Below are 360,078 nucleotides of genomic sequence, written 5' to 3' on the forward strand. Positions count from 1 at the left end.
CAATCATTCCATGTAACCTTTGTGGTTCGCAGGAAAACCTACAACGTGCCATGCTTAATGAAATGCTACGTGAGTGGGATAAACAATATCCGAAGCGCTTACACAGCATTTTCGGTGCGTTGCAGAACGTATCTCCATCTCAGTTAGCGGATCGTGAGCTGTTCGATTTTGAAGCTCTAGACTCTCAGCGTGAGTTGGATATTAAAGATCCAGAAGAGCTTAAGAAACGTTTAGATGTAGTGAACTTAAGCTTTGCTGCTGAATAAACGCTAGCATAAAGAATGTTAAAGGCACTTTATAATCAAGTGCCTTTAATGTATCAAAATACTAAAAAATGAATGTTCCGTACAAAAAGTCATAGCCCAAAATTTAAATTACATGCTATAACAACCCACAAGCAGAATTGCTTCACATGATGTTGTCTGGATAGGCAACTAGAGAAATTGAACAAATAAATTTGAGGAAGAATCATGCCTGCATTTTTAACTGAAGATTGGTTTGCGACTGTCGAAAAATTAACTGCTGAAGCAGGTGATCTTAATTTGCCACCCGCTCTTGCGAATTTGGCAATTAATTTAGTAGTTACAGATGCTGCTGGAAATACCGAATTAGCTTTAGATGGGGGTAAAATCCAAAAAGGTTTGTCTTCAAATGCCAAAACAACTTTAAATATGGATGCTGAAACTTTACGTAAAGTATTCTTAGAGTTTGATATGGCTGCTGCTATGCAGGCATTCATGACTGGTAAAATTAAAGTTCAAGGCGATATGTCTCAATTGATGGCTCTACAAACAGCGAAGCCAAGCCAAGAACAAAAAGATTTGTTTAAGAAAGTATTAGAGCATACTGCTTAAATCAAAAAGAATTCATATAAAAAGCTTACCCAAAGAGGTAAGCTTTTTATTTATACAAACAATGAATTTATCAACTTTTAAATAATAAAAATTAGATATTGATTCGTGTTTGCGCCGTTTTAATATGTTCAAGATAAGCACGAATACGAGTCACGTATTGAACCGCTTGCTTATATCGACCATTTCGCATTTTATTACTTTGCAAATAATCGTAAAGATTAACCCACTGATTTGGGTCTTTCCCTTGTGCTTGCAAGCGCTTCTGAATCTGACTTACCGCACCCGGTCCCATGTTATAGGCCACAAGCGCGTACCAGTTCCGATCAGGGAATGGAATATTATCAAATTCACTTAACATTAAATCGTAATACTTCGCTCCACCTTGAATGCTCTGAGTTGGATCACTACGATTGCTCACACCCATTGCTCGAGCAGTGCTATTGGTCAGCATCATTAAGCCTCGTACACCTGTGGGAGAAACAGATTCAGGCTTTAAATACGATTCTTGATAACCAATTGCGGCAAGTAAATGCCAATCTAGATCATACTTCGCTGCACTTTGCTTAAAGCTCGCTTTATAAATCGGTAAACGTGTGCTTAAGTCACGTTGAATAGTTGACCATGCTTCTGGTTTCACCACATTGCGATTATAAAAAGAAGCAAGCTGCTGGGTCACACCATTTTGCTTACTCTGGCATACAAAGCCACTGGCAGTCTGGGTGAGTGGGTCATCAGCCTGTTTAAATACCCAACTTAACTCTGGGTTTAAACCATTTTTTTGCAAATTTGTTGTGTCACCACAACTTGCAGAAAACGACATCAAACCTTTGTTTTCGATTGTGCTTAAACCCGCTGTAGTCATTGCAAAGTTTGCTTTACCTTGCTGGACCCATCTAAGTGCAGTGGCATTGTCTGCCACGATTTTAAAGTCCAGCTTTACATTTAGGTTCTGTGCATAGTTACGCGCTAGGTCATAACCAAAACCATGTAAAAACTGATCTTCTTTAAAAACGGTTGTCGGGCTTTCTACCGCAACAACAGTTAGAGTGTTTGTGTTAACTACAGTATTGTACTGTAGGGTTTTACCTGCATTAAGACTATGAAATGGGAGAAGCATAGTACTGAGTGCAAGCGCTTTTAACGGGAGAGAAGAAAATAAAGAGTTAAGGCAAAGCCTCGACCCAGAACTTGAATTACTGTGCATGTTGTCTCCGCTACAGATAATTTATGCCCTAAAAGTCAGACAATAAGCTGCCATAACTTCTAAAAGTTGATAAATTCAATAAGGGGTGGGCAGTCATGACGTCATTCAAAATGACATGAAATGAAAAAAATAAACTGTGTAGAAAATCTACATAGTTTTCGAGTGGGTTAAAAAATGCTCAACATTTAATCTGCGCGCATCATAATATTGAAAAAAAGTAATGTCAAATTTTGTACAATTAAATCTTCGATATAACATCATAAACACATGAATTTCTTAAGGAAGAAAATTTATACACTTCTGATGTGAGAAAATAGGGTATAAAATGCTACATCTTGTAAGCGATATGTTGTTGAACAGTGGTTTTTAATCATGAAATCTAACTTAATCACTCGGTCAGGGCATGACAAATTAGTTGCTGAATTAAAACAACTTTGGCATGAAGAACGACCTGAAATCACCAAAAAAGTAAACTGGGCTGCAAGCTTAGGTGACCGCAGTGAAAATGCGGATTATCAATACAATAAGCAGCTCCTTAGAAAAATTGATCGACGTGTACGCTATTTAGGAAAACGCTTAGAAGAATTAAAAATTGTTGATTACTCACCAGAGCAAGACGGCAAGGTTTACTTTGGCGCTTGGGTACAGATTGAAAATGAAGAAGGCGAGCAAAGAACTTTACGTATTGTAGGAATCGATGAAATTTATGATCATCATCCGCAACATATCTCAATTGAATCGCCAATGGCGCGCGCATTGCTCGGTAAAGAAGTCGATGATGAGATCGAAGTGCACACGCCATCTGGGAAAAAGTTGTGGTATATCAATACAATTCGCTATGAAAAGACAGAAAACCCAGAAAATTAAACAGATTTGTGTTTATTTTGAGCGGTTGAATTAAAAATTAAATAAAAGATTTGCCAACTTGTGTTTTTGTTTATATTATAGCGCTCGTTGGAAGCGTGGCAGAGCGGTTTAATGCACCGGTCTTGAAAACCGACGAGGGTGTGAGTCCTCCGTGAGTTCGAATCTCACCGCTTCCGCCAAAATTCTTAAAAAGCCCTTGTTAATGACAAGGGCTTTTTTTTATTTATAATTTTTCCCACATAGAACCCCCCAATAGAGGTAGTTACAATAAGAATGATTCAGATGATTTTAGATTGATTTCTTTATGTCTCTTTAAATCTTCTATTTAAGAATATTACTCTTTAGAAAAATAAACTCCTAACATAAGTATAAGAGTAATTAAAACTCCAACACCTACGCTGATTGTTACTAGTTCTAAATTAAATATCTCTTTCCATAAGCCATGTGCTCCCCAATCACCATCTACTCCTCGATTATTAGATTTACGACCATAGGTAGCTGCTACACCAAAACCTAAAGTAGAAAGCAAGAAACAAACTAAAGAAAGTTTGAAGGGGTTAAACCTTGAAAATAAAGGGATCAATATTATTGCAATAATAGTCACAACAAAGGCAGTGATGATATGTTTCCAGTTATCCATAATTTCTCTTTAAATCTTATTAATTATAGTGTGTAGAGGAGAGCTATCCCAACATATCAGTATAATTTATCTTGTATCAAAGGAGGAATATATAAAAAATGGATGGCTTCTTCTAATTTGTATAGCTGCTAAAAAATAAGTTTGTTATGTGATCATATTAATTGTTTCTTATTTAATAAAAGGAAAAATCTAAGGCATAGAAATAGGAGTATATTTTCCTATAGGAAAGTTCCATTTTTTTAGATATGTGGTATAGCTGCACCATTCCTCAAAGCTAGATAATTTTACTTCTAGCCCCATTCCATCTTGCTCACAGCGATATACCGCCCAAGCCATATTTCTAGATTTATCAAATTTTAGTTCAACAAGCTTTGCTTCACTAAAACAGTTTTTTAAAGGAATCTGTAAAAGTCCATTTCCTGATTGATCAGGATGAAATATATTAAGTTTTCTAGCTTCTAATAATTCTTCTTTTAATTCAGGGTAACGGACCGCGGAGTACGTGGTAGGGAAGCAATTTCTGCCTGGTCCACCATTCGGTGAGTTTTTCATTCTTTTTCCCCAATTCAGAACAAATTCTTTTGGAGATATCCCAGATTCTTTTTTATTAAAAAAATAAATAGAAGTAAGTACTATGATTACACTACTCAACACTAATAAGATTGTTTTCACCTCTTGTCACCTTATTTTTATGATTTAAAGTTATCCTAAAATACACAACACAGCTTATATCAAATATTTATATAGAACCACATTGAAATAGTTTTTCTTGGCTGGTTCCTTTATTTGTTTTTTTAATAGATCAAGCTATCGGGCTTAAATTTATATAAGTTTTAGAAAAAATTTACCAAATAACTCTCTACAGCACCTAATGTATATTCTATTTATCTGAAAAATTCATACATATTAAGCACCTTTTCGAAAAGCAAATATGAAAAAAATTATAAAATAGGCCGAGAAGTACCCTTTTATAAAAACATGTCTTAAGCTTTCTTCAAAATAAAGAGGGTAACTTTTTCCTATGATAATGGAGAAAAGAATTAAAAAGCTCATAAACAAAAAACTATAGAAGACTTTTGAAAACATGAAGTAATTTTCAGAAAATTCTTTTTTATTAAAAAATAAATTTGTTATTTTTTCTGTAAGAAAAATTGAGACTATGGAAGTGAATATTCCCAATATAATACTAAGTACAATTATATTTAACATTTAAATTCCTAATAGAAGAAAGACTAATTGCTTTTTTATATAAATTAGCCTGTAATGGTTTACATCTGCTAATTTGGTTTTTACTAATACTGAAATGTTATTCCTTTAAAATCTTTTTTAAAGTTATCTATAAAATTAGTACAAGCATCTATTAACTCCAAGTGTGTTATATAAATATTATTTTGATCTTTATTGAACCAAACTGAGTTGATTCTCCATAAGTCATCTTTTTCTTTTTCAAAAGTGAGAATATTTTTTTCCTCAAACTCCATAGAGGAATAAGAAAAATTTGGCTTCTCATCTCTATCAAGCCATTGTTTTATGTAGATGGCAAGTTCCAATAATAGTAGATCTTCTTCATTGAAGATAATTTTATTTTTAACTTTAATTATCAAAGTACCTTCAATTTCTGATGAAACCATAGGATCTATAATAGAGCTTTGTGGACCATGCGTGATTGTATAGGAAATTTCCATATTGCCTTTTGGAGAATTTTGTATAGTAGAAGATTCAATAATTGGTCTATTCTAAAGGTATTTTGTTTAATTCAATTTTGAGCCAATTAAAAAAACTAATAAAATCAGTTTTAGATTGAAAATAGATATTTGCCTCATCTGTGAAGATTTTCCAATCTAATAAATTATTATTTATAAGCTTTGAAATCTCATCAATACATATAGGAATTTCATCAGGATTGTTTTGAAAATAATTTAAAATATCTTGGTTAGTTTCAAGAATATCTATATATCCCAGGAAAAATCCTATTAAATATCCATATTTATCAAGATTTTTGTGCATATATTTCCTTTTGTTGGTCTTAGCGAAAATGAAAATTTAAAAAAATATAAAAAACAGCTTATACAAAATTTTCCAGTTCAATAAGTATCATAATTTCTTTAATGCCAATGTCATCTTCCATGTACTTATCAGGAGATATTTTTAACCCAACACCACTTAAATATACTAAAGCTTTCCATAGGAGTTCCTCTTTAATAGGAGGAACGAAAGTTAAGTCTTGGTTATCTAGTGCAGTCATTCTTTTTCTTGCCCATTCTTCAGCATCCTCTCGGCTAATTTTATGGTTTAACAGATCATTGAATACTTGTTGTACATCTAATAAAGATATTTTCATTTCATCATTTACCACTTTTTATATCCTATTCTTGCCTACCTAAACTAATAATCTATATAAATTTCATTGCCTTTATAAACCCCAGTTTAACAATAACTAACTCATTATTTATCCTTACTTTTTAATGATCTAATTTAAAACAAATGTCATTTTGTGTGCTTGACTGCAAAAGGGTAGAGCACTATTCTTTGCCTGCTGGCCACATTGCCAGCCGGTTTTAGCAGACCGTGTATTATCTCCCGCATCAGAGTCGTTCCTTCTGAGGAACAGTCTTGTGTGGTGAACTACTCGTTCCTTTCCCGTTGCGGTAGGACGGGAGAGGGACACCCTCGGGTGTGCTAGTTTGAGATAATACTAGTCTGCTAACCCTTTCTCGTTCTGCCACCATAATTCTATAAATGTCTGGCAGAACTCCCAATAAAAAGGAGTTGGCTTTGCACATCCATTATTTCTTGGCAGCCTTTGCCAAAGTCTATATCGACACAACTTAAACGTTAAAGCGGTTTGAACACCTAATGGTTTTCAGGCTTTAAATCGTCACGACTAAAAACTTAGCAACAATAAAACTTGAGATGTGCCAAGCACAGTCTTTATAGGCTTTGCTATGCCTTTTTTTCTCCCAAAAAAGTATCTCACCTACAACAAGAACTTATTTTAAAATGGTAAAAATATGCCTCATTCAGAAATATCTGCCAAAAAATTACAGGTCATTTGTACTTCAATTCAGTTATTTACGATTTATGGATTTCACAATACAGGGATAAACCTTCTGATCAAAAAATGCAAAATTCAGAAGGCGACTTTTTATAATTATTTTCAGTCCAAAGAGCGGCTCATTGAAAGATGTATAGCCTTTCAAAAAAGTCGGCTAAAAGAAGAAGTGCTGGCAATTATTTATTCTCATCGCTACCCAAATTCCCACGATAAACTCAAAGAAATTTTTCTTTTACATGTCGATTTAAATAGCTTTTACTTTTTGCTATTTAAAGCTATTTTTGAAATAAAACTGCTTTACCCGAGAGCCTATCAAATGGCGATTGAATATAGAAAATGGTTGCTACGAGAGCTTTTTGATCTGATATTTAGTCTAGAAACCAATTCCTTAAAACCCGATGCCAATATCGTTTTATTTATGATTGATGGGGCACTCATCCAACTTTTAGACCCAAATAAAGCAGGGGAAAGAGAGAAATTATTAGACTATTTTTACCAAAAAATCCCCTCACTTTCTCATTCTAAGTCATAGATCCTAAGTTTGAATAGAAAGTAAGAATAAACCAAAAAGTTTGGCTTATAACATTCAGCTAGTCATTTCAATAAAAGCCCTCAAATGAGGGCCTACATATTGATCTTTCTAGCTTAGAGACTCTTTTAAAAAACCTTGTTGGCCAAATAATTTTTCACGAAATTCGGCTTCTAATTGCTCGGTTTGCATGTGTAAGGGATTAAAATTTTCATCTCTGACATCTAGCATATCTACAAATGCTTTCGATAAAATTCCCAACCGATTAACTCCTCCAAATCCTAAATAAACGCCGTCCTTTAATTGCTTTAAGCTAAATCTAATATCTTTTCTTTTTAAAATTTTTATCCAATATTCAAACATAATAGGCATGATAAGTTTTGTGACTCTAGCTAAAGCGAGTTTTCTATTTTTGCTCGAGTTGCCACCGATCGCATTTAACACATCAAATGCGACCGACTTATGTTCAAGCTCTTCGAGTGCATGCCACTCCCAAAGATTTCTGCTCTCTTGTGTAGTTTTTCTTTTAATTAGCTGATCTGTAAGCAATAGACGAGCGAGGGTAGCTGTGTAATGTTCCATGACTACGGTCGCTGCGACTTGTTCGACCGTTGAAAGTTTACGTAATTTATCCAAACGTGCTTTGGTTTTGCCCTCAATCTCGATTACTTCAGGGTAGTTAGAATGTATGAGGTGATTGTTCAGGGTTTTATGTTCACGACTATGAAAGGCTTCTTGAGCAATAAAGGCTCTGATATCTTCTAAAAGTTTTTCATCTTTAATTTGGTTTCGAACATTTCTGATACTTTCAATAAAGAACATTTCACCCGGAGGAAACATAGCGGAAAGTACAACGAACAAAGAAGTAACAACAGGATTTTCTTCGTAATAAAAAGAATAATTTTTATTCGCATCGTAAGAAAGTTCAACATTACGACGAACAATTTTTTGATTTGTAGCGAGAGCTGTATTCATTTTTTTAACTCATCTTTAAAAAATAATTGATCAAATTTTGATTTCAACTAGAATTTATCAATGAATTTATACGGAAAAAAGACGGATTTTTAGAAGGATAAAAAGAAATGGTAACTATAAGAAAACCAAAACAAAATAGAGCTAAAAATACATTTGAGTCTATAGTAAGTGCAGGATTTATCTCTGTTATGAAAAATGGCTTAGACCATACAACTGTGCTTAAAGTGTGTGAGATAGCAGGGGTAGGATCGGGAAGTTTTTATGAATATTTCAAAAATAAAGAGGCACTTTTCATTGAGATGCAGCAGCATTTTATTATGGAAATATCGAAAGTCATTTATGATGTAATTCCTGAAATTTTAGATTTAGAAATCCCTGAAGCAATCAGAACAATTTTTTTAAAAATCGGTGAATTTTTGGCAAAAGATAATAATAAATATTTTTATTGGCTTAGTGTTTCTTCTAAATATAGTACTGAAGCAAGCCATGTAAAAGCTGTAAAAGCGATCAATGTCTTAGCCATTGAATATGCCATGAAACATCCTGAAGTATTAAAAATCAAAAATTTGAAAATGATGGTTTATATTTTGATTCATTCAAGTATCGCTTTAACGATGAATTTTTTTGCTTCACAAAATATGGGTTTTACTTTTGAAGAGTTAGTTGACTGTTTAATTAACCTTACAATGTCATATATAGAGAATGATAGGAATAAGGTGGTTTAACTTAGGATTTATGATTACTGCGCCAATGGTGCCTTCAGCTTTATAAGAACTTAAAGAAAATGTATTAAATCTAAAACCCATTAAACTTAGTTTGCAGAGGTGAATGAGGAAAATTAGCTATAAAGTTGCGTAATAGAGGCTTATTCGGCTGCTTTTACTTACATTTTTAGATGAGGTAGAATTTTTGGCCTTTTCTTTGTACTCAAGTGATAAGAGCGTGTCTATTTCAAATTGCTTAAAACTAACTTTTCTCATAACTGCAATTCATCTTACCGCTTGTGCATCTTTATCATTGGAATCTAAATATCCAAGCTACGAGCAGAAATTTACTAGTAACGTATTACACGAAGACAATATTATTGGAATAGGGGAAACAAAATCTAAAAATGAACAATCGTCCCGTGCTCTACTCATTGGCGAAAAATTTAATTATCTACTTACCGAAGGTGGTTCTGATTTATTAAATATTACGCAAAAGTTACCTAACCAAGAGCGTGTTTTGCTTAATAAATTACCGCTTGAATTAGACGTTTATAACGACAATGTCTTTTATGGGCACATCTATTTTTATCATCCCGTACCAGTTAATCAGCTGAGTAATACAAAGAAGCAAGAGTTGCTTAAATTGGGTTTTCTGGAAGAATCTTTACAGGTGAAGAATCAAGAGAAAGGAATATATTTAAGTAGAAATATTGCCATAAAAGGTACTGTTTATGAGGGTACAAAACAGACGAGTCAGTTATCGTTAGCGGGTTCTATCCCAGTTGTACTTCAAGAACAGCGCTTAACTATGCAAGAAAATAAAAATAATACTTTAAAGAAAAATCTACTGTCTCCACTAGCATTAGGCTTGGATATTATTACTTTACCTATTCAGTTCGGTGCAGAGAAACTTTCTAAAAAATAGTTTAGACGAGTGGACATGAACGGCTTTAAATTTATGCATGGCAAGGCTTCCAAACGATTTATATTAAATAATGTGGAATCGTATGGAAGCCTAAACCTTTAATAACTTAGAATGTATTTTTAGTAATTACATCATCGTAAGGAAGTTTGCCCACACGTGGGTAAGGCTGAGAAGCCGACTTACCAACTGCAATCATTAAACACACCACGTGATCTTCAGGTAAGTTAATCAGTTTCGCCATCGCATCAAAGTCGAAACCATCCATAGGGCAGCTATCTAAACCATGCTCTTGAGCAAGCAGCATTAAGGTTTGAGCAAAGATACCCGCACTACGCATAACTTCATCACGTTGGGTTTGTGGACGGTCACGGTAATATTGGTCAATCGCGCCAACCATAATATTTTGAACTTCCGGAGTCGCTCCATCCCATACACGTTTAGCATCAGCTTCCCATGTACTTACTTTTGCGCATAGTACAATCAGTAATGATGACTCTGTAACTTGTGGTTGGTCCCAAGCAATGGTACGGATTTTTTGTCTTAACTCAGCATCTTCAATGATGACTGGACGCCAGTGTTGTAAGTTGAAAGCGCTTGGGGCATTTGCTAAAACTTCTTGTAATAATTGCTTCTTGTCATCATCAGAGATTTGAAAAGCAGGGTCAAAGCGTTTAACTGCGCGACGGTTACGGATGGCATCAATAACATTCATAAGATTTTCCTACTTAATAGGGGGTAGCGATACTAGTTAATTTTATAACGTTGAGCTACATCAGCCGAAGAAAAGTTTGGTAGTAATGTAATACGTAATTTTTCAAAATTATTCCATTGATTTTCGTCTTTCAGCACAGGAATTGTAATTGTTTCTTTACGGTCAAAACCAATTAGAGCTGCATTTACCAAATCATTTACCTCCATTAATGGCGGTATTTGGCTTAAATCTATGCCTGAACGTTCCCAAATTTCGGTTTTAGTGGCAGAAGGCAATACGGCTTGCACATGCACGCCATGATCTTTTAATTCTAAATGTAAACCTTGGCTAAAATATTGGATGAAAGATTTACTAGCACCGTAAATGGTAGAACCAAATTCAGGCGCTAGTCCAAGCACAGAACCTAAATTGATAATAGCGCCTTTACCTTTGCGTATAAGTTGCTGGGAAATTGCATGAGATAACCGAACAACTGCAGTCATATTTAAAGTCAGAAGTTTTTCAATCTCATGACGATCTTGAGTTAAAAAGTTTCCGCTAAGGGCAATCCCTGCATTGTTGACTAAAATTTCAATATCAGCATCGTTTTTGAGTACATCTTCAATTTTACTAATGTCTTGATCTTTTGATAAATCGGCTTGAATGAACTCGACTTGTACAGCGTATTTTTCTTGAAGATCTTTTGAAATCCTATCTAAGCGGTTTGTGTCTCGTGCAACCAAGATTAAGTGATAGCCACGTTGAGCAAATCGATCTGCATAAACAGAACCAATTCCTGACGAAGCGCCTGTAATAAGTACTTTTGATTGAGCTGACATGTGATATCTCTACGCTTTAATTTTTAGATGATGGTTATAATCTAAAATATACAGGTTTTGATGTCAATCATAATCAATGTATAATTATAATGAGCAGAGTGAATAAAAGTGGGTGCGCCATCATGAAAGTCAGTAAAACTCAGGTAAAAGAAAACCGAGATAAAATTGTTGAAAAGGCGACTCAACTGTTTCGTAGCAAAGGCTATGACGGTGTCGGTATTGCCGAGTTAATGTCTAGCGCAGGCTTTACCCACGGTGGGTTTTATAAACATTTCAGCTCGAAAACAGACCTTGTTTCCATTACCGTCAAACATGGTCTTGAGCAGGTTTTAAAAAGAATAGAAGGTTTAAATTTAACTCAATTTATTGAAATGTACGTATCTCGTACTCATCGAGACAACCGAGATCAGGGTTGTACTTTAACAGCACTATCTTGTGATGCCGCAAGACAGCCAGATGAAGTGAAAGTCGAATTTGAAGAGGGTATTGAGCAGCTTATTCAGTTCATTATGAATGAACGAGCAAAACAAGTTTCTTTAGAAACGGCAGAGTTAAGAAAGCAAGCCATTAATATTCTTGCTCAGTCTGTAGGAGCAATTGCTTTATCTCGCGCATGCCCCGATCAGTCTACGCTTAGCGATGAAATATTAGAAAGTTGTAAAGAGAGCCTGTTAAAGTTAGCTGATTAAACTTTTTTATCTCTCAAACTTGTTTGGCTAAATTGAACTAGCCTCGCAATATCTACTGTTCGCTCATATATCAGGTCGGCTGCATGTTCGCAGGCGTGTTCTAATGTAATTGGACCATTGGCCAGTGAAAAAGCAGCCGTAACGCCGTGCTCATAAAGCGCTTGGTAGCCTTTGCCTAATGTTCCTGCAATGACAATAACAGGAATTCCGTGAGCTTTGGCAATTTGGCTCACTCCAAACACTGTTTTGCCACTTAAGGTTTGTTGGTCAAATTTACCTTCACCTGTAATGACCCAGTCTGCACTTGAAATTTTATGGGCCAGTTGGTTAAGTTCGGCGATAACTTTAACTCCAGCTTTAAACTCCGCATTTAAATAACTTTTGGCTGCAAAACCTAAACCACCAGCAGCACCAGAACCTGCTTCATCTCGTTTGTCGAAACCTAAAAGGTGTGCAGAGACATCGGCAAAATGAGAAAGCGCTTCATCGAGTAACTGGACTTGAGCAGGAGAAGCACCTTTTTGTGGTCCAAAAATATGTGATGCGCCGTTTGCGCCGCAAAGTGGGTTGGTCACATCGGCAGCCAGTAAAAACCGTGTGTGCTGAATACGTGAGTCGAAATGCGTTAAATCAACTTTTGAAAGATGACCAAGGGCAAGGCCACCAGCAGGTAAAACGTTTTGGTTAGCATCGAGCAAAACTGCGCCTAAAGCACTGAGCAATCCTGTGCCACCATCATTGGTGGCGCTACCGCCCACAGTTAGAATGATGTCTTTTGCACCTGCATCTAAAGCATCCAAAATGAGCTGGCCTGTTCCAAATGTTGTGCTGTGGCATGCATCACGTTGTGAAGGCGGCACTAACTGTATGCCGCTCGCTTGAGCCATTTCAATCATAGCGATGCTTTGATTTTCTAGCCATCCCCATTTAGCTTGAACAGGCTTACCTAATGGCCCGACCACGGTTTTTTCACGCCATTGACCACCGCAGACTTCTAAAACAGCTTCAATGGTTCCTTCACCGCCATCTGCCATAGGACATAAAATCGTTTCGGCATGGGGGAAAACTGCTTGCCATCCTTTGGCAATTGCTTGAGCTACGTTTAAAGCAGATAAGCTGTCTTTAAAAGAGTCAGGGGCAATAATGACTTTCATAAGCTCTCTAATTCTGATGGATTTTTAATTGATTTATACTGCTTAATACGAAAAAAGCATAGATGAAACCAAATCAGAGTCAATTTGAAAAATCGGTCTAATCTGTTAAAAATGAAAACCAATAATAATGTTTTTATCTGTAAAAAACACATCCAACAAATTTTTAATTATTTGTTATATATAATTTTTTTAAAATAATACTAATAGACTGAATTATTGTAATTGTAAAGAATATGGCACATATTATAAGCAGGGTTGAGCCAGCTTTTAAAATATTGTGAATAAGATAAAAAGCGGACTCTCCTGACAAGCTAAACAGCAGATTGCCTAGATATAACCATAATTAAATTGTGATTTTATTGAATCTGTTGAGTGTGTAAAAAGAAATAAGAGGATGAAAAAGTGGATAATTCAGAAGAACAAAAGCACATACAGGAAAATAATGGCTTTGCGCGAATTGAGCCATATACTCATCCTGCTGGCGGTTGGGGGGCGCTTCTTAGTGTTGCTCGAAACTTAAAGCGACAAGATATTTTAAAAAAAGGTTCAATTACCTTACTCAACATTAACCAACCTACAGGTTTTGACTGTCCCGGTTGTGCTTGGCCAGAAAAGAAAGATGCTCATGCATTTAACTTCTGTGAAAATGGCGCAAAGGCAGTTGCTTTTGAAGCGACCAGTAAAACCGTTACTCCTGAATATTTTGCAGGTCATACCGTTAGTTGGTTATCAGAACAAAGTGATTTTTTTCTAGAAGACTTAGGCCGCTTAACTGACCCAGTCCGCTACGATGCTGCAACTGATAAATATCTTCCTATTTCATGGGATGAAGCATTTCAGATTATTGCTAAACACCTCCATGCGCTAGACCACCCAGACCAAGCTGCGTTTTATACCTCTGGTCGTGCCAGTAACGAAGCGGCATTTTTATATCAACTGTTTGTGCGAAGCTTTGGTACAAATAACTTTCCAGACTGTTCGAACATGTGCCATGAAACCACAAGTGTTGGCTTACTTGACTCGATTGGTTTAGGAAAGGGCACAGTCACCCTAGAAGACTTTGATTTGGCTGATGCAATTTTCAGTTTTGGACACAACCCCGGAACCAATCATCCGCGTATGTTAGGTACTTTACGAGAAGTGTCTAAACGTGGCGGTAATATTGTTGCGATTAACCCGATTAAAGAGCGAGGCCTAGAGCGCTTCCAAGACCCGCAAGCACCGCTTGAAATGATGACCAATGGTAGTACACCAATTAGTCGCTATTATTTCCAACCTAAAATTGGTGGTGACTATGCGCTAATGTTAGGAATTTTAAAGTACTTAAATGAATGGGATAAAAAAGCACTCGCTTCAGGTAAACCCAGTGTTTTTGACCGAAACTTTATTGCGGTTAATACAGTCGGTTTTGATGAGATGATTGCTGAGATCGAGAGAACTGAGTGGGAAGATATTTATAAACACTCGGGGCTGTCACCAGAGCATTTAGAAAAACTCGCCCAACTGTTTTTAGAGTCCGAGCGCTCAATTTTCTGTTGGGGAATGGGTATTACTCAACACCGCCACGGAACAGCCAATGTGCATATGTTAGCCAATTTATTATTGGCGCGTGGTCAAATTGGTAGACCGGGTGCAGGGCTTTGTCCAGTTCGTGGGCATAGTAATGTGCAGGGCGACCGTACCATGGGCATTAATGAGCTACCTAGTCCTAAATTACTCGACAACATTGATCGCGTGTTTGGAATTAAATCACCGAGAAAAAATGGTTTTGGTGTGGTCGAAACCATTAAAGCCATGGCTGAAGGTGAGGTCAAAGTCTTTATTGGTTTAGGTGGAAACTTTGCTGTTGCAACGCCCGATACCACCTATACGCAAGAAGCGCTTAGAAAGTGTGATTTAACTGTTCATGTTGCCACCAAGTTAAACCGTAGTCATTTGGTGTGTGGTAAAGATGCGCTCATTTTGCCATGTTTAGGCCGTACCGAAATTGATGAGCAGCTTCATGGTCCGCAGGCCATTTCTGTCGAAGATTCGATGAGTAATATTCACTTGTCGGCCGGGCGTAATACTCCAATTTCTGAAAATATTTTGTCTGAACCAGACATTGTGGCAAGAATGGCTGAAGCAGTGCTGCCAGACAGTAAGATCAAATGGAAATGGTACATTGAAAGTTATGACCGTATTCGTGACTCAATCGCTGATGTATTTGATGAGTTCCATGACTTTAATTTACGTGTCTATAAACCGGGTGGTTTCCACCTAGAGCATCCAGCCAATCAGCACATCTGGAATACAAAAAGTGGCAAAGCGCAGTTTATGATTACACCGCTGAGTGAAGTCTATGCCGATAAAGAACATCAATATGCTGCTGCATATACCGAGAGTAAAGTTTATACCTTAATGACCACTCGCTCTCATGACCAATACAACACGACGCTTTATGGTCTCGATGACCGTTACCGTGGGGTGTTCGGTCAGCGCCGTGTGTTATTTATGAATCAAGCCGATATTGATGAAGCTGGTTTTGAAGCAAACCAGTGGGTTGATATTGAAAGTGTTTTCTCAGATGGCGTGAAGCGTATTGTGCACAGTTTCCGTATTGTGCCATACAACATTCCACGTGGCAGCTTAGCCGCTTACTATCCTGAAACTAATCCTTTAGTGGCCTTAAGCAGTCATGACAAATATGCCAAGATTCCGGCTTCCAAAAGTGTGCCGGTGATTTTGCATCCCGGTAATGCACCAGAGCACTTCAACTTGGCAACGGCAGTTGACCCTGAAGATGCAGATAGAAAAGTAAGCAGCCTTTAAATCAAAGGCGATATTAACAATATCATCTCAACAAGTGGTGCTATTCAAAGCGCCACTTCAAGATAAAGGAAATTATTTTGACACCAGATTCTTATGGGGTTGAAACATTACAAGTAAAGCGGTTTAAGAAAGCCGAGTCTAAAAGTGTTTTAGATCATATTGTTCAAGAGCATCCGATTGCTTTGGTATATAACGGTATTTCTCATGCGGTGATGATGACAACACCGACCGATGTCGATTTATTTGCCAAAGGTTTTAGCCTTTCCGAAGGTATTTTAACAAGCTTAAAAGAACTATATGCCATTGAGGTTCATCAAAGTGAATTGGGCATTACGGTTGAAATGACCATTTCATCCAGAGCTTTTGCTGCCTTAAAAGAAAGACGACGTATGTTGGTGGGGCGTACAGGTTGTGGTTTATGTGGTATTGAAAGTTTAGAGCAGCTTCAGCTCGATATTTCTAAAATTACCATCGAACCTTCCAAAGAGTGGCTCGAACAAATTCCAGTCGCGATTTCTCAATTAAAAGATCAGCAAAAAATTACTGCCTTAACAGGTGGAGCACATGCCGCAGCTTGGGTGGTTGAAGGCAAAATTATAGCTTTATTTGAAGATGTTGGCCGTCACAATGCCTTAGATAAATTGCTGGGTTATTTAGCTCAAGAAAACTATGACACCAGTGCAGGTTTTGTGGTGATGACCAGTCGTGCAAGCTATGAACTGATACGAAAATGTGCCCAGCTTAATATTGGTTTATTGGCTTCAATTTCTGCTCCAACCAGCATGGCTATTAGGCTCGCAAAAATATCTGGCTTAACATTGGCAAGCTTTTGTCGCGGAGATGATTTTGTTTTATATACATGAGCACAGTGCTTTAAAATATTGATGAAATAAGTTCAAATCAAAAGAATGCTCAAAAATAATGGCAATATACATTTCTATTTTGCCTAATTTTAAGTTAAGCACGAGCTTTATACTTTATGATCAGATGTATGTAGTTCAGAGTGTGTCCCAATGGCTTGGTTGCAGTCTTTAAAAGATTGGGCAAAACGTCTAAAAAAACAAATTATTATGCTTTGGTTTGCATCAAAGCATCCTCAAATGCCGTGGTTACCCAAAATTATTGCTGTGGTGGCTGTGGCTTATGCTTTTAGTCCGATCGATTTAATTCCAGACTTTATTCCCATTTTAGGATTTATTGATGACGCTTTAATTCTGCCTATACTGATTTGGTTAGCAGTTCGATTTACGCCTAAACAAGTCATTTTTGATGCAGAACAACAAGCTGAAGAGTGGCTAGAACAGCAAGAGCGTCGACCTCAAAATTATTTGGTTGCCGTACTCATTATTTTAATTTGGATAACTTTGGCAATAATGGCTTATTTCTATTTTGGTGGTGGGTTGTAATTTATAAACCATCAAAGTTTAGAATCGTGAATTTAAAGGCATTAACATTGTGCTTTGCTACAACTCAAAGGATAATAACGTTTTTATAAGCTATGGGTTGCAGACAATGAAAATCGTCGCAGATGAAAATTTGGCATTTACCGATTACTTTTTTTCTGAGTTTGGCGATATTCAACACAAAGCAGGGCGCACTTTAACTCATGCAGATGTCAAAGATGCTGAAGCATTATTAGTTCGTTCAGTCACCGCAGTGAATGAAAGTTTAATTGAAAATACAGCATTAAAATATGTAGGTAGCGCGACAATCGGCACTGATCATTTAGACATTGCGGCTTTAGAAAAACAAGGTATTACGTGGGCTAATGCCGCAGGTTGTAATGCACAGGCTGTGGCTGAATATGTCATTACTGCTTTACTTCATTTAGATGAGAGCCTTTTAGAACCACAAGAAAAATTTACGCTAGGCATTGTTGGTCTTGGAAATGTCGGTAAGCGTTTGGCCTATATGGCCCAGTTACTTGGTTGGAATGTGATTGGTTTTGACCCATATGTGCATTTAGATTCAATTGAAAATGTAAACTTTCAAACTTTGTTGCAACAAGCCAATGCAATTTCAATTCATGTACCCTTAACCAAAAATGGTGAACATGCCACATATCATCTGTTTGATGAAAAAGCTTTTGCAGTGCTTCAACCGAATACGATTTTAATTAATAGTGCACGTGGCCCAGTCGTTAAAGAAGCCGCTTTAATCGAAGACATTCAACATACTCAGCGTAAAGTCGTGCTTGATGTATTTGAACATGAACCCGTCATCTCTGAAGAACTTATAGATATGTTGGCTTTAGCAACACCGCATATTGCAGGTTATAGCTTGGAAGGTAAGGCCCGTGGTACGCAAATGATTTATGAAGCGTTCTGCCAAAAGTTTGGATTCGATATAAATAAACGTTTCGAAACTCAGTTGCCTGCATGCGACGACTATTTTTCAGGAAATGATTTAAAAGCAGTGTTAAAGCAAAAATTAGCTAAAATTTATGATATTGCTCAAGATGACGCCAACATTCGTGCCTGTATTAAAGATGGCAAAGTTGAGCAAAAAGCATTTGATTTATTACGTAAGAATTATCCGCTGCGCCGTGAATGGGCAGCACATGGGGGACCACAGGCATGAGTTTAAGTTATCAACCTACTTGTTCAATTGATGCTTTAAAGGCTCGTGCCAAGCTTTACACTCAAATTCGTCAGTTTTTTGCTGAACGAGATGTGATGGAAGTCGAAACACCCATTGTTTCACAAGCAGGTGTTACTGATGTGCATTTAGCTTCTGTTCAGGTTTTACGTCATATTAATGGTAAATTACAAACTCAATATTTACAAACCTCACCAGAGTTTGCCATGAAGCGTTTGCTGGCTAGTGGCAGCGGGCCGATTTATCAAATCTGTAAGGTTTTCCGAGACGATGAACACGGGCGTAAACATAACAGTGAATTTACCATGCTTGAATGGTATCGTCCGGGTCTAGACTTAAAAGCTTTAATGCATGAAACCGCTGATTTATTGCAAACCTGTTTGCAACATCGTTTTGGTGAAGTTCGTCCGTTTATTCTAAGTTATAAGCATGCCTTTCAAGATCGCTTAGACATCAACCCTTTACAAGCAACGCTGAAGCAACTCAAAGATACGGCAAATCGTGTGGGATTAAATCTTGATTTAGGCGATGACCGTTTAGCTTATATGGATTTGTTGTTTTCTCATTTTGTTGAGCCAAGTTTAGGTTTTGATGCGCCTGTCTTTTTAACTGACTTTCCACCAGAAATGGCGTCTTTGGCGAAAGTGAAAGTAGATGAAGATGGGGAAGAAGTTGCAGCACGGTTTGAGGTTTATATTGAAGGTTTAGAGCTGGCAAATGCATACGATGAATTACTTGATGCAGACGTGTTACGTTCACGCTTTGAAGCAGACAATGCAGAGCGTGCTAAACAAGGCCTTCATGTCATGCCATTAGATGAGCATTTATTATCAGCGTTACCTCATATGCCGGAATGTTCTGGTATCGCTTTAGGTGTAGACCGTTTACTCATGGTTGCCACAGATCAGGTAAAAATTGAAAAAGTAGTTACCTTTCCAGCAGAAATTGCCTAAAACTGACAAATAAAAAAGCCACAATATTGTGGCTTTTTTATTTAAGACGGATTCAAATTAAGCTTGTTGAATACCAGCAACGACCCAGTCTTGCTGAGAACCAACTGGCTTAACAAAGTGCCAGATTTCAGTAAACGGTTGTGGCAAGCTGTTTAAATCTTCACTTACTGTACCAGTGAAGCGTACGCTTACTACGTATTGACCATTTTCAGTCGCACTGTCTACAACCATCGCATTCAAGTTACTAAATTCAGCAACGTCTTGATCTTGGTTTTCCATAATGTCGTTATACATAGAACTATAAAGTTCTGGTGTTAAGTAACGGCGAATTTCTTCAATGTTACTTGCAGTATTCATCGACTGGATGTGATTAAAACGTTGACGTGCAATACGTAAGAACGCAGCAGGCTCAGTACCATCTGGAAGTTGATTGCCATTGCTCGTTGTTGCACCACCAAAAGGCGCTTGGGTTGCTGCACCGCCACCCACAGATTGACCAAAGATATTTGTATTATCTCCAGCATTACGTGGAGCAGCTTGTGGTGCAGCAGAACGGCCAAATGGGTTTTGACCGTCATTATTTGGTGCGTAAGGGTTGTTACCCGCTAATTTTTTTTTTGATCCCAATTTACGGAATACAAAGAAAGCGAGAGCTGCGGCAAGTAAGACCCAAATCCAGCCAGGGATTCCGCCTTTTTTCTCTTCTTGGGCTTGAGCAGCTTGTTCATTTCCAGGTTGTGTTGCTTGCTGTTCAGTTGATGTTGATTTGTCATCAGCTAAAGCATTTGCTGCAACAGCACCTACGGCAGCACCAGCCACACCAGCTGCAACCATTGAACCTACGCCTGGACCTGATCTTTGAGGTGCCGTAGCAGGTTGTTGAGCAGGAGTCACTTGACGAGGTTGTTGATAAGACTGGCTTGAAGTAGTAGAACGTGCCATACCGTGGCTTTTACCACCACCTGCACGTTTAGCTTCAGCAAGAGGAGAAATTGCTAAAGCAGCCATTAAAATACCGGTAATCAAGCCACGCTGGTGTACTTCCATAGGAAATTCCTGTTTAAAGTTAATTTGTAATAGTATTTATGCAGGTATTTACTCTAAATTTCAACCTTAAAAGTATGTTTTTTTATGTCAATTCATCACTGAGTTGCATCGCTTCGGTCAACGCTTCATGCAAGCGGGCAACGGCAATGACTTGAACGCCCGGAATTGCTTTTTGAGGGGCGTTTCCTCTTGGTAAAATGACATATTTAAATCCATGTTTTGCAGCTTCTTTTAAACGCTCTTGTCCGTTAGGAACTGGGCGAATTTCACCAGAAAGACCAACTTCACCAAAAACTGCAAGCTGTTGAGGCAACGCTTTAGTGCGCAAACTTGAAGCACATGCGAGTAAGACAGCCAAGTCAGAACCTGTTTCAGTAATTTTTAAGCCTCCTACAATGTTGACATAAACGTCTTGTCCAGTGGTTTGAACACCGCCATGACGATGCATTACAGCCAGCAGCATATTTAAACGGTTTTGCTCAAGACCCAAAGCAACACGTCGTGGTTGTCCTTGAGCATCATCAACTAACGCTTGTACTTCAACTAAAAGCGGGCGAGTTCCTTCACGGCTAATCATAACAATTGAACCGGGAATCGCTTCATCATATCGACTTAAGAAAATGGCAGAAGGGTTGGCAACTTCACGTAGGCCTTTATCAGTCATGCCAAATACACCAAGTTCGTTCACTGCACCAAAACGGTTTTTAACAGCACGAATCATGCGATAACGAGAGTCTGATTGGCCCTCAAAGTAAAGTACGCAGTCCACCATATGTTCTAAAACACGTGGGCCGGCTAGTGCACCTTCTTTAGTCACATGACCAACAATAAAGAGTGCCGTGCCACTATTTTTTGCATAGCGGGTTAATAAAGCAGCAGATTCACGAATTTGTGAAACACCACCCGGAGCAGATTGGAGGGTTTCTGTATAAAGTGTTTGAATCGAATCTAGAATAGCCACTACAGGTTTTTCTTGTTCTAAAACTTCGCAAATTCGTTCTACACAGGTTTCCGCCATGACTTTTAATTGGTCAGTAGGTAAGTCAAGACGTTGAGCGCGAAGTGCAACCTGAGACAAAGATTCTTCACCGGTAATATAAAGTGCAGAGCTTTTTGCGCTTGCCATATGAGTTGCGGTTTGCAAAAGAATGGTCGATTTACCAATACCAGGGTCACCACCAATCAGCACAACAGAACCTGTCACCAAACCGCCACCAAGTACACGGTCAAATTCGCTAATCCCTGTAGGTAAGCGGGTTTCATGCGAAACTGAAACTTTATTTAATGTTGTAATATTCGCGACTTGACCGGCATAGCCTCCAATTTTTGGACGTGCACGGTGAGCAGTGGTCGGCTCAAGTTTGACTTCAGTCAGAGAATTCCATTCACCACACTCTGAGCATTGACCAGCCCATTTAAGATGATCGGCCCCACATTGCTCGCAACGGTAAACAGTTTTGACTTTGCTCATATTTGATTCAGTTGAAAACTTCTTAATTAATAGTAGAAACGGAGTATAACAAAACCAAAATAGAGAATCAGTTTTGATGTGGAATACATTTTGCTTAATTTAAAACAACGTAAAAATCAGGTCTTTGTCATGTGTTAACTAATCTAAAAGATTAAGATCGAGCAGGGTATTTTTTAATAAACAGATGAAGGACTGAAATGAAATTGAAAATTAGAGAAACAATCAAATTGAGTTGTCTTTTTAATTTAAAAATCAGACCAGTTCAAGTCATGTTTTTAGACCGTAAAGTGCGTTGTATTGCTATGGGCTTGTGCGTATTATCAGATTTAATTGTATGTAGCTTGAAATCATCAGCAATACAGATAAAAATCGGTTAGCTGAAAAATTGTCAAAAAATATACATTTAAAAGATACCTGCAAATGGTGCGATATCGTCTTTTTGATTTTAGCTAACGGACTAAAAAAAATTACTGGAGTGTATTAATAAGATGTCGAATCAAAATCTGAGTGAGTCTCATGAACATGGTGAGCTCCATCGTAGCCTCTCAAATCGGCATTTACAGCTGATCGCGATTGGTGGTGCAATTGGTACAGGATTGTTTATGGGATCAGGCAAAACAATTAGTCTTGCTGGCCCATCGATCTTATTCATTTATCTAATTATTGGTGTGATGGTGTTTTTTGTCATGCGTGCGCTTGGCGAATTACTTCTTTCAAATCTTGAATATAAATCATTTATTGACTTCTCTACAGATTTAATTGGTCCATGGGCCGGTTACTTTGTGGGATGGACCTATTGGCTGTGTTGGATCACGATTGGTATTGCTGACCTCTCTGCAATTATCTATTACTTACAGTTCTTCAATAATGGTCTGCCTTTCACACCTGTTGAGGGGGCGATGATCAGTGTTGCTGCCATTGTATTTATTATGGGTTTAAACCTGTTAACTGTACGTCTATTTGGTGAATTAGAGTTCTGGTTTGCGCTCATTAAGATTCTTGCGATTATTATTTTAATCGCTGTGGGTCTATGGATGATTTTTACAGGCTTTACTTCGACTACAGGTGAAGTTGCTTCATTTACTCATCTATGGGCAAATGGTGGTTTCTTCCCAACAGGCGTGCATGGCTTCTTGGCAGGCTTCCAAATCGCAATCTTTGCCTTCGTTGGTGTAGAACTTGTGGGAACAACAGCTGCCGAAACGAAAGATCCAGCACGTAACTTACCAAAAGCAATTAACTCAATTCCAATTCGTATCATTATTTTCTACGTATTGGCATTGTTGATTGTAATGTCAGTAACACCATGGAATAAAATTGATCCTGCAATCAGCCCGTTTGTAAACTTGTTCAGTCAAGCAGGGGTGGCAGCAGCAGCAATTTTGATGAACTTGGTGGTGTTGTCATCAGTGATGTCATCAATGAACAGTGGCGTGTTTTCGACAAGCCGTATGTTATTTGGTTTATCTCGTGAAGATCAGGGACCAAAAGCTTTTGGTAAATTGAACAGACGTGCAGTACCTGCAAATGCATTGTATTTCTCTGCTGCGTGTTTATTGTTAGGTGCAGCATTACAGTATTTTGTACCAAATACTGTTGAAGCATTTACGCTCGCAACAACACTTTCAACGATTTTGTTCATTTGCGTGTGGTTACTCATTATCTGGAGTTATATCCGTTACTACACGACGCGTCCTGAGCTACATGCAAAATCAACATTTAAATTACCGGGTGGTCTATTTACATGTTGGATCACGATTATTTTCTTTATTGGCATGATTTACGTGTTGTCTTTAGAACCAGATACGTTCAAAGCACTTAAAGTCAGCCCAATTTGGTTTCTTATCTTGATCATTGGTTATTTCTTCTTCTATAAACCGCGTCATAAAAAGTAATTAAATTTATTTGGTTATGATCAAACGCTGGCTGAAAAGCTGGCGTTTTTTATGCATATTGTTTTTCTCTTTAAGTTTACTCTTTAGCCGCCTGCATGATCACGGTATACTGCATCGAATTGTTTAAATCAGGTGCTCAGATGCGTCGTGTCATTTGCCTCATCAGTTTATTGAGCAGCAGTATTTTGCTAAGCGCTTGTGGTCAGTCAGGAGCATTACAGCTACCTTCTGATCCGAATTATGACAAACGTGCGAAATACTTGCTCTATCGTAATAAAGAACAGAAACAAGTTGTGCAACAGGATGAACAAGCTGAACAGTCAGTTGAAGCATCAGCCCCAACCCAAACAACATCACCTTAAGCTTTGAAATAAGGACACATTCATGAGTTTCACTCGCATTAATGGAGTATTGCATGCAGAGCAATGTTCTATGGAGCAGCTTGCGCAGCAATTTGGCACACCTTTGTATGTTTATTCAAAAGCAGCTTTTGAAAAACATTACTTAGATATGGACCGTGCTTTTGATTTTATTGATCATCAAATCTGTTTTGCGGTGAAATCTAACTCAAATTTAGCTGTTTTGAATGTATTGGCAAAACTTGGTGCTGGCTTTGATATCGTATCGGGTGGGGAACTAGCACGTGTTCTAAAAGCGGGTGGAGATGCATCTAAAGTTGTTTTTTCTGGTTTAGGTAAAACCGAAGCCGATATCGAAACATCGTTAAATGTAGGTATTGCTTGCTTTAATGTAGAGTCTTATGCAGAGCTGGACCGTCTGCAAAAAGTCGCAGCTCGTCTAGGCAAAAAAGCGCCGATTTCTTTACGTGTAAATCCAGACGTAGATGCAAAAACTCATCCTTATATTTCAACAGGTTTAAAAGAAAATAAATTTGGTATTCCAAGTGATACCGTTTATGAAACCTATCAATATGCTGCATCTTTACCAAATCTTGAAATCATTGGTATTGACTGCCACATCGGTTCGCAATTGACCGAGACCAAACCATTCGTTGATGCTTTAGATCGTGTCATGGTAATGATCGAAGAATTGAAAAAGCTTGGTATCAATCTTAAACATATTGATATCGGTGGTGGTTTAGGTGTTTGTTATAAAGATGAAACACCACCAAGTGTCGAAGAATATGCCAACTCAATGAAACCTGCTTTAGAAAAGCTAGGTCTCAAGGTTTATATGGAACCGGGCCGTAGCATTAGTGCAAATGCAGGAGCACTTTTAACAAAAGTTGATTTGCTCAAGCCAACGAGCCACCGTAATTTTGCCATTATTGATGCAGCAATGAATGATTTAATTCGTCCTGCATTATATGAAGCTTGGATGGATATCCAACCTGTAGTGCCAAGTTCAGATGCTGAAGAAAAAACTTGGGATTTGGTGGGTGCAATTTGTGAGACAGGCGACTTTATCGGTAAAGATCGCTCATTGGCTTTAAAAGAAAATGACTTGTTAGCTGTTCTCGGTGCTGGCGCTTATGGTTTTGTCATGAGTTCAAATTACAACACACGTGGACGTGCTGCAGAAGTGATGGTGTCTGGCGACAAAGCTCATTTAATTCGTGAGCGTGAAACGGTTGAGTCGCTTTGGGAAAAAGAAAGATTGTTGCCTGAGGAGTAAATGAAATGTTGTTAGAATTTACTAAAATGCATGGGCTAGGCAATGACTTTATGGTGGTTGATCTGATCAGCCAACGTGCCTATTTGGATACAGAAACAATTCAACGCTTAGCTGACCGTCATTTTGGCATCGGTTTTGATCAACTTTTAATTGTTGAACCACCAGATTTACCGGAAGCAGATTTTAAATATCGTATTTTTAATGCAGACGGTTCTGAAGTTGAACAATGTGGTAACGGTGTACGTTGTTTTGCTCGCTTTGTACATGAGCGTCATTTAACAACAAAAACGAGTATTACTGTTCAAACCAAAGCAGGGATTGTAAAACCTGAACTGGGGCAAAATGGTTGGGTTCGTGTGAATATGGGCTATCCGAAATTTTTGCCGAATGAAATTCCATTCATTGCTGAACAACCAGAAGCTTTATACACACTTGAGTTAGCCAACGACCAAAACATCAGTATTGATGTGGTCAATATGGGTAATCCTCATGCTGTCACTATTGTTCCAGATGTATTAACTGCAGATGTTGCTGGTATTGGTCCACAAGTTGAGTCACATAAACGTTTCCCTGAACGTGTGAATGCTGGTTTCATGCAAATTATTGATGAAAAACATGTGCGTTTACGTGTATTTGAACGTGGTGTAGGTGAAACCCTTGCATGTGGTACAGGCGCTTGTGCTGCTGCGGTCAGTGGTATGCGCCGTGGTTTACTTGCTAACTCAGTTGAAGTTGAACTGGCTGGTGGTAAGTTACAAATCGAATGGCAAGAAGGTGATGTGGTCTGGATGACTGGTCCAACAACTCATGTTTACGATGGACGTTTGGATCTACGTTATTTCCAAGGTTAATCGCATTACCTAAAAAGAAGCCTCTTTTCATCAGTTAAAGTGATAAAAGAGGCTTTCTTTTATATGTACAATAATTTTTTAATTTTATTACTTTATAAAAATATGAATAATTTAATTTTCTTACCTGGTGCATCAGGCAGTACGACATTTTGGCATCCCTTAATTGAAAAATTACCTCCGCATTACAAGACAAAAATTATTGGTTACCCCGGTTTTGGAGATACACCAGAATCTCTTGAGGTCAAAAGTTTTGAAGGCCTAAAAAACTATGTTCTTAATCAAATTAATGAAGAATCTGTAATTATTGCGCAATCTATGGGTGGTATTTTTGCTGTTGCGGCAGCGTTACAAAAACCTCAACTGGTGAAAGGGCTGGTTTTGATTGCAACTTCTGGTGGAATCGACCTTGAAAGATTTAATGTGCAAGACTGGCGAGAAGCATATCGCCAAGCATTTTTAAAATATCCAGATTGGTTTATTACTACCAATGCCAACTACGAAGAGTGTTTGTCAGATATAAGCATTGAAACTTTATTAATCTGGGGCGATAACGATCCAGTGAGCCCCGTTCAGGTGGGGCAATATTTAAATCAAAAGTTTGAAAAATCGACGTTATATGTTGTGAAAGGTGGGGATCATCAATTAGCAGAAAAACATGCCGATGAAGTTGAAGGGCAAATAAAAGACTATTTAAAAAAGTTGAAGTAATTCTTTAAGGTATAAAAAGCGTGCTGACATATAGCACGCTTTTAAAAATTTACCTTTTACTCAAAGCCAATTTCAACGCAAACAATACAAAAATACTGCCAGTAATTCGGTCCATATATTTCACAAATTTAGGTTGCTTTAGATAACGTGACAGTGGCTGCATGGCTAAAATTAATAAAATTGACCATACTATTCCAATCACCACATGAATCATTACCAGTCCCATCACCCAAGTCACAGCCGATGCTTGCGGCGGAATAAATTGTGGAAGAAATGAGATATAAAAAATTCCGACTTTCGGATTAAGTAAATTACCCAAAAAACCTTTAATGAACCAATTCTCTGAAGTAGAGCGATTTGAATGACTTTCTTGTGTGTCTGCAAGTTGGCTTCGGGGTTTTAAAATCATATTTAAACCTAGCCACGCGAGATATGCTGCTCCCATCCATTTCAGAATATTAAAAGCTAAATCAGATGCCATGAGTAAAGCACCTAAACCACAAGCCACCACAATTCCCCATGCAATACAGCCAAGACTAATACCTACTGCTGCTTGAAATGCTTTCGATTTACCTTCAAGTGTAGCGGTGCGAATAATTAAAGTCGTATCCAGACCAGGAGTAAGCGTAAGTAATGTAATCGCAATTAAGTAAGGAATGAGTATGGTGGTCATGACAGCAGATTTCCGACAAATACTTGAGGTGAATTGTAATATATAAGGTCATTAATCGTTATGCTGTGTGCTATCAAATTTTCCTGATTCAATAGTTTTTGATACACTCAAAAAAATGAGTAAATAAATGGAGAGTAATTTGGATTTTGCATTACAACTGCTCTCGATGTGGTTAAAAGAAAGAAAAATTCAGAACCAGTCTGAGCATACAATTACGGCTTATGAAAGAGATGTGAAAAGCTTTATTGAGTTCTGTGAACAAAAACAACTAGATTTAAGAAATATTGAAGCTTCAGATTTAAGAGAGTATTTGGCCCAGCGTGTTGAGCAGGATCAGTTAAGTTCAAGCAGTATGCAACGTCATCTCACCTCAATTCGTCAGTTCATGAAATGGGCGGAACAAGGTAAATATTTAGAAATTAATCCGACTGACGATTTTAAATTAAAACGTCAACCTAGACCTTTGCCGGGTATGATCGACATAGAAACAGTCAATCAAATTTTAGATCAACCTATGCCTGAAAAACCTGTTGATCAGCAATTATGGTTGCGAGATAAAGCCATGCTCGAGTTACTTTACTCAAGTGGTTTACGTCTGGCTGAATTGCAGGGTTTAACAGTTAAAGATGTAGATTTTAATCGTCAACTGGTACGTATTACAGGTAAAGGAAATAAGACCCGTATTGTACCTTTTGGAAAAAAGGCAAAAGAAAGCCTATTGAATTGGTTGAAAGTTTACAAAATTTGGAAAGGGTATTTCGATCAAAACGATTCTGTCTTTATTTCTTTACGAGGCGGAGTGCTCACCCCAAGGCAAATCGAAAAAAGAGTAAAGCTTCAGGCTCAACGGGCTGGTGTAAATGTCGATTTACATCCCCATTTATTGAGACATTGTTTTGCTAGCCATATGCTATCAAGTAGCGGTGATTTGCGTTCAGTACAAGAAATGCTAGGTCATAGTAATTTATCTACGACACAAATTTATACTCATATTGATTTCGATCATTTGGCGCAAGTTTATGATCAAGCCCATCCAAGGGCACATAAAAACTAAAAGTTAAAAAATAGACCGAATAAAAAGATAATTAAATTGAGAAGTTTTAGAGGAATGTAGAGATCATTTGTCTTTTTTTACAAATTTGTTTAATAGAAATAGCTAAAACAGCCTAATTGACCATTTTGATCTTTGCATATTTTGTCGACGACTGAGTCTAAAAAACCTCGAATTTAAGGTTTTTAAACGTAATCTTATGTTTCTAGCTAATATGCTAAATAAGATAAAAAGATAATAAAAATCAATGTATAAAATAGAGTTTAAAAAGAATAAAATAGCTTTTAATAGTAGTCTAAATTTTTTTTATGAACTGATGATTTCATTTTTTTTGTACTGTTCCAGAAAATTGTGACTTGACCGAAATGCCAAACACATTGCAAGATAGGGTACCTAAAAAATTTTAATTGAAGAGTTAATATACTTTTCTCAACATTTACTTTTGCTAGAACAGCCGAGGATTACATGAAGGCTCTTGTTGCTGTAAAACGCGTGGTTGATGCCAACGTTAAAGTTCGTGTTAAGCCGGACAATAGTGGGGTTGACCTTACCAACGTAAAAATGTCAATTAACCCATTTTGTGAAATCGCAGTGGAAGAAGCGGTTCGCTTAAAAGAAAAAGGAACAGTATCAGAAATCGTTGTTGTTTCTGTAGGTCCTAAAGAAGCTCAAGAACAAATCCGTTCTGCAATGGCTTTAGGCGCAGACCGCGGTATTTTAGTTGAAACTACTGATGAAATTGGCGCTTTAGAAGTTGCTAAAATTTTAAAAGGTGTTGTTGATGCTGAAAAACCAGAACTTATCCTTCTTGGTAAACAAGCAATTGATGATGACTCTAACCAAGTAGGTCAAATGCTTGGTGCTTTACTAGGTGCTGGTCAAGGTACATTCGCTTCTGAAGTGAAAGTTGATGGCGGTAAAGTACAAGTAACTCGTGAAGTTGACGGTGGTTTACAAACTGTTGAACTTACACTTCCTGCAATCATCACAACTGACTTGCGTCTGAACGAGCCACGTTATGCAGCATTGCCTAACATCATGAAAGCTCGTAAGAAGCCACTTGATACTAAATCTCCTGCTGATTATGGCGTTACAGCTGGTACTAAGCTTAAAACTGTTAAAGTTGAAGCTCCTGCAGAACGTAAAGCTGGCGTACAAGTGAAATCTGTAGATGAGCTTGTTGAAAAATTGAAAAATGAAGCGAAAGTGATCTAATACGGAAGGATAAAATCATGAGTATTTTAGTTATCGCTGACCACAACAACCAAGTACTTAACGGTGCTACTTTAAACGTTGTTGCTGCAGCACAAAAAATCGGTGGTGATATTACTGTATTAGTTGCTGGTTCTGGTGCTCAAGCAGTTGCTGATGCTGCTGCTAAAGTTGCTGGTGTAAGCAAAGTTTTACTTGCTGACAACGCTGCTTATGCAAACCAATTAGCTGAAAACGTAGCTGGCTTAGTTGCTGACTTGGCTAAAGGTTACAAATACGTATTAGCTGCTTCTACAACAACTGGTAAGAACATTCTTCCACGTGTTGCTGCTCTTCTTGATGTAAGCATGATCACAGATATTATTTCTGTTGAATCTGCAAACACATTCAAGCGTCCTATCTACGCTGGTAACGCGATTGCAACTGTTCAATCTGACGAAGCAATCATTGTTGGTACTGTTCGTGGTACAGCATTTGATCCAGTTGCTGCGGAAGGTGGTTCAGCTGCGGTTGAAACAGTTGGTGAAGTAAAAGATGCAGGTATTTCTAACTTTGTATCTGAAGAAATCGTTAAACTTGACCGTCCAGAATTAACTGCAGCGCGCATCGTAGTTTCTGGTGGTCGTGGTGTAGGTTCTGGTGAGAACTACCATAAAGTACTTGACCCATTAGCTGACAAGCTTGGTGCAGCACAAGGTGCTTCACGTGCAGCAGTTGATGCGGGCTTCGTACCTAACGACTTCCAAGTGGGTCAAACTGGTAAAATCGTTGCGCCTGATCTTTACGTTGCTGTAGGTATCTCTGGTGCGATCCAGCATTTAGCTGGTATGAAAGACTCTAAAGTTATTGTTGCAATCAACAAAGACGAAGAAGCGCCAATCAACAGTGTTGCTGACTACTGGTTAGTTGGTGATTTGAACACTGTAGTACCTGAATTGGTATCTAAACTTTAATCTTTATCGATTAAAGCTAAAAAACCCTTAGTTTTTACTAGGGGTTTTTTTATTGTGGGTAGTGTCCTGAAATATATAAGTGAGACTTTTAGCTCATTTGAGGTTTGATTTTTATAGAATAAAAATCACATAGTTTTACGAACACGAGAAGATGCTCGTTATATCGATATGATAAGAATAATATGCAATTAAATTATACAAATATCACTAGATTGGCAGTGTAGATTCCGCACATTACACAGTGCTTTTATGCTATAGTATACAGCTATATTTTTTTCGATTTTAGTTCAGTTTCCGGAACTAAATTTTTTGCAAGATCAAGACATATAAGCAGATGGAAATTTCTATCTGTAAGAAGGAGTATGCATGAGCGTATCGGAAATCCGACCGATTGCCATTGAGGACGAACTCAAGCATTCATATTTAGATTACGCGATGAGTGTAATCGTATCTCGTGCATTGCCGGATGTGAGAGACGGTCTTAAACCTGTTCACCGTCGTGTGCTATATGCCATGCACGAATTGGGCAATGACTATAACAAAGCCTACAAGAAATCTGCACGTGTTGTTGGGGACGTAATCGGTAAATATCACCCTCATGGTGACTCAGCTGTTTATGAAACCATTGTACGTATGGCTCAGGACTTTAGCTTACGTTATTTATTGGTAGATGGTCAGGGTAACTTCGGTTCGATTGATGGTGATAGTGCAGCTGCGATGCGTTATACCGAAGTCCGTATGACTAAGCTTGCACACGAGCTTCTTGCAGATCTAGAAAAAGACACGGTTGATTGGGAAGACAACTACGACGGCTCTGAGCGTATTCCTCAGGTACTTCCGACACGTGTTCCAAACTTGTTAATTAATGGTGCTGCTGGTATTGCCGTTGGTATGGCAACTAACATGGCACCACACAACATGACAGAAGTTGTGAATGCATGTTTGGCCTATGCTGATAATCCGAATATCTCGATTGAAGGATTGATGGAATACATTACTGGTCCTGACTTCCCTACAGGCGGTATTATTTACGGTAAATCAGGCATTGTTGATGCCTACCGTACAGGTAAAGGTCGTTTACACATTCGTGGTAAGTACCATTTCGAAGAAGATGAAAAGACAGGTCGCACAACCATCGTCTTTACTGAAATTCCATATCAAGTAAACAAAGCAAGAGTTATTGAGCGTATTGCCGAGTTAGTGAAAGAGAAAAAACTTGAAGGTATTTCAGAACTTCGTGATGAATCTGACAAAGAAGGTATGCGTATTGCAATTGACTTAAAGCGTGGCGAAAACGCTGAAGTCGTTGTAAATAACTTATTCTTAAATACCCAGCTTGAAAACTCATTCAGCATCAACATGGTTTGTCTAGACAATGGACAACCAAAATTGATGAATCTGAAAGATATTATTGCGGCATTTATTCGTCACCGCCAAGAAGTTGTGACACGCCGTACTATGTTCGAACTGCGTAAAGCACGTGAACGTGGCCATATCTTAGAAGGCTTGACAGTTGCCTTAGCCAATATTGATGAGATTATTGAAACCATCAAAACTTCTGCTAACCCTGCTGAAGCGCGTGAACGTTTACTTGCGGGTGAGTGGGCAGGTGGTGGTGTTGTTTCATTACTTGAAAAAGCGGGTGCTATTTCTGTTCGTCCAGATGAAATCGAAGGTGAAAACCCAGATCGTCCATTTGGTTTAACTGAGTCGATTTACCGTTTATCGCCAACACAAGTAGGTGCAATTTTAGAATTACGCTTACATCGCTTAACTGGTCTTGAACAAGACAAATTACATGCAGAATATACTGAAATTTTAGGTCAAATTGCTGAACTTACGGCAATTTTAAATGATTTCAATTTATTGATGGCTGTAATTCGTGAAGAGTTAGCACTTGTACTACAACAGTATGGTGATGGACGTCGCACTGAAATTATTGAATCACGTATTGATTTTAGCCGTGAAGATTTAATTCCTGAAGAGCAAGTTGTATTAACGGTTTCACAAACAGGTTATGCAAAAACTCAACCACTTTCAGACTATCAGGCTCAGCGCCGTGGTGGACGTGGTAAGTCTGCAACTTCAATGAAAGATGATGACTTTATTCAACATCTGATTGTAGCTTCAAACCATGCGACTGTGCTTTGCTTTACCAATGTAGGTAAAGTATATCGTCTTCGTGTGTTTGAAGTGCCTCAAGCATCACGTGGTGCCAAAGGCCGTCCAATTGTGAACTTGTTACCTTTAGATGCGAATGAAACAGTAACAGCTATCTTGCCGTTAACTGAGTTCCCGGAAAACCATTACGTATTTATGGCGACAGCGTCAGGTACGGTTAAACGTGTTGATTTAGAGCAATTCGCTAATATCCGTTCAAATGGTTTACGCGCAATTGAACTCAATGAAGAAGATACCTTAATTGGTGTTGCGATTACTGATGGTAATCAGCAAATCATGTTGTTCTCGAACGAAGGTAAGGCAATTCGTTTTGCTGAGACTGATGTGCGTGCAATGGGTCGTACCGCGAAAGGTGTTCGTGGTATGCGTGTAAGCTTTGCAAGCAGTATCTTAAGCGAAGAAGATGCGGAAGTTGAAAATGATGATTCTGATGATAGTGAAGATTCAGCAGATCTAAATCTAGTAAGTCGTATCGTATCGCTTGTGGTTGTACCTGAGACAGGTGAAGTACTGTGTGCAAGTGCCAACGGTTATGGTAAGCGTACTCCTGTAAATGACTTCCCAACCAAGAAACGTGGTGGTAAGGGTGTCATTGCGATTAAGACAAGCGAACGTAACGGTGAGCTTGTTGGTGCAGTTTCTATTGATGAAACTAAAGAGTTGTTACTTATTTCTGACGGCGGTACATTAGTTCGTACTCGCGCAGCAGAAGTTGCAATGACTGGTCGTAATGCACAAGGTGTACGTCTGATTCGTTTAAGCGAAGAAGAAACTTTAGTAGGTGTTGTTTCTATTGAAGCTGTCGAAGATGAAGAAGAATTTCTCGAAGGAGAAGTTGATACTTCAGATGTAGATGGTGAAGATGCAGTTTCTACGAATGACGAAGTGTCAGAAGAGTAAGAAGAAATTAAATAAAAAAGGAAGCGTAAGCTTCCTTTTTTTTTATTTTATAAAGACGTTTTTTTAACAATCCGATAATAGGCTAAGCTTCCTAATAATAATCCAATGGTCGCAAGAAAAATCAGTTTCGGTACAACTGCCGCTAAGGGAACACCCATCTGGTTAAGTTGCACAAACATTTGTACCGCATGTGTGGAAGGTAAACACCACGCCAGCCATTGTAACCAGTCAGGCATTGCTTGATGAGGCCAAGCAGCTCCAGTGAGTAAGAATAAAGGTACTGAACTAAACACAATAATATGTCCGGCACGCTCTGGCATATCTAAAAGTGAGCCGATCAACATACCTAGTCCAATCACACAACTAATAAAAATGGGAACAGCAATGAGTAGACCAATAAAATTTCCACCGTGTGGATAGTCATTGAACCACAGAGTAAAACCGAAAAGATAAAAACAACCTAAACAGCCAATGGTCAATATACTTGCGAAAATTCCAGCAAAGCGAACAGTTGTAATTTTTTCATTTTGTTCACGGTAACTTGCAATTAGCATTGCTAAACCGAGTACAATCGTTTGATGAATAATTAACGATGCCACAGCCGGAAAAATATAACTTCCATATCCTGAAAGCGGATTAAATAGCGGCATTTGATGAATAGAAAGCGCTGGCTGGAAATGCGTGCGTTGTCCGAATTTTTCAATATATTCTTTTAATGTAGCTTCAATCGATGTGGCAAGACCTAATCCAATTTCTTTAGTTTTTAAAAAGTTGGTTGTACTTAAGTATAAGCCAATTCCACCAGTTTCACCTCGGCGTAAGCTTTGAGTTAAGTTGTTTGGTAAAAGTAAAATACCATCAGCTTTTTGCTCACGTACCATTTGTTCAGCTTGTAAAAAATTGCTTGTAACGGTCACAATATGAACATGCGGGCTATTTGCACTTTGGCCGATTAATTGAGAAGTTAAGAGGCTTTGCTCTTCATCAACAATCACAATAGGAATAGATTCTGCACGCTCAGCTTTATAGGCAGTAGGATAAAAAAAGCTATAAAGAATGACCGATAAAATCAGAGTGGTGAAAACTGAGCTATTACTTACAATATCTTTAAATGTTTGCCCATACGCCTTTAAGAATTCTTTCATTGCGTTGTCCCCTGAACTAATTTTTTAAGTAATAGACAACTTAAAAAGAAATAAATCAGGCAATAACCCAAGAGTATTAAAAAAGGAATCATGGAAATGAAAACTGGACTGCCGATTACCCATTGTTCGGTTTGCAGTTTGGCATAAGGGGTATAAGGAATAATGAGTGACCAAAACTTAGTAAAAATAGGGGCATTATTCAAAGGTAGCGTGACGCCTGCAAAACTTAAAGAAGACCCGCCATAGACTGCAATAAAGCCAAAAGTTTTACTTAAATTTTTGGTCGCAAGAATGACCGTACTGCTAATCAAAGCATAAGCAAAATAAAGTAGGAACTGTGCGCATACCAATAAACTAAGAGAACCTGCTACGAACCAGCCACGGATTTCAATTAGCCAGAACATCCATAGCCATGTCCATGCACAAAATATAAGGCTATAAAGCAGATTTTTAGCCAATAAGCCTTGAACAAAACTTTCTCGGTTTACCCATGTTATTAACGTGCCACGTTTCAGTTCTTGTCCAATAGCAAAGGCAACACAACAACATAATAATAAGTGTAATACCGCTGGAACCATGAAAGGTTCTAAATAAAATTCATAGCTCATGCTTGGGTTGTAAAGCGTTGAGATTTTGACATGCGCGGTAGGTACATCTAAATAGGGAATACTATTTGCAAGATAACTTTGATCTGCATAATCTGCTAAAGCATTGAGTGTACTGACTAGCATTGCAGAGGAAATCGTGTTCCCGACACTAAAAAAAGACTGGTTAAATGCAATGCTGATTTGAGCATCTTGAGCTTTTACAAATCGTTTTTCAGCGCCGTCTGGAATGAAAACATAACCCCATATTTTAGTTTCATTAAGTAATTGTTCAGCCTCAGTAGAGCTTGCCGTAATTGTCTTAATATCTACCGTATGATTTAAAGAAAGATATTTTTCAATATTACGGCTAAGTTCACTTTGGTCCTGATCAATAATTGCAATCGGTAAATGTTCAGCTTTACCTGCGTAAAACATGCTGCTAAACATAAAAATGATAAAAGCAGGGATAAGTGTCACCATACACAAATCCCATTTATTGCTTCTTAGATAGTTTAGTTCACGTAATATACTGGCAAACATGCTTTATTTTTCTTCTTTAATTTTAAATAGAACGCTCATGCCAACCTTTAAATCTTTGACAGGACTTTCAGGCACCAAATGTAATTTGAAGCTACGAATATCATAGCCTCCGGTTTGGCGAGTCGTTTTTATGGTGGCAAATTCACCTTCAGCATCAATATTCTTAATTTTAAAATTTACCTTCTGATTAAGAGCCGGAATGAATCCTTCAAGGGTTTTGTTTTTATAAACAGAGGCATATTGATTTTCACCGACGTTTAAACTTACCCATAAATCATCATCTTCTAAAATGCTGACAACAGGTACACCCATAGCGACTAATTCAGAAGGCTTACCGTAAGTTTTTGAAACTGTACCTGAAATCGGAGAGAGTAAGCGTGTTTCTTCCTCTAAAGCTTTTGCTTCAGCTACCGCAGCTTTTGCAATTTCAACCTGTGCATCTGCTGTAGATTTTTGCTGGCTGGTACTTCCACGTTTTGCACGAGCATATTGTTGATAAGAGGCTTCACTTAATTCTTGAGCAGAGGTCTGTGCTGCGAGCATTTCATCTCGTCTTTGACGCGAAATTACCCCTTGTCTATATAAATTTTCCCCACGTTGGTAAGTGGTTTTTGCAAGATTTGCTTGCGCTTTGGTGCTTTGCCAGTTGGCATAAAGGGTATCGATATTTTCTTGTTGAGAACCGCGATCTACCGTAGATTGAAATGCTAAAGCTGATTGTAAGGTAGCCAAGGCTTGTTGCTTTTTAGCTTCTATTTCAGGGCTAACCAAACGAACAAGTGGCTGACCTTTGGAAATTTTCTGGCCTTCTTGTACATAAATTTCTTCAATACGACTCGGAACTTTTGTACTTACGTGAATAGTTTCAGCTTCAACACGGCCTTGTAGTTCAATAGGTTTCGGCTGATAGCTTTTCCACAAACCAAAAATAATTAAACCTAATAAAGCAATGATGATCAGGCCAATAATCAGTTTGATTTTAGAATTTTTAGGAGGATTGGCGTCATTTTTATTTGTGCTTGTTTCTTGCTGATTACTAGCTTGATCATGTTTTGGAGCTTGGCTGTTTTCTGCCGTATTCGCAGCAGGAGAATCTTGTTCTGAATGAGCTGAGTCTTGATTCATTTTATACTCCCCTTAACGAATATAGTCGGTATGTGGTTGATTAACGTAAGCTTTAAACTGGTCAATTGAGCCATGACTTTGCAGTAAAGTTGCAAGTGACATGACATATTTATAAGCATTTAAAGCCATTTCAGTTTTTAACGCACTTAATGCATTTTGCGCATCAATCACTTGGGTTGCTGTGCCCATTCCTTCGCGGAAAGAAAGTTCTTGAATACGTAGGTTTTCTTGAGCAGCATTTACGTTTCTTTGTAAAAGCTGATGACTTTGCTGAGCAGAGTTAAGCTCGTTATATGATTTATTCAAAAGAGCTTCGATCTCTTGTTTGGTTCGTTCAGTCATGAGTTCAGAAGCGTAACGCTTTAATTCGGCGGCATGAATATTCTTATTTTTGTCTACACCAGAAAATAGATTGTATTTTGCCATTACACCCACAATCCAGTTTTCATTTTCATCAAGCGCATATTCTCCAAAGGCAAAAAGACTTGGTTTTTTTGCAGCTTGTTGAGCTTGAATATTTACATTAGCCAGCTGAGTATCCATTTGCATTTTTTGTACTAAGCTAGATTTTTGCGAATAACTGGTTAAAAGTGATTCTAGAGTTTGGCTTGGTGTATTGTTTACAAATAATGGGGTACTTAAATCCACATTATTTTGTTGATGTAAAAGGTTATTAAGGCTAAAACGACTGGCATTTAAGTTGGCTTGAGTATTTTGTAAAGTACGTTCCGCATTATTACGCGCTACTTCAAACTGCATGCGTTGCCCTTTGCTAATAAACCCTTGTTGCTCGAGCTTTAGGGCATTGCTGTAATGTTTTTGCATAGCATTAAAGTTAAATAGGCTACTTGCTACCAATTGCTGTTGTAATTGGACATTGAAGTAACTTTGTACAACTTCGAATCGCTGTATATCTTGTTGTTGTTGGCTTGAAAGTTCCGAACGCTGCGCTTGGATATTTGCTATTTTTTTAGCACTACTGGTTAAGCCGCCTGTATAAAGTGGCATAACAACTGAAATAGAAGGGCGTACAACCTGATCTTCAATAGTTAGATTTGCATAATTTGGAAAACGATTTACACCATCATGGATAGTTTGGTTTGCGCCTTCCTGAACTTGCCCCAGCACATCTGATGGAATGACATTGTTCCACTGTGAAAGTTTATCATTTAGCCCTTGGCTTAAATCATTCTCAAGTTTTTGTTTAAAAGAGCCCAGAGGTACATCTGTTTCACTGTGAAAAGCATATGCTCTGACGTTTAAATCAACTCGAGGTAATCCGAGGCCCTTTACTGCTTCAGCTTCTAATTGAGAGGCTTGCTGCAATGCTTGATTGGCTTGAGTACTATATGAACTTTTCAGAGCTTGTTGTTCTGCTTCGGCATAACTTAAACTTTCGGCATATAAATGATTAGTAAAAAAAAGACCTAAAGCCAAAGCAAGATGTTTTGGTTTAAATGGAAAGGGAAAAATAGACTGTCTATATCGATGTGCTGGCATTTTAAATAACAATTTTTGGCATCCCTTATAGTTTAAATTTCTTGTTATTAAATTCAATTATCATCTTGTTTATTATACATTTGTATAAAAACATGGTGGTTTTTAGCTCCTTTAATTATCGAATTTACTAAGCCAATATTTTTGTAATAGCTATCAAGGTATGTGAAATGATAATCACAAGTCAAGTTGATCTTTTTGCTTAAAAATTTTTTAAATGAGGGAAGGTGGTCATTTAAACTAAAGAAATAACTGCCACAATAATTGAAAAAATAAACCTAAATACAGTCCAGCATTGAAATATTTACTTGAGAAGCTGCTGCAAGCTTAAGCAATCTGTGGTTAAATGCCATTTTTATTGTGTTTGACTTTATACAAGGGAAAAATCATGCGCGCGTACAATTTCTGTGCTGGTCCTGCTGCATTACCTACTGCCGTTTTAGAAAAAGCTCAACAAGAATTGTTGGATTGGCAAGGTAAAGGTCTATCCATCATGGAAATGAGTCACCGTAGTGCTGACTATGTTGCGGTAGCTGAAAAAGCTGAGGCAGATTTACGCAAGTTAATGAATATTCCAGAAAACTATAAAGTACTGTTTTTACAAGGCGGTGCGTCATTACAATTTTCTGCGATTCCTTTAAACCTTTTAGGTAAGAACAGTAAAGCCGACTATATTCATACTGGCATCTGGTCTGAAAAAGCGTTAAAAGAAGCAAAACGTTATGGCGATATTAATGTTGTAGAAGCTGGTATTAAAGTAGATGGCAAGTTCGCAATTTCCGAACAAAGCGAATGGAATTTGTCTAATGATGCAGCCTATGTACATTATGCAGATAATGAAACGATTGGTGGTCTACAGTTCGCAGGAATTCCTGATGTAAAAGCGCCACTTGTTTGTGATTACTCATCAAGTATTTTATCTGCGCCATTAGATGTGACCAAGTTTGGTTTGATCTATGCAGGCGCACAAAAAAATATTGGTCCTGCTGGTTTAACAATTGTCATTATTCGTGATGACTTACTTGATCAAGCTAAACCGGAAATTCCAAGCATTTTAAAATATGGTGACCAAGCCAAAAATGGTTCTATGGTAAATACACCATCGACTTATGCATGGTACTTGTCTGGTTTAGTATTTGAGTGGTTGCTAGAGCAGGGTGGGGTAGATGCGATCCATAAAGTGAACCTTGAAAAAGCTCAATTGCTCTATGGTTATATCGACTCAAGTGATTTCTACAATAACCCGATTGCCATTCCAAACCGTTCAATTATGAATGTACCGTTTACTTTGGCAGATGAAGCTTTAGAAAAGCAATTCTTAAAAGAAGCGGAAGCTAATCACTTGTTGAATTTAGCTGGACACCGTTCTGTAGGTGGTATGCGTGCAAGTATTTATAATGCCGTACCATTAGAAGGTGTACAGGCTTTAATCAACTTTATGGATGATTTTGCAAAGCGTAATGGTTAAGTAAAACAAAAAAATAAAGCCCTCAAATGAGGGCTTTTATTTATTGAATAAGTTATAAATTAAAAAGGCACTAGGCCAAATTGGTGCATGAATATGGCAGCTAAGAACATACCCAAGACAAAAAAGCAAAACGCACCAGTATCGACCTTTACGCGCAGGCTACTGGATTGAATGAGGCTGGTAGTTTGTTCGGGTATAATCTTCATTCAATAACCTAATTATTAAAATATTAGTGAAATTCAATTAGTTTCACCCTTTTTAGCACAAATAGTCGCCTGAATCCAGATATTACCGCGAATATATTCGCCAATATTAAAGTTTTTATACAAATCGTTTTTGGTTGCAATGCGCACTAATATGGCAGGAAGATCATCTTCTAAAACCAAAGTAACATCATAAAGGGTATATTCTTCCCCCATAAACGTCATAGAAGTTTTGCCAACAATATTACCTTGGAACCATGCTTCATCTTCTTGACCAAGATTTTCCCCGTATAAATAAGCAACCATTTTAGAAAAATCAACGGTTACAGGTTCTTGATCTTCTGGAGTTCTTGGTTGCCACTCATTAATGAGTTCCTGTAAGTTTTCAGGAGCAACACCATTATGTTCAGTCAAAATTGCATTTAATGCACGGTGATGTTTAATCGAGGCAGGATCATCAACAATGATTTTTTCGCCTGCTGGCACAGGTTCTAATTCATATGCCCATGCATTAAATTGGACTTGATAGTTTTGATTTTTGTCATATTGACAGTAGTTAACACTAAATAAATTATCAAACGCATAAACAGTTGTATTTTTATTTAGTCTTAAACTTAACACGGCTTGTGTCGCAGAGTCACAAGTAATGATGCGTTCAATTTTTGCATTATATTGATACGGACTTTCAAAACTAGGAAAGGCTGTTTTAAGCGCACGAGGTTTTTGGTTTTCAACAGCAATAATTTGATTGATGGTAACATTTTGATCTTGTGGACCTTGAATAAGCCAAAAAGATGGGTCCATGTCTTCTTCATGTTCACACAAACCCATTGGCATTACAGGTGCATCAAGTGCCAGTCCTAACCATTTTGGTACATCTGTTTCGGGATGGGACGTCAATAGATTCCAATGTTCTCCATGACTACCAAAATTTTGGTCATTTACTTTAATAACTTCTGGACTGTTTTGATTTTTCATAAGCACGATGCTGTTGGGTTCACATTACTTGTTATATTAAATCGAGGGTGTTTGCTATTTTTCAAGTCACCATATGTAAATTCTCTTGTAAAAGCGCGTATTTAGTCATTTAAAGAGAAATGCTACTTTTATTGATAAATTAAAAACAAACTTAATCTATAAAAACTTCAATGTTGAAATTAAAAATAAGTTTAATGTTTATTTCTACTCACCTTAGAAAAGCATCTGTTAGACTAATATTTTTAGTGGAAATAGAGAATAACGTGCTGCCATTTAAGCTATGGGTAGACGCAGACGCCTTACCAAAAATTTTACGCGAAGTAATTTTACGTGCATCAGATCGTTATCAATTAGAAGTTATTTTTGTTGCCAATCAAAATGTTGGGATTACACCTTCGGTTCGCATTAAATCAATACAGGTTTTAAGTGGCGCCGATCAGGCAGATAAAGAAATTGTCGAGCGTATGGTTGAAAATGACATTGTCATTACGCAGGATATTCCACTGGCAGCTCAAGTGATTGAGAAAGGTGGCGTTGCTATTCATCCGCGTGGTGAAGTTTATACAACTGCGAATGTTAAAGCGCGTTTACATCTACGTGATTTTATGGACACGCTTCGTGGCGCGGGTGTGCAAACTGGTGGACCGCCTCCTATTTCCGAACGAGATAAACGTGAATTTTCAAGTTCATTAGATCAAACGATTTTAAAGCAAAAACGTAAAACAGCTAAGTGAGCATCACATGCCATCGCAAACCAATTTGGCTTTAACCTATGCATTGTTAGTGTTTATCTGGGCAACAACTCCTTTGGCAATCGTCTGGAGTGTGTCAGATCTACATCTGATGTGGGCATTGTTATTACGCTTTTTTATTGCATTGCCTTTGGCAATCATCATATTGCTAATTTTAAGAACACCTTTTCCGACGCATCGGCAAGCAGTACATAGTTATATAGCTGGTTCTTTTAGCTTAATTGGTTCTCAAATTTTCACCTATGCCGCGACCCAATATTTAAGTTCAGGCATGATTGCGCTTATGTTTGGTTTGGCACCTATTATGGCGGGGCTTATTGGTCGGTTTGCATTTGGCCAACAACTTTATAAGCTACAATGGTTGGGCATGGCAATTGCGGTCAGTGGGTTAGCTATTATTTGTTTGAGCGGTGCAAATCAGCATGTGCATCCGTTTGGTATTGTTCTCATGCTGGTCAGTGTGTTTGTTTATTCTTTTTCAATTTTCTGGGTTAAGAAAGTTAATGCACAAATTCAGCCGATGGCTCAGGCAACAGGTTCTATTTTAGTTTCTTCTATTTTTGCTAGTTGTTTTATCCCATTTATTTGGCAATATGCACCGACACATTTGCCAGAAGCCAAATCTTTATTTGCCTTAATTTATACGGTACTTATGGCCTCACTGGTTGCCATGTTCTGCTATTTCAAACTTATACAAAATATTCAGGCAACGACTTTATCTCTAACGACAGTAATTACGCCAATGATTGCTATGATAATTGGGGCAGCTTTAAATCATGAGCAGCTTTCAATTATGGTTTTTGTCGGTGCTTTCATTATCTTGTCTGGACTCTTTTTATATTTCTATAAAGACATTCAAGCAAACCGAAACTTTGCTCAACATATGAAGTCTAAATAGGAGAAGATTTGGGTAATTTGTTGAGCTTATTCATTAAATTGTTCTAATTCGTAGCGAAATGCATGATCAAATTGATCTCCTAACTTAAGTAGTAGAAAATAGCGCAGCAATATCATATTAGGATTGTTAAGGATAAGTCAGAACTTACTGATTTTTAAACCTTAATACAGCATCTAACGGTATGGTCAAATAGTCGATGTGGGTGCAATTTGACATCAACATCTTTTATTTTCCATCAATGACCTTGGATTTAGAAGGTATGTTTAAACCAATCTCACTGTATATAGGGTTGAGATATACTCGCGCAAGACGCAGTAATCATTTTATTTCTTTTATTGCATTGGTTTCGATGGTCGGTTTGACACTCGGTGTCGCTGTATTGATTACGGTACTTTCTGTCATGAACGGTTTCGATCGCGAATTGAAGAACCGTGTGTTAGGAATGGTGCCGCAAGCGACAGTTTCATCTACACAAATCCTCACGGATTGGCCTGAGCTGGTAAAGCGAGTTGAACATCATCCACATGTAACTGGGGTCGCACCTTTTACGCAATTGCAAGGTATGTTAACTGCGCAAGGGCAAGTCGCTGGTATTATGGTGACGGGTATTGACCCAAAATATGAAAAGAATGTTTCTATTATTCAAAATCATATTGTTGCCGGAAGCTTAGATTCACTTAAAAAAGGTGAGTTTGGTATTGTGCTTGGTAAAGATATGACTGATTCATTGGGCTTACGTCTAAATGACAGTGTGACATTGGTTTTACCAGAAGCAACCCCATCTCCAGCAGGTGTAGTACCGCGTTTCAAGCGTTTTAAAGTGGTTGGTATTTTTAGTGTAGGCGCTGAAGTTGACTCTATGGTGGGTTATATCGCCCTATATGATGCTTCAACCTTATTACGCTTACCAGATGGTGCCCAAGGTGTTCGTTTAAAACTAGATGATATTTTTGCAGCGCCACAAGTTGCCGATGATTTGGTAAAAAGTTTACCAAGCAATTTCTATGCAACGAACTGGACTTATACGCATGGCAATTTGTTTAATGCCATTCAAATGGAAAAAACTCTAGTTGGTTTGTTGCTTGTACTTATTATTGTGGTTGCAGCATTTAATATTGTTTCGTCATTGGTCATGGTTGTAACTGATAAAAAATCAGATATTGCAATTTTGCGTACTTTAGGCGCTTCGCCATCGATGATTACTAAAATATTTATGGTTCAAGGCACCGTGATTGGTGTGATTGGTACCGTTGCAGGTACGGTTTTAGGTGTTATTTTAGCTTTAACCATTAGCGATATTATTTCATGGTTTAACAATGTGTTGGGCTTAAATCTATTTGATGCTTACTTTGTGCATTACCTTCCTTCTTATTTAAGATGGCAAGATGTGACGATTATCGTGATTGTTTCTTTACTTTTAAGCTTCTTGGCGACTATCTATCCGGCGCTTCGTGCTGCCAAAGTTCAACCTGCCGAGGCTTTGCGCTATGAGTAAAATTGTTTTAGAAGCGAAAGAAATATATAAACATTTTGATGACGGTAAATCTAAAGTTGAAGTCATTAAAGGTCTTTCTTTACAAGTTGAAGCAGGGCAGTTTGTTTCGATTGTGGGTGCAAGTGGTTCAGGTAAAAGTACTTTGCTTCATGTGCTAGGTGGTTTAGAGCAACCAACTCAAGGACAAGTATTTTTAAATGGTCAGCGTTTTGATAATTTAGGTGAAGCCGAGCGTGGTTTTCAACGCAACCAATACCTCGGTTTTGTTTATCAATTTCATCACTTGTTACCTGAGTTTTCTGCACTTGAAAATGTAGCAATGCCTCTTATGCTTCGAGCAGATAGCCAATTTAAATCGGTAAAAGCACAAGCTGAATATTTACTTGATCGAGTTGGGTTATCTCATCGTATGGACCATAAGCCAGGTGAGCTTTCAGGTGGTGAGCGCCAACGTGTGGCTTTAGCGCGTGCTTTAGTCACTAAACCAGCGGTTGTTTTAGCAGATGAGCCAACAGGTAATTTAGACCGTAAAACAGCTCTAGGTATTTTTGAGTTACTGACCGATCTTAAGAAAGAACTCAACATGGCAATGTTAATTGTGACCCATGATGAGCATTTAGCTCAGGCTGCTGATTCTATTTTGCATATGCAAGATGGACTCTGGGTGAGTGGTCCTTAAAAATTGTCATTAAATCACATTGTTAAAGCCCACTCAGTTGGGCTTTAATTTTGCCCCTAAAAAGATAATGATTATGACGTTGAATGTTAAAATTTATTTTAATGGGGTGGATTGGGGGTATTGCATTTATGGGGATAGATATCCCTCTCATCATGCAATATGGTTGGATCGGTAAAGTATTAATCGTTATAGGTTTTATTTTTTATATTTTTAAGGGGCATATATTTTTAAATCGACCCATATTAAAAGCCATTTACTTTCTAGTCTGCGCTATTAGTCTTTTTACTATAGGACATCAATATGCTCAACATGCCTTAAATGAAAGATTACAACTGCGACAAATGCAGCCTAAATCTTTAGATATAGTTGTGTATGTAAACCGCATAAGTGAAGAAAAACAAGATAAGATACAGCAACCTGTTCAGGTACTAGGGCAGTCCTTACGTCCTGTCAATTGGCTATTATATTTAAAAAATCAAAAAGTAAACTCAGCAATAGATGAACCAAAATTACAATTAGGTCATTACTATCGAATTTCGGGTAAAACCAGACCAGCTCATAGCTATGCAGTGGCAGGAGCTTTTGATCAAGAACAATGGTTTATTCATCGAGACATAATGTCTGGTTTTAGTGTTCAGCATATTGAGTCTTTAAGCTCTGATGAAATTTATCGGTTGGGTTATCAATATCATTTAAAAGAGCAACAAAATTTTTTTAACAGACAAAAATTAAATATAGAAAAATTGCGTCTAAAATTTAGATTGATGCTACAAGAATCTCCTTTGCAAAATAAAGGGTTATTATTAGCTTTATTAACAGGGGACGAAAGTCTCTTAAATGATGAGATTAAAAATCAATTTAAGGAATTAGGAGTCTCTCATTTGTTGGCGATTTCAGGGCCTCATGTGCTCATTTTTGCCATCATATTGTCTTGGGGATTACATCAATTAGTACGGCGTTATTATCCGCAGCTTTATTTGTATCAGCCTAAACAAATTTGGGCCGTGATTCCATTATGTTTCGGTGTTTTGATTTATACGGCATTTGTTGGTTTTGAAATTCCAGCCTTAAGAACTTTACTTTCAGTATTTTTATTTGCTTCTTTATTATTGATCAAACTGCCTGTTAAGCCATTTTCACTGTTAGTTTATAGTGCAAGTCTACTTGTATTTTTTGATCCATTTAGTGTTTTATCGGCAGGTTTTTGGCTCTCTTATGGTTCTTGCTTTATTTTATTGCGTATTTATCAAACTATAGAACAAGCTCCAAAACTAGTTCCAATGAGTCTGTTATCTAGAATCATTCTTTTCGGCAAAATCTTAATTGATTCTCAAGGCAAAATATTTATTGCTCTATGTCCTTTAATGCTGGTTTTCTTTCAACAGATTTCATGGGTTGCGCCTTTTACAAATATTATTGCGGTGCCTTTACTCGGAGGGGTAATTGTTCCTTTAAATATTTTTGCTGCTTGTGTAGGGCTTATTTTTAATCCTATTGGAAATTTATTTTTTCAAATTAATGACGTCCTGATTAGTATAGTACTGACATGTTTTGATCTTTTAGAAAAATTATCATTACCATTACAAGGCTTTAGCCTGACAACACTTGATTTAGTTTGCCTTAGCTTCGTTATGATTATCTTATTTTTACCGCGTGGGGTTTTACCAAAATCTTGGGGACTCATATGCTGTTTACCCTTGGTTATTCCGAATAAGTCGTCCCAGCAAATTCAATTAAATATTATAGATGTGGGACAGGGGCAAGCTATTTTCTTACAACATCCAGAGCAGACGTGGCTCATCGATACAGGTGGTTCTTATGATGAGAAGGCTTTTAGTATTGGTCAAAATGTGGTGATTCCATATTTACGTCAAAAGGGAATTAAACAATTAGATCACGTCATACTATCTCATCTTGACCAAGATCATAGCGGAGCATTTCCTTCTATCGCGCAGGCTTTTCCTATTAAACAAGTCATATCAAATGAATTATGGAAAGAACAGATTAAAGAACCTTTTACTTATTGTCATCAAGGGCAAAAATGGCAATATCCACAATTAGATATTGAAGTCCTTTGGCCTAAAGAAAAAGATTTAACTTTAGTTTCTTCAAATCAAAACCAATATTCTTGTGTGGTTTATATTCATTTAAAACAGATAAATGGCTATCAAAACTATTTAATTATGGGGGATGCAGGATGGGAAGCAGAATATCAACTTATAAAGGAATATCCCGAGTTAAAGGTAGATGTTTTGGTATTGGGGCATCATGGGAGTAAACATAGTTCAGGTTATGACTTTCTAGCGGCTTTAAAGCCAAAGCTTGTGGTGGCTTCTGCTGGTTTTAATAATCGATATAGACATCCAAGCAAAGAGGTTTTAGCGAGAGTACAAGCACTTCATATTCCATTTAAAAGCACAGTTGAACAAGGAACATTAAGCTTTGTATCTCGCAATCATGAGATGGTTTTATATACTCGACGTTTCGAGCGTACTTGGCTTCACCGGAATTTGTGAAGCTTCTGCTTTAAGCTTAGCAATGATTTGTAACGCTTCATCAGGATCAAGATTATAAATATTATCTAAAGCAGGATTTGCTTTAAAACGTTTATAACTCCAGTGATAGTGTTCAGGATAGTGCTGGATCAGTTGTTCAATGGCTTGATGAATAACAAAGGTTCCATCATCGGCGCTACCTTCGTAAATCTTCTCATCCATAGGCTCAATATGCATCGTAAAGCCGTCATGCTCATTACGAATCGCGTAAAGGAATAATGCTTTGGCTTTGGTTTTTTGGATGAGCTTGGCACTTAAATTACTTGATGCAAGTGGCACACCAAAATAATTAATCATATCCCCACCAACATTAGGTGTATGGTCGGGCAGAATTACAGTGGTTTCGCCTTGTTTTAATGCTTTAAAAATTTGTCTAACACCAGTTTCATCGGTAGGAACCAAGTTGGCCTGTTCGCGACTACGTGCTTCTCGAACAAAACGGTCTGCATCTACATTTTTTACTGGTTTGTATAAAATAGTCATTGAAGTGAATTGGGCACACCAAGCATTCATGATTTCCCATGTGCCAAAATGTGGAACAATTAAAACCACACCTTTTTTCGCTGCTAGTGCTTCATGAAAGTAATGTTCACCCTCAATATGGTGAATTCTCTCGATATTTTTACTATTTGACGAACCCCAAATACTTAAAAACTCAAAGTATGAGGTTAATTCGTTACGTATAGCTTGTTGTGTAATATCTATTCGTTGCTGCGGTGTTAAATGCGGAAGTGCAATTTGTAAGTTAAGTTCTATACTTTTTGATGTTCTAGTAATTTTTAAAGTATTAACTAATCCTGCCAACATACGGGCAATAAAACGTCCAAATTGAATTGGCTGACGGCTAAAAGTTCTGAGTAAGTAATAGTTCATGCTTTTTACATCTAGTTTGGTCATCTATCGCGGTAAAAAGGAGGCAACAAGTAAAAAAAGATAAAAATATTATAAATGAAATCATATAATTTAGACAGTTTTTATCAAATCAACGTATATAATGACATCATTTTAGATTGATTTGGATTGGAATTTTATGTCCGATTGGCCACCAAAACCACAAAATGAACCTATAATCCCTAAACAAAATGGACCAGAATGGCAAATTCTTGAGAAAGCTGTACTCGCTTCCGTAGAAGAACAGCGTCGTAGTCGCCGTTGGGGTATCTTCTTCAAAACATTAACTTTTATTTATTTACTATTTATTATTGTACTTATGGGCAAAGGCTGTTCAACCAGCAAAGAAGGTTCTGCTGTAAGTAGCAGTAGCGCTCATTTAGCAGTGGTGGATATTATTGGAACGATTGATGCTTCAAGCAATCAAGCAGTAAATAGTGAAGATACCAATAAAGCGCTTAAACGTGCTTTTGAAGCCTCAAATAGTAAAGCTGTTGCACTTAATATTAACTCACCTGGCGGTTCTCCAGTTCAGTCTGATGAAATTTGGCAGGAAATCCGTTATTTGAAAAAACAGCATCCTGATAAAAAAGTTTATGCTGTTATTGGTGATATGGGTGCGTCAGGTGCGTACTATATTGCGTCCGCTGCCGATGAAATTATTGTTAATCCATCAAGTTTAGTGGGTTCAATTGGTGTCATCATGCCTAACTATGGAATTACTGGTTTAGCTCAGAAACTCGGTATTGAAGACCGTACTTTAACAGCGGGAACGAATAAAGACATTTTAAGTATGACAAAACCGATTGATCCTGCTCAAAAGCAACATATTCAATCTGTTCTTGATAATGTTCATACCCACTTTATTACTGCAGTTAAAGAAGGGCGTGGCAAGCGTTTGAAATCGAATGATCCAGCTATTTTTTCTGGTTTATTCTGGACTGGTGAACAAGCAATCCAGTTAGGTGTTGCTGACCGTTCAGGTAATATTACGAGCTTGATGCGTGAACTAAATCTTGATAATAAAGTTGACTACACAATTGAGCGCAACCCATTACAATCCATTTTAGGGCGTATGGGGGCACAAATCGGGCAAGGAGTAAGTGAATCTATTGCTCAAGAGGTGCAGACTCGTCAAAGCGCAAAATTACAATAAATCTGTATTTTTTAGGATAGCTGTATGTCAATGAAACCAGTTATACACTTTGCTCATGCCAATGGCGTACCATCAAAAGTGTATCAAAAACTGTTTGACCAATTGAAAGGGGAATATGACGTTATTTATGTTCCCTTGATTGGGCCTGATAAGCGCTATCCTGTGACGAATCATTGGCCTGCTTTAGTTGACCAGGTTATTGATAGTATTGTGCGTCAAGCGAAAGGACGTAAAGTCATTGGACTGGGCCATTCTCTTGGTTCGGTTTTAACATTGATGGCCTCTTTCCGACGTCCTGAACTTTTCTCTCAAGTCATTATGTTAGATCCGCCTCTTATTTTAGGAAGATATTCATTTGCTTTTCATATGGCAAAATTATTTCGTCCTAAATTAGTTGATGCAATGACACCAGCGGGTTTATCTGCACGTCGCCGTGAACATTGGGAATCGAGAGAACAGGCTGCTGAATTACTACGTCCTAAAGGATTTTACAAAGATTTTGATGAAGATTGTTTCCAAGCTTATATTGATTATGCTTTGAAAGAGGATTCGGTTCGTGGTGGAGTAACTTTAACCATTTCCCGTGAAGATGAAGTTGCGATTTTCCGTAAAAATCCTTCTTGGTGGTGGTTACCTATGCCAAAACCTAAGATGCCTGTGCATTTAGTTGTGGGCAAAGAAAGTGCTTTTTTAAAAAGAGGCTTTCCTCAAATGGCAAAGCGGAAAATGGGCATCCCATTTACTGTGGTTGAAGGAGGGCATATGTTTCCACTAGAGCATCCTATCGACACAGTAAACTCTATAAAGAAATTGATTCATCAACAGCTAAATTAATTTTTAAACATATAAAAAAGGACATGCCAGCATGTCCTTTTTTATTTTTTGTTTGTTAGTAAAACATTTTACCAACTTGCAAAACGAATAGGGTCTTTTAGAGCTTGATTACGGAAATAGGCCTGTCCATCTTTCCAAGTAAGTTGACCGTTACACAACCACTCTGCAACTTGTGGGTAGATAAAGTGCTCAAGTGTATGGACTCGATCTGCTAATGAAGCAGCAGTATCATGTTCTTTAACTGATATAGCTGATTGGGCTATAGATTGACCAGAATCCAGTTCAGCAGTTACAAAGTGCACGGTACAACCATGTAAACGATCACCTGTGTTTAAAACACGTTGATGCGTATTCACACCTTTATAAGCTGGAAGAAGCGAGGGGTGTATATTCAGCATTTTCCCTTGCCATTTGTTGACAAAGGTTGGCGTTAAGATACGCATGAAGCCAGCTAAAATAACTACATCTACTTCCCACGCTAAGAGTTGCTGATGCATTGCTTCATCAAACACCTCACGAGTTGGAAAGTCTTTATGGGAGATAACAGCGGTAGCAATATTAGCTTTTTGAGCGCGCTCTAAGGCATAAGCATCTGCTTTATTAGACAGTACACCTACAATTTGCCCTGATAGATTTGCATCTATCAAGGCTTGTAAATTACTGCCGTTCCCAGAGACTAGAACAGCAATTTTTATCATGCAAAGATCACACGAATTTTTTCGTCTGCACCTTCTACTGATTCAGCATTTTCTTGGATATGTCCAATCTTCCAAGCTTTTTCGCCTTGAGCATTAAGCACTTCAATTGCTTTATCAGCATCATTTGCATCAACAGCAATAACCATACCTACGCCACAGTTAAAAGTACGGTACATTTCAAAGCGTTCTACATTGCCTTCGCGTTGTAGAAGTTGGAATAATTCAGACCATTCCCAAGAAGACTCATCAATTACTGCTTGTGCACCATTTGGTAATACGCGAGGTAAGTTACCTGGTAAACCGCCACCAGTAATATGTGCCATAGCATGAACATCAACTTGTTTGCAGAGTTCAAGAACTGGTTTTACATAAATACGAGTTGGTTCCATTGCTACATCAGCAAGAGGACGACCATCAATTATTTGAGTTAAATCAACGTTTTTAACATCTAAAATTTTACGTAGTAATGAATAACCATTTGAGTGAGCACCACTTGATGCAACACCGATAAGTACATCACCAGACTTTACTTTAGAGCCATCAATAATTTTACTTTGTTCAACAACACCAACGGCAAAACCAGCAAGATCGTAGTCTTCGCCTTCATACATGCCTGGCATTTCTGCGGTTTCACCACCTACAAGTGCACAACCTGCAAGTTCACAACCTTTACCAATACCAGTAACAACATTTGCAGCAACGTCAACATTTAAGTGACCAGTCGCGTAATAATCAAGGAAGAATAATGGTTCTGCGCCACAAACTAAAAGGTCATTTACACACATAGCCACAAGGTCTTGGCCAATTGTGTCATGACGATTGAGATTAAGTGCCAAACGTAATTTAGTTCCTACACCGTCAGTTCCAGAAACTAAAACAGGCTCTTCATAACCTTTAGGAATTTTGCATAGTGCACCAAAGCCACCAAGTCCGCCCATTACTTCAGGACGACTTGTACGTTTAGCGACTGACTTGATACGATCGACCAGTGCGTCGCCCGCTTCAATGTCAACACCCGCATCTTTGTAGCTTAAACCGGTATTTGGGGTAGAAGTTGAGTTGCTCATAAATGAAGTCTCCGCATTGGCGGCAGATTATAACCTGAATATACGAAACTCTTATGTTATTTATGCTCGAAAATGCTATCTTTAATAAAAATATTTTTTCATTTATAACGATTAAATCAAAAAAGGCTAGATTTTATGCAAGATCGTATACTGCGCCGTATTTTTTTACTCGCAGGTATTGTATTGCTGGTATGGGTGTTGTACTTACTCAAGCCTGTAGTCATTCCTTTTATCGGTGCTTTTTTCCTCGCTTATTTATTCAGTCCACTTGTTGATGTGCTGGTAAAAATGAAATTGCCTCGTTGGTTGGCAATTAGCATGGTATTTGTCGGAATAGGCGTAACCTTAACTATTGCACTTTGGTATTTAGTTCCACTGATTTGGAAACAATTAGTTTATGCCCGAGATAGTATTCCAGCAGGCATTCACTGGATTAATGCTACTTTTTTACCTTGGGTATCTTCGACATTTAATGTCCAGCAAATGGAAATTGATACCGAGCAGTTGTCCAAAGCTGTGATGGAATATGTCCAAACCAATTATAGTGCAGATAGCATTCAAGCAGTGTTATTAAAATTGGCTCAATCGGGTTTGAATTTTATTCAAATTGGTGGGACAGTTGTTTTAATTCCTATTATTGCCTTCTATTTCTTGCTTGATTGGGAACGTATGTTACAAAACTTACGTCGTCTCATTCCGCGTCCATATGAAGCAACTACTTTACAGATTGTTGGCGAATGCCATAGCGTTTTAGGAGCATTTGTCAAAGGTCAGTTTCTTGTCATGCTATTGCTTGGCGTAGTCTATGCAGTTGGTTTGCAGCTCATTGGTTTGGAAGTTGGTCTTATTATTGGTATGGTGGCTGGCCTTGCCAGTATTATTCCTTATTTAGGGTTTGCCGTAGGTATTATTGCAGCTGTTATTGCTAGCTTGTTCCAGTTCGGATTGGATTGGATGCATCTATTACTGGTTGGTGTAGTCTTTATGATTGGCCAAGCGGTAGAAGGCTATATTCTACAGCCATTCCTATTGGGCGATAAAATTGGTCTATCTCCTGTAGCAGTTGTTTTTGCAGTATTGGCAGGTGCACAGCTTGCAGGTTTCTTAGGAATGTTAATTGCTTTGCCGGTTGCAGCTGTTATTGTGGTGTTGTTGAAGCATTTAAGAGAGAATTATGAAAGAAGCTCACTTTATGCTCCACCTTCTACATTAGTGATCCAACATGGCGATATTGAGCAAATTCATGTACAAACTGAGAGCACTAAGCTTGATCTTGAAGTTAAAACACAGCAAGATACAGATGAACTGAAATCCCCTAACCAGAAATAATTTCAAGGTTAATTCAATATATGCGTCAACTCCAACTGGATATAGAACCTCAACTTGATGCCCGAATCAGTGATTTTTCGGGACCGGGTTGGGGGCATGTAGTTGATGCCGTGCGTCAATTACATGCTGGTCTGGTGAGTAGATTTTATATCTACGGTGGAGCAGGGACAGGAAAGAGTCACTTACTTTCTGCAATTTGTGATTCTTATTTAGAATTAGGCAAATCTGCGATTAAAGTCTCTTTGCTTGAACTACTTGATGCTCCTATTGAAGCTATTACTTCTTTAGAACATTATGACCTTGTTGCTTTGGATGATATTGAATCAATTAGTGGCGTACCTCACTGGCAAAAAGCTGTTTTTCATTTAATGAATAATCACGAAGGACAACTTGTATTTTCTTCGCGTGTAGCACCGATCGAATTAAAGCTTGAATTGCCAGATTTACAGTCACGACTTACACAGGCAGTTAGTGTAAAAGTGCCGAGTGGAAGTTTATATGCAGACCGCTATGCCTTGGTTACATCTGTAATGGCTAGACGTGGTATCCACTTCGATCAGCAAATTGTTGACTACTTATTATTACATGGTCCTCATCAGGCATCTCTTTTACTAAAAACTGTTGCGCAGTTGGAAAAGTTGCTCAAAGGTGAAAAAACAAAACTATCTAATGCGACTTTAAGGCAAATTTATGCTTTGATTGATGAGTATCAACAATAAAATTTTTACCTTAAGTTTGCTATTTTGCCTAAATTTATCTCATATAATTAAAGAATTTCTTTCTAGACAGAATTGTTTTTCATTTCAGAATAAATAGTTGTATTTATAACTTCTAATTTTTAATAAGCTAGCTTTTTGTATTAAAAAAACTTTTTTTAACTATAAAGCTTTTTGTAATTTAGCTCAAAAATGACTCTATAGAGCGATCAAAAAGTCTTGAGAAATTCTACTTCCTGTGACAAAGTACGCACAAAGGATGCGGTTGCAAAAGCGGAAATTTTGCAATTTTGACAAAGAAAAATGAAAAAAGATGTAAGGAGATGGGTATGCTCAAACGGAGCATTGCTTTTGCTTTATTGGCTATTGCTGGACACGCTTATTCTGCCGATATTCAAGTTACAACTACAACTGATGAAGACGTCGATAACAAGGTCTGTTCATTACGTGAAGCAATACAATTTCTAAAATATCGCGCATCTTCCAATGCTGCTGATGTTGAAAAATATGCAAACGGTTATAATGGTTGCGGAAATAAAGATGCTTCATCAAATATCATTTTGCAGCGTGATAAAGAATATACTTTAAATAAAAGTATAGTAATTACTGTTCCTGTAGCTATTAGTACAGCAAAAAATGATTCTACTCTGGTTGAGGAAGGAGCACCCAACTCTCATAATGCAACTATTAAAATGGTCGGTACGGATCAACTATTCCGTATAGATGATGGTAGTGTTGAAAAAGCTTCTTTTTCAGTTTTATTTGTTGATGTTAATTTAAAAGGTGCTGGCTCAAAGAGTGTAATACCTCAAGGTAACGGTGGATTAATTTATAATCATGAACAATTGGTTATTCAAAATTCGCGTTTAATGGATGGGTATGCAACAAATGGGGGAGCAATTTATAACGCTGGTAATTTATCAAATACTCCAAAAACAGCGGGTTCAGTAACGATTATTAATAGCCTGATGCAAAATAACAAAGCAAGTCAGGGAGGCATTTTATATACTGATATGCCACTTTACTATGTTACGCAATCTGTGGTGCGTGATAATGAAGTGACGGCAGCAGATGGCGCATTATTTCATGCTGCAACTAAATTTGCAGATGAAAGTACGGGCGGATATTTAACTTCTCGTATCATTGGTTTGAGTAATAGTACGATTTTTCATAATAAAGGTAGTTTCATTGCCAATGTTCGTGATGGCATGGTAATCAATAATATTACTCTTATTAAAAATGTGGGAGGCTTGTATTTTGATGCTCCACAAGGAAAAGCGTCTGTCTCTAATAGTATTTTAGTAGGCAACACAACAAACTGTAAGGTATCTGCAACAGATAAAACGATTGTGCAGAGCAATTTAGTAACGACAGAATGTAATCGTAATGCTTCTGCAGAGTTACCAAATATTCTATACCCTGCAAGTGAAAAATTAATTGCTGGAAATGCAGATGAAGGAACCTGTGATGTTCCACCAGCAGATGGTTTGTTATGTCCATATTCAACACCGAGCAATAGCTTTTTAGGATTCTTTAAACCAAGAGTTTTAGATAAATATACCAGCCTTTCACAATCATTATTAATTAATAAAGGTCGTTTATATAGTGATGGGACTTCTGTAGGTCTGGCGAGTTGTGAAAAACAAGATCAACGTGGAAAAAATCGAAGTGGTTATGATGAGTTGTGTGATTTAGGGGCAATTGAATTAATTACTAACCGCGATGATATTAGTACACATGGCCAAGATATTAAATATGGCGAAATTGCTAAATTTAATATTGCCGATGTGGTAGGTGATGGAGAATTAGTTTCTCCACAAACATGCGATAAAATGTTTGGAAAAAGAACAGATGGTCAAGCCTGGCAGTCAGGCTGTATGAAGATTGTTCAAACAAGTACACCATCTAAAGGAACTTTGTCTATCGATGCTCAGGGAAATTTAACTTATGTTCCAAATGGAAACTGGCATGGAGCAGATGTATTTAACCTTTTAGTCGTTACTACTACCACACGTTTTAATAATGCTGCTGACGTTTACTTAACAATTCCAGTTCAAATTGTACAAGATCCACCCTCAGGTATTGAGGATAAGTCTGTAAGTGCGGGTGGTGGCGGAAGTGTAGGTGGTGGTTTAGTTTTTGGTCTATTTGGCTTAATTGCTCTAAGACGTTTAAAGTCATAATCAAGGATGATAAAGGCTATGAAAAATTATAAAAAAGCTTTTTTAGCATTAGCTGTGATTGCTGCAATGCCGTTATTTGCAGATACCACGACTGGAAGAATTGATGTTACAACTTTTGACGATGAAGATGGTGACAATACGAATGCCTGCTCGTTGCGTGAGGCTATAAAGACAGCTGAGCTACGTAAGTCATATGGTGGGTGTACCGTTATTGATACACGTGAAACTACACAAAAATCGATTCAACTTAAAGCAGGAATTTATAATTTAACTAAAGAATTGGTTCCAAATGCCAATATTGCTATTTTTGGTGCTGATCCTGTAGATTGGCAGAAAAAAAGTGTATTAACCAATGATTATCCTGCACAACTTGAATTACAAACACGTATTAATGCTCAAGGTAAGTCACGCATTTTTAATACGACTACTTATAAACAGCCGTTAAGCATAAATAATGTAATTCTTGAAAATGGTGTCACAACTGGTCAGGGTGGGGCAATTTATGCAGGTGCTGACATTGCTTTACAAAATAGCCAAATTTTATCATCTCGGGCAACAAGCGGAGGGGCAATTTATTTAGCTTCACCGAATATTACTTTATCAGTGAATCATTCATTACTGAAAGGCAATAACGCAACACAAGAAGGTAGTGTTTTATCAATGGGGTGTTTTAGTGACACCGTCTATGCGCCACGTACTATTACTCTTACATCAAATAGTATTGTGAATAATGGTAATACAGCTACAACAAGTGCATTTGAGTTTTGCGGTAAACCTACTGCGACATTATCGGTTAATACTATTGCACAAAATATAGCCAATAGTGCTAACGGCAGTATTATCAAGTTTACTGGTGATACCAATAATCCAGCCAATACATCAAGTATTTTAAGTTCAAGCAGTAGTTTAGTTCTCTTAAATAATACAATTGTTGAAAACAACGCGAATAGCACTTTCCTCTACGACAAACTGGGTACAAAAAAACTAAGTTTTAATGTATTGGCTTATAATAGCGGAAGTTATGCGTGTAAATATCTTCTAGGGGCGGCGGCAGAGCAAAAGAGTGTAGGTTTAACGCTGAGTTTTAATGCGCTTGACTGGACATCTACGACAGCAAAATGTGATGTTCCAAAAGAATCTTTACCTGATGGTCAGACGAATATTAATATTAGTGGACAACCATTTAGTAGTGTACTAAGTCCACAGACTGTATCGGCCTATACAGGTTGGTTACCTATTTATTATCCAAAAGAGATTATTGATACTAAACAAGTAGATTTGGTTAATGTTGATCAAGATAGTAAAGGAAGTTGTGCCACAATTGACCAACGTGGTTTAAATCGTTTGGCAGACATTATCTCATATTATCAGCCAGAAAGTCGTAATAGTTGCGATATTGGTTCTGTCGAGTTAATGAAGCTCACTTCAGGTGATTTAGAGGATGTTAGTAATATTTCATTAACGACTTTAATTGATACTTATCAACAAAATTATGATTTATTTGATAATTATATTAAAGACCCTAAGACACCTTCTAACTTTATTACTTACTATAAAGTACGTTTAGCGGAGTTTAAGAATCTAATTGATGCTACTAAGGCAAATCTTAAATATCGCGCAATTTATCTTGATTTAAAGAACTATGATTTACCATTGCCGACAGAAGATGCTAATCATGTGCTGAAGTTCTTCAACCCAACTGATTATCGTATTACAACCGAGCCATTAGGTATTGGGCAGATTGATAAAGGTGTTTATAACGTTACTAAAGAACCAAATTTGATGTGTGAATGGAATGCGACCTTACAACAAATTATTTTCTATCGTAAGGATGATTCAGTAACTCAAGCTGGTAGTTATGTATATTGTAAATATACAATTACTACAGCCGATAATAAACTAAGCTCAAGCGGTTTGATTAAGGCTCGTTTTAATAATATTGAACCAGTTTCTGGCGATGGAACAATTACATTTAAATATCTTGCAAATGAAACTATTCCATTGAATTTACTTAAATATGCTAACGATGATGGTGATGGGCCTGTAAATACGCTTTTAAAGCCTAAATCTCAATTTTGGGTAAATGAAAAGGGTGTAGAGTTACCAATTTATTTACCAAGCAAAACATCGAAAGATGGTATTTTTAAAGTAGTTAAAGCTGATCGGGAAGGGCCATGTCCGAAAGATGATAAGGATAAAACTTGTTATGGTGGAAATATCTATATTCAGGCAAATAACGTATTTAATACTTTTAATGACTCGTTAAGTTATAACGTTTATGACGCTGATGGGAAAATCTCATCTAAAGCTGGAGTAATTACCCTTGTAAGCACTGCCACCACTACAGACGATACACGGGGTGGGGGCGGAGGTGGTAGCCTTGGAATTTTATCTTTGGCATCCTTACTTGGTTTAGCAGCCTATAGACGCTACCGTAAATAAACCCTAAGAATAAAAAAGCCTCCAATCGGAGGCTTTTTTATAAGAAATGAAATCAAAATAATTGAGTGATTAGATTTCACTTTTTTAATAACTCAACAATATTTAGTGTTCTAAATACTTGTTCATATATTCTTCACGAATCGCCGTTCTTTCTTCACCATTTGCTTTGAGCATACGTTCACGTAAATCTTTACGTTCTTGAGTACTCATTTTTTGCCATGCTTCACGCATTTTTTGTTTTTCAGCTTCAGGAAGTTGAGTAAACCAGTCCATGCGTTGCTGTAAGTTATTGCTCTGATTTGCTGGTAACTCTTTTAAACTCTGGTAACGTTTAATAACTGCACGTTGCTCTTCTTCAGAAAGAGCATCCCATGTGTCATCGACTTGTGCATTGGCATCTTTAGAAAAAATCCAAAAGCGTTCAAAACCTGCAAAACTTGTCTGCAAGAAACTTAATGAACACAGGATAAGTGCTAATTTTTTAGCTGCCATGTTGTACTTTATCCTCACCCAACACCATTAACATCTCTAAATCTTCTACCATTTGTGGAGATAATTTAGGATTTACGATGACTTGATTTTGTGGCTTATCTACAATTTCGACTGAGTTTGGCAGGATTACAAAACCTGTAATTGCTGCAGCAAGTGCAAAACCAGTCATTTTCCAGACACTATAATAAGAGGCTGGTTTTTGTTGAATATGGTCAAGCACATGATTCATGACCACTGTTTTGTTTTTGTGGTGATCTGCCAAACTATCAAGTTTGGAGGTCACCTTTTTAGTGAAATCATCATGATTCATCAGAACCTCCCAAGGGATTTAAATGTGCCAAGTATTCTCTAAGTCCCTGAATTGCTCGGTGATAATGGGTTTTCACACTACCTTCGGTACAGTTCATGATCTGAGCTGTTGTATGGGTGTCAAACCCTTCCCACGCACGTAACATAAATGCCTGCTGTTGACGAACAGGTAGTTTTTCAATCGCTTCCCGAATTTCCTCAATCGTTACCGCTTGATCAAGAAAATCTGCAGGATTAATAGCTTTTTCATCAACTACATCGATAATTTCGTCGTCGTCATTATCCAGACTAACTTTTTTGAAGAAAGAAAATGGGTTCGCTCTACGAGCTTCTTTGCGTCGCCAATCCTGAAGTTTGTTATTCAAAATAGTGTAAAACAGGGGATACCATTCTTCAGTACTTTTATCGGCGTAAGATTTGTGTAAAGCAATAAATGCTTCTTGAACCAAATCCATTGCAATACCTTGTTGACCTTGGGTAGCACTCTCCATCATCACCAAAGCACGTCCAGTGACATCTTGCATGAAAAATTTCAGGCGTTGTTCAGCCGTGCTGGCATGAGCACTAGATGTTTCCGATCGAGACTTTTTCGGTGCTAAATCCATGGAGATGGAAAATCCTGTCATTGGACATACCCACCTTATCTTCAATATATCTCTTATATAACGTTGAAAAGAGGTGGGAGGTTGACAACAATCGGTTATTTTTTACTAGTGTAATTGATTTTTTTCACAAATATGTGCGATGTAAAATAAATTAACGTTTTATTGGCGTTGGCGGACCATCTCAAAAAAGCAAATAGATCCTGCAATTGCCACGTTTAATGACTCTTGTCCACCTGGTTGGGGAATAGTTACTGATTGTGCGTGATCTAATGCGTAATCACTAGCGCCTTGACCTTCATTTCCTAATATCCAGACACACGGTTTTGAAAGATCTTTTGAATAAAGACTCGTTGAGCGATGAGAGCTTGTAACAAAAACTGGAATTTGGAACTTTGGAAGAATATCTGTCAACTGAAAGTTTTCAAAACAATGTAAGCTAAAATGAGCACCCATACCTGCTCTTAAAACTCGTGGTGACCAAAGTGATGCAGAGCCTTGTGTGCAAATGATTTGTTTAATATTTGCTGCTGCTGCTGAACGTAGTAAAGTACCTACGTTACCTGGATCCTGAATATTTTCAAGAATTAAGGTATCTACCTTATAATCAATGGTTGATGCAGTTTTAGGTAGGTCAATAATAGCTAAACAAGGTAAGCTCGTACCTAATGTACTCAAATCTCTATATAAAACTTCGCTAATAACAAAGATATGACCTTGATGCAGTTCAATTATTTTTTTTAAATCTTCGTGTTCTAAGGCCTGTTCTGTTGTAAATAAGGAAAAAATCTTTTTTTGCTGTTGTAACCAAGCCAAACAAAGATGAGTGCCTTCAAGAACGGTTTGTTGGTGCTTTTTTCGGGCGTTACTGAGTTCGATTAATCCACGCAAATGTTTAATTTTTGCATTGTCTTTTGATTCTAAAAAAATAACCGCCATAAGAAAATATCCAACAAAAGGGCACCATCATACTATGATGCCCTAAGTAATTAAAATTATTAGTGGTAGCTTGTTACGCGTTCAACTTCATTTTTAGAACCAATGATTACAGGAACACGTTGGTGAAGCTCGGTTGGTTCAATATCTAAAATACGAACACGGCCTGTAGTTGATGCACCACCAGCTTGTTCAATGAGCATACTCATTGGATTCGCTTCATACATTAAACGTAAACGACCTGCTTTTGTTGGATCCTTTAAGTCATATGGATAAAGGAAAATACCACTACGACATAAGATACGGTGAATATCGCCAACCATACATGCGACCCAGCGCATATTAAAATCTTTTTCGCGAACAGAAGTTTTACCTGCAAGTAATTCATCAATATATTGTTTTACAGGATTTTCCCAATGACGTTGGTTAGAGGCATTAATTGCAAACTCTTGAGTATCTGCTGCAACCTGAACATTGTCAGTTGTGAGTAAGAAAGTTTGAGTTTCTGGGTCTAAAGTAAAGAATGCTACGCCATTTCCAACTGTTAAAGCCATCATGGTTGATGGACCATAAAGTACATAACCCGCTGCAACTTGTTGTGTACCAGCTTGCATGAAATCTTCTGCTTGTGTTACTGCATTTTTTGCAGGAAGAATAGAGAAAATTGTGCCTACACACATATTGATATCAATATTGCTTGAGCCGTCTAATGGATCAAATAAAACAAGATATTCACCATTTTCTTGTGCAGGGGTGAAATCATCAAGCTCTTCAGAAGCGAGACCACCCACATGTGGATGCACTTTTAAAGCATCAATTAAGTAGTCATTAGAAATCACATCAAGTTTTTTCTGTGTTTCACCTTGAACATTTTCATTACCAGCACTACCTAAAATACCAGCGAGAGCACCTTTTTGTAGTGCTTGGTCGATCGTTTTACAGGTCGTGGCAATAGTATCGATGACTTGAGCCAACTCAGGTGTTAGATTCCCTTTTTGTTGTTGTAAAAATTGGGACAAAGTGAGGTTGGACATATAAAATAGCTCCTGTGCTTCAAGCATCAAAATGAGTCAGATAAATACGTGGCATATTCTAGATGAGAATGTCACAAAATAAAAATTATCTTACTTTATTTGTGTTGGATTTATGCTTACAAGCCCCCAATTAAAATGGTATGTTGATTGCATCACAAAGGACTGTATATTTTTAGGAGAATCGAAATGACAACAAAGAAGTTTGATGCGACCCCCACGGCAGGTGAACCAATCAATCTAGATGAAATTTCGAAAGAAAATGTTCAGGAAGCTTGGAAAGACTACGAGGCAAAACCTGAATATAAAGATTTTAATAAGCATGATTTGATTGAGTCTATGCAACATGCTGAAGAAGAAAAGAAATCTTCTTAAGTAATAAAAAAACGCTCATATTTTTATGAGCGTTTTTTTATGCAGATCTCTTATTTTAATAAAGGAGGTACTGCTTCATAATTAATTTCAACACGGCGGTTTTCTTTCCACGCTGATTCATCATGTCCTGCATTAACAGGAGCTTCTTTACCATAACTTACAGCTTCAAGTTGCTGTGGGTTTACGCCATTGGTAATTAAGTAGCTTTGTACAGCTTTAGCACGACGTTCGCCTAAAGCCATATTATATTCACGTGTACCACGTTCATCTGTATGACCAGTTAATGCAACTTTTGAATTTGCATTTGCTATAAGGAACTGAGCATGAGCTTGAAGTGTTTGGTAGTCTTCAGTAGATAAATCGCTGCTGTCATAATCAAAGTGAACAACACGTTTAGCTAAAGCCGCTTTATTGGCTTCAGTTACGCCTTTAGATGAAGCGCCTGCCAAATTTTGAGCATTTAATGCAGCATCTTCACTTAAACCAGAAGTGTTTACTGTACTTGGGTTTGTGCCAGTCGTGGTCGTCGCTGCCGGTTTACGGCTAGCACAGCCTGTCATCACGAGTGCTACGCTAAGAAAGGGTAGAGCTAAATATTTGATTGATTTCATGATCATCTCCGTCAATGGAATTAAAAGTTATTTTGGTGCCCAGGCTGGTTCACGTACTTCACCTTGTTCGCTTGGTAAATTTATACGGAAACGTCCATCAGTAGACATAATAGACAACAAGCCACGGTTGCCTTCACGAGTTGCGTAGACCACCATTTGCCCATTTGGTGAGAAACTTGGTGATTCATCTAAACTAGTTGGGGTAAGAATATTGGTGATGCCAGTATTAATGTCTTGAATTGCAACTTTATAACTGCTGCCACTTGGGCGATGAACAAGTGCAATCTTTTTGCCATCTGCACTTAGAGTTCCGCGTGCATTAAATGAGCCTTTAAATGTCAAACGCTTTACTGAGCCATCAGCAAAGGTATAACGATAAATTTGGGCAGAGCCACCACGGTCAGAAGTGAAAATAAAGGATTTTCCATCTGGTGTATAACGTGCTTCGGTATCAATTGCCGAATCATTTGTCATGCGTTTGACTTGGCGAGTTGATAAATCCATTTGGTAGATTTCAGGGTTACCATTCATCGATGCTGTAAATAGCATTGATTGGCCATCCGGTGAAAAACTTGGTGCGCCGTTTAGGCCTCTAAAACTGGTAAGGACTTCACGTGTTCCAGTTGATAAATCTTGTAAATAAATTGCTGGACGTTTAGTTTCAAAAGAAACATAAGCAATTTTTTTAGCATCCGGTGTCCATGCCGGAGAAAGAATTGGATCACGGGATGATAAAACGGTCTTTGGTTGTTCACCATCCGTATCTGCAATTTGTAAGGTATAACGCTCGGCAGGTGTTGCAGGGTTTCTTAATACATAAGCAATACGGCCGCTAAAGTCACCTGGAATACCAGTAAGCGCTTGATAAATAGCATCACTTACCATATGACCAGCTTGACGTATGCGTGAAGCAGGTACATTTAAAAGTTCATTTAAAATGTATTGTTGCTTTTGTACATCATAAAGTTGGTAGTGAACTTCAAAACCTGTCGCTGTTTGTTTAATTTGTCCAGTAACTACATATGGAATACCAGCAGTTTGCCAGTCAGAAGCTTGAATCTGATTGATAGCAGCATTGGCAGGCAAATTTTTAGATGAGCTTGTAAAGCGCCCAGAACGGTTTAAGTCTGTTTCAACAATAGGATAGAGCCCATTGTCATTGGTAAACGGGACAATAGCAATTTTGGGTGCCTGATCTGGAGCTTTGGCAATTTCCAGATATAACTGGGCAAAAGCAGTTGTAGAAGCAATAGGGCTTAAGGCTGTGATCAGTGCTAAAGATAGCAGGTGTTTGCGGCTCGTATTCATAAGTTTAAAGTCATAGAAGGTATTTTTGTGACTGTTGATTTTGTAGCATAGTTACATGCCTTAAACTATTTAAAGCATGTAACTCTTTCAAAATTATTGCGCTCTAAATGTAGAGCTAACACTTCTTGCTTCACGTCTTGCATCTGGATCTGATGGCATAGGATATGGCGCTGCGGCTTGAATTGCAGCTTTAATACTTGCGTCTAAGGCATCATCACCACTTGAACGCGTGATAACAATAGAGTTAACGCTTCCCGAATCGGAGAGGGTAAAACGAACACCAACTGTTTTACCGCTACTACCAGTTGGAACATCCCAAGAGCGTCGAATTTTTTGTTCAAAATCGCGTCTAGCTGAAGAAGCAACTTTTTTAGCTTCAGCTTTCTTTTGAGCTGCTTCTTCTTGTGCTTTTTGAGCAGATGCAGCTTTGGCCTCGGCCTCCGCTTCAGCTTTACGCTTAGCATCGTCAGCAGCTTTTTGCTTGGCTTTAGCATCAGCCTCAGCTTTGCGTTTAGCATCGTCAGCAGCTTTTTGCTGTTTGGCTTTCGCATCGGCCTCAGCTTTACGTTTAGCATTATCAGCTTTTTGCTGTTTGGCTTTCGCATCGGCCTCAGCTTTGCGTTTAGCGTCTTCAGTTGCTTTTTGCTTGGCTTTAGCATCAGCCTCAGCTTTGCGTTTAGCGTCTTCAGTTGCTTTTTGCTGTTTGGCTTTTGCATCTGCTTCAGCTTTACGTTTAGCATCTTCAGTTGCTTTTTGCTGTTTGGCTTTTGCATCTGCTTCAGCTTTACGTTTAGCATCTTCAGCAGCTTTTTGTTGCTTAGCCTTAGCATCAGCTTCGGCCCTTCGCTTAGCTTCTTGTTGTGCTTGAAGTTTAGCGTTTTCAGCCTTTTGAGCTTCACGTTTTAATTTTGCATCAGCCTCAGCTTTACGTTTAGCGTCTTCATCAGCTTTTTGGCTGGCCTTAGCTTCAGCATCAGCTTTTGCACTTTGTTCAGCCTTACGTTTTTGTTCGGCTTCTAATTTTGCTTTAGCCTCAGCTTGGCGTTTAGCTTCAGCCTGCTGTTTTTGAGCTTCCTCTATGCGTTGCTGCTCTGCTGCTTGTTTCGCTTTCGCAGCTTCTTCAGCTTTACGCTTTTGCTCAGCTAACTTGGCTTGCTGGGCCTGTTCGGCCTTTTGCTTTTGAGCAGCAAGTTGTTGAGCTGTTGGAGGCGGAGGTACAACTGGAAGATTTTGAGGTAGAGTTTCATCCACAATAGGGGCTAATACCTCTTTTGCTTCATTCGTAGCTGTAGTCTCTTGTTCAATTTCTTTGGCTAAAGGAGGAGGTAAATCTTCTGGCTTAACTAAAATAGTCGTTAGCTTTTTTGGCTGTTCAGGTGGTTTACTCAAGCCTAAAAAAAGCAAGCCAACAATGGCAATTGCATGAACTCCGAGTGTAAAGCTCAATGCAATCGCATTTTGTTTAAAGGGCGGCTTTTGATCTTTGTTCATAGCTTATTTTAAAGGCTCTGTCAGAAGGCCAACTTGAGTTAAACCTGCTTCTTGTAAACTCGCCATTAATGATACGACTTCTCCATAAGGACGAGACTTATCACCATTGACTAAAACAGTAAGTTGTTTGTTTTCTTGTTCAGCTTGTTTTTGAGCATCGCTTAAAACTACTTCGAGTTTTTCACGAGATAATGGTTCATTATCTTTGTAATCTTCATATTGAAGATAAAGATTGCCATCTTTGCCAATTGTTACCATGGCAGGCATATCTTTTGATTCGATTGGGTGGTTGTTTGCTTGAGGTAAATCGACCTTGATACCACTGGTAATCATAGGAGCAGTTACCATAAAAATAACCAAAAGCACGAGCATAACGTCAATATAAGGTACGACGTTCATATCACTTTTTAATGGTTTTTTTATGCGCTCAAAGCGCCCTGAACGCTGAATTGCCATTATGCATCTTCCTGTGATGAACCCACAGATTGACGTTGCAATAAAGCAATCATCTCTTCAGCAAATAAAGCACGATCAGAGTAAACACTTTCACTTTTAGCAGTGAAGTGGTTAAAAGCTAATACAGCAGGAATAGCAGCAAATAAACCAATTGCAGTTGCAATAAGTGCTTCAGCAATACCCGGTGCAACAGTTGCCAGAGTTACTTGATCAACGGCAGCTAAACCGATAAAGGCATTCATAATACCCCATACGGTACCGAATAGACCGATGTAAGGCGCTACAGAACCTATACTTGCTAAAGTCCCTAAACCATACTCTAAATGGCTCTGATCACGACTCAAACCTACACGCAAAATACGCTCAGTGCCTTCAATCGTTTGAGAAACAGGAGCTTGACGTTTTTTGAGTTTAAAAAATTCGCTCAACCCTTGATAAAAAATATCTTCAAGACCTGAGCGTTTTGAGTTGAGCTGAGCATTGTTATAAAGCGTATTGAGTTCAGCACCAGACCAGAACATTTTTTGAAAATGTTCATCGTCTTGATGTGCTTTTTTATAACTCATATGTAACTTGGCAATCAGATACCAACTAAAGATCGATGCTAACAATAGAATTAGCATGACCAACTGAACGACTGGACTTGCTTGTAAAATAAGGTCAGAAATATGCAGGGTTGATTCAATGTTTGTTGCCATAGGTTACATATGCCGGTTGTTTTTTTAGTCTTGTTCCAATTCTTTACGAATAAGATCACGTATTTCTTCTGGAAGACGACGAGGCATTAAGTCTTTACTTAAACATGCCAACTCAACCTCACCAGAAGCAAGCAAGATTTCACCACGATAAATATTTTGTTGCAACACAAATGACGCAGCTTTACATGAAACTACACGTGCTGTAACAGTAATTAAATCATCCATTAAAATAGGACGCATATATTTTACGTCAATTTTATATACGACAAAGTTGTAGTCTTTTTGGTGCCAGTAATGATCAACGCCAGCAGCGCGGAGCCATTCGGTACGGGTACGTTCCATATAGCGAATATGGTTGGCATGGTAAACAATACCACCTGCGTCCGTATCTTCAATATAAACACGAATGTTGAATTCAAAATGATTCGCCATGAGAGTATTCCGTTTTTAGTTCACTATAGAGCTTTGCATTTCAATTATGGCTACTGAATAAAATATTCATTTTATTTGAAGCCACGCATATGCTTTAAATACGGGGCAGTTTAGCAGATTGCATACTAAGTCCTATGGCACAACCTTTCAATTGCGATTGCTGTACTTCTAGTCCAAAAACGGTGAACTCTATGACCAGCTTACTTTTAAGTTAAGAAGGTTTCCATGCAGTTTGAACTTGTTTTGATATGTTCGGGTAATCTAATACGAACCTTACATGTAGTTCAGTTCCTATTTTTAAGGCTTTATTATCTACAATAAAGTAAGGACTATGATTGGGTGCAGCTTGGCTTAAGTCTTGATTTTCTGGTGTTGCACCTAAGAAAACAAAGAATGAGGGCATTAATTTTCCATAATAAGCAAAATCTTCACTTGCACTCTCATTGTGATCCAAAACATGTAGTTTTGAAGCTTCAACAACTTTGGCTAATGTTGGCTGAATAAATTGAGTAAGCGCTTTGTCATTCATAGTTACTGGTGCATAAGGCGCAATTTCAACTTTAGCAGTCACGTCATTGGCTTGAGCATTATGCTCTATCATGGTCGGTAAACTTTTTAAAATATTCGCCCGTATTTGTTCGTTATTAGAACGAATAGTCCCGATCATATTGACCTGTTCAGGAATCACATTACCTGCCGTGCCGCCTTGAATATTGCCAATACTGACTACACCCATACCTTTGGTTAGATCGGTTCTTCGGCTAATAAGACTCTGTAAATTATTAATCATTTGTGCCGATGCATAAATTGGATCTCTGCCTAGCCACGGCGTCGAGCCATGCACCTGCTTGCCGTTTATCTGAATACGTAAGTGGTCTGCACTATTTAAAATAGCTCCATCCTTGTAATAAAGGTGTCCACTTTTCATGCCAGCTATGACATGTATTCCAAAAATAGCTTCGGGTTTATAGTCTTTAAAGGCACCATCCGCGATCATTTTCCGTGAGCCAATTTGATCACCCTGTGTGAAGTTATCTATATCTGCTCCACCTTCTTCAGCAGGTTGAAAAACAAAGACGACTGTGCCTGATATTTTATCCTTATTGGCTGCGAGAATTTTTGCTGCCCCTAATAGCATCGCAGTGTGTGCATCATGTCCACAAGCATGCATCACATAAGTTTCTTTACCTTGATAAATTGCTTTTTGTTTACTCGCAAAGGGAACACCACTTTTTTCTTCCATAGGTAGTGCATCCATATCGGCTCTAAGCGCAATGATAGGACCAGGTTTATTGCCTTTTAAAATACCTATTACACCTGTTTTTGCATAACCTGTTTTGACTTGAATGCCATAAGACGTCAATTCTTTTTGAACAAGGGCAGATGTTTTAAATTCCATATTGCCTAGTTCAGGGTGTTCATGAATATATTGTCTTAATTGAATGACCTGATTTTCATTTTGTTGTGCAGCATCTTTTACCCAATCTGCTAGGCTTAGCTGGCTCATTAGAACGAGTGGCAAAAATAAAGCGGTTTTTTTATACATATCCTTATCCTAAAAATATTATTGTTCATAAGATTTACTATCTAGATTTCTTATAATTCAGTTTTCAAAAATATTAAAAAATCAATAAGGTATAAAGAAAGACTTAAAAGGTATAGAGTCGCTAATTTATTGATAAGATAATTATTATTTTTAATTAGATAGCGTGATTGAATTAAAAAAGGAAGAGAAAATTCTCTTCCTTTGGTTAGTTTTTAGGCTCAGGTGGTGTCATTCCAAACTGTAAATAAGATTGGTTGGTTGCGATGCGACCTCGTGCAGTACGCATGACATAACCTTGTTGAATTAAATAAGGTTCAATCACATCTTCAAGCGTACCGCTGTCTTCAGCCATAGCTGCTGCAAGAGCTTCAACTCCGGCAGGGCCACCATCAAAACGCTCTAGTAACATACTCAAATAACGTCGGTCTAGGGTATCTAAGCCAGCTTTATCAACATTGAGCATATCAAGCGCACGCTGTGCCATTTCATGAGTCACTTCGCCTGTGCCTTTCACTTGTGCATAGTCACGTACACGGCGTAATAAACGGTTGGCGATACGAGGTGTTCCGCGTGATCGGCGTGCTACTTCTTCTGCGCCTTCAACTGTAATGGGTACATCCATGAGGTTTGCAGAGCGTGACACGATGTGAGTTAAGTCTTCTACAGAGTAAAACTCAAGGCGTTGCACAATACCGAAGCGGTCACGTAGTGGTGAGGTCAACAAGCCCGCACGTGTGGTCGCAGCAACGAGTGTAAAAGGGGGTAAATCTAGTTTAATTGAACGGGCAGCAGGGCCTTCACCAATCATAATATCGAGTTGGTAATCTTCCATTGCTGGATAGAGGATTTCTTCAATCACTGGTGAAAGACGATGAATCTCATCGATAAATAAAACATCGCCTTCTTCAAGATTGGTGAGCATTGCCGCTAAATCGCCTGCACGCTCTAATACTGGTCCTGAAGTCGATTTAAGATTGCCACCCATTTCACGTGCAATAATATTAGCAAGTGTGGTTTTACCTAAGCCGGGCGGACCAAAAATCAGTGTGTGGTCGAGAGCTTCACCACGACCACGAGCAGCGCCAATGAAAATTTCCATTTGCTCACGTACGACTGGTTGCCCAATATAGTCGGCAAGAGAAGTTGGTCGAATAGCCCGATCAAAATGATCTTCAGGTTTTTCTGTTCCACTGATTAGACGGTCTTGCATAAGTGTTTTACTTCATCATGGATTTAAGAGCAGCACGAATAATATCGGCTGATTCTGTGTAATCGGCTTTAACCGCCGCAACAGCTTTTTGTGCTTCAAGTGGTTTATAACCTAAAGATTGCAACGCAGCTTCTGCTTCTGCGACAGGAGAGTTTGCAGCAAATTGAATTTGAGGCATGGTCGCTACAGTTGAAGTGCCTTGAGCCAATGTTTTGAAGCGATCACGGAGTTCGATCATTAAACGTTCAGCTGTTTTTTTGCCAACACCCGGAACTTTGACCAAAGTATTGATATCGTCATGTTCAATCGTGTGAACCAATAGCTCAACGCTTAGTGTCGATAAAATGCCTAATGCCATTTTTGGACCGACACCATTTACTTTTAATAAGGTGCGGAAAATTGTTTTCTCTTGAGCATCACTAAAACCGTAGAGCTGCTGCGCATCTTCACGGACAACCAAATGCGTCCATAGCGTAACTTTTTGGCCTTTTTGTAATTGGCAAAATGTTGAAAGTGGCGTATCAATTTCATAACCCACACCATTTACATTTAGTAAGACAGTAGGGGCTTCTAGGGCAAACACTTCGCCAATTAAACATCCGATCATAGCGTAATTTCACTTATTCATAACTGTAAATCTGGTCGTTCTAAAATGAATTGAAAACGACACTGGTTTTATTTCTTTCTATATCAAGCCAGCTTAAAACAAGCCAATTTTATTACCTTGCAACTCTTGCGCCAAGCTATAAGCCTGATGATCTGAGAACTTACTAATAATATCGAGTACCTGCATGATATTGCTGTAGTGATTATTGCTAAAGTTAGCACCGTATAGGTTAAGGATAGACATTAAACGTTGTTCTTTAAAGCTTAAAGATTTATGTGGCGTTGTGAGTGGTACAAATGCATCCAAAATGGTTTGTAAACTTTGATGCGCAATAATTTCTAAACCAGATTTTTGTGGGTGCTCAAAAATTTTGTCACGTGCCAGATTCTTGGCAGTTTCGATACCTTTTGCAATATCAGGTGAACAATATTGCAAAAGGTTGCCTTTAAGCTGACCTGTAATAATCTCATAATGATTTTTGGCAAATGCTGTGGTCACTTCATCAACAAGACGTTTCATGACTCGTCCACGTAATGCTGAGATCTTTTGTTGCCATGTACTGTTTGGATGAGATAACTCTTCAGGTTGGCCATAGTCAGCAATAAGATTTAAGAAAATGGGTTCAACTTCTTGGTAACTCAGCATATTTAAGACAATACCATCTTCTAAATCAATGAGGGCATAACAAATGTCATCAGCGGCTTCTAACAAATAGGTGAGTGGATGGCGGCAATAATGATATTCGCCGAGTTGAATCAGCCCAAGCTGTTCAGCGATCTGTTTTAAAATTTCTTTTTCAGATTGATAACAACCAAACTTTGCTCGTTGATGTGAAGGTCGATCACCTTGTGAAGCAATTGTTTTTGAAAGCCACGGATACTTTAAATAAGCGCCTAAGGTTGCATACGTTAAACGCATACCTCCATCATCTGGATGATAATCAATGCGGCTTAATAAACGTAAGCCTTGAGCGTTACCTTCAAATTGGCGAACATCGGCTTCTTCTTCTGGGCTTAGTTTTTTTAAAAAATCGTCATGTGAGGCATCATCGAACCATTCACGAATCGCATATTCGCCTGCATGGCCAAAAGGCGGGTTACCAATGTCGTGGGCCAGGCAAGCTGCTTGAATAATTGCACCGACATCGGCAGGGGAAATCCAGACAGGCAATTCATTTTTAATTTTTTCTGCGGCAAGCATACCCATTGAGCGGCCAATGCAGGAAACTTCAAGGGAGTGAGTTAAACGAGTGTGAATGCCATCATGTTGTGCTAGAGGGTGAACTTGGGTCTTACGGTTTAACTGACGAAAACTTTGAGAAAATATAATGCGGTCATAATCTTTATGGAATGGGCTACGAGCCAGTTCTGTACTACTTTTTTTGCTACCTAAGCGAACTGCGGAAAGCAGCTCTAACCAACGCATTTGTTCCATTTATCATTATTCAAAACTATAAAGCTTGATCATGCCAAAAAAAAGCTAAAAGCACTAGCTTGGTGCGACATAGTTTGTCTTAGTTCAGGTTTTATTATGTTATTGAGTAAACATGAAACAATTTATTTTTAACGGGAATGACTAAAAAAATGATTTTGAACAAAAAAGAAATCACTTCTTGCAGAATTAGGTTACAGAATACTGATTCTACATCTAGCTGATTTTAGCAAGACGCAGTAGAATATGCGCTCTCTCTAAAGTCACATTGCGGTAAGGTTCACAAGACCTGCCCGTGGAGCCAAAATCAACATGTTTATCGTGGCCGGTGCAGCAGCACATTCTTCTTTTAAGAAAGCTCAACTATTAACACGTTTATCGTCAATTAGTTCTGTTCAATCTTTTGACAGCCAATGGGTCTATTTGTTTGATCAAGCGCTCAACGAGCAGCAACATCAATCTGCTTTGCAATTATTAAATGACGGTGAGTCTTTTGAACTTCGTCAACCTGCAAGTGATGAGATTCAGATTTTAGTAACACCACGTGTGGGTACTATTTCACCTTGGTCTTCTAAAGCAACTGATATTTTCAAAAACTGTAATACACCAGTTCACCGCTTAGAACGCGGTCTTTTATTTACATTAAAAGGTGTTTCTGAAATTACGAATGAAGTTAAACAAGTACTTCATGACCGTATGACAGAAACAGTTTTTGCTCAAATTGATGATGCAAAAGCATTATTTTCAGAAACAGCTCCAAAACCATTAAATTCAATTGATATCTTGGGTCAAGGCAAAGAAGCTTTGGTTAAAGCGAACAATGAGTTTGGTTTTGCGTTATCTGAACAAGAAATTGATTATTTAACTGAAGCATTCGGTAAGCTTGGTCGTAACCCAAATGACATCGAGTTGATGATGTTTGCGCAGGCCAACTCTGAGCACTGTCGTCATAAAATCTTTGGTTCTGAATGGACAATTGATGGTGAAAAACAACCATTATCATTGTTCCAGATGATTAAAAATACTTATAAAGAATCGCCAACTGATGTTTTATCTGCATACAAAGATAACGCATCTGTAATCGTTGGTTATGACACGATGCGTTTTTATCCAAAAGCAGATGAAAACGGACACTTTGTTTATAAATATAAGAGTCAAGCTGCTCATATTTTAATGAAGGTTGAAACTCACAACCATCCAACAGCAATTTCTCCATTTGCTGGTGCTGCAACTGGTTCAGGCGGTGAGATCCGTGATGAAGGTGCTACTGGTCGTGGTGGTAAACCAAAAGCTGGCTTAACAGGCTTTACAGTTTCTAACTTAAACATTCCTGGTTTTGAACAACCTTGGGAAGAGAACTACGGCAAACCTTCACGTATGGCATCGCCATTACAAATCATGATTGAAGGTCCATTAGGTGGTGCGGCATTTAATAATGAATTTGGTCGCCCAGCGTTAAATGGTTATTTCCGTACTTTTGAACAGAATGTAAATGGTGAAGTGAAGGGCTTCCATAAGCCAATCATGATCGCTGGTGGTTACGGTAACATTCGTCCTGACCATGTAGAAAAAGATGCGATCCAACCGGGTGATTTACTCATTGTATTGGGTGGCCCTGCAATGTTAATCGGTCTTGGTGGCGGTGCAGCATCTTCTGTAGACAGCGGTACAATGGGTGAAAGCCTTGATTTCGCTTCTGTACAACGTGAAAACCCAGAAATGGAACGCCGTTGCCAAGAAGTAATTGATACATGCTGGCGCTTAGAAGACTTTAACCCAATCGTTTCTGTACACGACGTTGGTGCTGGTGGTCTATCAAATGCTATGCCTGAACTTGTGAATGATCATGAGTTAGGTGCAGTTCTTAACCTTCGTAAGATTCCTTCATTAGAACCGGGCATGAGCCCAATGGAAATCTGGTCAAATGAAGCACAAGAGCGTTATGTTCTTGCAATTCGTCCAGAGTCTTTAGAACAGTTCGAATCAATCTGTGCTCGTGAACGTTGTCCATTTGCCGTGTTGGGTGAAGCAACTGAAGCACGTCATCTAACAGTAGAAGATCCATTGTTCCAAAACAACGCAGTTGATATCCCAATGCAAGTGATGCTTGGTGGTACACCGCGTATGCAACGTTCTTATGAAACAATTGAGCGTAAAGGTAACGAATTTGACGCTTCAAAAGTTGATTTGAAAGATGCGATTTTCCGCGTATTGAAAAATCCAACAGTTGCATCTAAGTCATTCTTAATCACCATTGGTGACCGTTCAATTACTGGTATGGTTGCGCGTGACCAAATGGTTGGTCGTTGGCAGATTCCTGTTGCAGATGCAGCAGTAACGACTACAAGCTTACAAGGCTTCACTGGTGAAGCAATGGCGATGGGTGAACGTCCACCAGTTGCATTGTTAAATCCAGCAGCATCTGCTCGTTTGGCAGTTGCGGAAGCAATTACCAATATTGCATGTGCAAACATTGAACAAATTAGCGATATCAAACTTTCTGCAAACTGGATGGCTGCTGCTGGTCAAAAAGGTGAAGACCAAGCGCTGTTTGAAGGTGTAAAAGCGATTGGTATGGAAATGTGTCCAGCTTTAGGAATTGCGATTCCTGTAGGTAAAGACTCACTTTCAATGCGTACCACTTGGAATGACAACGGTGAAGATAAAGCTGTAACGTCTCCAATGACTGGTGTAATTACCGCATTTGCTCCAGTAATGGATGTTCGTAAAACTTTAACACCTGAACTTAAGAATTTAGAAGATTCAGTACTTGTACGCATTGATTTATCTAAAGGTCAGTTCCGTTTAGGTGGTTCGATTCTTGCGCAAGTATATAAAGCGATCGGTTCAATCACTCCTGATGTTGATAGTTTTGATGATTTCAAAGCGTTCTTTGCTTTAATTCAAGACTGGAATAACCGTGGCTTGATTCAAGCTTACCATGACATCGGTGATGGTGGTTTACTCGCAACTGTTGCTGAAATGATGTTTGCTGCACGTTTAGGTGTTGCATTAGAAGACCAAACTCCAGCAAGTTTATTTGCTGAAGAAATTGGTGCAGTTCTTCAAATCAAAGCAGCTGATTGGGACGCTTTACAAGCAGAAGTTGCTGCATCTAGTTTGAAAGATGCAATTGCTGTAGTTGGTCGTGTAAATAACACAGATCAGTTATCTGTAAACGGTTTGACTTTAGATCGTGCTGAATTACAACAAGCTTGGTCTGAGGTATCTCATCAGATCCAACGTCTACGTGATAACGTAGAAACTGCTGACCAAGAATTCGCTTTAATCACGGATAAATCACATCAAGGTTTAATTGCTAAACCAACATTTGATTTGAATGAACCTATCGAAGCACCGTTCATTAACACACGCCGTCCTAATATGGCGATCTTGCGTGAGCAAGGTGTAAATGGTCATATTGAAATGGCAGCAGCCTTTGATAAGGTTGGTTTCAATACTGTTGACGTGCACATGAGTGACTTACTTGCCGGTCGCGTTAGCCTAAGTGATTTTGAAGGTCTGGTGACTTGTGGTGGTTTCTCTTACGGTGACGTAATGGGTGCTGGCGGTGGCTGGGCAAAATCAGTATTGTTCAATGCGAAATTACGTGATCAGTTTGAACAGTTCTTCCATCGTGAGGATACATTCAGTTTAGGTATTTGTAATGGTTGCCAAATGTTGTCACAATTAGCACCGCTTATTCCGGGTGCTGACCACTGGCCACGTTTCCACCGCAATATGTCAGAAGTTTTTGAAGCTCGTAGCGTAAACGTTCTGGTTGAAAAATCTGTTTCTGTATTGCTTGATGGTATGGAAGGTTCGATTTTACCGATTGCTGTAGCACACGGTGAAGGTCGTGCGGTTGCAAGTGAAGCTGACATTGCAAGCTTAAATGCAGCGAATCAAGTTGCATTGCGTTATGTTGATAGCCACGGTAACCCGACTCAACATTATCCATTGAACCCGAACGGTTCGCCGGAAGCGATTACAGGTGTAACGTCTAAAGATGGTCGTGCAACGATTATGATGCCGCACCCAGAGCGTACTTTCCGTGCAATTCAGCACTCTTGGAGTCCAGAAGAGTGGACTGAAGATGGTGCATGGTTACGTATGTTCCGTAATGCACGTAAGTTTATTGGTTAATATAAACACTGAAATAAGCCACCGTTAGGTGGCTTATTTGTATGTAGTACAATCTAAATAGAATAAATAGTAGAGAAGAAAAATGAAATCAAAAATCCATTTCCGTGAATTTGCACTACTGATGGCATTACTCATGTCTATTGTTTCTTTTTCAATAGATGCGGTTTTACCAGCTTTAGGTGAGATTGGACGAGTTTTTGACTTAAAAAATAATAATCAGACGCAATGGGTCATCATTGGTATTTTCTCTGGCATGACGATAGGGCAACTCATTGCAGGGCCTCTATCCGATGCAATTGGTCGTAAGCGCATTTTATTTGCTGGGATAATCATCTACTTTTTAGGAAGTTTATTGTGCTTTACTACACAAAGTTTTGAATGGTTTTTAGTTGGCCGCTTTATTCAGGGTATTGGGGTTTCAGGTCCTTATGTCGCCTCAATTTCAATTGTGCGCGATAAATACAGTGGTGCACAAATGGCACGTATTATGTCCTTAATTATGATGGTGTTTATGGTTGCTCCAGCAATTGCACCAAGTTTGGGCCAGCTCATTATTCATTTTTTTGGCTGGCGTGAAATTTTTGTTTTATACATGGTCTATGCCACAGTCGTTGGAGCGTGGGTAGCATTACGACTAGAAGAGACGCTACTTCCTGAAAATCGTTTACCTATGCGCTTGCAAGCTTTTCAAGAGGGTTTTAAAGAGGTGGTGAATAATAAAACCACCATGAGTTATTTGCTATGTGCGGGTTTTTGTTTTGGTGGATTTATTGGTTATTTGGGAACTTCTCAACAAATTTTTATGCAGCAGTTTGGTAAAACGGGGCAAGAGTTTAGTGCTTATTTTGCTGTGCTTGCAGGTGTAATGGGAGTCGCTTCATTTACCAACTCTAAAATTGTGATGAAGTTCGGTATGCGTCCAATCTGTATTTATGGCTTTTTGGGTTTATGCTTAATTTCTTTGGTTTTCTTAGGAATTCAACTTTTAGGCGTGGCTGTTTCATTCTGGATGTTTATGCTTTATGCCTGCATTCTGTTCTTATTATTTGGAACTCTATTTGGTAATTTGAACGCGATCGCGATGGAACCGATGGGACATGTTGCTGGTATGGCTTCGGCTATTATTGGTGCAGCTTCTTCTGTTTTGTCACTTATTCTTGCCTCTATTATTGGGCAGTTATATAACGGTACATTAATTCCAATGACTGCTGGCTTCGTTATTTTATGTGGTTTGGCTTTTGCTATGACAATATATGAGAATAGATATTTAAAGAAATCGAATACTTAAAATTGTGAAGATGCAGCTAGCACACTGAATTTTAAGATTTTGTTGTAAATAAGAACTACCTATAAATGAGGGTAGCTCTTTTTAACATTTTAGAAAAATTATAAGCCTATAGACATTCGACTATTTAACACTTTATAGTTTGTTTAAAATTGGATCAGTTTTTGCTTTCTCTGTAACAACGATAAAAATCGGAGATCAAAATGATGAAAAATAAGTATCACATAAGAACAATGTATACCAAAGATAAGGGCTGGCGTTTATTTGGCTTGGCACTTGCCATTCAAATCCTTTTTATTGGAGCAAATTATCTAGTAATGATGAGCTGACTTTGATTCTAAAGCTTTTTTAAAGGTATGATTTAAGCTAGTTCAATAGTCAGGAGTCATTCTACTCATGTTAAAGCTGATTTATTACGTGCCTGATTCACATCTTGAGTCGACTAAACAAGCCATCTTTTCTGCTGGTGCGGGTGGAATCGGTAATTATGAACACTGTGCATGGCAAGTAAAAGGAATCGGGCAGTTTAAACCAGTCAACGGTGCAGATCCTTACATCGGAGAAGTGGGTGAGCTTGAGCAAGTGGAGGAGTGGCGGGTTGAATCCATTGTAATTGAAGAAAATGCAAAGGCTGTAGCGAAAGCATTAAAAGCAAGCCATCCTTACGAAGAGCCTGCCTTTGAGTTTATTCAAATCATAGAAATTGATTTTAATTAAACTGTGAAAAATCTGGTTTACGTTTTTGCATGAATGCCTGTACAGCCTCTAGCATTTCTGGAGACTGAACTCGCTGCATAAAGATTTCAGCTTCATGATCAATACATTCAATAATTTGGTCTAGATTATGCTTCATCAATGCTTTTGTTTGCTTTAACGATGCAAGTGGTAAAGCTGCTAAATGTTGAGCAGTTGCCTGAGCGGTTGCATAAGCATCTTCAACGACTTCATTCACTAAACTTGCTTGTACTGCGGTTTCTGCATTAAATTTTTTCGCAGTAAATAGAAGTTCAGCTGCTTTATGATAGCCAGCTTGTTGAATAAGTAATTGACTAGCACCACCTTCTGGAGAAAGGCCAAGGCTAACAAATGGAATTTGGAAAAGGGCAGTGTTGTCAGCAAAGACTAAATCTGCATGTAATAAAATCGTAACACCAATACCAATAGCCACACCTTTTACTGCGATAATGAGCGGCTTCGATAATCTGGCAGCAGATTTAAGAAGTACAAATGGAGGAACTTGACCTGCTGGGCCTGCATTAGGATTTTGTACAAAACCCATAAAATCTTTCATGTCATTACCAGCGGTAAAGTCATGTTCGGCACCACGTAGAACAACTACTCGTACATCTTTGTCTTGGTCAGCTTCATCAAGTGCTTGAGCAATCCATAAGTAAAGTCCGCCATATAATGCATTTTTTGCTTCTGGACGATTTATGGCTAAGGTGAGTACGCCACCTTCTAAATTTGCGTGTAAATGTTGATGAGGTTGTTGAATACAGCTAAGTGTCATCGTACTATCCTTGCTTTAAACCAAGTTGTTAATTTTTAGGTTCTCATTATGGCGCATATTTTCTGTAATGCGGGTAACTGGTGAGTTCATAAAAAGTGAAAATCTAATTATGTATAAATTTGACTATCTCGTTTTTATAGGGCGTTTTCAACCATTTCATTTGGCTCATATGCAGACAATTGAAATTGCCTTACAACAAAGTCGTTATGTGATTTTGGCATTAGGTTCTGCTCAAATGGAACGTAATATTAAAAATCCGTTTCTTGCAGTTGAACGAGAACAAATGATTTTATCTAATTTTTCACCAGATGAGCAAAAACGTATTCGATTTGTGCATGTGGTCGATGTCTATAATGATGAAAAGTGGGTAAAACAGGTCAAATCTTTAGTCAATGGCGTAATTGAACCAAACTCAAAAATTGGTCTAATAGGGCACTTTAAGGATGAGTCATCTTATTATTTAAGATTATTTCCAGAATGGACGATGGTCGAACTCGATAGCCTAAAAGACTCAATTTCAGCGACGCCAATGCGTGAAGCTTATTATCGTGGTGAAATCCAAACGGAATTTTTCCCTATAGGTACTATTCAATTTTTAGATGAGTTTAAAAAAACACGTATTTATCAACAACTGCAACAACGATTTAAAGAAGATGATCGCTCTAATTTAGATGATTTTGAGTAAGTGAATATAGATTAAGCATCTGCCCAAAAAATAATTCGGTTTGAAAAAGGATCGGCGATGCTGAGTTCGAGAGTCTCCCAATCTGTTTTTTCAACCTGAGGCTTAGAGAATTTATAATCTTTTTGGCTTAGTTCACTGTGTAACTCATAGATATGTTCCCAATAAATACGGATTGCACTATGGGGACTCGCATCACCAAAATGCTCAGATAGATGGATGACGCAATCGTCTTTAGAAATCTGTAAATATAATGGGAAATTTTCTTCAAATTGGTGTTGCCAATCAAGCTGAAAGCCTAAGAAATCAAGATAGAATGATTTAGCTAACTCAACATCAAAAATTCTTAAAATAGGTGTGATCGAACCTGATTGCATCTTTTTTCCTTTTAACGTGTACCAAATTGTTGCGTCCAATAGCTCTTTTGTTTTGCTGATTGATCAGAAGCACAAGCAATTGCGTAAGTTGTAAATTTAGGATTCATGAGGTTACTACAATGTAAGGGACTCGATAACCATCTAGATATCACTTCATCTAATGTTTTCTGTCCACTAGCAACATTTTCACCATTGGCTTTACCGAGTGTATTGTAAAGTTTTAAGCGTGATTTTAAGTCTAGGCCAGAGGAGCCAACATGCCCAAGAAAATTATGTGTAGCCATATCTTCACTATGAGAAAGTGCACCTTTATATAAATTATTGCTCCAACTTAGTGGTCTGGTTGCAGAAAAATATTGTCGACCACATTGGCGTGATTGCTGACGGATTTGATTAATTTTTTTGAGTACAGCTTGTTGGTAGGCTGGGTTTTGTAAATCTTGGCAGCTTATTTCTTTTGAATTTTTCTGAATTTGAGCAAGTGATGTGCTGGTGTCAGTTGGTATGGCTAATGTATTTGCACTACATGCACCAATAAAGAGAATGGCAGGCAGTAAAGAGCAAGTTTTGAGTGAACTCATATCAATGCCTTAAACTAATTATTCTAATATCTTTATCATACGCCAAACTAAAATTATTCGGTAATGCTTTGCACTAAAAAAGCGAGTATTAAACTCGCTTTTTGTTGGTTGAATTTATTAAGCTGTTTGCAGAGATTTTAGGTCTTCTAGCACTTGTTCTGCGTGTCCAGCAGCCTTAACTTTACGGTAGCTTTTAACCAATTCTTTGTTATGGAAAATAAAAGTAGAACGTTCAATACCCATTACTTTTTTTCCATACATATTTTTTTCTTTAATCACATCAAAATGATGACAAAGAACTTCTTCCTTATCACTAATCAGATCAATAGTAAGTGCTTGCTTATCTGTAAAATTTTGATGGGCTTTCACTGAGTCACGTGAAACACCGATAATGCGGGCACCTAAAGCTTCAAATTGATCTTTCAAACAAGAAAAACCAACTGCTTGTGTCGTACACCCTGGTGTTGAGTCTTTAGGATAGAAGTAAATGATTAACCATTCATTTTCGACTTCGGTCAAGTTCACTTCACCGTGTGTAGTCGGGAACACCTGATTTGGCAGTTGAATATTCTCAGACATTTCTTATCCTTTAAAAGTTAAATTTGATCTAATTCAAGTGGTAAAAAAGCATATTCCTCATGATAAACAATATTGAGTTTTCTTACAGGAATTGCTTTGTTAAAAATTGGCCCATCAACTACAGTCGTATGAAATTCACCGCCCTCACCACATGGATCAATGCCACGGTTTTCAAGTTCTTGAATATATTCTAAAGTTAAGAATTTACCTAAATCCTCGACCTTCATCCCTAGTTTTAGATTCACAGTAACAATGACACTTTTGAATCCAAGAGTAATGAATTCTTCAACAACTTCACGATGCGGACGTAGCCAAAGAGGCATGCCTAATTGAAGACCTACTTGTTGCGTTACTCGATCATGCCAACAGCCATGTTCAGGCATATCAAGATCACCTGTAACCAGTACTTCAGCTTCTTGTTGCTTTGCCTGAATGAGTAATTCAATAAACTTCACTTCATAATCATTCCAACTTGATGAAGCCATAAACACTGGCAAGCCGATTGCTTGAGCTTGTGCTTGAATAATATCAAGTGGCATAGCATGAGAACGAGAACGTTGACCTTGTTCTTCTAGCATTACAATCAATCCAAGCACTTCGCCAGTCTGCATGGCATGGTAGAGCGCTAGCGAACTGTCTTTGCCTCCACTAAATGAAACAATAGACCTTTTATGGTTAGCATTCGTTTTCCACTGTTCTTGCATGGCTTACTTCAAAAGAATTGTTCAAAAGTGGTGTCATTTTAACAGAGCTACAAAAAAGCCTGCATAAATGCAGGCTTAATTTGGAACATTAAACTCTTATTTTTTAGGAGCTTGTTGTTGAGCTGCTTTCATAGCTTCTTCAGTTAATTTTTCAAGTTTAGTTGTTAACTGAGGACCGAAACATGCTTTAAGATCACGGTTTTGTTGTTGTACAAATCCTAGAGAACTTGGGCTCTTCTTCGCATTGATTGCACTTTGGATTTCCCATTTTTGTGCTTCAGTCACTTTACCTTGTGCTTCAACTTGGCAGCTACAGAATTTGCTAACTTCAGATGAACTTAACTTGCCGCCTTTAGCTGTTTGTTCTTTACAAACATTAACTAATGCGCCTTTAACGTTAGTACTTTTATATGCTGCTTGAACTGGGTTTTCAGCAGCGTGAGCTGCACCAGCCATAAGAGCTACAGTTGAGAACAAAGATGAAAGAATAAGATTTGATTTTAACAACTTCATAAATTTTACCTACTTATTACGGTATATAGCGTGTTGGGTCGGCAACACCAGCCTCTTTAAAGCCTTCTTTACGCAAACGGCAACTGTCACATTTGCCACACGCACGTCCTTGAGCATCTGCTTGGTAGCAAGATACCGTTTGACTATAGTCTACGCCATGTTCAATACCTAAACGTATGATATTCGCTTTGGATAAATGTAACAGGGGTGTTTCAAACTTAAGTGGTTTTCCTTCTACGCCTGCTTTAGTTGCTAAACGAGCCATATTGGCAAAAGCATCAATAAATTCAGGACGACAGTCAGGATATCCTGAATAATCAACAGCATTGATGCCAATAACAATTGCTTCAGCATTAAATACTTCGGCCGCTGCTAAAGCATATGAGAGGAAAATAGTGTTACGCGCTGGTACATAAGTTACAGGAATACCTTCTTGTAACTGTTCTGGTACGGCAATGTTGTGATCTGTAAGTGCAGATCCACCTAAATTAGCCAGATCAATATTAATTACACGATGTTCAACACCCGAACGCTGAGCTAAAGCTTTTGCAGCATCAAGTTCCGTGGTTGAGCGTTGACCATACATAAAACTAATAGCAATACATTCATAGCGCGCTTGTGCCCAAGCTAGGCAAGTGGTTGAGTCTAAGCCGCCTGAAAGTAAAACAATGGCACGAGAGCGCATATTTTTCTCCATATTCGGAATGATTTATTTTATTGAGTGATTAACGACCTGATTCATCATTCCAAAGCAGTTTATGTAACTGAAGTTGGAAACGAACCGATAATTTATCATCAAGTATCCACTGTGCCAGATCACGTGCTAAACGTGGCAGGCCTACAGCACCTTTTTCAACTGCAAAGGCAGGGGAGAACCAAACGGTACTGACTTTTTTATGCAGTTGATATTTTTCAACTTGTTGCTTTGACCATTCATAGTCTTCACGGTTGCAAATGACGAATTTAATTTGGTCATGCAACGTTAAATGATCAAGATTGCTGATGAGATTACGATGTTCCTCACCAGAAGTTGGAGTTTTTAAATCAAGAACTTTAGAAACACGAGAGTCGACTTTCGATACATCAAGTGCACCACTGGTTTCTAAGGAAACGTCAAAACCTGCTTCACATAAACGTTGTAATAAAATCAAACAGTTTGGCTGTGCGAGAGGTTCACCACCCGTCACACAAATATAAGGTGTTTGATATTGCTTGGCTGTTTCAATGATATGTTCAAGTGAAAAACGTTCGCCACCTTCAAAAGAATAAGTGGTATCGCAATAGCTACAACGTAATGGACAGCCCGTTAGACGAATGAATACAGTCGGTAGGCCAGAGGCGTTTGCTTCACCCTGCAACGAGTAAAAAATCTCGGTAATGCGTAAACCGGACGCAGGGTCTGAGACAGGAATTGCAGAGGAACGTAAGGAAGCCATTCTAGAAATACCACACTATATAAAAAATAAAATCTCTACGATCAGTGGGATCGTAGAGATGGGGAGCGATTAAAGCTCCGCAAGAGAGTTATAACAAATTAGTCAGCACGTAACAAATCGTTTAAGCTTGTTTTGGCACGCGTTTGCGCATCAACTTTTTTCACGATGATCGCAGCATATAGGCTGTAAGTACCACATTTAGATGGCAAGCTGCCTGAAACTACAACTGAACCTGCTGGTACACGGCCATAATGGATTTCACCAGTTTCGCGGTCATAAATTTTAGTTGATTGACCAATGAAAACGCCCATTGAAATGACTGAGCCTTCTTCAACAATAACACCTTCAACGATTTCTGAACGTGCACCGATAAAGCAGTTATCTTCAATAATAGTTGGGTTTGCTTGTAATGGCTCTAAAACACCGCCAATACCTACACCACCAGATAAGTGAACATTTTTACCGATTTGAGCACATGAACCTACAGTTGCCCATGTATCAACCATTGTGCCTTCATCTACATAAGCACCAATGTTTACATAAGATGGCATTAACACCACGTTTTTAGCTTGGAAGCTACCACGGCGTGCTACAGCTGGAGGAACAACACGAACGCCTGCTGCTTTAAATTGCTCTTCAGTCCAACCAGAGAATTTAGTTTCAACTTTGTCGTAGAAACGAAGATCACATGACTCGATTGGTTTATTGTCATTTAGTTTAAATGATAATAAAACAGCTTTTTTTAACCATTGATGAACAACCCATTCACCATTGATTTTTTCAGCAACTCGAAGTGTACCGTTATCTAAACCAGCAATTGCTTCTTCAACAGCTTGGCGAATTTCGCTTGAACAATCTGCTGCAGTAAAATTTGCGCGGTCTTCAAATGCTTGCTCAATGATCGTAGAAAGCTGAGACATGATCTTCCTTCCATAAAAAATTTTAAAGATTTTACACTAATTTGTGACAAGAATCTTTCAAAAAACGTGTTAGGTTTAATTGGTGATATAAATGAGGTAAATCGGAATAAGCTTATTAGATAATCAAGTGTTTTTTACACAAAAATGATTTGAAAATAAAAATTTAACTCAATTTGTATCAAAAAATAACAGAAATCTAGCATTTTTTGTATAAAAAAGAATCTAAGCTGTCTTTATTATGATTTCAGTCACAAGATGAATAAATTAAAAACAGAGCCTTTTTAAGGAGAAAACTATGAAAGCATTACGTGTTTTAGTAACAACAACAGCTTTATTTGCTGCCGGTGCTGCAATGGCAGATGAAGCCGTTGTTCATGACAGCTACGCATTTGATCAAAAACAATTACTTCCTGTGGGGGTGCGTGCTGAGGTAGGTACAACTGGTTACGGTGGTGCTTTATTATGGCAAGCAAATCCATATGTGGGCTTAGCTTTAGGTTATAACGGTGGTGACATTTCGTGGACAGATGATGTTTCTGTAAATGGTACTAAATATGACCTAGATATGGACAACAACAATATCTATTTAAATGCTGAGATTCGTCCATGGGGTGCTAGCTCTAATCCATGGGCTCAAGGCTTATATGTTGCTGCAGGTGCTGCTTATCTAGATAATGATTATGACTTAGCTAAACGCATTGGTAACGGTGAAACATTATCAATTGATGGTAAAAACTATCAACAAGCAGTTGCAGGTCAAGAGGGTGGCGTAAAGGGTAAGATGAATTATGAAAATAATATTGCTCCTTACGTAGGCTTTGGTTTTGCTCCAAAATTTAACAAGAATTGGGGCGTATTTGGTGAGGTAGGTGCCTACTACACTGGTAATCCAAAAGTTCAGTTAACTCAATATAACCTTGCTCCTGTAAATGGGAATCCAACGTCTGCTCAGGATGCAGTAGATAAGGAAGAAAATGAAATCCGTAATGATGATAAATACAAGTGGTTACCAGTTGGTAAAGTTGGTGTGAACTTCTACTGGTAAGATGTTAAAGAAAAAACGAGCTACGGCTCGTTTTTTTTGCATCTAATAAAATAAAAGAGCTAAAAAGCTCTTTTATTTTTTTTAATTTTTATTCATCTGGATAAGCAATTTTCTTTAGAGCTTTAATATCCGCATCAGGTGAGCATAAAGAAATAAATTCGTAACCATAACCGCGTAATAGATGGCCTTTGCGCACCGCAATCCATGTCGTGTTGACACCAAAAATATCAGTCTTGGTTTGCTTTAAGCGATAATCACGTTCTGTATCATAAGCCACGTCATTGACAATCCCTACACCCATGCCAAGTTCCACATAGGTTTTGATAACATCGGCATCAAGAGCTGACATTACGATATCGGCATCGAGTTGGGCTTCTTCAAAGGCTTTATCGATTTTAGATCGACCTGTAAAACCACCATGATAAGTAATGAGTGGGTATTCTGCTAAAAGTTCTAGAGTGATTTTATCTGCCTGCACTAAAGGATGATTTTGCGGCGTAATAATACTGTGTTGCCATTGGTAGTAAGGAATGCTAGCCAGATTTTCTTCAGTCGTTAAAGACTCGGTTGCAATTCCAATATCCGCTTCGCCTTGTAAAAGCATTTCTGAAATTTCGACGGGGCTAGCTTGTTGTAAAATCAAATGAACTTTTGGAAATAATTTTTTAAATTGATTGACGATCGGAGGCAAGACATAACGCGCTTGAGTATGCGTAGTTGCGATCGTTAATGTTCCTTCGTCAACCTTATTAAAATCTTCAGCAAGTCGTTTAATATTTTCAGCATCCACTAACATGCGTTCAACAATACTAAGAAGTGACTGTCCTGGTTCAGTTAAACCTAAAAGGCGTTTACCTTTACGAACGAAAAGTTGAACACCTAATTCATCTTCTAAGTCTTTGATGTGTTTACTTACACCTGATTGAGATGTGTAGAGTGCAGCCGATGCTTCCGTCAAGTTAAAGTTTTGGCGTACTGTTTCTCGGATAATTCTTAATTGTTGAAAGTTCATTTACACTTTTCCTCAAAAGAGGTGAGGAGCGTCTAAAAATCCGCAAGATATTTCCTCACCAAATATATTTCTTAAGCAACTTGGTCTGCAAATAAGTGCAATTGAGATGCACTGACCCAAACAGTTTGATTAGGTTTAAATGCATGTAATTTTGCAGCTTCACTGCTCAGAGCAATTTCAATTAAACGTCCATTACGGTCTTGTAATTCGGCCACTACTTTTCCAGCAATCCAGATTTCACGCACAAACGTCGCTTCAATGGTATTCGCTTGCGGTTGCGAGTGAATATGTAACTCATCTGGACGGGCAAAAGCAATTACTTTTCCTTGAGGTGCCTCAACTGTTGTCGGTAACTGAATACGGTCATTGCCGATACGGATAATACCTTCCGTATGTTCACCTTCAAATCGATTTGCCTGACCCAAGAAATCAAATACAAACGGCGTTGCAGGTTTTTCGTAGACTTCACGAGGTGAGCCGATCTGTTCGACATTGCCTTTATTCATGACAATAATCTGGTCTGCCACCTCAAGCGCTTCTTCCTGATCATGAGTTACGAAAATTGAAGTGATATGCAATTCATCATGTAAGTTACGTAACCAGCGGCGTAATTCCTTACGAACTTTGGCATCTAAAGCACCAAATGGTTCATCAAGCAATAATACGCGTGGCTCTACCGCCAAAGCACGGGCTAAAGCAATACGCTGACGTTGTCCGCCAGAAAGCTGGGCAGGGTAGCGGTCTGCTAAAAAGCCCAGTTGAACTAGATCGAGTAAACGAGTAACACGTTTTTTAATTTCAGCTTCCGAAGGGCGTGTTGCACGAGGGCGAACACGTAAACCAAAGGCAATATTGTCAAATACGGTCATGTGACGGAATAAAGCATAGTGCTGAAATACAAAGCCAACCTGACGCTCACGCACATGTACATTAGTCGCGTCTTCGCCTTCAAGTAGAACTTGACCACCATCGGCTGACTCTAGACCGGCAATAATACGAAGTAGCGTTGTTTTACCGCATCCAGATGGGCCAAGTAATGCAACCAGTTCACCTTCTGGGAAGTCTAGGGAAATATTTTTAAGCGCATGGAATGCACCAAAGTGTTTTTCAATATTTTTAACTTGAATACTCATGATCTCATTCCTTACGAATCAGTTGAATGCGGTTGTGGTTTGTCTTGATGTAGTTCTAACCACGTTTTCAATACCAGCGTTAATATGGCTAAAAAAGCAAGTAATGAGGACACGGCAAAGGCTGCGCTAAAGGTGTACTCGTTATATAAAATTTCGACATGAAGTGGCAGGGTATTAGTTTCACCACGGATGTGGCCAGAAACCACAGATACTGCGCCAAACTCACCCATTGCGCGGGCATTACACAGAATCACGCCGTAAATTAGCCCCCATTTAATGTTAGGGAGTGTGACCTTCCAAAAGGTTTGCCATCCAGATGCACCAAGTACAATCGCTGCTTCTTCCTCTTCAGTTCCTTGAGCTTCCATGAGTGGAATTAACTCACGTGCTACAAATGGAACGGTAATAAAGATGGTCGCTAAAACAATTGCAGGTACGGCATATAGAATTTTGATGTCATTATCCATTAACCAGCCGCCTAACCAGCCTTGAGCACCAAAAATCAGTACAATCATTAAACCTGCAATAACGGGTGAAACCGAAAAAGGCATATCAATAATGGTCGTTAAAATAGCTTTGCCTCTAAACTGAAATTTAGAAACGGCCCAAGCTGCGGCAACACCAAATATCACGTTAATTGGCACAGCAATCGCTGCGGTTAATAATGTTAGTTTCACTGCTGATAATGTATCTGGATCAATCAAAGCCTGAACATAGACTTCAAGTCCCTGTTTAAATGCTTCCACGAAAACCAAAATAAGTGGCAACATCAGGCAGCTGAGAAAGAAAATCAGTGCAATGGTAATTAAGGTATAACGTACCCAAGTCGGCTCACGTGTCGCGTCACGAGATTGCAACTTCAAGGCAAGCGCATTGCTGTCAGTATGTAGATTCATGTGATATTTCTCCCCGTACGACGGTTTGCCCAGACTTGAAGTAAATTAATGGCAAATAAAATAATGAAAGAGAGAACTAACATCACCGCAGCAATTGTGGTTGCACCTGCATAGTCATATTCCTCAAGACGAGAAATAATCATGAGTGGTGCAATCTCTGTTTTAAAAGGTTGATTGCCAGCAATAAAAATAACAGAACCATATTCACCCACGCCGCGAGCAAATGCTAAAGCAAAGCCTGTAAATAGGGCAGGTAGTAAGATCGGTAAAATAATTTTAGTGATGGTTTGCCAACGATTTGCGCCGAGTGCGGAAGCCGCTTCCTCAAGTTCAGTTTCGATATCACTGAGTACTGGCTGAACTGTTCTTACAATAAATGGGATACCAATAAACACCAATGCCAGCGTAATCCCGATAGGTGTATAGGCAACCTGAATACCAAGTGGTTCCAGATATTGACCTATCCAGCCAGTAGGTGCATAGAGTGAGGTCAGCGCAATACCTGCAACCGCTGTTGGAAGTGCAAAAGGTAAATCGACCAAAGCATCAACCAGACGTTTTCCAGGAAAGTTATAACGAACAAGGCACCAAGCTAAAAGCAAACCAAACACAACATTAATAAACGCTGCTATTAAGGCTGAGCTAAAGCTGAGTTGAAGCGATTTTAAAATACGCTCAGACGTTAAAATTTCCCATAATCCGTCCCATCCAATTCCAAATGATTTGATGAAGACCGCGGCTAATGGAATAAGCACAATAAAAGACACATAGGCGAGGGTGAAGCCCAAAGATAGACCAAACCCTGGCAGCACTCGGGATCGCTGCGACATGATATTTCCTCAAAGAGAAAAGCCTGCTGAAACCAGTAAGCGAATAAATAAAGATAAACGGTGTGGTATAAGGATTGGTATTAAGCAAATTTCAAAGAGAAATGTGTTTTTACCGGGTCGATAGATGAGTGACTACACATCGAATCTTCTGGAATCAAATAATTCAGTAAATCTGGAAATGGCCCAAAACCTGAGGCAACATTAATATGACCAACTTCACCAAGATTCACAGGATTTAATTTCCATGATTTTGCAAGTTGTAAAGCATCAAAAAGACCAAGCCAAGGATCGTTTTCACTAATGAGTAGCGTTGCAGGCACATCAATTTTTAATTGATGAAAATACGCTTTGTAGTCGGTCAAGCTATGACGAGCAAATCCTGCTTCCCCAAAGCGTGCTGGATTTGCCGGAGCGACTAAAATAAGTTTCTTCACTTGGCTTCTTAATTCTGGATACTCTGCTAAAGCAGCAACACTTGTTAAACATCCAAAACTATGTGCAACAATCTGAACAGGAGCTGGTGCTGCTTGAACGGTTTTAACAAATTGTTCAACCCATTCGCTTAATACAGGTCTATCCCAGTTTTTTTGCTCAACACGAGAACTAGACACGAGTTGACGCTGCAACCAAGATTGCCAATGCTGATGTTCACTACCACCTACACCCGGAACAATTACAGTGTGAATCATGTCTGTTCTCCTTATCTTTAGTACAAAGAATTACTTCTCTGCACTATTGATTTTCACAATTTGATCGAAAACACCACCATTATCAAAGTGTTGTTTTTGCACTTTGGTCCAACCACCAAATTCTTTGTCGATGGTTACAAGCTTCAATGGCTTAAATACATTGCTGTATTTCTTAAGAACAGCTGCGTTACGCGGACGGTAGAAGTTACGAGCTGCAATTTCTTGGCCAGCTGGCGAATACAAGTAGTTGAGATAACCTTTAGCAATCGTTAAGTTGCCTTTTTTAGCTGCATTCTTCTCTACAATTGCAACTGGAGGCTCAGCTAAGATCGAAAGAGACGGGGTAATAATTTCAAATTTGCCTGGTTGTTCGCGAAGAGCTAAATGAGCTTCGTTTTCCCAAGCTAGCAATACATCACCAATACCACGCTCAGCAAAAGTAGTCGTTGCACCACGTGCACCCGAATCTAGAACTTTAGTGTGTTTATAAATTTGACGAACGTACTCTTGTGCTTTTGCATCATTGCCACCCGGTTGATGTTTTGCCCAAGCCCAAGCTGCAAGATAATTCCAACGAGCACCACCAGAAGTTTTCGGGTTTGGTGTAATAATTTCTACACCCGGTTTGATTAAATCAGCCCAGTCTTTGATTTGTTTTGGATTGCCTTTACGCACTAAAAACACAATCGTTGATGTATATGGCGTTGAGTTTTGTGGCAGTTTTTTCTGCCAGTCTGTTGGAAGTAGTTTTGCTTTTTCAGCAATTTCATCGATATCAGCCGCAAGTGCCAATGTCACTACATCTGCATTTAAGCCATCAATAACCGCACGCGCCTGTTTACCAGAACCACCGTGTGATTGCTTAAACTCAATATCTTGACCCGTACGTTGTTTCCAATAAGTACCGAACTGTTTGTTGAAATCTGTATATAACTCACGAGTTGGATCGTAAGAAACGTTTAAAAACTCTTGAGCTGCAAATGATGAAACAGAAAGAAGTGCAGCGATAACCCCGACTTTTAATTGAGAAAAACGCATGAGATAAGTCCTCAAAAAATATGAAATGTTCAAAACATGAACGCAGAATAGCGCTAGTCTTTATTCTAAAAAAATAATAAAAAACGAATTTAATATGAAAAAAATAGAAATACTAAAAAGAGATAAACTATTCTTAAATCTTGATATATAACAAGTTTCAAAAGTTAATACGAAATCGGTATAATTTTTTAAAATCAATCATTTATTATTTAAATGAAAGGTGTCGTTTTTGTTGTTCGGTTTTTAAGAAAGGGTGATCAAACATGTGGTGTTTTAAAAATGGGCAACCTGTTGAGACCATTTCTTTATTGGATCGAGCATTTCATTATGGTGATGGGTGCTTTACCACAATTCGTGTTTTTCAAAACCAGATTGAGCTTAAAGAAAGACACTGGGAGCGTCTAAAACTTGCATGTCAAAGACTGTCTTTAACTGCAAATTTTGAACTCATAGAACAAAGCTTACAGCAATTACAAAAGCAAAATCTTGTGCTCAACGGCACTTTAAAAATTGTGATTAGTCGTGGTGAAGGTGACCGTGGTTATAGTTTGCCAAATCATGAAGCAGATATTTATATCTGGTTTTATCCAAAAGCTTTAGAGCCATTTTTGCCAGACTCTATCCAGTGTGGTGTCTTAAATCAGGCTCTAGGTTTAACCATGCCGAGCTTGATCGGACTCAAATCTTTAAACCGTCTTGAACAAGTATTGCTAAAAAAAGAAGCAGATCAACTCGGGTGGGCTGAAGCATTAGTGACTGATGTACAAGGTTATATTGTTGAAGGGATCAGCAGTAATTGTTTTATTCGTTTAAATGATAGATGGATTACTCCTGAACTTCGTTATAATGGCGTCCACGGTGTAATGCGGGCAGAAATTCTGGCGCGTATGCAGCACCATGGTATTGCCTGTGAAGTACGTGTGATTGAATTAGATGAAGTATCTGAAATACAAAGTCTATTCTTTTGTAATGCTTTAAACCCTATGCGAGTAGTCACTCATTTAGGCGAAAAAACGCTAGATACACAGGCATGCATAGATTTATTTCATATCCTTAACTTAAATCAGATTCATTAATATGCCGAAGCCACCTGTGAATGCGAAAGCAAAAAACGCCAAGAAAAATAACAAAAAACAAGCTCCAAAATTTTCTAAGCGATTGGTTCTAATTGGCCTTTTTATTGTTTTAATCTCTACTTTTGCCATTTTATGGTCAAGCTTGTTTAAGGCTTATCCTGTTGAAGGAAAAAAACAGATGTTATCGATTACATCTGGAGAAACTTATTCTGGTTTTATTGATCGTTTGGCCAAAGAAGGCAAAATTAGCTTTCCTATCGTATTAAAGCTTTATCAAAAGTTTATGATTCATGACAGCATGAAAGCTGGCGTGTATGAAATTGAACAAGGGATGAGTGTAAGACAAGTATTAGAGATGTTATCTGATGCTGATAATGCTCAGATGAACCGTGTTTTGGTCATTGAAGGTACAACTTTTAAGCAGCTTATTACTGCACTTAAAAATGATAAAAATGTAAAAAATACAATATTGGATTTACCTAACGATCAGCTTATGAAGGCGCTTGGGATTCCTTACGATCATCCAGAAGGCTTGTTCGCGCCGAATACTTATTTCTTTGCTAAAGGCGAGACTGACAAGAAAATTCTTACCGATTTATATCATCGTCAAATAAAAGCTCTAGATGCAGCTTGGGCAAAACGCGCGCCGAATTTACCTTATAAAGACAAATATGAAGCATTAATTATGGCTTCTATTGTTGAGAAAGAAACAAGTTTAGATAGTGAACTTACACAAGTTTCTGGCGTTTTTGTCCGTCGTTTAAAACTCGATATGCGTTTACAAACGGATCCTACTGTTATTTACGGTATGGGTAATAACTATAAAGGTAATATTACCCGAGAAGACCTGCGTACCCCAACGCCATATAATACTTATACCATTAATGGTTTGCCTCCAACTCCAATTGCTTTACCAAGCCAAAAAGCGATTGAAGCAGCGTTACATCCAGATAACTCAAACAACATCTATTTTGTAGCGACTGGTAATGGTGGGCATAAATTTACGGCAAGTTTGCAAGCGCATAATCAAGCGGTGCAGGACTATTTATCCGTGTTGAGATCGAAGAAATAAGGAAAAGAGATGTTTATTAGCTTTGAAGGCACGGAAGGGGTAGGTAAAACTACACTCATTCGAAAAATTCATCAGTATTTTGAAGAACAAGGCAAACAAGTTGTTTTAACTCGAGAGCCGGGTGGGACGCCGCTAGCTGAACAAATTCGTTCAATGCTTTTAGCAGTGAATCATGATGAAAACATGAGTCATGATACTGAACTATTGCTTATTTATGCGGCACGTGCTCAACATTTACAGCAGGTTATTTTGCCGGCTCTAGACGCTAACAAAATTGTATTAAGTGATCGTTTTACTGATGCAAGTTTTGCTTATCAATGTTCTGGTCGTGGTTTAAGCCAAGATAAATTACAGCTTTTAAATCAGAACTTTGTTTCGCGCATGCCTGAGGTGACTTTCTGGTTAGATGCACCGATTGAACTTGGTATGAACCGTGCCCGTGAGCGTGGAGCATTAGACCGTTTTGAACAAGAAAAGTTAAGCTTCTTTACTAAGGTTCGTGAAGGCTATGAAACCTTGTGGAAAGCTGAACCAGAACGTATTAAGCGAATAGATGCAACCCAAAGTCCTGATCAGGTGTTCGAACAGGCATTGCAATATTTAGGATAAGCAATTGAATGAGCCACTCTTATAAAAATGGGAGTGGTTAAAAATGACGTTAATTCTGATTTAAAACGTCATAGAAAAGATCTGTTATTTTCTTATGCTATCTTACATATGATTTTATAGATTGAAGAATAACAAGGATGAAAAGTTCAAAAGAAGAAATCGTGGCATTTCTTGAAAAGGAATTTCCACCCAGTCTTGAACATTGCACGATTGAATCAGTCACCCCAAAAGCTGCAGTTGTTTACTATCATGTTGATCAAAGACACCAACGTCCCGGTGGAACTATATCTGGCCCAACCATGATGACTTTGGCAGATTTTGCTTTATATATTGCGATATTAGGTGAGATCGGCCTTGTTGGTTTAGCCGTAACCACTAACTTTAATATTAATTTTTTAAGAAAGCCCGCGGGTGATCAAGACTTACGTAGTGAGTGTAAACTCATGAAAGTAGGAAAGAGTTTAGTAGTGGGTGAGGTTTGGATTTATTCGGTCGGTTTGGATGAACCCGTTGCGCATGTGACCGCGACTTATTCAATCCCACCTAAATCATAAAGATTAAAGCAAATAAAAAGCACAGTCTGAACTGTGCTTTTTTGTAGAAGAACAACTTAAATATCAGTATTAACTAAGGGTTGTTCTACTGCAAAATTTGGAGGAGTTAAAACCGTTTTACGAATCTCACTCGAAGTTTCCGGATAATCAAGTGTGTAATGCAGACCACGTGATTCTTTGCGTTGCATAGCACAGCGCACAATCATTTCAGATACTAAAACAAGGTTACGCAGCTCGATCAGGTTTTTACTGACACGGTAATCTTGATAATATTCAGTGATTTCGCGCTTTAACATTTCAATACGGTGTAAAGCACGTTCTAAACGTTTCGTAGTCCTTACAATACCAACGTAGTTCCACATGGTCGAACGTAACTCATCCCAGTTTTGTAAAATCACCACATCTTCATCAGGGTTAGTTACTTGTGAGTCATCCCAAGTGGGTACTTCCGGTAATTTGAAGTTTTCATCAAATTTATTTTCGATATCTTTTGCTGCACTCATACCGTAAACGAAGCACTCAAGTAATGAGTTACTTGCCATACGGTTTGCACCATGTAAGCCCGTATATGACGTTTCACCAATCGCATAGAGACCTTCAATATCGGTTTGGCTATTTGAGTTAACCACCACACCACCACAAGTGTAATGAGCTGCCGGCACCACTGGAATCATGTCTTTGGTAATGTCTATGCCTAACTCAAGCAATCGTGCATAAAGTGTTGGGAAGTGCTCTTTAATGAACTCAGGTGATTTATGGGTAATGTCTAACCAAACATGACGAATACCGAGACGTTTGATTTCATGGTCAATGGTACGTGCCACAATATCGCGGGGAGCTAATTCTGCACGATCATCAAAACGTAGCATAAAACGTTCGCCATCCGGCAAGCGCAAGTAAGCGCCTTCACCACGCATAGCTTCAGTAATTAAAAAAGAGCGGGCTTGAGGATGGTAGAGACAAGTTGGATGGAACTGATTAAATTCCATATTCGCTACACGACAACCTGCACGGTAAGCCATCGCAATACCGTCACCTGTAGCAATATCTGGATTAGATGTGTACAGGTAAGCTTTCATTGCACCGCCGCAAGCCAGCGCGGTAAATGGGGCAAGGAAAGTATGAACCTTTTCAGTGTTTTCATCTAATGCATATAAACCAATAGCACGATTCGCTTGGTCGGTATGGCCTAATTTATGTGAAGTGATTAAATCAATCGCAATATAGTTTTCAAAAATAGTAATATTTTTACGTTCTTTGGCACGTTCAACCAAAGTGGTTGAAATAGCTTTACCTGTTGCATCCGCAGAATGGATAATGCGGCGCTGAGAGTGACCACCTTCGCGAGTTAAGTGAAGCTGCTCATCCTCATCTAGAGTAAATTGCACGCCTTGTTTTAAAAGAAAATCAACAGAAGGGCGGCCGCCTTCTACGGTATGTTGCACTGCATCCATTTCACATAAATGAGCGCCTGCAATCATAGTGTCATTAATGTGCTGTTGAATAGAGTCAGTCTCGTCAAGAACAGCAGCAACGCCCCCTTGAGCATAAAAGGTACTTGCTTCGGTTAGAGCAGCTTTGGCTAAAACTGCAATATTAAAATGATTTGGTAACGATAAAGCCAGACTTAAACCAGCGCCGCCGCTGCCCACAATAATCACGTCAAAGTGGTGAATTGTCTGTAAATTAGGCATGTCCATTCGCTTCAATTTAAAACGTCCGCTAATGACACCCCTTTTTACCTAAAAAGGCAAGAGCCTAAGCGCTCTAACTCAGAGAAAAATTGCAATTGGCTTAAAAAGTTGCAATGCGTAAAATAATCCTTGTGGTGACGTATTACAAATAAACATATTGTTACGCACAACCTCAAAGTGTTGTGATACAACAGTTTTATCCTTATTCTCGTAGACCAATTGTGGGTGAGCACCGAATGAAATCTCGCTATTTACAACAAGGAATGTATGCAGCGGTATTTACAGTTGCTGCTGTTCAAGCAAATGCTGCTGTTGATTTTTCAAATCTTGTTGAACAAGTTAGTCCGGCAGTCGTGAGTGTAAATGTCGTAAAAAAAATGACTCAGGATGAACTGTTGCAGCAGCAAGTTCCTGAAATTTTAAAACGTTTCTTTGGCAATCAGGTCATCATTCCACAACAACAAGGTCCACAAGAAAAGACAGCTTACGGAAGTGCATTCTTTATTAGTAAAGATGGTTACTTACTTACTAACCATCATGTGATTGAAAATGCCTCTCGTATCAGTATTACTTTAAATGACCGACGTGAAATTGATGCAACTGTAGTGGGTAGTGATGAGCGTACAGACGTCGCATTGTTAAAAGTAAATGGAACCAACTATCCAGCTTTACGAGTAGGAAATGTTGACCGTTTACGTGTCGGAGAACCTGTTTTAGCAATTGGTTCGCCGTTTGGTTTTGACTACTCAGCTTCGGCAGGTATTGTTAGTGCAAAATCACGCAACATGAGCGGTGAAACTTCGGTGCCATTTATTCAAACAGATGTGGCTTTAAACCCTGGTAACTCAGGTGGTCCATTGTTTAACCAAAATGGTGAAGTGGTCGGGGTAAACTCTCGAATATTTAGTGGTACTGGCGGTTATATGGGCTTGTCTTTCTCTATTCCGATTGATGTAGCCATGGACGTTGCCGACCAGCTTAAAACAAAAGGTAAAGTAACACGCTCTTACCTTGGCGTGATGATGCAAGATATTGACCGAAACCTTGCCGATGCCTACAAATTACCAAAACCTGAAGGTGCTTTAATTACTCAAATTTCTCCGAACTCACCTGCACAAAAAGCAGGGCTGAGAGCGGGTGACGTGATTTTAAAATTAAATGGTGCATCTGTACTTCGTACGAGTGATTTACTCTACGCATTAAACAAAGTACAGCCAAATCAAACTGTTCAATTTGAAGTATTGCGTGATGATAAAACACGCAATATTTCAGCGACCTTAACAACTGCACCAGATGAAACGCCTGCCACTGGTACAAAAGGTGCTACATCTAAAGGGCCAGTTCTAGGCATGAGTATTCGTGATTTAGCTGAACCGGAAAAAAATGCGTTGAGCGTGAAAGGCGGTATTTATGTACAAGATGTTCGCCGTGGTGGTTTAGCGTCACTGTCAAATATCATTCCGGGTGATGTGATTACTCAAGTCAATAATAACCAGATTTTAAATAGTCAGGATTTTGCAAAAGTTGTTTCTAACTTGCCAAAAAATACAGTAGCACGTGTTGCTATTATTCGTCAGGGACAGCGTGCGATGCTTGGTTTGCGTATTCAATAGTCTTCAACCAGATTACTAAGCCACCCTAAAATGGGTGGTTTTTGTTATTTAACTTGAGCGTTTAGCGATATCTACCTACACTTAATTTCAGTTTTAAGGTTAATAAATAAGAGTGTTCATTTGTGAGTAGTATTTTTGATTTACATATTGAGGTGCAGCCACATCACATTGATGCGTTAGGGCACGTAAATAACGTAATGTATGTTCAATGGATGCAAGATGTAGCTGCTGCCCATGTTGAAACTTTGGGAGTAGGGGTAACTAAATATCTTGAGTTAAAACATGCCATGGTCGCGGTTGAGCATCATGTGCAATATCGTAAAGCTGCATTTGAAGGCGAAAAAATTGTATTACGCACATGGTTAGATGACATTAACGCGCTTTATTCGTTCCGCCAGTATGTGTTTTTCCGCCCATCAGATCAGGCTGTATTATTCGTTGGAAATACCAAATGGGCATGTATTGAAATTGCTTCAGGTCGTCCTAAACGAATGTCGCCAACTTTTACTCATGCATATACGCCGCTTGATTCAGGCATAAATCCTTATGATTTTACCGTTTCATATGCTTAATAATTGGACTTAATACGCTTCCTTTGACTGTCCTTTTTTAAAACATAAGTACAAAGCTCATGATTATTTTGGATACTTTAAAATATGCATCTGTTATAATCTCACGCAATTTATTTAACCGCTTTGGCTGTGTATTAAAACAAGCTACATAGCACTCTATATTTTCTCAAGGTAACCCATGGCGCAAGCTAAAAAATCCGTCGATATCAAAAATATACGAAATTTCTCGATTATTGCCCACATTGACCATGGTAAGTCTACATTGGCTGACCGTTTTATTCAGATGTGTGGTGGTCTACAAGATCGTGAAATGCAAGCTCAAGTCTTAGACTCAATGGAGCTTGAGCGTGAACGTGGGATTACCATTAAAGCCGCTTCCGTCACGCTGTATTACACCCATCCAAATGGTCAGGAATATCAACTAAACTTTATTGATACACCTGGGCACGTTGACTTTTCTTATGAAGTTTCTCGCTCATTAGCTGCATGTGAAGGTGCGCTATTGGTTGTAGATGCTGCACAAGGTGTTGAAGCGCAATCAGTTGCAAACTGCTATACAGCAATTGAACAAGGTCTCGAAGTTCTTCCTATTCTAAATAAAATTGATTTACCACAGGCTGAACCTGAGCGCGTAATTCATGAAATTGAAGAAATTATCGGGATTGAAGCGACAGATGCACCAACTTGTTCAGCAAAAACTGGTTTAGGTGTTGAAGGCGTACTCGAGCGTTTGGTTGATGTTATTCCAGCACCAGAAGGTGATCGTGAAGCACCATTACAAGCATTAATTATCGACTCATGGTTTGATAACTACTTAGGCGTAGTTTCTCTTGTTCGTATTAAACAAGGTCGTATCCGTAAGGGCGACAAAATGTTGGTTAAATCGACAGGGCAAACTCATCCGGTAACTTCTGTAGGTGTGTTTAATCCTAAGCATACTGAAACAGATATCCTTGAAGCTGGTGAAGTAGGTTTTGTTATCGCGGGTATTAAAGATATTTTTGGTGCGCCAGTAGGTGACACCATTACACTTGCGTCTACACCGGAAGTCACAACATTACCTGGTTTCAAAAAGGTTAAACCACAGGTATATGCTGGTCTTTTCCCGATTGATGCGAGTGACTTCGAACCATTCCGTGAAGCATTACAAAAATTACAGATCAATGACTCGGCTTTATTCTTTGAACCAGAAAGTTCAGATGCTTTAGGCTTTGGTTTCCGTTGTGGCTTCTTAGGTATGCTACATATGGAAATTGTACAAGAGCGTTTAGAACGTGAGTACGATCTTGATCTCATCAGTTCTGCACCTACTGTAATTTATGAAGCATTAACCAAGAAAGGCGAAACGATTTACATCGATAGTCCATCAAAAATGCCAGATGGATCGACTGTAGAAGATTTACGTGAACCAATTGCGGAGTGTCATATCCTTGTTCCTCAAGAATATTTAGGGAACGTAATGACGCTATGTATCGAACGTCGTGGTGTACAAAAAGATATGAAATTCTTGGGTAACCAAGTTTCTATTACTTTTGAAATCCCGATGGCTGAAGTCGTTATGGACTTCTTTGACAGATTGAAGTCATGCTCTCGTGGCTTTGCATCGCTAGACTATAACTTTGTACGTTTTGAAAGTTCAGCTTTAGTTAAGGTTGATGTGTTAATTAATAGCGAAAAGGTTGATGCCTTGGCTATGATTTGCCACCGTAATGATGCACGCCATCGTGGTATTGCATTGGTTGAGAAAATGAAAGATTTAATTCCTCGCCAAATGTTCGATGTTGCTATTCAGGCAGCAATCGGTGCGCAAATTATTGCCCGTTCTACCGTAAAAGCGATGCGTAAAAACGTATTGGCAAAATGTTATGGTGGTGACGTTTCGCGTAAGAAAAAACTACTTTCTAAACAAAAAGAAGGTAAGAAACGTATGAAACAAGTGGGAAGTGTTGAAATTCCACAAGAAGCGTTCTTGGCTGTATTGAAAGTAGAAAGATAAGAAATGAGGGTGGGGGAAAGGAGTTATTTCTTTTCTCCACTGTAATACAAGCAGCGATGCTGCGAGTGAGGTCATGTGGATTTTGATTTTAATTTAATTCTTGTTCCAGTTACGCTGATTCTATTTGCAGTGTGGTTGTTAGATAAACTTGTATTAAAACAGCGTGCAAATAAAGGGCGCGGGAACGAAAATTTTGTCATTACATGGGCCTATGACTTTTGGCCAGTTTTAGCTGTAGTCCTTGTACTTCGTTCATTTCTTTATGAACCATTTAATATTCCGTCGGATTCTATGGTGCCAACTCTAGAAACTGGTGATTTTATTCTCGTTAATAAATTTGATTATGGTGTGCGTTTACCTATTGTTAATAAGAAAATTATTGATGTTGGTGAACCAAAGCGTGGTGATGTAATTGTATTCCGTTATCCACCTCAACCAACAATTAGCTATATTAAACGTGTAATTGGTTTACCTGGTGATCATATTGTTTACGACCATGGGCAATTGATTATTAATGGGCAAAAAGTACCGAAAGTATTAACACAGTTCAGTCGTGAAAAAGATGTGATGGATACGCCAACGTCTATTTATCATAAAGAGACGATTGGTGCGCATACCTTTACAATGCGTGAGCTTGAAGGCGTAAATGTGGCGCGTCAAGCACCGTTTATCAACTATGTTGGAAATGGTAAATATGCAAACCAAGACGGTTTATATTGGGAAGTGACTGTTCCAAAAGGACATTACTTTGCAATGGGGGATAACCGCGATCAAAGTGCAGACAGTCGTTTCTGGGGCTTTGTTCCTGAAGAAAACTTAACAGGACGAGCATTCTATGTGTGGATGCATAAAGAACCGGGCTTACACCTTCCTAACTTTGGCCGAAATGGAAAAATAGATTAAAAACAACCATTAGGAAAAAAAAGAAATGCGTAAGGCACAACAGGGTACTTCGTATTTAGCAATTTTATTTGGGGTGGTTATATTTGCAATTACAGTGAAAGCTGTACTTGCAGTTTGGCCAGCATATTGGGATGATCGGCTGATTAATAATCAGATAGAAGAGCTTTTACAAGAAAGCTCTTCTGAGATCACACCACAAAAGTTTGTAACACAAATGGATCAGCGACTCGAAATGAACAATGTTCGTGATCTCCACTTTAAAGAGATCGCTCAAGTGTTTAATCAGTCAGGTCTAACGGTCAAAAAGAAATATGAAGTAAGAAAACCTTTCTTATTTAATATTGATTTAGTTTTAACATTTGAGAAGAGTTTTGATAAAACATCAGTTCAAACTAAGTGATCCTCGCTTACTGAGTCGAATCGGATATCAATTTAAGCAGCTTGAGTTGTTACAGTTAGCTTTGACTCATCGTTCGGTGAGTCATAAATACAATTACGAGCGTTTAGAGTTTCTGGGCGATTCATTATTAGGCATGATCATCGCTAATTATCTATATCATGCCTATCCAAATGAAAATGAAGGTCGTCTCACGCGTATGCGAGCGACTTTAGTTCGTCAGGAAGCTTTAGGTAAAATTGCAACAGATTTGCAACTTAGTCGGTGTTTAATATTAAGTACAGGTGAGTTGAAGTCTGGCGGTCATCATCGCGAGTCAATATTAGCAGATACGGTGGAAGCAATTATTGGCGCAATCTATCTTGATAGTGGTGATCTCAACTTACTTAAAGATATTGTGCTAAAATGGTACATACCCTATTTAGACCATATAGAACCTACGGATCAACTCAAAGATCCGAAATCACGTTTACAAGAGTATCTACAAGCACGTAAAAAACCTCTCCCTGTTTACGAGGTTGTAGATATTCAGGGTGATGCACCTCATCAGCACTTTAAAGTTGAATGTGTAGTAGATGGTTTACCGAAGATTTATGGTGAGGGTTCAAGTCGTCGTTTTGCCGAGCAGGCAGCAGCGGCGGAAATTTTAAAGTTATTGGAGCAATAACCTGCATGTCGATGCATTCTGATCAAATCAATCCAGATTCAAATGAAAACCTAGATCCTAATAATCTGATTGATCAATTTTTTAGTTCCAAAGGCGTTACAATCCCTTCGGATTTTAAGAGCGGATTTGTGGCGATTGTAGGACGTCCAAATGTGGGTAAATCTACCCTCATGAACCATTTGTTAGGTCAAAAACTCTCTATTACTTCGCGTAAGCCTCAAACTACACGTCATAAAATTATTGGTATTGATTCACGTGAAAAAATGCAGGCGGTATACGTAGATACCCCGGGTATGCATAAAAAAGAAGTGCGTGCTATTAATAAAATGATGAACCGTGCTGCACACTCTGCATTACGTGACGTTAATTTAGTTTTATTTGTTATTGATGCTTATAAGTGGACTCAAAACGACGATTTAGTGCTTGAGAAACTCAAGAATGCTGAAATGCCGGTTATTTTAGTCATTAATAAGGCGGATACGTTTGAAGATAAAAGAGAGATTCTTCCACTTATTCAAGAACGTGCCAAACTTATGAATTTTGCTGAGATTGTTCCTGTTTCTGCATTACGTGGAGCAAACTTAGAACATTTAAGTGAAACGATTGAGAAGTATCTTCCTTATCAACCACCTTTGTATTCATTTGATCAGATTACTGATCGCTCTGAGCGTTTCTTGGCGAGTGAAATTATTCGCGAAAAAATCATGCGTCAGTTAGGTGAAGAGCTTCCTTATGATTTAACAGTACAAATTGAATCTTTCAAAACGGAAGAGGCAACTGTTAATGAAAAAACTGGTCGTCTAAAACCAGCTTGTACTTATATCGATGCAACAATTTTTGTAGACCGTGCTGGTCAAAAAGCCATTGTAATTGGTGAGAAAGGAACCAAGCTTAAAACGATTGGTATGGATGCTCGAAAAGACATGGAAAAAATGTTTGAGCAAAAAATTATGCTTACACTTTGGGTAAAAGTGAAGGGTGGCTGGTCTGATGATGAGCGTGCTCTAAAAAGCTTGGGATATAGTGATATCTAAAGGATAAGGATACTGGTATGAAAACAATTACATCATTAATCGCTATACTTGGATGTACATTGCTGTTACAGGGTTGTGTATATAAGCTTGTAACCGTACCAGTAGGTATTGCCTATAAAACTACCAAAGGTGTAGTTAAAGGTACAGCAGCCGTCGTAGGTGCTGTGATTCCTGATGGTGATGATAAAAAAGAAAAAGAATCTGAGGAATAGATTCTTTTTATGATGCGCAATGAAGTCCTCCATGGATATATGATTCATCATCGTAAGTACCGTGAAAAAAGTCATATTGTGCATCTTTTTACTCAGGAATATGGGCGAGTCGATGGTATTTTAAGACAGACTCCGCCTCCTCAATATCAACCTATTCGCCTGCAAGCGACGGGTAAAAGTGAACTCAAGAATTTTACAAAGCTCGAAATATTAAATCAGCCAGTTTTCTTTTTTGGTGATGCTTTTTTTGCCGGATTCTATTTAAATGAAATTGTTCTTAGACTTTGCCCATTAGAAGAGGCAATGCCGCAAACTTTTGAGCAATATCAATTAACTCTGCTTCAATTACAGCAATTATCTTCGCACGAAAATCCTGATCTTTTTTTGAGACAGATTTTGCGTCAGTTCGAACATGTTTTACTTCCTGAGCTTGGTTACGCGATTGATTTCTCAATTGATACTCAACAACAGCCAATACAGGCTCATCAGTTTTATCAATTCCAAGTGACCGAGGGTTTTGCCCCCGTTGTTCAAGCGAGCCGTTCTTCATTGTCAGGTAAAGCAATTTTATCTATGTTGGATTATGAGCAAGGTCAGGATTTTTCTCACGAACAATTGCAATTATTAGGTAAACTATACCGTCAAATGATTACATCGCTTTTAGGTGATCGTCCCCTAAAAAGTCGACAATTATGGATTCAAAACACTCAAACTCAATCGTAATTAGGATTTATTTATGGCTGCATTGCTTGGTGTAAACATAGACCATGTTGCTACTTTGAGACAGGCGCGCGGTACTACTTACCCAGATCCTGTAGAAGCTGCTCTTATTTGTGAACAAGCTGGTGCAGAGGGTATTACTTTGCATTTACGTGAAGATCGTCGTCATATTCAAGATGATGATGTACGTCGCATGCGTCCATTATTAAAAACACGTATGAATCTAGAGTTGGCTGTTACTGATGAAATGGTCGAGTTTGCGAAAGAAATTCAACCACAGCACGTATGTTTTGTTCCTGAGAGACGTCAAGAAGTAACGACTGAAGGTGGTTTGGACGTCGTTGGTAACTTTGAAAAAGTTAAAGCGGCAACTCAAGCCTTAGCGGCTCTTGGTTGTGACGTATCATTATTTATTGATGCTGATTTAGCTCAAATTGATGCAGCAGTTGCATGTGGTGCACCTACGATTGAGTTGCACACGGGTGCATATGCAGATGCGGAAACAGAGCAAGATCAACAAGCTGAATTGGCGCGTATTATCAAAGGTGTTGAATACGCAGCTTCAAAAGGTTTAGTTGTAAATGCTGGTCACGGCCTTAACCTAAAAAATATTGCGCCAATTGCAGCTATTCCCCAAATTCATGAATTAAATATTGGGCATTCAATTATTGCTGAAAGTGTTTTTGTAGGTCTGGTTCAAGCTGTTAAAGATATGAAAACAGCGATTCAGGCAGCAGGATAATTACTTATGTCGAGTATCAATTACGATGAACTAATGCAACCTGTGGTGGCCTTTTTAGGGTGCCAAACACCAAATGCATGGTTGGATGAAGCAGTCAATAATTTAGATATCTTGATGCAAGATCATGCGAATTGCGAAAAGAAAGCAGCTAGTACAGCAATGAACTTAATGTTTCGTTATAGCTTCTTTCCTGACTTACAAGTAAAACTAGCTCAACTTGTACGAGAAGAAATGCTCCACTATGAACAAGTGCTTGAGCTTATGGCTAAGCGTGGTCAAGAATGGACCGGTTTAAGTGCCGGACGTTATGCGGGTGGGCTGCGCAAAGAGATTCGTACTTATGAACCTGAAGCTTTAATTGATGTACTGGTCATTGGTGCTTTTGTTGAGGCTCGTTCATGTGAACGTTTTTATGCACTTGCTCCGCGTGTAGATGATGAGTTAGGACGTTATTATCGATACTTGCTTAAGTCAGAGTCTCGTCATTTTGAAGACTATCTAGCTCTTGCGCTTGATGTGGCAACCACTGCAAAAATGAAAGATCCTAAAGAGGATATTCAGCAGCGAATTGATCATATTCGTGAGGTTGAAAAGAATCTGATTTTAACACCAGATGATACTTTCCGTTTTCATAGTGGCGTACCAGTCTAATCTTAGATGATTGAAATAAAAAAGTTTATCTCTCTAGATAAACTTTTTTATTATAACTATATAATTCTTTAAAATTAATTTTCAAAAAAATCTTTTATTTTTTAAAGTAATAAAGAATATTATGTAAATATAAAGATAAATCTGTTCAAGATCGGTTTAGCTAAAATAGTTGATTATTTCTAAGGATATAAGAATGTTAGCATTAGTTACAGGTGCCTCAGCGGGCTTTGGTTATAGTATTTCAAAAAAACTGATTGAGTTAGGCTATAACGTTATTGGATGTGGAAGACGAGCAGAAAAGCTAGAAGAATTACAACAAGAGCTCGGTGAAAAATTCTATCCCTTAGTATTTGATATGACAGATACGGCAGAAAATATAAATAAAGTATTGGTTGATTTACCAGTCGAATTTCAAATCAGTCAAATTGACTTATTGGTGAATAATGCTGGATTGGCATTAGGATTGGAACCCGCAGATAAAGCAGAATTAGATGATTGGTACACAATGATTGATACCAATGTGAAGGGGTTGGTTACGATTACCCGATTAATTTTGCCAAGTATGGTAAAGAAAAAATCAGGTTTAATTATTAATATGGGTTCGATTGCAGGTACATATCCATACCCTGGGGGTAATGTTTATGGAGCAACCAAAGCATTTGTGGAACAATTTAGTTTGAATCTTCGTGCAGATTTAGCTGGTACTGGGGTGCGAGTAACAAATATTGAACCAGGACTTTGCGGTGGTACAGAGTTTTCTTTAGTACGTTTTAAGGGCGATGAGGATAAAGTAAATAGCCTGTATGATAAAAAGAATCCACTCTTGCCTGAAGATATTGCAAATACGGTAGCTTGGATTGCTTCACAACCGCCACACATTAATATTAATCGTATTGAAATGATGCCGACCACGCAATCTTTTAATCCCTTAAAAGTCGTTGAAGTAGATTAATGACTTAAGAAGGTAAGATATTCTTTAGAGTTAGATTGGATCATTAACCCCAACAAAGGTTCTAAGAATAAAAATTAAATCCTCTATGTGCTGATAGGGGATTTTTTATAACTCTTGATAAATTTTTGGCAAAAAAAAGCCCGCTTTAATGCTGCGGGCTTTTTAGTATTTGGCTCTCCCACCTGGGCTCGAACCAGGGACCTGCGGATTAACAGTCCGTCGCTCTACCGACTGAGCTATGGGAGAATCTGCATGCGATTATAAGGAGATTTTGAGAAGGGTCAAGTGTAAATTGTCATGTTTACTTCATTTTTGTGTTGTATGCTTTTTATTTGATCAGTTGGGTGATGAGTTAAAAAATTACTTGCGCTTTAAAAAATCAATTGCTAGATTCAAAAAAGAACAAGCGTTTGGAGAAATCCAAACAGTGTGGATTTAAACCAACTTGCCAGCACTAAAATGGCTAAATCGGAGATAAGTATGAAAACGCTTACGATCGCTTCTATTTTTTCAAATTTTGATTTTTATCAAATCAACTATCTTAATATTTTAAGTCAATCAGAATCTTATTACACACTTGTAGAAGGTGCATGGATTAATGCTTACCCCTTTAAAAAACAAGAATTGTATTTAGGCGACTTATTGCAACTTTGGTTTAGCACTAAATGGAATGTGCATCATTCACTTAAAGTTTTAAAAAGCTCAAAACCATTAAACTCTTCTAAAGATTTATATATTTTTCAATTGGAAGGGGAATTACTGCTGGGTAAAAATAAAGTTTTAGCTTGGTCTGACGAACATCAAGAAATTATAGAGCTTCAACTTAAAAGTATTTGGGCATCCTATGTGATTGCACAAACTTGTGAACGTCCAAATAATCAAGATTACTCAATAAAAAAGGCAGCGGTTTAAGGCTGCCTTTAATCATTATGAACGAATAATCATGCAAGTTGCAGTTGCATAGGCATATAGTTTACCGTCCTCATCAATAATCTTGCCTTCGGAAATCCCTAAGTTTTTGCTGAGGTTGATCAGTTGTCCAATCGCAATAAGTTGCTTATTTTGAGGGATTGGGCGGCACATTTTTACATTGAGGTCGATAGTTCCATAACCTTCACCTGCTTCAAGTGCACTATGTATAGCGCAACCAGTCACCGAGTCGAGTACAGTTGCTGCAAATCCACCGTGTACACCGCCCATTGGGTTTAGGTGATTTTGATCTGCCTGAGCATGAAATTTGGCAAAGCCTTTTGCCACTTCAGTTGGATACATTGGAATTGTTTTTCCCATGCTCGGTGGCGGGAAGTGACCATCAAGCAGTGCCTGTAAAACTTCAAGTCCAGTCATGTCTTTTGGGTGTTTCATTTTTTAAGTCCTTTAAATATTTAAGTTCTAAAATGGAACTTATTGTTAGCCTATTATTCGGTCCGAGTTGTGTCAATTCTATAGTTAAAAATTGAACTGATAAGTCGAAGCTTAGAAACCTATTTATTGAGTACAAAATTTCTTTATTATAAAAATTGAATTAAATGAGTTGCATAATGAATTAGATAGATAAGAGAGTCTTCTTATACACTATAAAAAATAACAGGAGCATAAGGACAATGCTTTTTAAAATTGCACTAGCAATGCTGGCTTTTGCAGCGAATTCTGTATTATGCCGTTTGGCTTTGGCAGGCCAACATATTGACCCAATGACTTTTAGCTTGATACGAGTAGGAAGTGGTGCAGTTGTTTTATTAGGACTGTTTTTATATTCAAAATCATCTCAAGCCAAAGTTCAATGGAACCTAAAAAATGCACTTTTTCTAGCGGTTTATATTTTGGCATTTTCGTATGCTTACCTTCAAATTGATGCAGGTATTGGTGCTTTACTATTGTTTGGGGTTGTACAGCTGACCATGGTGCTTTACGGCTATTGGCAGGGTGAACAGATTGGCATATATCGTGGTATAGGCTTATGTATTGCTTTAGCTGGAATCATTGTTTTGCTATTACCGGGTGCTCATGCGCCTAATTGGGGATATGCTCTAATTATGGCGATATCTGGTTTGGCATGGGCGGGTTACAGTATTGCGGGTCGTAGTATGACGCAGCCTATTGGTAGTACTTTGGCAAATTTTACATTAGCTGTACCAATAGTTTTGTTGGCAAATGTATTGCTTAATCAAGAGCGGTATATTGATTTGCAGGGTTGGGTATTAGCAATTTTGTCTGGTGGTGTTACTTCAAGTGGGGCTTATGTCCTCTGGTATGCGATTCTGAAGCATATTGATCGGGTGACTGCCAGCACAGTACAGTTAAGTGTGCCATGTTTAGCGATTATAGGCGGGAGCCTATTTGTAAATGAGACTGTAACCGAGCGAGTGATTTTATCGAGTGTTATGGTTTTATTTGGAATTCTATTGGTTATTTATATAAAGCCTTCTAAAACTAACAAAGCGTAGAATTAAAAAAGGGTTCTCTTTAGAGAACCCTTTTTATGCAAAATAGCGATTATTTCGCAGCTTTTTCAGCTTCAATTGAAGCGATAGCAGCATCTACACCTTCAATTGAGTCAGCAGCTTTTTTGATACGTGCTAATGCATCAACCAGTACTTCGTCAGCTGTTGCATATGAAATACGCATAAAACCGCCCAAACCAAATGCATCACCAGGAACTACTGCCACGCCAGTCTCTTCAAGTAACCATTCAGAAAACTCTGTGCAAGACTTTAAGCCTTTTGCACGAATAAGAGGGCGAATGTTTGCATAGGCATAGAAAGCGCCATCAGCAGGTAAGCAAGAGATCCCTTTAATGTCATTCAAGCCATTTACAACTAGGTCATGACGGCGTTTGAATGCTTCAATCATTGGCTGTAAAACGTCTTGTGGACCATTCAATGCAGCTTCAGCAGCAACTTGTGAAATAGAAGTTGGGTTTGAAGTTGATTGAGATTGGATTTTTTTCATTGCCCCAATGATTTTTGCTGGACCGGCTGCATAGCCAATACGCCAGCCTGTCATTGCATATGCTTTAGACACACCATTTAAAACAATCGTGCGGTCATATAAATCTGGAGCAACAGTTGCGATGTTGTAGAACTCATCTTCCCAACGAATTGGTTCATACATATCGTCAGATGCAACAAATACTTGTGGATGACGGCGTAAAACTTCAGCTAAAGCTTCTAATTCAGCTTTGCTATAAATCATACCTGTCGGGTTAGATGGGCTGTTTAATACCACTAAACGAGTGTTAGGTGTAATCGCAGCTTCTAATTGTTCAGGAGTGATTTTGAAACGTTGGTCTTCGCCACATTTCACAATGACTGGAGTACCTTCAGCAATAATAACCATATCTGGATAACTTACCCAGAAAGGTGCTGGAATGATCACTTCATCGCCTTTGTTTAATAGAGCAAGTGCCAAGTTAAAGAAGCTTTGCTTACCACCACATGAAACCAAAATCTGATTCGCTTGATAATCAAGATTATTATCACGTTTAAATTTAGCAATAATTGCTTTTTTTAACCCAGGAGTACCATCTACAGCCGTATATTTGGTGAAACCATTATTAATCGCTTCAATTGCAGCATCTTTGATATGTTGAGGGGTATCAAAATCTGGCTCGCCAGCACCTAAACCAATCACGTTCTTGCCAGCAGCTTTAAGCTCAGCAGCTTTGTTTGTTACAGCAAGTGTAGGGGACGGTTTGATAGCATTGACACGATCAGAAAGACGTACGTCCACGGCAATATTCCTCTTATGGGATTAAAAATAAAAAGCATCCTATCTTATCGCAAAAATTAAGCAATTTGCGGAAGTGATTCCTCTCAGATGTAAAAAAGTTTAGTTTGGTAATAAACTTAAGCAAGATTTATACAATTGAAGCTTTTTTGAAAAGAAATGAGAAAAATCATTTATAATAAGTCGCAATCGAAATTTCGAGAATGAATCATGACTGAGCAACAGCCAAAACAGAAAAAGGCTTTGGTGAAATTGCCATTCCCAATGCCGAATGAAAGCAATCAAGCCGAAGATGCGGTACACAACCAAGTGCGTCCTAAGCCAGAGCAATACGCAGATAGAACGTGGATGCCTCCACGTGGTACGCGCCGTTCTATGGGAAAACGCTAATTTTGAAAAACAGGCAATATGCCTGTTTTTTATTGTTTGAGTAAAATTTCCTGATAATAGCTTTTTTTCTTTTGGTACATGTGATGATCTGCTCGCTTTAACATGTCCTCAATTTGTTCATTTGTTTGAGTGGTGGCATGCCCAATTGCGATACTAATAGGATGGCTTGAATAATATTGATTGTCGATATTAAAAAGTTCCTGAATGGTTTGAAGCATAATTTGAACAATCGCTTCATCAGCCCCCGGCATTAAAATCACGAACTCATCGCCACCTATTCTAGATGCCGTATATGCAGTGTTTAAAATAGCCTGACTTAAAATATTCCCAACACGACGTAATAAGCCATCCCCAATATCATGGCCAAACTGATCATTTGTTTCTTTTAAGCCATTCATATCTAAAAAAATTGAAGAAACTGGTCGAATAATACTTCGGTTTAAACGATTAAGTTCCTCGGTAAAAAAAGCACGGTTATATAGTTTGGTGAGGACATCATGTTGTCCTAAATATTCAAGATAGTTTTCTGCTTTTTTCCGCGCAGTAATATCTGTCAGTGCAACTTGTACTAGTCCCCACGTCTCTTCATATCCCGGAAAGACGGTAAATTGCAGCAAGACATTTCTGATTTGGCCATCTAAAGCGTAGTTAATCGCTTCACGTTTATGATGAATATTACCTTGCCACAATTCGATGAGTTGCTCTCGAAAGGTTTCAATCATTTCTTCAGCAAAAATCTTATGTGTATTTCTAAGAAGGGTAGACTTATCAGGAGCCTTAAATAAATCTATAGTGGCCTGATTAACATCTAAAATTAAAATATCTTCTATACATTGGCGGACAAATTCAGGATGAACATCTAGAAAAGTTCTGAAATCTTCAATTCCTAATAGCCTAAGTTGATCAACTCTATTTTTTATACGACTGAAATCTTCGACCCAAAGAGAAGTTGGTGAGTAGATAAACATTGATTCAGCTAATCGACGATTTTTTTCTTCCTGACGAAGCGCATTTTGATAGGGCGTAATATCTTCAGTGGTAATTAATACACGTTCAAAATTAGATTCAAAGCCAGGTAAAATAGAACCTCTGAGCTGAACATCAATGCGTTTGCCTGATAAAGTATAATTCACCGTAGTACTTGAAAAATGAGTTCTGCCATTCCAAAGTTCTTCTAGCTCATAAATATGTGATTCAAACATTTCCTTTTTGAAAATCAAATTTAAACTGGAACATAATTCTTCTTGTGTTTCTGCTTCAAAAAGTTCTAATGTTTTTTGATTAACACGAATTATTTTAATTTTATGGGCACATTCAGTAATTAAATTTTGATTTTGATTTAAAAATTCATGCAGGTTTTCAATGCCTTGATTTCTCCATAAATCAAATTGTTTTTTAACTTCACTGAAATCTTCAATCCACATTGGAATTGGGCTAAGGTCAAAAATCGAAGAATCTAAAGTTTCCATATGTTTCTTTAAGTATTCAGTTTGCCTTAAAGTATAATGAGAAAAATTAATATTTGGGAGAGTAAAGAGTTTAAATCTATTAGAATAATTAAAAATAAAAAGATTAAAGGTAAATAAAAATAAAATAATGAGAAAGCAGATATGACCTGCTTAACTCATAATTTATAAGAAAACTTAACGATTAATCGGGTGATCAATATTTTTTTCGCCACGCCATAGTTTGATAAAATCTTGTTCATCAAAATCGTAAAGTTCCATAAGTGCAACAACAGCACTGACAAAAATCATGGCACCTTCTGAATTTCCGTGAAGATTAAAAATTTTACCATTGAGCTTACCTAAAATATCACTAAGCTCATGATCACGGCCTCGTCCATAACGATCTCGTGGATATAACTCTTCATTTAAAACAATCAGTGCTATGGCTTTTTCAGCATCAGATAAATCAGTTTTATCTAAGGCTTCTTCAAAAGATTCACTGCCATGGTTGAAGTAAAAAATAACCTCATCGTTAATGAAACTTTGTACCATCTTTTGAGTTAAAGTCGGAAACTGAGATATTGCATTATCTTCAACATAAGGTTTAAAAGATTCTGGAAAAATAACGTTGTGATAAATCCCTTTAAAAAGAGGAGCAATTTCCGAAACTTTATAACCTGCAATACCACAACCTAAAGCAGTAACAAAATATTTCATTTTAGGATGATTTTTTGCATAAATTTTGAAGTCTTCAACATAGTGCTCAATTTGGGAAAGTGGCATTTGTTGAATGTGTTCATTTAAAGTTGGAATTGCAAAGCTCTGTCCAGCCCAGCCACGACCTACACCTTCAACTGCTCCGAAGTGCTGACTTGCCACACGTGCTGCACCGCTACCGTGTTGTCCAGCAAGATTACTTCCAAATACAAAAACTGTATCTTCAGGAAGTTCGGTTACAATACTTTCATCATGATATTGATAGGTCATGGTTATACTTTTTGTTTAATGGATAGCTTCATGTTGCAACCGATTAGGGTATTGGTCAAGTGTTAAGATGCTTAATCTTTTACATTGAATTTCCAGCCCAATTTAGACTTTAAATTAAGATAAAAACCCCCATTAAAGGGTAAGACGTTAAATTCAATTTTTTCATAAAGAGAGATAACTTTGAACGAAAATCAACCTTTTGATTTGGTCACTCATTATCAGCCAGCAGGTGATCAACCACAGGCCATTGAAAAACTGGTAAATGGTATCGAGCATGGTTTTCGTAATCAGTTATTACTGGGTGTAACTGGCTCGGGTAAAACCTATACCATGGCAAATGTAATCGCTCAAACACAGCGACCTACAATTGTGATGGCCCATAACAAAACATTGGCTGCCCAGCTTTATGGAGAATTTAAAGCGTTCTTTCCCAATAATGCGGTTGAGTATTTCGTAAGTTATTATGATTACTACCAACCAGAGGCATATGTCCCATCTTCAGATACTTTTATTGAAAAAGATGCGGCCATTAATGATCACATTGACCAGATGCGATTGTCAGCAACTCGTGCTTTATTAGAGCGTCGTGATGCAATTATTGTGGCTTCGGTATCTGCAATTTATGGTTTGGGTGACCCAAATGCCTATATGCAAATGTTACTGCATGTGGTTGAGGGCGACCGCGTAAGTCGTGATGAGATCATTCGTCGTTTGGTTGAAATGCAATATACGCGTAATGAACTTGAGTTCTTACGTGGTACCTATCGAATTCGGGGCGAAATTATTGACATTTTCCCTGCGGAATCTGATCAACATGCGATTCGTATTGAGCTATTCGATGATGAGGTTGATTCCATCCGTTGGTTTGATCCGCTAACTGGTAAAATGGTTCGTAAAGTTCCGCGCGTTACGATTTATCCAAAAAGCCATTATGTAACACCAAAAGACCATCTGACTCGTGCCATTGATACGATTAAAGATGAGTTACAATATCAACTTAAATTCTTCCGTGAACATGACAAATTGTTAGAAGCTCAGCGTATTGAGCAGCGCACCCGCTATGATTTGGAAATGATGCAACAGTTGGGCTATACCAACGGTATCGAAAACTATTCACGTCATTTATCAGGCCGTCCGGCTGGTGAAGCGCCTCCAACTTTATTTGATTATGTGCCAGAAGATGCGTTGCTTATTATTGATGAGTCACACGTTACTGTTCCACAAATTGGAGCAATGTATAAAGGCGATCGATCACGTAAAGAAAATTTAGTGAATTATGGTTTCCGTTTACCAAGTGCACTTGATAATCGACCAATGAAATTTGAAGAGTGGGAGCGTATTGTACCGACGACCATTTTTGTAAGTGCGACACCAGCTAAATATGAGCTTGAAAAGTCTGACCAAGTGGTTGAGCAAGTGGTACGTCCAACAGGATTAATCGACCCTGAAATTGAAGTTCGTCCTGTATTAACTCAAGTTGATGACGTTCTTTCTGAAATCAATATTCGTAAGAATCTAAATGAACGTGTGTTGGTGACTACTTTAACAAAACGTATGGCAGAAGATCTGACTTCTTATTTAAAAGAATATGGGGTTAAAGTCGCTTACTTACACTCAGATATTGATACGGTTGAACGTGTCAAAATTATTCATGAGTTACGTACAGGTGTGTTCGATGTATTGGTCGGTATTAACTTACTACGTGAAGGTCTCGACATGCCAGAAGTTTCTTTAGTTGCTATTTTAGATGCAGATAAAGAAGGCTTTTTACGTTCAGAGCGTTCACTTATTCAAACGATTGGTCGTGCTGCGCGTAACGTGAAAGGTAAAGCAATTTTATATGCTGACCGAATCACTGATTCTATGCAAAAAGCAATAGATGAGACTGAGCGTCGTAGAGCTAAACAAATCGAGTTTAACGAGTTACATGGTATTACGCCACGTAGTGCCGTTCGTCAGGTCATCAAAGAAATTGATTCAGGTGAAGTACTTTCAGATGATGAGATTGATGAGAAGGTCCTTGAACAGGCACAAGCTTTAAGTGCGGATGAAAGACATATTCTCTCAGATCCAAAATTGTTTAGTAAGCATATTACTAAACTGGAAAAAGAGATGTTAAAGGCATCGAAAGATTTACAGTTTGAACAGGCAGCTCGGATACGTGATGAAATCCTTCGATTAAAAGCGCAAATGTTGCAATAAACGAATACATAACGCTACATAATGTGTTTAAAAAACAAGCTAGTGTAGATAATTGAGTTCTTTGTATTCACAACTAATCGTTGAGGGCAACAATGGCATTTCAAAATAATGTTCCGCAAGCCAGCTGGCGTTTGGCTAAAATTGCGTTGGGCGGTGTCGTTTTGGCTGGTTTAGCTGTTGGAACCTATGTCTATGCTCAGCCGAAACCCTTGCAAACTGTCTATAAAGTTGAACTGGACCGATATTTAGGCGTTTGGTATGAAGTCGCCCGTAAGCCTGCATTTTTCCAGAAAAAATGTGCTTACAACGTGTCTGCAACTTACACCTTAAATGAAAATGGAAATATAGTTGTAGATAACCGCTGCTACGATAATAGAAAACAATTACAGCAATCTGTCGGGGAAGCCTTTGTGGTTAACCCGCCATATAACACCAAATTGAAGGTAAGTTTTTTACCTGAAGCGGTAAGATGGATTCCAGTCATCCGTGGGGATTACTGGATTTTAAAAATTGATGAAGACTATCAGACTGTTTTAGTCGGGGAACCTTCACGTAAATATCTTTGGGTTCTATCAAGAACTCCTCATCCTGAGCAAGAAGTGGTAGATGAATATCTAAATTATGCAAAAACATTAGGTTTTGATATTCGAGATATTATCCGTACAGAACATAAAGAATAATGATGTATACCTGCTTAAGAAAAAACCATGTTTTTGCATGGTTTTTTCTTTTTTATAGTGGATAAATCAAGTATTGTAGTGAGCTATTTTTACTAAAGTCTAAGAGGTTGATGATGTTTAAGGGCGTGATCTTGTCTGTCATGGCATCATTCACTTTTGGTGTACTTTATTTTTATACTCAATTATTAAGTCAGCTCGATAGCGAACAAACTTTTGGATGGCGAATTATTGCAACACTACCATTCTTAACTTTGTTTATGTGGTGGAGTGGTGATTTAGCCTATATCAAAAATATCTATCAACGCATTTTGGCTAAACCTTCTTTATTATTGCTGCTCATCACGACCTCTATTTTAACCTCAGTACAGCTTTGGCTTTTTTTATGGGGGCCAATGCATGGGCGTGGACTACAAGTATCTTTAGGATATTTCCTATTACCGCTAGTTCTGGTCTTAGCTGGAAGTGTGCTGTATGGCGAAAAAATATCAAAATTTCAATGGGTGGCGATTGTTCTCGCAGTCATTGGGGTTAGCCATGAAATATGGCGTTTAGGAAGTATTGCTTGGGAAACAGCATTGGTTGCAGTTGGATATTCTGCCTACTTTTTATTACGCAAGAAAATTAAAACAGACAACTTAGGTGGCTTCTGGTGGGATTTGGTCATTATCATGCCGGTTGCGGTTTATTTAACGCATACAGGTTTACTGCCATATAGTAAGTTTTTTGATCAGCCGACGCTGAGTTTGGTGATTATAGGACTTGGAATTTTGAGTGCTATTGGCTTAGGAAGTTATATTTTAGCAAGCCGTTTTTTACCTTTAGTCGTATTTGGTCTATTAGGATATTTAGAACCAGTATTACTTGCTTTAGCTTCTTTAGTTTTAGGGGAGAGCATTGGCCAAGAAGAATGGTTCACTTATATTCCGATTTGGTGTGCTGTATTCGTACTCGTTTTAGAAGGGGCAATTCATCTTTATCAACAACAACAAAAGGCCAAAAATTTGCAGCTCAATATCGAGAAATATCAAAAAAGATTAAAAAATGATGAGTTTGATTAGGTCGTTAGAATCTAAAAAGTAAGAAAAAGCAAAAATTTAGCTGATTTAAACAATAAGATAATAAAAAATAATTATAGGTATTTTATGAATTTATGATGAATTTTAGGAAAATCTAGTCACTAACGTCAGCTTTTGATTCATTCTTGTCAATAATTCCATTACAATTACGGGGTTTTAAAAATCACGCCTAGATATAATTAATTAGAGGACGTATCTGTGAGCAAAGACACTATCATCGCCCTGCACGCTGAACACCAAGGCCGTTGGAAAAACCGTGAAGAAATCGCGGAACGTATGATTGCATTAATCGGTCAATTATACCGTGAAAAAAATATTGTCGTATCTGTTTACGGTCGCTCTTTAATTAACCGTTCTGTTATCCAAATTTTGAAAACTCACCGCCGTACACGTGTTGTAGACGTTGAGCTTTCTGTTGTAAATACTTTCCCAATTTTAGAAGCTTTAGCAAAAGTTGAAAACATTGGTTCTGCAGAAGTTGATATCGGTAAACTTGCTGTTGAATATAAAGAAAAAGGCGGTGATGTTGATGCTTTTGTTGCTCAAGCTGTTGAGTCAATTCAAGGAAGCGCAACTTCTGAACAACCTAAAGATGTAGTTCTTTACGGTTTCGGTCGTATTGGCCGTATCTTGGCTCGTTTAATCATTAGCCAATCAGGTTTAGGTCGTGGTTTAAGCCTTAAAGCAATTGTTGTACGTAAGTCTTCTGACGGTGACTTGGCAAAACGTGCTTCTTTACTTCGTCGTGACTCTATTCACGGTACTTTCGCTGGTACAATTTCTGTTGATGAAGAAAACGAAGCAATCATTGCTAACGGTAACTTCATTAAAGTGATTTATGCATCTAGCCCAAGCGAAGTTGACTATACTGAATACGGTATTGAAAACGCACTTTTAATCGACAATACTGGTAAATGGCGTGATGCTGAAGGTCTAAGCCAACACTTGAAATGCCCAGGCGTTGCACGTGTTGTATTGACTGCACCAAGTAAAGGCGAAATGAAAAACGTTGTATTTGGCGTAAACAACTCAGATATCTTAGATGAAGACAAAATCATCTCTGCTGCAAGCTGTACAACCAATGCAATTACTCCAATTCTTAAAGTGTTGGATGACAAATATAAAGTTCTTAACGGTCATGTTGAAACTGTTCACTCATTTACAAATGACCAGAACTTAATCGATAACTACCATAAAGCAGATCGTCGTGGCCGTGCTGCTACTTTGAACATGGTAATTACAGAAACTGGTGCTGCTAAAGCAGTTGCTAAAGCATTACCTGCATTGAAAGGTAAGTTAACTGGTAACTCTGTACGTGTTCCTACACCAAACGTATCTCTTGCAATCTTGAACTTAACACTTGATAAAGAAGTTGATCGTGAAGAAGTGAACGAATACATTCGTCAAATCTCGATTAACTCTAGCCTTCAAGGTCAAATTGGTTATACCAACTCGACTGAAGTTGTATCGAGTGACTTTATCGGTTCTCGTACAGCAGGTGTATACGATGCTCAAGCAACGATTACTTCTGGTAACCGTTTAACTGCGTATGTTTGGTACGATAATGAAGTTGGTTATAGCTGTCAGGTATTACGTATTGCAGAACAAATGTGCGGCGTAAGCTACAAAAAAATTCCAGCAGAATTGAATGCTTAAGATCATTTAACGATCTATAAAAGTTCTTCACAAAAAGACCCAGTTTAGACTGGGTTTTTTTACAACCGTACAAAATATATGCTGACTAATCTTTATAAATAAATGAGAATACAAATTAAGGAAAAAAAGAAAATAGTAAGGGATAGGAATTGTCGCAGTTTAAACGTTTATTGGTCGTTTTTATATTCATCATTATTGCCAATTTATGTGGTGTTCTGATTGCAATATGGGTATTTAAGCATTTTAATATTTATATTCCATTGAAAAATCAAGCTGTTGCTATTGATTTACAAGAGCCTCTACAAGTTAAAGTTAAAGTACAAGATGCTTTAAATGTGGATGTAAAAGGTCGGGTAAATGCCAGTATTCCAATTGATGAGCAACTGAATATTCCATTAACACAAACATTAACTCCACGTGTTTATTTCGATAATATGGTGCCGATTAGCACCACTATTCCTGTCAAAGAAACATTAAAAGTTGAGCAAAATTTACCAATCGATACCAAGGTTCAGGTGAGAGTTTTGGGACGTGATATTACGTTACCATTAAAAGGCACAATTCCATTAAAACTTGATGTGCCAATTGATATTAAGGTTCCGCTTGAGCAAAAGGTTCATTTAAAATTTGATGCGCCAGTACGTACGGTATTAAAAGAAAATCTACATATTCCTTTAAAAGCGAGATTAGACACGAATATTCCAATTGAAGGTAATTTAAACGTACCTGTCAAAACAGCATTAAATGCTTCGGTTGATGTGAAAAATACTTTACCTGTTAAGATTGCAAATGGTGAGTTAAAAATTCCTCTGTCCACTATGCGATTAAATCGAGTAATAGGTTCAGAAACATCACAGAAAACAGCTGATCAATAGGGTGGATGCCAATGTTTCGTTCACTCAAGAGTATGGTAATCAGTTTCTTTTTAATGATGATTCTTGCGGCTATTATGTTTTGGGTGTATCTCAACATTCAGGCAAATTTAGTCGTTTCAGCTCATAATGCCGATATTAGTTTACCTGATTCTCTAGAAACAAAAATCCAAGTTGGCAATACTTTGCAAGTCCAGTCTATTGGTAAACTTGATACAACATTAGATATAGACCGCCAATTAACTTTACCTTTAAAAGGCAAATATTTAGCAGATTTAAATTTTGCTGTAGAAACACCAATTACGGTAAGTGTGGACTATTCAACAACTCTAAAAATTGATCAGGTTATGCCTTTGGAAACCACTACGGATTTGGTCTATCAAAGTAAATTTTTACCAAAATTTCCACTTAAATTAGATATTCCTATTAAGTTGGATGTACCTTTTAATTTAAAACGTAGTTATACCGTTCCCGTTAAAATTGTTTTTGATGGTCCTGTTTATTTTGAATTCGATGAGCCTGTAAATTTATCGGTGAAACATCAGTTTAAACCGAGCTTAAACGTGAATGACCCTATGGAAATGGGTAATGTCTCGTCATTTAATGCCATCATGTATAATTCTGTGCCAAAAACAAAAGCAAATCTTGATATGCAAATGACCTTACCTCTGCGTAATGTGCATCCTTGATAATTAAATAAATTGACTAAATTTTATTTTTTATGAAGATCCTATTTGCAAATCTAAAAGCTTCTGCTGGATTAAAGATAAAACAGCTCGTTATAAATGGAATAGTTCCATTTTCTATTCGAGAATTTTATGAAAATATGGCAGAATAGGCGGTTTTAGAGTTTTTAGAGGATTGGCAGATGCGCTTTGTTGATGAAGCAGTCATTACCGTAGAGGCTGGCGACGGTGGCAATGGCGTAGCCAGTTTTCGCCGTGAAAAATTTGTACCATTTGGTGGCCCAGATGGTGGTGATGGCGGACGTGGTGGAAGTATCTATATTCAAGCTGATGACGATACAAGTACGCTAGTCGATTACCGTTACACACGTAAATTCCGAGCTGAGCGCGGGAAGAACGGTGCAGGTGCTAACTGTACTGGACGTGGTGGTGAAGATGTGGTTTTAAAAGTACCCGTTGGTACAACAATTGTTGATACAGATTCAGGCGATATTATTGGCGATTTGGTTGAAGATGGCCAAAGAATTCTGGTTGCTGGTGGTGGCGAAGGTGGTTTGGGGAATACTCACTTTAAATCATCGACTAACCGAGCGCCGCGTAAATGTACGACTGGTACAAAAGGTGAGTTCCGCGAAATTCGCCTTGAATTAAAAGTATTGGCAGATGTTGGTTTATTGGGTATGCCAAATGCCGGTAAATCTACTTTCATTCGTGCTGTAAGTGCTGCAAAACCAAAAGTGGCAGATTATCCATTTACAACCATGGTTCCAAACTTGGGTGTAGTCGATGCTGACCGCCATCGTTCATTTGTAATGGCCGATATTCCTGGATTGATTGAAGGTGCAGCAGAAGGTGCAGGTTTAGGAATTCGCTTCCTTAAGCATTTGGCACGTACGCGTATTCTTTTACACATTATTGATGTACAACCAATTGATGGTTCAGATCCAGCGCATAATGCAAAAGCAATTATGAATGAGCTGGTTAAGTTTTCACCTACGTTGGCGAAATTACCGGTTGTTTTAGTACTTAATAAACTTGACCAGATTGCTGAAGAAAGTCGTGAAGAGTGGTGCCAGCATATTCTAGATGAACTAGAGTGGACAGAGCCTGTCTTTAAAACTTCAGGCTTATTAAGCGAAGGTACAAAAGAAGTTGTGTATTACTTAATGGATCAAATCGAACAACAACGCGAACGTGAAGTTGAAGATCCTGAATACGCAGCAGAAGTAAGAGCTTTCCGTGAACAACTAGAAGTTGAAACACGTGAACAAACCATTGCGGCAAAAGAAGCATATCGTGCAATGCGTCGAGCACAACGTCTCGAAAGCATGATGGATGATGATGACGATTTTGACGATGATGAAGACGACAATGATGTAGAAGTCATCTACGTTCGTGACTAGAAAACCGAGGGAAACATGATAGAAGTGGTCGATGGGCAACGTCAGCTCAGTGAGTGTAAACGAATCGTTGTTAAAATCGGATCATCTTTACTTACAGCTAATGGGCAAGGTTTAGATCTGGACGCTATTTCGCATTGGGCGAAACAGATTGCAGATTTGCACAATGCCGGACACGAAATTATTTTAGTGTCTTCAGGAGCTGTAGCAGAAGGTATGGTTCGTATGAAGCTTGCGAGTCGACCCACCGACCTACCCAGTCTACAAGCCTGTGCTGCAATTGGGCAGATGGGCTTAATTCATACTTGGTCTAGTGTGCTTGAAAACCATGGTATTCGTACTGCTCAGGTTTTATTGACTCATGATGATTTAGCAGATCGCCGTCGTTATCTGAACTCATGTGATGCTTTGCAAAACTTGATTGATTGGCGTGTGATTCCAGTCATTAATGAAAATGACACGGTGTCTACTGATGAGATCCGTTTTGGTGATAACGATACTTTAGCTGCGATGGTGGCAGGTCAGGTTCACGCAGAATTACTGATCATTTTAACGGATCAGCAAGGTATGTTTGACTCAGATCCGCGTCATAATCCTGAAGCTAAATTATTGTCTACCGTTCGTGCTATGGATGATGATTTATTCGACATGGCCGGTGGTGGTGGTGTGCTCGGGCGAGGTGGAATGGTCACTAAAGTTCGTGCTGCACGTTTAGCTGCTAAGTCAGGCTGTCCAACGCTCATCGCGAGTGGTGAAAGTGATAATGTCTTATCACGTGCGATGGCAGGTGAGATGCTAGGTACTTTGTTTACTACAGATAAAGATCGTATGACAGCTCATCAACAGTGGCTTGCTGCTCATTTACAAACAGCAGGGCGTCTTGTGATTGATGATGGTGCCGTTGAAGCGATTAAATTAAAGCATCGCAGTTTGCTCCCTGTTGGGGTTAAAAATGTTGAAGGGCATTTTGATCGTGGTGATGTGGTTGAATGTGTTGATAAACAAGGCAAACGTATTGCAGTAGGTCGAGTGAACTTTAGCTCACGCTCTGCTGAAATTATTAAAGGCTTAGCCTCAGATAAGGTTTATCAAGTATTAGGTGAAGCTCGTTCACTTGAAATGATTCATCGTGATCATATGGCAATTTATTAAGTCTTATTCAAATAAAAAAGCTCGCTTTATGCGAGCTTTTTTTCTGGGATTAAACGAGGTAAAACACGATCTTCACCAACCATATAGGGATGTGTAGCAAGGCTCAGCATGTCTAGGTCTTCTGAGCTATTACCATACGCATAAATCTGATGGTAATGTTGTAGCGTATATTGCTGATGTATTCTTAACTTCTTTTGTTCACTACTACAATCTGGAGTGGAATAGTAACCCGTCATCCTACCGTTTTTAATTTGAGTTTCGGTACAAATCAACTCGATATCTAGTAATTTACAAAGTGGAGCAAGATAGACATCAATTGAAGCTGAAACTAATACGACCTGATCACCACGCAATTGATGGTGTTGTAACTGAGTAAAAATTTCTGGTGAAAGCGCAGAGACTAACTCTTGTGCGTATTCTTCACCTAATCTTTGCAATTCAATTGCGGGGGTATCTTTAAACATGCTACGGAATAACTTGGCACGCATAGCATGGGCCGGATAAAAGTTAAGATAGTAGGCTTGAATCCATGGCAGAATTTTCAAGCCTTGCTTAACAATGTGACGCTTAGATAAAGCATAAAAGATGAACCCTGTAAAACTATCTTTACTACACAAGGTTCCATCAAAATCGAACAGGGCGAGACTTTTTATAGTCTTATTCGTTTCGCTCGTTGCATACATGTTTCATATCGTCCGTTTACGCGGGTTGCATACCAATTGGTATTATAATCACGACTTAATTTAGGCCCAGAAATCACCACTTGAGGCATTATTGCATAGAGCGGCTCTTTACCAGTTTTTGATTTATAAAGTTTAGTTAGTGCAATATAAGTTTGAGTACTTTCAAACTTTTTCTCTTTTTCTAATTTAAGATCATCACGTATCTGTCTTGGTGTAACTAAGATATTATTTTTTGCAAATACTGTAATCAGTTCTTTTTCAGACTGGCTTTGAGCTGCACGCGGATCGCCATCTTTTGTGTAAAGAAGTAGATCACCATCCAGACTAATTTCGGTATCCGTTAGAGCTTTCAGCATACTTTGGAAAGCAGCATTACGGCTAGAATACATGCCTGAGTTATAGTCTGCAAATCGATAAATAGCTTTATCATAATTTGCTGGATAAACCATTAAACGATGTATGCCGTAATATAAACCGCCATATTCAGTATATAAGTCATCACGAAGTGCAGCGGTGTTCATGCTTGAACGTTTATTGGCTTTCGCATAGTTAATATGAACTTGCATAGAACCTAGTGTGGTAATAGGGTTCATTTTCTCGCCAATATCTTGACCAACCAATTTGGCTGCACCTGTTAATGCGCTCACATGATAATGTTTAGCCATGAAATCGAAGATTTCTCGGTAAAGTAAATCGAGTTCTTTCTCGGTTTTAACCTTACGCATTTGACTCATATAGTTGTTATCAGGAGAGGGCTGAGTTCTTAGCACTTCTTCAAAATAACCGGCAATTGTTCCGCCAATGGTTTTGCCCAGCTTATCTTCAAACTTTTCATTTAAACGCGTACTAACTTCCTCAACCGCCTTTTGACCTAATCCCGGCACTTGAGGGTTGGCAACAAAGTTAGATTCTTGATCAACTACAGCCACAATACTACAAACATTTTTCTTGGTTTTAGGAATATCCAAGTCTTTCATAATGTCATCAATATCTTTAGCCCATGACTCACGATCATGCACACGCGATGGAATTAGACGTTTAATCTGTTGGCTTTCTAGTTCAGGCTCATCATCGTTTGACCACCAAGCTTTATCACCACAAGCAGCTAAACTCATGCATACGGCGACCATACCGAATGATTTTAATAAAAAACGGGAAGACAACGGTTTGTTCATGGCGAGGAGGGCACCTGCATAAAAAGATGAGCCGATTAAGCGGATGAAGTATACTATGTTGATCATCAATTGTATGAATATATATGTATATTGGTCCCTATCAACTGTCAAATAATTTAATTGTTGCTCCTATGGCCGGAGTCACAGACCGTCCATTCAGAACACTCTGCAAGTATTTTGGCGCAGGTCATGCAGTCAGTGAAATGATGACTGCTGATAAAACTTTGCGGATGAGCAAGAAAAGCCTTTACCGTGCCAACTTTGATGGCGAACTCGCTCCGATTTCTGCTCAAATTGCAGGTTCTGATCCTGAGCAATTAGCAGAGGCTGCACGCTATCAAGTCGCAAATGGTGCACAAATTGTTGATATCAATATGGGATGTCCTGCCAAGAAAGTATGTAACAAACTTGCTGGTTCAGCATTACTACAAGATGAAGACTTAGTGGCGCGTATTCTTGATGCAGTTGTCGCTGCTGTTGATGTTCCCGTGACTTTAAAAACCCGTTTGGGCTTTTTAAATGGTCAAGAAAATATTTTAAGAGTCGCAAAAAGGGCAGAAGAAGCGGGAATTGCTGCACTAGCTTTACATGGTCGTACCCGTGAAGACATGTATTTAAATACAGCACGTTATGATTTGATCAAACATGTGAAAGAATTAATCAAGATTCCACTTATTGCGAACGGTGATATTGATAGTCCTGAAAAGGCGAAATATGTGCTCGACTATACAGGAGCTGATGCAATCATGATTGGTCGTGCTGCTCAAGGTCGACCATGGATTTTCCGTGAAATTGCGCATTATTTAAAAACTGGAGAGCACTTAGCTGCGCCTAATATTGAAGAAGTCAAAGATGTACTTTTAGGACATTTGTCTGAGTTATATCAATTTTATGGCGAATACTCTGGATGCCGTATTGCCCGTAAACATATTGCTTGGTACACAAAAGGTTTACGTTCAAGTAACGAATTCCGCCAAAATATGTATAAAGTTGAAAGCACCGCTGAGCAAGCATTAGTGGTCGAAAACTATTTTAATCAGTTATTGGCTGAAGGTAATTTAATGAGTGATGTGCAAGTTGAGCAGGTTAACTTATTGCAGACCCATTAAATAAAAAGCCAGTATATATTTACTGGCTTTTTTAAATTTACTCATCTTCTAACATTTCTACGACTAGTTGGTTAACTAGATCAGCAGCAGCTAATTCACGTATTTGTGAGACATTACTACCCGCCCAAAAAGCACCAAAGCCATAGTCTTTATTTTTGCTTGCAATTGCATTGAGTTGCTTAGCCAAATCATAGGTATATGGATATTCGGGTTGAAGAGGGCGATTAGGTAAATCAATTTGTGTGTGCCAATGGTTGAGCAGGCCGCGGGCCGGACGTCCAGAAAGACTGGCACTGATTTGCGTCACAGTCTCATTAAATAAAGCTTTACGGTATTCGACAGATGCATTTGAAGATGGGCATTGAACGAAGGCAGTTCCGAGTTGAACAGCAGTAGCTCCTAGGCTCAACATATGTCGTGCTTGTGCTCCATTCATAATACCGCCAGCGGCTACCACAGGTCGTTTGCAATGTTGGACAATCAGATGTACTAAATCACTGGTTTTAATTGCTGCATCAAAGGTTTTATTAAAGATTCCACGATGTCCACCAGCTTCAATCCCTTGAGCAATAATAATATCAATACCAGCTGCTTCAATGGCTTGTGCTTCAACTAAATTGGTAGCAGATACCATCATGATAATTCCAGCATCTTTTAACGCCTGAATTTGATGAGGATGGGGAATACCAAAATGAAAACTGACAGCTTTAGGTTTGGTTTCTAATATGACATTTAAAAAATCATCGTTATCAAGAAAACTTGGATATATACAGTTTAAGTTTTGAGGAGGCTGTTCTCCGAACTTTTCAAATTGTGGACGTAAATATTCAATCCATTGTGCTGATGTTTGAGGATTAAGTTGTTCGGGCTGATGGCAGAAAAAATTAACCTGAAAAGATTTTTCTGTAAGTGTTTGGGTTTTTAAAATCTGTTCTCGAGCACTTTGCGCTGTATTTGCACCTAGACCTAAGGACCCCAGACCACCCTGATTAGAAACTTCTGCGGCAAGTTCAGGCGTAGATACACCTGCCATAGGAGCAAGAAAAATCGGATGTTTAATTTCAAGTTGTTGTAATAGGGTCATTTTATTCACCTCATTTCTTTATCTTCACCATAGCGTGAAAACCGAACCAAGCGCAAATAATATTGGGCATTTAGTTTTTAAATATTTATTTCTTAAATATTTAAAAGTTCTGATTTTTTAAAGTGGAGAAACATGAAATAAAGACCCGATCCAGCTTGAAAAAGCCATCGCTAAAATTCCCCACAAAGTAATACGTAAACTTCCTTTAAGTTTAGACGTACCTGCGAAATGACTGGATAGCGCCCCTAAAAAAGCTAATGAAATAATGCCAAATATTAAAACTGTTTTTTCAATCCAAATTTCTGGACTGAGTAAAATAGCCAGCATGGGAAACAACGCCCCAAATGAAAATGAGCCAGCTGAAGCTAATGCGGCTTGGATAGGATTTGCTGCGGTATTTTCATGAATACCAATTTCATCGCGTGCGTGAGCACCTAAGGCATCATGATGTGTAAGTTGTGTAGCAACTTGTCGAGCTAAATCAGGCTCTAAACCTCTGGCTACATAAATTTGAGTGAGTTCATCCAGTTCACGTTGCGGATGCTTTTTAAGTTCTTGTGCTTCAAACTTTAAGTCCGCTTTTTCAATATCTTCTTGTGATTTTACTGAAATATACTCTCCGGCAGCCATAGAAGTTGCACCAGAAATTAAACCCGCAATACAAGTAATAAGAAGCGTATGAGCAGTGGCTCCACTTGCAGCCATTCCCATGATTAGACTTGTAACAGAAATGATCCCGTCATTTGCACCTAAAACGGCTGCCCTTAACCAACCTGAGCGGTGAATAAAGTGATGTTCTGAGTGTTGGGAAAAGGACATGACTTTACCTTTTTTAGTTATAAATTTTTATCTTATCCTATAAGATTATTTACAATAATACGATTAAAAAATGTGTCATGATAGGAAAAACAAACAGATAAGTACTTTTTAAAACATAATATAAAAGGAGATAAAATGAACAACTTATGGAAGGCTTCTATAGACTTAAATAGTGCAGTTTATAAGTTTAATTATAATACTTATTGATTAAATTTTAATTCTATTTCTACGCAAACATTCTATCTACTTTCAACTAGAGGTCTCAATGAATAGCAAAACAATAAAATCTCTAACCCGTTCCTTTATCGTTATAGGTTCGATCTGTCCAGCTTTAGGCCTCTTAAGTGTTGAGACTACCTTTGCCCAAGAGATTGTGAATCAAGAATATAAACCGGGTAATCCGATTTATGATAAGTGGGACCAATTTTATAAAATTGAAAAGACTCAACCTGAAAATGCCGAGAAGTTATTATTAGAACTTGGAGAGATGACACCGCAAGATATTAAAGTCTGGAAAAGCTTAACTTATTTACAGATTCAGCTAGGGAAACAAGAGGCTGCTTTGCAAAGTTTGAGAAAAGCAGAAGCATTGGACCCAGCAGATGATAATTTAAAATTACAAGAAGCCTATTTGCTCAATTCTCAAAAAAATAATAAAGAGGCTTTAGTGGTTTTTAAGGAGCTTACACAATCAAAAGATGCTGATATTGCCACCAAAGCGACACAGGCTGTAAAAAATCTGAGTGGAGGGGAAGCCAAAACTTATTTCCGAGATGTTTATTTTGCGCCTTCATATGAGTCACGTTATGACGATGTAATTTTCCCACTTAAAGCTCGCTATGGTAAGAACCTCGATAATGGTCGAGCACAGGTTTATGGTTTTTTAAATCTAAACCGTGATACTCAATCTCAAGGTGGTGTACGACCTGAAATTATTGATGAAAATGCAGTAACTCTAGGTGTGGGCGCTAATTATCAACCTTGGACTTCTATACCTGTGCGCATGTATTTAGAAGTGGGGGGAAGCTACGATCTGATTGATCGAAATAGAGATAAGTTTCGTGAAAGTGTTGTCGGTGGGGTGACAGGTTATCAAGAGTGGTATTCTCAAAATAGTTGTAATCAGTCACTTTGCTTTAATGATTACTTCACTGATTTATATGGCAATGCAGCGACTTATTCTAGAGAAGATTATAACGTTATTGGTGATTTGAGATTACGTACGGGTCTGAATGTCTATAAAGGCGAGAACGGAACTGTACAGGCTTATATGAAATTGCATGGCTTAGCTGACAGTAAAGATGAATATTACAATAATTTATTTGAATATGGCCCCGGCATTTCATGGCAGCCTTTTAATTATCAACCTATAAAATTACGTGTAGAACGATTATATGGCAATTACTTTAAAGATGTGCCAGTAAATACGAAAGATCATTACAACAATACTCGAGTAGAACTCGTTTTTTATAAGGATTTTTAAAATGAAGAAAGTTTTTATATCTATTGTATTTGGAACCCGTCCTGAATTAATCAAACTTGCTCCTGTTATTTTATTGGCAAAACAAGATCCTCGCTTTCAAGTTGAGGTAATTTTTACTGGACAACATGATGAATTGGTCAGAGATGCGATAGATTTCTTTGGGGTTGAAATTGACCACCGTCTTAAAATTATGAATGCTGGACAAAGTTTAAACCAGCTATTAATTCATGGTTTGAGTCAAATCGAGAATGTATACGCTGACGGACAAAAAAGAGATGCAATTGTTATTCAGGGGGATACAACAACTGTGTTAGCCGCTGGATTAGTCGCGTTTTCAATGAAAGTTCCTGTTGCGCATGTTGAAGCTGGTTTGCGTTCTTATGATTTGGATCATCCCTTTCCTGAAGAGGGAAATCGTCAGTTAGTTTCACGTATTACCAAATGGCATTTTGCCCCGACTGAACAATCAAAAAGAAATCTACTTAATGAACAAATTCCGCCAGAACTCATTACTGTTACAGGTAATACAGTTGTTGATGCGGTGTATTTAGGACGTAAGTTAATTTCCGAAAAATCGGATTTGAAGAATCAGCTTGAACCTTATGGAATTCAATTAAAGCAGGATGACAAAGTTGTACTTATTACTGCTCATCGTCGTGAAAACTTTGGTGGTGGAATTCAAAATATTTGTAATGCGGTTGAGCATTTAGCCCAAGACCATCCTGATTTACATTTCATTTGGCCAGTCCATTTAAACCCAGCCGTACATGATGTGGTTCATGATAAGTTTAAAGATCATTCGCAGATCCATTTGGTTAAACCATTAGACTATCCTAGTTTATTGGCAGTCATAGACCGATCTACTTTTATTTTGACGGACTCGGGCGGCTTACAAGAAGAGAGTCCATCATTTAATAAGCCAGTTTTAATCTTACGAGACACCACAGAACGACCTGAAGTTGTTGAAGTGGGGGCAGGTGTTTTAGTGGGTACAAACCAACAAAAAATTATTGAAGAAGCTGAAAAGCTACTCACTGATCAACAGCACTATAAGAAAATGGCGCATGTAGAAAACCCATTTGGTGATGGGCAAGCTGCTCAACGTATTCTCGATCAAATTGCCAAATCTTATGAATTGGCATAATGGTGAGTTAAGAATTCTTCTCACTTATGGATTTATTAACACCACCATAAGTGAGTCGGTACCATAAGCTCACAATATTAACGCACCAATGGCTCATGTAATGAGGACCATCAAAAATATAAACAGTTTTTCCTTCATATGCTTTTAGCTGAGAAATAATTTCCCAAGGATATGCAGCTCTAAATTGCCCATTTTTTTTAACTCTAAAGGCTTCTAGTACTATAATTACTTTATCTTTTCCAAGCTTTTGTTCAAGTTGATCTAAAATATGTTTGGCTTGCTGAGGAGACCGTACACCTACGCCAACACCATCTTGAAAAAAAACTCCAGTATGGTCAGGTAGCCAGCTTTTAACCCATAAATCATAATGTTCAGGTTCGCTTTCGCCACTATAAATACTTACCCAGACTGGTGAGGGGAGTTTAGATAATACATGACCTAAAGCACTTACTCTTAGCCAAGTTGGATCTGCTTCTACTGGAAAATAATAACCTTTAGGTGCTATTTTTTGTTCTTTTATAATTTGGGTAGATTTTTCACCTAACTCAATGACATTAGCTCGAGCTTTAGGTTCATTATATTCACCTGCTAAGCCCAATATGATGTTTTTTGCCCAAGGTTCTTGTTTAATTTTTTCTAAATTAATAGCTTTTTCCCATTGTGGAAAATTGGATTCTTTCCACCATGATTTAGATTCAACCACAGACCATTGGGGAACAAAGGTATCAACACCTAAATAGTGCCAATTTCCCTCTGGTGGAGTTGTATCATTGTCGGGCTGCCAAAAAATGCCTTCAATATGCGGGGCTTGACCTTGATGTTTGAAAAGCCCCGCATATGCGATGACACTACATATAATTAAAATAATAAATGCAGTTATTTTAATTGGTATCTGTTTTCTCATTATTTCGTCTTAACCAGTACCACAAGAAGATAATTATTATCATAATTGCAGAGATAATCACAACTAATAAGAAGAAAGAAGACTGTTGGACTAAAGGAGCCTTTTGATTACCGACGATGAGTTTTTGTAAAACATAGATATTTCCATTTTCCGAAACTAACATTTTGGTCACGTTATTTGGAATTTTATGTTGGATCTTTTCCCAAAGGTGCATAAACGTTTGTGCACCACCTTCGGAATCAGTAATCACATCAAAGCGATTATTGTTATAACTAACAATGAAGCCATTCTGCGCAGCAGGTGCATAAATAATATCCTGATGCATTAATACCTGTTGCTGATAAATATCTTTATTCACACGGACATTTACGGATTGTGGCGCGTTCGGTGAATAACGGACTAGATTGAGAGGCATTGGTGCTTCTGTCAAAAGCATTTTTTTCGCGGTTTGACCTAATACAATAGCAATATTTAACGCGCCCGATTGATCGTCAATCGCAATAGTCGGAGTCGTCGCTAAAGTCATTGAAATTGCCGCCACACCATTTTTGAGTTTATGAGGAAGCTTTACAGTAGATTTGGCTGTGTCAATCCAAAGTGAACCATGTGCATTCGGTAAACACTGAGAATTGGCAATGACCGAGTTTTCTAGCTTTAGACTAAAATTTGTCGTATTAGAAATAGCTTTTGCAAAAATATTGAACTGACGGTTTACTGGGTCTGAAGCCAGATCCGCCGTTTTCATACTTCCTGCAAGCCCGCCATCAATCCAAGCCGTAATATTGGAACCTTGTAATAAACCACTTTGAATACGAAGCGCAATTTGTCCTTGCAAAATATCAGTTGGTTGCCATACCGCAGGGAAATCAAGAAACAAGTTTTTTTCGGCGTGATTTAATCTGAAATCTTCAATGCCTAAATCAGCGAGTGTATCGATTTTTTTAAATTGAGCCCAAGTTGGATGGGATATCGTATTTGGGAAAAGTGCACTTCCTGTACTCAATTGTTGTACATAAGAAGGATTAATTAATCCATTTATTGCACTCGTTAAGTCTTGTTGCGTGTGGTAAGTAATGGAGAGTGTAGGCACACCATCTACAGGTTTCGTAATTTGTACTAATGCTCCGCCTTTTAGTGGTGCTGGTGAGCGAATAACTTCAATAATAAAGTTTGTTTCCGGATTTAAATTTGTTTGACCTGAATCGACCCATTCAATAGGGGTTATTGAAGTCCATGAACTTGCCAATCTAGCGAGCATGGAGGCTTCTGTAATCTCATTACGATTATATTTTAAAATCCCAACAAAAGGAGTTGGACGTCTCGCTTGTGGGTTAAATAAAGCATCTGGCAAGTCTTTTAAACGGTATTCATTACGAATAGGTGTAAAGTCGAGTTGGGAATTGCTTAAATAAGTTAGGTGATCAATATCTTCTGTACAGAATGTTTCTCTGGCTTGATTAAGCGTAGACGGTTTCGCATATTGTTGAATAATAAAATCCAAACGATGAAAACCACTCTGACTTGCGGGGATATCAAATTTGAATTGACCATCACCGCTCAACGTAGTGTTATAAATCAGTTTATCATCATATTTTACAAGTAAAGTTGTATCACTTTCCGTGGAATAATCACTTGAAAATTGAATGCTTTGCCACTGGGCACCTTTTCCAATATAGAAAAAATGTGGCTCGACTGTATATTTGGTTGAGGTACTAATATCGTCGAGTTTCCATGTGTACGCATGAGCAGACATGGCGAGCATAAGACTGGTGCTGGCAAGGAGCACTTGAGCTGTTTTATAAAGATCAAAAGTCTTTTTCATTTATTTTTTCTCCTTGCTACGTTCCGTTTTGTACCATTGAAGGGAATTACCCTGTATTTTATTTTTAAGCATGTCATATGCGGCTTTAAATACAATAAAAAGAAAGATTTGTGAGTAACTTACATAAGATATAACAGAGTAAAAGTAGAGTTCTGGTTTAACTTTTTCGAGCGAAAGGGTAAACCACATTTGTGCGACATATAGGCAAAATGAAAGCCCCCACAAAGTGGTAAATGGCCCCGGAACTGAAATACCTGCAATATCAAGCAACCCAAGAGTTAAAGTGATATGACTCCAGAATAAAGCGGGTACAAAAAGTATGTAGCACATAATGTTATTTAGAATTTCAATTCCGATAGGAAAAGGCGTTCTTAACGCTACGGGTAAATATTTACGAGTTACATAAAAATTACCTTGAGTCCAACGGGAGCGCTGTTTAACAAATACACTTAAAGAGGGTGGGTCTTGCTGCCAACCAATTGCATAAGGCACCCATTTAATCCGTTTTTGGCCGATAAAAATCCTAAAACTCATTTCCGTATCATCGACTAATGATTTTTCATCAAAACCACCCAAGGTTTCTAAAGCATCACGCCAAATGACATAGTTTGTGCCCATTAATGTCGATAATTCAAAACGTTGCCAACGCCCGCCTTGGAAAATCCATTGAAAAAAGATGAATTCGATTGCGATAAATCGGGTCAAAATACTATCTTGCCAGTTGCGCGTTCTTACTTTCCCATTGACGGCCACTAATTTTTTATCGGCAAGGAGGGTTTGAGCGAGCAGGCGAACACAATCGGGTTCTGGTGTACTGTCCGCATCATAGACAACAATCAATTCGCCTTTGGCATGGGGAAGGCCATTATTTAACGTTCTAGATTTACCTTTACCCCCCATTCCTTTAGGAACATTGACAATTTTTATGCAAGGATAAATCTGTGCCAAATTTTCGGCAATTTCTAAGGTGTTATCTTTAGATCCATCATTAATCAGTAGAACTTCATATGCTTCGGCTGGGTAATCTTGTTGAGCAATTGCATGCAAAGTATCTTCAATCACAACGCCTTCATTGTAAGCAGGGATCAAGACACTCAGAACGGGCCACCTCTCTGGTATAGGAAGGTTTTGTAATTCTTTTTCCGCTGTTTTTGAATATTTCCAAGCTTGATAACTTAACCACGCCCAAAATGCTTGTGGAATCCAAATCCCTAAAAAACCAAATAAAAAGAGAATATCAATTGGAGCCATTTGTTCGTACCCTCCTGATAATAGAAGAGATGAGCAACAATAGTAAAATTAGCCCGACTACCAGTGAAAACCAAGATATATAACTACCAAATGTACCGAGAAGGTTTGGATAACTACTTGTTAAAATAAGGTCAAGCGGAACTACAACAGTGCTTAGCCCAATGAAAATATAGCCAAGAAGGTTTGTTTTTACTTCTTCGGGTGTACTTACATAATTGATATTATTAAATTTCCAAGAAATACCGAGTTGAGGGTATCGAATATTTGTTGTTGGTAAATCAGCAGGAGGATTAATAATAATTTCATAACCAGACATGTGGTTATTAAAACTTTTAGCTGAGTAGAATAAATGTTGGCCTTGCAAGATTTCTCGTGAAGGTAGGGGAAGCTGTGCCGGATTGAATTGAATAATATAGCTACCCGCAGGTTGTGAAATTAAATTTTCATCCCAACCTGTTGAAACAAAAGCAGCCATGGGCCGTAAACCAATGGCAGTGGAAAATGTGGCTTTGGCCGCAAAATATTGAGGTTGCTCTGATTTATAGAGTGCAATCGGAATCGCACCTTGGCTTACTGCTTCTTTGAGCAAGAAATAATGAGGAAATCCGAATACTTCATCCGGTAATATAATGCCAGGCTTAATTCCTTTGTGAATCAGCTGTTGAAAACTATCTGAACTGATTTGGTCAATTGTAAAAACAGGCCACCATGTATCTTGATATGGGAAAAACATAGAAAGATCATCTGTACTCTGAACTTCTTTTTTATTTTGTTCTGCTTTAATTTCACAATGATAATATTGGCGGTAGAACTGTTGTAAAGTAGCGTCTGGATATTGGCTAGAAGCAATAATAATTCCACAAATATTAAGAAGATTGGACATTAGTTCATCTCCTCAGGCGGAATAGGAATAACTTTATATTCCACCTCAAGACGTAGTGTCATAATTTCTCTTAATTTTTTAATAAAATCAGGTTCTTCATCCGTTTTTTGGTTGCGAATTACAATACTGTATATTTTTTCAAGATCATCATCGGCAAATTGGAAAATAATTTCTTGCGGCTGATGCTGGCTCAAAATTTTGATCATTTCATTTTGAGTGGTTTTCCATACATCATCACCTAACATTTCTTTAATTAAGCTTCGGTTGAGAATTTTGATTTCAAAGACTTCATAGTCTTGTATTTGATGATGATCGAGAAGTTTAAAGAAACTACGTTGAAAGTACTTGAGTGCACTCAGCGGGAAAATATCACGTCGGTAATTACGGTCATAGCTTTGAATGTCACGGTACTTTTGGACATTAATTTCAATATTATGGCGTATAGCGCTAAGAAAAAGAGGAATGAGAGGGATAATAAAAAGTAAAAGAAGCTGCCTTTCAATATGGGTTTGTGCACTTAAATCAAGCAAGAAATATACAGCAACCCCTACGAAAGCGATTAGCCCAACGATTAAAGATGCACCAACTTGTAAAAAAGCTCCAGAAATTAAAAGAATAAGAATGAAGATCCAGCTTCCTCTAAAACTTACAGGCAACCACTCATACGCTACTATGCCCATAAATAGATGAGCTGCGATAATCCATAAGACGAGTGTTCTTCCAGGGTTCTTTTGTTGTTGTTGCATGTGAGCTATGGTTACCTTCTGGTAATGATAGTTTTTATACTTTTATTACTAAATGTGAGGTATTACGAAGTTATTGTTGTTTATGACCTTTTTAAGTATCTATTATGTTTATTTTTAGATCAAAGTCACCATTTAGTCAAATACTGTTATTATTTTTTAATTAAAAATAAACAGATAAGACCTAACTCTTATTTAAATACTCTTGAAAGTTTCAATTGCTTTAAGACGTGTTTCCTTTAAATCAACTATTGGTTTTGGATACTTTAACTGAGTATTCGTTTTGGTTGAGTAGGGCTCATGAATGGCTTTATTGTCTAGATGAGCTAATTCTTCAACCCATTGACGAATATAATCTCCATTTGGATCAAATTTCTTTGATTGAGCAATAGGATTAAAAATTCTAAAGTAAGGTACAGCATCGGTTCCTGTAGAAGCGCACCATTGCCAACCACCATTATTTGCTGCTAAATCACCATCGATTAAGTGTTCCATAAACCATTGTTCACCAATACGCCAATCTATCAGTAAGTTTTTACATAAAAACATGGCAGTAATCATGCGAACACGATTATGCATCCATCCTGTTTTTAGAAGTTGTCGCATTCCAGCATCAATAATCGGTATACCCGTCTGGCCAGTTTGCCATGCGGTGAGGTGCTCGGGATTATAATTCCATTTGATTTTCTGAGTATCCTTTTTAAATGGAATGTGTTTAGAAACATGGGGGAAATCAAATAAAATATGTTGATAAAATTCTCGCCAAAGCAGTTCATCTAGCCAAGTCTGCTGGCCTTCATTCGTCAAATGAAAGTTGCCATGTTCAGTTCTAAAAAGGGCCTGTAAACACTGACGAATAGACAAAATTCCAAGGTTTAAATAGGGAGAAAGTTGACTAGTTCCTTTTACATGGGGAAAGTCACGCTCTAATTTATAGTCAGATAAATGATCTTTAATAAATACGTCGAGCTGCTCTAGAGCAAATCTCTCTCCAATTGGCCATAGGTCTTCTTGTTCTTTAGAAACAGATGAGTCAAAAAAAGCTTCGATATCTTCTAGAGTTAAGCTGTTTATTTTTGAAAAAGAAGTGGGGTAGTCATTTTGCTTTTCAGGAATCGGATAGCATTGAGGTAAACCACTAATATCCAATTTTGAATAACCGGCTTTTTTGAATGCACCGAAAACCTGATAGGGCTGTTGTGACTGATTGCGAATAGAACGTAAAGGAAAAATTGTACGGTCATGGAATAAAAAGAGTTCTTTACCTTGCTGATTTAAAACTTCCTGTACAGTTTTATCTCTTTTTAATTCATTAAAGCCGATCTCTATATTTGAATAGACGTTTTCAATATTGAGCTGATTTGTCAGTTTACCTATTAAGTCAGCAATACCTTTCCAGTAAGGAGTGACTTGGATAATAAGTGGAATATTAAGCTGTTCTAATTCTTTTTTGAGCTGTTGAAGCTGACGTAAATAGAAATTAATTTTTATAGGTGCGTCGTGGTGCGTTTGCCATTGTTCAGGCGATAAAATAATTAATCCAATACAAGGTCCTTGTTGAGATGCATGCCATAAAGCAGCATGGTCTCGAACTCTTAAATCCTGACGAAACCAAACCAGCTGATTTACTTTTGACATGGAAAGTGGCCCTTATAAAGTTAAGTGAGCGAGAGAATTATTATTAAAATAGTATATAAAAATAAAAACATAAAAAAAGCAAAGCCGAAGCTTTGCTCTTATCATCTTTAAAGATGAATTAGTGGTGATGACCACCAGCACCGTGTACGTGACCGTGATCTAATTCTTCTTGAGAAGCATCACGGATTTCTACGATTTCAACTTCAAAAGTTAAATCTTGACCAGCAAGTGGGAAGTTAGCATCAACAACAACGTTGTCGCCTTCAACCGCTTTAACAGTAACGATCTGAACGCCGTCATCTGTTTGAGCTTGGAATTGCATACCAGGTTGGATGTTCTCAACACCTTGGAACATTTGAGCTGGAACTTCTTGCACTAGGTCTGGGTTATATTCGCCATAACCTTCAGCAGCAGGTACGTTAACAGTAAATTTTTCACCAACAGTTTTACCTGTTAATGCATTTTCTAAACCAGGAATGATATTGCCTGCACCGTGCAAATAGGCAAGTGGTTCACCTTGAGATTGATCAAGTGTTTCACCCTCAGCGTTTGTTAATTTGTAGTGGAATGAAACCACGTGGTTATTTGCAATAGCAGTCATGTTTTTGATCCATTCAATCAATTGAAGCGTACATCATAAAGTGAAAAATAAATTTTGTAGACTACAAAATCTTAATCTTTGGCACTTTTTCTGATGCGTTTTTATATAAATAGGGACGAACTTAAAAAATTCAACTTAATACAGCTTAATTTTTGGACGTACACGTCTTGTAAGTAAATCTTTCATTGTGAGTATTCCAGCCTGAGTGTATCCGTGAATCGTTGCTTGATGTAAACGATATAAAGAGACATACATGGTTTTTGCAATGTAGCCTTGCACACTGACATCACCAAGTAATTCTCCAACGGCCTTATGACGACTTAAAGACACGAGAGAACCTTTGTCGTTAAATGTAAACATCGGCTGTGATCGGCCATTTAATCGAGCAGCCATAGCATCGACTAAGAAACTCGCTTGTTGACTTGCAACTTGAGCACGTGGGCCAAGTGGAGGTTGTCTTGCATCAAGTTGGCAATGAGCACAGTCACCAAACGCAAATACATTTGGATCGGAGTAGGTTTGCAACGTTGCATAGACCATCAGACGGTTAATATTATCACGTTTAAAATCGGTAAAACTTTCTAGAACCTTAGGTGCTTTTACGCCTGCCGCCCAAACAGTAATATCACTTTTTAATTGATTACTATTGCTAAAGTAGATGCAATGCTTATCAATTCTTTCAACGCGGTGTTGAGTTAAAATTTCAACGCCCATTTTTTTGAGCTGCTCAGCACTGTGGTCGGCAGTTTTATCACTTAGAGCAGGTAAAATACGTTCAGAAGCTTCAATCAGTGTAATTTTGACTTGGTTGGGATGAATTTTCTTTAGACCATATTTATAAAAGTTTTTAGTTGTTTCAATTAACTCAGCTGCAAGCTCTACACCTGTCGCTCCAGCTCCCACAATTCCAATATTTAAAGTTCGCTGATTGGGTTGATTTTGAGCTTCAATATAAAGATGTAATAAATCTTGCTGGAAAACATCGGCTTGTTTTCTGCTGTCGAGGAAATGACAGTTTTCACGCACACCCGCGGTATTAAAGTCATTGGATACTGAACCAAGCGCTAAAATAAGCGTGTCATAACTTAATTCTTGCGGATGATTTTGTTGTTCCTTAGACAGCTGAGGAGGAATTAACTCAATTAATTTTTTGTCTTTATTAACGCCAACTAATGTTCCGAGCACAAATTCATAATGATGTTTTTCTGAGTGTGCAAAATAGTTTGTTTGTTCTTCGTGCGGATTTAAAGAACCAGCAGCAATTTCGTGAAGTAAAGGTTTCCAAATATGGGTGAGGTTTTGGTCAACCAATGTAATCTTTGCTTTACGGTTTTTCCCAAAAGTTTCACCGAGTTGTGTGGCCAGTTCTAAGCCACCAGCACCACCACCAACAATTACAATATGATGTAAATTTTGGGTCATTTTTTCACCTAATTATTTTTCTATAAAAAAAGATGGCTAAATTATGCCATCTTTTATTTATAAAATTTATTGTGCGTCTGTGCACAATTTGATGTTTTTAGTGCGAATCTACAGGGTAGAGTTTTGCCGCGCTATGTTCACTCGATGAAAAAATAGAGAAGAGACTAGAAAACCACATTGCGATTTTTTGGAAAATATTGGCTTCTTCAATATGTACGTTATCTTCGATTTGAAGACTACGGATCAGTTGATTATTTTGATAAATCGATACTGTTGCCAAGCTCATGACTTTCATTAACGGCGCAGTTAATTGTTTTTCATTCAGCTCAATGTTTACACGGGTTTGAGTCGTTTCGAGCGGAGCAATAATTTTTGGTTGCATGTTGCTGTCGAGGACTTGGACGCGTTGAGTCACATTGTCAAAAGTATTTAAATCAATTGGTGTCGGGTCTGCATATAAAGACGTTGTTACAATGGTCGGTTGCTTTGTTTCTACCTTAAACATTTTTAAAGTCGATTTTACAACAGGCAGTTCAGCAATTAATTTTTGTTCAGGAATAATCACTTCATCACGTGTATAGGCATACGCAAGATTCATTAATTTATCTGCAATCTCAGCACGTTTTACCGCACTTGGCGTACCTAAAACGATTACTAATAAACGTCTTTGATTTAGGTTAGATGAGAATGAAGGACGTGAAGCCGTTAAAGCCAAGTTGTAACCTGCTGCCTTAGTATATCCCGTTTTTAAGCCATCTACAGATGGATCATATTTCAAAGCAAGATTAGTCGCGTGGTGGAAACGTTGGTTATAGCTAAAGCTTGGCATTTTTGAATAATGTAAATATTCAGGGGTCTGCTTAATGACAGCCTGACTTAATAAACTAAGGTCGTGTGCTGTAGTAAAATGATCAGGCATCGTAATTCCGGCAGGATTACTAAAATGAGTATCTTTCATACCTAATGCCTGAGCTTCCTGATTCATACGTTGTACAAAGTGAGGAACATCACCAGAAATTTTTTCAGCTAAAGTCACGGCTGCATCATTCGCAGACATCACGATTAAACCTGCCAATAACTGATCAACTGAAATTTGTTCACCAGCTTTAAGATACATTTGTGATTCATCCCACTGCACAACACTAACCACTGGAGTCGCAGTAATGATTTCTTCTTTTTTCAGCTTGCCAGCTTTAATCTCTTTTAAGGCAATATAGGCAACCATCATTTTAGTTAAAGATGCTGGTGCACGTTGCACATGGCTATTATGCTCAGCAATAATTTGACCCGATTGAGTATCTACAATAGTCCATGCAGCAGCTTCAACACTTTCAGGTGCAATATTGAGTAATGCAGCATTGGTTAGGGTAGTACAGAAAATACTAAAGAGGGTAAAAAGAGATAGAAAAAATTTCACGGATGACCTTAACGTTCACTGGCAAATACGGGACACAGATGCACAGCATGCTATGCCTTTTTTTCATGGAAGGCTAGTGGGAATTGTTGCCAAAAAATACATCTACGCAAGACGATACAAAAAAGTGATAATCTAATGTGAAGCCGTTCTTATTTTAAATTGAAGAATTTATGTTGCATTATCAAATTGAGTTCGATGATTACAAACAACACCTTGTTCACGTGACAATTCGTTTTTTAGCCAACCCGAATCAGGAACTTTGGTTACCAACGTGGATTCCGGGTAGTTATCTAATTCGAGAATTCTCAAAACATATTGAATCCGTTAAAGCTTATGATGAAGCTGGTCGTCTGCTAGACATTAAAAAAACGAGCAAGAATCGCTGGCGTTTATTTAATACAGACCACGAATTAATGACGATTGAATATGATGTGTATGCATATGATTTGTCGGTACGTGGTGCGTATGTCGACCAGACTCGTCTATATATTAATCCAGCATGTGTATGTTTGGCTTTAGAAGGGCAGGAGCAATCTGCATGTGAAATTGAAGTTTTCTTGCCGGATGAATTAAAGCATTTTCAGTTAGCAACAGGCTTAGCTTCAAAAAGTTTAGTTAAAGGTCGATTTACTTTAAAAGCAGATCATTATGATCAACTGATCGATAGTCCATTTGAATTAGCTGATCAAACACGCTTTAGCTTTGAAACCCATGGCATTGAACATGAGTTCGTAATTTCTGGTTCGCATAATACGAATATTGATCGTTTAAAAACTGATATCGAAAAGATTTGTGCAGCTGAAATAAATATGTTCGGTTCTGCACCATTTAAAAACTATACCTTCATGACCATGGCAACAGGGAATAGTTATGGTGGGTTAGAACATTGTAATAGTACAAGTTTGATCACACCACGTGATGATTTGCCAAAGTCGAATGAACCAACTGAACCTTCTAAAGACTATCAACGTTTTTTAGGCTTATGTAGTCATGAATATTTTCATTCATGGTTAGTCAAGTTCATCCGCCCGGAAAACTTTGCAAACTATAATTTGCATCAAGAAGGCTACACGTCTTTATTGTGGATATTTGAGGGTTTTACTTCATATTACGATGACTTGATTTTATTACGTAGCGGCGTGATTTCTCAAAAGTCTTATCTTGATTTACTTAAAGCACAAATTGATCGCTATTTACAAAACCCAGGCCGTTTTGTTCAAACAGTGGCCGAATCAAGTTTTGATGCTTGGATTAAATTTTATCGTCAAGATGAAAACTCAAATAACGCAGGTACTAGTTACTACAATAAAGGTGCTTTAGTTGCGTTATGCCTAGATCTAGGTTTACGCCTACGTGGTTCTAGTCTTGATGCTTTAATGCGTCGATTATATGAAAATACCCAAAATGGTATGCAAGTAAACGAAAGAACCATTTTTGATTTATGTAAGGAACTGACGGGTGATAGCTGGATTGAACAAATTAATCATTTGATTAATACCACTGATGAGTTACCACTTGATCAATTGTTTCCTGAGTTTGGCTTAAGTTATAGAGTTAAAACGGACAAATCTTTGCCAATAGGTTTGAAACTTGTCGATAAGCCAGAAGGTGTACTCGTACAAAGTGCTCGTCGTGATGGCGCAGCAGCGAAAGCAGGTATTTCTGCTAATGATGTAATTATTGCAATTGACGGGTTAAAAGCGACCACTAAACTTGTTGAGAAGTATGCAAAGCAGGGTGGTACTTACACTGTCTTTGCTTTCCGCCGCGATGAGTTACTAACTTTTGACGTTGAGTGTGCTACATCTGATTTAACTGAAGTTGAACTTGTCATTGAAGATCAGGCGAAAACCGATAAATGGTTAAAGGCTTAAATAGCAGTTAAATCGTTTATAAAAACCGATGTTTTTTACATCGGTTTTTTCTTTTGAATGGCAAAAAAATAGTTAAGCGCGTTATCTTTGAGTTTGTTTTGAATGAAAAGTATAATAATTGTCAGAACTCTGAAAGATATCTCATGTAATTTAAGACTGTTCTATACCTAAAAGGTGGGTAAAGCTATATGTATGACCTTAAGTTAGGTATAAGAATATTATCAATAGATTTAAATTATGTATTATTTCACTGCGAAATGTCGTTATCACTGGATATTTCGTTGACTGGAAGGCAATGAGAGCCGATACTCTCAGGGTTTTATTTAAGCATATCGGTTCGTAGGCACTGGGCCAAAAGCTCGGTCCTCAACACTCAATCAAACGGAAGGGGCTATATATGGCTGGTGAAAAGTCAACTATTATTTACACACTGACTGATGAGGCGCCATTATTGGCGACCTATTCGCTACTGCCGATCATTGAGACCTTTACCAAGCCAGCTGGCATCGAGATTATTAAAAGTGACATCTCTGTAGCTGCACGCGTGCTCGCAGAATTCGCTGATTACCTAAGTGAAGAGCAAAAGGTATCTGACAACCTTGCAGAGCTAGGTCGTCTTACACAAGATCCAGATACAAACATTATCAAACTCCCGAACATTAGTGCGTCTGTTGCGCAATTAACTGCATGTATTAAAGAGCTTCAATCAAAAGGTTACGCAATTCCTGATTATCCGGAAAATCCGACGACTGAAGAAGAAAAATCAATCAAAGCTCGTTATGGTAAGTGCCTTGGTTCAGCAGTAAACCCTGTCCTTCGTGAAGGTAACTCTGACCGCCGTGCTCCTGCAGCAGTTAAAAATTACGCTAAGAAACACCCTCATTCAATGAGCGAGTGGAAACAGTGGTCACAAACTCACGTTTCACATATGGAAGAAGGTGACTTCTACCATGGTGAAAAATCAATGACACTTGATCGCGCGCGTAATGTGAAAATGGAACTTATCACTAACAGTGGTAAGAGCATTGTTCTTAAGCCAAAAGTTGCGCTTCAAGAAGGTGAAATCATTGATTCAATGTTCATGAGCAAGAAAGCACTTTGTGATTTCTATGAAAAAGAACTTGATGATTGTAAAGAAGCGGGAATTTTATTCTCTTTACACGTAAAAGCGACAATGATGAAAGTTTCACACCCGATCGTTTTCGGTCACTGTGTGAAAATCTATTACAAAGAAGCTTTCGAAAAACACGGTAAGTTATTTGACGAGTTAGGCATTAACGTAAATAACGGTATGGCTGGGTTATACGAGAAAATCGAAACTCTTCCTACATCATTACGTGAAGAAATCATTGAAGACTTACATGCTTGTCAAGAACACCGTCCTGCACTTGCAATGGTTGACTCGGCAAAAGGCATCACTAACTTCCATTCACCAAACGACATCATCGTAGATGCTTCTATGCCAGCAATGATCCGTGCCGGTGGTAAAATGTGGGGTGCTGATGGTAAGCAGTATGATGCTAAAGCTGTTATGCCAGAATCAACATTTGCCCGTATTTACCAAGAAATGATCAACTTCTGTAAATGGCATGGTAACTTCGATCCGAAGACTATGGGTACAGTACCAAACGTTGGTTTGATGGCTCAAAAAGCTGAAGAATACGGTTCTCACGACAAGACTTTTGAGATTTCAGAAGCAGGTATTGCGAACATTACCGATCTTGACACTGGTGAAGTGTTATTGACTCAAAATGTTGAAGAAGGCGATATCTGGCGTATGTGTCAGGTTAAAGATGCTCCGATTCGTGACTGGGTTAAACTTGCAGTAACTCGTGCGCGTAATTCAGGCATGCCTGCAATCTTCTGGCTTGACCCGTACCGTCCACACGAAAACGAGTTGATCAAGAAAGTACAAAAGTACTTAAAAGATCATGACACGACTGGTCTTGATATCCAAATCATGTCTCAAGTACGTGCAATGCGTTACACACTTGAGCGTGTAGTACGTGGCCTAGACACGATTTCTGTGACTGGTAACATTTTACGTGACTACTTAACTGACTTGTTCCCAATTATGGAACTTGGTACTTCTGCAAAAATGTTGTCTATCGTTCCGCTAATGGCGGGTGGTGGTATGTACGAAACTGGTGCAGGTGGTTCAGCGCCAAAACACGTACAACAACTTGTTGAAGAAAACCACTTACGTTGGGATTCACTTGGTGAGTTCCTTGCGCTTGCAGTATCTTTAGAAGAAATGGGTATTAAAGAAAATAATGCTCGTGCTAAGTTACTTGCGAAGACTCTTGATGAAGCGACTGGTAAATTGCTTGACAATGACAAGTCTCCATCACGTCGTACTGGTGAAATTGACAACCGTGGCAGCCACTTCTACTTGTCACTTTACTGGGCTGAAGCGCTTGCTGCTCAGAACGAAGATGCTGAGTTGAAAGCTAAATTTGCTCCTCTTGCTAAAGCTTTGGCTGAAAATGAAGAGAAGATCGTTGCTGAACTTGCGCAAGTACAAGGTAAACCAGCGGACATCGGTGGTTACTACGCAATTGATCCGACTAAAGTAAATGCTGTAATGCGTCCAAGTGCTACATTCAATGCAGCTCTTGCAACAGTTGAGGCTTAATTACTAACTCGTTAGTAAATAGCTTAAGAGCCGGTGCATATGCACCGGTTTTTTATTGCCTAAAAATAAAAGACATTAAAAAAGCCCACTGATGTGAGCTTTAAAAATTAAATATGTTTATCGACCATTATTACGCCCACGACCACGTGGGGCTTTGGTATTTGGACGAGTTGTACCATTGGTCTTACGACGTGGTTTCTCGCTTTCATCCATTTGCCAAATACGTTTTGTACCAGACTTTTTCGCAGAACCATCTTTATTTTTGCGAACCATTGGCTTGCCGCCTGTACCGCCTGGTTTTTTCACATATGAACGTGAACGATAAGGCTGTTCAGCTGGCACATCTTTAAAGTCAGGGTAGAGTAATGGTTCAATTTCTTTAACATCACCTGGTTTTAAGCCAAGTTGAACTAAGTCGATTGAGCCAATTTTAGTGCGAATTAAACGTAAAGTTGGAAAACCTACCGCAGAAGTCATGCGACGAACTTGACGGTTACGGCCTTCGCAAATTGAAATCTCGATCCAAGATGTTGGAATATTTGCACGGTAACGTACTGGCGGATTACGTTCCCATAACCATTCAGGTTCACTGACTTTAATGGCTTTGGCTGGCAGCGTTATACCATCGTTCAGTTCTACACCTTTACGAAGTTGTTCAAGCGCTTCTTCGGTTACATCGCCATCAACTTGAACTAAATACGTTTTGTATTTTTTATTTGCAGGGTTGGTAATGAACTGATTCAGACCACCATGATCGGTTAAAAAAACTAAACCCTCAGAGTCCATATCAAGACGGCCTGCTAAGCGTAAAGTCGGGTCATCAACAAAGTCAGAGACGGTCATATGTGCTTCGTCTTTACGAAACTGGGAGAGAACGTCATATGGCTTGTTGAGAATCACAATTTTCATAAAAAATGGCTTCTTCTTTCAAATAACTAGAGTAAACATTGAGCTATATTTAAGTGTGAAATTTGCTTATTTCCCACATAAATCTCAAAAAGAATTAAATTCAATTAAGCTATTATGCGTTAATAAAAGTTGAAAGTATTGTTTATCGATAATTATTTTTAGTTAATTAAGTATTATAAAAGGGAGAATCTACACAATGGGTTATCAGAAGATCGTGGTTCCTGCCGACGGTGACAAAATCAAAGTAAATGCAGATCTATCACTGAGCGTACCAAATCATCCAATTATTCCCTTCATTGAAGGCGACGGTATTGGTGTGGATATTACACCAACAATGAAAGCGGTCGTAGATGCTGCGATTTTAAAAGCTTACGGTGGTAAACGCTCAATCGAATGGATGGAAGTGTATTGCGGCGAAAAAGCCAATAAAATTTATGGCAACTATATGCCCGAAGAAACTTTCGAAGCACTTCGCGAGTTTGTTGTATCAATCAAAGGTCCCTTAACCACACCAGTAGGTGGAGGCATTCGTTCACTCAACGTCGCTTTGCGCCAAGAATTAGATCTATATGTTTGTGTACGTCCAGTGCGTTGGTTTGAAGGCGTTCCATCACCCGTTCAACACCCCGAATTAACCGATATGGTGATTTTTCGTGAAAACTCGGAAGATATCTATGCCGGTATTGAATGGAAAGCTGATTCAGAAGAAGCTAAAAAAGTGATTAAGTTCCTTCAAGAAGAAATGGGTGTCACAAAAATTCGTTTCCCTGAAGGATGTGGCATTGGAATTAAGCCAGTTTCAAAAGAAGGAACACAGCGTTTAGTCCGTAAAGCCATTCAGTTCGCAATTGAAAATGACAAACCTTCTGTGACGCTCGTTCACAAGGGTAATATTATGAAATACACCGAAGGCGCATTTAAAGAGTGGGGCTATGAATTAGCTCTAGATCGTTTCGGTGGAGAGCTAATTGATGGTGGCCCATGGGTTAAAATTAAAAACCCTAGAACTGGTAAAGACATCATTATTAAAGATGTCATTGCAGATGCGTTTTTACAACAGATCTTGATGCGTCCAGCTGATTACTCCGTTATTGCTACTCTAAATTTAAACGGAGACTATATTTCTGATGCTTTAGCAGCAGAAGTAGGCGGCATTGGTATTGCACCGGGTGCAAATATTGGTGGTGCAATAGCGGTTTATGAAGCGACCCATGGGACTGCGCCTAAATATGCAGGTCAGGATAAAGTAAACCCCGGTTCTATTATTCTTTCTGCCGAAATGATGCTACGCGATATGGGGTGGACAGAGGCTGCTGACCTGATCATTAAAGGGATTTCTGGAGCGATTGCTGCCAAAACCGTAACTTACGATTTTGAGCGCCTAATGCCGGGTGCAACCTTGTTACGTTGTTCTGAGTTTGGAGATGCCATTATTAAACACATGGAAGATTAAATAAATCTTATATAGGAAAGCCCTCAGTTGAGGGCTTTTTTATTGCATAAATTCGGGGTGTTTCGGAGTTTTAATAAAACCAGTTTTCTTTTGATAACTCTGGTCTAGGGCTTGAATAACAAGAACGAAAGCAACTAGAAATAAAGGAAAGAGCAGAGTTTTCACGATTTGGTTTCTCCGAGAGTTGAGGTGAAAGAGGGGCGTAGAGGAAGCAAAAGGCAAATCGCAAAAAAGAGAACGATTCCACCTAAAAGAAAAAGATGTGCATAAGACCAATGCAAATGATGCAAAGTACTAATGACAACACCTCCTAGAAGCTGAGTGCTAGCAAACCCAATAGTGGCAAGGCTCCAAAGCTTTTGATAACGTTGCTCATAAATCTGTAACAGACTATAAGAACTAATAAATACGGTTGCGGGAGTGAGTAAACCTGTCAGAAGCGAAGATAAGGCCAGTAAAGAAGTTATTTGTGAAAGGAAAGGTAAAACAACAGCTAGGCAGTAAATGGTATATAACCACTTAATAGTCTGTAGATATCCCATTATTCGGCTTAAGCCATAAGCAACAAGTGCACCAATACAGCTTCCCATTCCATAGAGAACCCAAAATAGATTTCTTTGCTGTAGGGGAAAATGCAGAGTTCCAGATAAATAATCCATCCAAAACAAAGAATGTGGAATATAGGCAAAGGCACTGCACATATAGGCAATAATAATAATCAGACCCAAACGTGATTTTTGTGAGGCTTGCTGAGCGGTCGATTGCGGTTTAATAACTTGAGCACTATTACGACTTAATAAGCGATAAAGAATTAAGCTTCCTAATAGAGAAAGACCCGCAAAAATATCCCAAACATAATGTACGGGCATATTTTTAAGTAAGGGAATAATAATAGTGGCAGATAAAACGCCTACACCAATCCCGCTAAATCCTAAAAAATTAACTTTTAATCTTTGTGTGTTGGGAATGTATTTCATTGCAAAGCTAGGCGCCAAAATCATAAGTAAACCACCAGCAATACCTGAAATCGTGCGCCAGACAATGAACCACACCAGAGGCATATCCATGAATGAACAGCATAGTAGGCTAAGGCTACCAGCTATAGCCGAAAGTACGATGAGGGAGGGGATGTACTTTTCTTTAATACTGGGCAGCGCCAATAAGGCACCCATGAGATATCCCAATAAATTTGCACTGCCTAAGTAGCTGGCAAAATCGTGATTCCAGTGGTACTGCTCGATCATGATGGGCATGAGTGCAGTATAGGAAAATCTAAAAACACCAATTCCCAAACAAGTTGCCAAAAAGACAATTAAGCTCATTCGATAAAACGTAGACATGAGAAGACGCTCAATTTTTTTATTATTAAAAACGAGTTTATCAATCATTAAAAATGATTTAATATGATGATAATTATCTTGTTTTGAGATAGTGGTATGTTACTTAAGTCTCTAGAGTTTTTTTTAGCTGTTGTAGAGAGTGGAAGTTTTTCATTGGCTGCACAAAAAATGTATACGGTTCAATCGAATATCACCAGCCATATAAAAAAACTTGAAGAAGAGTTGGGGGTTATTTTATTCAATCGTAATAACCCAGTGACCTTAACCAATGCCGGACAACAGCTACATAGTTATGCTGTTCAAATGATTGCGCTACATAATAAAGCTAAAAAAATCTTTCAAGAGGGTGATATTGATCCGAATGAAACCATTCGTTTGGGCAGTATGGAAACGACAGCAGCAATACGTCTTCCTCAATTACTCAATCAATGTATGCAGCAATATCCAAATTTACCGATTGAGTTACAAACCCACCCAACCCGATATTTGTTGAGTGCGGTGCAGCAAGGAGAGGTGGATTGTGCTTTCGTTGCTTCTAAATATGTGATTCCAGAGTTATATAGTTTTCCTGTCTGGCACGAAGAGCTGGTACTAGTTTGTCCTAAGCAACAAGTGAGCTTTCCAGATAGGGCCACCCTTGCAAAGACTAGATTTATAGCATTTCGGCAGGGTTGCTCATATCGACATGCCATAGAGCTTTTCTTGAATGATTTTAGTGTTCCGCCTTCACAAATCATGGAAATGGGAAGTCTTGATGGAATTGTGAGTTGTGTGGAGTTGGGGGTGGGTTTTGCCTTATTACCGAAATCATATCTCACGAAAGTTGCAGATAAAGTTTCAGTCAATTGTTTTGGATTAAATACGGAATCTGCTTTTTTTACGACTTACTTGGTTGCTCAGTTACCAGAAACTTGGGGAACCAATTTAAAGCAGTTTATTCGTTTTATTGAGCAACAATTTGAATTAAAGGTTGCTTAAGTAGAGGCTGATTTTTATACATAAATATCTTACGTAATTTATAAATTAAAAGTGATGTATATGTATTTAAAAGTCATTTTATATTCTCACGCAGGTTTGTAATCATCTTGATGCTATAAAATTGTGGAAAAGGGTAGTTTATATAGGCTGGCTATGGTCAAATATGCCCCCTTGAAAGATGACACAAGCAATAATTTGGAGTTTGGGAATGAATATACCCTTAATCATCAATATTGTGGTTTTCGTCGGGTTAATATTTTTACTCGCCCAAACACGTAAAACAGATTGGAGCTTATCAAAAAAAGTTCTGGCTGGCTTAGTTCTAGGTGTGGTGTTTGGTTTAGGACTACATTTGATTTATGGCGGTGGCCATCCGATTCTTGCTGAATCTATTAGCTGGTTTAATATCGTTGGAAACGGCTATGTAAAACTTTTACAAATGGTTGTTATGCCTTTGGTATTTGTGTCTATTTTGGGAGCGGTTGCAAAATTACACCAAGCCTCATCTTTAGGCAAAATCAGTTTTTATACGATCGGTACATTACTCTTTACAACACTGATTGCTGCACTGGTAGGGGTGTTTGTTACAAACTTGTTCGGCTTAACTGCAAAAGGTTTAGTGCAAGGTGCTGCTGAAACTGCACGTTTAACTGCGATTAATACAGACTACGTAGGTAAAGTTACCGATCTAAGTGTACCGCAATTTATTCTTTCCTTTATTCCAAGTAATCCATTTGCTGAATTAACTGGCGCCAATCCAACTTCAATTATTAGTGTGGTTATTTTTGCTGTCTTTTTAGGGATAGCAGCACTCAACCTAATGAAAGATGACGCAGAGAAAGGCCAGCGTATTTTAACTGCAATTCAGACTTTGCAGTCTTGGGTAATGAAGCTGGTTCGTTTAGTGATGACACTTACACCGTATGGTGTTTTTGCACTTATGACAAAAGTTGTGGCAAGTTCGAATGTCGCAGATATCTTAAACCTTGGTGGTTTCTTGGTCGCATCTTATTTAGGTCTAGCGATCATGTTTGTCGTGCATGCGATTATCTTGACCCTGACAGGTGTTTCTCCGCTTAAATTCTTCAAAAAAGTTGCTCCTGTTTTGACATTTGCATTTACCAGTCGTTCAAGTGCTGCAAGTATTCCGCTCAGTATCGAAACCCAAACTCGTCGTTTAGGTATTCCTGAATCTATTGCAAGTTTCTCAGCTTCTTTTGGGGCAACCATTGGTCAAAATGGTTGTGCAGGTTTATATCCAGCAATGCTCGCGGTGATGGTTGCGCCAACCATGGGGATTAATACTCTAGACCCAATGTGGATTGCATCGTTGGTTGGTATTGTAACTTTAAGTTCAATTGGAGTTGCCGGAGTAGGTGGTGGTGCGACTTTCGCTGCGCTAATCGTGCTTCCTGCTATGGGCTTGCCAGTAACTTTGGTTGCACTGCTTATTTCAATCGAGCCACTCATTGATATGGGCCGTACTGCCTTAAACGTAAATGGCTCAATGACAGCTGGTGTTGTGACCAGTCAATTGATGGGTCAGACTGATAAAGAAATATTAAATAGTGAAGATGAAATTGAGTTAACTCAACATCATTAAAAACTGATATTAAACGGCTCATCTACTCTGGATGAGCCGTTTTTTTATATGTGTAAATTGCCACTGTGATGTTAATTTTTAAAAAACTGTATCTGTTTTTCTTCTAAATAATTTTCGAAAATGAGTCTATTACAAAAGAGAGTACTATCATGAAAATGTATCAAGTCGACGCTTTTACAAAAGAGCTATTTCGTGGAAATCCGGCTGCTGTGATTGTTGAAAAAGAATGGCTGGATACAGATTTAATGCAGAAGATAGCACTTGAAAACAACTTGTCGGAAACTGCCTTTGTAAAAATTATAGATGCTGAAAATTATGAAATCCGTTGGTTTACGCCAACGGTTGAAGTTGATTTTTGTGGGCATGCCACGCTTGCCAGCGCTTTTGTAATCTTTAAAGATTTTACTGATAAAAAGACAATTAATTTCCATGTACGAAATTTGGGGCTTTTTGTGGTACATCAAGATGAAGATGGCAAAATCAGAATGGATTTCCCGATTCGTAAAGCTCATCAAGTGGAAGATTATCCAGATATTTTACGCCAAGCTTTAACCAAACCTTTTAAAGCGGTTTATCAAAATGTTCAAGCCTATATTGTTGAGTATGAATCAGTACAAGATGTATTAGATGAGCAGCCTGACATGAATTTGCTCAAAGCTCTAGGTAAGAGAACTGCAATTACAACTGCAGATATGGATGTTGTAATAACATCAAAAGCAGACCAGCAATATGATTGTGTATCGCGTTATTTTGCTCCTGTCGCGGGTATTGAGGAAGACCCTGTTACAGGTTCAATTCATACCGCAATAGCACCATTATGGGCAGAAAAACTCGCTAAAAATAATATTACGGCTTATCAGGCTTCTAGCCGCGGTGGGGTTTTATATTGCAACGTCCTGTCGGAGGAACGTATTGAAATCGCAGGATATGGAAAACTTTATATGCAAGCAGAAATTTTTCCTTAAAATATAAGGCCGTTTAAATAAACGGCTTTTTTTTCAAAACTTTACTATGAAAGTCAGCTTAAATTTCCTACTATAGTCCCACAACTATTGATTTTTTATTATTCAAATTAATTGGTATTTATATGTTTATGCAGTTTAAACAACTGACTCTCTCCCTGTGTATTCTTGGTTTAAGTGCTGCATCTTGGGCACAAACTACATTAGTAAAAAGTAAGCAAAATATTGAGGAATATAAATTAGATAATGGTTTTCGGATTGTTCTAGCACCAAATGCCAAAGAAAATAAAATCTTTATTAACACCATTTATTTAACTGGTTCATTAAATGACCCGCAAGGCAAAAGTGGCTTAGCTCATTTGCTTGAGCACTTGGCTTTTAAAGGGACTAAAAATGTTAAAGGGGAAGAATTCCAGCGCCGTTTAGATCAATATACATTGATGACAAACGCCAGCACGGATTATTATTCAACAAAATATACCAATATCGTTCGTCCAGAGAAAACTGCGCTTGATCAGGTGCTGTATCTTGAATCTGAACGTATGGATAAATTAGTTCTTCAAGAAAAATTTGTTCCTTCCGAAATTGAAATTGTAAAGCGCGAACGTGAAGTCCGTATGGATCAGCCATTTGCTGTGCTGATGGATCAAATGTGGAAGTCAGCGTACGGTAATCAATATTTAGGACGTTTACCGATTGGTGATTTGCCCGAGCTTAAATCTATTAAGATGCCTGAATTAAACCAGTTCTATCGTAGCTGGTATGCGCCTAATAATGCAGTCATGGTGATTTCAGGTAAGTTCGATAAAACAGAAGTCTTAAAAACAATTGACCAATATTTTAGTCCAATTGCGGCACGAGAGGTTCCAAAGCCTGTACAGATTCCTGTGCTTGACTCTACAAAAATAAAAAATCGTCAGTTCATGGTGAAAAAGGGAAGTGATCTGGCTAAATTCCATATCTATATGAATGGTAAAAATACCAAAATTCAGCCAACACTTGCTTTAGCCCCTTTGTTATATACCATGCAGCCAAGTGGTCATTTATATCAGGACATGGTTGAAACGGGCATTACCACAAATGTAGAGTCTAGCACTTGGTTAGACCAAGATTTTAATGTGGTGTTTTTAGGCGCGATTTACTCACCAAGTAATGATCCTAAAAAAGTTGAAAGTTCTTTGTTAACAGGCATTGAAAAAGGAAAGCCTTTTACCGAAGTTGAATTAAATCGTGTTAAAAGTTTAATGAAAACTCAAGGTGACCTAATTACGAAAGATGCGGTAGCACTGGGGTCGCGTTTAAGTGATTACACCGTTGCTGGCGGGCAGTGGGATCAATATTTTAAAGATTTAGATTCAGTAGAAAAAGTTAAGCTAGATGAAGTAAATCAAACTTTAAAACAGTTCCTTGTAGCTGAGCATCGTATTGATGGTGAAATTCTACCAACGCCTGAAGACCAGAAAAAAGCTCAACAGCAAAATTCAAAAGAGACCCCTAAAACTCTAGATCAGGTAGAAGTAAAAGCCGAACCTTTAAAAGATCCAAAGGTATATCAACAAGAAGTTGCTGAGTTTTTAAAATCTTCTAAGCAATATGTTGAAAGTAATGAGAAAAAGATTATCCGTGGAAAACTGAAAAATGGAATGAAATATGCCTTATTCCCAGTTGAAACACGTGATGATCGTACTTATGCAACGATTACCATGGATTTCGGGACAGAAAAATCTTTATTTAATAAAGGTACGGTAGTTGATTTAACCTCATACTTATTGCTTCGTGGTTCTGATAAATATAGTTTGCAAGATATTGCTGATAAGTCGATTGATGCAGGCGGCGCGGCTTATGCAAGTGCTGACGGCAATGGCATGACGATTAACATTCAGTCTAAATCAGAAAAATTTGATGAGTTTTTCAAGTTTGTTCTTGATGTGATGAAAAATCCGAAATTTGAGCAATCTCAATTTGATTTAATTAAATCGCAAAGCTTATCAAGCCTTGATCGTCCTTATACCGAGCCAGATGTAGTAGCAGGCTTAACACTTTCACGTTTGCTTGAAGAATACCAACCAGGTGATTTGCGTTATCACTTTGAACCTGAACTGGCAAAACAGCAGTTGAAAAATGCAACTCAAGAGCAAGTGAAAGAGTTGTATGAGCGTTTCTTTGCAATGAACCACGCTCAAATTGCCATTACAGGCGAATTTGATGCGAAAAAGATGCAGAAATTACTGAATCAGGAATTTGGCCGTTGGAACGGTAAACAGCCATATCAAAAAATCTTGATTGATCACGTTGATTTTCCAGCACAGAAAGTTCATGTTTTATCTGAGCAACGTGAATTTGGTAGCTACCAAAGCGTACTGTCACTGCCAGTTGGGAAGAACCATCCAGATGCATCTGCTCTTATTTTAATGAACTATATTTTAGGCGAATCTCAAATTTCCTCACGTTTGGCTCAAGAGCTTCGTGAGAAAAATGCACTAGTTTATGGTTTTGGAAGTGGGCTGCAACTTGACCGTGATACGAATGTAGGAGCTTTGAGTATTAGTGCAAATTATACTTCGGGTCGTTCAGCCCAAGTGTCTGCATCAATACATAAAGTGTTGAATGACTTGGTGAAAAACGGTGTAACTGAGCAAGAACTTGAAGCTGCTAAAGCAGATATCATGAAGAAACGAGTTACGGCATTAGAAGATGAACGTAATATTCATGGGATGTTAAATCTACAGCTTGAAACAGACAAAACATTGCAAGACCGAATTCGTCATGATCAAGAGTTAACTAAATTGACTGTTGCGGACGTCAATAGAGTAATTAAAAAGTATATTAAACCTGAGCATTTGGTCGAAGTGATGGCTGATCAATATGGTCAGACAGCAAAAAAATAAAGTCTTCTCGCAAATAAAAAGCCACTGAATTGTGGCTTTTTATTTGGTTTTTAAATCATATTAATGATCGTGTTTATGCGCGTGAAAATCTTCATTTTTACGGAAACGTAAATAATTTTCGAATTGCTCACAATACTCATCGAAGTTATCTTCAAGCATCATTTGAAATTGTTGAAGAAGGTAAGACATGACCTGATCTTTCGCATCACGCATTTCATTGCCATCTTTAAAATTATTTGCTGCTACCCATGTATTGAAGCGGGCAGTCGCAAACAACATTGCAGCACTCACTTGACCACGTAGTTCAGCCGGATCAACTTTTTTATCTTTTGGCGGGCGACAAAAATCATTAGCCTGTTTAATAAATTCATCCGCACGCTCAAAGAAAACAGCATTTAACGCTTCTTCTTCAGTAATATCTGTTGCATTAATCTTTTGAGACATGACTTATTCCCGCAAAAATAGAGCTGCTTATTATAGGCAAACGCTTGCGGAAACAAAACCTTTGACTTAGTCTGTAAATAGCCTAAGTATTGGTAGGAGAGAATAATATGCAAGATGCAATTGCGATTCAAAGTTTAAAGACAGATATTGCTTTATTACGACAGCATGTTTTCCCACCTCAATATTTAGAACATGTTGAAGGGTTGCCGATTTATTATGGCTTGCAAAAAGAAGTCGAAAATTATTACCAACAATGGCAGGGCCTAATTGAAAGGGCACAAGAGCTTTTTCAGCCATTTATGGAAGATGAATTACCAGATGCTATTCATTTACCAAGTCATTTAAATTTACCGCTGTTCTTTTTTCATGTAGACCGAATACGGATTAATAAAACACGCGCAAAAGAATCTAAAACTTTCCGCGGTGTAGCGAGTCTTATTGAAAAATGCGGACAGTTTGAAACAGACCAGATATTTACCATGCAAGAATGGTTGCAAAGCGACGATACCGCGGCTCTAGTTGCTCACCGTGAATTCATCGATTTAAGAACTTATGTATTTCAACATGGGCAAAGTGAATATACCCGTTCACGGTTTTATACCAATGGTATTGTGCTAGGGGTTGAGCCGCACTTTAAATTGGTCGATGCTCGTGATAAACCAAGAAAGCAGCGCAGTGATAGCTATAGTGATCCTTTAGCAGATAATGGTGTATGGAAAGTATTTGGTAAGTATCGATAAAAAGTCGCTGCATGTTTACAGCGACTTTTTATAAATTACCAGAAAGTTTCAGTCTGGCTAAACGTTTGTAAAGCTTTTGCTGAGCGCTTTTGTAGCTGCGGCTGCTTGGCTTTTACCCAGCCTAGAGCAAACCAGAACGATGGGTCATTTTCGACAGCTTTATTGAAAATATCTTCCGCAATAAATAAGTCGTTATAGTGACCTAAAGTGTTTTGTACAGGTTGTAGCTGTTTTAAATATTGCTGTACTTTTTTGTTTGAATAAAGACTTGAAATAAATTCAACACAGTAACGTAACTGCTTAGCTTGCTTTCTTATTTTGTGCTGTTCAACAACTTCGAGCTCAGAGAAATGGTCAGCATGGCTAATCACTTTATGATGTAACTTATCTAAACTCTTTTTAATATGTTTTTTTAACCCCCCAGTTTTGCTCTCTGAATCTTCTTCTGAATAAGCAAATGCTAATAAATCAAGTAATAGCTTAATCGTGTCCGCAGAGGTAAAGATTGTTGAGAGTTCTTTTGAGGGCTGGGCTGAAACAGGTAGTAAAAGTTCAGGTGAACCGTGTTGTTGAATAATAGGTAGCACTTCGGTGCGAATAGCATCTTCATCACGAGTGTCGCCAAGCTTACGGAAAAGCTCAGCAATTTGTTCTTCCCAAAGTGGATTTAGCTCGCCTGACCAACCAGCGAAATGCTTAAGCGCACTACGTAAACGACGTAAGCTTACACGTGCCTGATGAATATGCTCAGCTTCAGCAACGCCATCGGCAATGACAGCCATATTTGGCAAAAATTGTTCTAAACAGTTTTCGACAATCTTTTTGAGAGCCTGTTCAGCAGTAATATCTTTATTTAGTGTCAGAGCTTTGGCATGAACAGCAGGTGAGGCAGCTTGCCCTAGTGCTAATAGGTTGCCACGCTCAGCTTTACTTCTTACATCAAGCCAAAGTGAATACCGATTAATCCATTGCTGTGCAAATTGAATAAGCGTTTTCACTGGACCTTGCTTGAGTTCAAATTCGACTTCGCAAATTACACTTTCTGCATCCGCCGTTTTTACCACACCATCATCTAAGCAAACTTCAATCGCTGTATTATCTGCTTCAAATACGTGGTAGGTACGATGTACATCCGTCTCAAACTGCAAACTCAATTTTTCAGCTTGTGTTCCTAAAGCTGTATTAATTAAATCCATGACTACTTTATTATCTTGATATAACTCAAGGTTTAAGTCAGGTTTTTGCTCACACTTACCTAAATGAATTTCTTCTTCAACACGGTGAAGATGACTTTGACCTGCGGCTTTAAATGTTTGTACCCATTGATCATCTTCTTTACGCAGACGTAAGGCCATACCATTTTTTGCAAGCAGTCGATCAGGAGTATCGTAATACTTTGCTTGTAAGTGAATATTCTTTGCTTTGTGTTTTTTTAAGTATTGCTGGACAGTTTTTTTCTTCGATTCAGGTAACTGAAACTTTAGTTCAACTTCGACCATAATATATCTCCCTGAATCAGGTATTTAAACTATCTTGAATAAGTATAATAGCTTAGCGTTAAAAATAATGATTTTGATAGAGAAAGTTACAATCAAACATATGACGCTACACTTTTATTTAGGTGTACAATCAGGTGACGTTTTGATCAAATAAAAATCAGGAAGATGATCGTGAATGCACCAATAAACTTTAGCCATGAAGCTCAGCCAGAGTTTGAATTACCGATTAAAAACTATCAGGACTTTTATCGTTTTTATTTAACTGAACACCGTAACATCATGAGCAGACGCTTACATGTGGTGGGTAGCAGTATTGGCATATACTTTTTTTCAAAAGCAATTCGTAAGAAACAGGCCAAATATGTGCTCTATGGTTTGGTAGCTGGTTATGCAAATGCCTGGGTTGGACATTTTGTGTTTGAAAAAAATAAACCTGCCAGTTTTAAACAGCCTTTTTATAGTTTTATTTCTGATTGGCGAATGTTGTCGGATGTTGCACGTGGCCGTTTGAGTTTGGTTGATCGTAAGTTTGATAAAATTCCGAGTTAATTTTTACTTTTATTCTCATTATACCGATTGGTACTGGTAGACCTAGATCAATCGGTACTTATGATGTCCTATAAATCCGTTATACTAGCCAAGTTTTTTAAAGCGAGAGTAGAGTATGCGCGGTTTATATCTCATTACCAATGATGACCCAATCCAATTATTATTAGAAAAATTAGACGCCGCGCTCGCAACTCGTCAGGTCGCAATTTTACAGTATCGTCGCAAAAAAGTAGACAAAGCAGATCAACCTGCTGAAGTTGAACACATCAAACTATTATGTGAAAAATATCAGGTTCCTTTTGTGATTAATGACGATCTGAAACTGGCTGCTCAGTTTGGATTAGGTGTGCATTTAGGTCAAAGTGACGGTGAAATTACCGATGCAACAGCGCAATTACCAGAAGGCGTCATTATTGGTCGTACTTGCCTGAACTCTTTAGAGCTTGCACAAAAAGCAATTGCCGATGGGGCGACTTATATTGCATTTGGTGCGGTTTACGCGACTTCTACAAAACCTGAAGCAGGTAATGTCGGTATTGAAGTGATTAAGCAAGCAGCAGCTCAATATGATGTACCAATTTGTGCGATTGGTGGTTTAACTGTTGAAAACTCACAACCTGTGATTGAGGCCGGGGCTGACCTCTGTGCAGTCATTAGTGATATATTAGGCCGATCAACTGCTGAAATTCCTGCCCGTGTACAGGCCTGGGCACAATTATTTTCTTAAGCTTTCAAAATTATTTTTTAGATATTTAAGACGAGCATTTCCATGAGTTTATCTCCAAAGCAAGAACAGTTATTTAAACAAGCCAGTAAACACATTCCAGGTGGTGTGAACTCTCCAGTACGTGCCTTTAATGGCGTTGGAGGAACACCAGTTTTCATCGAGAAAGCTAAAGGTGCTTATTTGTGGGATGTCGATGGTAAGCGTTATGTTGACTATGTTGGTTCTTGGGGACCAATGATTTTGGGTCATGCTCATCCAGAAATTATTAAAGCAGTACAAACAGCCGCAGAAGATGGTTTAAGTTTTGGTGCACCAACCGTACATGAAACAACGTTGGCAGATATTATCTGTGAAATCATGCCATCAATTGAATTGGTGCGTATGACGAACTCTGGTACAGAAGCGACCATGACCGCTATTCGTTTAGCACGTGGTTATACTGGCCGTGACAAGATTGTGAAGTTTGAAGGTTGTTACCATGGTCACTCAGACTCACTCTTAGTAAAAGCAGGTTCGGGCTTACTCACTTTAGGTGAGGGTGAGCCGACTTCGAAAGGTGTACCTGTTGATTTTGCTAAACACACCTTAACGCTGCCTTACAATGATATTGCTGCATTAAAAGAATGCTTTACTAAATTTGGTCATGAAATTGCGGGCGTTATCATTGAGCCTGTCGCAGGTAACATGAATATGGTGAAACCAATTGACGGTTTCTTACAAGCCATTCGTGATATTTGTGATGAATATAAATCTGTATTCATTATCGATGAAGTGATGACAGGCTTTCGCGTTGCACTCGGCGGTGCACAATCGGTATATAACGTTAAACCTGATTTAACCACTTTAGGTAAAATTATTGGTGCAGGTCTACCAGTTGGTGCGTTTGGTGGTAAACGTGAAATCATGGAATGTATCGCACCTTTAGGTGGGGTATATCAAGCAGGTACATTATCTGGTAACCCACTTGCTATGCGTGCTGGTATTGAGATGTTCAAGCATCTTCGCCAACCAGACTTTTATAGCAACTTATCTGCTCAACTTGAAAAGTTACTTGCAGGCCTACAAGCTGCAGCTGATGAAGCGGGTATTCCATTTAAGACTCAGCAAGCTGGCGCAATGTTTGGTCTATATTTTACTGACCAAGAAGATATTACAAGCTTTGACTCTATGTTGGCCTGTGACATTGAAGCTTTCAAAAAGTTCTTCCATGGTATGTTAAAACGTGGAGTCAACTTGGCACCGTCTGCGTTTGAAGCTGGCTTTATTTCATCTGCACATTCTGATGAAGATATCGAGTTTACGATTCAGGCTGCAAAAGAAACATTCGCTGAAATGAAGTAAGCAAGAAGCCCGTGTTAAACGGGCTTTTTAATTTGAGCTATTTTTTATATTTGTAGAGAATAATGTTTTACCCCTTACCTCGAAAAATCCAATTAGCAACAAGTACTTCAAATTGGTCAATTGAGTCTACGCAAAGTATATTGCTATTGGTTGGGTTCAATGAGCTTAGAGTACGACCAGATTGGTCTGAGCAACCATTGGCACACCATTTAGAACTGTTGAGTAAACGAGCTCAATCACTAGAAATTCCAGTTATTTTTATAGAGACAGTTCAGCTTCAACAAACTATGTTGGAGCTTGGTCAGCGTTTGTCATCAAATACTCAGGCTCAAGTTATGATGGCAGGTGATTTGTCGCCTCTATTTAAGCAAGTCATGCAGCTTGTTTTATCGATTACAGATCAGGTCAGTGTGGTAAACGATGCAATCTTGGCGAGTAGCTTAGAGCAGCATATCCAATGGGTTGAAAAGATCAGTTTTGACTCCATTCAACATGTAAACACACAGACTTTAATACGCTTATGGTCTTTAAGTGCGCCATCTTCCTATATCTTGTCAGATAAAGGAATTTTATTGGCAATTGCTGAACAGGTGGGGCGACATCCTATGGAGATCCATCCGGAAATTGATTTAAGAAACTACGGACTAGATCAGCCTGCTGTTAATTATCTGGTCGATCTATGGCGTGCAAATGGTGCGAGCTTGAGCGCAGAAGAGTTAATGCAAGCACCGACATTGCAACATATTATGCAGTTATTGAAGCAATGACTGCCGATAGGGGCGAAGTGATCCATATTATTTGCAAATTCTGCTGTTAATTTACCCGAACGGCATTGTAATTCGGACGTAAGCTTTTTATTATTGCCCGCTTGTTTTTCATCTTACCTTGGGAATACAACTTTGAGTGATTTTCTAAGTGAACATCTGATCTATCGTGATGATGATTTTATGGTGATTCATAAACCTTCGGACATTTTGAGTGTTCCTGGTAAGGGTGATTTACATGATAGCGTTTTGACAAGGTTGGTTGCGATTGAACCTAGAACCTTGCTCATTCATCGTCTAGACCGAGATACTTCAGGTATTTTAGTATTTGGTTTATCGAAACGCGGTCAAAGTGCAATTGCACGTCAATTTCAAGATCGTCAGACTTCAAAAATATACGAAGCGCTTGTCGCAGGTCATTTAGAAGGTGAAGGGACTGTAGATATTCCTGTCATCTATGACCCAAGTCGACCGCCTTTACATATTGTCGACGCTTCTCACAACAAACCTGCTTTAACACATTGGCAGGCCATAGAACATTTTCAAATTCAGGGACAACCTGTAACTCGTGTGAAATTAACACCAATTACAGGTCGATCTCATCAACTCCGTGTACACATGCAATATCTTGGGCATCCAATTGTAGGTGACACGCTGTATGCAACACCGGAGCAACAACTTGTTCCGCGCTTATGTTTGCATGCCAAACAGTTAAGTTTTAATCATCCTGTCACAGCAGAAACATTAACTTTTGACTGTCCTGTACCGTTTTAATGTAAAAATTTTAATGCGTGATTTTTTGTAGCAAAGTCATTTAATTGGTTTTTGCTTCAAAATTTTGCTTTAAAGACTACATAAAAAGATGCAAAAATAAGCTAATTTGCATCGTACAATATGTAGTGCGAACTTGAGAGAAAGGTGGAAAAATTGCAGCAGTATGCTATTGGTCAACGTTGGCTATCAGACACAGAAACTGAGCTCGGTTTAGGTGTTCTTATTGATGTAGATGAAAGATCTGTCAGCATTTTATTCCCCAAAAGTGATGAGACACGTGTCTATGCACGTAACAATGCTCCACTATCTCGTATCATCTTCAATACCAATGATGAAGTTCAAGATCAAGAAGGCAAGAAGTGGATTGTTGAGTCTGTTGAAGACCGACATGGTGTTTTGCGTTATAACGTTGTTCGTACTTTAGAAAATGGCGAACAAGAGCGTAAAGCGCTCAATGAAACCCGTATTGGTGCGCAAATTCAATTATCTAAACCTTTAGATCGTTTGCTTGCAAGTCAGGTCGACTATAAAGAGTGGTATGATTTGCGTATTGAAGCGATGCTCATGCAAGCGCAAATGCAGACTAGCCCTTTACGTGGTATGGTTGGTGCACGTGTTGGCCTGATTCCTCATCAGCTTTATATCGCACATGAAGTTGGTAAACGTTTTGCTCCTCGTGTTTTACTTGCCGATGAAGTAGGTTTAGGTAAAACCATTGAAGCTGGTCTAATTATTCACCAGCAGCTTAAAACAGGACGTTCAGAACGAATTCTTATTTTAGTCCCTGATTCTCTACAGTATCAGTGGATGATTGAAATGCGTCGCCGTTTTAACTTGCAATTCTCTCTGTTTGATTTAACGCGTACTGCATCTATTAAAGAACATGATCCAGAGCTTAACCCGTTCTTGACTGAGCAATGCATTATTGCCAGCGTTGACTTAATGGTTGACCATGATGATTTGCGTGAGCAAGCCATAGAAGCTGGTTTTGATTTGCTTGTGGTTGATGAAGCACATCATTTGATGTGGAGCGAAGAAGAAGGCGGTAATGATCGCTACGATTTAATTGAAGAATTAGCTGAAAATACAGCAGGGGTGTTATTACTCACTGCAACACCTGAACAATTAGGTGTAGAAAGCCATTTTGCTCGCTTACGTTTACTTGATCCACAGCGTTTTAGTAGTTTAGAGCGCTTTTTAGATGAAGAGACTCAATATCAGCAAACTGCAAAAATTGCTGAAGTACTCATGTCTGATCAAGCTTTAACGCCAGAGCATTTATCTGCTTTAGAAGGTTTGTTAGGTCACAGTATTGACGACCAGCCTGATCAACGCTTTAGAGCTATTCACGAGTTATTAGACCGTCACGGTACTGGACGTATTTTATTCCGTAATACACGTGAAGCGATTCAGGGCTTCCCAGGCCGTGATTGTCAGCCAGCACCATTACTAGCACCAGAAGATTGGTCAAAAGATGGCAAACTGCGTGAGCAGATGTGGCCTGAAGAAGCACAGATTGATGGTTCATGGATGCAAAATGATCCGCGTGTGCCATGGTTAATGGAAATTTTACGCAAAGATCTTAAGCATAAAAAAGTGCTTTTAATCGCGCGTAGCGGACCAGTGGTTGAGTCTTTAGAAAATGTGTTGCGTTTGCATGCAGGTATTCGTACCGCAATGTTCCATGAGGGCATGAGCTTACTTGAACGTGACCAAGCGGCTGCTTATTTCGCTGAAGAAAGCTATGGTGCACAGATTTTACTGTGTTCGGAAATTGGTTCGGAAGGCCGTAATTTCCAATTCGCCAGTGATCTTATTTTATTTGATCTACCAGCTAACCCAGATGTTTTAGAGCAGCGTATTGGGCGTCTAGACCGTATTGGTCAAGAAAACCGTATTCAGATTCATGTGCCATATCTTGTGGGAACAGCTCAAGAACGTATGTTCCGTTGGTATAACGAAGCACTTAATATTTTCAGCAATATTTCTCCCACAGCACAAACGCTGCAAGAGAACTTTATTGTTGAATTAAAAGATTGCTTACTTGCAGACCAAGGTCAAACATTTGAAGATTTGCTTGAAGAAGTGAATGTTCAACGTCAAGCCTTAGAAGCTGAACTTCAAGCTGGCCGAGACCGTTTACTTGAATATAATTCATGTCGTCCTATTGTGGCACAAGAAATTGTTCAGGCCCTTGAAGACTATGATGACAATACTACGCTGCCAATGTTTGTGAAGCGTTTCATGTCATCAACCAATATCGACTTTGATGAGCAAAGTAATGGTACGGTGATTATTAAACCGACCGACCAAATGCAAGTGCAAGGTTTGGCTTTAGACGAAGAAGGTATGACCGCAACGTTCTATCGCGATCAAGCTCAGCTTCGTGAAGATGCTCAGTATTTAACTTTAGAGCATCCATTCATTGAAAGTGTTATGGAAATGATCCGTACACAATCATTTGGTAGTACCAATGTTGCTGTGCTCAAATCGAATGCGTTAAAGCAGGGTTCAGTCTTAATTGAAGTCTGGTTTAAAGTGGATGTTGTTGCGCCGAAATCACTGAACTTACCATCGAGCTTACCTAAGCAGCTTATTCGCGTATTATTAAGTGAAAATGGTCAAGATTTGTCTGAAAAAATTGATCCGACAATTTTAAAACCTTATTTACATCACTTAGATGGTAATAGCTGTCGTCAGGTGGTTAAAGCTCGTCGTGATATCATTGAGCAGCGTTATAAACAAGCGTTAGAGATTGCGAAAGTTGATTTGCCGCAGCTTCAACAGCAAGCAAAAGAACATTATGGTAATAAATGGCAATATGAAATTGACCGTTTAACTTATCTAAAACAATTCAACCCAAGTATTCGTCAAGACGAAATTGAACGTTTACAGAAGTTGCAAAAAGAAGGTTTAAGCTTACTTGATGGCTTAACAGTTACACCAGAAGCGATTCAAGTGTTAGTTGTAGTTAAACCTTAACTTACTCAAAATAAAAAAAAGCGCCTAGAGGGCGCTTTTTTTATACATCGATTTTGAATTAGATGAGACCAGCATCTTTTAATTCTAATTTTAAATATGCATAGAAAATTGGAGCCGCGATTAAACCGCCTAAACCAAAAATAGACTCAAACACTAACATTGCCAATAAAATTTCCCATGCACTGGCATTGATTTTATGCCCAATAATTTTAGCATTAATAAAATATTCAAGCTTATGAACTAGAACCAGATAAAGTAATGCTGCACCTGCTAGTCCTAAGGAAACGGTAAGAGCAGCAATGAAGGTTAAAGTATTGGAAATAAGATTACCTAAAATTGGAATCAGACCAAACATGAAGGTCAAAATGGTTAAGGTTTTGGCAAAAGGGAGGTGAATTCCCCAAAGTGGTAATAAAATAAAGGCAAATAAAATAAAAAGCAGGGTGTTAATAGCTGAAATTTTTATTTGTGCAAAAACAACATTTTTAAATGAAATCGATAGTTTTTGGATACGTTGAATCAGAAGAGACTTAAAAACAGGCTGAGGAGTACGGCGGTGAAAACCATGTATTGCTACCAAAATACCAATAATTAATCCCATCACCATAGTTACGAAGTTATGCAAAATATCGGAACTGGTATTTTTTAATGTAGTCACGTTATCTTTCATAAAAGCAAAGATTTCGTCTTTTAGATCTGTCACGCTATCGGGAATATAGCCTGGAAGATATTTTCCGATCTCTGCCTGCAAATGAAGTAGGGTTTGGTCAACTTTGCCATTAATACTATGTAAACCTACACCTTTTAGATCGTGTACAACAAAACTAATCAGGCTCGTAATGAAAAAACCAATAAGCGAAATGGTAACAATACTAAGTAAAATACTAATAAAAATACGGGCTCTTTGGCCGTCAATATAACGTTCTACAACTGAACTTAAGCTAATAATAATTTCATAAATGAGAAAGCCTGCAAAAAAACTTGCTAATAAATGTAAGGGGATAACCGAAAGCAAAAAGATGCCCATAAGAATGTAGCTTGCAATCAGACTTTGACGATTATTCAAATTTTGCATGTGGATCCCTGAGATCGTTGGGAATATAGGAGAAAGAAAGAGCAAATGGAATGATTATTTATACTCTGGCAAGCTATTAGCTTCAATTAGTGAATTATATTTTTATTGGAAAATAGAGGAGTTAGATTTAAAAATGGCCTGTTAATTAACAAGCCATTCATAAGTCAATTTTAGCGAATTTTTGCTTCATCTAAATGACGTGCGCCTTCTAAAATCATTCGAATCATAATCATGGTTTGTTCAGCCACTTCTGCACGTTGATTCATTGGTAAATCAATGACTTTTGCACCCATGTGAAACACAAGTTGAGTAATTGCTTTTGCAACAAGGTCTGGATGGTAGAGGTGATTGTTATTCAAGCGCTCAAGACGGATTAAATCTTCTTGTAGCTCTTGCTGAAAAAAGTTGAGTTGACGGTCTACTGCAGCTTTATAAGAAGCTGAACCTGTAAAACTTTCACGGAGGAGTAAACTTAAATTGCCTTCATCAGCATCAAGCTGTTGAAGAAAAATATCGACAGAACTACGAATAATACTCTCTTGTAAGGAAGCACGTAGGCGAGCCTGACGGATGATTTTACGTAAAACAATACCTGCACGGTCAATTAAAGAAATTGCTAACTCATCAATATCTTTAAAGTGTCGATAGAAACTATTGGGTGCAATTCCTGCTTCTCGAGCTACTTCACGTAAACTCAGTGAAGCAATACTTTTTTGTGGGCCAATGAGATTTAAAGCCGCCTGAAAAAGTTCTTCTTTAGTAATTGTCGCTTTTCTTCCCACAGAACGCGTAGCTGTTTTAATTTCAATGACATCTTGTTGAAGAGGTGTGTCATTCAGGTTCTGAGAAAGTGAAGATTGGGTCATGCTGTTCAATATATTTGTAAACTCTCAGGATTATAGCCTTAGAAGCTGAACTTGTGAAATTGTAATTAAAAGTACGAGTGTATATACAAATATATATACATGTGTATAATAATTAAAAAAGAGCGACAGAGCCTTCATTTATGCAAGCAATCGAAAAGAGAAATTCTCTATTCAATTCATTGACACAAGCCATCTTTGATAAAGAAATGGCTAATTTCTGGCTACAAAAAGTTAATCCTTTATGGTCTGTAAAACATGGCCTTGTTCAAATTGTAAAAAAAGAATTTGTCGCTCATGACATGGTGAGCTTGACGCTAAAATGTAACCGCTTAGTGAAAATGGGCGTTGCTGGCCAGCATCATCCTGTAATTGTAGAAATTGCTGGTCGTCGCTATGAACGTACTTATAGTTTGACGCAAATAGATGCGCAACACTTACGTTTAACCGTAAAAAAAGTTGCGGATGGTATTGTCAGTAACTGGTTTATTGCTGAAAGCCAAATCGGTGATGTTTTTGAGCTTGGTCAACCTTATGGCGATATGCAACAAAACGTCAAAACACCGAATTTAATTATGTTGGCAGCGGGTAGTGGTATTACCCCAATGTTGAGCTTGATTACTGCGATTAAACAAAGCCAGCAATTAGATAAAGTTCAAGTACAACTTTTATATTGGGTGAAACAACGTTCGGATGCAGCTTTTGTTGAATATTTTGAAAAAGTTGCACAGCAATATCCAAATTTTAGTTATCAGGTTTTCTATACCCAAGAAACCCCAAATGATGAACGTTTAAATGCAGAGCATTTAGCATTAGTTGATGATGTTGAAAACAGCACAATTTATGCGTGTGGACCTTCTGGTTTTGTGGCGACTGTTGAGCAGTTATTTGAAAAAGCTCCAGCCCTTTTAACAGAAGCATTTAGCTTAACAAATGAAAGTTCTGCTGATGATATTGGTTATGTGAATGTCACATTAACACAGTCTAATAAGGTGATTGCAATTCCTAAAGGCCAATCAATTTTGGTTAGCCTTGAACATGAAGGCGTTAAACCAACTCATGGTTGCCGTATGGGAATTTGCAATAAATGTGTTTGTAGTAAAACACAAGGTTCAACACGTAATTTACTCAACGGCAGTGAAAATACTGAACCAAGCCAATTACTCAAAATTTGTGTGAACTCAGCACAATCCGATCTAGTTATTGATCTTTAAGAGAGAACTCTTATGAATATGCCAGTGAAAGTCGAATATTTTAAAAATCCTAAAAATCGTGATTTGACTCCAGCAGAACTTGATGCATTTGCAAAAGAGCTTGATCAGATCAAACAAGAAGTATTGGATGATTTGGGCGAGAAGGATGCTAAATATATCCGCCGTGTGTATGCTGCAATTCGTTATAGTAGCTTTTTAGGCCGTGCATGTTTGTTTGCAGGCTGGTTCCCACCAGCATGGATTTTAGGAACAGGTCTATTAGGCTTTTCTAAAATTATGGAAAACATGGAACTCGGTCATAACGTGATGCATGGTCAATATGACTGGATGAACGATCCTAAGTTTAATGGCCAAACTTACGAATGGGATACTGTCGGTACTTCTGATAACTGGCGTCAAACGCATAACTATAAACATCACACCTATACCAATATTAAAGGTATTGATGATGACATTGGTTATGGTTTACTTCGTTTATTCCCAGAACAACGCTGGAAGCCAGGTTTCTTACTTCAACCTGTTTATAGCATCCCATTTTGTTTGTTGTTCCAGTGGGGCGTAGCCATTCAGAACCTTGAAATTGGACGCGTCCTGTATAAACGTAAGAGCATGGCAAAATTCTTGGAAGAATTAAAACCTGTTAATAAAAAGATTGGTACGCAACTTTTTAAAGACTATGTTTTCTTCCCATTAATTGCGGGGCCAGCAGCTTTACCTGTATTCACTGGTAACCTAGTTGCAAATGGTCTTCGTAATATCTGGACATTTACGATTATTTTCTGTGGTCATTTTACAAAAGATGCAGAAGTATTTCCGAAGTCCGTTTTACAAGAAGAGAGCCGTGGTCACTGGTATATGCGTCAGATTCGTGGTTCTTCTAACCTGAAAGGTTCAGAAGCATTACATATTTTAAGCGGACACTTGAGTCATCAGATTGAGCACCACTTATTCCCTGATATTCCAGCGCGTCGTTATCGCCAAATGGCTCCAAAAGTTGAAGCTGTATGTAAAAAATATGGTTTAAATTATAACAACGCGAGTCTAGCTAAACAGTTTGGACAAGTTGTAGGCCGTATCTTTAAATATGCTTTACCGTTTAAAAAATAAGTCAAAAAAGCCCTGATCAGTTCAGGGCTTTTTTAGCTCAAGCAATTATTTAAACTGAATTGAACCGTTCGCATTTACAGTAATTTTAGACTCACCAGCTGCCATGTCTTGAGCTGGTGCAGCTTCGGCCATAGCGAACTTAGCCATGCTGGCACGCATTACAGGTTGTGGGAAATAGTTGTTGGTATTCAAGTTCAGATTAACCAATGTATATTGGTTTTTATTCCATGCTTGAGTCAACATTTGAGCGCGTTGTTGAAAGTTTTTAGATGCTTCTACCATTAACTCATTTTCAACTTTTTTACGTTGTTCATCAGAAACTGTAAAATTAATCGATTGAGTCTGGAAGTTTTGCTGTAATTCATTCACTAGCTGGCTAGCAGCTTTAAAGTCTTTACTTTCTAAACGGATTTCAGCGCGACCACGCCATTCTTTTAACTTATTGCTATCGTTATCGTAAATTGGATAAGTGCTTTGAGCACCTGTTTCCACTTTGACTTGAGGATATTTACGAGAAACGGTAAGCGCCTGATTCATCAATTGGTTAATTTGATTTGAAAGTTCGGCTGGTTGTTTGTTACTTTTTTCAATATATAAAGTTGCATGCATTTCATCGTTTGAAACTTGACGAGAAGCCTCAGCTTGTACATTTACAATATTGTAGTTCAAAGCATTATCATCCTGAGCAAAAACGAAAGGGCTAAGGAGGGAACCTAAAAGAAGGGTAGAGACGGCTAAAGTACGCATAAATTTTTCCTTTAAAAATTAATATAAATTTAATTTTTTTCATTAAGAAATGTTAAACATAACTTATGCATAACTTTTGCAGATTTTGTGGCGTATTTGTAATATTAAAATCAGGTTTTTTTAAATTTTGGTCAATATAAAGTTTTTAAAAAATAATAACTTAAAAGTAAAATGTTTCAATGTAACTTAAAAAATCAAACTAATATAAAAAAAGAATATTTTCTTTAGGTTGTCACATAGTATGATGATAATTCATCATAACTATTGGGATGATACATTTTTTCAATAAGATTAGATGAGTAAAGTACATAAAAGACGTTTTTTTTCTTGCAAAATTAGGTATCATCGCGCTCCTAGTTACAAGATATAAAATAAGTGTCTTTGCTAGTTCTATAAAGCACCGAGTCAAAGGACCAATCGTCACCAGACTTATTTCTTTCTACCCCTATCAGAGATGGTAATCCGATATGAGCGTTACTTCCGTTAACCCTGCCACTAATGCTACTAACGAATATTATTTGACTCGCCAAAGTCAAATGGAATCAAATGTTCGTAGCTATCCACGTAAATTACCGTTAGCGATAGCGAAAGCACAAGGATGCTGGGTTACTGATGTTGAAGGTACACAGTACCTTGATTGTTTAGCTGGGGCAGGTACATTGGCTTTAGGTCATAATCATCCTGCGGTGATTCAAAGTATTCAAGATACATTGGCAAGTGGTTTGCCATTGCATACTTTAGACTTAACCACACCTTTAAAAGATGCATTCACTGAAGCATTGTTAGCATATTTACCTGGTGGTAAAGAAGAATATTGCTTGCAGTTCTGTGGTCCTGCTGGTGCAGACGCAACTGAAGCAGCAATCAAACTTGCTAAGACTTACACTGGCCGTAGTTCAGTGATCAGTTTCTCTGGCGGTTACCATGGTATGACCCATGGTGCACTTGCTATGACTGGTAACTTAAGTGCAAAAAATGCAGTTAATGGTTTAATGCCAGGCGTACAATTCATGCCGTATCCGCATGAATACCGTTGCCCACTTGGTTTAGGTGGTGAAGCAGGTGTTGACGCTTTAACTTACTACTTTGAAAACTTTATTGAAGATGTTGAAAGCGGTGTAACAAAACCGGCTGCTGTTATTCTTGAAGCGATTCAAGGGGAAGGCGGCGTAGTTACAGCTCCAGTAAAATGGTTGCAAAAAATCCGTGAAGTGACTGAAAAGCACAACATCGTTTTAATTTTAGACGAAGTTCAAGCTGGCTTTGCACGTTCAGGCAAAATGTTTGCATTTGAACATGCAGGTATTGAACCTGATGTTGTTGTAATGTCTAAAGCAGTAGGTGGTGGTTTACCACTTGCAGTATTAGGTATTAAACGTAAATTTGATGCTTGGCAACCTGCTGGTCACACGGGTACTTTCCGTGGTAACCAACTTGCTATGGGTACTGGTCTTGTTGTATTAAAAACGATTAATGAACAAAATCTTGCTCAAAATGCGCAAGAACGTGGTGACTTCTTACAAGCTGAATTTAAAAAATTAGCTCAAGAATTCCCATGTATCGGTAACGTACGTGGTCGCGGTTTAATGATCGGTGTTGAGATTGTTGACGAGCGTAAACCAGCTGACCGTATTGGTTCGCATCCTGCTGACTCACAATTAGCTGCTGCAATTCAAACTGCTTGTTTCAACAATAAACTATTGCTTGAAAAAGGTGGTCGTAACGGTACAGTAATTCGTTTACTTTGCCCGCTTATCATCACTCAAGACGAGTGTGTTGAAGTAGTTGCTCGCTTTAAGAAAGCAATTGCAGAAGCATTGGTTGCAGTACGAGGCGCATAAGTATGGTGGATTTTGCAGAACATCGTAAAGCGTTACTCTGCAATGATGCACAATCCATTGCTGACTATGAGTCAGCAATGGGCGAAGCGGTAAAAGCCGTTTCAGCATGGTTGCAAAATGAAAAGATGTACACTGGCGGTAGCATTAAAGAATTGCGTTCAGCAATTTCTTTCCAACCTTCAAAAGAAGGGATGGGTGTACAAGAATCTCTTCAACGTATGATTGAGCTTTTCTTGAATAAAAGCTTGAAAGTACATCACCCACATTCATTAGCACATTTACACTGCCCAACCATGGTGATGAGCCAGATCGCGGAAGTGTTAATCAATGCAACTAACCAGTCTATGGACTCATGGGATCAAAGCCCTGCAGGCTCATTAATGGAAGTTCAGCTCATTGATTGGTTGCGTCAAAAAGTAGGTTATGGTTCTGGTCAGGCTGGTGTTTTCACTTCTGGCGGTACTCAATCTAACTTGATGGGTGTGTTGCTTGCTCGTGACTGGTGTATCTCGAAAAACTGGAAAGACGAAAATGGTAATCCATGGTCTGTACAGCGTGATGGTATTCCTGCCGATGCAATGAAAAACGTCAAAGTCATTTGTTCTGAAAATGCGCATTTCTCTGTGCAAAAGAACATGGCAATGATGGGTATGGGCTTCCAGTCAGTTGTAACTGTTCCTGTGAATGAAAATGCACAGATGGATGTAGATGCTCTCGAAAAAACGATGGCGTATCTTCAGTCTGAAGGCAAAGTTGTTGCTTGTGTCGTTGCGACAGCAGGTACAACCGATGCTGGTGCAATTGACCCATTGAAGAAAATCCGTGAAATTACCAATAAATATGGTTCATGGATGCACATCGATGCGGCATGGGGCGGTGCATTAATTCTTTCAAATGACTACCGTGCAATGCTTGATGGTATTGAGTTATCTGACTCGATCACCCTTGACTTCCATAAGCATTATTTCCAAAGCATTAGCTGTGGTGCGTTCTTGCTGAAAGATGAAGCGAATTATCGCTTTATGCACTACGAAGCTGAATACTTGAACTCTGCTTATGATGAAGAGCATGGTGTACCAAACCTTGTTTCTAAGTCATTACAAACGACTCGTCGTTTTGATGCATTGAAATTGTGGATGACAATTGAATCACTTGGTGAAGACCTTTACGGTTCAATGATCGACCATGGTGTAAAACTTACTCGTGAAGTTGCAGATTACATCAAGGCAACTGATGGTTTAGAACTCTTAGTTGAACCACAATTTGCTTCGGTATTGTTCCGTGTTGTGCCACAAGGCTACCCAGTTGAGTTTATCGATAGCTTGAACCAAAACGTAGCGGACGAGTTGTTTGCACGTGGTGAAGCAAATATCGGTGTAACAAAAGTTGGTAATGTACAGTCATTGAAAATGACCACATTAAGCCCTGTTGTGACATTCGAAAATGTTAAAAACCTTTTAAGTCAAGTATTGGCTGAAGCTGACCGCATTAAAGATGCGATTGCTTCTGGTAATTATGTACCACCAATCGACTAATTGAGTTGATACCAAAAAAGCCCGGTTTATTGCCGGGCTTTTTTATTACATATTATTTTTATTTAAAATGTGCATCGAAATAGACTGATATGCACAAACCATGCATATTTTCAAAAAACAAAAATAATTATGCATGATTTATGGGAAGCAAATTTCTTATTGTATTGGTATGTCCCCAATGTTTGGTCACATCGATATATCAATACTGCACTTACTCTTTAAAAGACGCTGCTCAAATGGTCATAAGGTAAGAGGCTGTAATTACAATTAAGACAAGGAAGAAGAAATGCAACAAGTTAATGTGCTTAATGAATTTAAATTAATTATTAACGGTCAATCTTGTTCAGGTGAACAGGGTGAACTAGAAATTATTAACCCAGCTACAGGTTTAACTGCCGCACGCTGTGCAAAAGCATCGGTTGAGCAAGTAAATCAGGCGGTTAGCGCTGCTAAACAAGCATCTAAAGCTTGGCAACAAGTTTCACACGAAGAGCGTAAGTCAATCTTAAATAAGATTGCAGATGGTATTGAAAAGCACGCTGAAATGCTTGCAGAGTTGGTTGTACTTGAGCAAGGTAAGCCACTCGCACTTGCACAAATGGAGGTGCAGGGCGCAATTGGTTGGACGCGTTACGCGGCTGCTATGGATTTACCTGTTGAAGTGATCGAAGACAGTGAAACCAAGCGCATTGAACGCCATCGCCAACCATTAGGAGTAGTAGCTTCAATTACTCCTTGGAACTGGCCACTGATGATTGCGGTTTGGCATATCATGCCTGCATTGCGTGCAGGTAACGTGGTCATTAGCAAACCTTCTGAATACACGCCACTCTCAACTTTGCGTTTATGTGAAATTATTCAACAAGAAGTTCCAGCAGGCGTGATCTCAATTGTGGTCGGTGCTGGTGAGATTGGTGAAGCATTATCTTCTCATCCAGATGTACAAAAAGTTGTGTTTACGGGGTCAACTCGAACAGGTCAGCACATCATGGCTGGTGCAGCTCAACAGTTAAAACAGCTAACTTTAGAGCTTGGTGGTAATGACGCTGGTATTGTATTACCAGATGCAAATATAGATGAAATTGCAGCTAAGATTTTTAATATGGCGTTCTTAAATGCAGGCCAAACATGCGCAGCATTAAAGCGTTTATATGTGCATGAAAGCCAATATGAAGCTTTATCTCAAAAGTTAGCTGATATTGCCAACGCTCAAGTCGTGGGTGACGGAATGGAATCTTCTACAACATTTGGTCCTGTGCAAAATCAAATGCAATATAAGAAGGTGAAAGCCCTTATTGCTGAAGCCATTGAACAAGGTGCAAAAGCACTTTCTGGTCAACAGCACTTACCAGAGCAAGGCTACTTTATTGCTCCTACTATTTTGACTGAAGTTTCTGACTCTTGCCGTGTGGTGCAAGAAGAACAGTTTGGTCCTGTGTTACCTGTTTTAAAATATACAGATATTAACGATGCAATTGCCCGTGCCAATGACAGTGAATTTGGTTTAGGCGGTTCAATCTGGTCGTCCGATATTAAAGCAGCACAGACTTACGCTAGTCAGCTTCAATGCGGTACTGTTTGGATTAATACCCATGCAGAAGTCCTGCCTCATGCACCTTTTGGTGGCTGGAAAATGTCAGGCTTAGGTGCTGAATTTGGTTTAGAAGGTTTACTTGAAAATACGATCGGGCAAACAGTTCATATTAGTAAAGTCTAAATATTAACTTTAAGGCGGATCTAGTATCCGCCTTTTTATTTTCACTTTTATGAGTGAAAAGCTGAGCTATTTTATTGGGAGTGATGATAGCTCATGCTTTTAGGCTTGATTAAAAAATGATTCTGTTCTTTGATTTTTTTCAGAACAATGTAAGACTTTATATGACCAATAAAATTATAAGAAAGTAATCTTTCAGTCACAAATTGAGAGAGCTGTTCTAAGTTTTCAGCAACGACTTTTAAAATAAAATCTGCATCACCACTAATTGAAAATGCATCTTGAATGTTATCTTCAGCTTCGATCAGTTCCTGAAAAGCCTGCTGTGATTTTGCTTCGTGTGTCCTTAAATTAATATGAATCATCGCTGTAACTTCCAGCCCTAATGCCTGCTGCTGAATACGTGCGGAGTAACCTAAAATTATGCCTTTTTGCTCAAGTAACTGTCGTCGTCTTGAACATTGGGAAGCTGATAATCCGATTAAATCTCCAATTTCCTGATTGGTGAGCCGTCCATTCTTTTGTAGTGCCTGAATGATTTGCCAGTCAAACTTATCCATTGCATAAAATCCTTTTATGATACACAAATCATGTATTTTTATTAAAATGCGTTTTCATTATGCACGAAATCTAAAAGATAGATGAAATATTATTTTTCTATGGAATAAAAATTGGTCTCAAAGGATATAGAGCAATGTTCATAGAAATTGGTGAATTTTTAAATCTTCGTCTAAAACAAATGGGTATCCAACATCTTTTTGGAGTACCTGGTGATTTTAACCTTTCATATCTAGAACAAGTTGAAGCAGACCCACAACTCGAATTTATTGGAAATTGTAATGAATTAAATGCTGCTTATGCAGCAGACGGCTATGCACGAATTAACGGTTTTTCTGCCTTGGCAACCACTTATGGTGTAGGTGATTTAAGTGCGATTAATGGCATCGCAGGTGCCTATGCAGAAAATGTACCTCTTATTCATATTTCTGGTATTCCACCATTACATGCAGTTCAAAAGGGCACTTTAATACATCATACGCTTGTCGATGGTAACTATGACAATATTATGAACTGTATGAAAGAGTTCACAGTTGCCCAAACACGTTTAACTCCTGCAAATGCAGCTTTTGAAATTGACCGTGTATTACGTCAGTGTTTCCTTGAACGCCGTCCTGTACACATTCAACTACCAGGCGATATTACTCATGTTAAGATTGAAGTATCTGAGCGTCCACTCGACCTAAGCTATCCAGCTGTTGAACCTGAATTATTGCAAAGTGTGGTAAGCAAACTCTGTAACATTATTGAGAATGCTCAAAGTCCAGCGCTTCTTATTGATAATGAAGCTTCGGTTTTTGGTGTGACATCACTTTTAAATGATTTATCTCAAAAATGCTCAATTCCATTTGCAGGGATGAATACTGCAAAAAATATTATGGATGAAGGCTCACCTCGTTACATCGGAACTTATGTGGGTGGAGCAAGCCAACCGCATGTAAAAAATATCATTGAACAATCTGACTGTTTAATTGGTGTTGGCGCGCGCTTTACCGATGTAGGCTCAGCTGTATTTACTCATCAAATTGAAACCAAGAACTACATCGAAATTAAATCTTATGGCCTAAATATTTTTGGGCAGGATTTTCCGGGTATTGAGATTGGTCAGTTACTCGTTGAGCTAAATAAAAAAGTTGCACCACGTAAATCGACAACACCTCTTCTTGAAAAACAACCGCCGAAAGTGATGGAAGCTCCAGCTCAACAAAAGCTTAGCCAAGATGTGCTTTGGAACTACATTTCAGGTTTCTTAAAAGAAGATGATGTAATTATTGGTGAAGTCGGAACATCAAACTCAGCTTTGTCAGGAATAAAGCTTCCAGCTACAGCTAAATATATTGCTCAGCCACTTTGGGGTTCTATTGGTTACACCTTACCGGCTTTACTTGGTAGTTTGCTGGCCGCGCCTGAACGTCGTCAAATTTTATTTATTGGTGATGGTTCATTCCAACTTACGGTACAAGAACTCTCTACGATTATCCGTCACGGTTTAAAGCCAATCATTTTCTTGCTGAACAATGGCGGTTATACCATTGAGCGCTTAATTATGGGCGAAAACGCAGCCTATAACGACGTGCAAAATTGGAAATACACCGAAATTCCTGCGGTATTTAACGGTAAAAAAGACCATACAACTTATGTGGTTGAAACTGCCGGACAGCTTAGATGTGTTTTAGACAATGTTCATTTAAATGATCAGTTAACTTTTATTGAATTAAAACTACCAGCAATGGATGCACCAGTAAGTTTGAAAAAATTTGCTTCTGTGATTGCGCGTTTTGACTACGGTGATCGTGGCTACGAAATTTTAAAGGAGCGTTCCCAACCGATTAAATGTAAGGATGCAATCTCTTTTTAAATAGTGGACAGGACACGTCTTCTCAAAAATTAAATGGACTCATATTAAAGCTATTTATGTCCGAAGGTCGGTTTCTGATCTTCGGATATGGTGCTGAATAAAGGTGTACAGGAAGTGACACCAACATTGGAGATAATGTTATGGATGCAAACAATAAGCACGAGTTAAAACAAGGCTTATCCAATCGGCATATTCAACTCATCGCACTCGGAGGGGCGATTGGAACAGGTTTATTCTTAGGTCTTTCTCAAACAATTAAACTGGCTGGTCCTTCAATCTTATTAGGATATGCAATTGCAGGCGTGATTGCCTTTTTGATTATGCGTCATTTAGGTGAAATGGTTGTTGAAGAACCGGTAAGCGGTTCTTTTAGTTATTTTGCGAACAAATACTGGGGCAAAATGGCTGGCTTTATGTCTGGCTGGAACTACTGGGTTTTGTACGTGCTGGTGAGCATGGCTGAACTGAGTGCGATTGGGACTTTTATACAGTTTTGGTGGCCTGAAATTCCGACATGGCTGACTGCTTTATTTTTCTTTATTTTAATTAACGGCATTAACTTGGTAAATGTCCGCTTTTTTGGGGAATCCGAGTTCTTATTTTCCTGCATTAAAATTGTTGCGATTTTAAGCATGATTGGCTTTGGTGCTTATCTATTATTTTCAGGTTCAGCAGGTCCGCAAGCAGGTATTGCAAATTTATGGCAACACGGTGGTTTCTTCCCGCATGGGATTCACGGTTTTGTCATGGCTCTGGCTGTCATTATGTTTGCATTTGGTGGTTTGGAGTTAATTGGTATTGCTGCAGCGGAAACGAAAAAACCTGAAACCACTATTCCAAAAGCAGTAAATCAGATTGTTTACCGCATCCTGATTTTTTATATCGGTGCGATTGGTATTCTTTTATGTCTTTATCCATGGAATATGGTGGCAGAAGGCGGTAGTCCATTTGTCATGATTTTCCAGTCATTAAACAGTAATGGTGTTGCGAACGTTCTAAACTTTGTGGTCTTGATTGCTGCTATTTCGGTTTATAACAGTTGTATCTATTGTAATAGCCGTATGTTGCATGGTTTGGCAGAGCAGGGTAATGCTCCGGCAATTTTGAAAAAAGTAAACAGCCGCGGTATTCCAGTTCCGGCAGCAGTTGTTTCTGCATCTATTACAGCAATATGTGTCGTTGTGAATTATCTGATTCCTGGTCAAGCTTTTCAGCTCTTTATGATGTTGGTTGTCGCAGCACTTGTCATTAACTGGCTTATGATTTCAGTCACACATTTGAAATTTACTAAAGCGATGAAATTGCAAAAACGTCAAACTAAATTTCAAAGTATTCTTAGTCCATGGAGTAACTATTTAACCATTAGCTTTGTATGCTTTATTCTTATTATTATGGCGTTTACACCAGATATGAGGTTGGCTGTTATTTTAGGGCCAATCTGGCTTGCTGTTTTAGCGGTAATGTATTTCTTAAAATATCGCAAAAAAATGGTAGCGATGCCAGAAGTACAATCGAATTGATCGTCTAAATTGACAATGATATTGCGGTTACCTGACTTAAAGTCGGTAACCCTTTATCTTTTGTCATATTATTTTAATGTTACAAAGAAAATAATTATTTTTAGAAATTTTTATTCATATTTATAACAATAGAAAATATTTAAATCATAAAATTAATAACATCGTAAATTAGTGGATTTTAATATATTTATAATAAATTTGATTTTTATAATTTATAAATAACTAAATTTTATATTTTTAATCATTGTCATAATAAACACGATGACCTTCTGTAAAATAGGCGAGAAGTTTGAATTAAATAACTGATAATAAATAAAAATAATAATATGACAATCGACATTATAAAAATCATTAAAGCGTCATCATACTGTAACTTAATTGTCATATTTTCTATTCACAATGCAGCTATCGAAGAGCGTACAAGCACTCAACAAAAAGTGACGTACAACCTATTGCATTAATGAGAGAGAACAGAATGCGCTTAAATCCACGTCAAATCGCAATTGCGTTAGCAGTAACTGGGGCAGCTGTAACAACGACTGCAAATGCAGCTCGTGATACGATTCAAATTGCTGGTTCTTCAACTGTATTACCGTTTGCCAGCGTTGTAGCTGAAGAGTTTGGTAATACATTCCCTCAATTTAAAACTCCTGTAGTGGGTTCTGGCGGTTCTTCTGCTGGTTTGAAACAATTCTGTCAAGGTGTTGGCGATAACACAATCGACGTTGCAAACGCTTCTCGTAAAATTAAAAGCACTGAAATTGAAGCTTGTAACAAAGCTGGTGTAAAACAAATCCAAGAAATCAAAATTGGTTATGACGGTATCGTATTTGCGTCTAACTCAAACAAAGCAGCTTATAAATTAAAACCTTACCATGTGTTCGCAGCTTTAGCTGCACAGTTACCTTCAAAAGGTAAATTGGTTCCAAACCCATATACAAACTGGAACCAAATTGATAAAACACTTCCAAATGAGCCGATTACTCTTGTAATCCCTGCATCTAACCATGGTACTCGTGAAGTTTTCCAAGAGAAAATGGTTGAAGCTGGTTGTGAAGCATATGAATACTTCAAGAGCTTAGACAAAGATGCTCAGAAGAAAGCATGTTCTACTTTCCGTAAAGATGGCCGTGTAATTGAAATCGCTGGCGACTATACAGAAACATTGGCTCGCTTAAAGACTTCTCCAAGCGCAGTAGGTGTGTTTGGTTTAAGTTTCTATGACATGAACCGTGACAAGTTACGTGTGGCAACAGTAAACAACGTTGTTCCATCTGAGAAGACAGTATTGAATGGTACATACCCTGTATCTCGTCCATTGTACTTCTACGTGAAAGGTGAACACTTAAAATCAGTTAAAGGCTTACCGCAATATGTAGAATATTTCGTGAGCAAAAAAGCGACTGGTAAAGGTTCTAAAGCTGAGCGTGATGGTTTAATCGCGATGTCTGATGCTGAACGTGCAAAAGTTTTGGCTGACTTTAAAGCAGGTAAAACTGTTAAATAAGTTAGTTTGAATGAAGGCTGGTGATCTTAAGGGTTCATCAGCCTTTTTGTCTAACTTGTTTTTCCAAATTATGACAATTGAGAAAACAGTGGAGAGTACATGAATCTGCTACTTATCGGTGTGTTGTTAGCCCTTGTGGCCATCGCATATCAACTTGGGCTGAGAAAGAGCCGTAACATAGCAGGTAAGGGAAGCAACTCGGCGACATTACATTCTCGTCCTGGTTATTATGGCGCACTGGTTGGTCTTTGGTGCGGTATCCCTGCTTTTTTAATTTTGATCATTTGGAACTTGGTTGAACCAAGTATTTTAAATCATATTATTTTTAATAATATTCCAGCGTCTGTAAGTGCTTCGCTTGATGAAGCAGGCAGAAGTGTACTGATTGATCGTGTTCAATCAATCGCTTCAGGTTTTGGTGTAAGTGATAAACCAGCTGCTTATGAATTAGCTGCTGCTCAACAGTTTGCAAAATTTCAAACCATTGGCTCTTTTGCCAAATTTGCTGTTGTCGTTTGTGCAGCTTTACTCGGTTTAGTGTGGGCAAAGAAAAAAATCAATCAACAATACCGTGCTCGTAACCAAGTTGAACGTGCCATTAACGTTGCTTTGATTTTATGTTCGGGTGTAGCGATTTTAACCACCATCGGTATCGTAATGTCGATGTTTGGCGAAGCAATGCACTTCTTCCGTTTTGTTAGCCCAGTAGACTTTTTCTTTGGTACAGAGTGGAATCCGGGCTTTAGTACTTCTGGTAATGCTGAAGGTAGTTATGGTTTATTACCATTGCTATGGGGTACGCTCATGGTCAGTGGTATAGCGCTACTCGTTGCTGTACCAGTTGGATTAATGATTGCAATATATTTAGCTGAATATGCTTCACCATGGTTCCGTTCATGGGCGAAACCAACAATTGAAGTATTAGCTGGTATTCCAACAATTGTTTATGGTGTATTTGCCATGATGACTATTGGGCCATTCTTTAAAGCAGCAGGCGCTTCTATTGGTTTAGAGATTAATGCGACGAGTGCTTTAACTGCTGGTTTTGTGATGGGGATTATGATTATCCCATTCGTTTCATCTTTATCTGATGACATTATTACTCAAGTCCCACGTGCACTGCGTGATGGTTCTTTGGGACTTGGTGCGACTAAGTCTGAAACAATTCGTCAAGTCGTATTACCAGCAGCTTTGCCGGGTATTACAGGTGCTTTCTTATTGGCAGTCTCTCGTGCTGTTGGGGAAACCATGATTGTGGTTTTAGCAGCAGGGAACAGTCCACTTTTACATGCAAATCCATTTGAAGCTGTTTCGACTGTGACCGTAACTATTGTAAAGCAGTTGACTGGAGATACAGACTTCTCAAGTCCACAAGCATTGGTTGCATTTGCGCTAGGTCTAACACTATTTGTGATTACCTTAGGATTAAATATTGTAGCACTGTACATTGTGCGTAAATACCGTGAGCAATACGAATGAGTACATCAAATACATCGTCTCCTATGGATCAGAACGTATTTGATCCGAAAGCTGCTGCTGAAACGCGTGAACGACGTAAACAGGTGATTGAAAAATCTTTGGCTAAACGCCATCGCAAAGAAAAAGCTTTTCGTTTTGCGGGTTTCTCGGCAGTTATTATTGGTCTTGCATTCGTTGCTCTCTTGTTCGGTAGCATTTTGGCAAAAGGTTTACCAGCTTTTTGGCAGACCAGTATGAATGTTCCAATTTACTTTGATCCTAAAGTCATTGATGCAGGGCCAGTACCTGTACGTACTCAAGGTGAAACACCGGCTCATTACCAAGAACGTTATGTTGATTGGCAAACTAAAATGGGGATGGTGGATTGGGATGGCATCATTGTAAATGGAATGATTGCTAAAGATCCTGCACTTGCATCACAACGCGATTACTTAAGTAGCTTATATGCAAGCTCAGAAGCTTATCGCTTACGTGATATGGTTTTTGCAGATCCATCACTCATTGGTAAAAAAGAAAATATTACTTTCTTGGGCGATGCGAATGTCGATGTTTGGTTAAAAGGTAATATTGATCGTTCATTGCCAGATGATCAGCAACAACTTGATCCAGAAGTGCGTAAGCTTGCAGATGATCTAAAAGCAAAAGGCGTTCTTGAAAGTACATTTAACTTGAACTTATTTAAGAACCCTGACTCACGTAGTTCACCAGCAATCAGTGGTCTTGCAGGTGCATTCATGGGTTCATTGTTCATGATGCTGATTGTAATCATCATTGCGATTCCAATCGGTGTTGCTAGCGCAATCTATCTTGAAGAGTTTGCTCCAAAAAATGTTCTTACCGACATTATTGAAGTCAACATTAATAACCTTGCTGCTGTTCCTTCTATCGTATTTGGTTTACTTGGTGCTGCAATCTTCATTGGCTGGATGCACTTACCTCTATCAGCTCCGCTGGTAGGTGGATTGGTTTTAAGCTTAATGACATTACCGACAGTCATTATTACAACCCGTGCCTCATTAAAAGCAGTACCACCTTCTATTCGACAAGCTGCACTTGGTTTAGGAGCTTCTAAGTTCCAAACTATTTTCCATCATGTTTTACCGTTGGCATTACCAGGCATTATGACAGGGGCAATTATTGGGGTTGCCCATGCACTTGGTGAAACCGCACCTTTACTTTTAATCGGGATGAGTGCATTCGTTGCAAGTATTCCAACAACACCATTTGATCAAGCAACTGCTTTACCTGTCCAAGTTTACTTATGGCAAGGTAATGAGTTGCGTAACTTCTTCGAAGGCCGTACTGCCGCTGCGATTATCGTACTACTTGCATTAATGATTGGTTTAAACAGTCTTGCAATTTGGTTACGTAAAAAGTTCGAAGTGCGTTGGTAATAGAGGATAAATCATGAATACTATTGATATTACGAATTCCTTAGAAAAGGATAAGTTAGTGAATACTGAACAATCGCAATTTACAGACAAACCGCTGAATCATGGCACTTCGTATGTTTCGCATTTTGAACCACAAACTTCAAAAAAGCAGAACTCAACCGAAATCAAGATTAGTGCACAAGATGCCCATGTTTATTATGGTGATTTTGAAGCCATTAAAGGTATTGATCTAGACATTTACCAAAACGAAGTAATCGCGTTTATTGGTCCGTCAGGTTGTGGTAAATCAACGTTTCTTCGTACTTTAAACCGTATGAATGACACCATTGATGGTTGCCGTGTAACAGGTAAAATTACCCTCGATAATCACAATATTTATGACCCAAACCTAGATGTTGTATTATTACGTGCTCAGGTGGGTATGGTATTCCAAAAGCCAAATCCATTCCCTAAATCTATTTTTGACAACGTGGCTTATGGCCCAAAACTTCATGGTTTAGCACGTGATAAGTACGATCTAGAAGAAATCGTTGAAAATAGCTTACGTAAAGCTGGTTTGTGGGATGAGGTTAAAGACCGTTTGAACCAACCAGGCACAGGTTTATCAGGTGGTCAGCAACAGCGTTTATGTATTGCACGTACCATTGCCGTTAGTCCTGAAGTGATTTTAATGGATGAACCGTGTTCTGCACTCGATCCAATTGCGACAGCAAAAGTAGAGGAATTGATTTCTGAATTGTCGAATCAATATACGATCGTAATTGTGACTCACTCAATGCAGCAAGCTGCACGTGTTTCTGATCGTACTGCTTATTTCCATTTAGGTGATTTGATTGAAGTCAACTCAACTGAAAAAGTCTTTACTCAACCCGATCATCAGTTAACGGAAGCATATATTACTGGACGCTTCGGTTGATTAATCATCAATAAAAGAAAAAGAGCCAAGTGCTCTTTTTTTTATTTTATAAATGAAAATGACTCTATTTTGCAAAATCGCTATTGAATTTTAATCAAAAGGACCACATCTTAAGGCTATAAAGATAAACTTATGAGCTTAGAATTTTATGTTATTCCATTTGCCTAAACTCCCTGCGGAAATACGTGTCAGCCATTTAAATGCACGTGTCAATGAACAGAGAAAAAAAATTGCACAAACTACGGCAAGCCGTTTAGAACTTTTACAATTAGCTCAACAACTTGCTAAAGAAGCTAAAATTCGCCGTAAAAATAATCAGAAAATTTTTGTTTTAGATTTCAAAGGCGATATTCAAGCATCGGCAGTTGAGAACTTACGTGAAGAAATTACTCTTATTTTAGCAACTGCTAAAGCAGGGCGTGACCGTGTTGTTGTTCGTCTCGAAAGTCCAGGTGGTATGGTCCATGGTTATGGTCTGGCAGCAGCTCAATTGGTACGCTTACGCGATGCAGGTTTTCATTTAACGATTTGCGTAGACAAAGTAGCAGCAAGTGGCGGCTATATGATGGCATGTATTGCAAATGAAATTATTACTGCACCATTTGCAATTGTGGGTTCGATTGGAGTGGTAGCTCAAGTTCCAAACTTTAATCGTCTTTTGAAAGAGCATAATGTGGATTTTGAGCTTTACACAGCAGGGCAGTATAAGCGCACAGTCACCATGTTTGGCGAAAATACCCCAGAAGGTAAAGCGAAGTTCGAAGAAGAACTCCAACAAACACACGTTTTATTTAAACACTTTGTAGAAAAGTATCGCCCACAGCTGAATGTCGATAAGGTGGCTACAGGTGAACATTGGTATGGTGAAGATGCGTTAGATCTAAACCTTGTTGATAAATTACAAACATCTGATGAATATCTACTGGGTCTATTGCCTCAACATGATGTATACGTCATTAATACACGTAAGAAAGCGACCTTGGGTGAGAAGCTAGGTTTGCAAGCGGCACAAATGGCAGATGGTTTGATTCCTGCTGTAATGAGTAAAATAATGGAGAGCCTTGCAAAAGCGAACACGACGCTTGTGCAGGTACGTGATCCAAAACTATAAGTTTATCTAGTTCTAATTTTATAAAAGGCCAGCTTAAATGCTGGTTTTTTTATAAAGTTAATATTCAAAGTTGTCTGGTTAAATATATTTGGATTTTTAATAGAAAGTAAAAAATAAATATTGATAAATATACTTTTTGAATTGTGATAAACACATGGTTTTGATATTTTAAGCAGCAATAAAATAGCTTTTAGATGAAACATTTAAAAAGTTAGACATTTAAAAATATAACTGAAATTTAGGACAGGAAATAATGACAAGAATAATTGTAGCATCCAAAGAGGGTTTGGACGTTCTGCAAGATGGTCAGCTCAGTAAAGTGGTTTTAAACCAACCTGCAATTATCCAGATTGGTGTGAGTCAACAAGATATTGCATCAATGGTTAAACAAGGTGGAAACTTAGTAATCCATTTGAAAAATGGTGAAACGCTTGTTTTAGAAAACTTCTTTAATGAAGCAAATAATACGACAGATCATTCACTTGTTTTTCCGACTGAACATGGAAAATTTGTCGAAGCACAATTTGATGCTCAAGGTAAGGTGATTGACTATACAGGTATAAACCATGTCACAGATTTAGCCTATACCAGTACGAGCCAACCTGCTGCATCAATGGCAGTCGATGAGTCCCCAACTTTTTCGATGGGCAATGTCCTAAAAGCAGGCTTGGCAGTTTTAGCCGCTGAAGGTTTATACCTTTGGGCCTTTGATAACGATGATAAAGATGACTCTTCAGGACCTGTAGATATCTTACCGCCTGCTGCACCGACGGCTAACGTTGCCGATGATACTGTTACGGTTAATGGTAAAGCAGAAGCTAATGCAAAAATTTATCTTAAAGATGCTGCTGGAAATACAGTCGCAACAGGTGTCGCAGATGCAAGCGGTAATTTTACAATTAAACTCGATAAACCTTTAGCAAATGGAAATAAATTAAATGTTTTTGCTGAGGATGCTGCTGGCAATATGTCTAAAGCAGGTACTGTGACTGGTAGTAAAGACACAATTGCTCCCGATGCCCCACAAGCCCAGTTAAGCGAAGATGGTTCATTGTTAACTGGTAAAGCTGAAGCAAATGCAAAAATTACTGTTTATGACGCTAGTGATAAGGTATTAGGTACTGTAACTGCAAATAAAGATGGTATTTTTTCTTTAAAGCTTACTCCTCCATTGACGAGTGAAGCAGGTGGAAAAGTTATTGCAGAAGATGCCGCTGGCAATAAATCTGAGCCAACTAAAATCATTGTAGGAAAGGATACTTTCGCTCCAGATGTTCCTTTAGTTGAAGTCAATAAAGAAGGCACCACAGTTGAAGGACAAACTGAGCCTAATGCAAAAGTTCAGATAAAAGATGCTGATGGTAAAGTGATTGGAACTGGTACCGCAAACGCTCAAGGCGAATTTCAGATTACGCTTTCCCCGGCATTAAAAGAATCACAAAAGGCAACCGTTGTTGTTGAAGATGCAGCAGGTAATACGTCAAAGCCCTTAGAAATTTCTCCAAGTTATGATTCTATTGCGCCTGATAAACCCGTTGCTCAAATTAATACTGATGGAACAACGGTAACAGGTACAACCGAAGCAAATGCAAAAGTTGAAATTAAAGATACAACAGGTAAGGTCATTGGTACGGGAACGGCAGATGCAAACGGCAAATTTACAATTACGATTTCGCCTGCTTTAACTGATAACAAACATGCTTCAGTTTCGGCTATTGATAGTGCAGGAAATAAATCTGAGGTGCTTGATATTATTGGTACTAAGGACACAACACCACCTGCAAAACCTGTTTTAAATAGTGTGGATGATGATGTTGGTGCTCTAAAAGGTGCGATTACTGCTGGTTCAGAAACTGACGATGCAAGACCCAAGCTCACAGGTTCAGGTGAGGCAAATGCAACTTTAACCATTTATGATAATGGTGTTGCTATTGGAGTTGTAAATGTGAGTAGTAGTCGATCATGGAGCTTTACGCTCGATAAAGACTTAGCAATTGGTAAACATACCATTACTTTAACTCAGACAGATGCTGCAGGGCTTACAAGTGAGGTGAGCTCGCCATTTACGTTTTATGTGGTTGCTCCAAAGACTGCGAGCTTAAGTGATACAGCAGTTGATACCACTCATGCAGAAACTGTATCTGTTGCTGATAGCGTTGGCCTAAATACATTAAAGTTAGTCCAAAACACAACGAATGAAGCAGATAGCCAGCAGCATAAATCTGTACCAATAGATGATTTGTTAAAAAGTTCTGTCTCTAGTGAACCAGACCCAATTGAAACTCTTTTATCTTCAGCAGCACTAAAGCCTACGCAAATAAATGATCAAAGTGATATAACTACCAACGCTAGCAATACGACAGCTCATCTTGAGCATGTTTTACCTGATACAACTTCTTCTGTTTTACAAAACCTTTTAGAACAGACGAATCCTGTTGTTTAAATTGGTCTTAAAAAAAGCGCTCATTGAGCGCTTTTTTATTTATGAGTTATTCGTTTTAGAAGGGAGCACCAGTGCTGGAAGTCCATAGATAATTGCCCCAATCGTTGCTAATAGCATATCTTTATGTGCATCCCACATGTCACCTTGTTGCCCATTATAATTTTCGGCTTCTTCAGGTGATAATCCAATTGCAATTGCCCATTCAATAAGTTCATATAAAACACTTGAAGCCATTACGAATTGAACCACTAGTAAAAATAGACTAAATCGTTTTGCTGAGGGTAACCATACTTGAAAAACACGATAAATAAGAGGGTAGAGCAAAACGCCATAAGCAAGATGAACTAAACGATCATACATATTACGGGACCAACCCATATATTGATCTAAGTTGAAATGGAATACCTGCTGTATCCAATCATTGTACGGAACGTATGAATACAAATAGTGCGCACCGATAATATGGATGAGCAAAAACAGCAAATAAAAAGTAAAACTTAAAAAGTCGAGCCCAATTTTTTTTAAAATAACAAAGAGCAAAATCAACATGAAAACAGTGCCAGCTTGATGAAGTAAATAAGCTTCAAATTCGAGAGGCTGAATACCTGAGATGACAATTGCAATCAAGAGCAGGCCAAGAGCAATATAGTGTTTTAGTTTGAATTGTTTTTCGATCATTTTATGAAGACTTTATTGTGATTTATATCAGTGTAATAAAAAAGCGAAGCCTAAGCTCCGCTTTTTGTAAACTTTTTAATTAGATTTTGCTAATTAAATCGTTAATTTGTTTCGCTTGTTCAGCTGCATTACCTGTGTAAGTTGCAGGCGTAAGCTCAGCTAAACGTGCGCGTTCTTCGCTTGGTACTTGAGAAAGTTCGTCACCATTTACGAAATTAACCATCATGTCACGCGTCATTGCTTGACCACGAGTTAATGCTTTTAACTTCTCATATGGTTTTTCAATGTTGTAGCGACGCATTACAGTTTGAATTGGTTCAGCTAAAACTTCTTGAGCTTGGTCTAAATCTTCATTTAAACGGTTTGCATTTAACTCAAGTTTACCAACACCTTTTAAGCACGCATCGAAAGCAATTAAGCTTTGCGCAAAACCGACACCCATATTACGTAATACAGTTGAGTCAGTTAAGTCACGCTGCCAGCGAGAAATTGGTAATTTTTCGCCTAAGTGAGCTAATACTGCATTTGCAATACCTAAGTTACCTTCAGAGTTTTCAAAATCAATTGGGTTAACTTTGTGTGGCATTGTTGATGAACCAACTTCGCCTTCTTTCAATTTTTGTTTGAAGTAACCTAGAGAGATGTAGCCCCATACGTCACGGTTAAAGTCGATCAAAATCGTATTGAAACGACGTAACGCATCAAACAACTCTGCCATGTAGTCATGTGGTTCGATTTGTGTCGTGTAAGGGTTGAATGTTAAACCTAAAGATTCAACAAAAGCTTGAGCATGTGCAGCCCAGTCAACATCTGGATAAGCAGATAAGTGCGCGTTGTAGTTACCTACAGCACCATTGATTTTGCCAAGTAGCTCAACATTTTCAAATTGTTTGATTTGACGAGCTAAACGGTATGCCACGTTTGCCATCTCTTTACCCAAAGTAGTTGGGCTAGCAGTTTGACCGTGTGTACGAGACAACATTGGTTGTTCTGCGTGAGTGGTTGCCAAAGCAGAGATCGCATTTAGGATTTGCTTCATGCTTGATACTAAAACTTCACGACCGTTTTTAAGCATAAGCGCGTGAGACAAGTTGTTGATGTCTTCTGAAGTACATGCGAAGTGAATGAACTCGCCCGCATTTTGTAATTCAGTAATACCCGCAATCTTCTCTTTTAAGAAATACTCAACTGCTTTTACATCATGGTTAGTTGTACGTTCAATTTCTTTAATGCGGTTAGCATCTTCTTCAGAGAAGTTGCTAACAATTGCATCTAAAGCTGCGTTTGTTTCGTTTGAGAAAGGAGCAACTTCAACAATTTCTGGATGGTTAGAAAGTGCTTGTAACCAACGCACTTCTACAGTGACACGAGCATGGATTAAACCAAACTCAGAAAGAAAAGGGCGTAGCGCATCACATTTGCTGGCATAACGTCCATCTAATGGTGATAGAGCGGTTAAAGCGTTCATAACGATTCCTTAATGTTGGAATAAACATAAAACTAAAAAAATCTCGTTTATAGTCTTAAATGACTTGGTACTGTAAACGAGCAAGTGCTTGAATATCCTGTAGCAATTTACGTTTGCTAAAAATCATGTTCCATGAACTACCGCCGAGTTGTCGCCATAAATGGGCCATTTGCAAGCCAGTAAACAGACAAGCGCGGATGCGGTTAGTATGGTTGGTATCTTTAAATGCTTCTGCATTACCACGAACTAAAATGCGTGGATTAATCTGCCCGGCAGTATCAACATAAGTTTGTGCCAAATTGGCTAAAATGCTTGGGTGTAAATAGTTATTATCAAAAAAAGAAAGCTGTTTTAAAATTTTCTGCTGAGCTTTCTCAATGATTGCGACATATTCAGGATTGCTATAAACCTTTTTCTCTAGCTGTAAAAGCGACATCGCGTAGGACATTGGAAGTTTGGCTGTGCCCATTTTTGGAAGTCGAGATTTAGGCATGTTTGAAAAAGGTTGAGTAATACAATTTTCGAGTGTTTTAAGGCCTAAAGAAATATCAGCCAACTGATTAAAAAAATCTAAGGTTTGAACACCATTATTGGCTGTAGGTCGAATATTTAAACTTGCTTTAATTAACAGCTCAAAATAGAAGTTACCACTTTCACCAATACTTTGTTGACCCGTCATCGCTGTCATATGAGTAAGCTGGGTGGCCTGAAATACCCCAGCCAAGGCAAGGGCACGGTTTTGTCGAACATTCAAGGCTTGTGATTGTTGAAATGGTAACTCCACCATGCCATTCATTCCCTTAAATAAAATTTGGTGTAGGGGCATTTGTATGGTGAATGACACCCCCGCCTAAGCAAACTTCATCTGAATAAAATACAACGCTTTGACCCGGTGTAACAGCACGTTGAGGTTCATCAAACTCTACGCGCACACCATGTTCAGTGTTTTCATCAATAAAAATTGTACATGCCTGATCAGGTTGACGGTAGCGTGTTTTTGCTGTGCAGCGTAATCCTTCAACAGGAATATTTTGCTCGCCAGCTACCCAGTCAATCGACTCACTCCAAAGCTGTGTGCTTTGCATGAGTGGGTGTTCATGTCCCTGACCAACAACGAGGCGATTATTATCAAGATCTTTATGTAGTACGAACCATGCACCCTCAGCTGCACCTTTCAAACCACCTAGACCAATTCCACCACGCTGACCGAGCGTATAGTACATCAGACCGTGATGTTCACCAACTTCTTTACCTGTATCAAGTACAATTTTCCCTGGTTGAGCGGGCAAATATTGTTTAAGGAAGTCATTAAAACGACGTTCCCCAATAAAACAGATTCCTGTTGAATCCTTTTTCTTGGCTGTAGCAAGATCAAGTTCTTCAGCAATTCGGCGAACTTCAGGTTTTTCGATTTCGCCTACAGGGAATAAAGTTTTATTAATTTCTCTACCATGAACAGCGTGCAAGAAATAGGTTTGGTCTTTATTGTTATCTACACCACGTAATAATGGTGCATATGCTTCGCCTTTAGAGTTATATGCAGTTTCACCACGACGTGCATAATGACCAGTTGCGATAAAGTCTGCACCTAAAGTCATGGCATGATCTAAAAATGCACGGAACTTAATTTCTTTATTACATAAAATATCGGGGTTTGGTGTACGTCCAGCCGCATATTCAGCTAGGAAAAGTTCAAACACTCGATCCCAATATTCCATAGCAAAGTTTGCTGTATGAAGCTTAATACCGATTTTATCAGCTACTGCTTGAGCATCGGCTAGGTCTTCCATTGCTGTACAGTATTCCGTGCCGTCGTCTTCCTCCCAGTTCTTCATGAAAAGACCTTCAACTTGATAACCCTGTTGAAGTAAAAGTGCTGCAGAAACAGAAGAGTCTACACCACCAGACATACCGACGATGACACGTTGTTGCATAGGACTAGGCATCCAAATGAGAAGTTAATGAGGGAGAGAAGGGGTGCTCATAAATAAGCGATAGAGGATAATGGTGGCCTTTCATGGCATCTTCAACTGCTTTTAGCACAAGAGGACTACGGGCACGGGCAGATTCTTTGAGTTCATCTGGTGTCATCCACACAGCAGCGACAATATCTGTATCAAGTTGAGGATTACTTTCAACTTGAGTCACATGCGCTAGAAAACAGAAGCGGTAATATGTGCGATCGGGAAACATGGGTGGGGTATAAGTATAAATACCAAGCAAGGCATCAATTTCAACATGATGACCTGTTTCTTCTAGGGTTTCACGAATAGCAGCTTCTGTTAATGACTCACCACATTCCACATGACCTGCAGGTTGGTTAAATACTGTGTGTACAAAACCTTCGCTATGCTCTTCTACAAAAAGATAGCGTCCGTCTTTTTCTACGACTGTAGCAACAGTGACATGAGGAGTCCATGCGGCCATAAAAAAGCACCATGATTTAAAAGACGTATAATACGAAATTTAGGGGTTTTTGGCTACGGTGATCTGCTAAACGATATGAGCAATACTACAAAACCATATCGTTTAAAAAACAGAACTTTTACTACTTACCATCAAGATAGATAATTAATCTTGATTTGCCTGTGCAGCTTTATGATTATTTTGCACTCTTACATAATGTCTTGCTGAATAAGGAAGAAATGCGAGTTCTTTTTCAATCAGTGGGCGCACTTGTTGTACAGGGCTTCCTACATAGAGATAACCACTTTTTAAGACTTTGCGTGGTGGCACTAAACTGCCTGCCCCAATCATTACATCATCTTCAATAATCACGTCATCTAGAATAACGGTGTTAATTCCGACTAAAACACGGTTACCGATAGTACAGCCATGCAACGTCACATGGTGGCCAACGGTTACATCTTCACCAATAATTAGAGGTGAACCATTCGGTTTTGCATCATTTTTATGGCTAACGTGCAACATACAATGGTCTTGGACGTTACTGTTTTTACCAATTTGAATACTATTTACGTCACCACGGATGACTGCAAAAGGCCAGACAGAGACATTTTCAGCTAAGCTAACGTCACCAACCACAACAGCCATGTCATCGATATAACAGGTTGCATCTACTTGAGGGTGGTGTTCAAGATAAGGACGAATGTTCTTTGCCATGATGAGTATCAAAATAAAATTTAGTCGAATTATAAAATAAAAAAGCACTCAGGCTAAATAGCATGAGTGCTTAATTCACCTATTCAAAAATTAGAATAAGTTGCTGAAGAATTGTTTGATATGGTCGATTAAACGAGCAAAGAAGCTTGCTTCTTCAACTGGCTTTAATGCAACTAAAGGTTTTTCAGCAATTACTTTGCCATCTAGGCTAGCAACAAGTTTGCCCACAACCTGACCTTTTTGAAGTGGTGCATTTAAGTTAGGTTGAACCACTAACTGAGTTTTAATGCCATCAGCTTTACCTTTAGGCATAGTCACACTAAAGTTTTCAGCTAAACCAACTTGAACTTCATCTTCTTTACCAAACCAAACTTTTGCTTTTGCAAGAACTTGATTTGCTGGTTGAACATTTGCAGTTTCAAAGTTAGCAAAGCCCCAAGCCAGTAAGGTACGCGTTTGATCTGCACGTTCAGACATGCTTGGCGTACCAAAAATCACTGAAATTAAACGCATTGGACCACGTTTACTTGACGTAGTTAAGCAGTAGCCCGCTTCATCTGTATGGCCTGTTTTTAAACCATCTACACTTGGGTCTGTGTAAAGCAAGGCATTACGGTTACCTTGTTTAATACCATTAAAAGTAAATTCTTTTTCAGAGTAAATCGGATAGTATTTTGAACTGTCTTTAATAATATGTTGCGCTAAGACAGCCATATCTTTTGCAGTTGAATAGTGACCTTCAGCAGGCATACCGGTTGAGTTAATAAACTGAGTGTTTACCATGCCGATACGTTTTGCTTCCTGATTCATCATATGAGCAAACGTGCCTTCATTTCCGGCAATATGTTCAGCCATTGCTTTCGATGCATCATTACCTGACTGAATAATAATACCGCGGAGCATTTCTAGAACAGTCGCTGTACCGTTTAAAGGGACATACATACATGATTCAGAACTACTTCCTTTACACCATGCAGACTCGTTCATACGAACCTGCTCATTTTCAGTCAGTTCACCTTTTAATAATTTTTGTTCAATGATGTAACTGGTCATCATTTTTGTCATAGAAGCAGGTGCAAGCTTTTCGTTTTCATTTTTAGAAGCGAGAATTTGTCCTGTCTCATAATCCATTAATACATAAGACTTATTATTTAATTCTGGCGGAGCTGATAAGACAGTTGCTGCATAAGAAAAACTTGGTAAGAGGAGTAGTGCAGCAATAGCGCTTTTTCGAGTCATTCTAGGTAATTCCAATATCTTGTATGAAGCAGAAGAGCCTAGCATTTTAGGATAAAGCAAAGCCGACTTCTACGGGGGAAGTCGGCTTTTTCAAACAGTATTGTAACTCAAGAGTTTTTTACTAATTTAGTTTTGCGATTGATATGCTTTCACGTCTTGGCAAACTAATGTATTTTGCTCATCACCCGCAGCTTTTGCATCTTTACGCGCTTCTTTTAAGTATTTTTTGAAACCTTTGTCTTTGCTACGTTTTTCTAATGCAGAAACGGCATCAGCTTCATTTGGTAGATAGTCTTTCACTAAGCGTTCATAGCCTTGAGCGAAGTCGGTATCTTTTTTACCAATCAAACTTGGGCAAATTTCAGAAAGCACTTGAATTGCAGCTAATTCTTCAGGAGTTGTGCCTTGTTGTGGAGTCACTTCAACAACATTTTCATTTTCGGTTTTCTTTTCAGTTGTTTTCTTCTTATCAGCAGCGAAACCAACTGTTGCCATGCTCATAAGTAAAACCAAAGAGAGCGATTGAACTAAGCTTTTCTTCATAAACATCGATAACTCAAAATAAAATTTTTAAATATGCGGTTAGCTTAACCAATTTAGATTTTAAAAAAATGGAAAAAATGTATTGTTATGTTGGTTTTCTGCTTAATACCAAGCAGAAAACCAAAAATGAATAAATCTCTCTATCTAAAAAGAGGAAGGTTTAGTCTTTATAATTGACGATCTCTTCGCAGAGCTCATGTTGTTCATGATGGTCCATTTGTTTTGCCGCAAGACGTGCTTCATTTAGTAGAGTTTTAAATTCAGCATCGTTTTGTAGAGTATTTAAGGTCATTGATTTATTTGAATAACCACTTAGATACATTGCAATAATTTTTTGAGCATTTGACTCAAGTTTTTTATTTGTTCCGACGAAAGCTGGGCAGATTTCCTGTAAAACTTGCGTTGCGGCAATGTCATCTTTAATTAAGCTATCAGCCTCTTGTGTTGAGATATCCTCATCTGCAAAAACCGCTTGCGTACACAATGTGATACTGATCCCCAATACCTGAAAAAAAGGAGCGAAAGTTTTCATTTTTTCACAATTTTATAATGCTATGGAGGCATAAATATATATAATTCAACAAATAATTCAATTGTGAAAACCTTTAGGTTTATTTGTAGAGAAAGATTTTAGTGAATATTTTAATTGCGAATGATGACGGTGTTTTTGCGCCAGGTATACAGGCTTTAGCTGAAGCATTAAGACCACTTGGACGCGTGGTTGTGGTTGCACCGGAAAGTGAAAGAAGTGGTTTCTCAAGTGCATTAACATTGGATCGACCATTACGCCCAATTCAAATTGCCGAGGATGTCTGGGCAGTAAACGGTACACCAGCAGATTGTGTTTATTTATCCATGAATGGTTTGTTTGATTTTGAGTTCGATTTGGTCGTAAGCGGAATCAATAGTGGCGCAAACTTGGGTGATGACGTTTTATATTCAGGAACGGTAGGGGCTGCATTTGAAGGCCGTTTAATGAAACAACCCGCAATTGCCGTATCTTTAGCAGGTCCTGATGTGCGTGCCTATAACAATAAAGAAGATTATGCTCAGGCAGCGCAGTGGGTACATGATTTTATCGCAAGCGGTTTACCAGCTTTGCCGCCAAGACATATCTTTAATGTCAATATTCCTGATGTGCCGCAGTTAAAAGGAGCACAGATTACGTATCAAGGACGTCGTGCTCAATCTAAACCAATTACCAGTCACGTCGATCCACGAGGCCGTCAAGTTTACTGGATTGGTTTAGCAGGTGAGGCAGTTACAGATCCGCAGCGTGTTTCAAGTCAAATTCAATCTGATTTTTTTGCGGTTGCAAATGGTTATGTAAGTGTTACACCGATTCAAATGGATGCAACAAATTACGCCGTTTTAGAAGATTTACAGCTCAGTTTGAGTCAATAATCTGCTTCAAATGTTATAACTTTGTGAATAAAGAAAAAGAGGAACGTGTTTCCTCTTACTTTTTTGGTACTCTTAGCCGAAATGATTTGTAGCATTTAGTGAGGGAGATCAATGCATTTAATTGGGCAACAAAGCAGAGTGCATATCCAAAAAGACAAAATAATGAAAATTATGATGTTGTCTATAGCAGTAGGCTTTACTGCGGTTATGGCGGGATGTGCTTCTAAACCACAAATTAATAATAGTTCTCGCTATGCAATGGCCCCTAACTATTACACAGTTCGTTCAGGTGATACTTTAAGTGGTATCGCAATGCGTTATGGTCTGGACTATATCAGTATTGCCGAAATGAATGATATTGCTCCACCATATCGTATTTATGTTAATCAGTCTTTGCGTTTGAAGAAAGGTTCTTCACCAAGAACGGTATCTACACAAGTTATGGCGCAGCCTGAGCAAATCAAGCGTCAAACGATTGCTTTACCAACTACACAACCTGTCACCCCAGTAACTCCGCCTACAACGACCGCACCGTCAACAAATACGACAGTGACTTCAGTTGCACCAAATTCTAGCTTACGCTGGATAAAACCGACCAATGGACCAGTGATTCAAGGCTTTAATTTGGCAAATAATGTCAAAGGAATCCGTTATGGTGGAAATCAGGGCGATCCTATTTATGCCGCAGCGGATGGTCAAGTTGTCTACGCAGCGGATGGCTTAAAAGAATATGGTAATCTGGTTTTAATTAAGCATATTGATGGTTATATCAGTGCCTATGCTCACAATAGCAAGATGTTGGTGAAAAGCGGTGACAATGTAACTGCTGGACAAAAAATTGCCGAAATGGGTTCTACTGGGGCATCTCAGGTCATGCTTGAGTTCCAGATCCGTCTGGATGGAAAACCAATTAATCCTATAAATCTTTTACCAAAATAGCTAATGCATAAAACTTAGGTTTCCTCGTATAATATAATTGGTTGCTTTCATTACAACAATAAGCATTTTTTTATAAATTTAGAATTAGATTTGAGGAAACCTATGTTAGATCAGCTTCGTGCGATGGGTGTTTTTGCTTGTGTGGTTGAAAAAAGTTCATTCAGTGGTGCGGCACGTGAATTAGGAATTACAACAAGTGCGGTGAGCCAGCAGATTCGCTCCCTTGAGCATGAAATGGACGTAATTCTATTACACCGCTCCACTCGTAAACTTAGTTTGACAGAAGCCGGACAGGCTTTTTTTTCAAGCTGTCAAGAAATGTTGGCAGCTGCTGAAAGGGGAAAAATCAGAATTAATGAATTGAGGGATGACTTAATTGGGGATTTGCGTATCGCAACAACTCCTGATTTAGCAGTTCAACACCTCATTCCTGCATTATCTCACTGGATGTCAGCTCATCGCGGTTTATCTGTGCATTTTGAAGTTGGGCATCGTTATATCGACTTAATTGAAGAGCGAATTGATATTGCAGTACGCATGAGTTCTACTCCAGTAGAAGAAAGTAGCTCTGTCATTCCAATGGCTTTTGTCGATCAAATTTTAGTAGCTTCTCCAAGTTATTTAAATCAATCGAGTCCAATTGTGCACCCTCATGATTTAAGAGATCACGAGCTGTTGTCGATTAATGTGATGAATGAATCACATAATTTCCATTTTCAACATGTAAAAACGGGTGAAACGCTTAATGTTGAAATGCAAAGCCGTTTGCAGAGCAATAATTTACAAGTTGCAAAAGCGTTATGTCAGCAAGGCCATGGTATTGCACGAATTTTATATTTAGATGCTCAAAAAGAGTTAAAAAATGGTTCTTTGATTGAACTCATGCCTGATTGGAAATTGCCAACTTTTACGTTATATGCAGAAGTTGCCAAGCATGATCAACAACCCATGAAAATTCAGCGCTGTGTTGAAGCACTTAAACAATATTTTAGTCAGTTAGCAGGAGGGCGAGCGATCCAAATCGTCCGCTAATTTTCTAAGACTAAAAGTAAAAGGGCCTATTTATTACAGGCCCTTTTTTATTACTTTTGTTTTAAGGTTGCAACTTCCTCTACACTTTCTTGCGGCAGATCTTCCGCCGTAAGCTCTTCATGCTTCTTGATTTTTTTCTTATTTTTCTTTTTCTTTTTTGGTTCCTCTTCAACTTCAGCACCATCTTCGATTGCTTGCCAGTACTCAAGTTGTTCCATTACAGCCGCATAAATTGAGTGTTTGCTGTATTTACCTTTTTTATCAAGTGTACCTACTGGGCGAGCCATTAAGATTTCAAGTGCCTGATCAATCGTGTCAATCGCATGAATATGGAATTGGCCGTTTCGAACAGCATCGATTACATCTTGGCGTAACATTAAATGCTGCATGTTTTGACGAGGAATAATGACACCTTGCTTACCCGTTAGCCCTTGTAATTTACAAGCATCATAGAAGCCTTCAATCTTTGCATTTACACCACCAATTGGCTGAACTTGTCCTAACTGGTTCATTGATCCAGTAATTGCCCAAGATTGATCAATTGGTAACTGGCTAATTGCAGAAATCAATGCTGAAAGCTCAGCTACAGTTGCGCTATCACCATCGACTTGGCCGTAGCTTTGTTCAAATGCGAGGGCAGCAGAGAAGTGCAAAATTTGTTCACGACCAAAGTGAGCTTTTAAGAAGCTAGACATCAGCAACACACCTTTGGCATGCAGTGAACCACCGAGCTCTACACTACGCTCAATATCAAGAATATCACCGCCACCTTGATAAACAGATGCCGTCAAACGTGAAGGTAAACCAAATTCAACATCTGCATAATGAATAACGGAGAGGGCATTGATCTGACCTAGACGGTAACCTGAAGTCTCGATTAATTGAGTGCCACGAGAAAGATCCTGCCAGTAAAGCTCTCTTAAATAGCCTAAGCGATATTGTCGATGTTGTAGCGCTAGGTTGATATGTTGTTCAGTAACGATCTTATCATCAGCTTTAAACGCATGGTGATGTGCTTCTCGAATGAGATCACCCAAAGTAGAAGCATGCAATGATAATGAGCTTTGATCTTCTGCTTGTCGGCTAGAATCAGTTAATAGAGCAGCCAAAGCACTACGATCAAACGGTAATAATTTATCGGCTTGCACGTAGTCAGCAATCAACTGCATATAAGCTTGTTCATTGGTTTCGTTACGTTGCAGGGTATCGGTAAAATCTGCACGAATTTTAAAGACACTGCCAAGCTCTGGTTCTAGCTCCAAAATTTCATAATAAATTTCAGGCTCAGCCATTAAAATCACTTTAATGTCGAGTGGGATTGCCGCTGGTTCAATCGAAATACTGCCTGTTAAGGTGAGCATGTGTTCGAGTGAAGACAATCTAAGTTGCCCAGATTTAAGAGCGCGTTTTAAACCTTGCCACGCATAAGGTTGCTCTAATAACTGCTCCGCCTCCAGCATTAAAAAGCCACCATTAGCTTGATGCAAAGAACCAGGACGAATTAAGGTGAAATCTGTGGTAATTGTGCCGTTATGAGTGAGCTGTTCAACATGACCTAGCAAATTATAATGCGTTGGAAAGTCTTCAAAAATAACAGGAGCGCCACTGTTTGGCTTGTTCGCTACAATTACATTGGCTTGATAACGCGCAGGTACACGATTGAACATTGAAGGCGCAAAGTCATCTTCATCTTGTTCTAAAATCAGTTCAACATTCTCAATAATATCTTGAGCATATTGTTTTAAATAATCTTCAAGCCCTTTAACCTGACCATATTTATTTAAAATAAGGTCCATTCTTGGCATAACGACTTGTGTTGCAATATCGCGATTTAAAACAGATACTTTGTCGCGAGCATCATCTTCTAAATCACCTAAATGTAAGCCAAGACGTTCCAGCTTTTTATCCATGTAGCGGATATTGGCTGCAATTTCGGCACGTTGCTTACTATTAAGTGCATCAATTTCTGTTTGGGTGAGCTCTTGAACCTGATCATCTTTTAACTGCACAGGTACAAAGCCATGCTTTTCATTGCGAGAGATGAGTTTTAAGTCGAGCTCTTCACCTTCTTTGGTTAACTCGACAAGCGCTTCTTGCTGTTCATCTCCAGTTTCCTGACGAATTCGTTCAATACGATTATGATAAGTCTCGGCGCTAAAACGGCGTTCAAGCTGTTTTAAAATAATTTGCCAAGCTTGATGAAGTGCTTGTTGAAACTTTGTACCTTGACCCGCTGGAAAACGCAGCGCAATCGGTTGACGTGCTTGTTTAAAATTATAGACATACACCCAGTCATCAGGTGTTGGCATCGTTTTGGCGTGTTGCTGTAGTAAACGTTTAATCATGGTACGTTTGCCTAAACCGGCAGTTCCTACAGCAAATATGTTATAGCCTGAATAGGGCAAAGAAATTCCTGCCTCTACAGATGCTTTAGCACGATCTTGACCTAAAAAGTTATTAAGCGGTTTGATGCGTTTGGTTGAAGCTGGAATTTTTTCAAAATCTGGAATATGTGTTAGTTGTTCGGGTTTTAAGGCTGTTTTATCTAAGGTCATTTTTATATCAGGTTGCTCAAAAGCTGAAGGAAATGCATTTACTGTGACGTTTGTGGTGTTTGTTTTAGCGAGTGATAAAGTTGAGATAGTCACTTGATCAAGTTTTTGTGTCACTGTTGATATCCAGCAAAAGAAAACGAAGGTTGAAGCTTAAAGGTATACAGGTTTAGCATAAAATATCAAGCAAACTTGCCGTTTTTATCGCCAAAACAAAATTGATTGCATAAAGAATCTTGAAAGCAATTGTAAGAAGAGTTTGAATAGGCACATTTATAATTTATGGAAAATAAAAAACGAATGAGTGCTGAATCAAAAGGGTGGAGAAGTTCTTTTATGGCCTTCTTGGATCGCCGAGCAATTATTATGTTGTTTTTAGGCTTTTCCTCAGGAATTCCCATATTTCTAATTTTTTCAACCTTATCATTTTGGTTGACTGAAGCTGGAATTAACAGAAGTACTATCACGATGTTCTCTTGGGCAGCTTTGGCTTATTCGTTTAAGTTTATTTGGGCACCCTTGATAGATAAATTACCACTTCCTTATTTAACAAGAAAAATGGGATTAAGACGTAGTTGGCTATTAGTTGCACAAATTTTAGTTATCTGTGCAATTTGTTTAATGGCATTTACAAACCCACTACCCAATACTTCTGATTTCGGCTCTTTTTCAAATCTGACTATTATGGCAGGAGCTGCTATTTTCCTTGGCTTCTCTTCAGCTACTCAAGATATTATTGTTGATGCTTATCGTATTGAATTAACTGAAGATCCTAATGTACAAACTGTCTTAGCTTCAACGTATAATGCTGGATATCGTACTGCTACAATTATTACACAATTAGGTGCGTTATTATTTGCAGCTTCACTAGGTACAGCTGTTGGCAATTATATATATGAAGCTTGGCGAACTACATATTTATTAATGGCAGGCCTCATGGGTATAGGAATAATTACAACATTATTTATTCATGAGCCTGAAGTTAAACGTATCCAACATCACTATCAAGCTAAAGACTATTTTCAGTTATTCTCGGTTTTTGTTATTTCAACCATAGTTTTTGGGTTTAGCTTTTACCAAATTGGTTTAATTTTTGATTCGTTTTCTATCGAAGATGCTTTTTTAAACTTTCTACTTTTAGTCATTAAATTTTTAATTAGTATATCAATTGCAGTTATTGTAATTTTGGGGTTAATTAAATTTGGCCTAATTAATAAAAAAATTGTTGTAGAAACATGGTTGTCACCTTTACTAGATTTTTTTAAGCGATATGGATTAAAAGTTGCTTTAGCAATTTTATTGCTAATAGGTTTTTATCGTATTTCAGATGTCGTTGCTGGTGTAATGGCTAATTTATTCTATTTAGACTTAAATTTTGATAAAGAGGAAATTGCTTGGTTTAATAAGTTTTTTGCAATCTTCTTTGTGATATTAGGTGGTTTTCTCGGAGGAATGTTAGCGCAACGCTATAACGTAATGAAAATGATGTTGTTAGGAGCAATTTTAGCAAGCACTACCAACTTGATTTTTGTTGGATTAGTTAAATCTGGCGCTACTATGCAAAATGTTCAAGTCCATATAGGGGATCAAACTTATACTACAAGCCCTGATGAAGTGGGAAATTGGTCACTAAAATTCCCAAGTAATACACTAACAACAATTCAGAATAAAATTTCAATTAATTCTCAGCCGGTAGGGTATGCTGAACCTTTAAAGGTAACTCTTCCATTAAAATTATTTAAATCAGAATCACAACCAGATATTTATATTCAAGCAATTGGTGGAGATGATCTTTTATATAAAGATGAGTTAAAGAAGGATGTAATTATTCATGGTAACTTATTGAATCTACCTAAAAATAGCGAACTAAAATCAGTTAGTATTTTATTAAATTCACAAAATAAAATAGAAGGAAAGATTAAGGGTAATGATTGGAGCGTTATTATTCCCGGAAATGAACTTGCTAAAATTAATGCAATACGAGTAGAGGCAAATTATGAAGATAATAAGCAACTGCATACTTTAACTCTAATCCATTCTTATCAAAAACAACTAGAAGAGAATCAACCTCGTTATCGTATGAGTTTATCTGATATTCCAGCGATTCCGATTGATAAAAATGTTGATATCGAGTTGAAAGGAAAAGTAGTTGTTCCTTATAGCAAAGTTTGGCTAGTAATGGGCATCATATTTGATAACTTAGCCTCTGGATTAGCTGGGGCAGTTTTTATTGCATTTCTTTCTAGTTTAACTAGTGTGTCATTTACTGCCATGCAATATGCTATTTTTAGCTCGCTAATGCTGTTGTTACCAAAAACGATTGGTGGATACTCAGGTACAATAGTGAATCATATCGGTTATTCAGGCTTTTTTACGGCTACATTTTTGATGGGATTACCAATTTTATTACTCGTGATTTGGGTAGGTAAGTTATTAGCTAATCAATCATCAAAATGAAAGTTTCTTAGGAGATAAATATATGCGAATGCTTCATACAATGTTGCGAGTAGGCAATCTAGAACAATCTTTAAAGTTCTATACCGAAGTATTAGGGATGAAGTTACTTCGTAAGCGTGATTATGAAGAAGGGCGCTTTACACTGGCATTTGTTGGCTATGGCGATGAAGAAACCAATACCGTGCTTGAGCTTACCCATAACTGGGATACATCAAGTTATGATTTAGGCAATGCTTATGGTCATATTGCCATTGGTGTTGACGATGCTTACAAAGCATGTGAAGAAATTAAAGCACGCGGTGGCAAAGTTGTGCGTGAAGCGGGTCCAATGAAAGGTGGTGTTACGGTGATCGCATTTGTTGAAGATCCGGACGGCTATAAAGTCGAATTGATTCAACAAGATGCTAATGCGACAAATAACTAAAAATTGACTGTGATGCTTTAAGATTTAGTTCTTAAAAGTCTAGCTTTATTTTTTTAGCCCAGTATGATGAAGGCTTGACCAAATGGTCAATTTATCAACTGGGTTTTTTATTTATCTAAAATAATCATAGGATATGGCTATGCTGAAGTTATTGGCGCTTGATCGATTTACAATTTTATTGGTTGGAATGGTACTACTCGCAACATTCTTTCCAGTCAGTGGTCAAGCAGCACAATATTTCAATACACTGACCACAGTCGCGATTGCAATTTTATTCTTTTTACATGGTGCGAAACTATCACGAGAGGCGGTGATTGAAGGCATTTTGCATTGGAAAATGCATGTACTTGTCTTTGCATTTACTTTCTTTATTTTTCCAGTAATTGGTTTATTGGCTAAGCCCATTCTGTTACCTCTATTAGGTCAGCAGTTGTACTGGGGTTTTTTGTTTATGTGCTTTTTGCCCTCTACAGTTCAATCTTCTATTGCATTTACATCAGTGGCAAAAGGGAATGTGGCTGGAGCGGTGTGTAGTGCATCTTTTTCCAATTTGATTGGTATGTTTATTACACCAGTATTGGTGAGCTTTTTTATTTTAGGTCAAAGCCAACATGGGTTCGATCCAACAGCTTCAATTATACAAATTACATTATTACTGTTAGTACCATTTATTTTAGGTCAATTATTACGTCCTTATATCTTCCCTTATATGGCAAAAGTTCCAAGTATTGTTAAAGCATTCGATCAAGGTTCAATTTTGATGGTGGTGTATGGTGCATTTAGTGGGGCCGTGGTTGCAGGGCTTTGGCATCAAGTGAGCTGGAAAACTTTACTCATTCTCACAATTGCATGTTCAGTGCTTTTAACGGTCATTATGCTATTAGCACTTTACTTACCGCGTGCTTTAGGGTTTAACCGAGCAGATCAAGTCACGGTTTTCTTTTGTAGTTCAAAAAAGACTTTGGCAAGTGGTGTTCCGATGGCGCAAATTTTATTTATTGGTCAGCCTTTAGGTATGATTGTGTTACCTATTATGATCTTTCACCAAATCCAATTAATGGTGTGTGGGGTGATCGCAAATTACTGGGCTAAATCGAAAGATTAATTCGCAAAAAGAAATTATTTGACGTATAATGTTGCCCACTTGTTGTGCTTAGCTCTAACCCTAGAGGTTTCGGTGGGCCAAAAGAATGGTCTGTTGTGGTGTTGATCTGCTCATTTTGAGCCTGTCCTCAACTGAAGTTGAGAGTGATCAATTGCGATGACAGCTTAAGCCTTTCTTCCAATTAGGAGTAATCGACGATGCGCGCCGATATTCACCCAAAATATGAAAAATTAGTTGCAACTTGTTCTTGCGGTAACGTAATCGAAACTCGTTCTGCTTTAGGTAAAGAAACTATCTACCTTGACGTATGTTCAGCTTGCCACCCATTCTACACTGGTAAGCAAAAGAATGTAGACACTGGTGGTCGTATCGACAAATTCAAACAACGTTTTGCTGGTATGTCTCGCTCTATCAAGCGTTAATACTGCGACACGAAACAAAAAACGGGCTTTATGCCCGTTTTTTGTTTTTAGCGTACCAGCCCATTATTGGTCTTGTACGTCCGTTAAACGATCAAGTTTTTTCTGAAAATATTGGCCTTGCAAGAAACGAGCTTCTACATTCCAAGCATTTGCAAATGAGTTCATGTCATTAAGTTCACTCAGTAAAATCCCGACTGGTTTTACAGTTAAATAGTTCAGAACCTTTTCTTGTAAGCGAACTAGACCATCATCTGAGTTTAACAGCTCTGTTTTCTTCGATTGCAGTTTTAAATATTGGACATCAAGTTGTTCCAATATTGATTCGCTATACATAGAAGAAGAGAAATCCCGAATCGAAATTTCTGCGCCATGTTGACGCAGGCGAGTTATGTGTTGCTGAGCAATGGCAAGATGAGGTTGAATCACTTGTTCTGAAAATTGTAAAACCAATGGGCTTTCAAGCTTGCTACCAATAATGGTGAGTAGTTTTGAAATCAACTCAGGGAATGTTTTATCTTTGAGCAAGATATCAATATTCAGGTTGATAATCAGTTTAGCTTTGGGATACTGAGTAATAAAGTTATGTAGTTGCTTACACGCCTCAACTAAAATCCAGCGGTCTAGTTGAATAGAAAGCTCACTGTCTTCTCTTAATTCAGCCAAGTCATTTATGTCATACCATTGTTCATTACTAATAAAACCACTAGTTACTTCATAGTTATGAGTTTCTTGATCATGCTTGTCGTAGATCTGCTGATATTTTAAATGAATTTCACTTCGGGCTAGTTGATGCCTTAATTGCTGTAATACAGATGATTGCAGAGGTGCATCAACATGTTGAAGGCTTAGATCAAGCGATATAGGTGAGCTGGCAGGCTCAGCAGTGACAATATCAATCGTTGGTGCTAACTCAAGTTCTGATTTCGCCTGAGGTAACTCTTGCTGATGAGTTTGATCAAGTAACTTTGTAAAGCTATCTTCATTTAAAGGTTCAGTTATTGGGGTATAACTCAGCTTAAACTGGACCGAGTAGTTAAGCTCATTAATCTTTAATAAATGCTCTTTCTGCAAACTTTGCAGACTAACCAGTTGAGAGTTAAGAACACTACTGTTTTCAGCTTGTAAAACTCCAATATATGCACCAAGTTCGATATTGAAAATCGGCATTTGCGCGTGCTCTTTTAAGAAACTTTGCAACTGGTTGAAATATTGTGCAGGGATTTGCCAATCTTGTTGAAATACTCGTTCTGGGCACTGATTTAAGTGAAACAAAATTAATGCATTAGCCTGAGCGGGATAGCTCGATAGATGTCGATTAATTTGTTGCCAAGCTGTTTGTACACCATCACTCTTTTCGGAAAAGAGGGTATTTGCTGGTGTTGTTAAATCCAGTTGGTAGTCAATAGTCAACTGTACGGCATCTTCTTCCTGACTAGGAATAAACTCTAGTTTTAGCGCGTTATTACCTGAAATTGCTGCATGTTGGCTTTGAATTTCAAAACGTGCCTGATCGAACTGGCCTAATGAAATTTTCTTAAATCTTTGTTTAAAAACATTTAAATCATTAGGTTGTAAAACATCTAAGATAGGCAGACCAATAATCTCATCTTCTTGTTTAAAGCCAAAAAGGTTGAGATATTCTGTATTTGCTTTGACATGCATGCCTTCTTGAAAAAGGGCAACTGCTTTATGGCTGTTATTGACCAATGTTTGTGTACGGGAGTGAATCGTTTCTAACTCCTTGGTCAGACGTTGTTCGGTTTGTAATAACTGGCTATATGACAAGGTCCGAATAAGAGTGATATAAAAATAATCTAATGGTTCTAATTGAACTACATCATAAATGCCTTTTTGAATATAAGCCTGATATTGCTGAGGTTGATAATCTTCAGGTTGTAATAATAAAACAGGTAAATTTGGCTGCTCAGATGCTTGAATGAGGGAGAGAGTTTGTTCAATTTTTAGATCATAAGCGCGACCAAAAATAATAGCATCCCACGGCGTATTTAACTGTTTTTCAAAACTTTTTAAATCATCAAGTAATAATGCCTGAACTTGATAATCATTCCCCAATAATAAATCTAAAATCTGGTTATAACGTAGCTGGTTGTCATCAATAATGAGTAAACGTGTTTCAGTACGTTTTAACTTTTTAGATAATAAAGAGTTTCTCACTTTAGTGCTTCCCATAAATCTTGGCTGCTAGAGTTATTACCCTTTTTCATCATGAACTGATCAAGCAAGCCTTGTTGCTGCTCATTCAAAAGTTCGAAATGAAATTGAATAAAACTTTGCGTAATGAGTTGTGCTTTGAGTAGATACACTTTGATTTCTTCTGTCCCCAATCGTAAATGAATTGTTTGTTGCTCTCTAAAAATTTGAGAGCCCGGTAAAATAAGCGTGTTTTGTATTTCTTCTAGATTTTGTGTTTGTAGTAATAGTGCGGGATGATAGTTGCGAGTATGGCGCTCAGCTTGAATATGCACTGCGCAAGGGAACATGGCTTGTGACAAGATCTCTAAACCTAACTCTAGAGATTTTTCAGTCGATTGCTTAATCCAACGAATCACGCCACCGCGCCATTGTCCGTGCAAAGTCTCTTTAACTAAAATGTATTCACCAGTTCTTAAGTTTTTCGGTGCTTCTCCAGACCATTTAATACGGTATCCATTGACACTAATATCAAGAACAGTGGTTTGATAAATGGTTTTGCTCTCACGACTCAAGCGTTGATAAGAGCTTGTTTGTTGTTCTTTTTTCTCTAAGTTAGATAAAACTTTAGATTCGCTTTGCAAGTTATAGTTATGGTTAAGCTGTAATGTTTCTTCAAAGTTCTTTGCTTTTGATAGATAGAAGTGAGCAGTGCTTAAACCAAAACAAATTTGTAGCTCTGCATTGTACTCATAACGTTCATGACGACGTTGAGCTGTAGTTCCTAAAATCGTTTGGACATGAAACTTTAAAGCTGGACTTAAATAAAACTTTTCATTCTTAGAAATATATTGAGCATTTTTATGCATGGTTGCAGTAACATGCTCAAGTAAGGCTTGCGTACCTATAAAAATGCTCGGATTAAAATTAGAGCTACGCTTGGTATTATAAACAGGTGGATGATCTTTATTTGGGTCGACGACGTATTTTGTTAATGCGGTATCTTTCGGCAAAATATGAATCATTCTTGCCCAGTCAAAACTACATTGAAATAATGCCTGAATCTCTGACTGACGAATCTGGTTGGTATTTAAAATATCGAGCAAAATCAGTTGAGCATAGGCCTGAGTGATATTTGCTAACGGGTGTTGGATACCCTGAATATGATTGATATTTGTCAGATGGTATTTGTATTGAACAGCGGTTTCATAGAGCTGATGTGCAATTAACCATTGTCCTTTAAGAGGCTCGCTATAGAGCATATGCTGCTGATATAAAAGACTCGTTAACTGCTTTAAAGCATGAAAAGTCGATAGAGTACGCGCCGTTTGCAAATTCTTTTTTTGCTTATAAGCAAAGAGTGAAAACTTTTGATGCTGTAGTTGCTCATGACTATTTTGCGCAATATTCAAATAAATACTGGCGAAATAGCAGCGGAGCAACATTGCTAATTCAATAATATGTTCATTACGATCTGTACTAATAACACCTTGGTTAAAGAAGTTTTTTTCTAGGCTCGCGAGCACATTATTAATGGTTGGATGAAGCGTTTGTATGAGATCAAAACGTAGAGTCTCACTACATTTTAATTCATTGAGTTCTAAAATGGCTGTGAATAATGCTTTTGACGTATCACCGAGTTGCATAATAGAAAGGGTAGTGACCCATTCATTAAGATCTTTAATATTGGCTTCACAAAAGCTTAACCGTTCACGAGTGAGTGCGGTTTGATTGTGAAAAATGTCTGACAGCGCATTATTCATCATCACTTATTATATAACTCAAAATGTTGTGGCCCCAAAAAGCGGTGTTTTATTCTTTTCGCCCGCAATTTCCCTGACAAGTTTAGGAACCAAATACCCCGGTAGGTTCGCTAACACGTCACGATAGATCTCATCTATCTCAGATGAATCTAAATCAAAATGTTGTGCACCTTTTACTTTATCTAAAACATGTAAGTAATAAGGCATAACGCGAGCTTCAAATAAACGATAACTTAAATCGACTAAGGTCTGTGCAGAATCATTCACACCTTTTAGCAATACTGCCTGATTCAGTACAGTAATATGATGGTCAGATAACTGCAACAATTTTGAACAAGTGAAGTCATCGAGTTCAGAAGCATGATTTGAGTGTACCACCAGAACTATACGCAGCCTACTGTTTTTTAATAAAGAAATCAGCTCTTCGTCGATCCGGTTAGGAATAACAATAGGGACTCGTGAATGAATTCTCAGAATCTTAATTTGTTTGAGAGATGATAGGCGTTCTAACCAAAGTGCCAATTTACGGTTAGAAAGTGTAAGGGGGTCGCCACCACTTAAAATGATCTCATTGATGTTCGGGTTTGCTTCAATATAATTTTTAATATTTAGCCAGTCTTCATTTTTCGGTAAGTTTTCTTGATAGGGGAAATGACGACGGAAGCAATAACGACAATGAACGGCGCAAGCGCCTGTCAAAGTTAGTAAAAAGCGTGATTTATATTTATGTAATACACCCGGTAGTTGATTTGCTGCTTCTTCGCCCAATGGGTCAGTGACAAACTCCGGATGTTCTTCAAGCTCTAAATGATGAGGTAATACTTGTAGCAAAAGCGGATCAAGCGGGTTTTTAGCGTTCATTTTTCCGACGAACGCGCGAGGAACACGCAATTTAAACTTTTCAGAAGCCAGAATCGCACCCGATAATAGCTGTTCTGAGGATAACTCGAGTAGGCTTAGCAATTCAGAAGGATCAGTAATAAGGTCACTCAGTTGAGATTGCCAGTTTTGCTCTTGGTATAAATAGTTTATCATTTGACACGATTAAGATAATGCAACAACGCATTATATCGCATAGTTGACTTGTTAAGTTTGGAGTGTGCCTTTCATGGCCTATTATTCTACAAATGATTTCAAAGCAGGCCTTAAGGTTATGCTTGATGGTAACCCATGTTCAATCATGGAAAACGAATATGTAAAACCAGGTAAAGGTCAAGCGTTCAACCGTGTAAAATTACGTAACCTTAAAACCGGTAAAGTATTAGAAAAAACTTTCAAATCAGGTGACTCTTTAGAAGCTGCTGATATTGTTGAAGTTGAAATGGATTATCTATACAACGATGGTGAAATGTGGAATTTCATGGATCCTGTATCTTTTGAGCAAATCGCTGCAGACAAAACTGCAATGGGCGATGCTGCTAAATGGTTAAAAGATGATTCAAATGAAAAATGTACAATTATGTTGTTCAACGGCGTACCTTTAACAGTAAACCCGCCGAACTTCGTAGTATTAAAAATTGTTGAAACTGATCCAGGCGTACGCGGTGATACTTCTGGCGGTGGCGGTAAACCAGCTAAGCTTGAAACAGGTGCGGTTGTTCGTGTTCCGTTATTTGTTCAGCAAGAAGAAAGCGTTCGTGTAGATACTCGTACTGGTGAGTATTTAGAGCGTGCATAATAGTTAAAAAATAAACTATTATCGAAGGGATGATGTAAATCATCCCTTTTTTTATGCGAAAGTATAAGAGGAAAAAAATTAAAGGAGGAGTAGAGTCACAAGGATTACGCAGAGAACAGTACATAACAATATAAAAATGCTGTAGTTATTTATTGAGAGGTTAAGAATGGACACAATGCAAGCGAAATCTACGCTTCCCTCCAAGCTGGTCTGGAGCCTAGTGGCAATTATAGGTGCAATTTCTTTTGGGATGCTGGCACTCAGCCGTGGTGAACATGTCAATGCGGTTTGGCTTGTACTCGCTGCAGCATGTGTATATAGCATCGCATATCGATTTTATAGTCTATTTATTGCAACTAAAGTATTTGAATTAAACCCAAGACGTTTAACCCCAGCACATCGTTTAGCCGATGGTCTGGACTATGTACCCACCAATAAATATGTGCTTTTCGGTCACCACTTTGCTGCAATTGCAGGAGCGGGGCCGTTAGTTGGACCAATTTTGGCTGCACAAATGGGCTTTTTACCAGGAACGATCTGGTTACTGGTCGGTGTGGTTCTGGCGGGTGCGGTACAAGACTTTTTAGTTTTATTTATTTCAACGCGTCGAGACGGTCGATCGCTTGGTGAAATGGCAAAACAGGAATTAGGTTCTTTTGCCGGGATTGTCGTCATGCTCGGTGCGCTTGGGGTAATGATTATTATCCTTGCGGTACTGGCTTTAGTTGTGGTGAAAGCACTTGCCCATAGTCCATGGGGGGTTTTTAGTATTGCAGCGACGATTCCAATTGCATTATTTATGGGCGTTTACATGCGTTTTATCCGCCCGGGACGTATTGCTGAAGTTTCTATTATTGGCTTCGTCTTAATGATGCTTGCCATTGTTTATGGCGGACATGTTGCAGCAGATCCTTATTGGGGTGAATTTTTCACTTTAACAGGTACACAACTCACATGGTGCTTAATCATTTATGGATTTATTGCATCAGTTTTACCTGTCTGGTTATTGTTAGCACCACGTGATTATCTATCAACGTTCCTTAAAATTGGTGTCATTTTAGGTTTAGCAATCGGTATTGTCATTGCATTACCTGAATTGAAAATGCCGGCAGTGACTCATTTTATTGATGGTACTGGTCCTGTTTTCTCAGGTAGTTTATTTCCATTCCTATTTATTACCATTGCCTGTGGTGCTATTTCTGGCTTCCACGCACTTGTATCAAGTGGTACGACACCAAAACTTGTGAATAACGAAGCGGATATTCGTGTAATTGGTTATGGCGGCATGCTCATGGAATCTTTCGTCGGTATTATGGCGATGATCTGTGCAACTGTCTTAGATCCAGGTGTGTACTTTGCGATTAATGCTCCTGCGGCTGTGCTTGGTACAACTGTAGAATCTGCGGCAGAAGCTGTGCGCAATTTAGGCTTTGTCGTTACTCCTGAAATGCTAACTTTGTTAGCTCAAGAAGTGGGTGAAAGCTCAATTCTTTCACGTACGGGTGGTGCGCCGACCTTTGCGATTGGTATGGCACACATCATTTCGGAAATTTTTAATAGCCGTGAAATGATGGCGTTCTGGTACCACTTTGCGATTTTATTTGAAGCATTATTCATTTTAACTGCTGTAGATGCAGGTACTCGTGCTTGTCGTTTTATGGTGCAAGACACGGTTGGTATTGTTATTCCAGCGGTCAAAGCATCAGGTTCATTCTTCGGTAACTTGGTCGGTACGGCAGTTGCTGTAGGTGGATGGGGCTTCTTCGTCTATCAAGGTGTGATTGATCCACTCGGTGGCGTTAACTCCTTATGGCCTTTATTTGGTGTTGGTAACCAAATGTTGGCTTCGATGGCACTCATTTTGGGTACAGTCATTCTGTTTAAAATGAAGAAAGAAAAATATGTTTGGGTGACAATCATCCCAACAATTTTCTTATTTGTAACCTGTATGACTGCGGGCTGGCAAAAGATTTTCCACGAAAATCCAAAGATTGGTTTCTTGGCTCAAGCTAATAAATTTTCAGATGCGATTGCTCGTGGTGAAATTCTTAAACCAGCCAAAACTATTGCTGAGATGCAAAACATTGTGATGTCAAATCAGATTAACGCTGCACTTTGTGGCTTCTTTATGATTGTTTCGATTGTCATGATTATTGCTTCAATTGGTATTGTGCGCCGTGCTTTAGCAAGCCCTAAACCGACTGTAAACGAAGCGCCAGCTGTATATGCCGATCCGGAAGTGGTCACCCCACGAGGAGAGTAATGATGAATTTTAAATTTGCAAAAAATGGAACTGTCATTATTGCGAAAATCATCAAAATGACGGTGCTCTCGCAAAAAGAGCTATTGCTTTCTCCAAAGAACTGGTCGCGCATTGCAACCTTGTGGCAGCGTTTGCAGCAAAGTTTCCGACTGATGGTGGGTGTGCCAGATTATCAGACTTATCTGGAACACATGAAAGCTCATCATCCTGATTTAACACCCATGGATGCAAAGACTTTCTATCGTCATTGTGTCGATGCGCGTTATCCATCTGCAGGCGGTACTTTGAAGAAATGTCCTTGTTAAGTTGAGAGTTAAATTCAGCTAAACAAAACGGTATGTGGTTAAACCATGTACCGTTTTTCTTTCTTGGGAAGTCAAAAAGAGTTTGCTTAAAGTCTGCTCATTTGTATTTTTTTCAATTGAAAATCACTTGTTTTGCTTTTGAAAAATGAATATGATGCTTTCCATTCTAGGTGTATAGCTCAGTTGGTTAGAGCGCTACGTTGACATCGTAGAGGTCTCCAGTTCGAGTCTGGATATACCTACCAAGATATTAAAATCATATAAACTTGCATAGCTTTATATGACTTAGAAAAGCCCTAAATTATAATGATTTAGGGCTTTTTTTATTGGTTTTATAAATTCTATAGCTGGTTACTTCATAAATAAAAATAATTAAAAAGTAAATTTGTATTTTTAAGCTATGGATAGGGTGGCTAAAAATAATGATATTTAGGAGTTTGAATATAATTTTCTTTTGATACATTGAAATAAAGCTTAATAGAATAGTTTAAATAAAAGATTTTAGGAAATTTTTTTGTTCAATAATTACGTGAATAATATTTTATTTTTTATTTATCCTGATTTAAAAAAATACCAATTGGTAAATGTAAGGTATCAATTATAATCAATAAATTTACTTATTTTTTAATTATGCTATTATGCGCCCTCATTTTGGTAAGCCAAAATGGCTTATTAGAATGATTTTTTAAATTTATAAAATTGGAAACTTCATGTTAAATATAACTAAATATATAATAGCTTTAGCTTCAATATTCATAGTAACAACTAGTCATGCTGCTAGTGCTTTGGATGTATCACCAATTTGTAAAAAAGTTGGAAAAGATCTAGATAGCTATATAAGTAGGGGGGCCCATTGTTTAGAGTCAGAACCATTTGAAATTCCTTTAACTGATGCAAAAGGATTAAATGTAGGTACTGCGAAAGTAGTTGCATATGTTTATTCTGATAATCCAAAAAATGCATTAACTTGGACTTTTAAATATAAACTACGTACACAAATTATAGGAAAGCCTGGCGATTCTCTAAAAGTACGACCTGAGTTGTACTGCTATAACTGCACAGCCAAGACTGTCTACGGCAACCCAATTAATTTAGTAAATGGCCTCTCTTTAGAATCTACAACTACTTTCACACCCTCTAATACAGAGTTAGCTTCCTCAAACCCGTTATCATTATCTCCAAGCGTGTCTTTTCAAATTGTGAAAGCAAATGCTTCATTTAATGATGCCGCAAGTTACGAACCAGGTATTTTTAGCCCTAGCGTACGTTGTGATATCGGTAAAGCCAAAGCAAATACGAAAGGATGTGTATATTCAGATGTACCACCTGTTCTTACTACAATTAAAATCACTAATCCTGATGTAGATGAATCTGCAAAGCACATTAAAGAAGCATTTGCAGCGGGACAACCTGGTAAATTTATAGTAGGTGCACCTAACTCTGTTTTCCCTAGTTCAAGTGCAAGTGCTTTAACTCGCTTACGAGATGCTAAAACTCGTAAAGATAATCGAGCTGAATCTGTGAAAATGTGTAAAGTAAAATATGGCCCAACGGTTGGTTCAAAATGCTTCTTTACTGGTGATTCAGATGAAGTCGCGACAGACTGTGATTGTGATGAATTTCCATTTGCAGCTACCGGCCAAGGTGGTGCAGGGGCTTCAGTGAAAAAAATTGATGCATCTGACAATCGTAGAGCAGGTAGTCTTTTAGGATCTTTCTTCAATACTGAACGGGTCTTAGATGGTGATAAGTTCTTTATTAATGTTGATTAATAATTAAAATTAGTGAAGTACCTCCTATTTGAGGTACTTCTAGGAATTATATTTATGCAAAAAAAACTTCCAGTACCTGATAATTTACCGAACCATTTAACGGACATTTTTTATCATATCCATATAAATTTGCCAAAAGGTGATTTAAAAGAAACTGTAGAGCTAGATAAAGCAATAAATCAAGTGAGTGCAAGTGATGTGTATGCTTTGCAAGATTATCCTCTACATAATTTATCAGGATATACAGGTTGGGCTATTAATTCAGAAATAACGGAAAGTGCAACTAAAGAAAGTCCTTTACTCATTACTTATTGGTACTATTGGGGACAACAACTTTATCGGTCTATTAATCCCTATAAATTAGATCTAAAAGCTCCAAGTTTATTAGAGATTCCTGCTTATACAAAATTACCAGAGTCTTTAGATGCGGTCATTGCTGAACAAGATGAAAGATTAGATCTTTCTGATACCGATGCTAAAAAAATTACTGGCCCCATTCCAGCCATGCATGGTGTTATTCCTAAGGGCAGTATGTTTAAACAAGGGGAGATGATTTTAAAAAAAGATGAGAAAATCACTCCTGAAAAATTGATTGCCTTAAGACGGACCGGAATCAAAGAATTATCTATATATAAGAATCCCAAAATTCTCATTGTAAGTATGCATTCTTTTGATGAAGAGGAAATGAGTGAGGAAAGTCTCTATGTTAACGATGTGTTGAAAACATGGGGATATGAACACGTAGAAATAAAATTACTCAAACCTGAACGTTTCGATGCAGCATTTAATACTCTTAAGAAAGATAATGACCCAGCTTTAGATGATTCATTAACGACAAGCAGGGATGATTATATAAAGTTCTTTGAAGAACAAACTTCAAATTTTGATGTCATTCTTTGTTGTACATATCAAAATAATCGTTCTTCTTTATTTCAGCTTGAAAAACTTCCTATCTTTGATCAAAGCAGTATGTCATCGGCCTTGAATACTCGTTGTATACCAGGTAATGAAATCAAAATTTTGAAAGGCCAAGATAGGACTCCACCTCGTCGTGATACCGTGCAGATATATGATGAAAGCGGTAATCATAAAGGTATGCGTGTAGTCGTTACAGAAGATAAAGCGACTATTATTAACTTACCGGGTGATATTCAAGATATTGCGATTCTGATGCATATTTTTGTGAAATATATTTTGAATAAGCACATCTCAGACTTTTTTGAGCATACTTTCTTTAAAGGTAAAGCTGACGTAGAGATTGTTCCTGATGTGATAAACAGAAAGTTGTTATGGGGACATTATAAGGCTCAAGAAAATGGAGAATATGTATTAGAAATTATTGAGCAACAGCAGCCATATCAGATAGAACCATTTGTTAAAGCGAATTGTATTGTGATAGTACCTTTTAAAGAGCAGACAATTGCAAAAGGCACCGATTTATATTTTATGAAAATAGATGAAGTTTAATTTCTATTTAGAACTTAATTGAGTAGTGTCATATGAGATAAACCGTGGCAGGGCTTAATATTGCCTAAAAAGCTAGTTTCTATAGCATTGTCTTAAACCATCTAGAATTTCATTAATATTTATAAAAATAAACGACCCATTAATTAATGGGCCGTTTAACAATGAAAATTAATAAGAAGGTGTTTCTTTAATGCCCATGCCCGATTTCATCGCCAATTGCATGCGTTGGCGCTTTTTTGGCAGCGATAGAGAACCAAAGAACATAGACATAGCATAATAACGGAGCAATAAAGGCAATTGATTTAGAACCAGTCATTTCTTCAAGCTTTGCAAAAACGATTGGCAAAATTGCACCACCAGAAATTGCTAAAACAAGAAGTCCTGAGATTGCAGGAGTTGGAGCCGTTGAACGTTGTAATGTCAAAGTAAAAATGGTCGGGAACATAATTGAGTTAAAAAGCCCAATTAAGAGTGCTGCAAATGCTGGAATTAAACCTGTCGTATTTGGAACAGAAGTCAGAAGTACATTGATCATTCCAGTAGGAGCAGATGGGTTCATTCCGTTGGTCAGAATGATGATTGAACATAAAACAATTGCCCCAATCGCGACGACAGTTAACATCACATAATCTTTGAATACTTTCATCAATGCTGAACCAGCAAAGCGACCAATCATTGCAAATAGCATATAAAAGGTAGTGAGATGCCCGGCAGATTGTGCTTCGATATTAAGAATATTCGTTTGTTCTAAGAAAAGAAGTAGATTTAGAGAAATGGCAACTTCAGCACCGACATAAAGAAAGATACCAATTGTGCCCAGTCTTGCCCATTTAGAACCTAAAGCAGAGAATGGCGAAACAAATTGACCAGTTTGCGGGGCAGCAGCTGTAATTTTGTCACGGATGAGCCAAATTGCCCAAATGAATAAAGTAAGCATTAAGCCAATAGCAAGATAAACATTGGTCACAAAGCCCAGAGCTTCTTCTCGCATAATGTCTGTAATTACAATATTCTTTGTAAAGATTGGACCATTCAATAGGAATGATGCACCGAAAAATAAACCGCAGGCTGCACCCAGTGAATTAAATGATTGTGATAGGTTCAGGCGAAATGCAGAGTCTTCCGGTTTGCCCATAGATGCAATTAATGGATTTGCTGCAACTTGTAGTAGGGTTACGCCCGCTGCCATAATAAATAATGCAATTAAAAACACCATATAAATGTGAACTTTGGCGGCAAGAATTGCGATAAAGCAGCCTGCAACAATACCTCCTAATCCGACAACAACCGATTTGGCATAACCAAATTTTGAAAGGAAGGCCGCAGAAGGTAAAGACGCAATAAAATAACCTAAGAAAAATGCAAATCCAGTTAAGCTGGCTTCAACAGGGGTTAATGTGAAAACGGTTTTCATCGTTTTCAATAATGGGTCGAGTAAATTGGTGACCAGAGCCCAAATGAAGAATAGAGCGGTAATATAAATCACGGCGATAGGAAGGCCGGTTTTTCTGCTATCCTTAGACTCGGGTATAGATAAGCTAGTATAACTTTTGGACATAAAAGTACCTACAATCCTTTTTAGAAAAAGCACCATTAATTCCTTGTGCTTTAATTATTTGAATGAAAATCTTATGTTTGTTAAACAAACTAAAATGATTTATAAGGACATGCTAGATAAGAGTTTCAACAAATTCCAATTGCATATTTTCACTATGCAATAACTTCTAGTTATTTAATAAAGACAATGTCGGGTTTTGATGTGCTGAGATATTAGACTTTAGATGGGGTAAAGGGTTTTCAAATATTTATTGATATATCTTGTTTTGATAACTATTAGTTATTGTTTAATCAAAATCTTGCATTAGACAACATCCGATCATGGACTTAGAGTACGGTGATCAGAACTTTCACGATCGTATCAGTTTAAATTAAAGCTAAATCATGATACTAGAACATAAATTCTGAAAAAACTTTAGCTTGTTGCATTGTATAACTTTAATAAAGTTCATTTATATGCCCAGCAAAATCAGGAAGGAAGCCAATTAAAGGCAGAGAGGATTATATGGATTTACAGCCCGCTCATTACCCAAGTTTAGTTAATCAAATTGTTTTTATCACAGGCGGTGGTAGTGGTATTGGTGCAGAGTTGACTCGTGCATTTCATTTGCAAGGGGCTCAGGTTGCATTTATTGATATTGATCAAACTGCAAGTCTGGCGTTAATTGAAAAATTAAAAGCTGAAACAGGACGAGCGCCATGGTTTCAAGTGTGTGATATCCGCGATATTGCAGCGCTGCGTAAAGTGATTGAGGATGTAGGGGAGCAGCTTGGCCCGATTAGTGTTTTGGTCAATAATGCTGCGAGTGATGACCGCCACGACTGGCGTACGGTTGAGCCAGAATATTGGGATGATCGGGTAAATATTAATATACGCCCAGCTTTTTTTGCGATCCAAGCTGTTGCTTCTCAAATGATCAAAGCTGGTAAAGGTTCAATTATTAATTTTGGCTCCATTAGTATCCAGTTGGCCGCAGGTGAAATGCCTGCATATGTTACTGCCAAATCGGCTACACATGGTTTAACTAGAGCAATGGCACGAAGCCTAGGTGAGCACGGTATTCGAGTGAATACTATTGTGCCGGGTTGTATTATTACAGAAAGACAGTTGGATAAATGGATTTCACCAGAAGATGAAATCAATATCCAGAAACATCAATGTCTTAAATTTAGATTGGTTGCAGAGCATGTGGCACCAGCCGTCCTGTTCTTGGCATCTGATGCAAGTCAGGCCATTACAGCGACAGAATTACCTGTGAATGGTGGATGGGGCTAATTCACATGGCACATTTAGATGTTGTAGTTAAATTAGAAATGGATTTAGGGGAGAGTCCTTTATGGGATTATCGCCAGCAATGTTTATATTGGATTGATATTCATGTGGGGCGTATTTATGCATGGAAACCCAGTGTAGATAAGCAGCCTGTGTGTATTCAGTTAAATGAGCCTGTAGGGTGTTTGGCTTTAAGTGAACAGCATCATGTGATTGCTGCAATGAAAAGTGGGATATGCCAGCTTGATGCAGAACTTCAACCTGCGTTTTTCTTAGCCAAAAATCCGGAATGGGATGGTGAAAAGGGCAACCGTTTTAATGATGGCTGTGTAGATCCATTAAAAAGATTATGGGTCGGAACATTAGATCGTGAAGAAAAGCATTCAACAGCAGCTTTATATTGCTTATCTGGAACTGAACTTGAGAAGAAAAAATCAGGTATTACCATTTCAAATGGATTAGCTTTTAGCCCTGCTGGTGATTGGCTTTATCATACTGACTCTCCTAAACGTCAGGTGGTACGTCATCGGTTTAATCCACAAACCGGTGAAATTGGTGAGGCAGAATTGTGGATTAATTTAGATACTTATAATTTGCCGGGCGTTGTTGATGGTGCTGCCGTTGATAGTTTAGGGCGCTATTGGTGTGCACTGTATGGCGGCGGTCAGGTCGTATGTTTCTCTCCTGAAGGTGAGTATTTACATAGTTACTTGTTGCCATGCCCGCATCCAACAATGGTGACATTTGGCGGAGATGATTTAAAAACAATGTTTGTCACCACTGCTCGTCAGCATTTAACAAGTGAGGAATATTCGCTTTATCCGGATGCTGGAAGTTTGTTTGCATGTCAGGTTGATGTTCCAGGATTGGCGCAACCTATATTTAAGGGATCTATTTCCTAAACTAACCATTTATTTTTCGTGTGCAATTCTCTCTGTTCAAATAAATAGAGCTAGAGAGTTGCACCCAAAAAAAGATGAATCTTAAAAGGAATTTTATATGAACAAGCCTATATGGATTATGGGTGCAACAACTTTAATTTTGACAAATGCTGTATCAGCCTTGGACATTAACGGTTATTTTCGTACAGGTATTGGAAGCAGTGACAATGGTCAAACACAAGAATGTTTTCAATTGACTGGAGCGCCGTCTAAATATCGTTTAGGCAACGAATGTGAGCAATATGGTGAATTAACAGCTAAACAAAATTTGATTAGTCTGAAAGACAACTCGACCATTTCAATCAATGGCATGCTACAGCTTTATAACCAATATGGAAAATCACTGAGTTTCAGTGGTGAAGATGGATTTACCCGTTTAAACCAGATCTATCTAAATTGGGAAAATATTTCTTATTTAAACGGAGCCAATATCTGGGCAGGACGACGTTACTATAATCGTAATGATATTAATATGTCTGACTTTTACTACTGGAACCAAAGTGCTACAGGTTTTGGTATAGATGATTATAAAATTAATGGATTATCTTTGAGTTATGCATTTTCAAGAAAAGATAATGTATTTCAAGAAAAATATATCAATCGTCATGATGTGACGGTGAAAGACATTGATATTAATAAAAATAACAAACTCAATGTCGGGGTATCTATTGTTGATACCGAACATACGGGTTGGGATTTTACGGTTCAAAATGTGACTACAAATGTATTTAATGGAAAGAATACGTTTGTGGTTCAGTATGGGGAAGGTTCCGGTACGGGCTTAAGTTATACGGGAAGTCCAGATGCTGACCGAGATGATTCATCATTTCGCGTTATTGATGTGATAGATTGGGCTTCTGAAAATAAAAAGTTTAATGGTCAAACAGAACTTTTATATCAAAAGAATAAATTTAAAGATCAGGAAGATACCGAATGGTACTCTGTCGGTTCGCGCTTAGCTTATGTCGTTCAAGATCATTTTAAGATTTCTACCGAGGTTGGTTATGATCAAATTAAAGGTGGTGATCAAAACCGCAATTTGACGAAATTGACCATTGCCCCAACATGGTCTCTAAAAGGTACGGGTTTCTATGACCGACCGGAACTTCGTTTTTATTACACTTATGCTTTTTGGAACTCTGATGAGCAAAAATTACGAGATTCTTTAAATACAGACAGTGCATTTTATCTACTGAGTCACGGATCTAATTTTGGTGTTCAGTTAGAGCATTGGTGGTAATTTTTGTACCTTTTCCACAACTCTTCAATGAGGAGTTTATGTGACCATCATTTTAGCTGAGCGAGTGTGGGTACAATATTGTTATTAAAGTTAAATCAAAAACAGCCTTTCTAGGCTGTTTTATTTCTTTTTTATAAACCCCAAATTCACAATAACTTATTGATTATTTATCCTTACTTTTTAATGATCTAATTTAAAGCAAATGTCATTTTGTGTGCTTGACTGCAATAAATGTGAAGCTTATCCTTTGCCTGCTGGCCACATTGCCAGCCGGCTTTGACAGGCCGTGCTCAAGTACATTGAAAAAATTCGTTTTTTTGATGTAAACCCGTTCGTCTCCCTTTTGTTGCGGTAGGACGGAAGGGGGACGCCTTCGTGCGTGCTGGGTCTTGAGCCAGTCTGTCAACCCTCTTTCGTTCTGCCACCATAATTTTCATGTCTGGCAGAACTCCCAATAAAAAGGAGTTGGCTTTGCACATTCTTAATTTCTTGGCAGCCTTTGCCAAAAGCTATAACGACACAACTTAAAAATTTAAAGCAGTTTGATTATCTAAAGATTTTCAGGCTTTAAATCATTTCGTCTAAAAACTTGCATCAACAATAAAACTTGAGATGTGCCAAGCACAGTCTTACGGCTTTGCTATGCCTTTTTTCTCCCAAAAAAGTATCTCATTTAGAAACAACAAGAATTTATAACGGTAAAAATATGCGAAATTTAGTTCTCCCAACGCGTGCCATAAAAGTTGTAAATAAGTCGATTGATCTGTTTCATCATTATGGGTTTCATACCGTAGGCATCGATAAAATTGTGAAAGAGTCACAAATTCCAAAAGCGACCTTTTATAACTACTTTCACTCCAAAGAGCGGTTTATCGAAATCTGTTTGATCGTGCAAAAAGAGCGCTTAAAAGAAAAAGTGGTTTTAATTGCTGAGCAGGTAAACCGCACCAACGTGACTGATCAATTAAAGAAACTTTACTTCTTACATACCGATTTAGAGGGGCTGTACTATTTATTATTTAAAGCTATTTTTGAAACGAAGCTCACTCATCCTAAAGCCTATAAAATTGCGATCAGATATAGAACATGGCTCACCAATGAGATTTATAGCCAGCTTAGAATACTAAAAACTGATGCGACTTTTCAGGATGCCAAACTCTTTTTATATATGATTGAAGGTGCAATCATTCAGCTTTTAAGTTCGGATGCGGCAATTGAGCAAGAAAGCGTGGTGGACTGTTTTTTGGCGGGGTTGGTTTGCGGCTAATTAAAAACAATATTTTTTAATTTAACTGCATCAGCCTAAACGATGCAGTTAAATGTAAAGATTAAGAAATTTCTAAAATTTTTTGAGCAATATATAAATCTTGGATGGATAGCCCTGAACTGTCATAAATTGTGATTTGTTCCTGAGATTGCCTACCTTGAGCATTTGCTAAAAGCACACCACCTATATTGATTAAAGTTGCAGACTCAGGCGCATGTTGAAATTCACCAATGAGTTTAGACTGAACATCAAGATCACAAAATAAACCACTATGTAAAAATAGCTCTGGCGGAAGCTCTTGTTTGCCTTGTTTATCTGAACCCATTGATGAAATATGAGTGCCAGCTTTGACCCATTCTGTTTTGAAAAGAGGAGTGTGGGAGGACGTTGCTGTCACAATAATATCGGCTTGTTCACAGGCTTCTTTTGCACTCGTAATTTGAAGCTTAACGCCTAAGTGTTTGAGGGCTTCTGTCATTTTTTCAGCTTTACTTGATTCTCGTCCAACTATCAAAATCTGTTCGAAATTTCTAATTCTTGCTAAAGCCTCGCATTCATATTTGGCCTGATTTCCTGTACCAAATATAGCCAATACTTTTGAATCTTTTCTTGCCAGTACATGGGTTGCAACAGCATTAGACGCTGCTGTCCGAAAAGCATTGACTTTGCCTGCTTCGATGGCCGCTGCCATTTTTCCGTTGGCCTGATTAAATAGTAAAATGAGCGCGTTATGTCGAGGCAAACCATTTTTAGGGTTATCTTTCCAAAAAGAACCAACTTTAAGACCAGCTAAGTGCTGAGTCGCCGATGACTTAACGCTAAAGGTATTTTTGCTATCGGACCCTTGACCGTGAACCACAGGAAAACTTTTGGTTTCTGGTTGTGTTGCAGCAATTAAAGCTTGGTAAATGGCATCATAAGCCAGTTCATGATTGATGAGTGCAGAAGATTCCGACTCGGAAATAAATCTCATAACCATCTCTAAAAATTAATATTTAAATTAAGACGTGAACAAGCCGAGAGACGAGTAGCATGTAATGTCTATCTATGAAGCATTAACTGACATCATAGATAGACAGTGGCTTTTATTAAGCAGATAAAAACTCTACATATTTAGAAATATCGACATTCCCGCCACTAATAATGATGCCTATACGTTTGCCTTTTAACTCATGCTTTAAATTACGCGCAGCAGCAAATCCGAGACATCCTGTCGGTTCAACGACCATTTTCATTCTTTCAGCAAAGAACTTCATACAGCTAATCAGGTCTTCATCTTCTACTGTCAAAATATCATCTACATTCTTTTGAATAATAGGAAATGGTAATTTGCCTAAATATTGAGTTTGAGCACCATCAGCAATCGTTTGCGGGGTATCAATATGAACAATTTCCCCTTTTCTAAAAGACATCTGTCCATCATTTCCTAGAGCAGGTTCAACACCATAGATTTTACAGTTAGGCGAGAGCTGGCGAGCAGACAGGGCAGAACCTGCCAATAAACCACCACCACCTAAACATACAAACAGATAATCTAAGTCACCTACTTCTTCAAATAACTCTTTTGCAGCCGTACCTTGACCCGCAATTACATGTGGATGGTCATAAGATGGAATGAGTGTCAGGCCATTTTTTTCGGCGATCTCTTTTCCAATTTTTTCCCGATCTTCTGTATAGCGATCAAATTCAACAATATCGGCGCCGTACTCTCGCGTTGCTGCCATTTTTGCAGCAGGAGCATCTTGAGGCATAACGATTATGGCTGGAATACCAAGAGTTTTTGCTGATAATGCAATCGCTTGTGCGTGGTTTCCCGAAGAGAAAGCAACCACCCCCGCTTTTTTTTGAGCATCACTAAATTGCAAAAGTGCATTCATTGCACCACGAAATTTAAAAGCGCCAACACGCTGAAAATTCTCACATTTAAAGAATACTTCTGCTTCAAATTCATTGTTCACAGTACGTGAAGTTAAAACAGGAGTCTTATTTGCAAAACCTTTTATATGTTCAGCAGCGGCTGCCACATCTTCATAAGTGGGAAGGGTTAAATTTTTCATAATTAAACCTAATGCTATTCAATGTTTTCGGATGCAAAATTTGCTATTGCTCAAGCAACGCACAATGTATTGATCTTGTTTAGATAAAATATATATTTTTAGATAAAATGTCTAATTTTATTTTCTAATGTGATAACAATGAGATATAAGATTTTGATTTACATTAAGTTTAAAATTAGATAAAAAGTCTAAATTACTATTGCATGCTTCACGCTAGGGGTTGAAATAGTAAGTAAGTCATTAGGAGGAAATACATTGGGCAATCGTGATAAACATTTACTCACTCAGCTAGATACAATTGCAAAGGGATTAAGTGAAACGCTATCTCCTTTTTGCGAAGTTGTGGTCCATGACTTAACAAATCCTGAACATGCCATACTTTCAATACACAATAATTTATCTGGTCGAAAAGTTGGAGATCCAGCAACTGAATTAGGATTGGCTAGAATCATGTCTCCAGAATTTCCGAACCTTATTTCAAACTATGCAAATCAGTTTGCAGATGGTCGTCCCGCAAAAAGCACGTCTATTGGAATTAAAGATGAAGAGGGCCAGTATGTGGCTGCTTTATGCATGAATATTGATTTAACCCTGTTTAGAGGGATGCAAAGCGCTTTAGAGCATTTCACTAAAATTGAAACTGATAACATTGTTGAAAATTTGGAGCCGAGTGGCACTGAAGCAATCCGTAAATACATCGATCAATTTGCCTCAAAACATGCCACTACACCGCGTATGCTAAAACTCAATGAGAGAAAACAATTAATACATGAGTTAAAAAATAATGGTTTGTTAGATATTAAAAAGGCTGTCGAGACAGTTGCACAACATTTAGGTATATCAAGAGCAAGTGCCTATTTGTATGTGAAGGAAACTTAAAAGTTTTATCTTATTCATCAAAAAACAACTTGTTTATTAAGCATGACTCATTTAAATAATTGAATGAATACGAACAAGCAAGCATGTCTATAGCTTGATCTAGGAGGTCGTTATTTGAAGTTATTTATTATTATATTTATTGCGATTTTTTCCAGTATTGGACTGATTTGTTTAATTGCTCTGCTTAGAAATTTAAAAAATTATTCACCATCGGGTGAGCATGATCATTCATCTTCTTCAACGCATTATTTTCACGATAACAGTCCTAGCCATCATCATAGTGCTAGCCATTCAAATGATTGTTCGTCATCTTCAGACTCGGGTAGTTGTGATAGTGGCGGTGGCGGAGATTAAAAAAAGCCCTTTTATGCAAAGGGCTTTTGATGATTTAAGGTAAATCAAACCAGATAAATTGACTGTCTTCAGTTGCTTGAATTGTCGCATTGTCTTCAAAAACTAAAGCATCGCCTGCTTTAACTTCTTGATCGCCAATGCGAACTACACCCGAAATCACATGCACATAGTTCACTTTTTTAACCGTATCAACAGTTAACTCATGGCCTTTTTCCAATACAGCAGACTTTACTTCTGCATCTTGGCGAATATGCATTGGTGCATTTGCATCAGGCCCTGCAATTAAATGCCATTTGTTTGGCTCTTTACGTGGGTCCAAATTAATTTGTTGATAATTTGGCTCGGCATCTCTTTCATTTGGAATAATCCAGATCTGTAGTAAATGTACAGGCGTATCAGTGTTGTTGATTTCACTGTGGGCAACACCTGTGCCAGCGCTCATAAGTTGCCATTCACCCGCTTTAATCTGGCCTTCATTTCCCATCGTGTCACGGTGTGAAATCGCACCATCTAACACACAGGTTAAGATTTCCATATTGTCATGTGAATGCGTACCAAAACCATTATGCGCATCAATCTGGTCGTCATTAATTACGCGTAGAGCGCTTACACCCATATATTTAGGGTCGTACCAGCTACCAAATGAAAAGCTATGATAAGACTCTAACCAGCCTGCTTTTACATGACCTCGATCTTCACTACGATGTAGATAAGCATTCATGACCTAATCTCCCAAATTTTTATTTATCTCTTGAGAAATATCTTAATGTTCTATGAAGGGCGAAAAAATAGGTTAACTGCAACATGTCGTTGCATAATTGATATAATTATAGAGTTCTTTACTCATATATTTTTAAGAATAAAAAAACCTGCCATGAAGGCAGGTCTTTAATGGAGCTATTAATTACTCAAGGAATTTAACAGTTACGCCAGAACGTACTTTACTTCCTAAATCGTTTGCATCCCAGTTAGTTAAACGGATACAACCATGTGAAGCTGTTTTAGAAATTAAAGACGGGTTTGGTGTTCCGTGGATACCAAAAGATTTTTTACTTAAACCAATCCAAATATTACCTACAGGAGCATTTGGACCTGGTGGTAAAGAAAGTGGTTTTAGGTTTTTACCTTGTACGAAGTTTGAAGGTGAGTAGCTGTACCATGGGTTACGAGCTACGCCAACTACCTTGTAAGTACCGGTCGGAGAAGGCGTATCAGTACTGCCAATTGTTGCAGGAAATGAGGCAATCATTTGGTTCCGGCTATTGAAGAGGTACAGTTGTTTTGCACCTTTATGCGCAATAATCAAATGAATATCTTCTGGTAAATCATTGCGTACATTTGGAACAATGATTTTTTCGCCAGCTTTTTTGAATGTCGCAGTTGGGTTAATTTTCTTTAAGAAAGCTTCATCAATGTGAAACTTCTCACCCAACATTTCGCTAACACGTGTGTAGTACAAACCTTTCATTTTGGCCTGTAATGCGTAGTCAGAAGGAATCGACTCAGCATATGGACCTTTTAAGTCAGCATCAGAAATTGTGTATTCAATAAATGCTGGCTTTGTTTGTTTAGCAACTAAAGCATCCCAAGTTTCTTTAGTGAGTTCACCAGTAGGTGACAAACCATTCATTTGTTGGAATGATGAAATTGCTTTTAAAGTGTTTTTACCGCTCATGCCGTCAATTGCACCTGGTGATGCATGTGCATTATTTAGCATAACGTGAGCACGTGCATAAACTGGAAGCTGGCCTTTACCAATATTTTCAGACCATTCCGCCGAGTTTAAGCTATCTAAAGTCCATGATGCAGCGGTTGTCGCAGTAGTCGTAGACGCAGCAGTGGTTTTAGCAACAGCTGGAGTCGACGCTGCGATGCCTGATTCAGCATTTGGGTCTTCAGTTTTCTGTAAATTTTGTAATGTTGTTGACGCTCGATTTAGGTCATTTTGTTCTTGAGCGGTGATTTGTGTCGGAGCTTGAGCTTGTACAGTTGAAGCTGCTTCTACTGCTAAAGGATCAATCGGATCTTCTACAGGAGCTGATACCTTTTTAGGGTTCAGGGGTTGCTCAGTTGTTGAAGCAGCAAAAGCAACATTAGCAATAATACAACTTAAACTCATAGCGAGTAATGAGCGAACAAACATGTAATTCAACCTTAAGAATTTTCATATAAGCAATAGGAAGATTGATTTGATCTCAAAGTGCATAAAACTACCAATAACTCATCTCTATGAGCCCAAGATTGGCAATTTAGTGATTAAAAGAATATCAATAAACCCAATGTAACATGTTGCAAGTATTGCAGAAAAGCCCGTTACTTGCAGTAGACTTTTGTGTAAATATGCATTTTTTAGTAGATTGACGCGTTTTTTGTGTGAAATTGAAATTATAAAATTCTCTATGTTTTTGATATGATGCTGCCACATAAAGAATATAGAGATTGGTAATGACGACTTTGAAAAATGATCGTTTCCTACGAGCTTTGTTACGCGAACCTGTAGATACCACACCGGTATGGATGATGCGTCAAGCGGGACGTTATTTGCCTGAATATCGTGAAACACGTTCAAAAGCAGGCGACTTTCTATCTCTATGTAAAAATACAGAATTTGCTTGCGAAGTGACTTTGCAGCCTTTACGCCGCTACGACTTAGATGCAGCGATTTTATTTTCAGATATTTTAACAATTCCTGATGCATTAGGTTTAGGGCTTTATTTTGAAACTGGAGAAGGTCCTAAATTTCAAAAGACTGTTCGTACTGAACAAGATGTCGCGAATTTACCAAAGTTAAATGCAAAATCAGATCTTGATTATGTGATGAATGCGGTAAGTACAATTCGCTCAGCTTTAGGTGGTCAAGTTCCACTGATTGGTTTCTCTGGTAGTCCTTGGACGCTTGCAACTTATATGGTTGAAGGTGGTTCAAGTAAAGAGTTCCGTTTCACCAAGCAAATGATGTATGCGCAGCCAGAAGTTTTGCATGCTTTACTTGAACATTTAGCAGATTCAGTCATTGATTATTTAAATGCTCAAATTGATGCCGGTGCTCAGGCGATCCAGATTTTTGATAGCTGGGGCGGGGCATTGGCACACCGTGAATATGTCGAATTCTCTTTAAACTACATGAATAAAATCATTGCAGGTTTACAGCGTGAGAAAGATGGTCGACGTATTCCTGTTATTGTGTTCACCAAAGGTGGCGGTCAATGGTTAGAACCAATGATTACCACTGGTGCAGATGCATTAGGTTTGGACTGGACTACTCCGCTCAATACAGCACGAAATGTGGTCTCTGGACGCGTAGCGTTACAGGGTAATCTTGATCCTGCTGTTTTATATGGCTCGGCTGCTTCAATTGAAAAAGCAGTGAAAGCGATGTTAGACGATGCCTACGCAAATGGTGAAAAAACAGGTTACGTTGCTAACTTAGGCCACGGGATTACTCAGTGGGTAGATCCTGCACAGCCAAAAATCTTTGTAGATACAGTACATGAGTATAGTGCTAAATATCTAGGATAGTTTTTTGTGCGCCATCTTATTTTACCCATTCATTTTATCGGCAAGGCTGTTTCGGCAGCCTTGTTTGGTATTCTGCTTTTAATTGCTTTTGCTTTAACAGCACCGATGGGAAGCCATGAATATATGGGTTTTTATCGCTATGATTATTTACTCATCTATGCATTGTTAATCCAGATCTGCTTACTTTATTTAAAGCTTGAATCATGGGCAGAAGCCAAAGTTATTGCTTTATTTCATGTCATGGCAATGGTCATGGAAATATTTTTAACGCATCCTGCGATTGCATCATGGCAATATCCCCAGCCCGCCGTATTTAAAATCTTAACTGTGCCCTTATTTGCAGGCTTTATGTATTCGGCCGTAGGTAGTTTTTTTGCACGTTCAATCCGACTGTTTCAAGTTTCTTTTGAAAAGCTTCCTAGTTTTGGAAGCATGCTTTTATTGGCATTTTTCTCATATATCAACTTTATGAGTAAATTTTTTGTGCCTGATATTCGCTATATTTTATTTGCGATCAGTATTTTTATTTTTTGGAAGACTAAGCTTTATTTTCAGTTAAATGAACATAAATTTAAAATCCCGATGTTGCCTGTATTGTTTACACTCGCTTTTCTCATCTGGATTGCTGAAAATATCAGTACTTTTTATAAAATCTGGCTCTATCCAAGTCAGGTAGATGCTTGGCATATGGTGGGCTGGGGTAAACTTGGTTCATGGTATTTATTATTACTGTTAAGTTTAGTACTGGTGCTTAAAATATTAGGTCATCGAGATAATCAAGGTAACTGGAATTTAAGATAAATTTTTCTTTTGCACTTTTTATCATATTGTTTATTTTTTAATTGCTAATTCACAGCCTTCTCGTTATCTTTAATAGCGTGTAATAAAAATTACACATAACAATACAACACATAAGAAACAATCAATAATGATTTTGGAGTTATACATCTATGTTAAAAAAATTAGCTTTAGCTGCGTTATTAGCAGCTGGTTCAAGTGTTGCAATGGCTGACAACGATGTAGGTTGTGGTGTGGGTACACAAGTCTGGGCTGGCAAAAAAGGAGTAGCGCCTAAAATTCTTGCTGCGACAACAAACGGTATTTTTACTAACCAATTACTAGGGATCACTTTCGGTACTTTAGGCTGCCGTCAAGGCGGAACAGTAACTGCTCAAGTGGTTACATTCACAAATGAAAATGCTGAAGCTTTAGCTCGTGATATGGCAGTAGGCCAAGGTGAAAGCCTGAACGTACTTGCTGAGTTAATGCAAATTAAACCTCAAGACAAAGATCGTTTCTTCAAAGTTTCAAAAGCAAACTTTGGTGAAATCTATTCTGCAAACAACCAAAATACGCTTCAAGTATTAGCATCATTACAAACTGTAATGGCTAAAGACGACGTTTTAAAAGCTTACGTATAAGTTTGAAACTGAAAACCCTGTCGTATGGCAGGGTTTTTCTTATATTTAATGATAAAAATTGATGAGCTTAATGAAGTCAGTTGTTTTAGTTTTTGCCTCTTTGGCAGTGAATATTGCGTATTCAGCAGATATAAATCCATCTATTCAAAAATATTGGTCAATCGCAGAACAACAAAACCTAGATCAAGACATTACATGGCAAAGGCTCATGTATGCCAATAAAAACCAGAAAAGTGAGGTCACTTATGGTGGCTATTTCCTATCAAAAAATGGAAAAAATAATCTAAAAGAAGAGCTGAAAGCTGACATCTCGGCATTATTTATGCCCGCTCAAGATAATCAGTCGATCCGTTGTAAGTTCCCTGCACGTAGCCAATGGCTCATACAAAAAGTAGGCATTCAAGAAAATGAATTGCCTCAAGTAAAATGTTCAGAATTTGAAAACTGGATTGGGCAGATTAAGCCCTACAAATCGACATTAATTTATGCGACCGATTTTATGGGCAATCCTAGCTCCATGTTTGGCCATACGTTATTGCGTTTAGACCCCAAAGATCAGCAACAATTAAATTTAGTTTCCTACGCTGTAAATTATGCAGCAACTGTGGCAGGGAACGACAACTGGTCATATGCATGGAAAGGTTTAACAGGGCAATATCCGGGTGAATATTCACTGATGCCTTATTACCGTAAGGTAAAAGAGTACGGCGATTTTGAAAGCCGTGATTTATGGGAATATGAGTTAAATCTATCACCTGAAGAAACTCGGTTTTTAGTAAGTCATATTTGGGAAATGCAACATGTGAGCTTCCCTTATTATTTTGTGAGTGATAACTGTGCCTATAGGCTTTTAGGGTTAGTCGATTTAGTAAAACCTGAATCTAACTTACAAGAAAAATTTACTTATGCCTCCATTCCAATGGAAACCATTAAATCGATGCAGCAGCAGGGACTCACCAAAGCTCCTGTGTACCGACCTGCTTTAGAAACTCAGCTACTGGCCCAAGCTCATCAGCATGGTGCCTCTTTGGCAAAGGTGGCTCATCAAATTACGATGCTGCCTACACAGCAGTCTTCTCAGATTTTAAAATCATTTAGTGAGCAAGATCAGGCTAAAATCCTCGAGATGGCCTACGATGATTTATATCTCCAATTTATTAGCCGAAAAATAGAAGAAAGTGTTGCTCAACCGCAGTTACGTCAGCTTTTAGCGCTAAGAAGTCAGATTGATTTAGATAAACAACGTCAAGAACCTAAAAGACCAGCAAAGGAACCAACTCAAGGTCATAACGCTCGTAACTTTTCCGTGAAAGCTGGAGAGGTGCAGGGTGATAAGTTTATTGAACTTGGTCATCGGCAAGCCTACCATGACTTAATAGACCCTCAAGGCGGATATCGTGCAGGTACTCAATTACTCTTTTTAAATGGTAATGCGCAGTGGCGAGATGACCATTTAAAACTAGAACGTCTTGATTTGCTCGAAGTAAATTCTTATAACCCGATTCAACCTTTTAAAACACCGTTAAGTTGGGGATTTAACTTAGGCTGGCGTCAGGAAGCCATTCATGACGGAAGTTTTAATGAAGACAAACAACACGGCGTCGCAAGCTTTAATGCACAGGTCGGTTACAGTCTTGCTGACTATGAGCGCAAGCATATTTGCTATGGGCAACTGCAAAGCTACGTACAAACTGGTTCAAATCTAGATAAAGGATGGCGTGTAGGCGTAGGTCCAACTTTAGGTTGTATGAACCAATGGTTTGAGCGCTTCAACTCTGTCGTGCAAATCGAATTGCCCTATTGGGAAGACCAAAATCAATGGAATTTGAGAGTCAATACACAGTGGCAATATGTGATTAATCGTAATAATGCGGTTCGTTTAAACTGGGATTATGAACAACAAAATCATCAAGACTGGATGAAATCAAGTCTAGGATATGTTTGGTTCTTTTAAAGAATAAACCCATAAAAAAAGAGAAATGAGATTATTCATTTCTCTTTTTGTTTTTAGAAAAGACGATTATTTCTTTATTGCATTTAACACAGCATAAGCTGCTTTAATGCGTTCTTCATTGGGAATACGTTTATTAGTTAACATGACTAAACCAATATTTTCTTTAGGAATGAACACGACATATGTTCCAAAACCGTTAGTCGATCCAGTTTTGTGGAACATCTTAACGGAAGGTTCTTTTGAAATAGCAGTCACTTTATTAGGTTTCATCACGATTTGTTCTGAATTACTGTCTAATAAAGTTTGTAAAGGTGCTGGATAAGAAAACTCTTCCCAACCTAGTGCTTGATACATCGTACCCACTTGGTAGAAACCTTGATGTGTTTCATTAATTGCACGTTGAATATTTGCTGAATATTTTTGTGGATTTAGGTTGGCATTAATAAAACTCAGCATATCCGGTAGGGTAGATTTAACGCCGTATGCTGGTGCATCGAGTGGACCAGGATTAACGCGAATCGGCTGATTTTCTTGGTTATAGCCAAATGCATAGTTTTGCATTTGAGTTTTAGGCACATTTACATAGCTATGTTTTAAGCCAAGATCTGGAAAAATGGTTTTTTCTAAGACTTGGTCAAAAGGTTTATTCATAGACAAAGCAACAACTTTTCCAAACAAACCAATGCTTGGATTTGAATATTGTCGATATTCGCCGATTGAGTTTTTAGGTTTCCATTCTTTGAAAAACGTTAAAACTTGCTGATCTGTTTTTACTTCATCTGGAAATTGCAAGGCAAGGTTGCCACTGGTATATGTCGCAAGTTGAAGTAAATTCACTTGATCAATCGGTGTATTTTTTAGTTCTTTCCAATATTTTCCGGGCGTATCATCAAAAGAGATTGTTCCTTTCGTTTTGGCATATCCGCCTGCTGTAGCGGTAAATAATTTACTGACCGAGCCTAGCTCAAAAATGGTATTGCTATTAACGGCTTTTTTATTTTGAACGGATTGTAGACCATAATACATTTCATACTTTTTGTTATTTTGAATAACGCCCACAGCTATACCGGGCACATCATATTTTTCTAGTAAAGGCTTAAAATTTTGATCAACCAGTTTTTTGATCTCTTGCTCTTTTGGTGTATTACCCGCATAAATTGAGCTACTAAAAATAAAAAGAGGAGGTAAAAGTAAGCAAGAAATTTTTTTAAATTGCATGATTAACTCATAAATTATTTAAAAATAAAGATGAGTACTTTTATATCAAAAATCACATAATTTAATTGTTATGTTTTATGGAGTTCGCGAAGTATTAAGATGTAAAAAAAGCCCAACTGAGTCGGGCTTTAATTAGTTTACTAAATAAAAATTAGTAACTTTCAGGTACGGCACTTAAGAACTCACGACGTGCTTCTTTATCAGTTTTAAAATCACCAATAAATGACACAGTACGTGTAGTTGATTCTTGCTTACCTACACCACGCATCATCATACACATATGTGCTGAATCAATAACTACGGCTACACCACGAGCACCAGTCACTTCAGCCACAGCTTCTGCGATTTGCTGAGTCAAGTTTTCCTGAATTTGCAAACGACGTGCAAACATTTCAGTAATACGTGCAAATTTCGACAAGCCGAGAACTTTGCCTTCCGGTAGATAGGCAACATGAACACGACCATAGAATGGAAGGAGATGATGTTCGCAAAGCGAATAAAATTCAATATTCTTCACCAATACCATTTCATGGTTATCTGATGGGAAAACAGCATTATTGGTGACTTCTTCTAAAGTTTTACTATAGCCAGAAGTTAAATATGAAAAAGCTTTAGCCGCACGCACAGGCGTATCTTTAAGGCCGGGACGATCAAGATCTTCACCGACGGCAGTCAGAATATTTGCGTACGATTGCTGCATAGACATAAGAATGTTCACTTACACTGGTTGAACAAAACGGCATTCTATCAGAAAACTATAAAAAGTCTGAATTCTGTAGAAAATGCCGATTATTGTTGGTACTTGGGATTTTTTTCTGCACGTTTAAGCAGTACGAGAACGGCGCCTGTGCCACCTTGATTTTCTGGAGCACTTACAAAGGCCAAAACATCGCGGTGTTGGCGTAACCATCCGTTGACATAGGTTTTTAAGACAGCTTCTGGGCCCTTACCATGTACGATTTTGATCACATTTTGATTTTCATCTTTTGCGATCTGGATAATTTGTAGAACCGCATCACGTGCTTGTTCAATGGTACAGCCGTGTAAATCTACAGCTTCAAACCAACGCATCTTGCCAGCTTTTAAGTCTTCAAAAACTTTATGCTGAAGGGTAGCAATGCGATAGCTTAAGGTTGCTTGGCTTGCGACAGGGTTTAAAGCCGCTTGGGTATCAGATAACTCGGCATGTTCAGTGTCACGCCCGCCTTCGGCAGCTGCACGTTTCGCTAATGTTTGAGCATCAACTTTTTTTACACGAGGGGGTCTCACATCAGCAATATTACTATTATTGATGGGTTTAACACCTGCTACAGCACTTTGAAACAGATTTGCATTTTCCAATTCTTCAGACTCAGCCTGAGGTTGTTTGACCTCAGGCTGACTTGCGATTTTGCTTGAATGAGGATTGGAGATTTGCTTTTTAAATTGCTTCAATAACTTTTGTTGCTCTTTAGAAAGCGATGAATCTTTATTACTCATATATCTTCTATTAAACCGTTTGGGGTTGTCCAAAAAGGGCACTAAAGGCTTGATCTGGTCTTGGTTGTTTCATAAAACTTTCACCAACCAAGAAGGTGTGAATATCATGTTCTTGCATCATGCGAACATCATCTGGAGTGGCAATACCGCTTTCAGTCACGAGTAAACGAGAGGCAGGAAGTAAATTTTTCAAACGAATTGATGTGTTTAAATCAACATCAAAGGTTTTTAAATTACGGTTATTCACACCTAATATACATTGCTCAGACAACTTTAAAGCACGTTCAAGTTCTTCTTCGTCATGAACCTCAACCAATACATCGAGTTGATGTTCAAAAGCAGTTTTAGACATTTCTTCGAGCTGCTGGTCTGACAAAGAGGCAACAATCAATAAAATACAGTCAGCATGTAAAGCACGTGCTTCAACTACATTATATGGATCAATCAGAAAGTCTTTACGTAAAGCGGGTAAAGCACAGTGGCTTCTTGCGATTGCGATATTTTCATCTGCACCCTGAAAAAAATCAACATCAGTTAAAACAGATAAACACGCTGCGCCAGCTTGTTCATATTGTTCGGCAATTTCAGCAGGATTAAAATCTGCACGAATAATGCCTTTTGATGGAGACGCTTTTTTAATTTCAGCAATCACGGCAGGGCGTTTGTGTTGTAACGCTTTTGCAAATCCTCTTACAGGAGTTGCAGCTTTCGCAAGTTCTTCAACATCCTGTAAATTACGTTGTTTTAAACGCGCAGCAAGTTCCTCATGTTTACGGTCAACAATTTTACCTAAAATGGTATTTTGAATATTAATCATGAGAAATCCTTAATCTGCCTGACATTGTTTTAATGTTTTGGTAAATTCAGCCAAAACACTCATTTTTTCTAAAGCTTGTCCGCCGTAGATAATATCTTGAGCGAATGAAACAGCTTGAGCATAGGTTTTGGTAATACCAGCCACATAAATTCCTGCACCCGCATTAAGTGCAATCATGTTTGCTGCTTTTTCACCAATAGCAGTTTTATTTTTACCTAACGCATCTTTAATTAGCTTTAAGCTGGCAGCGGCATCTGCAACAACTAAACCATTTAAAGTTTGTGATTCAATTCCGACATCTTCTGGGGTAAGCGTCCATTCAGTAATTTCGCCGTCTTTAAGTTCAGCAACAGCAGTAGGAGCAGCAAGGCTGATTTCATCGAGTCCATCTCTTGAATGAACCACCATGACATGTTCAGCACCGAGTTGCTTCATAACCTCTGCAATCGGACGACAAAGCTCATCTGAAAATACCCCAATCACAAAGCGTTTTACGCCGGCCGGATTCGTAAGCGGGCCAAGTAAATTGAAAATACTACGAACACCAAGCTCACGACGTGGGCCGACAGCATATTTCATTGCTTTGTGATGATTTGGAGCAAATAAAAACCCTACACCCATCTCACGAATGCAGCGTTCAGTTTGTTGCATGTCTAAATCAAGATTAATTCCTGCTTGCTCAAGTAAGTCTGATGAACCTGATTTACTCGAAACGCCTCGGTTACCATGCTTTGCAATGGTTGCGCCTGCTGCTGCAATGACAAAGCTTGAAGCAGTAGACACATTAAACAAGTTTTGTCCGTCGCCGCCAGTACCCACAATATCAACTAAATATTTGATATCGCTCACATCAATTTTGATGGCGAATTCACGCATAACACGTGCAGCAGCAGTAATTTCGTCAATACTTTCACCTTTCATGCGAAGGCCCATCATCAAAGCACCAATTTGTGCCTCGGTTGCCTCACCTTGCATGATACTGCGCATAATGTCTTCCATTTGCGGCTGAGTCAGGTGAATATTTTTTGTTATATGGTTAAGTGCTTGTTGAATATTCATAGTGATCACTTATGCATAAATATCTAAAAAGTTTTTAAAGATTTGATGGCCATGTTGACTCAAAATAGATTCTGGATGGAACTGCACACCTTCGATAGGCAATGTCTTATGTTTAACACCCATAATTTCTTCCATTGAGCCATCTGCTTCATTGGTCCAACACGTGACTTCAAGGCAATCAGGTAGTGTTTGCTGATCGATCACCAAAGAGTGGTAACGAGTTGCCGAGAATGGGCTAGGGAGATTACTGAAAATACCTTTATTGCTGTGGTACATATCAGATAAACGTCCATGCATAACCGTTTTGGCTCTTACAATGTTTCCGCCAAAAGCTTGCCCAATACTTTGATGCCCTAAACACACGCCAAGCAAAGGAATTTTTCCGGCAAAGTGATTAATTGCAGGAATGGAAATACCCGCTTCACTTGGAGAGCAAGGACCAGGACCAATAACCAGATATTTAGGTTGCCATCGTTCAATATCCTCTAATGTGACTTGATCATTGCGAACTACTTTTACTTCCTGATTCAACTCGCCAAAATATTGGACGATGTTGTAGGTAAAAGAGTCGTAATTGTCGATCATTAGAAGCATGATGAACTTAACCTCATGATAATTAATATATATTTAATTAAGTGACTAGAGTTTTACTCACAATGTTACTTACTTTTTAAAAAGTACCTTTATTTGATCAAATAAAAAGCCGCTTTCTAAGCGGCTAATATAACAAAAAAAGAAGTGACCAGTTTAACTATTTCATTCGTTAGAAATTTGAGAGGAAATTGAGCTTTGATGCATATTAAGTTTGTTTAAAAATAGAGATAAAGACAACAAAGGCAGAATAAGCTTTTCATTAGAAATAAAAAATTATTCTGCCCCTATAAAAAGAGAAGATTAAATCTTACGCGTGTTATAAATCAGCCAGTCTAAGACCTCTCCCGACAAATGTTCAGCGAGTCTTTCTTGGACGGTTTGATGGTAATGATTTAGCCAGTCTTTCTCTTCATTTGTTAGTAGGTCAACTACGATACAGTCTAAATGAATTGGACAAAGTGTGAGCGTTTCAAACTCTAAAAATTCACCGTAAGTTTTTTCAAAGCCTGAGTGAAGTTTGTTTGCAACCAAATTCTCAATACGAATGCCGTATTGACCTTCATGGTACAGACCCGGTTCGTTAGAAATAATCATTCCTTCACGCAATTTGCTGTAGGCATGTACAGGCGCATAGTAAGAAAGAACTTGTGGCCCTTCATGTACGTTAAGTGCAAAGCCTACGCCGTGACCTGTTCCGTGTCGATAATCTAAACCATGTTGCCATAAAGTATGTCGACAGATTGAATCGAGTAGCGGTGCAGCTAACCCTTCTGGATAAATAGCTTTTGCCAAAGCAATGTGACATTTTAAAACCAGCGTATAGTCACGTTTTTGTTGCTCCGTTGGTGTTCCCACAGGAACAACACGAGTGATATCAGTTGTTCCATCTACATATTGCCCGCCAGAGTCAATGAGTAATAGACCATCACCTTCAATAAAAGAGTATTGCTCTGGAGTTGCACGATAGTGGGGTAGAGCACCGTTGGCGTTAAAGCCGGCAATCGTTGAAAAACTTGGTCCTATAAATCCGTCTTGCTGAGCGCGGTAGGCTGTAATTTTCTCATCGATAGTCAGTTCTGAAATGCGTTCACCCTGATGAAATGCTTTTTCTAGCCAATGGAAAAAGTGACAAAGCGCGACTCCGTCTTTAAGCATTGCATGGCGGATATGAGCAATTTCGCTTTCATGCTTGCGCGATTTAAAAAGTGTACTTGGGTTGATGTCGTATACAACCTGAATATCTTTTGCGATGGTTTGTTCATGAAAAATCGATACTTTTGGTGGATCTAAAAGCACAGATGGATCAGAAATATTCGTTAAAAACTTAGACGTATCTTCATAATTACGAATTTCGATGCCATCTGCTGCGAAAGCTTGTTGAATGGTTGAGTCTATTTTACTGCTATCAATAAACAGAACAGCTTGCTCTGCATTAATATAAAAATGAGAAAGAAAAACTGGGTTGTATTCTACGTCTTGTCCACGTGCATTTAAGACCCATGCAATATCATCTAAAGATGAAATGAAATGCCCCGAAATATTCTTGCTATGTAAAGTCTCACGAATAGCCTGAATTTTTTCTTTACGAGAGAGTGCATTTAGCCCTTCAGGCATTAAATAGATTTTTTCAGTGGGTAGTTCTGGGCGGTCTAACCAAATCTCTCCAACTAAATCTTTTTGAGTTTCGAGTTTATAGCTATGAACTCGTGCAGTATGTTCGAGTGCTTTAAATTGTTGAATAGATAAGGTATGTCCATTTACGGCAATGATCGAATTTGCTGCTAAGTTTTGTGCAATCCAAGCGAGATGTGTTGAAGATTCATCACTTGTTAATTTTTGAAGATCAAAGCCAGTTCCAATAAGTTGTTGCTCGGCTTGTACCCAATAGCGACCATCTGCCCATAGGCCAGCAAACTTTTGAGTCACTACTAGTGTTCCAACAGAGCCACTAAACCCGCTGAGCCATTGTCTCGCCTTCCAATAGTCTGGTAAATATTCTGACATGTGGGGATCGGCACTCATCACAACAAATGCATCAATTTGCTGAATGCGCATGAGTTCGCGAAGTTTTTCAAGTTTTTCTGGAACAGTTAAAACGCTCATATAGTTTCCAAGTCAGGTTGAACTTTACTGGTAGTTTTGTTCATTAATTTATTAATAGGTTTCTTTAATAAAAATAACACGATTGCGCCAATCACTAATGCCAAAACACATCGCATAAACAGAGTAGGTAAATGATCAATATTATCTGCTGATACATGTCCGCCAATAAGACCCGCAATGAGATTACCTAAAGCTGAGCCAGTAAACCACAGACCCATAATTTGACCGCGTATAATATCAGGTGCAAGTTTGGTCATGGTTGATAAGCCAATTGGGCTTAAACAAAGTTCACCTATGGTAAGTAAAAATATAGTACTGACTAACCAAAATGGTGAGACTAAGCCGCCAGCAATTGCGAAACGACTCGCAAAAGACATGAGCAAAAAGCCGCCTGCCGCGAGTAATAATGCGATGATAAATTTGCTGATATAGCTTGGGTCTTTATTTGACTTACCTAGCTTTGTCCATAGCCAAGCTGCAACTGGAGCAAAAACAATAATAAATAGGGCATTGATGGATTGGAACCATACGGTTGGTATTTCAAATCCGAAAACAATACGGTCTGTATAATCTTGCGCAAATAAATTAAAAGATGTTGGTTTCTGCTCAAAAGCAGACCAGAATAATGCTGAGGTTGCTAATAAAACGAAACAAACAATAATTTTGAATTTATCATGCTGTTCTAAATTTAGGAAAAGGAGTAAATACGCAAAATAAGCAATAATTCCAATCCCGATTGCAACTGTTAAATAAGTTGCTACTGCGACTGGATTGATATGTATGACGCCAAAGAAGGTAAGAGCACTAATGATTGCGACAGATAGTAAAAAGGAGAAAGCAATTTTGGGCGCATTTTTATTTTCAACAATGGGTTTATTGCAATTGTCATTTTCTTGACGCAACTGATTAAAAGTTTGTAGCTGTGGAATAGCAAAGATACGAAAAATAAGTAATGCAACTAACATCCCAAGGCCGCCGATTCCAAAACCTAAGTGCCAGTTATGATCACGTGCTAATAGACCCGTAAGAAGGGGAGCAATAAACGATCCCATATTAATCCCCATATAAAAAATGGAGAAACCGGCATCTCGTCTACTATCCTGAGCTTTATATAAGGTTCCGACAATCACTGAAATACAGGTTTTAAATAGACCTGATCCAAGCACAATAAGAACTAAACCGAAATAAAAAAAGAATTGATCAAAAATGGTAGTGAGGGCAATTGATAAATGGCCTAGCGCAATAATAATGGAACCGTACCAGACCGATCGTGCCTGACCTAACCAGTTATCGGCAATCCAACCACCAAAAACGGTCATTAAATACATAGAGCCGGCAAATAACCCAACAATTGCTGCAGCAGTTGGACGGTCAAGGCCTAAACCACCGTCGTTGACCATTGCAATCATATAAAGAACGAGTAAAGGCCGTATACCATAATAAGAAAATCTTTCCCAAAGCTCTGTAAAAAATAAAGTTTTTAATGGTTTTGGATGGCCGAAAAAAGCTCTGTCATATTGTTCGATTTCATGCTTCATTTCAAATCCTTTGAACTGATTGGTAGTTTAGAGAAAACCAAACTTTTAGTTTGTTTAATTATAAAAAAAAGTTATGTTTCATTTTTTAGATTTTTTTAACTTGAAAAGCAAGTTTGTCATGTATAAAAAAGGTATATAACAAATGGTAAAAATTAGATCAGAAAAATTATAAGGTGAGGTGGGTTCTATAAAGTTTTTACTGCACCAAAGCTGATCAACTCTCGCTTTAGTACAAAGAACAATAAAAACAAAATTAGATTAATATTTTAAAGCTTTAGAATTTCAATGGATGAGTATGAACTCATAAACTATTCCATTTTAAAAATATCTATTCAGACGAAGTCTTTTTAAAGCCCTTATTAGCAAATCGTGGTGTATATACCATGGTCTCAGCTCTAGCTTAAAAATTTCATATAAAATAGATTATTATTTTCATGCATTGCAGAAGGAAGGTCGGCTTTCTATATAAGAAAGTATTATGATCGTGAATGACTGCTAGATATTGATGCGATGATTCATATTGGCGCAACAATTTTGCACTAAATTAGGGCGATTGCGAGCTATTCTTGTATGCCATAATTTGAAAATGTCTGAATATGGTGCATTTAACTATGCAAACAGTATAATGGGTTCGAGACAAGGGACCTAAATCATCGATAGTTATAAGCAATTCAATGTTTTAGGTAAGTCTTATAAAGTTGGTATGAGAATTGCTATATAAATACCAGCAACTAACACGCACTTAACAAGTGCAACAAAATTTCATTGGAGCAAAATGAGCATGGCGAACAAGGTCCTTCAACTCATACAAGAAAGTGGCGCAAAATGGGTCGATTTTCGCTTTACTGATACTAAGGGTAAAGAACAGCACGTAACTTACCCAGCTGATTCTATTGATGAAGATACTTTTGAAGACGGTAAAATGTTTGATGGTTCTTCAATCGCTGGTTGGAAAGGCATTGAAGCATCTGACATGATTTTACGTCCAGATGCAGAAACTGGTTTCATCGACCCGTTCTTTGCTGAACCAACTGTAGTTGTGACTTGTGACGTTATTGAACCTTCAACAGGTCAAGGTTATGAGCGTGACCCACGTTCGATTGCTCGCCGTGCAGAAGAATACTTAAAATCTACAGGTATCGGTGATACTGCATTCTTTGGTCCAGAACCAGAATTCTTTGTATTTGACGAAGTGAAGTGGGACATCGATATGTCTGGCGCTCGTCATACATTAATCGCTGAAGAAGCTGCTTGGTCTACTGGTAAAGACTACGAGTCTGGTAACTCTGGTCACCGTCCACGTGTTAAAGGCGGTTACTTCCCAGTTCCTCCAGTTGATTCTTCACAAGATATGCGTGCAGAAATGTGTGCAAAAATCGAAGACATCATGGGCCCAGGTCGTGTAGAAGTACATCACCACGAAGTTGCTTCTTGCCAATTAGAAATTGGTGTGAGCTTCAATACTCTTGTACGTAAAGCTGACGAAGTTCAACAGTTCAAATATGCTGTTTGGAACGTTGCACATCAATATGCAAAAACAGCTACGTTTATGCCTAAACCAATGGTAGGTGATAACGGTTCTGGTATGCACGTTCATATGTCTATCTCTAAAGATGGCAAGAACTTGTTTGCTGGTGATGAATATGCAGGCCTTTCAGAAATGGCGTTGTATTTCATTGGTGGTATCATCAAACACGCGCGTGCATTGAATGCAATCACAAACCCATCTACAAACTCATACAAGCGTTTGGTTCCTCACTTCGAAGCTCCAATTATGCTTGCTTACTCAGCGCGTAACCGCTCTGCTTCTATCCGTATTCCATACGTTTCTAGCCCTAAAGGTAAGCGTATCGAAGCTCGTTTCCCAGACCCAATGATGAACCCGTACTTAGGTTTCGCTGCATTATTGATGGCTGGTATCGACGGTATCCAAAACAAGATCCATCCGGGCGAAGCTGCTGATAAGAACTTGTATGATCTTCCTCCAGAAGAAGAAGCAAAAATCCCAACAGTTGCTCATAGCTTAGATATGGCTCTTGAAGCACTTCAAGCAGATCACGAATTCTTGTTAAAAGGTGGCGTGTTCACTAAAGAAATGCTTGATGCATACATCGAACTTAAAACTGAAGATGTACGTCGTCTTAACACGACTACTCACCCAGTTGAATTCGATATGTACTACAGCTTGTAATACATATTTTCGTAAAAAAGCCTGCTTATGCAGGCTTTTTTATTGTTCAAAATGTTGATTGAATTCTCTACGTTTTTTATCAAAAAATTGGGGTAAACTAGGTGCGAGTTTTCATGTGAGCAGATTATGCGTAAACGGCAACCAGTACTTAAACAGGAAAAGACTTTAAATCCTGAATTGAAAACATGGTTGTATGCGTCTGGTTCTCTGACTCAACAATTAACTGAGCTTGGTGGTGGCCAGTTCAGTGTAAAACCCTTTAAAGAACACTTTCAGCGTTTAACTTTTGCAGATAGTCAGTGGATGAATATGTCTCATGCTCACACCTCGTGGGTAAGGGAAACTTATTTATATGGCTGTGAGGCACAGCCGTGGGTGAAGGCAAAAAGTATTTTTCCAATTCAAAGCTTACAAAAAAAAGCCCGTATATTTCAGCATATTGGTTCTAAGCCGATTGGCTTTTTTTTATTTCAAAGAACCACTCCGCTTTGTGACCGCCGTGTCATTCGTTTACCAGAAGGTTGGACACGGCAAAGTTGCTATACTTGGCATGGATGTAAATTTATCGTCCAAGAAACATTCTTACCGGCTTTTGAAGCTTTTTTAAATCAGCAGCACGACAAGGAATTACTATGACGACTGCAACAGGCACAACATGGCGTCAGCGCTTAGAAGCTTATTATTATCTATGTCGATTTGATAAGCCTGTTGGAACAGAACTGGTGTTTTGGCCAACCATGTGGGCACTTTGGATTGCAGCAGAGGGGATGCCACCTCTACATATTCTTCTGGCGATGGTATTAGGTACAATTTTTATGCGTGCTGCTGGCTGTGCCATTAATGACTTTGCTGATCGTAAAGTCGATGGTCATGTAGAGCGTACAAAGACACGTCCTTTGGCAACTGGTGTAATTAGCCCAAGAGAAGCTATATATGTATTTTTAGCTTTAGTATTTGCAAGCGCTTGTACCTTGTTCTTTTTACCTATAGCAACATTTTACTGTGCGTTAGGAGGTTTGGTTCTAGCATTTATATATCCTTTCATGAAACGTTATACCCATTTACCGCAAGTAGTTTTAGGTATGGCATTTTCTTGGGGTATTCCAATGTCATTTACAGCAATGGGTAAGCCGTTAGATATAACGTGTTGGCTGCTCTATTTTGGTAATTTGGCTTGGACAGTTGCTTACGATACTCAATATGCAATTACTGACCGTGAATATGATTTAAAGATTGGTGTGAAATCTACCGCTATTCTTTTTGGTCGATATGACATCCAGATTATTGCACTCCTACAGGCAACGAGTCTTGTTTTGATTGGTACTGCACTATATTTAGAAAATATCTTATTTCCATGGGCGATCTTCGCTTTAGTGATTGTAGCATTCGATTTTATATATCAAACAATGAAAACCAAAGACCGCAATCCTCAAGTCTGCTTTTGGGCATTCCGTCACAATCGTTGGGTTGGATTAATCATTTTTCTAGGAATATTTTTAAATTTCATATAGTAAAAATGACCATGAGGTTGAAAAGTGTTCTATGCAGAGCACTTTTTTTATGTCTTAATATTTGTGCATAAAAAATATGCGGAATAAATAACACATAAAAAGGATATTCTATGAAACGGTCAAACATTGCTTTAGCTATAACATTATCAATTTCAGCATTATTTCTTACAGCGTGTAATGACGATGATGATAATTACACTGGGATAGATACAAATAAAGCCTATGTCTCTGAAAGTAATTACGCAATTGATAAAGTTGATAATGCCTCAACGATCAAAGTAATGACTTATAACATGGCAAATGTTCAAGGAAAAACAGCAACTGCTACAGCAATGGTATTGTTTCCAAAAGCTACACAACCGAAAGATGGTTATCGCGTAGTGGTGTGGGAACACGGAACTGTTGGGGTGGGTGATGGTTGTGCACCAAGTAAAAATACAATTAATCCGCGATTTAAAATCCTTGCTGAGTCTTTGTTAGCAGCAGGTTATGTGATTGTGGCACCAGATTATGAGGGATTAGGTACACAAGGGGTGCATCCGTACTTAAACTTATCAAGTGAAGCAAAATCAGCATTAGCTGCAGTTAAAGCAGTAAAAGAACATTATGGCGCTCAGTTAAAAGGTGACTGGATGTCGATTGGTCAGTCTCAAGGTGGGCATGCATCTTTGGGAACTGCTGAATTTGCTAATACCGATGCAAGTTATAAAGGAGCTGTAGCTGGTGCACCAGCTTCAAGTTTAGGAACAATTATTCAAATTTATATTGACCCTGCAATGAATCAAGATAGTAATTTTGCAGTTAGTAAGCTAGATCAGGCAATTAGAGCGCGTAGACAGATTGATGCAGCGATTGCTGCAGGGCAAATGTCTCCAAATGATCCACTAGCGCTTGCTGTACCTACAATTGATAAAACTGCAGAAGGATATGCCGAATTATTAGCATATGCAGCATTCGCAAGTGCAGGGATTAAAGCACAGCAACCAGACTATGACTTGAAGGCAATTTTTACCTCAGGAGCAGCTGATATTGCAGAATTAGCTTATGGTCGTACTGGTGATGATGGTGCTTGTTTAAGTTATCCTACGCCTGATACTGCAAACGGCCTGCAAGAGAAATTTAAAGCGGGAATCTTAGCTTTCTTGGCTGACCCTACACATCAAATTACCCAATACGGTATTGATCTGAATAAATTTAAAGGAGATCAAGTTGTTCAACGCTTCTTGACGGCGACTCAACCTGCGACGAATGCTACTACTGAGAAAGTCATTAAAACACCAGTATTCATTATTCAAGGTGAAAAAGATCAAGCTGTGTTGCCTGTGGTAACGACAAGCTTATTTAATAATATGAAAGCGAAAGCTGCGGATTTGTTCCCACAAGCAGGCTATGATAAAGGCTATAAGCTAACTATTGTACCGAATGCGACCCATACTCAAGCAATCATATGTGAAAATGCCAATGCTGTAGATTTCATTCAAGCTAATATGTCAGCGGGTACGGGTATTGTGCTGACTGATGCACAAAAAGATGCCAGCCAAAGTCCACATTGCACAGGTAAATTCTAAGATTTATTTGTTTAATTGGAAATTAGCTTTAAAAAAGAGCCACTTTATAGCGGCTCTTTTTGTTATATTGTTACACAGTTTGATTTGATACTATTTGAGTTTAAAGCATTTATGAGCCAGCAATCTGTAGAAAAAAAATCTGTTCCTTGGTTATTAATGGGATTAGGTTTACTTATTCCTTTTTTGATTATTGGAATACTTTTCTTGGCTGCAAAGAGTGATGCTAAGAATAAAAAACAATATGAGCAGCAACGTATAGAAATGGAAAAAAGAATCGCTGAAAAAGAGGCTGCAAATTCAGAAAAGAAATAACAGCAGCTTGTTAATGAATATCCTTTTGTAACTGGCGTACCGTAGGAATATTCGTGTAGCGCTTTACTAGGTAACCTGCTTCAGTGAGCATTTGATCACGAATACGGTCTTCTTCTACTTTTTCAAGATGGGTAGGGTCATCTAGCTCAATAATAGCAATCACTTCCATCTTGTCATTTAGCACGACAAAGTCAGTGACTTTACGGTTGAACTGACTACGAATTTTATAGTCATTACTGGTAATTAAAGCACTAAAAGCCACTTGTGCTAACACATGATAATTTGGAAAACTTTGTTTTAAACGGATAAACATTTGAGTTTCAAAGTTTGTAATGACAGGACGAGCAAAAAATTTTTGTTTTGGAAATAAATAAGGGCGTAAACAAACGAGAAGAAAAATACAGGTGCTTACGCAACCTAAAACAATAAAAAATAAGTGACTCGATTCGAACATGGGAAAGCATCATACAAATAAAAACCCACTCATGATGAGTGGGTTTTTAAGAATCTTGGCTCTCCCACCTGGGCTCGAACCAGGGACCTGCGGATTAACAGTCCGTCGCTCTACCGACTGAGCTATGGGAGAATCTGGAAAAGGATTTTAGGCAGGAAAGGGGGCTGGGTCAAGCCTTAATGGCAGAATTAGAGAGAATATCTAATCGTTTGGTTTAAAAATACTCGAAACGTTGATTTTATTAAAAATAATAAAAGTATTAAATGATAAAAAAGAAAAAGCCCACAATAAATGCGGGCTTTTAGAATCTTGGCTCTCCCACCTGGGCTCGAACCAGGGACCTGCGGATTAACAGTCCGTCGCTCTACCGACTGAGCTATGGGAGATTAGTAGATGGCTCTCCAACCTGGGCTCGAACCAGGGACCTGCGGATTAACAGTCCGTCGCTCTACCGACTGAGCTATTGGAGAATCTGATGCGCATTTTATGGATGAAATCTAAAACCGTCAATAAGAATATTAAAGAAAATGAATCGTTTGCTTGATTAATATGCTTTTGTGGTATTAAAAATAAAAAAAACCACCCGAAATAGGGTGGTTTTTTATAAAGAAATAAAATTATTTCTCTACACCTGCTGGTTGACCTGCAAGTTTTGCATTTGCATAGTCCCAGTTTACAAGGCTTTCTAAGAAAGTTGCGATGTATTTAGGACGTAAGTTACGGAAATCGATGTAGTAAGCGTGTTCCCATACGTCAATTGTTAATACAGCAATTTGACCATGTGCAAGTGGAGTGTCTGCATTAGAAGTTTTAGTAATAGAAAGTTTACCGTTTACTTCATCAGCAACTAACCAAGCCCAACCTGAACCGAATTGAGTTGTTGCAGCAGCAGTAAATTCTTCTGCAAATTTTTCGTAGCTACCAAAAGCTTCGTCAATTTTAGTAGCGATTGCGCCAGTAGGCTTACCACCACCATTTGGCTTCATAGAATTCCAGTAGAATGTATGGTTCCAAACTTGAGCAGCGTTGTTGAAAATACCAGCTTTAGATGCATCACCAGCAGTTGCTTTGATGATTTCTTCTAAAGTTTTACCTTCAAGGTCAGTTCCTTTGATTAAGTTGTTTAAATTAACAACATAGGTATTGTGGTGTTTGTCGTGATGGTATTCTAAAGTTTCTTTACTAATATGTGGCGCTAAATCATCATAGCCATATGGAAGTGCAGGTAAAGTAATGGTTGTCATGTTCCTATTCCTTGCATTTGCTGGGTTATACAATTAAGTGGCTCTATTGTAAATGATTCTGGTCACAATAGGGCATCGTTTTAAAGAACTATACACAATAAAGATCTAATTAATACGCATAACACAGATTGAAAAAAAGACTTAATTAAATCGGATTATTCAATTCAAAATATTCAGATTCAACTGAGAACTGTTTTGAAATGGCTTGTGCCAAGCGTTGAACACCATAACGTTCGGTGGCATGGTGACCACAAGCAAAATAATGAACACCTAATTCTTTTGCTTCATAAAAAGTTCGTTCACTGACTTCACCTGAGATATAAGCATCACAATTTTGCAAAGCGGCTTTAGCAATAAAATCTTGAGCCCCACCTGTACAGAAGCCCACTTTTTGAATGCTTTGTTTTTCTGCTGGCAAATGAATCACCTTAAAATCAAAACTGTTTTGTAGTTTTGCTTTAAATTCATCAACAGAAAGCGCTTGTTCTAAATAACCAATATTGCCAATTGGATGTTTCTCGGCTAAATCAAGTGGTTCTAAATTCTGCAAGCTCAGTTTTTCTGCAATAGCCACATTGTTGCCTAAAGTTGGGTGAGCATCTAAAGGTAAATGGTAAGCAACTAATGAAATATTATTTTGGATGAGCTTCTTAATGCGATTGCCGCGCATTCCTGTAATTGGATATGGTTCGCCCTTCCAAAAATAACCGTGATGTACGAGTAATAGATCTGCATTCTGAGCAATTGCAGCATCAATTGCATCTTCGGAAGCAGTAACCGCACAAAGAATACGTTTTACTTCAGTTGAACCTTCAATTTGCAGGCCATTAGGTGCGTAATCTTTAAATTCTGCTGCTTTTAAGGTTTGGTCGCACCACTGAATAATTTCATGCAAATTTGCCATGATATTTCCTGAATTGAGTAGTAAATAATTGCTAAAGCTATAGAAACATATTTTGTTGTGTAACTAAAGCTAGACAAATCTTTTTTGACTTTTTTATGTATATCGACATATTTAATTTAAAATGTTTAACTGAAAAGTCTTTTTGTTCAATATATTAATTTAATTAAAAACTTCTTTGCGTAGAGGATATGAACGTGCGCCGCACCTTTACATGGTTACCTTGGGTGTTACTTATTATTGTAATTGCCAGTTTTATTGCATGGCAAAAATACCATCAGCCGAAACCAACTGTTGCAGTTGATGGGGTGCAAATGCCTGCTGAGAAAGTTGAACCATTGGTTGATACTTCACGAACGGGCGGGGTGGTATCTTATAGCGCTGCGGTAAAAGTTGCAGCGCCAGCCGTTGTTAATATTTTTACGACCCAGAAAGTTAAACAAAATCATCCATTATTAAGTGATCCTGTCTTCCGCGAATTTTTTGGAAATCAGGTTCCTGAACAACAACAGCAAAATGAAAATAGCTTAGGCTCTGGGGTTATTGTACGAGCTGACGGTTATATTCTTACGAATAATCATGTAATTGCTCAAGCTGATCAAATTGTGGTGGCATTACATGACGGGCGTCGTGCAGAAGCAACGATTGTGGGTACAGACCCTGATACGGATTTAGCCGTAATTAAAATCGATTTAGATAAATTACCTGTATTGCCATTTAAGCTAAGTGGCAATGAAGTAGGTGATGTTGTCTTGGCTATCGGTAACCCATTTGGTGTAGGGCAAACGGTAACTCAGGGTATTATTTCTGCGACTGAACGCTCTGATTTAGGTATCAATACCTATGAAGACTTTATTCAAACGGATGCTGCGATTAACCCAGGTAACTCTGGCGGAGCATTAATTGATGTGGCTGGGAATTTAATTGGTGTAAATACTGCTATTTTCTCTCAGTCAGGTGGTTCTTTAGGAATCGGTTTTGCAATTCCAGCTAAAGTTTGCCAACAAGTTTTAAACTCAATTTTGAAAGATGGCCGTGTTGTCCGTGGATGGTTAGGTATTAGTTTAGTACCACCTACACAAGAAGATGTATTAGCGCCGAAACAGCAAATTGGGGTAGTGGTTGCAGATGTCTTGAAAAGTGGTCCAGCTGCGTCAGCAGGTATTAAAATTGGCGATAAAATTATTCAAGTTAATAATGAGCCAATCACTTCAGCATCTCATTTGATTAACTACGTCGCATTACAAGCACCTAATAGCGAAATTAATGTAATGGTTGAGCGAGATGGCAAACAACAAAACTTTGTGGTGACAGTAGGGGAAAGGAAAAACCAAAATACTCAATCACAATTTATACCACTGCCTAAACAGTAAAAGTAAAAAAGCCTCTTAGTGAGGCTTTTTTATTGGCTTGAATTAAGAATGAGAGGGTGCTTGATGTTGATGTTTAAACTCAGTTAAAGCATCAATGCGATACTGAATTAGCATTTCACCAATCTCAGCACCTTTAATATTCTCAGGTAAATCCTGAACTTTAATAGAGCGAACGATTTGCATCGCGTCTAACATATATTGAGCTTGAGGATAAGGGCGGTCTTCTAAACCTAGTCTTCCTTTAGCATCACATTCACATGCTTGTACAAAAGCTTCTACTCTCTCAGGACGGCGTAAGACATCTAGACGCTGTAATAAACGCCATACAGTTCCAGGTTTTAATGACATTATCTGATGACATTTTAGATGTTCTTTACACACCGAGAGTGCCAACTGTCGAGTTTGAGTAGGAACTTTTAAGCGTTCACATAGCTCGGTAACGGGTTTTACTCCACGTTCTTCATGCATGATATGGCGAGGAAGTTCATTAACTGGAGTTAATGCTTTACCTAAATCATGTACTAACACAGCAAATCGAACATCGAGCGAATAATTAGCCTTACAAGCTTGTTGTAAGGACATTAAGGTATGTATGCCGCAATCTACTTCTGGATGATATTCAGGTCGTTGCGGTACACCAAACAATGCATCAATTTCAGGAAAAAGATGTTTTAAGGCACCGCAATCACGCAATGTTTGGAAATAAACATCGGCATGATCTTCTAAAAGTGCACGTGAAGTCTCTTTCCATACACGCTCTGGCGTTAATGCATCTAGTTCACCTGATTCTGCCATTGTTTGCATGAGTTCTAAGGTTTCAGGTGCAATATGAAAACCATATGAAGAATAACGTGCTGCAAAGCGTGCAACACGTAAAACACGTAAAGGATCTTCAGCAAAAGCTTCTGAAACATGACGTAAAGTTTTATTTTCTAAATCGTTTTGACCGCCATATGGGTCATATAGTTTGCCATCTTGATCCATTGCTATGGCATTGATGGTTAAATCACGGCGAATTAAGTCTTCTTCTAAACTTACGGTAGTATCGGTAAAAAATTGGAAACCATGATATCCCTTACCGGACTTACGTTCAGTACGTGCAAGTGCATATTCTTCTTTCGTTTCAGGATGAAGAAACACAGGAAAATCTTTGCCTACAGGTTGAAAACCTTGGGCGAGCATGTGTTCCGGCGTTGCACCGACCACAACATAGTCTTTTTCCTGATAGGGATGCCCAAGTAAAGAATCACGGACAGCACCGCCTACTAAATACACTTGCATGAAAAAACCTCTATTCTTCAAGCAATCATGCTACAGAATAGAGGTTTTCTCAAGTCATTAGAGAGGCTTTTCGTAAAAAGCGGTTTCTAAATTACTTTTCTTGTTGTTGGATTTCAGCAACAGTTAAAGCAGTCATATTGATAAGACGACGAGTTGTTGCAGTCGGTGTCAAAATATGAACAGGTTTAGCAGCACCTAACAAAATTGGACCAATAGTAACGTTGTTACCAGAAGTCGCTTTCAATAAGTTAAATGAAATATTTGCTGCATCTAGGTTCGGCATAATGAGCAAGTTTGCAGAACCTTTAAAACGTGAACCTGGGAATGCAAATTGACGAATATTTTCGTCTAATGCTGCATCACCATGCATTTCACCTTCAACTTCAAGCTCGGGAGCTTGCTCAGATAAGATGCGATAAACTTCACGCATTTTTTGAGCACTTGAATCAGTTTGGTCGCTACCAAAACTTGAATGAGAAAGTAGGGCTACACGTGGAGTAATACCAAAACGACGCACTTCTTCAGCTGCTAAAATAGTCATTTCAGCAAGTTGTTCAGCAGTCGGGTTGGTGTTTACGTAGGTATCTGCAATAAATAAATTACGATCTTCAAGCATTAATGCATTTAATGTGAAGAAGTTATTCATGCCTTCTTTAAGGCCAATCACATTGCGTACAAAGTCGAGGTGAATGTTATAGCTACTATAAGTACCACATAACATACCGTCTGCTTTACCGAATTTAACCAGTAAAGATGCAATTAAAGTAGAACGGCGACGAGCTTCACGTTGAGCATATTCAACAGTAATGCCTTTACGTTGCATTGTTTGATAGTAGTCTTTCCAAAACTCTTCATACATCGGGTTTTGTTCTTGATCTACGATCTCAATATTTACGCCATGTTGTAAACGTAAGCCTAATTTTTTGATATTAGCTTCAATTACAGCAGTACGACCTACTAAAATTGGTTTAGCCAAGTCTTCATCAACTGCGATTTGCACTGCACGTAATACGCGCTCATCTTCACCTTCAGCATATGCGATGCGTTTAGGATCTGTTTTTGCTTGAGCAAAAATCGGTTTCATCAAGAATGCAGAGTTATAAACAAACTCAGATAATTTTTGACGGTATGCAGAGAAATCTTCGATCGGACGAGTTGCAACACCTGAATCCATTGCAGCTTTAGCAACAGCAGGGGCAATTTCTAAAATTAAACGTTGATCAAGTGGACGTGGAATTAAATAGTCACGGCCAAATGAAGCAGATTTCTCACCATAAGTAGCTGCATCAGCTTCTACATGTGCCATACGTGCAATTGCATGTACACATGCAATTTTCATTTCTTCATTAATCGTCGTTGCACCAACGTCAAGTGCACCACGGAAAATGTAAGGGAAACATAATGCGTTATTTACTTGGTTTGGATAGTCAGAACGACCTGTTGCCATAATCACGTCTGGACGTACTTCATGGGCATGTTCAGGTAAAATTTCTGGATCTGGGTTTGCCAAAGCAAAGATAATAGGGTTCTCAGCCATCTGTTTCACCATTTCTTTGGTGAGAATACCAGCAGCAGAAAGACCCAAGAACATATCTGCACCAGCCATTACTTCATGAAGCTGAGATGCAGTAATATCTTGAACATAACGTTTTTTAGATTCATCAAGTCCGTCACGAGAAGTCGTTAATAGACCACGAGAATCGGCAACAATAATATTTTCTTTTTTAGCACCAAGTGCACAAAGCAAGTCTAAGCATGAAAGTGCTGCTGCACCTGCACCTGAAGCTACAATTTTGATTTCATCAATTTTTTTATTTACAAGTTGCAATGCATTGAGCAAAGCTGAACCTACAATAATACTTGTACCATGTTGATCGTCATGGAATACAGGAATTTTCATACGTTCACGAAGTTTCTTCTCAATATAGAAACATTCTGGCGCTTTAATATCTTCGAGGTTGATACCACCGAAAGTTGGCTCAAGAGAGGCAACAATATCTACAATTTTATCTGGATCGTTTTCTGCAATTTCGATGTCAAATACGTCAACACCAGCAAACTTCTTGAATAAAACCCCTTTACCTTCCATTACAGGTTTAGAAGCTAATGGTCCAATATTACCTAAACCAAGAACAGCTGTACCGTTACTGACTACGGCAACCAAATTTCCGCGAGCTGTATATTTAGCAGCAGTTGATGGATCACGTTCAATCTCTAAACATGGCGCAGCAACTCCTGGTGAGTAGGCTAAAGCCAAATCTCGTTGGTTGACAAGTTGCTTACTTGGGGTGACGCTGATTTTCCCTGGGTTTGGATATTCATGGTAATTTAAAGCGGCCTGTTTTAAAGATTGATCGTCCATCTGAGTCTCTATTTGATACAAAAAAGCAAACTAGTCAAATTGCTCATTTAGGGAGAGGCAACGCGGCTCTTTGACTATGCTTTAATTTTTACCAATTAAGAGAATAGTAGACGAATTGCCAATAGCCCCGTGGTGAGCTAAATGCTAAAGAATATAACACTACTTCTTTATTTCTCACAGTCAAAAACGCTCATTTTTGGAAAAAGCAGCATAGGTAAAATAGATGGCCAAAACAGTTAAGAAATATGTGGATTTGTTTGTAGATAAGGGATGATCTGCTCGGCAGGGATTGGACGACTAAAGAAATAGCCTTGTAAAAAATCACATTGTTGTTTTTGCAGATAGGTTACTTGTTCTTTTGTTTCTACGCCTTCAGCAACCAGTTTAAGCCCCATACTTTTACCCATTGCGATCATTGCATTCACAATCGCTTCTTGTTTGTGATCGCCAATTTTAGAAATAAAAGCACGATCAATTTTTAATACATCAATTGGGTACTCTGTCAGGTACGCCAAAGAAGAATAACCCGTACCAAAGTCATCTAGAGCAATTGAGATATCTCGTTGTTTTATCGCGTGTAATAGTGTTTTTACGTTATCAGTATTGTCTAAAAGGGCCGACTCAGTAATTTCAAGTTCAAGATCTGAACCTTGTATATTATATTTTTGCAAAACCTCATCTAAATCACTGAGTAATAAGCCTCGATGTATCTGTTGTGCCACAATATTTACAGAGACTTGAATGTTGATATAGCCTGCATTTTTCCACTCTTGTAGTTGCTTTCCAACTTTATCTAAAACAACTTTACCAATGTCTGAAATTAGGCTACTACGCTCAGCAAAAGGTATAAACATATTCGGCATGACTAATCCTTTTTCAGGATGTTGCCAACGAATGAGTGCCTCAAAACCGATAATGGATTGATCTTGTAGACTAATTTTAGGTTGGTAATAAACTACAAATTCATTATTTTGAATAGCTTTGCGTAATTCTTGTTCTAAATCGGCAGTTTTATATGGGTGATCTGTTTTATTGCAGTAGTAAGAAATGGTATTGCCTCCTAAACGTTTTGCCTCTGAAAGTGCTTGCTCTGCATGATGGTTGAGATGGTCAATTTGTCTGCCATGTTCAGGGAAACATGCCACACCAATAGAAGCAGTAATAAAATATTCGTGATTATCAATATAAAATGGTGCGTTTAATGCTTGCAAAATATTTTGGCAATATTGCTCAATATTTGGATGAATTGGTGAAATTTCATAAATAATTGCGAAATCATCACTATTTAAGTAGGCGACTAAAATTGCATTAATATTGATTAAGCGTAATCTTTGTGCGAACTGTTTAAGTAGTTCGTCACCACTATCATTATTTAAAAATTCATTAAAAGCCCGGAATCGGTCAATATTGACTCGTATTAAAGCTAAGTTTTTAATGTTATATGAAGGGTTTACAAGATATTGGTGTAATTGATTGTAATAGTAAAGACGATTAGGGAGGTGAGTGAGACTGTCGTAATTTTTTAAATAAGATAGGTGCTGTTCTTGACGCTTCTGCTCAGTGAGATCGCGGGCAAATCCAATGTAATTGGTAATTTGATTGAACTCATCTTTGACGACATTAATATGCAACCACAAATAGACGCTTTTGCCAGAATTAAATTTTTCGTCAAACTGGCCCATGTATTCTCCTGTCTCGAGGAGTTGCTGTTTTATTGATGTATGAAATTGTTGTTGTAATTCTTTTTGATTACTTGTAATGCTAAATAACTCTTTATTCAGAAGTTCTGCTTTAGTAAATCCAGTCAATTTTTCGTAGTAAGGATTAATATTAATATAGTTCAGATGTTCATCTAAAATAAATATTCCTTCCGCAGCCTGCTCAAGCACAATAGCAGATAGTCTTAGATGTTCTTGATCTTTTTTCTCTTGATGTATATCTCGGGTCATTCCAACCATACGAAGCGCTTTTTGTGTTTTAGGATCTCTTGTGATGACTCGACCTACATCATGAATCCATCGCCAAGAACCATCTCGACGTAAAATGCGAAAATTGATATTAAAATGATCTGTAATACCTTCCAAATGTTGTTTTAAACGTTCTTCAAAAAGCTTTTTATCACTTGGATGTATCCGATCTAATATCGTATGAAGATGAATAACAGCAGTCTGACTTTGCTTTTGTTGATCAAAAAAAGTAATTTCTAACTTTTGATTTTCAATATCCCAATCCCAAGGCCGGATACCTGCAGTTTCATGCGCAAAAGCTAAATTGTAGTGATGGCTTTCGAGTTGCTCATTCATTTTGGTGAGATCATAAGTACGTTCACGTACTTTTTGCTCAAGTAAATGATTGTTGAACTGAAGCTGGGCTTCAATATCTTTAGACTTATTTACTTCTTGTTGGAGCTGTACACATAATTCTTCAGCCCACTGAGTATGCTGGTCTGAAATTTGAACAAGCTGTTTGTTTTTAAGTAATAGTTGAGAAATTTTTTGGTAATTACGTTGAGTTGCGTATGCACAAAGTACAGTTGCTACAAAGGTAAGGTTATAGGCAAAATAAAATGGTAATTCAGTAATGGAGTTGTGTGTGAATTGAGCGAACAATAACGGCAAAGTACTAGGAATAAATAAGAGATAAAAGTATCGAGGTTGTTGTGTTAAAAAAGTAAGGCCAATGATATGAGCAGAGGTAATGAATAAAGCAATTAAAATATGAGCATCTGGTAGTGCAACTAGCTCAGGCGGAAGATAAAAATGAATAATCGTGACATTTATTCCCATTAAAATGCCAGATAATAAACAAATACTTTGTAAGACACGATCAGCTTTTTTTGTGAAGTCGATAGTGCGGTAGTGAGTTAAAATATTTGGAATAAATAATAAGCAGATAAAAGAAATAATAGTCAGTCCAATAGACCAGCTAAATATTGTTATTACAGAGGAAAAATAGTAAGAAAAAATACCATATGAAATAAGGCACAGTAATATCAGGCTAATCAAATACCAACGTATATATTGAGTTGAAAGTTTCAGCTGTTCAATTTTTGTTTGATGCTGTAGATATTCTTCCTGAAGCCCAGACATAAGATTTTTCTATCCTATTTTTTTACATATATACAGAAAGAATCTGATTTATCAGTGAAAAAGAATTTGAAATTTTATTCATACAATAAAAGTAAATTAACTTTAAATCACGATTTAATCAATGTTCAGAGAACTTAGGTGGATAAAAATCGATAATTTAAAATAGATAAGGCAACAACTGGGGCAGTTTCTGTACGTAAAACACGGTCACCAATACACCAGTTCATAAAACCAGCTTGATTGGCTTGGGTAATTTCATTTTCACTTAGTCCACCTTCTGGACCAATCAATAAGGCAAGTTCAGGTTGTATTCCTGCCAATACATCTTTTTGTTCTTTTTCAGGCGCTAAAACAAATTTAGAGTGAGGGAGTTCAGACGAACTTAACCATTCATGAAGGGCAATAGGTGCTAATACTTCTGGCACTAAGTTCAAGCCACATTGTTCACATGCTGCAATTGCAACTGCTTGCCAGTGATCTAATTTTTTTTGATCTCGATCGTATTTTAAGCGCATTTCACAACGCTCACTTGTCAGTAATTGAATTTGGCTTACACCCAGTTCAGTGGCTTTTTGAATAGCATAATCCATTCGATCGCCTTTACTCATAACTTGGCCCAAAACAGCTTTAAAAGGGGCATTACGGTTTGCAGGGTTAAAATTTTCAATTGTGACAGACGCATTTTTTTTATTAATTTCGGTCAACGTTGCGAGATATTCACCACCTTGTCCATTAAATAAAGTCGCTTGTTCTTGTAGTTGTGCACGTAAAACACGTACCCAATGATGGAATACTGATTCTGTCAGTTGAATTGTTGAGCCAACTGTAAGTTCAGTTTCGATAAAAAAACGATTCATTGGGTACGCCTTACAAAATTAATTTAAACCAAGGTCAACAACAAGCTGACGAGTTGGTTCGACTTGGTTCATTGAGTAAAAATGTAAGCTTGGTGCACCACCTGCAATGAGGCGTTCGCATAGCTTAACAACAACTTCATGACCGAAAGCTTTAATACTTTCACTGTCATCGCCATAGGCTTGTAACTGCTTACGGATCCAGCGAGGAATTTCAGCACCCGTACCATCTGCAAAGCGAATTAAATTACTTGCATTGGTAATAGGCATGATACCAGGAGCGACAGGAATGTTAATTCCAGCTTTATCTAAACGCTCTATAAAATAAAAGTATGAATCTGGATTAAAGAAGAATTGGGTAATACCCGCATTGGCACCAGATTGTACTTTTTCAATAAAACGTTGAATGTCCGAATCAAGGTTTTCAGCTTGAGGATGCATTTCTGGATAAGCTGCAACTTCAATATGAAAATGATCACCTGAGTGCTCACGAATAAAACGTACTAGATCCTGTGCGTAAGGAAGCTCCCCAAGTCCAACCTGACCAGAAGGCAAGTCACCGCGTAAAGCGACAATACGATTAATGCCTTGCGCTTTATATAAATCCAGTAACTCAGCAATACGAGCTTTATCATCACCAATGCAAGAAAGGTGAGGTGCAACTGGCGTACCTTTACCGTTAAAATCTTCAATAGCAGCAAGAGTACGTTCGCGAGTAGAACCACCAGCCCCATAAGTAATCGAGAAAAACTCAGGGTTTAATAGTTGTAATTCTTGGTGAACAATACGAAGTTTTTCAGCACCAGCATCAGTTTTTGGTGGGAAAAACTCAAAAGAAATAGGTGTACGTTTAGTCATGTCAAATCCTTGTAAACAGCGAAACATTTTTAGAAAAAAGGGCAGTCGGTTCACCGTCTGCCCTTAATTTCTTAGTATTTGTAAGCGTCAGATTTGAATGGTCCCTCAACAGCAACGCCTAAATAATCGGCTTGCTCTTGAGTTAACTGAGTAAGTACACCACCGAAACCTGCAACCATTGCAGCAGCAACTTCTTCGTCAAGTTTCTTAGGAAGAACTTCTACGCGAATTTTTGCAGCTTTTTCATTTGCAGGAAGGTCAGCAAATTTCTCTTGGAATAAGTGAATTTGACCTAACACTTGGTTAGCAAAAGAACCGTCCATCACACGTGATGGGTGACCAGTTGCATTACCTAGGTTTACAAGGCGACCTTCAGAAAGAAGGATAAGGTAGTTGTTTTCGTCTTCTGAACGATAAACTTGGTGAACTTGTGGCTTAACTTCAACCCACTTGTAACCACGTAAATAAGCCGTGTCGATTTCTGTGTCGAAGTGACCAATGTTACATACAACTGCGCCAGCTTTTAAGCTATCTAACATCGCTGCATCACACACGTGGTAGTTACCAGTTGTTGTTACAACAAGGTCAGTGTTGCCAAGAAGATCGTGGTTAATATCTTCTTTTTTACCTGTTTGTACGCCATTTTTGTATGGAGATACAACTTCATAGCCATCCATACATGCTTGCATTGCACAAATTGGGTCAACTTCAGTTACACGAACGATCATGCCTTCTTGACGTAAAGATTGAGCAGAACCTTTACCTACGTCACCATAACCAACTACAAGTGCACGGCGGCCAGACAAAAGCATGTCAGTTGCACGTTTGATTGCGTCATTTAATGAGTGACGGCAACCGTATTTATTATCGTTTTTAGATTTAGTAACTGAGTCATTTACGTTGATTGCAGGAACTTTCAAAGAACCGTCTTTCCACATTTCGATAAGACGTTGAACACCTGTTGTTGTTTCTTCGGTAATACCATGAATACGTTCTAAAAGAGCAGGGTATTTTTCATGAACAAGAGCAGTTAAGTCGCCGCCATCGTCCAAGATCATGTTGGCATCCCAAGGTTGACCATTTACATTGATCTGTTGTTCAAGGCACCATACATATTCTTCTTCAGTTTCGCCTTTCCAAGCAAAAACTGGAATACCGCGAGCAGCAATTGCAGCAGCAGCGTGGTCTTGAGTCGAGAAAATGTTACATGATGTCCAGCGTACTTCAGCACCTAACTCAACAAGCGTTTCAATAAGAACCGCTGTTTGAATGGTCATGTGAATACAACCAAGAATTTTTGCGCCAGCAAGTGGTTTAGTCGCTGCATAGCGTTTACGTAAGCCAATCAAAGCTGGCATTTCTGCTTCAGCAAGTTTGATTTCTTTACGACCGTAGTCAGCAAGTGAAATGTCAGCAACTTTGTAATCTGTAAATGAAGCATTAACCGCGTTCATCAGGATCTCCTAGGAAAAAATAGTATTGATCATTCTGTTCGCGGATGCCGTTGTTGGTTAAAACGAGTGTTTAACCGATCGTCGAGCCTGGCAAATTGATCTTTAGTGCCGATCATTTGTCGCAGCATCCCTCGACTAGCGGGACATTGTACTTGGAAAAGCTTTTAGTGCCAATCCAGTTTTGTTTATTATCTGCGTAATTATTACTTTAGATTTCAATTATGGCAGTAAATATCCCCGAAGTATTAGCGAACCTTGAAGCCAACTGTGGCGTATTTGCAGTGTGGATGGTACTTCAGCATCATGCAGTGCAAATTGATGTGGCCGAGTTGATCAAAGTTTGTCGACACGATGAAGGAGGGACCTATACGATTGCTTTAGCCGTCGCTTTAAAAAAACTCGGATTTGAAGTGTCATTTCATTCAGATGAAGATCCTAATATTAGCCCAAGTGAACGAATGAGCTATAAAGAAGCAAAGGTATTGAAAATACCAACTGGACCAGCGCTCAGCTATCAAGATATTCAAACTGCAATTGAAAATGGAAAAATGGTGATTGTCTATTACGATACTTTAGCAGGTGTCGGAAATCAGTCACTTATCTATTCTATTGACTCAAATGAAATCTGCTTTTTTGATAGTTTTGAGCCAATGTTGGCAGCAGTTTTTGAAATGCAGCGTCAAGTAGAAGGGATTTGTCGTCAGGCTATCGTGATTGATGACCGTAATTTTCAGACATATTCGACCAAATTGAATTAGATTAAAAAAGAACCAGTAGCGTGCTGGCTCTTATTGAGGTTATTTTTGTTGATATTCCTGAATCACTTCTAAAGCAGCACGAAAAGCTTCTTGTGTAGCAGGCGCACCGCAATATGGCAGACTATGCAATAAAGTTTCTTGAATCTCTTCAACTGTACAGCCATTGTTGAGCGCACCACGAACATGGCCTTTGAGTTCAGTAGGTGATTTGAGTGCCGTGAGCATTGCCAAAGTAATTAATGAACGATATTTACGTGGTAGCACACCTTCACGCTGCCAAGTCGATCCCCATGCATGTTCATTAATCCAGTCTTGTAAAGGCTGGGTAAAGGGTACGGTGTTTTCTTGGGCACGTTTTACAAAAGCTTCTCCCATCACTTCTGTGCGTACTTTTAATCCATTTTCGTAATCTTGCTTAGACATTAATTTCTCCTAAAAATAAAAGCGTCGATTGACGCTTTTATGGCTGTTTACTAATTAATCCCAATCAAAAGTGAATGCAATAGTGAATTAGTGGAGGCATCAGTCACTAAATTTGATGAGGGTTCGATAAAGGAAGATCCTTATTTAAATCTTCATCAAATACATCTGTAAGCATGCTATCGAATCGAATTGCGTTGTATTGCAATAATTGTTGAGCTTCACTTTCAGAAATAAAACCTTCTTTTATCGCTTGTTGAATATTCTCTTCGAAAGTGAGTCCTGTAAATTTGCCTTTAGATTCAGCTTTTTTAAACTTATCCCAAAGCGGCTCAAGTGTTCGTAGAATTTGGAAAGCATGCTCTAAACGACCCGTTACATCATCGGCTTTGGTTGAATAAAATACGTGATGCTTAAGCTGTTCTCTGAAAGGATGCTCTTGCATCATAAGTTCAGCGACTTGTTGTTTTAACTCATCATCTGGTTTTGAAATGACACGACCAAAAGGGAAACAGATCCATTTCACAAATGCTGCTGGAAGTTTGGCTGGGAAATTTTCAAATAATCCCCAAAATGCTTCCTGAATATTCAAGAACGCTTTTTGTAGCGCTAATTTAGCGTGAAGTTGTTCAGCTTCAGTTTTTTGTCCAGCTTCATAAAATTTTAAAATCGCAGTAGAAATAAAGAGGTGCGCGTGAATATCTGCCAAACGGCCTGATAACATCTCTTTGCGTTTTAAGTCTCCTGCAAGTAAGCCAAGTGACATATCCGAAACAAGCGCGAAGTTGGCACTAAAACGGTTAATCGTCTTATAGTAACTTGCGGTGAATTGATCTGCTGACTGAGGTGCATCGCTTGAGCCACCTGTCCAACCGTAAGCAAATGATCTAGCACCACGGTTAAAGGTATAGGCTAAATGTTTAAATAATAAATCATCGAATTTTTGAACCGCATTGGTTTTATCTTCAGACTGTAAAAGTTGCAATTCTTCAAATAGATAAGGGTGACAACGCATTGAACCTTGACCAAAAATCATCAATGAACGGGTCAAAATATTTGCGCCTTCTACCGTAATTGCAATTGGAATTGCTTGATAGGTAAGGGCAAGGAAGTTACGTGGTCCAAGTTGAATTGCACGTCCTCCCGCAATATCCATCCCATGATTAACAACTTTACGCATCGTTTCAGTTGCATAATATTTTGCCATGGCAGTCATCACGGCAGGTGTTCCACCCTGGTTTAGGCCACATGTCACTAAATAACGGAATGCTTCAAGCATGTAAGCATCGCTGGCAATTTCACTGGTCGCTTCTTGTACGCCTTCAAATTTACCGACAGAAATATTGAACTGTTGACGAATTTTCGCAAAAGCACCAACGGTTAAATAGCTCATTTCACCTGCTGCTGTTGCTAAAGCTGGAAGGGAAATACCACGGCCCACACCTAAGCATTCCATGAGCATACGCCAGCCTTTACCGGCATTTTCTTGACCACCAATAATCCAATCAATAGGAATAAAAACATCTTCTCCTTCTACTGTTCCATTCATAAATGGAGAGCCAGGATAATGACGTGCTCCTATTTTTACACCTGCATGACTGGCAGGAATTAAGGCACAGGTAATACCGTACTCTATTTTATTTTTATCGCCGAGTAAGCCGTCTGGGTCATAAAGTTTAAATGCAAGACCTACGACTGTGGCAATTGGGGCGAGGGTAATCCAGCGTTTAGAGAAATTCATGCGCAGCCCAAGAACCTGAGCACCTTCATATTCACCGTAGCAAACAACGCCCGAATCTGGAATGGCACCAGCATCTGAACCCGCTTCTGGACTGGTTAAACCAAAGCATGGAATCTCTTCACCTTTTGCAAGACCCGGTAAATATTGTTGCTTTTGAGCATCGGTACCGTAATGCATGAGTAGCTCACCCGGCCCCAACGAGTTTGGAACCATACAACTCACAGCAGTGGTGAGAGAACGTGAAGCAATTTTGCTCATAATACGGCTTTGTGCAAATGAGCTAAATTCTTTACCACCAAAAGATTTTGGAATAATGAGACCTAAAAAACCTTTGTCTTTAATAAATTGCCAAACCTCTGGTGGAAGATCTTTTAAGTGATGATGAATTTCCCACTCATCTAGCATGCTGCAAAGTAGCTCAACTTCATTGTCGATAAAACTTTGTTCTTCTGCGGACAACGTTGGATAGGGATATTTCTCAAATTGCGACCAATCAGGTGCCCCCATAAATAATTCTTTTTCCCACCAACTGGTACCTGCCTCTAAAGCTTCTTGTTCAGTCGTACTGATGCTTGGCATTGAGTTTGCTAATGTTTTATATGCAGGTTTGGTAATCAGGTTAAAGCGTAATGGTGCAAATAAAATAATGATACTAAGGGCAATGAGGGGAATACCTAAAATGAGAGCCCATGGCGTTACTATGAGTGCTGTAAATATAGCGACAGCAATCGTAATTACACTACCAATGATTCGATTCAGGTTAAAAAAGAAAATTGCCCATATTGCAAAAAGCTGAATGACAATGCTTAAAACAAAGAGTAGGAAAATCATACTTGCTCCTTGCTAGATAAGCCCTCATGTTAGAAGTTACAAAAAAAGCGAGGAGAGATTTAAGGCTTAACTAGCTAATTTTAATGCTGTTTAAATTTAATTTTTTATGTCGCAATTGATGTATATGCTAGAGCAGGGATATATCGTACTTTTAGGTATAAGATATTTTTAAGTGAAAGTGTAATGGCTTGTTTTATCGATTTGTCAAGAAATGTTATTGATTTTCTTATACAAATAAAAAGCCCTCTGAACTAGAGGGCTTTTATTGAACTTTAATTTTTAAGCTTCGACAACTTGAACAGCAATTTTTTTAGCTGGATCTACTTTACGACGAACTTCTGGTACTGGTTCGCCATGGTATTGACGATCAGCAAAGTAACTTGAACGAACCATTGGCGCAGACCAAATATTTCTAAAGCCAAGTTTACGGCCATGCTCTGCATAACGTTCGAACTCTTCTGGCGTTACAAAGCGGTCAATTGGTGCATGTTGTTTAGAAGGCTGTAAATATTGACCAATAGTTACATAGTCAACATCGTGAGCACGTAAGTCATCAAGTAATGCAATAACTTCTTCTTCAGTTTCACCAATACCGACCATCAAACCACATTTTGTTGGGATATCTGGGCAGTATTCTTTAAACATTTTTAATAAGTTTAGAGAATGTTGATAGTCTGAACCTGGGCGCATTGCTTTATATAGACGTGGCACAGTTTCAATGTTGTGGTTAAATACGTCTGGCGGACATTCAGTCATAATGCGTAAGGCGATGTCCATACGTCCGCGGAAATCTGGTACTAAAATCTCAAGTAATGTATTTGGACTAAGTGCGCGAGCTTCTTTAATACAGTCCACAAAGTGTTGTGCACCGCCGTCAAGCAAGTCATCACGGTCAACCGAAGTAATGACTGCATACTTGAGTTTAAGATTAGCAATTGTCTCTGCCATGTGACGAGGTTCATCTGCATCGAGTGCATTTGGACGACCATGTGCTACATCACAGAAAGGGCAACGACGTGTACAAATATCACCCATAATCATGAATGTTGCTGTACCACCACCAAAACATTCAGGTAGGTTAGGACAAGCAGCTTCTTCACAAACGGTATGGAGTTTTTGAGCACGTAAAGTCGTTTTAATACGCTGAACTTCTTCTGGTGCCGTCATCTTGACACGAATCCAGTCAGGTTTACGCGGCACTTCAACCGTAGGTACAACTTTTACAGGAATTCTTGCGACTTTTTCTGCGCCACGAAGTTTTACACCCTGTTCAGGTTTACGGTGTTCTGACATATTTAACTTTTCCACTCGTTTATAGAGACATTGACATTGTATTATAGCGAACTTCTGCAGTTAATAGCGGAAAATAACTATTCATATAATAAATGTGGTTATTCAGAAATATAGGGTTGAGAAATACATAAATTCACCGCATATTACCCATAATTTATTATAAAATATGGTCATTCAAGTGAGGAAGGAGCTTTCAATGCCACGTAAAAAAGAGGTCGTTAGTGGGAATTTCGTTAAGTACGATGCGGTAGTTCTCGGTTCTGGACCTGCAGGTGAAGGCGCGGCAATGAAGCTTGCAAAAGCGGGTAAGCGTGTTGCAATTGTAGATGTGCGTGATCAACTAGGTGGTAACTGTGCACACGTAGGTACCATTCCAAGTAAAGCATTGCGTCAAACGGTTTCTAGTATTATTCGCTATCAGCGTGATCCAATGTTTCAAAAAGTAGGTGAATGGAAACAGTTCACCATGAAACAGGTATTGCGTAATGCGCACAAAGTAATTCAGCAACAGGTTGATACGCATACACGTTTTTACGACCGCAACAAAATCGGTGTATTCCACGGCCGTGCATATATTCAAGATAAAAATACAGTTTTAGTTTTTAGCCATGAAGGCATTAAAGAAACGATTATTTGTAAGCAAATCGTGATTGCAACAGGTAGCCGTCCTTATCATCCGCAAGGTCTAGATTTTGATCATCCTCGCGTATTTGATTCGGATAAAATCCTTGATCTTGATTACTCAATTCAAAAAATTATTATTTACGGCGCAGGCGTTATTGGCTGTGAATATGCCTCAATCTTTATTGGTCTAGATCATAAAGTTGACTTGATTAATACTCAGCAAAAACTCTTAAGCTATTTAGATGATGAAATTGCTGATGCCTTGTCTTATCACTTACGTGAACAAGGTGTATTGATTCGTCATAATGAACAAATGGATCATCTTGAAACGTTTGATGACCATGTGGTTCTGCATTTACAAAGTGGTAAAAAGATTAAAGCTGATGCGATCCTTTGGTGTAATGGCCGTTCAGGAAACACAGAAGGTTTAGGCCTTGAGAATGTTGGCTTAGTGCCAAACAACCGCGGCCAACTTTCAGTAAATGATCAGTACCAAACTGAAGTTGAAAATATCTATGCTGCTGGTGACGTGATTGGCTGGCCTTCACTTGCTTCTGCTGCTTATGACCAAGGGCGCTGTGCGGGCGCAAATATGAGTGGTGAAGATGCGAAGCCAGTACGTGATATCCCAACGGGTATCTATACCATTCCGGAAATCTCATCCATTGGTAAGAATGAACAGGAATTAACGGAAGAGAAAATTCCGTATGAAGTGGGTCAAGCTTCTTTCCGTCATTTGGCTCGTGCACAAATTACCGGTGATACAGTAGGTGAGTTAAAAATTCTTTTCCATCGCGACACTATGGAAATTTTAGGTATTCACTGTTTTGGTAATAACGCTGCCGAAATTATCCACATTGGGCAAGCAGTTATGCACAGCCCAAACAATACCTTGAAATATTTTGTTGAAACGACATTTAACTATCCAACTATGGCGGAAGCATACCGTGTAGCTGCACTTAATGGTATGAACCGTTTATTTTGATTTTAAATAATTTTTTTATAAAAAAGCCCGCAAATTTGCGGGCTTTTTTATTTTCATTAGACCATAGGTTTCTTATATTTTTATGACAATGCAAAGCTTTAATCTGATTGTCGATATCTCTAGTGAGCACAAAATGCTTGATTGAAATATTCAAATAAATCAGGTGTCTGCCTCCATAAAATAAGTGAACAGACCAAAAGAGTAATGACGAGAAAAATCATAATTGTTTTCAAAAGTAAGGCATTATGCGTCATGAATAACAGCCTCCTCATTTACAAAGAAGTGTACGATTACACCTAATATACTCAATGCAATAGAACATAGCCAAATCGCATTGTAATTACCTGTTAAGTCGTGATTAACACCGCCAAGCCAACCGCCAAAGAAAGAACCGACTTGATGAGTGAAGAACACAATACCACTTAGCATTGAAAGGTATTTAACACCAAACATATTTGCCACAATGCCATTTGTGAGTGGAACTGTAGAAAGCCATAAAAGGCCCATAATCACTCCAAAAGCATATACCGTATATGTGCTTAAAGGTAATAGTAAAAAAGCAATAATTGCGATGCCGCGGCTACCATAAAGTACCATTAATAACTTTGGCTTCGAGAAACGATCTCCTAACCAGCCTGCGCCGTAAGTCCCCACAATATTAAATAGTCCGACTAGTGCCAGAAACACGGTACCTGTAGCGGCATCAAAGCCATGGTCGATTAAATAACCGGGTAAATGTACACCTAAGAATACAACTTGAAATCCGCAAACTAAAAAGCCTAATGCTAACCACCAGAAGGGTTTGTGTTTTCGGGCAATATTCAATACTTGCTTAAATGTGAGCTGAGGTTGTGTAATTGCTTTTGGTGTTTGAGTGCTAGGACCTTTTAACATCCACGCTAGTGGAATAATAAGGGCAATTAATAGCGCACTGACCATTAGGGCTGCTGACCATCCAACATTTTTAAGTAAGAGAAGGGTTGAGGGCAGCATAATAAACTGACCAAAAGAACCTGCTGCACTGGCAATCCCCATTGCCATACTCCTTTTTTCAGGCGGAGCAGCTCGGCCTACTGCACTGAGTAAAACTGTAAAAGAAGTTGCTGATAAAGCTAAACCAATAATAAGACCTAGGCTCAAATTCAAAATGAGTACATTTGAACTAAAAGCCATGAGTAGTAAGCCGAGGGCATAAAGTAGCCCACCAACAGCAACCACAATTTTACTGCCGTATTTATCTGCGATAGCCCCAGTAAAAGGTTGAACTGCGCCCCAGATTAAATTTTGCATAGCGATTGCAAGACTAAAAACATGCTGCCCCCAACCGAACTCATGGCTCATTGGTACGAGGTAGAGGCCGAAACCATGACGAACACCTAATGAAAGTGCCAGAATAATTGCACTGCCAATCAACATATAGATGAGGGACTGAGAAAATTGGTTGTCAGTTTTAGTCATGATTAATGGAAAATTATAATAATGATGATTTATTGTAAAAGATATATCGAACAATATCGATATAGATGGCAAGAATATTTAAGAAGAATTAAAAAGTTTTTAAGGGTCGTATTTTATGAGAAGACAATTAAAGAAGCAGACATCATTTTGATCTCTGCTTCTTATAAAAATTACGCGGCGGAATTACGTTCAAGTAATGCTTGTTCAAAAAGGACTTGTTCTTTTTCTTTATGTTCGGTGGTAAAGCGAATCAAAATTACGCTACAGCCAGCGACCATAACCAGACCACCTAAAATAAATAAGCAAGTTTGAACATCAAGCAAGCCTTTAAGTAGGAAACCAGCAGCTACAGCACCTACATTGCCACCAGCCCCAATAATGCCAGCAACACCACCTAATGCATTACGGTCAATGAATGGTACGAGAGCATAGGTCGCGCCACAAGCCATGTGAGTAAAGAGGGCAAAAATTGTCATAGAAATAATTGCAAGAGCAACCACATTCATTTGAGAAAAAAGAATTAAGAATAAACCTTCACCCAAGATCATGAGCACCAGTACTTTAGTGCGGCCATCTAAACCTTTTTTCAGAGCGACTTTGTCGGAAATAATACCGCCAAGCGCACGAGCGAATAATGCTAAAAGACCAAATATCCCGGCAGTTAAACCAGCAGTTTTTAAATCCATTTTGAACTGATCAACATAGTACATTGCTGCAACGTTATGGATAAAAATTTCGATTCCGAAGCATGCCCCGTAAGCCACAAATAAAATCCAGACGCGGTAGTTGCGAGCAGCTTGCATTAAAATTGCCATGCCACCTTTTTTGCCACTGCCAACTTCAATGCCTTGTGCACGAACTTCTTTAAAATTTCCTTGCGGGCAATCTTGAGTGAGTTTCCAGTAAAGAATACCCACAATGACCATCATTATGCCCGGTACGACTAACGCAACACGCCAGCCCATAGTTTGCTCGACGCCAAACATGATAATTGCACCGAGTAATAAAGGCATAAGTGCTTGAGTTGCGCCGCCACCCGCATTTCCCCAACCAGCTGCTGCTGCATTTGCTGTCCCTACTACGTTAGGGGTAAACATGACACTGGTGTGATATTGCGTAATGACAAAGCTTGCACCAATTGCACCAATCAGCAAGCGGAAGAATAAAAAGGATTCATAACTGTTGGCTGCGGCTACTCCAAATACTGGAATACTTCCTAATAGCAATAGGGTGGTGTAAGTGATGCGGGGTCCATATTTATCACATAGGGGACCGACAGCGAGTCTTACTAAAATCGTAATCGCAACGGCAGCAATATTAATATTGGCAATTTGATCTTTGGTTAAGCCGAACTCACCTTTAATCACTGGCATTAATGGAGCACATGCAAACCATGCGAAGAAGCACACAAAGAATGCGAGCCATGTCATATGGAAGGCACGCATTGCTGGAGTAGAAAAACTGAATAATTTAATCTCAGTTGCTTTTTTTGCATCTAGATTGATATTTGAAGACATACGCCGTCCCCCTGAACTGAACGAAATGTTAATTTGCTTGGCAATTTATTGCCTACTGCATACCGATCAGAGCGGACATCATTGGCCGTCTTGGTTTATTCATTGAGTCATCGTTGACTCATCTTGCTATGAATAAAGCAAAGCTTGTGCCAAAAAATTATTTTTACTAAAAGGAAAACTTTAGTTTTTAATTTTATTAATTTAGTTATTAAAATTAAAAACTATTAGGGTAGGGAATTTTAAAGAAAGAAGATGATAAAAGTGAAGAAACAGAGATTTGATAAGCCTATTTTTAAAAAGTGCTCGTTTTTTTAGCACTTTGTTTTAAAAAGAGGCAGTGTGTAGAGAGAAAGAAAGCTATAACAACGTGCCTCCGTTCTTATAGCTTTACGTGACACAAAAGTTAGAAACGGTAACCGATACCTGCATAACCTAAAATTGGGTTAATTTCGATATCTGCTTTTGCATTAATTAATTCACCATACTTAGCATCATTGACTGTAATCGTTGTATCTGTTTTTAAGTGAGCATAAGAAACAGAGCCAACCGCATACCATTTATCATTAAAGTCATAGGTGAAACCTAAAGTTGCTACAGGTGCAATTGCATCGGATGCTTCAAGTTCCACTTTAGGATCACCAGAACTGGTTTTTCTTTCTAAGGCAGCACCTGATTTACCATCTTTAATATTGACAATCATGTGCCCAGCACTGACTAAATCTTTCTCAATTTCAGGATTCATTTCTAACTCACTGAAATAGGCATACATCACACCTAATCCGACATAAGGTCTAAACTTATTTACGCCAGTTTTGCCAAAATGGTACTGTAGTTCAAATGCAGGTGTCCAAGCTCGAGCCGATGCCGCACTTCCATGTGCTGCAAGATCGGTAATAAAAATATTATTTTCTAGCTCCATCGACCCGAGGATTCCACCAGCAGGTTTTGCAGTAGCAGAAAAGGGAGCATATATTTTCCCTTTACCTTGTAAATCAACTTTAGGGGGAATTCCTGCTTTTACTTCTAGTGAAACATTATCTGTAAAAAAGTAATTTGACATGAGACCGAGAGTAGTCACATCATCTGCTTCTAAACCTGTATTCTCAGCTTCCCATTGGCTTAAACCGCGGATTTCTGCTGTTCCACTTAACCATGCAGGAATAGTATCTGTACCTAAACCAATAACATCAATGAGCTGTTCAAGAACGACATTACTATTATCGTCTGAAATATTGTCTTGAATAGTTTTTACTTTAATATCTCCGACCTTAGACTGCTCATTCTCTTTAACAGAAGTATTAATTCTAAATGGTTGAGCATTACCAGTCGGTTTGACATATAACGGACCAGCAGAGATAGAAAAACGTTTGAAGCCATCACCATCTTTTAAACTAAAATATGGAGAAGCGGCGCAAGTGACTGTTGGCAGAGCAAAAAAAGCAGCTGTCATACAAAATAATGACTTTTTCATCATAAAAGGACTCCATGTCCGAACATTTGTTTACTGATTTTTATTGAGCCCACCATAGCGTGTTTTATTAAAATGATTGTGTATTTAAAATTAACAATTGTAATTTTTTTGAAATATTTGTTTATATTTGGAAATATTTATTAATAAAAAGTACATAATAAATAATAAAAGGCTACATAAAGTAGCCTTTTATTTAAGTTTGTTAAACTATTTAGTTAAAGCGAGATAAGTCTTCTTCAGGACGAGCTGTTAGAACTTCAATACCTGTTTGAGTGACTAAAATAGTATGTTCATATTGAGCTGAAAGTTTATGATCTTTCGTTACAACCGTCCATTTGTCACCCAATAATTTGGTTTGCCAAACACCCGCATTTACCATAGGTTCAATCGTAAAAGTCATACCAGCTTCTAAACGCATACCTGTACCAGCTTGACCATAATGGAGGACTTGAGGTTCATCATGGAAAACGGTCCCAATACCGTGGCCACAATATTCACGTACTACGCTAAAACGTTCTGATTCAACATACTTCTGGATTGCATGGCCGATATCACCTAAATATGAACCATCTCTGACAGTTGCCATTCCACGATACATCGCTTCTTGAGCAACTTTGCATAGACGGTTTGCTAAAATAGAAGTTTCTCCACCAACGACATACATCATGTTGGTATCGCCGTGATAACCGTCTTTAATGACAGTTACGTCAATATTAAGAATGTCACCATTTTTTAAGATTTTATTTTCAGAGGGAATACCATGGCATACAACATGGTTAACCGAAGTACAAATAGAGTGCTGAAAAGCCGGGCGGCCAGGAGCTCCACCATAGCCGACACATGCAGGAATGGCATGCTGCACATTTTCAATGTGATTGCGACAAATGGTATCAAGTTCAAGTGTACTTACACCTGCCTTAATATAGGGCTTGATCATCTCTAGAACTTCAGCCGCCAGTCGTCCTGCAATGCGCATTTTTTCAATTTCATCTGGAGTTTTGATTAATCGACGTGGAGCTGTATAAGTACTGTTCATGATCTCTAAAAACTTTTGGTAATTTACAAGTGTCTATGGTATAAATAGCCGCCCATTTTATCAAATGCTTTTCGTGAATATCTTTTACGAACAATTTTGATAGATGGAGTAAAAAATCCGCACATATATCGTCACATTACTCTGGGTGCCTGTAAAAGGGTGGAGAATGCGGATATATGGAGGCCTAACCCAACTTTTAAGGTAAAGAAAATGGCAGATTACAACGTAAGCATGCGCGACCTTCTTCAAGCAGGTGCGCACTTTGGTCACCAAACTCGTTTCTGGAACCCAAAAATGCGTCAATACATTTTTGGCGCGCGCAACAAAATTCACATCATCAACCTTGAGCACACTGTTCCTGCGTTAAATGATGCTTTGAACTTCGCTAACCAATTAGCAAGCAAAAAGAACAAAGTTTTGTTCGTTGGTACAAAACGTGCTGCTTCTAACATCATCCGTGAACAAGCTCAACGCGCTGGTCAACCATACGTAGATCACCGTTGGTTAGGTGGTATGTTGACGAACTGGAAAACACTTCGCCAATCTATCAACCGTTTAAAAGATCTTCAAACTCAATCTCAAGATGGTACTTTTGCTAAGCTTACTAAACGTGAAGCTTTAGAACGTGCTCGTGAGATGGAAAAACTTGAGCGCTCTTTAGGCGGCGTTAAAAACATGGGTGGTTTACCTGACGCATTATTTGTAATCGACGTTGATCACGAAGCGATTGCAATCAAAGAAGCGAAGAACTTAGGTATTCCTGTTATCGGTATCGTTGATACAAACTCTAACCCAGACAACGTTGATTACGTTATTCCTGGTAACGACGATGCGATCCGTGCAGTGACTCTATATGCTTCAGCTATGGCTGACGCAATTCTTGCTGGTAAAGAATACGCTCAATCTCAAGCGAACGCTCAAGCAAAAGGCGATGACGCTGCGAAAGACGCTTCTGAGGCTTAATGCGTTTTGACGCAGGCTTGTCATTTTTGCGACATGTAATGGTGGCAAATTAAGCGTCGAGAGTGCAAACGGCCCAGAGATTCTTTGGGCCGTTTTTGTTGAAAAGATTTATTTTCTACCGATTTTAGGAGATCAACATGACTGCAATTACTGCAAGCATGGTAAAAGAATTACGTGACCGTACTGGTCTTGCAATGATGGAATGCAAAAAAGCATTAACAGAAGCGAACGGTGACATCGAGCTTGCTATTGATAACCTTCGTAAATCTGGTCAAGCTAAAGCTGCTAAAAAAGCTGGTAACATTGCTGCTGACGGTGCAATCACAATCGTTCAAGAAGGCAACAAAGCAATTTTAGTTGAAGTTAACTGTCAAACTGACTTCGTTGCTAAAGACGAAAACTTCTCTAACTTCTCAAAAGCTGTTGCTACAGCTGCTTTAGCTGCTGGTGAAACTGATGCTGCTAAAATCGCTGAATTAAAATTAGCAGACGGTCAATCAGTTGAAGAAGCTCGTATTGCGCTTGTTCAAAAAATCGGTGAAAACATCCAAGTTCGTCGTGCGAAAATCGTTGAAGGCGAAAACTTGGCTATCTACAAACACGGTTTAAAAATCGGTGTTGTAGTTTCTTATACTGGTGATGCTGATACTGGTAAAGGTATTGCAATGCACGTTGCTGCATTCAACCCAGTAGCTGTAAATGCTGAAGCTGTTCCTGCTGACCTTATCGCTAAAGAAAAAGAAATTGCTGAAGCGAAAGCGTTAGAATCTGGCAAGCCTGCTAACATCGTTGAGAAAATGGTAACTGGTTCAGTTGATAAATACTTGAACGAAGTTGCTCTTGATCGTCAAATGTACGTAATCGACAACGACAAAAAAGTTGCTGATGTATTAAAAGCAACTGGTACTACTGTTGCTGAATTCGTACGTTTCGAAGTTGGTGAAGGTATTGAGAAGAAAGCAGAACTTAGCTTCGCTGAAGAAGTTGCTGCTGCTCAAGCTGCTGCGAAGTAATTCGTATCACAATAAAAAAAGCCCCATTGGGGCTTTTTTTATCTCAGTTAAAATAAGGGTATACAATGACAAATAAAAAAAATCTTAGTATTGGTGGTGTCATTATTTTATTGATTGCTGCGTATTTTGGACTAGATTTATCTGGACATAAGCAAAGCCAATCGCCTTCATCAACTATACCCACAGCTCAGAATAATAAAACTACATTTTCAAATAATGGGGTGGACACTATAAAAACTGCTTACGAGCAGCGACAAAGTAATGTTCAAGTAGGGGGAAAGGGTCGAGTCAAAGCAATTCTAAGAGATGATAATGATGGGTCGAGACATCAGAAATTTATTCTGGTATTAAACAATGGCCTTTCAATTTTGGTCGCCCATAACATCGATTTGGCACCTAAAATTTCCAATCTAAATAAAGGTGATATCGTAGAGTTTTATGGCGAATATGAATACAACCCAAAAGGTGGGGTATTACATTGGACTCATCATGATCCACAAGGTCGTCATGAAAGTGGTTGGCTTAAACATGATGGACAAATCTACCAATAAAACTCCAGTGAATGTCTGATTAGATTATTTTCATAGAGCAATTTTGTTCTATTCAGTTTGTTAAAACATGCTATGGTTTTTTTATTGAATAGATGAGACGTATTTATGCAGCGGGAGCAAGCCGATTATCTGCATGTGCGAGAGTTGGGCGGTTTAGAGTTATTAAAAGCACATTATCACCAAACACAATTTTCAAAGCATACTCATGAAGGGTATTGTATTGGTGTAATTGAAGAAGGGGCACAGTCTTTTTTTCGGACGGGACAGCTACATGTAGCTCCTAAAGGCGATATTATTTTAGTTAATGCAGATGAGATTCATACTGGCTCCTCTGCTGTCGAATCGGGTTGGCGCTATCGAGCAATTTATCCTACACCGGAAATGTTGGCAGAAGTTAGCCAAGATTTTTTTGAAAATCCGCATGGAGCCCCATGGTTTCCACAAGCTGTGATTCACGATCTAGGTTTGGCTCAACAGCTTTGTTTACTATTTGATTTATTAGAACAAAAAGATAATTTTCTACTCAAAGAAACAATGTATTTGTCGACGTTAGCTTGTTTAATGAAACGACATGGTAAATCAAATCATACTTTTTGTGAGTTGCCAGAGGCGTATTTAAAAATATTAAGAGTTAAAGAATTGCTGGTAGAAATGCCTGAAACGAACTTTTCTTTACAAGATTTGGCGGACATGGTCGGCTTGAGTGCTTGGCATTTCTTAAGACAATTTAAAAAATATGTAGGCTTACCACCTCATGCATGGCTGGTTCAAGCGCGCTTGCAAAAAGCAAGACAGTTATTAAAACAGGGGGATCAAATTGCGATGGTGGCACAACAATGTGGTTTTTCTGATCAAAGCCATTTTAACCGTCACTTTAAAAAAGCAATGGGTGTTACACCTACTCAATATGTGGCAAGTTTAAATATATAAATAAACTGGTATTAAAGCAATTTTATCCAATATAAGTCAGCACTCATCAAGCAAGTTATAGAGGTGTGTCTTATATTGGATTTTATATATGAATTTTCAGCTTAATCAGACGGTTGAGTTTTCAAAAAATAAGCCATCCTATTTGTTTTTACGTGGTGCAGTGGATATTTTACCCTTGTCAATTTCTATTATTCCGTGGGCAATTTTAGCGGGGTCTATGGCAATTCATGCGGGACTATCTTTTTCTAAAGCACTGGCAATGTCTGGACTTGTCTTTGCTGGAGCTGCTCAGTTAGTTAGTTTAAGCATGGTTATGGAAGGGGCATCCGTTTTTACAATTTATCTGACTATTTTCTTTTTAACGGCTCAGCATTTTATTTATGCATTAACTTTAAGAAATGATATTTCTATTTTGCCCTTATCGAAACGAATAAGTTTGGGCTTTTTATTAACAGATGAATTATTTGCGGTAAGTGTTCCTTTTGAAAAAAGAAGATCGGAATATCTGCTCGGAGCCGGACTGACTTTTTATTTATTTTGGGTGGTATTTAGCTTGGCGGGCATATTGCTGGCAACAGTGATACCTAATCTTTTAAATTATCATTTAGATTTTTCGATAGTTGCTATTTTTATTGTCATGATTGTGCCGTTATGTAAAGGATATCCTGTTGTGGCGGGTGTATTAGCCACTTGTTTAAGTGGATTTTTATTTAAACTTTATCAAATTGAGGGGGCGATTTTACTTTCAGGATTAATAGGGATGTTGGTTGCTGTGTTAACTGAAAAAATAGGGATGGGGGAATAGTATGTCTTGGTTTATGATTTTAGGCTTGGCAGTAATTGTCTTTTTTAATCGATATTACTTTTTAGAGCCGAAAGTAAAAATTAAAGTGCCGCTTATGATGAATAAGATGCTTAACTATTCCGCACCTTGTTTGTTAACTGCAATCTGCATTCCAGTTATTTTTTTCGATGGTGATCATTTTAGAGGCGTGGTAAATAATTCTTATATTTATGCAGCAATCTTTTGTATTGTGATCGCTATTTATCTAAAAAAAGTACTTTTAAGTGTGATAGCAAGTTTGGGATTCTTTTATTTTATAAATTTTCTAATAAATTACTAACATGCAAAAGCTGAATCGAAAGGATTCAGCTTTAAATTCATCTTTAAGCAAGAGCTTGTTTTTGTCTGCTTTTCCATTTAGGTAAAATTTTTGAGAGATAAGCATCCATACACCAAACTGGTCCAATTAGTAGGAATTGTAAATCTTTAAAGAACGAGGGCTTTTTGCCTTCGACTTTATGTCCGTAAAATTGTCCAACCCAAGCAATCACAAAAATAGCGATATAAAATCCGACTCCTACAGGTAGGGTATAAATGAGCCATGCCATAACAACAAGTAAAGCAGCCATTGCAACAGCAAGTACAAGATCTAAACGTGCATAAAATACTAAGTTCAACACAAGTAATAAAGCAGTAAGCAATGTACTGAAATGCGCAATGATTCCAATAATAGAAAATAAAATGGCGGGAACGCAAAGCCAGTGAATTTGTTTATTGGTTGGATTTTGATGACTTTCGCTATATTCATCAAACCATTCAGTAATGGATTTCATTAGTAGCACACTCCTTGTTTTAACTTCGATTTATTTTTGTGAGTATATTTTAGCCTGTTCTTGAGGATCTCGACAAGAAACTAACACTATTCAACTATAGGGAGCGTTGTATTAAAAATACCTAAGAAAGGGCAAACGAAAAAATAATGTGACTGTGGTTGGAAAGGTGATCAATTCGACCACAAGAATGGGGCAATTTTTCATAATATTTTTTCTGTGTTGCTAGATGATGAAATCATCTAAAAAAGCGTAATTTTGAGATTGATGGGAAAATTGTATGAAAAAGCTCTACTCATCTACTCTAAAAACGCCATAAATAGCCTTTATTTTGGAAAAATGGTACTAGGGTAGCGTAAATTTAAAAAAGACGCTCTAAACGCAAATTAGACGTAAAATTAACTGGTATTAAATAACCATAGTTTTTTGTTTAAAAAATATTCAAATTTAGAGCTGGATAAGGGTCAAAAAAAGAGGATTTTTTAACTTTACGTTAGGAATTATTTTGATAACCTAAAATATAAAAAAGCCGCAGAAAAAATTGCGGCTTTTTACATGAACTCGAGAGGCTATAACTTATGAAGTTGGGCCATCAACACGCTCAATATTTACTTTAGCTGTACCAGCATTGGTAATACCAAGACGTTTAGCTGCACCGTATGATAGGTCAAGTACACGGTTGCCATGGAAAGGACCACGGTCATTTACTTTTACAACCACACTTTTACCATTGTCTTTATTCGTTACTCGAATGTAACAGTTCAACGGTAGGCTACGGTGAGCAGCAGTTAAAGCATTCATGTCGAATGTTTCACCACTTGCTGTTTTACGACCATGGAATTGGCGGCCATACCAAGATGCCATACCAGTTTGGCTAAACTTACGAACAGTGTTTGAAGCTACTGTGTTAAGTTTTTCAATCACTGAAGGCTCATCTTCAGGGATTTCAATTTTTGCTGCGATAGCTTGACGACGGATTTGATCGCCAGAACGTTCAGTGATTGAAAGACTGTTAATGTTAGAAAAACGAGAATTAAAGTTTTGAGTATCTTTACTCAATACACGTGCTGCTAGATTAGGACCATCTACATCACTGTTTAATGATGATGACTGCACCATTTCAGCGTGCAGTGGGGCCATACTTAAACTAGCCGTCAGTGCAAGAACGTATTTCAGCGATAACTGCATTTGTATAAACTCCTGAGAACATGTACTTTTTTCTTTCAGCCATTGACTGAAATTTAAAGTGAACATGCCTTATTATTCACTTTTGCAATTGCTATATTGGGGTGGATAATATTCATCGGTTACGGAGAGTGTCTAGTCTTTAACGAGAAATCTTTACAAAAAGGGCAAAAACTTACAGTTTTAGATTAAAAAATAATCAAAAATGTAACAAGTTATTAAAAATGTATGTATTGTGATCTATTTAACAAAAATATTTATTGACTTTTACATAAAGCATAAAAAAGCTAGCCTATCGGCTAGCTACTTCGGTGCCTAATAACCAGACAGCTGTAGCGTACATACGGCTCTTGTTATAAGTCGTAATCACTTGAAAATTCGGGTAAGTTAAATAGTAAATTGGTCCATTATAGTCTTGTAATTGAATAACATTCACCATATCGAGATCATCAATTTTAACTACAGGATTCAATGGAGAAATACCGAGTGTCTTTAATGCACCATATGGGAAAGGTTGCGTTAAATCTTTAGCAATAATACTTTCCGGATTTGACCCATTGTAACGTGCCATAAATCCGATCGGTTGATCGCGTTGCCAACCTTGTTTTGCTAAGTAGTTTGCAATTGATCCAATAGCATCTTCTGCTGAGTTTCTTAAGTCGATATGTCCATTACCGTCATAATCCACCCCATATTTACTAATATTGCTTGGCATAAATTGTGGATAGCCAATCGCACCTGCATAGGAACCTACAATACTATTTGTTGGGTAGCCTTCTTTATAAGTCCATGCAATAAGAGCAGCTAGCTCATCACCAAAATATTCAGCACGGCGAGGGTAGCCAAAAGCAAGGGTAGCTAAAGCATCACGTGTAATAAAAGAACCTTTATTTGCGCCATAGCCTGTTTCAACGCCCAAAATACCTAAAATGACAGCTTGAGATACGCCATATTGTTGTTCTGCGCGATTTAACGCATCTGCATATTGATTTTTAAAACGGACACCACGTTGAATTGTGCCTTCAACCAAAAACATAGAGCGATAATCATACCAAGGCTTACTTTCACCCGGACGAGTCATAATATTTAGAATGTTTGGTAAATTTTTTGCGCCACTCATGGCTGCATCGACTTGATCGCTACTTAAGCCATAAGCATTCATCGTTTTTTGTTTAAAATTCAAATAATCAGGATGTGTTGCAAAATCATTGGCCTGAGCGAAATGACTTGTACTGATTAAGCCAGTACACAAAGCGAGCATTTTTAAAGTTTTATTTAAGTGTTGAGACAACATATCGTTTTAAAATTCCAGATTATCGATGTGTATGAATGGACATGACTAAACCAAAGGTGGCCATTAAAGTAATAATAGCTGTTCCGCCATAACTCATAAAAGGTAAAGGAACACCTACTACAGGTAAAATACCACTGACCATTCCCGCATTTACAAATACATAAACAAAAAAAGACAAACCAAAGGCGCCAGCAACTAAACGTCCATAGTTATGGAAGCTTTGTAAACCGATCTGGAATGTTCTAAAAATAATGGCAAAATAAAGGATTACTAAAATAAGTACACCGATGAGTCCAAATTCTTCGGAATATGCAGCAATAATAAAGTCAGTATGTCCTTCGGGTAAAAAGTGTAAGTGAGATTGGGTTCCTTCAAGGAAACCTTTACCTGAAAAACCACCAGAACCAATTGCAGTTTTAGATTGAATAATATTCCAACCCGTACCGAGTGCGTCTGCCTCGGGGTCAAGTAAAGTTAAAACCCTTTGGCGCTGATAGTCGTGTAAAAGAAATTCCCACGCAATCGGAATTACAATTGCTGCACATGCGGCAGCTGCACCAATCATTCGCCATGATAGTCCACTTAAAAATAAGACAAATATACCGCTTGCTAATACTAAAAGTGATGTCCCTAAATCAGGTTGTTCTGCAATTAGTAAAAAGGGAATACCAATTAACATTAATGATAAAACAACTTGTGAAAAACTAGGGGGAAGAGGTTTTCGTGCTAAAAACCATGCAATCATCATCGGCATGCCGATTTTCATGAACTCACTGGGTTGGACACTTCCGAAACCTGGAATATCAATCCAGCGCTGAGCACCCATTCGGACTTCACCGAATACCATAACTGCCACAAGCGAAAATAGACCGAACAAATAAAAGTAGGGAGAAAACGCTTGATAGACCTTGGGCGGAATTTGGGCTAGACCAAACATCACTAAAAAGCCAATACCAAAACTCATGGCTTGTTTACTGACCAATCCTACATCCTGTGCTGAAGCACTATATAGTACGGTTAAACCTAATAGCGCATTTAACAGCAAAAATAGACATAACCACGGGTCAATGTGGAGTTGTTGCCACCTTGATGGTTGCATAGCGGTGCTAAGACCATCTCGAGGAGCTTGGCGTAAAAACTTATATTGTGGGCTAGGAGACATGCGGCGTTAACTAGGTCAATCAGTGCTTGGCGCATGCTAACATAAACCTGATTAATGGCAATGTATATCAATATTTTGCAATAAAAAAACCTAGCTCTCGCTAGGTTTCCGATAGGCTATTTCTTAATAGTTAAAGAATAGACTTTCGTGATATTCAGCCATCGCTTTTAGTTCAGTGCGATTTAAGCTAGGGATGAGTTTGTCGATCGCAATATGAACTGCTTTTGTTACAGCTGCCGCACCAATATCAGCTGCTTTACGCTTGATCATACCAAGGTCTAATGTCTTATTAAAATCAGACATAAAATGTTTAACCATAGCATCTCCAAACTGTTTATACAGTTCAGCCAATGCAGCTTTATTGATATCGTTACCCGCCTTAAGCTCAGTGAAGTTATGCTGAAGATTAGTGACTAAACTAGGATCTAGAGTTACACCTACTTTATATTGACCTTGTGGATCTTTAAATAAGCTTTTTTCAGAGAACTCTACTGACTGTTTAACAATATCGTTTGGCGCTTTGCTTAACAATTGTTTTAAAAGAACAGCAACTGTTGATTTGACATAGCCTGCTAGTTTTTCGGCAGTATCGCGTTTTTCACTTGCAGGGAAATGCTGAACTAACTGAATTAAGACATTATCAATAATCTCTTCATTGAGTTGTAAAGCAATCTTATCGCGAAGTGGATACAAAGGTTCGCTAGAATTTTTATTCGCAATTCCAGTTTGTATATCGTTCAATAAGCCTTCAGAAGGGGTAAAACCAAAAAACGGCATGGTATATCCTCAAATTATTCGTTTTATTGTCGTGCCAATCGAATCGGTTTTGGCATCCATGAAAGATCCGATACTCGGCAAGGGTTAATATCAAGTCCGCCGCGACGAGTATAAGTTGCATAAACCATCAGCTTTTCAGGCTGCAAATTTTGCCAAATATCAGCAAAGATTTGCTCAACACATTGTTCGTGAAAACCATTATGCTGACGGTACGAGATAATATAAGCTAAAATACTACGATAACAAGGTTTTTTGCCCTTAAAACGGATAAAAACTGTACCCCAATCCGGTTGTCCCGTGACTGGGCAGTTACTTCTCAAAAGATGAGAATACAGTTCAATTTCCACTTCTTCGTTAGACTCATCTTGTTTTAAAAGAGTCGCATCTGGATGTTGCTCTAAACGCTCTGGGTTTAGCTCATCAATACAAATACCTTGAGGCTTAGAAATCTCTAAATCATCTACCTGAAATAGGGTTAACTCAACTTTAGCGCCTGCCGCAGCCGATAAGTCTTTTTCAACTGTTTCAATGAATGATTCTTTAGAGTCAAACTGAGTAAAGTTAAGACTATTGAAGTAAAGTTTTAATGACTTTGATTCAATCAAATTTGGTGAAGAAGCTGGCAGCGTAATTCTGCCAATAGCAACTTGCGGGATGGCATGAGCGTTTAACCATGAAATTTCAAAAACATGCCACCAATCTTTACCTTGTGTAATACCTTCAATGTGCGAGTAAGCTTCACGAGACTGGGCACGAGCAATTGGAAATAAAACATCAGGTTGATAGTTAGTTGGATATTGAGTTTCTTTACCCAATAAAGACTGTTCGACACTCATTCACGCATTCCTGAACCACGAGCAAGTAAATAGTAAGCAATTCCGTAAAGTACAACACAGCATAATGTCACAATGATTAAAGAGAACGTAACATTCACGTCACTATGACCTAAAATACCGAAACGGAAAGCATTGACCATGTACACAATAGGATTAATTAAAGAAAGTTTTTGCCAAAAAGGACCAAGTGCACTAATGGCATAGAACACACCACCTAAATAGGTTAAAGGTGTAAGGACAAATGTTGGAATAATAGAAATATCATCAAATGATTTCGCATAGACTGCATTAATGAAGCCGCCTAATGAGAAAAGAACCGAGGTAATTAAGACTGTATATATAGTCACAAACCAATTGTGTATAAAAAGGTCGGTGAAGAATAAGCTCATTGCAGTCACAATTGTTCCGACCAATACACCACGGCAAATCCCACCAATCACATAACCCCATAAAATAATATGGAGTGGCACGGGGCTCATAATCAGTTCTTCAATGCTTTTTTGGAATTTCACACTAAAGAAACTTGAAGATACGTTCGCATAACTATTAGTAATAACCGCCATCATGATTAGGCCGGGCACAATAAACTGCATATAGCTCACGCCACCCATTTGTCCAATACGCGAACCAACCAAATTACCAAAAATGACAAAGTACAAACTCATTGTAATCGCAGGTGGTAATAAAGTTTGTGGCCAAATACGTAGAAAACGGCGTACTTCTTTACGAACTAGAGTCCAGAGGGCAATTTGCAGTTGGTTAAAATTCATTTTGCCTCTCCTTCAAGATTTTTCTCGACCATTTTGACGAATAGCTCTTCTAGACGGTTCGATTTGTTTCGCATACTACGAACACGAATACCTTGTGATTCTAAAAGCTGGAATAAGTCATTTAATGTATGGGCCTTATCCATTGTCACTTCTAAAGTGCTGCTATCAATTAAGTTGAACTTCACACCAATGATGTTTAATTGAAGTGGGGCAATGGGTTCTGCCAAATCAAAAATAAAAGATTCTTCACTCAACTGGTTTAAGAAACTTTTCATGCTGGTGTCTTCTTTAATGACACCACGGTCAATGATGGCAATTTGACGACACAACATTTCTGCTTCTTCGAGATAATGTGTAGTCAAAATAATAGAAGTACCACTTTCGTTCATTTCGGTGAGAAAATCCCACATAGAGCGGCGCAATTCAATATCTACACCCGCGGTAGGCTCATCTAGAATAAGAAGTTTAGGCTCATGCATCATGGCACGGGCAATCATCAAACGGCGCTTCATACCACCCGATAGCATGCGTGCTTGTATATTACGTTTTTCCCAGAGACCTAGCTTTTCTAAATAATGTTCGGCGCGTTTTTCTGCAATCTTTTTATGAATGCCGTAATAACCCGCTTGAGTGACTAAAATATCGAACGCTTTTTCGAACTGTCCAAAGTTAAATTCTTGAGGGACAACACCAAGCTGCTGCTTTGCTAAGGATGGATGAGTGTCGAGATTATGCCCAAAAATCTCAACTGTCCCTTCGGTTTTTTTCGTGAGGGAACTGATAATACCAATGGTTGTTGATTTGCCGGCACCATTTGGACCTAACAACGCATAAAATTCACCTTCAGGCACAGTGAGGTTAATACCTTTTAACGCCTGAAAACCATTACGATATGTTTTGGACAAATCTCTTAAAACCAAAGCATCAGTCATGAAATTCTCACATTATGAAAGAGGGGTATATTTTGAGCGATAATGATTAATAAACCAAGTAAAATAGTCGGAATTTTATAAAATTGAGATAAATTTATGAAGTTATTATATAAATTGGTGCGCTCGGCGGGGATCGAACCCACGACCCCAGGCTTCGGAAACCTGTACTCTATCCAACTGAGCTACGAGCGCATGTGTGTGGGCCACATCATAGGAAAAAAACACCAATAGGTAAAGCACGAAATAGGTAACACGTGAGTTTAATGCTTAATTAAACAGCAGCTTGTTGTTTTTTTTAGATGCGCTGTTGGATAAGTTGAATTGAATAATTAATAGAATGAAGAGTATGGGCTAGCTCATGAGGTGGAATACGTGACTCCTGTAAGTGGGTAATCCATTGCATTTGGCACATTTTAAGCTCTTGAAGCGTTTTTATTTGCTCTATTTTCTGGATAAGTGGTTTTGCCATAAGTCCACAGTACTGATTCAAATTTTGCTTCATCAGTTGTTGTATTTCTTCAAAAGAAAGTTGTTGAACAGGAAGTGGCGGCTGACTATTTTCAATATTTGTAGATTGCAAAGATTGGGGAACCTGAATTTCACCAACTATATCGTCACTTTTATGATCATCTTTATGATTTTTCTGATGAGCTTCTATTGCAGTTACGGATGATTGTGGAAAAGATATTTGTTCATTTAATTCTGAATAGTTTTCGTTTGAAGGAGCAATAAGTTTTAAGTCGATAAGTTGTTGAATCAGTTCTGGGGACGCAATACGTTTTTTAAATTCACTATTTAAATTTTGAAAATCTTCATGGTCTATTAATAGTAGTAAACGTCTTTGTTTTGCATTTAAAGCAATATTACGTTGTTGAAGCGCGACTCTTCCCAAATTGGTTCGATAAAAACCAGCCATCGTTTTTCCCCAAGATAAAAAATAAATCAGACTGTTCAATCTTCTCAGTTGAACAGTACTGTTTTTAATAAAATATAAATGGGGTTAACGATAAAACTCAAAAATGACAGTATGATGAAGAATTTATGAATATCATCTATTTAAGTCTTTAAAATGCGCCTTCTAACGCTTTACGTAAATAGATATCCAGTTCATCTTGGCGTAACAGCCATTGAATATAGTCTTTAGGAAGTTCAGAAATTGCCGTGCCTTTATGCTTTCCAAAGTTAATAGTTGTAGGGATACGTGCTTCTTCAGAAACTCGGTATAGCTCTTCAATATCTTGAATATTTAAATGATAGACAATATGCATCAAAATATTAGCAGTCAAAATAATATCGGCATCGGCACGGTGTGCACCTTTGAGCAATTCTCGAGCTTTACTGCTGCCTTGAGAAATCATATAAATCAGTGCTGAAATATTATGCGCTTCTGCTTCAGGCCAAGTTTTACGCGCTAAAGCTAGAGTACAAATCGGTTTGATATTCGATACATCTACACCACAACGAGCAATCGCGGCAATATCGTAATCAATATTGTGACCAATAATGTAAGTGGTAGTTTCTGGTAATTTAAAGGTTTTATAGTGGGGTTGGTTTTCTAAATCTGATTCTAATATATGGTGTACTGCCATAGCAGCGTAAGAGATAGGGGTTCCGACTTGATAAAGTTGATCAAACAATTTGCTTTTATCTAAAGTGAGCTTGCCGGCATTAATCTCAATCGGGGCATATGCAATTTCAATTGGCAAACCATTTAGTGTATGTGTTTCTGTATCTAAAATAATGGTTTGCATAACTGGCCCTTTAAACAATCACGATTAATTATGAATGTTAACAGTTGACTACCTACTTTAAAACATGAAGTGAAGCTATAAAGTAGCGATAACGTCAATTTATATTAAAAATAGAGTTTTCAGAGATTAATTCCATCTAATAGAACTTGCGGAAAAGAAAGATTAGGCGTAATTGTTTTTAAGACATTAGAAAATGTTGATTAAAAATTAAAGCACAACAAAAATGGAATTTAAGGGAAGATATATCAATGAAAATGAAACTGTTCATGACAAGCGTTCTTAGCACGAGTTTATTTTTAGTCGCTTGTGGAGGAGGGAGTAATGATGATGGCCCAGCTCCTACTAATCCATCCGGGACACCAATCAATAATATTCAAAATCCAGTTGTTAAAGTTGAAGCTTACACAAGTACCAACTTAGGAAGTGTGGCAGCAGAAAGTAGTATTTTGACCTATAAAATGTTAGGTCAAAGTGGTCAAGAAGTACAGGCAACCAGTTTGGTATTTACACCAAATACTCCACCACCAGTAGGCGGTTGGCCAATTGTAGTGTGGGCGCATGGCACTACGGGTGTGGCAGATGCTTGTGCACCAAGTAAAGCAGCTTTAGCGGATAGTACAAAAGATTTAATTAGTAAATTACTAACAGCAGGTTATGTTGTTGTTGCACCTGACTATGAGGGTTTAGGTACACCAGGTATACATCCTTTTTTAAACGTAAAAAGTGAGGCTTTTTCAATTACAGATGCAGTAGTTGCAACACGCAATTATTTATTACAGCGTAACTTATTAACTTCGAAAAAATGGGTCACTGTAGGGCATTCGCAAGGTGGGCATGCTGCATTAGGTGCTGCACAATATGCGAGTCGTGCACAGCTCGACTATAAAGGTACTGTAGCCGTAGCACCTGCTTCTAATTTAGGTTTTATTTTAGTGGCGGGAGAGCAATCTGTTGCTAATGCGACTCTAGATAAAAAGATATCAATGTATGCTCAACTTGATACTTATACAGCTTTAGTTAGTGCAGGTATCCGCAACACACAACCCACTTTTAATTATCCACAAGTCTTTACTTCGCAAATCTCCGGTATTGCAGCGCAAGCAGAAACAATTTGTTCCGGACCATTGGGCCAAGCTTTTGGCGCAGGTATGACTAAGTATGCTACAGATCACAATGGAACGCTGGATGGTTATACGCGTACACAACCTAACTTTATGGCTGTGCCGTTAGTTAAAACATTTTTAGATAAAGATTCGCAGCCGTTACAAGTAAAAGTCACGACCCCAATCATTATTTATCAGGGCTTAGCAGATTCAACAGTTCCTAAAGTAGCAACGGATATCTTGATATCTAATGCCACTGTTGTAGGCACCAAAATTAATAGTTATGTAACGGGTAACTGGGATCATGGCACGGCAATGAGTAGTAATGTTGATAACATCGTTGGAAATGTTCAGACTTTACTGACATCTCAATAGAGTTATTGATATTTAAAGGCTTTTTAATATTGTTGTAAGCTAAAATGAACGACGGAAAAATTTAAAATATAAGCTTTAAACGTGCTTTTTATTTGATTTATAAACAATGGCTCATTTTTTATAAAACTTGAGCCATTTTTATTTAAAACTGAGCTAACTTCATTCTGTTTAATTATAAAGTTCATGCTACAATATGCCGCAATCTTAGCACGGCTTAAAAGCCCTAATTTATAGGACCCCCGCTAATGTTTGCCAATATTTCCATTTCTGAATTTGATCCAGAATTAGCTCAAGCAATTGCTTCTGAAGGTGAGCGTCAAGAAGCACATATCGAGTTAATTGCATCTGAAAACTATTGCTCTCCTGCTGTGATGGAAGCGCAAGGATCAAAACTTACGAACAAATATGCAGAAGGTTATCCAGGCAAACGCTATTATGGCGGTTGCGAGTATGTGGATATCATCGAGCAAATGGCGATTGATCGTGCTAAAGAACTTTTTGGTGCAGATTACGCAAACGTTCAACCACATGCTGGTTCACAAGCTAACTCTGCTGTTTATCTAGCGCTTCTTAACCCGGGCGATACAGTTTTAGGTATGAGCTTGGCTCACGGTGGTCACTTGACTCACGGTGCAAAAGTAAGCTTCTCTGGTAAAACTTATAATGCGGTTCAATACGGTCTAAACGCTGAAACTGGCGAGATCGATTACGAAGAAGTTGAACGTTTAGCGTTAGAGCACAAGCCACGTATGATCGTTGCTGGTTTCTCTGCTTATAGCCGTGTTGTAGATTGGCAACGTTTCCGTGACATCGCGGACAAAGTTGGCGCTTACCTTTTTGTTGATATGGCTCACGTTGCAGGTCTTGTTGCTGCTGGCGTATATCCAAACCCAGTTCAAATTGCTGACGTAACGACAACTACGACTCATAAAACACTTCGTGGTCCACGTTCTGGTTTAATCCTTGCGAAAGCGAATGAAGAAATCGAGAAAAAACTTCAGTCAGCTGTATTCCCTGGTAACCAAGGCGGTCCATTAATGCATGCGATTGCTGCTAAAGCAATCTGCTTCAAAGAAGCAATGTCTGATGACTTCAAAGCTTACCAACAACAAGTTGTGAAAAATGCTCAAGCAATGGCTGAAGTATTAATTGCACGTGGTTATGATGTTGTTTCTGGTGGTACAGAAAATCACTTATTCTTGTTATCTTTAATCAAGCAAGATGTAACTGGTAAAGATGCAGATGCTTGGTTAGGTGCTGCTCACATTACTGTGAACAAAAACTCAGTTCCAAATGACCCACGTTCTCCATTTGTGACTTCTGGTATCCGTATTGGTACTCCAGCAGTAACAACTCGTGGTTTCGGTGAAGCTGAAGTTCGTGAACTTGCTGGTTGGATCGCTGACGTGATTGACAGCAAAGGTGACGAAAAAGTTATTGCTGACGTAAAAGCAAAAGTTGAAGCTGTTTGTGCAAAATTCCCTGTGTATGCACAATAAGTTGTAAATATAAAAAAAGCGCCATATGGCGCTTTTTTTATATCAAGTTAATTAGTTGAAGCAGCCTGCCAACCGCCTCCTAATGCACGGATTAAATCTACACTCGCCATCATTCTACTGCCGTTAAGCTGTGCGGAAAGTTGCTCTTGTTGCAATATAGTCCGATCTGAATCAATCACATCAAGATAGCTAATCGCACCTTCTTTATAGCGTAGATGAGAAAGCTGGTTTGCATGACGAGAAGAGGAGAGCGCTTGATTTTGAGCCTGAATTTGCTGATCGAGAATACGTTGATCGGACAAACCATTTTCAACTTCGCGAAATGCATTTAGTACAGTTTGCCGATAATTGGCAACGCTTTCTTCATAGGCAGCTCGTGCTTGCGCAACGCCAGCCTTCCGTTGTCCGCCATCAAATAATGGCAAAGATAAAATAGTGCCTGCGACCGGACCAAGTAAAAATGTACGGCTCGACCATTTACCTAAATCACCTAAAGTTGATGATTCATAACCGAGTGCACCTGTTAGGTCCAGTTTAGGGAAGAAGGCAGCACGCGCAATTCCAATACGCGCATTATCTGCTGCCATAGCACGTTCAGCCGCAGCAATGTCCGGTCGTCTTTCAAGTAAAGCCGAAGGTAAACCCGCTGGGAGACGGAGGCTGTTTGCAGTTAAAGGCTGAACTGCCAAGCTAAAATCAGCAGGTGTTTTGCCTAATAATACTGCAAGTGCATGTTCAGCATTGGCTCTGTTACGAGCAATATTCAATGCACTCGTTTGTGCTGTAGCAAGCTCGGTCTGTGCGCGAGAAACATCTAATTCGCTGACTAAACCATTTTGAAATCGAGTTTGAACAAGATCTCGTGTTTCGCTAAGTAACTTAATGGTGCGATTATAAATTGCTTGTTCAGTATCTAACTGTCGAATAAGAAAATAGCCTTGCGCAACATCTGCTTGTAGGGCTAAAAGTGCTGACTGATATAACGCTTCTTGTTGCTGTACATCAGCTGTTGCTGCATTCACACTACTAGCGATACGACCAAATAAATCGAGCTCATATGAGACATTCGCTTGAGCACGCCATAAGGTTTGTGCAGATGTATGAGCATTTTCATCTAAACCGAGTGAAGCTGGAGAGGGCTTTTGACGAGTTGGCCCAAAGCCAGCACCAATACTTGGCAAACGTTCAGCTTGAGCTGCTGAACGTAACGCACGTGAAGCCTGAATATTGGCTGCCGCCGCTTTAAGGGTCTGGTTTCCGGAAATGGCTTGTTGTTCTAGCCCATTCAATTGAGCATCATTAAAAACACGCCACCATTCACCTCGAACCTGCTGATCGGCAGGTTGAGCAATTTTCCAGTTATTGTCCTCAAGTTGAGCATCAGACTCTTTAAATTTGACTGGAACAATCACCTTTGCAGGTTGATATTCCGGAGCTAAAGAGCAGCCTGTAAGGAGCAGGCTTCCCATGAGTGAGGACAATAATAAGCTTTGTTTTGCTGTAGCCATCAAATATCCTCCTTAATGATCATGTGGGGTAGACAAAGGCGCTTCATGAACGGCTGCCGAATGTAATTTATGTTTACGGTTCAGAGTACGAATCAGTACATAAAAGGCAGGAGTCAGGAATAAACCAAACAGTGTTACACCAATCATCCCGAAGAACACGGCAATACCCATGGCATGGCGCATTTCAGAACCTGCACCAGTTGAGGTAACCAGTGGTACAACCCCCATAATGAATGCAATAGAAGTCATTAAAATTGGACGTAAACGTAGTCGACTTGCTTCAACAGCTGCTTTAAAGGCAGTTGCACCTTGCATTTCGAGTTCCCGCGCAAATTCAACAATCAAAATGGCATTTTTACAGGCCAGTCCGACCAGTACCATCAGACCAATTTGGGTAAAGATGTTGTTATCTCCACCTGTCAGCCAGACACCTGTCAGAGCCGCCAAGATTCCCATTGGTACAATTAAAATTACAGCTAAAGGCAGAGTTAGACTTTCATATTGTGCGGCTAAAACTAAGAATACGAGCAATACGCTAATTGGGAATACCCAGAGTCCTGCATTACCAGCCAAGATTTTTTGGTAAGTTAAATCCGTCCATTCAAACTTGATACCACGTGGAAGAGTCTGTGCGGCAATACGTTCAACCGCAGCTTCTGCTTGACTAGATGAATAACCTGGTGCAGGGCCGCCGTTAATATCCGCTGAGGTATAGCCGTTATAACGCACCACCATTTCAGGACCATAGGTTTGAGTTACATTTACCAGTGAAGATAACGGCACCATTTGTCCGGCACTGTTACGGGTTTTAAGCTGCAAAATATCTTCAGGGTTAGCACGGAAAGGTGCATCGGCTTGCGCTCGAACCTGATAAACACGCCCAAAGCGGTTAAAGTCGTTAACGTACTGAGAACCTAAATAAATCTGCATGGTGTTGAAAACATCTGTCACAGCAACACCTTGCTGTTTAGCTTTTACACGGTCCAGATCTACGTTCAGCTGAGGTACGTTAATTTGATAACTTGAGAACATCGGTCCAAGTTCAGGAGCTGATTGAGCTGCTTTCATAAAGTTTTGTGCAGCATCATTCAGCGCTGAATAGCCTAAGGCACCTCGGTCTTCAAGTTGGAGTTTAAAGCCGCCCATGGTCCCTAAGCCCATCACTGGTGGTGGTGGGAAAACCGCAATATAGGCATCTTGAATAGCTGAATATTTCTGGTTGAGCGCACCTGCAATCGCATTGGCAGATAAGTCTTTCGCCTTACGTTCATCAAATGGCTTTAAGGTTACAAAGACAATACCGGCGCTTGAGCTGTTGGTAAAACCGTTAATTGAGAGGCCCGGGAAGGCAACAGCACTTTCTACACCAGGTTGTTTAAGGGCTGTATCACTCATTTTACGGATGACAGCTTCGGTACGATCTAATGACGCGCCGTTTGGTAGCTGTGCAAAGCTAATCAAATATTGTTTGTCCTGAGCGGGAACGAAACCACCTGGAACAATGTAGGAAATCCCAACGGTTAAACCTAAAAGTGCTGCATAGACGCCCATTGCTGAAGCTTTGTGTGAGATGACACGACTCACACCTTTCCCGTAACGATCTGAGGTACGTGTAAATACGCGGTTAAATAGCGCAAAGAAACGTCCAAATACACGGTTCATAATGCGTGTTAAAGCATCAGGTTTAGCATCATGTCCTTTAAGCAACATGGCTGCTAGCGCAGGAGATAGAGTAAGCGAGTTAAATGCCGAAATGACTGTTGAAATGGCAATGGTCATGGCAAATTGTTTATAAAATTGCCCTGTTAAGCCTGTCATAAAAGCAAGAGGTACGAATACTGCAACGAGCGTTAAGGCAATCGCAATAATCGGTCCGCTTACTTCTCGCATGGCGCGATAAGTTGCATCTCTTGGGCTTAAACCTGCTTCAATATTCCTCTCGACATTTTCGACGACGACAATCGCGTCATCGACCACAATCCCGATGGCGAGTACCATCCCGAATAGTGACAGTGCATTGATGGAATAACCAAAAGCAAGCATGAGTGCGAACGTACCAATAATTGAAACTGGTACAGCAAGCAATGGAATGATTGAGGCACGCCATGTTTGCAAGAATAAAATTACAACGACAACAACCAGTGCAATTGCTTCAAGTAAGGTATGAACGACTGCTTTAATACTGGCACGTACGAACTGAGTCGGGTCGTACACAATGTCGTATTTAATTGAAGATGGGAAATCTTTTGAAAGTTCCTTCATCGTGTCGCGCACTTGATCGGAAACTTGCAATGCATTGGCACCAGGTGCTTGGAAAATTGGAATCGCGACTGCTTGTTTATTATCGAGTAATGAACGCAAACCATATTGTGAAGCTGCGAGTTCAACACGAGCTACATCACCCAATCGGGTAACCGCGCCATCAGGAGCTGTTTTTAAAATAATATCGGCAAATTCTTGCTCAGTGGTTAAACGACCTTGAGCATTGACTGAAAGCTGTAAAGGTGAATTACTTGGTGATGCACCAATGGTACCAGCTGCGACCTGAATGTTTTGTTCACGGATTGCAGTCACAATTTCGGTTGCTGTGAGGTTACGCTGTGCCACTTTTTGTGGGTCGAGCCACACACGCATCGCGTAGTCACCAGAACCAAATAAACCAACTTCACCCACCCCTTGTAAGCGCGCTAAACGGTCTTTCACGTTCAATACTGCATAGTTGCGCAAGTAGGTCATGTCATAGCGACTATCTGGTGAGGTCAGATGCACAACCATGGTTAAAGTTGGTGAGCTTTTTAAAGTCGTGACACCTAAACGCTGTACGTCTTCAGGTAAACGAGGCATGGCCTGAGATACACGGTTTTGAACCAATTGCTGAGCTTTGTCTGGGTCAATACCGAGCTTAAAGTTCACTGTAATGGTTAAGTTACCGTCACTGTTTGCCTGAGACTGCATATACAGCATGTCTTCAACGCCGTTGATCGACTCTTCAAGCGGAGAGGCAACAGTTTCAGCAATTACTTTCGGGTTTGCACCCGGATATTGAGCGCGAACCACCACAGATGGGGGAACAACTTCCGGATATTCAGAAATCGGTAATTTGAATACCGAAAGCAGACCGGCAAGTAAAATCAATACTGATAACACACCAGCAAAGATCGGCCGATCAATAAAAAATTTAGAGATATTCATATGCGATTAACCTTTTGCCGGAGTTGATGTTTTATCTGTTGGCTGAGGTTGAGTCGTAGTGCTATTAGCTGTGATTTGTGCGTTAGGCATAGGAACGAGATGTGGCGTAACAGGGTCACCTGGACGAATCCGCTGTAAACCATTTACCACAATGCGATCACCCGCTTTTAATCCGCTATTCACGATTTGCAAACCATCTTGCTGCGCCCCGATTTTTACTTCACGGTAAGCAGTCTGGTTTTTAGCATCAACGACCACGACAAAGCGTTTATCTTGATCGACCCCAATTGCGGTTGGGCTAATTAAAATTGCTGAACGAGGTTGACCTCCGCCTAAACGGATTCGTGCATATAAGCCCGGTAATAAAACGCCGTTTGGATTGTCAAAGGTCGCGCGAACACGGATTGTTCCCGAGGTTGCATCTAGGTTATTGTCGATTGAATTGATCGTACCTTCACGAGTAAAGCCTGTTTCATTAGCAAGTCCCATATAAACAGGAACTTGTGCAGAATTACGCTGGTTACTGATGTATTTCAGGTAAGTTTGTTCATCAACATCGAAAGATGCATAAAGGCGAGATACAGAGACTAAACTTGTTAAAACCTGTGCTCCGTTACCTGCAGAAACTACATTGCCGACGGTGACTTCGGCTCGTGAAATTCGGCCGCCGACTGGTGCAGTAATGCGGGTGTACTCAAGATTTAAACGGGCAGATTGAACGGCAGCTCTAGCAGCTTGCAGGTTGGCATTGGCTGAGCGTGCATCATTTTCGGCTAAATCTAGCTCTTGACGTGAGACAGCATTACTTTGAATTAAACGTTGAATACGGGATAAGTTAGAACCCGTATAAGTGACTTGTGCTTCAGCCGAAGCGAGTTGAGCTTGGGCACGATTGAGTTCTGCTTCAAAAGGACGCGGGTCGATTGTAAAAAGTAAGTCGCCTTTTCTAACCAGACTGCCATCTTTGAAATGTACGGCAATGAGTTTTCCTGAAACTTGAGGCCGAATATCGACTTGATCAATCGCCTCTAAACGCCCGGAATATTCTTGCCAATCGGTAATGGTTTTACTCACTACAGGGGCGACATCAACTGTAGCAGCTTGTTGGGCAGCGGTCGGTGCAGCTTTTGCATCGGCATTTTCATGTAAAAACATAAAACTGCCTCCTGTTGCTAAAATGGCAACAAAGATGGCAGACAGTGCGAACTGTTTGCGGGAAAATGACATGAGGTGCTCCTAGTTATTTGGCTACCTGTTTTCAGACTTTTAGTTTTGGTCCGTATGGGAGAAACAGGGTTTATGGGATGGACGGAGCATAAAAGTTTGTCAATCACGAATAAATATATTAAATTTGATAACACTATTCGTATTTTTATAATAATTGATGTGTTTGAGTTAAATAAAACGCATTAATAGGAGTGTGCGTGTGGATCTATTTCATGCCATGAGAGTATTCAATAAAGTTGTCGAAACAAATAGTTTCAGTTTAGCAGCTGATAGTTTGGGTTTACCGCGTGCTTCTGTGACGACAACCATTCAGGGTTTAGAGAAGCATTTACAAGTTAGGTTACTTAACCGAACGACTCGTAAACTTAGTTTGACACCAGATGGGGCAGTTTATTATGAACGTACTTCACGAATTTTAGCCGATGTCGAAGACGTAGAATCAAATTTTCAGGATTCGGAACGTGGACCAAGAGGCCGACTGCGTATTGATGTTAAAGCTTCGATTGGGCGCATGATCTTAATTCCAATGCTCTGTGACTTCCATACACGTTATCCAGATATTGATTTAGTAATTGGAATGAGTGATCGCCCAGTCGATTTGGTACAAGATGCGGTGGACTGTGTCATCCGTATTGGTCAGTTGAAAGATTCAAGTTTGGTTGCACGTCGTATCGGAACAATTCAGTGTGTGACGGTTGCTGCACCCCGTTATTTGGCAGAGCATGGTGAACCAAAAACTATTGATGACTTAAAGCAGCATCAAGTCGTGCATTACTTTAACAGCCGTACCGGACGCAATATCGACTGGGATTTTATGGTGGATGGCGAAATTCATAGTGTTGGTGTAAAAGGGCGTGTTTCTGTTAACGATGGCGACTCCTATGTTGATTTGGCAGTACAAGGTTTTGGCTTAATTCAATGCCCATATTACATGGTGGCGAAACATCTAGAAGAAGGTACGCTCAAAGAAGTACTGACTGAATGGTTGCCTGCACCTATGCCAATATCAGTTGTGTATCTACAAAACCGTCATTTATCGCCTAAAGTTCGAGTGTTTGTTGATTGGGTAGCCGAATTATTTGCAGGTTGTCCGTTGCTGAGTGGTTGCTCAATGTTATGGGATCAGAAATGTGAATTTGCCACTGCCAAAGAACATAACCATGAATATACCATTCGGACCTTGGTCGAAAATGAAAATATGGCAGAAGCCTATGCACTCAAAAATTAGCTTCATATTTTGAGTGATTTTTCAACAATTAATCAGTTAATACAATCCACTGTTTAGTCATCTTCATGAATCCTTAATTTATGGTATAGAAATTGCAATTATTTCGGCAGAAGAGTAAGTTAGAAATACTCAAGTTTTTATCACCTTATTGGGATTTTAAGGAGAAGCTTCAAGATGGCAAGCTTTATGAAAAAAATATTCGTTTCAACAACTTTAGTTTTGGCTGCTGTTGCGACGAATGTTCAAGCAAAGGATTGGAAGGTGATTCGTTTTGGTACTGAGTCGTCTTATGCACCATTTGAATATAAAACACCAGATGGCAAGTTAACTGGTTTTGATGTTGATTTAGGGAATGCTATTTGTGCAAAACTCAAAGCCAAATGCGTTTGGGTTGAGAACTCTTTTGACGGGATGATTCCAGCCCTTAAAGCGAAAAAGTTTGATGGCATTCTTTCATCAATGACAGTCACGGATGAACGTGCGAAACAAATTGCATTTACTAGCAAAATCTACAATACGCCAACACGTATGGTTGCAAAAAAAGGTTCACCGTTATTACCGACCGCTGCATCATTGAAGGGTAAGCGTGTGGGCGTACAACAGGGCACAATTCAAGAAACTTATGCTAAAACCTATTGGGCACCAAAAGGCGTAACTGTTGTACCTTATCCAGTCCAAGATTTGATTTACCAAGACATGATGTCAGGACGTTTGGATGCAACCTTACAAGATGCAATTATGGTTGATGGTGCTTTCTTAAAACAACCAAAAGGCAAAAACTTCGGTTTTGTTGGTGGCAATGTGGTTGATGCAAAAACACTTGGGGTGGGCGCGGCGATTGGCTTACGCAAAGAAGACGCAGACTTAAAAGCCAACATTAATAAAGCAATAGCTGCAATCATTGCAGATGGCACATATAAGAAACTCGAGAAAAAATATTTCTCCTTTAGCATTTACTAATGATGTGAAAAATGTCGGCTTTAAGCCGACATTTTTAGATCTATTCTCATCTTATCAATATTAGATATTGTTTTTAAGGAGAAGAGGAGTCATGTTTTTTTCTGGCTATGGGCCACTCCTTCTCAGCGGTACATGGATGACCATACAGCTTGCGCTGTTGTCACTTTTGCTTTCTGTGATTATTGGCTTAATTGGTGCGAGCTCAAAACTCTCTAATATTAAAATCTTACGTTACATTGCGACAGCCTATACCACACTCATCCGTAGTGTGCCTGATTTGGTCATTATGCTGTTGTTATTTTATAGCTTGCAGTTGGGCCTAAACCAAATTACTGAAGCCCTGCAAATGGATCAAATTGATATCAACCCGTTTGTGGCTGGTGTGATTACTTTAGCGTTCATTTATGGTGCATATTTTACCGAGACCTTTCGTGGTGCATTTCAATCGGTTCCAAGAGGACAAATTGAAGCAGCAATGGCTTATGGTATGACCCCTTGGCAGGTTTTTCACCGAGTATTATTCCCTCAAATGATGCGTTTTGCGTTACCGGGTATTGGTAATAACTGGCAAGTTTTGATTAAGGCAACCGCACTGGTTTCAATTATTGGTCTGACTGATATTGTAAAAATTTCGCAAGATGCCGGTAGAAATACCATGCAATTGTTCTTTTTCAGTATCGTGGCTGCTGCGATCTATTTAGCAATTACCACAGTGTCGAACCTGATTTTAATGTGGCTTGAACGTCGTTATTCTGCTGGTGTGAGGAAGGGACAATTATGATTGAAATCCTTCAACAATATTGGCAGGCATACCTTTGGAGCGATGGCCTACAAATGACTGGGGTAGCAATGACTACTTGGTTATTGGTGTTATCTATTGGTATTGGGTTTGTGCTTGCTGTGCCTTTATCGCTTGCACGCGTATCAGAAAATCTTTGGTTGCGTGGTCCAGTCTGGTTGTTTACCTACGTTTTTCGTGGCACACCACTGTACATCCAGCTACTCATTATTTACTCAGGCATTTACAGCTTTGATTACATCCATGAACATCAGACACTCGATGCATTTTTTAGAGAAGGCATAAATTGCACCATTTTGGCATTTGCGCTCAATACTAGTGCATATACCACTGAAATCTTCGCTGGAGCGATCCGTTCTATTCCACATGGCGAGATAGAGGCTGCGCAAGCTTTCGGTATGTCGAAATGGAAACGCTATACCCGTATTATCATCCCGTCGATGTTACGCCGTGCTTTACCATTTTACGGCAACGAAGTCATTTTAATGTTACATGCGACAACTATTGCATTTACAGCAACAGTTCCTGACATTTTGAAAATTGCGCGTGATGTGAATGCGGCAACCTATGACACCTTCAATGCTTTTGGGATTGCCGCGGTGTTGTATGCAGTATTGGCATTTATTTTGATTTGGATATTTCGTCGGCTTGAAAAACGTTGGTTGGCATTTTTAAAACCATCGAATCATTAGGAGACATAAATGGAACACGTTGCAAAACTAGTGATTCGCGATTTACATAAGACATTTGGCGATCATGAAGTACTAAAAGGAATATCACTTGATGCAAATGCTGGTGATGTCATTAGTATCATTGGCTCATCTGGTTCAGGTAAAAGTACCTTGCTGCGTTGTATTAACTTTTTGGAACAACCCAGTAATGGCACTATTAAACTTAATGGTGAAAAACTACACACAGTCTTTGATAAAAAAGGCAATTTAAAAGTCGTTGACCCAAAGCAACTACAAAAAATGCGTACCCAGCTCATGATGGTGTTTCAGCATTTTAATTTGTGGTCACACATGACAGTGCTGGAAAATGTCATTGAAGGACCAATTCATGTACTCGGGGTAAAACGTGCCGAGGCTGAAGAGCGTGCACGCAAATATCTACGCAAAGTTGGATTACCTGAAAGCGTTGAAAGTAAATATCCGACATTTTTATCTGGTGGTCAGCAGCAACGTGTAGCAATTGCTCGTGCTTTGGCTATGGAACCGGAAGTGATGTTGTTTGATGAGCCAACCAGTGCACTTGACCCAGAGTTGGTAGGTGAAGTACTTAAAGTTATGCAAGGCTTGGCGGAAGAAGGGCGCACCATGATTGTGGTCACACATGAAATGGGCTTTGCGCGCAATGTATCTAATCAAGTGATTTTTTTGCATCAGGGGAAAATTGAGGAACAAGGTCATCCTGATGCAGTACTCAATAACCCAAAAAGTGAGCGTTTAAAGCAATTTTTGACGGGTAGTTTGAAATAAGTTACTCATACCGAGTAAGGTGAATTTTTTAAAACAAGGATTTGCATCTTACTCGGTTGTTTTAGTTATAGTTTAAAGATGAGTATTTTTAGAAAACACATTAATAATGATAATACCCGCGATCATTAAAGTAAGACCAATGCACGCTGCCAAGTCTAAATGCTGTTTGTAAAATATCCAGCCAATTGCGGAAATTAAAATAATACCTGCACCTGACCAAATGGCATATGCAATCCCCATCGGAATGGTTTTTAAAGTCAGGGACAATAAATAAAAAGCAATTGCATAGCCCACCACTGTAATGATGGATGGAATAGGAACAGTAAAACCTTGAGATGCTTTTAAAGCTGAAGTTGCAATGACTTCACAAGCAATCGCAATTGCTAAATAAAGATAAGACATGAGAAGCTGCGCCAGAATGAGTTTTAATCAATCTACATGAAATGTTGAAATGGTTTGGCAGTTTTAACGATTGTTTAATTTTTTTGGTACAAAATTACCAGTAAATCAAACTGAACTGATAAATTGATTTTATCATTAGCTATGTGGTCTCAGCTATTTATTCGTTTAATTTAATCATTGATCTGCATAGTTATTTAAGAGGATCAGCGACTTTAGCTTGATCTTCTCTAGATTTTTTAAAAATAGACTAGCCGAGTAAATTTAGCGCCTTAAATTTCTCTAAAAAGATATAAAAAAACCGAGGACTTTGCCTCGGTTTTTTATTGAGAAAAATCTTATTTTTCTACGAACGCACGTTCAATCACGTAGTCGCCCATTTCACCCATACGAGGTGATTCAACTAAACCATGTTGGTCAAGTAATGCAGCAACATCTTTCAAGAATGCAGGGCTACCGCAAAGCATTGCGCGGTCAGTTTCACGGTTGAAGCGTGGTAAACCAATTTTTTCAAATAAAGCGCCAGTTTCAATTGCAGTTGTTACACGGCCTTGAGTGTGGAAAGGCTCACGAGTTACTGTAGGGTAGTAAACAAGTTTGTCTTTAATGCCTAGCTCTTCAAAGAATTCATGGTTTGGTAATTCATTCAAGATCAGGTCTTGATAAGCTAATTCAGAAATATAGCGTGTACCATGAACAACGATTACTTTTTCAAAGCGTTCGTAAGTTTCTGGGTCACGAATAATTGATAAGAATGGTGCAAGGCCAGTACCAGAAGATAAAAGATATAAATTTTTACCTGGTAAAAGGTCATCATGAACCAAAGTACCTGTTGGTTTTCTAGAAACTAAAATTTCATCACCAACTTGTACTTTTTGCAAAATCGAAGTTAAAGGACCGTCTTGTACTTTAATTGAGAAGAACTCTAACTCTTCTTCGTAGTTTGCACTTGCAATCGAATATGCACGCATTAACGGTTTGCCATTCACTTCAAGTCCGATCATTACGAACTGACCATTTTTAAAACGTAAGCTGGTGTCGCGTGTAGTTTTAAAACTGAAAAGAGTGTCATTCCAGTGGTGAACATGAGTAATGCGTTCAACGTTAAAAGCAGCCATTAAAGGTCTCGATCACGATTAAAAGAAAACAGATTGCTATTCTAATCTAATTTCATTCCCGATAAACTGAATATATTTAATTGTGTTTATAAGAAAAAGTGATGATCAATTCTGTCACCTTCCCCATAATTGGCTACATGTGTTCTCCTTATCGGGAGAAATTTGGTATTCCACGCCAGCCTAATTTGGTCAATATTGAGTCTTATATTGACATGATAGAACCCTATAATGACTTGCTAGCATTTGAGGGAATTGAGCAGTTCAGTCATCTCTGGTTGGTTTGGCAGTTTCATGATAATAAAAATCAGGGGAGTGCCGATAAATTTCGTCCACAGGTTCGTCCGCCACGTTTAGGGGGCAATGAAAAAATAGGCGTATTTGCTACACGTAGCATGTATAGACCTTCTCCTATAGGTCTTTCAGTCGTAAAACTTAATAAAGTGGAAAAAGTGGGGAAGGCCGTCCGCGTCTATATCATAGGAAGTGATCTATTAAATGGCACTCCAATTTTAGATATTAAGCCTTATATTCAATATTCTGATGCAATTAGCGATGCACAAAGTGGTTATGCCCATGCAGAACCAGAACGGAAGGCAGTCATTTGGAATGAAGCTGCATTAACAGCACAAAAATATTTTTTGCAAAATAATGAAATGAATTCTCAATACATTGATGAGCTTGAGCAAGTCTTAGCTTTAGATCCTCGACCAGCCTATCAAGAAGACGTTGAACGAATCTATAAAATGAAATTTTCAAACTTTGATATTCATTTTAAGGTCGATCAATTTGTAGTTACAGTCATTGATGTGGTGAAGACTTCTTCGCTTGCACAATAGATATTTTAAAACCAATGGATGTTGAGCCAAAGTAAACTAATAAAAATAGCCATATGAATGAGTTGGGCGGGAACGAAAGCAAGTGCATAGTGAAGCCCACCTGAAATTGCGGAGTTCACACTTTTGGCAAGTGCATGAACTGCGAAACCTCCTAAAAAGGCAATGAGTAAAGGTGTCATATGTGCGCTATCAGGCTCACCTTGCACAATAACTGCCGCAATTGCTGCATGTATTTCAAATAATGAAGCAAGTAAGGTTCCCGCGATTAATCCTGCATCGCCTAAAGATAGACTTAAACCATAAACACCTGCCTGAATAAGGGTAAGTGTACCTGCAATAATAATGGCTTCTTTTAAACTGAACATTCTTGAGTCAAGCTCGGGCGAAGCCGTACTAGGCTCTGCTTTACGTAATAAAATAAAGGCCCATACTGATAAAACTACTAATGCAATAAGTGTCGGAAAGATAATTAGCTTAAACCAAGCAAAGCTAATCCCAATCACAATAATTAAAGTTTGAATGAGTGTGGAGACGCATGACATTAAGGCAGCACCTGCATTTGTCGTTGCATTGGCTTTGCCAGAGCGTACTTCTAAACCTAAACTGGCAATCGTCGCTGTACTAGAAACAAATCCAGAAGCTAAAGAAGAAAGCAATAAAGCATTTTTAGATGACAAAAGTCGCTTTGCTATATGGGCGAGGGCTTGTACAAATAAGATCAAAGTCAGTAATTTTAAAATCACATGAGGATTTAAAACTGGACCCCAAAAGGGTTTATTGGGGACTAAAGGTAGAGCAATTAGAAGTAGGGCAAGTAGAAAAATACCATCACGCAATTCCGATTCGGTAATCCACTGACTGGCAATGCCATGCATAGACTGCTTTGCAAATAAAATAATCGTCATGATCACAGCTAAGCCAGCAGCGAGCGAAATATTCCAAATGCAAATTGCCCCAATGAAATAAGTCATAATAAAGGCGAGTTCTGTGGTCACACCTGGGTCATTCGGCTGATTTTTGAGGGAAACGATACTAATAGCCCCAATGAGAAGGGCGCCTACAATTCCAATTTCAGTGCCAAATAAAAAACAAATCGCTCCTAATAATGCACTAATGGCAAAAGATCGAAATCCCGCAAAGGTTTTATATTCATGTTTAAGCTTGCTTCGTTCACGTTCTAATCCAATTAATAAACCACAACCGAGCGCAGCAGCAATCACCGTAATAAATTCTTCAAATGATGTTGTTTGTAATGACATTGTCATTGGAAGTTCCATATTACTTCCTCTTTGCTTATTGTTATATGTAGATTTGAATCATTTTAAAATCATGTATTCATGTTCAGTTTATGCTTTTTATTGTAGTGAGCATAGTGTCTTTTTTAGACAAAACTAGATAGAAAATATTTTTATAAATATGATCTGTGACACAAAAAAATATTAAGATGAGAATTGGTTTAATTAATTGAAGTTGAAGGATATTTAAACCTAAAATATCTCTGTTATATTATAAAAATATATTGGGGATAACACATGAATGCACATGTAGAAATAGATACATATTGGTGTCTAGAACAACTATTACAAGAAGGCCGTATAACAGAACGAGATAAATTACTGGTACAGACAAGTCACCGCCAAAAAGACCAGTTAAAGTGGCACCCATTACAGTGGATTGCACATTTTAATTTAAAAGATCAGCAACACACACATACGCATTTGAGTTTAAACCGCTTATGTTTATGGTTTGCAAATCGGGTTCAGCTACCTCTATTTGTGATCGATCCTTTAAAGGCAGATGTCAGCGCTTTAACGCAGGTTATGTCACAAGAGTTTGCCATTCGTAACCATATTTTAGCTGTTGAAATTCATGCTGACCGAATCGTGATTGGAACAGATCAACCATTTCAAACAGATTGGCTCAATAACCTTGAACGAAGTCTAGCGCCTAAAAAAATTGAACGGGTACTGCTTAATCCCGAACAGTTACAGCGTTATTTGCGAGAATATTATCAGGTGAGTCGCGCAGTAAACTCGGCTCAAAAAGATGCAGCGCATGACCGTGACAGTAAAAATGTTGAAGCGCTTTTGCAGCTTGGTGATAGTCAAAACCCAGATGCCAATGATCAGCATATTGTGAAATTGGTCGACTGGATTTTACAGTTTGCATTTGAGCAGAGTGCCAGTGATATTCACATGGAACCACGTAAAGACAATGGTAAAGTCCGGTTCCGTATTGATGGGGTTTTGCACACCATTTATAACATGCCTTCAAACACACTGACCGCCGTGATTTCTCGAATTAAAATTTTAGGGCGTTTAAATGTAGCGGAAAAACGTAAACCGCAAGATGGTCGATTAAAAACTCGTACACCCAAAGGTCAAGAAACCGAATTACGTTTATCGACCTTACCAACAGCATTTGGTGAAAAATTGGTTATGCGTATTTTCGATCCTGATGTGCTGGTGCGTTCTTTTCAGCAACTAGGTTTCGAGGAGCGTTTATTACAACAGTGGCAGCAATTAACAAAAAACAGCCACGGCATTATTTTAGTCACTGGCCCTACAGGTTCAGGTAAAACAACTACGCTATATTCTTCTTTAAAACAGCTCGCAACCGAGCAGGTCAATGTATGTACCATTGAAGACCCGATTGAAATGTTAGAGCCTAGTTTTAACCAAATGCAGGTCAATAATGCAATTGAATTAGGCTTTGCTGATGGCGTGCGTGCGCTGATGCGACAAGACCCAGACATTATTATGATTGGTGAAATTCGTGACCAAGACACGGCGAATATGGCGATTCAGGCAGCATTAACAGGGCATTTAGTATTATCAACTTTACATACCAATGATGCGCCGTCTAGTTTGACTCGTTTGCATGATTTAGGGGTACAACCATTTCTGACTGCTGCAACAATTTTAGGTGTTCTTGCACAGCGTTTAGTACGACAGCTTTGCCCGCACTGTAAACAACAAACTTATATTAATGAGGCCGAGTGGGAACACCTAACATTTGACTATATTATGGAAATGCCTGAAACAGTTTTTCAGGCAGTAGGCTGCGAAGAGTGTCGTCATACAGGCTATAAAGGGCGAATTGGTATTTATGAATTTATGCCAGTCAGTCTTGAGCTTAAGCATCTTATTAGTAGTCATGGGATGTTAAATGATTTGAGAACTCAAACTAAAAAAGAAGGTATAGAACCTTTAAGAATTGCTGGTGCTCGTAAAGTGATTGATGGGCTTACGACATTAGAAGAGGTATTGCGGGTTGTGCCATTAAATTAAGTTTTTCTTAAGATTCACCTCATTTATGCTTGATTTAATTGCTTTATCCCAAGAGGGAACCATAAACAGAGGGTAATAATATGAATATGCTTAAAGTAATGTTGATGACAGCTGGTATGACTGCTGCTGGCGTAGTTGTCGCGAATACACCAGTGAATCAAGCTGCAATTGCTCCAGCAACTGTTACAACGGTCAAACAGGCATTAACCTCAAAAGATAATACACCGATCAAATTACATGGTCAGGTTGTAAAGTCTTTAGGTGATGAAAAATATCAATTTCTTGACAAGACAGGTAGCATTACAATTGATGTAGATGATGAACTTTGGCAAGGTCGTCCTATTTCTGCCAATACAAATGTAACTTTAATTGGTGAAGTAGACATTGATTATAAACCTTTAAAACGTGTAGAAATTGATGTGGATCAAGTTCAGTTTTAATTCATGAGTCTGTAGATCTACTACTTTTAGCCGCATTTAAATCATGCGGCTTTGCTTTTTTTATAAAGGCTTGGCAAGATAAAATCAGGATATAACAGGAAAAATAGATGAGAATTTTGCTTGCAGAAGATGATCGCTCTCAAGCTGAAAGCATTCAATCATGGTTAGAGTTAGACGGTTATCAAGTAGACTGGGTTGAAAGAGGTGACTATGCACTTACGGCAATCGAACAGCATGACTATGACTGTATTTTACTTGATCGGGGGCTACCTCAACTGGCTGGTGAAAAGGTTTTAACGACCATTCGCCATAAGCAAAAAAATGTTCCTGTTATTTTTATTACTGCACGTGACAGCATTCATGATCGGGTAGAGGGGCTAGATTTAGGCGCAAATGATTATTTAGTTAAGCCTTTTAGTTTAGAAGAATTATCGGCTCGCATCCGCGCTCAATTACGTAAACAAACTTTGAGTCAGCAATCAATTTTAACGTGGGGCGATCTGCAACTCGACACACAAGCAAAAGTTGTATTAAGTGCTGGAAAGTCTATCGATTTAACGGCAAAAGAATTTCAAATATTACGTAAGCTTATGGTACATCCCGAGCATATTATTACCCGTGATCAATTAGAAGAAGCACTCTATGCATGGGGTGAGGAAATTGAAAGTAACGCGATTGAAGTATTTATTTATCAGCTTCGAAAAAAAATTGGAAGTAGCAGTATTAAAACCATACGGGGGCTAGGCTACCGTATGGGAGATGTAAAATGAAATCGAATCGCTCATCTTTGCAGTCTCAACTGGTTAAAACTACGATGTGGAGTAGCGTTGTGGTGGGGCTGTTGGCTTTAAGTTTACTCACCATATTTTCGATCTATCACAACATGTCAGTGCAAGATGAAATCATGGATGAAATTTCAGATACATTGCTGGTTTCTGATCTTTCTGGACAATCCATGAAACAGTTTGATGAGCTAAGTGATGAATTTGATATTCAGTATGAGTTATTAAACACAGGTCAAGTATTGACTCACTCTCATAGCTATCAGCATGAACTTTTTGAACAGGGTAACTTGTCAGAAGGATTCTCATATTTTTGGTTTGATGGTCAATTATGGCGTAGTCTGGCTGCACAACAAGAAGACTCTCAACTACAAGTTGAAGTTTTTCAACCAATGAGTACACGTGTTGAAGAGGTACTTAAAGCACTTGCCGGATATAGTGGTCTTATGGTGTTGTTTTGGTTATTACAATGGGTCATTGTAAGCTGGCGTACCGAGCATCAATTGGCTGCACTAAATTTACTTTCGAAGCGTATTGCTCAAAAAACTGCATCAAATTTAGAACCAATTCAAGAACCAGATGTCATTACAGAAATTCAACCTGTTATAGATGCTTTAAATCAATTGCTTGCAAGATTGCAAAGGGCTCTCGTTGCTGAACAGCGTTTTACCGCAGATGCTTCGCATGAGCTACGTTCTCCGTTATCCGCCATACAAATGCGTCTTCAAGTTTTACAGCGTAAATACCAGCATCTTCCGGAGCTTCATCAAGATTTTGAACGTATACAAGAAGACGTTTCTAGAAGTACAAAGATACTTGAAAATTTACTCCTGCTTGCTCGTTTGGAACCGAATGAAGCTGAGCAGCCACAACTTCCTAAGACAGTTATCGATTTAAATTACTTACTGGCAAGAGTTATTGAAACTGTAGATTTAGATGCGAAAGCTAAACAGATGTTGATAGAGACAAATACTTTATCGACAGAAACTAAAACGTTTGCAAATGAAGAATTACTATTTATTGCTTTTAGAAATTTATTTGATAACGCCATTCGTTATAGCCCGAATTTAGGCTCTATTCATGTTGAGATTGGTCGTCATGAACAGCAAATTAAGGTGTCTATTGAAGACACGGGGAATGGGGTGGATGATGAAGTGTTGCTACGATTAGGGCAGCGTTTTTTTCGGGTACTCGGTACTCAGCAGCAAGGTTCTGGGTTAGGAATTTCAATTACGCGAAAAATTATTGAATTGCATAATGGCACGTTACGTTTTATGCATGCCGAACGAGGTGGTCTGAGGGCAGAGATTATTCTTCCTTCATAAAAAATAGCATGGTTACCCATGCTATCCATTTTTTGTTTTCCCACGAATATTATTGAAACGCGAGTGTATTTTTTATTTAGTTAAAATTAGACGATTGTTGCGAGTGAGGCGTAAACGATATTCCTCGCCAGCATGCATAATGCGGATTTCACGGCCTAATGCAAACAGGTTGTTAGAATGTAACATTGGTAAGGCGTGAGCTGTGTCATTGTTACGAGTAAATAAGCTAAAAGGTGCGTTCATTTGTTGTGCTCCGTGGTATGTTCTTGAACGATTTAAATGATAATCATTATCGAATAGATCTGTCAATGAGATTTTTAAGATTTTATAAAATGATAAAATTTGCTTACACTTGAGAAAAGTTTTAGAGAGTAGAAAAATGCCCAAACCGATCGTTGATGTCGCAATAGCTATCTTAATTCATCGTGGAAAAATATTAGTTGGATGGCGCCAAGAAGAGCAACATCAAGGCGGAAAGCATGAGTTTCCCGGAGGAAAGGTTGAGCAGGGTGAAACTCCAGAAGAAGCCTGCCGCCGTGAAATCTATGAAGAGGTGGGTATTGGCTTAAAAGATTGGCATCAGTTTGATTATATTCACCATGAATATGATGACATTATCGTCAACCTTCATTTGTTCCATAGTTATGTACCTGATGAGTTATTAAATCTTATTCACCAACCATGGGCATGGTACACACGTGATCAGCTACTTCATTTAAACTTCCCTAAAGCCAATAAAAACATCATAAAACGACTCTATTGGCCTCACCTCATCAAAATTAGCAATACGCTTTCAACGGTAGAAAACAGTGATGCTTTATTGTACTGGCGTATCGAAGAATTTGAGCCGCAGTATATAGAGCAATTAACTGCTTTAGATGAAGGGCAACGATCAAATTTAATTATTAATATCGCTATCTGGCAGCAATTAAGCCCTGAATTACAAAAACAGATTAAGACCGTTCATTTAAAACAATCTCAACTCATGAATTTGCATAAAGGCGATTTAACAGTAGGGGTGCGATATATTGCCGCTTGTCATGATGCGGTTTCTTTAAAACAGGCTCAGCAGATTGGTTGTGATGCTGTTTTTATTAGTCCTGTAAAAACAACAGCGACTCATCCCGAAGCTGTGGCATTAGGTTGGGAGCGTTTTAGTGAGCTTGCCCAAAATAGCCAGATTCCCGTATTCGCTTTGGGAGGCATGAGTCCTGATGATTTAGTCACAGCACAGAAGTATGGTGCATATGGTTTAGCGGGTATTCGTAATTTCTAATAAGAAAATAAATAAGCATTAAAAGCTAGAGAGCTTTTAATGCTTGCTGTGCTTCTTGAACAGTTTTTTGATTATTGCGTTGTTGACCAGCTTTTAAGATGACCAACCAAAGCTGCTTTTTCATTGGCTGACTTTGGGCAAAGCTCAAACCACGTCGTGCTAAAGACTCAGCATTAGAATATTGTTGTTTATGATTTGCCGTAAGTGCAAGAAATAAATAAGTCTCAGCTGCTTGCGGTGCTAAACGCTGTGCTTGAAGTGCATAGCGCTCAGCCTCTGACCATTGCTGGTTTTTATAAGCCTGCTGCGTTTTTTGCATTAACACTTTAAATGCCGGTAGCTGGCTGCCATCATCACTAAAATGTTGAGGCTTTTTTTGTTGAGGAACAATCACCTGTAAATTTTTGCGTTGAATTTCTGGATGGTCATAAGGCGTAATTTTTACGCCTGATGGAGTTTCCGTCTTTTTAACAGGAGGAGTAGGTGTTTTCTGTTTGGAGTCAGAATGATCAGGCAAAGTTGTACAGCCAACCATAAGAACAGCACCAATATAAAAAACACCTTTCTTCAACATATCCTAATTTCCTGTTAACGCTTAGTTGTTATAACTACCACTCGATATTACATGCGTGTTGTTTGCCAGATCTTGTTCCATCTGGTTTTCACTTTCACGAATATAACTGTCGGTATTATCATCCTGAGATTCAGGAATTGTGTTATCACTTTGTGGCGTATATGTTGGATCAACTTGATAATAAGGTGCTCCACACGGTGTAGCGCGGTGCGGAACCGTATGCGTTAGCATTGGAATATACATAGCACCATCACAAGCTTGAGCAGATAAATCACCAGTTGCGCGGTCAATCCACTGCCATTGTACAGTGTCTGGTTGACGTAGATTTACAGGGGTTTGGCGTAATTGTTTCATCACATTAATCCATACTGGCAACGCACCAGATGAACCAGTTAAGCCTGTTACTTTGTTGTCATCTAAACCTAACCAAACTACAGCAACGTGATTACCTGAGTAACCAGCAAACCATGAGTCACGTGTATCGTTAGTTGTACCTGATTTACCTGCCAATTTTAAAGCTGGAGATAAGCTGTTATAAGCTGAGCGCCCCGTACCTGAAGACATGACCTGTTGTAGGCCATAATTCATGATATAGCCAACAGATGGATCAATCGTTTGTTGAACATTAAGACCATAACGATCAAGTAGGCGACCGTTGGCATCTACGACAGATCGAATCGCACGTGTTGGATATTTAAAACCACCTGTAGCGAAGTTCTCATAGATTCCCAGTACTTCCATTGGCGACATATTGACTGCCCCAAGGAAAATAGAAGGGTAGGCAGGAATTGTTGACTCGACACCAAACTTTCTTAAATTATTGGTAAAAGTAGATAAACCGAACTCTTGACCCAAACGTACAGCCGATAGGTTATATGAGTTTGCTAATGCTTCACTCAAGCTTACAATGCCATGTCCGCCACCACTATAGTTTTTAGGCGTCCAGCTTTTACCACCATCTACAGGAACACTAATTGGAGCGTCTTCAATTTGAGTTGCCCAGTTGTAGCGTCCTGATTCAATAGCACTTAAATAAATTACAGGTTTCAATAAAGAACCGACTTGACGCTTTGCATCTAACGCACGATTGAAACCAGTAAAGTCTTGTGTAGAGCCAACTGCTGCAACCAGTTCGCCATTTTCAGGATGCGCAATCAGTACAGCACCTTGTAAATTTTTCAAACGTGATGGATTACTATTTGCCAAGCGATCTACAGAAGCTTTAAAAGCATTTTGAACTTGCGTTTGAGTAATTGGGTCTAAAGTCGTAAAAATACGTAAACCCTGATTAGTTAAATCACTTTCTTGATATTCTGTACGTAATTGACGACGCACAATATCTAAAAAGTCTGGGAATTTTGCAGGACCTAAACTTGGTTTACTTAGCACATTTAAAGGACGTGCAATTTCATCTTCATATTCTGATTGAGTTAAATAACCCATTACACGCATGTTATTTAACACGGTATCGCGGCGTTTTTTCGCACCTTCAGGGTTTTTCCAAGGATTATATAAAGAAGGACCTTGCACCAAACCGACTAAATAAGCTTGTTGTGAAACATTGAGTTCACGTAATGGTAAACCAAAATAAAATTGTGAAGCCAAACCATAGCCATTAATTGAGTAGCTACCATTTTGGCCCAAATTTACTTCATTTAAATAGGCTTCTAAAATTTCATCTTTGCTGTAATGTAGCTCAATGAGCAAAGCCATTAATGCTTCATTAACTTTACGTTTTAAGGTGCGTTCAGGTGTAAGGTAGAAGTTTTTAACTAATTGTTGAGTTAGGGTGGAACCACCTTGACGCTTTCCGCCTGTAATATTACTCACCAATGCACGAGCAGTACCACGAATTGAAACCCCATGGTGATGATAGAAATTACGATCTTCTGTTGAAATTAAAGCTTCAATGAGTGGTTTAGGAACCTTATTCAGTTTAATCAGAACACGGTCTTCATTATGTTGAGGATAGATCCCTCCAATAAGAAGTGGTTCTAATCGTGCAACACCTGTTGAAGAGGGTTTTGTACTGCGAACCTCGGCAACTTGATCATTTGCAAAACTTAACTCTAGTACCTGTTCTGGTTCAACACTATCGCCATAATCAAAACCACGCGTGTGGATATACATATTGCTACCTTGAGCAACATACGTTCCAGACTTGTCATAATTACTTGAAGCTTTGTAACCCAAAAGTTTTAATTCTTGAGTGAAGTTTGCTTGGGTAATAGGTGCATTGTTATAAATTTCTAAAGGCCGTGCGAACACTTTGGCAGGAATATCCCACCGTTGTCCTTCAAATTTTTCACGGATAATATTATCTAAACGAATCAGATAGATACTAAGAGCAATAAAAGCACCAATGACCAAAATGGAAAAGATTAGTGCAAAGAAACCGATACCACGTTCAAACTTCATAAAAATGAGATAAAACCCTAACAATGCCTGTAATGATGCGATAGCTTGTCATCAATTTGCAATGATAAAACTGTGAATAATTGGAAAACTTAGATTGAATTTTACAGCATCTTGTAGTTATGTTTTTTTAAATTAATCAGGTTAATGTTATTATAGGCAAGTATCGCAGCGGAGCTTACTCATTCGTGCAAATTTCACATAAGTCCTTCAGAAACGTCGGGTTAATCGGTCGACCAGATAAATCATCAGTTGTAGAAACACTATGTTTAATTCATGATCATTTGTTGAACCTAGGCTTAAACCCCATTTTTGATCAGGAAACTGCTGAATTAGTGCCTTATGACCATGCACAGGTAGTGAGCCGTCATTTATTAGGTGAAGTTGCTGATTTGGTCATAGTAGTAGGAGGGGATGGTTCATTACTCCACGCTGCAAGAGCTTTAGTTCGCTACAATACGCCTGTAATTGGCATTAACCGAGGGCGATTAGGTTTTTTAACTGATATCAAACCTTCAGAAGCTATTTTTAAACTTGACCAAGTGCTTCAAGGACATTTTCAACTTGACCGTCGTTTCTTACTGGAAATGGAAGTAAGAACAAATGGTGAAGTGATTTATGATGCGATTGCCTTAAACGATGTCGTTTTGCATTCGGGCAAATCGGTACACATGATTGACTTTGAACTTAATATTGATGGTCAATATGTTTATCGCCAACATAGTGATGGTTTAATTGTTTCGACCCCAACCGGATCAACGGCTTATGCGTTGTCAGGTGGTGGACCAATTTTACATCCAAGTATGGATGCTATTGCATTAGTTCCAATGCATCCCCATACATTGTCATCACGACCTATCGTAGTCGGTGGTCAAAGCGAAATTAAAATCGTTATTCGCGAAAATCGGGTATTACCGATGGTGAGTGCAGATGGACAACATAGTGTCTCGCTCAATGTTGGAGACAGTTTACACATTCGTAAACATCCATTTAAACTAAGTTTATTGCATCCACCAGGTTATGATTTCTATATGGCCTGCCGTACCAAACTTGGTTGGAACCAAGATTTTGAATCTTTTCAAAGAGATGAATCATGAATATTGAACAAATGCTATCTGTTTTAAACCCTGAAATTGTAGAGCGTTTAAAAACAGCAGTAGAAATTGGTAAATGGCCAAATGGCGTTGTTTTAACAAAAGAGCAGCGTGAGACTTGTATGCAAGCTGTGATTGCTTGGGAGTTAAAGAACTTACCAGAAGATCAGCGTAGCGGTTATATTGACCGTGGAACAAAAGAAGAAGGTGAAGAGTGTGATGACGATCATCACAAGCATGAACCTGAATTTAAACCAATTCGTTTTGTTTAAAATCACTTTCAGAATAAATCTTATTTAGCATTTGCTATCGCGTGGGCGACATGGATGTCGCCAGTTGAGTAACAGTACAAGGAAGTACTGTTTGCTCAACAAAAGATTTTTGTTACTTTTCATCTTTGAAAAGTAAGTATTGCCTATAGCAGAAATATAAGAAAAACATGCTATACAAGGCTGTATGATCTTATATTAGTTTTATTGGCTTGAATTACGTGTTTCCCATAATACTTTTGCTTTCTGCATTGCCTCTTCAAAACTAGCAACCACTCCCATGGTATATAGCGCGATTCCGATGGTTTCTATTACTGCCATTTCCCCATATTCATGGCGCTGCTGACCAAGCCATACTGCCTTAAATGTAGTTAAATCTAGATCTTCTTCAATTGGGCTTCGTTCTGGCGTTAACTTTGGCAACTCATGTTCATAGAGTTCTCCATTTTTAATACCACAAATGAGTGTTTTGGCATCTGGATTTCGTTCAAACTCACCACCTTCACCTTTAATGACTGCGCTGTTTTGATAGCCTAAGCGGTATGCACTATGTTGGTGGGAACTTCTGTAGGCGGGGTGGAATATTGCTTGTAAGGTGGCCTTGGCATTAAAAGGATTAATTAATCGGGCTAAAGTATGAATGGGTGAACGTAATCCCATGACATTTCTTAGAGAAATCAGTTCGCTTAAAACTGGTGAAATTACCTCTAAGGGTAAGTAAGCGAAATTTTGCTCTGCCAATTGAGTGCGAACTTCTTGTTCAGAATGGCAAATTTGATAACCAAGATATTCTAAAACTTGCTCGGTATAAACACGGTTAAGCGTATGACCTGACGCGCCATGCATAACAATCTTATGACCATGCTGTGCAAGTGTAAGAGCGGCTAACAAAAACCATGGATAGTGTTTTCGTTTACCTGCATAAGATGACCAATCTAAGTCAACGTCTAAAGGTTCAAAATGAAGCTGGTCTTTGGTCGCCTGTACGAATCCTGCAAGTTCCTCAATAGATTCCTCTTTAACCCGAAGTAACATTAAAAATGCGCCTAACTGCACATCTAAAACTTCACCTTTTAAAATCATGGTAAATGCTTGATAGGCTTCTTCGTAGCTTAAAGAGCGAGATCCGGTTTTCCCCTTACCTAAAATACGGACATATTGAGCAAAGGGATGTTCAGCATCTTTATAGATATTACGTTTAGTATTCATCGTAGTTCAAAACAATAAAAATGATGGGATGTAGGCAGCTCAAAATGAAATGTCCACAAGTATTTAATCAATATGACATAAAAAACTGCTGAAAAAATATCAAAAGTGTTTCTTATACTAAAGTCTTAGGATTGCCTGAGTGTTTTTTATGCGTATCAGCTAAAAATTTAACCGAATCGTTATTTAATTCGAGTACACTTTCTCGTGCTTTTTTGAGCACTCATATCATAATTTTATGTGATTCTCCTATATCTTCAGCTTTTTATTGAAAAAGTAAGAGGTTATTTCTAGCTACTCAAAGTGGTTAGAAACTTCAGGTATTCTCCTGTTTTAGAAAACATTGATTTTGTTTTCATTGAGGTAGTAGGAAGGTTTTTTGTTCACAAAAAACCATTTCCCTTTTGCGGTGTTAATGTGAAAGGTTAGGGCTGTGTATTCGTAAAGAATAGACGTTTCATTTTGGTATTTCCAACGGACTTGGAAATATAGATTGAAGTAAAGTTATGGCTAAAAAACCGATTTATAAATCACTTTATTTTCAGGTGATTATTGCGATTATTGCGGGTATCTTGGTGGGACATTTTTCTCCAAGCTCCACGCAAATTGTCAATGGTGTTGAACAACATATCCCAGGTTTAGGTGAGAAACTCAAGCCATTAGGTGATGCCTTTATTCGTTTGATCAAGATGATCATCGCTCCAGTTATTTTCTGTACCGTTGTAAGCGGTATTGCTGGTATGGAAAGCATGAAGTCAGTCGGAAAAACTGGCGGCGTTGCATTGTTATACTTTGAAATTGTTTCAACAATTGCACTTCTAATTGGCCTTGTTGTAATTAACATTGCTAAACCGGGTGTAGGGATGAATGTTGACCCTACTACTCTTGATACTTCGGGCATTCAAAAATACGTCAGTTCTGGTGAGTCACAATCTACCATTGATTTCTTAATGCACATCATCCCAGATACGGTTGTTGGTGCATTTGCAAATGGTGAAATCTTACAAGTCCTTCTTTTTGCAATTCTCTTTGGTTTTGCTTTACATAAGTTAGGTGATGCCGGACGTCCAGTTTTAAAATTTATTGATCAAGTTGCACATGTGTTCTTTAACATTGTGAATATGGTCATGAAATTGGCTCCGATTGGTGCATTCGGTGCGATGGCATTCACTATCGGTAAATATGGTGTTGGTTCACTTGTACAATTAGGGCAGCTCATTATCTGCTTCTATATTACTTGTTTACTCTTTATTTTCTTGATCTTGGGTACAATCAGCCGTATTAGCGGATTTAGTATCCTTAAGATGATTCGCTTAATTCGTGAAGAGTTATTAATTGTACTTGGTACATCTTCTTCTGAATCAGTTTTGCCTCGCATGTTGCGTAAACTTGAAATTGCAGGTTGTGAAAAATCTGTAGTTGGTTTGGTGATACCGACAGGTTATTCATTTAACCTTGATGGTACCTCAATTTATTTGACCATGGCTGCAATCTTTATTGCTCAGGCAACAAATACACAGCTTGATATTCAGCATCAGATTACTTTGTTACTAGTACTCTTAATCTCATCTAAAGGTGCAGCGGGTGTAACAGGTTCTGGCTTTATTGTAATGGCAGCAACTTTATCTGCTGTTGGTCATATTCCAGTGGCAGGTTTGGCATTGATTTTAGGTATTGATCGTTTCATGTCAGAAGCACGTGCATTAACCAACCTTGTGGGTAACTCTTTAGCAACGATAGTCGTCGCAAAATGGGTCGGTGCTTTAGATAAAGATAAGTTGAATGATGCTTTGAATAATCCAGATGAAGTCGACAGAAAAATGATGGAACAAAAAACTCCTCAAGTCGCTGAAGGTCTAGATTAATTCAAATAAACCTATATAAAAAAGGAAGCTTTGGGCTTCCTTTTTTATTGGCTGACTGAAAAGTACAGTTTTAATGAGCGGCTATGCCATGACAGTTGCTGAAAAAATGATTAGCATGCACAGCAATGAGATTCGATAAAACAATAAAGCTGAAGGAAAATATTATGTTGGCATACGATGCAGATTTAGAATTATTCCGTGATAATTTTAAACGTTTTATGAGTGAGCATATTGCGCCTCATTACGACCAATGGGAACGTGAAGGAATTATGCCGCGTTCTGTCTGGAGTCAACTGGGCGAAAATGGTTTTTTATGTGTGGATGTCCCAGAAGAATATGGTGGTTACGGTGTGCCAACCTATTATTCATTAATGTTAGTTGAAGAATCTGCACGTGCTGGTTTTTGTGCATTATCAACAGCGATTTCTTGCCACTCTGAAATTGCTGCACCATATATTTTACATATCGGGACAGAAGAGCAAAAACAATACTGGTTGCCGAAAATGGTAACAGGTGAGGTTGTGGGTGCAATCGGCATGACTGAACCGGGAGCAGGTTCGGATTTACAATCAATGCGTACCAGCGCCATTTTGCAAGACGATCACTATTTATTAAATGGCTCAAAAACATTTATCTCAAATGGACAACATGCTGATCTTGTTGTACTCGCAGTAAAAACGGATCCTCAAGCGCGTGCTAAAGGTGTATCGTTACTATTAGCAGATACGCATTTAGAAGGCTTTAAAAAAGGCACAAATCTCGACAAAATCGGCCTGCATTCTCAAGATACTTCTGAGCTATTTTTTGACAATGTAAAAGTGCCTAAAAACCAGTTACTTGGTCAAGCTGGGCAAGGTTTTGCTTACTTAATGCAAGAGTTACCTCGTGAACGTACAGCCATTGCATCTACTGCAATTGGGGCAATTCGTGGTGCAATTGATTTGGCAACAGCGTATGTAAAAGAGCGCCAAGCATTTGGTCAACCTATTTCTCAGTTCCAAAATACTCGTTTTGTTTTAGCCCAAGCAAAAATTGATGAGCTTGCAACAGCAGCTTTCTATGAAAGAAATGTTGCATTATATCAAGAAGGTAAACTAGATGTAGAAACGGCTGCAGCATTGAAAAGTTTCAGTAGTGATATGCAAATGAAAGTCGCTGATAACTTACTACAACTTTTCGGTGGGTATGGTTATATGACTGAATACCCAATTTCACGTTTCTTTGTAGATGCCCGTATCCAACGTATTTACGGTGGTACAAATGAAATTATGAAAGAAATCGTAGCACGTGGATTAATTGGCAAAGCCTAATTAAGCAAAGAAAAACAGCCTGTCTTAGAACAGGCTGTTTTGTTTTTAACTATTTAGTCTTCTGTTGAATGACAGGATAGTCTTGTTGTTTTGGTAATTGCTGTAATGCATGATTCATCTTTCTTAAAAACTCATCTGCTTCATCTTGATGAAATGAATCTTCGGTGTATGCGCTACGTTCTTGAATATTGATACTACAACCTCTTATTTTCATATTTTTAGGATTAAATGACCAGTCATTTGGATCCTTTAAAGTAATGTCTAAATCACTTTCACAGCTTTTCCATAAACGTAAAAACTCATTTGATAATTTTGCTTTAAATCCTTGTGCAGGGTAGACCGAAAATCCTTTCATTTCAGGATTAGAAAACTGTATAAACATGTCAACTGGCATACCACCCCAAATGATGGCTGTGTCTGTTGGTAAAGAAATACCTGATAAATTTCTTTCTTTTAAAGCATGCGTTTGCTCAAATTTCTGCCTGAAATGTTGAGATTGATAGGTCAGCTTGGTTTTGGGTGGAATTGGAATACCACGAACTTGACTGCTGGCAGTCGTTATATAATATGGAGAAGGATCTGTACCATTGCATCCTGCAATTATTGGGCAACCACCACAAGCCGTTAAACTGAAACTGGTGAAGCCAAGTAGGCTTAAAATAATAATTTTATTCATTCTATTTTACTGTTGTTATGACGTCTTTAGGTAGTATAGCTAATCTATACATTGAGACGAGCTCAGCTTTTAAAAATTGAGTAGGTTTTTATTGAGCTGTCTTCTACTTCTGCTCATCAAATAAAGATTTACAGCTTTCTAAATTTTGACATGAAGCAAACATAAGGGCTTTGGGTAAACTCGCATACAAATTTGTAATGTGTTGTTCAGCTGGGTTATAAAAATGCCAATAAGTAAATTGATCTGAACGCTTTTTTTCTAAGGCTTTAAAGAAATCTGTTTCATTAAATTTACTGTTAAGTTGAGTTCGAGGGCCGCCTTGTTCATGGGTACCGACTGTGGTTAAAAGCATCGGAGAATGACTTTGTTTTTGACTTTGCCAATGATTTAACTGTTGAAATAACATGCCTTGATCAAACCAGAGAGAAGGGCTTGCAGCAAAGTAGCGTTGAAATGCATCAGGCTTTTGAAAAAAATGATAAAGCACAAATAGGCCTCCAAAAGAATGCCCATAGAGACTTTGTTGTTGGCTATTAATTGGAAATTGTTTCGCAATTTCAGGCTTGAGTTCGCTATTTAAAAACGCAATAAACTGATCGGCACCACCATATTTATATTTACCTTGTGCTTGAAATTCAGCAGAAGGTTTTGGAGTGTAATCATAAGCACGCTTCTGCACATCAAAGGTTTTTTGCTGAGGGTAACCAACCGCTATGATCATAAGCGGGTCTAAGCCTAATTTGGTAGAGCCAGCTCCAATCGATTGAGCAATATTGGCAGCACTTGGAAATGTGGCATTCCCATCTAAAATATAAAGTACTGGATAACCATGTTGGGGTGGGGCAACAGGCGGTTTATAAATTTGAATAAGATAATAATGACCTGTATGTTTAGATTTAATTTGAAATTGTGCCTGATTATTTTGAAAAACGATTTTTGATTGATTTTGTACAGACGTTTGAGCCAAAACAGAACAGCTTATTAAAGTACTTAATAAAAAACTTGAAGATAAAAAGAAAAATGATTTATGCATAATAGGGAATAATAAAATTTATTACACAAATGATAAATGAAAATCATTATCAAATAAAGTAATCAAAGAAATGTGCGCAAAAAGGTTAATGAAAAAAGCTTTTACAGCCATATTGCCTAACAAATCAAAGCAGACTATTGTTATACTCTCGTTCAAAAGATGATTTTACTGAGGCTGCATTCTAATGATCAACGATGATCAAAACAAAACGACTTCTCTTAGTTTGGAACAAATTCGCGAAGATATTGATAGTGTAGATCAACAGATTCAAGAATTATTAAATCGCCGCGCAAGCCTTGCTGAAGCTGTTGCAAAAGCTAAATTTGCTTCCGAAGAGAATCCTTTGTTTTATCGTCCTGAACGTGAAGCACAAGTCCTACGTAAAGTCATGGAACGCAATCAAGGTCCTTTGTCTGATGTAACCATGGCACGTTTGTTCCGTGAAATTATGTCTGCTTGTCTCGCTTTAGAAGCACCGCAAAGTATTGCATTTTTAGGGCCAGAAGGTACTTTTACTCAATCTGCTGTACTTAAACACTTTGGTAAAGATGCAGTTGTTCGTCCATTACCAACAATTGATGAAGTGTTCCGTGAAGTAGAAGCGGGTAGTGCACATTACGGCGTAGTGCCAGTTGAAAACTCATCTGAAGGTATTGTGAACCATACTTTAGATTGTTTTAAAACATCGAATTTAAATGTGATTGGTGAAGTTGAATTACGTATTCATCATCAATTCCTTGTCTCTGAAAATACACGTAAAGACAGTATTAAACAGATTTATGCGCACCAGCAAACTTTGGCTCAATGTCGTCAATGGTTAGATGCGCATTATCCGGGTGTTGAACGTGTTGCTTTAAACTCAAATGCAGAAGCTGCACGTCGTATTCGCAACGAATGGCATTCAGCAGCGATCGCGTCTGATATCGCAGCAGGCATGTATAATCTTGAAATCCTACATAGCAATATTGAAGATAACCCTGAAAATACCACTCGTTTCTTAGTGATTGGTCGTGAAAAGATTCCACAAAGTGGTAATGACAAAACTTCATTATTAATTTCAGCGCATGACCGCGCAGGTGCTTTATTAGAAATTTTAGCGCCATTTGCAAAACATAATATTAGCTTAACAAGTATTGAGACACGTCCGGCATTACCTGAAAAATGGGCCTATGTATTCTTTATCGATTTAGAAGGCCATATCGATCAAGAGAATGTTGCTGCGGCAATCAATGATATTCGTCCAATGGTAAAAGAGCTTCGTATTTTGGGTTCTTATCCTGCTGCTGTTCTCTAATTATTCATGTTGGAATAATGACATGCATTAAGATGGGCATGTCATTATGCTTAAAAACAAATTGCTCAAAGGTCTAAATAACTTTGAGCAAAAGCAAAGTTGAAGTTATGTCACAACCCCTATTTAAAAAAGTTGCATTTATTGGTTTAGGACTCATTGGGTCGAGTTTAGCTCGCGTTATTATTACCGAAAAGTTGGCGACAACTATCGTGGCATCTACACGCTCACAGAAAACTTTAGAAGATGCAAAATCACTTGGCTTAATACAAGAAGGATTTTCCGATCCTATTGAAGCCGTGGAAGGGGCAGATTTAGTTGTTTTAGCCTTGCCAGTGCGTGCAACACAAAAAATACTTGAGCAAATTAAGCCTTATTTGTCAGAAACCACAATCTTAACCGATGTGGGAAGTACAAAAGGCAATGTTGTTGAAGCAGCGAAAGCTGTATTTGGTGAAGATTTACCAGCAGGTTTTGTACCGGGACACCCTATTGCAGGTAGTGAACATACTGGTGTTCATGCGGGCAAGGTTGATCTATTTGCAAATCATAAAGTCATTTTAACGCCGTTACCAACAAGTGCAGAATGGGCAGTTGAGAAACTGATTCAACTTTGGTCAGCAGCCAAAGCTGAAGTCATTTGTATGGATGTTGCCAAGCATGATGAGGTTTTGGCGCATACCAGTCATTTACCGCACTTGATGGCATTTAATTTGGTCGAGCAACTTGCAAACCGTGAAGATAATCTTGATATTTTCCGCTATGCAGCAGGTGGCTTTCGTGACTTTTCGCGTATTGCTGCCAGTGATCCTCAAATGTGGCATGACATTTTCTTTGCCAATAAAACAGCGATATTAAATGCCGTTGATGGCTTCGAAAAACAACTTACCGTACTTAGAAAATTGATTGAAAACGAAGATTCTCATGCATTAATGGGTTTACTCGGCCATGCTCAGGCAGCACGTCAGCATTTCAATCATATGTTAGCCAAAAAACCTTTAATGGAGAAAAATAAGGTGACACAGCAATTCAGTATCTTACCGGGAAATAAGACCTTTAAAGGTAAATTTACCGTACCAGGTGACAAATCTGTGTCACATCGCTCCATTATGTTCGGTGCTATTGCCGAAGGCACTACCCATGTAACTGGCTTCCTTGAAGGTGAAGATGCTTTGGCAACTTTGCAGGCTTTCCGTGATATGGGTGTAAGCATTGAAGGACCTAAAAATGGTGAAGTGACCATCCATGGCGTGGGCATGCATGGTTTAAAAGCACCGGCAAGTGCATTGTATATGGGTAACTCTGGAACGAGCATGCGTTTGCTTTCAGGCATGTTATCTGCGCAAAAGTTTGATTCAGTGATGACGGGTGATGCATCGCTTTCTAAACGCCCAATGGAGCGTATTGCTAAGCCATTGCGTTTAATGGGTGCGCAAATTCAAACAACAGGTGAAAAAGGTACACCACCTGTCAGCATTACGGGTAGTCAGCAATTAAAAGGCATTCAATACGACTTGCCAATGGCCTCTGCTCAAGTGAAGTCGGGTATTTTACTTGCTGGTTTGTGGGCTGAAGGTGAAACTTCGGTAACTGAGCCAGAGCCAACTCGTGACCATACAGAGCGTATGCTTCGTGCATTTGGTTATGATGTTAAAACCGAAGGCAACAAAATTTCTTTAGTTGGTGGTAGTAAGTTAGTAGGTACTGATATTCAGGTTCCATCTGATATTTCATCTGCTGCTTTCTTTATGGTGGGTGCTGCAATTACTGAAGGATCCGATGTTGTTTTGGAAGCTGTAGGTATTAACCCTACACGTACTGGCGTCATTGAAATTTTAAAACAGATGGGTGCCGACCTCACTGTTGAAAATGAACGTATTGCTGGTGGTGAGCCTATTGCAGACATTCATATTAAAGGTTCACGCACGCTTAAAGGCATTCATATGCCTGAAGACCAAGTGCCTTTAGCAATTGATGAATTCCCAGCTTTATTTATTGCAGCAGCTTGTGCCGAAGGCCAAACGGTATTGACTGGTGCAGCAGAGCTTCGTGTGAAAGAATCTGACCGTATTCAAGTTATGGCAGACGGCTTAAAAATTATGGGCATTGATTGTACGCCAACTGAAGATGGCATCATTATCGAAGGTAAAGGCAAATCTGGCGATTGGTCACCAATTTTTGCTGGTGGTGAAATCGAATCGCACCATGACCACCGTATTGCTATGAGTTTTAGTATGGCAGGTCTTCGTACTTCTGGTCCGATTACAATTCACGGTACTGAAACTGTTGCTACAAGCTTCCCAACTTTCACTGAGTTGGCGAATCGTGCAGGCTTAACAATCGAAGTTAGCCAATAACTTTTTACCTAACACATTTTATAATTGCTAACACAATAGCAACGGCAGCAGTGGGCTAAAGGCTTGGCTGCTGTTTGTTTATTGCTTATGCTAAGCGCAGATAATGATAAAAATGTTAGGACAAAGGATGAAAAAATTACAATTTATTGCCAGTTGCCCACAACATGGGGTGCTTGATCATCCACCAAATGAATGCCATATCACACAAGAATATGTAGCGGCTTTACTGTTTAAACAATTGGGACATTATGGCTTTGATGCACAACATATTGTGCATGAACATGAAAAAGTAGAAGTGAGTATTGATAATCATCTTTTACCCTTATCTATTACTTGCCAAAAAACAGATCATGAAGGGCATTTGATGTGTGAAATCTCTGCCAATCCTGATGAAGAACAAGACTGGTTTGAAAAGATTGAAACGCAAAGCATTATTCGCCAGCTTGCACAGGCCGTGGAAAATAGTCTGAAAGCTGATCAGAGTTTTTCAGCATTTGAATGGAAAAACTAAGTCTAAAACTGTTAAGACTTATTCATGAAGTACGGCTTTTTAAAAAGTCGTACTCTTTAGATTAAAGATAAAAATACAAAATCTTTCCCGAAATCCCTACCTATCTTTAATGCATTGTGTATATTGAAATTATTAAGATATTTACATAATTAGAGTGTGGTTTTCATGACACAAGTTGATATTGCAACATTATCTCCTCAAGTTGTTTGGCAGCATTTTCAAACGCTTTGCACTATTCCGCGCCCATCAAAGCATGAGCAGCAACTTCGTGAATTTTTACAGAAATGGGCACAAAGTCGGAATTTAGAAACTTATGTAGATGAGGTCGGTAATTTAATTATCCGTAAGGATGCGACTGCGGGTAAAGAACATGTAGCTGGAGTCATTCTGCAAGGCCATTTAGATATGGTCACGCAGGCTAACACTGGCACAGTACACGACTTTTTTAAAGATCCGATTCGCCCAGTTCTTGAAGACGGTTGGCTGATTGCCAAAGACACTACTTTAGGTGCTGATAATGGCATTGGGGTCGCTTTAGCTTTGGCAGTTTTAGCCTCAAATGATATTGCTCATGGACCAATTGAAGTTCTTTTAACAGTTGACGAAGAAGCAGGGATGAGTGGTGCACGGCTTTTACAGGCAGGTGTGCTAAAAGGAAAATGGTTATTTAATATTGATACAGAAGAGTGGGGCGAGTTATATCTTGGATGTGCAGGCAGTATTGATGTTGAAGTCGAACAAGCACTTACGTATGAACCAATTCCTGAAAATTTGACGGTTGTAAATATTCAAGTTGCTGGTCTTAAAGGTGGTCACTCTGGTGTAGATATTCATTTAGGACGCGGCAATGCCAACGTTATTTTAGCCCGTTTTTTAAATGAGTATTTAGCAAAGCTTGGTGGACACCTTGTTGAGTTTACAGGTGGTACTGCTCGTAATGCTTTACCTCGCGAAGCTATAGCAACCATTGCAATTTCATCTAACCAATTGCCTGAATTAGAAAAATTACTCGCTGAATATCAAACGATATGGAAAGACCAATTAAAGGGTATTGATGATAATTTGCAATTAACTATTCAACCCAATAGCGCTGAAGTAACTGAAGTCATTACTCAACAACAGCAAAACGAATGGTTGCAAGCTTTGGCAATAAGCCCTTATGGCGTTGCAAGTATGAGTCAAGCTCTACCAGACGTAGTTGAGACTTCAAATAATATTGGGGTTGTAAAATTAAACCGTGAAGGTGGAAAAGCTGTCTTAATGGTCCGCTCAATGGTGAATCAAGAAGCTCAAGATTTTGCAGAAAAAATTCAGGCACATTTTAGCCAATTTAATATCTGCTCGACACTTACGCCGTTAGTGTCGGGTTGGACACCAGATCCAGATTCGGCGGCTCTAAAGTGCTTACAGCAAGCCTATCAACATGCTTTTAATATTGAACCAAATCTCAAAGTGATTCATGCAGGCTTGGAATGTGGGATTATTGCTGAACACTATCCAGATTTACAGATGGTATCGTTTGGACCAGATATTCAGGGCGCTCATGCGCCAGGTGAACGAGTTAAAGTAGATACTGTAGAGAAATGCTGGAAGCTACTGGTGACAGCTTTGGCATCTGTAGAGTAATTTTTTTATAAATAAGAAGCTCAGTTATGAGCTTCTTAAACTTTTACTTTTACATGAAAATGATCTGGTTTTAACTCGACAAATTCGATTTCACAATCAATAAATTTTTCAATCATGGCTGCTTGAGTACGAGTGTGTTCGCTAATACATTGTGCGGTGAATTCACCACCTTGACCTAAAGCTAAAGGTAGAAGCAATTGATCTGCCAAATACTCATCTATAACAGCCTGCGAAGATAAATATAGATTTACATCTTTTGCTAAATAATCAGCTATTTGCTCTGCACTTTTGCGCATCTCACCTAAAGCTGTAAACAGTTGAGTGTGATATTGATGTACAACTTTCACATACATTGTATTGCCTTGGCTAATTCCATTTAAATGAAATTGCTGCTGAGAGCTTAAGTTTAGTTTTTTACTTAATGTGGTTAATTCACGTTGTGCTATCTGTGCTTCTTCTGAAAGATTTAATACAGCTGCAAAAGCTTCATTACCTTGCAAAGCACCACGATCTAATAAATTTAAGCTGTTTCGAGCTTGCCATGGCTGAATGGTAACCTGAATTTCACCTGCACCTATCGGAAAGAAGCCTGCTTTATTTAGTTTAAAAACGACGTTAATTCCAATTTTCGCTAGAGCAGGTAAAAAGCAGTGTTCAATAAAATCTGCTGTTGGTGCAAGTGGGTTATGTGTGCCCCCTGAAATGGTGAGTTCGGTAGCTTCATTTTGTAATAACAAAACAGGTAGAAGCGTTTGTAAAACCAGTGTTGTACTACCCGCAGAGCCGATTTGAAATTGATATTTACCACTTTGAACATGCTGAGGTACGAAATATAAACGCTGGCTATGTAATTCAGCACCCTCTACATAAGCTTGGCTAATTTGTTGAGATGCTTGTACACAAACCAAATGTTGACGCATTAGCCCTGGTTTTTTACGGCCTGCACGAATGTTGATTAATTCAAATGCTTGACCCGTAATCATTGAAAGGGCAAGGGCAGTCCTTAAAATCTGTCCACCACCTTCACCTTGCGAACCATCAATTTGAATGGCTTTTGGCATATTTGCCAAAACTTTATTCACTTCTATTTTCCTTGTTTTTTTAATTTAATGAACATACTGTCAGTACATGGTAATGCGAAGTAACGTGTGACTTTGCTTTTGACAAAGGTTTACTAGGTGCATAGTGCTGAGCCTGATAAGTGAATATCGATGCACGGCTCACATGCTGCCATAGCCGCCTGAATTATTTTCAATCCCTCAGATCGGAGTAACGCAGGATCTTGTACTCGCCCAGTATGTCCAAACTTTGATTGTGAAAATGATTTCACAAAATCTATTGTTTAATCGATTAGATCAATTTGCCAATTAGCAGCCTGAATTTTAACGTTTAAGTCACGGAGTTTCGCACTGATATCATCCGCCTGCTTTTGTAAGCTAGAAACAGGAATGACTTTCTTCCACTTAATTTCACGTGAGCTATAACGATCAGGTTCTCGATGTGTATTGGCAATCGCATCGATTAAAATCTTATGCTGTTCAGCATAACTATCGCGCAAACTTAATAGAGGCAACAATACTTTGCCATCTTCTAGTTTTGCTTGTGCATTGGTCAAATGAATACGACAAATCAATTGATTGCTTTCCTGAGTTAAAGCAAATATCTGTTTGATCAGTTCATTTGGATCTTCACTCGGTTCATCACCATCTTGTACCAATACATTGGCATTAATTCGTTGTTTTAACGAAGCAAGCTTTTTTTGTTGATCGCTTCGAAGTAAAAGTGCTTCTGCGAGTTTCATTTTTTATCCTTCAATTTGGAAAATATGTTTTTTAAGAACTTTCTCAACAATTTCTAAAAGATCACTTCTAGGTTCAGATAAATATCTTTCAACATAGAAATCGTAATTTTCACTATCATATAGATGAGGCGCTTTCCCATGTACAATATTGCCGCGAATTTTTAATAGATCTTTTAATTGGGTTTCAGGGAATTTAGTTATGTAGGATTCGGATAAATCTCTAAATTTCTGAGAACTTTTAGATCGGGTATCTTCAATTAATGCCTCTATACAAGAACAAAAGGTGCGATATTGTTCAGCATCTTTTTCAAACCAACTTTTATAAAAACTAGTTAAAGCTGAAATACTTCTTTGTGATGTCTTATCATTTGATTTCAAAAGACCAGATAGATGTTCCAATTGGATTGCTAATTCATTTTTAACTTTTAATTTGAAATAGAGACTTGGGGTTAAGTTCTGAGTTTGTCTATACGTATAAGAGCTTTGATTAGAAAAATATGAACAACCTGAATCTTCACATCTACTATTGAAACAGTACCTTTTTTTAGATTCTTCAAATAAAGAAATAGCACCAAGTACAGAATATAAAGTTCTTCTTGAAATTTCTTCCGTGGGAGCTTTAATTCCAATCCAAGTTGATATTCGTTTTCTATTATGATTTTCGTTTCTAATACTAGGGTAATATAGAAAATCAAATTCATTTGAATAGCGGACATCAATATTCATATGTTGTAGGCTAAGTTTTTGACTATTAATGATAAAAAAATTATCAAACATCAAGTCATTTTCTAGATGGATTGAGTTAAATGGATACAAAAACGTATTAAGCTCTTCTTTGAAAAGTGAAGAATTTAGTAGAGCATTTGCTAAATTTAACTTGGCTTCAACAGGAATTTGTATTTTGTAAGAAATATTTGGATTACGAGAGAACTCACCCTCTCGAATAAACCAAAAGTTTTCGGTTAGAAAGTTAGTAACCTTATTTCTTACTTCAGAAGTTGGTAGTTTCCTTAAATATGAAGCACCATTCTGTTTGATAAAAACTAATGCTTTTAGATAATCTTGCTGATTCCGAATATAAATTTCTGTACCTATTCCATGACTCCAAATAGGGCTATTAGGCTCACGAATAGTAAATTGAGATAATAGTTCATCTCTCTCACCAATTGAATAAATAGCATCTAATATTAAGTCCACAGCTTCAATACATATATTCATCATTTTATTTTTCCTGAGATTTGTTTAATAAGTTATAAAATTTATAAATCATCCCTTAACACACACCACTTGTCGTAAGGTATACACTACTTCAACCAAATCGCTTTGGGCTTTCATCACATCTTCAATCGGTTTATAAGCCGATGGAATTTCATCAATGACAGCGGCATCTTTACGGCATTCCACACCTTCAGTTTGTGCAATTTGATCTTCAACAGTAAAACGTCGTTTTGCTTCAGTGCGGCTCATAACACGGCCTGCACCATGCGAACATGAACAGAAAGATTCCTGATTTCCAAGCCCGCGGACAATAAACGACTTCGCACCCATTGAACCTGGAATAATTCCATATTCACCTAGACGCGCACGGACTGCACCTTTACGAGTGACCATTACTTCTTCACCGTAGTGTTCTTCCTTTTCCACATAGTTATGGTGACAGTTCACTGCTTCCAAACGTGCCTGAAAAGGCTTTGGTACAATAGTAGCCAAGGCTTTAATCGCAGATTGCATCATGATTTCTCGGTTCTTCATCGCAAAGCGTTGAGCCCAACCTACGGCAAACCAGTAATCATCAAAGTGTTCAGTTCCTTCAACCAAGTATGCTAAATCTTTATTTGGCAAGTTAATGAAATGCTTCTGCATGTCTTTACGGGCAAGTTCAATAAAATGATTTCCGATAGCATTTCCTACACCACGAGAACCTGAGTGCAACATAATCCAAATATGATCATGCTCATCTAAACAGATTTCGACAAAGTGGTTTCCAGTACCTAAAGTCCCCAAGTGCTTGCGGTTGTTGGTGTTTTTTAAACGTGGGTGTTTTGCGCAAATATATTCAAAATCTGCAACTAGATCGGTCCAAGCTTGATCTACCATTTCTGGTGGAGTTTCCCATGACCCACGATCACGTCCGCGCTTAGTCATTCCATGTGGAATTAATCGTTCTAGTTCAGTACGTAGAGCATGTAAGTTATCTGGTAAATCTGAAGCAGTTAAGCTTGTACGGGTTGCCATCATTCCGCAACCAATATCTACACCCACAGCAGCAGGAATAATTGCCCCTTTAGTTGGAATCACGCTACCAATAGTTGCTCCTAAACCGAAGTGTACATCTGGCATAACAGCCATCCATTTATAAATAAAAGGCATTTGAGCTGTTTGTAATAATTGTTGTTTTGAGTTGTCATCAACAAGCACGCCTTTGGTCCACATTTTGACTGGCATACTTTTTTCATTTTGCAGAACTTCATAAGAACGTTGTTGCTGCTTTTTTTCAAACTGAGCTTGTTGGTTAATTTCTTCAATGACAGACATTTTCTTTTCCTTTCAAAGCCTGCCTGCCAAGCGTTTGCAGGCAGGTGTTATTCACAAGATCCCAATGATGTTGTGTGCTTTGTACTATTGCACTGAGTGTGCCAACTTTTTTAAAAAGCATTTAATTTAATTATAAATTATTGAAAGTAATAAATAAAAATAATTTTATTTTATATCGGATGAATTTTGTTGGCGGTTTTGAATATTAAAAGTATATCTAAAAATATATTTAAATATCTTTTTGGATATATTCAATTAATTGGTTTTACGGTTTTGTTGACTTTTAAAAGCTGCCCACCTTCATTTAAAGTAAATTCATCAAAATCATTTGCTAAATAAAAATGACCTTTATAAAACTGGCGGACTTCTTCGGTAATAGCTTGCTGCCCAGCTTTATCCTGATGTCTAGGGCTAAAATGCGTCAGAATTAAATTGCTTAAAGATTGCTGTTCTGCAAATTCAGCCACCATTTTTGCTGAGCTATGCATTGGACCTTTGCCGACTTTATCTAAAACCGTTTGCAAGTATGTGGACTCATGAATAAGGAGTTGAGCATCTTTGCAAGCGTCAGCTAATAGTTCTGGTTGATCATTATCACCCCCTATAATTGCATGAACTTGTTGATTTTGAATTTTGATAAAGTCTTGAGCTTTTAAAGTTTGTCCCTCAAATTCAACATTGTAGCCTCGTTTTAAATGGCCCCACATATCACCTTGAGGTACGCCAAGCTGAGTTAGAGCTTGGGTATCTAACTTCTTCTGAATCGATTTGATGTAAATGCTAAAAGCAAAACTTGGAACACGATGGCTTAGTCGGTGTGCTTGAACAATGAATTCATCAGTGATTTGTTGTGGCTGCATTGCTTCATTTACATCAATAAATTGCAGTGAGTAAGGTAAGTGTAAGTCAGTAAGCTGGGCAGTGATTTCAAACCATTGCTGAATTTCTTTCGGTGCAATTACGATTAATGGTTTGCTGCGGGCATTCATGCCTGCACTTGCCAATAAACCAACTAAACCATAACAATGGTCGCCGTGAACGTGTGTAATACAAATGGCAACTAAGTTTTGTAGAGAAAGTCTGGCTTGTTGAATGCGGTGCTGTGTACCTTCGCCGGCATCAATTAAAATCCAGTCCTTATTTTTGCTGTTACGAACTGCTAATCCTGAAACATTACGTGTCAGGGTAGGTACACCCGAAGATGTGCCTAAAAAAGTAAAATGAAGCATATTCTTGGAATTTTTTGGTCAAATGCGTATTGTATATTATAGACACTTATAAAATTTTATAGAAATTATGGCGGATGCAAAGAAAACAGTCGTTATTGGCTTTGTCGGTTCTACACTTGATCAGGGGAGAAAGCCAGATCGATGGCAACGTTGGCGTCCTACGATTAGCTTGTTAATGCATGAAGATTTGCTTGTAGATGAATTGGTACTTTTACATGATCGACAACATCATAATTTAGTTAAATCTATAGCAGCAGATGCTAAAGAGATCTCTCCCCAAACTGAGGTTTCTGGATATAAGGTAAGTATTAAAGATCCTTGGGATTTTGCTGAAGTTTATGGTGCACTCTATGACTTTGTAAAAACCTATCCGTTTGATGTCGAAAAAAATAACTATTTACTGCATATCACGACAGGAACGCATGTTGCTCAAATTTGTTGGTACTTATTGGTAGATGCACATTATTTACCAGCCCAACTCATTCAAAGTTCACCTAATCAACACAAGACATCAGAAGGTGAATATAGAATTATTGATCTGGACTTATCTCGATACGCTGTTTTAAAACAGCGATTCGATGATGAACAAAAGCAAAATTGGCAACAACTTAAAAAAAATATATCTACTCATAATAAAGCGTTTAATCAGCTTATTGAGGAGGTTGAGTTGGTTGCAACTCGCTCTAGTGCGCCTATTTTAATTATGGGGGCAACAGGTGTTGGTAAGTCTCATTTGGCAAAACAGATTTTTCAATTAAAGAAAGATAAATTTCAATTAAGCGGTCGTTTTATCGATGTTAACTGTGCAACCTTACGTGGTGATAGTGCCATGTCGACTTTATTTGGTCACATAAAAGGTGCATTTACAGGAGCAGCTGCATCTCGTGCTGGTTTATTAAAAAGTGCTGACCAAGGCATTTTATTTTTAGATGAAATCGGTGAGTTGGGGCTTGATGAACAAGCAATGTTGCTAAAAGCGCTAGAGGATAAAAGTTTTTTTCCTGTTGGGAGTGATAAGGAAATTCAGGCCGATTTTCAGCTAATAGCTGGTACTAACCGTGATTTGCGTAATGAGGTTCAAGCTGGCCGTTTTCGTGAAGATTTATGGGCTCGTTTGAATACGTGGACGTTCTTTTTACCCAATTTAAAAGATCGTGTAGAAGATATTGCACCCAATATTGATTTTGAGTTACAGCGTTTTGCTGCAATTCATCAAAGACAATTACGTTTTCAACGTGATGCTTTAGAAACATATTTAAAGTTTGCTAAATCAGTAGATGCATCATGGCAAGGAAATTTTAGAGACTTAGCAGCGAGCGTAACTCGTTTGGCAACTTTATCTCACGGTGAGTTAATTCGTCGTGAAGCTGTAGAAAAAGAAATTCAACGCCTAAAGCAACTTTGGCTTACTCAGGATGAATCTTACAATGATAAAGATGAAGATATTCTTTTGAACTATTTGAGTCCTGAACAGCTAGAACAAATAGATGAATTTGATCAGATTCAATTACGAGGTGTGCTCAAAGTCTGTGAAAATTCAAAATCAATGGCAGAGGCGGGAAGACAACTCTTTTCAGTATCTCGTCAACAACGTAATACAACGAACGATAGCGACCGAGTGAAAAAATATTTAGCCCGTTTTGGATTAAGTTGGAATAATTTTTAGCAGTTACAGTGCTTATGAAATGATGGACATAGACTCAATCTATGTCCATCAAATACACTTTATTTCATGATAATAAAGCGTGTAATGATTTGACGAAGCTGTTTTAAATAGCCTGTAAAGAAGTGATTAGCGCCTGGTAAAATCGTAATTGGGTGCTTCTGCGGTTTTGCCCATTCAATCGCATCTGAAAGCAAGGTAATGTCATCTTGCTCACCATGAATGAGTAGAATATCACCTTGAATTTCAGGAGTTTTATAGTGACGTAAACCTACTACAGTAGCTGTTGGTAAACCACATAAAATTAACTGTACAGGTCGTAATTCAGGTTCAAGTTGTGCAAAGCATTTTGCTAAAACATGTGAGCCAAAGCTAAAACCACCTGCATAAAACGGCAAGCCTTCATGAAGCTTACGGACATGTTCAATGACAGCTAAGATATCTTCGGTTTCACCATGACCTTCATCATGAATACCTTCGCTACCGCCTAAACCACGGAAACTCGGACGATATACAATACAGCCATATTCATTAAAGATTTGGGTTAAAAGAGCAGGGACTTTATGTTGAGGAGTTCCACCTTGCAATGGGTGCGGATGGCAAACAACCGCAAAGCCTTTGATTTCACCTTCAGGGCGGTCTACAAAAAGTTCAATTTTACCTACTGGACCCTGAATGAAAATTTGCTCAGACATATAAGAATCGATAAATAACAATACGTATTCCTATTTTACCGATAGTCGTCATTGAAAACACGAGTTAGCATTAAAAAATATCTACTGTTATAGTTGGCATTAATAATAATTTTTTCAGGTTGTCTATGCTTGCTTTAATTTCTCCTGCAAAAACTTTAGATTATGAAACAGCGTTACCTACAGATGAGTTTACTCAGCCTCGCTTGTTAGAACATTCAGCACAATTAATTGATGTTTGCCGTAAGCTTTCTGCTTCGGAAATTGCCAATTTAATGAGTGTCAGTGAAAAAATTGCCACACTAAATGCAGACCGATTCAGAGATTGGGACTCCGAATTTAATTTTTCAAATGCTCGTCAGGCGATTTATGCATTTAAGGGTGATGTTTATACTGGATTAGATGCTTATCACTTAAAAGACAAAGATATTGATTTTGCACAGCACCATTTACGTATGTTATCGGGCTTGTATGGTTTGTTGCGTCCTTTGGATTTAATGATGCCGTATCGTCTTGAGATGGGTACTAAATTAAAAAATACTCGCGGTCACAATTTGTATGAATTCTGGGGTGACATTATCACCAATCAGATTAATGAAGATTTGGCCGCAATTAAATCTGAATTGTTGGTAAATCTAGCTTCAGATGAATATTACAAATCGGTTAATGAGAAAAAAATTAAGGCCGGAATTGTGAAACCTGTTTTCCTTGACCAGAAAAATGGCAAATATAAAGTCATTAGTTTCTATGCGAAAAAAGCACGCGGTTTAATGGCTCGTTTTATTATTGAAAACCAATTAAATAAAGCTGATGACATCAAAGCATTTAATACCGAAGGTTACTACTTTGATGCTGAGAATTCATCAGCAAAAGAGTTGGTATTTAAACGTGATGAGCAACAGGCTTAGTCTTACTCAACGTGAACTCTCGTAAGCGATAACTATCGTGAGGTGGTATGGATGCCACCGTTTCGCTGTATTACATGGATGTAATATCAGCGAAACAAAAGATTTTTGTTACTTTTCATCTTTGAAAAGTAAAATGCCTATATAAGTCGCATGGGCGTTATAACGACAATTAAAGGCTGTGTTATTGCAAGAAATAAATTATTTAAAGAAATAACCTGTTTCTGGCGAGCTTGCATTTGCCATGCGCTTACGTGACATACGACCAGCTAAAAATGCTTCACGTCCTGCTTCAACAGCTTTTTTCATTGCAGAAGCCATCAAAATAGGATTTTGAGCAGCTGCAATCGCTGTATTCATCAGCACGCCGTCACAACCGAGTTCCATTGCAATAGCAGCGTCACTTGCTGTACCAACCCCTGCATCTACCAAAACTGGCACTTTTGCATTTTCTTTAATAATTGAAATGGTATGTGGATTTAAAATGCCCAAACCTGAGCCAATCAGACTTCCTAAAGGCATAATCGCAACACAACCCATACTTTCGAGTTCTTGCGCAATGATAGGGTCATCCGAGGTATAAACCATAATCTCAAAACCGTCATCAATTAAAGTACGCGCTGCCTTTAAAGTTTCGGTCACATTTGGATATAAGGTTTTCTCATCGCCCAAAACTTCAAGTTTTACTAGGTTATGACCATCTAGAAGTTCACGGGCTAACATACAAGTCCGTACCGCGCTGTCAGCATCAAAACAACCTGCGGTATTTGGCAAGATTGTATATTTTTCTGGCGGAATAACTGAGAGTAAGTTTGGTTGATCCGGATTTTGTCCAATATTCACACGGCGGATTGCGACGGTTACGATTTCTGCACCACTGGCTTGAATAGCTAAATCCGTTTCATTTAAGTCTTTATATTTGCCAGTTCCGACCAATAAACGAGATTGAAAAGAACGTGAACCAATAATGAGAGGGGTGTCTTGCATGGATAACTCCGACTTAGCCGCCGCCAACAGCGTGAATAATTTCGATACGGTCATGTTGAGCAATAGAAATTTGCTCTAATTTGCTTTTAGAAACGATTTGCTGATTGTGTTCTACAGCAAAGCGTTTTCCTTCAAGTGCCAGTTCCTGAATGAGTTGCAACAGGTTTTGACAAGGCGTGTCCGTTAATTCGCCATTTAAATAAATTTGCATGATCACATTCCGATTATTTTGCGTATTTGAAAGCATTCCAAGCCAAGACCAGCCATCCAGCAATCATTAAGGCTCCACCGATTGGTGTAATTGCACCTAATATTCGTGGTAAACCTAGCGCCATGATGTAAAGCGAACCACAAAAAAATAGAATACCAATCTGGATAAGTAGAAAAGATAACTTGATTGGGAAATGAGGAAGAACCTTACTTAAAATACCAAGCGCCAATAGACCTAGTGCATGATAAAAAAAGTAGTCGGTTGCAGTATGCCACCAAGCAAGTTGCTCGGGACCCGCATGAGCTTTAAGACCATGTGCTCCAAAAGCACCCAACATGACTGCAAAGGCAAGATTAAGGGCTGAAATGGCAATCCACATAACAAAAAACGCAATTGAATAATGAAAAGCAACGTTAACATAGATTGGGTTGGCTAAACATAGCCAGATAAAACAAAAGGGCGAATCGCCCTTTTATTTTTTCATTTATTTTAGCTTGCTGACATGGCAGTTTTAATCTTTTCCATCGCATTCTTTTCAAGCTGACGGATACGCTCTGCAGAAACATTATATTCAGCCGCTAACTCATGAAGAGTAGATTTGTCATCATCTAACCAGCGGCGTTGCAAAATATTACGTGAACGGTCATCTAACTGGTCCATTGCATCATGCAAGGCTGAAGTACTTTGCTCTTCCCAGTCTTCGTTTTCGACTAAACGAGCCGGGTCATAGCGGTTATCTTCAAGATACAACGCAGGAGCAGTATGTGGGGTGTCGTCATCGTCATCGCCTTGCGCCTCAAAAGCAGCATCATAGGCAGTTAAACGACCTTCCATTTCCAAAACTTGCTCTGGTGTTACATTTAAGTCATTGGCAATCGATTGAGCTTCTTCGAGCGTAAGTTTTTTACTCGATTTTTTTAGACTACGTAAATTGAAAAATAATTTACGCTGAGCTTTTGTCGTTGCAATTTTGACAATACGCCAGTTGCGAATAACGTATTCATGAATTTCTGCCTTAATCCAATGGACGGCAAAAGATACTAAACGTACACCCATATTTGGGTCGAAACGTTTCACGGCTTTCATTAAGCCTAAATTACCTTCTTGAATAAGGTCGCCTTGTGGTAGGCCATAACCTGCATAGCTGCGCGCAATATGAACGACAAAGCGTAAATGCGACATTACCAGCATTTTTGCGGCATCAAGATCTTGGTCATAATAATAACGCTCAGCAAGTTCTTTTTCTTGCTCGGCCGTTAAAATAGGAATCTGATTGACAGTACTGATATATGCACCAAGGTTTACACCGGGCGCAGACAATGACAGGGGCATCAATTGATTGCTGCTGTCACTCATGAGTTCTCCTTATAGGATCGAATGGGATAACCAATAAATTCATCTTAATTTGAATCAGCTTCATAATTAAGGAAAATTGGGTAGAGAAATGTAAAATTTTATGCAATTTCTAATCTTTTAGTTTAGCAAAGAATTATTGAGTTTCAATTAAATAGTGAAATTCTCTCTCTGATACGTGTGTAGTTTGACACATAAAATGATGCAAACCACAGTAACGAGTTACATCAATTTCGCTATGAGGATCTGACGATTTTAATAAAAATTGTTGTTTGCCTGACGCTTTTTTAAGTTCACGCTTTAGCATTAACAATGGCATTGGGCAGGGCTGCCCAAGGGCATTAATTTCAATGGGTGCTGTATTAGAAGAAGTATTGCTCATTCATCATCAAAACAACTAAAAAAAATATTCTAACAAATTTTTAGTAAATACAGCATATTTTATGGAACAAGATAGTGGCAATTTCTATAAAAAATATTGTAATAAGCTGTTTAAAAAAAGAACTAAAAATAGGGGAAATAATTGAAAAAAATTCTATTAATTGTCATAAACCCGTGTTAAGCTCGAACCGTTTTAGGATTTACCACACAATCAAATTGATTTAATAACCCTATAACAAATGGATGTAACCGGAAATTGTTGATAGTTTTACAGAATGATTACAAGCTTTAAGATTATAAATATTTTAAAACCTTGTTTGCTCTGCTGTTTGCAACACCGGAAGGTCCTTTTTTCAACATCTGAGGATTGACTTATGACAGCTCGTGAACAAGGCGTAGTAAAGTGGTTTAATGACACTAAAGGCTTTGGTTTTATTCAACGTAACGGCGGTGACGATGTATTCGTTCATTTCCGTGCGATCGTAGGTGACGGTCACCGTTCTTTACGTGACGGCCAACGTGTAGAATTTAGCGTAGTTCAAGGCCAAAAAGGTTTTCAAGCTGAAAACGTTCAGCCTTTAGACTAAGACTAATTCATCTTTTTGATGAATGATGGACGCTCCAATTTTTGAATTGGGGCGTTTTTGTTTATAATGATCTTCTCATTCGAGAGATTGTTTGTTAGAGCACGTATTTATGACATCTGGTTTTGAAACCTTGAATTTACATCCGCAACTTAAAAAGGCGATTGATGCTTTAGGGTTTACTCAAATGACCCCAATTCAGCAAAAGGTTTTAAAATATACATTAGCCGGGCATGATGCAATTGGGCGAGCACAGACAGGAACTGGTAAAACAGCTGCCTTTCTGATTAGTGTAATTAATGATTTACTCAATAATCCGGTTCAAGAGCAGCGTTTCCGTGGTGAGCCACGTGCCTTAATTTTGGCACCCACTCGTGAATTGGCGTTGCAAATTGAAAGTGATGCAAAGCTACTCACAAAATTCTCAGATTTGCACCTTGTAACATTATTAGGTGGTGTAGATTTTGATAAGCAAAAGAAACAGCTAGATGCTAATTTTGTCGATATCATGGTCGCTACACCTGGGCGTCTAATTGATTTTGTAGAACAAAAAGAAGTTTGGCTCGATCAAATTGAATTTTTAGTGATTGATGAAGCTGACCGTTTACTGGATATGGGTTTTATTCCTTCTGTAAAACGTATTGTCCGTTACTCTCCGCGTAAGGAACAACGTCAAACGCTGATGTTCTCTGCGACGTTTAGTTATGATGTTTTGAATTTGGCGAGACAATGGTTGTTTGAACCGATCACTGTTGAAATTGAGCCTGAGCAAAAAACGAATAACGATGTAGAGCAACGAGTGTATGTCGTGGCTAAACAAGATAAATATCGTTTATTACAAGATATCTTGCGTGAAGAGCCGATCGATAAAGTCATGATTTTTGCTAATCGACGTGATCAGGTGCGCCGTCTTTATGATCATTTAAAGAAAGATGGATATAGAGTCGGTATGCTTTCAGGTGAGATTGCTCAAGATAAACGTTTAAAAATGCTAGAGCAATTTAAGCAAGGTAAACATAATATTATGATTGCGACGGATGTTGCTGGTCGTGGTATTCATGTAGATGGCGTATCACATGTCATTAACTTTACTTTGCCTGAGCAGTCTGATGATTATGTACACCGTATTGGTCGTACAGGTCGCGCTGGGTCACAAGGTGTAAGTATTAGTTTTCTTTCAGAAGATGATGCCTTTTATTTACCCGAAATTGAAAAAGCAATTGGTAAGAAATTACCACTGACCAGATTAGATGGTTACTGCTAATAAAAAAATCCCAATCATTTGATTGGGATTTTTTTAATTAATTAATTTTACAATAGAAAGTAAGTGTTGTTTGATAGTCATCATCTTTTGCTAAAGATGCATTTTTACCAGTCAATGTACCAATAACACCTGCCGCAGCTTCAACCATTTGGCCAGTTTTTTCACTTACAACATCTTTTAATACACCATTGTAGGTTGTTTTTTCATCCACAACGACTGGTGAAGTGCTTTTTGAGCAAGTTTTTTGAGCTGCTGTAATTGCATTGTTTTTTGCAATTAAATTGGTTTTGCCAATACCTGTAACTTCAAACTGATTATTTTCTTTCTGAACTGCTAGAGTGTTTTTAGGAGTAGTTGCACAAGCACCAAGTAATAAAACAACACCGCTCATTGCGCTCGCTAAAATTATTTTTTTCATAATTCACCTAAAGTTAATCGCTAAAAGATATTGCCATTTGAACACAGGTTTTCTAATTGATTTTGAATACGTTGTATGAGTTTTGATGTTTTGTATTAAAAAATGTCAAAGTGTGAGTTCGCTAATTTTATAAACTAGATTCAATGGTGGATTAACGGTAGATTATGCTAATCTATTTTGAATTTTTTGAGTTAGATCAATATTAATGACGGATTCAGCAATACAAATAATTCACCAAAATATTCATCAGCGTCAGTCTATTGGCCAATTAGTTGAGCCAGCTCCAAATACAGAGCAATTAGAGTTAGCTTTCCAAGCAGCTTTGACAGCTCCAGATCATCATAGACTTAAGCCAACACGTTTTGTGGTGGTTTCGGGCGAACAACGTGCTGCTTTTGGAGAAGTGCTAACAAAGGCTTTGGCAGATTTGGGTGAAACTGATCCCGCTCAACTCGAACGAGTTAAACAACATCCTTTTCGCGCTCCGCTACTCATTTTGGCGCTTACACAATTACAAGATCATCCAAAAGTACCGCATTTTGAACAAATCTTAAGTACAGGGGCCGCAGTACAAAATCTTTTGTTATCTTTGCAAGCTCAAGGGTTTTCGACCATGTGGCGTAGTGGTGCAGTTGTCGAATCAAATTGGTTAAAACAGCATTTAGGCCTGCAAGCCCGTGATTTAATTTCAGGTATTATTTACGTCGGTACGGCAGCTAAAGTAATTGCACCCCGTGCAGATATTGAAAGTAAAGAATTCGTAAAAGTTTGGCAGGCTTAAAAGTCTGTAAAAGTAAGAAATAGGATAATAAAAGATGGCTGAATTTAAGTTTACAGATTTGGTAGAACCTGTTGCGGTTGATAAAAAAACCGCTTTACGTATTACCGTTCTAGGGGGAGGGAGCTTCGGAACGGCTATGGCAAATTTAGCTGCACGTAACGGTTGCGATACCATGATCTGGATTCGTGATGCCGAAACAGCTGAGGAAATTAATAAAACCCACATTAATAAACGTTATTTGCCGGATTTTACTTTAGAGTCATCATTACGTGCCGTGTCTGATCTTGAGCAAGCCGTGTGTGACCGAGATATTATTTTGGTCGCAATTCCAAGTCACTCATTCCGTGATGTCTTAAAACAAATTGCTCCATATATTACTGCACAAGCGGTTGTTTCTTTAACCAAGGGTATTGAAGCTAAAACTTTCAGCTTCATGAGCGATATTATTCGTGAAGAATTGCCAGAAGTGCCTTATGGTGTGCTATCAGGTCCAAACCTTGCAAAAGAAATTATGGCAGGTATGCCGTCGGGTACCGTTATTGCTAGTGATTCGGAATTAGTTCGTTATGCTGTGCAACATGCTCTGCATAGTGCTCTATTCCGTGTTTTTGGTAGTGATGATGTGCACGGTGTGGAATTAGGTGGTGCGCTTAAAAATATTTATGCGGTTGCAATGGGAATTGGTGCCGCTTATAAGATTGGTGAAAACACCAAGAGTATGATTTTAACCCGTGCTCTGGCCGAGATGAGTCGTTTTGCAGTAAAACAAGGTGCAAACCCACTTACATTCTTGGGGTTGTCTGGTGTGGGGGATTTATTCGCGACTTGTAATAGTCCTTTAAGCCGTAATTATCAGATTGGCTATGCTTTAGGTTCGGGTAAAACACTTGATCAAGCCAGTAAAGAGTTGGGTCAGACAGCAGAAGGCATCAATACGATCGTTCAGGTGCGTGGTAAAGCAGAAGAACTAGATGTTTATATGCCTATTACCAACGCTCTATATGAAGTTATTTTTGAAGGGGCGCCTCCTTTAAATATTGCATTATCTCTTATGAAAAACGGACATCGTAGTGATGTAGAATTTGTTTTACCTCATCACGAAGTCTGAAGAAGAAATGTCATAAATTGTGGTTATAATGCAAGAATTATTAACAAGGAAAATTTATGCAACTGACATTGGTTCGCCATGGGGAAGCCGCTCCACCTGTGAATGGTAACGACACTAAACGCCCTCTTACTGCTCGTGGACACGCTCAAGCTGAACAAACAGCAACATTTTTAAAAGATATTGTTAAGCCTGACATTTTTGTAGTTAGTCCTTTACTACGTGCTCAAGAAACATTGGCACATATTCAAGCGTATTTTAAAGATGTGCCTGTGCTGTTATGCGATAAAATTAAACCAGACGATAATGCGAAAGAAGCAATTGAGTGGTTATCTCAGGTTCCTTATGAGTCAATTGTAGTGGTGTGTCATATGAATGTAGTAGGACATATTGCTGAACTGCTGACTCATGAAAGCTTCAATCCATTTGCATTGGCTGAAGCCCGAATTTATGATCAAGCTGTGATTGCAACTGGTTTATCAACACAAAAAAATAGTTTTATACCCACAATATAATTAAAAAGGTTATTTCGCCCATTATGCTGTATTTATGGATGCCTGAAACCAATGGAATATGGCATTGGTCTAACGGAGAAAACTGGTTACAGGCTGCAAGTCTGGATCAATTAATACAAGACCTACAATTGCATCAAGGAAAAGAGGCTGTCGTCTTTTTTCCTAGTCGTCATGCTCAGGTATTCCAGCAACAAATAGCAAAGTCTCATTACAAGCAACTCGGAGCAGATGGTGTTAAATATTTGCTTGAAGAGTTTGTAACTTTGCCGATTGATCACATGAAAGTGGTTCATCATTTTCATGCTGATCAATTAACAATATTGGGCGTCGCAAAAACTACAGTAGAAACATGGCAACATGCGATGAACTTGTTGCCAATCAAGCTCGTTGCTTTGTTACCAGACTTTTTGATTTTGCCAGAACCTCAAGATCAACAAGTTATTCTGTGTAATATTGATCAAAAATTACTGGCGCGCGAAAGTAAGTGGGTAGGTAATTCACTGGATGATTTGGGATTGTTTTTGGAGTTCCAGCCAGTTGAAACACATTATCAATATAGTGGGCTGACTGTAGAACAGTTAGAAAGCTTAGAAGCAGCTTCTAGTGTTGAGCAACGTTCAGAATTTTTTTATGAGTTTCAGGGCTTAGATAAACCTAAACAGCATCCTTTTAATGTTTTACCAAAAGCCAAAGGGCAAGAGCAGACGGTTTCTGGGTACTGGAAAGCATGTGCGGTTATTGTTTTAGCAATAATTGTGGTTCAGTTTAGCTATGATTTGTTGCGTTGGGTGAAATTAAGAAATGTTGCCAATCAAACAGCTGAGCAGACAATTGAGCAATATAAATATTGGTTTGGTCCTTCTAGTCGTGTAAATGAACAAAATATAAAAAGCCAATTTGAAAGTCATTTAAGAATGAGTAAACAGGGTGACACACAAGCACTCTCTCTGTTGAGCCGTGTTGGACCTATTTTAATGCAAAGACAAATTTTAGCTCAGCAGTTAAATTATGATGCTTCTACACTAACTATGGCCTTAAAAGCAAAATCGGGAGATGATTTGCAAGCTTTAACACAGCAGCTTAATCAGCAAGGCTTCAAGGCAGAGTTAGGTAATATTCAAGCCGATGGTGGTGGGGCAATTGGGGTGGTGAAAATACAATAATGAAAATGTTAGCTCAATTGCAAAACCGGTTTGATCAGTGGATTGAACAAATCAATCAATATTTAGACCGTTTAACTGTCCGTGAACGTATCATGGTGGTTTTTACTACAATTTTTGTTGTAGTGGCTATTATTGGAGCTTCACTTTGGAAAATGCATTCCTTAGCAGAACAACAGCAACAGCGCCTAAATGATTTAAAAGATTTGATGGTGTGGATGCAAAGTAATGCAGTCACGATGAAACCTGCGAGTGAGCTTGAGTTGGGTCAAGCAGAAAAAATACAACGTGTAGCTCAACAACAAGGGTTAACTGTCACTTCTCAACAAAATGGTGAGCAGTTACAAATTATTGTTACTCATCAGAATTACGCAATTTTAGCGAACTTTTTAACCCAACTGGCGCAAATGGGCTTAAGTATTGAAAAAATGGAAATGGTTTCAAGTGAAGGTCAGATTAAATTAACAGCGACGGTTCAATAACATATTAAAATATGCTGGTCTTAAGCATGGTGTTTTGTGCTCCCTGTGCCTATAATATGCCTACCTAAAATCAGTAGATTGTGATTGGTATGTTATATTCACTTGCTCGCCCGATGTTGTTTAGTTTAGCACCAGAGCGTGCCCATGAATTAACATTATCTATGCTTGATAAAGCACATAAGTTCGGCCTGCTACGTCAGAGCGTAGAAGCAAAACCAACGACTTGTATGGGAATTGAATTTCCAAATCCGGTAGGTTTAGCAGCTGGACTTGATAAAAATGGTGCACACATTGATGCACTGGCAGGTCTAGGATTCGGTTTTATTGAAATTGGAACCATTACGCCTCGCCCTCAGTCGGGTAATCCGCAGCCCCGCTTATTCCGTATTCCTGAAGCTAAAGCCATTATTAACCGTATGGGGTTTAATAATGATGGCGTTGATAAGTTGATTGAAAATGTCAAAGCTTCAAAATTTAAAGGGATTTTAGGCATTAATATTGGTAAGAATGCCGATACGCCTGTAGAAAAGGCTGTCGATGATTACCTAATTTGCCTAGAGAAAGTTTATAACTACGCTTCTTATATTACCGTTAATATTTCATCTCCAAATACTAAGAACTTAAGAAGTTTACAAAGCGGTGATGCATTAACTGAATTATTGCAAACCTTAAAAGAAAGACAACTTGAGCTAGCCGAACAATATAACCATTATGTTCCTTTGGTTCTAAAAGTTGCACCTGATTTAACAGCTGAAGATGTTGAGTTTATTGCAGCACAATTATTGCATTTTAAAATTGATGGTTTAATTGTTACCAATACGACTTTATCAAGAGAAGGTGTAGAAAATCTTCCTAATGGTAACGAGTCGGGTGGTTTATCAGGCGCACCTGTTTTTGAAAAAAGTACAGAATGTTTACGTTTGTTTGCCCAAACATTAAAAGGACAAATCCCGTTAATTGGCGTGGGTGGAATTTTGTCGGGTGAGCAAGCAGCAGTCAAACAGCAAGCTGGAGCAACATTAGTACAGATCTATAGTGGGCTGATTTATACCGGTCCTATTCTAGTGAAACAATGTGTTGCATCTATGTCATAAGTGAATATGAACACAATTGATATCATTATTCTGATACTTTTGCTCATTGGGGGGCTAAACGGTTTGCGACAAGGATTTATCAAAGCCTTTGCGAACTTGGTAGGATGGGTCATTGCATTAATTATGGGTGCAAAATATGCTGTCCTTCTTGCGCCGTCTATGTCGGGTTTAAGTCATGATCCAGTGGTTCAAAAAATTGCAGCTTTTGCATTTATAGCACTTTTGATCATTGTTTTAACATGGATCGTCTCTGCATTTTTAAATGGCCTCTTGAAAAGTCTGAAATTGGGGCCATTAAATCGTTTAGTAGGTGGTGCTTTTGGTTCTTTAAAGGGTTTGTTGGTTGTACTAATTACAATGCAGGGTGTAGGGCCTTGGGTTGAGAGTTCACCACACTGGAAGCAATCCAAGCTTATACAGTATTTATTGCCATATGCCCCTTTAGCTACAGAGTTATCTAAAGATGCAGCAAGTGAGGCATTTCATCAAATAACATCTGGAGGTAGTGCATCAGGCGCTCCTTCAAAACCAATGGACAAATCGGAAGATTTAGAAAGCCGATCTGACCATTCGACAAAGAATCCTTTTTATTAATTCCTAGCTTGTCTGCGAGGTTGCTATGTGTGGAGTTGTTGGTATAGCCGGTAAATCGCCAGTGAACCAAATGTTGTTTGATGCTTTAACGATGTTGCAACATCGTGGGCAAGATGCAGCTGGAATAGTAACCTGCCATGAAGGCCGTCTTTTCCTGCGTAAGGATAACGGTATGGTACGTGATGTCTTTCATACTCGTCATATGAGAGCATTACTTGGTAATTATGGTATTGGCCATGTACGTTACCCAACTGCTGGTTCTGCGAGTAGTGCTGAAGCACAGCCATTTTATGTGAACTCACCTTACGGTATTACACTTGCACATAATGGTAATTTAACCAATGCAGAAGAAATTCATGATGACCTGTTTAAAACAGATTTACGTCATATGAATACTGATTCTGACTCAGAAGTTCTTTTAAATGTATTCGCACATGAATTACAAAAGAAAGGTACTTTAAATCCTACAGCTGATGATATTTTCCATACGGTTTCTCGTGTGCATGAGCGTTGTCAGGGCGCGTATGGTGTCGTGGCGATGATCACTGGTCATGGTTTAGTAGGTTTCCGTGATCCAAACGGTATTCGTCCACTTATTTATGGTTCACGTGTAACTGAACAGGGTGAGATGGAATACATTATTGCTTCTGAATCAGTTGCTATTACTGCTCTTGGTTTTAAAATTGAGCGTGATATTGAACCGGGTGAAGCAATTTTTATCGATGCAAATGGTCAATTATTCTCTAAACAATGTGCGGCTAATCCAAAATACCGTCCATGTATTTTTGAATATGTTTATTTTGCTCGTCCTGATGCCATTATTGACGGAATTTCGGTTTATAAAGCCCGTTTAAAAATGGGTGAAAAGCTCGCTCATAAAATTTTACGTGACTGGGGTGAGGACCATGATATTGATGTGGTTATCCCAATTCCAGATACGAGCCGTACTTCAGCTTTAGAACTTGCAAATATTCTGGGTGTGAAGTTCCGTGAAGGTTTTATGAAAAACCGTTATATCGGCCGTACCTTTATTATGCCGGGACAACAGCAACGTAAAAAATCTGTACGTCAGAAATTAAACCCTGTTGAGTTAGAGTTTAAAGGGAAAAACGTTCTGTTGGTTGATGACTCTATTGTGCGTGGCACAACGTGTAATGAGATTATTCAAATGGCACGTGATTCTGGTGCAAAAAAAGTATACTTTGCTTCAGCAGCACCAAAAGTGATGTATCCAAACGTTTATGGTATTGATATGCCTGCGAAAGCTGAACTTATTGCTTCAGAGCGTAGTGTTGAAGAGATCCAAGAAATTATTGGTGCTGATCGCTTAGTTTTCCAAGAATTGGAAGATTTGAAAAATGCTGTACGTACTAGCAAAGTGCCTGATTTAACAGAGTTTGACTGCTCGGTATTTGATGGAATCTATGTAACTGGCGATATTGACGTTAACTATTTAAACAATTTGGAGCAGAAGCGTAATGATTCTGCGAAAAAGAAAAAAGATGGTTATATTGATGTGAATGTCGATGCTGCTTCTGTAGATTTAACTGGCATTAAAGAAGAATAGAAATAGCCGAAAAAGCGGGTATTTCCCGCTTTTTTCTTTTATGATGAAACCTAACAATGTAATTGGGAATATTTACATTGAAAGAAGTAAGCCACTATCTAATCGAAAATAAAAATATGGCATGGTCCATCACTATGTGTTTGGTTGCCGTGTTGCTGACTATTTTTATTTTAAATTTAATTTTAGGTTTACTTGTCCATTTTTTTGATTATAGCCAACCAATCTGGTGGCATACTTTAAGTCCTTATTTCGTCGCGCTATTACTTTTTATTATGGTTTGGTCAGTAGTTACCGAACTTTATATTCTGCGTAAAGGTGGGCACTCTTTAGCAAAACAACTTAAAGCACGTCGTTTAGTGAAAGAGGAAAGTACCCCCGAAGAACTCGCCGCATTAAAAATTACAGAACACTTGGCGCAAACTTTTTCCTTAAAAGTACCGACCGTATATGTTTTACCTGATGAAGTGGGTGTAAATGCACTTACGGCAGGTTTTCATCCTAAAGATATTGTCATTATTCTGACCTGGGGTGCTTTACAAAATTTGGATAAGCTTGAGTTATATGGTTTATTAGGCCATGAGTTTAATCAGATTTTATCGGGTGAGGCTGTTGAAAATACGAAATTAAAGATTTTATATAGTGGTTTAACAACTTTTAGTCAGTGGGGCAGTAAATTAGCCAAACAAGGTTTTAAGCGCTATAGCCCGGGTTATAAACATAAGTTTGAAACAGTTTTTGTTGCCGTAGGTGGGGTAATTTGGTTAGCCGGAAGCTTAGGCGTGCTGATTACTCGTTTTATTAAATATTTGACTTTGAGTGGACGTACATTCCGTAATGATCAAAAAACAGTACGACTATTAAAAAATAATGCGAACACCCAAACCTTGTTGCGTATTTATGTTCACCACTCTGGTTCGCAAATTCATAGTGCTTACTCTGAATCAATCGCACACATGTGTTTTGCTAACTCACTGAGCCCACAAAGCTGGATGAATATTCATCCGAGTATTCGTGAACGTATTTATGAGTTAAATCCGACTTTACTACAAGATCTGCAATTAGAAAATTTAAAGAAACTTCGTAATCGTCCATTGTTTAGCTTATTTCATTTCTTGGAAGAATCTGAGAAAGAAATTTATATTCCTTGGTCATCTCCGCAGCCTCTACCTTTGTTAAGACTGTCACCGATTAGTTTTGCATTAAATGATGCTATTAAACCTCTGAGTAGCGACGTACGTCGAAATAAGAAGCGTCCTGAATTAATTCAGCGGGCACTACAAACTGCTACTGGCTCACGCGAGGTAATGGTCGCTATTTTGATGATTCGCCAATATCGAGAATTCATTCCAAAAGACGCGCCAGTTAGTCATGCCATTATAGATGCGCTACTAAATCTGGATGGGCGTATTCATATTCAGATATTTCACGATGCATGTAAAAATATCGGTCATATACCTGCAAGTATTGCGCGTCAATTTTTGACAAAACTGGCTCTGATTATTCAGGAAGATGGTGAGATTGGTCTATTAGATGCACTTTTGCTAGAGCGGGTTAAATATGAATTGAATTTGATGCCGTTACATTTGCCCACTGCATTTGAAGAAGTAAAACCTCAAATTGTTCGTTTGATTGATGCATTGCTTCATGTTCAGCAAATTAATAGCCCAAATCAGTTAGAAGTACGTGAGCGTATTTTGCGTTCACTACTTAACCCAGATGAAATGTACATCTATGATGAAATTTCAGATGAGCCATTAGATCTGGCTGAAATTTTAAATGATATTGCTGGTTTATTATTGCGTGACCGTCTAAGTATTCTAGCAATTGCAGAAATGTGTCTGTGGAGCGATCGTATTATCACGCAAGATGAGTTAGATGTCCTTGAATTGCTTTATTGGCGTTTTGGTTTTGAGACAGAAGAAATTGTCGATCAAATGCAAAAAAGAAATAGTGTGATGATTATTTAAAAGACATATACGATTATAAAAATAATTGAATGAAATAAAACACTGAAAAAAAAACTCAAGCCCGTTAGAATGTAGATAGAGTAGAGGTATTGATTTACAAATGATTGGGCAGCAAAGAAATATATTGGCGACTTTAGGGATTGACGTATGGGTTCCTAAGACACAGGCGTGCCAAAAAAATAATGCTCAAAGCCTCTGGCGAGATCACACTGCTCCAGAAGTGGAGCCGATTATACTGCCTTCTAAGAATAATCTAGTTCTTGAACAACCCATAAAACCACAAGTCAACGAAATTCCCAAAGTTGAACCTGAAATTGTGGCCCCAATTCCAGCAGAAGTTCCGCCTGTTGTGCCACCTCGTAATGAGGTACACGTTCCAACGATTACGATTGCTTCATTTGAGATGCAAGCATTTGCACTTGAAAAGTGTGTCATTTTTTTAGATGTTACCAATTTAGCTGATGAAGAAAAGCAGCTTTGGAGTAACATTCAAAAAGCAAAAATAGGGCAATATACTGAATTGAAATGGCCGTTCCCTTTGGCTAGTTATCAAGACCAACGCGGTGTAGGTTCATATATTCAAGGATTTTTAGATGCTGTTGCAGCAGATAAGAAAATTTTGTGTTTGGGTGAATGTTCTTATATTCAACATGCCAATATTATTCACTTGGCAAGTTTAAAAGAGATGTTGGAGAAACCGCTCCTTAAAAAAAGATTATGGCAATTGATGCAAGATAACAACGAGTAGTAGGGATTTACATGAAAAAAGTTGTAGTTTTTAGCCAAATTGATGAAGAAATTTTGTCTCGATTACAACAGGATTATCAGGTTGTGGTTCTTAACCCAAAATTGGGTGATATTAATGAGCAAATACGCCAGCAAGTTGTAGATGCCGATGGAATGATTGGTGCTGGGAGACTTCTTAATGAAAGTAATCTTGCGCCTGCTCAAAAACTAAAAATTATTTCATCTGTAACGGTAGGTTATGACAATTATGATGTGGCTTATTTAAATCAAAGAAAAATCTGGTTATCAAACACACCTCACGTTTTAACTGAAACAACTGCTGATCTTGCTTTTACATTATTACTAAGTGCTGCTAGAAAAGTTCCTTTTCTTGATCATTGGACTAAACAAGGTGAATGGAAAAGAACAGTAGGGCCTCAGCAGTTCGGTTTGGATGTTTTTGGAAAGACACTAGGAATTATAGGACTTGGTAATATTGGTGCTGCAATTGCACGCCGGGGTTTTTATGGATTTAACATGAATATTGTTTACCATAATCGCCGTGAAAAGCCTGAATTGGCTGAGCCTTTAAAAGCACAATATCTTGGTTTGGATGAATTACTGCAACAGTCTGATTTTGTAGTAACCGCTGTTGACTTAAATAATGAATCAAAAGCCTTAATGGGCAAAGCTCAATTTGAGCTTATGCAAAAGCACGCTATTTTTATTAATATTGCACGTGGTTCAGTGGTTGATGAGCAAGCTTTGATTGAGGCCTTACAAAGTGAGGAAATCTTTGCAGCCGGTTTAGATGTATACGAAAAAGAACCTTTACAAGATTCAGCGCTTTTTAAATTGCCTAATGTTGTTACTTTGCCTCACGTAGGGTCGGCTACTGCAGAGACCCGTAAAAAAATGGCAAATCTTGCTTATAAAAATCTAGTTGAAGCCTTAGAAGATAAAACTCCTAGATATTTGGTAAATCCAAATTTTGCATAAATGATGAATAACACTTCATTGCAAAACTAAACTATCTCGAGTGATATAGTAAAAGTCTATTGATTGAACATAATTTTTTATGTTTTATATCAGTAGACTTTTTTGATGGTTTAATTTTAATAGAGAAAAACTTTTGAGATTTCTGCCAATTATTTTAAGTACGGCTTTTATAACAAATGCTTCGTACGCGCAGCCTTTTGACCCTCAACCATCTACAAATCAGGTGGAAATTCCAAATATTGGAAGTGGGATCGGTTTGCTTGATCAACAAAAAGAAAAATTTATTGGTGAAAAAGTTTTCCGAGAAGTTCACAAACAAATGCCAGTCATTCAAGATGTCTGGTTAGAAGACCAATTTTTTCAGGTATTTTCGAGTATCTTAAGCGAAACTCAGCTTGGACAGCCCATTGGTTTGGTTGTTATCAAAGATCCCCAAATTAATGCTTTTGCTGTGCCGGGTGGATTATTTGCACTCAATACAGGGCTTATTGCTTCAGCTCGTAATATTGATGAAATTGCTGGGGTGATGGCGCACGAAATTGCCCATGTATCACAAAGACATTTTAGTCGCTCTGAAGAAGCCTTTAAGGGTCAAACTTTATTAAGTCTAGCAGGACTTTTGGCGGGTGTGGCTATAGCTGCACAGGGTGGTGGTGATGCGGGTGCAGCAGTGATGCTTGGAACGCAAGCTGCACTCATGGACAAGCAATTAACATATAGTCGAAATCAAGAGCGTGAAGCAGACCGTATCGGCATGCAATATATGTATGCGGCAGGTTATAACCCACAAAGTATGGCAGATTACTTTGAAACCATGCATAGGGCTACAAGTCGAGTGAGTTTTTTACCAGACTTCTGGTTGACTCATCCATTAACGACCGAGCGTATGAGTGAAGCTCGCCTTCGTGCAAACCAGATGCCGAGAGTTAAAAACCGTATATATGATGCTGATTTTGAGATTCTAAAATGGTACACCATGGTGGTTGCAAATCAGGCAACTGAAAACCAACTACAAAGTTTGGCCGCTCAAAAGAATATTGCTGGTCTGATTGCTTTAGCAGCATTTTATACAAGACAAGGTGATTATGCTCAAGCCCAGTCTACTTTAGATCAAGCGAAATCTAGTGGAAAGCCTCTAGTGGCATTATTGCAGACAGATATTTATTTGGGTCAAAACAAATTAGATCAAGCTTATACCACGATTGCTGCTACACAAATGACGATGCCTGAAAATAAAGCTTTTAGTTATAAATTGGCTGAAGTGTTGCTACGTCAAGGTAAATTTGCGCAAGTCCAAACCTTGGTTCAAAGATTTGTTAATAAGAATCCGAGAGATATACAAGGCTGGCAATTTTTACAGCAAGCCGCTAATTTGGATAAGAATGCACCTTTAAGAGCGGTTAATGTTTTACGCTATCGGGCTGAAGCAGAGTATTGGTCAGGTAGTGAAGAAAATGCAATTAAATCAATGTTGCATGCTCAACGATTAGCAAAAGACAATCAAGCAATGTCAGCTAGAATAGACAGTCGACTCAAACAAATGCAAGATGAACGACGAATGAAAATTTAGATCTGTAGTTTGACCTTATAATTTTCGCAGACGTAGATATATTTAAACTTCCAAGTAAATGAAAATCTAATTTAAGAAAGAATAAGAAAAGAGGGAGATTAAGCTAATTTAGCTTTAATTTTTGCTGAAACTTGAGCAGGATCGGCACGCCCGGCTATGATCGGACGTAGAGAATTCATCACCTTACCCATATCTTTCATGCTAGTTGCTTCTTGAGCAGAAATCGTTTGCTCAATGAGAGAATCAAGCTCTTCCTCAGTCATAGCTTCTGGTAGAAACTGAGAGATAATCTCAGCTTCGGCTTGTTCTTTACTAGCTAAATCATTACGACCAGCACCTTCAAAGGCTTTGATCGATTCTTTACGTTGTTTAATTTGCTTTTCAATGACCGCAAGAACCTGAGCGTCGTCAAGCTCTTTGCGCTCATCGACTTCGATTTGCTTAATTGCCGCTTGTAGACTACGCAAAACCGTCACTGTTGCCATATCTTTGGCACGCATAGAAGTTTTTAATGCATCAGTAATTTGGTTTTTTAAAGTAGTCATAATTCAGCAGTCAATCACAAATTAATTAGTAAAGGCGAGTAGTACGTACAGATTCGCGAGCCAATTTCTTTTGGTAGCGTTTAACTGCTGCAGCTTTTTTGCGCTTACGTTCTTGAGTTGGTTTTTCGTAGAATTCGCGTTTACGAACGTCAGCTAAAACACCAGCTTTTTCGCATGAACGTTTGAAACGACGGATAGCTACGTCAACTGGTTCGCCTTCTTTCAACTTAACTTGTGGCATGTAAAATCCTCTAGATTATGGATAAGATCAGGCACACCATTGCGCCGGATCACAAGTGAAGGTCAGTATTTTACTCATTTACAACTCATATCACAAGTCTATAATAGCGATTGCAATATTTTGACTCATATAAAAGGCAGTTTTGATGATTGTTTTAGGCTTGGAAACTTCTTGTGATGAAACAGGGTTGGCACTTTATGATAGCGAACTCGGCTTACGGGGACAGGTTCTTTATAGCCAGATTAAACTTCATGCCGAATATGGTGGGGTAGTACCTGAACTTGCTTCTCGTGACCATGTTCGTAAATTAATTCCTTTAATGAATCAATTGCTTGAGCAAAGTGGTGTAAAAAAACAAGAGATTGATGCAGTCGCGTATACGCGTGGTCCTGGCTTAATGGGAGCATTAATGACAGGCGCCTTATTTGGACGAACTTTAGCTTTTTCTTTAAATAAGCCTGCTATTGGTGTACACCATATGGAAGGGCATATGTTGGCACCATTACTTTCAAGTCAACCACCCGAATTTCCATTTGTGGCATTGTTGGTTTCAGGTGGGCATACACAATTGATGGCAGCCCATGCTATTGGTCAATATGAGTTATTGGGTGAGTCTATTGATGATGCTGCAGGTGAAGCTTTTGATAAAGTTGCAAAAATGATGAGCCTACCATATCCAGGTGGGCCAAATATCGCAAAACTTGCATTATCTGGTGATCCATTAGCGTTTGAATTTCCACGACCTATGCTTCATCAAGGTCTAGATTTTTCTTTTAGTGGTTTAAAAACAGCCGTTTCTGTTCAATTGAAAAAATTGAATGGTGAAAATAGAGACGCGGACATTGCTGCTTCCTTCCAAGAAGCAATTGTAGATACCTTGGTAAAAAAATCAGTAAAAGCTTTAAAGCAAACTGGACTTAAACGTTTAGTTATTGCCGGTGGAGTCAGTGCAAATTTAAGACTACGTGAGCAATTAGAAACTTCCTTGGCGAAAATTAAAGCGCAAGTTTATTATGCCGAACCTGCTTTATGTACTGATAATGGGGCAATGATTGCTTTTGCAGGTTATCAGCGTTTAAAAGCCGGCCAACATGATGGTTTAGCTGTCACGACTACACCGCGTTGGCCAATGACCGAGTTATCTATTCCAGTAAATTCTTAATACTTAAAAACAAACGGCTATTCTTATTGAAATAGCCGTTTTATTTTATTTGGAAGGACTGGTTAGCTCTTTTAACGCATTTAAACCAATCCAATGCTTAGAAAACTGATAAGCAGCTCGACCAGAACGCTGACCACGCATCTGGCACCAACGTAAACTTTCAGCACGAACTTCGTCATTAAAAGGCATGTTCGCTTTATCAAGATAATGTTCTACGATTTCTAAGTATAAATTTTGATCCATAGGATAAAAAGATAACCACAAACCAAACCGATCTGATAAAGAGATCTTTTCTTCAATCGCTTCTTGTGGGTGTAACTCAGTATATTGCGGAACATCAACCTTGGTTACAGGTGTATTTTCATGCATGAATTCTGGTAACAAGTGGCGACGGTTACTGGTTGCATAAATAATAAAATTTGTTGAACCAGATTGTAATGAACCATCCAATACACTTTTTAAACTACGATAATTTTCATCTTCAGCGTTAAAAGCTAAGTCATCACAATAGACGATGTATTTTTCAGGTCGATTTTGAATGAGTTTTTGAATTTTAGGTAAGTCTGCTAAATCATCACGTTCAATTTCGATTAAACGTAATCCTTGAGGGGCATACTCAGTTAATAAAGCACGAACGATAGAAGATTTTCCTGTACCACGCGAACCCGTTAAAAGCACATCATTGGCCGGTAGGCCATTTAAAAATTGCAAAGTATTTTGGATGATTTTTTCTTTTTGACGCTCAATGCCCTTTAAGTCATCAAGATAAATATTTTTCGGTGTGTAGATGGCTTTAAGTTGCTGATTTTCCCATCTAAAGGCAGGTGCAGTAAAATCTGTCTCTTCTCGAGGTTCAGGTAAGACCTGCTGTAGCTGATTTAATACAAGTGATAATGTTTGAACTAAATTCTCTGGTAAATCAATGGTAGCCATGGTTAATCAATCATGTTAAACAGTAATTTACTAGGATACTAACACCGAAATTAACAGGCTGACAAAAAACTTATTGCCTATACACTTTATCGGTTTTGCAATTGATTGAAATGTTCAGACCGAGCATAGTGTTGTCATGTCTATTCAGTAAAATCATCTGAGAAGATGAGGACGAATTATGTTTGAAAAATTACGAAGTGATATGAATCCACATCAGGCTTACCGTATCAAAAAATTACAACGTCAATTAGACATGGCTGAATCTTATGAAGAATGGAAGTCTTTTGCCCTAAAGCTAGATGAAGAAACAGGGGTACAAGAGTGGAAATTTGATAATAGTTCACCTTACTTCGATGCCGAGCTCATTTCTTATCGGTATACCTTACTCAAAAGATATCGTCAGCAACATCGAACCCTAGACCTCATCTATTTACTCAAAGAAGGTCTAACCTATGATATTGCAAATATTGGTCACCCCATGCTTTTTGCTGCAACGCATGTGGGAACAAAAAAGTTAATTGAAGACTATATTGATGAGGTAAGCCAAAGCTTGGCTTACATTGCTTCAAGTGAATGCATCACCTTTCAAAGAAAAGAAAAAATTGAGTTTTTTGAAAACTGTGAAAAGGCATACGGACAGCCCGCACTTATGTTCTCGGGTGGGGCGACTTTAGGTCTGTTTCATACAGGGGTATGTAAAGCTCTAATTGAACAAGACTTGATGCCTAAAGTACTCTCTGGCTCAAGTGCTGGAGCAATTATGACAGGTATGCTGGGAACGTCTGCTAGTGAAGATGTTCAAAACTTATTAAATGGCGAACAATTCTTTAGTGATGCGTTTCATTTCAGAAAATTCCGTGAACTTATTAAAGGCAATGGTGGGATTGCCGATGTTCACTATTTGAAAAAATTTCTTATTGAAAATTTAGGTGATCTTACTTTTGAAGAGGCCTTTAAAAAATCAGGTTTGAATATTAATGTTGCTGTAGCGCCGTATGATGCAACAGAAAACCCGCGGATTATGAACGCCATTATGACACCGAACGTTTTGGTGTGGAGTGCGGTATTAGCTTCATGTGCTGTGCCAATTTTATTCCCACCGGTACGTTTAACTAGTAAGCGTTATGATGGTGAGCATACACCTTATATGGCAAATACAAAGTGGGTGGATGGAAGTGTAAGAAGCGATTTCCCTCAAGAACGAATGGCTCGGCTTTACAATTTAAACTACACGATTGCGAGTCAGGTTAATCCCCATATTGTTCCATTTATGCAAAATGATGCGGATCGCTTTCGTAAAGACGTACTAAGTTGGCCTGAAAGAATTCTAAGACGCCAAGGTAAAGTGCTATCAATGGGCGTTATGGATTTTACACGCCAACGACTTGGTTCTATATCTCCAGTTAGAAGATTGTTAGATCATGGATATGGCGTGATGGGACAACGTTATTATGGTGATGTAAATATCATTGCTAAATATAGCCTAAGTCACTATACCTATACTTTGCAAAATCCGCGTCCACATTTGTTTAAACGTTTGCAAAGGGAAGGAGAACGCGCGACTTGGCCAAAAATTTCTTCAATTGAGACGCATGCTCGTATTGGTAAAACAATTCAGCATTGTTTAGAGGTTTTGCGTTTTGAAGAAAAGAAACAACAGCCTGAGTCCTATTATGCTGAAGCATGATTTTGCTTCCCCAATAGAAAACTTAATATGTGTGACCAAGCCAGCAAGTGCAGTGTTAGGGCGGTGTTTATGGACATGTACCATAGACACTAAGAATTACTGGTTAAAATATCATTTGCCTGAAACCCATGCTCAAAGTGAGCAAGATTTTTTGCATGAGCAATTATTTTACAAAGAAATTAACCTTAAGAACTCAACATGGCTTTTACCTTACAAACTGATTGAAGTCAGTTTAATTCCCCAGTTAGGCCAGTCTTTAGGTAAAGTTCTGATTTTACCTGATAGTGATGTGTGGTTTGATTCATTAAATCATGAAACTGTTTTTACTGATGTATATCGAAAGATTTGGTTCGCAATAAATAAGCTTGCTGAACTGCATGAATTTGGCTGGATTCATGGGGATGTTAAGACAGAACATTTTAGAGAGTTTCAGCAAAAGCCTTATTTGATTGATTTTGAGAAAACAAGGCCTATCTCAAGTCAAGAATCAATCATGGATGCAACACCTCGTTATATGGCTCCTGAACTATTTCGAGGAGGGTATAAGAGCATACAAAGCGATTTATATGCATTGGGTATCGTTTTATATGAATGGTTAACCCAAACTCGCTTAGAAGCAACCAGTTATCGTGAGTGGGCAATATTACATTGCCAAAAATTAAGCATTCAATTGCCTCCGCAGTTTCTCAATTTTTATCCATTGCTCACAGGTTTATTAAAAACAGCAGCAAAATCGGTTTTCAAATGCCAGTGAAGCAATAAATTGCTTAAAGCAGATTCAAATTGATAAAAATCATTGATCTAGTATCTGTATACAATTTACACGGTTAGTTTTTTTTAGAAAAAAAACACTTGTCACTGTTAGATCTTATCGCTAATATACACAGCCATCGGGGGCGTGGCGAAATTGGTAGACGCACTGGATTTAGGTTCCAGCGCCGCAAGGTGTAAGAGTTCGAGTCTCT

Annotated in this window: 332 protein-coding genes, 7 tRNA genes and 2 pseudogenes (1 of these 341 cut by a window edge); 176 read left to right on the top strand and 165 right to left on the bottom strand. The window is 38.4% G+C overall.

Going from position 1 to position 360,078, the window contains the following annotated elements; genetic code table 11:
- Positions 1 to 266, top strand: the 3' portion of a protein-coding gene (gene ttcA, locus POD11_RS05330) for a tRNA 2-thiocytidine(32) synthetase TtcA (protein ID WP_016146199.1). It extends 640 nt beyond the left edge of the window; only the last 266 of its 906 coding nucleotides appear in the window; its start codon lies beyond the left edge, outside the window; it ends in the stop codon at positions 264 to 266.
- Between the two features lie 204 nt (positions 267 to 470).
- A complete protein-coding gene (locus POD11_RS05335; RefSeq protein ID WP_016140203.1) occupies positions 471 to 854 on the top strand; it encodes an SCP2 sterol-binding domain-containing protein in 384 nt (127 codons plus the stop codon).
- A 91-nt stretch (positions 855 to 945) separates the two neighbouring features.
- Here the strand turns inward: POD11_RS05335 and POD11_RS05340 are convergent, their stop codons facing one another.
- Positions 946 to 2,058 (bottom strand): transglycosylase SLT domain-containing protein, encoded by a 1,113-nt coding sequence (locus POD11_RS05340; RefSeq protein WP_239967166.1) that lies wholly within the window; start codon positions 2,056 to 2,058, stop codon positions 946 to 948.
- Between the two features lie 372 nt (positions 2,059 to 2,430).
- Between POD11_RS05340 and greB the strand changes: the two genes are divergently transcribed.
- Together greB and POD11_RS05350 are read left to right on the top strand one after the other, a co-directional pair.
- Positions 2,431 to 2,925 (top strand): transcription elongation factor GreB, encoded by a 495-nt coding sequence (gene greB / locus POD11_RS05345; RefSeq protein ID WP_262456638.1) that lies wholly within the window; start codon positions 2,431 to 2,433, stop codon positions 2,923 to 2,925.
- A gap of 89 nt (positions 2,926 to 3,014) precedes the next feature.
- A tRNA-Ser gene (locus POD11_RS05350) sits at positions 3,015 to 3,104 on the top strand.
- A 155-nt stretch (positions 3,105 to 3,259) separates the two neighbouring features.
- Here POD11_RS05350 and POD11_RS05355 read toward each other — a convergent pair.
- The 6 genes from POD11_RS05355 to POD11_RS05375 all read right to left on the bottom strand — a co-directional run bounded on the left by POD11_RS05355 (position 3,260) and on the right by POD11_RS05375 (position 5,906).
- The gene (locus tag POD11_RS05355) at positions 3,260 to 3,565 is read right to left on the bottom strand and encodes a hypothetical protein (RefSeq protein WP_262456639.1); all 306 of its coding nucleotides are present in this window, start codon (positions 3,563 to 3,565) and stop codon (positions 3,260 to 3,262) included.
- Between the two features lie 189 nt (positions 3,566 to 3,754).
- Positions 3,755 to 4,237: a hypothetical protein gene (locus tag POD11_RS05360; protein ID WP_262456640.1), complete on the bottom strand. Its 483-nt coding sequence runs from the start codon at positions 4,235 to 4,237 to the stop codon at positions 3,755 to 3,757.
- Between the two features lie 234 nt (positions 4,238 to 4,471).
- Positions 4,472 to 4,774 (bottom strand): hypothetical protein, encoded by a 303-nt coding sequence (locus POD11_RS17625; protein ID WP_316249933.1) that lies wholly within the window; start codon positions 4,772 to 4,774, stop codon positions 4,472 to 4,474.
- 83 nt (positions 4,775 to 4,857) lie between these two features.
- The gene (locus POD11_RS05365; RefSeq protein ID WP_262456641.1) at positions 4,858 to 5,250 is read right to left on the bottom strand and encodes a DUF7878 domain-containing protein; all 393 of its coding nucleotides are present in this window, start codon (positions 5,248 to 5,250) and stop codon (positions 4,858 to 4,860) included.
- Between the two features lie 46 nt (positions 5,251 to 5,296).
- The gene (locus POD11_RS05370; RefSeq protein ID WP_262456642.1) at positions 5,297 to 5,572 is read right to left on the bottom strand and encodes a hypothetical protein; all 276 of its coding nucleotides are present in this window, start codon (positions 5,570 to 5,572) and stop codon (positions 5,297 to 5,299) included.
- A gap of 58 nt (positions 5,573 to 5,630) precedes the next feature.
- Complete coding sequence (locus tag POD11_RS05375; RefSeq protein ID WP_262456776.1) at positions 5,631 to 5,906, bottom strand: hypothetical protein; 276 nt, start codon at positions 5,904 to 5,906, stop codon at positions 5,631 to 5,633.
- A 670-nt stretch (positions 5,907 to 6,576) separates the two neighbouring features.
- Between POD11_RS05375 and POD11_RS05380 the strand changes: the two genes are divergently transcribed.
- The gene (locus POD11_RS05380; protein WP_262456643.1) at positions 6,577 to 7,152 is read left to right on the top strand and encodes a TetR/AcrR family transcriptional regulator; all 576 of its coding nucleotides are present in this window, start codon (positions 6,577 to 6,579) and stop codon (positions 7,150 to 7,152) included.
- A 108-nt stretch (positions 7,153 to 7,260) separates the two neighbouring features.
- Here the strand turns inward: POD11_RS05380 and POD11_RS05385 are convergent, their stop codons facing one another.
- Complete coding sequence (locus POD11_RS05385; RefSeq protein WP_262456644.1) at positions 7,261 to 8,124, bottom strand: metal-dependent hydrolase; 864 nt, start codon at positions 8,122 to 8,124, stop codon at positions 7,261 to 7,263.
- A gap of 107 nt (positions 8,125 to 8,231) precedes the next feature.
- Between POD11_RS05385 and POD11_RS05390 the strand changes: the two genes are divergently transcribed.
- On the top strand, positions 8,232 to 8,849 hold the full coding sequence (locus POD11_RS05390; RefSeq protein ID WP_262456645.1) for a TetR/AcrR family transcriptional regulator: 618 nt from the start codon (positions 8,232 to 8,234) through the stop codon (positions 8,847 to 8,849).
- A gap of 217 nt (positions 8,850 to 9,066) precedes the next feature.
- The gene (locus POD11_RS05395) at positions 9,067 to 9,756 is read left to right on the top strand and encodes a hypothetical protein (RefSeq protein WP_271739850.1); all 690 of its coding nucleotides are present in this window, start codon (positions 9,067 to 9,069) and stop codon (positions 9,754 to 9,756) included.
- Positions 9,757 to 9,862: 106 nt separating this feature from the next.
- Here POD11_RS05395 and POD11_RS05400 read toward each other — a convergent pair whose 3' ends face one another.
- Together POD11_RS05400 and POD11_RS05405 are read right to left on the bottom strand one after the other, a co-directional pair.
- Positions 9,863 to 10,468, bottom strand: coding sequence for a nitroreductase family protein (locus POD11_RS05400; RefSeq protein ID WP_224991538.1), 606 nt, complete (start codon positions 10,466 to 10,468; stop codon positions 9,863 to 9,865).
- Between the two features lie 32 nt (positions 10,469 to 10,500).
- The gene (locus POD11_RS05405; RefSeq protein WP_262456647.1) at positions 10,501 to 11,286 is read right to left on the bottom strand and encodes an SDR family NAD(P)-dependent oxidoreductase; all 786 of its coding nucleotides are present in this window, start codon (positions 11,284 to 11,286) and stop codon (positions 10,501 to 10,503) included.
- Positions 11,287 to 11,408: 122 nt separating this feature from the next.
- Here POD11_RS05405 and POD11_RS05410 point away from each other — a divergent pair, with 122 nt between their 5' ends.
- Positions 11,409 to 11,975: a TetR/AcrR family transcriptional regulator gene (locus POD11_RS05410; RefSeq protein WP_262456648.1), complete on the top strand. Its 567-nt coding sequence runs from the start codon at positions 11,409 to 11,411 to the stop codon at positions 11,973 to 11,975.
- Here POD11_RS05410 and POD11_RS05415 read toward each other — a convergent pair.
- Complete coding sequence (locus POD11_RS05415; protein WP_262456649.1) at positions 11,972 to 13,129, bottom strand: glycerate kinase; 1,158 nt, start codon at positions 13,127 to 13,129, stop codon at positions 11,972 to 11,974. The genes POD11_RS05410 and POD11_RS05415 overlap by 4 nt on opposite strands.
- Positions 13,130 to 13,531: 402 nt before the next feature.
- Between POD11_RS05415 and POD11_RS05420 the strand changes: the two genes are divergently transcribed.
- From POD11_RS05420 to epmA, 5 genes are all read left to right on the top strand, one after another.
- A complete protein-coding gene (locus POD11_RS05420; RefSeq protein ID WP_262456650.1) occupies positions 13,532 to 15,940 on the top strand; it encodes an FdhF/YdeP family oxidoreductase in 2,409 nt (802 codons plus the stop codon).
- A gap of 77 nt (positions 15,941 to 16,017) precedes the next feature.
- Positions 16,018 to 16,803, top strand: coding sequence for a formate dehydrogenase accessory sulfurtransferase FdhD (gene fdhD / locus POD11_RS05425; RefSeq protein ID WP_262456651.1), 786 nt, complete (start codon positions 16,018 to 16,020; stop codon positions 16,801 to 16,803).
- 150 nt (positions 16,804 to 16,953) lie between these two features.
- Positions 16,954 to 17,346, top strand: coding sequence for a YkvA family protein (locus tag POD11_RS05430; RefSeq protein WP_224991532.1), 393 nt, complete (start codon positions 16,954 to 16,956; stop codon positions 17,344 to 17,346).
- Between the two features lie 106 nt (positions 17,347 to 17,452).
- Positions 17,453 to 18,520: a 4-phosphoerythronate dehydrogenase gene (locus POD11_RS05435; RefSeq protein ID WP_262456652.1), complete on the top strand. Its 1,068-nt coding sequence runs from the start codon at positions 17,453 to 17,455 to the stop codon at positions 18,518 to 18,520.
- Positions 18,517 to 19,491, top strand: a complete 975-nt coding sequence (epmA, locus tag POD11_RS05440) for an EF-P lysine aminoacylase EpmA (protein WP_239967153.1) — start codon at positions 18,517 to 18,519, stop codon at positions 19,489 to 19,491. Before POD11_RS05435 ends, epmA begins: the two co-directional genes overlap by 4 nt.
- A gap of 57 nt (positions 19,492 to 19,548) precedes the next feature.
- On the opposite strand, the gene POD11_RS05445 is transcribed toward epmA, so the two are convergent.
- Both POD11_RS05445 and radA read right to left on the bottom strand, forming a co-directional pair.
- The gene (locus POD11_RS05445) at positions 19,549 to 20,538 is read right to left on the bottom strand and encodes a Tim44 domain-containing protein (protein WP_016140221.1); all 990 of its coding nucleotides are present in this window, start codon (positions 20,536 to 20,538) and stop codon (positions 19,549 to 19,551) included.
- An 82-nt stretch (positions 20,539 to 20,620) separates the two neighbouring features.
- Positions 20,621 to 22,009 (bottom strand): DNA repair protein RadA, encoded by a 1,389-nt coding sequence (gene radA, locus POD11_RS05450; RefSeq protein WP_005073053.1) that lies wholly within the window; start codon positions 22,007 to 22,009, stop codon positions 20,621 to 20,623.
- A gap of 488 nt (positions 22,010 to 22,497) precedes the next feature.
- Here radA and POD11_RS05455 point away from each other — a divergent pair, with 488 nt between their 5' ends.
- The 5 genes from POD11_RS05455 (at position 22,498) to POD11_RS05475 (ending at position 27,098) form a co-directional block, all read left to right on the top strand.
- Complete coding sequence (locus POD11_RS05455) at positions 22,498 to 23,904, top strand: amino acid permease (RefSeq protein WP_016140223.1); 1,407 nt, start codon at positions 22,498 to 22,500, stop codon at positions 23,902 to 23,904.
- A 140-nt stretch (positions 23,905 to 24,044) separates the two neighbouring features.
- On the top strand, positions 24,045 to 24,266 hold the full coding sequence (gene lptM / locus POD11_RS05460) for an LPS translocon maturation chaperone LptM (protein WP_016140224.1): 222 nt from the start codon (positions 24,045 to 24,047) through the stop codon (positions 24,264 to 24,266).
- Positions 24,267 to 24,288: 22 nt separating this feature from the next.
- Positions 24,289 to 25,539 (top strand): diaminopimelate decarboxylase, encoded by a 1,251-nt coding sequence (gene lysA, locus POD11_RS05465; protein ID WP_239975137.1) that lies wholly within the window; start codon positions 24,289 to 24,291, stop codon positions 25,537 to 25,539.
- 5 nt (positions 25,540 to 25,544) lie between these two features.
- The gene (gene dapF, locus POD11_RS05470) at positions 25,545 to 26,390 is read left to right on the top strand and encodes a diaminopimelate epimerase (protein WP_016140226.1); all 846 of its coding nucleotides are present in this window, start codon (positions 25,545 to 25,547) and stop codon (positions 26,388 to 26,390) included.
- A 102-nt stretch (positions 26,391 to 26,492) separates the two neighbouring features.
- Entirely contained in the window at positions 26,493 to 27,098 is a 606-nt protein-coding gene (locus tag POD11_RS05475; protein WP_262456777.1) for an alpha/beta fold hydrolase, read from the top strand.
- Positions 27,099 to 27,147: 49 nt separating this feature from the next.
- Here POD11_RS05475 and POD11_RS05480 read toward each other — a convergent pair whose 3' ends face one another.
- Positions 27,148 to 27,771, bottom strand: a complete 624-nt coding sequence (locus tag POD11_RS05480; protein ID WP_262456653.1) for a LysE family translocator — start codon at positions 27,769 to 27,771, stop codon at positions 27,148 to 27,150.
- 166 nt (positions 27,772 to 27,937) lie between these two features.
- On the opposite strand from POD11_RS05480, the gene xerA reads away from it, so the two are divergent.
- The 4 genes from xerA (at position 27,938) to gyrA (ending at position 34,068) form a co-directional block, all read left to right on the top strand.
- Positions 27,938 to 28,825, top strand: a complete 888-nt coding sequence (xerA, locus tag POD11_RS05485) for a site-specific tyrosine recombinase/integron integrase (RefSeq protein ID WP_262456778.1) — start codon at positions 27,938 to 27,940, stop codon at positions 28,823 to 28,825.
- A gap of 462 nt (positions 28,826 to 29,287) precedes the next feature.
- Entirely contained in the window at positions 29,288 to 30,037 is a 750-nt protein-coding gene (locus POD11_RS05490) for an electron transfer flavoprotein subunit beta/FixA family protein (RefSeq protein WP_016140229.1), read from the top strand.
- 17 nt (positions 30,038 to 30,054) lie between these two features.
- Positions 30,055 to 30,987 (top strand): electron transfer flavoprotein subunit alpha/FixB family protein, encoded by a 933-nt coding sequence (locus tag POD11_RS05495; protein WP_081172975.1) that lies wholly within the window; start codon positions 30,055 to 30,057, stop codon positions 30,985 to 30,987.
- A 366-nt stretch (positions 30,988 to 31,353) separates the two neighbouring features.
- A complete protein-coding gene (gene gyrA, locus POD11_RS05500) occupies positions 31,354 to 34,068 on the top strand; it encodes a DNA gyrase subunit A (RefSeq protein WP_262456654.1) in 2,715 nt (904 codons plus the stop codon).
- A gap of 47 nt (positions 34,069 to 34,115) precedes the next feature.
- Here gyrA and POD11_RS05505 read toward each other — a convergent pair whose 3' ends face one another.
- From POD11_RS05505 to POD11_RS05520, 4 genes are read right to left on the bottom strand one after another with little or no spacing between them, the layout of a single operon-like run.
- Complete coding sequence (locus tag POD11_RS05505; protein ID WP_262456655.1) at positions 34,116 to 35,213, bottom strand: A1S_2622 family ABC transporter permease subunit; 1,098 nt, start codon at positions 35,211 to 35,213, stop codon at positions 34,116 to 34,118.
- Complete coding sequence (locus POD11_RS05510) at positions 35,210 to 36,340, bottom strand: ABC transporter permease (RefSeq protein ID WP_262456656.1); 1,131 nt, start codon at positions 36,338 to 36,340, stop codon at positions 35,210 to 35,212. Before POD11_RS05510 ends, POD11_RS05505 begins: the two co-directional genes overlap by 4 nt.
- A 3-nt stretch (positions 36,341 to 36,343) precedes the next feature.
- Positions 36,344 to 37,465, bottom strand: coding sequence for an HlyD family secretion protein (locus POD11_RS05515; protein WP_016140234.1), 1,122 nt, complete (start codon positions 37,463 to 37,465; stop codon positions 36,344 to 36,346).
- Positions 37,466 to 37,477: 12 nt separating this feature from the next.
- Positions 37,478 to 38,965 carry a TolC family protein gene (locus POD11_RS05520; RefSeq protein ID WP_262456657.1) on the bottom strand — a complete coding sequence of 496 codons (1,488 nt, stop codon included), beginning with the start codon at positions 38,963 to 38,965 and terminating at the stop codon, positions 37,478 to 37,480.
- Positions 38,966 to 39,350: 385 nt separating this feature from the next.
- Here POD11_RS05520 and serC point away from each other — a divergent pair, with 385 nt between their 5' ends.
- A complete protein-coding gene (gene serC / locus POD11_RS05525; protein ID WP_262456658.1) occupies positions 39,351 to 40,430 on the top strand; it encodes a 3-phosphoserine/phosphohydroxythreonine transaminase in 1,080 nt (359 codons plus the stop codon).
- Positions 40,431 to 40,669: 239 nt separating this feature from the next.
- On the opposite strand, the gene POD11_RS05530 is transcribed toward serC, so the two are convergent.
- Positions 40,670 to 41,611, bottom strand: a complete 942-nt coding sequence (locus POD11_RS05530) for a hypothetical protein (RefSeq protein ID WP_262456659.1) — start codon at positions 41,609 to 41,611, stop codon at positions 40,670 to 40,672.
- Between the two features lie 245 nt (positions 41,612 to 41,856).
- Here POD11_RS05530 and POD11_RS05535 point away from each other — a divergent pair, with 245 nt between their 5' ends.
- Entirely contained in the window at positions 41,857 to 42,345 is a 489-nt protein-coding gene (locus tag POD11_RS05535; protein ID WP_080649425.1) for a YaiI/YqxD family protein, read from the top strand.
- A 7-nt stretch (positions 42,346 to 42,352) separates the two neighbouring features.
- Entirely contained in the window at positions 42,353 to 43,261 is a 909-nt protein-coding gene (locus tag POD11_RS05540; RefSeq protein WP_262456660.1) for a DMT family transporter, read from the top strand.
- 29 nt (positions 43,262 to 43,290) lie between these two features.
- On the opposite strand, the pseudogene POD11_RS17640 reads toward POD11_RS05540, so the two are convergent.
- A pseudogene (locus tag POD11_RS17640) lies at positions 43,291 to 43,371 on the bottom strand (PilZ domain-containing protein); the annotation flags it as partial.
- A gap of 149 nt (positions 43,372 to 43,520) precedes the next feature.
- On the opposite strand from POD11_RS17640, the gene POD11_RS05550 reads away from it, so the two are divergent.
- The 3 genes from POD11_RS05550 to POD11_RS05560 all read left to right on the top strand — a co-directional run bounded on the left by POD11_RS05550 (position 43,521) and on the right by POD11_RS05560 (position 47,951).
- The gene (locus POD11_RS05550) at positions 43,521 to 44,756 is read left to right on the top strand and encodes a lipoprotein-releasing ABC transporter permease subunit (RefSeq protein WP_262456661.1); all 1,236 of its coding nucleotides are present in this window, start codon (positions 43,521 to 43,523) and stop codon (positions 44,754 to 44,756) included.
- Positions 44,749 to 45,435, top strand: a complete 687-nt coding sequence (lolD, locus tag POD11_RS05555; protein WP_087087514.1) for a lipoprotein-releasing ABC transporter ATP-binding protein LolD — start codon at positions 44,749 to 44,751, stop codon at positions 45,433 to 45,435. The genes POD11_RS05550 and lolD overlap by 8 nt, the downstream gene beginning before the upstream one ends.
- A gap of 83 nt (positions 45,436 to 45,518) precedes the next feature.
- Positions 45,519 to 47,951, top strand: coding sequence for a DNA internalization-related competence protein ComEC/Rec2 (locus POD11_RS05560; protein ID WP_262456662.1), 2,433 nt, complete (start codon positions 45,519 to 45,521; stop codon positions 47,949 to 47,951).
- Here the strand turns inward: POD11_RS05560 and POD11_RS05565 are convergent.
- Positions 47,904 to 48,887, bottom strand: coding sequence for a lysophospholipid acyltransferase family protein (locus tag POD11_RS05565; protein WP_016140242.1), 984 nt, complete (start codon positions 48,885 to 48,887; stop codon positions 47,904 to 47,906). The genes POD11_RS05560 and POD11_RS05565 overlap by 48 nt on opposite strands.
- A 133-nt stretch (positions 48,888 to 49,020) precedes the next feature.
- On the opposite strand from POD11_RS05565, the gene sppA reads away from it, so the two are divergent.
- On the top strand, positions 49,021 to 50,037 hold the full coding sequence (gene sppA / locus POD11_RS05570) for a signal peptide peptidase SppA (protein WP_016140243.1): 1,017 nt from the start codon (positions 49,021 to 49,023) through the stop codon (positions 50,035 to 50,037).
- 24 nt (positions 50,038 to 50,061) lie between these two features.
- Positions 50,062 to 50,871 carry an alpha/beta fold hydrolase gene (locus POD11_RS05575; protein WP_016140244.1) on the top strand — a complete coding sequence of 270 codons (810 nt, stop codon included), beginning with the start codon at positions 50,062 to 50,064 and terminating at the stop codon, positions 50,869 to 50,871.
- 68 nt (positions 50,872 to 50,939) lie between these two features.
- Here the strand turns inward: POD11_RS05575 and purN are convergent, their stop codons facing one another.
- Complete coding sequence (gene purN / locus POD11_RS05580) at positions 50,940 to 51,569, bottom strand: phosphoribosylglycinamide formyltransferase (protein ID WP_239967139.1); 630 nt, start codon at positions 51,567 to 51,569, stop codon at positions 50,940 to 50,942.
- Complete coding sequence (gene purM / locus POD11_RS05585; protein ID WP_262456663.1) at positions 51,566 to 52,636, bottom strand: phosphoribosylformylglycinamidine cyclo-ligase; 1,071 nt, start codon at positions 52,634 to 52,636, stop codon at positions 51,566 to 51,568. The genes purN and purM overlap by 4 nt, the downstream gene beginning before the upstream one ends.
- A gap of 135 nt (positions 52,637 to 52,771) precedes the next feature.
- Here purM and cxpE point away from each other — a divergent pair, with 135 nt between their 5' ends.
- The 4 genes from cxpE to POD11_RS05605 all read left to right on the top strand — a co-directional run bounded on the left by cxpE (position 52,772) and on the right by POD11_RS05605 (position 59,306).
- On the top strand, positions 52,772 to 53,965 hold the full coding sequence (cxpE, locus tag POD11_RS05590; RefSeq protein ID WP_016140247.1) for a chloramphenicol efflux transporter CxpE: 1,194 nt from the start codon (positions 52,772 to 52,774) through the stop codon (positions 53,963 to 53,965).
- A 20-nt stretch (positions 53,966 to 53,985) separates the two neighbouring features.
- Positions 53,986 to 54,684 (top strand): DnaA regulatory inactivator Hda, encoded by a 699-nt coding sequence (hda, locus tag POD11_RS05595; protein ID WP_016140248.1) that lies wholly within the window; start codon positions 53,986 to 53,988, stop codon positions 54,682 to 54,684.
- Positions 54,685 to 55,004: 320 nt separating this feature from the next.
- A complete protein-coding gene (rbtA, locus tag POD11_RS05600) occupies positions 55,005 to 56,864 on the top strand; it encodes a rhombotarget A (RefSeq protein ID WP_239967138.1) in 1,860 nt (619 codons plus the stop codon).
- 18 nt (positions 56,865 to 56,882) lie between these two features.
- The gene (locus POD11_RS05605) at positions 56,883 to 59,306 is read left to right on the top strand and encodes a CSLREA domain-containing protein (RefSeq protein ID WP_262456664.1); all 2,424 of its coding nucleotides are present in this window, start codon (positions 56,883 to 56,885) and stop codon (positions 59,304 to 59,306) included.
- Positions 59,307 to 59,408: 102 nt separating this feature from the next.
- Here POD11_RS05605 and POD11_RS05610 read toward each other — a convergent pair whose 3' ends face one another.
- From POD11_RS05610 to POD11_RS05630, 5 genes are all read right to left on the bottom strand, one after another.
- On the bottom strand, positions 59,409 to 59,798 hold the full coding sequence (locus POD11_RS05610; RefSeq protein ID WP_016140251.1) for a DUF3106 domain-containing protein: 390 nt from the start codon (positions 59,796 to 59,798) through the stop codon (positions 59,409 to 59,411).
- Positions 59,788 to 60,108: a hypothetical protein gene (locus tag POD11_RS05615; protein WP_002118556.1), complete on the bottom strand. Its 321-nt coding sequence runs from the start codon at positions 60,106 to 60,108 to the stop codon at positions 59,788 to 59,790. The genes POD11_RS05610 and POD11_RS05615 overlap by 11 nt, the downstream gene beginning before the upstream one ends.
- Positions 60,098 to 60,712: an RNA polymerase sigma factor gene (locus POD11_RS05620; RefSeq protein WP_016140252.1), complete on the bottom strand. Its 615-nt coding sequence runs from the start codon at positions 60,710 to 60,712 to the stop codon at positions 60,098 to 60,100. Before POD11_RS05620 ends, POD11_RS05615 begins: the two co-directional genes overlap by 11 nt.
- A gap of 159 nt (positions 60,713 to 60,871) precedes the next feature.
- Positions 60,872 to 61,648 carry a TrmH family RNA methyltransferase gene (locus tag POD11_RS05625; RefSeq protein WP_016140253.1) on the bottom strand — a complete coding sequence of 259 codons (777 nt, stop codon included), beginning with the start codon at positions 61,646 to 61,648 and terminating at the stop codon, positions 60,872 to 60,874.
- A 59-nt stretch (positions 61,649 to 61,707) separates the two neighbouring features.
- Entirely contained in the window at positions 61,708 to 62,679 is a 972-nt protein-coding gene (locus POD11_RS05630) for a class 1 fructose-bisphosphatase (protein ID WP_016140254.1), read from the bottom strand.
- 186 nt (positions 62,680 to 62,865) lie between these two features.
- On the opposite strand from POD11_RS05630, the gene POD11_RS05635 reads away from it, so the two are divergent.
- On the top strand, positions 62,866 to 63,051 hold the full coding sequence (locus POD11_RS05635; protein ID WP_016140255.1) for an NF038105 family protein: 186 nt from the start codon (positions 62,866 to 62,868) through the stop codon (positions 63,049 to 63,051).
- Positions 63,052 to 63,101: 50 nt separating this feature from the next.
- Here POD11_RS05635 and pal read toward each other — a convergent pair whose 3' ends face one another.
- The 10 genes from pal to POD11_RS05685 form a co-directional block, all read right to left on the bottom strand.
- A complete protein-coding gene (gene pal, locus POD11_RS05640) occupies positions 63,102 to 63,662 on the bottom strand; it encodes a peptidoglycan-associated lipoprotein Pal (RefSeq protein ID WP_002118513.1) in 561 nt (186 codons plus the stop codon).
- A gap of 27 nt (positions 63,663 to 63,689) precedes the next feature.
- The gene (gene tolB, locus POD11_RS05645; protein ID WP_262456665.1) at positions 63,690 to 64,970 is read right to left on the bottom strand and encodes a Tol-Pal system beta propeller repeat protein TolB; all 1,281 of its coding nucleotides are present in this window, start codon (positions 64,968 to 64,970) and stop codon (positions 63,690 to 63,692) included.
- Positions 64,971 to 65,063: 93 nt separating this feature from the next.
- A complete protein-coding gene (gene tolA, locus POD11_RS05650; protein WP_262456666.1) occupies positions 65,064 to 66,461 on the bottom strand; it encodes a cell envelope integrity protein TolA in 1,398 nt (465 codons plus the stop codon).
- Between the two features lie 3 nt (positions 66,462 to 66,464).
- Positions 66,465 to 66,917: a protein TolR gene (gene tolR, locus POD11_RS05655; RefSeq protein ID WP_262456667.1), complete on the bottom strand. Its 453-nt coding sequence runs from the start codon at positions 66,915 to 66,917 to the stop codon at positions 66,465 to 66,467.
- Positions 66,917 to 67,615 carry a protein TolQ gene (gene tolQ, locus POD11_RS05660; RefSeq protein ID WP_016140259.1) on the bottom strand — a complete coding sequence of 233 codons (699 nt, stop codon included), beginning with the start codon at positions 67,613 to 67,615 and terminating at the stop codon, positions 66,917 to 66,919. Before tolQ ends, tolR begins: the two co-directional genes overlap by 1 nt.
- Before the next feature lie 24 nt (positions 67,616 to 67,639).
- Complete coding sequence (gene ybgC, locus POD11_RS05665; RefSeq protein WP_001273591.1) at positions 67,640 to 68,047, bottom strand: tol-pal system-associated acyl-CoA thioesterase; 408 nt, start codon at positions 68,045 to 68,047, stop codon at positions 67,640 to 67,642.
- Positions 68,048 to 68,258: 211 nt separating this feature from the next.
- A complete protein-coding gene (locus POD11_RS05670) occupies positions 68,259 to 69,593 on the bottom strand; it encodes a M20 family metallopeptidase (RefSeq protein WP_262456668.1) in 1,335 nt (444 codons plus the stop codon).
- A gap of 205 nt (positions 69,594 to 69,798) precedes the next feature.
- Positions 69,799 to 70,803 (bottom strand): Holliday junction branch migration DNA helicase RuvB, encoded by a 1,005-nt coding sequence (gene ruvB, locus POD11_RS05675; RefSeq protein WP_002052424.1) that lies wholly within the window; start codon positions 70,801 to 70,803, stop codon positions 69,799 to 69,801.
- A gap of 7 nt (positions 70,804 to 70,810) precedes the next feature.
- Positions 70,811 to 71,410 carry a Holliday junction branch migration protein RuvA gene (ruvA, locus tag POD11_RS05680; protein ID WP_002118762.1) on the bottom strand — a complete coding sequence of 200 codons (600 nt, stop codon included), beginning with the start codon at positions 71,408 to 71,410 and terminating at the stop codon, positions 70,811 to 70,813.
- A gap of 93 nt (positions 71,411 to 71,503) precedes the next feature.
- Positions 71,504 to 72,844, bottom strand: coding sequence for a deoxyguanosinetriphosphate triphosphohydrolase (locus POD11_RS05685; protein ID WP_101662993.1), 1,341 nt, complete (start codon positions 72,842 to 72,844; stop codon positions 71,504 to 71,506).
- A 309-nt stretch (positions 72,845 to 73,153) separates the two neighbouring features.
- Here POD11_RS05685 and purL point away from each other — a divergent pair, with 309 nt between their 5' ends.
- From purL to POD11_RS05705, 4 genes are all read left to right on the top strand, one after another.
- Positions 73,154 to 76,987, top strand: a complete 3,834-nt coding sequence (gene purL / locus POD11_RS05690) for a phosphoribosylformylglycinamidine synthase (protein WP_262456669.1) — start codon at positions 73,154 to 73,156, stop codon at positions 76,985 to 76,987.
- A gap of 82 nt (positions 76,988 to 77,069) precedes the next feature.
- On the top strand, positions 77,070 to 78,275 hold the full coding sequence (locus tag POD11_RS05695; protein WP_262456670.1) for a multidrug effflux MFS transporter: 1,206 nt from the start codon (positions 77,070 to 77,072) through the stop codon (positions 78,273 to 78,275).
- A gap of 200 nt (positions 78,276 to 78,475) precedes the next feature.
- Positions 78,476 to 78,601, top strand: a complete 126-nt coding sequence (locus tag POD11_RS05700; RefSeq protein ID WP_002118600.1) for a KGW motif small protein — start codon at positions 78,476 to 78,478, stop codon at positions 78,599 to 78,601.
- 67 nt (positions 78,602 to 78,668) lie between these two features.
- The gene (locus POD11_RS05705) at positions 78,669 to 78,989 is read left to right on the top strand and encodes an NGG1p interacting factor NIF3 (RefSeq protein WP_262456671.1); all 321 of its coding nucleotides are present in this window, start codon (positions 78,669 to 78,671) and stop codon (positions 78,987 to 78,989) included.
- On the opposite strand, the gene POD11_RS05710 is transcribed toward POD11_RS05705, so the two are convergent.
- On the bottom strand, positions 78,982 to 79,782 hold the full coding sequence (locus POD11_RS05710; RefSeq protein ID WP_262456672.1) for an enoyl-CoA hydratase-related protein: 801 nt from the start codon (positions 79,780 to 79,782) through the stop codon (positions 78,982 to 78,984). The genes POD11_RS05705 and POD11_RS05710 overlap by 8 nt on opposite strands.
- Before the next feature lie 109 nt (positions 79,783 to 79,891).
- Between POD11_RS05710 and POD11_RS05715 the strand changes: the two genes are divergently transcribed.
- Positions 79,892 to 80,467 carry a nicotinate-nicotinamide nucleotide adenylyltransferase gene (locus tag POD11_RS05715; RefSeq protein ID WP_080649570.1) on the top strand — a complete coding sequence of 192 codons (576 nt, stop codon included), beginning with the start codon at positions 79,892 to 79,894 and terminating at the stop codon, positions 80,465 to 80,467.
- Between the two features lie 11 nt (positions 80,468 to 80,478).
- Here POD11_RS05715 and POD11_RS05720 read toward each other — a convergent pair whose 3' ends face one another.
- The 8 genes from POD11_RS05720 to dapD all read right to left on the bottom strand — a co-directional run bounded on the left by POD11_RS05720 (position 80,479) and on the right by dapD (position 85,574).
- Positions 80,479 to 80,841, bottom strand: coding sequence for a glyoxalase superfamily protein (locus POD11_RS05720; RefSeq protein ID WP_262456673.1), 363 nt, complete (start codon positions 80,839 to 80,841; stop codon positions 80,479 to 80,481).
- Between the two features lie 11 nt (positions 80,842 to 80,852).
- The gene (locus POD11_RS05725) at positions 80,853 to 81,422 is read right to left on the bottom strand and encodes a CAP domain-containing protein (protein ID WP_262456674.1); all 570 of its coding nucleotides are present in this window, start codon (positions 81,420 to 81,422) and stop codon (positions 80,853 to 80,855) included.
- 117 nt (positions 81,423 to 81,539) lie between these two features.
- The gene (locus POD11_RS05730) at positions 81,540 to 82,001 is read right to left on the bottom strand and encodes a peroxiredoxin (RefSeq protein ID WP_016140270.1); all 462 of its coding nucleotides are present in this window, start codon (positions 81,999 to 82,001) and stop codon (positions 81,540 to 81,542) included.
- A 17-nt stretch (positions 82,002 to 82,018) separates the two neighbouring features.
- The gene (locus POD11_RS05735) at positions 82,019 to 82,705 is read right to left on the bottom strand and encodes a diphthine--ammonia ligase (protein WP_262456675.1); all 687 of its coding nucleotides are present in this window, start codon (positions 82,703 to 82,705) and stop codon (positions 82,019 to 82,021) included.
- A gap of 96 nt (positions 82,706 to 82,801) precedes the next feature.
- Positions 82,802 to 83,218 carry a hypothetical protein gene (locus POD11_RS05740; RefSeq protein WP_016140272.1) on the bottom strand — a complete coding sequence of 139 codons (417 nt, stop codon included), beginning with the start codon at positions 83,216 to 83,218 and terminating at the stop codon, positions 82,802 to 82,804.
- A 16-nt stretch (positions 83,219 to 83,234) separates the two neighbouring features.
- Positions 83,235 to 83,903, bottom strand: coding sequence for a 7-cyano-7-deazaguanine synthase QueC (gene queC / locus POD11_RS05745; protein ID WP_224991506.1), 669 nt, complete (start codon positions 83,901 to 83,903; stop codon positions 83,235 to 83,237).
- Between the two features lie 40 nt (positions 83,904 to 83,943).
- Complete coding sequence (gene queE, locus POD11_RS05750; protein ID WP_016140274.1) at positions 83,944 to 84,654, bottom strand: 7-carboxy-7-deazaguanine synthase QueE; 711 nt, start codon at positions 84,652 to 84,654, stop codon at positions 83,944 to 83,946.
- Between the two features lie 98 nt (positions 84,655 to 84,752).
- Positions 84,753 to 85,574, bottom strand: coding sequence for a 2,3,4,5-tetrahydropyridine-2,6-dicarboxylate N-succinyltransferase (gene dapD / locus POD11_RS05755; RefSeq protein ID WP_016140275.1), 822 nt, complete (start codon positions 85,572 to 85,574; stop codon positions 84,753 to 84,755).
- A gap of 295 nt (positions 85,575 to 85,869) precedes the next feature.
- Between dapD and carO the strand changes: the two genes are divergently transcribed.
- The gene (carO, locus tag POD11_RS05760; RefSeq protein ID WP_016140276.1) at positions 85,870 to 86,619 is read left to right on the top strand and encodes an ornithine uptake porin CarO type 1; all 750 of its coding nucleotides are present in this window, start codon (positions 85,870 to 85,872) and stop codon (positions 86,617 to 86,619) included.
- A gap of 88 nt (positions 86,620 to 86,707) precedes the next feature.
- Here the strand turns inward: carO and POD11_RS05765 are convergent, their stop codons facing one another.
- The 6 genes from POD11_RS05765 to POD11_RS05790 form a co-directional block, all read right to left on the bottom strand.
- Positions 86,708 to 87,631, bottom strand: a complete 924-nt coding sequence (locus POD11_RS05765) for a CysB family HTH-type transcriptional regulator (RefSeq protein WP_016140277.1) — start codon at positions 87,629 to 87,631, stop codon at positions 86,708 to 86,710.
- A 71-nt stretch (positions 87,632 to 87,702) separates the two neighbouring features.
- Complete coding sequence (locus POD11_RS05770) at positions 87,703 to 88,764, bottom strand: sulfate/molybdate ABC transporter ATP-binding protein (protein ID WP_016140278.1); 1,062 nt, start codon at positions 88,762 to 88,764, stop codon at positions 87,703 to 87,705.
- A gap of 11 nt (positions 88,765 to 88,775) precedes the next feature.
- Complete coding sequence (cysW, locus tag POD11_RS05775) at positions 88,776 to 89,660, bottom strand: sulfate ABC transporter permease subunit CysW (RefSeq protein ID WP_239967128.1); 885 nt, start codon at positions 89,658 to 89,660, stop codon at positions 88,776 to 88,778.
- Entirely contained in the window at positions 89,657 to 90,490 is an 834-nt protein-coding gene (gene cysT / locus POD11_RS05780; protein WP_004790714.1) for a sulfate ABC transporter permease subunit CysT, read from the bottom strand. Before cysT ends, cysW begins: the two co-directional genes overlap by 4 nt.
- Before the next feature lie 80 nt (positions 90,491 to 90,570).
- Entirely contained in the window at positions 90,571 to 91,179 is a 609-nt protein-coding gene (locus POD11_RS05785; RefSeq protein ID WP_262456676.1) for an RBBP9/YdeN family alpha/beta hydrolase, read from the bottom strand.
- A 30-nt stretch (positions 91,180 to 91,209) separates the two neighbouring features.
- Positions 91,210 to 92,217 (bottom strand): sulfate ABC transporter substrate-binding protein, encoded by a 1,008-nt coding sequence (locus POD11_RS05790; RefSeq protein ID WP_104079154.1) that lies wholly within the window; start codon positions 92,215 to 92,217, stop codon positions 91,210 to 91,212.
- A 263-nt stretch (positions 92,218 to 92,480) separates the two neighbouring features.
- Between POD11_RS05790 and pabC the strand changes: the two genes are divergently transcribed.
- The 4 genes from pabC to POD11_RS05810 all read left to right on the top strand — a co-directional run bounded on the left by pabC (position 92,481) and on the right by POD11_RS05810 (position 95,528).
- Positions 92,481 to 93,293, top strand: a complete 813-nt coding sequence (gene pabC / locus POD11_RS05795; protein ID WP_262456677.1) for an aminodeoxychorismate lyase — start codon at positions 92,481 to 92,483, stop codon at positions 93,291 to 93,293.
- A 1-nt stretch (position 93,294) separates the two neighbouring features.
- On the top strand, positions 93,295 to 94,365 hold the full coding sequence (gene mltG, locus POD11_RS05800) for an endolytic transglycosylase MltG (RefSeq protein WP_262456678.1): 1,071 nt from the start codon (positions 93,295 to 93,297) through the stop codon (positions 94,363 to 94,365).
- Positions 94,366 to 94,374: 9 nt separating this feature from the next.
- A complete protein-coding gene (gene tmk, locus POD11_RS05805; RefSeq protein WP_016140285.1) occupies positions 94,375 to 94,974 on the top strand; it encodes a dTMP kinase in 600 nt (199 codons plus the stop codon).
- Between the two features lie 137 nt (positions 94,975 to 95,111).
- Positions 95,112 to 95,528, top strand: a complete 417-nt coding sequence (locus tag POD11_RS05810; protein ID WP_016140286.1) for a PaaI family thioesterase — start codon at positions 95,112 to 95,114, stop codon at positions 95,526 to 95,528.
- A gap of 56 nt (positions 95,529 to 95,584) precedes the next feature.
- On the opposite strand, the gene nadB is transcribed toward POD11_RS05810, so the two are convergent.
- Positions 95,585 to 97,228 carry an L-aspartate oxidase gene (gene nadB / locus POD11_RS05815; RefSeq protein ID WP_262456679.1) on the bottom strand — a complete coding sequence of 548 codons (1,644 nt, stop codon included), beginning with the start codon at positions 97,226 to 97,228 and terminating at the stop codon, positions 95,585 to 95,587.
- A gap of 230 nt (positions 97,229 to 97,458) precedes the next feature.
- Here nadB and POD11_RS05820 point away from each other — a divergent pair, with 230 nt between their 5' ends.
- The 12 genes from POD11_RS05820 (at position 97,459) to POD11_RS05875 (ending at position 107,681) form a co-directional block, all read left to right on the top strand.
- On the top strand, positions 97,459 to 98,835 hold the full coding sequence (locus POD11_RS05820; RefSeq protein WP_016140288.1) for a Do family serine endopeptidase: 1,377 nt from the start codon (positions 97,459 to 97,461) through the stop codon (positions 98,833 to 98,835).
- 122 nt (positions 98,836 to 98,957) lie between these two features.
- On the top strand, positions 98,958 to 99,407 hold the full coding sequence (locus POD11_RS05825; protein WP_262456680.1) for an acyl-CoA thioesterase: 450 nt from the start codon (positions 98,958 to 98,960) through the stop codon (positions 99,405 to 99,407).
- A gap of 178 nt (positions 99,408 to 99,585) precedes the next feature.
- Complete coding sequence (lepA, locus tag POD11_RS05830) at positions 99,586 to 101,403, top strand: translation elongation factor 4 (protein ID WP_016140290.1); 1,818 nt, start codon at positions 99,586 to 99,588, stop codon at positions 101,401 to 101,403.
- Positions 101,404 to 101,478: 75 nt separating this feature from the next.
- On the top strand, positions 101,479 to 102,306 hold the full coding sequence (gene lepB, locus POD11_RS05835) for a signal peptidase I (RefSeq protein WP_262456681.1): 828 nt from the start codon (positions 101,479 to 101,481) through the stop codon (positions 102,304 to 102,306).
- Between the two features lie 25 nt (positions 102,307 to 102,331).
- Positions 102,332 to 102,706, top strand: coding sequence for a DUF4845 domain-containing protein (locus tag POD11_RS05840; protein WP_262456682.1), 375 nt, complete (start codon positions 102,332 to 102,334; stop codon positions 102,704 to 102,706).
- The gene (gene rnc / locus POD11_RS05845) at positions 102,678 to 103,370 is read left to right on the top strand and encodes a ribonuclease III (protein WP_005067830.1); all 693 of its coding nucleotides are present in this window, start codon (positions 102,678 to 102,680) and stop codon (positions 103,368 to 103,370) included. The genes POD11_RS05840 and rnc overlap by 29 nt, the downstream gene beginning before the upstream one ends.
- An 11-nt stretch (positions 103,371 to 103,381) precedes the next feature.
- The gene (era, locus tag POD11_RS05850; protein WP_262456779.1) at positions 103,382 to 104,404 is read left to right on the top strand and encodes a GTPase Era; all 1,023 of its coding nucleotides are present in this window, start codon (positions 103,382 to 103,384) and stop codon (positions 104,402 to 104,404) included.
- 17 nt (positions 104,405 to 104,421) lie between these two features.
- A complete protein-coding gene (locus tag POD11_RS05855; protein WP_016140293.1) occupies positions 104,422 to 104,616 on the top strand; it encodes an NF038104 family lipoprotein in 195 nt (64 codons plus the stop codon).
- 9 nt (positions 104,617 to 104,625) lie between these two features.
- The gene (recO, locus tag POD11_RS05860) at positions 104,626 to 105,339 is read left to right on the top strand and encodes a DNA repair protein RecO (protein WP_016140294.1); all 714 of its coding nucleotides are present in this window, start codon (positions 104,626 to 104,628) and stop codon (positions 105,337 to 105,339) included.
- 13 nt (positions 105,340 to 105,352) lie between these two features.
- Positions 105,353 to 106,078, top strand: a complete 726-nt coding sequence (gene pdxJ / locus POD11_RS05865; protein WP_174728104.1) for a pyridoxine 5'-phosphate synthase — start codon at positions 105,353 to 105,355, stop codon at positions 106,076 to 106,078.
- Positions 106,079 to 106,084: 6 nt separating this feature from the next.
- On the top strand, positions 106,085 to 106,729 hold the full coding sequence (locus POD11_RS05870; protein WP_125738403.1) for a tRNA-(ms[2]io[6]A)-hydroxylase: 645 nt from the start codon (positions 106,085 to 106,087) through the stop codon (positions 106,727 to 106,729).
- 193 nt (positions 106,730 to 106,922) lie between these two features.
- Positions 106,923 to 107,681, top strand: coding sequence for an SDR family oxidoreductase (locus POD11_RS05875; RefSeq protein ID WP_125738402.1), 759 nt, complete (start codon positions 106,923 to 106,925; stop codon positions 107,679 to 107,681).
- A gap of 170 nt (positions 107,682 to 107,851) precedes the next feature.
- Here the strand turns inward: POD11_RS05875 and POD11_RS05880 are convergent.
- Positions 107,852 to 107,927, bottom strand: a tRNA-Asn gene (locus POD11_RS05880).
- A gap of 46 nt (positions 107,928 to 107,973) precedes the next feature.
- Between POD11_RS05880 and POD11_RS05885 the strand changes: the two genes are divergently transcribed.
- Positions 107,974 to 108,120: a hypothetical protein gene (locus tag POD11_RS05885; protein ID WP_239967174.1), complete on the top strand. Its 147-nt coding sequence runs from the start codon at positions 107,974 to 107,976 to the stop codon at positions 108,118 to 108,120.
- 41 nt (positions 108,121 to 108,161) lie between these two features.
- Positions 108,162 to 108,593, top strand: a complete 432-nt coding sequence (locus POD11_RS05890; protein ID WP_239967122.1) for a hypothetical protein — start codon at positions 108,162 to 108,164, stop codon at positions 108,591 to 108,593.
- 15 nt (positions 108,594 to 108,608) lie between these two features.
- On the opposite strand, the gene POD11_RS05895 is transcribed toward POD11_RS05890, so the two are convergent.
- The gene (locus POD11_RS05895; RefSeq protein ID WP_224991494.1) at positions 108,609 to 109,046 is read right to left on the bottom strand and encodes a PaaI family thioesterase; all 438 of its coding nucleotides are present in this window, start codon (positions 109,044 to 109,046) and stop codon (positions 108,609 to 108,611) included.
- Between the two features lie 239 nt (positions 109,047 to 109,285).
- Here POD11_RS05895 and POD11_RS05900 point away from each other — a divergent pair, with 239 nt between their 5' ends.
- Entirely contained in the window at positions 109,286 to 110,128 is an 843-nt protein-coding gene (locus POD11_RS05900) for a DMT family transporter (protein ID WP_262456683.1), read from the top strand.
- Between the two features lie 49 nt (positions 110,129 to 110,177).
- Here POD11_RS05900 and POD11_RS05905 read toward each other — a convergent pair whose 3' ends face one another.
- Complete coding sequence (locus tag POD11_RS05905) at positions 110,178 to 111,413, bottom strand: pyridoxal phosphate-dependent aminotransferase (RefSeq protein ID WP_002118408.1); 1,236 nt, start codon at positions 111,411 to 111,413, stop codon at positions 110,178 to 110,180.
- A 207-nt stretch (positions 111,414 to 111,620) separates the two neighbouring features.
- On the opposite strand from POD11_RS05905, the gene POD11_RS05910 reads away from it, so the two are divergent.
- The gene (locus tag POD11_RS05910) at positions 111,621 to 111,800 is read left to right on the top strand and encodes a hypothetical protein (RefSeq protein WP_016140301.1); all 180 of its coding nucleotides are present in this window, start codon (positions 111,621 to 111,623) and stop codon (positions 111,798 to 111,800) included.
- A gap of 29 nt (positions 111,801 to 111,829) precedes the next feature.
- Here POD11_RS05910 and POD11_RS05915 read toward each other — a convergent pair whose 3' ends face one another.
- Together POD11_RS05915 and POD11_RS05920 are read right to left on the bottom strand one after the other, a co-directional pair.
- Entirely contained in the window at positions 111,830 to 113,269 is a 1,440-nt protein-coding gene (locus POD11_RS05915; RefSeq protein ID WP_262456684.1) for a sensor domain-containing diguanylate cyclase, read from the bottom strand.
- Between the two features lie 174 nt (positions 113,270 to 113,443).
- On the bottom strand, positions 113,444 to 114,235 hold the full coding sequence (locus POD11_RS05920; protein WP_016140303.1) for an A1S_2505 family phage non-structural protein: 792 nt from the start codon (positions 114,233 to 114,235) through the stop codon (positions 113,444 to 113,446).
- 180 nt (positions 114,236 to 114,415) lie between these two features.
- On the opposite strand from POD11_RS05920, the gene uvrB reads away from it, so the two are divergent.
- The 8 genes from uvrB (at position 114,416) to proB (ending at position 123,959) form a co-directional block, all read left to right on the top strand.
- Positions 114,416 to 116,437 carry an excinuclease ABC subunit UvrB gene (gene uvrB, locus POD11_RS05925; RefSeq protein ID WP_262456685.1) on the top strand — a complete coding sequence of 674 codons (2,022 nt, stop codon included), beginning with the start codon at positions 114,416 to 114,418 and terminating at the stop codon, positions 116,435 to 116,437.
- 92 nt (positions 116,438 to 116,529) lie between these two features.
- Positions 116,530 to 117,117 carry a lipocalin family protein gene (locus POD11_RS05930; protein ID WP_016140305.1) on the top strand — a complete coding sequence of 196 codons (588 nt, stop codon included), beginning with the start codon at positions 116,530 to 116,532 and terminating at the stop codon, positions 117,115 to 117,117.
- Positions 117,118 to 117,227: 110 nt separating this feature from the next.
- Complete coding sequence (gene rarD / locus POD11_RS05935) at positions 117,228 to 118,175, top strand: EamA family transporter RarD (protein ID WP_224991489.1); 948 nt, start codon at positions 117,228 to 117,230, stop codon at positions 118,173 to 118,175.
- 216 nt (positions 118,176 to 118,391) lie between these two features.
- Positions 118,392 to 119,849: a glyceraldehyde-3-phosphate dehydrogenase gene (locus POD11_RS05940; RefSeq protein ID WP_224991488.1), complete on the top strand. Its 1,458-nt coding sequence runs from the start codon at positions 118,392 to 118,394 to the stop codon at positions 119,847 to 119,849.
- Positions 119,850 to 119,998: 149 nt separating this feature from the next.
- Positions 119,999 to 120,724, top strand: a complete 726-nt coding sequence (locus POD11_RS05945; protein ID WP_016140308.1) for a hypothetical protein — start codon at positions 119,999 to 120,001, stop codon at positions 120,722 to 120,724.
- 11 nt (positions 120,725 to 120,735) lie between these two features.
- On the top strand, positions 120,736 to 121,410 hold the full coding sequence (locus POD11_RS05950; protein WP_016140309.1) for a hypothetical protein: 675 nt from the start codon (positions 120,736 to 120,738) through the stop codon (positions 121,408 to 121,410).
- A gap of 179 nt (positions 121,411 to 121,589) precedes the next feature.
- A complete protein-coding gene (gene cgtA / locus POD11_RS05955; protein WP_262456686.1) occupies positions 121,590 to 122,810 on the top strand; it encodes an Obg family GTPase CgtA in 1,221 nt (406 codons plus the stop codon).
- Positions 122,811 to 122,825: 15 nt separating this feature from the next.
- Positions 122,826 to 123,959, top strand: a complete 1,134-nt coding sequence (proB, locus tag POD11_RS05960; protein WP_016140311.1) for a glutamate 5-kinase — start codon at positions 122,826 to 122,828, stop codon at positions 123,957 to 123,959.
- A 26-nt stretch (positions 123,960 to 123,985) separates the two neighbouring features.
- Here proB and POD11_RS05965 read toward each other — a convergent pair whose 3' ends face one another.
- Together POD11_RS05965 and POD11_RS05970 are read right to left on the bottom strand one after the other, a co-directional pair.
- A complete protein-coding gene (locus POD11_RS05965) occupies positions 123,986 to 124,642 on the bottom strand; it encodes an HAD-IB family hydrolase (protein ID WP_239967116.1) in 657 nt (218 codons plus the stop codon).
- On the bottom strand, positions 124,609 to 125,817 hold the full coding sequence (locus POD11_RS05970; protein ID WP_239967115.1) for a DUF1615 domain-containing protein: 1,209 nt from the start codon (positions 125,815 to 125,817) through the stop codon (positions 124,609 to 124,611). The genes POD11_RS05965 and POD11_RS05970 overlap by 34 nt, the downstream gene beginning before the upstream one ends.
- Before the next feature lie 83 nt (positions 125,818 to 125,900).
- On the opposite strand from POD11_RS05970, the gene dusB reads away from it, so the two are divergent.
- Positions 125,901 to 126,926 carry a tRNA dihydrouridine synthase DusB gene (dusB, locus tag POD11_RS05975; RefSeq protein ID WP_262456687.1) on the top strand — a complete coding sequence of 342 codons (1,026 nt, stop codon included), beginning with the start codon at positions 125,901 to 125,903 and terminating at the stop codon, positions 126,924 to 126,926.
- 37 nt (positions 126,927 to 126,963) lie between these two features.
- On the opposite strand, the gene POD11_RS05980 is transcribed toward dusB, so the two are convergent.
- Together POD11_RS05980 and POD11_RS05985 are read right to left on the bottom strand one after the other, a co-directional pair.
- Complete coding sequence (locus tag POD11_RS05980) at positions 126,964 to 128,010, bottom strand: NAD(P)H-dependent flavin oxidoreductase (protein WP_262456688.1); 1,047 nt, start codon at positions 128,008 to 128,010, stop codon at positions 126,964 to 126,966.
- Positions 128,011 to 128,127: 117 nt separating this feature from the next.
- Complete coding sequence (locus POD11_RS05985) at positions 128,128 to 128,829, bottom strand: VIT1/CCC1 transporter family protein (protein WP_224991482.1); 702 nt, start codon at positions 128,827 to 128,829, stop codon at positions 128,128 to 128,130.
- A 265-nt stretch (positions 128,830 to 129,094) separates the two neighbouring features.
- Between POD11_RS05985 and POD11_RS05990 the strand changes: the two genes are divergently transcribed.
- Both POD11_RS05990 and wecB read left to right on the top strand, forming a co-directional pair.
- Positions 129,095 to 130,312 (top strand): tetratricopeptide repeat protein, encoded by a 1,218-nt coding sequence (locus tag POD11_RS05990; protein WP_262456689.1) that lies wholly within the window; start codon positions 129,095 to 129,097, stop codon positions 130,310 to 130,312.
- 1 nt (position 130,313) lies between these two features.
- Positions 130,314 to 131,456 (top strand): non-hydrolyzing UDP-N-acetylglucosamine 2-epimerase, encoded by a 1,143-nt coding sequence (gene wecB, locus POD11_RS05995; RefSeq protein ID WP_239967112.1) that lies wholly within the window; start codon positions 130,314 to 130,316, stop codon positions 131,454 to 131,456.
- Positions 131,457 to 131,463: 7 nt separating this feature from the next.
- Here wecB and POD11_RS06000 read toward each other — a convergent pair whose 3' ends face one another.
- From POD11_RS06000 to POD11_RS06040, 9 genes are all read right to left on the bottom strand, one after another.
- A complete protein-coding gene (locus tag POD11_RS06000; RefSeq protein ID WP_262456690.1) occupies positions 131,464 to 132,360 on the bottom strand; it encodes a hypothetical protein in 897 nt (298 codons plus the stop codon).
- Positions 132,338 to 134,182, bottom strand: coding sequence for a hypothetical protein (locus POD11_RS06005; RefSeq protein WP_262456691.1), 1,845 nt, complete (start codon positions 134,180 to 134,182; stop codon positions 132,338 to 132,340). The genes POD11_RS06000 and POD11_RS06005 overlap by 23 nt, the downstream gene beginning before the upstream one ends.
- Positions 134,183 to 135,433: a glycosyltransferase family 2 protein gene (locus tag POD11_RS06010; protein ID WP_224991477.1), complete on the bottom strand. Its 1,251-nt coding sequence runs from the start codon at positions 135,431 to 135,433 to the stop codon at positions 134,183 to 134,185.
- Complete coding sequence (locus POD11_RS06015) at positions 135,420 to 136,316, bottom strand: hypothetical protein (RefSeq protein WP_262456692.1); 897 nt, start codon at positions 136,314 to 136,316, stop codon at positions 135,420 to 135,422. Before POD11_RS06015 ends, POD11_RS06010 begins: the two co-directional genes overlap by 14 nt.
- A complete protein-coding gene (locus POD11_RS06020; RefSeq protein ID WP_016140323.1) occupies positions 136,316 to 137,062 on the bottom strand; it encodes a hypothetical protein in 747 nt (248 codons plus the stop codon). Before POD11_RS06020 ends, POD11_RS06015 begins: the two co-directional genes overlap by 1 nt.
- 192 nt (positions 137,063 to 137,254) lie before the next feature.
- The gene (locus POD11_RS06025; protein ID WP_262456693.1) at positions 137,255 to 138,697 is read right to left on the bottom strand and encodes a cryptochrome/photolyase family protein; all 1,443 of its coding nucleotides are present in this window, start codon (positions 138,695 to 138,697) and stop codon (positions 137,255 to 137,257) included.
- A gap of 118 nt (positions 138,698 to 138,815) precedes the next feature.
- Positions 138,816 to 139,298 carry an FKBP-type peptidyl-prolyl cis-trans isomerase gene (locus tag POD11_RS06030; RefSeq protein ID WP_002118581.1) on the bottom strand — a complete coding sequence of 161 codons (483 nt, stop codon included), beginning with the start codon at positions 139,296 to 139,298 and terminating at the stop codon, positions 138,816 to 138,818.
- A gap of 135 nt (positions 139,299 to 139,433) precedes the next feature.
- Positions 139,434 to 140,720, bottom strand: a complete 1,287-nt coding sequence (locus tag POD11_RS06035) for an NAD(P)/FAD-dependent oxidoreductase (protein ID WP_262456694.1) — start codon at positions 140,718 to 140,720, stop codon at positions 139,434 to 139,436.
- A 97-nt stretch (positions 140,721 to 140,817) separates the two neighbouring features.
- Positions 140,818 to 142,137 carry a D-alanyl-D-alanine carboxypeptidase PBP6B gene (locus POD11_RS06040; protein ID WP_262456695.1) on the bottom strand — a complete coding sequence of 440 codons (1,320 nt, stop codon included), beginning with the start codon at positions 142,135 to 142,137 and terminating at the stop codon, positions 140,818 to 140,820.
- Positions 142,138 to 142,307: 170 nt separating this feature from the next.
- On the opposite strand from POD11_RS06040, the gene POD11_RS06045 reads away from it, so the two are divergent.
- The gene (locus POD11_RS06045) at positions 142,308 to 144,011 is read left to right on the top strand and encodes a M61 family metallopeptidase (protein ID WP_262456696.1); all 1,704 of its coding nucleotides are present in this window, start codon (positions 142,308 to 142,310) and stop codon (positions 144,009 to 144,011) included.
- A 397-nt stretch (positions 144,012 to 144,408) separates the two neighbouring features.
- Positions 144,409 to 146,646, top strand: coding sequence for an NADP-dependent isocitrate dehydrogenase (locus POD11_RS06050; RefSeq protein ID WP_002118624.1), 2,238 nt, complete (start codon positions 144,409 to 144,411; stop codon positions 146,644 to 146,646).
- Between the two features lie 117 nt (positions 146,647 to 146,763).
- Here the strand turns inward: POD11_RS06050 and POD11_RS06055 are convergent, their stop codons facing one another.
- A complete protein-coding gene (locus POD11_RS06055; protein WP_016140328.1) occupies positions 146,764 to 147,555 on the bottom strand; it encodes an rRNA large subunit pseudouridine synthase E in 792 nt (263 codons plus the stop codon).
- Positions 147,556 to 147,751: 196 nt separating this feature from the next.
- Here POD11_RS06055 and icd point away from each other — a divergent pair, with 196 nt between their 5' ends.
- Positions 147,752 to 149,008, top strand: coding sequence for an NADP-dependent isocitrate dehydrogenase (icd, locus tag POD11_RS06060; protein ID WP_016140329.1), 1,257 nt, complete (start codon positions 147,752 to 147,754; stop codon positions 149,006 to 149,008).
- A gap of 39 nt (positions 149,009 to 149,047) precedes the next feature.
- Here icd and POD11_RS06065 read toward each other — a convergent pair whose 3' ends face one another.
- On the bottom strand, positions 149,048 to 149,173 hold the full coding sequence (locus POD11_RS06065; protein ID WP_013197121.1) for a hypothetical protein: 126 nt from the start codon (positions 149,171 to 149,173) through the stop codon (positions 149,048 to 149,050).
- The gene (locus POD11_RS06070; protein WP_262456697.1) at positions 149,170 to 150,348 is read right to left on the bottom strand and encodes an MFS transporter; all 1,179 of its coding nucleotides are present in this window, start codon (positions 150,346 to 150,348) and stop codon (positions 149,170 to 149,172) included. Before POD11_RS06070 ends, POD11_RS06065 begins: the two co-directional genes overlap by 4 nt.
- A 96-nt stretch (positions 150,349 to 150,444) precedes the next feature.
- On the opposite strand from POD11_RS06070, the gene POD11_RS06075 reads away from it, so the two are divergent.
- From POD11_RS06075 to POD11_RS06090, 4 genes are all read left to right on the top strand, one after another.
- The gene (locus tag POD11_RS06075) at positions 150,445 to 151,326 is read left to right on the top strand and encodes a LysR family transcriptional regulator (protein ID WP_262456698.1); all 882 of its coding nucleotides are present in this window, start codon (positions 150,445 to 150,447) and stop codon (positions 151,324 to 151,326) included.
- A 208-nt stretch (positions 151,327 to 151,534) separates the two neighbouring features.
- Positions 151,535 to 152,929 carry an L-cystine transporter gene (locus POD11_RS06080; RefSeq protein WP_143225029.1) on the top strand — a complete coding sequence of 465 codons (1,395 nt, stop codon included), beginning with the start codon at positions 151,535 to 151,537 and terminating at the stop codon, positions 152,927 to 152,929.
- A gap of 149 nt (positions 152,930 to 153,078) precedes the next feature.
- Positions 153,079 to 153,894, top strand: coding sequence for a PhzF family phenazine biosynthesis protein (locus POD11_RS06085; RefSeq protein WP_262456699.1), 816 nt, complete (start codon positions 153,079 to 153,081; stop codon positions 153,892 to 153,894).
- A 122-nt stretch (positions 153,895 to 154,016) separates the two neighbouring features.
- Positions 154,017 to 156,779, top strand: coding sequence for a M16 family metallopeptidase (locus POD11_RS06090; RefSeq protein WP_262456700.1), 2,763 nt, complete (start codon positions 154,017 to 154,019; stop codon positions 156,777 to 156,779).
- A gap of 60 nt (positions 156,780 to 156,839) precedes the next feature.
- On the opposite strand, the gene POD11_RS06095 is transcribed toward POD11_RS06090, so the two are convergent.
- A complete protein-coding gene (locus POD11_RS06095; protein ID WP_002118682.1) occupies positions 156,840 to 157,223 on the bottom strand; it encodes a DUF3144 domain-containing protein in 384 nt (127 codons plus the stop codon).
- Between the two features lie 107 nt (positions 157,224 to 157,330).
- Between POD11_RS06095 and POD11_RS06100 the strand changes: the two genes are divergently transcribed.
- Positions 157,331 to 157,963: a hypothetical protein gene (locus tag POD11_RS06100; protein WP_016140335.1), complete on the top strand. Its 633-nt coding sequence runs from the start codon at positions 157,331 to 157,333 to the stop codon at positions 157,961 to 157,963.
- Between the two features lie 35 nt (positions 157,964 to 157,998).
- Here POD11_RS06100 and POD11_RS06105 read toward each other — a convergent pair whose 3' ends face one another.
- Complete coding sequence (locus POD11_RS06105; protein WP_334311808.1) at positions 157,999 to 159,462, bottom strand: CYTH and CHAD domain-containing protein; 1,464 nt, start codon at positions 159,460 to 159,462, stop codon at positions 157,999 to 158,001.
- Between the two features lie 165 nt (positions 159,463 to 159,627).
- Between POD11_RS06105 and POD11_RS06120 the strand changes: the two genes are divergently transcribed.
- The 6 genes from POD11_RS06120 (at position 159,628) to rapA (ending at position 166,599) form a co-directional block, all read left to right on the top strand.
- On the top strand, positions 159,628 to 160,011 hold the full coding sequence (locus POD11_RS06120) for a DUF962 domain-containing protein (protein ID WP_239975188.1): 384 nt from the start codon (positions 159,628 to 159,630) through the stop codon (positions 160,009 to 160,011).
- 115 nt (positions 160,012 to 160,126) lie between these two features.
- Positions 160,127 to 160,738: a thiamine phosphate synthase gene (thiE, locus tag POD11_RS06125; RefSeq protein ID WP_262456702.1), complete on the top strand. Its 612-nt coding sequence runs from the start codon at positions 160,127 to 160,129 to the stop codon at positions 160,736 to 160,738.
- Positions 160,739 to 160,780: 42 nt separating this feature from the next.
- Positions 160,781 to 162,079: a glutamate-1-semialdehyde 2,1-aminomutase gene (gene hemL, locus POD11_RS06130; protein WP_224991461.1), complete on the top strand. Its 1,299-nt coding sequence runs from the start codon at positions 160,781 to 160,783 to the stop codon at positions 162,077 to 162,079.
- Between the two features lie 62 nt (positions 162,080 to 162,141).
- Positions 162,142 to 162,846 carry an acyl carrier protein gene (locus POD11_RS06135; protein WP_262456703.1) on the top strand — a complete coding sequence of 235 codons (705 nt, stop codon included), beginning with the start codon at positions 162,142 to 162,144 and terminating at the stop codon, positions 162,844 to 162,846.
- 132 nt (positions 162,847 to 162,978) lie between these two features.
- Positions 162,979 to 163,617, top strand: coding sequence for an RluA family pseudouridine synthase (locus tag POD11_RS06140; protein ID WP_262456704.1), 639 nt, complete (start codon positions 162,979 to 162,981; stop codon positions 163,615 to 163,617).
- Positions 163,618 to 163,761: 144 nt separating this feature from the next.
- A complete protein-coding gene (gene rapA, locus POD11_RS06145; RefSeq protein ID WP_262456705.1) occupies positions 163,762 to 166,599 on the top strand; it encodes an RNA polymerase-associated protein RapA in 2,838 nt (945 codons plus the stop codon).
- A 58-nt stretch (positions 166,600 to 166,657) separates the two neighbouring features.
- Here the strand turns inward: rapA and POD11_RS06150 are convergent, their stop codons facing one another.
- Together POD11_RS06150 and fabR are read right to left on the bottom strand one after the other, a co-directional pair.
- Positions 166,658 to 167,674 carry an AI-2E family transporter gene (locus POD11_RS06150; RefSeq protein WP_016140342.1) on the bottom strand — a complete coding sequence of 339 codons (1,017 nt, stop codon included), beginning with the start codon at positions 167,672 to 167,674 and terminating at the stop codon, positions 166,658 to 166,660.
- 170 nt (positions 167,675 to 167,844) lie between these two features.
- A complete protein-coding gene (gene fabR / locus POD11_RS06155; protein ID WP_016140343.1) occupies positions 167,845 to 168,540 on the bottom strand; it encodes an HTH-type transcriptional repressor FabR in 696 nt (231 codons plus the stop codon).
- Positions 168,541 to 168,680: 140 nt separating this feature from the next.
- On the opposite strand from fabR, the gene POD11_RS06160 reads away from it, so the two are divergent.
- Together POD11_RS06160 and POD11_RS06165 are read left to right on the top strand one after the other, a co-directional pair.
- Positions 168,681 to 169,751: a ferredoxin reductase gene (locus POD11_RS06160; protein WP_262456706.1), complete on the top strand. Its 1,071-nt coding sequence runs from the start codon at positions 168,681 to 168,683 to the stop codon at positions 169,749 to 169,751.
- A 12-nt stretch (positions 169,752 to 169,763) separates the two neighbouring features.
- The gene (locus POD11_RS06165; protein WP_016140345.1) at positions 169,764 to 170,858 is read left to right on the top strand and encodes a fatty acid desaturase family protein; all 1,095 of its coding nucleotides are present in this window, start codon (positions 169,764 to 169,766) and stop codon (positions 170,856 to 170,858) included.
- 45 nt (positions 170,859 to 170,903) lie between these two features.
- Here POD11_RS06165 and POD11_RS06170 read toward each other — a convergent pair whose 3' ends face one another.
- Positions 170,904 to 171,605, bottom strand: a complete 702-nt coding sequence (locus POD11_RS06170; RefSeq protein ID WP_016140348.1) for an SIMPL domain-containing protein — start codon at positions 171,603 to 171,605, stop codon at positions 170,904 to 170,906.
- A gap of 467 nt (positions 171,606 to 172,072) precedes the next feature.
- Between POD11_RS06170 and POD11_RS06175 the strand changes: the two genes are divergently transcribed.
- The 3 genes from POD11_RS06175 (at position 172,073) to POD11_RS06185 (ending at position 176,698) form a co-directional block, all read left to right on the top strand.
- Positions 172,073 to 173,446 carry a diaminobutyrate--2-oxoglutarate transaminase gene (locus POD11_RS06175; protein ID WP_016140349.1) on the top strand — a complete coding sequence of 458 codons (1,374 nt, stop codon included), beginning with the start codon at positions 172,073 to 172,075 and terminating at the stop codon, positions 173,444 to 173,446.
- 2 nt (positions 173,447 to 173,448) lie between these two features.
- Positions 173,449 to 174,981 carry a pyridoxal phosphate-dependent decarboxylase family protein gene (locus tag POD11_RS06180; protein WP_262456707.1) on the top strand — a complete coding sequence of 511 codons (1,533 nt, stop codon included), beginning with the start codon at positions 173,449 to 173,451 and terminating at the stop codon, positions 174,979 to 174,981.
- A 286-nt stretch (positions 174,982 to 175,267) separates the two neighbouring features.
- Positions 175,268 to 176,698: an aldehyde dehydrogenase family protein gene (locus tag POD11_RS06185; protein ID WP_262456708.1), complete on the top strand. Its 1,431-nt coding sequence runs from the start codon at positions 175,268 to 175,270 to the stop codon at positions 176,696 to 176,698.
- Between the two features lie 71 nt (positions 176,699 to 176,769).
- Here POD11_RS06185 and POD11_RS06190 read toward each other — a convergent pair whose 3' ends face one another.
- The gene (locus POD11_RS06190; RefSeq protein WP_016140351.1) at positions 176,770 to 177,255 is read right to left on the bottom strand and encodes an Lrp/AsnC family transcriptional regulator; all 486 of its coding nucleotides are present in this window, start codon (positions 177,253 to 177,255) and stop codon (positions 176,770 to 176,772) included.
- Between the two features lie 134 nt (positions 177,256 to 177,389).
- On the opposite strand from POD11_RS06190, the gene POD11_RS06195 reads away from it, so the two are divergent.
- The 8 genes from POD11_RS06195 (at position 177,390) to blp2 (ending at position 189,481) form a co-directional block, all read left to right on the top strand.
- Positions 177,390 to 179,111: an alpha-keto acid decarboxylase family protein gene (locus POD11_RS06195; protein WP_262456709.1), complete on the top strand. Its 1,722-nt coding sequence runs from the start codon at positions 177,390 to 177,392 to the stop codon at positions 179,109 to 179,111.
- Between the two features lie 140 nt (positions 179,112 to 179,251).
- Positions 179,252 to 180,631 (top strand): amino acid permease, encoded by a 1,380-nt coding sequence (locus POD11_RS06200; protein ID WP_016140353.1) that lies wholly within the window; start codon positions 179,252 to 179,254, stop codon positions 180,629 to 180,631.
- Positions 180,632 to 181,106: 475 nt separating this feature from the next.
- Entirely contained in the window at positions 181,107 to 182,138 is a 1,032-nt protein-coding gene (locus tag POD11_RS06205; RefSeq protein WP_057074368.1) for a substrate-binding domain-containing protein, read from the top strand.
- Between the two features lie 99 nt (positions 182,139 to 182,237).
- On the top strand, positions 182,238 to 183,617 hold the full coding sequence (gene pstC, locus POD11_RS06210) for a phosphate ABC transporter permease subunit PstC (protein WP_262456710.1): 1,380 nt from the start codon (positions 182,238 to 182,240) through the stop codon (positions 183,615 to 183,617).
- Entirely contained in the window at positions 183,614 to 185,011 is a 1,398-nt protein-coding gene (gene pstA / locus POD11_RS06215) for a phosphate ABC transporter permease PstA (RefSeq protein ID WP_016140356.1), read from the top strand. Before pstC ends, pstA begins: the two co-directional genes overlap by 4 nt.
- A 13-nt stretch (positions 185,012 to 185,024) precedes the next feature.
- Positions 185,025 to 185,927 (top strand): phosphate ABC transporter ATP-binding protein PstB, encoded by a 903-nt coding sequence (pstB, locus tag POD11_RS06220; protein ID WP_016140357.1) that lies wholly within the window; start codon positions 185,025 to 185,027, stop codon positions 185,925 to 185,927.
- A 148-nt stretch (positions 185,928 to 186,075) separates the two neighbouring features.
- Positions 186,076 to 187,038 (top strand): protease SohB, encoded by a 963-nt coding sequence (gene sohB / locus POD11_RS06225; protein ID WP_262456711.1) that lies wholly within the window; start codon positions 186,076 to 186,078, stop codon positions 187,036 to 187,038.
- 253 nt (positions 187,039 to 187,291) lie between these two features.
- Complete coding sequence (gene blp2, locus POD11_RS06230; RefSeq protein ID WP_239969220.1) at positions 187,292 to 189,481, top strand: Ig-like repeat protein Blp2; 2,190 nt, start codon at positions 187,292 to 187,294, stop codon at positions 189,479 to 189,481.
- Between the two features lie 39 nt (positions 189,482 to 189,520).
- On the opposite strand, the gene POD11_RS06235 is transcribed toward blp2, so the two are convergent.
- From POD11_RS06235 to POD11_RS06275, 9 genes are all read right to left on the bottom strand, one after another.
- On the bottom strand, positions 189,521 to 190,159 hold the full coding sequence (locus POD11_RS06235; RefSeq protein WP_239969222.1) for a DUF2238 domain-containing protein: 639 nt from the start codon (positions 190,157 to 190,159) through the stop codon (positions 189,521 to 189,523).
- 79 nt (positions 190,160 to 190,238) lie between these two features.
- On the bottom strand, positions 190,239 to 191,627 hold the full coding sequence (gene purB, locus POD11_RS06240) for an adenylosuccinate lyase (protein ID WP_262456712.1): 1,389 nt from the start codon (positions 191,625 to 191,627) through the stop codon (positions 190,239 to 190,241).
- A gap of 55 nt (positions 191,628 to 191,682) precedes the next feature.
- The gene (gene hflD, locus POD11_RS06245) at positions 191,683 to 192,414 is read right to left on the bottom strand and encodes a high frequency lysogenization protein HflD (protein WP_016140362.1); all 732 of its coding nucleotides are present in this window, start codon (positions 192,412 to 192,414) and stop codon (positions 191,683 to 191,685) included.
- A 13-nt stretch (positions 192,415 to 192,427) separates the two neighbouring features.
- Positions 192,428 to 193,561: a tRNA 2-thiouridine(34) synthase MnmA gene (gene mnmA, locus POD11_RS06250; protein ID WP_005067972.1), complete on the bottom strand. Its 1,134-nt coding sequence runs from the start codon at positions 193,559 to 193,561 to the stop codon at positions 192,428 to 192,430.
- A 4-nt stretch (positions 193,562 to 193,565) separates the two neighbouring features.
- Positions 193,566 to 194,054, bottom strand: a complete 489-nt coding sequence (locus POD11_RS06255) for an NUDIX hydrolase (RefSeq protein ID WP_016140363.1) — start codon at positions 194,052 to 194,054, stop codon at positions 193,566 to 193,568.
- 144 nt (positions 194,055 to 194,198) lie between these two features.
- The gene (locus POD11_RS06260; protein WP_262456713.1) at positions 194,199 to 194,750 is read right to left on the bottom strand and encodes a gamma carbonic anhydrase family protein; all 552 of its coding nucleotides are present in this window, start codon (positions 194,748 to 194,750) and stop codon (positions 194,199 to 194,201) included.
- Positions 194,751 to 194,840: 90 nt separating this feature from the next.
- Positions 194,841 to 195,989 carry a D-alanyl-D-alanine carboxypeptidase PBP5/6 gene (gene dacC, locus POD11_RS06265; protein WP_016140365.1) on the bottom strand — a complete coding sequence of 383 codons (1,149 nt, stop codon included), beginning with the start codon at positions 195,987 to 195,989 and terminating at the stop codon, positions 194,841 to 194,843.
- A 126-nt stretch (positions 195,990 to 196,115) separates the two neighbouring features.
- The gene (locus POD11_RS06270; RefSeq protein ID WP_224991446.1) at positions 196,116 to 196,538 is read right to left on the bottom strand and encodes an MCR_0457 family protein; all 423 of its coding nucleotides are present in this window, start codon (positions 196,536 to 196,538) and stop codon (positions 196,116 to 196,118) included.
- Positions 196,539 to 196,692: 154 nt separating this feature from the next.
- Positions 196,693 to 197,064, bottom strand: coding sequence for an MCR_0457 family protein (locus tag POD11_RS06275; RefSeq protein ID WP_061875674.1), 372 nt, complete (start codon positions 197,062 to 197,064; stop codon positions 196,693 to 196,695).
- A gap of 101 nt (positions 197,065 to 197,165) precedes the next feature.
- Between POD11_RS06275 and surE the strand changes: the two genes are divergently transcribed.
- From surE to POD11_RS06290, 3 genes are all read left to right on the top strand, one after another.
- On the top strand, positions 197,166 to 197,936 hold the full coding sequence (gene surE, locus POD11_RS06280; RefSeq protein WP_224991444.1) for a 5'/3'-nucleotidase SurE: 771 nt from the start codon (positions 197,166 to 197,168) through the stop codon (positions 197,934 to 197,936).
- Positions 197,937 to 198,047: 111 nt separating this feature from the next.
- On the top strand, positions 198,048 to 198,875 hold the full coding sequence (locus POD11_RS06285; protein ID WP_262456714.1) for a peptidoglycan DD-metalloendopeptidase family protein: 828 nt from the start codon (positions 198,048 to 198,050) through the stop codon (positions 198,873 to 198,875).
- A gap of 102 nt (positions 198,876 to 198,977) precedes the next feature.
- Positions 198,978 to 199,907, top strand: a complete 930-nt coding sequence (locus POD11_RS06290) for a LysR family transcriptional regulator (protein WP_016140370.1) — start codon at positions 198,978 to 198,980, stop codon at positions 199,905 to 199,907.
- Positions 199,908 to 199,957: 50 nt separating this feature from the next.
- On the opposite strand, the gene POD11_RS06295 is transcribed toward POD11_RS06290, so the two are convergent.
- A complete protein-coding gene (locus tag POD11_RS06295) occupies positions 199,958 to 202,576 on the bottom strand; it encodes a Lon protease family protein (protein ID WP_262456715.1) in 2,619 nt (872 codons plus the stop codon).
- Between the two features lie 165 nt (positions 202,577 to 202,741).
- Between POD11_RS06295 and POD11_RS06300 the strand changes: the two genes are divergently transcribed.
- The 4 genes from POD11_RS06300 (at position 202,742) to rpmE (ending at position 206,867) form a co-directional block, all read left to right on the top strand.
- A complete protein-coding gene (locus POD11_RS06300; RefSeq protein WP_262456716.1) occupies positions 202,742 to 204,916 on the top strand; it encodes an AmpG family muropeptide MFS transporter in 2,175 nt (724 codons plus the stop codon).
- 22 nt (positions 204,917 to 204,938) lie between these two features.
- A complete protein-coding gene (gloA, locus tag POD11_RS06305) occupies positions 204,939 to 205,340 on the top strand; it encodes a lactoylglutathione lyase (protein WP_005067992.1) in 402 nt (133 codons plus the stop codon).
- A gap of 133 nt (positions 205,341 to 205,473) precedes the next feature.
- On the top strand, positions 205,474 to 206,445 hold the full coding sequence (locus POD11_RS06310; RefSeq protein WP_079284103.1) for a bile acid:sodium symporter family protein: 972 nt from the start codon (positions 205,474 to 205,476) through the stop codon (positions 206,443 to 206,445).
- A 197-nt stretch (positions 206,446 to 206,642) separates the two neighbouring features.
- Positions 206,643 to 206,867 (top strand): 50S ribosomal protein L31, encoded by a 225-nt coding sequence (rpmE, locus tag POD11_RS06315; RefSeq protein WP_001200845.1) that lies wholly within the window; start codon positions 206,643 to 206,645, stop codon positions 206,865 to 206,867.
- A gap of 63 nt (positions 206,868 to 206,930) precedes the next feature.
- Here rpmE and POD11_RS06320 read toward each other — a convergent pair whose 3' ends face one another.
- From POD11_RS06320 to epmB, 3 genes are read right to left on the bottom strand one after another with little or no spacing between them, the layout of a single operon-like run.
- Positions 206,931 to 209,042, bottom strand: coding sequence for an EAL domain-containing protein (locus POD11_RS06320; RefSeq protein WP_262456717.1), 2,112 nt, complete (start codon positions 209,040 to 209,042; stop codon positions 206,931 to 206,933).
- A complete protein-coding gene (locus POD11_RS06325; RefSeq protein ID WP_262456781.1) occupies positions 209,039 to 210,784 on the bottom strand; it encodes a GTPase in 1,746 nt (581 codons plus the stop codon). Before POD11_RS06325 ends, POD11_RS06320 begins: the two co-directional genes overlap by 4 nt.
- A 15-nt stretch (positions 210,785 to 210,799) precedes the next feature.
- Positions 210,800 to 211,816 (bottom strand): EF-P beta-lysylation protein EpmB, encoded by a 1,017-nt coding sequence (gene epmB, locus POD11_RS06330; protein ID WP_262456718.1) that lies wholly within the window; start codon positions 211,814 to 211,816, stop codon positions 210,800 to 210,802.
- A gap of 73 nt (positions 211,817 to 211,889) precedes the next feature.
- Between epmB and efp the strand changes: the two genes are divergently transcribed.
- The 6 genes from efp to POD11_RS06360 all read left to right on the top strand — a co-directional run bounded on the left by efp (position 211,890) and on the right by POD11_RS06360 (position 218,266).
- Entirely contained in the window at positions 211,890 to 212,459 is a 570-nt protein-coding gene (efp, locus tag POD11_RS06335) for an elongation factor P (RefSeq protein WP_016140377.1), read from the top strand.
- Between the two features lie 166 nt (positions 212,460 to 212,625).
- Positions 212,626 to 214,722, top strand: coding sequence for a carbon starvation CstA family protein (locus tag POD11_RS06340; protein WP_016140378.1), 2,097 nt, complete (start codon positions 212,626 to 212,628; stop codon positions 214,720 to 214,722).
- Positions 214,722 to 215,027: a YbdD/YjiX family protein gene (locus POD11_RS06345; RefSeq protein ID WP_016140379.1), complete on the top strand. Its 306-nt coding sequence runs from the start codon at positions 214,722 to 214,724 to the stop codon at positions 215,025 to 215,027. Before POD11_RS06340 ends, POD11_RS06345 begins: the two co-directional genes overlap by 1 nt.
- 168 nt (positions 215,028 to 215,195) lie before the next feature.
- Positions 215,196 to 215,272, top strand: a tRNA-Val gene (locus POD11_RS06350).
- Between the two features lie 465 nt (positions 215,273 to 215,737).
- Entirely contained in the window at positions 215,738 to 216,799 is a 1,062-nt protein-coding gene (locus POD11_RS06355) for a NucA/NucB deoxyribonuclease domain-containing protein (protein ID WP_262456719.1), read from the top strand.
- 54 nt (positions 216,800 to 216,853) lie between these two features.
- Complete coding sequence (locus tag POD11_RS06360; protein ID WP_262456720.1) at positions 216,854 to 218,266, top strand: molybdenum cofactor biosysnthesis protein MoeA; 1,413 nt, start codon at positions 216,854 to 216,856, stop codon at positions 218,264 to 218,266.
- Between the two features lie 187 nt (positions 218,267 to 218,453).
- Here POD11_RS06360 and POD11_RS06365 read toward each other — a convergent pair whose 3' ends face one another.
- On the bottom strand, positions 218,454 to 219,824 hold the full coding sequence (locus POD11_RS06365; protein WP_031945482.1) for a sugar MFS transporter: 1,371 nt from the start codon (positions 219,822 to 219,824) through the stop codon (positions 218,454 to 218,456).
- Positions 219,825 to 220,328: 504 nt separating this feature from the next.
- Between POD11_RS06365 and POD11_RS06370 the strand changes: the two genes are divergently transcribed.
- The 4 genes from POD11_RS06370 (at position 220,329) to POD11_RS06385 (ending at position 224,544) form a co-directional block, all read left to right on the top strand.
- Positions 220,329 to 221,099 (top strand): SDR family NAD(P)-dependent oxidoreductase, encoded by a 771-nt coding sequence (locus POD11_RS06370; protein WP_016140415.1) that lies wholly within the window; start codon positions 220,329 to 220,331, stop codon positions 221,097 to 221,099.
- A gap of 5 nt (positions 221,100 to 221,104) precedes the next feature.
- Positions 221,105 to 221,998, top strand: a complete 894-nt coding sequence (locus tag POD11_RS06375; RefSeq protein WP_262456721.1) for an SMP-30/gluconolactonase/LRE family protein — start codon at positions 221,105 to 221,107, stop codon at positions 221,996 to 221,998.
- Positions 221,999 to 222,095: 97 nt separating this feature from the next.
- The gene (locus POD11_RS06380; protein ID WP_262456722.1) at positions 222,096 to 223,277 is read left to right on the top strand and encodes a maltoporin; all 1,182 of its coding nucleotides are present in this window, start codon (positions 222,096 to 222,098) and stop codon (positions 223,275 to 223,277) included.
- A 706-nt stretch (positions 223,278 to 223,983) separates the two neighbouring features.
- Complete coding sequence (locus POD11_RS06385) at positions 223,984 to 224,544, top strand: TetR/AcrR family transcriptional regulator (protein WP_262456723.1); 561 nt, start codon at positions 223,984 to 223,986, stop codon at positions 224,542 to 224,544.
- A 61-nt stretch (positions 224,545 to 224,605) separates the two neighbouring features.
- Here POD11_RS06385 and POD11_RS06390 read toward each other — a convergent pair whose 3' ends face one another.
- Together POD11_RS06390 and POD11_RS06395 are read right to left on the bottom strand one after the other, a co-directional pair.
- Positions 224,606 to 225,517, bottom strand: coding sequence for an ornithine cyclodeaminase family protein (locus tag POD11_RS06390; RefSeq protein ID WP_262456724.1), 912 nt, complete (start codon positions 225,515 to 225,517; stop codon positions 224,606 to 224,608).
- A gap of 115 nt (positions 225,518 to 225,632) precedes the next feature.
- Positions 225,633 to 226,601, bottom strand: a complete 969-nt coding sequence (locus POD11_RS06395) for a threo-3-hydroxy-L-aspartate ammonia-lyase (RefSeq protein ID WP_262456725.1) — start codon at positions 226,599 to 226,601, stop codon at positions 225,633 to 225,635.
- 255 nt (positions 226,602 to 226,856) lie between these two features.
- Here POD11_RS06395 and POD11_RS06400 point away from each other — a divergent pair, with 255 nt between their 5' ends.
- Positions 226,857 to 227,480, top strand: a complete 624-nt coding sequence (locus tag POD11_RS06400; protein ID WP_174741448.1) for a helix-turn-helix transcriptional regulator — start codon at positions 226,857 to 226,859, stop codon at positions 227,478 to 227,480.
- Positions 227,481 to 227,594: 114 nt separating this feature from the next.
- Positions 227,595 to 227,834, top strand: a complete 240-nt coding sequence (locus tag POD11_RS17630) for a hypothetical protein (protein ID WP_316249934.1) — start codon at positions 227,595 to 227,597, stop codon at positions 227,832 to 227,834.
- A gap of 34 nt (positions 227,835 to 227,868) precedes the next feature.
- On the opposite strand, the gene POD11_RS06405 is transcribed toward POD11_RS17630, so the two are convergent.
- Both POD11_RS06405 and POD11_RS06410 read right to left on the bottom strand, forming a co-directional pair.
- Entirely contained in the window at positions 227,869 to 228,555 is a 687-nt protein-coding gene (locus tag POD11_RS06405; protein ID WP_262456726.1) for a pirin family protein, read from the bottom strand.
- 183 nt (positions 228,556 to 228,738) lie between these two features.
- Complete coding sequence (locus POD11_RS06410; protein WP_262456727.1) at positions 228,739 to 229,977, bottom strand: L,D-transpeptidase family protein; 1,239 nt, start codon at positions 229,975 to 229,977, stop codon at positions 228,739 to 228,741.
- Between the two features lie 302 nt (positions 229,978 to 230,279).
- On the opposite strand from POD11_RS06410, the gene hemE reads away from it, so the two are divergent.
- From hemE to POD11_RS06430, 4 genes are all read left to right on the top strand, one after another.
- Positions 230,280 to 231,353: a uroporphyrinogen decarboxylase gene (gene hemE / locus POD11_RS06415; protein ID WP_262456728.1), complete on the top strand. Its 1,074-nt coding sequence runs from the start codon at positions 230,280 to 230,282 to the stop codon at positions 231,351 to 231,353.
- A gap of 6 nt (positions 231,354 to 231,359) precedes the next feature.
- The gene (locus POD11_RS06420; RefSeq protein WP_262456729.1) at positions 231,360 to 232,154 is read left to right on the top strand and encodes a DUF817 domain-containing protein; all 795 of its coding nucleotides are present in this window, start codon (positions 231,360 to 231,362) and stop codon (positions 232,152 to 232,154) included.
- A 149-nt stretch (positions 232,155 to 232,303) separates the two neighbouring features.
- Positions 232,304 to 232,774 (top strand): DUF3015 family protein, encoded by a 471-nt coding sequence (locus tag POD11_RS06425; RefSeq protein ID WP_003650547.1) that lies wholly within the window; start codon positions 232,304 to 232,306, stop codon positions 232,772 to 232,774.
- A 70-nt stretch (positions 232,775 to 232,844) separates the two neighbouring features.
- Positions 232,845 to 234,728 (top strand): Lnb N-terminal periplasmic domain-containing protein, encoded by a 1,884-nt coding sequence (locus POD11_RS06430; protein WP_442866958.1) that lies wholly within the window; start codon positions 232,845 to 232,847, stop codon positions 234,726 to 234,728.
- A 66-nt stretch (positions 234,729 to 234,794) separates the two neighbouring features.
- Here the strand turns inward: POD11_RS06430 and blaADC are convergent, their stop codons facing one another.
- From blaADC to POD11_RS06470, 8 genes are all read right to left on the bottom strand, one after another.
- Positions 234,795 to 235,946, bottom strand: coding sequence for an ADC family extended-spectrum class C beta-lactamase (blaADC, locus tag POD11_RS06435; protein WP_262456731.1), 1,152 nt, complete (start codon positions 235,944 to 235,946; stop codon positions 234,795 to 234,797).
- 151 nt (positions 235,947 to 236,097) lie between these two features.
- Positions 236,098 to 236,646 (bottom strand): GTP cyclohydrolase I FolE, encoded by a 549-nt coding sequence (folE, locus tag POD11_RS06440; RefSeq protein WP_171067934.1) that lies wholly within the window; start codon positions 236,644 to 236,646, stop codon positions 236,098 to 236,100.
- Between the two features lie 89 nt (positions 236,647 to 236,735).
- Entirely contained in the window at positions 236,736 to 237,425 is a 690-nt protein-coding gene (locus POD11_RS06445; protein ID WP_016140429.1) for a Smr/MutS family protein, read from the bottom strand.
- A gap of 10 nt (positions 237,426 to 237,435) precedes the next feature.
- A complete protein-coding gene (gene trpC / locus POD11_RS06450; RefSeq protein WP_032053317.1) occupies positions 237,436 to 238,242 on the bottom strand; it encodes an indole-3-glycerol phosphate synthase TrpC in 807 nt (268 codons plus the stop codon).
- A 9-nt stretch (positions 238,243 to 238,251) separates the two neighbouring features.
- Positions 238,252 to 239,301 (bottom strand): anthranilate phosphoribosyltransferase, encoded by a 1,050-nt coding sequence (gene trpD / locus POD11_RS06455; RefSeq protein ID WP_016140431.1) that lies wholly within the window; start codon positions 239,299 to 239,301, stop codon positions 238,252 to 238,254.
- Between the two features lie 9 nt (positions 239,302 to 239,310).
- Positions 239,311 to 239,895: an anthranilate synthase component II gene (locus tag POD11_RS06460; protein ID WP_016140432.1), complete on the bottom strand. Its 585-nt coding sequence runs from the start codon at positions 239,893 to 239,895 to the stop codon at positions 239,311 to 239,313.
- A gap of 300 nt (positions 239,896 to 240,195) precedes the next feature.
- Complete coding sequence (locus tag POD11_RS06465) at positions 240,196 to 241,998, bottom strand: aminopeptidase P family protein (RefSeq protein WP_262456732.1); 1,803 nt, start codon at positions 241,996 to 241,998, stop codon at positions 240,196 to 240,198.
- The gene (locus POD11_RS06470) at positions 241,995 to 243,536 is read right to left on the bottom strand and encodes a peptide MFS transporter (RefSeq protein WP_262456733.1); all 1,542 of its coding nucleotides are present in this window, start codon (positions 243,534 to 243,536) and stop codon (positions 241,995 to 241,997) included. Before POD11_RS06470 ends, POD11_RS06465 begins: the two co-directional genes overlap by 4 nt.
- 775 nt (positions 243,537 to 244,311) lie before the next feature.
- Between POD11_RS06470 and glnA the strand changes: the two genes are divergently transcribed.
- The 5 genes from glnA (at position 244,312) to POD11_RS06495 (ending at position 249,118) form a co-directional block, all read left to right on the top strand.
- Entirely contained in the window at positions 244,312 to 245,727 is a 1,416-nt protein-coding gene (glnA, locus tag POD11_RS06475; RefSeq protein ID WP_002052696.1) for a type I glutamate--ammonia ligase, read from the top strand.
- A gap of 126 nt (positions 245,728 to 245,853) precedes the next feature.
- Positions 245,854 to 246,363: a chorismate--pyruvate lyase family protein gene (locus POD11_RS06480; RefSeq protein WP_224991421.1), complete on the top strand. Its 510-nt coding sequence runs from the start codon at positions 245,854 to 245,856 to the stop codon at positions 246,361 to 246,363.
- The gene (gene ubiA / locus POD11_RS06485) at positions 246,360 to 247,238 is read left to right on the top strand and encodes a 4-hydroxybenzoate octaprenyltransferase (RefSeq protein ID WP_262456734.1); all 879 of its coding nucleotides are present in this window, start codon (positions 246,360 to 246,362) and stop codon (positions 247,236 to 247,238) included. The genes POD11_RS06480 and ubiA overlap by 4 nt, the downstream gene beginning before the upstream one ends.
- 110 nt (positions 247,239 to 247,348) lie before the next feature.
- Positions 247,349 to 248,806 (top strand): lipase family protein, encoded by a 1,458-nt coding sequence (locus POD11_RS06490; RefSeq protein WP_239967196.1) that lies wholly within the window; start codon positions 247,349 to 247,351, stop codon positions 248,804 to 248,806.
- A gap of 111 nt (positions 248,807 to 248,917) precedes the next feature.
- The gene (locus POD11_RS06495) at positions 248,918 to 249,118 is read left to right on the top strand and encodes a hypothetical protein (RefSeq protein ID WP_016145943.1); all 201 of its coding nucleotides are present in this window, start codon (positions 248,918 to 248,920) and stop codon (positions 249,116 to 249,118) included.
- Positions 249,119 to 249,128: 10 nt separating this feature from the next.
- On the opposite strand, the gene POD11_RS06500 is transcribed toward POD11_RS06495, so the two are convergent.
- From POD11_RS06500 to POD11_RS06525, 6 genes are all read right to left on the bottom strand, one after another.
- Positions 249,129 to 249,572 carry a DUF2726 domain-containing protein gene (locus POD11_RS06500; protein ID WP_032035708.1) on the bottom strand — a complete coding sequence of 148 codons (444 nt, stop codon included), beginning with the start codon at positions 249,570 to 249,572 and terminating at the stop codon, positions 249,129 to 249,131.
- A 56-nt stretch (positions 249,573 to 249,628) separates the two neighbouring features.
- Positions 249,629 to 249,704: transfer RNA gene (locus POD11_RS06505), tRNA-Asn, on the bottom strand.
- A gap of 178 nt (positions 249,705 to 249,882) precedes the next feature.
- Positions 249,883 to 249,958 (bottom strand) — tRNA-Asn (locus POD11_RS06510).
- Between the two features lie 8 nt (positions 249,959 to 249,966).
- Positions 249,967 to 250,042, bottom strand: a tRNA-Asn gene (locus POD11_RS06515).
- Positions 250,043 to 250,189: 147 nt separating this feature from the next.
- A complete protein-coding gene (locus POD11_RS06520; RefSeq protein WP_239967197.1) occupies positions 250,190 to 250,816 on the bottom strand; it encodes a superoxide dismutase in 627 nt (208 codons plus the stop codon).
- 145 nt (positions 250,817 to 250,961) lie between these two features.
- A complete protein-coding gene (locus POD11_RS06525) occupies positions 250,962 to 251,720 on the bottom strand; it encodes a Nif3-like dinuclear metal center hexameric protein (protein WP_262456735.1) in 759 nt (252 codons plus the stop codon).
- 194 nt (positions 251,721 to 251,914) lie between these two features.
- Between POD11_RS06525 and POD11_RS06530 the strand changes: the two genes are divergently transcribed.
- Positions 251,915 to 253,090, top strand: coding sequence for a S1C family serine protease (locus POD11_RS06530; RefSeq protein WP_200042497.1), 1,176 nt, complete (start codon positions 251,915 to 251,917; stop codon positions 253,088 to 253,090).
- 42 nt (positions 253,091 to 253,132) lie between these two features.
- Here the strand turns inward: POD11_RS06530 and POD11_RS06535 are convergent, their stop codons facing one another.
- From POD11_RS06535 to ahcY, 6 genes are all read right to left on the bottom strand, one after another.
- A complete protein-coding gene (locus POD11_RS06535; RefSeq protein ID WP_239967199.1) occupies positions 253,133 to 254,371 on the bottom strand; it encodes a multifunctional CCA addition/repair protein in 1,239 nt (412 codons plus the stop codon).
- Positions 254,372 to 254,462: 91 nt separating this feature from the next.
- Positions 254,463 to 256,733 (bottom strand): NADP-dependent malic enzyme, encoded by a 2,271-nt coding sequence (locus POD11_RS06540; RefSeq protein WP_016140443.1) that lies wholly within the window; start codon positions 256,731 to 256,733, stop codon positions 254,463 to 254,465.
- Positions 256,734 to 256,969: 236 nt separating this feature from the next.
- Complete coding sequence (locus POD11_RS06545) at positions 256,970 to 259,822, bottom strand: GGDEF domain-containing phosphodiesterase (protein WP_262456736.1); 2,853 nt, start codon at positions 259,820 to 259,822, stop codon at positions 256,970 to 256,972.
- 134 nt (positions 259,823 to 259,956) lie between these two features.
- Positions 259,957 to 260,679: a 16S rRNA (uracil(1498)-N(3))-methyltransferase gene (locus POD11_RS06550; protein ID WP_262444901.1), complete on the bottom strand. Its 723-nt coding sequence runs from the start codon at positions 260,677 to 260,679 to the stop codon at positions 259,957 to 259,959.
- An 18-nt stretch (positions 260,680 to 260,697) separates the two neighbouring features.
- Positions 260,698 to 261,534: a methylenetetrahydrofolate reductase [NAD(P)H] gene (gene metF, locus POD11_RS06555; RefSeq protein ID WP_224991413.1), complete on the bottom strand. Its 837-nt coding sequence runs from the start codon at positions 261,532 to 261,534 to the stop codon at positions 260,698 to 260,700.
- 71 nt (positions 261,535 to 261,605) lie between these two features.
- Entirely contained in the window at positions 261,606 to 262,988 is a 1,383-nt protein-coding gene (ahcY, locus tag POD11_RS06560; protein WP_016140447.1) for an adenosylhomocysteinase, read from the bottom strand.
- A 221-nt stretch (positions 262,989 to 263,209) separates the two neighbouring features.
- Here ahcY and POD11_RS06565 point away from each other — a divergent pair, with 221 nt between their 5' ends.
- On the top strand, positions 263,210 to 263,746 hold the full coding sequence (locus POD11_RS06565) for a cysteine peptidase family C39 domain-containing protein (RefSeq protein WP_262456737.1): 537 nt from the start codon (positions 263,210 to 263,212) through the stop codon (positions 263,744 to 263,746).
- Positions 263,747 to 263,785: 39 nt separating this feature from the next.
- Here POD11_RS06565 and POD11_RS06570 read toward each other — a convergent pair whose 3' ends face one another.
- From POD11_RS06570 to lipA, 3 genes are all read right to left on the bottom strand, one after another.
- Positions 263,786 to 264,169, bottom strand: coding sequence for a carboxymuconolactone decarboxylase family protein (locus POD11_RS06570; RefSeq protein ID WP_000043120.1), 384 nt, complete (start codon positions 264,167 to 264,169; stop codon positions 263,786 to 263,788).
- A gap of 106 nt (positions 264,170 to 264,275) precedes the next feature.
- Positions 264,276 to 266,738 (bottom strand): acyl-CoA dehydrogenase, encoded by a 2,463-nt coding sequence (locus tag POD11_RS06575; protein WP_262456738.1) that lies wholly within the window; start codon positions 266,736 to 266,738, stop codon positions 264,276 to 264,278.
- 279 nt (positions 266,739 to 267,017) lie between these two features.
- Entirely contained in the window at positions 267,018 to 268,031 is a 1,014-nt protein-coding gene (gene lipA, locus POD11_RS06580; RefSeq protein WP_002118167.1) for a lipoyl synthase, read from the bottom strand.
- A 196-nt stretch (positions 268,032 to 268,227) separates the two neighbouring features.
- Between lipA and sthA the strand changes: the two genes are divergently transcribed.
- The gene (gene sthA / locus POD11_RS06585; protein WP_002118117.1) at positions 268,228 to 269,640 is read left to right on the top strand and encodes a Si-specific NAD(P)(+) transhydrogenase; all 1,413 of its coding nucleotides are present in this window, start codon (positions 268,228 to 268,230) and stop codon (positions 269,638 to 269,640) included.
- 243 nt (positions 269,641 to 269,883) lie between these two features.
- On the opposite strand, the gene POD11_RS06590 is transcribed toward sthA, so the two are convergent.
- The 4 genes from POD11_RS06590 to map all read right to left on the bottom strand — a co-directional run bounded on the left by POD11_RS06590 (position 269,884) and on the right by map (position 275,122).
- Positions 269,884 to 271,098, bottom strand: a complete 1,215-nt coding sequence (locus POD11_RS06590; RefSeq protein ID WP_262456739.1) for an MFS transporter — start codon at positions 271,096 to 271,098, stop codon at positions 269,884 to 269,886.
- A 170-nt stretch (positions 271,099 to 271,268) separates the two neighbouring features.
- Positions 271,269 to 272,615, bottom strand: coding sequence for an MFS transporter (locus tag POD11_RS06595; RefSeq protein WP_262456740.1), 1,347 nt, complete (start codon positions 272,613 to 272,615; stop codon positions 271,269 to 271,271).
- A 403-nt stretch (positions 272,616 to 273,018) separates the two neighbouring features.
- Positions 273,019 to 274,089, bottom strand: coding sequence for an OmpW/AlkL family protein (locus POD11_RS06600; protein ID WP_262456741.1), 1,071 nt, complete (start codon positions 274,087 to 274,089; stop codon positions 273,019 to 273,021).
- Between the two features lie 208 nt (positions 274,090 to 274,297).
- Positions 274,298 to 275,122, bottom strand: a complete 825-nt coding sequence (map, locus tag POD11_RS06605) for a type I methionyl aminopeptidase (protein WP_016140456.1) — start codon at positions 275,120 to 275,122, stop codon at positions 274,298 to 274,300.
- Positions 275,123 to 275,332: 210 nt separating this feature from the next.
- Here map and rpsB point away from each other — a divergent pair, with 210 nt between their 5' ends.
- From rpsB to POD11_RS06635, 6 genes are all read left to right on the top strand, one after another.
- Positions 275,333 to 276,085, top strand: coding sequence for a 30S ribosomal protein S2 (rpsB, locus tag POD11_RS06610; protein ID WP_002118204.1), 753 nt, complete (start codon positions 275,333 to 275,335; stop codon positions 276,083 to 276,085).
- 137 nt (positions 276,086 to 276,222) lie between these two features.
- Positions 276,223 to 277,098 carry a translation elongation factor Ts gene (gene tsf, locus POD11_RS06615; protein ID WP_002118238.1) on the top strand — a complete coding sequence of 292 codons (876 nt, stop codon included), beginning with the start codon at positions 276,223 to 276,225 and terminating at the stop codon, positions 277,096 to 277,098.
- A gap of 65 nt (positions 277,099 to 277,163) precedes the next feature.
- Positions 277,164 to 277,649 (top strand): DUF3465 domain-containing protein, encoded by a 486-nt coding sequence (locus POD11_RS06620; RefSeq protein WP_016140457.1) that lies wholly within the window; start codon positions 277,164 to 277,166, stop codon positions 277,647 to 277,649.
- Between the two features lie 105 nt (positions 277,650 to 277,754).
- Positions 277,755 to 278,579 (top strand): helix-turn-helix transcriptional regulator, encoded by an 825-nt coding sequence (locus POD11_RS06625; protein WP_262456742.1) that lies wholly within the window; start codon positions 277,755 to 277,757, stop codon positions 278,577 to 278,579.
- 88 nt (positions 278,580 to 278,667) lie between these two features.
- Positions 278,668 to 279,384, top strand: a complete 717-nt coding sequence (locus tag POD11_RS06630; protein ID WP_262456743.1) for an AzlC family ABC transporter permease — start codon at positions 278,668 to 278,670, stop codon at positions 279,382 to 279,384.
- 1 nt (position 279,385) lies between these two features.
- Entirely contained in the window at positions 279,386 to 279,703 is a 318-nt protein-coding gene (locus POD11_RS06635; protein ID WP_262456744.1) for an AzlD domain-containing protein, read from the top strand.
- Between the two features lie 43 nt (positions 279,704 to 279,746).
- On the opposite strand, the gene POD11_RS06640 is transcribed toward POD11_RS06635, so the two are convergent.
- The 11 genes from POD11_RS06640 to POD11_RS06690 form a co-directional block, all read right to left on the bottom strand.
- Entirely contained in the window at positions 279,747 to 280,196 is a 450-nt protein-coding gene (locus POD11_RS06640) for an Mpo1 family 2-hydroxy fatty acid dioxygenase (protein ID WP_262456745.1), read from the bottom strand.
- Between the two features lie 573 nt (positions 280,197 to 280,769).
- Complete coding sequence (locus POD11_RS06645) at positions 280,770 to 281,381, bottom strand: septal ring lytic transglycosylase RlpA family protein (RefSeq protein WP_002118141.1); 612 nt, start codon at positions 281,379 to 281,381, stop codon at positions 280,770 to 280,772.
- 289 nt (positions 281,382 to 281,670) lie between these two features.
- Positions 281,671 to 282,672, bottom strand: a complete 1,002-nt coding sequence (gene mltB / locus POD11_RS06650; RefSeq protein ID WP_262456746.1) for a lytic murein transglycosylase B — start codon at positions 282,670 to 282,672, stop codon at positions 281,671 to 281,673.
- Between the two features lie 19 nt (positions 282,673 to 282,691).
- On the bottom strand, positions 282,692 to 283,834 hold the full coding sequence (gene rodA, locus POD11_RS06655; RefSeq protein WP_005068220.1) for a rod shape-determining protein RodA: 1,143 nt from the start codon (positions 283,832 to 283,834) through the stop codon (positions 282,692 to 282,694).
- Positions 283,835 to 283,957: 123 nt separating this feature from the next.
- Positions 283,958 to 284,611 (bottom strand): hypothetical protein, encoded by a 654-nt coding sequence (locus POD11_RS06660; RefSeq protein WP_262456747.1) that lies wholly within the window; start codon positions 284,609 to 284,611, stop codon positions 283,958 to 283,960.
- Between the two features lie 23 nt (positions 284,612 to 284,634).
- A complete protein-coding gene (queF, locus tag POD11_RS06665; RefSeq protein WP_224991403.1) occupies positions 284,635 to 285,447 on the bottom strand; it encodes an NADPH-dependent 7-cyano-7-deazaguanine reductase QueF in 813 nt (270 codons plus the stop codon).
- Complete coding sequence (locus POD11_RS06670) at positions 285,444 to 286,217, bottom strand: ABC transporter permease (RefSeq protein WP_016140466.1); 774 nt, start codon at positions 286,215 to 286,217, stop codon at positions 285,444 to 285,446. The genes queF and POD11_RS06670 overlap by 4 nt, the downstream gene beginning before the upstream one ends.
- Positions 286,214 to 287,149 (bottom strand): ABC transporter ATP-binding protein, encoded by a 936-nt coding sequence (locus POD11_RS06675; RefSeq protein ID WP_002118101.1) that lies wholly within the window; start codon positions 287,147 to 287,149, stop codon positions 286,214 to 286,216. The genes POD11_RS06670 and POD11_RS06675 overlap by 4 nt, the downstream gene beginning before the upstream one ends.
- Positions 287,150 to 287,264: 115 nt before the next feature.
- Positions 287,265 to 287,341 (bottom strand) — tRNA-Arg (locus tag POD11_RS06680).
- Positions 287,342 to 287,444: 103 nt separating this feature from the next.
- Positions 287,445 to 288,065 (bottom strand): hypothetical protein, encoded by a 621-nt coding sequence (locus POD11_RS06685; RefSeq protein ID WP_262456748.1) that lies wholly within the window; start codon positions 288,063 to 288,065, stop codon positions 287,445 to 287,447.
- Between the two features lie 148 nt (positions 288,066 to 288,213).
- Entirely contained in the window at positions 288,214 to 288,900 is a 687-nt protein-coding gene (locus POD11_RS06690; protein WP_016140468.1) for a 3'-5' exonuclease, read from the bottom strand.
- A 248-nt stretch (positions 288,901 to 289,148) separates the two neighbouring features.
- Here POD11_RS06690 and POD11_RS06695 point away from each other — a divergent pair, with 248 nt between their 5' ends.
- Complete coding sequence (locus tag POD11_RS06695; RefSeq protein WP_262456749.1) at positions 289,149 to 290,378, top strand: alpha/beta hydrolase; 1,230 nt, start codon at positions 289,149 to 289,151, stop codon at positions 290,376 to 290,378.
- Positions 290,379 to 290,401: 23 nt separating this feature from the next.
- Here POD11_RS06695 and POD11_RS06700 read toward each other — a convergent pair whose 3' ends face one another.
- Positions 290,402 to 290,563: a hypothetical protein gene (locus tag POD11_RS06700; protein WP_262456750.1), complete on the bottom strand. Its 162-nt coding sequence runs from the start codon at positions 290,561 to 290,563 to the stop codon at positions 290,402 to 290,404.
- Positions 290,564 to 290,623: 60 nt separating this feature from the next.
- On the opposite strand from POD11_RS06700, the gene glyA reads away from it, so the two are divergent.
- Positions 290,624 to 291,877 (top strand): serine hydroxymethyltransferase, encoded by a 1,254-nt coding sequence (gene glyA, locus POD11_RS06705; RefSeq protein WP_016140470.1) that lies wholly within the window; start codon positions 290,624 to 290,626, stop codon positions 291,875 to 291,877.
- A gap of 47 nt (positions 291,878 to 291,924) precedes the next feature.
- Here glyA and POD11_RS06710 read toward each other — a convergent pair whose 3' ends face one another.
- From POD11_RS06710 to adeF, 3 genes are read right to left on the bottom strand one after another with little or no spacing between them, the layout of a single operon-like run.
- Positions 291,925 to 293,385 (bottom strand): efflux transporter outer membrane subunit, encoded by a 1,461-nt coding sequence (locus POD11_RS06710; RefSeq protein WP_262456751.1) that lies wholly within the window; start codon positions 293,383 to 293,385, stop codon positions 291,925 to 291,927.
- Between the two features lie 12 nt (positions 293,386 to 293,397).
- Positions 293,398 to 296,577: a multidrug efflux RND transporter permease subunit AdeG gene (gene adeG, locus POD11_RS06715; RefSeq protein ID WP_262456752.1), complete on the bottom strand. Its 3,180-nt coding sequence runs from the start codon at positions 296,575 to 296,577 to the stop codon at positions 293,398 to 293,400.
- A gap of 6 nt (positions 296,578 to 296,583) precedes the next feature.
- Complete coding sequence (adeF, locus tag POD11_RS06720) at positions 296,584 to 297,804, bottom strand: multidrug efflux RND transporter periplasmic adaptor subunit AdeF (protein ID WP_262456753.1); 1,221 nt, start codon at positions 297,802 to 297,804, stop codon at positions 296,584 to 296,586.
- A gap of 199 nt (positions 297,805 to 298,003) precedes the next feature.
- Here adeF and POD11_RS06725 point away from each other — a divergent pair, with 199 nt between their 5' ends.
- The 5 genes from POD11_RS06725 to POD11_RS06745 all read left to right on the top strand — a co-directional run bounded on the left by POD11_RS06725 (position 298,004) and on the right by POD11_RS06745 (position 302,269).
- Positions 298,004 to 299,032 (top strand): LysR family transcriptional regulator, encoded by a 1,029-nt coding sequence (locus POD11_RS06725; RefSeq protein WP_239967217.1) that lies wholly within the window; start codon positions 298,004 to 298,006, stop codon positions 299,030 to 299,032.
- Between the two features lie 174 nt (positions 299,033 to 299,206).
- Positions 299,207 to 299,992: an ABC transporter substrate-binding protein gene (locus POD11_RS06730; RefSeq protein WP_016140475.1), complete on the top strand. Its 786-nt coding sequence runs from the start codon at positions 299,207 to 299,209 to the stop codon at positions 299,990 to 299,992.
- Positions 299,993 to 300,083: 91 nt separating this feature from the next.
- Positions 300,084 to 300,773: an ABC transporter permease gene (locus tag POD11_RS06735; protein WP_224991393.1), complete on the top strand. Its 690-nt coding sequence runs from the start codon at positions 300,084 to 300,086 to the stop codon at positions 300,771 to 300,773.
- Entirely contained in the window at positions 300,770 to 301,483 is a 714-nt protein-coding gene (locus POD11_RS06740) for an ABC transporter permease (RefSeq protein WP_262444883.1), read from the top strand. Before POD11_RS06735 ends, POD11_RS06740 begins: the two co-directional genes overlap by 4 nt.
- 9 nt (positions 301,484 to 301,492) lie before the next feature.
- Positions 301,493 to 302,269, top strand: a complete 777-nt coding sequence (locus POD11_RS06745; protein ID WP_262456754.1) for an ABC transporter ATP-binding protein — start codon at positions 301,493 to 301,495, stop codon at positions 302,267 to 302,269.
- A gap of 72 nt (positions 302,270 to 302,341) precedes the next feature.
- Here POD11_RS06745 and abeS read toward each other — a convergent pair whose 3' ends face one another.
- Both abeS and POD11_RS06755 read right to left on the bottom strand, forming a co-directional pair.
- Positions 302,342 to 302,671 (bottom strand): multidrug efflux SMR transporter AbeS, encoded by a 330-nt coding sequence (abeS, locus tag POD11_RS06750; protein WP_104079030.1) that lies wholly within the window; start codon positions 302,669 to 302,671, stop codon positions 302,342 to 302,344.
- A gap of 335 nt (positions 302,672 to 303,006) precedes the next feature.
- Entirely contained in the window at positions 303,007 to 303,786 is a 780-nt protein-coding gene (locus tag POD11_RS06755; protein WP_016140480.1) for a ferredoxin--NADP reductase, read from the bottom strand.
- Between the two features lie 101 nt (positions 303,787 to 303,887).
- Between POD11_RS06755 and tsaA the strand changes: the two genes are divergently transcribed.
- Entirely contained in the window at positions 303,888 to 304,622 is a 735-nt protein-coding gene (tsaA, locus tag POD11_RS06760) for a tRNA (N6-threonylcarbamoyladenosine(37)-N6)-methyltransferase TrmO (protein ID WP_262456755.1), read from the top strand.
- A 5-nt stretch (positions 304,623 to 304,627) separates the two neighbouring features.
- Here tsaA and POD11_RS06765 read toward each other — a convergent pair whose 3' ends face one another.
- Positions 304,628 to 305,899 (bottom strand): MgtC/SapB family protein, encoded by a 1,272-nt coding sequence (locus tag POD11_RS06765; RefSeq protein WP_262456756.1) that lies wholly within the window; start codon positions 305,897 to 305,899, stop codon positions 304,628 to 304,630.
- Between the two features lie 255 nt (positions 305,900 to 306,154).
- On the opposite strand from POD11_RS06765, the gene POD11_RS06770 reads away from it, so the two are divergent.
- The 4 genes from POD11_RS06770 to POD11_RS06785 all read left to right on the top strand — a co-directional run bounded on the left by POD11_RS06770 (position 306,155) and on the right by POD11_RS06785 (position 310,459).
- Positions 306,155 to 307,912 carry a GspE/PulE family protein gene (locus POD11_RS06770; RefSeq protein WP_262456757.1) on the top strand — a complete coding sequence of 586 codons (1,758 nt, stop codon included), beginning with the start codon at positions 306,155 to 306,157 and terminating at the stop codon, positions 307,910 to 307,912.
- Positions 307,913 to 307,992: 80 nt separating this feature from the next.
- Positions 307,993 to 308,352, top strand: a complete 360-nt coding sequence (locus tag POD11_RS06775; RefSeq protein WP_239967223.1) for a NirD/YgiW/YdeI family stress tolerance protein — start codon at positions 307,993 to 307,995, stop codon at positions 308,350 to 308,352.
- 107 nt (positions 308,353 to 308,459) lie between these two features.
- On the top strand, positions 308,460 to 309,122 hold the full coding sequence (locus tag POD11_RS06780; protein WP_068526833.1) for a response regulator transcription factor: 663 nt from the start codon (positions 308,460 to 308,462) through the stop codon (positions 309,120 to 309,122).
- Positions 309,119 to 310,459 (top strand): sensor histidine kinase, encoded by a 1,341-nt coding sequence (locus POD11_RS06785; protein ID WP_262456758.1) that lies wholly within the window; start codon positions 309,119 to 309,121, stop codon positions 310,457 to 310,459. The genes POD11_RS06780 and POD11_RS06785 overlap by 4 nt, the downstream gene beginning before the upstream one ends.
- A gap of 72 nt (positions 310,460 to 310,531) precedes the next feature.
- Here POD11_RS06785 and hemP read toward each other — a convergent pair whose 3' ends face one another.
- Positions 310,532 to 310,702, bottom strand: coding sequence for a hemin uptake protein HemP (hemP, locus tag POD11_RS06790; protein ID WP_002118129.1), 171 nt, complete (start codon positions 310,700 to 310,702; stop codon positions 310,532 to 310,534).
- A 136-nt stretch (positions 310,703 to 310,838) separates the two neighbouring features.
- Here hemP and POD11_RS06795 point away from each other — a divergent pair, with 136 nt between their 5' ends.
- Positions 310,839 to 311,735: an NUDIX domain-containing protein gene (locus POD11_RS06795; protein WP_262456759.1), complete on the top strand. Its 897-nt coding sequence runs from the start codon at positions 310,839 to 310,841 to the stop codon at positions 311,733 to 311,735.
- A gap of 25 nt (positions 311,736 to 311,760) precedes the next feature.
- On the opposite strand, the gene POD11_RS06800 is transcribed toward POD11_RS06795, so the two are convergent.
- Complete coding sequence (locus POD11_RS06800) at positions 311,761 to 312,309, bottom strand: tetratricopeptide repeat protein (RefSeq protein WP_224991384.1); 549 nt, start codon at positions 312,307 to 312,309, stop codon at positions 311,761 to 311,763.
- A gap of 21 nt (positions 312,310 to 312,330) precedes the next feature.
- Positions 312,331 to 314,727, bottom strand: a complete 2,397-nt coding sequence (gene mrcB / locus POD11_RS06805; protein ID WP_016140488.1) for a penicillin-binding protein 1B — start codon at positions 314,725 to 314,727, stop codon at positions 312,331 to 312,333.
- Positions 314,728 to 314,912: 185 nt separating this feature from the next.
- On the opposite strand from mrcB, the gene POD11_RS06810 reads away from it, so the two are divergent.
- Both POD11_RS06810 and POD11_RS06815 read left to right on the top strand, forming a co-directional pair.
- The gene (locus POD11_RS06810) at positions 314,913 to 315,821 is read left to right on the top strand and encodes an NAD(+) kinase (protein ID WP_016145893.1); all 909 of its coding nucleotides are present in this window, start codon (positions 314,913 to 314,915) and stop codon (positions 315,819 to 315,821) included.
- Complete coding sequence (locus tag POD11_RS06815; RefSeq protein WP_002118245.1) at positions 315,818 to 316,090, top strand: YeaC family protein; 273 nt, start codon at positions 315,818 to 315,820, stop codon at positions 316,088 to 316,090. The genes POD11_RS06810 and POD11_RS06815 overlap by 4 nt, the downstream gene beginning before the upstream one ends.
- A gap of 201 nt (positions 316,091 to 316,291) precedes the next feature.
- On the opposite strand, the gene POD11_RS06820 is transcribed toward POD11_RS06815, so the two are convergent.
- Positions 316,292 to 317,296: a glycosyl transferase family protein gene (locus POD11_RS06820; protein ID WP_262456760.1), complete on the bottom strand. Its 1,005-nt coding sequence runs from the start codon at positions 317,294 to 317,296 to the stop codon at positions 316,292 to 316,294.
- A 503-nt stretch (positions 317,297 to 317,799) separates the two neighbouring features.
- Between POD11_RS06820 and POD11_RS06825 the strand changes: the two genes are divergently transcribed.
- Positions 317,800 to 319,158 (top strand): dicarboxylate/amino acid:cation symporter, encoded by a 1,359-nt coding sequence (locus POD11_RS06825; RefSeq protein WP_002118145.1) that lies wholly within the window; start codon positions 317,800 to 317,802, stop codon positions 319,156 to 319,158.
- 164 nt (positions 319,159 to 319,322) lie between these two features.
- On the top strand, positions 319,323 to 320,468 hold the full coding sequence (locus POD11_RS06830; RefSeq protein WP_239967229.1) for an acyl-CoA dehydrogenase family protein: 1,146 nt from the start codon (positions 319,323 to 319,325) through the stop codon (positions 320,466 to 320,468).
- Between the two features lie 49 nt (positions 320,469 to 320,517).
- Here POD11_RS06830 and POD11_RS06835 read toward each other — a convergent pair whose 3' ends face one another.
- Both POD11_RS06835 and POD11_RS06840 read right to left on the bottom strand, forming a co-directional pair.
- Positions 320,518 to 321,144, bottom strand: coding sequence for a hypothetical protein (locus POD11_RS06835; protein ID WP_262456761.1), 627 nt, complete (start codon positions 321,142 to 321,144; stop codon positions 320,518 to 320,520).
- A gap of 103 nt (positions 321,145 to 321,247) precedes the next feature.
- The gene (locus tag POD11_RS06840; RefSeq protein ID WP_262456762.1) at positions 321,248 to 322,177 is read right to left on the bottom strand and encodes an alpha/beta hydrolase; all 930 of its coding nucleotides are present in this window, start codon (positions 322,175 to 322,177) and stop codon (positions 321,248 to 321,250) included.
- A 184-nt stretch (positions 322,178 to 322,361) separates the two neighbouring features.
- Here POD11_RS06840 and pheA point away from each other — a divergent pair, with 184 nt between their 5' ends.
- From pheA to POD11_RS06860, 4 genes are all read left to right on the top strand, one after another.
- On the top strand, positions 322,362 to 323,471 hold the full coding sequence (gene pheA, locus POD11_RS06845; RefSeq protein WP_002049199.1) for a prephenate dehydratase: 1,110 nt from the start codon (positions 322,362 to 322,364) through the stop codon (positions 323,469 to 323,471).
- A gap of 107 nt (positions 323,472 to 323,578) precedes the next feature.
- Entirely contained in the window at positions 323,579 to 325,825 is a 2,247-nt protein-coding gene (locus POD11_RS06850) for a bifunctional prephenate dehydrogenase/3-phosphoshikimate 1-carboxyvinyltransferase (RefSeq protein ID WP_262456763.1), read from the top strand.
- Between the two features lie 127 nt (positions 325,826 to 325,952).
- Positions 325,953 to 326,336: a hypothetical protein gene (locus POD11_RS06855; protein ID WP_016140494.1), complete on the top strand. Its 384-nt coding sequence runs from the start codon at positions 325,953 to 325,955 to the stop codon at positions 326,334 to 326,336.
- Positions 326,337 to 326,501: 165 nt separating this feature from the next.
- Complete coding sequence (locus POD11_RS06860) at positions 326,502 to 327,962, top strand: aminoacyl-histidine dipeptidase (protein ID WP_262456764.1); 1,461 nt, start codon at positions 326,502 to 326,504, stop codon at positions 327,960 to 327,962.
- Between the two features lie 35 nt (positions 327,963 to 327,997).
- On the opposite strand, the gene rtcA is transcribed toward POD11_RS06860, so the two are convergent.
- From rtcA to POD11_RS06885, 5 genes are all read right to left on the bottom strand, one after another.
- The gene (rtcA, locus tag POD11_RS06865) at positions 327,998 to 329,044 is read right to left on the bottom strand and encodes an RNA 3'-terminal phosphate cyclase (protein WP_262456765.1); all 1,047 of its coding nucleotides are present in this window, start codon (positions 329,042 to 329,044) and stop codon (positions 327,998 to 328,000) included.
- A 260-nt stretch (positions 329,045 to 329,304) separates the two neighbouring features.
- Positions 329,305 to 329,763 carry a DIP1984 family protein gene (locus POD11_RS06870; protein ID WP_262456766.1) on the bottom strand — a complete coding sequence of 153 codons (459 nt, stop codon included), beginning with the start codon at positions 329,761 to 329,763 and terminating at the stop codon, positions 329,305 to 329,307.
- Between the two features lie 3 nt (positions 329,764 to 329,766).
- Complete coding sequence (locus POD11_RS06875; RefSeq protein ID WP_262456767.1) at positions 329,767 to 330,984, bottom strand: hypothetical protein; 1,218 nt, start codon at positions 330,982 to 330,984, stop codon at positions 329,767 to 329,769.
- Between the two features lie 45 nt (positions 330,985 to 331,029).
- Positions 331,030 to 332,298: an RtcB family protein gene (locus POD11_RS06880; protein WP_262456768.1), complete on the bottom strand. Its 1,269-nt coding sequence runs from the start codon at positions 332,296 to 332,298 to the stop codon at positions 331,030 to 331,032.
- A 251-nt stretch (positions 332,299 to 332,549) separates the two neighbouring features.
- Positions 332,550 to 333,527, bottom strand: a complete 978-nt coding sequence (locus tag POD11_RS06885; RefSeq protein ID WP_262456769.1) for a ribonuclease Z — start codon at positions 333,525 to 333,527, stop codon at positions 332,550 to 332,552.
- Positions 333,528 to 333,594: 67 nt separating this feature from the next.
- Here POD11_RS06885 and rtcR point away from each other — a divergent pair, with 67 nt between their 5' ends.
- Positions 333,595 to 335,193, top strand: a complete 1,599-nt coding sequence (gene rtcR / locus POD11_RS06890; RefSeq protein ID WP_262456770.1) for an RNA repair transcriptional activator RtcR — start codon at positions 333,595 to 333,597, stop codon at positions 335,191 to 335,193.
- 59 nt (positions 335,194 to 335,252) lie between these two features.
- Here rtcR and POD11_RS06895 read toward each other — a convergent pair whose 3' ends face one another.
- Positions 335,253 to 335,885 (bottom strand): alpha/beta hydrolase, encoded by a 633-nt coding sequence (locus POD11_RS06895; protein WP_125697704.1) that lies wholly within the window; start codon positions 335,883 to 335,885, stop codon positions 335,253 to 335,255.
- A gap of 125 nt (positions 335,886 to 336,010) precedes the next feature.
- Between POD11_RS06895 and yaaA the strand changes: the two genes are divergently transcribed.
- Positions 336,011 to 336,790, top strand: a complete 780-nt coding sequence (yaaA, locus tag POD11_RS06900; protein WP_262456771.1) for a peroxide stress protein YaaA — start codon at positions 336,011 to 336,013, stop codon at positions 336,788 to 336,790.
- A 198-nt stretch (positions 336,791 to 336,988) separates the two neighbouring features.
- On the opposite strand, the gene POD11_RS06905 is transcribed toward yaaA, so the two are convergent.
- The 5 genes from POD11_RS06905 to POD11_RS06925 all read right to left on the bottom strand — a co-directional run bounded on the left by POD11_RS06905 (position 336,989) and on the right by POD11_RS06925 (position 339,720).
- A complete protein-coding gene (locus POD11_RS06905; protein WP_001154367.1) occupies positions 336,989 to 337,774 on the bottom strand; it encodes a thiazole synthase in 786 nt (261 codons plus the stop codon).
- A 13-nt stretch (positions 337,775 to 337,787) separates the two neighbouring features.
- Positions 337,788 to 337,985: a sulfur carrier protein ThiS gene (gene thiS / locus POD11_RS06910; RefSeq protein ID WP_174748960.1), complete on the bottom strand. Its 198-nt coding sequence runs from the start codon at positions 337,983 to 337,985 to the stop codon at positions 337,788 to 337,790.
- A 13-nt stretch (positions 337,986 to 337,998) separates the two neighbouring features.
- Positions 337,999 to 338,364 (bottom strand): DUF423 domain-containing protein, encoded by a 366-nt coding sequence (locus POD11_RS06915; RefSeq protein WP_016140500.1) that lies wholly within the window; start codon positions 338,362 to 338,364, stop codon positions 337,999 to 338,001.
- 110 nt (positions 338,365 to 338,474) lie between these two features.
- Positions 338,475 to 339,341: an RNA polymerase sigma factor RpoH gene (gene rpoH / locus POD11_RS06920; RefSeq protein ID WP_002115267.1), complete on the bottom strand. Its 867-nt coding sequence runs from the start codon at positions 339,339 to 339,341 to the stop codon at positions 338,475 to 338,477.
- Between the two features lie 133 nt (positions 339,342 to 339,474).
- Positions 339,475 to 339,720 (bottom strand): sulfurtransferase TusA family protein, encoded by a 246-nt coding sequence (locus POD11_RS06925; RefSeq protein ID WP_016140501.1) that lies wholly within the window; start codon positions 339,718 to 339,720, stop codon positions 339,475 to 339,477.
- 373 nt (positions 339,721 to 340,093) lie between these two features.
- On the opposite strand from POD11_RS06925, the gene POD11_RS06935 reads away from it, so the two are divergent.
- The gene (locus tag POD11_RS06935; RefSeq protein WP_000126912.1) at positions 340,094 to 340,306 is read left to right on the top strand and encodes a cold-shock protein; all 213 of its coding nucleotides are present in this window, start codon (positions 340,094 to 340,096) and stop codon (positions 340,304 to 340,306) included.
- A gap of 109 nt (positions 340,307 to 340,415) precedes the next feature.
- Complete coding sequence (rhlB, locus tag POD11_RS06940; RefSeq protein WP_016140502.1) at positions 340,416 to 341,567, top strand: ATP-dependent RNA helicase RhlB; 1,152 nt, start codon at positions 340,416 to 340,418, stop codon at positions 341,565 to 341,567.
- A 37-nt stretch (positions 341,568 to 341,604) separates the two neighbouring features.
- On the opposite strand, the gene POD11_RS06945 is transcribed toward rhlB, so the two are convergent.
- The gene (locus POD11_RS06945; protein WP_016140503.1) at positions 341,605 to 341,985 is read right to left on the bottom strand and encodes a hypothetical protein; all 381 of its coding nucleotides are present in this window, start codon (positions 341,983 to 341,985) and stop codon (positions 341,605 to 341,607) included.
- A gap of 205 nt (positions 341,986 to 342,190) precedes the next feature.
- On the opposite strand from POD11_RS06945, the gene POD11_RS06950 reads away from it, so the two are divergent.
- From POD11_RS06950 to POD11_RS07005, 12 genes are all read left to right on the top strand, one after another.
- Positions 342,191 to 342,766, top strand: a complete 576-nt coding sequence (locus tag POD11_RS06950; RefSeq protein WP_125697714.1) for a nitroreductase family protein — start codon at positions 342,191 to 342,193, stop codon at positions 342,764 to 342,766.
- Positions 342,767 to 342,800: 34 nt separating this feature from the next.
- Positions 342,801 to 343,874 carry an NAD(P)H-dependent glycerol-3-phosphate dehydrogenase gene (locus POD11_RS06955; protein ID WP_016140505.1) on the top strand — a complete coding sequence of 358 codons (1,074 nt, stop codon included), beginning with the start codon at positions 342,801 to 342,803 and terminating at the stop codon, positions 343,872 to 343,874.
- Positions 343,875 to 343,930: 56 nt separating this feature from the next.
- Complete coding sequence (locus tag POD11_RS06960; protein ID WP_016140506.1) at positions 343,931 to 344,386, top strand: SixA phosphatase family protein; 456 nt, start codon at positions 343,931 to 343,933, stop codon at positions 344,384 to 344,386.
- A gap of 23 nt (positions 344,387 to 344,409) precedes the next feature.
- Positions 344,410 to 345,549, top strand: a complete 1,140-nt coding sequence (gspL, locus tag POD11_RS06965) for a type II secretion system protein GspL (protein ID WP_016140507.1) — start codon at positions 344,410 to 344,412, stop codon at positions 345,547 to 345,549.
- The gene (gspM, locus tag POD11_RS06970) at positions 345,549 to 346,028 is read left to right on the top strand and encodes a type II secretion system protein GspM (protein ID WP_016140508.1); all 480 of its coding nucleotides are present in this window, start codon (positions 345,549 to 345,551) and stop codon (positions 346,026 to 346,028) included. Before gspL ends, gspM begins: the two co-directional genes overlap by 1 nt.
- Positions 346,029 to 346,117: 89 nt before the next feature.
- Complete coding sequence (locus POD11_RS06975; RefSeq protein ID WP_016140509.1) at positions 346,118 to 347,122, top strand: quinone-dependent dihydroorotate dehydrogenase; 1,005 nt, start codon at positions 346,118 to 346,120, stop codon at positions 347,120 to 347,122.
- Between the two features lie 6 nt (positions 347,123 to 347,128).
- Positions 347,129 to 347,716 (top strand): CvpA family protein, encoded by a 588-nt coding sequence (locus POD11_RS06980; RefSeq protein ID WP_262456772.1) that lies wholly within the window; start codon positions 347,129 to 347,131, stop codon positions 347,714 to 347,716.
- Between the two features lie 25 nt (positions 347,717 to 347,741).
- Entirely contained in the window at positions 347,742 to 349,283 is a 1,542-nt protein-coding gene (gene purF / locus POD11_RS06985) for an amidophosphoribosyltransferase (protein WP_016140511.1), read from the top strand.
- Positions 349,284 to 349,360: 77 nt separating this feature from the next.
- Positions 349,361 to 351,250, top strand: a complete 1,890-nt coding sequence (locus tag POD11_RS06990; protein ID WP_039758715.1) for a M48 family metalloprotease — start codon at positions 349,361 to 349,363, stop codon at positions 351,248 to 351,250.
- 100 nt (positions 351,251 to 351,350) lie between these two features.
- The gene (locus POD11_RS06995) at positions 351,351 to 351,998 is read left to right on the top strand and encodes a hypothetical protein (protein ID WP_262456773.1); all 648 of its coding nucleotides are present in this window, start codon (positions 351,351 to 351,353) and stop codon (positions 351,996 to 351,998) included.
- Positions 351,999 to 352,009: 11 nt separating this feature from the next.
- Positions 352,010 to 352,975 (top strand): 2-hydroxyacid dehydrogenase, encoded by a 966-nt coding sequence (locus POD11_RS07000; protein WP_239967240.1) that lies wholly within the window; start codon positions 352,010 to 352,012, stop codon positions 352,973 to 352,975.
- A gap of 142 nt (positions 352,976 to 353,117) precedes the next feature.
- A complete protein-coding gene (locus POD11_RS07005; RefSeq protein ID WP_262456782.1) occupies positions 353,118 to 354,545 on the top strand; it encodes a M48 family metalloprotease in 1,428 nt (475 codons plus the stop codon).
- Positions 354,546 to 354,643: 98 nt separating this feature from the next.
- Here POD11_RS07005 and POD11_RS07010 read toward each other — a convergent pair whose 3' ends face one another.
- Together POD11_RS07010 and rpsU are read right to left on the bottom strand one after the other, a co-directional pair.
- A complete protein-coding gene (locus tag POD11_RS07010; RefSeq protein WP_016140516.1) occupies positions 354,644 to 355,090 on the bottom strand; it encodes a GatB/YqeY domain-containing protein in 447 nt (148 codons plus the stop codon).
- 25 nt (positions 355,091 to 355,115) lie between these two features.
- Complete coding sequence (rpsU, locus tag POD11_RS07015; protein ID WP_001136722.1) at positions 355,116 to 355,331, bottom strand: 30S ribosomal protein S21; 216 nt, start codon at positions 355,329 to 355,331, stop codon at positions 355,116 to 355,118.
- 145 nt (positions 355,332 to 355,476) lie between these two features.
- Here rpsU and tsaD point away from each other — a divergent pair, with 145 nt between their 5' ends.
- The gene (gene tsaD, locus POD11_RS07020) at positions 355,477 to 356,493 is read left to right on the top strand and encodes a tRNA (adenosine(37)-N6)-threonylcarbamoyltransferase complex transferase subunit TsaD (protein WP_016140517.1); all 1,017 of its coding nucleotides are present in this window, start codon (positions 355,477 to 355,479) and stop codon (positions 356,491 to 356,493) included.
- 45 nt (positions 356,494 to 356,538) lie between these two features.
- Here tsaD and POD11_RS07025 read toward each other — a convergent pair whose 3' ends face one another.
- Positions 356,539 to 357,426, bottom strand: coding sequence for an ATP-binding protein (locus tag POD11_RS07025; protein ID WP_239967241.1), 888 nt, complete (start codon positions 357,424 to 357,426; stop codon positions 356,539 to 356,541).
- Positions 357,427 to 357,604: 178 nt separating this feature from the next.
- On the opposite strand from POD11_RS07025, the gene POD11_RS07030 reads away from it, so the two are divergent.
- Together POD11_RS07030 and POD11_RS07035 are read left to right on the top strand one after the other, a co-directional pair.
- Positions 357,605 to 359,113, top strand: a complete 1,509-nt coding sequence (locus POD11_RS07030) for a DUF3336 domain-containing protein (RefSeq protein WP_032053442.1) — start codon at positions 357,605 to 357,607, stop codon at positions 359,111 to 359,113.
- Positions 359,100 to 359,913, top strand: a pseudogene (locus POD11_RS07035) (protein kinase domain-containing protein). The gene POD11_RS07030 and the pseudogene POD11_RS07035 overlap by 14 nt, the downstream one beginning before the upstream one ends.
- Positions 359,914 to 360,078: the final 165 nt, after the last annotated feature.

Source organism: Acinetobacter sp. P1(2023) (assembly GCF_028367635.1).
GTDB lineage: Bacteria > Pseudomonadota > Gammaproteobacteria > Pseudomonadales > Moraxellaceae > Acinetobacter > Acinetobacter pittii_E.

Excerpts from the sequence above, each read along its gene's own strand:
- POD11_RS05335 (WP_016140203.1), top strand. The coding sequence starts at position 471 with ATGCCTGCATTTTTAACTGAAGATTGGTTTGCGACTGTCGAAAAATTA.
- POD11_RS05340 (WP_239967166.1), bottom strand. The coding sequence starts at position 2,058 with ATGCACAGTAATTCAAGTTCTGGGTCGAGGCTTTGCCTTAACTCTTTA.
- greB (WP_262456638.1), top strand. The coding sequence starts at position 2,431 with ATGAAATCTAACTTAATCACTCGGTCAGGGCATGACAAATTAGTTGCT.
- POD11_RS05355 (WP_262456639.1), bottom strand. The coding sequence starts at position 3,565 with ATGGATAACTGGAAACATATCATCACTGCCTTTGTTGTGACTATTATT.
- POD11_RS17625 (WP_316249933.1), bottom strand. The coding sequence starts at position 4,774 with ATGTTAAATATAATTGTACTTAGTATTATATTGGGAATATTCACTTCC.
- POD11_RS05365 (WP_262456641.1), bottom strand. The coding sequence starts at position 5,250 with ATGGAAATTTCCTATACAATCACGCATGGTCCACAAAGCTCTATTATA.
- POD11_RS05370 (WP_262456642.1), bottom strand. The coding sequence starts at position 5,572 with ATGCACAAAAATCTTGATAAATATGGATATTTAATAGGATTTTTCCTG.
- POD11_RS05375 (WP_262456776.1), bottom strand. The coding sequence starts at position 5,906 with ATGAAAATATCTTTATTAGATGTACAACAAGTATTCAATGATCTGTTA.
- POD11_RS05380 (WP_262456643.1), top strand. The coding sequence starts at position 6,577 with ATGCCTCATTCAGAAATATCTGCCAAAAAATTACAGGTCATTTGTACT.
- POD11_RS05385 (WP_262456644.1), bottom strand. The coding sequence starts at position 8,124 with ATGAATACAGCTCTCGCTACAAATCAAAAAATTGTTCGTCGTAATGTT.
- POD11_RS05390 (WP_262456645.1), top strand. The coding sequence starts at position 8,232 with ATGGTAACTATAAGAAAACCAAAACAAAATAGAGCTAAAAATACATTT.
- POD11_RS05400 (WP_224991538.1), bottom strand. The coding sequence starts at position 10,468 with ATGAATGTTATTGATGCCATCCGTAACCGTCGCGCAGTTAAACGCTTT.
- POD11_RS05405 (WP_262456647.1), bottom strand. The coding sequence starts at position 11,286 with ATGTCAGCTCAATCAAAAGTACTTATTACAGGCGCTTCGTCAGGAATT.
- POD11_RS05410 (WP_262456648.1), top strand. The coding sequence starts at position 11,409 with ATGAAAGTCAGTAAAACTCAGGTAAAAGAAAACCGAGATAAAATTGTT.
- POD11_RS05415 (WP_262456649.1), bottom strand. The coding sequence starts at position 13,129 with ATGAAAGTCATTATTGCCCCTGACTCTTTTAAAGACAGCTTATCTGCT.
- POD11_RS05430 (WP_224991532.1), top strand. The coding sequence starts at position 16,954 with ATGGCTTGGTTGCAGTCTTTAAAAGATTGGGCAAAACGTCTAAAAAAA.
- POD11_RS05435 (WP_262456652.1), top strand. The coding sequence starts at position 17,453 with ATGAAAATCGTCGCAGATGAAAATTTGGCATTTACCGATTACTTTTTT.
- epmA (WP_239967153.1), top strand. The coding sequence starts at position 18,517 with ATGAGTTTAAGTTATCAACCTACTTGTTCAATTGATGCTTTAAAGGCT.
- POD11_RS05445 (WP_016140221.1), bottom strand. The coding sequence starts at position 20,538 with ATGGAAGTACACCAGCGTGGCTTGATTACCGGTATTTTAATGGCTGCT.
- radA (WP_005073053.1), bottom strand. The coding sequence starts at position 22,009 with ATGAGCAAAGTCAAAACTGTTTACCGTTGCGAGCAATGTGGGGCCGAT.
- POD11_RS05455 (WP_016140223.1), top strand. The coding sequence starts at position 22,498 with ATGTCGAATCAAAATCTGAGTGAGTCTCATGAACATGGTGAGCTCCAT.
- lptM (WP_016140224.1), top strand. The coding sequence starts at position 24,045 with ATGCGTCGTGTCATTTGCCTCATCAGTTTATTGAGCAGCAGTATTTTG.
- lysA (WP_239975137.1), top strand. The coding sequence starts at position 24,289 with ATGAGTTTCACTCGCATTAATGGAGTATTGCATGCAGAGCAATGTTCT.
- dapF (WP_016140226.1), top strand. The coding sequence starts at position 25,545 with ATGTTGTTAGAATTTACTAAAATGCATGGGCTAGGCAATGACTTTATG.
- POD11_RS05475 (WP_262456777.1), top strand. The coding sequence starts at position 26,493 with ATGAATAATTTAATTTTCTTACCTGGTGCATCAGGCAGTACGACATTT.
- POD11_RS05480 (WP_262456653.1), bottom strand. The coding sequence starts at position 27,771 with ATGACCACCATACTCATTCCTTACTTAATTGCGATTACATTACTTACG.
- xerA (WP_262456778.1), top strand. The coding sequence starts at position 27,938 with ATGTGGTTAAAAGAAAGAAAAATTCAGAACCAGTCTGAGCATACAATT.
- POD11_RS05490 (WP_016140229.1), top strand. The coding sequence starts at position 29,288 with ATGAAGGCTCTTGTTGCTGTAAAACGCGTGGTTGATGCCAACGTTAAA.
- POD11_RS05495 (WP_081172975.1), top strand. The coding sequence starts at position 30,055 with ATGAGTATTTTAGTTATCGCTGACCACAACAACCAAGTACTTAACGGT.
- gyrA (WP_262456654.1), top strand. The coding sequence starts at position 31,354 with ATGAGCGTATCGGAAATCCGACCGATTGCCATTGAGGACGAACTCAAG.
- POD11_RS05505 (WP_262456655.1), bottom strand. The coding sequence starts at position 35,213 with ATGAAAGAATTCTTAAAGGCGTATGGGCAAACATTTAAAGATATTGTA.
- POD11_RS05510 (WP_262456656.1), bottom strand. The coding sequence starts at position 36,340 with ATGTTTGCCAGTATATTACGTGAACTAAACTATCTAAGAAGCAATAAA.
- POD11_RS05515 (WP_016140234.1), bottom strand. The coding sequence starts at position 37,465 with ATGAATCAAGACTCAGCTCATTCAGAACAAGATTCTCCTGCTGCGAAT.
- POD11_RS05520 (WP_262456657.1), bottom strand. The coding sequence starts at position 38,965 with ATGCCAGCACATCGATATAGACAGTCTATTTTTCCCTTTCCATTTAAA.
- serC (WP_262456658.1), top strand. The coding sequence starts at position 39,351 with ATGCGCGCGTACAATTTCTGTGCTGGTCCTGCTGCATTACCTACTGCC.
- POD11_RS05530 (WP_262456659.1), bottom strand. The coding sequence starts at position 41,611 with ATGAAAAATCAAAACAGTCCAGAAGTTATTAAAGTAAATGACCAAAAT.
- POD11_RS05540 (WP_262456660.1), top strand. The coding sequence starts at position 42,353 with ATGCCATCGCAAACCAATTTGGCTTTAACCTATGCATTGTTAGTGTTT.
- POD11_RS05550 (WP_262456661.1), top strand. The coding sequence starts at position 43,521 with ATGTTTAAACCAATCTCACTGTATATAGGGTTGAGATATACTCGCGCA.
- lolD (WP_087087514.1), top strand. The coding sequence starts at position 44,749 with ATGAGTAAAATTGTTTTAGAAGCGAAAGAAATATATAAACATTTTGAT.
- POD11_RS05560 (WP_262456662.1), top strand. The coding sequence starts at position 45,519 with ATGTTAAAATTTATTTTAATGGGGTGGATTGGGGGTATTGCATTTATG.
- POD11_RS05565 (WP_016140242.1), bottom strand. The coding sequence starts at position 48,887 with ATGACCAAACTAGATGTAAAAAGCATGAACTATTACTTACTCAGAACT.
- sppA (WP_016140243.1), top strand. The coding sequence starts at position 49,021 with ATGTCCGATTGGCCACCAAAACCACAAAATGAACCTATAATCCCTAAA.
- POD11_RS05575 (WP_016140244.1), top strand. The coding sequence starts at position 50,062 with ATGTCAATGAAACCAGTTATACACTTTGCTCATGCCAATGGCGTACCA.
- purN (WP_239967139.1), bottom strand. The coding sequence starts at position 51,569 with ATGATAAAAATTGCTGTTCTAGTCTCTGGGAACGGCAGTAATTTACAA.
- purM (WP_262456663.1), bottom strand. The coding sequence starts at position 52,636 with ATGAGCAACTCAACTTCTACCCCAAATACCGGTTTAAGCTACAAAGAT.
- cxpE (WP_016140247.1), top strand. The coding sequence starts at position 52,772 with ATGCAAGATCGTATACTGCGCCGTATTTTTTTACTCGCAGGTATTGTA.
- hda (WP_016140248.1), top strand. The coding sequence starts at position 53,986 with ATGCGTCAACTCCAACTGGATATAGAACCTCAACTTGATGCCCGAATC.
- rbtA (WP_239967138.1), top strand. The coding sequence starts at position 55,005 with ATGGGTATGCTCAAACGGAGCATTGCTTTTGCTTTATTGGCTATTGCT.
- POD11_RS05605 (WP_262456664.1), top strand. The coding sequence starts at position 56,883 with ATGAAAAATTATAAAAAAGCTTTTTTAGCATTAGCTGTGATTGCTGCA.
- POD11_RS05610 (WP_016140251.1), bottom strand. The coding sequence starts at position 59,798 with ATGGCAGCTAAAAAATTAGCACTTATCCTGTGTTCATTAAGTTTCTTG.
- POD11_RS05615 (WP_002118556.1), bottom strand. The coding sequence starts at position 60,108 with ATGAATCATGATGATTTCACTAAAAAGGTGACCTCCAAACTTGATAGT.
- POD11_RS05620 (WP_016140252.1), bottom strand. The coding sequence starts at position 60,712 with ATGGATTTAGCACCGAAAAAGTCTCGATCGGAAACATCTAGTGCTCAT.
- POD11_RS05625 (WP_016140253.1), bottom strand. The coding sequence starts at position 61,648 with ATGGCGGTTATTTTTTTAGAATCAAAAGACAATGCAAAAATTAAACAT.
- POD11_RS05630 (WP_016140254.1), bottom strand. The coding sequence starts at position 62,679 with ATGTCCAACCTCACTTTGTCCCAATTTTTACAACAACAAAAAGGGAAT.
- POD11_RS05635 (WP_016140255.1), top strand. The coding sequence starts at position 62,866 with ATGACAACAAAGAAGTTTGATGCGACCCCCACGGCAGGTGAACCAATC.
- pal (WP_002118513.1), bottom strand. The coding sequence starts at position 63,662 with ATGAAATCAATCAAATATTTAGCTCTACCCTTTCTTAGCGTAGCACTC.
- tolB (WP_262456665.1), bottom strand. The coding sequence starts at position 64,970 with ATGAATACGAGCCGCAAACACCTGCTATCTTTAGCACTGATCACAGCC.
- tolA (WP_262456666.1), bottom strand. The coding sequence starts at position 66,461 with ATGAACAAAGATCAAAAGCCGCCCTTTAAACAAAATGCGATTGCATTG.
- tolR (WP_262456667.1), bottom strand. The coding sequence starts at position 66,917 with ATGGCAATTCAGCGTTCAGGGCGCTTTGAGCGCATAAAAAAACCATTA.
- tolQ (WP_016140259.1), bottom strand. The coding sequence starts at position 67,615 with ATGGCAACAAACATTGAATCAACCCTGCATATTTCTGACCTTATTTTA.
- ybgC (WP_001273591.1), bottom strand. The coding sequence starts at position 68,047 with ATGGCGAATCATTTTGAATTCAACATTCGTGTTTATATTGAAGATACG.
- POD11_RS05670 (WP_262456668.1), bottom strand. The coding sequence starts at position 69,593 with ATGTATAAAAAAACCGCTTTATTTTTGCCACTCGTTCTAATGAGCCAG.
- ruvB (WP_002052424.1), bottom strand. The coding sequence starts at position 70,803 with ATGCAAGACCGTCTAATCAGTGGAACAGAAAAACCTGAAGATCATTTT.
- ruvA (WP_002118762.1), bottom strand. The coding sequence starts at position 71,410 with ATGATCGGATGTTTAATTGGCGAAGTGTTTGCCCTAGAAGCCCCTACT.
- POD11_RS05685 (WP_101662993.1), bottom strand. The coding sequence starts at position 72,844 with ATGGAACAAATGCGTTGGTTAGAGCTGCTTTCCGCAGTTCGCTTAGGT.
- purL (WP_262456669.1), top strand. The coding sequence starts at position 73,154 with ATGTTTATCGTGGCCGGTGCAGCAGCACATTCTTCTTTTAAGAAAGCT.
- POD11_RS05695 (WP_262456670.1), top strand. The coding sequence starts at position 77,070 with ATGAAATCAAAAATCCATTTCCGTGAATTTGCACTACTGATGGCATTA.
- POD11_RS05700 (WP_002118600.1), top strand. The coding sequence starts at position 78,476 with ATGATGAAAAATAAGTATCACATAAGAACAATGTATACCAAAGATAAG.
- POD11_RS05705 (WP_262456671.1), top strand. The coding sequence starts at position 78,669 with ATGTTAAAGCTGATTTATTACGTGCCTGATTCACATCTTGAGTCGACT.
- POD11_RS05710 (WP_262456672.1), bottom strand. The coding sequence starts at position 79,782 with ATGACACTTAGCTGTATTCAACAACCTCATCAACATTTACACGCAAAT.
- POD11_RS05715 (WP_080649570.1), top strand. The coding sequence starts at position 79,892 with ATGTATAAATTTGACTATCTCGTTTTTATAGGGCGTTTTCAACCATTT.
- POD11_RS05720 (WP_262456673.1), bottom strand. The coding sequence starts at position 80,841 with ATGCAATCAGGTTCGATCACACCTATTTTAAGAATTTTTGATGTTGAG.
- POD11_RS05725 (WP_262456674.1), bottom strand. The coding sequence starts at position 81,422 with ATGAGTTCACTCAAAACTTGCTCTTTACTGCCTGCCATTCTCTTTATT.
- POD11_RS05730 (WP_016140270.1), bottom strand. The coding sequence starts at position 82,001 with ATGTCTGAGAATATTCAACTGCCAAATCAGGTGTTCCCGACTACACAC.
- POD11_RS05735 (WP_262456675.1), bottom strand. The coding sequence starts at position 82,705 with ATGCAAGAACAGTGGAAAACGAATGCTAACCATAAAAGGTCTATTGTT.
- POD11_RS05740 (WP_016140272.1), bottom strand. The coding sequence starts at position 83,218 with ATGAAGTTGTTAAAATCAAATCTTATTCTTTCATCTTTGTTCTCAACT.
- queC (WP_224991506.1), bottom strand. The coding sequence starts at position 83,903 with ATGCGCTCTCGTGCCATTGTTTTACTTTCAGGCGGCTTAGACTCAACC.
- queE (WP_016140274.1), bottom strand. The coding sequence starts at position 84,654 with ATGGCTTCCTTACGTTCCTCTGCAATTCCTGTCTCAGACCCTGCGTCC.
- dapD (WP_016140275.1), bottom strand. The coding sequence starts at position 85,574 with ATGTCTCAGCTTTCTACGATCATTGAGCAAGCATTTGAAGACCGCGCA.
- carO (WP_016140276.1), top strand. The coding sequence starts at position 85,870 with ATGAAAGCATTACGTGTTTTAGTAACAACAACAGCTTTATTTGCTGCC.
- POD11_RS05765 (WP_016140277.1), bottom strand. The coding sequence starts at position 87,631 with ATGAACTTTCAACAATTAAGAATTATCCGAGAAACAGTACGCCAAAAC.
- POD11_RS05770 (WP_016140278.1), bottom strand. The coding sequence starts at position 88,764 with ATGAGTATTCAAGTTAAAAATATTGAAAAACACTTTGGTGCATTCCAT.
- cysW (WP_239967128.1), bottom strand. The coding sequence starts at position 89,660 with ATGAATCTACATACTGACAGCAATGCGCTTGCCTTGAAGTTGCAATCT.
- cysT (WP_004790714.1), bottom strand. The coding sequence starts at position 90,490 with ATGTCGCAGCGATCCCGAGTGCTGCCAGGGTTTGGTCTATCTTTGGGC.
- POD11_RS05785 (WP_262456676.1), bottom strand. The coding sequence starts at position 91,179 with ATGATTCACACTGTAATTGTTCCGGGTGTAGGTGGTAGTGAACATCAG.
- POD11_RS05790 (WP_104079154.1), bottom strand. The coding sequence starts at position 92,217 with ATGCGTTTTTCTCAATTAAAAGTCGGGGTTATCGCTGCACTTCTTTCT.
- pabC (WP_262456677.1), top strand. The coding sequence starts at position 92,481 with ATGTGGTGTTTTAAAAATGGGCAACCTGTTGAGACCATTTCTTTATTG.
- mltG (WP_262456678.1), top strand. The coding sequence starts at position 93,295 with ATGCCGAAGCCACCTGTGAATGCGAAAGCAAAAAACGCCAAGAAAAAT.
- tmk (WP_016140285.1), top strand. The coding sequence starts at position 94,375 with ATGTTTATTAGCTTTGAAGGCACGGAAGGGGTAGGTAAAACTACACTC.
- POD11_RS05810 (WP_016140286.1), top strand. The coding sequence starts at position 95,112 with ATGAAAAGTTCAAAAGAAGAAATCGTGGCATTTCTTGAAAAGGAATTT.
- nadB (WP_262456679.1), bottom strand. The coding sequence starts at position 97,228 with ATGGACATGCCTAATTTACAGACAATTCACCACTTTGACGTGATTATT.
- POD11_RS05820 (WP_016140288.1), top strand. The coding sequence starts at position 97,459 with ATGAAATCTCGCTATTTACAACAAGGAATGTATGCAGCGGTATTTACA.
- lepA (WP_016140290.1), top strand. The coding sequence starts at position 99,586 with ATGGCGCAAGCTAAAAAATCCGTCGATATCAAAAATATACGAAATTTC.
- POD11_RS05840 (WP_262456682.1), top strand. The coding sequence starts at position 102,332 with ATGCGTAAGGCACAACAGGGTACTTCGTATTTAGCAATTTTATTTGGG.
- era (WP_262456779.1), top strand. The coding sequence starts at position 103,382 with ATGCATTCTGATCAAATCAATCCAGATTCAAATGAAAACCTAGATCCT.
- POD11_RS05855 (WP_016140293.1), top strand. The coding sequence starts at position 104,422 with ATGAAAACAATTACATCATTAATCGCTATACTTGGATGTACATTGCTG.
- recO (WP_016140294.1), top strand. The coding sequence starts at position 104,626 with ATGATGCGCAATGAAGTCCTCCATGGATATATGATTCATCATCGTAAG.
- pdxJ (WP_174728104.1), top strand. The coding sequence starts at position 105,353 with ATGGCTGCATTGCTTGGTGTAAACATAGACCATGTTGCTACTTTGAGA.
- POD11_RS05870 (WP_125738403.1), top strand. The coding sequence starts at position 106,085 with ATGTCGAGTATCAATTACGATGAACTAATGCAACCTGTGGTGGCCTTT.
- POD11_RS05875 (WP_125738402.1), top strand. The coding sequence starts at position 106,923 with ATGTTAGCATTAGTTACAGGTGCCTCAGCGGGCTTTGGTTATAGTATT.
- POD11_RS05890 (WP_239967122.1), top strand. The coding sequence starts at position 108,162 with ATGAAAACGCTTACGATCGCTTCTATTTTTTCAAATTTTGATTTTTAT.
- POD11_RS05895 (WP_224991494.1), bottom strand. The coding sequence starts at position 109,046 with ATGAAACACCCAAAAGACATGACTGGACTTGAAGTTTTACAGGCACTG.
- POD11_RS05900 (WP_262456683.1), top strand. The coding sequence starts at position 109,286 with ATGCTTTTTAAAATTGCACTAGCAATGCTGGCTTTTGCAGCGAATTCT.
- POD11_RS05910 (WP_016140301.1), top strand. The coding sequence starts at position 111,621 with ATGACTGAGCAACAGCCAAAACAGAAAAAGGCTTTGGTGAAATTGCCA.
- POD11_RS05915 (WP_262456684.1), bottom strand. The coding sequence starts at position 113,269 with ATGGAAACTTTAGATTCTTCGATTTTTGACCTTAGCCCAATTCCAATG.
- POD11_RS05920 (WP_016140303.1), bottom strand. The coding sequence starts at position 114,235 with ATGACCTATCAATATCATGATGAAAGTATTGTAACCGAACTTCCTGAA.
- POD11_RS05930 (WP_016140305.1), top strand. The coding sequence starts at position 116,530 with ATGGCATTTCAAAATAATGTTCCGCAAGCCAGCTGGCGTTTGGCTAAA.
- rarD (WP_224991489.1), top strand. The coding sequence starts at position 117,228 with ATGATGTTTAAGGGCGTGATCTTGTCTGTCATGGCATCATTCACTTTT.
- POD11_RS05950 (WP_016140309.1), top strand. The coding sequence starts at position 120,736 with ATGTTTCGTTCACTCAAGAGTATGGTAATCAGTTTCTTTTTAATGATG.
- cgtA (WP_262456686.1), top strand. The coding sequence starts at position 121,590 with ATGCGCTTTGTTGATGAAGCAGTCATTACCGTAGAGGCTGGCGACGGT.
- proB (WP_016140311.1), top strand. The coding sequence starts at position 122,826 with ATGATAGAAGTGGTCGATGGGCAACGTCAGCTCAGTGAGTGTAAACGA.
- POD11_RS05965 (WP_239967116.1), bottom strand. The coding sequence starts at position 124,642 with ATGTATGCAACGAGCGAAACGAATAAGACTATAAAAAGTCTCGCCCTG.
- POD11_RS05970 (WP_239967115.1), bottom strand. The coding sequence starts at position 125,817 with ATGAACAAACCGTTGTCTTCCCGTTTTTTATTAAAATCATTCGGTATG.
- dusB (WP_262456687.1), top strand. The coding sequence starts at position 125,901 with ATGTATATTGGTCCCTATCAACTGTCAAATAATTTAATTGTTGCTCCT.
- POD11_RS05980 (WP_262456688.1), bottom strand. The coding sequence starts at position 128,010 with ATGACCCTATTACAACAACTTGAAATTAAACATCCGATTTTTCTTGCT.
- POD11_RS05985 (WP_224991482.1), bottom strand. The coding sequence starts at position 128,829 with ATGTCCTTTTCCCAACACTCAGAACATCACTTTATTCACCGCTCAGGT.
- POD11_RS05990 (WP_262456689.1), top strand. The coding sequence starts at position 129,095 with ATGAATAGCAAAACAATAAAATCTCTAACCCGTTCCTTTATCGTTATA.
- wecB (WP_239967112.1), top strand. The coding sequence starts at position 130,314 with ATGAAGAAAGTTTTTATATCTATTGTATTTGGAACCCGTCCTGAATTA.
- POD11_RS06000 (WP_262456690.1), bottom strand. The coding sequence starts at position 132,360 with ATGAGAAAACAGATACCAATTAAAATAACTGCATTTATTATTTTAATT.
- POD11_RS06005 (WP_262456691.1), bottom strand. The coding sequence starts at position 134,182 with ATGAAAAAGACTTTTGATCTTTATAAAACAGCTCAAGTGCTCCTTGCC.
- POD11_RS06010 (WP_224991477.1), bottom strand. The coding sequence starts at position 135,433 with ATGGCTCCAATTGATATTCTCTTTTTATTTGGTTTTTTAGGGATTTGG.
- POD11_RS06015 (WP_262456692.1), bottom strand. The coding sequence starts at position 136,316 with ATGTCCAATCTTCTTAATATTTGTGGAATTATTATTGCTTCTAGCCAA.
- POD11_RS06020 (WP_016140323.1), bottom strand. The coding sequence starts at position 137,062 with ATGCAACAACAACAAAAGAACCCTGGAAGAACACTCGTCTTATGGATT.
- POD11_RS06025 (WP_262456693.1), bottom strand. The coding sequence starts at position 138,697 with ATGTCAAAAGTAAATCAGCTGGTTTGGTTTCGTCAGGATTTAAGAGTT.
- POD11_RS06030 (WP_002118581.1), bottom strand. The coding sequence starts at position 139,298 with ATGACTGCTATTGCAAATAACCACGTGGTTTCATTCCACTACAAATTA.
- POD11_RS06035 (WP_262456694.1), bottom strand. The coding sequence starts at position 140,720 with ATGACCCAAAATTTACATCATATTGTAATTGTTGGTGGTGGTGCTGGT.
- POD11_RS06045 (WP_262456696.1), top strand. The coding sequence starts at position 142,308 with ATGTTGCATTATCAAATTGAGTTCGATGATTACAAACAACACCTTGTT.
- POD11_RS06050 (WP_002118624.1), top strand. The coding sequence starts at position 144,409 with ATGGCTGGTGAAAAGTCAACTATTATTTACACACTGACTGATGAGGCG.
- POD11_RS06055 (WP_016140328.1), bottom strand. The coding sequence starts at position 147,555 with ATGAAAATTGTGATTCTCAACAAGCCATATGACGTTCTCTCCCAGTTT.
- icd (WP_016140329.1), top strand. The coding sequence starts at position 147,752 with ATGGGTTATCAGAAGATCGTGGTTCCTGCCGACGGTGACAAAATCAAA.
- POD11_RS06070 (WP_262456697.1), bottom strand. The coding sequence starts at position 150,348 with ATGTCTACGTTTTATCGAATGAGCTTAATTGTCTTTTTGGCAACTTGT.
- POD11_RS06075 (WP_262456698.1), top strand. The coding sequence starts at position 150,445 with ATGTTACTTAAGTCTCTAGAGTTTTTTTTAGCTGTTGTAGAGAGTGGA.
- POD11_RS06080 (WP_143225029.1), top strand. The coding sequence starts at position 151,535 with ATGAATATACCCTTAATCATCAATATTGTGGTTTTCGTCGGGTTAATA.
- POD11_RS06085 (WP_262456699.1), top strand. The coding sequence starts at position 153,079 with ATGAAAATGTATCAAGTCGACGCTTTTACAAAAGAGCTATTTCGTGGA.
- POD11_RS06090 (WP_262456700.1), top strand. The coding sequence starts at position 154,017 with ATGTTTATGCAGTTTAAACAACTGACTCTCTCCCTGTGTATTCTTGGT.
- POD11_RS06095 (WP_002118682.1), bottom strand. The coding sequence starts at position 157,223 with ATGTCTCAAAAGATTAATGCAACAGATATTACTGAAGAAGAAGCGTTA.
- POD11_RS06100 (WP_016140335.1), top strand. The coding sequence starts at position 157,331 with ATGCAAGATGCAATTGCGATTCAAAGTTTAAAGACAGATATTGCTTTA.
- POD11_RS06105 (WP_334311808.1), bottom strand. The coding sequence starts at position 159,462 with ATGGTCGAAGTTGAACTAAAGTTTCAGTTACCTGAATCGAAGAAAAAA.
- POD11_RS06120 (WP_239975188.1), top strand. The coding sequence starts at position 159,628 with ATGATCGTGAATGCACCAATAAACTTTAGCCATGAAGCTCAGCCAGAG.
- thiE (WP_262456702.1), top strand. The coding sequence starts at position 160,127 with ATGCGCGGTTTATATCTCATTACCAATGATGACCCAATCCAATTATTA.
- hemL (WP_224991461.1), top strand. The coding sequence starts at position 160,781 with ATGAGTTTATCTCCAAAGCAAGAACAGTTATTTAAACAAGCCAGTAAA.
- POD11_RS06135 (WP_262456703.1), top strand. The coding sequence starts at position 162,142 with ATGTTTTACCCCTTACCTCGAAAAATCCAATTAGCAACAAGTACTTCA.
- POD11_RS06150 (WP_016140342.1), bottom strand. The coding sequence starts at position 167,674 with ATGCAAAATTTGAATAATCGTCAAAGTCTGATTGCAAGCTACATTCTT.
- fabR (WP_016140343.1), bottom strand. The coding sequence starts at position 168,540 with ATGACCCAATCTTCACTTTCTCAGAACCTGAATGACACACCTCTTCAA.
- POD11_RS06160 (WP_262456706.1), top strand. The coding sequence starts at position 168,681 with ATGCAAGCAATCGAAAAGAGAAATTCTCTATTCAATTCATTGACACAA.
- POD11_RS06165 (WP_016140345.1), top strand. The coding sequence starts at position 169,764 with ATGAATATGCCAGTGAAAGTCGAATATTTTAAAAATCCTAAAAATCGT.
- POD11_RS06170 (WP_016140348.1), bottom strand. The coding sequence starts at position 171,605 with ATGCGTACTTTAGCCGTCTCTACCCTTCTTTTAGGTTCCCTCCTTAGC.
- POD11_RS06175 (WP_016140349.1), top strand. The coding sequence starts at position 172,073 with ATGAGCGTTACTTCCGTTAACCCTGCCACTAATGCTACTAACGAATAT.
- POD11_RS06180 (WP_262456707.1), top strand. The coding sequence starts at position 173,449 with ATGGTGGATTTTGCAGAACATCGTAAAGCGTTACTCTGCAATGATGCA.
- POD11_RS06185 (WP_262456708.1), top strand. The coding sequence starts at position 175,268 with ATGCAACAAGTTAATGTGCTTAATGAATTTAAATTAATTATTAACGGT.
- POD11_RS06190 (WP_016140351.1), bottom strand. The coding sequence starts at position 177,255 with ATGGATAAGTTTGACTGGCAAATCATTCAGGCACTACAAAAGAATGGA.
- POD11_RS06195 (WP_262456709.1), top strand. The coding sequence starts at position 177,390 with ATGTTCATAGAAATTGGTGAATTTTTAAATCTTCGTCTAAAACAAATG.
- POD11_RS06200 (WP_016140353.1), top strand. The coding sequence starts at position 179,252 with ATGGATGCAAACAATAAGCACGAGTTAAAACAAGGCTTATCCAATCGG.
- POD11_RS06205 (WP_057074368.1), top strand. The coding sequence starts at position 181,107 with ATGCGCTTAAATCCACGTCAAATCGCAATTGCGTTAGCAGTAACTGGG.
- pstC (WP_262456710.1), top strand. The coding sequence starts at position 182,238 with ATGAATCTGCTACTTATCGGTGTGTTGTTAGCCCTTGTGGCCATCGCA.
- pstA (WP_016140356.1), top strand. The coding sequence starts at position 183,614 with ATGAGTACATCAAATACATCGTCTCCTATGGATCAGAACGTATTTGAT.
- pstB (WP_016140357.1), top strand. The coding sequence starts at position 185,025 with ATGAATACTATTGATATTACGAATTCCTTAGAAAAGGATAAGTTAGTG.
- sohB (WP_262456711.1), top strand. The coding sequence starts at position 186,076 with ATGTTATTCCATTTGCCTAAACTCCCTGCGGAAATACGTGTCAGCCAT.
- blp2 (WP_239969220.1), top strand. The coding sequence starts at position 187,292 with ATGACAAGAATAATTGTAGCATCCAAAGAGGGTTTGGACGTTCTGCAA.
- POD11_RS06235 (WP_239969222.1), bottom strand. The coding sequence starts at position 190,159 with ATGATCGAAAAACAATTCAAACTAAAACACTATATTGCTCTTGGCCTG.
- purB (WP_262456712.1), bottom strand. The coding sequence starts at position 191,627 with ATGAACGCTTTAACCGCTCTATCACCATTAGATGGACGTTATGCCAGC.
- hflD (WP_016140362.1), bottom strand. The coding sequence starts at position 192,414 with ATGGTGGAGTTACCATTTCAACAATCACAAGCCTTGAATGTTCGACAA.
- mnmA (WP_005067972.1), bottom strand. The coding sequence starts at position 193,561 with ATGCAACAACGTGTCATCGTCGGTATGTCTGGTGGTGTAGACTCTTCT.
- POD11_RS06255 (WP_016140363.1), bottom strand. The coding sequence starts at position 194,054 with ATGGCCGCATGGACTCCTCATGTCACTGTTGCTACAGTCGTAGAAAAA.
- POD11_RS06260 (WP_262456713.1), bottom strand. The coding sequence starts at position 194,750 with ATGGCAAAGAACATTCGTCCTTATCTTGAACACCACCCTCAAGTAGAT.
- dacC (WP_016140365.1), bottom strand. The coding sequence starts at position 195,989 with ATGACTCGAAAAAGCGCTATTGCTGCACTACTCCTCTTACCAAGTTTT.
- POD11_RS06270 (WP_224991446.1), bottom strand. The coding sequence starts at position 196,538 with ATGTTTATGAAGAAAAGCTTAGTTCAATCGCTCTCTTTGGTTTTACTT.
- POD11_RS06275 (WP_061875674.1), bottom strand. The coding sequence starts at position 197,064 with ATGAAAACTTTCGCTCCTTTTTTTCAGGTATTGGGGATCAGTATCACA.
- POD11_RS06285 (WP_262456714.1), top strand. The coding sequence starts at position 198,048 with ATGCATTTAATTGGGCAACAAAGCAGAGTGCATATCCAAAAAGACAAA.
- POD11_RS06290 (WP_016140370.1), top strand. The coding sequence starts at position 198,978 with ATGTTAGATCAGCTTCGTGCGATGGGTGTTTTTGCTTGTGTGGTTGAA.
- POD11_RS06300 (WP_262456716.1), top strand. The coding sequence starts at position 202,742 with ATGGAAAATAAAAAACGAATGAGTGCTGAATCAAAAGGGTGGAGAAGT.
- gloA (WP_005067992.1), top strand. The coding sequence starts at position 204,939 with ATGCGAATGCTTCATACAATGTTGCGAGTAGGCAATCTAGAACAATCT.
- POD11_RS06310 (WP_079284103.1), top strand. The coding sequence starts at position 205,474 with ATGGCTATGCTGAAGTTATTGGCGCTTGATCGATTTACAATTTTATTG.
- rpmE (WP_001200845.1), top strand. The coding sequence starts at position 206,643 with ATGCGCGCCGATATTCACCCAAAATATGAAAAATTAGTTGCAACTTGT.
- POD11_RS06325 (WP_262456781.1), bottom strand. The coding sequence starts at position 210,784 with ATGATGAATAATGCGCTGTCAGACATTTTTCACAATCAAACCGCACTC.
- epmB (WP_262456718.1), bottom strand. The coding sequence starts at position 211,816 with ATGATAAACTATTTATACCAAGAGCAAAACTGGCAATCTCAACTGAGT.
- efp (WP_016140377.1), top strand. The coding sequence starts at position 211,890 with ATGGCCTATTATTCTACAAATGATTTCAAAGCAGGCCTTAAGGTTATG.
- POD11_RS06340 (WP_016140378.1), top strand. The coding sequence starts at position 212,626 with ATGGACACAATGCAAGCGAAATCTACGCTTCCCTCCAAGCTGGTCTGG.
- POD11_RS06345 (WP_016140379.1), top strand. The coding sequence starts at position 214,722 with ATGATGAATTTTAAATTTGCAAAAAATGGAACTGTCATTATTGCGAAA.
- POD11_RS06355 (WP_262456719.1), top strand. The coding sequence starts at position 215,738 with ATGTTAAATATAACTAAATATATAATAGCTTTAGCTTCAATATTCATA.
- POD11_RS06360 (WP_262456720.1), top strand. The coding sequence starts at position 216,854 with ATGCAAAAAAAACTTCCAGTACCTGATAATTTACCGAACCATTTAACG.
- POD11_RS06365 (WP_031945482.1), bottom strand. The coding sequence starts at position 219,824 with ATGTCCAAAAGTTATACTAGCTTATCTATACCCGAGTCTAAGGATAGC.
- POD11_RS06370 (WP_016140415.1), top strand. The coding sequence starts at position 220,329 with ATGGATTTACAGCCCGCTCATTACCCAAGTTTAGTTAATCAAATTGTT.
- POD11_RS06375 (WP_262456721.1), top strand. The coding sequence starts at position 221,105 with ATGGCACATTTAGATGTTGTAGTTAAATTAGAAATGGATTTAGGGGAG.
- POD11_RS06380 (WP_262456722.1), top strand. The coding sequence starts at position 222,096 with ATGAACAAGCCTATATGGATTATGGGTGCAACAACTTTAATTTTGACA.
- POD11_RS06385 (WP_262456723.1), top strand. The coding sequence starts at position 223,984 with ATGCGAAATTTAGTTCTCCCAACGCGTGCCATAAAAGTTGTAAATAAG.
- POD11_RS06390 (WP_262456724.1), bottom strand. The coding sequence starts at position 225,517 with ATGAGATTTATTTCCGAGTCGGAATCTTCTGCACTCATCAATCATGAA.
- POD11_RS06395 (WP_262456725.1), bottom strand. The coding sequence starts at position 226,601 with ATGAAAAATTTAACCCTTCCCACTTATGAAGATGTGGCAGCCGCTGCT.
- POD11_RS06405 (WP_262456726.1), bottom strand. The coding sequence starts at position 228,555 with ATGAATGCTTATCTACATCGTAGTGAAGATCGAGGTCATGTAAAAGCA.
- POD11_RS06410 (WP_262456727.1), bottom strand. The coding sequence starts at position 229,977 with ATGTTTGTTCGCTCATTACTCGCTATGAGTTTAAGTTGTATTATTGCT.
- hemE (WP_262456728.1), top strand. The coding sequence starts at position 230,280 with ATGACGACTTTGAAAAATGATCGTTTCCTACGAGCTTTGTTACGCGAA.
- POD11_RS06425 (WP_003650547.1), top strand. The coding sequence starts at position 232,304 with ATGTTAAAAAAATTAGCTTTAGCTGCGTTATTAGCAGCTGGTTCAAGT.
- POD11_RS06430 (WP_442866958.1), top strand. The coding sequence starts at position 232,845 with ATGAAGTCAGTTGTTTTAGTTTTTGCCTCTTTGGCAGTGAATATTGCG.
- blaADC (WP_262456731.1), bottom strand. The coding sequence starts at position 235,946 with ATGCAATTTAAAAAAATTTCTTGCTTACTTTTACCTCCTCTTTTTATT.
- folE (WP_171067934.1), bottom strand. The coding sequence starts at position 236,646 with ATGCAGCAATCGTACGCAAATATTCTGACTGCCGTCGGTGAAGATCTT.
- POD11_RS06445 (WP_016140429.1), bottom strand. The coding sequence starts at position 237,425 with ATGAGTAATAAAGATTCATCGCTTTCTAAAGAGCAACAAAAGTTATTG.
- trpC (WP_032053317.1), bottom strand. The coding sequence starts at position 238,242 with ATGATTAATATTCAAAATACCATTTTAGGTAAAATTGTTGACCGTAAA.
- trpD (WP_016140431.1), bottom strand. The coding sequence starts at position 239,301 with ATGAATATTCAACAAGCACTTAACCATATAACAAAAAATATTCACCTG.
- POD11_RS06460 (WP_016140432.1), bottom strand. The coding sequence starts at position 239,895 with ATGCTTCTAATGATCGACAATTACGACTCTTTTACCTACAACATCGTC.
- POD11_RS06465 (WP_262456732.1), bottom strand. The coding sequence starts at position 241,998 with ATGAGCGTTTTAACTGTTCCAGAAAAACTTGAAAAACTTCGCGAACTC.
- POD11_RS06470 (WP_262456733.1), bottom strand. The coding sequence starts at position 243,536 with ATGAAGCATGAAATCGAACAATATGACAGAGCTTTTTTCGGCCATCCA.
- glnA (WP_002052696.1), top strand. The coding sequence starts at position 244,312 with ATGAGCATGGCGAACAAGGTCCTTCAACTCATACAAGAAAGTGGCGCA.
- POD11_RS06480 (WP_224991421.1), top strand. The coding sequence starts at position 245,854 with ATGCGTAAACGGCAACCAGTACTTAAACAGGAAAAGACTTTAAATCCT.
- ubiA (WP_262456734.1), top strand. The coding sequence starts at position 246,360 with ATGACGACTGCAACAGGCACAACATGGCGTCAGCGCTTAGAAGCTTAT.
- POD11_RS06490 (WP_239967196.1), top strand. The coding sequence starts at position 247,349 with ATGAAACGGTCAAACATTGCTTTAGCTATAACATTATCAATTTCAGCA.
- POD11_RS06495 (WP_016145943.1), top strand. The coding sequence starts at position 248,918 with ATGAGCCAGCAATCTGTAGAAAAAAAATCTGTTCCTTGGTTATTAATG.
- POD11_RS06500 (WP_032035708.1), bottom strand. The coding sequence starts at position 249,572 with ATGTTCGAATCGAGTCACTTATTTTTTATTGTTTTAGGTTGCGTAAGC.
- POD11_RS06520 (WP_239967197.1), bottom strand. The coding sequence starts at position 250,816 with ATGACAACCATTACTTTACCTGCACTTCCATATGGCTATGATGATTTA.
- POD11_RS06525 (WP_262456735.1), bottom strand. The coding sequence starts at position 251,720 with ATGGCAAATTTGCATGAAATTATTCAGTGGTGCGACCAAACCTTAAAA.
- POD11_RS06535 (WP_239967199.1), bottom strand. The coding sequence starts at position 254,371 with ATGCAAGTGTATTTAGTAGGCGGTGCTGTCCGTGATTCTTTACTTGGG.
- POD11_RS06540 (WP_016140443.1), bottom strand. The coding sequence starts at position 256,733 with ATGGACGATCAATCTTTAAAACAGGCCGCTTTAAATTACCATGAATAT.
- POD11_RS06545 (WP_262456736.1), bottom strand. The coding sequence starts at position 259,822 with ATGTCTGGGCTTCAGGAAGAATATCTACAGCATCAAACAAAAATTGAA.
- POD11_RS06550 (WP_262444901.1), bottom strand. The coding sequence starts at position 260,679 with ATGAATCGTTTTTTTATCGAAACTGAACTTACAGTTGGCTCAACAATT.
- metF (WP_224991413.1), bottom strand. The coding sequence starts at position 261,534 with ATGACTAAACGTACACCTATTTCTTTTGAGTTTTTCCCACCAAAAACT.
- ahcY (WP_016140447.1), bottom strand. The coding sequence starts at position 262,988 with ATGAACGCGGTTAATGCTTCATTTACAGATTACAAAGTTGCTGACATT.
- POD11_RS06565 (WP_262456737.1), top strand. The coding sequence starts at position 263,210 with ATGGCAGTAAATATCCCCGAAGTATTAGCGAACCTTGAAGCCAACTGT.
- POD11_RS06570 (WP_000043120.1), bottom strand. The coding sequence starts at position 264,169 with ATGTCTAAGCAAGATTACGAAAATGGATTAAAAGTACGCACAGAAGTG.
- POD11_RS06575 (WP_262456738.1), bottom strand. The coding sequence starts at position 266,738 with ATGATTTTCCTACTCTTTGTTTTAAGCATTGTCATTCAGCTTTTTGCA.
- lipA (WP_002118167.1), bottom strand. The coding sequence starts at position 268,031 with ATGTCAGAACACCGTAAACCTGAACAGGGTGTAAAACTTCGTGGCGCA.
- sthA (WP_002118117.1), top strand. The coding sequence starts at position 268,228 with ATGCCACGTAAAAAAGAGGTCGTTAGTGGGAATTTCGTTAAGTACGAT.
- POD11_RS06590 (WP_262456739.1), bottom strand. The coding sequence starts at position 271,098 with ATGACTAAAACTGACAACCAATTTTCTCAGTCCCTCATCTATATGTTG.
- POD11_RS06595 (WP_262456740.1), bottom strand. The coding sequence starts at position 272,615 with ATGTCTTCAAATATCAATCTAGATGCAAAAAAAGCAACTGAGATTAAA.
- POD11_RS06600 (WP_262456741.1), bottom strand. The coding sequence starts at position 274,089 with ATGATGAAAAAGTCATTATTTTGTATGACAGCTGCTTTTTTTGCTCTG.
- map (WP_016140456.1), bottom strand. The coding sequence starts at position 275,122 with ATGAACAGTACTTATACAGCTCCACGTCGATTAATCAAAACTCCAGAT.
- rpsB (WP_002118204.1), top strand. The coding sequence starts at position 275,333 with ATGGCAGATTACAACGTAAGCATGCGCGACCTTCTTCAAGCAGGTGCG.
- tsf (WP_002118238.1), top strand. The coding sequence starts at position 276,223 with ATGACTGCAATTACTGCAAGCATGGTAAAAGAATTACGTGACCGTACT.
- POD11_RS06620 (WP_016140457.1), top strand. The coding sequence starts at position 277,164 with ATGACAAATAAAAAAAATCTTAGTATTGGTGGTGTCATTATTTTATTG.
- POD11_RS06625 (WP_262456742.1), top strand. The coding sequence starts at position 277,755 with ATGCAGCGGGAGCAAGCCGATTATCTGCATGTGCGAGAGTTGGGCGGT.
- POD11_RS06630 (WP_262456743.1), top strand. The coding sequence starts at position 278,668 with ATGAATTTTCAGCTTAATCAGACGGTTGAGTTTTCAAAAAATAAGCCA.
- POD11_RS06635 (WP_262456744.1), top strand. The coding sequence starts at position 279,386 with ATGTCTTGGTTTATGATTTTAGGCTTGGCAGTAATTGTCTTTTTTAAT.
- POD11_RS06640 (WP_262456745.1), bottom strand. The coding sequence starts at position 280,196 with ATGAAATCCATTACTGAATGGTTTGATGAATATAGCGAAAGTCATCAA.
- POD11_RS06645 (WP_002118141.1), bottom strand. The coding sequence starts at position 281,381 with ATGCAGTTATCGCTGAAATACGTTCTTGCACTGACGGCTAGTTTAAGT.
- mltB (WP_262456746.1), bottom strand. The coding sequence starts at position 282,672 with ATGTTGTCTCAACACTTAAATAAAACTTTAAAAATGCTCGCTTTGTGT.
- rodA (WP_005068220.1), bottom strand. The coding sequence starts at position 283,834 with ATGTCTCCTAGCCCACAATATAAGTTTTTACGCCAAGCTCCTCGAGAT.
- POD11_RS06660 (WP_262456747.1), bottom strand. The coding sequence starts at position 284,611 with ATGCCGTTTTTTGGTTTTACCCCTTCTGAAGGCTTATTGAACGATATA.
- queF (WP_224991403.1), bottom strand. The coding sequence starts at position 285,447 with ATGAGTGTCGAACAGTCTTTATTGGGTAAAGAAACTCAATATCCAACT.
- POD11_RS06670 (WP_016140466.1), bottom strand. The coding sequence starts at position 286,217 with ATGAATTTTAACCAACTGCAAATTGCCCTCTGGACTCTAGTTCGTAAA.
- POD11_RS06675 (WP_002118101.1), bottom strand. The coding sequence starts at position 287,149 with ATGACTGATGCTTTGGTTTTAAGAGATTTGTCCAAAACATATCGTAAT.
- POD11_RS06685 (WP_262456748.1), bottom strand. The coding sequence starts at position 288,065 with ATGGCTGGTTTTTATCGAACCAATTTGGGAAGAGTCGCGCTTCAACAA.
- POD11_RS06690 (WP_016140468.1), bottom strand. The coding sequence starts at position 288,900 with ATGCAAACCATTATTTTAGATACAGAAACACATACACTAAATGGTTTG.
- POD11_RS06695 (WP_262456749.1), top strand. The coding sequence starts at position 289,149 with ATGAAAATGAAACTGTTCATGACAAGCGTTCTTAGCACGAGTTTATTT.
- POD11_RS06700 (WP_262456750.1), bottom strand. The coding sequence starts at position 290,563 with ATGAACTTTATAATTAAACAGAATGAAGTTAGCTCAGTTTTAAATAAA.
- glyA (WP_016140470.1), top strand. The coding sequence starts at position 290,624 with ATGTTTGCCAATATTTCCATTTCTGAATTTGATCCAGAATTAGCTCAA.
- POD11_RS06710 (WP_262456751.1), bottom strand. The coding sequence starts at position 293,385 with ATGGCTACAGCAAAACAAAGCTTATTATTGTCCTCACTCATGGGAAGC.
- adeG (WP_262456752.1), bottom strand. The coding sequence starts at position 296,577 with ATGAATATCTCTAAATTTTTTATTGATCGGCCGATCTTTGCTGGTGTG.
- adeF (WP_262456753.1), bottom strand. The coding sequence starts at position 297,804 with ATGTCATTTTCCCGCAAACAGTTCGCACTGTCTGCCATCTTTGTTGCC.
- POD11_RS06730 (WP_016140475.1), top strand. The coding sequence starts at position 299,207 with ATGGCAAGCTTTATGAAAAAAATATTCGTTTCAACAACTTTAGTTTTG.
- POD11_RS06735 (WP_224991393.1), top strand. The coding sequence starts at position 300,084 with ATGTTTTTTTCTGGCTATGGGCCACTCCTTCTCAGCGGTACATGGATG.
- POD11_RS06740 (WP_262444883.1), top strand. The coding sequence starts at position 300,770 with ATGATTGAAATCCTTCAACAATATTGGCAGGCATACCTTTGGAGCGAT.
- POD11_RS06745 (WP_262456754.1), top strand. The coding sequence starts at position 301,493 with ATGGAACACGTTGCAAAACTAGTGATTCGCGATTTACATAAGACATTT.
- abeS (WP_104079030.1), bottom strand. The coding sequence starts at position 302,671 with ATGTCTTATCTTTATTTAGCAATTGCGATTGCTTGTGAAGTCATTGCA.
- POD11_RS06755 (WP_016140480.1), bottom strand. The coding sequence starts at position 303,786 with ATGGCTGCTTTTAACGTTGAACGCATTACTCATGTTCACCACTGGAAT.
- tsaA (WP_262456755.1), top strand. The coding sequence starts at position 303,888 with ATGATCAATTCTGTCACCTTCCCCATAATTGGCTACATGTGTTCTCCT.
- POD11_RS06765 (WP_262456756.1), bottom strand. The coding sequence starts at position 305,899 with ATGGAACTTCCAATGACAATGTCATTACAAACAACATCATTTGAAGAA.
- POD11_RS06770 (WP_262456757.1), top strand. The coding sequence starts at position 306,155 with ATGAATGCACATGTAGAAATAGATACATATTGGTGTCTAGAACAACTA.
- POD11_RS06775 (WP_239967223.1), top strand. The coding sequence starts at position 307,993 with ATGAATATGCTTAAAGTAATGTTGATGACAGCTGGTATGACTGCTGCT.
- POD11_RS06780 (WP_068526833.1), top strand. The coding sequence starts at position 308,460 with ATGAGAATTTTGCTTGCAGAAGATGATCGCTCTCAAGCTGAAAGCATT.
- POD11_RS06785 (WP_262456758.1), top strand. The coding sequence starts at position 309,119 with ATGAAATCGAATCGCTCATCTTTGCAGTCTCAACTGGTTAAAACTACG.
- hemP (WP_002118129.1), bottom strand. The coding sequence starts at position 310,702 with ATGAACGCACCTTTTAGCTTATTTACTCGTAACAATGACACAGCTCAC.
- POD11_RS06795 (WP_262456759.1), top strand. The coding sequence starts at position 310,839 with ATGCCCAAACCGATCGTTGATGTCGCAATAGCTATCTTAATTCATCGT.
- POD11_RS06800 (WP_224991384.1), bottom strand. The coding sequence starts at position 312,309 with ATGTTGAAGAAAGGTGTTTTTTATATTGGTGCTGTTCTTATGGTTGGC.
- mrcB (WP_016140488.1), bottom strand. The coding sequence starts at position 314,727 with ATGAAGTTTGAACGTGGTATCGGTTTCTTTGCACTAATCTTTTCCATT.
- POD11_RS06815 (WP_002118245.1), top strand. The coding sequence starts at position 315,818 with ATGAATATTGAACAAATGCTATCTGTTTTAAACCCTGAAATTGTAGAG.
- POD11_RS06820 (WP_262456760.1), bottom strand. The coding sequence starts at position 317,296 with ATGAATACTAAACGTAATATCTATAAAGATGCTGAACATCCCTTTGCT.
- POD11_RS06825 (WP_002118145.1), top strand. The coding sequence starts at position 317,800 with ATGGCTAAAAAACCGATTTATAAATCACTTTATTTTCAGGTGATTATT.
- POD11_RS06830 (WP_239967229.1), top strand. The coding sequence starts at position 319,323 with ATGTTGGCATACGATGCAGATTTAGAATTATTCCGTGATAATTTTAAA.
- POD11_RS06835 (WP_262456761.1), bottom strand. The coding sequence starts at position 321,144 with ATGAATAAAATTATTATTTTAAGCCTACTTGGCTTCACCAGTTTCAGT.
- POD11_RS06840 (WP_262456762.1), bottom strand. The coding sequence starts at position 322,177 with ATGCATAAATCATTTTTCTTTTTATCTTCAAGTTTTTTATTAAGTACT.
- pheA (WP_002049199.1), top strand. The coding sequence starts at position 322,362 with ATGATCAACGATGATCAAAACAAAACGACTTCTCTTAGTTTGGAACAA.
- POD11_RS06850 (WP_262456763.1), top strand. The coding sequence starts at position 323,579 with ATGTCACAACCCCTATTTAAAAAAGTTGCATTTATTGGTTTAGGACTC.
- POD11_RS06855 (WP_016140494.1), top strand. The coding sequence starts at position 325,953 with ATGAAAAAATTACAATTTATTGCCAGTTGCCCACAACATGGGGTGCTT.
- POD11_RS06860 (WP_262456764.1), top strand. The coding sequence starts at position 326,502 with ATGACACAAGTTGATATTGCAACATTATCTCCTCAAGTTGTTTGGCAG.
- POD11_RS06870 (WP_262456766.1), bottom strand. The coding sequence starts at position 329,763 with ATGAAACTCGCAGAAGCACTTTTACTTCGAAGCGATCAACAAAAAAAG.
- POD11_RS06875 (WP_262456767.1), bottom strand. The coding sequence starts at position 330,984 with ATGATGAATATATGTATTGAAGCTGTGGACTTAATATTAGATGCTATT.
- POD11_RS06880 (WP_262456768.1), bottom strand. The coding sequence starts at position 332,298 with ATGTCTGTCATTGAAGAAATTAACCAACAAGCTCAGTTTGAAAAAAAG.
- POD11_RS06885 (WP_262456769.1), bottom strand. The coding sequence starts at position 333,527 with ATGCTTCATTTTACTTTTTTAGGCACATCTTCGGGTGTACCTACCCTG.
- rtcR (WP_262456770.1), top strand. The coding sequence starts at position 333,595 with ATGGCGGATGCAAAGAAAACAGTCGTTATTGGCTTTGTCGGTTCTACA.
- POD11_RS06895 (WP_125697704.1), bottom strand. The coding sequence starts at position 335,885 with ATGTCTGAGCAAATTTTCATTCAGGGTCCAGTAGGTAAAATTGAACTT.
- yaaA (WP_262456771.1), top strand. The coding sequence starts at position 336,011 with ATGCTTGCTTTAATTTCTCCTGCAAAAACTTTAGATTATGAAACAGCG.
- POD11_RS06905 (WP_001154367.1), bottom strand. The coding sequence starts at position 337,774 with ATGCAAGACACCCCTCTCATTATTGGTTCACGTTCTTTTCAATCTCGT.
- thiS (WP_174748960.1), bottom strand. The coding sequence starts at position 337,985 with ATGCAAATTTATTTAAATGGCGAATTAACGGACACGCCTTGTCAAAAC.
- POD11_RS06915 (WP_016140500.1), bottom strand. The coding sequence starts at position 338,364 with ATGTGGATTGCCATTTCAGCCCTTAATCTTGCCTTTGCAGTCATGTTG.
- rpoH (WP_002115267.1), bottom strand. The coding sequence starts at position 339,341 with ATGAGTGACAGCAGCAATCAATTGATGCCCCTGTCATTGTCTGCGCCC.
- POD11_RS06925 (WP_016140501.1), bottom strand. The coding sequence starts at position 339,720 with ATGAGCAATACTTCTTCTAATACAGCACCCATTGAAATTAATGCCCTT.
- POD11_RS06935 (WP_000126912.1), top strand. The coding sequence starts at position 340,094 with ATGACAGCTCGTGAACAAGGCGTAGTAAAGTGGTTTAATGACACTAAA.
- rhlB (WP_016140502.1), top strand. The coding sequence starts at position 340,416 with ATGACATCTGGTTTTGAAACCTTGAATTTACATCCGCAACTTAAAAAG.
- POD11_RS06945 (WP_016140503.1), bottom strand. The coding sequence starts at position 341,985 with ATGAAAAAAATAATTTTAGCGAGCGCAATGAGCGGTGTTGTTTTATTA.
- POD11_RS06950 (WP_125697714.1), top strand. The coding sequence starts at position 342,191 with ATGACGGATTCAGCAATACAAATAATTCACCAAAATATTCATCAGCGT.
- POD11_RS06955 (WP_016140505.1), top strand. The coding sequence starts at position 342,801 with ATGGCTGAATTTAAGTTTACAGATTTGGTAGAACCTGTTGCGGTTGAT.
- POD11_RS06960 (WP_016140506.1), top strand. The coding sequence starts at position 343,931 with ATGCAACTGACATTGGTTCGCCATGGGGAAGCCGCTCCACCTGTGAAT.
- gspL (WP_016140507.1), top strand. The coding sequence starts at position 344,410 with ATGCTGTATTTATGGATGCCTGAAACCAATGGAATATGGCATTGGTCT.
- gspM (WP_016140508.1), top strand. The coding sequence starts at position 345,549 with ATGAAAATGTTAGCTCAATTGCAAAACCGGTTTGATCAGTGGATTGAA.
- POD11_RS06975 (WP_016140509.1), top strand. The coding sequence starts at position 346,118 with ATGTTATATTCACTTGCTCGCCCGATGTTGTTTAGTTTAGCACCAGAG.
- POD11_RS06980 (WP_262456772.1), top strand. The coding sequence starts at position 347,129 with ATGAACACAATTGATATCATTATTCTGATACTTTTGCTCATTGGGGGG.
- purF (WP_016140511.1), top strand. The coding sequence starts at position 347,742 with ATGTGTGGAGTTGTTGGTATAGCCGGTAAATCGCCAGTGAACCAAATG.
- POD11_RS06995 (WP_262456773.1), top strand. The coding sequence starts at position 351,351 with ATGATTGGGCAGCAAAGAAATATATTGGCGACTTTAGGGATTGACGTA.
- POD11_RS07000 (WP_239967240.1), top strand. The coding sequence starts at position 352,010 with ATGAAAAAAGTTGTAGTTTTTAGCCAAATTGATGAAGAAATTTTGTCT.
- POD11_RS07010 (WP_016140516.1), bottom strand. The coding sequence starts at position 355,090 with ATGACTACTTTAAAAAACCAAATTACTGATGCATTAAAAACTTCTATG.
- rpsU (WP_001136722.1), bottom strand. The coding sequence starts at position 355,331 with ATGCCACAAGTTAAGTTGAAAGAAGGCGAACCAGTTGACGTAGCTATC.
- tsaD (WP_016140517.1), top strand. The coding sequence starts at position 355,477 with ATGATTGTTTTAGGCTTGGAAACTTCTTGTGATGAAACAGGGTTGGCA.
- POD11_RS07025 (WP_239967241.1), bottom strand. The coding sequence starts at position 357,426 with ATGGCTACCATTGATTTACCAGAGAATTTAGTTCAAACATTATCACTT.
- POD11_RS07030 (WP_032053442.1), top strand. The coding sequence starts at position 357,605 with ATGTTTGAAAAATTACGAAGTGATATGAATCCACATCAGGCTTACCGT.